This is a genomic window from Streptomyces sp. AM 4-1-1 (assembly GCF_029167625.1).
Taxonomy (GTDB): Bacteria; Actinomycetota; Actinomycetes; order Streptomycetales; family Streptomycetaceae; genus Streptomyces.
In genome coordinates this window covers 6,264,408-6,721,831 of sequence record NZ_CP119145.1, presented here as the reverse complement: position 1 = coordinate 6,721,831, position 457,424 = coordinate 6,264,408, and the positions used below count along the sequence as shown (strand labels likewise).

407 protein-coding genes, 3 tRNA genes, 13 pseudogenes and 5 riboswitches (2 of these 428 cut by a window edge) are annotated in these 457,424 nt (G+C 71.4%); of the genes and pseudogenes, 166 read left to right on the top strand and 257 right to left on the bottom strand.

The features are described from left to right. On the bottom strand, positions 1-372 hold the start of the coding sequence (locus PZB75_RS28565) for an SAM-dependent methyltransferase (protein ID WP_275538175.1). Its footprint begins 447 nt before the window's first position; only the first 372 of its 819 coding nucleotides appear in the window; its start codon is at positions 370-372; its stop codon lies off the left edge, out of view. 1,186 nt (positions 373-1,558) lie between these two features. On the opposite strand from PZB75_RS28565, the gene PZB75_RS28560 reads away from it, so the two are divergent. Then, on the top strand, positions 1,559-2,323 hold the full coding sequence (locus PZB75_RS28560; protein ID WP_275538174.1) for a DUF4239 domain-containing protein: 765 nt from the start codon (positions 1,559-1,561) through the stop codon (positions 2,321-2,323). Positions 2,324-2,387: 64 nt separating this feature from the next. Here the strand turns inward: PZB75_RS28560 and PZB75_RS28555 are convergent, their stop codons facing one another. Both PZB75_RS28555 and PZB75_RS28550 read right to left on the bottom strand, forming a co-directional pair. Next, positions 2,388-2,849 (bottom strand): hypothetical protein, encoded by a 462-nt coding sequence (locus PZB75_RS28555; RefSeq protein ID WP_275538173.1) that lies wholly within the window; start codon positions 2,847-2,849, stop codon positions 2,388-2,390. Between the two features lie 384 nt (positions 2,850-3,233). Beyond that, positions 3,234-4,088 carry a polysaccharide deacetylase family protein gene (locus tag PZB75_RS28550; RefSeq protein ID WP_275538172.1) on the bottom strand — a complete coding sequence of 285 codons (855 nt, stop codon included), beginning with the start codon at positions 4,086-4,088 and terminating at the stop codon, positions 3,234-3,236. A gap of 175 nt (positions 4,089-4,263) precedes the next feature. Here PZB75_RS28550 and PZB75_RS28545 point away from each other — a divergent pair, with 175 nt between their 5' ends. The 3 genes from PZB75_RS28545 to PZB75_RS28535 all read left to right on the top strand — a co-directional run bounded on the left by PZB75_RS28545 (position 4,264) and on the right by PZB75_RS28535 (position 7,094). Next, on the top strand, positions 4,264-4,725 hold the full coding sequence (locus tag PZB75_RS28545) for a universal stress protein (RefSeq protein ID WP_275538171.1): 462 nt from the start codon (positions 4,264-4,266) through the stop codon (positions 4,723-4,725). 109 nt (positions 4,726-4,834) lie between these two features. Then, a complete protein-coding gene (locus tag PZB75_RS28540; protein WP_275538170.1) occupies positions 4,835-6,277 on the top strand; it encodes an amino acid permease in 1,443 nt (480 codons plus the stop codon). A gap of 247 nt (positions 6,278-6,524) precedes the next feature. Beyond that, positions 6,525-7,094, top strand: a complete 570-nt coding sequence (locus PZB75_RS28535; RefSeq protein WP_275538169.1) for a sigma-70 family RNA polymerase sigma factor — start codon at positions 6,525-6,527, stop codon at positions 7,092-7,094. On the opposite strand, the gene PZB75_RS28530 is transcribed toward PZB75_RS28535, so the two are convergent. Continuing rightward, positions 7,028-7,225: a zf-HC2 domain-containing protein gene (locus tag PZB75_RS28530; protein WP_275538168.1), complete on the bottom strand. Its 198-nt coding sequence runs from the start codon at positions 7,223-7,225 to the stop codon at positions 7,028-7,030. The two genes, PZB75_RS28535 and PZB75_RS28530, sit on opposite strands and share 67 nt — an antisense overlap. A gap of 111 nt (positions 7,226-7,336) precedes the next feature. Here PZB75_RS28530 and PZB75_RS28525 point away from each other — a divergent pair, with 111 nt between their 5' ends. Next, a complete protein-coding gene (locus PZB75_RS28525; protein WP_275538167.1) occupies positions 7,337-7,936 on the top strand; it encodes a hypothetical protein in 600 nt (199 codons plus the stop codon). A 49-nt stretch (positions 7,937-7,985) separates the two neighbouring features. On the opposite strand, the gene PZB75_RS28520 is transcribed toward PZB75_RS28525, so the two are convergent. From PZB75_RS28520 to PZB75_RS28495, 6 genes are all read right to left on the bottom strand, one after another. After that, on the bottom strand, positions 7,986-9,176 hold the full coding sequence (locus PZB75_RS28520; protein WP_275538166.1) for a histidine kinase: 1,191 nt from the start codon (positions 9,174-9,176) through the stop codon (positions 7,986-7,988). Beyond that, positions 9,173-10,663, bottom strand: coding sequence for a cation acetate symporter (locus PZB75_RS28515; protein WP_275538165.1), 1,491 nt, complete (start codon positions 10,661-10,663; stop codon positions 9,173-9,175). Before PZB75_RS28515 ends, PZB75_RS28520 begins: the two co-directional genes overlap by 4 nt. Next, complete coding sequence (locus PZB75_RS28510; protein ID WP_275538164.1) at positions 10,660-11,022, bottom strand: hypothetical protein; 363 nt, start codon at positions 11,020-11,022, stop codon at positions 10,660-10,662. The genes PZB75_RS28515 and PZB75_RS28510 overlap by 4 nt, the downstream gene beginning before the upstream one ends. Positions 11,023-11,078: 56 nt before the next feature. After that, positions 11,079-11,831 carry a LytTR family DNA-binding domain-containing protein gene (locus PZB75_RS28505; protein ID WP_275538163.1) on the bottom strand — a complete coding sequence of 251 codons (753 nt, stop codon included), beginning with the start codon at positions 11,829-11,831 and terminating at the stop codon, positions 11,079-11,081. Between the two features lie 489 nt (positions 11,832-12,320). Then, positions 12,321-13,181 carry a DNA-formamidopyrimidine glycosylase family protein gene (locus tag PZB75_RS28500; RefSeq protein WP_275538162.1) on the bottom strand — a complete coding sequence of 287 codons (861 nt, stop codon included), beginning with the start codon at positions 13,179-13,181 and terminating at the stop codon, positions 12,321-12,323. Between the two features lie 248 nt (positions 13,182-13,429). Next, positions 13,430-15,415, bottom strand: coding sequence for a SpoIIE family protein phosphatase (locus PZB75_RS28495; protein WP_275538904.1), 1,986 nt, complete (start codon positions 15,413-15,415; stop codon positions 13,430-13,432). 354 nt (positions 15,416-15,769) lie between these two features. On the opposite strand from PZB75_RS28495, the gene PZB75_RS28490 reads away from it, so the two are divergent. After that, on the top strand, positions 15,770-16,984 hold the full coding sequence (locus PZB75_RS28490) for an MFS transporter (protein ID WP_275538161.1): 1,215 nt from the start codon (positions 15,770-15,772) through the stop codon (positions 16,982-16,984). Positions 16,985-17,161: 177 nt separating this feature from the next. Next, complete coding sequence (locus tag PZB75_RS28485; protein ID WP_275538160.1) at positions 17,162-18,574, top strand: lipase maturation factor family protein; 1,413 nt, start codon at positions 17,162-17,164, stop codon at positions 18,572-18,574. A 50-nt stretch (positions 18,575-18,624) separates the two neighbouring features. Here PZB75_RS28485 and PZB75_RS28480 read toward each other — a convergent pair whose 3' ends face one another. From PZB75_RS28480 to PZB75_RS28440, 9 genes are all read right to left on the bottom strand, one after another. Beyond that, positions 18,625-19,971: an ammonium transporter gene (locus PZB75_RS28480; protein ID WP_275538159.1), complete on the bottom strand. Its 1,347-nt coding sequence runs from the start codon at positions 19,969-19,971 to the stop codon at positions 18,625-18,627. Between the two features lie 76 nt (positions 19,972-20,047). Beyond that, positions 20,048-21,001, bottom strand: a complete 954-nt coding sequence (locus tag PZB75_RS28475) for an urease accessory protein UreD (RefSeq protein WP_275538158.1) — start codon at positions 20,999-21,001, stop codon at positions 20,048-20,050. 1 nt (position 21,002) lies between these two features. Then, the gene (ureG, locus tag PZB75_RS28470) at positions 21,003-21,623 is read right to left on the bottom strand and encodes an urease accessory protein UreG (protein ID WP_275538157.1); all 621 of its coding nucleotides are present in this window, start codon (positions 21,621-21,623) and stop codon (positions 21,003-21,005) included. A 39-nt stretch (positions 21,624-21,662) separates the two neighbouring features. Beyond that, positions 21,663-22,478 carry an urease accessory UreF family protein gene (locus tag PZB75_RS28465; protein WP_275538156.1) on the bottom strand — a complete coding sequence of 272 codons (816 nt, stop codon included), beginning with the start codon at positions 22,476-22,478 and terminating at the stop codon, positions 21,663-21,665. Positions 22,479-22,483: 5 nt separating this feature from the next. Then, complete coding sequence (ureC, locus tag PZB75_RS28460) at positions 22,484-24,208, bottom strand: urease subunit alpha (RefSeq protein ID WP_275538155.1); 1,725 nt, start codon at positions 24,206-24,208, stop codon at positions 22,484-22,486. Then, entirely contained in the window at positions 24,208-24,729 is a 522-nt protein-coding gene (locus PZB75_RS28455) for an urease subunit beta (RefSeq protein ID WP_275538154.1), read from the bottom strand. Before PZB75_RS28455 ends, ureC begins: the two co-directional genes overlap by 1 nt. Next, positions 24,726-25,589 carry a cobalamin biosynthesis protein CbiX gene (locus PZB75_RS28450; protein WP_275538153.1) on the bottom strand — a complete coding sequence of 288 codons (864 nt, stop codon included), beginning with the start codon at positions 25,587-25,589 and terminating at the stop codon, positions 24,726-24,728. Before PZB75_RS28450 ends, PZB75_RS28455 begins: the two co-directional genes overlap by 4 nt. Positions 25,590-25,594: 5 nt before the next feature. Beyond that, positions 25,595-25,900, bottom strand: coding sequence for an urease subunit gamma (locus PZB75_RS28445; RefSeq protein WP_275538152.1), 306 nt, complete (start codon positions 25,898-25,900; stop codon positions 25,595-25,597). Between the two features lie 57 nt (positions 25,901-25,957). Continuing rightward, the gene (locus tag PZB75_RS28440) at positions 25,958-26,920 is read right to left on the bottom strand and encodes an urea transporter (protein WP_275538151.1); all 963 of its coding nucleotides are present in this window, start codon (positions 26,918-26,920) and stop codon (positions 25,958-25,960) included. A 236-nt stretch (positions 26,921-27,156) separates the two neighbouring features. Between PZB75_RS28440 and PZB75_RS28435 the strand changes: the two genes are divergently transcribed. Both PZB75_RS28435 and PZB75_RS28430 read left to right on the top strand, forming a co-directional pair. Further along, positions 27,157-27,627, top strand: a complete 471-nt coding sequence (locus PZB75_RS28435; RefSeq protein ID WP_275538150.1) for a CrcB family protein — start codon at positions 27,157-27,159, stop codon at positions 27,625-27,627. After that, positions 27,624-28,001, top strand: coding sequence for a CrcB family protein (locus PZB75_RS28430; protein ID WP_275538149.1), 378 nt, complete (start codon positions 27,624-27,626; stop codon positions 27,999-28,001). Before PZB75_RS28435 ends, PZB75_RS28430 begins: the two co-directional genes overlap by 4 nt. Positions 28,002-28,103: 102 nt before the next feature. On the opposite strand, the gene PZB75_RS28425 is transcribed toward PZB75_RS28430, so the two are convergent. From PZB75_RS28425 to PZB75_RS28415, 3 genes are all read right to left on the bottom strand, one after another. After that, the gene (locus tag PZB75_RS28425) at positions 28,104-28,277 is read right to left on the bottom strand and encodes a hypothetical protein (RefSeq protein WP_275538148.1); all 174 of its coding nucleotides are present in this window, start codon (positions 28,275-28,277) and stop codon (positions 28,104-28,106) included. Positions 28,278-28,697: 420 nt separating this feature from the next. Continuing rightward, positions 28,698-30,161, bottom strand: a complete 1,464-nt coding sequence (locus PZB75_RS28420; RefSeq protein WP_275538147.1) for an SDR family NAD(P)-dependent oxidoreductase — start codon at positions 30,159-30,161, stop codon at positions 28,698-28,700. Positions 30,162-30,517: 356 nt separating this feature from the next. Then, positions 30,518-31,999: an MFS transporter gene (locus PZB75_RS28415; RefSeq protein WP_275538146.1), complete on the bottom strand. Its 1,482-nt coding sequence runs from the start codon at positions 31,997-31,999 to the stop codon at positions 30,518-30,520. A 262-nt stretch (positions 32,000-32,261) separates the two neighbouring features. Between PZB75_RS28415 and PZB75_RS28410 the strand changes: the two genes are divergently transcribed. The 6 genes from PZB75_RS28410 (at position 32,262) to PZB75_RS28385 (ending at position 38,099) form a co-directional block, all read left to right on the top strand. Next, entirely contained in the window at positions 32,262-33,074 is an 813-nt protein-coding gene (locus PZB75_RS28410) for a SigB/SigF/SigG family RNA polymerase sigma factor (RefSeq protein WP_275538903.1), read from the top strand. A gap of 222 nt (positions 33,075-33,296) precedes the next feature. Further along, complete coding sequence (locus tag PZB75_RS28405) at positions 33,297-34,526, top strand: fused response regulator/phosphatase (RefSeq protein WP_275538145.1); 1,230 nt, start codon at positions 33,297-33,299, stop codon at positions 34,524-34,526. Between the two features lie 125 nt (positions 34,527-34,651). Further along, positions 34,652-36,229, top strand: a complete 1,578-nt coding sequence (locus PZB75_RS28400) for a sensor histidine kinase (RefSeq protein WP_275538902.1) — start codon at positions 34,652-34,654, stop codon at positions 36,227-36,229. Further along, entirely contained in the window at positions 36,226-36,669 is a 444-nt protein-coding gene (locus tag PZB75_RS28395; RefSeq protein ID WP_275538144.1) for a response regulator, read from the top strand. Before PZB75_RS28400 ends, PZB75_RS28395 begins: the two co-directional genes overlap by 4 nt. Before the next feature lie 99 nt (positions 36,670-36,768). Then, positions 36,769-37,227, top strand: a complete 459-nt coding sequence (locus tag PZB75_RS28390) for an ATP-binding protein (RefSeq protein ID WP_275538143.1) — start codon at positions 36,769-36,771, stop codon at positions 37,225-37,227. 200 nt (positions 37,228-37,427) lie between these two features. Continuing rightward, complete coding sequence (locus tag PZB75_RS28385; protein ID WP_275538142.1) at positions 37,428-38,099, top strand: phosphoribosyltransferase family protein; 672 nt, start codon at positions 37,428-37,430, stop codon at positions 38,097-38,099. Between the two features lie 117 nt (positions 38,100-38,216). Here the strand turns inward: PZB75_RS28385 and PZB75_RS28380 are convergent, their stop codons facing one another. Both PZB75_RS28380 and PZB75_RS28375 read right to left on the bottom strand, forming a co-directional pair. Then, complete coding sequence (locus tag PZB75_RS28380) at positions 38,217-38,477, bottom strand: DUF6480 family protein (protein WP_343286265.1); 261 nt, start codon at positions 38,475-38,477, stop codon at positions 38,217-38,219. A 73-nt stretch (positions 38,478-38,550) separates the two neighbouring features. Continuing rightward, the gene (locus PZB75_RS28375) at positions 38,551-39,264 is read right to left on the bottom strand and encodes a (2Fe-2S)-binding protein (RefSeq protein WP_275538141.1); all 714 of its coding nucleotides are present in this window, start codon (positions 39,262-39,264) and stop codon (positions 38,551-38,553) included. A 204-nt stretch (positions 39,265-39,468) separates the two neighbouring features. Here PZB75_RS28375 and PZB75_RS28370 point away from each other — a divergent pair, with 204 nt between their 5' ends. After that, complete coding sequence (locus PZB75_RS28370; protein WP_275538140.1) at positions 39,469-40,680, top strand: DMT family transporter; 1,212 nt, start codon at positions 39,469-39,471, stop codon at positions 40,678-40,680. Here PZB75_RS28370 and PZB75_RS28365 read toward each other — a convergent pair. The 6 genes from PZB75_RS28365 to PZB75_RS28340 form a co-directional block, all read right to left on the bottom strand. Further along, positions 40,650-41,864, bottom strand: a complete 1,215-nt coding sequence (locus PZB75_RS28365; RefSeq protein WP_275538139.1) for a transglycosylase family protein — start codon at positions 41,862-41,864, stop codon at positions 40,650-40,652. The genes PZB75_RS28370 and PZB75_RS28365 overlap by 31 nt on opposite strands. A 243-nt stretch (positions 41,865-42,107) precedes the next feature. After that, a complete protein-coding gene (locus PZB75_RS28360) occupies positions 42,108-42,362 on the bottom strand; it encodes a WhiB family transcriptional regulator (RefSeq protein WP_275538138.1) in 255 nt (84 codons plus the stop codon). A gap of 249 nt (positions 42,363-42,611) precedes the next feature. Continuing rightward, entirely contained in the window at positions 42,612-43,058 is a 447-nt protein-coding gene (locus PZB75_RS28355; protein WP_275538137.1) for a nitroreductase family deazaflavin-dependent oxidoreductase, read from the bottom strand. Positions 43,059-43,155: 97 nt separating this feature from the next. Further along, positions 43,156-44,295 carry a PP2C family protein-serine/threonine phosphatase gene (locus tag PZB75_RS28350; RefSeq protein WP_275538136.1) on the bottom strand — a complete coding sequence of 380 codons (1,140 nt, stop codon included), beginning with the start codon at positions 44,293-44,295 and terminating at the stop codon, positions 43,156-43,158. Between the two features lie 55 nt (positions 44,296-44,350). Then, positions 44,351-45,142 (bottom strand): SAM-dependent methyltransferase, encoded by a 792-nt coding sequence (locus tag PZB75_RS28345; protein ID WP_275538135.1) that lies wholly within the window; start codon positions 45,140-45,142, stop codon positions 44,351-44,353. A gap of 22 nt (positions 45,143-45,164) precedes the next feature. Next, a complete protein-coding gene (locus PZB75_RS28340; RefSeq protein ID WP_275538134.1) occupies positions 45,165-46,001 on the bottom strand; it encodes a Scr1 family TA system antitoxin-like transcriptional regulator in 837 nt (278 codons plus the stop codon). A gap of 100 nt (positions 46,002-46,101) precedes the next feature. Here PZB75_RS28340 and PZB75_RS28335 point away from each other — a divergent pair, with 100 nt between their 5' ends. Continuing rightward, a complete protein-coding gene (locus PZB75_RS28335; protein WP_343286264.1) occupies positions 46,102-46,554 on the top strand; it encodes an ATP-binding protein in 453 nt (150 codons plus the stop codon). Between the two features lie 532 nt (positions 46,555-47,086). Here PZB75_RS28335 and PZB75_RS28330 read toward each other — a convergent pair. Then, positions 47,087-47,782 (bottom strand): ribonuclease H, encoded by a 696-nt coding sequence (locus tag PZB75_RS28330; protein WP_275538133.1) that lies wholly within the window; start codon positions 47,780-47,782, stop codon positions 47,087-47,089. A 207-nt stretch (positions 47,783-47,989) separates the two neighbouring features. Between PZB75_RS28330 and gndA the strand changes: the two genes are divergently transcribed. Continuing rightward, a complete protein-coding gene (gndA, locus tag PZB75_RS28325; protein WP_275538132.1) occupies positions 47,990-49,432 on the top strand; it encodes an NADP-dependent phosphogluconate dehydrogenase in 1,443 nt (480 codons plus the stop codon). Between the two features lie 48 nt (positions 49,433-49,480). Here gndA and PZB75_RS28320 read toward each other — a convergent pair whose 3' ends face one another. Next, entirely contained in the window at positions 49,481-50,425 is a 945-nt protein-coding gene (locus PZB75_RS28320) for a TIM barrel protein (protein ID WP_275538131.1), read from the bottom strand. After that, complete coding sequence (locus PZB75_RS28315) at positions 50,422-51,420, bottom strand: Gfo/Idh/MocA family oxidoreductase (protein ID WP_275538130.1); 999 nt, start codon at positions 51,418-51,420, stop codon at positions 50,422-50,424. The genes PZB75_RS28320 and PZB75_RS28315 overlap by 4 nt, the downstream gene beginning before the upstream one ends. A 714-nt stretch (positions 51,421-52,134) precedes the next feature. On the opposite strand from PZB75_RS28315, the gene PZB75_RS28310 reads away from it, so the two are divergent. Both PZB75_RS28310 and PZB75_RS28305 read left to right on the top strand, forming a co-directional pair. Continuing rightward, positions 52,135-52,887 (top strand): MgtC/SapB family protein, encoded by a 753-nt coding sequence (locus PZB75_RS28310; protein ID WP_275538129.1) that lies wholly within the window; start codon positions 52,135-52,137, stop codon positions 52,885-52,887. A gap of 379 nt (positions 52,888-53,266) precedes the next feature. Beyond that, positions 53,267-54,697, top strand: a complete 1,431-nt coding sequence (locus tag PZB75_RS28305) for a diaminopimelate decarboxylase (protein ID WP_275538128.1) — start codon at positions 53,267-53,269, stop codon at positions 54,695-54,697. A 585-nt stretch (positions 54,698-55,282) separates the two neighbouring features. Here the strand turns inward: PZB75_RS28305 and panD are convergent. Then, on the bottom strand, positions 55,283-55,708 hold the full coding sequence (gene panD, locus PZB75_RS28300) for an aspartate 1-decarboxylase (protein WP_275538127.1): 426 nt from the start codon (positions 55,706-55,708) through the stop codon (positions 55,283-55,285). A 373-nt stretch (positions 55,709-56,081) separates the two neighbouring features. Beyond that, positions 56,082-56,702 carry an amidase family protein gene (locus tag PZB75_RS28295; protein ID WP_275538126.1) on the bottom strand — a complete coding sequence of 207 codons (621 nt, stop codon included), beginning with the start codon at positions 56,700-56,702 and terminating at the stop codon, positions 56,082-56,084. Between the two features lie 271 nt (positions 56,703-56,973). Between PZB75_RS28295 and PZB75_RS28290 the strand changes: the two genes are divergently transcribed. The 8 genes and pseudogenes from PZB75_RS28290 to PZB75_RS28255 all read left to right on the top strand — a co-directional run. Next, positions 56,974-57,738, top strand: a complete 765-nt coding sequence (locus tag PZB75_RS28290) for a lytic polysaccharide monooxygenase (protein WP_275538125.1) — start codon at positions 56,974-56,976, stop codon at positions 57,736-57,738. A gap of 228 nt (positions 57,739-57,966) precedes the next feature. Further along, complete coding sequence (locus PZB75_RS28285; protein WP_275538124.1) at positions 57,967-59,583, top strand: carbohydrate binding domain-containing protein; 1,617 nt, start codon at positions 57,967-57,969, stop codon at positions 59,581-59,583. A gap of 468 nt (positions 59,584-60,051) precedes the next feature. Next, positions 60,052-60,750 carry a TetR/AcrR family transcriptional regulator C-terminal domain-containing protein gene (locus PZB75_RS28280; RefSeq protein ID WP_275538123.1) on the top strand — a complete coding sequence of 233 codons (699 nt, stop codon included), beginning with the start codon at positions 60,052-60,054 and terminating at the stop codon, positions 60,748-60,750. A gap of 131 nt (positions 60,751-60,881) precedes the next feature. After that, positions 60,882-61,331: pseudogene (locus PZB75_RS28275) on the top strand (alkene reductase); the annotation flags it as partial. A 402-nt stretch (positions 61,332-61,733) separates the two neighbouring features. Beyond that, a riboswitch (cobalamin riboswitch) is annotated at positions 61,734-61,880 on the top strand. A 197-nt stretch (positions 61,881-62,077) separates the two neighbouring features. Beyond that, positions 62,078-63,070, top strand: coding sequence for an iron ABC transporter permease (locus tag PZB75_RS28270; protein ID WP_275538122.1), 993 nt, complete (start codon positions 62,078-62,080; stop codon positions 63,068-63,070). A gap of 60 nt (positions 63,071-63,130) precedes the next feature. Beyond that, complete coding sequence (locus PZB75_RS28265) at positions 63,131-63,892, top strand: ABC transporter ATP-binding protein (protein WP_275538121.1); 762 nt, start codon at positions 63,131-63,133, stop codon at positions 63,890-63,892. 17 nt (positions 63,893-63,909) lie between these two features. Further along, complete coding sequence (locus PZB75_RS28260; RefSeq protein ID WP_275538120.1) at positions 63,910-64,917, top strand: ABC transporter substrate-binding protein; 1,008 nt, start codon at positions 63,910-63,912, stop codon at positions 64,915-64,917. Positions 64,918-65,025: 108 nt separating this feature from the next. After that, a pseudogene (locus PZB75_RS28255) lies at positions 65,026-65,121 on the top strand (IS5/IS1182 family transposase); the annotation flags it as partial. Positions 65,122-65,429: 308 nt separating this feature from the next. Here the strand turns inward: PZB75_RS28255 and PZB75_RS28250 are convergent. The 3 genes from PZB75_RS28250 to PZB75_RS28240 form a co-directional block, all read right to left on the bottom strand. Beyond that, the gene (locus PZB75_RS28250; protein ID WP_275538119.1) at positions 65,430-66,404 is read right to left on the bottom strand and encodes an alpha/beta hydrolase; all 975 of its coding nucleotides are present in this window, start codon (positions 66,402-66,404) and stop codon (positions 65,430-65,432) included. A gap of 142 nt (positions 66,405-66,546) precedes the next feature. Then, the gene (locus PZB75_RS28245; protein ID WP_275538118.1) at positions 66,547-67,617 is read right to left on the bottom strand and encodes an aryldialkylphosphatase; all 1,071 of its coding nucleotides are present in this window, start codon (positions 67,615-67,617) and stop codon (positions 66,547-66,549) included. Continuing rightward, a complete protein-coding gene (locus tag PZB75_RS28240) occupies positions 67,614-68,729 on the bottom strand; it encodes a phosphotriesterase (RefSeq protein WP_275538117.1) in 1,116 nt (371 codons plus the stop codon). The genes PZB75_RS28245 and PZB75_RS28240 overlap by 4 nt, the downstream gene beginning before the upstream one ends. Positions 68,730-69,362: 633 nt before the next feature. On the opposite strand from PZB75_RS28240, the gene PZB75_RS28235 reads away from it, so the two are divergent. From PZB75_RS28235 to PZB75_RS28195, 9 genes are all read left to right on the top strand, one after another. Next, positions 69,363-70,046: a DUF2848 family protein gene (locus PZB75_RS28235; protein ID WP_275538116.1), complete on the top strand. Its 684-nt coding sequence runs from the start codon at positions 69,363-69,365 to the stop codon at positions 70,044-70,046. Beyond that, positions 70,046-71,500 (top strand): 4-hydroxyphenylacetate 3-hydroxylase N-terminal domain-containing protein, encoded by a 1,455-nt coding sequence (locus tag PZB75_RS28230; RefSeq protein WP_275538115.1) that lies wholly within the window; start codon positions 70,046-70,048, stop codon positions 71,498-71,500. Before PZB75_RS28235 ends, PZB75_RS28230 begins: the two co-directional genes overlap by 1 nt. 41 nt (positions 71,501-71,541) lie before the next feature. Then, positions 71,542-71,886, top strand: coding sequence for a cupin domain-containing protein (locus PZB75_RS28225; protein WP_275538114.1), 345 nt, complete (start codon positions 71,542-71,544; stop codon positions 71,884-71,886). Positions 71,887-71,914: 28 nt separating this feature from the next. Further along, positions 71,915-72,433, top strand: coding sequence for a flavin reductase family protein (locus PZB75_RS28220; protein WP_275538113.1), 519 nt, complete (start codon positions 71,915-71,917; stop codon positions 72,431-72,433). A 274-nt stretch (positions 72,434-72,707) separates the two neighbouring features. Next, positions 72,708-73,979 carry an MFS transporter gene (locus PZB75_RS28215; protein WP_275538112.1) on the top strand — a complete coding sequence of 424 codons (1,272 nt, stop codon included), beginning with the start codon at positions 72,708-72,710 and terminating at the stop codon, positions 73,977-73,979. A gap of 94 nt (positions 73,980-74,073) precedes the next feature. Continuing rightward, positions 74,074-75,006: an alpha/beta hydrolase gene (locus PZB75_RS28210; RefSeq protein WP_275538111.1), complete on the top strand. Its 933-nt coding sequence runs from the start codon at positions 74,074-74,076 to the stop codon at positions 75,004-75,006. A 70-nt stretch (positions 75,007-75,076) separates the two neighbouring features. Further along, positions 75,077-75,721: a TetR family transcriptional regulator gene (locus tag PZB75_RS28205; RefSeq protein ID WP_275538110.1), complete on the top strand. Its 645-nt coding sequence runs from the start codon at positions 75,077-75,079 to the stop codon at positions 75,719-75,721. A gap of 175 nt (positions 75,722-75,896) precedes the next feature. Beyond that, entirely contained in the window at positions 75,897-76,592 is a 696-nt protein-coding gene (locus tag PZB75_RS28200; protein WP_275538109.1) for a GntR family transcriptional regulator, read from the top strand. After that, a complete protein-coding gene (locus tag PZB75_RS28195; protein WP_275538108.1) occupies positions 76,589-77,407 on the top strand; it encodes a carbon-nitrogen family hydrolase in 819 nt (272 codons plus the stop codon). Before PZB75_RS28200 ends, PZB75_RS28195 begins: the two co-directional genes overlap by 4 nt. Before the next feature lie 122 nt (positions 77,408-77,529). Here PZB75_RS28195 and PZB75_RS28190 read toward each other — a convergent pair whose 3' ends face one another. The 3 genes from PZB75_RS28190 to PZB75_RS28180 form a co-directional block, all read right to left on the bottom strand. Continuing rightward, positions 77,530-78,063, bottom strand: coding sequence for a DoxX family membrane protein (locus tag PZB75_RS28190; RefSeq protein WP_275538107.1), 534 nt, complete (start codon positions 78,061-78,063; stop codon positions 77,530-77,532). 474 nt (positions 78,064-78,537) lie between these two features. Next, a complete protein-coding gene (locus PZB75_RS28185; RefSeq protein ID WP_275538106.1) occupies positions 78,538-79,578 on the bottom strand; it encodes a hypothetical protein in 1,041 nt (346 codons plus the stop codon). Beyond that, positions 79,575-80,459 (bottom strand): phosphatase PAP2 family protein, encoded by an 885-nt coding sequence (locus PZB75_RS28180; protein ID WP_275538105.1) that lies wholly within the window; start codon positions 80,457-80,459, stop codon positions 79,575-79,577. The genes PZB75_RS28185 and PZB75_RS28180 overlap by 4 nt, the downstream gene beginning before the upstream one ends. A 207-nt stretch (positions 80,460-80,666) precedes the next feature. Here PZB75_RS28180 and PZB75_RS28175 point away from each other — a divergent pair, with 207 nt between their 5' ends. The 4 genes from PZB75_RS28175 to PZB75_RS28160 all read left to right on the top strand — a co-directional run bounded on the left by PZB75_RS28175 (position 80,667) and on the right by PZB75_RS28160 (position 85,127). Beyond that, positions 80,667-81,302: a TetR/AcrR family transcriptional regulator gene (locus PZB75_RS28175; protein ID WP_275538104.1), complete on the top strand. Its 636-nt coding sequence runs from the start codon at positions 80,667-80,669 to the stop codon at positions 81,300-81,302. A gap of 337 nt (positions 81,303-81,639) precedes the next feature. After that, the gene (locus tag PZB75_RS28170; protein ID WP_275538103.1) at positions 81,640-82,653 is read left to right on the top strand and encodes an SPFH domain-containing protein; all 1,014 of its coding nucleotides are present in this window, start codon (positions 81,640-81,642) and stop codon (positions 82,651-82,653) included. After that, complete coding sequence (locus tag PZB75_RS28165; protein ID WP_275538102.1) at positions 82,650-83,549, top strand: hypothetical protein; 900 nt, start codon at positions 82,650-82,652, stop codon at positions 83,547-83,549. Before PZB75_RS28170 ends, PZB75_RS28165 begins: the two co-directional genes overlap by 4 nt. Before the next feature lie 96 nt (positions 83,550-83,645). Then, complete coding sequence (locus PZB75_RS28160; RefSeq protein ID WP_275538101.1) at positions 83,646-85,127, top strand: FAD-dependent monooxygenase; 1,482 nt, start codon at positions 83,646-83,648, stop codon at positions 85,125-85,127. A gap of 155 nt (positions 85,128-85,282) precedes the next feature. On the opposite strand, the gene PZB75_RS28155 is transcribed toward PZB75_RS28160, so the two are convergent. Both PZB75_RS28155 and PZB75_RS28150 read right to left on the bottom strand, forming a co-directional pair. Further along, on the bottom strand, positions 85,283-86,125 hold the full coding sequence (locus PZB75_RS28155; protein WP_275538100.1) for an NAD(P)H-binding protein: 843 nt from the start codon (positions 86,123-86,125) through the stop codon (positions 85,283-85,285). After that, entirely contained in the window at positions 86,113-87,057 is a 945-nt protein-coding gene (locus PZB75_RS28150; protein ID WP_275538099.1) for a ScbA/BarX family gamma-butyrolactone biosynthesis protein, read from the bottom strand. The genes PZB75_RS28155 and PZB75_RS28150 overlap by 13 nt, the downstream gene beginning before the upstream one ends. Before the next feature lie 161 nt (positions 87,058-87,218). Between PZB75_RS28150 and PZB75_RS28145 the strand changes: the two genes are divergently transcribed. After that, positions 87,219-87,881 carry a ScbR family autoregulator-binding transcription factor gene (locus PZB75_RS28145; RefSeq protein WP_275538098.1) on the top strand — a complete coding sequence of 221 codons (663 nt, stop codon included), beginning with the start codon at positions 87,219-87,221 and terminating at the stop codon, positions 87,879-87,881. A gap of 51 nt (positions 87,882-87,932) precedes the next feature. Here the strand turns inward: PZB75_RS28145 and PZB75_RS28140 are convergent, their stop codons facing one another. Next, entirely contained in the window at positions 87,933-88,673 is a 741-nt protein-coding gene (locus tag PZB75_RS28140; RefSeq protein WP_275538097.1) for a methyltransferase domain-containing protein, read from the bottom strand. 215 nt (positions 88,674-88,888) lie between these two features. On the opposite strand from PZB75_RS28140, the gene PZB75_RS28135 reads away from it, so the two are divergent. After that, on the top strand, positions 88,889-89,362 hold the full coding sequence (locus PZB75_RS28135; RefSeq protein ID WP_275538096.1) for a DUF5709 domain-containing protein: 474 nt from the start codon (positions 88,889-88,891) through the stop codon (positions 89,360-89,362). 83 nt (positions 89,363-89,445) lie between these two features. Next, positions 89,446-89,853: a VOC family protein gene (locus PZB75_RS28130; protein WP_275538899.1), complete on the top strand. Its 408-nt coding sequence runs from the start codon at positions 89,446-89,448 to the stop codon at positions 89,851-89,853. A gap of 152 nt (positions 89,854-90,005) precedes the next feature. Here PZB75_RS28130 and PZB75_RS28125 read toward each other — a convergent pair. After that, positions 90,006-90,079: transfer RNA gene (locus PZB75_RS28125), tRNA-Pro, on the bottom strand. A gap of 50 nt (positions 90,080-90,129) precedes the next feature. Then, positions 90,130-92,796, bottom strand: a complete 2,667-nt coding sequence (locus PZB75_RS28120; protein ID WP_275538095.1) for an AAA family ATPase — start codon at positions 92,794-92,796, stop codon at positions 90,130-90,132. A 107-nt stretch (positions 92,797-92,903) separates the two neighbouring features. Here PZB75_RS28120 and PZB75_RS28115 point away from each other — a divergent pair, with 107 nt between their 5' ends. Further along, positions 92,904-93,446 carry a DUF309 domain-containing protein gene (locus tag PZB75_RS28115; RefSeq protein ID WP_275538094.1) on the top strand — a complete coding sequence of 181 codons (543 nt, stop codon included), beginning with the start codon at positions 92,904-92,906 and terminating at the stop codon, positions 93,444-93,446. A 14-nt stretch (positions 93,447-93,460) separates the two neighbouring features. Beyond that, complete coding sequence (gene cobF / locus PZB75_RS28110; protein ID WP_275538093.1) at positions 93,461-94,216, top strand: precorrin-6A synthase (deacetylating); 756 nt, start codon at positions 93,461-93,463, stop codon at positions 94,214-94,216. Here the strand turns inward: cobF and PZB75_RS28105 are convergent. Continuing rightward, positions 94,185-94,976, bottom strand: coding sequence for a cobalt-precorrin-6A reductase (locus PZB75_RS28105; RefSeq protein ID WP_275538092.1), 792 nt, complete (start codon positions 94,974-94,976; stop codon positions 94,185-94,187). The two genes, cobF and PZB75_RS28105, sit on opposite strands and share 32 nt — an antisense overlap. A 92-nt stretch (positions 94,977-95,068) precedes the next feature. On the opposite strand from PZB75_RS28105, the gene PZB75_RS28100 reads away from it, so the two are divergent. Then, positions 95,069-95,389, top strand: coding sequence for a hypothetical protein (locus PZB75_RS28100; protein ID WP_275538091.1), 321 nt, complete (start codon positions 95,069-95,071; stop codon positions 95,387-95,389). Between the two features lie 22 nt (positions 95,390-95,411). Here PZB75_RS28100 and PZB75_RS28095 read toward each other — a convergent pair whose 3' ends face one another. The 4 genes from PZB75_RS28095 to PZB75_RS28080 form a co-directional block, all read right to left on the bottom strand. Continuing rightward, positions 95,412-96,047: an LUD domain-containing protein gene (locus PZB75_RS28095; RefSeq protein ID WP_275538090.1), complete on the bottom strand. Its 636-nt coding sequence runs from the start codon at positions 96,045-96,047 to the stop codon at positions 95,412-95,414. 183 nt (positions 96,048-96,230) lie between these two features. Beyond that, positions 96,231-97,133, bottom strand: coding sequence for a 2OG-Fe dioxygenase family protein (locus PZB75_RS28090; protein WP_275538089.1), 903 nt, complete (start codon positions 97,131-97,133; stop codon positions 96,231-96,233). A 337-nt stretch (positions 97,134-97,470) separates the two neighbouring features. Next, entirely contained in the window at positions 97,471-98,667 is a 1,197-nt protein-coding gene (locus tag PZB75_RS28085) for a YbdK family carboxylate-amine ligase (RefSeq protein WP_275538088.1), read from the bottom strand. Positions 98,668-98,907: 240 nt separating this feature from the next. Next, positions 98,908-98,981 (bottom strand) — tRNA-Pro (locus PZB75_RS28080). A 135-nt stretch (positions 98,982-99,116) separates the two neighbouring features. On the opposite strand from PZB75_RS28080, the gene PZB75_RS28075 reads away from it, so the two are divergent. Then, positions 99,117-99,818 carry a transketolase gene (locus tag PZB75_RS28075; RefSeq protein WP_275538087.1) on the top strand — a complete coding sequence of 234 codons (702 nt, stop codon included), beginning with the start codon at positions 99,117-99,119 and terminating at the stop codon, positions 99,816-99,818. 32 nt (positions 99,819-99,850) lie between these two features. Next, positions 99,851-100,768, top strand: a complete 918-nt coding sequence (locus tag PZB75_RS28070) for a transketolase (protein WP_275538086.1) — start codon at positions 99,851-99,853, stop codon at positions 100,766-100,768. A 117-nt stretch (positions 100,769-100,885) separates the two neighbouring features. Here the strand turns inward: PZB75_RS28070 and PZB75_RS28065 are convergent, their stop codons facing one another. Further along, the gene (locus PZB75_RS28065; RefSeq protein WP_275538085.1) at positions 100,886-101,833 is read right to left on the bottom strand and encodes an NAD-dependent epimerase/dehydratase family protein; all 948 of its coding nucleotides are present in this window, start codon (positions 101,831-101,833) and stop codon (positions 100,886-100,888) included. 146 nt (positions 101,834-101,979) lie between these two features. Here PZB75_RS28065 and PZB75_RS28060 point away from each other — a divergent pair, with 146 nt between their 5' ends. Then, positions 101,980-102,726 carry a TetR/AcrR family transcriptional regulator gene (locus PZB75_RS28060; RefSeq protein WP_275538084.1) on the top strand — a complete coding sequence of 249 codons (747 nt, stop codon included), beginning with the start codon at positions 101,980-101,982 and terminating at the stop codon, positions 102,724-102,726. A 129-nt stretch (positions 102,727-102,855) separates the two neighbouring features. Here PZB75_RS28060 and PZB75_RS28055 read toward each other — a convergent pair whose 3' ends face one another. The 8 genes from PZB75_RS28055 to PZB75_RS28020 all read right to left on the bottom strand — a co-directional run bounded on the left by PZB75_RS28055 (position 102,856) and on the right by PZB75_RS28020 (position 113,968). Next, positions 102,856-103,446 (bottom strand): GAF domain-containing protein, encoded by a 591-nt coding sequence (locus tag PZB75_RS28055; protein ID WP_275538083.1) that lies wholly within the window; start codon positions 103,444-103,446, stop codon positions 102,856-102,858. Next, a complete protein-coding gene (locus PZB75_RS28050; protein ID WP_275538082.1) occupies positions 103,443-104,069 on the bottom strand; it encodes an ATP/GTP-binding protein in 627 nt (208 codons plus the stop codon). Before PZB75_RS28050 ends, PZB75_RS28055 begins: the two co-directional genes overlap by 4 nt. Continuing rightward, positions 104,047-104,430 (bottom strand): DUF742 domain-containing protein, encoded by a 384-nt coding sequence (locus tag PZB75_RS28045; RefSeq protein ID WP_275538081.1) that lies wholly within the window; start codon positions 104,428-104,430, stop codon positions 104,047-104,049. The genes PZB75_RS28050 and PZB75_RS28045 overlap by 23 nt, the downstream gene beginning before the upstream one ends. A 2-nt stretch (positions 104,431-104,432) precedes the next feature. After that, entirely contained in the window at positions 104,433-104,867 is a 435-nt protein-coding gene (locus PZB75_RS28040) for a roadblock/LC7 domain-containing protein (protein WP_275538080.1), read from the bottom strand. 7 nt (positions 104,868-104,874) lie between these two features. Continuing rightward, a complete protein-coding gene (locus tag PZB75_RS28035) occupies positions 104,875-106,953 on the bottom strand; it encodes an ATP-binding protein (RefSeq protein WP_275538079.1) in 2,079 nt (692 codons plus the stop codon). Positions 106,954-107,294: 341 nt separating this feature from the next. Further along, positions 107,295-108,050: a MarR family transcriptional regulator gene (locus tag PZB75_RS28030; RefSeq protein WP_275538078.1), complete on the bottom strand. Its 756-nt coding sequence runs from the start codon at positions 108,048-108,050 to the stop codon at positions 107,295-107,297. Between the two features lie 258 nt (positions 108,051-108,308). Beyond that, positions 108,309-112,058: a beta-ketoacyl synthase N-terminal-like domain-containing protein gene (locus PZB75_RS28025; protein WP_275538077.1), complete on the bottom strand. Its 3,750-nt coding sequence runs from the start codon at positions 112,056-112,058 to the stop codon at positions 108,309-108,311. Then, the gene (locus PZB75_RS28020) at positions 112,055-113,968 is read right to left on the bottom strand and encodes a non-ribosomal peptide synthetase (protein ID WP_275538076.1); all 1,914 of its coding nucleotides are present in this window, start codon (positions 113,966-113,968) and stop codon (positions 112,055-112,057) included. The genes PZB75_RS28025 and PZB75_RS28020 overlap by 4 nt, the downstream gene beginning before the upstream one ends. Before the next feature lie 186 nt (positions 113,969-114,154). Here PZB75_RS28020 and PZB75_RS28015 point away from each other — a divergent pair, with 186 nt between their 5' ends. Genes PZB75_RS28015 through PZB75_RS28005 form a run of 3 tightly spaced genes read left to right on the top strand, consistent with a single transcriptional unit; the run spans position 114,155 to position 118,286 of the window. Next, positions 114,155-114,838: a hypothetical protein gene (locus PZB75_RS28015; protein WP_275538075.1), complete on the top strand. Its 684-nt coding sequence runs from the start codon at positions 114,155-114,157 to the stop codon at positions 114,836-114,838. A gap of 32 nt (positions 114,839-114,870) precedes the next feature. Continuing rightward, entirely contained in the window at positions 114,871-118,089 is a 3,219-nt protein-coding gene (locus tag PZB75_RS28010; protein ID WP_275538074.1) for a non-ribosomal peptide synthetase, read from the top strand. Further along, positions 118,086-118,286: an MbtH family NRPS accessory protein gene (locus tag PZB75_RS28005; protein WP_275538073.1), complete on the top strand. Its 201-nt coding sequence runs from the start codon at positions 118,086-118,088 to the stop codon at positions 118,284-118,286. Before PZB75_RS28010 ends, PZB75_RS28005 begins: the two co-directional genes overlap by 4 nt. A gap of 9 nt (positions 118,287-118,295) precedes the next feature. Here PZB75_RS28005 and PZB75_RS28000 read toward each other — a convergent pair whose 3' ends face one another. Next, complete coding sequence (locus PZB75_RS28000) at positions 118,296-119,474, bottom strand: MBL fold metallo-hydrolase (protein WP_275538072.1); 1,179 nt, start codon at positions 119,472-119,474, stop codon at positions 118,296-118,298. Between the two features lie 102 nt (positions 119,475-119,576). Further along, a complete protein-coding gene (locus PZB75_RS27995) occupies positions 119,577-120,089 on the bottom strand; it encodes a PPOX class F420-dependent oxidoreductase (protein WP_275538071.1) in 513 nt (170 codons plus the stop codon). Here PZB75_RS27995 and PZB75_RS27990 point away from each other — a divergent pair. Next, positions 120,088-120,312: a hypothetical protein gene (locus PZB75_RS27990; RefSeq protein ID WP_275538070.1), complete on the top strand. Its 225-nt coding sequence runs from the start codon at positions 120,088-120,090 to the stop codon at positions 120,310-120,312. The genes PZB75_RS27995 and PZB75_RS27990 overlap by 2 nt on opposite strands. 177 nt (positions 120,313-120,489) lie before the next feature. On the opposite strand, the gene PZB75_RS27985 is transcribed toward PZB75_RS27990, so the two are convergent. Further along, on the bottom strand, positions 120,490-121,491 hold the full coding sequence (locus PZB75_RS27985) for a DUF6745 domain-containing protein (RefSeq protein WP_275538069.1): 1,002 nt from the start codon (positions 121,489-121,491) through the stop codon (positions 120,490-120,492). A 110-nt stretch (positions 121,492-121,601) separates the two neighbouring features. Continuing rightward, positions 121,602-121,928: a hypothetical protein gene (locus PZB75_RS27980; protein ID WP_275538068.1), complete on the bottom strand. Its 327-nt coding sequence runs from the start codon at positions 121,926-121,928 to the stop codon at positions 121,602-121,604. A gap of 156 nt (positions 121,929-122,084) precedes the next feature. Between PZB75_RS27980 and PZB75_RS27975 the strand changes: the two genes are divergently transcribed. The 4 genes from PZB75_RS27975 to PZB75_RS27960 all read left to right on the top strand — a co-directional run bounded on the left by PZB75_RS27975 (position 122,085) and on the right by PZB75_RS27960 (position 126,232). Further along, positions 122,085-123,044: an STM4015 family protein gene (locus PZB75_RS27975; protein WP_275538067.1), complete on the top strand. Its 960-nt coding sequence runs from the start codon at positions 122,085-122,087 to the stop codon at positions 123,042-123,044. 103 nt (positions 123,045-123,147) lie between these two features. Continuing rightward, positions 123,148-123,960: an STM4013/SEN3800 family hydrolase gene (locus PZB75_RS27970; RefSeq protein WP_275538898.1), complete on the top strand. Its 813-nt coding sequence runs from the start codon at positions 123,148-123,150 to the stop codon at positions 123,958-123,960. Continuing rightward, complete coding sequence (locus PZB75_RS27965) at positions 123,957-125,336, top strand: STM4012 family radical SAM protein (RefSeq protein ID WP_275538066.1); 1,380 nt, start codon at positions 123,957-123,959, stop codon at positions 125,334-125,336. The genes PZB75_RS27970 and PZB75_RS27965 overlap by 4 nt, the downstream gene beginning before the upstream one ends. Before the next feature lie 8 nt (positions 125,337-125,344). Then, entirely contained in the window at positions 125,345-126,232 is an 888-nt protein-coding gene (locus PZB75_RS27960) for an STM4011 family radical SAM protein (protein ID WP_275538065.1), read from the top strand. 66 nt (positions 126,233-126,298) lie between these two features. On the opposite strand, the gene PZB75_RS27955 is transcribed toward PZB75_RS27960, so the two are convergent. Then, complete coding sequence (locus PZB75_RS27955) at positions 126,299-127,126, bottom strand: SGNH/GDSL hydrolase family protein (RefSeq protein ID WP_275538064.1); 828 nt, start codon at positions 127,124-127,126, stop codon at positions 126,299-126,301. A gap of 190 nt (positions 127,127-127,316) precedes the next feature. Beyond that, positions 127,317-128,303 (bottom strand): LysM peptidoglycan-binding domain-containing M23 family metallopeptidase, encoded by a 987-nt coding sequence (locus PZB75_RS27950; RefSeq protein ID WP_275538063.1) that lies wholly within the window; start codon positions 128,301-128,303, stop codon positions 127,317-127,319. A 2-nt stretch (positions 128,304-128,305) separates the two neighbouring features. Then, positions 128,306-128,482: riboswitch (cyclic di-AMP (ydaO/yuaA leader) on the bottom strand. 501 nt (positions 128,483-128,983) lie between these two features. Here PZB75_RS27950 and PZB75_RS27945 point away from each other — a divergent pair. Continuing rightward, on the top strand, positions 128,984-129,790 hold the full coding sequence (locus tag PZB75_RS27945; protein ID WP_275538062.1) for a tyrosine-protein phosphatase: 807 nt from the start codon (positions 128,984-128,986) through the stop codon (positions 129,788-129,790). A 40-nt stretch (positions 129,791-129,830) separates the two neighbouring features. Here the strand turns inward: PZB75_RS27945 and PZB75_RS27940 are convergent, their stop codons facing one another. The 18 genes from PZB75_RS27940 to PZB75_RS27855 all read right to left on the bottom strand — a co-directional run bounded on the left by PZB75_RS27940 (position 129,831) and on the right by PZB75_RS27855 (position 149,830). Further along, on the bottom strand, positions 129,831-129,998 hold the full coding sequence (locus tag PZB75_RS27940; protein ID WP_275538061.1) for a DUF6126 family protein: 168 nt from the start codon (positions 129,996-129,998) through the stop codon (positions 129,831-129,833). Between the two features lie 58 nt (positions 129,999-130,056). Beyond that, the gene (locus PZB75_RS27935) at positions 130,057-130,665 is read right to left on the bottom strand and encodes an XRE family transcriptional regulator (RefSeq protein ID WP_275538060.1); all 609 of its coding nucleotides are present in this window, start codon (positions 130,663-130,665) and stop codon (positions 130,057-130,059) included. Positions 130,666-130,804: 139 nt separating this feature from the next. Further along, positions 130,805-132,202, bottom strand: a complete 1,398-nt coding sequence (locus PZB75_RS27930) for an aspartate aminotransferase family protein (protein ID WP_275538059.1) — start codon at positions 132,200-132,202, stop codon at positions 130,805-130,807. Beyond that, positions 132,199-133,779: a 1-deoxy-D-xylulose-5-phosphate synthase N-terminal domain-containing protein gene (locus PZB75_RS27925; RefSeq protein WP_275538058.1), complete on the bottom strand. Its 1,581-nt coding sequence runs from the start codon at positions 133,777-133,779 to the stop codon at positions 132,199-132,201. Before PZB75_RS27925 ends, PZB75_RS27930 begins: the two co-directional genes overlap by 4 nt. A gap of 292 nt (positions 133,780-134,071) precedes the next feature. Continuing rightward, positions 134,072-135,091 carry an adenosyl-hopene transferase HpnH gene (hpnH, locus tag PZB75_RS27920; protein ID WP_275538057.1) on the bottom strand — a complete coding sequence of 340 codons (1,020 nt, stop codon included), beginning with the start codon at positions 135,089-135,091 and terminating at the stop codon, positions 134,072-134,074. 5 nt (positions 135,092-135,096) lie between these two features. Beyond that, complete coding sequence (locus tag PZB75_RS27915) at positions 135,097-135,762, bottom strand: 1-hydroxy-2-methyl-2-butenyl 4-diphosphate reductase (RefSeq protein WP_275538056.1); 666 nt, start codon at positions 135,760-135,762, stop codon at positions 135,097-135,099. Further along, the gene (shc, locus tag PZB75_RS27910; RefSeq protein ID WP_275538055.1) at positions 135,762-137,762 is read right to left on the bottom strand and encodes a squalene--hopene cyclase; all 2,001 of its coding nucleotides are present in this window, start codon (positions 137,760-137,762) and stop codon (positions 135,762-135,764) included. The genes PZB75_RS27915 and shc overlap by 1 nt, the downstream gene beginning before the upstream one ends. Before the next feature lie 102 nt (positions 137,763-137,864). Then, a complete protein-coding gene (locus PZB75_RS27905) occupies positions 137,865-138,968 on the bottom strand; it encodes a polyprenyl synthetase family protein (protein WP_275538054.1) in 1,104 nt (367 codons plus the stop codon). Continuing rightward, positions 138,965-140,365 (bottom strand): hydroxysqualene dehydroxylase HpnE, encoded by a 1,401-nt coding sequence (hpnE, locus tag PZB75_RS27900; RefSeq protein WP_275538053.1) that lies wholly within the window; start codon positions 140,363-140,365, stop codon positions 138,965-138,967. Before hpnE ends, PZB75_RS27905 begins: the two co-directional genes overlap by 4 nt. 160 nt (positions 140,366-140,525) lie before the next feature. Further along, a complete protein-coding gene (hpnD, locus tag PZB75_RS27895) occupies positions 140,526-141,446 on the bottom strand; it encodes a presqualene diphosphate synthase HpnD (RefSeq protein ID WP_275538897.1) in 921 nt (306 codons plus the stop codon). 29 nt (positions 141,447-141,475) lie between these two features. Next, a complete protein-coding gene (gene hpnC / locus PZB75_RS27890) occupies positions 141,476-142,396 on the bottom strand; it encodes a squalene synthase HpnC (protein ID WP_275538052.1) in 921 nt (306 codons plus the stop codon). 389 nt (positions 142,397-142,785) lie between these two features. Next, the gene (locus PZB75_RS27885) at positions 142,786-143,571 is read right to left on the bottom strand and encodes an ABC transporter ATP-binding protein (protein WP_275538051.1); all 786 of its coding nucleotides are present in this window, start codon (positions 143,569-143,571) and stop codon (positions 142,786-142,788) included. After that, positions 143,564-144,493 (bottom strand): ABC transporter permease, encoded by a 930-nt coding sequence (locus PZB75_RS27880; RefSeq protein ID WP_275538050.1) that lies wholly within the window; start codon positions 144,491-144,493, stop codon positions 143,564-143,566. The genes PZB75_RS27885 and PZB75_RS27880 overlap by 8 nt, the downstream gene beginning before the upstream one ends. Positions 144,494-144,597: 104 nt before the next feature. Next, on the bottom strand, positions 144,598-145,470 hold the full coding sequence (locus PZB75_RS27875; protein WP_275538896.1) for a glycosyltransferase: 873 nt from the start codon (positions 145,468-145,470) through the stop codon (positions 144,598-144,600). 8 nt (positions 145,471-145,478) lie between these two features. Further along, entirely contained in the window at positions 145,479-146,264 is a 786-nt protein-coding gene (locus PZB75_RS27870) for a CDP-alcohol phosphatidyltransferase family protein (RefSeq protein ID WP_275538049.1), read from the bottom strand. Beyond that, a complete protein-coding gene (locus PZB75_RS27865; protein ID WP_275538048.1) occupies positions 146,242-147,303 on the bottom strand; it encodes an iron-containing alcohol dehydrogenase family protein in 1,062 nt (353 codons plus the stop codon). Before PZB75_RS27865 ends, PZB75_RS27870 begins: the two co-directional genes overlap by 23 nt. Continuing rightward, positions 147,291-148,043, bottom strand: coding sequence for a phosphocholine cytidylyltransferase family protein (locus tag PZB75_RS27860; protein ID WP_275538047.1), 753 nt, complete (start codon positions 148,041-148,043; stop codon positions 147,291-147,293). Before PZB75_RS27860 ends, PZB75_RS27865 begins: the two co-directional genes overlap by 13 nt. Next, positions 148,040-149,830, bottom strand: coding sequence for a DUF5941 domain-containing protein (locus PZB75_RS27855; RefSeq protein WP_275538046.1), 1,791 nt, complete (start codon positions 149,828-149,830; stop codon positions 148,040-148,042). The genes PZB75_RS27860 and PZB75_RS27855 overlap by 4 nt, the downstream gene beginning before the upstream one ends. Before the next feature lie 325 nt (positions 149,831-150,155). Between PZB75_RS27855 and galE the strand changes: the two genes are divergently transcribed. From galE to idi, 3 genes are all read left to right on the top strand, one after another. Beyond that, positions 150,156-151,199 carry a UDP-glucose 4-epimerase GalE gene (gene galE, locus PZB75_RS27850; RefSeq protein ID WP_275538045.1) on the top strand — a complete coding sequence of 348 codons (1,044 nt, stop codon included), beginning with the start codon at positions 150,156-150,158 and terminating at the stop codon, positions 151,197-151,199. A 214-nt stretch (positions 151,200-151,413) separates the two neighbouring features. After that, positions 151,414-152,355, top strand: a complete 942-nt coding sequence (locus PZB75_RS27845; RefSeq protein ID WP_275538044.1) for a cation diffusion facilitator family transporter — start codon at positions 151,414-151,416, stop codon at positions 152,353-152,355. A gap of 239 nt (positions 152,356-152,594) precedes the next feature. Beyond that, complete coding sequence (gene idi, locus PZB75_RS27840) at positions 152,595-153,188, top strand: isopentenyl-diphosphate Delta-isomerase (RefSeq protein ID WP_275538043.1); 594 nt, start codon at positions 152,595-152,597, stop codon at positions 153,186-153,188. A 51-nt stretch (positions 153,189-153,239) separates the two neighbouring features. Here the strand turns inward: idi and PZB75_RS27835 are convergent, their stop codons facing one another. Next, complete coding sequence (locus tag PZB75_RS27835) at positions 153,240-153,710, bottom strand: ATP-binding protein (RefSeq protein ID WP_275538042.1); 471 nt, start codon at positions 153,708-153,710, stop codon at positions 153,240-153,242. A gap of 256 nt (positions 153,711-153,966) precedes the next feature. On the opposite strand from PZB75_RS27835, the gene PZB75_RS27830 reads away from it, so the two are divergent. From PZB75_RS27830 to PZB75_RS27820, 3 genes are all read left to right on the top strand, one after another. Next, positions 153,967-154,758 (top strand): enoyl-CoA hydratase-related protein, encoded by a 792-nt coding sequence (locus tag PZB75_RS27830; RefSeq protein ID WP_275538895.1) that lies wholly within the window; start codon positions 153,967-153,969, stop codon positions 154,756-154,758. Positions 154,759-154,850: 92 nt separating this feature from the next. After that, entirely contained in the window at positions 154,851-155,714 is an 864-nt protein-coding gene (locus PZB75_RS27825) for a hypothetical protein (protein ID WP_275538041.1), read from the top strand. A gap of 141 nt (positions 155,715-155,855) precedes the next feature. After that, positions 155,856-158,300 carry a Tex family protein gene (locus PZB75_RS27820; protein ID WP_275538040.1) on the top strand — a complete coding sequence of 815 codons (2,445 nt, stop codon included), beginning with the start codon at positions 155,856-155,858 and terminating at the stop codon, positions 158,298-158,300. 61 nt (positions 158,301-158,361) lie between these two features. Here the strand turns inward: PZB75_RS27820 and PZB75_RS27815 are convergent, their stop codons facing one another. Then, positions 158,362-159,999 carry an ABC-F family ATP-binding cassette domain-containing protein gene (locus PZB75_RS27815; RefSeq protein WP_275538039.1) on the bottom strand — a complete coding sequence of 546 codons (1,638 nt, stop codon included), beginning with the start codon at positions 159,997-159,999 and terminating at the stop codon, positions 158,362-158,364. A gap of 328 nt (positions 160,000-160,327) precedes the next feature. Between PZB75_RS27815 and PZB75_RS27810 the strand changes: the two genes are divergently transcribed. Further along, positions 160,328-161,296, top strand: coding sequence for an FAD-dependent oxidoreductase (locus tag PZB75_RS27810; RefSeq protein ID WP_275538038.1), 969 nt, complete (start codon positions 160,328-160,330; stop codon positions 161,294-161,296). Positions 161,297-161,331: 35 nt separating this feature from the next. Here the strand turns inward: PZB75_RS27810 and PZB75_RS27805 are convergent, their stop codons facing one another. Further along, positions 161,332-162,726, bottom strand: a complete 1,395-nt coding sequence (locus tag PZB75_RS27805) for a M14 family metallocarboxypeptidase (RefSeq protein ID WP_275538037.1) — start codon at positions 162,724-162,726, stop codon at positions 161,332-161,334. Positions 162,727-162,940: 214 nt separating this feature from the next. On the opposite strand from PZB75_RS27805, the gene PZB75_RS27800 reads away from it, so the two are divergent. From PZB75_RS27800 to PZB75_RS27790, 3 genes and pseudogenes are all read left to right on the top strand, one after another. Next, positions 162,941-164,452, top strand: coding sequence for a M1 family metallopeptidase (locus PZB75_RS27800; protein WP_275538036.1), 1,512 nt, complete (start codon positions 162,941-162,943; stop codon positions 164,450-164,452). Between the two features lie 159 nt (positions 164,453-164,611). Then, a pseudogene (locus PZB75_RS27795) lies at positions 164,612-165,016 on the top strand (MerR family transcriptional regulator); the annotation flags it as partial. Between the two features lie 339 nt (positions 165,017-165,355). Then, positions 165,356-165,661 (top strand): annotated as a pseudogene (locus PZB75_RS27790) (transcriptional regulator); the annotation flags it as partial. Between the two features lie 33 nt (positions 165,662-165,694). Here the strand turns inward: PZB75_RS27790 and PZB75_RS27785 are convergent. From PZB75_RS27785 to PZB75_RS27770, 4 genes are all read right to left on the bottom strand, one after another. Continuing rightward, positions 165,695-167,866 (bottom strand): 3-hydroxyacyl-CoA dehydrogenase NAD-binding domain-containing protein, encoded by a 2,172-nt coding sequence (locus tag PZB75_RS27785; RefSeq protein WP_275538035.1) that lies wholly within the window; start codon positions 167,864-167,866, stop codon positions 165,695-165,697. Positions 167,867-167,905: 39 nt separating this feature from the next. Beyond that, the gene (locus tag PZB75_RS27780; protein WP_275538034.1) at positions 167,906-169,120 is read right to left on the bottom strand and encodes an acetyl-CoA C-acetyltransferase; all 1,215 of its coding nucleotides are present in this window, start codon (positions 169,118-169,120) and stop codon (positions 167,906-167,908) included. Beyond that, a complete protein-coding gene (locus tag PZB75_RS27775) occupies positions 169,117-170,334 on the bottom strand; it encodes a CaiB/BaiF CoA-transferase family protein (protein WP_275538033.1) in 1,218 nt (405 codons plus the stop codon). The genes PZB75_RS27780 and PZB75_RS27775 overlap by 4 nt, the downstream gene beginning before the upstream one ends. 569 nt (positions 170,335-170,903) lie before the next feature. Next, entirely contained in the window at positions 170,904-171,047 is a 144-nt protein-coding gene (locus PZB75_RS27770) for a hypothetical protein (protein ID WP_275538032.1), read from the bottom strand. Between the two features lie 117 nt (positions 171,048-171,164). Here PZB75_RS27770 and PZB75_RS27765 point away from each other — a divergent pair, with 117 nt between their 5' ends. Beyond that, complete coding sequence (locus PZB75_RS27765; protein WP_275538031.1) at positions 171,165-171,464, top strand: YciI family protein; 300 nt, start codon at positions 171,165-171,167, stop codon at positions 171,462-171,464. Positions 171,465-171,572: 108 nt separating this feature from the next. Here PZB75_RS27765 and PZB75_RS27760 read toward each other — a convergent pair whose 3' ends face one another. Then, entirely contained in the window at positions 171,573-172,685 is a 1,113-nt protein-coding gene (locus PZB75_RS27760) for an oxidoreductase (protein WP_275538030.1), read from the bottom strand. Between the two features lie 184 nt (positions 172,686-172,869). Here PZB75_RS27760 and PZB75_RS27755 point away from each other — a divergent pair, with 184 nt between their 5' ends. From PZB75_RS27755 to PZB75_RS27745, 3 genes are all read left to right on the top strand, one after another. Beyond that, entirely contained in the window at positions 172,870-173,286 is a 417-nt protein-coding gene (locus PZB75_RS27755) for an SsgA family sporulation/cell division regulator (protein WP_275538029.1), read from the top strand. Between the two features lie 300 nt (positions 173,287-173,586). Beyond that, positions 173,587-174,564, top strand: coding sequence for an acyl-ACP desaturase (locus tag PZB75_RS27750; protein WP_275538028.1), 978 nt, complete (start codon positions 173,587-173,589; stop codon positions 174,562-174,564). A gap of 176 nt (positions 174,565-174,740) precedes the next feature. Continuing rightward, positions 174,741-175,637: a chitosanase gene (locus PZB75_RS27745; RefSeq protein WP_275538894.1), complete on the top strand. Its 897-nt coding sequence runs from the start codon at positions 174,741-174,743 to the stop codon at positions 175,635-175,637. A 131-nt stretch (positions 175,638-175,768) separates the two neighbouring features. On the opposite strand, the gene PZB75_RS27740 is transcribed toward PZB75_RS27745, so the two are convergent. The 8 genes from PZB75_RS27740 to PZB75_RS32110 all read right to left on the bottom strand — a co-directional run bounded on the left by PZB75_RS27740 (position 175,769) and on the right by PZB75_RS32110 (position 182,403). Beyond that, positions 175,769-176,023: a WhiB family transcriptional regulator gene (locus PZB75_RS27740; RefSeq protein WP_275538027.1), complete on the bottom strand. Its 255-nt coding sequence runs from the start codon at positions 176,021-176,023 to the stop codon at positions 175,769-175,771. Between the two features lie 60 nt (positions 176,024-176,083). Then, positions 176,084-177,157 (bottom strand): LLM class flavin-dependent oxidoreductase, encoded by a 1,074-nt coding sequence (locus PZB75_RS27735; RefSeq protein ID WP_275538026.1) that lies wholly within the window; start codon positions 177,155-177,157, stop codon positions 176,084-176,086. A 5-nt stretch (positions 177,158-177,162) separates the two neighbouring features. Beyond that, positions 177,163-178,062, bottom strand: a complete 900-nt coding sequence (locus PZB75_RS27730; protein WP_275538025.1) for an ABC transporter substrate-binding protein — start codon at positions 178,060-178,062, stop codon at positions 177,163-177,165. Next, complete coding sequence (locus PZB75_RS27725; RefSeq protein ID WP_275538024.1) at positions 178,063-178,959, bottom strand: ABC transporter ATP-binding protein; 897 nt, start codon at positions 178,957-178,959, stop codon at positions 178,063-178,065. It lies immediately after the preceding gene. After that, positions 178,956-179,783, bottom strand: coding sequence for an ABC transporter permease (locus PZB75_RS27720; protein ID WP_275538023.1), 828 nt, complete (start codon positions 179,781-179,783; stop codon positions 178,956-178,958). Before PZB75_RS27720 ends, PZB75_RS27725 begins: the two co-directional genes overlap by 4 nt. Then, the gene (locus tag PZB75_RS27715; protein ID WP_275538022.1) at positions 179,780-180,796 is read right to left on the bottom strand and encodes an ABC transporter substrate-binding protein; all 1,017 of its coding nucleotides are present in this window, start codon (positions 180,794-180,796) and stop codon (positions 179,780-179,782) included. The genes PZB75_RS27720 and PZB75_RS27715 overlap by 4 nt, the downstream gene beginning before the upstream one ends. A gap of 18 nt (positions 180,797-180,814) precedes the next feature. Further along, positions 180,815-181,873, bottom strand: a complete 1,059-nt coding sequence (locus PZB75_RS27710) for an ABC transporter substrate-binding protein (protein ID WP_275538021.1) — start codon at positions 181,871-181,873, stop codon at positions 180,815-180,817. 419 nt (positions 181,874-182,292) lie between these two features. Next, positions 182,293-182,403, bottom strand: coding sequence for a putative leader peptide (locus PZB75_RS32110; RefSeq protein WP_343286263.1), 111 nt, complete (start codon positions 182,401-182,403; stop codon positions 182,293-182,295). A 290-nt stretch (positions 182,404-182,693) separates the two neighbouring features. Between PZB75_RS32110 and PZB75_RS27705 the strand changes: the two genes are divergently transcribed. After that, on the top strand, positions 182,694-183,476 hold the full coding sequence (locus tag PZB75_RS27705; protein ID WP_275538020.1) for an IclR family transcriptional regulator: 783 nt from the start codon (positions 182,694-182,696) through the stop codon (positions 183,474-183,476). Positions 183,477-183,793: 317 nt separating this feature from the next. Here PZB75_RS27705 and PZB75_RS27700 read toward each other — a convergent pair whose 3' ends face one another. Both PZB75_RS27700 and ligD read right to left on the bottom strand, forming a co-directional pair. Continuing rightward, positions 183,794-184,951: an ABC transporter permease gene (locus PZB75_RS27700; protein ID WP_275538019.1), complete on the bottom strand. Its 1,158-nt coding sequence runs from the start codon at positions 184,949-184,951 to the stop codon at positions 183,794-183,796. Next, positions 184,948-185,949, bottom strand: coding sequence for a non-homologous end-joining DNA ligase (gene ligD, locus PZB75_RS27695; protein ID WP_275538893.1), 1,002 nt, complete (start codon positions 185,947-185,949; stop codon positions 184,948-184,950). The genes PZB75_RS27700 and ligD overlap by 4 nt, the downstream gene beginning before the upstream one ends. A gap of 88 nt (positions 185,950-186,037) precedes the next feature. On the opposite strand from ligD, the gene PZB75_RS27690 reads away from it, so the two are divergent. Further along, positions 186,038-187,105 (top strand): ATP-dependent DNA ligase, encoded by a 1,068-nt coding sequence (locus tag PZB75_RS27690; RefSeq protein WP_275538018.1) that lies wholly within the window; start codon positions 186,038-186,040, stop codon positions 187,103-187,105. Here the strand turns inward: PZB75_RS27690 and PZB75_RS27685 are convergent. The 17 genes and pseudogenes from PZB75_RS27685 to PZB75_RS27605 form a co-directional block, all read right to left on the bottom strand. Further along, positions 187,088-188,488, bottom strand: coding sequence for a lytic murein transglycosylase (locus PZB75_RS27685; protein WP_275538017.1), 1,401 nt, complete (start codon positions 188,486-188,488; stop codon positions 187,088-187,090). The two genes, PZB75_RS27690 and PZB75_RS27685, sit on opposite strands and share 18 nt — an antisense overlap. A 22-nt stretch (positions 188,489-188,510) precedes the next feature. After that, positions 188,511-189,374: a hypothetical protein gene (locus PZB75_RS27680; RefSeq protein ID WP_275538016.1), complete on the bottom strand. Its 864-nt coding sequence runs from the start codon at positions 189,372-189,374 to the stop codon at positions 188,511-188,513. A gap of 67 nt (positions 189,375-189,441) precedes the next feature. Next, positions 189,442-189,972 (bottom strand): hypothetical protein, encoded by a 531-nt coding sequence (locus PZB75_RS27675; protein ID WP_275538015.1) that lies wholly within the window; start codon positions 189,970-189,972, stop codon positions 189,442-189,444. A gap of 60 nt (positions 189,973-190,032) precedes the next feature. Then, a pseudogene (locus PZB75_RS27670) lies at positions 190,033-190,524 on the bottom strand (hypothetical protein); the annotation flags it as partial. A gap of 410 nt (positions 190,525-190,934) precedes the next feature. Next, positions 190,935-191,453, bottom strand: a complete 519-nt coding sequence (locus tag PZB75_RS27665; RefSeq protein ID WP_275538014.1) for a hypothetical protein — start codon at positions 191,451-191,453, stop codon at positions 190,935-190,937. Further along, the gene (locus PZB75_RS27660) at positions 191,450-192,706 is read right to left on the bottom strand and encodes an MlaD family protein (RefSeq protein ID WP_275538013.1); all 1,257 of its coding nucleotides are present in this window, start codon (positions 192,704-192,706) and stop codon (positions 191,450-191,452) included. The genes PZB75_RS27665 and PZB75_RS27660 overlap by 4 nt, the downstream gene beginning before the upstream one ends. Continuing rightward, positions 192,703-193,860, bottom strand: coding sequence for an MCE family protein (locus PZB75_RS27655; RefSeq protein WP_275538012.1), 1,158 nt, complete (start codon positions 193,858-193,860; stop codon positions 192,703-192,705). The genes PZB75_RS27660 and PZB75_RS27655 overlap by 4 nt, the downstream gene beginning before the upstream one ends. Then, positions 193,857-195,041, bottom strand: a complete 1,185-nt coding sequence (locus PZB75_RS27650; RefSeq protein WP_275538011.1) for an MCE family protein — start codon at positions 195,039-195,041, stop codon at positions 193,857-193,859. The genes PZB75_RS27655 and PZB75_RS27650 overlap by 4 nt, the downstream gene beginning before the upstream one ends. A 1-nt stretch (position 195,042) precedes the next feature. Beyond that, a complete protein-coding gene (locus PZB75_RS27645) occupies positions 195,043-196,062 on the bottom strand; it encodes an MCE family protein (protein ID WP_275538010.1) in 1,020 nt (339 codons plus the stop codon). Continuing rightward, positions 196,059-197,090, bottom strand: a complete 1,032-nt coding sequence (locus tag PZB75_RS27640; protein ID WP_275538009.1) for an MCE family protein — start codon at positions 197,088-197,090, stop codon at positions 196,059-196,061. The genes PZB75_RS27645 and PZB75_RS27640 overlap by 4 nt, the downstream gene beginning before the upstream one ends. Then, on the bottom strand, positions 197,087-198,388 hold the full coding sequence (locus tag PZB75_RS27635; RefSeq protein ID WP_275538008.1) for an MCE family protein: 1,302 nt from the start codon (positions 198,386-198,388) through the stop codon (positions 197,087-197,089). Before PZB75_RS27635 ends, PZB75_RS27640 begins: the two co-directional genes overlap by 4 nt. Continuing rightward, positions 198,385-199,188, bottom strand: coding sequence for an ABC transporter permease (locus PZB75_RS27630; RefSeq protein ID WP_275538007.1), 804 nt, complete (start codon positions 199,186-199,188; stop codon positions 198,385-198,387). The genes PZB75_RS27635 and PZB75_RS27630 overlap by 4 nt, the downstream gene beginning before the upstream one ends. Positions 199,189-199,191: 3 nt before the next feature. After that, positions 199,192-200,094 (bottom strand): ABC transporter permease, encoded by a 903-nt coding sequence (locus PZB75_RS27625; RefSeq protein WP_275538006.1) that lies wholly within the window; start codon positions 200,092-200,094, stop codon positions 199,192-199,194. Then, on the bottom strand, positions 200,091-201,071 hold the full coding sequence (locus tag PZB75_RS27620; protein WP_275538005.1) for an ATP-binding cassette domain-containing protein: 981 nt from the start codon (positions 201,069-201,071) through the stop codon (positions 200,091-200,093). Before PZB75_RS27620 ends, PZB75_RS27625 begins: the two co-directional genes overlap by 4 nt. A 343-nt stretch (positions 201,072-201,414) precedes the next feature. Next, on the bottom strand, positions 201,415-202,374 hold the full coding sequence (locus PZB75_RS27615) for a hypothetical protein (RefSeq protein WP_275538004.1): 960 nt from the start codon (positions 202,372-202,374) through the stop codon (positions 201,415-201,417). 159 nt (positions 202,375-202,533) lie between these two features. Continuing rightward, positions 202,534-204,090 carry a DUF6801 domain-containing protein gene (locus tag PZB75_RS27610; protein WP_275538003.1) on the bottom strand — a complete coding sequence of 519 codons (1,557 nt, stop codon included), beginning with the start codon at positions 204,088-204,090 and terminating at the stop codon, positions 202,534-202,536. A 119-nt stretch (positions 204,091-204,209) separates the two neighbouring features. Beyond that, positions 204,210-204,863, bottom strand: coding sequence for a hypothetical protein (locus PZB75_RS27605; protein ID WP_275538002.1), 654 nt, complete (start codon positions 204,861-204,863; stop codon positions 204,210-204,212). Positions 204,864-205,544: 681 nt separating this feature from the next. Here PZB75_RS27605 and PZB75_RS27600 point away from each other — a divergent pair. The 3 genes from PZB75_RS27600 (at position 205,545) to PZB75_RS27590 (ending at position 209,553) form a co-directional block, all read left to right on the top strand. Further along, complete coding sequence (locus tag PZB75_RS27600; RefSeq protein ID WP_275538001.1) at positions 205,545-206,759, top strand: helix-turn-helix domain-containing protein; 1,215 nt, start codon at positions 205,545-205,547, stop codon at positions 206,757-206,759. Positions 206,760-206,989: 230 nt separating this feature from the next. Then, positions 206,990-207,253, top strand: coding sequence for a hypothetical protein (locus tag PZB75_RS27595; protein ID WP_275538000.1), 264 nt, complete (start codon positions 206,990-206,992; stop codon positions 207,251-207,253). 218 nt (positions 207,254-207,471) lie between these two features. Further along, a complete protein-coding gene (locus PZB75_RS27590) occupies positions 207,472-209,553 on the top strand; it encodes an MDR family MFS transporter (RefSeq protein ID WP_275537999.1) in 2,082 nt (693 codons plus the stop codon). Between the two features lie 174 nt (positions 209,554-209,727). On the opposite strand, the gene PZB75_RS27585 is transcribed toward PZB75_RS27590, so the two are convergent. From PZB75_RS27585 to PZB75_RS27575, 3 genes are all read right to left on the bottom strand, one after another. Then, positions 209,728-210,198 carry a YchJ family metal-binding protein gene (locus PZB75_RS27585; protein ID WP_275537998.1) on the bottom strand — a complete coding sequence of 157 codons (471 nt, stop codon included), beginning with the start codon at positions 210,196-210,198 and terminating at the stop codon, positions 209,728-209,730. Positions 210,199-210,259: 61 nt separating this feature from the next. Continuing rightward, entirely contained in the window at positions 210,260-210,502 is a 243-nt protein-coding gene (locus tag PZB75_RS27580) for a DUF397 domain-containing protein (protein ID WP_275537997.1), read from the bottom strand. Continuing rightward, the gene (locus PZB75_RS27575) at positions 210,502-211,362 is read right to left on the bottom strand and encodes a helix-turn-helix transcriptional regulator (protein WP_275537996.1); all 861 of its coding nucleotides are present in this window, start codon (positions 211,360-211,362) and stop codon (positions 210,502-210,504) included. Before PZB75_RS27575 ends, PZB75_RS27580 begins: the two co-directional genes overlap by 1 nt. A gap of 202 nt (positions 211,363-211,564) precedes the next feature. Here PZB75_RS27575 and PZB75_RS27570 point away from each other — a divergent pair, with 202 nt between their 5' ends. After that, positions 211,565-212,017: an ATP-binding protein gene (locus PZB75_RS27570; protein WP_275537995.1), complete on the top strand. Its 453-nt coding sequence runs from the start codon at positions 211,565-211,567 to the stop codon at positions 212,015-212,017. Then, positions 212,017-212,454: a hypothetical protein gene (locus tag PZB75_RS27565; protein ID WP_275537994.1), complete on the top strand. Its 438-nt coding sequence runs from the start codon at positions 212,017-212,019 to the stop codon at positions 212,452-212,454. Before PZB75_RS27570 ends, PZB75_RS27565 begins: the two co-directional genes overlap by 1 nt. A gap of 242 nt (positions 212,455-212,696) precedes the next feature. Here PZB75_RS27565 and PZB75_RS27560 read toward each other — a convergent pair whose 3' ends face one another. The 8 genes from PZB75_RS27560 to PZB75_RS27525 form a co-directional block, all read right to left on the bottom strand. Beyond that, the gene (locus PZB75_RS27560; protein ID WP_275537993.1) at positions 212,697-214,043 is read right to left on the bottom strand and encodes a 6-phospho-beta-glucosidase; all 1,347 of its coding nucleotides are present in this window, start codon (positions 214,041-214,043) and stop codon (positions 212,697-212,699) included. Between the two features lie 136 nt (positions 214,044-214,179). Then, positions 214,180-215,814: a cytochrome P450 gene (locus PZB75_RS27555; protein ID WP_275537992.1), complete on the bottom strand. Its 1,635-nt coding sequence runs from the start codon at positions 215,812-215,814 to the stop codon at positions 214,180-214,182. Between the two features lie 75 nt (positions 215,815-215,889). After that, positions 215,890-216,504 (bottom strand): ATP/GTP-binding protein, encoded by a 615-nt coding sequence (locus tag PZB75_RS27550; RefSeq protein ID WP_275537991.1) that lies wholly within the window; start codon positions 216,502-216,504, stop codon positions 215,890-215,892. Beyond that, positions 216,485-216,856 carry a DUF742 domain-containing protein gene (locus tag PZB75_RS27545; protein ID WP_275537990.1) on the bottom strand — a complete coding sequence of 124 codons (372 nt, stop codon included), beginning with the start codon at positions 216,854-216,856 and terminating at the stop codon, positions 216,485-216,487. The genes PZB75_RS27550 and PZB75_RS27545 overlap by 20 nt, the downstream gene beginning before the upstream one ends. Then, complete coding sequence (locus PZB75_RS27540) at positions 216,853-217,260, bottom strand: roadblock/LC7 domain-containing protein (protein ID WP_275537989.1); 408 nt, start codon at positions 217,258-217,260, stop codon at positions 216,853-216,855. Before PZB75_RS27540 ends, PZB75_RS27545 begins: the two co-directional genes overlap by 4 nt. After that, positions 217,257-218,861: an ATP-binding protein gene (locus PZB75_RS27535; RefSeq protein WP_275537988.1), complete on the bottom strand. Its 1,605-nt coding sequence runs from the start codon at positions 218,859-218,861 to the stop codon at positions 217,257-217,259. Before PZB75_RS27535 ends, PZB75_RS27540 begins: the two co-directional genes overlap by 4 nt. A 534-nt stretch (positions 218,862-219,395) precedes the next feature. After that, positions 219,396-219,902 carry a MarR family transcriptional regulator gene (locus PZB75_RS27530; RefSeq protein WP_275537987.1) on the bottom strand — a complete coding sequence of 169 codons (507 nt, stop codon included), beginning with the start codon at positions 219,900-219,902 and terminating at the stop codon, positions 219,396-219,398. Continuing rightward, positions 219,899-221,710: an FUSC family protein gene (locus tag PZB75_RS27525; RefSeq protein ID WP_275537986.1), complete on the bottom strand. Its 1,812-nt coding sequence runs from the start codon at positions 221,708-221,710 to the stop codon at positions 219,899-219,901. Before PZB75_RS27525 ends, PZB75_RS27530 begins: the two co-directional genes overlap by 4 nt. A 151-nt stretch (positions 221,711-221,861) precedes the next feature. Here PZB75_RS27525 and PZB75_RS27520 point away from each other — a divergent pair, with 151 nt between their 5' ends. Then, positions 221,862-222,626 (top strand): VOC family protein, encoded by a 765-nt coding sequence (locus PZB75_RS27520; RefSeq protein ID WP_275537985.1) that lies wholly within the window; start codon positions 221,862-221,864, stop codon positions 222,624-222,626. A 174-nt stretch (positions 222,627-222,800) separates the two neighbouring features. On the opposite strand, the gene PZB75_RS27515 is transcribed toward PZB75_RS27520, so the two are convergent. After that, positions 222,801-223,592 (bottom strand): phospholipid scramblase-related protein, encoded by a 792-nt coding sequence (locus tag PZB75_RS27515; RefSeq protein ID WP_275537984.1) that lies wholly within the window; start codon positions 223,590-223,592, stop codon positions 222,801-222,803. Positions 223,593-223,723: 131 nt separating this feature from the next. Here PZB75_RS27515 and PZB75_RS27510 point away from each other — a divergent pair, with 131 nt between their 5' ends. The 3 genes from PZB75_RS27510 (at position 223,724) to PZB75_RS27500 (ending at position 227,214) form a co-directional block, all read left to right on the top strand. Then, complete coding sequence (locus tag PZB75_RS27510) at positions 223,724-224,983, top strand: ROK family protein (RefSeq protein ID WP_275537983.1); 1,260 nt, start codon at positions 223,724-223,726, stop codon at positions 224,981-224,983. Positions 224,984-225,103: 120 nt separating this feature from the next. After that, the gene (locus PZB75_RS27505) at positions 225,104-226,381 is read left to right on the top strand and encodes a VWA domain-containing protein (protein WP_275537982.1); all 1,278 of its coding nucleotides are present in this window, start codon (positions 225,104-225,106) and stop codon (positions 226,379-226,381) included. Beyond that, a complete protein-coding gene (locus PZB75_RS27500) occupies positions 226,381-227,214 on the top strand; it encodes a hypothetical protein (protein ID WP_275537981.1) in 834 nt (277 codons plus the stop codon). Before PZB75_RS27505 ends, PZB75_RS27500 begins: the two co-directional genes overlap by 1 nt. Before the next feature lie 266 nt (positions 227,215-227,480). Here PZB75_RS27500 and PZB75_RS27495 read toward each other — a convergent pair whose 3' ends face one another. The 5 genes from PZB75_RS27495 to PZB75_RS27475 form a co-directional block, all read right to left on the bottom strand. Further along, positions 227,481-228,758, bottom strand: a complete 1,278-nt coding sequence (locus PZB75_RS27495) for a cytochrome P450 (RefSeq protein ID WP_275537980.1) — start codon at positions 228,756-228,758, stop codon at positions 227,481-227,483. Next, positions 228,755-230,047, bottom strand: a complete 1,293-nt coding sequence (locus tag PZB75_RS27490; protein ID WP_275537979.1) for a cytochrome P450 — start codon at positions 230,045-230,047, stop codon at positions 228,755-228,757. Before PZB75_RS27490 ends, PZB75_RS27495 begins: the two co-directional genes overlap by 4 nt. Before the next feature lie 272 nt (positions 230,048-230,319). After that, positions 230,320-231,153: an SAM-dependent methyltransferase gene (locus PZB75_RS27485; RefSeq protein WP_275537978.1), complete on the bottom strand. Its 834-nt coding sequence runs from the start codon at positions 231,151-231,153 to the stop codon at positions 230,320-230,322. Positions 231,154-231,338: 185 nt separating this feature from the next. Beyond that, a tRNA-Leu gene (locus tag PZB75_RS27480) sits at positions 231,339-231,426 on the bottom strand. 277 nt (positions 231,427-231,703) lie between these two features. Next, complete coding sequence (locus PZB75_RS27475) at positions 231,704-232,657, bottom strand: beta-ketoacyl-ACP synthase III (RefSeq protein ID WP_275537977.1); 954 nt, start codon at positions 232,655-232,657, stop codon at positions 231,704-231,706. A gap of 189 nt (positions 232,658-232,846) precedes the next feature. Here PZB75_RS27475 and fdhD point away from each other — a divergent pair, with 189 nt between their 5' ends. Continuing rightward, positions 232,847-233,704, top strand: a complete 858-nt coding sequence (gene fdhD, locus PZB75_RS27470) for a formate dehydrogenase accessory sulfurtransferase FdhD (RefSeq protein ID WP_275537976.1) — start codon at positions 232,847-232,849, stop codon at positions 233,702-233,704. A gap of 259 nt (positions 233,705-233,963) precedes the next feature. Here fdhD and PZB75_RS27465 read toward each other — a convergent pair whose 3' ends face one another. Continuing rightward, positions 233,964-234,983, bottom strand: coding sequence for a bile acid:sodium symporter family protein (locus tag PZB75_RS27465; protein ID WP_275537975.1), 1,020 nt, complete (start codon positions 234,981-234,983; stop codon positions 233,964-233,966). A 116-nt stretch (positions 234,984-235,099) separates the two neighbouring features. Between PZB75_RS27465 and PZB75_RS27460 the strand changes: the two genes are divergently transcribed. From PZB75_RS27460 to PZB75_RS27450, 3 genes are all read left to right on the top strand, one after another. Beyond that, entirely contained in the window at positions 235,100-235,984 is an 885-nt protein-coding gene (locus PZB75_RS27460; RefSeq protein WP_275537974.1) for a LysR substrate-binding domain-containing protein, read from the top strand. A 133-nt stretch (positions 235,985-236,117) separates the two neighbouring features. Further along, entirely contained in the window at positions 236,118-236,954 is an 837-nt protein-coding gene (locus PZB75_RS27455; protein WP_275537973.1) for an aldo/keto reductase, read from the top strand. 333 nt (positions 236,955-237,287) lie between these two features. Then, positions 237,288-238,247 (top strand): LysR family transcriptional regulator, encoded by a 960-nt coding sequence (locus PZB75_RS27450; protein ID WP_275537972.1) that lies wholly within the window; start codon positions 237,288-237,290, stop codon positions 238,245-238,247. Positions 238,248-238,263: 16 nt separating this feature from the next. On the opposite strand, the pseudogene PZB75_RS27445 reads toward PZB75_RS27450, so the two are convergent. From PZB75_RS27445 to PZB75_RS27415, 7 genes and pseudogenes are all read right to left on the bottom strand, one after another. Further along, positions 238,264-238,565, bottom strand: a pseudogene (locus PZB75_RS27445) (4a-hydroxytetrahydrobiopterin dehydratase). Positions 238,566-238,817: 252 nt separating this feature from the next. After that, on the bottom strand, positions 238,818-241,136 hold the full coding sequence (gene secD / locus PZB75_RS27440; RefSeq protein WP_275537971.1) for a protein translocase subunit SecD: 2,319 nt from the start codon (positions 241,134-241,136) through the stop codon (positions 238,818-238,820). A gap of 56 nt (positions 241,137-241,192) precedes the next feature. Then, positions 241,193-241,888, bottom strand: coding sequence for a hypothetical protein (locus PZB75_RS27435; RefSeq protein WP_275537970.1), 696 nt, complete (start codon positions 241,886-241,888; stop codon positions 241,193-241,195). Between the two features lie 80 nt (positions 241,889-241,968). Continuing rightward, complete coding sequence (locus PZB75_RS27430) at positions 241,969-242,793, bottom strand: rod shape-determining protein (RefSeq protein ID WP_275537969.1); 825 nt, start codon at positions 242,791-242,793, stop codon at positions 241,969-241,971. Positions 242,794-242,983: 190 nt separating this feature from the next. Continuing rightward, complete coding sequence (locus PZB75_RS27425) at positions 242,984-244,366, bottom strand: amino acid permease (protein WP_275537968.1); 1,383 nt, start codon at positions 244,364-244,366, stop codon at positions 242,984-242,986. Positions 244,367-244,449: 83 nt separating this feature from the next. Then, complete coding sequence (locus tag PZB75_RS27420) at positions 244,450-246,804, bottom strand: phage holin family protein (protein WP_275537967.1); 2,355 nt, start codon at positions 246,802-246,804, stop codon at positions 244,450-244,452. Positions 246,805-246,966: 162 nt separating this feature from the next. Next, a complete protein-coding gene (locus PZB75_RS27415; protein ID WP_275537966.1) occupies positions 246,967-247,371 on the bottom strand; it encodes a hypothetical protein in 405 nt (134 codons plus the stop codon). A gap of 390 nt (positions 247,372-247,761) precedes the next feature. On the opposite strand from PZB75_RS27415, the gene PZB75_RS27410 reads away from it, so the two are divergent. Together PZB75_RS27410 and PZB75_RS27405 are read left to right on the top strand one after the other, a co-directional pair. Continuing rightward, complete coding sequence (locus PZB75_RS27410; RefSeq protein WP_275538892.1) at positions 247,762-248,544, top strand: MBL fold metallo-hydrolase; 783 nt, start codon at positions 247,762-247,764, stop codon at positions 248,542-248,544. Beyond that, positions 248,541-249,161: a VTT domain-containing protein gene (locus tag PZB75_RS27405; RefSeq protein ID WP_275537965.1), complete on the top strand. Its 621-nt coding sequence runs from the start codon at positions 248,541-248,543 to the stop codon at positions 249,159-249,161. Before PZB75_RS27410 ends, PZB75_RS27405 begins: the two co-directional genes overlap by 4 nt. A gap of 62 nt (positions 249,162-249,223) precedes the next feature. On the opposite strand, the gene PZB75_RS27400 is transcribed toward PZB75_RS27405, so the two are convergent. Continuing rightward, positions 249,224-250,288, bottom strand: a complete 1,065-nt coding sequence (locus tag PZB75_RS27400; RefSeq protein ID WP_275537964.1) for an MBL fold metallo-hydrolase — start codon at positions 250,286-250,288, stop codon at positions 249,224-249,226. Between the two features lie 136 nt (positions 250,289-250,424). Next, complete coding sequence (locus tag PZB75_RS27395) at positions 250,425-251,672, bottom strand: aminotransferase class I/II-fold pyridoxal phosphate-dependent enzyme (RefSeq protein WP_275537963.1); 1,248 nt, start codon at positions 251,670-251,672, stop codon at positions 250,425-250,427. Between the two features lie 319 nt (positions 251,673-251,991). On the opposite strand from PZB75_RS27395, the gene PZB75_RS27390 reads away from it, so the two are divergent. From PZB75_RS27390 to PZB75_RS27375, 4 genes are all read left to right on the top strand, one after another. Further along, positions 251,992-253,494: a bifunctional phosphatase PAP2/diacylglycerol kinase family protein gene (locus PZB75_RS27390; RefSeq protein WP_275537962.1), complete on the top strand. Its 1,503-nt coding sequence runs from the start codon at positions 251,992-251,994 to the stop codon at positions 253,492-253,494. 219 nt (positions 253,495-253,713) lie between these two features. Next, entirely contained in the window at positions 253,714-254,523 is an 810-nt protein-coding gene (locus PZB75_RS27385; protein ID WP_275537961.1) for a methyltransferase domain-containing protein, read from the top strand. Positions 254,524-254,664: 141 nt separating this feature from the next. Next, positions 254,665-255,018, top strand: coding sequence for a VOC family protein (locus PZB75_RS27380; protein ID WP_275537960.1), 354 nt, complete (start codon positions 254,665-254,667; stop codon positions 255,016-255,018). Positions 255,019-255,136: 118 nt separating this feature from the next. After that, positions 255,137-255,475 (top strand): DUF6204 family protein, encoded by a 339-nt coding sequence (locus tag PZB75_RS27375; RefSeq protein ID WP_275537959.1) that lies wholly within the window; start codon positions 255,137-255,139, stop codon positions 255,473-255,475. Between the two features lie 146 nt (positions 255,476-255,621). Here PZB75_RS27375 and PZB75_RS27370 read toward each other — a convergent pair whose 3' ends face one another. The 5 genes from PZB75_RS27370 to PZB75_RS27350 all read right to left on the bottom strand — a co-directional run bounded on the left by PZB75_RS27370 (position 255,622) and on the right by PZB75_RS27350 (position 262,435). Further along, the gene (locus tag PZB75_RS27370; RefSeq protein WP_275537958.1) at positions 255,622-255,813 is read right to left on the bottom strand and encodes a DUF2795 domain-containing protein; all 192 of its coding nucleotides are present in this window, start codon (positions 255,811-255,813) and stop codon (positions 255,622-255,624) included. 263 nt (positions 255,814-256,076) lie between these two features. Beyond that, positions 256,077-257,864: a CocE/NonD family hydrolase gene (locus PZB75_RS27365; protein ID WP_275537957.1), complete on the bottom strand. Its 1,788-nt coding sequence runs from the start codon at positions 257,862-257,864 to the stop codon at positions 256,077-256,079. 259 nt (positions 257,865-258,123) lie between these two features. Beyond that, positions 258,124-260,130, bottom strand: coding sequence for a prolyl oligopeptidase family serine peptidase (locus PZB75_RS27360; protein WP_275537956.1), 2,007 nt, complete (start codon positions 260,128-260,130; stop codon positions 258,124-258,126). Positions 260,131-260,220: 90 nt separating this feature from the next. After that, positions 260,221-261,600, bottom strand: coding sequence for a M20/M25/M40 family metallo-hydrolase (locus PZB75_RS27355; protein ID WP_275538891.1), 1,380 nt, complete (start codon positions 261,598-261,600; stop codon positions 260,221-260,223). Position 261,601: 1 nt separating this feature from the next. After that, the gene (locus tag PZB75_RS27350; RefSeq protein ID WP_275537955.1) at positions 261,602-262,435 is read right to left on the bottom strand and encodes a M55 family metallopeptidase; all 834 of its coding nucleotides are present in this window, start codon (positions 262,433-262,435) and stop codon (positions 261,602-261,604) included. 582 nt (positions 262,436-263,017) lie between these two features. Here PZB75_RS27350 and PZB75_RS27345 point away from each other — a divergent pair. Further along, a complete protein-coding gene (locus tag PZB75_RS27345; protein WP_275537954.1) occupies positions 263,018-263,461 on the top strand; it encodes a phage holin family protein in 444 nt (147 codons plus the stop codon). After that, positions 263,458-263,889 carry a DUF3618 domain-containing protein gene (locus PZB75_RS27340; protein ID WP_275537953.1) on the top strand — a complete coding sequence of 144 codons (432 nt, stop codon included), beginning with the start codon at positions 263,458-263,460 and terminating at the stop codon, positions 263,887-263,889. The genes PZB75_RS27345 and PZB75_RS27340 overlap by 4 nt, the downstream gene beginning before the upstream one ends. Before the next feature lie 345 nt (positions 263,890-264,234). Here the strand turns inward: PZB75_RS27340 and PZB75_RS27335 are convergent, their stop codons facing one another. After that, positions 264,235-265,266, bottom strand: a complete 1,032-nt coding sequence (locus PZB75_RS27335; RefSeq protein ID WP_275538890.1) for a PHP domain-containing protein — start codon at positions 265,264-265,266, stop codon at positions 264,235-264,237. Positions 265,267-265,525: 259 nt separating this feature from the next. Here PZB75_RS27335 and PZB75_RS27330 point away from each other — a divergent pair, with 259 nt between their 5' ends. Beyond that, positions 265,526-265,744, top strand: a complete 219-nt coding sequence (locus PZB75_RS27330; protein WP_275537952.1) for a hypothetical protein — start codon at positions 265,526-265,528, stop codon at positions 265,742-265,744. A 162-nt stretch (positions 265,745-265,906) separates the two neighbouring features. Here PZB75_RS27330 and PZB75_RS27325 read toward each other — a convergent pair whose 3' ends face one another. Further along, positions 265,907-268,420 (bottom strand): MFS transporter, encoded by a 2,514-nt coding sequence (locus PZB75_RS27325; protein WP_275537951.1) that lies wholly within the window; start codon positions 268,418-268,420, stop codon positions 265,907-265,909. Positions 268,421-268,608: 188 nt separating this feature from the next. Further along, entirely contained in the window at positions 268,609-269,061 is a 453-nt protein-coding gene (locus PZB75_RS27320; RefSeq protein ID WP_275537950.1) for an SRPBCC family protein, read from the bottom strand. Between the two features lie 169 nt (positions 269,062-269,230). Here PZB75_RS27320 and PZB75_RS27315 point away from each other — a divergent pair, with 169 nt between their 5' ends. Continuing rightward, the gene (locus PZB75_RS27315) at positions 269,231-270,265 is read left to right on the top strand and encodes an Rv2578c family radical SAM protein (RefSeq protein ID WP_275537949.1); all 1,035 of its coding nucleotides are present in this window, start codon (positions 269,231-269,233) and stop codon (positions 270,263-270,265) included. A gap of 358 nt (positions 270,266-270,623) precedes the next feature. On the opposite strand, the gene PZB75_RS27310 is transcribed toward PZB75_RS27315, so the two are convergent. Continuing rightward, complete coding sequence (locus tag PZB75_RS27310; RefSeq protein ID WP_275537948.1) at positions 270,624-271,250, bottom strand: adenylosuccinate lyase; 627 nt, start codon at positions 271,248-271,250, stop codon at positions 270,624-270,626. Between the two features lie 433 nt (positions 271,251-271,683). Between PZB75_RS27310 and PZB75_RS27305 the strand changes: the two genes are divergently transcribed. After that, positions 271,684-273,477, top strand: a complete 1,794-nt coding sequence (locus PZB75_RS27305; RefSeq protein WP_275537947.1) for a 3-hydroxyacyl-CoA dehydrogenase — start codon at positions 271,684-271,686, stop codon at positions 273,475-273,477. Positions 273,478-273,568: 91 nt separating this feature from the next. Beyond that, positions 273,569-274,384, top strand: a complete 816-nt coding sequence (locus tag PZB75_RS27300; protein ID WP_275537946.1) for a TetR family transcriptional regulator — start codon at positions 273,569-273,571, stop codon at positions 274,382-274,384. A 115-nt stretch (positions 274,385-274,499) separates the two neighbouring features. On the opposite strand, the gene PZB75_RS27295 is transcribed toward PZB75_RS27300, so the two are convergent. Continuing rightward, complete coding sequence (locus PZB75_RS27295) at positions 274,500-275,228, bottom strand: restriction endonuclease (RefSeq protein ID WP_275537945.1); 729 nt, start codon at positions 275,226-275,228, stop codon at positions 274,500-274,502. A 199-nt stretch (positions 275,229-275,427) separates the two neighbouring features. On the opposite strand from PZB75_RS27295, the gene PZB75_RS27290 reads away from it, so the two are divergent. The 8 genes from PZB75_RS27290 to pssA all read left to right on the top strand — a co-directional run bounded on the left by PZB75_RS27290 (position 275,428) and on the right by pssA (position 284,412). After that, positions 275,428-276,219 (top strand): GNAT family N-acetyltransferase, encoded by a 792-nt coding sequence (locus tag PZB75_RS27290; RefSeq protein WP_275537944.1) that lies wholly within the window; start codon positions 275,428-275,430, stop codon positions 276,217-276,219. A gap of 427 nt (positions 276,220-276,646) precedes the next feature. Beyond that, positions 276,647-277,984, top strand: a complete 1,338-nt coding sequence (gene ccrA, locus PZB75_RS27285) for a crotonyl-CoA carboxylase/reductase (RefSeq protein WP_275537943.1) — start codon at positions 276,647-276,649, stop codon at positions 277,982-277,984. Then, the gene (locus tag PZB75_RS27280) at positions 277,984-279,996 is read left to right on the top strand and encodes a protein meaA (RefSeq protein ID WP_275537942.1); all 2,013 of its coding nucleotides are present in this window, start codon (positions 277,984-277,986) and stop codon (positions 279,994-279,996) included. The genes ccrA and PZB75_RS27280 overlap by 1 nt, the downstream gene beginning before the upstream one ends. Next, positions 279,993-281,012: a CoA ester lyase gene (locus tag PZB75_RS27275; protein WP_275537941.1), complete on the top strand. Its 1,020-nt coding sequence runs from the start codon at positions 279,993-279,995 to the stop codon at positions 281,010-281,012. The genes PZB75_RS27280 and PZB75_RS27275 overlap by 4 nt, the downstream gene beginning before the upstream one ends. Positions 281,013-281,014: 2 nt before the next feature. After that, entirely contained in the window at positions 281,015-281,527 is a 513-nt protein-coding gene (locus PZB75_RS27270) for a MaoC family dehydratase (protein ID WP_275537940.1), read from the top strand. A 3-nt stretch (positions 281,528-281,530) separates the two neighbouring features. Beyond that, positions 281,531-282,736, top strand: a complete 1,206-nt coding sequence (locus tag PZB75_RS27265; RefSeq protein WP_275537939.1) for an acyl-CoA dehydrogenase family protein — start codon at positions 281,531-281,533, stop codon at positions 282,734-282,736. A gap of 181 nt (positions 282,737-282,917) precedes the next feature. Then, on the top strand, positions 282,918-283,565 hold the full coding sequence (locus PZB75_RS27260; protein WP_275537938.1) for a phosphatidylserine decarboxylase: 648 nt from the start codon (positions 282,918-282,920) through the stop codon (positions 283,563-283,565). Between the two features lie 22 nt (positions 283,566-283,587). Beyond that, entirely contained in the window at positions 283,588-284,412 is an 825-nt protein-coding gene (gene pssA, locus PZB75_RS27255; RefSeq protein ID WP_275538889.1) for a CDP-diacylglycerol--serine O-phosphatidyltransferase, read from the top strand. 308 nt (positions 284,413-284,720) lie between these two features. Here pssA and PZB75_RS27250 read toward each other — a convergent pair whose 3' ends face one another. Together PZB75_RS27250 and PZB75_RS27245 are read right to left on the bottom strand one after the other, a co-directional pair. After that, positions 284,721-285,854 carry a glycerate kinase gene (locus tag PZB75_RS27250; protein WP_275537937.1) on the bottom strand — a complete coding sequence of 378 codons (1,134 nt, stop codon included), beginning with the start codon at positions 285,852-285,854 and terminating at the stop codon, positions 284,721-284,723. A gap of 114 nt (positions 285,855-285,968) precedes the next feature. Then, positions 285,969-286,361, bottom strand: a complete 393-nt coding sequence (locus PZB75_RS27245; protein ID WP_275537936.1) for a (2Fe-2S) ferredoxin domain-containing protein — start codon at positions 286,359-286,361, stop codon at positions 285,969-285,971. Positions 286,362-286,670: 309 nt separating this feature from the next. Between PZB75_RS27245 and PZB75_RS27240 the strand changes: the two genes are divergently transcribed. Further along, positions 286,671-287,255: a TMEM165/GDT1 family protein gene (locus PZB75_RS27240; protein WP_275537935.1), complete on the top strand. Its 585-nt coding sequence runs from the start codon at positions 286,671-286,673 to the stop codon at positions 287,253-287,255. 134 nt (positions 287,256-287,389) lie between these two features. On the opposite strand, the gene PZB75_RS27235 is transcribed toward PZB75_RS27240, so the two are convergent. From PZB75_RS27235 to PZB75_RS27215, 5 genes are all read right to left on the bottom strand, one after another. Further along, on the bottom strand, positions 287,390-287,908 hold the full coding sequence (locus PZB75_RS27235; RefSeq protein WP_275537934.1) for a methylated-DNA--[protein]-cysteine S-methyltransferase: 519 nt from the start codon (positions 287,906-287,908) through the stop codon (positions 287,390-287,392). Beyond that, the gene (locus tag PZB75_RS27230) at positions 287,905-289,392 is read right to left on the bottom strand and encodes an AlkA N-terminal domain-containing protein (RefSeq protein ID WP_275537933.1); all 1,488 of its coding nucleotides are present in this window, start codon (positions 289,390-289,392) and stop codon (positions 287,905-287,907) included. Before PZB75_RS27230 ends, PZB75_RS27235 begins: the two co-directional genes overlap by 4 nt. Positions 289,393-289,737: 345 nt before the next feature. Next, entirely contained in the window at positions 289,738-290,763 is a 1,026-nt protein-coding gene (locus PZB75_RS27225; protein WP_275537932.1) for an ABC transporter substrate-binding protein, read from the bottom strand. A gap of 82 nt (positions 290,764-290,845) precedes the next feature. Continuing rightward, positions 290,846-291,763, bottom strand: a complete 918-nt coding sequence (locus PZB75_RS27220) for an ABC transporter permease (protein WP_275537931.1) — start codon at positions 291,761-291,763, stop codon at positions 290,846-290,848. After that, positions 291,753-292,568 (bottom strand): ABC transporter ATP-binding protein, encoded by an 816-nt coding sequence (locus PZB75_RS27215; protein WP_275537930.1) that lies wholly within the window; start codon positions 292,566-292,568, stop codon positions 291,753-291,755. The genes PZB75_RS27220 and PZB75_RS27215 overlap by 11 nt, the downstream gene beginning before the upstream one ends. Positions 292,569-292,799: 231 nt before the next feature. Between PZB75_RS27215 and PZB75_RS27210 the strand changes: the two genes are divergently transcribed. Beyond that, complete coding sequence (locus tag PZB75_RS27210; RefSeq protein WP_275537929.1) at positions 292,800-294,674, top strand: ATP-binding protein; 1,875 nt, start codon at positions 292,800-292,802, stop codon at positions 294,672-294,674. Further along, positions 294,671-295,363: a response regulator gene (locus PZB75_RS27205; RefSeq protein ID WP_275537928.1), complete on the top strand. Its 693-nt coding sequence runs from the start codon at positions 294,671-294,673 to the stop codon at positions 295,361-295,363. Before PZB75_RS27210 ends, PZB75_RS27205 begins: the two co-directional genes overlap by 4 nt. A gap of 58 nt (positions 295,364-295,421) precedes the next feature. Here the strand turns inward: PZB75_RS27205 and PZB75_RS27200 are convergent, their stop codons facing one another. Continuing rightward, positions 295,422-296,837: an NAD(P)/FAD-dependent oxidoreductase gene (locus PZB75_RS27200; protein WP_275537927.1), complete on the bottom strand. Its 1,416-nt coding sequence runs from the start codon at positions 296,835-296,837 to the stop codon at positions 295,422-295,424. A 262-nt stretch (positions 296,838-297,099) separates the two neighbouring features. On the opposite strand from PZB75_RS27200, the gene PZB75_RS27195 reads away from it, so the two are divergent. From PZB75_RS27195 to crcB, 4 genes are all read left to right on the top strand, one after another. Further along, entirely contained in the window at positions 297,100-297,933 is an 834-nt protein-coding gene (locus PZB75_RS27195; RefSeq protein WP_275537926.1) for an inositol monophosphatase family protein, read from the top strand. A 261-nt stretch (positions 297,934-298,194) separates the two neighbouring features. After that, a complete protein-coding gene (locus tag PZB75_RS27190; protein WP_275537925.1) occupies positions 298,195-298,680 on the top strand; it encodes a CrcB family protein in 486 nt (161 codons plus the stop codon). Next, the gene (locus tag PZB75_RS27185; protein ID WP_275537924.1) at positions 298,677-299,018 is read left to right on the top strand and encodes a DUF190 domain-containing protein; all 342 of its coding nucleotides are present in this window, start codon (positions 298,677-298,679) and stop codon (positions 299,016-299,018) included. Before PZB75_RS27190 ends, PZB75_RS27185 begins: the two co-directional genes overlap by 4 nt. Beyond that, positions 299,015-299,389, top strand: a complete 375-nt coding sequence (crcB, locus tag PZB75_RS27180) for a fluoride efflux transporter CrcB (RefSeq protein ID WP_275537923.1) — start codon at positions 299,015-299,017, stop codon at positions 299,387-299,389. Before PZB75_RS27185 ends, crcB begins: the two co-directional genes overlap by 4 nt. Here the strand turns inward: crcB and PZB75_RS27175 are convergent. The 5 genes from PZB75_RS27175 to PZB75_RS27155 form a co-directional block, all read right to left on the bottom strand. Beyond that, the gene (locus PZB75_RS27175; RefSeq protein WP_275538888.1) at positions 299,352-300,947 is read right to left on the bottom strand and encodes a HAMP domain-containing sensor histidine kinase; all 1,596 of its coding nucleotides are present in this window, start codon (positions 300,945-300,947) and stop codon (positions 299,352-299,354) included. The genes crcB and PZB75_RS27175 overlap by 38 nt on opposite strands. After that, entirely contained in the window at positions 300,947-301,693 is a 747-nt protein-coding gene (locus tag PZB75_RS27170) for a response regulator transcription factor (protein ID WP_275537922.1), read from the bottom strand. Before PZB75_RS27170 ends, PZB75_RS27175 begins: the two co-directional genes overlap by 1 nt. A gap of 183 nt (positions 301,694-301,876) precedes the next feature. After that, positions 301,877-303,613, bottom strand: coding sequence for a CotH kinase family protein (locus PZB75_RS27165; RefSeq protein WP_275537921.1), 1,737 nt, complete (start codon positions 303,611-303,613; stop codon positions 301,877-301,879). Then, complete coding sequence (locus PZB75_RS27160) at positions 303,613-304,290, bottom strand: DUF4956 domain-containing protein (RefSeq protein WP_275538887.1); 678 nt, start codon at positions 304,288-304,290, stop codon at positions 303,613-303,615. Before PZB75_RS27160 ends, PZB75_RS27165 begins: the two co-directional genes overlap by 1 nt. Positions 304,291-304,295: 5 nt before the next feature. After that, positions 304,296-305,276, bottom strand: a complete 981-nt coding sequence (locus tag PZB75_RS27155; protein ID WP_275537920.1) for a polyphosphate polymerase domain-containing protein — start codon at positions 305,274-305,276, stop codon at positions 304,296-304,298. 441 nt (positions 305,277-305,717) lie between these two features. Between PZB75_RS27155 and PZB75_RS27150 the strand changes: the two genes are divergently transcribed. After that, a complete protein-coding gene (locus tag PZB75_RS27150; protein WP_275537919.1) occupies positions 305,718-306,683 on the top strand; it encodes a transposase in 966 nt (321 codons plus the stop codon). Positions 306,684-306,929: 246 nt separating this feature from the next. On the opposite strand, the gene PZB75_RS27145 is transcribed toward PZB75_RS27150, so the two are convergent. After that, a complete protein-coding gene (locus PZB75_RS27145; RefSeq protein ID WP_275537918.1) occupies positions 306,930-308,873 on the bottom strand; it encodes a helix-turn-helix domain-containing protein in 1,944 nt (647 codons plus the stop codon). Positions 308,874-309,106: 233 nt separating this feature from the next. On the opposite strand from PZB75_RS27145, the gene PZB75_RS27140 reads away from it, so the two are divergent. Continuing rightward, the gene (locus PZB75_RS27140) at positions 309,107-309,823 is read left to right on the top strand and encodes a methyltransferase domain-containing protein (protein ID WP_275537917.1); all 717 of its coding nucleotides are present in this window, start codon (positions 309,107-309,109) and stop codon (positions 309,821-309,823) included. 328 nt (positions 309,824-310,151) lie between these two features. On the opposite strand, the gene PZB75_RS27135 is transcribed toward PZB75_RS27140, so the two are convergent. The 4 genes from PZB75_RS27135 to PZB75_RS27120 are packed head-to-tail and all read right to left on the bottom strand — an operon-like array spanning position 310,152 to position 314,624. Continuing rightward, positions 310,152-310,913, bottom strand: a complete 762-nt coding sequence (locus PZB75_RS27135; RefSeq protein WP_275537916.1) for a glucose 1-dehydrogenase — start codon at positions 310,911-310,913, stop codon at positions 310,152-310,154. A gap of 47 nt (positions 310,914-310,960) precedes the next feature. Continuing rightward, positions 310,961-312,409: an MFS transporter gene (locus PZB75_RS27130; RefSeq protein WP_275537915.1), complete on the bottom strand. Its 1,449-nt coding sequence runs from the start codon at positions 312,407-312,409 to the stop codon at positions 310,961-310,963. Positions 312,410-312,445: 36 nt separating this feature from the next. After that, entirely contained in the window at positions 312,446-314,125 is a 1,680-nt protein-coding gene (locus tag PZB75_RS27125) for a BBE domain-containing protein (protein WP_275537914.1), read from the bottom strand. A 43-nt stretch (positions 314,126-314,168) separates the two neighbouring features. After that, a complete protein-coding gene (locus tag PZB75_RS27120; RefSeq protein WP_275537913.1) occupies positions 314,169-314,624 on the bottom strand; it encodes a cupin domain-containing protein in 456 nt (151 codons plus the stop codon). Positions 314,625-314,934: 310 nt separating this feature from the next. Here PZB75_RS27120 and PZB75_RS27115 point away from each other — a divergent pair, with 310 nt between their 5' ends. The 6 genes from PZB75_RS27115 to PZB75_RS27090 all read left to right on the top strand — a co-directional run bounded on the left by PZB75_RS27115 (position 314,935) and on the right by PZB75_RS27090 (position 321,148). Next, positions 314,935-316,107, top strand: coding sequence for a 3-deoxy-7-phosphoheptulonate synthase (locus PZB75_RS27115; RefSeq protein WP_275537912.1), 1,173 nt, complete (start codon positions 314,935-314,937; stop codon positions 316,105-316,107). A 17-nt stretch (positions 316,108-316,124) separates the two neighbouring features. Further along, the gene (locus PZB75_RS27110; RefSeq protein ID WP_275537911.1) at positions 316,125-316,895 is read left to right on the top strand and encodes a 2,3-dihydro-2,3-dihydroxybenzoate dehydrogenase; all 771 of its coding nucleotides are present in this window, start codon (positions 316,125-316,127) and stop codon (positions 316,893-316,895) included. 109 nt (positions 316,896-317,004) lie between these two features. Then, positions 317,005-317,664, top strand: coding sequence for an isochorismatase family protein (locus tag PZB75_RS27105; protein WP_275537910.1), 660 nt, complete (start codon positions 317,005-317,007; stop codon positions 317,662-317,664). Further along, positions 317,661-319,565, top strand: coding sequence for an anthranilate synthase family protein (locus tag PZB75_RS27100; RefSeq protein WP_275537909.1), 1,905 nt, complete (start codon positions 317,661-317,663; stop codon positions 319,563-319,565). The genes PZB75_RS27105 and PZB75_RS27100 overlap by 4 nt, the downstream gene beginning before the upstream one ends. Beyond that, a complete protein-coding gene (locus PZB75_RS27095) occupies positions 319,553-319,885 on the top strand; it encodes a hypothetical protein (RefSeq protein ID WP_275537908.1) in 333 nt (110 codons plus the stop codon). The genes PZB75_RS27100 and PZB75_RS27095 overlap by 13 nt, the downstream gene beginning before the upstream one ends. A gap of 63 nt (positions 319,886-319,948) precedes the next feature. Further along, the gene (locus PZB75_RS27090; protein ID WP_275537907.1) at positions 319,949-321,148 is read left to right on the top strand and encodes a 3-hydroxybenzoate 6-monooxygenase; all 1,200 of its coding nucleotides are present in this window, start codon (positions 319,949-319,951) and stop codon (positions 321,146-321,148) included. Positions 321,149-321,225: 77 nt separating this feature from the next. On the opposite strand, the gene PZB75_RS27085 is transcribed toward PZB75_RS27090, so the two are convergent. After that, positions 321,226-322,638, bottom strand: a complete 1,413-nt coding sequence (locus PZB75_RS27085) for a hypothetical protein (protein ID WP_275537906.1) — start codon at positions 322,636-322,638, stop codon at positions 321,226-321,228. 119 nt (positions 322,639-322,757) lie between these two features. Beyond that, a riboswitch (cobalamin riboswitch) is annotated at positions 322,758-322,833 on the bottom strand. Between the two features lie 145 nt (positions 322,834-322,978). Next, a riboswitch (cobalamin riboswitch) is annotated at positions 322,979-323,115 on the top strand. A 108-nt stretch (positions 323,116-323,223) separates the two neighbouring features. On the opposite strand from PZB75_RS27085, the gene PZB75_RS27080 reads away from it, so the two are divergent. The 7 genes from PZB75_RS27080 to PZB75_RS27050 all read left to right on the top strand — a co-directional run bounded on the left by PZB75_RS27080 (position 323,224) and on the right by PZB75_RS27050 (position 333,142). Then, the gene (locus PZB75_RS27080) at positions 323,224-325,983 is read left to right on the top strand and encodes a prenyltransferase/squalene oxidase repeat-containing protein (RefSeq protein ID WP_275537905.1); all 2,760 of its coding nucleotides are present in this window, start codon (positions 323,224-323,226) and stop codon (positions 325,981-325,983) included. Next, the gene (locus tag PZB75_RS27075) at positions 325,980-326,906 is read left to right on the top strand and encodes a hypothetical protein (protein ID WP_275537904.1); all 927 of its coding nucleotides are present in this window, start codon (positions 325,980-325,982) and stop codon (positions 326,904-326,906) included. Before PZB75_RS27080 ends, PZB75_RS27075 begins: the two co-directional genes overlap by 4 nt. Positions 326,907-326,943: 37 nt before the next feature. Then, positions 326,944-328,089 carry an energy-coupling factor transporter transmembrane component T gene (locus tag PZB75_RS27070; protein ID WP_275538886.1) on the top strand — a complete coding sequence of 382 codons (1,146 nt, stop codon included), beginning with the start codon at positions 326,944-326,946 and terminating at the stop codon, positions 328,087-328,089. Beyond that, complete coding sequence (locus PZB75_RS27065) at positions 328,086-329,756, top strand: ABC transporter ATP-binding protein (RefSeq protein ID WP_275537903.1); 1,671 nt, start codon at positions 328,086-328,088, stop codon at positions 329,754-329,756. The genes PZB75_RS27070 and PZB75_RS27065 overlap by 4 nt, the downstream gene beginning before the upstream one ends. Further along, positions 329,753-330,559 (top strand): ECF transporter S component, encoded by an 807-nt coding sequence (locus PZB75_RS27060; protein ID WP_275537902.1) that lies wholly within the window; start codon positions 329,753-329,755, stop codon positions 330,557-330,559. The genes PZB75_RS27065 and PZB75_RS27060 overlap by 4 nt, the downstream gene beginning before the upstream one ends. Positions 330,560-330,646: 87 nt before the next feature. Then, positions 330,647-330,784, top strand: a riboswitch (cobalamin riboswitch). A 149-nt stretch (positions 330,785-330,933) separates the two neighbouring features. Then, on the top strand, positions 330,934-331,422 hold the full coding sequence (locus tag PZB75_RS27055) for a DUF4430 domain-containing protein (protein ID WP_275537901.1): 489 nt from the start codon (positions 330,934-330,936) through the stop codon (positions 331,420-331,422). A 262-nt stretch (positions 331,423-331,684) separates the two neighbouring features. Continuing rightward, positions 331,685-333,142 (top strand): lamin tail domain-containing protein, encoded by a 1,458-nt coding sequence (locus tag PZB75_RS27050; protein ID WP_275537900.1) that lies wholly within the window; start codon positions 331,685-331,687, stop codon positions 333,140-333,142. A 246-nt stretch (positions 333,143-333,388) separates the two neighbouring features. On the opposite strand, the gene PZB75_RS27045 is transcribed toward PZB75_RS27050, so the two are convergent. Next, positions 333,389-333,853, bottom strand: coding sequence for a MarR family transcriptional regulator (locus tag PZB75_RS27045; protein WP_275538885.1), 465 nt, complete (start codon positions 333,851-333,853; stop codon positions 333,389-333,391). 144 nt (positions 333,854-333,997) lie between these two features. Here PZB75_RS27045 and PZB75_RS27040 point away from each other — a divergent pair, with 144 nt between their 5' ends. The 3 genes and pseudogenes from PZB75_RS27040 (at position 333,998) to PZB75_RS27030 (ending at position 338,486) form a co-directional block, all read left to right on the top strand. Next, complete coding sequence (locus PZB75_RS27040) at positions 333,998-335,626, top strand: DHA2 family efflux MFS transporter permease subunit (protein WP_275537899.1); 1,629 nt, start codon at positions 333,998-334,000, stop codon at positions 335,624-335,626. Positions 335,627-335,688: 62 nt separating this feature from the next. Next, positions 335,689-337,206, top strand: a pseudogene (locus PZB75_RS27035) (MMPL family transporter); the annotation flags it as partial. 215 nt (positions 337,207-337,421) lie between these two features. After that, complete coding sequence (locus PZB75_RS27030) at positions 337,422-338,486, top strand: biotin/lipoate A/B protein ligase family protein (protein WP_275538884.1); 1,065 nt, start codon at positions 337,422-337,424, stop codon at positions 338,484-338,486. Positions 338,487-338,644: 158 nt separating this feature from the next. Here the strand turns inward: PZB75_RS27030 and PZB75_RS27025 are convergent, their stop codons facing one another. The 5 genes from PZB75_RS27025 to PZB75_RS27005 all read right to left on the bottom strand — a co-directional run bounded on the left by PZB75_RS27025 (position 338,645) and on the right by PZB75_RS27005 (position 342,255). Further along, entirely contained in the window at positions 338,645-339,145 is a 501-nt protein-coding gene (locus PZB75_RS27025; protein WP_275537898.1) for a hypothetical protein, read from the bottom strand. Next, positions 339,142-339,591 (bottom strand): hypothetical protein, encoded by a 450-nt coding sequence (locus PZB75_RS27020; protein ID WP_275537897.1) that lies wholly within the window; start codon positions 339,589-339,591, stop codon positions 339,142-339,144. Before PZB75_RS27020 ends, PZB75_RS27025 begins: the two co-directional genes overlap by 4 nt. 112 nt (positions 339,592-339,703) lie before the next feature. Next, a complete protein-coding gene (locus PZB75_RS27015; protein ID WP_275537896.1) occupies positions 339,704-340,405 on the bottom strand; it encodes a class F sortase in 702 nt (233 codons plus the stop codon). Positions 340,406-340,462: 57 nt separating this feature from the next. Further along, the gene (locus PZB75_RS27010; RefSeq protein ID WP_275537895.1) at positions 340,463-341,296 is read right to left on the bottom strand and encodes a hypothetical protein; all 834 of its coding nucleotides are present in this window, start codon (positions 341,294-341,296) and stop codon (positions 340,463-340,465) included. 227 nt (positions 341,297-341,523) lie between these two features. Next, positions 341,524-342,255: a DUF4232 domain-containing protein gene (locus PZB75_RS27005; protein WP_275537894.1), complete on the bottom strand. Its 732-nt coding sequence runs from the start codon at positions 342,253-342,255 to the stop codon at positions 341,524-341,526. A gap of 310 nt (positions 342,256-342,565) precedes the next feature. On the opposite strand from PZB75_RS27005, the gene PZB75_RS27000 reads away from it, so the two are divergent. Next, the gene (locus tag PZB75_RS27000; RefSeq protein ID WP_275537893.1) at positions 342,566-343,546 is read left to right on the top strand and encodes an alpha/beta hydrolase; all 981 of its coding nucleotides are present in this window, start codon (positions 342,566-342,568) and stop codon (positions 343,544-343,546) included. Next, positions 343,543-344,817, top strand: a complete 1,275-nt coding sequence (locus tag PZB75_RS26995; protein WP_275537892.1) for a hypothetical protein — start codon at positions 343,543-343,545, stop codon at positions 344,815-344,817. Before PZB75_RS27000 ends, PZB75_RS26995 begins: the two co-directional genes overlap by 4 nt. Positions 344,818-344,959: 142 nt before the next feature. On the opposite strand, the gene PZB75_RS26990 is transcribed toward PZB75_RS26995, so the two are convergent. Next, complete coding sequence (locus PZB75_RS26990) at positions 344,960-347,179, bottom strand: NADP-dependent isocitrate dehydrogenase (protein ID WP_275537891.1); 2,220 nt, start codon at positions 347,177-347,179, stop codon at positions 344,960-344,962. Between the two features lie 103 nt (positions 347,180-347,282). Continuing rightward, positions 347,283-348,725 carry an amidase gene (locus PZB75_RS26985; RefSeq protein WP_275537890.1) on the bottom strand — a complete coding sequence of 481 codons (1,443 nt, stop codon included), beginning with the start codon at positions 348,723-348,725 and terminating at the stop codon, positions 347,283-347,285. Between the two features lie 293 nt (positions 348,726-349,018). Here PZB75_RS26985 and PZB75_RS26980 point away from each other — a divergent pair, with 293 nt between their 5' ends. The 3 genes from PZB75_RS26980 to PZB75_RS26970 all read left to right on the top strand — a co-directional run bounded on the left by PZB75_RS26980 (position 349,019) and on the right by PZB75_RS26970 (position 352,698). Then, on the top strand, positions 349,019-349,546 hold the full coding sequence (locus tag PZB75_RS26980; RefSeq protein ID WP_275537889.1) for an NUDIX domain-containing protein: 528 nt from the start codon (positions 349,019-349,021) through the stop codon (positions 349,544-349,546). A gap of 85 nt (positions 349,547-349,631) precedes the next feature. After that, positions 349,632-350,762: an aromatic acid exporter family protein gene (locus tag PZB75_RS26975; protein ID WP_275537888.1), complete on the top strand. Its 1,131-nt coding sequence runs from the start codon at positions 349,632-349,634 to the stop codon at positions 350,760-350,762. Between the two features lie 232 nt (positions 350,763-350,994). Next, a complete protein-coding gene (locus tag PZB75_RS26970) occupies positions 350,995-352,698 on the top strand; it encodes a cytochrome bc complex cytochrome b subunit (protein ID WP_275538883.1) in 1,704 nt (567 codons plus the stop codon). Between the two features lie 117 nt (positions 352,699-352,815). On the opposite strand, the gene PZB75_RS26965 is transcribed toward PZB75_RS26970, so the two are convergent. Continuing rightward, positions 352,816-353,205 carry a cytochrome c oxidase subunit 4 gene (locus PZB75_RS26965; RefSeq protein ID WP_275537887.1) on the bottom strand — a complete coding sequence of 130 codons (390 nt, stop codon included), beginning with the start codon at positions 353,203-353,205 and terminating at the stop codon, positions 352,816-352,818. Continuing rightward, the gene (gene ctaD, locus PZB75_RS26960; protein WP_275538882.1) at positions 353,205-354,959 is read right to left on the bottom strand and encodes a cytochrome c oxidase subunit I; all 1,755 of its coding nucleotides are present in this window, start codon (positions 354,957-354,959) and stop codon (positions 353,205-353,207) included. The genes PZB75_RS26965 and ctaD overlap by 1 nt, the downstream gene beginning before the upstream one ends. Positions 354,960-355,151: 192 nt before the next feature. On the opposite strand from ctaD, the gene PZB75_RS26955 reads away from it, so the two are divergent. Then, positions 355,152-355,520: a DUF6479 family protein gene (locus tag PZB75_RS26955; protein ID WP_275537886.1), complete on the top strand. Its 369-nt coding sequence runs from the start codon at positions 355,152-355,154 to the stop codon at positions 355,518-355,520. 101 nt (positions 355,521-355,621) lie between these two features. On the opposite strand, the gene PZB75_RS26950 is transcribed toward PZB75_RS26955, so the two are convergent. From PZB75_RS26950 to PZB75_RS26895, 12 genes are all read right to left on the bottom strand, one after another. Continuing rightward, on the bottom strand, positions 355,622-356,566 hold the full coding sequence (locus tag PZB75_RS26950; protein WP_275537885.1) for a glycosyltransferase: 945 nt from the start codon (positions 356,564-356,566) through the stop codon (positions 355,622-355,624). After that, a complete protein-coding gene (locus tag PZB75_RS26945; protein ID WP_275537884.1) occupies positions 356,563-357,528 on the bottom strand; it encodes a glycosyltransferase in 966 nt (321 codons plus the stop codon). Before PZB75_RS26945 ends, PZB75_RS26950 begins: the two co-directional genes overlap by 4 nt. Next, positions 357,521-358,582, bottom strand: coding sequence for a glycosyltransferase family 9 protein (locus PZB75_RS26940; protein ID WP_275537883.1), 1,062 nt, complete (start codon positions 358,580-358,582; stop codon positions 357,521-357,523). Before PZB75_RS26940 ends, PZB75_RS26945 begins: the two co-directional genes overlap by 8 nt. Continuing rightward, on the bottom strand, positions 358,582-360,444 hold the full coding sequence (gene rfaE2, locus PZB75_RS26935; RefSeq protein WP_275537882.1) for a D-glycero-beta-D-manno-heptose 1-phosphate adenylyltransferase: 1,863 nt from the start codon (positions 360,442-360,444) through the stop codon (positions 358,582-358,584). Before rfaE2 ends, PZB75_RS26940 begins: the two co-directional genes overlap by 1 nt. Positions 360,445-360,485: 41 nt before the next feature. Next, a complete protein-coding gene (locus PZB75_RS26930) occupies positions 360,486-361,211 on the bottom strand; it encodes an SIS domain-containing protein (RefSeq protein WP_275537881.1) in 726 nt (241 codons plus the stop codon). Beyond that, a complete protein-coding gene (locus PZB75_RS26925) occupies positions 361,208-362,449 on the bottom strand; it encodes a glycosyltransferase (protein WP_275537880.1) in 1,242 nt (413 codons plus the stop codon). The genes PZB75_RS26930 and PZB75_RS26925 overlap by 4 nt, the downstream gene beginning before the upstream one ends. After that, positions 362,446-363,408: a glycosyltransferase gene (locus PZB75_RS26920; RefSeq protein WP_275537879.1), complete on the bottom strand. Its 963-nt coding sequence runs from the start codon at positions 363,406-363,408 to the stop codon at positions 362,446-362,448. Before PZB75_RS26920 ends, PZB75_RS26925 begins: the two co-directional genes overlap by 4 nt. Then, on the bottom strand, positions 363,405-364,412 hold the full coding sequence (locus PZB75_RS26915; protein WP_275537878.1) for a glycosyltransferase family 9 protein: 1,008 nt from the start codon (positions 364,410-364,412) through the stop codon (positions 363,405-363,407). The genes PZB75_RS26920 and PZB75_RS26915 overlap by 4 nt, the downstream gene beginning before the upstream one ends. Then, positions 364,409-364,975, bottom strand: coding sequence for an HAD family hydrolase (locus tag PZB75_RS26910; protein WP_275538881.1), 567 nt, complete (start codon positions 364,973-364,975; stop codon positions 364,409-364,411). The genes PZB75_RS26915 and PZB75_RS26910 overlap by 4 nt, the downstream gene beginning before the upstream one ends. A gap of 71 nt (positions 364,976-365,046) precedes the next feature. Next, the gene (locus PZB75_RS26905; RefSeq protein ID WP_275537877.1) at positions 365,047-366,102 is read right to left on the bottom strand and encodes a glycosyltransferase; all 1,056 of its coding nucleotides are present in this window, start codon (positions 366,100-366,102) and stop codon (positions 365,047-365,049) included. Beyond that, the gene (locus PZB75_RS26900) at positions 366,099-367,736 is read right to left on the bottom strand and encodes a carbamoyltransferase C-terminal domain-containing protein (protein WP_275537876.1); all 1,638 of its coding nucleotides are present in this window, start codon (positions 367,734-367,736) and stop codon (positions 366,099-366,101) included. The genes PZB75_RS26905 and PZB75_RS26900 overlap by 4 nt, the downstream gene beginning before the upstream one ends. 12 nt (positions 367,737-367,748) lie before the next feature. Next, positions 367,749-368,801: an NAD-dependent epimerase/dehydratase family protein gene (locus tag PZB75_RS26895; protein ID WP_275537875.1), complete on the bottom strand. Its 1,053-nt coding sequence runs from the start codon at positions 368,799-368,801 to the stop codon at positions 367,749-367,751. Between the two features lie 333 nt (positions 368,802-369,134). On the opposite strand from PZB75_RS26895, the gene PZB75_RS26890 reads away from it, so the two are divergent. From PZB75_RS26890 to PZB75_RS26880, 3 genes are all read left to right on the top strand, one after another. Further along, positions 369,135-370,052 carry a polysaccharide pyruvyl transferase family protein gene (locus PZB75_RS26890; protein WP_275537874.1) on the top strand — a complete coding sequence of 306 codons (918 nt, stop codon included), beginning with the start codon at positions 369,135-369,137 and terminating at the stop codon, positions 370,050-370,052. A gap of 254 nt (positions 370,053-370,306) precedes the next feature. After that, positions 370,307-370,759, top strand: coding sequence for an ANTAR domain-containing protein (locus tag PZB75_RS26885; protein ID WP_275537873.1), 453 nt, complete (start codon positions 370,307-370,309; stop codon positions 370,757-370,759). Between the two features lie 292 nt (positions 370,760-371,051). Then, positions 371,052-371,930 carry a SigB/SigF/SigG family RNA polymerase sigma factor gene (locus tag PZB75_RS26880; RefSeq protein ID WP_275537872.1) on the top strand — a complete coding sequence of 293 codons (879 nt, stop codon included), beginning with the start codon at positions 371,052-371,054 and terminating at the stop codon, positions 371,928-371,930. Here the strand turns inward: PZB75_RS26880 and PZB75_RS26875 are convergent. The 4 genes and pseudogenes from PZB75_RS26875 to PZB75_RS26860 all read right to left on the bottom strand — a co-directional run. Then, positions 371,908-373,017 (bottom strand): annotated as a pseudogene (locus tag PZB75_RS26875) (PAS domain-containing protein); the annotation flags it as partial. The gene PZB75_RS26880 and the pseudogene PZB75_RS26875 sit on opposite strands and share 23 nt — an antisense overlap. Positions 373,018-373,133: 116 nt before the next feature. Continuing rightward, the gene (locus PZB75_RS26870; RefSeq protein ID WP_275537871.1) at positions 373,134-374,318 is read right to left on the bottom strand and encodes an alcohol dehydrogenase catalytic domain-containing protein; all 1,185 of its coding nucleotides are present in this window, start codon (positions 374,316-374,318) and stop codon (positions 373,134-373,136) included. Between the two features lie 170 nt (positions 374,319-374,488). Next, the gene (locus tag PZB75_RS26865) at positions 374,489-375,490 is read right to left on the bottom strand and encodes a TIGR03842 family LLM class F420-dependent oxidoreductase (RefSeq protein WP_275537870.1); all 1,002 of its coding nucleotides are present in this window, start codon (positions 375,488-375,490) and stop codon (positions 374,489-374,491) included. A gap of 211 nt (positions 375,491-375,701) precedes the next feature. Further along, positions 375,702-376,361 carry a hypothetical protein gene (locus PZB75_RS26860; protein ID WP_275537869.1) on the bottom strand — a complete coding sequence of 220 codons (660 nt, stop codon included), beginning with the start codon at positions 376,359-376,361 and terminating at the stop codon, positions 375,702-375,704. A 338-nt stretch (positions 376,362-376,699) separates the two neighbouring features. Between PZB75_RS26860 and PZB75_RS26855 the strand changes: the two genes are divergently transcribed. Next, complete coding sequence (locus tag PZB75_RS26855; protein WP_275537868.1) at positions 376,700-377,230, top strand: DUF4232 domain-containing protein; 531 nt, start codon at positions 376,700-376,702, stop codon at positions 377,228-377,230. A 136-nt stretch (positions 377,231-377,366) separates the two neighbouring features. On the opposite strand, the gene hydA is transcribed toward PZB75_RS26855, so the two are convergent. Continuing rightward, positions 377,367-378,758, bottom strand: a complete 1,392-nt coding sequence (gene hydA / locus PZB75_RS26850) for a dihydropyrimidinase (RefSeq protein ID WP_275537867.1) — start codon at positions 378,756-378,758, stop codon at positions 377,367-377,369. A gap of 381 nt (positions 378,759-379,139) precedes the next feature. Here hydA and PZB75_RS26845 point away from each other — a divergent pair, with 381 nt between their 5' ends. Continuing rightward, positions 379,140-381,032, top strand: coding sequence for an alkaline phosphatase family protein (locus tag PZB75_RS26845; RefSeq protein ID WP_275537866.1), 1,893 nt, complete (start codon positions 379,140-379,142; stop codon positions 381,030-381,032). A 192-nt stretch (positions 381,033-381,224) separates the two neighbouring features. Here PZB75_RS26845 and PZB75_RS26840 read toward each other — a convergent pair whose 3' ends face one another. The 3 genes from PZB75_RS26840 to PZB75_RS26830 form a co-directional block, all read right to left on the bottom strand. Next, positions 381,225-382,508, bottom strand: a complete 1,284-nt coding sequence (locus tag PZB75_RS26840; RefSeq protein ID WP_275537865.1) for an aspartate aminotransferase family protein — start codon at positions 382,506-382,508, stop codon at positions 381,225-381,227. Continuing rightward, a complete protein-coding gene (locus tag PZB75_RS26835) occupies positions 382,505-383,347 on the bottom strand; it encodes a nitrilase-related carbon-nitrogen hydrolase (protein WP_275537864.1) in 843 nt (280 codons plus the stop codon). The genes PZB75_RS26840 and PZB75_RS26835 overlap by 4 nt, the downstream gene beginning before the upstream one ends. 208 nt (positions 383,348-383,555) lie before the next feature. Then, positions 383,556-383,825, bottom strand: coding sequence for a helix-turn-helix transcriptional regulator (locus PZB75_RS26830; RefSeq protein ID WP_275537863.1), 270 nt, complete (start codon positions 383,823-383,825; stop codon positions 383,556-383,558). A gap of 41 nt (positions 383,826-383,866) precedes the next feature. Between PZB75_RS26830 and map the strand changes: the two genes are divergently transcribed. Beyond that, positions 383,867-384,634 (top strand): type I methionyl aminopeptidase, encoded by a 768-nt coding sequence (gene map, locus PZB75_RS26825; protein ID WP_275537862.1) that lies wholly within the window; start codon positions 383,867-383,869, stop codon positions 384,632-384,634. Between the two features lie 18 nt (positions 384,635-384,652). Here the strand turns inward: map and PZB75_RS26820 are convergent, their stop codons facing one another. From PZB75_RS26820 to PZB75_RS26790, 7 genes are all read right to left on the bottom strand, one after another. Further along, complete coding sequence (locus PZB75_RS26820; RefSeq protein WP_275537861.1) at positions 384,653-385,351, bottom strand: glycoside hydrolase family 75 protein; 699 nt, start codon at positions 385,349-385,351, stop codon at positions 384,653-384,655. 146 nt (positions 385,352-385,497) lie between these two features. Then, positions 385,498-387,306, bottom strand: a complete 1,809-nt coding sequence (gene ggt, locus PZB75_RS26815; RefSeq protein WP_275537860.1) for a gamma-glutamyltransferase — start codon at positions 387,304-387,306, stop codon at positions 385,498-385,500. A 398-nt stretch (positions 387,307-387,704) separates the two neighbouring features. Further along, positions 387,705-388,583 carry an amino acid ABC transporter permease gene (locus PZB75_RS26810; protein WP_275537859.1) on the bottom strand — a complete coding sequence of 293 codons (879 nt, stop codon included), beginning with the start codon at positions 388,581-388,583 and terminating at the stop codon, positions 387,705-387,707. Continuing rightward, positions 388,580-389,224 carry an amino acid ABC transporter permease gene (locus PZB75_RS26805; RefSeq protein WP_275537858.1) on the bottom strand — a complete coding sequence of 215 codons (645 nt, stop codon included), beginning with the start codon at positions 389,222-389,224 and terminating at the stop codon, positions 388,580-388,582. The genes PZB75_RS26810 and PZB75_RS26805 overlap by 4 nt, the downstream gene beginning before the upstream one ends. A gap of 16 nt (positions 389,225-389,240) precedes the next feature. Next, positions 389,241-390,155, bottom strand: a complete 915-nt coding sequence (locus tag PZB75_RS26800; protein ID WP_275537857.1) for a glutamate ABC transporter substrate-binding protein — start codon at positions 390,153-390,155, stop codon at positions 389,241-389,243. Positions 390,156-390,166: 11 nt separating this feature from the next. Further along, the gene (locus PZB75_RS26795) at positions 390,167-390,910 is read right to left on the bottom strand and encodes an amino acid ABC transporter ATP-binding protein (protein ID WP_275537856.1); all 744 of its coding nucleotides are present in this window, start codon (positions 390,908-390,910) and stop codon (positions 390,167-390,169) included. 123 nt (positions 390,911-391,033) lie between these two features. Then, complete coding sequence (locus PZB75_RS26790) at positions 391,034-391,474, bottom strand: DUF6278 family protein (protein ID WP_275537855.1); 441 nt, start codon at positions 391,472-391,474, stop codon at positions 391,034-391,036. Positions 391,475-391,802: 328 nt separating this feature from the next. Here PZB75_RS26790 and PZB75_RS26785 point away from each other — a divergent pair, with 328 nt between their 5' ends. After that, positions 391,803-391,997, top strand: coding sequence for a CsbD family protein (locus tag PZB75_RS26785; protein WP_275537854.1), 195 nt, complete (start codon positions 391,803-391,805; stop codon positions 391,995-391,997). Between the two features lie 72 nt (positions 391,998-392,069). On the opposite strand, the gene PZB75_RS26780 is transcribed toward PZB75_RS26785, so the two are convergent. The 10 genes from PZB75_RS26780 to PZB75_RS26735 form a co-directional block, all read right to left on the bottom strand. Beyond that, the gene (locus PZB75_RS26780) at positions 392,070-392,849 is read right to left on the bottom strand and encodes an exodeoxyribonuclease III (protein WP_275537853.1); all 780 of its coding nucleotides are present in this window, start codon (positions 392,847-392,849) and stop codon (positions 392,070-392,072) included. 57 nt (positions 392,850-392,906) lie between these two features. Then, positions 392,907-393,599 carry an MBL fold metallo-hydrolase gene (locus tag PZB75_RS26775; RefSeq protein WP_275537852.1) on the bottom strand — a complete coding sequence of 231 codons (693 nt, stop codon included), beginning with the start codon at positions 393,597-393,599 and terminating at the stop codon, positions 392,907-392,909. 13 nt (positions 393,600-393,612) lie between these two features. Next, positions 393,613-394,950 (bottom strand): alpha/beta fold hydrolase, encoded by a 1,338-nt coding sequence (locus PZB75_RS26770; RefSeq protein WP_275537851.1) that lies wholly within the window; start codon positions 394,948-394,950, stop codon positions 393,613-393,615. A gap of 20 nt (positions 394,951-394,970) precedes the next feature. After that, positions 394,971-395,366, bottom strand: coding sequence for a hypothetical protein (locus PZB75_RS26765; RefSeq protein ID WP_275537850.1), 396 nt, complete (start codon positions 395,364-395,366; stop codon positions 394,971-394,973). A gap of 51 nt (positions 395,367-395,417) precedes the next feature. Then, positions 395,418-395,678, bottom strand: coding sequence for a hypothetical protein (locus PZB75_RS26760; RefSeq protein ID WP_275537849.1), 261 nt, complete (start codon positions 395,676-395,678; stop codon positions 395,418-395,420). A gap of 71 nt (positions 395,679-395,749) precedes the next feature. Then, entirely contained in the window at positions 395,750-395,947 is a 198-nt protein-coding gene (locus tag PZB75_RS26755; RefSeq protein WP_275537848.1) for a hypothetical protein, read from the bottom strand. Positions 395,948-396,234: 287 nt separating this feature from the next. Next, positions 396,235-396,966, bottom strand: coding sequence for a restriction endonuclease (locus tag PZB75_RS26750; RefSeq protein ID WP_275537847.1), 732 nt, complete (start codon positions 396,964-396,966; stop codon positions 396,235-396,237). 16 nt (positions 396,967-396,982) lie between these two features. Next, complete coding sequence (locus PZB75_RS26745) at positions 396,983-397,192, bottom strand: hypothetical protein (protein WP_275537846.1); 210 nt, start codon at positions 397,190-397,192, stop codon at positions 396,983-396,985. Between the two features lie 402 nt (positions 397,193-397,594). Next, positions 397,595-398,197 carry a recombinase family protein gene (locus PZB75_RS26740; protein ID WP_275538880.1) on the bottom strand — a complete coding sequence of 201 codons (603 nt, stop codon included), beginning with the start codon at positions 398,195-398,197 and terminating at the stop codon, positions 397,595-397,597. 256 nt (positions 398,198-398,453) lie between these two features. Next, positions 398,454-398,966, bottom strand: coding sequence for a MarR family winged helix-turn-helix transcriptional regulator (locus PZB75_RS26735; RefSeq protein ID WP_275537845.1), 513 nt, complete (start codon positions 398,964-398,966; stop codon positions 398,454-398,456). A gap of 140 nt (positions 398,967-399,106) precedes the next feature. Between PZB75_RS26735 and PZB75_RS26730 the strand changes: the two genes are divergently transcribed. After that, positions 399,107-400,360, top strand: coding sequence for an amidohydrolase family protein (locus tag PZB75_RS26730; RefSeq protein WP_275537844.1), 1,254 nt, complete (start codon positions 399,107-399,109; stop codon positions 400,358-400,360). A gap of 662 nt (positions 400,361-401,022) precedes the next feature. Here the strand turns inward: PZB75_RS26730 and PZB75_RS26725 are convergent. Next, positions 401,023-401,568 (bottom strand): transposase domain-containing protein, encoded by a 546-nt coding sequence (locus PZB75_RS26725; RefSeq protein WP_275537843.1) that lies wholly within the window; start codon positions 401,566-401,568, stop codon positions 401,023-401,025. A 179-nt stretch (positions 401,569-401,747) separates the two neighbouring features. Continuing rightward, positions 401,748-402,674: a zinc-binding alcohol dehydrogenase family protein gene (locus tag PZB75_RS26720; RefSeq protein WP_275537842.1), complete on the bottom strand. Its 927-nt coding sequence runs from the start codon at positions 402,672-402,674 to the stop codon at positions 401,748-401,750. An 86-nt stretch (positions 402,675-402,760) separates the two neighbouring features. Between PZB75_RS26720 and PZB75_RS26715 the strand changes: the two genes are divergently transcribed. Together PZB75_RS26715 and PZB75_RS26710 are read left to right on the top strand one after the other, a co-directional pair. After that, positions 402,761-403,216: a MarR family transcriptional regulator gene (locus tag PZB75_RS26715; protein WP_275537841.1), complete on the top strand. Its 456-nt coding sequence runs from the start codon at positions 402,761-402,763 to the stop codon at positions 403,214-403,216. Between the two features lie 28 nt (positions 403,217-403,244). Next, a pseudogene (locus PZB75_RS26710) lies at positions 403,245-403,427 on the top strand (LysR family transcriptional regulator); the annotation flags it as partial. Positions 403,428-403,518: 91 nt separating this feature from the next. On the opposite strand, the gene PZB75_RS26705 reads toward PZB75_RS26710, so the two are convergent. The 6 genes from PZB75_RS26705 to PZB75_RS26680 form a co-directional block, all read right to left on the bottom strand. Continuing rightward, positions 403,519-404,115: a hypothetical protein gene (locus PZB75_RS26705; protein ID WP_275537840.1), complete on the bottom strand. Its 597-nt coding sequence runs from the start codon at positions 404,113-404,115 to the stop codon at positions 403,519-403,521. A gap of 11 nt (positions 404,116-404,126) precedes the next feature. Further along, complete coding sequence (locus PZB75_RS26700) at positions 404,127-405,290, bottom strand: ROK family glucokinase (RefSeq protein ID WP_275537839.1); 1,164 nt, start codon at positions 405,288-405,290, stop codon at positions 404,127-404,129. 127 nt (positions 405,291-405,417) lie between these two features. Next, positions 405,418-406,248 (bottom strand): ATP-binding cassette domain-containing protein, encoded by an 831-nt coding sequence (locus tag PZB75_RS26695; RefSeq protein WP_275537838.1) that lies wholly within the window; start codon positions 406,246-406,248, stop codon positions 405,418-405,420. Continuing rightward, on the bottom strand, positions 406,245-407,297 hold the full coding sequence (locus tag PZB75_RS26690) for an ABC transporter permease (RefSeq protein ID WP_275537837.1): 1,053 nt from the start codon (positions 407,295-407,297) through the stop codon (positions 406,245-406,247). Before PZB75_RS26690 ends, PZB75_RS26695 begins: the two co-directional genes overlap by 4 nt. Beyond that, on the bottom strand, positions 407,294-408,277 hold the full coding sequence (locus PZB75_RS26685) for a sugar ABC transporter substrate-binding protein (RefSeq protein ID WP_275537836.1): 984 nt from the start codon (positions 408,275-408,277) through the stop codon (positions 407,294-407,296). Before PZB75_RS26685 ends, PZB75_RS26690 begins: the two co-directional genes overlap by 4 nt. Positions 408,278-408,711: 434 nt before the next feature. Further along, positions 408,712-409,635, bottom strand: a complete 924-nt coding sequence (locus tag PZB75_RS26680; protein WP_275537835.1) for a DMT family transporter — start codon at positions 409,633-409,635, stop codon at positions 408,712-408,714. A gap of 373 nt (positions 409,636-410,008) precedes the next feature. Here PZB75_RS26680 and PZB75_RS26675 point away from each other — a divergent pair, with 373 nt between their 5' ends. Further along, positions 410,009-410,653: a TetR/AcrR family transcriptional regulator gene (locus PZB75_RS26675; protein WP_275537834.1), complete on the top strand. Its 645-nt coding sequence runs from the start codon at positions 410,009-410,011 to the stop codon at positions 410,651-410,653. Between the two features lie 249 nt (positions 410,654-410,902). Here the strand turns inward: PZB75_RS26675 and PZB75_RS26670 are convergent, their stop codons facing one another. Continuing rightward, on the bottom strand, positions 410,903-411,718 hold the full coding sequence (locus PZB75_RS26670; protein ID WP_275537833.1) for a hypothetical protein: 816 nt from the start codon (positions 411,716-411,718) through the stop codon (positions 410,903-410,905). A 586-nt stretch (positions 411,719-412,304) separates the two neighbouring features. On the opposite strand from PZB75_RS26670, the gene PZB75_RS26665 reads away from it, so the two are divergent. Together PZB75_RS26665 and PZB75_RS26660 are read left to right on the top strand one after the other, a co-directional pair. Further along, a complete protein-coding gene (locus PZB75_RS26665) occupies positions 412,305-413,135 on the top strand; it encodes an aldo/keto reductase (RefSeq protein WP_275537832.1) in 831 nt (276 codons plus the stop codon). A gap of 232 nt (positions 413,136-413,367) precedes the next feature. Next, entirely contained in the window at positions 413,368-414,177 is an 810-nt protein-coding gene (locus tag PZB75_RS26660) for an IclR family transcriptional regulator (RefSeq protein WP_275537831.1), read from the top strand. A gap of 185 nt (positions 414,178-414,362) precedes the next feature. Here the strand turns inward: PZB75_RS26660 and PZB75_RS26655 are convergent, their stop codons facing one another. Then, on the bottom strand, positions 414,363-415,052 hold the full coding sequence (locus PZB75_RS26655; RefSeq protein WP_275537830.1) for an ABC transporter ATP-binding protein: 690 nt from the start codon (positions 415,050-415,052) through the stop codon (positions 414,363-414,365). Continuing rightward, complete coding sequence (locus tag PZB75_RS26650) at positions 415,049-416,140, bottom strand: ABC transporter permease (protein WP_275537829.1); 1,092 nt, start codon at positions 416,138-416,140, stop codon at positions 415,049-415,051. Before PZB75_RS26650 ends, PZB75_RS26655 begins: the two co-directional genes overlap by 4 nt. 110 nt (positions 416,141-416,250) lie before the next feature. Here PZB75_RS26650 and PZB75_RS26645 point away from each other — a divergent pair, with 110 nt between their 5' ends. After that, positions 416,251-417,492 (top strand): sensor histidine kinase, encoded by a 1,242-nt coding sequence (locus PZB75_RS26645; RefSeq protein WP_275537828.1) that lies wholly within the window; start codon positions 416,251-416,253, stop codon positions 417,490-417,492. Further along, complete coding sequence (locus tag PZB75_RS26640; RefSeq protein WP_275537827.1) at positions 417,489-418,136, top strand: response regulator transcription factor; 648 nt, start codon at positions 417,489-417,491, stop codon at positions 418,134-418,136. The genes PZB75_RS26645 and PZB75_RS26640 overlap by 4 nt, the downstream gene beginning before the upstream one ends. Positions 418,137-418,227: 91 nt before the next feature. Here the strand turns inward: PZB75_RS26640 and PZB75_RS26635 are convergent, their stop codons facing one another. Further along, positions 418,228-418,542: a DUF5955 family protein gene (locus tag PZB75_RS26635; protein ID WP_275537826.1), complete on the bottom strand. Its 315-nt coding sequence runs from the start codon at positions 418,540-418,542 to the stop codon at positions 418,228-418,230. Between the two features lie 362 nt (positions 418,543-418,904). Here PZB75_RS26635 and PZB75_RS26630 point away from each other — a divergent pair, with 362 nt between their 5' ends. After that, positions 418,905-419,480 carry a nucleotidyltransferase family protein gene (locus PZB75_RS26630; RefSeq protein ID WP_275538879.1) on the top strand — a complete coding sequence of 192 codons (576 nt, stop codon included), beginning with the start codon at positions 418,905-418,907 and terminating at the stop codon, positions 419,478-419,480. Between the two features lie 216 nt (positions 419,481-419,696). On the opposite strand, the gene PZB75_RS26625 is transcribed toward PZB75_RS26630, so the two are convergent. The 4 genes and pseudogenes from PZB75_RS26625 to PZB75_RS26610 all read right to left on the bottom strand — a co-directional run bounded on the left by PZB75_RS26625 (position 419,697) and on the right by PZB75_RS26610 (position 424,478). Next, a complete protein-coding gene (locus PZB75_RS26625) occupies positions 419,697-421,985 on the bottom strand; it encodes a glycosyl hydrolase family 18 protein (RefSeq protein ID WP_275537825.1) in 2,289 nt (762 codons plus the stop codon). A gap of 287 nt (positions 421,986-422,272) precedes the next feature. Then, positions 422,273-422,422, bottom strand: a pseudogene (locus PZB75_RS26620) (YfcC family protein); the annotation flags it as partial. 184 nt (positions 422,423-422,606) lie between these two features. Next, positions 422,607-423,584, bottom strand: a complete 978-nt coding sequence (locus tag PZB75_RS26615; RefSeq protein ID WP_275537824.1) for a fibronectin type III domain-containing protein — start codon at positions 423,582-423,584, stop codon at positions 422,607-422,609. Between the two features lie 210 nt (positions 423,585-423,794). Continuing rightward, positions 423,795-424,478: an alpha/beta hydrolase gene (locus PZB75_RS26610; protein WP_275537823.1), complete on the bottom strand. Its 684-nt coding sequence runs from the start codon at positions 424,476-424,478 to the stop codon at positions 423,795-423,797. A gap of 74 nt (positions 424,479-424,552) precedes the next feature. Here PZB75_RS26610 and PZB75_RS26605 point away from each other — a divergent pair, with 74 nt between their 5' ends. Further along, on the top strand, positions 424,553-425,347 hold the full coding sequence (locus PZB75_RS26605) for a chitosanase (protein ID WP_275537822.1): 795 nt from the start codon (positions 424,553-424,555) through the stop codon (positions 425,345-425,347). A gap of 67 nt (positions 425,348-425,414) precedes the next feature. On the opposite strand, the gene PZB75_RS26600 is transcribed toward PZB75_RS26605, so the two are convergent. Beyond that, positions 425,415-426,821, bottom strand: coding sequence for an 8-oxoguanine deaminase (locus tag PZB75_RS26600; RefSeq protein ID WP_275537821.1), 1,407 nt, complete (start codon positions 426,819-426,821; stop codon positions 425,415-425,417). 316 nt (positions 426,822-427,137) lie between these two features. Beyond that, a complete protein-coding gene (locus tag PZB75_RS26595) occupies positions 427,138-428,358 on the bottom strand; it encodes a lactonase family protein (RefSeq protein ID WP_275537820.1) in 1,221 nt (406 codons plus the stop codon). A 264-nt stretch (positions 428,359-428,622) separates the two neighbouring features. Here PZB75_RS26595 and PZB75_RS26590 point away from each other — a divergent pair, with 264 nt between their 5' ends. Then, positions 428,623-428,874 carry a hypothetical protein gene (locus PZB75_RS26590; RefSeq protein WP_275537819.1) on the top strand — a complete coding sequence of 84 codons (252 nt, stop codon included), beginning with the start codon at positions 428,623-428,625 and terminating at the stop codon, positions 428,872-428,874. A 251-nt stretch (positions 428,875-429,125) separates the two neighbouring features. Next, positions 429,126-429,839 (top strand): hypothetical protein, encoded by a 714-nt coding sequence (locus tag PZB75_RS26585; protein ID WP_275538878.1) that lies wholly within the window; start codon positions 429,126-429,128, stop codon positions 429,837-429,839. A 77-nt stretch (positions 429,840-429,916) separates the two neighbouring features. On the opposite strand, the gene PZB75_RS26580 is transcribed toward PZB75_RS26585, so the two are convergent. Then, positions 429,917-431,533 carry an AMP-binding protein gene (locus PZB75_RS26580; RefSeq protein ID WP_275537818.1) on the bottom strand — a complete coding sequence of 539 codons (1,617 nt, stop codon included), beginning with the start codon at positions 431,531-431,533 and terminating at the stop codon, positions 429,917-429,919. Further along, positions 431,530-433,218, bottom strand: a complete 1,689-nt coding sequence (locus tag PZB75_RS26575; RefSeq protein WP_275537817.1) for an AMP-binding protein — start codon at positions 433,216-433,218, stop codon at positions 431,530-431,532. Before PZB75_RS26575 ends, PZB75_RS26580 begins: the two co-directional genes overlap by 4 nt. A gap of 107 nt (positions 433,219-433,325) precedes the next feature. Between PZB75_RS26575 and PZB75_RS26570 the strand changes: the two genes are divergently transcribed. Beyond that, positions 433,326-434,168, top strand: coding sequence for a helix-turn-helix transcriptional regulator (locus PZB75_RS26570; RefSeq protein ID WP_275538877.1), 843 nt, complete (start codon positions 433,326-433,328; stop codon positions 434,166-434,168). Between the two features lie 72 nt (positions 434,169-434,240). On the opposite strand, the gene PZB75_RS26565 is transcribed toward PZB75_RS26570, so the two are convergent. Beyond that, positions 434,241-435,371 (bottom strand): winged helix DNA-binding domain-containing protein, encoded by a 1,131-nt coding sequence (locus PZB75_RS26565; protein ID WP_275537816.1) that lies wholly within the window; start codon positions 435,369-435,371, stop codon positions 434,241-434,243. A 202-nt stretch (positions 435,372-435,573) separates the two neighbouring features. Between PZB75_RS26565 and PZB75_RS26560 the strand changes: the two genes are divergently transcribed. Both PZB75_RS26560 and PZB75_RS26555 read left to right on the top strand, forming a co-directional pair. Next, positions 435,574-436,446 (top strand): DMT family transporter, encoded by an 873-nt coding sequence (locus tag PZB75_RS26560; RefSeq protein ID WP_275537815.1) that lies wholly within the window; start codon positions 435,574-435,576, stop codon positions 436,444-436,446. A 128-nt stretch (positions 436,447-436,574) separates the two neighbouring features. Beyond that, a complete protein-coding gene (locus tag PZB75_RS26555) occupies positions 436,575-437,714 on the top strand; it encodes a magnesium and cobalt transport protein CorA (RefSeq protein ID WP_275537814.1) in 1,140 nt (379 codons plus the stop codon). Positions 437,715-438,340: 626 nt separating this feature from the next. Here PZB75_RS26555 and PZB75_RS26550 read toward each other — a convergent pair. From PZB75_RS26550 to PZB75_RS26490, 13 genes are all read right to left on the bottom strand, one after another. Beyond that, the gene (locus PZB75_RS26550) at positions 438,341-439,006 is read right to left on the bottom strand and encodes a hypothetical protein (RefSeq protein WP_275537813.1); all 666 of its coding nucleotides are present in this window, start codon (positions 439,004-439,006) and stop codon (positions 438,341-438,343) included. A 1-nt stretch (position 439,007) separates the two neighbouring features. Continuing rightward, the gene (locus PZB75_RS26545; protein ID WP_275537812.1) at positions 439,008-440,840 is read right to left on the bottom strand and encodes an asparagine synthase-related protein; all 1,833 of its coding nucleotides are present in this window, start codon (positions 440,838-440,840) and stop codon (positions 439,008-439,010) included. Further along, entirely contained in the window at positions 440,810-442,231 is a 1,422-nt protein-coding gene (locus PZB75_RS26540) for a DUF6271 family protein (RefSeq protein ID WP_275537811.1), read from the bottom strand. The genes PZB75_RS26545 and PZB75_RS26540 overlap by 31 nt, the downstream gene beginning before the upstream one ends. Positions 442,232-442,324: 93 nt before the next feature. Beyond that, positions 442,325-443,281 carry a glycosyltransferase gene (locus tag PZB75_RS26535; protein ID WP_275537810.1) on the bottom strand — a complete coding sequence of 319 codons (957 nt, stop codon included), beginning with the start codon at positions 443,279-443,281 and terminating at the stop codon, positions 442,325-442,327. Further along, positions 443,278-443,994: a TIGR00730 family Rossman fold protein gene (locus PZB75_RS26530; protein WP_275537809.1), complete on the bottom strand. Its 717-nt coding sequence runs from the start codon at positions 443,992-443,994 to the stop codon at positions 443,278-443,280. The genes PZB75_RS26535 and PZB75_RS26530 overlap by 4 nt, the downstream gene beginning before the upstream one ends. Beyond that, complete coding sequence (locus PZB75_RS26525) at positions 443,991-445,142, bottom strand: hypothetical protein (RefSeq protein ID WP_275537808.1); 1,152 nt, start codon at positions 445,140-445,142, stop codon at positions 443,991-443,993. The genes PZB75_RS26530 and PZB75_RS26525 overlap by 4 nt, the downstream gene beginning before the upstream one ends. Beyond that, positions 445,139-446,302 (bottom strand): histidine phosphatase family protein, encoded by a 1,164-nt coding sequence (locus PZB75_RS26520; protein ID WP_275537807.1) that lies wholly within the window; start codon positions 446,300-446,302, stop codon positions 445,139-445,141. The genes PZB75_RS26525 and PZB75_RS26520 overlap by 4 nt, the downstream gene beginning before the upstream one ends. A 7-nt stretch (positions 446,303-446,309) precedes the next feature. Next, positions 446,310-447,476 (bottom strand): aminotransferase class I/II-fold pyridoxal phosphate-dependent enzyme, encoded by a 1,167-nt coding sequence (locus tag PZB75_RS26515; protein ID WP_275537806.1) that lies wholly within the window; start codon positions 447,474-447,476, stop codon positions 446,310-446,312. Between the two features lie 7 nt (positions 447,477-447,483). Then, entirely contained in the window at positions 447,484-448,410 is a 927-nt protein-coding gene (locus tag PZB75_RS26510) for a DegT/DnrJ/EryC1/StrS family aminotransferase (protein WP_275537805.1), read from the bottom strand. After that, positions 448,397-449,491, bottom strand: coding sequence for a GNAT family N-acetyltransferase (locus PZB75_RS26505; RefSeq protein WP_275537804.1), 1,095 nt, complete (start codon positions 449,489-449,491; stop codon positions 448,397-448,399). The genes PZB75_RS26510 and PZB75_RS26505 overlap by 14 nt, the downstream gene beginning before the upstream one ends. Next, entirely contained in the window at positions 449,488-450,405 is a 918-nt protein-coding gene (locus tag PZB75_RS26500) for a hypothetical protein (RefSeq protein WP_275537803.1), read from the bottom strand. The genes PZB75_RS26505 and PZB75_RS26500 overlap by 4 nt, the downstream gene beginning before the upstream one ends. Before the next feature lie 71 nt (positions 450,406-450,476). Continuing rightward, on the bottom strand, positions 450,477-451,289 hold the full coding sequence (locus PZB75_RS26495) for an NAD(P)-dependent oxidoreductase (RefSeq protein WP_275537802.1): 813 nt from the start codon (positions 451,287-451,289) through the stop codon (positions 450,477-450,479). Between the two features lie 44 nt (positions 451,290-451,333). After that, on the bottom strand, positions 451,334-452,686 hold the full coding sequence (locus PZB75_RS26490; RefSeq protein WP_275537801.1) for an MFS transporter: 1,353 nt from the start codon (positions 452,684-452,686) through the stop codon (positions 451,334-451,336). A 702-nt stretch (positions 452,687-453,388) separates the two neighbouring features. On the opposite strand from PZB75_RS26490, the gene PZB75_RS26485 reads away from it, so the two are divergent. The 4 genes and pseudogenes from PZB75_RS26485 to PZB75_RS32100 all read left to right on the top strand — a co-directional run bounded on the left by PZB75_RS26485 (position 453,389) and on the right by PZB75_RS32100 (position 456,793). Then, entirely contained in the window at positions 453,389-454,111 is a 723-nt protein-coding gene (locus PZB75_RS26485) for a class I SAM-dependent methyltransferase (protein WP_275537800.1), read from the top strand. Between the two features lie 504 nt (positions 454,112-454,615). Further along, a pseudogene (locus tag PZB75_RS26480) lies at positions 454,616-455,833 on the top strand (IS110 family transposase). Positions 455,834-456,074: 241 nt separating this feature from the next. Further along, positions 456,075-456,539, top strand: a pseudogene (locus PZB75_RS32105) (NAD(P)/FAD-dependent oxidoreductase); the annotation flags it as partial. A 38-nt stretch (positions 456,540-456,577) separates the two neighbouring features. Beyond that, positions 456,578-456,793 (top strand): hypothetical protein, encoded by a 216-nt coding sequence (locus tag PZB75_RS32100; RefSeq protein WP_343286261.1) that lies wholly within the window; start codon positions 456,578-456,580, stop codon positions 456,791-456,793. A gap of 48 nt (positions 456,794-456,841) precedes the next feature. On the opposite strand, the pseudogene PZB75_RS26470 reads toward PZB75_RS32100, so the two are convergent. Further along, positions 456,842-457,381: pseudogene (locus PZB75_RS26470) on the bottom strand (cupin domain-containing protein). Positions 457,382-457,404: 23 nt separating this feature from the next. Between PZB75_RS26470 and PZB75_RS32095 the strand changes: the two are divergent. Further along, a protein-coding gene (locus PZB75_RS32095) for a CorA family divalent cation transporter (RefSeq protein WP_343286260.1) crosses the window boundary here: on the top strand, positions 457,405-457,424 show its start. Its footprint extends 565 nt past the window's final position; only the first 20 of its 585 coding nucleotides appear in the window; its start codon is at positions 457,405-457,407; its stop codon lies beyond the right edge, outside the window.

Sequence of the window (457,424 nt, the reverse complement as noted above, 5' to 3'; positions counted from 1 at the left end):
GGCCCGGTCGTTGCCCTCCAGGACGGCCTGACTGTGCGCGACGGCGACCGGATCGTGGTCCACGTAGGCCACCCGGGCCTCCGGGTCGGCGGCTTGGGCCACTTCGTGGACATTGCCGAAAGTGGGAATGCCGGAGCCGATGTCCAGGAACTGGGTGACGTCCTCGCTCAGCGCGTGGCGTACCGCCCTGCGCATGAAGGCACGATTCGCCTGCATGATCTTGGGGAGTCCGGGCATGAACTCCATCGCCTTGCGCGCGGCTTCCCGGTCCACCTCGAAATTGTGCGAACCGCCCAGGTAGAAGTCGTACATGCGGGACACGCTCGGCACCGAAATGTCAATGCCTTGCGGGGCCCAGGCGGGACGATCCATCGATGTCTCCAACAAGTCGCACGGCGATCCGGCCATGTTCATGGTCAGTGTTGAGCAGAGGCTACTGATCGACCGCCAAGAGAGCGAGCGGAAACGGAAATTAGCGGTCCGTTATTGGTCACACACCACTGGCATGTGCAACCACCCAGTCGCTGGGGGTGACATTCGGTGATCGAGGGGTTCCGGAAGGGCCCGAGGTCACCGATGACGCGATACTCGCGTTACCCGGCCGTTGTCCGAAAGTTCGTTGTGGCGGCCGTCGTCACCGTTCACGCGCGATCGCGCCACGGGGCCGTCGACGCCGTACGTCCCACGAACCCGCCCCGCATGCCGCCCTGTTGTCGGGGCCCGCGCGAACGTGAACCAACTTCCTTCCGGATAAAGGAGGTTAGCCCCGAGGCGGACGCCTTCAGTTCTTCGCCGGACCGTCTTCGAAATTCCCCGGGGCGGGCCCGCGCCGTCCCCGCGCGTGACGGCTCGCGCACCGTTCGAATCGCGCCGGGGAATCCTCCGGCGGCGTGAAACGTGAACCGCCCGAGGACCCCACCATCAGGCGAATACCGACCGGACACCGCGTGTCCGGTCGGCGACCGGACCATGCTCGCGGTCGTGAACGGATCGCTCATATCCCTGATGTGCCTCGCCGCGCGGCTCGCCGCGGCCACCGCGCTCGTGTGTCTGCTCGCCGCGCCGGTTCCCGCGACCGCGAGCAGTTGCGCCTACGCCTCCGTCGGGCCGGGAGGCGAGGACTCCTCGGTCGTCGTGTCGGGCGACGGCGACTGTTCCGCGGGGCCCCTGCCCCCGCCTGAGCCGCCACCGCCCACCCGGACGCCCACTCCCCCACCTCCGCGGCCCTCTCCGCCCCCGCCACGTGCGACACCGGCTCCCCGTGCGACAGCGGCGCCGGTCCGCCCGGTGGTGCCACCGGCTCCGGCGCCGACCGCCCCCGCGCCACGCGCACCGCGTCCGGAACCGCCCGGCCCCTCTCCGTCACCGACGCCCTCGGTACGGCCCGCCTCTCCGGCGGCCCGCCCCGTGGCCCTGCCCGCCTATCACAGGCCGCCACGCGGAAAGCCCAGGAGCGGACCTTCCCTGGTGTCCCTCACCCTGCTGATCACAGCCCCCGCGGTGTTCGCCGTGGCCGTGCTGCGGCCCCGATCCCGCTGACCGACGGAGAAGAGAAACCATGTCGGAATGGCTTGTTCTGACCATTGCGCTGGCCGCCTCAGCGGCCGTCGTCCTCACCATCGCGGTCCTCAACAACCGCCGGGTGGGTGACGACGACGACCCGTCGCAGACCCCCGACGTCATCGAATACATGACGATGATGATCGGTGTGGTCTACGCCATCGTGCTCGGGCTCGCCATCGCCGGGGTCTGGGAGGGGCGCAGCGCGGCCCAGGAGTCCGTGCGCCAGGAGGCCCAGGCCCTGCACGAGGTGAGCGCCCGGGCCTCGGTGTACCCGGCCGAGGTCCGCGACCGGATCCGCGCCGACGTCGACGCGTACGTCCACCACGTCGTCCACGACGAATGGAAGGTGATGACCGAGCGCGGTGAACTCACCGACCGGGGGGCCCGGCTGCTGGACCGGGTACGGGCCGACGTCACCGACTACCGTCCGGCGGACGACCACGAGGGCCAGGCGTACCAGCCCCTGGTCGACCAGGTCGCGGCGGCCGACGACGCGCGCACCTCCCGGGGACAGAACGCGGGCGCCACGATGCCGGGCGTGGTCTGGTTCGGGCTGATCGTGGGGGCGCTGGTGACCGTGGGGCTGATCTTCACGCTCCAGATCCGCAGAACCTTCCGTGAGCTCCTGCTGGCGGGGCTCTTCAGTGTCCTGATCGCCTTCCTGCTCTTCCTGATCTGGGACTTCGACCAGCCGTTCGGGCGGGGCATCTCGGCCACCACCGCGCCGTTCCTCGATCTGTTCCCGCACGCGTCCGGCTGATACGGCGGCGGCGCCCCCGGCCGGCCGGGGGCGTCCGACCCGGCCGGTGTGGAGGCCGGTCCGGTCAGACCCGCTCGTCGCGGGTCCGGCGGCCCCGTACGGCGAACACGCCGCCACCGAGCGCGGCGGCGGCGATCAGCCCCACTCCGACGCGCATGTCGGTGGTGCTCGGGCCCATGGGACCGTCGACGCCACCGCGCACGGCGGGGCCGTGCGTGGTCGTCGGTACGTCGTCACCGCACCGCGCGGACAGGTCGTGGTGGCCGGGCGTCGTCCTCCCGGTGGCATGGGCGGCGTCCTCCCCGGCGCCGCTCATGGGCAGCGGCAGGTCCCCGGAGGTGTCCGACGCCGCCGGGCCGCCCCGCCCGCACCCCTCTTCCGTGCCTGCCCCTGACGTGGCGTCCCGGTGGACCGGGTGGGCGACGGTGACAGCCCCCGGTCCGTGACCCGCGGCGGCCGGTGAGGCGCACGGCCCGACCGCCGCGCAGACGCCCGCGACGACCGCGAACGCGCGTGAAACACGCATGGTGTGAACCTCCGGTGGAACACGCCCCGGGGCCGGGTGCCCCGGAAGAGACCGGCGGAAAACGCGTCCCATGACGAACCCTCACCACGCCCGCGCGACACCGCATTTCGGGGCTGCTCCAGCCCGGTGACCCGACACACCGGCGCCCTGCTCCCGGAGGGGGCAGAGCCGCAGGTCACAGCGCGACGGAGGTTCCGCCCGTCCGTTACTCCGATGAGCAGACGCCGTCGCGCGAACGCACCCGTTCGCCGTTCCCCGGCCGCCGCCCCAGGAGGGCCGCGCCCGAGAGGTGCGGCGCGGAGGACACGGTGCCGTTTCCGGGGCGATGCCGTCCTCGGCCGCGGTGCGGGCGTCGGACGACGCGGTACGGGCACCGTGCCCTCCTCAGGAGCGGTGCGGCACCAGGACGCGGTAGCCCTCGTCGAGCAGGGCGGGCAGATACCGGCCCAGCGCGGCCACGCTCTGCGAGCGGTCGCCGCCGGCGTCGTGCGACAGGACGACGACTCCGGGGCCCGCCCCGTCCAGCACCCGGCGGACGACCGTGTCGGTGCCGGGCGTCTTCCAGTCGAGGGAGTCGACGGTCCAGGCCATCGGCTCCATGCCCAGCTCGGCGCCGATCTCGAACGAGTTCCGGTTCCAGGCGCCGTAGGGGGCCCGGTACCACAGCGGCGGAGCCCCGACGGTCCTCGCGATCACCTCGCTGGTGCGGCCCAGCTCGTCACGGGTGACCGCCCGGGAGAGGGTCCAGAGCTGCGGATGCGACCAGGAGTGGTTGCCGATCACATGCCCTTCGCCGTCGATCCGTCGCAGCAGGTCCGGGTTGTCGGCGACCATCTCGCCGCAGACGAAGAACATCGCCCGGACGTCGTACCTGCGCAGGAGGGCGAGGATTCGTGGCGTGTGGACCGGGTCCGGGCCGTCGTCGAAGGTGAGCACCATGGAGCGGCCCAGGCCGGGGAGCCTTTCGAAGGGGCGGGTACGCACGGGCGGGGCGGCGGGCCGGAAGCGGGACGGGGTGTGCCCCGTCATGGGCCGCAGCCGGTAGGCGGCGGGCACTGCCCGTGGTGCGGCCCGCGAGGCCGGACCGGCGGCGGGCGCCGCGACGGGCGACGGTCCGGCGAGCGGGCCGGGGGCTCCGGCCGGGTCGGCGGCGATCACGCGTACGGTGACGGCGGCGCCGAGCCCGGCGGTCAGGCGCAGCAGGGTCCGACGACTCGGTGGCCGTTTGTCATATTTCATGACCAACTGCTCGCATGGTGAGAGTGCCCTGCCGTGTCACGACACCGCGGAGGCGGCGTTCTCCACCCGTTGGAGGGAGCGTGCCAGGGAAGCGGCGCACGGTCGGGAGCGGCCTCCGGAGCGCACGGAGAGACCTGGACGGGACGCGCCGAGAGGAGCGGATAGCCTCACTGCCGTGACAGATCAGCAGCCCCACCAGTTCGAACGTGGCACAGACGGACCGAAAGTGATCGTCGCGGGTATGGACGGGTCCGATTCGTCGATGCGCGCCGCCGCGTACGCCGCCGGACTCGCCCGCAGGCAGAACGCCCTGCTCGCCCTCGTCTACGTCCAGCCGGTGATGCCCGCGGGGGCGGCGATGGGCGTGCCGGTCGCGGAGACGACCGGTGAGGTCGCCGAGGGGCTGGTGAGTGAGATCCGGGCGGCGACGGAGCGTCTGAAGGACGTCTGGGACGTGCGCTGGGAGTTCCACACCTTCCGCGGCGACCCGTACAACGGCCTCGTCACGGCCGCCGACGAGCTGAAGGCGGACGCCGTGGTGGTCGGTGCCTCGGAGTCGGCGGGGCACCGGTTCATCGGCTCGGTGGCGGTCCGTCTCGTCAAGGCCGGGCGCTGGCCCGTCACCGTCGTTCCCTGATCACCGCTGAATCCTCACTTCTCCATGACGGCAGGGCGTCTTCCCCACCGGCCCCGGCCGGAGGATCATGAGCGGCCGTCAACGACAGTCGTCAAGGGAGAGGTGACTCATGGCAAGGCTCCGGGCGGGCGAAGGAGTACTGCGCCGCAAGCCGATCGAGCTGATCGACGAGACGGCGGGGGGCAGCGGCAGCGCACTCACCAGAACGCTCGGGCTGTGGCAGCTCACCGCGATCGGCGTGGGCGGCATCATCGGGGCCGGCATCTTCACCCTCGCCGGAACCGTCGCGAACGGCACGGCCGGGCCCGCCGTCCTGCTCTCGTTCCTGATCGCGGGTGTGGCGAGCGCCGCCGCCGCGTTCAGCTACGCGGAGTTCGCGGGGCTGATCCCCAAGGCGGGCTCCGCGTACACGTACGGCTACGCGGTACTCGGTGAGCTGGTCGGCTGGTTCATCGGCTGGGACCTGCTGCTGGAGTACACGGCGATCGTGGCGGTGGTCGCCATCGGCATCTCCGGGTACTTCAGCTTCCTGCTCGGCGAGACGGGACTCGACCTGCCGTTCTGGATGCTGGGCGCGCCGGGCACCGGGGACGGACACCGGGTCGACCTGTTCGCCGCGCTGCTGTGTCTGCTGGTGGCGTACCTGCTCACGCTCGGCATCCGGAACGCGGCGCGTTTCGAGACCGTCGTGGTCGGTCTCAAGGTGCTCGTCGTCCTGATCGTCATCGCCGTCGGGTTCTTCCACATCAACACCGGGAACTACCACCCGTTCTTCCCGTTCGGGGTGAGCGGGGCGTTCACCGGGGCGGCCACGGTGTTCTTCGCGGTGTTCGGGTACGACGCGATGTCGACGGCCGCCGAGGAGTCCAAGGACGCGCAGCGGCACATGCCCAAGGCCATCCTGTACTCGCTGGCGATCTCCATGGTGCTGTACGTGCTGGCGTGCCTGGTGCTGACGGGGATGCAGGACTTCAAGGACATCGACCCCGAGTCCGGTTTCTCGACCGCCTTCAAGTCGGTGGGACTCGGCGGTCTCGCCGATGTGATCGCCGTCGGCGCGATCATCGGCATCCTCACGGTGATGTTCACCTTCATGCTGGGTGTCACCCGGGTGTGGTTCTCCATGAGCCGCGACGGGCTGCTGCCGAAGTGGTTCGCCAAGACCCACCCGACACGTCATGTGCCGACCCGGGTGACCTGGATCGTGGGTGGCGCCTCGGCGGTGATCGCCGGGTTCCTGCCGATCGGTGAGGCCGCCGAGCTGACCAACATCGGCATCCTGCTGGCGTTCGTCGTGGTGTGTGTCGCGGTGATCGTGCTGCGCTACAAGCAGCCGGACCTGCCGCGTACGTTCCGGACTCCCGGAATGCCGTTCGTGCCCGCGCTCGGTGTGGTGTTCTCGGTCTGGCTGATCACGTTCCTCCAGTGGCAGACCTGGGTGCGGTTCGCCGTCTGGTTCGTGATCGGTCTGGTCGTCTACTTCGGGTACTCGTACCGGAAGTCGGAGATGGCCCGGAGCGGGACCGGCTCCCCGGGCCCGGACGGGCGGTAGCCTCCTGCGCCGAGCGGGTGGTCCTCCCCGTGCCCCACCGCCCGGTCTCCCCTGCCGGACCACGGCCGGGGAGACCGGCGGATGCCGCGCCTGCCACCGGCCGACCGTTCACCGCACCATTCACCGCTCCGTCCGACCGCTCGTCGCACGTCGCGGCGCACCGCCTGTTCCCGCGCGCCGCGATGCGTTCGGATACGGCAGGCAGCGGCGAGGCGGCAGGGACCTCCGCGGGGGAAGGGCGTTCACGATGACCATCACCACGACCGATGAGCGGGCCATCGCGGAGTTGCAGCGCGAGCACGGGCCCGCGCTCTTCCACTTCCTGCTCGGTCTGACCTTCGGCGACCGGCAGCGGGCCGAGGATCTGCTCCAGGAGACGCTGGTACGGGCCTGGCAGCACCCGGAGGCGTTCGACGGGCCGTACGAATCGATGCGGCCCTGGCTCTTCACGGTGGGCAGACGGCTGGCGATCGACGCGCGCCGGTCCCGGCAGGCCCGTCCGGTCGAGGTCGGCGACACCGGGCTGGACGGGGCGCCAGGTCCCGGGGACCCGGCGGAGACCACGGTCGCCGCGCTCGATGTGCGCCAGGCGGTCAGGACGCTCAGCCCCGAGCACCGGGCCGTGCTGGTCCAGATCTACTTCCGTGGGCTCAGCGTGGGCGAGACCGCGCGGGTGCTCGGCATTCCGCCGGGCACGGTCAAGTCCCGTTCCTACTACGCCCTGCGGCTGCTGTCGCGCGGTCTCCCGGGCTACTCCAGCAGGTCGTCCTCGTCGAGCAGGGCGAGCAAGGCCGCGGCCTCCGCGACCTCCACGTAGTCGGCGGCGCAGCCGTCGCAGATCTGCAGATGCCGGGAGACCAGCCAGGTCTCGTCGGCGGGCAGCGCGTCGAGGACGTAACCACCGAGCAACTGCCGCACATGCGGGCCCTCCACGGGCTCACCGGTCATCGCAACCTCGTGTCCTGCCGACGGATACTGCCCTTCTGCCCACGCGGGGCGCGCGGCCCCGGTTCAATGCTCCGTGAAGCGCGGTGCCGAGAGAGAAAGAGGCGAGACGGGATGCGTCCGGATCATACGGATGGAACCGGTGGGGGCGGGCTGCTGGTCCCGATGGCCTGGTTGTACGCCGAATACATCGCGGACGGGCTGCTGCGGTCCGGCGATCTGATGCCGCCGACCACGCTGGAGTACCGCGCGGGGCGCGACGCACTGGCCCTGACCGTGTTCCTGTCGGACGGGGCGGCGGCCGACACCCCGCCGTCGGCCCGGGCGGACGAACTGCGCCGGCTCACGGCCTGCGGACCGGCGTGGCGCGGCTGGGTCCGGGAACGGCTCGACAGCCTGGCGGTCCTGGCGGCCGCGCAGCACGAGGCCGCTTCCGGGGACCGGCACGGGAACCGGGGCCGGACCGGTCCCGATCTGGCACTCGCCCGCGCGGCCTGGCGGTGGCTGGAGGAGACCGAGCTGCTCGCCGCCGATCTCGAAGCGATCGGCCCGTCCCTCGGGTGGGAGGCGTCCGGGAAACGCGTGGAGAACGTGGACATGGATATGGACATGGACGGGGAGGGCGGCCGGCCGGGGACGCGGGAGGCGCAGGTGTGGACCCCGGCCTGGCAGTTGGGGCTGCCACTGGGGCATCTGGCGGTCCATCTGTGCTGAGCGGAGCCCCCGTGGGCCCGTCCCTGTCGAACGGTCTCGTCCCGGCTCGTCAGGAACCGTGCACCCCGGCGCGGTACTTGGGCAGTCGTACGGTGATCCTCATCCCCGCGCCGACGCCCGTCTCGATGACGAGCCCGTAGTCGTCGCCGTACACCTGGCGCAGCCGCTCGTCCACGTTGAGCAGTCCGATGCCGGTCGAGGTGTCGCCCTCTCCCCGCAAAATCCGGCGCAGCCGCCCGGGGTCCATGCCGGTGCCGTCGTCCTCGATGACGACCTCCGCCTCGGAGCCCGCGTCCAGGGCGCTGATGGTGATGCGGCTGCGGGTGACCGCGCCTTCCAGGCCGTGTTTGACGGCGTTCTCGACCAGGGGCTGGAGACAGAGGAACGGCAGCGCGACCGGCAGCACCTCGGGGGCGACCTGGAGGGTGACCGCGAGCCGTTCGCCGAACCGCGCCCGTACCAGCGCCAGATACTGGTCGATGGAGTGGAGTTCGTCGGCGAGCGTGGTGAACTCGCCATGCCTGCGGAACGAGTAGCGGGTGAAGTCGGCGAACTCCAGCAGGAGTTCGCGGGCCTGTTCCGGGTCGGTCCGGACGAACGAGGCGATGGCGGCGAGTGAGTTGAAGATGAAGTGCGGGGATATCTGTGCCCGCAGCGCCCTGATCTCCGCCTCGATGAGCTGGGTGCGGGACCGGTCCAGCTCGGCCAGCTCCAGTTGGACGCAGACCCAGCGCGCGACCTCCCCGGCGGCCCTGGCCAGGACCGCCGACTCACGTGGGGCGTACGCGACCAGGGTGCCGAGGACGCGGTGGTCGACGGTCAGCGGTACGGCCACCGCCCAGCGCAGGGGGCAGTCGAGGTCGCCGCAGCCGCTGCGGAAGGCGGTGTCCCGGCCGCTGGCCAGCAGCCCCTGGAGGTGGTCCATCACCTCCTTGCCGTGGTGTTCGCCGTCGCCGTCCCAGACGAGCACCCGGTCCCGGTCGGTCAGACAGAGCGCGTCGGTGCCGAGCAGTGAGCGCAGCCGGCGCGCGGACCGGCGGGCGCTCTCCTCGGTGAGTCCGGCGCGCAGCGGGGGTGCGGCGAGGGACGCGGTGTGCAGGGTCTCGAAGGTGGCGTGTTCGACGGGGGTGCCGACGTCACTGGGCCGGACGGGGGTGGCGGTACGGCGGCCGGCGACGAAGCCGGCGCCGAGCAGCAGCAGGGCGAGGAGGACGAGGGCGGCGGCGCCGGGCCCGGTCATCGCTGCCGTCCCGAGGCCAGCGCCTCCGGCAGATGGAAGCGGGTCATGGCGGCGTTGGTGCCCGCGGGTATCCGGCCGGGGGTGGCGAGCGAGACGAGGATCATCGCGAGGAAGCCGACCGGGACCGACCAGACGGCGGGCCAGGCGAGCAGCGCGTGCGGCCAGCCGGGCGGGCGCACCGCGCCGCTGACGGTGATCGCGACCGACAGCAGCGCCGAGCCGCCGCCGAGCAGCAGCCCGGCCATCGCGCCGGGCGGGGTCAGCCGCCGCCACCAGATGCCGAGGACCAGCAGGGGGCAGAAGGAGGAGGCGGAGACCGCGAACGCCATGCCGACGGCGTCGGCCACCGGCACCCGGCCGACCAGCAGCGAGCCGCAGAGCGGGACGGCGACGGCGAGGAGGGTCGCCAGCCGGAAGTGCCGTACACCGCGTGACGGGAGGACGTCCTGGGTGATGACCCCGGCGACCGCCATGGTGAGCCCGGAGGCGGTGGACAGGAACGCGGCGAACGCCCCGCCCGCGATGAGCGCGCCGAGCAGGTCCCCGCCGAGGCCGCCGACGATCCGGGCGGGCAGCAGGAGCACGGCGGCGTCCGCGTCCCCGCCCTGGATCAGCTCGGGGGCGTACAGCCTGCCGAGGGCCCCGTAGACGGGTGGCAGCAGGTAGAACAGGCCGACCAGGGCGAGTACGGCGACGGTCGTGCGGCGGGCGTCGCGGCCGTTGGGGCTGGTGTAGAAGCGGACGACGACGTGCGGCAGCCCCATGGTGCCGAGGAACGTCGCGACGATCAGCCCGTAGGTGGCGTACAGCGGGTGGGCGGCGCGGAAGACGGACAGCTGCGGGTCGAAGGTGACGCGGGGCTGACCGTCGCCCCGCCAGGCCAGCACCAGGAAGATGGCCGGGACGAGCAGCGCGGTCAGTTTCAGCCAGTACTGGAAGACCTGGACGAAGGTGATGCTGCGCATGCCCCCGGCGGCGACGGCGACCACGACCACCGAGGCGACGAGGACGTCACCGAACCAGCCCGGCGCCCCGGTCAGGATGTTCAGGGTGAGCCCGGCGCCCTGGAGTTGGGGGACGAGGTAGAGCCAGCCCGCGCCGACGACGAGCACACTGACCAGTCGGCGGGCCCGGAGCGATTCGAGCCGGCCCTCGGCGAAGTCGGGCAGGGTGTACGCCCCCGAGCGGCGCAGCGGCGCGGCGACGAACACCAGGAGCACGAGGTAGCCGGCGGTGTAGCCGACCGGGTACCAGAGCATGTCGGGGCCGTGCGTGAGCACGAGTCCCGCGATGCCGAGGAAGGAGGCGGCGGAGAGGTATTCGCCGCTGATCGCCGCCGCGTTGAGCCGGGGCCGCACGGTGCGGGAGGCGACGTAGAAGTCGGAGGTGGTGCGGGAGATGCGCAGGCCGAAGCCGCCGACGAGGACGGTGGCGAGGACCACGACGGCCACGGCCACCACCGACGCCAGGTGATCGGGTCTGCTCACTGCGCGGGGCGGCCTTCCACCAGCCGGGCGAAGTCCCGTTCGTTGCGTTCCGCGCGGCGCACGTACCACCAGGCGATGAGGGTGAGCGGCGGATAGGCGGCGAAGCCGAGGACGGCCCAGACGAGGGCGGCGCTGCGCAGTGCCTCGAAGACCAGGGGCAGGGTGCCGACGACGAGGGCGAGCACGGCGAACGCGGTGACTCCGGCGCGGAGCTGACTGCGCATCAGCGAGCGGACGTAGGCGCCGCCGAGGGCGGTCTGCTCGTCGATCTCCGACTGGGCGCGGTAGCGGGGCAGCGGGCGTACCCGCCGGGGCTCTCCCGTCACCACTTCGCGCCGGGGTGTGGGCTCTGCGGACATGGCCTCGGAGTGTACGCAGCGCGGGGCCCGCCTGGGAAGGGCCGGGAAGCCGCTGGTCAGCGGCCGGTCTGCCGCATCAGCAGATCACGCAGGGCGCGGGTGTGGCGGCGGCTCACGGCGAGTTCGGCGGTGCCGACTCGGACGCTCATGCTGCCCGCGTCGAGCCGGAGTTCGTCGATGCGGCCGAGGGCGACGAGATGACGGCGGTGGATGCGGACGAAACCGCGTGAGCGCCAGCGTTCCTCAAGGGTGGTGAGGGGGACGCGTACGAGGTGGCTGCCGGTCGCGGTGTGCAGACGGGCGTAGTCGCCCTGGGCCTCGGCGTAGGTGATGTCGTCGACGGCGACGAACCGGGTGACGCCGCCGAGTTCGACGGGTATCTGGTCGGCGGCGGTGTCGTGGACGGGCGCCTGACGGTCGCCGACCTGTTCGGCGACCCGGCGCACGGCCTCGGCGAGGCGTTCCCTGCGGACGGGTTTGAGGACGTAGTCGACGGCCTTGAGGTCGAAGGCGTGGACGGCGAACCCCTCGTGGGCGGTGACGAAGACGATGAGCGGGGGCGCGGCGAATCCGGCCAGCAGCTGGGCGACGTCGAGCCCGGTGAGGCCCGCCATGTGGATGTCGAGGAAGACGACGTCGACGGCGGCCGGGTCTTCGGGTCCCGCGTCGACGGCGGCGCCGATGCGGCGCAGCGCCTCGGTGGCCCCGGTGGCGCCTTCGGCGCTGCCGATGCGGGGGTCGGCGCGCAGCAGGTAGAGCAGTTCTTCCAGGGCGGGTTCTTCGTCGTCGACGGCGAGTACGCGGAGCATGAGGCCGGAGTTTAGGGGCTTGCCGGGCGGATGGCCCGGTCCGCGGACGGGTTCTCGTCGTACGGGACGGTTCCGGGCGGTACGGGCAGTAGTGACCGGACCCGTGTCACCCGGCCGTGACCGGCCCTCATGACACTCCGGCGGTGGCACGGGTCCGTGTCACCCGGCCGTGGCCGGTCCCGTCACCCGGCCGTGGCCGGTCCCGTGTCGCCCTGACCATGACCGGTCCTCATGTCCGTCCGGCCGTGGGCGGACCCGTGTCACCGCAGCCGTGAGCGGTCCAGTGCCGCCCCGGCCGTGACCGGTCCTCATGTCCCTCCGGCCGTGCGCGGACCCGTGTCACCCCGGCCGTGACCGGTTCTCACGTCACTCCGGCGGCGGCCCGCCCTGTCTCGCCCCGGCCGTGACCGGTCCACATGCCGGTCCGGCGCCAGGGCCTTCCCTGGCGCTCCGGTGTCCGCCCGGCGCGGGCCCCTTCGTGGCCGTCCGTTACTTCAGCAGCCGGGACAGTCTGCGGTCGGCGAGCAGCCGGCCGCCGGTCTGGCAGGTGGGGCAGTACTGGAGCGCGGAGTCGCTGAACGAGACCTCCCGGATGGTGTCGCCGCACACCGGGCAGGGCTCCCCCGCCCGCCCGTGGACCCGTAGCCCGCCCTTCTTCTCCGCCTTGAGCCGTCCGGCGGCGACCCCGCGCGAGCGCTCGACGGCCTCCAGGAGTGTGGTGCGCAGCGCGGTGTGGAGCCGGGTGATGTCCTCGTCGGTGAGGCTCGACGTCGTTTTGAACGGGGACATCCGCGCTGCGTGCAGGATCTCGTCGCTGTAGGCGTTGCCGATGCCCGCGATGAGGCTCTGGTCGCGCAGGGCGCCCTTGATGCGGCGGCGTTCCCCGGCGAGCAGCGCGGCGAACGCCTCACGGTCGAAGGAGTCGTCGAGCGGGTCGGGTCCGAGCCGGGCGATGCCGGGGACGCTCGCCGGGTCACGCACCAGATGGACGGCGAGGCGTTTGGTGGTGCCCATCTCGGTGAGGTCGAAGCCGTCGCCCCCGGTGAGCACGGTACGCAGGGCGAGGGGCCCCTTTCCGGGGCGGGGCGGGGTCGCGGGGAAACCGTCCTTCCACCGGAGCCAGCCGGCCCGCGCGAGGTGGATGACGAGGTGCAGCGGGCCGGCCTCGATGTCGAGGAACTTGCCGTGCCGGGCGACACCGGAGACCGTACCGCCCTCCAGGGCGGTGAGCGGCGGGTCGTACGTCTTGAGCACGCTGATCGCCAGCGGCAGGACCCGTGCGATCTCCTTGCCGACCAGGTGGGTGTCGAGGAAGTCCCGCAGGGCTTCGACTTCCGGGAGTTCGGGCATGGTTCCAGCCTGCCGCAGTCCGGGGGCGGATGCCTCCCGGGTTTCCCGGGAGGCGCCCCGTGCCGGACCAGGCCCCCGGACCGCCTCACGCCGGCCCCTGCCCGCCCCGGACGTCCGAGGCTCCGTCCGTCGGGCGCGCCGCGGCGGAGCCGAGGGCTCCGATGCCCACGTGTGGCGGGCGGAGGCCACCCGGACAGGCGCGGCGGGGCGAAGGGCCCCGGCCGTGCGCGGCCCGACGACCGGGCCGGTCACTCCCGGCCGGGGATGACGAACTCGCACCACACGCACTTGCCGCTGCCCCGGGCCTCCACGCCCCAGCCGTCCGCCAGCCGGTCCACCAGCATCAGCCCACGACCGGAGACCCCCGACTCGCCAGCGTCGCGGCGGCGCGGAAGCGCGCTCGACCGGTCCTCCACATCGACCCGCAGCCGCCGCGCGGGACCGGTGAGCACCCGTACCGTGACGATCGCGCCGCCGTCGGTGTGCATCAGCGCGTTGGTCATCAGCTCGTCGGCGGCCAGTTCGATCTCGTCGGCCCTGTCCCGGGCGCCCCAGGCCCCCACCGCGGCCCGCACCATCTGCCGGGCGGAGCTCAGCGCCTCCGGGTCGCTCTGCGCGACGTGCTGCTGGAGCCGGCCGCCCGGCTGCGGGGCCTGGGAGACCCGGCGGCGCAGCAGGAGCACCGCGACGTCGTCCTCACCACCGCGTTCGTCGATCACCTCGCAGAGCCGGTCGGCCAGTCGCTGGAGGTCGCGGGGGCCGTCGCGGACCAGGGCGGTGAGCAGTCGCATGCCTTCGTCGAGGTCGGCGCCCGGCTGCTCCACCAGCCCGTCGGTGTAGAGCACCATGGTCTGTCCGGGGTCGAGTTCGATGGTGCTGACCGGGTATTCGAGCCGTCCGAACTCGGCCGAGAGCCCGAGCGGCAGCCCGCCCTCGGAGGGCACCCGGCGGCAGTCGCCGTCGGTGTCGCGCATCAGCGGGTCGACGTGTCCGGCCCGCACCAGCTGGACCACTCCGGTGGTGAGGTCGACCTCGGCGTACGTACAGGTCGCGAAGCGGTCGGTGTCGAGTTCGTCGAGGAAGACGGAGGCCCGTGCCATGACGGTGGCGGGGCTGTGCCCCTCGGCCGCGTAGGCGCGCAGCACGATCCGCAGCTGGCCCATGACGGCCGCCGCGTGGGTGTCGTGGCCCTGTACGTCTCCGATGACGGCGCCGACCCGGCCGCCGGGCAGGGGGATGATGTCGTACCAGTCGCCGCCGATGTCCCTGCCGAGCCGGGCCGGGCGGTAGCGGACGGCGACCTGCGCTCCGGGCACTTCGGGAATACGGCGGGGCAGCATGGCCTGCTGGAGGCCCTGTGCGAGGTCGTGCTCCTGCTCGTAGAGCACGGCGCGCTGGAGGCTCTGGGCGATGGAGCTGCCGAGCGCGACCAGCAGGTTGCGTTCGTCGGCGGTGAAGCCCGCCTTGTCGCGGTAGAGCAGTCCGATCGCCCCGATGGGCCGGGCCTGGGCGATCAGCGGCAGGTAGGCGGCGGCGGTGACCCCGAGGGGGCTGACGTGCGGCCACAGAAGCGGGTACGAGGTGGCGAACTCGTCGGCGGACTCGAAGAACCGGGGGGTGAGGGTGCGCATCACCTCGCCCATCGGGTACGGCTCGTCCAACCGGGTGTAGCGGTCGGTGGGCGGATGCGTCCCTTCGGGTGCCTCCGTCACGAGGTGGATGCGCCCCGCCTCCAGCAGTCCCAGGACGATGTCGGCCGCGCCGAGGTGCGCCAGTCCCTGGGAGTTCTTCAGCACCTCGATGACGTCCTGGACGGTGCGCGCGTGGGCGAGCGCGGCGGCGGTGCCCTCGACCACGCTGGTCCGGCGGCGGCGTTCCTCGTCCACGTCGCGGCGGGCGGTGGCTTCGGCCAGTTCGTCGGTGGCGTCCCGGACGATGCCGACGACGCGGAGCGGGCGGCCGGTCCCGTCCCGGTGGATGAATCCCTGGGTGTGGCCCCAGCGCGGGTCTCCGTGCTCGCGCGTGATCCGGAAGTAGGCGCCGTAGTTGCCCTTCCCGCTCTTCAGCGCCCGCGCGACCTTGGCGTCCAGACCGACCGCCTCGTCGGGCGGCATGCGCCGGGCCAGGGTCTCGGGCCGGTCGTCGTACTCCTCGGGGGTCAGGTCGAACACCGCGAGGGCGGGCGCGTCCATCCGCATCAGGCCGCTGTCCAGGTCCCAGTCGAAGCTGCCCATGCCGAGCCCGTGCCCGTACTCCCGCAGAAAGCAGCCGGGCTCCCCCACGCCCCCACGGCAGCACTCGGCCGCCTCACCACCCCGGCTGCCCGCGTCCATGGGGCCACGCTAGGCGCAGCCATCGGCCCGCGCACCCGGGACGGCGTCCATGGAGCCGGCCCTCCCGTCCCGCCCCCGAGGGCCGTCCCGTGGTCCCTGGCGGGCACGCGACGACAGCCACGGCGTCTCGCGGCGCTGTCGGAACGTCGACGTGCACATCCGGTATGTGAAGGTCCCTCCGCCTCGCGACGCACCGCGTCCGGCGCCGCGCGCTGCTCCACCGCGGACTACGGGACGGACCTTAGGGTGCTCGATATGGAGATCGGAAAAGCGGACTCGCCTCCGGCACGCCCCTGGCACTACCGGGCCGCCGCCTACACCTTCGCGGTCGGCATGGCGGGCACCACCCTTCCGACACCGCTGTACGGCCTGTACCAGGACGAGATCGGCTTCTCCTCGCTGATGGTGACGGTGATCTTCGCGACGTACGCGGCCGGGGTGATCGCGGTGCTCGTCCTGGCGGGCGACTTCTCCGATCTGCTGGGGCGCAAGCCGGTGCTGCTGACCTCGCTCGGTCTGTCCCTGGCGAGCGGGGTGTGCTTCGTCCTGGAGAGCGGTCTGCCCCTGCTGTTCACCGGACGGGTGCTGTCCGGGCTGGCCGCGGGGCTGCTCACCGGTACGGCGACCGTCGCGGTCATGGAACTGGCGCCGCCGGACCGGAAGGACCGGGCGGCGTTCGCCGCGACCGCCGCCAACATGGGCGGCCTCGGCTGCGGCCCGCTCCTCGCCGGAGTGCTGGCCGCCTACGCCCCCTGGCCGCTGCGGCTGCCGTACCTCACCCATCTGGGTCTGCTGGTGGTGGCCATCGGTCTGACGCTGCCGCTGCCCGAGACCGTCCGCCGCCGGGAGCCCCGGCCGCCGCTGCGTCCCCGGCCGCCCCACGTGCCCCGGGAGGTGCGGGGCGTGTTCGTGCCCGCCGCGCTGGCCGCGTTCGCCGGGTTCTCCATGTTCGGTCTGTTCACCTCGGTGGCCCCCAGCTTCATGCACGACGACCTCGGGGTGGACGATCCGGCGGTCTCCGGGGCGGTCGTCTTCGCCGCGTTCGCCGCGTCCACCGTGGGGCAGTTGGCGACGCGGCGGTTCGGCGCGGGACGGGCGCTGCCCGCCGGGTGCTTCGTCCTGGTGGCGGGCATGCTCCTGATCGGTGGATCGCTGCTGTTCTCCTCGCTGGCCCTGCTGGCCGCGGGGGCGGTGGTCGCGGGGCTCGGGCAGGGTCTCTCCTTCCGCGCCGGAATGGCGGCGGTGACCGGGCGGACCCCGCAGGACCGGCGCGGCGAGACCACGTCGGCGTTCTTCGTCGTCGCCTATCTGGGGATCTCGCTGCCGGTGCTCGGAGTGGGGGCGCTGACCCTCGCCGTCGGACTGCGCGACGCGGGCCTGGCGTTCACGGCCTGCGTGGTGGTGATCGCGGCCGTGATCGGTGTGCTGCTGGCGCGCCGCTTCCGGCGGGAACCCGAACCGGCCGGCTGACGGCCGGGGAGAGCGGCGCCCTGCTCGTCCGCGCCGGCCGCGGCCCCGGCCGGTCCGCACGGCCGCCCCCGTGAGCCGGGCGGCACTCCCGATCGGTGGTACGCCGATCGCCGGGCACCACGCCGCACCGGCTCCTCGGAGCGCTCCGATCACGACGGCCGGGTGATACTGAGCGTGATGGACTGGTTCACCTCGGACGGCTACTGGCTGAGCAGGCTGGTCTTCCAGCGCGCTCTGGCCGGTGTCTATCTGGTCGCGTTCCTCGCCGCCGCACTCCAGTTCCGGGCACTGATCGGCGAGCGCGGCATGCTCCCCGTACCCGAACTGCTGCGCCGCACCCGCTGGCAGGACGCTCCCGGTCTCTTCCGGCTGCACTACTCCGACCGCGCGTTCGCCGCCGTCGCCTGGACCGGCTGTCTGCTCTCCGTCCTGCTGGCCGCCGGGGTGGACTCCCGCCTCCCGCTCTGGGCGGCGATGGTGATGTGGGCGCTGCCGTGGGCGTTGTACCTGTCGATCGTCCAGGTCGGACAGGTCTGGTACGGGTTCGGCTGGGAGTCGCTGCTCCTGGAGACCGGCTTCCTCGCCGTCTTCCTCGGCAACGCGGACACCGGTCCACCCGTACTGGTGCTGTGGCTGCTGCGCTGGGTGCTGTTCCGGGTGGAGTTCGGCGCCGGAATGATCAAGATCCGTGGTGACGACTGCTGGCGTCGGCTGACCTGTCTGGACTTCCACCACGAGACGCAGCCGATGCCGGGACCGCTGAGCTGGTTCTTCCACCGGCTGCCCGAGCCCGTCCACCGGGTGGAGGTGGCGGCCAACCACGTCACCCAGCTCGTCCTGCCGGTGCTGCTCTTCGTCCCGCAGCCGGTGGCCGGCGTGGCGGCGGGCCTGATGATCGTGACCCAGATGTGGCTGGTGCTCTCGGGGAACTTTGCCTGGCTCAACTGGCTGACCGTCGTGCTCGCCCTGTCGGTGGTCGACTGGTCGCCCTCGTCAGGACCGTCCCCCCGCCCGCCGGCGCCGCTCTGGTACGAGGTGACCGTCATCGCCGTCACCGTGCTGGTCCTGTTCCTGAGCCGGAACCCGGCGCGCAATCTCGTCTCGCGCCGCCAGGCGATGAACCGGTCCTTCGACCCGCTGCGCCTGGTCAACTCCTACGGCGCGTTCGGCAGCGTCAGCCGGGTCCGGCTCGAAGTCGTCGTCGAGGGCACGGACGAGGCGGTGGTCCGCGAGGACACCGTGTGGAAGGAGTACGGCTTCCGGGGCAAGCCGGGTGAGCCCGGCCGGCTGCCGCGTCAGTTCGCCCCGTACCACCTGCGGCTGGACTGGATGATGTGGTTCGCGGCCCTCTCCCCCGCGTACGCCCGGTCATGGTTCGGGCCGTTCGTCGAACGGCTGCTGGCGAACGACCGGGACACCCTGCGGCTGCTGCGCCACAATCCCTTCTCCGACGCCCCGCCCGCGCACATCCGCGCCCAGGTGTACCGCTACCGGTTCACGACCTGGCGCGAGCTGCGGGCCACCGGCCACTGGTGGCACCGCGTCCAGGTGCGCGACTTCCTGCGCCCCACCCGCGCCGGGCGGCGCTGAGGCCGAGGGGCGACAGCGAGGCCGGGAGGCGACGGCGAGGCCGGAGGGTGCTATCCGGCGTCCTGACGGGCTCTGAGGAGCCGTCGGATCTGCTCGACGAGTTCGTCGTCGGCGACGGACTTCCCCGGGACCAGGGCGCCCAGGCGCTCGGCGGTCTCGAAGTCGTACGCGCGCTCCTCCTCGTCGCCCGGCACCTTCTCGTACTCCGCCCCGGCACGGAAGCCGACCGTCAGGTCCACGGCCTTCGCGATGAGCCAGGTGAGGACGAAGGAGAAGGCGGCCACGGAGACAACCGCGACGAGCTGCTTGCCCAGCAGCCCCCAGCCACCGCCGTAGAACAGCCCTTCCTTGCCGCTGATCCGGGCGGTGGCGAACAGTCCGACCATGATCAGACCGATGAGACCTCCGACCCCGTGCACGCCGACGACGTCGAGGGTGTCGTCGACGCCGACGCGGTACTTCAGCGTGATGGCGAAGGCGCAGACGAGTCCCACGACCAGCCCGGTGACGACGGCCCCGGTGGTGTCGATCTCACCGCAGGCCGGGGTGATGGCGACCATGCCCGCCACCGCCGACGAGACGACTCCCGTCGTGGTGACCCGGCCGGTGCGCCACTTCTCCACCAGCGGCCAGGTGACCATGGCGCCCACGGCGCCGAGCTGGGTGTTGATGAACGCCGCGGCGGCGGTACCCTGATCGGTCAGCGCCGAACCGGAGTTGAAGCCGAACCAGCCGAACCAGAGCAGCGCCACCCCGATCACCACCAGCGGGATGTTGTTGGGCCGCTCCGCACGCCGGGCGAAGTCGCGGGGCGCCCGCAGCACGATGGCCGCCGCCAGACCGGCGATTCCCGAGTTGAGCTCCACCGGGAGCCCGCCGGCGAAGTCGAGGGCGCCGAGATGGCGCACGATCCAGCCGTCCCGGTCGAACACCCAGTGCGCGATCGGGATGTAGACGATGAGCAGCCACAGGACGACGAAGACCAGCCAGCCCCTCATCGTGGCGCGGTCGGCGATGGAGCCGCTGATCAGGGCGACGGTGATGACGGCGAAGCCCATCTGGAACGTGCTGTAGACGTACGTGGGAATGGCGCCCGACAGCGTGGTGAGGCCGATGTCGCGCATGAACGCGTGGTCGAGGTTGCCGATGAGTCCGGCGCCGCCCACATCGGGGCCGAAGGCGAGCGTGTAGCCGATCGCCCACCAGACCAGGCTGCCGAAGGCGAGCGCGGCGAAGCTCATCTTGATCATCATCAGGACGTGCCGGGTGCGGACCATACCGCCGTAGAAGAACGCCAGTCCTGGGGTCATCAGCAGCACCATGGCGGTGGAGGCCAGCAGCCAGGCGGTGTCCCCTGAGTCGTACGCGGGTGGCATCGGCGCGGGAGCGGTGTTCATCGACGGATACCTCGTGAGGGTGTGGGGGAAGGGCGGGCGCCGGGTCCCTCCGGGCGGACCGGGCCGGGCCGGGGACTCAGGGCTTGCGCAGATCGGGCGGCGGGCTGCCGGTGAGCAGGGTGCGTACCGCGTGCCAGGCGGCCTTCGTCGCGGCGGCGGTGCGGACGGGGCTGTCGTCGAGGAGCCGCAGCCAGGCGCCGCAGTCCCGGGGCAGCACGCTGACCCCGTACAGCACTCCCTGACCGTCGAGCGCGCGGTGCAGCGTGTCGGCGATCTCGGCGGCGGGGGCGTCGTCGGTGACGACGAAGAGCGAGGCGACATGGTCGTGCCCGGCGAAGACGCCCGGCCCGAGCACTCCCCCGCCGGACGCGAGACGCAGGGTGTCGATGGCGAGGAGGGTGCCGTCCGGCCGGGTGATCCGCAGGTCGGTGGCGAGGACCCGGTAGGCGTGACGCTCCCCGCGGGCGAGTCGCCCGGCCGTCAGGGTGTCCCCCACGACGACGGTCGCGCCGTGCGCCACCGTCACCTCGGTGCGTTGGTAGAAGCGTGAGTCGCGGAACGGGATCAGCGGGTCCGGCAGGTACTCCACGTACGCGCCGGGCTCCGCCTCCAGGTGCACGCGCTGGCTGGCGTAGTCGTGCTCCATCCGGAACACCTTGGTGGCCGCCTGGGTGGTCAGATGGACCTGGGTGCCGGGTCCGCAGCGGAAGTCCATCCGGTACCGGTCGGCCTGCGCGACACCGCCGCCGGTCGCCATCAGATAGACGTACGCCATGCCGGGCAGCGCGTCGTCGATCCACAGCGGGCGCATGATCTGCAACGGCGTCTTCTGGTAGCGCTCGACGAGCTCGGTGCGCCCGCCCCGCACGGTGAAGCCCAGGTCGAGGATGCCGACCTTGGCCGGGGAGCCCGGGACGAGGGTGTCGGGGACGGACGCCAGGGCGGCCACCTCGGGGGGAATCCGGACGGCGGCGTAGTACCCCTCGGCGAGCCGGTCGGCCCGCGGCCGGCGCGGCGGGGCGGTCGTCACGTCAGATCAGCACCTTGCGCCGCGACTCGAGGTACCCCGCGATGTCGTCGATGCCGATACCGGTCAGACAGTCGGTCAGGACGACGGGCCGGTCCTCCCTGACCCGGTGCGCGTCCGCCTCCATCACCCCGATGTCGGTCCGCACGTACTTCGCGATGTCGATCTTGTTGATGACCAGCAGATCGGATTCGGTGATGCCGGGACCGCGTTTGCGGGGCATCTTCTCGCCCTCCGCGGTGTCCAGGACGAACAGGAAGAGGTCCACCAGTACCGGGCTGAAGGTCAGGGTGAGGTTGTCACCCCCCGATTCGTACAGAAGCGTGTCGGTGTCGGGGAAGCGTTCCAGCATCTCCGCGCCGGCCGCGAGGTTCATCGTCGGGTCGTCACGGACGGCGGTGTGCGGGCAGGCGCCGGTCTCCACACCGACGACCCGCGCGGGGTCCAGGACACCGTCGAGGGTGCGGCGGATGTGCTGGGCGTCCTCCTGTGTGTAGATGTCGTTCGTGATGACGGACGGGCGGTGGCCCCGCGCGATCAGCACCGGTACCAGTGCCTCGATGAGCGCGGTCTTGCCCGACCCCACCGGGCCGCCGACGCCGACCCGCAATACGTTGTCGTCCATGGTGCTCCTTGTTCGTCGAGTGGTACGTCGAGTGATGGGTCAACTGGCGAAGAGCCGGGCCTCCGCGCGTTCATGACGGCCCGACATGATGTCCGAGGCGAAGACCGTCGCGCCGACGTCGGCGAGATCGCGGCGCAGCGCCTGTTCGACGGTCTCCTCGATGACGGGCGCGGCGCCGCGCAGCAGGACCTGAGCCCTGCGGTGGTCGGTCAGCCGCAGGCGCAACGCGGCTCCGGTGAAGCTGGCGCAGAACGCGAACAGGTCGGCCGCGACGGCCTGCCGGACCGGCACCCCGGTCGCGGCGTGGATGACCCCCGCCGCGACCGCCTGGGTGCCGGGCGCCTCGCGTCGTACGACCCGGCCGAAGTAGTCGGTGATCTGCGGACGGCCGAAGACCTCCTGGGCGAGGTCGAGGAGCTGACGGCCGGTCCGGGTGGCTGCCTGGCGCATCTCCCGGCCCAGTTTGGTGGCGAACAGATGCTCGTCCACGGCGACGGCGGTCTCCGGGTCGCCCGCCGTCGTCGCCCGGTGGGCGAGGGCGAGCGCCGTGGCGTCGGCCGGGCCGACGCCATGACGGAGCAGGTCGGCCAGCAGCTCCGGAAGGCTCTCCGGGTCGACGGCCTTGGCGTGGGCGAAGCCCTCCAGGCTGTGCGACAGCGTGTAGAAACCGCTGGGGAAGGCCGAGTCCGTCAGCTGGAGGCTGACCAGCAGGGCGCCCAGTCCGGTCCCGGCCGTCCCGGCCGACACGTCTCCTCCGGCCGTCCCCGCCGCTTCGGCCGTCGTTGCCGCTTCGGCCGTCGTGACGAGGGAGTCGGAGGCCGGTTCGCCGGAGGGTGCGCGTTCGTTCCGGTACATCGGCCCTAGACCAGGAAGTACAGCTGGTTGAGGGGCAGTTCCTCGGCCGGCGCGATGGTGGCGACCTCACCGTCGAGGGTGACCTTGAACGTCTCGGGGTCGACCTCGATGTGCGGCAGCGCGTTGTTGCGGATCATGTTGTGCTTGCCGATGTTGCGGGTGCGGCGGACCGGCAGGATCTTGCGTTCCAGGCCCAGTTCGGCCGGTACGCCCGCGGCGATGCCGGCCTGCGACATGAAGGTGACATGGGTCGCCTGGAGGGCCTTGCCGTACTGCCCGTACATCGGGCGGTAGATGATGGGCTGGGTGGTGGGCAGTGAGGCGTTGGGGTCGCCCATCTGTGCCCAGGAGATGATGCCGCCCTTGATCACCAGTTTCGGCTTGGCGCCGAAGGAGTGGATGGGCCAGAGCACGATGTCGGCGAGCTTGCCCTTCTCGATGGACCCCACGTGTTCCGCGATGCCGGTGGCGATGGCCGGGTTGATGGTGACCTTGGCGAGGTAGCGCAGCACGCGCTGGTTGTCGTTGCGCTCGGAGTCCTCGGGCAGCTTGCCGCGCTTGTCCTTGCAGTGGTGAGCGGTCTGGAAGGCACGGGTGACGGACTCCCCGACGCGGCCCATGGCCTGCGAGTCGGAGGAGAACATGCTGATCACCCCGAGGTCGTGCAGGACCGACTCGGCGGCGATCGTCTCGGCGCGGACCCGGCTGTCGGCGAAGGAGACGTCCTCGGGGATGTCGTGGCTGAGGTGGTGACAGACCATGACCATGTCGAGGAGTTCGTCGACCGAGTTCTTGGTGTACGGGAGGGTCGGGTTGGTCGAGGAGGGCAGGACGTTCGGCTCGCCCGCGACCCGCAGGATGTCCGGGGCGTGACCGCCGCCCGCGCCCTCGCTGTGGAAGGTGTGGATGGCACGGCCGTCGATCGCGGAGCGGGTGTCCTCGAAGAAGCCGCTCTCGTTCAGGCTGTCGGTGTGGATGGCGACCTGGACGTCGTGGTGGTCGGCGACGTTGAGCGCGTTGTCGATGACGGCGGGGGTCGCACCCCAGTCCTCGTGCACCTTCAGCGCGCAGGCGCCCGCGATGATCTGTTCCTCCAGCGCCTCCGGCAGGCTGCCGTTGCCCTTGCCCATGATGCCGAGGTTGATCGGGAAGCCCTCGGCGGCCTGGAGCAGTTTGGCGATGTTGTACGGGCCAGGGGTGCAGGTGGTCCCGTTGCTGCCGTCGGTCGGCCCGGTGCCGCCGCCGATGAGGGTGGTGATGCCGTTGGTCAGCGCCTGTTCGGCCTGCTGGGGGGCGATCAGGTGGACGTGCGTGTCGATGGCCCCGGCGGTGGCGATCAGGTGTTCGCCCGCGATGGCCTCCGTACCGGGGCCGATGACGAGGGCGGGGTCGACGTTGTTCTGGGTCTGCGGGTTCCCGGACTTGCCGATGCCGACGATGAAGCCGTCCTTGATCCCGATGTCGCACTTGACGACGCCCAGCATGGCGTCGATGACCACGACGTTGGTGATGACGGTGTCGAGGGCGCCCTGGGCGGCGGTGGCCTGCGGGTCGGACGCCATGCCGTCCCGCATGGTCTTGCCGCCGCCGTAGACGACCTCGTCGCCGTACAGGCCCTCGCTGTAGTCCTTCTCGACCTCGACGACGAGGTTGGTGTCGCCGAGGTGGAAGCGGTCACCGACCGTCGGGCCGAACATGTCGGTGTACTGCTTGCGCGGCAGAATGGGCATCAGCGCGAACCCTTCTTCTTTTCCTTGGTGTCCTTGTTCGCACCGGCGTTCCGGTGGGCCGGGGTCTCCTTGCTCCGCTCGGCCCCTCGGCCGTTCTTGCCGCCCTCGCCGCTCCCGTGCGGGGCGTCGGTGGTGGCCGCGGCGAGGTTCTGAGCGCCCTGGAAGCCCTGTTCGATCGCCCTGCGGACGGCTTCGAGCCGGGCGGGCTGGGAGGCGGTGCTGCCGTTGAGCAGTCCGCTGAAGCCGACGAGCCGGCCGGTGCCCGCGTACGTGCACAGTTCGACCTCGCGCGAGCCGCCGGGCTCGAAGCGCACCGAGGTGCCCGCGGCGATGTTGAGGTGCATCCCCAGCGTCTCCTGGCGGTCGAACGACAGCGCGGAGTTGACCTCGAAGAAGTGGTAGTGCGACCCGACCTGGACCGCCCGGTCACCGGTGTTGCTGACGGTGACCCGCACGGTGCGCCGACCGGCGTTGATCTCGATGGGTTCCTTGCCGTAGATGTACTTCTGACGGAACGTCATGCGGTACTCCTGATGACTTGGGGCGTGGCCCGGCCGGGCGAACGCCGCTGCGGGTGCGAGTGGTCCTCCCCGGGCGCGTGGCTGTGCCCGTGTCCGGAGCCGTGCCCGTGCCCGTGGTCGTGGCCCTCGCCCGGCGGGTGGGTGTGGTTGTGCCCGTGGTGGTCGGCCGCGGCGAGACCGGCTCCGACACCGTCGTCACCGTGTCTGCGCCACCGCCGCCGGGCGTCGGCCGCCCGTTCGGCCAGCACACGCGTCAGCGCGGAGGGCGGCACGATGGGGCCCGCCACCTCGGTCCGGATGCCGGACACCTCCGGCGCGTCGGGGCGTACGAACGCGGCCGGCAGCAGCGTCACCCGGGAGGCGCCGAGCAGCCGGCAGCGGCGGACGCCCTCGGTGAGGTCCGGGTCCCCTCCCCCGAACGCCACCTCGACGAGGGCGTGTCGGCCGTACCGGCGTACGAGGGCGGCGATCCGGTACAGCTCGGCGTCCTCGAACGGATCGCCGGCCGGGGCCGTGACCAGCAGCGCCGAGGTGTCGGACACCCGTCCCGCGGCCGCCCTGAGCCAGCCGGTCAGATGCTGTGCGGTGCCGAAGGGCTCGGTGAGCAGGACCCCGGACCGGTCGGCGGCGGGAAGGGCGCGCAGTGTGCGGGCGGTGTCCGCGACCAGTTCGGGGTCACGGCCCAGGGTCATGGGAATGACGCAGCCCTCCTCGCCCCGGCGTCGCAGTCCGGCGACGGTCCGGAACAGTTCGCGCCCGCTCGACACGACGGCCACCTCGGGGCCCACGAGATCACGCAACGCGGCGCCGTGCGCGGCCTCGTGGCCGCAGGCCGCGATCACCCGGCAGTGGTCGGCCAATGGACTCAGCCGCCGATGGGGTCGTGACAGGAGACGAGCTTCGTGCCGTCGGCGAAGGACGCCTCGACCTGGAGCAGGCCGAGCATTTCCCGTACCCCCGGCATGGTGTCCTTCTCGCCCACGACGTGCCGGCCCAGTTCCATGCAGTCGGCGACGCTTTTGCCGTCACGGGCGGCTTCGAGGATCGCCTCGGTGATGAGCGCGACCGACTCGCTGTAGTTGAGCTTGAGACCTCGGTCCTGGCGCTTGCGGGCCAGATCGGCCACGACGTACACCAGGAGTTTGTCGATCTCGCGTGGAGCGAGGTTCATCGTCGGTCCTTCCTCGGAGAGGTGCGGCGGAGAAGCGAAGGGGGCCCGGTACGGCCGTCAGCCGCTGGGGCGGAATCGGTGCAGCCGGGGTACGGCGGCCATGAGCACCCAGGTCGTGAGGATGAACGGCCAGGTGAAGGTGTGGCCGCCGAACGGCTTGAAGAGCAGGGTGAGCGACGCCGTCAGGCCGGTGGTGGCGGCGGCTCCGAAGAGGGCGTAGGCGGCGTTCCACGGAGTGTTGGCGAGGAAGACCGCCCCGACCGCGATGGCGACGAGCACGGCGTTGTAGCCGTAGATGCCGTTGGCGATCAGCGAGCTGGAGCCGCCGAGCGCCCAGGCGGCGAAGACGCCCACCACACTGCCCGCCGCCGCGTACAGCACGACGCGCGGCCCGGCGAAGGCCAGCCCGACGAGCATGATGAGCCCGACGTACCACGTGTCGACGAGGAAGACCTGCGACACGTTCGTGAAGAAGGCGTGCCAGAGGTCGTCCCAGGAGAGTCCGGTCGAGCCGTTGGCGGTACTGCTCACGGCCTTCGGCGCGCCGTGCCAGATCCGGTCGAAGGAGGGAGCGCCCAGCGCCATGACGCCGGAGACCAGGCAGAACGGGGCGGTGAGGGGCGTGAGCCCGTAAGCACCGAGCAGTGTGGTCAGCGTCCCCATCAGCAGGGTGCAGGTGATCGCGCCCACGACGGTGAGCACGTACGTGGCCGGGTGGTGGCCCAGATAGATGACCAGTGCGATGCCGGTGAGGCAGCCGCAGTAGCCCTGGAGGCCCTGCGCGATCGAGGAGCGGTCCGCGCCCATGGCATGCGCGGCGGCGGTGGAGACGACCGTCCCGATGGTGGCGAAGAGACCGATCCGCCAGCCGGCCGCCCAGAGGCCGACGAGGATGAACACTCCCGTCCAGGCGGCCGGCTGCAGATCGACCTGGCCGAATCCGCGCACGGTGGCGAGGAGGAATCCCAGCGGTTGGGGCTGCCGCGATCGGGGGTTCTGCTCTGTTTCGGCGGACGACACGACGAACTCCGTGGCTCGGAACGGACAACCGGCCTCACGGCTCATCGGCTGAGAGGTACGAGCGGCTGAGAGGTATGAGCGGCTGAGAGGTATGAGCGGCTGGATGTCAGATATATCCCATATGAGAACACTTCACACCGTATGCCCGGCCGTCCGTTGCGCTGTTCAGGTGCCCCGGGTTCCGGCTCCCGCGCCGCGAACCCGGCCCGTACCGCCCGCTCACTACGGTCGGCCGGGTGCTCCTCTCCTCACTCCTGCACCGGCACAGCCACCCCGACCACCACCCCGGCGTCCAGCTCCCGGTCGTCGGGGCCGTCGCCGTCGGTGGCGCCGCGGGCGCCGCCGCCCGCCACGGCGCCGAACTCCTGTGGCCCACCGGCACCACGGACTTCCCCTGGACGACCCTGCTGGTGAACGTCACGGGCTGCTTCCTGATGGGCCTCCTGATGGTCACCGTGAAGCTGCGATTCCCGGGCGCGCCCCGGCTGGTCAGCCCACTGCTCGGCACGGGTGTGCTCGGCGGGTTCACGTCGTTCTCGCACTACACGGACAGCGTGCGACAGCTGTTCGAGAGCGATCGGCCGGGCTACGCGGTCGGCTGCCTGCTCCTGACCGTGGTGGCCGCGCTGGCCGCCGTGACGCTGGGCGCGTACGGCGCCCATGCCCTGTACGGACGCGCCTACCGCACCGAGGAGCCCACGCCATGACCGTCGACTGGCTGCTCGTCCTGGCCGGCGCGCTGGTCGGCGCGCCCCTGCGCTACTGGCTGGGGGTCGACGCCCACTTCCGTCTGCACAGCACGTTTCCCTGGGGCACGCTGGCGGCCAACCTCGGCGCGGCGCTGATCCTGGGATTCATCGCGGAGGGCTCGACCGACGGCGATCTGGGCACCCGGGTCAAGCTGCTGATCGCCACCGGGTTCTGCGGCGCGCTGTCGACCTGGTCGACCTTCTCGTACGAACTGCTGACGTTGACGTCCGCCCGGCGCGTGACGCTGGCGGGCGGCTATCTGCTGCTCACCGTCGGCCTGGGGGTCGGCATGTCGTTCGCCGGGGCGGCCGTGGCGCGGGCGGCGTTCTGACCCGTGGACCGGAACGGCCGAGGTCCGGCCGCGCCTCGGCGGCGGCCGGACCTCGGTCACGCGGTCCGCGCGGGCGGTACGACGCCCGCGCGACGGGGCTGCTCAGTCGATGCCGGGCAGGATGTGCGGTTCGGCGAGATCGTCCTCGTAACCGGCCAGCCTGATCGGGGCCGACCTGGCCCAGACGTCGATGTTCAGAAGCTTCTCGGGCGGTCCGGACCGCTCTCCGCTCCGGACCGTGGACCGCTTCTCGTCCTGCGTCAGTTCAGGTGTCACCGCGCACTCCTTTGTGTCGCGTAGCCCCGGGCGTTGCCGAGCCTTCGGCCTCATTGCCGTCGGTCGACCGCCCTACGGGGCAGGGCAAGGACAGTTCGGTCGCGGTGGCGCCGGCATGGGGCGGGACGGCGGCCTGGTTACAGACCTGTCCCAGGACGGTCGAGGGAATTTCGTGGGTCCCCTTGGAGGCCGTCCGTCCCCTCAGAGTAACCAAATGAGCGCGAGCGCGCTCGACAGAACGTATGGTCTGGATCACTTTCAGCCATGGCGTGTGTGGCCTTCGCACGGTTCACCCAGCTCAGGCGCCCCACCCGGCGCCCCATGCGGCCGGGACGGGCGCCGGGCCGGCTTCCCGCTCTCCGGCCCGGCGCCCGGCCCGGCGTCACCGCCCGTTGCCCCCGGCCGCTTCACCGGGCCGTGTCACCAGGCCGCGGGCGCGTAGTCCTTGAGGAAGCAGCCGTACAGCTTCTCGCCCTCTTCGCCCCGGACGATCGGGTCGTAGACCCGGGCCGCTCCGTCCACCAGGTCGAGCGGGGCGTGGAAGCCCTCCTCCGCGAGGCGGATCTTGTCGGGGTGCGGGCGCTCGTCGGTGATCCAGCCGGTGTCGACGGCGGTCATCAGGATGCCGTCCTTCTCGAACATCTCCTGGGCGCTCGTGCGCGTCAGCATGTTCAGTGCGGCCTTGGCCATGTTGGTGTGCGGGTGCCCCGCCCCCTTGTAGCCCCGGCCGAAGACGCCCTCCATCGCGGAGACGTTCACGATGTACGCGTGTTCGGCGGACCTCGCCGTCATCGCCGGACGCAGCCGGCTGATCAGGATGAAGGGCGCGGTGGAGTTGCAGAGCTGGACCTCCAGCAGCTCGATCGGCTCGACCTCGTCGACGGTCTGGACCCAGCTGTTGGTGTGGTGCAGATCGGGTACGAGCCCGCCCGCGTCGATCGCGGTGCCCGCGGCGATCCGCTCCAGGGAGGCCGAGCCCGTGATGAGGGCCAGGCCGGTGACGTCCTGGGCGGTCAGCCCCTCCGCGCGGGGCGAGGGCAGCGCCGCGACGCGGTCGACGGAGCCGCTGCCGAAGGTGCCGATGACCTCGGCGGGGGGAAGCTCACCCGGGGGCAGCGGGGCGGACTCGGCGGCGAGCAGCTCGCGGTAGGCGTCGGCCGAGCGGCGTACGGTCTGCGCGGCGTTGTTGATGAGGATGTCGAGCGGACCCTCGGCGGCCACCGAGTCCGCGAGCGCCACGACCTGCGCCGGGTCCCGCAGATCGATGCCGACGATCTTCAGCCGGTGGATCCACTCGTCGCTGTCGGGCATCGCCTTGAAGCGGCGGATCGCGTCGTTGGGGAAGCGGGTGGTGATGGTGGTGTGGGCGCCGTCGCGCAGCAGCCGCAGCGCGATGTACATGCCGATCTTGGCGCGCCCCCCGGTGAGGAGCGCCCGGCGGCCGGTGAGGTCGGTCCGGGCGTCGCGCCGGGAGCGGTTCTCCTTCGCGCACTGCTGACAGAGCTGGTGGTAGAAGGCGTCCACCTCGACGTACCGCGTCTTGCAGATGTAACAGGACCGCGGGCGCTGGAGCACGCCCGCGATCTCGGCGGTGGCCGACGAGGACGGCAGGACGCCCTGAGTCTCGTCGTCGATGCGTTCGGCGGAGCCGGTCGCGGTGGCCTCGGTGACGGCCTTGTCGTGGGCGGTCTTCGCGGCGCGGCGCTCCTGGCGGCGGCGCTGCTTCACGGTCCGGTAGATCCCCGCGGTGGCGCGGCGGACGGCGATGGCGTCCGGGTGGTCGACCTCGATGGTGTCGAGTTCGTCGAGCACGCCCAGGCAGACGGCCAGCCGTTCCGGGTCGATACCCGGACCGAACTCCGTGCTCTCGTCTGTCACCGTCATCGCTGTTCCTCTGTTGTCACTCGTGCCGCAGAGGTGTGTGCTCCGCGGAAGCCTGCGCGCTGCGACGGCGGGTTCACGGGGACAGACCTCTCCGGGGAGGAGTCCGGCCGCGGGCTTCGTGAGGCCGCCGCTGGTACGGGCCGAACGCCCCGCTCAAGTCTGCCATGCGCCGGACGTTGCTCCGTTCGTGTGAGCGGCCTCACCCGGGCGCCCTGGTCACCCGCCGGGCCGCCCGGGGTGCGACGGGCGGCCCGGCGGGTGAGGGGGGACGAGGACGGGTCCGGTGCGCGTCGGGAGGCCGCGCCCTGCGGCGGCGCGGCCGGACCGGCGGCGGACTTCCCGGACCGCCGCCCCGACTATCCCGAATGCCCCGACTGTTCTGCGGTGTCCCGCGTCGACAGCGGGGTGGCGATGTCCTCCAGGGACCTGCCCTCGGCGGCCACCGCGAAGAACAGCGCCACCAGCCCCGCCGCCGTCATCAGTCCGGCTCCGATGCAGAACGCCAGCACGGTGTCGCCGACCACACCGCTCGCGGTCAGGTCGGCGAAGACCAGCGGCCCGGTGATCCCGCCCGCCGCCGTGCCGATCGCGTAGAAGAAGGCGATCGCCATGGCCCGGGTCTCCATGGGGAAGATCTCGCTGACGGTCAGATAGGCGGAGCTGGCCCCGGCGGAGGCGAAGAACAGCACCCCGCACCAGCAGGCCGTCATCGTGACGGCGGTCAGCCAGCCGCTGTTGAAGGACCAGGCGGTGACGAAGAGCAGCAGTCCGGAGAGGATGTACGTGCCCGAGATCATCGGCTTGCGTCCGACGGTGTCGAAGAGCCGCCCGAGGAACAGCGGGCCGAGGAAGTTGCAGAACGCGATGACGGCGAAGTAGTAGCCGGTGTCGCCGCTGGGCACGTCGAAGAACTTCACCAGGATCGAGCCGAAGCCGAAGGTGACGGCGTTGTAGAGGAACGCCTGTCCGATGAAGAGGGCGAGTCCCAGGACGGCCCGCTTGGGGTACGAGCGGAAGACCGTCCTGGCGATCAGCCCGAAGCCGATGCTGTGCCGCTGCTCGACGGTGATGGCGGTGTCCACGGCGGGCAGCTTCCTGCCGATGTCGTCCTCCACCTCGTGTTCCACGTCCTCGACCAGCTTCTCCGCCTCCTCGTCACGGCCGTGGATGAACATCCACCGCGGGCTCTCGGGCACATGGCGGCGGACGAGCAGGATCACCAGGCCGAGCACCACACCGAGCGCGAAGGTCAGCCGCCAGCCGAGGTCCTTCGGGAAGATGCTGGTGTTGAGGGCCAGCACCGAGAGCAGTGACCCGGCCATCGCGCCGAGCCAGAAGCTGCCGTTGATGATGAGGTCGATGCGTCCGCGGTACTTGCTGGGGATCAGCTCGTCGATGGCGGAGTTGATGGCCGCGTACTCCCCGCCGATCCCGAAGCCGGTGAAGAAGCGGAAGAGGAAGAACCACCAGGCCGAGAACGAGACGGCGGTGAGCGCGGTCGCCAGGAGGTAGACGACCAGCGTGATGATGAAGAGCTTCTTGCGCCCGAAGCGGTCGGTCAGCCAGCCGAAGACGAGTGCGCCGGAACAGGCACCCGCCACGTAGAGCGCGGCCGCGATGCCGGTGACCTGGGCGTCGGTGATGGCGAGACCGCTGCCGTCCTCGGAGAGCCGGCTGGCGATGTTGCCGACGACCGTGACCTCCAGCCCGTCCAGAATCCAGACGGTGCCGAGACCGATCACGATCATCCAGTGCCATCTCGACCAGGGCAGCCGGTCCAGGCGTGCCGGGATCTTGGTGGTGACCGTGCCCATACCCGCCGATTCGGTGTCGCTCATTCGTTCTCCCTGTGTCCGGAACACCGCGCCGCGCCCCGGCCGAGCCGACTGTGATCAACCCTAGGACGCGACAGCCACATCAGGCGTATGTGCTTCGGCCGAAGGAGGAAACCAAAAAAAGGTGATTGGGTTCGCGATTGCCGGGCAGAAGCGCGTCGACACATTCACCACCAGGGAGGGCGACACCATGGCTGCCATGTCCGCGAACGACGCAGGAACAGTGGACACGGCGGTTTCGCCGGACGCACTCACGGGACAGCGGATGACCGAGCTGCCCTGGATCGAGGACGCCGGCAAGGTCGCCCCGAAGGACGCCCGCGCGATGTCGAAGCTGTTCTTCGACCGGCTCCAGGTCCTGGAGGAGGGCACGCACGAGTACCAGTACGCGCGCAACACCCTCATCGAGATGAACGTCTCACTGGTGCGCTACGCGGCTTCCCGCTTCCGCAACCGCGGGGACGACACCGAGGACATCATCCAGGTCGGCACCATCGGGCTGATCAAGGCGATCGACCGGTTCGACCTCTCGCGCGAGGTCGAGTTCGCCACCTTCGCCGTGCCCTACATCGTCGGCGAGATCAAGAGATTCTTCCGCGACACCACCTGGGCCGTGCACGTCCCCCGCCGCCTCCAGGAGCTTCGGGTGGACCTGGCGAAGGCCAAGGAGGAGCTGTCGGTGCGGCTGGACCGCGACCCGACGGTCAAGGAGCTGGCCGCCCACCTCGAACTCGACGAGGAAGAGGTCGTCGAAGGCCTCGTCGCCTCCAACGGCTACGTGGCGGGGTCGCTCGACACCCCGACGACCGAGGGGGAGTCCAGCAGCGACCACCGCTCGCTCGCCGACGTCCTCGGTGAGACCGACCCGGCCCTGGAGACGGTCGACAACCTCCAGACCCTGGCGCCGCTGCTGCGGCAGCTCGACCCCCGCGAGCGGGAGATCGTCAACATGCGGTTCGGCCTGGAGATGACCCAGTCGCAGATCGGGGCGGAGCTCGGCGTCTCCCAGATGCACGTGTCCCGACTGCTCGCCCGCATCGTGAAGCAGCTGCGCGCCGGGATGTGCGTCGAGGTCTGAATCCGGCCAGGTGCACCGGGCGCCGGTCCGGGGCATCCCTGTCGTCCGTAACGATTCCCGCTGAGCCCGCGCCTCTCACCATGTGCCCGCGAACCCCGCCGACCACCGGAAACAGGCGGGGTTCGCATATGCTTCCTGCCGATACGGCGCGGGTGACCCGCGCCTTCCGTGCCAGGGGGGTGGAGAGTGGTCGAGTTGCCTTCGGATGTTTCGGCGCCGCGTATGCGCACCACTGTCGGCGTCCCACGTCAGGCGAGGTTCCTCCCGGAAGCCGACGAGTCCGTCTGGGACGTCGACGCGGCGATCCTCCTGGTCGAGGACGACGCCGGTGACGCGCTGCTCGTCGAGGAGATGCTGGCGGACAGCGAGCTCGACTCCGCGCTCACCTGGTGCAAGACGCTGGCGGAGGCGCGGCGGTTCCTGAGGGAGAGCCCCACCCCCAGCTGCGTACTGCTGGACCTCCATCTGCCCGATGTGCACGGTCTCGACGCCGTCACCCAGATCGTCGAGTCCTCACCGGACGCGGCGATCGTCGTACTGACCGGCATGGCCGAGGCCGACGCGGGGCTCTCCGCCGTGGCGAACGGCGCGCAGGACTATCTCCTCAAGGGCCGGATCGATCCCGAGACGCTCGGCCGCGCCATCCGCTACGCGCTCCAGCGCAAGCAGGTCGAGCGCGCCTCGGCCGCCCTGCGCTCCAACGAACTGATCACCCGCGAGAACGCCCGCCTGGAGCGCGGACTGCTGCCCGTGCCGCTGCTGCGCGACGACAGCTTCCAGGCTGTCGCCCGGTACGAACCGGGCCGCGACCACGCCCTGCTGAGCGGTGATTTCTACGACGTGGTGCAGACCGCCGACGGCACCGTGAACGCGGTGATCGGGGACGTGTCCGGCCACGGGGCCGCCGAGGCCGCGCTCGGGGTCTGTCTGCGGGTGGCGTGGCGCACCGCCGTGCTGTGCGGGACCGATCAGGCCGAGCAGTTCCGGCTCCTTGAGGAGATCCTCGTCGCCGAGCGCGCCGATCCCCGTGTCTTCGCCACCGTCACCTCACTGGTCTTCCCGCCGGGCGGACGGACGGCGCGCGTGGTGCGGGCGGGGCACCCGGGGCTCCTGCTGCGCGACGGCACGCGGGTGAGCTGGGTCGAACCCACCGGCGGAATGGCCCTGGGGCTGCTGCCCGGAGAGGGCGAGTGGATCGCCACCGAACTCGCGCTGCCGTCCGACGGCCGGCTCGTACTGTTCACCGACGGACTCTTCGAGGGCCGTGTCAGTCCGGTGGAACGGCTGGGCGAGGAAGGACTGCTGGCCATGGCCCGCCGGCACGCGGCACTGCCCGCCCGCACCTTCGTGGACACCCTGGTCGCCGAGGCGGCGGAGGCGGCCGCGCCTTACGGCGGTCTCGCGGACGACGTGGCCGTGCTCCATCTGGCGTGGGGCGGGCGGAACCGATGACCGGCGGGGAACCAGGCGCCACGGACGGCGCGCACAGCGGAGGAATCGTGAAGAGCACGGACGGGGCGGACAGCGCGGGCACGGCGGAGGGCGCGGACGCTTCCCCTTCCGGACCGGCCGGACGACTGTCCGTCCAGAACTGGATCCACTTGATCCTGGCCGGTTTCGTGCTGGTGGTGTGCGGGTGCCTGGTCGTCGGCGGGCTCGTGCTGGCCCGCATATCCGACCGGACCACCGAGCTGGTCGACCGCATCCAGCCCGCCCGCTCCGCCTCCTTCCAGTTGCAGAACTCGCTGCTCGACCAGGAGACCGGGGTCCGCGGATACACCCTCACCGGTGAGCCGTCGTTCCTGGAGCCGTACCGGACGGGCGGGCAGAACGAGCGGCTGCGCCTGAAGCAGGTACGGGACCGGATCGGGCCCGACCGCCTGTACAACGACGATCTCGACCGGATCGCGGCCGCCGCCCAACGGTGGCGTGAGGGCTACGCCGAACCGCTGATCGCGACGGTCCGCACGGAGGGCCCCGCCTCCGCGTCGTCGGAACCGCTGCGGCGGAGCAAGACCGAGTTCGACACGCTGCGTCGGCTGTACACCGTCCAGCAGGCCCATCTCGACGCCGCCCGGGACCACGCCCGCGACCAGCTCGACGCCGCGCGCCAGACCCGCGACCGGGTGCTGATCGCCCTCGTCGTCATCTTCGTGCTGGTCGTGCTCTCGCTGAGCCTGCTGGTGAACCGCATGGTCGGCCGGCCGCTGAGCGCGCTGAGCGCGGCCTCGTACAAGGTCAGTTCGGGCGCCTTCGAGCATCGGATCGAGGTGCACGGCCCGTCCGACGTGCGTGCGGTGGGGGCGGCGGTCGAGGACATGCGGCGGCGGATCATGGAGGAGCTGGCGGAGTCCCGGCAGCGCGAGACGGTGCTCGCGGAGCAGACCGAGGAGCTGCGCCGGTCCAACGCGGAGCTGGAGCAGTTCGCCTACGTCGCCTCGCACGACCTCCAGGAGCCGCTGCGGAAGGTCGCCTCGTTCTGCCAGCTGCTGGAGAAGCGGTACGGCTCCGAGCTGGACGCCCGGGGCAAGCAGTACATCGGCTTCGCGGTCGACGGCGCCAAGCGCATGCAGGTGCTGATCAACGATCTGCTGACGTTCTCGCGGGTGGGTCGGGTGCACGACAGCTGGAAGCCCGTGGACCTCGACCAGTTGCTGGACCGCGCGCTCGGCAATCTGGCCCTCTTCATCGACGAGTCCGGCACCGAGGTCGTCCGGGAGGAGCCCTTGCCGGTCCTGGTCGGTGACGGGACGACACTGGCCATGGTCTGGCAGAACCTGATCGGCAACGCGGTGAAGTTCCGCCGCCCGGACGTGCCCTGCCGGATCACGGTCGGCTGTGTGCGGGAGGACAGGGACTGGCACTTCACGATCGCGGACAACGGCATCGGCATCCCGTCCGAGTTCGCGGACAAGGTGTTCGTCATCTTCCAGCGGCTGCACGCCAGGGACGAGTACGAGGGCACGGGCATCGGCCTCGCGCTCTGCCGGAAGATCATCGAGTTCCACGGCGGCCGGATCTGGCTGGACTCCGCACCGGCCGAGGGCACCCTCATCCACTTCACCCTGCCGGCCGCCTCCGCCGTGCCGGGCCCCAGCGCGGCGGAGTCCCCGGAACCCGCCGCGGTCAGCATCCCCTCGGGAGAAACACTGTGAACACCCCCGCCCACCCCGTAGAGGTCCTTCTGGTGGAGGACGACCCGGGCGATGTCCTGATGACCCGCGAGGCCTTCGAGCACAACAAGATCGGGAACACCCTCCATGTGGCGCGGGACGGGAAGGAGGCCCTGGACTTCCTGTACCGCCGGGGTGAGTTCACCGACGCGCCCCGGCCGGACCTGATCCTTCTCGACCTCAATCTGCCCAAGTACGACGGGCGCCAGGTGCTGGAGCAGATCAAGACGGACCCGGAGCTGACCACGATCCCCGTGGTCGTGCTCACCACCTCCTCGGCGGAGGAGGACATCCTGCGCAGCTACAGCCTGCACGCCAACGCGTACGTCACCAAGCCCGTCGATCTCGATCAGTTCATGGCGGCGGTGCGGCAGATCGACGACTTCTTCGTCACCGTGGTCCGGTTGCCCGGCCGTGTGTGACATTCAGCACTTTCTTCCTGGCGTGGGCGTGTCCATCCCGGGTAGACGAGCCATTCAGAAATGGTCTGCGACCTCCCTGCGGAGCCTTGGCTGGAGCACATGAACGAACAGCTCACCTCGCGACCGGCGGGCCGCGCGGGCGACCGCGGTCGACCGGTCGAGGCACTGCACACCGCCGAGGTCTTCGACGGCGAACCCGGCTGCATCGCGCGGGCCCGCGCGCTCGCCGACCGCTTTTTGACCCGCCTGGTGGCGGAATGGCTGGCGGTGCTGGGCGAGCACACCCGCAGCGATCTGATGCTGGCTGTGAGCGAACTCGTCACCAACGCCGACCGTTACAGCCAGGGCCCGTACATGCTGGAGCTGGAGGGGACCGCCGACACCGTCAGCGTGACCGTCTACGACAGCAGCACGGCCCTGCCACTGCTGTACGCGCCCGATCCCAGCCGACCGGGCGGCCACGGCATCGAGATCGTCATGGCGCTGTGCGACCGGCTGACCGCCGAACGGGTGCCGGTGGGCAAACGGATACGGGCGGAGTTCCGGCTCAGCGGCTGACGATCCCGGGGACGGTCGTCAGGGGTCGCTCGCGCCGCAGGCGTGACGGGAGTCCTGTACGAGCCCCGGCCCCGGCGTCGGACTGGTCCCTACGGATGAGCGCCGGAACCGGACTCGGGACGCCTGCCGCCGACGGGCGCCCGAGGCCGGGATGATGCCCCGTGGGTCCGCGGGCGGCCCGCGAGGGAAGTGAGCTGCGCATGAGTTCCGAGGACCGGTTCCACGACCGCGAGGAGGCCGGGCGCGCGCTCGCCGACCGGCTCGCCGAGGACGCGCGGGGGGCCGGGGGCCCGCTCCCCGACGCCGTCGTACTGGCGCTGCCGCGCGGCGGGGTCCCGGTGGCCGCCGAGGTCGCGAGGAAGCTGGGAGCACCGCTGGACGTGCTCGTGGCCCGCAAGATCGGCGCACCGTTCAACCAGGAGTTCGGCGTCGGGGCGGTGGCCGGTGAGGGGCCGGCGCTGTACGACGAGCGGGCCCTGGCCGCGCTGGGGCTGACGCCCGAGCGTCTGGCGGACCGGGCCGCGCGTGAGCGGACGGAACTGCGGCGGCGCGAATCGCTCTACCGCGCCGGGCGCCCGCCTCTCGATGTCCGCGGCCGGACCGTCGTCGTGGTCGACGACGGGCTGGCGACCGGTGTCACCGCGCGGGCCGCGCTGCGCGCCGTACGGACGATGGAACCGGCCCGGGTGCTGCTTGCCGTCCCGGTGGGTTCGGCGGAGGCCGTGACCGCGCTGCGCGCGGAGTGCGACGAACTGCTGTGTCTGCGACGGCCGGAACCGTTCGGTTCGGTCGGGCAGTGGTACGAGGTCTTCGACCAGGTGGAGGACGACGAGGTGACCGCGGTCCTGAGCGCGTCCCGCGACGGGGAGTGACGCGGCGGGGGCCGACCGGAGGCACGCACGGTCGTGTGGCGGCGCGTGCGCGTGCCGGTCGACGGGGCCTCGGTCGGCGCGTCCCGCGTCAGAACGCCACGATCAGCGCGTCCCGCGTCAGAACGCCACGATCAGCGCGTACGCCAGGAAGAACGCGGCGCAGAGCACCACGACCACCCCGATGACCAGCAGTGGCCCCCAGCTCCACCCGGGGCTGAGGTCGTCGCGCGGGCCGGTCTCGGAACCGGTCGAGGACTCCGCGGGCGGGGTCTCCTGCGGCGCGACCGTGCCGGGCGCCCCGCGCACCGGCTGACGTCCGGCGGCGTCCATGGGTACGGAGGTGTTACGGAGAACGGTGTCGGTGTTGTCGTTGTCCATACCCCAAGGGTCCACCCGTCCGGGCCTTTTCGCTCCTTCCCGGCCCTTCAGGTCCCGCACGGCCGTACGCGGCTCAGCGCCGGACCCCCGTAGGCGGCCGGTCGAAGACGCAGTCCCCGCACAGGCCGCCGCCCGGGGACCGGTAGTGGAGACAGCAGCTCCGGCGCCGGAAGCCGGGGCCGTGCGGGGCCCCGGTGTCCCGCAGATCAGGGTGGTCGAAGAGCTCCGCCGCCAGCTCCCGGGTCCGCCCGGCCACCTCCGGGCGCCCGTGCGCACGGGCCCAGCCGATCAGTTCCCGGACGGCCCCCGCGAGCGCCGAGCCCGCGTTTCCCCACAGCAGGGACGCCGAGACGTGCGCGTCGGCGCGTACCGCGGCCGCGAGCGGCGAGAGGTGCCCGTACTGGACGGCCTCTCGGATGTCCGCGGCGGTACCCGGCCGGTACGGGCCCGTGCCGTCCGGCGGCAGCTCCAGCCACAGATCGTCGGGCGTGGTCCGCGCCGGGTCCCAGCAGAGCCGGTCGGGCGTCGGATCGGGCAGCCTGCCGTGGAGCACGGCGGGGGCGAGCACGACCGACCAGAGCCGTGCGGCCAGTCCCAGGTGCGCGACCGACGCGGCGACCCGGCGTTCGGAGGTGCCCAGCCGGGCCGCCACCGTGTCGATCCGGTCGGTGAGCGGCGCGGTCTCCCCCGCGTACAGCCGGGCCAGTGGGCGGTGGTCGCCACCGGGCACGGGAGTGGTCCGCAGGGCGAAGAACCCGCCCATCGGGGCCGGTGCGGCCAGTTCCATGTCCGCCGCTCCTTCCGGGCCTCGCGACCGTCGCGTCCCGTGGCTCACCGTAGCCGCCCCGGGCGCCCGTTCTGAGATGTGGCGGGACCAGGACTACCGTCGGGAGGAGGACCTGGTCTCCACCCTCGTACTACCAGGGCAGTACGCCGGATCGCCGTCTCAGGGACGACGACGCGGCCGCCCCGAAGGGACAAGGTGGTGTACATGAGTTCCCTCGCGCTGTCCGTCCTGCTCTCACTGGTCTCCGCGGTCGCCTACGCGGCCGGGGCGATCGTCCAGGAACGGGTGGCGGCGGACGGTGACGAGCGGGCGTACGCCGCGCTGCGCAACGGGGTGTGGTGGGGCGCCGTGGCGCTGAACGGCGTGGGGGCGGTGCTGCACGTGGTCGCGCTCGCCTACGGCCCGCTCAGCCTCGTACAGCCGCTCGGGGCGTTGACCATCGTCTTCGCCCTGCCGATGGCCGCGCTGTTCGTCCGCCGTCGGGCGGGCGCGGCCGCGTGGCGCGGCGCGGTGATCGCGGCCGTGGGACTGGCCGGGCTGCTCGCGCTGACCAGGGGCGCCGAGTCGCGCACGCTGGACGGGTACGAGCAGCTGATGCTGGGGGCGGTGACGGCCGGCTCGGTCGCGGCGCTCTTCCTCGTCGCGAAGTGCGTGCGCCGGCCGGTGGTGCGGAGTGTGATCCTGGCGGCCGGCGCGGGTGTGTCGTTCGGGATCGCCTCGGTGTTCACCAAGGCGGTGGCCGTGCGGTGGGCGTCCGGAGCGGTGACCGCCGGACTGCCGACGCTGCTGGCGATCGCGGCACTGGCGGGCGCCGGGCTGCTGCTGTCGCAGGCGGCGTACCGGGGAGCCGGTCTGACGGCGCCCCTGGCGACGGTGACGGTGGTGAATCCGGTGATCGCGGCGGTCGTCGGCCTCACCCTCTTCGGGGAGAGCTTCCGGCACGGCACGACCGGGGCCCTGCTGGCGCTCGGGTGCGGTGCGGTGGCGGCGGGCGGTCTCGTCCTGCTGACGACGGAGCGGCTGGGGGCCGAGCGGCGGGTGGGCGAGGACCTTTCGGGTGAGCGCGTGGAACGGGGAAGCACGGACCGGGAGGACGGCGAGCGGGAAGGCGTGGAGCGCGCGGACGGGGAGGACAAGGGGCCGCCGGGACCGCCGGTGTCCCTCTCCGGTGCTCCCGCCCCTTCTCCGGCCGTTCCGACGCCCCGGAAACGCCTGCCGGCCGGGCCGACGGCGCCCGCGCCGAGCCCCCCGAACGCACCCGTGTCGCCGTCGCACGGAGAGTCCGGGGCCGGGCGGTCCCCTCAGGGACCGGCCCGGCCCGGTGGTGTGCCCGGCGGGCGTACGGGGTCCTCACGCGCTCCCGGGCGGCCCGGCGCGCGCGGACTTCAGACGCTGACGCCGCCCGCCCGGAGGTAGGCCAGCGGGTCGACGTCGCTGCCGTATCCGGGACCGGTGCGGATCTCGAAGTGCAGATGCGGTCCGGTGACGTTCCCGGTGGCGCCGGAGCGGGCGATGCGCTGGCCGTTGCCGACCTGCTGCCCCTCTCGGACGCTGACCGCCGACAGGTGCGCGTACTGGCTGTACTTGCCGTCGCTGTGCCGGATGACGACCTGGTACCCGTACGCCCCTCCCCAGCCCGCCGAGACGACCTTCCCGGCGGCCACCGCCTTCACCGAGGTGCCGGTGGGCACCGGGAAGTCGACGCCTGTGTGGTAGCCGCTGGCCCATGATCCCGGCTTGCGGTAGGCCGTGCCGGTGCCCGCCGCCACCGGGGCGGTCAGGGTGGAGTGCTTCTCGGCCCGCTCGGTCTTCCTGGTCTGCTGCTTGGCGGGGTGGTGCTGTGCGACCGGCTTCGACGCGGCTTTGGGCTGGGCCTTCGGCACGCTCTTCTGCTTCGGCCGGGCAGCCGCGGCGCGGCGGTCGGGCGGGGTGTCGGCCGTGTCCAGGCTCAGCCGCTGGCCCGGGAGGATGAGGTTCGGGTTCTCACCGACGACCTCGCGGTTGGTCGCGTACAGCCGCTGCCACCCGCCCCGCACGTGCTCGGTCGCCGCGATCCCGGACAGCGAGTCGCCGTGCTCGACGGTGTACGAGTCGCCCTTGCCCGGCAGGGAGGTCGGGGTGACCGTCTTCGGCACGGCCGCCTTCTTGGGCGTCACGGCCTTCTTCGGGGCGGCGACCCGTTCGGTGCGCTCGGTCTGCGGGGCGATGTCGGGTGAATCGCCGCCCCGTGTCAGCCCGGCCCTGACGGAGCACGCCGGCCAGGCACCCGGGCCCTGCCCCTTCAGTACCTTCTCGGCGACGGCTATCTGCTGGTCCCTGGTCGCCAGGTCGGCGCGTGCCGCGTAGGCGGTGCCGCCGTACGCCGCCCAGGTGGACCGGGTGAACTGGAGGCCGCCGAAGTAGCCGTTGCCGGTGTTGACGTGCCAGTTCCCGGTCGACTCGCAGGCAGCGACCTTCTCCCAGACGTCAGTGGTGGCAGCACCCGCCGAGGCGGCGGTGATCAGCGGAAGCGCGATGCCGACGCCGCCCACGGTGACCGTGAGCGAGGCGCGGTTGATGCGGCTCGGCTGGTATCTGCGGTGCCGTCCGTTCGCGGCCATGATGTGGCTCCCCCACAGGCAGTTGGACACGTCGCAAGCGGCCAACTTATGGGCAGACAGCGGGTGATGACAAGAGAGCACTGGGTATCGGCCCGCTCAGGGGAGCAGCGGACCCAGGGTTCTCCCCGCGGTCGGCGTCCGGGGGACGCGGGTCCCGGGGGGCGTTCGGGTCGACGGTCACGGACCGGCCGACCCCGGCCACGGGGACGCGGCCGGCCGGCGGCCGGGCCTCGGCACCGGCCGTCAGCCGGTGCCCCTGGCGGTCTTGCGGGTGCGGCGCTTCAGGGCGCGCCGTTCGTTCTCGCTCAGGCCGCCCCACACGCCGGAGTCCTGACTGTTCTCCAACGCCCACCGCAGGCACTGTTCCCGCACCGGGCAGCCCCGGCACACGGCCTTCGCCTCCTCTACCTGGAGAAGCGCGGGTCCGCTGCTCCCGATGGGGAAGAACAGGTCGGGATCCTCGTCACGGCAGGCCGCGCTCATGCGCCAGTTCTCCATGGTTCTCCACTCCTGGTTCCGTTGTCGGACGTATTCGGTTCCGCGTACTGCGGGTGACCGACATCGGACGGCTGAAACCACAGGAGACGTAGGAGCCACCGGAGAAAGGGAGTTCGGCCGACGTCCGCCCGGCCGGGCGCGGGGCCGGTGGGCACCGCTCGGTCGGTGGTCGGTGGTCGGTGGTCGGTGGTCGGTGAACAGGCTCGGCGGTCGGTGGTTCGGGGCGGCCGGCCCCTGACGTGGCTTCGGTCAGTGGTTCCCGGCGACGGGCTCCAGGACGAAGACCGGAATCTGCCGGTCCGTCTTCGTCTGGTAGTCGGCGTAATCGGGGAACGCCTCGACCGCGCGCCCCCACCAGAGCGCCTTCTCCTCCCCGGTGACCTCACGGGCCCTCATGTCCTGCCGGACCGGGCCGTCCTGGAGCTCCACCCTGGGGTCGGCCGTGATGTTGTGGTACCAGACGGGGTGCTTGGGCGCGCCGCCCTGAGAGGCCACCACGGCGTACGTCCCGTCGTGCTCGACCCGCATCAGAGGCGTCTTGCGGATCTTGCCGCTCTTGGCGCCCCGGGTGGTGAGAAGGACGACGGGCATACCGCGCATCGTCGTCCCTTCGGTGCCTCCGGAGCTCTCGATGAGCGCGACCTGTTCACGCACCCACTCGGAGGGGCTGGGCTCGTACTCGCCTGTGAGCGGCATCGTGTCTGTCCCGTCGTCGAAGGGCCGGCCGCGGCCGGGTGATCCGTCCGCGGGGACCTCCATCATGCCGGTACGCGCACGGCCGGGCGCGGCGGTCTCAGAGCGGCGTCCGGGACGGGTCCCGATCGTCCGGGGCGGGTTCCTGTCCGGGACGGGGGTGGTGCAGGGCGAGCAGTGCCTGGTCGTCCTGGGGTGTGCCGCCGCTGTGCCGTCGGACGTCCTGGATCAGTGTGTCGAGGATCTGGCCCGGCGCCGCGGGCCGGGCCGGCCGCGTGCGGCGGCCGAGCAGGAGCGGGAGCCGGACGACGGGGTCGTAGAAGGTGCCGGTGGCGTCCCGCGACTCGGTGACGCCGTCCGTGTAGCAGAGCAGGGTGGAGCCGGGCGGGAACGCGAAGGAGTCCACCGGGGCCGACCACATGCCCAGGGCGCTCATTCCCAGCGGGGGCGCCTCCTCCGATGCTTCGAGCAGGGTCGCCGAGCCGTCCGCGGCGAGGAGCAGGGGCGGTGGGTGGCCGCGGTTGACCAGGCGTACGACGTCGAGGTCCGTGGAGAACTCCGCGATGAGGGCCGTCGTGAAGCCTTCCTCCTGTTGTTGCCCGCCGCGTCGCTCGCCCTCGCGCAGGAGCGCCCGCTCCAGCCAGTTCACCAGCTGCGGAAGGTCCTCGGCCTCGTCGGCCGCGTACCGGAAGGCACCGATGTCGGCACTGACCGCGCTCACCGCGCCCAGTCCCTTGCCCCGCACGTCACCGACCATGACGCGGGTGCCGTACGGGGTGGCCTGCACCACGTACAGATCTCCGCCGATCGTCGCCTCGTCCTCCGCGGGCACATAGCGCGCGGCGATGTGCAGGGCGCCGATGCGCGCGGGCGGCCGGGGCAGCACGGCCGTCTGGGCGATGGCCGCGATCTGCTCGGCGCGTCTGGTCCTGGCGTGCTGACTGTGCAGGGTCCGGTTGATCAGGACGGCGAGGGCGGTGACGGACGCCAGGGTGATCTGGTTGGCCACTCCGGCGCGCCAGCCGAAGGTTCCGTCCACCCACGCGAGGACCGCGTGGACCACCATGGACGCGATTCCGACACCGATGATCCCGCGCAGGCCGAGCAGCGGCGCGGCGGCGACCGGCGCGGCCATCAGGAGCGGCGCGGACGTCACATCGGGCGGGGTGACGAGGTCGATGACCACGGCCAGCACGATGACACCGACCGGAATCCACTGGGCCCTACGCAGCTGCGGCACTCCACCACGCTGCCCGCAAGCGCCGCCCGGCGCATCCCGGGCGGCGCTCGCGGGCTCACGGGATACGGGCGACCGCCCCGTATCCCGCGCTGGGCGGTCCGGCGGGGGTGTCGGCGGTGGGGCGCCAGCGGGGCCAGGGGACGAGGCCCGGTTCGACGAGCTCCAGACCGTCGAAGAATCCGGCGATCTCCTCCGGGGTGCGCAGGATGTACGGGATGGCCCCGGAGTTGTTGTACGCCTCCTGGGCCGCCACGTGGACCGGGTCGGTGGGCGCGGCGTGACTGAGGGAGAGGTAGCTGCCCGAGGGGAGGGCGCCGGTCAGCCGGCGGACGACGTCACGGGCCTCGTCCAGGTCGGTGATGTGGCCGAGCACGTCGGAGACGACCAGACCGACGGGGGCCGTGAGGTCGAGTGACGCGTCGGCCGCCCGCAGCAGGGCTTCGGTGTCCCGCATGTCCGCGTTGATGTAGTCGGTGGCCCCCTCGGGCGCGCTGCTCAGCAGGGCGTGCACGTGCAGGAGGACCAGCGGGTCGTGGTCGGCGTAGACCACCCGGGACTCGGGCGCCACGGCCTGGGCGACCTCGTGGGTGTTCAGCTCCGTGGGGAGGCCGGCGCCGACGTCGAGGAACTGGCGGATGCCGACGTCGCGGGCGAGGTACCGGACGCTGCGTACGAGGAAACCCCGGGAGGCGCGGGCGAAGGCCCCGATGTCCGGGAACATGCCGCTGTAGGCGTCGCCGGCGGCCCGGTCGGCGGGGTAGTTGTCCTTGCCGCCCAGCCAGTAGTTCCAGATGCGGGCCGAATGGGGGACGGAGGTGTCGATCCGGTTCTCGTCCGGTTCTGTCATGGCGGGACCTCTCTCGCTTCTCTCACCGCACCGGAAGGGGCGTGTCCGGGTGGGGAGCGGCGGCGCAGGCCGCGTCGAGCCGGATGCGGTAGTCCATCACCGCGCCCGGTTCGTCGACGACGTCCACTCGGACACCCGGGGTCTCCAGGATGACCTGATCGCCGATCTCGGGGGCGGGAACACGCAACAGGTGCAGGGGTGGAACCGCGGTCATCGGGTGCGGCGGGTGATCGAGCGGCACCACCTGCACGGTGGTGTGCGGCAGCCGGGCGGCCTCGGCCAGCGTCTCGCGCTGCTCGTCCATCACGGCGGTGCCGCCGACGCGGGTGTACAGGGCGGCGGCCGGCAGAAGGGCCCAGAGCGCGGCTCCCCGGGCCCTCAGACGCCGCTGTCGCTCCCGTAGGAGCCCCACCCGCCTGTCGAGCTCGTCGGGGGTGTCGTCGGGATACCGCGAGCCGTACAGGGCGGCGGCGTACGCCGGTGTGCGCAGCAGTTCGGGCACCAGCGCCGGGTGCCAGGTGCGGACGAGGGCGGCCGATGACTCCATGCCGATGACGTCCTGCTGCCAGGGGGCCATGACGTCGCGCCACTCGTGCCACCAGCCGGGGACGTTCGCTACACCGAGGCCCGCCATGATCGGTTCGGCCTCGGCGGCGGGCACGCCGTAGCAGTCCAGGAGGAGCTGGACCTGTCGCGCGTCGAGGCCCGTCTCGGCGCGTTCGATGCGGCGCACGGTGGCCGGGTGGGCCCCCAGCGCGTCGGCGGCGGTCCGCAGACCGACTCCGGCGCGCTCCCGCAGCAGCCGGAGCCGGACCGCCAGGACCCGGTGCTGGACGGTGGGGCCCGATCGCGGTCTCATCTCCTGGCACCTTCCTCGGATTCCTCGGACGACCCGGGCATGGAGCACGGCTCACATTCTGTCGCTTGCAAAGTAGGCCGTTTGCGACGAGAGTACATACATGTCCGAAATAATCACCTGCGTGCAACAGGCCCCGGATGTGGGCGACAGCACACAAGGCTGGTGGATTCCCGGCATCGTCGAAGGCGTCCCTGAGGCCCGGCACCGGGTCCAGGCGGCGATGCGGGCGTGGGGGGAGCCGAAGGACCGGATCGACACCGCGGCACTCCTCGTGACCGAGCTGGTCGCCAACGCCGTCCAGCACACCGACAGTCACCGGATCTGGTGCGAGGTCCTGCATTCCGCCGACGGAGTGCGCATAGGCGTGTGGAACTGCGGCACCCGGTGTCTTCCGGCGCCGTGCCCGTCGCCGGACCTCACGGCGGCCTCGTCCGGGCCGGACGAAGTGCCCCTGGACGAGAGCGGGCGGGGCCTGATGCTCGTCGAGGCACTGGCCGAGCGGTGGGGTACGGGTACGAATCCGGCGGGCCGGCTGGTCTGGGCCGACGTCTGAGCGGGTCCGGACGGAACCGGCGGGCCACGCTGCTCCATCGAGGTGGTCCGGAGCGGGCCGTGGTGCTTCGGAACTAGCCTGCCGCGAGCCCGGGCCGTGGTGGCCCGAAGCGGCTTGCGGCGGTGGCCGGTGCCCTGCGGAGGCACGACGCCCGGTGGATACGGGAGCCCTGCGGATTTCCGGAGCCCTGCGGGTTCGGTGCTCAGCAGCCTCGCGAAACGCCGCGGACCGCTGGACCTGGCGGTTTCGCGAAGTCCGGCGCCCGGCGGATCTCCGAAGCCCAGCGGAGTCCGGCGCCCTGCGGATCTCCGAAGCCCCGCAGGTTCGGCGTCCGACAGCCTCGCGAAGCGCCGCGGACCGCGTGGACCTGGCGGTTTCACGGAGTCCGGCGCCCGGCAGCCCGCGGAAGTCACCGGTCCCGCAGAACCCTGCGGACCACGTGAAGCCGAGCACCGTCAGGTTCCGCAGGCCGCACCCTTCGGGCGCACGCCTCAGGACGCACGCCCCGCACGCCGTCAGGACGTGCGCGTGCTCAGACGGTCGTGGTCCGGCAGTCCGGGTGGCCCCAGCCCTGAGGGTTCTTCGCGATCATGTCCTTCGCGGCGTACGGCTTCCCGCAGTGGCACCGGCCGGCGAAGCGCGCCCGGATCGTCGCGCCGGAGCGCGTCCCCCGCGCCGATCCGCTCGTGGTCCTCGGTGCCGTGTCCCCTTCCCGCGGCTTCGTGACCCTGGCCTGGGCGGGTGCCGGCAGCTCCGTCGAACCGTGGGAGGTACCCGCCGCCCGCTGCGAGACGGCTGCCTCGCTGGCGGCCTGGTCGGCGAGGGCGTTGAGGTGGTCACCGTCCGCGCGGTGCGCGGGCACATAGCGGAAGTTCACGGTCCGCCCGGTCAGCAGGGCGTCGATACCGGCGACCAGATCGCGGTTGGCGACGGGTTTGCCCGCCGAGGTCTTCCAGCCGTTGCGCTTCCATCCGGGCAGCCACTTCGTCACCGCGTTCATCGCGTACTGCGAGTCCATGCGGACCTCGACCGGGACGGCCGGGTCGGTGGACTCCAGCAGTTCCTTCAGCGCGGTGAGCTCCGCGACGTTGTTGGTGGCCGTGCCCAGCGGGCCCGCCTCCCAGCGCTCGGGCCGGCCCTGTGCGTCGGCCACGACCCACGCCCAGGCGGCGGGACCCGGATTTCCCTTCGACGCCCCGTCACACGCGGCGATGATGCACTCGTCCATGCCCCCGATCATGCCAGCGCGGCGGGGCCCGCCGGTCCCCCGGCCGAACAGGACGTCGGCGCGGCCGGTGCCCATACTGGACATCACCGGTGGACCGGACACACCCGACCGGCCACCGTCCAGGGCGGAATCGCCCGCACGAGCGGGCCGGTCTTTCCGGCGTCCCCGCTGGAGCGCACGTCCCCGACACGGTTCAGGAGCGCAGGCATGAGCGGCACAGCGCAGATCGGCGTCACAGGGCTCGCGGTGATGGGCCGCAACCTCGCCCGTAACTTCGCCCGCAACGGCTACACGGTCGCCGTGCACAACCGCACCACGGCGAAAACCGACGCCCTGGTCGAGGAGTTCGGCGACGAGGGCACGTTCGTCGCGGCCCGTACCCCGGAGGAGTTCGTCGCGGCACTGGAGCGGCCACGCCGTCTCGTCGTCATGGTGAAGGCCGGCGACCCGACGGACGCGGTGATCCAGGAGTTCGCCCCGCTCCTGGAGGAGGGGGATGTCGTCATCGACGGCGGCAACGCCCACTTCGAGGACACCCGGCGCCGGGAGCGGGAGCTGCGCGAGCGCGGCATCCACTTCGTGGGCGTCGGCATCTCCGGCGGTGAGGAGGGCGCCCTGAACGGGCCCAGCGTCATGCCGGGCGGCTCTTCCGAGTCGTACGCGTCCCTGGGCCCGATGCTGGAGCGGATCGCCGCGAAGGCCGAGGACGGCACCCCGTGCACCACCCACATCGGTGCGGACGGCGCCGGACACTTCGTGAAGATGGTGCACAACGGCATCGAGTACGCGGACATGCAGCTGATCGCCGAGGCGTACCACCTGCTCCGGGCGGTCGCGGGCTACTCCCCCGCGAAGATCGCGGAGACGTTCCGGGGGTGGAACACCGGCCGCCTCGACTCGTATCTGATCGAGATCACGGCCGAGGTCCTGGCGCACGACGACGCCGCCACCGGAAAGCCGTTCGTCGACATCGTGCGGGACCAGGCCGAGCAGAAGGGCACCGGGCGCTGGACGGTGCAGATCGCCCTGGATCTCGGGGTGCCGGTGCCGGGCATCGCCGAGGCCGTCTTCGCGCGTTCGCTGTCGGGTCACGCGGACCTGCGGGAGGCCGCCCGTGGGCTGCCGGGGCCGACGCCCGCCCCGCTGGACGAGGCGGCGGCCGGAGCCTTCGCCGACCGGGTGGAGCAGGCACTGTACGCGTCCAAGATCGTCTCGTACACCCAGGGCTTCCACCAGATCCGGGCCGGCGGCCAGGCGTACGGGTGGGACATCGACCTCGGAGCGGTGGCGGCGATCTGGCGGGCCGGGTGCATCATCAGGGCCGCGTTCCTCGACCGCATCCGCTCGGCCTACGCCGCGAGCCCCGGACTGCCGCTGCTGCTCGCGGGCCGGGAGTTCACGGAGGAGGTCGGAGCGGCGCAGGACGACTGGCGCACGGTGGTCGCCGAGGCCGCCCGGCACGGGGTGCCGACCCCCGGCTTCGCCGCCGCGCTCTCGTACTACGACGGGCTGCGGGCCGAACGGCTGCCCGCCGCGCTCACCCAGGGGCAGCGGGACTTCTTCGGCGCCCACACCTATCGGCGCACGGACCGCGACGGCTCGTACCACACGCTCTGGGGCGGCGACAGGTCCGAGGTGGACACGGACTGACCATCCCTGGCCGGGGCCCGGCGCCGACCGGGCCCCGGGCCTGCGACGTCAGTGGTGCGGTGGGACGCCGACGGCCCGGCCGCCGCGCCGGACCGCCGCGCCCTCGCGGTCCTTCGCCCCGGCGCGGCCGGCCGTACCGGTGATCCGGTCCAGGTGGGCGAGCGCCGTACGGACGTCGGCGAGGGGGCCGTCGCCGGGGGCCGGTTCGGCGTCCAGCGCGGTGTCCTGTTCCAGCACGTACCAGCCGTCGTAGCCCACGGCTCCGAGGGCGGAGACAAGGGCGGCGATGTCGATGTCCCCTGCGCCGAGCGGCCGGTAGAGGCCGGTGCGCACCGCTTCGGCGTAGCCGGTCTCGCCGTTCCTCACCCGGCCGGCCAGTGCGGCGTCGACGTCCTTCAGATGGACGTGCGCGACGCGTTCGGCCGCCCGGACGGCGAGGGCGACGGGGTCGCTGCCACCGACCAGGAGGTGCCCGGTGTCCAGACAGAGGGGCACGGCGCTGCCGTCGAGCACCCGCGTGATGTCGTCGGGGCCCTCGACCAGGGTGCCGACATGCGGGTGGAGGACGGCGGAGACGCCCGCGTCGGCCGCCCGTCGCGTGAGCCGTTCGAGATTACGGAGGAGGATGTCCCAGCCCCGGGCGTCGAGTTCCGGCCGCCGGTCGTATCCGTGGTCACCCGTGGCGGCGGCGAGGACCAGGGTGCGCGCCGGGCCGAATCCGGCGAGGGCGTCGAGCACGGTCGGCAGCGGGTCGTGGTCGGGGCGGTGCAGTACGACGGGGACGAACCCTCCGACGGCGGTGAGGCCGTGTTCCGCGAGCAGCCGGGAGCGTGCCGCCGGGTCGCGCGGCAGGAAGCCGTCCGGTCCGAACTCCGTCGCGGACAGACCGGTCTCGGCCATTTCGGCGAGCACCCGCCCGGCGGACATCCGGTGGCCCCAGCCCGGGACCTCGCACACCCCCCAGGTGATGGGCGCCCCGGCGATCCGGATCATCGAAGGACCTCCGTGACCCGTACCGGGCGGCCGGACCGCCTGGACTCCTCGGCGGCCTCCGCGATCAGCAGCGCGGCGAGGGCGTCCTCGCCCGTGCAGGGACTGGGTCCGGCGCCCGCGACGAGCTCGGTGAACGCGGTGAGTTCGGCCGTGTAGGCGTCTCTGAAGCGGGTCAGGAACCCCTCGTGCGGCCGTTCGACGGGCCAGGGGTCGCCGTCGGTGCCGACGACCGGGGTGCGCGCGGTCAGCCCGGCCGCGAGGGTCCCCCTGGACCCGGAGACCTCCATCCGGACGTCGTAGCCGGCGCCGTTGTGACGGGTCGCGGTGCAGGAGGCGAGGGTGCCGTCGTCGAGGGTGAGCAGACTGACGGCGGTGCCGACGTCGCCCGCCGCGGCGAAGCACGCGTCGCCCCGGTCGGAACCGGTGGCGTACACCTCGACGACCTCGCGGCCGGTCACCCAGCGCACCATGTCGAAGTCGTGCACGGCGCAGTCCCGGAAGATCCCGCCGGAGACGGCCACATAGCCGGCCGGCGGCGGCTGGGGATCGGAGGTGACGGCCCGCACGGTGTGCACCCAGCCGAGCGCGCCGTCGGCGACGGAACGGCGCAAGGCCGCGTATCCGGTGTCGAACCGGCGCTGGAAGCCGACCTGCAAGGGGACCTGGGCAGTCGTCAGCTCGGCGAGGAGAGTTCGTGTGTCGGCGAGCGTGGCGGCTATCGGCTTCTCGCAGAAGACCGGGATTCCCGCCCCCGCGCAGGCACGGACGAGTGCCGCGTGGGTCGCCGTCGGCGCGGCGATCACCACACCGTCCGGTCGCGATGCCAGCAGCGCGGTGAGATCGGGCACCGCGTCGACGCCCAGTTTGTCGGCGACGGCTCGGGCCCGGTGCCCGTCGGCGTCGTGGAGCACCAGTCCGGTCACGGCCGGCAGACCGAGCAGGGTCTCGGCGTGGAAGGTACCGATGCGGCCGGTACCGATCAGTCCGATGCGCATGCGCGGATTCCTCCGGTTCCAGAAATCCGACGGGTCCGGCGTGCCCCGTGGCCTCGGGGCGTTCGTACCGTTGGACAAGAGTTCAGGACAAGCATGTGTACGGACACTACGGGCGTATGGAGCTCAGCCTGCGTCGGCATGACGGCTCCCTGTTCCTCGTCCGTCTCCTTCCGTCCTCTTCCCTCCGCGGGTCGTCGGCACCCGAACGGCCGACAACCGACCATCGGGCCCGGCCGCCACCAGGCCACGTAAGGCACCGATCGGTCCGTACGAGGATTCGACGCGCGAGGGCCGCGTGACCCGCGTACATCGGCGCGGTCGGCCGGCATGGAAGAGGGCCGGCACGGACGGTGATCGGATTGATCGGCCTGGGCGCTGATCGGCATGGGCGGGCCGCACCAGGGCACGCGGTACGGCGGGGACTTCACCGCCACGTCTTCCCACCACCGTCGGCCCGACATGCCGGGCCCCGCCTCACACTCATCCCGCCGCGGCCGGTCCGAGCGTCCGTTTTCCGCGCCTCCACGACTCGGCGGCGGGGCCGAAAACAGCCGGTGCCCGCATGGATCGAGAAGCTTGGCGGAAGAATCACCATGTACGACATCACTATGTACGACCGTTATGTGCGACTGCCGTGTGCGACCGTGCCGCGCAGGGTGACGCGGTACGGCGCCGAGCGGAGCGGATGGCACGAAGCAGGGAGAGGGAGGGTCGGTGGCACTCGACATCAGTGAGCCATTCGGACAGAACTGGACACACGCGGCTCAGTTCGGGATCGCTTTCGCCCTCTCCTGTGCGATCGGGCTGGAGCGCGAGATCCGTCAGAAGGCTGCCGGGCTGCGCACCTACACGATCGTCGGGCTGGGGGCCGCGCTGTTCACCCTCGTCAGCAAGTACGGCTTCAGTGATGTCCTGCTCACCGGGAGGGTGGAGCTGGACCCGTCCCGGGTGACCGCGCAGATCGTGTCGGGTCTCGGATTCATCGGGGGCGGCGTCATCTTCGTGCACCGTGGTTCGGTGCGGGGGCTGACCACCGCGGCCTCGATCTGGCTCACCGCGGCGGTCGGGGCGGCGGCCGGGGCCGGGCTGCCCGTGCTCGCGACGCTCGCCACCCTCGCGTACTTCCTCGTGTCGTACGGTGTCCGCCCGCTGGCCCATATGCTCCCGGCGCTGCGCAATGCCTCCATCGGATACCGGATCACCTACACCGAGGGCATGGGCACGCTGCGGGAACTGGTCAATCAGTGCACGGACGCCGGGTTCTCCATCTCCGAGCTGACCACGCTCAGCACCGAGGGGTCGGGAATGTTCCGCCGCCGGCGTACGGAGTCGCCGCGCGCCCTGGAACACGCGGTGGAGGTCGCGCTCAGCGTGCAGGGCCGTGGCGACGTGGACGCGCTCACCGCCCGGCTGGCGCGGACCACCGGCGTGCTGGCCTGCAGCAGGAGCGACGTCGCCGACGAATGACGCGAGGCGGGGCTGGGCGGGGCGGACGGGAGTGCCACGGGCCGAGTCGGGACTCGCCCGGTGACCGGCACCACGTGCCCGGCCCCGGCCCCCACCGCTGCTTCGCCGTCGGCCCCTCGCGTGGCCATCTCCCCCTCGCCACCCGGCTCTCGCGCGCCCACCACCCCCTTCACCACTCGGCTCTCGCACCGTGGCGCGCACCGGGGTCCGCTCGTATGCTCACTCGCGGTACGCCTCACGAGTGAGGTCCGGGCCGCTTTCGGACGGTGACCGGCCGGGTGGCCGACCACCGCGAGCAGTCCTGTCCGCTCGGCCCTGTCCGCTCAGCCCTGTTGCTCCGACGAAGACCTGGGAGGCCGCCATCACCGACGCCCGTTCCATGCCTTCCGCCCCACTGGTGCCGGGGTCCGGCACCTCGCGTCCGTCCCGTCCCGACCGCATCACCGCGGCGGTCCGGTACGCCGTCGAGACCGGGCTGCTCGGCGCGGACCGGCCGGTCGCCGGCTTCGTCGACACCGAAGGCGTGCATGACTCGGTCGCCGCTCTGCGTGAAGCCTTCACCGGCCCGTACCCGGTCCTGCACACCTTCGCCGCCAAGGCGGCCTCGCTGGTGCCGGTGCTCCGGCTGCTCGCCGACCGCGGAATGGGGTGCGAAGTGGCCTCGCCCGGTGAACTGCGGATCGCGCTCGACGCCGGTTTCGCGCCCGCGCGGATCGTGCTCGACTCCCCCGCCAAGACCCGCGAGGAGATCCGCCGGGCCCTGGAACTGGGCGTGGCCGTCAACGCCGACAACTTCGACGAACTCGAACGGATCGACGCGCTGCGCCCGCCCCACTCACGGTCGACCGTGGGGCTGCGGGTCAACCCCCAGGTGGGTGGGGGCGCGATCGGAGCGATGAGCACCGCGACCGACACCTCGAAGTTCGGGGTCGCGCTGCGTGATCCGGGGGCCCGTGACCGGGTGGCGCGAGCGTTCGCCGAGCGTCCGTGGCTGAGCAGGCTGCACACCCATGTCGGCTCCCAGGGATGCCCGTTGGAACTGATCGCGGCGGGGGTCGCGGAGGGGTACCGGCTGGCGGAGGAGATCAACGGGGCGCTCGGCGCGCGGCGGATCACGAGCCTCGACATCGGCGGTGGGCTTCCGGTCGACTTCACCGACGACGCCGACCGGCCGACCTTCGCCGAGTACGTGTCCGCCTTGCGCACCGCCGCGCCCGCCCTCTTCGACGGAAGGTACGCGCTGGTCACGGAGTTCGGACGGTCGCTGCTGGCGAAGAACGGCTTCATCGGCGCACTCGTGGAGTACACGAAGGAAGCGGGCGGGCGCCGGATCGCGCTCACCCACGCGGGTGCGCAGACCGCCACCCGTACGGTCCTGATGCCCGACGCCTGGCCGCTTCGGGTCGGCGCGTTCGACGCGACGGGCCGGCCGAAGCGGGGCGCCGCGCTGGTGCAGGACATCGCGGGCCCCTGCTGCTTCGCCGGTGATGTGGTCGCGTGGGGCCGGGAACTGCCCGAGCTGAGCGAGGGTGACTTCGTGGTGCTGTACGACACGGGGGCTTACTACTTCTCCACGCCGTGGGGCTACAACAGTCTGCCCCGGCCCGCGGTCCACGGCTTCCGCGTGGACGGCGCCGAGCAGGGGGTGCGCTTCGCCACGGTCCGCGACGCGCAGACGCTGGACTCGGTATCGGCGGAGAGCGGCCTCGGCCATGTGGACGCCCTGCTCACGCTCGCGGACGACACTCGCCCGACGCCGTCGGACGGGCCGCGCACACCACCCGCGCCAGGACGGCCGGGACGCCCCTGACCGCGAGCCGGTGCGCATTCCCCGTACCTGGCCCGTCACCGGCCGGGGCGCCGCACCACCTCGGCCGGGACGTTACGCCGCCCGGGGCCTCACCGGGCCGGCCGGGCGGCGGCGCGGGCCCGGTGTCACCCGGCCGGTGAGGGCGAGGGCTCCGGATCGGGCACCGGGTCGGGGTCCGGAGTGGGCGGCTGCGGGATCGGATCCGGGGAGGGACCGGGGGGCGTGGGGCGGGGCGGTGTGGGAGCGGGACCCGGCGGTACGGGGGTGGGCTGCGGCAGAGGGCTCGGCGGACCGGGTACCGGCCGGGGCGCCGGAGGTACGGGTTCCGGGAACGGATGGGTCATCTCGGCCTCCAAGGGTTCGAGAGGTGTCGAGTGGATCTCGTCTCCACCGTCTCCCGGTGCGGCTGCCCGCGCCTGCCGAGTCCACACGTACGGAACGGCCCCGGCCGTCTCCCGTGCCCGTCCGCATTTCCCGGCCCCCGCGTCCCCGATGGCGGTGTCGTCGGGGGACGCGGGACGTCCTCTCACGCGCAGGCGGAACGCGGGGCGGCCGAGTGGGTAGGTGATCCGCCCGGCGGCACTGTCAGCCGGTGACGCCGACGGCGTGCGGGCTCCGCTCCGTACGGCTGCCCGGAACCGGCGCCGACGCATCGGTACCGAGCGCGACGATCCGGTTGTTCGCGTCGACGTGCACGACGCTCGGGATCAGCGAGCGCGCCTCGGCGTCGTCGACCTGGGCGTAGCTGATCAGAATGACGAGATCACCGGGGTGGACGAGGTGGGCGGCGGCGCCGTTGATGCCGATGACCCCGGAGCCGCGTTCGCCCTCGATGACGTACGTCTCGAGCCGGGCGCCGTTGTCGATGTCGACGATGTGCACCAGTTCGCCGGGGAGCAGATCGGCGGCTTCCATCAACTCGGCGTCGATGGTGACCGAGCCGACATAGTGCAGATCGGCCTGGGTCACGGTGGCCCGATGGATCTTGGACTTGAACATTGTACGTATCATCGAGGTACTCCTACAAGTAGGCTCCCTGCCTGCTTTTTTGCAGGTCAAGGGCTGTTTCGACAGCCTACAGCGAGTCGCGCGCTCGGACAGCTTTCCCCAAGTTTTCCAGGACTCGTGCTGACCACTTGCCGACTTTGCCGACACTCCGTCAGGCGACTGGAGGAGGACCGCACCCCCATCACGGATCGCATCACGGCGACGACCCAAGCCTATGCGGCACCACCGAAGGGCGTCCGTAATCACGGTCACATGGACGGGCTGGCCGGAAGTCGGATACGCGCCCCCAATGGCCACCTGCCGGCAAGCCCCCTCGCGGCCTGCCCTGAGGAAGAACGCACTGACAGACCCATCCCTGGTGGGCGTGCGACGACGGCTACGGCACCTCGCGGCGCTGTCGGAACGTCCCCGTACATCCAGTACGCGGACGCCCCTCCACCTTGCGATACACCGCATCTGGCGCCGCACTCTGATCCACCACGGATCGCGGGACAGCCCTTGGTATCACCGCGCCGCCCGCCCGCAGCTTCGCGACGAGTTCGGCGTCGGCGCGCGGCGGCTTCCCGGCCCGGGCCAGGGACCCGGCGGTCGTCGGCATGTCGCGGGTGTCCACGTTGTCCTTGAGCAGGACGGGGATGCCGTCCAACGGACCGCGTGCGGCCGAGGCGGTGCCTGATGTCGCTGGCCGCCGCCTACCCGAGGGCCGTCGGGCTGGCGTGCGGACCGCGTTGATCTTGGGGTCGATGGCCTTGATCCGCCGCAGGTAGGCGAGGGTTAGCCGAACCGAGGACAGCGAGCCGCGGGCCATTTGGGCCTGCAGTTCGGGGATGGTGACGGTGTCGAGGTCGATGCCGCCGAGCGGCGTCGACTCGGCGGATCGCGCCGAGCCGCCGGGCGGGAGGAAGCGGCTGCCTGAGGACCGAACGCCACCGCCCTCAAGGGGGCCATGACCAGGACCGCAGCCAGGGCCGCCGTGCTTCTCTTCGTCATGGCGCATACCCCACTACACGGGGGCCGTGCGGGACAAGGGACCCTCACCGGTCGCCTCAGCACGTCCGTCCGTACGGCGCAAGACCGAACGCGTAAACGGGAGTTCGGGGGCCGACGGGCGGTACAGGGCAGCGCTCAGCCTCTTGACGGGTTCCCCTCCTTCGCTAAGGTCTAGACCTGCAAGCGTCGGTCTAGACCTTCGCATGTGAAGTTGCCACATCGGCAACGTCGTACGTTCACGTGGGCGGACCCGGCATGCACGAAGGGAATTGAATGTCATGAACATGAAGAAAAAGTGGGCCGCAACCTTGGGTGCTCTGGTCGCTCCCGCAGTGGCCTTGGGCCTCCCGGCGCCCTCGGCGAGCGCCCACGGCTGGGTGGTCTCGCCGTCCAGCCGGCAGGACCAGTGCGCCAACCGCGTGGTCCAGTGCGGTGATATCAAGTACGAGCCTGCGAGCGTCGAGGGTCCGAAGGGGCTGCGCACCTGTAGCGGAGGCGACCCCCGCTGGGCGGACCTGGACAACGACAGCAAGGGCTGGAAAGTCACCCCGGTCGGCACCGCGCAGAACCTGACGTGGACGATCGAGGCGCGCCACGCCACGAGTAACTGGCAGTACTTCATCGGCAACCAGAAGATCGCCCAGTTCAACGACAACGGCCGCATCCCCGCCGCCACGGTCAACCACCAGCTGAACTTCAGCGGGTTCAGCGGTAAGCAGAAGCTGCTCGCCGTCTGGAACATCGCGGACACCGCCAACGCGTTCTACGCCTGCATCGACGTGAACATCGGCGGCGGCAACGGCGGCGGCGGTGACGGTGGCGGCGGTGACGGTGGCAACAACGGCGGCGGCGGTGACGACGGCGGTAACGGCGAGGAGCCCGGCGACTGCACGACCGCGGCCTGGAACGCCGGCAACGTCTACAACGGCGGCGAGACCGTCTCGTACAACGGCCACAACTGGCGGGCCAAGTGGTGGGTGGCCGGCGACAAGCCCGGTACCACCGGCGAGTGGGGCGTCTGGGAGGACCTCGGCGCCTGCTGAGCCGGCCCGCAACCGTCGTGATCCCCCAGCGGCCCTGACCCCCGCGGCCCTGATCCCGGGAGCGTAGGCCCCTCAGTGGCCCTGGTCCCGCAGCGGCCTGGTCCACCCGCACCCCGAGCGCGACCACTCGATCACGACCGGCCGGCGCAGGTCCCGGAAGGAACCTGCGCCGGCCGTTTCCACACCTTCCCCACATCCGGGCACCGCCCCCCGCCACCAGGAGACAGCGTGAGAAGTCGGCATCGCCTGCTCGCCTGCGCCACTGTTGCCCTGCTCGGCGGCGCCGGCGCGCTGATGACCCCCGCCACCGCGCAAGCGGCCAACCTGCTGACCAACCCCGGTTTCGAGGCCGGTGACCTCGCGGGCTGGTCCTGCGCCGGGAACACCGGCTCGGTCGTGAGCAGCCCCGTGCACGGCGGCACCCGCGCGCTGGCCGGGGCCGCGAGCAACTCGGACACGGCGCGGTGCGCGCAGACGGTGTCCGTGCGGCCCAGCACGAAGTACACCCTCTCGGCGTGGGTGCGCGGCTCTTACACGTACCTCGGTGTCCAGGGCGGCACGTCCACCTGGACGGCCTCCGCTTCTGACTGGAAGCAGCTGACGGTCTCCTTCACGACCGAGTCCTCCCAGCAGAGCGCCGAGATCTATCTGCAGGGCTGGTACGGGCAGGGCACGTATTACGCGGACGACATCAGCCTGGACGGTCCGGGCGGCAGCGACGACACCGACGCGCCCTCCGCGCCCGGCAACCCGCGTGCCACCGGAACCTCCGCCACCAGCGTCTCGCTGGCCTGGGACGCGGCCTCCGACAACGTCGGCGTCAGCGGTTACGACGTGTACCGCGACGGCACCCTGGCGACCTCGGTGACTGGCACATCGGCGACCGTCGGCGGGCTGACGCCCAGCACCGCGTACCGCTTCACGGTCCGGGCGAAGGACCGGGCGGGCAACGCGTCACCGGACTCCGCGGCCGTCACCGCGACCACCGGCGAGGGCGGCGGCAGCGGCGCCCGCTTCATCCAGGCCGCGCCGTACCTCTACCTCGGCTGGGGCAACCCGCCGAGCCCGGCCGAGGTCATGAAGGCCACCGGCATCAAGTGGTACACCATGGCCTTCGTCCTCGCGCAGAACGGCTGCAACCCGACCTGGGACAGCCAGCGCCCGCTGACCGGCGGCTCGGACGAGGCGGCGATCAAGGCGATCCGGGCGGCGGGCGGCGACGTCGTCCCGTCCATCGGCGGCTGGAGCGGCAACAAGCTCGGGCCCAACTGCTCGACGACCGAAGCGCTCGCCAGTGCCTATCAGAAGGTCATTGACGCCTACGACCTCAAGGCCATCGACATCGACATCGAGAACACCGACGAGTTCGAGAACGCCGCTGTCCAGGACCGCATCCTCGGCGCCCTGAAGACCGTCAAGCAGAACAACCCCGGCCTCCGCACCATCGTCACCTTCCCCACCCTCAACACCGGGCCCAACTCGTGGGGCAACCGCCTCATCGAACGCGCCCGGACCCTCGGGGCGGACATCGACAACTTCACCATCATGCCGTTCAACTTCGGCGGCCAGGCCGACATGTACGGCAACACCGTCAAGGCCACCGAAGGCCTCAAGACCAAGCTCGCCTCCACCTTCGGCTGGACCGAACAACAGGCCTACAACCACGTCGGCATCTCCGGCATGAACGACTCGAGCGACGCCGGTGAGGTCACCACGCCCGAGATCTGGACCCAGATCCGTGACTGGGCCAACAGCCACGATCTCGGCCGGCTCGCCTTCTGGGCGGTCAACCGCGACCGCCCAGCCTGGCAGTTCACCTCCATCACGGCCCGTTTCACCGGTTGATGCACTCGCACCATCGGTCCGTGGCGTACGCCCTCCCGTGAGGGCGCACGCCACTTCCGGTGCCGGCCGTGCGCCGCGGCCGTCGCGCCGAAGAGGACGCCTACCTGAAACAGCGCCACCGACCTGGGCGTTCGGAGCATACGGAAACAGCACGAACGTGCGCTTCACCCTGGCGCGATCAAGGCCCGGCGCCCAACGGAACGGATACGCTCACCTTCCGGGACCCCCACCTATAGGCTCGTAGGACAGGTGAAGGTCAGCGACGCCAGTCGCCCGCCGCCCGGGTTGAACGAGCTGGAGCGCACCAGCGACGGAGCGGTATGGGCCAACGTCCACCCCAGCGACACCATCGTGCCCGCCGCCGGAACCACCCACGCACTTCGTGCGACGTACCGAGGTCGGCTCCTGAGCAATTTGGTACGTCGCACCAAGTTGGTATGTCACACCAAAAAATGTCACCATGGAGGTATGCCGATGCCAACGCGCCGTGCCGGGCGGCGCAATCAGGTGCTCTCCAGGGAGCAGATCCTCACCGCCGCCATCGAGTTGCTGGACGGGGGCGGCGAGGGCGCACTGACGGTGCGGGCGCTCAGTGAGCGCCTGTCGACGGGGGCCGGGGCCATCGCGTATCACGTGGGAAAGCGGGATGATCTGCTGGACGCGGCGACCGAAACGGTCGTGACAGCGGCTCTGGCCGAGACACCCGCGCCGGCGCGGTCCACACCGGCCGAGGAGATCCGCGTGGCGGCACTGGCCCTGTTCGACGCGATCACAGCTCACCGGTGGCTGGCCACACGGCTGACCCTGCAAATCGTCCGCAACCCGGTGGGTCCGGTCACAGTCGGCATCTTCGAGCGGATCGGCCAGCAGGTGCAGGCCCTCGGTGTGCCGCGGGAGCGCTGGTTCGACGCGGCTTCGACACTCGTGCACTACATCCTCGGCGCGGTCAGCCAGAACGCCCGCGTCGAAGGGGACAGTCCCGGCGCCGACGGCGAAGTCGACCGCGGGGAGTACTTCGACGCGGCCTCGGCGCGATGGCGAGCACTCGCGCCCGGGACCTATCCGTTCATGCACGCCATCGGCGGCCAGATGAGGGACCACGACGACCGCGAGCAGTTCCTCACGGGCATCACCGTCATCCTCGACGGCCTCGTCCGTCTGCACTGACGCCCCCGGCCGGGCAGCCCCGGCCAGGGCTTTGAGAAGAGGACACCTCCATGCATGACGTCATCGTCGGGCGGCGCACACGCGCGAGCCGCGCGGGGCCACATCCGGCAATGGTGCGGCTGGAGAGGTTCGCCGCGTACACCGTCGAGACCGTGGGCGTCGCCCGCACCGGCATTCTTCTGTCACCCGGAGGTGGCGTCTGGGACGCGATCGAGGACGACGCCGCCGAGCTGAACACCGCTCTGCTGACCGAGCTGGCCCGCCTCGATCTCGCCTGCGTGCACCTGGAGGCCACCACCGACGAGGACACCCTCCTCCAGCTGAGGAACGCCTGGCCCGGCACCCTGATCATCAGCCCCACCATGCCCGGCGGAGCCAAGCAGACCGGCAAGTCCGAAGCCGACCACTGGCTGGGACTCGGCGCCGACCTGATCGCCTTCCGCCGCGCCTTCCTCGCCAACCCCGACCTCGCCGAACGACTGCGCGCCGGCCTGCCCGTCGCCCCCGCCGACGAGAACACCTTCTACCAAGGCGGCGACAGCGGGTACATCACCTATTTGACGTACCAGTACACCGCCTGACCGGCACCCAACGGAATCCGCAGAGCGGCCGCGAGTCTTCGCGGCCGCGGCCCGCCACGCCTTGGAGGGCCTGGACGACGAGGCGCCGGGGTCGACCTGGCCGAGAATCCGGAGTTCGCCGAAGGGCCGTCCACATCATCGAGGGCCTGCTCAAGAGCCCCTCCGAGGTGAAGTTCGACCGGATCGTGGCTGCCTGCTCCTTCCACGCCGTCCTCCCGGTGCTGCTCGCGCAGGCCCGGTCCGGCGGAAAGATCCTGCTCACCCTGTCCGGCTGCCTCTACGTGGCGGGAGCCGGCCAGGATCGGCCGTGGGCAGCCGGTGTGCTTGGAGGGACTCGGGGCAGGAACCATAACGATCACTCTTCTGAGCAGGAGTGAAAGGGGCGCGCCGAAGCCTGGGGAGGTCAAGGCGCGCCCTTGCCGTCTTGTTACGCTTCCTGTGCCTCCCGCGGGGGAAGACCGGTGAGAATCCGGCGCTGACCCGCAACGGTGTGCGCGGCCCACGTCGGCCACGCAAGTCCGATGACCCGCGGCAGGTGAGCAACCCGTCAACCGCTCGCCGCGGACTGCGAGCAGGGACCTCTCAGAGCCCCCGGGCTCTTCTGGTGCCTGCCCTGCGCGTTCCACCGGTGGCACCAACCCGGAGGATGTGCGCCCGTTTTGCCCCGCACCGCCGCTCTCTCTGTCCCCGCGGAAGTCTCGCGCGGACGAATACCGACTGCGCCGCTGGTCGTCGGACTCGCACTCGTGTTGGTCGTCTCACTCGCGTGCGGGGTCGGGCTCGGAGCGACCGGAATGGGCTGGGGCCAGGTGCTGCGGCTCATGTGGGCCGGCCTCAGCGGCGGGAGTATTGATACCGGCGACGCGGGGGCGTACACCATCGTGTGGGAGATCCGCTTCCCGCGCGTCGTACTCGCGGCCGTGGTCGGCGCGGGGCTCGCCGCGGTCGGTGTCGCGGTGCAGGCGCTGGTTCGGAACGCTCTGGCCGATCCCTTCGTGCTCGGTATCTCCTCGGGCGCCGCTGTCGGCGCCAACGCGGTCATCCTGTTCGGCGCGCTCGCCGGTCTCGGCGTATGGGCACTCTCCTTCTCCGCCTTCGTGTCGGCGCTCGCCGCGACCCTCATCGTCTACGCGGTGGCCCGCTCCCCGCTCGGGCTCAGCCCGCTGCGGCTCGTCCTGACCGGCACGGCGCTCGCATACGGTTTCCAGGCGGTCACCACCGTCATGGTCTTCAGCGCCGAGCGAGGCGAGGCGGCTCGCGCAGCGATGATGTGGCTGCTCGGCAGCCTGGGCGGCGCGACGTGGCCGAAGGTGCCGCTGGCGGCTGCGACGGTGCTGGCGGGCTGGCTGTGGCTCAAACTGCGGGCAGGCGCGCTGGACGCGCTCTCGATGGGTGACGAGACGTCGTCGGTGCTGGGCGTGCCGCCCCAGCGGCTGCGGCGTGAGCTGTTCGTCGTTACGGCGGCTGTGACGGGCACGGTGGTCGCCGTGAGCGGGGCGATCGGTTTCGTCGGGCTGATGGTTCCGCACCTCGTGCGGATGCTCGTGGGCGCCTCGCACACCCGTGTACTCGCGGTCGCGCCGCTCGCCGGAGCGGTACTGCTCGTGTGGGCCGACCTCCTGTCGCGGGCGCTGCTCGCGCCCACCGAGCTGCCCGTCGGCGTGGTCACGGCCGCCCTCGGCGTGCCCGCGTTCCTGCTGCTCATGCGGCGTGGCGGCCACGCGCTCACAGGACGCTGAGTTCAGGCGTCCAGCAACACCATCCGTACCCGTATCGATGTTCATCATGAAGGAGGAGACGTGCGGCTCGACGTCGAAGGCGTTTCGGTCGAGGTGGCCGGCACGCGGCTCGTCGACGAGGTCACCCTCGACGCGCCCACCGGAACCTTCGTGGGACTGATCGGGCCCAACGGCAGCGGGAAGTCGACGCTGCTGCGGTGCGTCTACCGGGCACGACGCCCCGACACGGGAGTCGTCAGGGTCGGCAGCGAGGATGTGCACCGCATGACGCCCCGGGCCGCGGCGCGCCTGCTCGCCGCGCTTCCGCAGGAGTCGGCCGCGGACTTCGACTTCACGGTCACCGAGGTCGTCACGATGGGACGCCTGCCGCACCGCGAGCGCACCTCCGTGGGTGACCGGCAGATCGTCCTGAAGGCCCTGGAACAGGCAGGAGTGGCGCACCTCGCCACGCGCAGCTTCCTGTCGCTCTCCGGCGGGGAGAAACAGCGGGTACTCATCGCCCGTGCGCTCACCCAGCAGCCGCGCGTCCTCGTCCTGGACGAGCCCACGAACCACCTCGACATAGCCCACCAGCTCGATGTGCTGCGCCGGGTCCGTGCCAGTGGCCCGACCGTGCTCGCTGCCCTGCATGACCTGAACCTCGCCGCCGCCCACTGCGACCGGCTGCACGTCCTGTGCGGCGGCCGCGTCGTCGCCTCGGGCCCCCCGGACGAGGTCCTGTCCCCCGCGCTGCTCGCCGAGGTCTTCGGCGTAAGGGCGCACCGGGTGCGCCACCCCGAAACCGGCGCCACCCAGTTCCTCTTCGATTCACTGACTCCCTGACTCCCCGGAAGGCTCCTGTGCACAAGCTCGTGACCACCGCCTCGCTCGGCCTCGCCGCCGCCCTCACGCTGACCGGCTGCGGTGCGAAAGTCTCACCCGACGACAAGAACACCGAGCCGCAAGCCGTGACCGTCACCAACTGCGGGAAGAAGGTCACTTACGACAAGCGACCCGAGCGGGTGGTGACCAACGATGTCGGCATCACCGAGCTCATGTTCGCTCTCGGCCTGGAGAGCCACATGGCGGGCTACGTCATGCCCGGCGACAAACGTTCCGTCGAGGACCTGCCGTACAAGGACGCATACGACAAGGTGAAGTGGCTCTCCAAAGACCGCATCACCAAGGAGACAGCGCTCTCCGTACGCGCCGACCTCGTCCTCGCCGGCTGGAACTACGGCTTCAACGAGAACGCGTTGACGCCGGACGAGCTGCACAAGGCGGGCATCGATACGTATCTGCTCACCGAGTCCTGCCGCAACGCCCGCACCAGCACCTCGCGCGGAGTCATGCCGCCACTCGACGCGCTCTACACGGATCTGGAGAACCTCGGCACGATCTTCGGCGTCGAGGAGCGCGCACAAAAGCTGATCAAGCAGTACAAGGCAACGGTTGCCGACGTTCGAGCGAAGGCCCCCCAGGGCGCGGACCGGCCCTCGGTGTTCCTCTACGACAGCGGCCAGGACCAGCCCTTCACCTCGGGCCGCTACGCCGCACCCGAGCAGATCATCAGCGAGGCCGGGGGCGTCAACCTCCTGCACGACCTCAAGGACTCCTGGACAGCGGTCGGCTGGGAGACGGTCGTGAAGAGGAACCCGGACGTCATCGTCATCAACAACTACGGCTCGACGAGCGCGGAGCAGAAAAGGAAGTTCCTGCTCTCTTACCCGCCGCTGCGAAACGTCTCCGCGATCAAGCACAAGCGGATCTACACGCTGGACTACGCCGATCTCGTCGAGAGCCCGCGCAACCCCTCAGCGATCGAGCGGCTCGGCACGTACCTGCGCCAAGGCGCTGACGGTTCCTGAGAAGAACGGCAGAGGCCCGGACACGGCATAGGCACGGACTTACGCCTCTCCATCGGAGAAAGCACAGTGGGGCGCTATCCCGCCCTGGACACGCGCCCATCCACCGCCCAGCGGGTCACCGACCCCGTCGGCGCACTGCTGTGGATCTCGCCCGCGCTGCCGGGCCGCACCCACGACCTGGCCGCCGCCCGCACCCACCGGATCAGAACTCACTGATGACGGCCGGTCGGCGCCGTGGATTCGCGCCGGTCCTTGTCCCTCGGACTCACTGCACGTAACGGGCACGTTCCGGCGTACAGGGTGTGCCGGCCGTCACCGGGTCGACCGTGAAGGACAGCGGGACCCCGCTCGTGCCGTCGGCCGTGTCGTTGTCCCCGAGTTCGACATTTCCGGATCGTCGAATGCCCTCAGGCGGACGTCCGACCCATGGTGACCGTGCTGTTCGCGGCCGCCGGCGACGACCGCGAACAGCACGGTTCGTCCTCGCGACGGATGCACCGTCCCCGAGGAAGTCAGAGGCCGAGCACGCGGCGCAGCCACGACAGCCGCGCCGCGAGGGCGGCCCGGCTCGTCTCGTGGCCGGGGGCGAAGACGTCGAAGCCGTGGAAGGCTCCGTTCCAGATGTGCAGCTCCGCCTCTCCGCCCGCGGCCCAGATGCGGGACGCGTAGGCCACGTCCTCGTCGCGGAACAGCTCGGCGCTGCCTGCCTCGATGAACGCCGGCGGAAGAGCTGACAGGTCCGCCGCGCGGGCGGGTGCGGCGTAGACCGACACGTCGGCCGTGGGGTCGCCCGCCTTCTCGCCGAGCAGCGCCTGCCAGGCGACCACATTGATCCCACGCTGCCAGGTGCCGGTGCCGTCGTACTGGTGGCTGGAGACGGTCGTGTTGGTGTCGTCGAGCATCGGGCACAGCAGCAACTGCCCAGCCAGAGGTGGCCCGTTGCGGTCGCGGGCCAGCAGAGAGACCCCGGCCGACAGGCCACCCCCCGCGCTGCCGCCCATGACGACGACACGGCAAGGGTCGACGCCGAGTTCGGCGGCGTTCTCCGACATCCACTTCAGGCCGGCGTAGCAGTCCTCGACCGGTGCCGGATCGGGGTTCTCCGGGGCGAGGCGGTATCCGACGCAGACGGCGACGACGCCGAGCTGTTCCACGAGGTCGGCGATCCTCGGGATGTCCTGGTGGCGGTGGCCGCTGATGGTGCCGCCGCCGTGGATGTTGTAGAGCCCCGGTACCGGGGCGCCCAGGTACCGCGGACGCAGCACGGTGATTTCGAGGTCCGGAGCGCCGTCCGGCCCGGGGACCGTACGCTCCTCGGCGTCGATCTCACGCGTGCCGATGACCTCCGCGACCGTCAGCTGGGGGAAGACCCCGGCCTCACGCATCAGCGGGACGGTCTCCAGCGACGGTGCGGGCCCGTCTCCCGAAGGCATGCTCTCCAGCACCGCGTTCAGGGCCGGGTCGAAGGGAACTGGGGTGACTGGCATGACTCTCCCCTTGCTTCAGTTTGCTTGTGGTGGTCCGACCCGTGATCGGACCGGTGATCGGATCAGCGCGGAAGACCGTGTCGTGTCCTGGTCCGACACGGCCAGGCACACCGGGCCGGGAGGACGTGACGGTAGGGGCCCGCTACCTCGGCGGCGCGAAGGTGAGTGCCCGCGCCGGGTTGTCGACCATGATCGACCGGATGGCCTCCTCCGCCACCCCGAGACGGCGCAGGGCCGGCAGGAAGTACCGCGGGATGTAGTCGAAGCCCTTGCCGCCGTACTTCTTGAGCTGGATCTTCTGGCACACGTCGTGGCCGAGCACGATCCGCTCCGCCCAGCCCCGTTCCACCAGGTCCGCGACGCCCCGGGCGACCTTGTGATCGCTCATCAGGAACAGGTGGCCCCACGGGCTTCCGGGTGAGGCCATGAAGTCGAACTCCACGAAGACGCCACGGGCCAGCAGGCGTTCGCCGAACGACGGGTCCGCCAGGACGTCCGAGGCGTGTCCCAGTACGACGTTCGAGGGGGCGACGCCCTCCTCCTCCAGGATGTCGAGGACCCGGAACTTCTCCTCACCGACGCCGCCGACATGGAAGGTGAGGGGCGCCCCGGTGATCCGGCCGGCGCGTGCGCCGGCCCGCACGCTCTTGAGTTCGTTGTCGGTGAGCGGCGCGGTCTCCGCACCGATCTCACCGATGACGCCGGTACGGACGCCGGTACCGTCGGCGCCGATCACGACATCGCGCACGATGATGTCGGTGAGTTCGTCGACGCCGCGCGCGTCCATGTCCGCCGGGTGGAAGGCGGGGGTGTACCAGCCGCCGCCCATGACGACGTTGAGCCCGCCGGCCTCGGAGAGTCGCAGGAGCTTGCCGGGGTCCCGGCCCAGGCCGATGGGGGACACCTCGACCAGGGTGCCGCCGCCGGCCCGGGTGAAGGCCCCCACCTCCGACAGCATCTCGTCGAAGTCGTCCATCACGTCGTTGTCGGCGTTCGGACATCCGTGCCGCGTGCGTGCGAGGTTGGCGAGCGTGAGCGGTTCGGCGGCCTCGGGCGAGTCCTCGCCGGGTCGGCGGAAACGCGCCGGACGCCGCAGGTCGACGAAGACGTGCTCGTGCATGAGCGTCTGTCCCAGCGTGGCCGGGTCCACCGGTCCGGCGACGGTCAGGACCTGGCCGGCGATGTCCGGGATCTCGAACGGGTAGCGGCTCACGAGTCTGCCCTCGGGGTCGGGACGGTCAGGAGCCGCCCGGGGTTGTGCACGGTGACGGCCTCGACGAGGGAGTCGTCGGCTCCGAGCATCTTCAGGTACGGGACGAACTGCTGGAGGACGAAGCCGTAGCCGCCGCCACCCCAGGCGAGGAGTTGTGATTTGGCACAAACGCCCTGCGACAGGAGAACCTGGCCGACACGGCCACGGCGGGCGAGTTCGAGCACGGCCGCGGCGACGTCCTGGTCGTCGGAGACGCTGAGCACCGACGGGAGCCGCCCGAGGCGGTCGAACTGTACGAACACGCCGCGCTCCAGGAGCGGTTCGAGGTCGTCGGGGCGGGGCGAGAGCGCGTCGCAGCACCCGACGACGACCCGGGCGAGGTCCGCGCCCTCGTCGGCGAGCAGATCGAGCACACGCCGCTGGACGGCCGGATCGTCGGACCGGTCGAGCGAGATCGCGGCGCCGGTCTCGGCCGACGCCCTCGCGGCCGCGACGAGAACGGCGCGCTGGGCGGACTCGTCCGGGTCGAGCGCCGCGATCCGCCCGATGACGCCGGCGCGCACGCCGTCCACGCCCTCGGTGAGATCCCGTACGAGCTCTTCGGTGAGACTCCGCGCGTCCCGGCCGGTGAGCCCCCCGGCCCACGCCGGGTGGTACCACCCGGCGCCCATCACGATGTGTACGCCGGTCGTCTCGGAGATCCCGCGCAGGGCGGCGGGCCGGCGGCCGAGCCCGACGCTCGTGAGGTCCACCAGCGTGCCGCCGCCGGCCCGGCGGAACGCGGCGGCCTCGTCCTCGGCGCGCCCGATGTCGTCGAGCAGCCGGTCGTCCTGGTTGGGGACGCCCATGGCGACCTCGCCGAGGAGTTCCATCGTGAGTGGTTCACCAGGCGGCCGGGGTCCGCTCACGGCCCCGGGCTGGTCGCGGTCCGTCGCCCGGCACCCGGCCGCCGCGCCGGGCGGGGCGAAGTCGCCCAGCAGGTGTTCGCACGGAAGGACCGCGCCGAGCGCGTCCGGCGAGAGCGCGCCGGTGACCGTGACGACCGTTCCCCGCGGTGCCTGCGAGGCCGCGGCGACGGGAACCGCGCCTGCGGCCGAGTCGGTAGTGGACATGCGGTCAATATAATAGGTAAGACAATTAATCGTATAGGATTTTGCGCAAACAAAGTGCCTTTCTTGGCGCAGTCAGCCTCTCAGGACGAGCACCGGACGCCCGGCACCGCAGCCCGGCACGGTCACAGAGAGAACCCCGGGGCCCGGTTGACGGGACACCGGTACAGCAAAACAGCCTCGCACTGCGAGTACGCCCCGGCGAGGCCCCACGACCCCGCGACACGGGAACGACCGTACGGACCACTGGTCCGGTGCGCGTGAGAACCCGGTTGCACCACACCCACTCCCACCCCCCGTCGCACCTGACGGCCGCGCCGACGGGGCGCGCTCCGGTCATGCGCCGGAAGCCGGCGCACTCCTCAAACCTATAAACAAGTCAGTTCGTTACCGTTTCTTTATTTGATCAGCCTATCGTGACATTTCAGCAGGTCAGGGCTTCGCACCCGAGACCCTCGCCGCCGCGATCGCATCCACTCCCCCCTTGTGAGCCTTGTCGGCTTCTTGTATACATCACGTTCATCAGGTCGCCGCCGGTAGGCCGCACGGCTTCCGGGCCCGGCGTCACCCACTCGATCGGGTGACGCGTCGGCAAGACCGGCCTGAACAGCCGAGACGAACCAGGAGGAGCTGACGATGGCTCAATGCCCGGCATCGACGCGCTTGCGCGTCATCGGCACCGGCGAGCAGTTGCACATCCGGCCACGGCGGCTCGTCGTCGCCGGATACACCGCCCGCGACCGCGACGCGGTCGACCGGCACATCACCGAGCTCGCCGCGATCGGCGTACCGCCGCCCGCCACCGTTCCCGCCTTCTACGACCTCGATCCGGCGCTGCTCACCACGGAACCGGTGGTCGAGGTGGCGGGCCCCCGCACCTCCGGCGAGGTCGAACCGGTCCTGGTGCGGCATGCCGGGAGGTGTTTCGTCGCGGTGGGGTCGGACCACACCGACCGTGAACTGGAACGAGCGCATATCGGCTCGTCGAAGGCCGCCTGCCCGAAGCCCATCGGCGGTGACGTGGCCGAGTTCGTCGCCGGGTCGCCCGCCGCCGACTGGGACCGGCTGGTCGTCCGCTCCTCGGTGGACGGCCGTCCGTACCAGTCGGGGCCGGTGTCCACCCTGCGGCACCCGGCGGATCTGATCGAACAGGTGACCGCCGCTCTCGGTCCGTCCGACGGAGACCTCGTGATGTTCTGCGGGACTCTCCCCCTCCTCACGGGCGCCTTCGTGTACGGCACGCACTGGCGTCTCGAACTGGAACTCCCCTCGGGCCAGGCCCTGGCCCACAGCTACGACCTCAGGAAGAAGGACGCGTGATGCGCACCGGATGCGACTATCTGGCCTCCCTCAAGGATTCCCGGCAGGTGTACGTCGACGGCGTGGCCGTCGACGACGTGACGACCCATCCCGGCTTCGCGCCCATCGCGTCGGTGATCGCCGGTCTCTTCGACACCGCCGCCGACCCGGCGTCGGACATGACATGCGTCGACCCCGCCACCGGCAGGACGGTGAACCGGCTGTTCACCGCTCCCCGCAGCGCGCGGGACCTCACCGCCTTCCGGGAGGCGGCCACCGTGTGGGCGCGGCGCAGCCACGGCTGGGTGGGCCGCAGTCCTGATCATGTCGGCGCGTTCCTGTCGGCGTTCGCCGCGCATCCGGAGGCGTTCGCCTCGGGCACTCGTGACTTCGGCGCCCATGTGGCGGCCTACCGGCGGCGGGTCGCCGAGGAGAGTCTTCACGTCTCGTACGCGATCATTCCGCCGCAGGTCTCCCGGGCGGATTCCGGCCAGGCGTGGGCGGGGGATCTCGTACAGGTCGGGATCGTCGACGAACGGGACGACGGCATCGTGGTGCGGGGCGCCCAGATGCTGGCCACCGGGGGCGCCGTGGCGGACGAGATCCTGGTCTCGTGCATCAAGCCGCTCGGCCCGGAGGACACCGACTTCGCCGTCAGTTTCGCGGTCCCGGTCGGGGCCCCGGGTCTGAGGCTGCTCTGCCGGAGGCCGTACGCGCCCGGTGCGAGCAGCGTCTACGACTATCCCCTGACCAGCCGCTTCGACGAGACCGACGCGCTGCTCGTGTTCGACGACGTGTTCATCCCGTGGGAGCGGGTCTTCGTCCACCGTGACATCGCGGGGCTGCGCAGGCAGTTCTTCGACACGGGCGCCCATCTGTTCGGCAACTGGCAGGCGCAGATCCGCTTCACCGTGAAGCTTCAGTTCCTGGCCGGGCTGGCCCGCAAGATCGCCGCGGTCAACGGGGTGGACAGGTTTCCGGGCGTGGTGGAGAAGCTCGGCGAACTCGCCTCCCTCGTCTCGCTCGTGGAGTCCGCCGTGCTCGCCGCCGAGTACACCGCCGCCCCCGACGAGCAGGGGCTGTGGCGCCCCGGTGTCCGTGCGGTGTACGGCGCCATGGGTCTCCAGTCGGAGCTGTACCCCAGGGTTCTGGCGATCCTGCGCGATCTCGCCGGCGGCGGGGTCCTCCAGGTGCCGGCCGGTGTGGGCGACATGACGAGTCCGCGGACCCGCCCGGACATCGACCGCTGCCTGTCCACACCGACCGCTTCCGCCGAGGACCGGGTGAAGCTGTTCAAGCTGGTCTGGGACGCGGTGGGCAGCGAGTTCGCCGGCCGGCACCACCAGTACGAACTCTTCTACGCCGGCGCCCCGTTCGTCGTCAGGGGCTACGCCTTCCGCAACTACGGATTCGACGCGCACGTGGCCGACGTGGAGACCTTTCTGGCCGGTTACGGCGTCGGGTCCGAAGCCTGAGCCGAGTCGGCACGATTACCCGACCGAGAGGAACACCTGCCATGAACCGTCCCGCCCACGAGTTCTTCCCGGTGACCGACATCGGCTTCACCGTCTGTCCCGGCGGGGACCCGAGGATCACCGAACGCGTCCTGGCCCGCGACGAGACCAGTGGTACGGCCACCCGCGTCCTGCGGTACGCGCCCGGCGCGGACTCCACCCCCATGGGAGTCCAGCGCCACGACTTCTGGGAGGAGGTCTACATCCTGGAGGGCTCCTTCACCGACCTCACGTTGAACCGGACGTTCACCGCGGGAATGTACGCCTGCCGTCCGCCGGGCATGCCCCATGGCCCCTGGCGCTCCGACGAGGGTGTCGTGACCTTCGAAGTCCGCTATCCCGGCTGACGCCTTCCCGCACACCCGAGGAGTCATCTTGGTCACCGACCCCCCTTTCGATCCGCCGGCCATCCGGCGCACCATGAGCCGTTTCGCCACCGGCGTGGCGGTGGTCACCGCCCGTGCGCCCGACGGCACCCGGCACGGTATGACGGTCAACTCGTTCACGTCCGTATCGCTCGACCCTCCGCTGCTGCTGGTCTGTCTGACGACCGGCGCCCGCAGCACCGAGGCGGTCACCGGGGCCGGCCGCTTCGCCGTCAGCTTCCTCTCGGCCCGCCAGCAGCACATCGCGCTGCGTTTCGCCCGGCGGGGCGAGGACCACTTCGCGGGTCTTCCGGCCGACGACGGGGAGCACTCGCTGCCCGTGGTGCCGGGCGCCCTCGCCCATCTGGTGTGCGACGTCGACCGCCATCTCGTCGCGGGCGACCATGTCGTGGTCGTCGGCCGGGTCCGGGAGATGTGCGACCGGCCCGGTGAGCCCCTCGCGTTCTTCGGCGGCCGGTTCACCGAGGTGGCTCTCCAGCACGAGGAAGCACCGCTCTGGTCGTTCTGACCGGAGGTACCCGCGCCCCCGCCCCCGACCGCCGGGCACCGGCCGCTCACGCGGCGAGATCTCCGCCCCTCGCCTGATGACATCCCACCGGTCTTGTACGAAACGGTCACGCGGACCGGCCGCCCCTCGCCCGATGACCTGCCGCCCCGCACTCACCGCCGGACTCACCGCCGACAGGGATAACTATCAGGTCACAAACCTACCGATCAATAGGTAGGCTTCTTAGGATGCCGGGCATACGCCGCAAGCGGAGCCCCAGGCAGAAAGGCCCCCGATGGTCGCCGAATCCGCCCCTGCGGAACTCCTCCCCGCACCTCCCGCCACCACCGGGCCCCCGCACCGGCCCTGGGTGCTGGTGGCCTCGCTCTCCAGCGCGTACTTCGCGCTGTTCGTCTGCTACTCCGCCCTCACCTCGGTGTTCCTGCCGAATCAGATCAGCGACATCGACCCGGCACACAAGATCTCCAACCTGGCCGCGGTGACCACGCTGTCATCGGTCGCCACTCTCCTCGTCCAGCCGATCGTCGGAGCCCTCTCCGACCGCACCCGCAGCCGATTCGGACGACGGACGCCGTGGATGCTGCTCGGCGCCGTGCTCGGCGCGGTCTTCCTCGCGGCGATGCCTCTGGCCGGCTCGGTCGGCCTGCTGGCGGTGCTGTGGGTTCTCGTGCAGTCGTCCCTGAACATCGTCCAGTCACCCCTGACGGCGGTGCTCCCCGACCGGGTCCCCTCCGAACGCCGGGGTGTGACCTCGATGTTCATCGGTCTCGCGACGATGGTGGGCACCACGGTCGGAGCCGTGGTCGCCGCGGCCTTCGCCGGGCGCGCGGGGCTGGGGCATCTCACCCTCTCCGCCCTGGTGCTCGCCGCGGTGGCGCTGTTCGTCCGGCTCAACCGGGAGCCCGGCACCGTCGCCGCTCCCCGGCCGCCGTGGTCCTGGGCGGCGTTCGCCCGGGGCATGTGGATCAGTCCGCGCCGGCACCCCGACTTCGCGTGGGCTTTCGTCGCCCGGGTCCTGCTGACTCTCGGCTTCTGGATTCTCCAGGCGTTCCAGCTCTATCTGCTGCGGGACCACATCGGCCTGTCGGACGCCGACTCCAACGGTTTTGTCGCGAAGCTGTCCGGGGTGATGCTCGTCGCCGTCATCATCTCCAGCGCCGTCACCGGACCGTGGTCGGACCGCGTACACCGCCGCAAACCCTTTGTCGCGGTCTGCTCACTGCTGATGGCGGCGGCCATGGTCATCCCGCTGGTCTCGCCTACCACCACGGGCATGTACGGCTACGCGGCCCTGCTCGGCCTCGGCTTCGGCGGATACCAGTCCCTCGATCTGGCCCTGATGACGGAGGTGCTGCCCAGCGGCGAGAGCGCGGGCAAGGACCTCGGGCTGCTCAACGTGGCCACCAACCTCCCCCAGGCCCTCGCTCCCGCCCTCGGCGGGCTCCTGATCAGCGGCTTCGGCGGCTACCCGGTGCTGCTGGGATTCGCCGCCGCCGTCGCCGCCCTCAGCGCCCTTGCCGTCCTGCCCATCCGGGGCGTCCGGTGATCCGGACCCCGCCCCGGGCGCGCCGCCCCTTCCCCGGCGGTCGCCACACCCTCCCGCGCGCCCCCTGGCACGCGCCGCACGAAAGGCATCTGTCATGACCGATCAGCCGCAGTATCCCCGTGGCGCCGGATGGACGCTGCCGGTGTTCATCGCACCCACCCCGCCCGTGACCGACGAGTCCGGGGTCCGGCGGTTCGACTCCCTGACCTACGCGGCCACTCCCGGCTACCGCCCCTGTCTCCTGGACGTCGCCGTCCCCGCCGCGAAGACACCACCCGCCGTGGTGATCTGGCTCCACGGAGGCGCCTGGCTCTTCGGGGACCGGCGCTTCCCACCGCCGACCGTCACCCCCGAAGCGCTCTTCGGCGGAATCCTCTCGGCCGGTCTCGCACTGGTCAGGATCGACTACCGCCACAGCAAGGAGGCCCCGTTCCCCGCCCAGCTGCACGACGCCAAGGCCGCTGTCCGGTACGTCCGTCACTTCGCCGACACCCTCGGCGTGGACGCGGAGCGGATCGGGGTGTGGGGCGAGTCCGCCGGAGGACACCTGGCCGCCCTGCTCGGCCTCACCCCCACCGACGATCCGGCCCACCCGCTGGAGGGAAATGTCGGAGTCACGGGCACCAGCAGCGCCGTACAGGCCGTCGTCGACTGGTACGGCGTCACCGATGTGACCGGTCTGCTCTCGACCCTGCACCGGATCGCGCCCCCGGGGACACCGCATGTGCCGGATCCCGCCGAGTCGCTGCTCGGCGACCGCTCAGAACAGTGGCCGCTGCTCGCCCGCGTGGCCAGTCCCCTCACCTATGCCGACCGGCCGGCGCCCCCGTTCCTCATCCAGCACGGGACCGACGACCGGGAGGTGCCGCACCACCACAGCGAACGGCTCGCCGCAGCGCTCCGGGCGGCGGGGAGCGAGGTGACCCTCCGGTCCGTGGCCGGCGCCGACCACTGCTTCTTCGACCTGGACGACATCACCCCCGTGGTCACCGAAGGGATCGACTTCCTCGGCCACCACCTGTCCTGACCGCCCGTCGGTGTTCCGTCCCGCCGTTCCCGGCCCCCGCCCGACGGGCCGGGAACGGTAGGCTGAGGCGGTGACCAACGAGGCCGGACGGCCACCCGAAGAGGGACCGCCCCGCGGCCGACGACAGGTGACACGGGGTGCCGCCCGGCGCGACCAGATCATCGCGGTGGCGTTCATGGAGTTCACGGCCAATGGATTCCGGGGTGCCTCGCTGGCCCGCATCGCCGAGCGTTCGGGCCTGACCCAGCCGGGCCTTCTGCACCACTTCCCCAGCAAGACGGCGCTGCTGCGCGCCGTCCTTGAGGAGCGCGACCGCCGCGACAGCGAACGGCTCGGCATCGACCTCGACGCCGATGTCCCCTGGCACGTGCTGCTCTCCGACCTGGTGGCGCTGGTGGAGTACAACGCCAAGGCACCCGGTCTCGTACAGATGTTCACCGTCGTCACGGGAGAGGCCGTAACGGACGAGCATCCGGCCCGGCCGTGGGCCGCCGCGCGATACCGGCGCCTCACCGCGCACGCCGAGCGGGCTCTGCGGCGCGGCGTGGACGACGGGGAACTACGGCAGGACCTCGACGTACGGGCGTGCGCCCAGCGGCTGTTCGCCATGATGGACGGGCTCCAGACCCAGTGGCTGATCGAGCCGGAGAGCGTCGACATGGCGTCGGCCTTCCGTGGTTACGTCGACGAGGTACGCCGGGCCATCACAGCCTGACCGCCCGCCGGCCGGGGCGGGGGCGACCACGATCGGTCCCGCCCCGGCCGGCGTCGCGTCCGGGCGCCCGGACCCGTTCCGCCCTGGACGAAGCTCTTCGTCACCACGCGCGCCGTACCCGCCCCTGCCGCTCCCCCCTTGCAACCGTCATCGGCAACTTGTATACATGTTGCTCATGAGCAATGCGCGTACCTCCAGCGGTGAGACGGGATCGGCCCAGGACGTGACCTACCGATGGCTCAAGCAGCACATCGCGGGACTGCCCAGGGAGGAGGGAACGTTTCTGACCGAGTCCCAGGTGGCCCACTCCGCGGGTACCTCGCGGACCCCGGTGCGCGAGGCGCTGCTGCGGCTCGAAGCGGAGGGCTTCCTCCAGATCATGCCGAAGAAGGGCGCCTTCGTACCGCCGATCACCGACTCCGAGGTGCGGGCGGTGATGCAGGCCCGCGAGGTGATCGAGAACTGGTCCGTCCAGAGCGTGACCCCGGCGAAGCGGGACTTCCTCACGGAACTCGACCGGCTCGTCGCCGAACAGGCGGAGCTGATCGACGATCCGGTGGCCTTCATCGAACGTGACCGGGTGTTCCACCGCACCATCGTCCGGCAGGCCGGCAATCCGGTCCTCGCCGGCTTCTACGAATCCCTGCGGGAGCGGCAGGTTCGCATGGGCCTGCGTGCGGTGGCCAACGACGAGAACCGGGCGCGCACCGTGCTCGCCGAACACACCGCCATCGTCGAGGCGATGCGGTCGGGCCGGTCCGACCGGGCGTGCCGGGCGCTGGCGCTCCATCTGTCCAGCACCCTGGCCGCACTGCAGTTGCCCGAAGTCGTCCGCTGGGCCGACACACCGACCGACGAGGAGTTGTCATGAGGATCGCCCTGGTCCAGGTCGCCAGTCCGCCCGAGGAGTCACCCGAGGACCGCAGGGCCAGGGTGGGCCGGATGGTCGGCGGGCTGCGGGGAGTCGACCTCGTCGTGCTGCCGGAACTCTGGGCGGCGGGATACTTCGCCTTCGACCGCTACGAGGAGCGCGCCGAGACCCTGACGGGTCCGACCGTCGGCCTCGCCCGCACCTGGGCGCGCGAACTCGGCGCCCACGTCCACCTCGGCAGCGTGCTGGAACGGGACGGGCGGGGACGGCTGTTCAACACCTCGGTCCTCCTCGCCCCGGACGGGACGCTCGCGCACACCTACCGGAAGGTGCACGTCTTCGGGTACGCCTCGCGGGAGGCCGAACTGCTGACGCCGGGCGACCGGCTCGACGTCGCCGATGTCGGATGGAGCCTGGTCGGCGGCACCACCTGTTACGACCTGAGGTTCCCGGAGCTGTGGCGCGGGCTGGTCGACCGTGGTGCCCGGACCGTCATCACTCCCGCGGCCTGGCCGGCCGCGCGGCTCGCGCACTGGCGCCTGTTCACCACCACCCGGGCCGTGGAGCAGCAGATCCTGCTGATCGCCTGCAACGCGGTCGGGGTCCAGGACGGTGACGTACGGCTCGGCGGGCACAGCCGCGTGGTGGACCCCTGGGGCACGGTGCTGGCCGAGGCGGGGACGGAGGAGGGTGTGACGTTCTGCGAGGCGGACCCCTCGGTGGTGCCCCGGGTCCGGGCGGAGTTCCCGGTGCTCGCCGACCGCCGCTGGCCGAGCGGGGCGGTGCCCGGCCCCGGCCCCGGCCCCGGGAAGTAGGCGCCGCAGCAGGACTCATGGCCGCGGGACAGCAGTGGCCACGGACTCATGACCGCGGGCGGCAGGCGCCAAGGGGTCACCGCGCCGCGGGCCCGGAGCCCCGGACGGTGTGCCGGTTCAGTTCAGTCGTCGCTCCCGTCCGTGGCCGCCGCCCGCCCCCTGGCGCGCTTGCCGACGACGGCCGCGGCGGCCAGCGCGCTGCCCGCGAAGGCGAGGGCGATGGTCCACGGCTGGTTGAGGGTGTGGCGGGTGACGTGGTCGAGGGAGAACCGGCCCGGTCCCATCAGGCCGAGGGAGACGGCGGTCAGGCCGAGGAACGCCGGGTACTCGAATCCGCCGTCCTGGTTGAAGAACCCGGCGGGCGCCTGTACCGAGACGGCTGCCGCCATCGCCCCGGCGGCGGCCGCGCCGGCGGCCGGGGTCGCGAGCCCGAGGGCCAGCAACAGACCACCGCCCGCCTCACCGAGACCGGCGGCGACCGCGTTGTGCTTGGCCGGCAGAAATCCCATGGCCTCCATCGCCGTGGCGGTTCCCTCGACGCCCCCTCCGCCGAACCAGCCCGCCAGTTTCTGCGACCCGTGGGCGAACAGGACGGCGCCGGTTCCGACGCGTAGGGCGAGAAGGCCGACGTCATGTCGGTCGAAGCAGCAGGCCATGGGAATCTCCGGGACTTCGGGGCGATCGGGCGGGAGGTACGGGTCCACTGTCCGTCTGCCGGCGCCCGCGGGCGCGCCGGTGCTACGCCGTTCGGGTCCCATCGCGCCATGCCGACACGCCACTCCCGTACCGGTCCCGCCGGCCGTGGCGGACCGGCCTCCGGCCGTGCGACTGGCGGCCGAGCAACGGGCCGAGGTCGTCGGCCGGTGGGCGCCGGCCGGTCGGCGCCGCACGTCCTGGTGCCGCACCCTGTGGGCTCAGCGCCGTCGCATCGCCCGGCGTGCGCACCTTCCGGACGGACAGGACCGGTCACGACACCAGGCTTCCGGACGGACATCGTCGCTCACGACACCGGAATCCCGTTACGGGCATCGGCGGTCACGGCACCAGGTCGGGCGCCGTCGGCGTGCCGGGCCGGGCGCCGGACCACCCGTCCTGTGCGCGCCCCGGCACGCCGATCGTGGGTGTGCGCCTCAGTGTCCGCCGGCCGGGGTGCCGGTGAGTTCCGGGCGTGGCTCCGCCTCCGGAGCGGCGCCCGGACGACGTCCCGTCCCGGGACGGGCAGCACGGCCGATGACGACGGATGCGCGCAGGCCGTCGTCATCGCCGGACCGGGGCACCGTGCGCGGACCGTTCTCGGGCAGCGGGCCGGACGCGGCGCCGACCGGGGGCACCGGCAGGGCCGCGGTCTCCGACTGGGCCCTGCTGAGCAGCAGCACCCCGCACACCGCGGCCGCCGTTCCGAGAAGCGCCGGGACCAGTCCGACCGGGCCGCCCTGGAGGCGTTCACCGAGCAGCGCCATGCCGATGGCCGCGGCGGCGACCGGGTTGGCGAGCGTGACCACGGCGAGCGGTGCCCCGAGCCCGCCCCGGTAGGCGGTCTGCGAGAGCAGCAGACCACCCATCGCGAACGCCGAGACCAGGAGTGCCACGATGACCAGGCGCCAGCTGATCAGCGGCCCGGTGGTGTGGTCGGTGACGGCCACCGTCAGGGTCTGGGTGAGTGCGGACGCGACTCCGGAGGTGATGCCCGAGGCGGCGGCGTGCCGCAGGCCGGGCCGGGCGCCCGGCCTGCTGAGACCGGCGACGACCGCCATGGTCGCGCCGCCGACCATCAGCGCCTCCGGGAGACTGAGCGTGTCGTGCGGGGTCGCGCCGCCCGCCGCGAGCAGCAGGGCGCCCAGCCCGAGCAGGGTGAGGAGGGTGCCGCGCCACTCGGTCCGGCTCACCCGGCGTCCCGCCGCGCGGGCCCCGAGCGGCACCGCGGCCACCAGTGTGAGGGCGCCGAGTGGTTGCACGAGGGTGAGCGGCCCGTAGTTCAGGGCGGCGACGTGCAGCAGGGCGCCGCCCGCGTTCAGCCCCACCGCCGCCCACCACGCACCCCGGCCGAGCAGTCGCAGCGGACCGGCCGCGGGGTCGGCGCGCCCGGCGAGCCTCGCCTGCGCCACCGCGGCAGCCGCGTAGGCGGCCGCGGAGACGAGGGAGAGCGCCACCGCTATGAGGGTGGCGCTCACCTCCGTGCTCCGGACGAGGCGAACGCCTCGGCACCGGCCTCGTCGGGCCGCTCGTGCCCCGGTGCGGCACGCCGGGCCGGGGCTTCCCGTTCCGGTACGACGGAACCGGGTGGCCCGGGCGGCCACGCCTCGTGCTTACGAGTTCGTGCCCCGGCCGGGCGGGGCGGTACGAACACCGCGAGGGCCACGCCGAGCAGCGCGACGACCACGAGCGAGTCCAGCCAGTAGTGGTTGGCGGTCCCCACTATCACCAGGAGGGTGACGAGCGGGTGCAGCAGCCACAGGCGGCGCCACCGGGACCGGGTGGCGACGATCAGACCGACGGCGACCATCACCGCCCAGCCGAAGTGCAGTGAGGGCATCGCGGCGAACTGGTTCGCCATCGAGTCCGTGGCGGGCTTCGCCCCGTACACCGAGGGGCCGTACACCTGGCCGGTGTCGACGAGCCGGGCGGTGCCCAGCATCCGGGGCGGGGCGAGCGGGAACAGCAGATGCAGTGCCAGCGCGGCGCCGGTCAGGACCGCGAGGACCCGCCGGGACCACAGGTAGTGGCCGGGGCGGCGCCAGTACAGCCAGCACAGGAAGAGCAGCGTGGCGGGGAAGTGCACCGTCGCGTAGTACGTGTTCGCGAGGTGGACCAGCGTCTCGCTGTGCAGGAGCAGGCCCTGTACGGAGCCCTCGCCGGGCAGATGTACGGCCCGCTCGGCGCTCCAGACGTGTCCCGCGTTGCGGAACGCCTCGTCGGTATGGCCGTTCGCGAGCTGTCGGCCCACCTTGTAGACGAGAAAGAGTCCCGCCACGAGAAGAAGTTCGCGGACGAGGGGCGGCCGGGGGGCGGACCGCTCCGGCCCCTCCGACGACTCTTTACCGGCGTACCTCACCCGGTGGCCCCTTTGCTGACGGAACAGACGCTGATCAGAAGAACTGGGCGGCGATCGTGGACGGAACCCGATCCCCGCCGACGGTGACACGGTACGGATCGTGCGATCCACCACCGTATCGATACGCCAGTGTACCGATACGAGGCCGTATCGGTACACTGGCGTATCGAAGGCCCCCGTCACAGTGAGGCAGAGAGGGAGAGCCCCATGTCACCGCGCGATCCCGCACCCGAACCGGCCCCCGCGTCACGCCGCTCGAAGATCACGCCCGAGCGGGCGCAGGAGTTCTACACGGCCGTGCTCGATCTGCTTCGCGAGAGCGGTTACGACGCGCTCACCATGGAGGGGGTCGCGGCCCGCACCCGGTGCGGGAAGTCCACGCTCTACCGCCAGTGGGGGTCCAAGCCCGAACTGGTGGTGGCGGCGCTCCACAGCACCCGGCGGATGGCGCTCTCCCACATCGACACGGGCACCCTGGCGGAGGACCTGCGGGCGGCCGCGCGGGCCATCGGCGCCGGCTCGGGGCGTGACACCTCACTGATGCACGCCCTGGGCCACGCGGCGCTGCAGAGCCCCGAGCTGCTGCGGGCGCTGCGCGAGTCGCTGGTCGAACCGGAGATCGCGGCGATCGACGCCATGGTCCGGCGGGGCATGGACCGGGGCGAGATCCCGGAGCACTGCCCGGCCGCGGAGTTCGTCGCCGCGCAACTGCTGGGCGTGATGCGGGCCCGGCCGCTGCTGGAGCGGCGGACGGCTGACGAGACGTATCTCACCCGGTTCGTGGACAGTTCCGTCCTCCCGGCACTGGGTCTCACGGGGCTGGAGGCGGCGTCCGGGGCCTGACAGACCCGGAGGCGGCGTACCGTCCCTCCAGGGCGGGGCACCTCACACGGGAAGCCTCCCCCACATGGGCCCGCGTCCGGGCCCACCGAACGTGGGCCGCCGCACAGCGGAGGCGGCGCCCACGCGCGCCGCACCGTGGGGACGGGGGCGGCGCGCCGTCCGGTCGGCCGACACCTCTTCAGGTGTCGGCCGACCGCGTTCTCCCGCCTTCTCCGAACAAGCGGCGGCCGACGGTCCGTTGGCGATCGCGACACCCATTCACCCCTTGTCGTCCCCTTGACGATATTTCCCCATCCCTTTATCGTCGCCATGACGAAAAGAACGGGAGGTCTTCGACATGGCCGACATCACCAAGCGCTTCGGCTGGCGCCACCTGCGCTCGGCGCCCACCGCCCACATCCGCCACCACAAGCGCGGGAGGCTCACCCACGACGGACCGGGAGCGAGCTTCTGGTACCGGTCGCTGACCGCGGCGCTCTCCGAGGTCCCCGTCGACGACCGGGAACTGGCCATGGCCTTCCACGCCCGTACCGCCGACTTCCAGGACGTCACCGTGCAGGCCACCGTCACCTACCGGATATCCGCCCCCGCCGAGGCGGCGGCCCGGCTGGACTTCTCCGTCGATCCGGACACGGGCGTCTGGCGCGGCTCGCCACTGGAGCAGATCGCCACACTCCTCACCGGGACCGCCCAGCAGCACACCCTGGACGTGCTGGCCCGCACGCCGCTCGGCGTCGCCCTCGCCGACGGCGTCGGCGCGGTGCGTGAACGGGTCGCGGCCGGACTCGCCGCCGAGTCACGCCTGCCCGCCACCGGTATCGACGTGGTCGCGGTCCGGGTCGTCGCCATCCGCCCGGAGGCCGAGGTGGAGCGCGCGTTGCGCACGCCGGCCCGGGAGCAGATCCAGCAGGAGGCCGACCGGGCGACCTACGAGCGCCGGGCCGTGGCGGTCGAGCGCGAACGGACCATCGCAGAGAACGAGTTGGCGAGCCAGATCGAACTCGCGCGGCGTGAGGAGCAGTTGGTGGAGCAACGCGGCACCAACACCCGTCGCGAGGCCGAGGAACACGCGGCCGCGGACGGTGTACGCGCCGAGACGGAGGCGCTCCGCACGGTGCGGCTGGCCCGCGCCGAGGCCGAGGCGGCCCGGGAGGTCGGGGCCGCCCGCGCGGAGTCCCAGGCCGCCTGGCTGCGGGTGCACGCCGAGGTGGACCCGCCGACCCTGCACGCGCTGGCCGCGACACGGCTCGCCGAGAACCTGCCGCGCATCGACAGCCTCACCGTCTCCCCCGACGTCCTGACCGGCCTGCTCACCACGCTCGGCCGGCCGGGCCCACGGGAACAGGCGTGAGCCTCGCCCCGCGCGCGGTGCTCGTGCACCGCACCACGGAGTACGAGGAACTGCTCGCCCGGCACGGCACCCACGGACAGGCCGCGTTCTTCCTCGGCTCACGCGGCCGATCGATCGACGAGATCGCGGCCCGCCACCACCGCACGCGCCGGGCGCTCGACGAGGTCGCCGCGGCCGTACCGCTCCAGTGGCGGCGGTCCCGGGTGGAGCGGACCGATCTGGACCGGTTCCTCTTCGCGCCCGAGGACGTGGTGGTCGTGGTCGGTCAGGACGGGCTGGTCGCCAACGCCGCGAAATACCTGGCGGGACAGCCCGTGGTGGGCATCGACACCGACCCCGGCCGCAACCCCGGTGTGCTGGTGCGCCACCGCACCGCCGACGCGGCGGCCCTGCTCCGGGCGGCGGTCTCCCCGCGTTGCGTGGCGGACCGGCTCACGATGGTCGAGGCGGTGGCCGACGACACCCAACGGCTGCTCGCCCTCAACGAGATCTGCGTCGGCCCGCCGGACCACCGGACCGTCCGCTACCGCATCGGCCCGGACGACGCGGGCACCGCACCCGAACCCCAGGCGTCCTCCGGGGTACTGATCGGTACGGGCACCGGCGCCACCGGCTGGATACGTTCCCTCTGGCGGGAACGCTCCGGCGTACCGGCCCTGCCGGGTCCGGTCGATCCACGGCTGCTCTGGTTCGTACGGGAGGCGTGGCCGTCACCGACCACCGGAACCTCCCTGATCGCCGGCGAGTTGACGATCGGTCAGCACCTGCGCATCACCGTGGAGTCCGACCGGGTCGTCGCCTTCGGTGACGGCATGGAGAGTGACGCACTGGAGCTGACATGGGGTCAGTCGGTACGGCTCGGCATCGCCGGGACCGCTCTGCGGCTGGTCGTATGACACCCGCCCGCCCGCACGCCGCGATCCGGTCGTCGTAAAGTCGGGCTGGCCGCCCGGTCCATGATCGGCGGACCACGTCGAGGAAGAGGATCGGACATGCGACACATACCCCGCACCCAGGTCGTCGTCGTCGGAGGCGGCCCGGTGGGCATGCTGCTGGCCGCGGAACTGGGGGCCCACGGTGTCGGCACCGTGGTGTTCGAGACGGGCGCCGCCACCGTCGAGCTGCCGAAGGCGGGCACCCTGCACGCGCGCAGCGTGCAGCAGCTGGCCAGACGCGGTTACCCGATGCCCGGGCCGGTCGGGTCCGGCCCGGTGAGCGTGCCGTTCCACTTCGCCGGCATGCCGGGGCTGACCATCACGGGTCCGGCCGACGAGCCCGAGCCGTTGCTCAAGCGCACCCAGGCAGCCCTGGAGGCCGACTTCGAGACCCGGGCCCGCGAGCGCGGGGTGACCGTGCTGCGCGGTCATCAGGTGCGCGGCGTCCGGCAGACGGCGGACTCGGTCGAGGTGACCGCGGAGGGACCGGACGGCCCCGTCACCTGCACGGCCGACTATGCCGTCGGGGCCGACGGGGCGCGCAGCACGGTCCGAGAGAGCGCGGGTTTCGACGCCGACACCCATCCCGCGACGGTCTCCGCGCTGATGGGCCTCGTCCGGTTCGACGCGCCCGGGGACGTCCCCGTCGGCTGGCAGCGCACCGAGCGCGGCTGGACCGTCTGCAAGGTCTCCCCCGACGGGTACGGCCGCTGCCTCACCCTCGACTGCTCCGGTCCCCGCGCCGACCGGAACACCCCGCTCACCCTGGACGAACTGCGTGCGGAGGCGTCCAGGATCGCCGGGTACGACATCCCGATGAGCGAGGCGCGGTTCATGTCCCGGTTCAGCGATTTCAGCCGTCTCGTACGGCACTACCGGAAGGGCCGGGTGTTCCTCGCCGGGGACTCCGCGCACGTCCACTTCCCGGTCGGCGGACAGGGGTTGAGCGTGGGAATCCAGGACGCGTTCAACCTGTCCTGGAAACTGGCCCACACCCTGCACGGCACCGCGGGACCCGGTCTCCTCGACACGTACGACGCCGAACGGCGTCCGGCCGCCCAGCGCGTCATCGACAACACCCGCGCCCAACTGGTGCTGATGCGGCCCGACCCCGCGCTGGACCCGCTGCGCGAACTGTTCACGGAACTGATGACGCTCGATCAGGTGAGCACGCTGATCGGTGACATGGTGAGCGACCAGGAGACCGTGTACCCCCGGCGGACCGGCGCCGAATCCGTCTGGGAGGGGACGTTCCTGCCCAACCTCCGGCTGACCACACCGGAGGGGGCGCGGGACGTCATCGGCCTGCTCGGCGCGGACCGGCCGCTGCTGCTGGTCTTCGACGGGGACGGGGCGACGCACCGGAAGGCCGCCGCCCCCTGGGCGGGGGTGGTACGGACGGTCACCGCGGCCCCGGAACCGGTCCTGGCGGGCACGTCCGTGCTGGTGCGCCCCGACGGGTATGTCGGCTGGGCGTCCGACGGCGGCGATCTGGCCGACGCGCTGCGCCTGTGGTTCGGGGAGCCCGCCCCGGAGTGACCCCCTCGGGTACGCGGTCCCGGGCCGGGACCTCCTCCCGGCCCCGGGGCGGCGGCGCCGGCCGCGCGGACGGCCGTGCCGGGGCACACCGCCGGCACGGCCGTCCGGAGCTGATCCGGCCGCGCCCGGTGCGGCCGTCCGCGCGGCGGGGCCGGTCAGGCGAAGGCGTCGGCGTGGTCGGCGGCCCAGGCCCGGAAGGTGCGGGCGGGCCGTCCTGTCAGCTGCCGGACCGTCTGCGAGACGCCGGTCTTCGCTCCGTCGAGCTGCCGCCGCGAGCTGGCCAGGAGGGCGTCGGCCACCTCCGGCGGATAGCGGCGCGCGAGGTGCGTCCGCACCTGCCCCTCCGTCAGCTCCTCGAAGCGCAGGGCCCGTCCGAGCACGTCCGCCAGTTGCTCGGTCTGTTGGCGTGCGCTGATCGCCTCGGGACCCGACAGGGTGTACGTCTGCCCCGCGTGACCGGGTTCGGTCATGACCCGTACGGCCACCTCGGCCACGTCCCGTGGGTCGACACAGGCGTTGGAGGAGGTCCCGTACAGGGCCCGGACCACTCCTTCGGACCTGACGGACCCCGCCCAGGACAGTGTGTTGGACATGAAGGAACGCGGCCTGAGCAGCGTCCAGTCCGGTCCGCCCGCCTGGATCAGCCGCTCGTTACCGCGTTGCCAGCCGGTGATGAGGTCGTCCGCCGTCGCGTCCCCGACGGCCGCCGCGGACAGCTTGACGAGGTGCCGGGTGCCGGCGACGCGGGCGGCGCCGATGAGCCGTTCGTCGTCCGGTTCGCCAGGGCGGTTCGTCACCAGGAAGGCCGCCCGCACCCCTTCGAAGGCCCGCTCCAGTGCCCTCGGGTCCGCGTAGTCGCCCTCGACGATCTCCACGTGCGGCCCGTCGGCCGTGACCGCCTCGGGCCGTCGGGCCAGGATGCGCACCGCCCCGAGGGACGCCAGCCCACGGGCCACCTCTGCGCCGATGGTGCCCGTGGCACCCGTCACGAGGAGCATGTCGCCGCCTCACGGGCCGGGGCCGACGCCAGCAGGGTGGCGCCGAACACCTGGTGGCCGTCCTGACTGCCGGTGACGCGCACGGCGACGGCGTCCGGACTGTCCGGGGGCGGGGGTGTCGTCCGGGCCTCGATCCAGCAGGCGTCGGCGAACTCCGCGTACCGGTCGAAGACGATGCTCCCCCCGTGCGGGAAGAACGGCGCGGGAGCGGTCAGCGCGGCCGCCGCCTGCCGTGCCGCCTCCAGCAGGAGCATCCCCGGTATGTGGTCGTTCGCCCGCTGGAAGAGGGTGGCGTGACCGGTGTCCACGCGCAGCCGCCAGGTGTCCGGCCGGGAGGTGGCGGAGAGCACCACGTCATGGGCCCGGCCGCGGCCGGCCCGCGCGGGGTCGATGGGCCGGGGCGCGGGTCCCGGCACGACGGGCACGATTCCGGCGCCGCGCAGTCTGCGGTACGCCTGCGGGCTCGTCATCCGGCCCAGACCCTCACCCGTCGCCAGTACGGTCCCGCCGGCGCGGATCACCCAGCGGGAGCGGATCTGGCTCGGATGCCCACCGCGCCTGCGCAGCTGTTCGCACCGTACCTCCACCTCGACGTCGGTGGGCCCGTCCCCCACTTCGAGTCCTTCCGGCCGGCAGGTGAACTCCAGCTCCGCCAGCAGGAAGTGATGACCGACCGGGACCCCGTACCCGGCGTGGATGACCAGGACGGCCGACTGCCGCATGGTTTCGACGAGCATCAGCGGATCGTGGAGTCCGCGCAGCGGCGCGTAGAAGGGGTGGTCGTGCGGCCACCGCGCGTGGACGAGGAACCGGTCCTCCCCCGCCTCGGCCCAGCGGACGGGGAAGGCGTCCTCCTCCCGTACCCTGTGCACCAACTCGATGGGCACCGGGTGCCCCGTATCGAGGTGATTCGCACGAAGAGCGTCGTCCACGACCGTAACGTGTTGCATGCTTTCCCCAGGACAAAGGCCATCGGCGGCCGTTCGGCCCCGCTGGCGATCGATAAGATACAAGGCGGTCGGTTCTTTACAGGTCACTGTGATGACCGTCCCTCGAACTCTTGCCCGGAAGACATAGAAGCGCAAGGAGCAGCGTGGCCATGCAGGAAAGGGCGGTCCGGACCCGCCGGGCCATCCTGGAAGCAGCCGCTCGGGTATTCGACCGGCGCGGCTACCAGGCAGCCACGATCACGGAGATACTCACCGTGGCCGGCGTCACCAAGGGTGCGCTGTATTTCCATTTCCAGTCCAAGGAAGACCTCGCCCACGGCATCGTCGCCGAACAGGACCTGAAACCCTATTTGCCGTCACAGTCCAGCAAACTCCAAGAACTCGTCGATATCGGAATGGTCCATGCCTACCGGGTCCAGACGGACCTTCTGGTCAGGGCGGGGGTCCGGCTGACGCTCGACTCCCGGGCCGAGGGCCTGGACCGCACAGGACCGTTTCTTCGCTGGGGTGGTTCCACCCGCGAACTGCTCGACCAGGCCAGGGAACAGGGCGAACTACTTCCCCATGTGGACACCCAGGAGACGGCCGATCTGTACGTCGGATCGTTCGCCGGTGTCCAGTCGATGTCCCACATCGTCAGCGGCTACCAGGACCTCGGCCGGCGCATCCAGGTCCTTCAGCGGCACGTGCTTCCCTCCATCGCGGTCCCATCGGTCATCGCCGCCCTCGATCTCTCGCCCGACCGGGGCCGCATCCTCTCCGAGCAGGCACTGGCGTCGGTGGCCGCTTCCGAGGCGGTTTCCTGACCGGACGCCGGGCGACCGGACACCAGGCGATCGGACGTCAGGCGACCGGAGTCAGACAAGGACGAGCAGGTCCATCCAGCTGGTGGCCGACTGGGCCGGCTCGTCCGCCACCGCCGCCCGCAGCCGTTCCATTCCGCGGTCGAACTCCTCGTCGGTGAGTCCGCGGAGCTTGGCGTCCGCGTCCCGGTGGACCCTGCCGGCGAAGTCGGCCAGGTCCGCCGCACTCTGCTGAGGAAGCGAGTGGAGGGCGATCCGGCGGAATCCGGCCGGGGCGAACGCGGCGCAGACCTGCTCGACGCTCGGGTAACCGGCTACCACGCGAGCGGTCTCCGGGAAGAACCGCACCCGCAGATCGCGTGAGCAGCGGCCCGGGAAGCTGTTGCGGATGAGCACCGGCGCCCCGGGCCTCAGCGCGCGGCGAAGCTCCCGCGCGGCCGCCGCCAGATCGGACACATGGTGGACGACCGACCCGAGCCAGGCCGCGTCGGCGCAGCCGTCCGGCACCGGCAGGGCCTCCGCCGTGCCGTCCAGGGCCTCGATCCCCTCGGCCCCGGGGATGAGGTCCCGCATCGCCCGTGCGGGTTCGACGGCCAGTACCCGCACGCCGAACCACTGGTGGAGGGCCGAGGCGAACGCCCCCGTTCCGGCCCCCACGTCGAGCACGGTCATGCCCGGTTCCAGGGCGGCTTCCGCCCCGATGGCCTCACGCCAGGCGATGAGCCGGCCGGGCGGGATGTCCCGTGCGAGTCGATACGCGTCGGCCGACCGGTCGTCGTAGAGGATTGCCGCCATCTGCCCGCTGCCTTCCGGCTGTTGGTGCGAGGCGTCCACCTGCCTCGGCAGGACGCTAGCGACTGTTCCAGCCAGTTGTCCAGACCAATGTCGATTTGGCGGTCATTGGGCGGGCAGGAGCATGGCGAGGACAATGAAGGAACAAAGGGAACTTTTCATCCCATATCCGTGATGCGGGCGGCAGGACCGGCGGATCGCGGCGGAAGGAGTGGACCATGACGGAGGACGCGCGGGGCGACGACGTCTACCAGCCTGATCACGCGGACATCCAGAACCGTCCGGACGATGATCTGGACATGGAGAACGTGATCGGCGAGCGGAGCCTGGACGACACCATGGAGGAGGGGTACTCGCCGCCGGAACGCCCCCTGGGAGTGGAGAAGTACGGCACGACCGGCGAGGAGCAGCAGGAGGGCGAGTCGCTCGACCAGCGGCTCGCCCAGGAGACCCCTGAGGTCCGGGCGCCGGAGGGGGACGGTACGGGAGATCTGCCGGACGGCGAGGGTGAACCGGTGGACGACGAGATCGCCGGTGAGGACCGTGCCGGACGGCTGGCTCCGCTGGACGACCCCGGACAGCGGCGGGACATCGACGTGGTGGCCCGGGACGTCGGTATCGATGGCGGCGCCGCGTCCGCCGAGGAGGCCGCGGTGCACGTCACGGACGAGGGGGCCGGGGACGGTTCCTGACCGGGAGGCCGTGACGGGACACGACCCGAGGTTCCGGGCGGTCGCTCAGCGTGGCCGGACGCTTCCCGGGTATGCGCATCTCCATGACCGTACGGAAGACGACTGTCCTTGTCCTTGACTGCTCCGAGCCCGTCGAGCTGGCTCAGTTCTACGCGAGTCTCCTCGACGCCGAGGTACGGATCGACGATGACCCCGACTACGTGGAGGTCGCCGGCTCGAACGGGGTCCGGCTGGCGATCCACCGGGACCACGGCTACGCACCGCCCAGCTGGCCGCGCCCGGAGGACGCTCAGCAGGCCCATCTGCGCATCCTGGTGGACCCCGGCGACATGGACGAGGCCGAGCGCGAGGCGATCGGGCTGGGTGCCCGGCCCGTGGACACCAAGGACAACAGCGGTCCGCGCGACGAGCGCGTGTACACCGATCCGGCCGGGCACTCGTTCTCACTGGCGGTGTACCCGCACCCGGTGGCCCGGCGCCCGTCCGTCTGAGTCCGTCGCGGGCGGCGTCCGGACCGCGTGCCGCGCTCACCGGCCTCCGCCCCTCACCGATCACGGCTCAGGACCGTCCAGGCACGGCCCCGGACAGCGGAGAGGCGGTACCGGATTTCTCCGGTACCGCCTCTGACCTGTACGAACACAAGTCGGGACGACAGGATTTGAACCTGCGACCCCTTGACCCCCAGTCAAGTGCGCTACCAAGCTGCGCCACGTCCCGCCGCGGTGTCCCCCGGTATGTTCCGGCTGACCGCGCAGGACAACACTACCTCACTCCGCGGACCGGATCGACGCCCGTGCCTGCTGGGCACGGAGCACCAGGGTCTCCGCTCCGCACGCCTTGGCCAGCTTCTCGCCCCGGCTGAGTTCGCGCGGCGATCCGATCGCGGTGCCGTACTCGATCCGGGCCCTGGCATGTTCGTAGGCCGACGGCGACGCCTCCAGATGGCGGACGGACTCCGCCAGCAGCCGGACTCGTTCCCTCGGGTTCTCGAAGAAGGAGACGCAGCGCAGTGCTTCACCGATCGCGGTCTCCGTGCCGAAGCGTTCCGCGTGCACCCGGGCGCTGACCGCCAGCCGGGCGGCGCGGACCGGGTCCTCGTCGGCCAGCGCGCGGGCGAGGTCCCCCGCCCAGGGTGCCCAGACACCGTTGAACCTGCCGCGCGGCTCCAGCGCGCGCCCGGCCGCCTCCAGCTCGGCGACCGCTTCCCTCGTACGGCCCTCGGCGAGCAGCAGGCGCCCCCGTACGCACGGTGCGTCGGGCAGCACCATCGCGCTGGGGTAGGGCGGGCCGAAGGAGTACCGGTCGGCGATGACGCGGGCCTCGTCGGTGCGGCCCCGGGCGAGCAGGGTGTCGATCAGCAGGCAGGCGGCGTCCCAGTGGACGGGCAGTCCACGGCCCGCACGGTCCGCGAGGCGCAGCCCTTCGCGGAGGAAGCCCTCCGCCTCGGCGAGGCGTCCGCGACGGCGGTGGACGAGGCCGAGGAGGGTGTGCGCGAACGCGAGGTGGGCGCCGCTCCAGCCGGAGATCTCGAAGGCGCGTACGGCTTCTCCGAACAGTTCCTCGGCGCGGTCGGGCCGGTCGGTGAAGGCGTAGGTGATGCCGACGAGGGTGGGAAGCTCGAAGCCCCATTCGGTGTCGGTCCAGCCGAGACCGCGTGCCGGGCGGCCGTCGACCAGGGCGCGTTCGCAGAAGTCGACGACGAGCTGGGCGTTCTCGCCGCGCAGCATCGCGTCGAAGGCGCGCAGTGTGAGTATGGCGCGCTCGGCGTTGTCGCGGCCGGTCAGATGGTCCGCGTTGAGGGAGAGCCGGCGGGACCGGGCCGGGCCGTCGTCCTCGGCCTGCTGCATTCCCTCCCAGAGGAAGTGGGCGGCCTGGAGCCGCATGAGACCGGGTCCCGGAGCCGTGCGGGCGGACTCGGCGGCCAGGGCCTGCGCCGCCTCCTTGAGCTGGTTGTTGTGGGACAGGGCGGCGGCGAGCCGGAAGGTGGCGTCCACCCGCAGTTCGTCACCGAGTCCGGGCAGGTCGAGCGCGGCGCGCAGGTGCCGCACGGTGGTGGCGGGTGAGCTGAGCAGGGTGGCGCAGCCGAGTTCGTACAGGACGGTGGCGCGGTCGGAGGGGCGTGGCGGCTCTTCGAGGGCCCGTTCCAGGCAGCGCCGGGCCGCTTCCGGGGCGCCGACCGCGAGGTGCCTGCGGGCGGCGTCGCGGAGCTGTGCGACGAGTTCCTGGTCGTCGTCCGGGTGGACCTCCAGGAGGTGCCGGGAGGCGGCAGCGGCGCCGAGTCCGGCCCGGGTGATGGCCCAGGCGGCCCGGCCGTGCATGGCGGTGCGGGTGGCGGACGGGATGGAGCGGTAGACGGCGGTGGCGATCAGCGGGTGGACGAACTCCAGCGGGTCGAAGCCGCTGACGATCCGGTCCTCACGGAGCCTGGCGGTGCAGTCGGCGGCTTCGGCCTGGCTCATTCCGGCGAGGGTGGCGGCGAGTTCCTGGGAGATGTCGGTACCGAGGACGGCCGCGGCCCAGGCGAACCGGGTGGCGTTGGTCCCGAGCCGTTCGAGCCGGGCGACGAGCCCGCTGCCCCGCGCGGACGCGCCCAGCTCGCGCAGTTTTCCGGCCGATTCCTCCATCGGGGGCAGCTCACGGTCCTGCACCTTGGCGACGAGTTCGACCGCCTCGTAGGGGTTGCCGCCGGTGACGGCCCACACCTCGCGGCAGAACGGGTCGTCGGCGTGCTCGCCGAGGGCCGCCCGGGTCAGCTCGGCGGTGGCGTCCGGGGTGAGGGCGCGCAGTTCGACATGGGTGGGCCCGGCCCCGCCGGACGGTGTCCGCTCGCCGGTCTCCCGGCCGTCGTGGAGGCGCCTCGACTCCACCGGGCGTTCGGCGAGTTCCTGCGGCCGGTGGGTCCGCACGACCAGCACGGGGAGTTCGCCGAGCCGTGCGGTGAACGAGGCCAGCCAGGCGAGGGATTCACCGTCCGCCCAGTGCGCGTCGTCGACGACCAGGACGAGCGGGCGGTTGCTGAACCGGGCGGCGAGCCGGCCCACGACGTGGTCGAGCCCGTCCCGCACACCCTGCGGGTCGGGCTGGGGGCCGCTCGGCACCGCGAGGCCGAGCGCGGGTGCGGCGATCTCGTACCAGTCGCCGAACAGGGTGCGGATCTCATCGGACGGGAACCGGTCGAGTGCGGGCTGGAGCAACTGGCGTACGACGTGGAACGGCACGGACGTGACGGTCTCGCCGCACCGCGCCGACCAGACGGTGCAGCGGTCGGCCGCCATCGTCCTGATCGCGTCGAGCAGTGCCGTCTTGCCGATCCCCGCCTCGCCGCTGAAGATCAGCAGTCCGCCGGCCGCCTGTGCTCCGCAGAGGTCGTCCACGGCTTGTGCGGCGATGGCGAGTGCCGGTTCACGCTCGTACAGCGGCCGGGACGGCTTCATGCCTGCTCTCCCCAAAGTCGTGCGGATGACTGAAGAGAATAGTCGTGCGCGAGGTGCCGGGGACAGCGTTCGAACGGTTCACCGCGGGTACGAGGCACAATCGGTGGGTGGACGAGACTCGCAGGGACCGTGACGTCGAGGGCCGGGCGCGCAACGCGCGTCCCCGGGACGGGCTGGGCCGCCCCTTGCCGTACGGGGCCGCCGGGGTGGAGCGCCAGCCCGAGGGGGTCGTCCGTACCCCCGACGGCACGGTGCGGGAGGCACAGCGGCTGCTGGACGCCGGGATGCCGTTCCACGCGCACGAGGTGTTCGAGGACGCCTGGAAGTCGGGGCCGGAAGCGGAGCGGGAGTTGTGGCGGGGGCTGGCGCAGCTCGCGGTGGGGCTGACGCACACGGCCCGGGGCAACACCCGGGGCGGGGCGCGGCTGCTGCTGCGGGGGGCGGGGGCGCTCACCGGGTATCTGGCGCGGAGCGGGCGGCCGGCCGACGGGCCGGGGGCCTCGCACGGCATCGCGGTCGGCGGGCTGGTCGGCTGGGCCGAGGAGCTGGCCGGGCGGGTGTCGGCGCCGGACGCGCGGCCGGTGGACGCGGCCGGTGAGGCGCCGAGGCTGCGGCCGCGGGACCGGCGGTCCGGGCCCACGGGTGGATGAGGCAGACTCCGGGCGTGCGAAAGATATATGTCATCGGTATCGGCGCGGGCGACCCCGACCAGCTCACGCTCCAGGCGGTCAAGGCGCTGAACGAGGCGGACGCCTTCTTCATCCTGGACAAGGGCGCGGAGAAGTCGGATCTGACCGGGCTGCGGCGGGACATCCTCGACGCACATGTGAAGGACCCGTCGTACCGGCTGGTCGAGGCGCGTGATCCCGAGCGGGACCGTGCGACGGCGGACTACTCCCCCGCGGTGGACGACTGGCGACGGCGGCGGGCGGATCTCTACGAGCGGTTCATCGCCGAGGATCTCGGTGCCGACGAGTGCGGGGCGTTCCTGGTGTGGGGCGACCCCGCGCTGTACGACTCGACGCTCGGCATCCTGGAGGAAATCCTCGAACGGGGGACGGTGGCGTTCGAACACGAGGTGGTTCCGGGCATCAGCAGTGTGTCCGCGCTGCTGGCGAGGCACCGTACCGGGCTGAACCGGGTGGCGCGGCCCGTCCAGATCACCACCGGCCGGCGGCTCGCCGAGGGCTGGCCGGAGGGGGTGGACGACGTGGTGGTGATGCTCGACGCGCGGCAGGCGTTCACCCGGCATCTGGACCGGGATCTGTACATCTACTGGGGCGCGTACGTGGGCACCGAGGACGAGATCCTGGTCTCGGGGCCGCTCGCGGAGGTGTCGGAGCGGATCGAGGAGCTGCGGGCCGAGGCGCGCGCCCGCAAGGGGTGGATCATGGACACCTATCTGTTGCGTCGCGGCTGACGCCCAGGTCCTGGCCGGCGCCGAGCAGCCGCAGCGCCGCCGGCACATCGGACGCCACCGGCACACCGGGGGGCGGCGGTGGGCGGCGCACCACGACGACGGGCAGTCCGAGGTCCCGGGCCGCGGTGAGCTTGGCCGCGGTGGCGGCGCCGCCGCTGTCCTTGGTGACGAGGACGTCGACGGCGTGGGCGCGGAGCAGTTCGGTCTCTCCCCGGACGGTGTACGGGCCCCGGTCCAGGAGTACGTCGGTGTGCGGGGGCAGTGGTGGCCGCGGTGGGTCCACCGACCGTACGAGGAAGTGCAGCCGGTCCGCTCCGGGGGCGGTCGCGAAGACGGCGAGACCGAGCCGGCCGGTGGTGAGGAAGACCCGTTCGCCGAGGCCGGGAAGCCGGGCGGCGGCGTCGGTGAGGTCGTCGGCGAGGTGCCAGAGGTCGCCGGGGCCGGGGGTCCAGCCGGGGCGGCGCAGGGCGAACAGGGCGGTTCCGGTGGCGGCGGCCGCCTCGGCCGCGTTGGCGCTGATGGTGGTGGCGAAGGGGTGAGTGGCGTCGACGACGATGTCGACGGCGTGCGTACGCAGCCAGTCGGCGAGCCCCTGGGGGCCGCCGAAGCCGCCGACGCGCACGGTGCCCGCGGTCGGGCGGGGACGCTCGACACGGCCGGCCAGCGAGGTCGTGACGCGCAGGGCCGTGTTCCCGGCCAGCGCGACGGCGAGTTCGCGGGCTTCGGCCGTACCGCCGAGGATCAGGATGTGACCGGACATGCCCCGAATCTATGACATGTCCGCACCTCGGTCGCGGCCGGGTTCCCGGGGCCCGCGAACCGGGCCGGGACCAGCCACTACGATCGCGCCTCATGAGCACTTCTGACCCGGACCGCACCGTGGACGCCGAGACAGCCGAATCCGCGACCGACGGGAGGCGGCTGACGCCGCGTCAGGCGCGTCGGCTGCGGATGGCGCTCTCGTCGGTGGGTATGGCGGCGATGGCGGTCGTGCTCGGGCTGCGGATAGCGAGCCGTTCGTCGGTCCTGGTCGTCGGAGTGTACGGACTCGCGCTGATCCTGTGCGGGGTCGTGATCGAGCTGAGCAGGAACGGGCGGACGCGGCTGGGGAGTTGGCTGCTGGCGGTGGGCCTGGTCGCGGCGGTCGGTTCGGACTGGCTGCTGATCCCCTGACCGGCACCCGTCGTCCCGCCCCTCAGACGTCGGTGCGGATCAGGACGTCCAGGGTGCGTGGCCCGTGCACGCCCTCGACCCGCTCCAGCTCGATGTCGGAGGTGGCCGACGGTCCGCTGATCAGTGTGGTCGGCCGCCCGGGCACCAGCCGGGCGACCGTCTCGGCCACCCCGACCTCGACCGACGACAGGTCGACGACACACACATGCAGGTCGGGCACGAGCGTCAGGGCCCGTCGCCCCTGGTCGGATGAGCCGTCCAGGAAGATCGTGCCGGTCTCGGCGCAGCTCACGGCGGAGGCCGTCACCACTGCGTCGAGGGCGTCGAGCCGGGGCGCCGGGATGTCCGCCGCGTCCCGCTGGACCTCGCCCTCGTAGGCGGTGAGCCACCTCTCGTCGAGTCCGGCGGGCACCCCGATCCGCCGGGCGCCGCGCCCGCGCAGCACGGCGGCGACGGTCTCGGCGGTGCGGTCCGCGGTGCAGACGTGGACCTGGGCCCGGTAGTCGGTGAGCCGGTCGGTGAGGAGAGCGAGGCGTTCGTCGTCCGGGAGGGTGCGGCCGGTGCGGTACGCGCGGGGCACGGTGGTCCTGGGGGCGGGTGCGAGGGCGAGGGCGTCGCGGACCCGGCCCAGTACCGTCTCGCGGGCGGTCGGTGTCACTTTCCCTCCAGGGGGGTGTCCTCGGTGCGGTCCGGACGGGTGGCGGCGCGGTGCCGGACGCCTTCGTCGGCGGCGGCGCGCAGGGTGGCGGCGGCCTCGTCGGAGGCGAGCCAGGCAGCGCGGAACAGTTCCGCGTGCCGGGGCCCGGCACGGTGCCGTTGCCCGAGGAGTTCCGCGGTGGGGCTACAGCCCGGGTGTGTAGGGGGCGATGCCGATGATGAGGATGTCGCGTCGGCCGCTGTCCTTGCCGTTCGCGAGGCTGACCGGGGCTACGTAGTGGCTGACGCGGTGGTCGTGCACGCCGTAGCCGTCCAGCGGTTCGGTCATCATGAAGCGGGCGTGGACGGCGTGAGCGGGCAGCGTGTCAGGTTGCCGGCCGGCGCTCTCCGGGGTGGCGATGACGTTCTCACCGCCGTTGATGTCGTGGCAGCCGATGAGGTGGGCGAACGTGAAGGTGGCCGGTGAGCCGCCGTCCTGGTGCAAGCAGTTCGGTGAGGAGACCGCCACCTGCTTCTGGTTGCGGACGGCCAGCGTGATCATGTGGACGCCGATGTAGACGGGCACACGGCGGAGGTCCTCCAGCCACAGTGCCTGGTCGAGGTCGGCGCGGATGAGGGCGTTCAGCAGGCGGTTGCCGTGCAGCGCCGGCGGGATGTCGGGCAGCCTGCGGCGGACCCGGGGGTACTCGGGGTTGTGCTCGTCCTGCCAGTACTCGGTGACGGTGCCGAATTCGGTGTCGGGAGTGCCGGGGATGAAGGACAGCTCGCCGTTCCAGGGGAGGTGGACCGCGTGGGAGTAACGGCGGAACCGGTTGGTGTCAGGTGCGTAGGGGTCAGCCGGCAGGCCCTGGTAGGCATGGGCGAGCTGGGCGAAGTCCCCGGCCAGGGCCTCGGTGTCCACTCCCAGGTCGGCGGCGCGCAGACGGGCGTAGCCGTCGCGGCGCACGTTCGTGCCACTGCCCGGGGACGTGATTCCGGCGGCCGGATCGGGGGTGCCGTCCGCCGGGCGGACGGCCCCGGCCGGTCGGTCCGTGGGCGCGGCCGTGGTGGCGGCCGCCGGGCTGTGCGGGTTCGCGATGTCGTCCATGGGTCTCCAGCGTCCGTGACCGGCAGCCGGGCTCCCCGGACTCCGGCTCCTCACCTGTCTCCTGAAGCACCGTCCGCGTCCGGGCGCCATCGCCCGCACGCTTCGGGGCGGCCCGGCGGCGGTTCGTCCGCGCCCGTCGACGGGGGTCCCTACGGCGGTTCCGTGTTCGTCCCTCAGGGTGGCACGGCTACGGGGAGCCGTCGCGGTGGAGTCGGCCGGACAGATGAGAACAGGTCAGCGGGCCCGGGCACACCGGCTCCGTTTCGCGGCGAGGACCGACCGGTGCCGTTCCCGCCGGGGCGGCGGGCGTTCCGAAGGGGGTGCCGGGACGCCGGGCTCAGGCGGGGGCTCGCGCCTGACCTGCCGCAGGGCCGGGGCCGTCGCCATGCCGCGCGGGGCCGGTGCCGGGGTCCGTCGTCCATCCCACCAGGTCGTCCACCACCGCGTGGAGGCCGCCTGCCCGGTGGGCGGCACGCTGACGGTGCGCCCCGGTCCCGCAGATGGCCAGCCGGTCGAGGAAGGCGATGACCCTCTCCAGGTCGCCCAGTTCCTCCAGCGCCGCGCCGGTATGGTCCAGAAGCCGCCGGGCGCGTTCGGTCGCGGGCAGCATCCGTCCGGAAAGCGCGTCCATGCCCCGTCCCTTCCAGCCGTCGCGCGTGCCGTACCAGTAGGCCGCACGCAGCAGTTCGCCGCTGCGCCGCGGGCCCGGGTCGCCCCGCTCCACCAGCCGGGCGGCGGTCACCACCAGCGCACGCACGACAGCCGCGATCGCCGCGGAGTCGGCGGGGTCAGCGGGGACGTCCATGCACCGCACCTCCAAGGTCGGCAGGCGCGGGTGCGGACGGATGTCCCAGAAAGGCAGTTCGGCGAAGGACATCCCGCCCACCTCGGCCATGGCCACGGCGGTGCGCCGGTAGTCGTCGAAGGACTCGACGTACGGCGGCGGCCCCAGACCGGGAAAGCGCAGGCGCATCACCGACCGCCAGCTCACGAACCCGGTGGCCCGGCCGTCGTGGAACGGCGAATTCGCGCTCATCTCCACCAGCAACGGCAGCCACACCCGCAGATGGTTGCCGGCCAGGACCGCCACGTCCCGGTCCGGCAGAAACACGTGGACGTGCAGCGCGCACACCGCGAAGTCGTCCATCATCGACCGGAACAGATCCACACCGGCCCGATACCGGGAATGATCCCCCACGGGCACCCCGGAACCGCCCCCGATCACAGGCGTTCCGGAAGGGCACACCCGCACTCCCTCCGTCGCCGCGGACGCGGCCAGCCCCCGGCGCAGCCGCATCAACTGGGCGTGCAGTTCGTCCACCGTCGCGCACGGCGTCGTGCGCACCTCGACCTGGAGGTCCGTGAACTCCCTGGACACCTGATCCCCCAGCTCCCCGGCGGCCCGGTCCGCCACCCGCGGCCCGGCCGGCACCACGGCACGGGTGTCGGCCCGCACCAGGAAGTGCTCCTCCTCCACCCCCACCGTCGCCACTTCGCCACCGGACCCCGCGCACGCCTCGCCGCTGTCTCCCACCCGTCCAGACTGGGGGCTGCCCCCGGCCCTGTCACACCGTCTCCGGCAAACGGCTGAGCTGCCCCGTGCCGTGCGGGCAGTGGACGGTTGCTCCGCGGGCAGGGCCGGGCTTGCGGCGAAGTCGGCGAAGTCACCGTACGGACAGATGTGCCTGATGGTCCACGGCGTCGGTCCCCGGCAACGACCAAGAGCCGGTTCCGGACATCTCCGAAACCGGCTCTGATCTGCGACTGTCTCCAGTCGGGACGACAGGATTTGAACCTGCGACCCCTTGACCCCCAGTCAAGTGCGCTACCAAGCTGCGCCACGTCCCGATACCCGTCTGACCTGGGGTTTCCCCGGCCGGACGCGCACCAGAAGAATACCGCACCTGGCCGGGTGATCACGAATCCCTTCCCCTGCACCTCGGCGTTTGACCTCAAGTGCGGTTGATGTCGGACGCTGACGGCATGACGAACACGACCACCGCCCCGGTGCCGGGGTACGCCGATCTGAACCGGCTGATGAGCCTCATGACGGGCGACGAGAAGCACGGCCCCGCCGCCACCTCCACCCTGGACGTCCTCTGGGTGCTGTACGACCGGGTCCTGCGGGTCTCGCCCGAGACCTTCGGCGCGCGGGACCGGGACCGGTTCCTGCTGTCGAAGGGACACGGTCCTATGGCGTACTACGCCGTGCTGGCGGCGCGCGGCTTCTTCGACCAGGAGCTGCTGCCGGGCTTCGGCTCGTACGACTCGCCGCTCGGTCATCACCCGGACCGGACGCTCGTACCGGGCGCCGAGATCGGGAGCGGTTCGCTGGGGCACGGACTCCCGCTGGCGGTGGGGACCGTACTCGGACTGCGGGCCCAGGGGCTGACCGGTCCTCGGGTGTGGGTGCTGACCGGTGACGCGGAGCTGGACGAGGGCAGCAACCACGAGGCCATCGCCTACGCCGCCCCCGCCGGGCTCGACCAACTGCACACGGTGGTGATCGACAACGCCTCGGCGACCCATGGCACTCCCGGCGGGAGCGCGGCCCGGTTCGAGGCCGCCGGATGGGTGGCCAGGACGGTGGACGGCCGGGACCACGAAGCGCTGTACGAGGCGTTCACCGCACCGCACCCGGGCCGGCCCCTGGCCGTGATCGCCCAGGTCGACCCCAAGAACTGAACGACCGGAACCACAGACGGAGACCAGGACCCATGGACACGATGCGTGACCGATTCATCGCGACCACGTCGCGACTGCTCGACGAGGACCCCCGGCTCGCCCTGGTGCTGGCCGAAATCAGCAGGGACGGCTTCGACAGCGCCGAGCGGGCCCATCCGCGGCGGGTGATCAACGTCGGCATCCGGGAGCAGCTGCTCATCGGGGCGGGCGCGGGGATCGCGCTGACCGGACTGCGGCCGATCGTGCACACCTTCGCCAGCTTCCTGGTGGAGCGGCCGTTCGAGCAGGTGAAGCTGGACTTCGGCCATCAGGGCGTGGGCGGTGTGCTGGTCAGCGCCGGTGCGTCGTACGACTGGCCGGCCGGCGGTTTCACCCATATGTCGCCGGGTGACGTCGCGTTGATGGACACCCTGGACGGCTGGGCGGTACACGTCCCCGGCCACCCCGACGAGGCCGAGGCCCTGCTGCGCAGGGCGGCGGCCGGGGACGGCCGGGACTATGTGCGCCTCTCCCTCCAGGCGAACGCCCGGCCCCGGCCGGTCACCGGCAGCGGCAGCGGCAGCGGCAGCGGCTTTCTGACGGTGCGCGAAGGGAGCGCCGCGGTGGTGGTCGCGATCGGGCCGATGCTCGACGACGTCCTCGCGGCCACCGAGGGGCTCGACGTCTCCGTGCTGTACGCGACAACCGTGCGGCCGTTCGACGCGGCGGCGCTGCGGCGGGCGGCCGGGACCGGGGCGAGCGTGGACGTGGTGCTCGTCGAGCCGTACCTCGCGGGTACGTCGACCGCCGCCGCCAACGACGCGCTCGCCGATCTGCCGCACCGGGTGCTGGGCCTCGGGGTGGGTCGGGCCGAGCTGCGCCGGTACGGGCAGCTGGACGAGCATCTGACGGCGCACGGTCTCGACGCGAGTGGACTGCGGGAGCGGATCACCCGCTTCCTCACTCCCTGACGGGCCGGCTCGGGGTCCACTGTCCTCGCCGGCGGGAACGTCCGGTCCGGCCACGGCCGTCGAGCGCCGACGACTCCCGCGACGACGGTTCCGGGCACCCCCGCGCCCCGGCCGTCGTCACCGGGCGGTCAGCCACTCCTCGTACCAGGCGAGAGTGGTGTCCAGGGCGACGGAGAGCGGGGTCGGCACGAGTCCGTACGCCTCCTCGACGGCGGTGGAGTCGACGATCTGCGGCTCGGTGTGCTGGTAGAACATCTCGGCGTACTCGTCCATGAACGTCTCGTCGAACGGCCCGAACGGTCGCGCTTCCTCGACGGCGGTGAGATCGAGCGGCCTGCCGGTCCGGTCCTCGATCATCGTGAAGATCTCCCGGGTGGTGAGGGCCGGCGCCGTCGGGAGGTGCCAGACGCGCCCGTCGGCGTCGGGATGTTCGCCGAGCGTGGCGAGACCGGCGGCGACATCACCGATGTACGTGTAGCTGTGCGGCAGGTCGATGTCGCCGAACGCGGGCACCTGTCCCCCGGTCAGCGCCGCCGGGAAGACCGCGGCGCCCAGCGTGGAGCTGAGGACGCCGGGCCCGACGAAGTCGGCCGACCGGCCCAGGACGACGCCCAGCCGACCCTCGCGGTGTGCGGCGAGGTAGCGGGCGTCCAGTTCGGCGCGCATCCGGCCCTTGCGGGTGGTGGCGTTCCACGGAGTGTCCTCGGTCATGACCACGCCGTGCGTCTCCCCGTACGGGTAGAGCGTGTCGAGCACGACGAGCCGGGCGCCGACCGCTTCGGCAGCGGCGAGGACGGCCACCTGTATCCGTGGCATGACCTCGGTCTGGAGGTGGTAGCCGACGTTGACGCAGTGATGGACGACGGCCGCTCCGTCCACGGCGGCCCGGGCGCCCTCGGCCGTGGAGACGTCGGCGGAGAACCGCTCGACCCCCTCGATCGCCGGTCCGGTGCCCGCCCGGTCGACGAGCCGGACGCGGTGGCCGCGGCGGGCCAGTTCGACGGCGAGAGCGGTACCTGCGGGTCCGGCACCGAGCACTGCCTGGAGATCATGTGCGGCGGTCATGAATGCGCTCCTCGGGTCAGGGACAACGACGGATAGTTATTCACCGTCGCTTTCGTTATGGACCATAACTTCCCGTCGGGCCGACCGCAAGCTCTTGTGTTACTGTGCATAACGCACGCGATGTCCAGTAACGAGGAGTTTCCGCGATGGTCCAGACACAGCAAGGGCCACGTGCCCGGTACCGGGAGCAGACGCGGTCCGAGATCAAGGAAACGGCGCTCCGGCAACTCGCCGAGGACGGTGCGGGAGCACTCGCGCTCACCCGGGTCGCCAAGGAGATGGGGCTCTCCGGCCCGGCGCTGTACCGCTACTTCGCGGGGCGTGACGATCTGCTGAGCGCGCTGATCAGGGACGCGTACGACGATGCGGCGGCGGCCATCGCCGCGGCGGCCGACACCGCGACGGGGCCGACGGAGGCGTCCGCCGCGGCGGCGCCCGGGCCGCGGGCGCGGTTGCACGCGCTGGCCGGCGCGTACCGCGCGTGGGCCGTGGCCGAACCACATCGCTATCTGCTGGTCCAGGGCGCTCCGGTGCCCGGATACACCGCCCCGCAGGACACACTCGTCCGGGCCCGCGCGGTGCTCGGCCCGTTCCTTCCGCTGTTCGTGGCGGGAACCCCGGGGGCCGGGGTGCTCCCGGTGGTGCGTCAGCTGACCGACTGGCTGAGGACGGACACCGCGGTGGCGGAGTGGGTCGCCACCTACGCGCCCGGAGCGGCCGGTGATCCGGAGGCGTCGGGCCGGGCCGCGGGCGGGGCCGTACTGGCGTGGACGCAACTGCACGGCGCCGTCAGCCTGGAGGTTACGGGCCAGTTCGCGGGGATGGGCCACAGCGGGGAGACCCTGCTCGCGGCGCAGACGGACATGCTGGCGGACGCGTTCGCGCTCGACTGACCCGGGGCGAGCGGGCCGGGAGGACGCACGGGCCAGGGCGGACGAACCAGCCGCGGACCGGCGGACCGGGAGCGGTGGGCCGTGTACGAGTGGGGCGGGACCACTGACGGGCGCGGCACCCGACAGGGGTCAGCCGTGCCCCTCCCCCGGCACACGTCCGTCGATGTGTCCGAGGAGTTCTCTCGCCAGCGATTTGATCGTGGCCAGCCCGTCACGCCCCCAGGGGCGCGGCACGGTGTCGACGGCGCAGACCGTGCCGAGGGCGATGCCCGTACGGTCGATGAGCGGCGCCCCCAGGTACGAGCGGATGCCTATGTCGTCGACGACCGCGTTGCCCGCGAACCGGGGGTAGTCGCAGACGTCCTCCAGAACGAGCGCCTTGCGCCGTACGACCACGTGCGGGCAGTAGCCGCGGTCGCGGGTCAGATACCGGCCGCTGCGACGGCTGCTGCCCGCGGCCGCCGCGCCGAGGTCGGCTCCGGAGTGCGCGCCGTCCGGGGTGTGCAGCCCGGCGAAGAACTGGCGGTTCTCGTCGATGAAGTTGACCATCGAGAAGGGCGTCTTCGTCACTTCGGCCACCTTGTCCGCGAAGGCGTCGAAGTTGTCGAACGAGGCGTCGGACCGCTCGACGAGCCCCAGTGCGCGCAGCCGTCGGGCCCGGACCCCGGCGTCGGGATCGGCGGGGGTGAGCAGCAGCCGGCCGGTCGTGTAGCGGGTCATGGGCGGACTCCGTGGCTCGCGGAGGAGGCGGCCGGTACGGAGGTGGCGTTGATGAGGTGCTGTACGAGGGTGACGAGCGCCCGGGTCGACGAGCTGGCGGTCCTGGCGTCGCAGAGCACCACCGGGACCGCCGGTCCGAGATCGAGGGCAGCCCGTACCTCATCGGGTTCGTAGCGGTGGGCGCCGTCGAACTCGTTGACCGCGACGATGAATCCGATGCCGCGCCGCTCGAAGAAGTCGACGGCGGGGAAGCATTCCGCGAGGCGCCGGGTGTCGGCCAGGACGACCGCGCCGAGCGCGCCCCGCGAGAGTTCGTCCCACATGAACCAGAAGCGCTCCTGCCCGGGGGTGCCGAACAGGTACAGCACGTGCCGCTCGTCGAGGGTGATCCGGCCGAAGTCCATGGCGACGGTGGTCGCCGTCTTGGACTCGATGCCTTCGAGGCTGTCGGTCGCGACACTGACCTGGGTCAGCAGTTCCTCGGTGCTGAGGGGCGCGATGTCGCTGACCGCGCCGACGAAGGTGGTCTTGCCGACGCCGAACCCGCCCGCGATCAGGATCTTGAGCGCGACGGGAAAGATCTCGGAGCTTCCGGGGCTGTCAGAGCTGTCGTCGTAGACCATCGAGCACTGCCTCCAGCAGGGAACGGTCGGTGGGCATGTCGTGGAAGGCCGGCGGGTGCGCGGTGACCGCCCCGCAGTCCACCAGGTCGGAGAGGAGGACCTTGGTCACGGCGGCGGGCAGTCGCAGATGGGCGGCGATCTCGGCCACCGACACGGGGTCGTCGCACAGTTCGAGAGCCACGGTGTGTTCGGGGCCGAAGTGGATACGGGGGTGAGCCCGCGGCTCACTTCCCGTGGCCAGGACCAGCGAGAGCAGATCGAGGACGGTGGTCGGCCGGGTGCGGCCGTCGCTCACGGTGTACGGACGGATGAGCCGGCCGGCCGCGTCGTCGAGCAACGGCCCGTCCTGCGGGGCCGGCACCTTCACAGTCCTGTGCCGCCCGGCATGCCCGCCGCCTGTCTGGCGGGGGTCATCAGGTAGGGCCGGACGCTCTTGACCAGCATGGCCATCTCGTAGCCGAGCACCGCGGCGTCGGCGTCACGGCCCGCCAGGACCGCGAGACAGGTGCCGGAGCCGGCGGTGGAGACGAACAGCAGGGTCGAGGCCAGCTCGACCACGACCTGGCGGACCTCCCCGTTGTCGCCGAACCTCGCACCGGCACTGCGGCCCAGCGAGTACAGACCGGCTGCCAGGGCCGCCATGTGGTCGGCGCTGTCGGCGTCCATGCCGTGCACCGACTTGACCAGCCCGTCGGCGGAGAGCAGGACCGCGCTGCGGGTGAACGGCACGCGCTGGACCAGTCCGCTCAACAGCCAGTCGAGGTCAGGTACCTGACTGGGTGACATATCGCTCGCCATGGTGCGTCTACTCCTTGAAGGGGTCTTCGTCGCGGGGGTCTTGGTGGGGGTCCGTGAGCGGCAGGGGCCAGGTGGAGCCGGGGGTCCGGCCGCGCACCGGCAGCGGGGCGGGAGGCAGGTCCCCACCGGGCGCGGCGGGGACGGCCGACGCCGTCGGGGCGGCCGGACCGATGGGTGCCGCGGGGACGGACCGGTCGTCCAGGCCGTCCTGGGCCGTGCGGCCGGTCCACTCGGTAGGGACGGGCCGAGCCTGCCGACGGTGCCGCGCCTCCTGACCGTCCCGGTCCCCCTCGATGCCCCGGTCCGGCCATGACGTCCGGTCCGGGGCGTCCAGCCCAGGGCTCCGGTCGGAGCCGGGGCCGCGGTCCGGCTGGTCCGGCCCGTCGATCTGCGACTCGGCGAGTCCGACGCCTCGCTGGAACGCGGCCATCAGCCCGGGGTCGTGCGGGGCGTAGGCGTCCTCCGTGCGCGGGACTGGGGGTACCCGGAGCTGTGGGGCCAGGTGCTCCTGGGTGGTGCGCCGGGGAAGCAGCGGTCTCGTCGGGTCGCCGCCCGCGCCCCCGGTCTCGGCGAGGGCCGTGGTCGGTGTGTCTTCGGGCGGCCGGACCGACGGAGGGGGCCGGTCCTCGGCGCTCCGCTGCCGCGGGGGATGGTCGAGCCGCTGCCGTGGGTTCGCGGTTGGTACTTCCGCTTCCGGCGTCGGCTGCTGTTGTCGCGACGGTGCTGGTGCCTGACGGCCCTCTTGGCGGTGCGCCTGCTGTGTCGGTGCTTGTTGCTGATGAGCGGGTGACTGATGCGTCCGCTGCGGTGGCTGAGGGGTGGGTGCGATGTCCTCGTCCGGGCCGAGCAGGGCCTGTGGCAGGACCAGCACGGCCTGCGTACCGCCGTAGATGTTGCTCTGCAACCGGACCGCGATGCCATGGCGGTGTGCCAGTGACGCGACGACGAAGAGACCGATCCGGCCGTCCTGGAGCAGATGCGCGACGTCGACCTGGTCGGGATCGGCGAGCAGGGCGTTCATCCGCTTCTGCTCATGGACCGGCAGACCGAGGCCGCGGTCCTCGACCTCCAGGGCCAGCCCGGCCGTGACGCGCTGGGCGCGCAGCAGCACCTGGGTGTGCGGCGAGGAGAACACGGTCGCGTTCTCCACCAGTTCGGCCAGCAGGTGGATCACGTCGGCGACGGCGTGTCCACGCAGCGTGCCGTCGATCGGCGGCACCAGCTTGACCCTGGGGTACTGCTCGACCTCCGCGATCGCCGAGCGCAGGATCTCCGTCGTGCTGACCGGATTGCTCCACTGCCGCCGGGAGACCGCTCCGCCGAGGACCGCGAGGTTCTCCGCGTGCCTGCGGATGCGGGTGGCCAGGTGGTCGACGTGGAAGAGGCCCTTGAGCAGATCGGGATCCTCCACCTCGTGCTCCAGCTCGTCGAGCAGCTGGATCTCGCGGTGCACGAGCGACTGCAGACGTCGGGCGAGGTTGACGAAGACCTCGACCCGGTGCGCGTCCCCGTCGCCCCGTGCCGCGTCACCACCGGACGGCAGGGACGCCTCGGTGATCGCCGCCAGGGCCGTCTCGTGCGAGCGCGCCATTTCGTGTGCGAGCAGGTCGAAGGCGTCTCCACCGGGGGCCGCGGGCTCGGCCGGCGGCCGGGCGGGCACCGTCTCTCCCTTGCGCAACCGCTCCATGAGACGCCCCACTTCGGCCTGTCCGTGGGCACTGGAGCGACGAAGCGCCAGGCAGCGTCCGAAGACGGCGGTCGCCGTCCGGTTGGCACCGAGGAAGGCCGCGACCACGGCGGCGACCGCCGACGCCCCGCACGCGCCGAGGGTGATCCACAGTTCCTCGGAGGGGCGGATCTCGGTGGCCCGGACGGTGACGGCGACGGCGACGGCGCCGCTCAGCGCCGCGGCGACGGTCGGCAGCAGCGCGCTTCGCAGCAGCCGGGGGCGTATCCGCGATTCGGGCGATGTCCGAGCGGCACCCGGCGTGGGGGGAGCCGGTGCGAGGGCACGGGCGCCCGGTCGGCCGTGACGCCCGCCCTCCCGGCGTTCCGTGCGCGCTTCGGGCGCGCGTAGTTGTGACATTTCAGCGTCCTCGGTACATGGGGCACCAGGAATCGGCGTTCGGCGGTGACACCTGCGGTGGTCGGTCCGGTACGGGTCAACGGCGGGCCGACCGCGGAAAGATGAGCCCAGCGTTGATCTCCGGACACACACGGTAGTCGCGAACGGGCGACGCTTGGTGGGCTGTTCCGGAACTTACCCACCATCCGTCCCACGCCGGTATGGCGACTCGTACGCACGGCCGATTACGGCTGGCCCCAAGGAGCCGGCGGGGTCACGCGGGCCGACGCGGCCGCGGCACGGCCCACATCACCCGGCTCCTCGGCATCGGGCCGGGCACGCGGCGGGGGCCGTACCGGACGTCAGCCGACGCCTCGGGAACGAAGATCGGCCGAGATCAGAGCGGACACATGCTGAACACCTTGTCGCGCCTTTTCCGATCTTCCCGGACTCCGCGGTCCCGTGATACTGATCGCGGCGAGAGGCAGTGGCCCCTTCCCGTAGACAGGGACGGCACAGCTGAAATTCTTCTCGTCCATCGAGACCGCCATCGATTCCCGCCGTATTTCCGCGAACTGGACGAGGCGTGCCGGATCAGCCTTCGCCGATTGCGCTTCAGCCAGATAAGCCGTCAGCAGGAGGCCGGCGGCACCCTCCGCGTGGGGGAGCATCCGCTCCGCCGAGCGCGCGAGCAGTTGCTGGCTCCGGGAACGGATGACCTCGTCGAAAACCACCCTGTCACCGCGCGCCACCGCCATGCCCACGGGCATTCTCATCGCCATGTAGAGATCCACCAGATAGGGGGTCACGATACGCCGTAGCCTGTCGCCCTCGGGCACGAGCAGCCGGTCGGCGGCCCTGCTCAACAGCCCGGCGATGACCAGCCCCTCGTCCGCGTGAGAGAGCACGCCGCGGTCGTCCATGCGCTTGAGTATGCGATGGACCGTGGTTTTCGGCATTTCGAGTCGCCGCGCGGCCTCGTTCGCACTCACCGGTCCGTTCTCCGCCACGAACAACAGAATCCGTGCGACTTTGTCAATCGTCCGCGTTCCGGCACCTCCAGATTCCTTCCGTGCGATATAACCGGTCCCGCCCTCTTTCCCGGCAGGCGATTCCATGGGCGAAGCGCTTTCTCCCACCACTGAGCTTCCATTTTTCGATCATCATGGCCACGAGCCCCTAGGACTGCGAAGGATGCGAGAAGTGATCCACTCTTCATCCGTTCTTTCGCTTTCGCGAGAATGGTATCCGGCCGATATTACCGTACCGTATCCCATTCGACACCGATGCGCGTTCATGTGGTCGGCTTGAGGAAATAGACCATTCCTGTGACACGTGTGACGGAAAGGCACTTTTCCTTCCCGACCCCGCCGGGATCACCCGGTGCGCGGAGCGCGGTCGGCGAGCAGCGCCGCCAGAGAACGGACATGGGGCTCGCGCAGCATGGACTCGTGGCCGCCCGGCGAGGTGGTCATGTCGATGCCGGGGACCACCGCGCGCCATTCCTCCGACCGCGGATCGGACTCGTCCGGTTCGGGATCGCCGGCCCGTACGTACAGCACCGGGCCGTCGTAGGAAGCGGCGCCCGGTCGGTGGCCGCACAGTGCCGCGTAGTGCGCGAGGCGCAGCGGGACGAGCGTGGCGAGCACGTCCTCGGACGCCGTGCCGCGCAGTGTCTCCCGCTGGGCCTCGTACGTGCGCTCGTCCGCGGGGACCGACCCCGGCCATGGTGAGTCGAGCAGGACGGTCAGTGCCGGTCGCCGTCCGCGCAGGCGCAGTACGCGTGCCATTTCGAGGGCCACCACGCCTCCGAAGGACGAACCGCCGAGCCAGAACTCCCCTTCGGGACGGTCGGCGAGGAGTTCCTCGGCGTAGGCGGCCGCCATCTCGCACAGATCCTTCCGTGGCGCACCGCCCTGGCCGTCGAAGCCCCTCGCGGTGAAGCCGTGGGTCGGACAGCTCTCCGCGAGCGCCGCGGCGAGGGGCCGGTAGACCAGGGCTCCGCCGCCTATCGGGTGCACGAGGTAGAGCGGCGGTCCCGGGCTCTTCCGTCGCTCCGGGCCGAGGAGGCGGGTCAGGGCGCGGTACCGTCCGTCGCCTTCACCCGCGCCGTCGTCCGCCTTCTCCCGGATGGTCGCGGACAGGGCTCGTGGCGTCGGAGCCGCCAGGAGGTCCTGGGGCGTGACGTGATGTCCGACGGTCCGTCCGATGTCCGCCGCCAGCTGGACGGCGGTCAACGAGTCTCCGCCGAGATCGAAGAAGTCGTCGTCGGGGCCGGTCCCGGGAGAGCCGAGCGTCGTGCCCCACAACGTGGCGAGGGCCTTCTCCAGGCCGGGTCCGGCGGGGGCGTCGGAAGCGTCGGGGACGGAGGGCGCACCCCGGTCGCCGGGGCCGTCCGGTTCGGTCGTCCCGGCCGGGGAGGACGCCGCTTCCGGTTCGGTACGGCGGCCCGTGGGTGTCCCGTCGGCCGTCGCGTCCGTGATCCAGTGCTGTGTGCGTTCGAAGGGATACGTGGGCAGGGGCAGCCGGGGCTGCCGGTGGTCCTCGTCGAGCGCGTTCCGGTCGACGGCGACTCCCGCCTCCCAGAGCCGGCCCACCGACACGAGGAGGCGGCGGTAGGCGCTCCCCCGGTCACGGGCCCTCCCGTAACCGGCGAATGCCCGCGTCCCCCGGCCGACCACCCCGTTGCGGGCGGCCCACCCTCCGAGCGTCCGGCCGGGTCCGATCTCCAGCAGGAGCCGGGGGCCGGCCACGGTCAGTGTCGCGAAGGCGTCCACGAGACGTCCGGTCCCCCGCAGTTGCCGCACCCAGTAGTCCGGATCGACCGCCTGCTCGTCCGTGATCCAGGTGCCCGTGACATTGGAGAGGAACGGCACACGGGGGCGGGAGAGGCGGAGATCCGCTACGGCCGCCCGGAAGTCGCCGAGTATCGGGTCGAGCGCCGGGGAGTGGGCCGCACGGTCGACGGGGATCGGGCGGTGCTCGACACCGCGTCGTCGCAGTCGCGACTCCAGGCGGGCGATGTCGTCGTCCGTTCCCGAGGCGACGCTGCGGTCCGGTGCCACGACGGCCGCCAATCCCAGCGACCCGTCCAGGAGTTCGGCCAGTTCCGCACCCGGCAGGGGGACGCTGAGCATCCGTCCGGGCGGAAGACCGCCGACGAGTCGGCCGCGCAGCATCGCCAGGCGCAGTCCGTCGGCCGGTGACAGGACGCCCGCGAGGCACGCGGCGACGCATTCACCGAGGCTGTGTCCCAGCATCGCGTCGGGACGGACGCCCCAGTGTTCCAGCAGCCGGCCGAGGGAGTACTCCACGGCGAACACCACCGGCATGGCCACCTGGGTGCGGCGGATCTCGTGCGCGGCCTCGTCGCTCTCCTCCGGCGGCGAGTTGAGGAGTTCGCGGACGTCCAGGCCGAGGCCGGGGAGAAGCGTCTCCGCGCAGAAGTCCAGCGCCCGGCGGAAGACGGGCTCGTAGGCGTAGATCTCCCGGGTCATCCCTGCCCATTGCTCTCCGAATCCGGGGAGCAGGAAGGTCACGGGGGGAGGCTCCGGGGGCGCCGCCGGGGCGGGTTCCGCGCGCGAGAGCAGTTCGGCGGCCTCGTCCCCGTTCTCGGCGACCCCGCTCCAGCGGTGCGGGAACGCCGCGCGTCCGGTCAGCAGCGTACCGGCGAGTGCCGGCAGCGCGACGGCGCGCGCCGTGTCGGCCATGGTGCGCGTCATCCGGGTCAGCGCCTCGGGGCCGCGTGCGGACAGCAGGATCAGCTGGGGGGAACGCGCGGGACGGCCCGGCCGGGGAGCGGGGGCTTCCTCCAGGACGGCGTGGGCGTTGGTGCCTCCGACGCCGAAGGAGCTGACGGCGGCCCTGCGGGGATGGTCGGACGCGGGCCAGTCCTCGGCGGTGCGCGGAAGCCGGAAGGGGGACGCCTTCAGATCGAGGTCCGGGTTCGGCGGATCGCAGTACAGGGCGGGTGGAACCGTACGGTGGTGCAGTGCGAGGGCCGCCTTGATGAACCCGGTGACTCCGGCCGCGACGTCCAGGTGTCCGATGTTCGCCTTCACGGAACCGATCGGGCAGTTGCCCGGCTCCGTGCCGAATGCCGAGCCGAGAGCGGACAGTTCGGACGGGTCGCCCAGCGCGGTGCCGGTACCGTGCGTCTCCACGTACCCGATCGTGCGTGGCGACACCCCGGCGGATGTGTGGGCGGCGGTGATGACGGCACGCTGCCCGGCGGGGCCCGGGGCGCTGTAGGACAGCTTGTCAGAGCCGTCGTTGTTGACGGCGGAGCCCTTGAGGACCGCGTAGATGTGATCGAGGTTCGCCCTGGCGTCTTCGAGCCGCTTGAGGAGGACGATGCCCGCCCCGCTGCCGGGGACGGTGCCTGCGGCGTCCGCCGAGAACGGTCGGCAGTGGCCGTCGGGCGACAGGATGCCTCCCGGTTCGTGCAGGTATCCGGCCCGCTGGGGAAGCCGGATCGACACCCCGCCGGCGAGGGCGGCCTCGCACTCGCCGGAGAGCAGACTACGGGCGGCGAGGTGGACCGCGACCAGTGACGTGGAGCAGGCGGTCTGCACCGTCATGGCCGGGCCGCGCAGATTCAGCCGGTAGGCGACGCGAGTGACGGCGAAGTCCCGGTCGTTGGCGATGAGCCGGACGAAGTCGGTCGCGCCTCCCAGGTCGGGTGTGCGGGTTCCGCCGTCGAGCAGTCGGTAGTCCGAGGCGCCGGTTCCGGCGAAGACACCGATGGGCCCGGGGAAGGAGTCCGGCACGCAGCCGGCGTCCTCCAGCGCCTCCCAGCAGCACTCCAGCAGCAGCCGGTGCTGGGGGTCCATCAGGTCCGCCTCACGGTTGCCGATACCGAAGAACCGCGCGTCGAACAGCCCGACCGCGCCGAGGACACCGGCGGCCGGCACGTATCCGGGGGAACTCGTCAGTTCGGTGCCGACGCCCTCCTCACGCGCCTCCTCGTCGGTCGGCCGGCTGATCAGCTCCGAACCGTTCCGTATCGCCTCCCACAATCGCTCGGGGTCGGCAGCGCCGGGAAAGCGTCCCGCTAGGCCGATGACCGCTATGTCTCCGGCCGGGGACTCCCCCGCCGGACCGTCGGGGAGTACGGCGTCGTTCATCGGGCCGGCCTCCCGTCCGGGTCGTCGCCCTCCCACGAGGGGACGTCGTCCGGTGGTCGCGGGTCCGTCCGCCCGGCCAGGAAGGCTCCGAGCCGGGCCGGGGTGGCGTACTCGATGAGGTCGAGCGTGCGCACACCGGTGTAGCCCAGCCGTCGGAGCTCCGCGCGAACCCTCAGGAGCAGTGCGGAGTCCCCGCCCAGTTCGAAGAAGGCGTCGTCCGGACCGACGGCGACACCGCCCAGGAGTTCGCCCCAGACCCTCATGACCGCGTCCCGGTGTTTTCCCGGACGGTCGTCCTCGGACGGGTCCGCCGCGGTCCGGGCCATGGCCGGCCGGCCGGCCGTCGCGAAGGGGTCGGGGAGCGCCTTACGGTCGAGCTTGCCGTTGTTCAGGACCGGGAAGCTGTCCAGAGTCACGATCCGGGCGGGCACCATGGCACGGGGCAACAGATCCAGGAGCTGCTTGCGCAACCCGCCCGCGCCACCGGTCCCGCTGTCCTCCCCCGCCACCCAGGCGACGAGCGTGGGGGTGCCGTCCTCCGGATCGGTACGCCGCGCGGCCTCCGCGCCTCGTACCCCGGCCAGTCGCAGGAGGGCGGCTTCCACGTCACCGAGTTCGATCCGGTTCCCGCGCACCTTCACCTGGCGGTCCTCACGGCCGAGGAATTCCAGTTCGCCGTCGGCACGTGCCCGGACCACGTCACCGGTCCGGTAGAGCCTCGCGTGTTCCGGGTCGCCGCAGGAACGGGGATTGGGAAGGAAGCGCTCCGCCGTCAGCCCCGGACCTCGGTGGTACCCGCGCGCGACCTGGGGGCCCGACAGGAAGAGTTCGCCCGGAGCGCCGTCCGCCCGTGGAGTCAGGTCGCGGGGCGCCAGGACATGGGCTCGGTTTCGACCGACCGGGCGGCCGATCGGTACGTGTGCGGTCGAGGTGTCCGGGGGGACGCACGTGTGCGTCAGCGTGACGATCGCCGCTTCGGTGGGACCGTAGGCGTTGACGAGTTCGGTGTCCGGCAGCATCCGGGTGAAACGCTCCACGACGCTGGGCGTCAGTTCTTCGCCGATCGAGAACAGCCGCCGTAAGGCGCCGCTCCCCGCTGCCGCGGGCTCCGCGAGAAAATCGCTCAATTGCGTCGGCACGAACAGCGCTTCGGTGATTCCCGCCGTGACGACGACTTCGGCCAGATACGCGGGATCGTGATGTCCTTCCGGATGGGCCAGCACCAGGCGGGCACCGCAGATCAGCGGCCAGAAAATCTCCATGACCGACACGTCGAAGCCGAACGGAGTCTTCACGAGAACACGGGAATCGGCGTCGAGCGGATAATTTTCGACCATCCATCGCAGGAATTCGGTCACGCCCGCGTGACTGTTGGACACTCCTTTCGGGCGGCCGGTGGAACCGGACGTGTACATGACGTAGAGGGTGTTCCCCGGTGCGGCGGACACCCCGCACGGCCCGTCCGCCGCTTCGCCGTGACTCACGTCCAGGACCGTCAGGGACTCCGGGCCGGCGGCGGCGTCACCTCCCGCCCATCCGCCGGGCCCGAGCAGCAGAATCCGTAGGTGCGCGTCGTCGACCGTCATGGCCAGCCGGTCCGCCGGCTGCGCCGGATCGAGCGGGACGTACGCGCCACCCGCGAAGGCCACCGCGAGCAGCGCCACCAGCAGTTCGGGGCCGCGCCGCATGCTGACACCGACCAGCACTTCGGGACCGACGCCCGCGGCCGTCAGTTGTCGGCCGAGTGCCCTGGCACGCCCGACGAGTTCGCCGTAGGTCAGGTCCGGCCGGTCGGCCATGGTGACGGCCACCGCGTCCGGGGTGCGCCGGGCCTGTTCCGCCACGAGTTCATGGAGAAGTTCCCGGCGCCGCGCGTCGAGGGAGCGGAATGCATCGGTCGTCGAATTCATGATGCGTCACTTTCCTTTCCGGGGGTGTATTCCCGACCCCACCCTCGCAGCCGCCGTCGCATGCCGATGCGGGGGTGTTCCACCAAGTGGTACTCGTGCTCCACGCCTGTCGGCCGACGCTCCTACGGTGAGAACGGAGGGACGCGAAGAACGCGTCCCGGTTTTCACACGGACGAGGAGTCGAGGATGAATACCGACCGGTTGCACAGCGGCGTCCCCGAGGAGTTCCCGCAGGTGAAAGTCCTGCTGGAGCGCTGTTCGGAGACACCTCACGGACGTGACAACGAATTCATGCGTCTGGTCGAGAAGAACGCGGCGACACCCCGGCACTGGATGCGTCTGCTCCGGCTGATCGACCTCTCACTGGACGCCCAGGTCACCGGATACGCCACCGGCGTCGCCCGCTTCTCCGCCCGGCCGGACGCCGACGCGTATCTGGCGTTCGCCCAGGTGAAGCTCGACGCGCGCCGTCTGATGCGGGAGGCCGAGACCGCCCTCCGCTACGACGGACCGCCCGTCACCGCCCTGGACCTCACGGCCTCGGCCTGCAGTATGCCGTGGTACTACCTGTGGCTCGGGTCCACGGCCGACCGGGCGGCGTCGGGACTCGGGCTGTACGTCGGTCTCGTGTCGTGGCACGAATTCTGCGTCGCGCTGGTCGAGGAGATCGACCGCCTCTCGATACAGCTGCCCGAGGAGTACGTCTTCGTCTTCCGGCGCTGGCAGCAGCGGCCCACCGAACTGCTCGACCAGTGCCTGCGGATGGCCGAGGAAGGGCTGAGCCGGTCCTCCTCGACCGATCAGACCATGGTCGCCGTCCGACTGGCCGCCGACAGCATGGCTCAGTTCCTGTCCGCCTGCGCCGTCTGAGGACGACCGGCCCAGCGCCGAAAGGAAACAGCATGACGGACCCACAACCGGAGTTCCTGCACCGCGGATTCGAACACCGGGCCGCCGAGGACGGCGACCGGGGCGCCCTGACCGACGGCGGTCGCACCCTCTCCTACGGCGAGCTCAACCAGGCCGCGAATCGGCTGGCGCACCATCTGCGGGAACGGGGCGCTCGTCCCGGTTCCCTGGTCGGCGTCATGGCCGGCCGCGGCGCCGACTTCGTCATCGCTCTGCTCGCGGTGCTCAAGACGGGCAGCGGATACGTACCGCTGGACCCCGACTACCCCACGAGCCGACTCCACCACATCATCGACGACTGCGCGCTGTCCCTCGTCGTCGGGGACCCCCGGTACGGCTCGTCGGTCGCGGCGCCCGGCACCGAGTTCGTCGACATGGGCCGGGCGTCGGTCGCCGACGCCCCCACGCACGATCTCGACGTGACACCCGATCCGCGGGACACGATGTATGTGATCCACACCTCGGGCTCCACGGGGCCGCCCAAGGGCGTGGTGATCACCCACGCGAACGCCGTACGGCTCTTCGAGCAGACCCGTGAGCCCCTGGGCATCACCGCCGACGACGTGTGGAGCGCGTTCCATTCCTTCGCCTTCGACTTCTCCGTGTGGGAGATCTGGGGCGCGTTGCTGCACGGTGGCCGGCTGGTGATCGTCCCGTACCGGACGGCCCGCGACCCCGAGGCGTTCTGGCGACTGCTGACCGGGGAACGCGTCACCGTCCTCAACCAGACACCGTCGGCGTTCCAGTACCTCATGGCCCATGCCCGGCGCGTCGCGTTCCCCCCGACCTCACTGCGCCTGGTCGTCTTCGGCGGCGAGGAGCTGCGGCCGGCCCGTCTGCTGCCCTGGTTCGACGCCTACGGGGATGTCTCACCGCTGATGGTCAACATGTACGGCATCACCGAAACCACCGTTCACGTCACTCTTCGGCCGCTGACCGCCGTTGACGCCGACCGTCCGGGCAGCCCCATGGGGGTGGCGCTCCCGGATCTCCGGCTGCACGTCCTGGACGACCGACTGGCGCCGGTGCCGCCCGGAGAGATCGGTGAACTGCACGTCGCCGGGGCGGGGTTGGCCGACGGCTATCTGGGCCGTCCCGCTCTCACCGCGGAGCGGTTCGTGCCCGACCCGTACGGACCGGTCCCCGGCGGCCGGCTCTACCGGACCGGCGACCTCGCCGAGATGACGCCGGACGGCGAACTCATGTTCCGGGGACGCGCGGACCGGCAGGTGCAGTTGCGCGGCTTCCGGATCGAGCCGGGCGAGGTGGAGGTGGCCCTGCTGGCGCTGCCCGGCATCGCCGAGGCCGCCGTGGTGGTGCGCGAGGACGAGGACGGCGAACCCGCGCTCGTCGCGTACGTCGTCGAAGGCGTCGAAGGGGCGTCCGAGCCCGCGGCGGTACGGGCCGCACTCGCCCTGCGTCTGCCACGCCATCTGCTCCCCGCGGCGGTGGTGGGGGTGAAGGTCCTGCCGACGACCCATCAGGGCAAGCTGGACATGTCCGCGCTCCCCGACCCGTGGTCCGAGAAGCCGGAGACCGCGTCCCCCCTCTCCTCCCCCGCCACCGCCACAGCCGTCGCCCCGGCGGCGGACGGCACGCCGCCGTTCTCGCTCGCGGAGACGATCGCGGCGGTCTGGGCCGATGTCCTGGGACTCCCCCGGGTCGGGCCCGACGACGACTTCTTCGCCCTCGGCGGTGATTCCATCCGGGCCACCCGAGTCGTCGCCCGTGCCCGCGAACACGGGGTCGAGTTCGGCGTGGCGCAGTTGTACGAGACGCCGACCGTGCGGGAGATGGCCCGGTCGACGGGATCGTCGGGACCGGCGCCGGAGGGAGCGGGGTCCGGCGGGGCCGGGGCGGGACCCGGCGGAGCGGGGGCGGACGTCCACCCGGTGTCCGGTACGCAGGCGGGGATCATCTACGACTGCGAGGTCGACACCGACCCCACTCTCTACCGGGTCCTCGCGGCGGTCCGGCTCACCGGTCCTCTCGTCCCGGACGCCTGGCGGCGGGCACTCGCCCTACTGGCCTCGCACCACGAGGTGCTGCGCGGTTCGTTCGACCTCGACGCGATCGGGGGACCCGCCCAGCGCATCCGGCCACATGTGCGGATACCTCTCTCCGTCGCCGAGGTGGCGCCCTTACCGGCCGATCCGGACGAGAACGTACGGCGGGCGTGGCGTGAGGAGTGGGTGTACGAGATCGACACGACCACCGCACCGCCTCTCCTCGCGCGTCTGCTCCCGTACGCCGACGGCTCCTACCACCTCGCGCTCGTCGTCCACCACGCGCTCCTCGACGGCTGGAGCTTCGCTCTGCTCTGCGCGGAACTCCTGGCCGCCTACCGGGCGGACATCCGCGACGAGCCACAGCCGCGAAGCCCGGCACACGCGTGGGACGACACCTGGGGGCATCTGGAGCGCGAACGGTCGGCCGCGACCGATCCGCTCAGCGAGAAGTTCTGGCGTGCCCGGCTCCACGGTCTCGATCCGGGGCCGCTCCCGGCCCCCGTCGCCGACGACGGCCCAGGACGTCTCACGGCGGGCGAACCGGTCACGGCTCTCCTGGCCCCGGACACCTTCGAGACGTTGCGGCGGACCGCTCATGACCTCTCGGTACCGGTGCGGTCGCTCTTCATGGCCGCCCAACTGTGGTCGTCGGCCGCGCTCACCGGGCACCGCACGCCGGTCGTCGGACTCGTGTCGCACGTACGCCCCGAAAACAGTGCGGGCGACCGGGTGATGGGCATGTTCCTGAACCTCTTCCCGGTCACCGCCGAGTTGACGGACGACCTCGGCTGGCCCGATCTGGTCCGCCTGGTCTTCGAGCAGGAACGCGCCGTGATGCCTCATCGTCGGGTGCCACTGTCCCGATTGACCTCATGGCACGGGGGGCCACTGTTCCACACGGTCCTCACCTACACGGACTTCCGGGTGCTGGACCGGAGGAACCGGGGTCCGGTACGGGAGTGCGGGGACTGGCTCTTCGTCAACCACACCTCGTTCCCCCTCTACACGGAGATCCAGCGGGCCCCCAGCGCGGACCACGCCACGCTGACGACCCGCGCCCACCCGGCACGGACCTCTCCCCTCACCGCTACGCGCACGGTCACGCTGATGACCCGGGCCCTCGCGTCCTTGGCGACGACCCCGGACCACCGCCTGCCGCCCCTGCCCGATCCCGACGCCATGTCCCTGAAGGAGACATCATGACCACGACACCGTCCCAGGAGCTGTGCCACGTCGTACGCAACGACGAGGACCAGTACTCGATCTGGGAGTCCGCCGCCGGCGATCCTCCCGACGGCTGGACCGCCACCGGATTCTCCGGCCCCCGGGCCGACTGCCTCGGCCACATCGAAGAGGTCTGGACCGACCTGCGTCCCCGCAGTCTGCGCGAGCGGGCCTGACCCCTCCCGTCAGTCGGCCGCGAGACGCAGCTGGGCCGACTCGACGGGCGGCCAGACGGACCAGCCGCCCTCGGCGGGGCCGGCCACCGGTCGCCACCAGGGGACCACCACTGGTCTGTCGGCCGGCTCGAACGGTTCGCCCGGCCGGGGCACCGCGACGGCGACACGTGCCTCGTGCGCGGCGAACATGGTCCGTTCGGCCGGCTCCGCCCACGGGTGGAAGGCCAGGTTGAACGTCCCCCAGTGGATCGGCAGCAGGACGCCGTCCGGCTTCCCGCCCTGGAGGTCCAGATGGGCGCGGACGCCCTCCTCGGGGGTCATGTGGATGTCCGGCCAGAAGTCGCTGTACGCGCCGATCTGGATCATCGTCGCGTCGAAGGGGCCGTGCGCGGACCCGATCTCCTCGAAACCCGGGAAATAGCCCGTGTCACCACTGTGGTAGATCCGGTGTTCGGGCCCGGCCACGGCCCAGGAGGCCCACAGGGTGTGCTGCTGGTTGCGCAGTCCGCGCCCGCAGAAGTGACGGGCGGGGGTGGCGGTCAGGCTGATCCCGGCGATCCGCGCGGTCTCGTTCCAGTCCAACTCGTACAGCCGGTCGGCGGGTACGCCCCACCGTTCCAGATGCGCGCCGACCCCCAGCGGCACCGCGAAGGCCGTCTCCGTGCGTGCCAGGGCGCGGATGGTCGGCAGATCGAGATGGTCGTAGTGGTCGTGGGAGATGACCACCACGTCCACGGGGCCGAGCGCGGCCAGCGGCAGCGGTGTCGGGTGCACCCTCTTGGGACCGGCGAAGGGGAACGGTGAACAGCGCTCACCCCATACCGGGTCGAAGAGCACCCGTCGGCCGTCGATCTCCGCGAGCACGCTCGAATGGCCCATCCAGGTGAGGCGCAGTCCGTCGGCCGGCGGTTCTCCGAGGTCGGCGAGGGTGGTGGTGTGCACCGGCACGGTTCCGGCGGGTTCCCGGAGGGCGCGCTCCTCCTTGTTGAAGTAGACCTTCGCGAACTCCCTCATCGACGCGGACGGACGGATCCGGGCCCCGACCGGATTCCGGAACGCGCCGTCGACGAAGTTGGGTGAGCGCCGGATGCGCTCCATCCGGGCGTCCGCGGGATCGGCTCCGAACGCCGCGGGTCGTATCGCCCGCAGCCGGGCGCGGAGCGGGAGCAGGGGGTCAGCACCGGTCACAAGAACTCCTGGGGGCGTCGGTGTCGTCTCATTGTCGGGCGGGTCGTACGGCGGTGCGAGAGGGGAGCGGCCAATGGGGCGTCCGGCGCGATCGGGGCGGGCTCAGCCACGTGGCCGGCCGTACACGTGCTCGACGCGCAGGCTCAGGACGAGCCGGCGGTCCTGGACCATCGCGCGGCGGAAGTCGTCCCAGTCGGGGTGCTCGCCCCGGACGTCCCGGTAGAGCCTGATCAACGCCTCCACCGCCGCGTCGTGCGGATCGGCGGCGACCGGCGACAGCTCGGCCACGCAGTCCGCGACCGTCCAGGCCCAGCGGTCCTCGCTGGTGACGTGATAGCTCGCCCTCGGGTCCCGCCTCAGGTTGCGGGTCTTCGCGCGGCTGTCCGTGAGGGACACCCGGATGACGCCTTCGCCCGGGTAGTACATGTGATTGACGTTGGAGAGCTGGGGCCGGCCGTCCCGTTTGAGTGTGGTCAGAACTCCTCCGTCGTGCTCGGTCAGGAGCCGCAGCAGCGTCTCCCGTCGGTCGTCGGCCCCCGCCGCGGAGCCCGTCCCGGGCCGCGTGCCGGAAGGCGTGCCGTTGCCGGACCCGGAGTGCGTGTCGAATTCCGTCATGCCGAATCCAACGTACGTGCACACCGCAGGATTCCGGGTCCGGACGATCTTCGGTGTCTCACCTCCGGCCGACGACCGTCGCGAGGCCGCCGACGCGAACACGGGCTCCTCCGACATTCCACTCGTCCCTCCCGCCGTGGCGGGCCGGTGTCTCCCGGTCGGCGGCACCGGCCCGCCACCAGGCCGCGACCAGGACGGCTCCGCCGCACGGTCCGCGGCGTGAGCCCGCCGCTGTCCTCTTCCTTTCCCCGTTTCCCGCAGTTCCTCGCCTCCACCGCTTCCCCGCGCTCCCTCTTCTCCAGCGCCGGGTCAGGAAGCGCCGTGTCCACCGGAGGGGACCGGGTCGGTCCGGGTCGGTCCGGCACGCGTCAGCGCGCGTGCCGGTGCCGGTCAGCGCGGGTCACGTCTGACGCAGTGGGGCGTACGCCTGGCCGTCGAGCCCGAAGGTCCAGGCGACACCGTCCTTCGCCGTCCTGGTCGACGGCGGAACCCTCAGCCAGTAGACGCGGTGCGTACCGTCCGGTTCCGGGGTGGAGTTGACTACCTCGACCATCACCACGTCCTCGTCGCCGTCCAGCGCGATCCGCCAGAGAACGCCCGTCTCGTCCCGGTGCACCGGCTCGGCGCCCGACTCGGCGAGGTAGCGGTCGTAGCCGTAGTGCTCCAACATCACGCGACGCAGTTCCGCGTTCTCCTCGGCGCGTATGCGCTCGGGAGTCAGGGACGGCAGTCCGGCCAGGAACTCGGAGGCCACGGGCATACCGTGCCAGGCGTGCAGGACGAAACCGTCGCGATACACGAGCGCCGGGCCGTCACCACGGTCGAGCCGGCCCGCCTCGTCGCGGTGCAGGATGACGGGCCGCTCGCTGATCACCACGGCACGCTCGTACGGCCACCACCAGCCGGCGTTCCTGGCGACATCGGCGAGACCGGTCAGCCGATCGCCCCGGCCGTCGAACGCCGCGAGCCAGGCCGCGTCGTGCTGGCCGAGCACCGCGTCCAGCAGCACCAGCCGGACGTCCGCCGCGTCCTCCGGGCGCAGGGTGAGCGCCTCGACCACTCCGGCCCGTATCCGCTCGGCGAGCGCGGCCGTGGTCTCCCAGAGCTGGGCCCCGGTCGCCGCCCACAGGGCCGACCAGCCCGCCGGCCCCAGCTCGTCGTGCAACCGGCGGCGCTCCTCGGCCCAGGGCACGGTGCGTACCCGCTCGCGCACCGGGCTTCCCGCGTCGACGAGCTTCTCCACGGCCTCCACGGCCGACCTGGGCGAGTCCGCCCAGATGATCCGTTCCGGTTCCGCGAGCCCCGCGGTGCGGTAGGCGAGCCGCACCCCGTCCTCCGCCGCGGCGCGGTCCGCCGCGCCGGTCGCCGCTGCCACGGCACGCCATTCGGTGGTGTACTGCATCGGTTGTCCCCGTCCCCTGATCTCTGATCGTCGTGTCCCTGATCCCCGCGTCCCGGCTCCGACGGTCCCGTCCCTCCCGACCGCGTCGCCGCGCACCGCACCCGGCGGTGTCAGTCGGCGACGATCCTGACCGCCCCCGGCGCGTACTCCCGCTGCCGGACCACCCGGAACCATCCGGCGGGCAGCGCTATGCTCGCGTGCTCCTCGTGCACCACCCGTCCTCCCTCGGGGAGATGGAGCAGCATCGGCCCGGACGGACCTGCCTCGCGCGTCAGTCCGCCGGGGCCGGGGATCGCGTGCGCATGACCGGTGACCTCGCCCAGAGCGAGCACCAAACGCCCCCGGCCGTCCCGTGGTTCCCCCGGCGCGTCCACGACGTGCGCGGGTACCGCCGACTCCTCCAGCGCCATGATCAGTACATCGCCCTGCCGGTACACAGACGTCCCCCTTCATCGGCCGCACCCGCTGTGCCGCCCACGACGAAAACGCTACGGCGGGGGTCTGACAATCGCGGTCCCGCCCGAGGCGTTGTCAGTGCCGCTTGATAGACCTTGCGGGCATCAGCCGTTCCCGAGTTCCAGGAGTCCAGGGCCATGTACGGTGTCGCCCATCTGACCGAGTTCTCCGGTCTTCCCGTCGTCGACTTCCCACCCCCGTCCGGCGATGTCCCGGTGCCCGCCGCGGGCGATGTCGCGTGGCGGATCTGGGTCGACCCGTACGGCGACGAGAAGGACGAACGGACCTGGGACGAGGAGTTCCGGTCGTTCCTCGGCACCGTGGACCCGGCGGAGGTACGCGCGCTGATCATCGGTCAGTGGGGCGAGGCGTACGACCGGAATTCGTCGTACCCGATCAGCGAGATCATCGCCGCGGCCGACCGGCTGACCTCCCTGGAGGCGATTTTCGTGGGGGACATCGAACAGGAGCAGAGCGAGATCTCCTGGATCGAGCAGTCCGACGTCACGGCCCTGCTCGACACGTTCCCCGCTCTCGTCGAACTGGGGGTGCGCGGCGGGTCGGGCCTGGTCTTCCCGCCCGTACGGCACGATCGGCTGCGGTCGCTCACCATCGAGTCGGGCGGGCTTCCGGCCGAAGCGGTACGGGGAGTGCTGGCGAGCGAGTTCCCGGCGCTGGAACGGCTCGATCTCTGGCTCGGTGTGTCGGCGTACGGCGGGGGCACCGGAGTCGGTGACCTGGCTCCTCTCCTGTCCGGCGCCCGTTTTCCCACTCTGCGCCATCTCGGGTTGCGCAACAGCGAGTTGGAGAACGAGATCGCCGCGGCCATGGCCTCGGCCCCGGTCGTCGCCCAGCTCCGTGTCCTCGACCTGTCGCACGGCACGCTGGGTGACGAGGGCGCCGCCGCGCTGTTGGAGGGCCAGCCGCTGACCCATCTCGAACTGCTCGACCTGCACCATCACTTCCTCACCGAACCGATGGAGCGCCGCGTCACCGAGGCCCTGGAGCCGTACGGCGTGCGGGTCGACCTGACGCAGCGTGAGGAGCCCTGGGGCAGCGGTGGGCCCGAGGGCCGGTACACGACCGTGGCGGAGTGAACCGTGCCGAACGCAGCGAGGACCCACCGTGCCAACGCCTGACACCAGCACCAGCACCAGCACCAGCACCAGCACCAGCACCACGGAACCGCACGGCCCTGACATGAGTGCCGTCGTGGGCAGCCATGACCTGCTGATGATCACGCTGGACACCCTTCGGTACGACGTGGCGGCGGAGCTCGCCGCCGCCGGGGCCATCCCGAACCTGGCCCGCCATCTGCCGGGCGGGGCCTGGGAGAAGCGGCACGCGCCCGGCAGCTTCACCTATGCCTCGCACCAGGCGATCTTCGCGGGCTTCCTCCCCACGCCCGCCGAACCGGGCCCGCATCCCCGGCTGTTCGCCGCGCGCTTCGCCGGCAGCGAGACGACCGCCGACGGCACCTTCGTGTTCGACGCGCCCGATCTGCCGTCGGGTCTCGCCGACGCCGGATACCACACGGTGTGCGTCGGCGGCGTCGGATTCTTCAACCGGCGGGGCCCGCTCGGGTCCGTGCTGCCCGGCATGTTCCGGGAGAGCCACTGGGAGCCCGGATTCGGAGTCACGTCACCGACCTCCTTCGAGGAGCAGGTGGCCCGCGCAGAGCAGATCGTCGGCCGGCTCCCGGCCGGACAACGGCTGTTCCTCTTCGTCAACGTGTCCGCGCTGCACCAGCCCAACTGGTTCCACGGGCCCGGCGCCACACCCGAGGCAGGTGACACGCGCGCCACGCACGCCGCCGCGCTGGAGTACGTCGACCGGCACATCGGCCGGCTCTTCGAAGCCGCCGCCTCCCGCGGCCGTTGCTTCGCCATCGTCTGTTCCGACCACGGCACGGCGTACGGAGACGACGGCTACACCGGTCACCGGCTCGGTCACGAGGCCGTCTGGACCGTTCCGTACGCCCATTTCTTCCTGGAGCCGGAGGAACACCGATGACCGCACAGCACAGCGCACGCACCACCGGCCCGTATCAGAGCTACGTATACGCCTATCCGCACAAGACGTCGTACCGGGAGCTGAGCGCTCTCCCCGGGGGCCGGCCCGCGCTGCGCGAGCTGTGGGCGGCGGAGCGCAAGGACCCGCTCTCGCTCTATCTGCACATCCCCTTCTGCGAGGTGCGCTGCGGCTTCTGCAATCTCTTCACCCGGATCGGCGCGCCCGACGAGCTGACCACCCGCTACCTCGACGCCCTCGACCGGCAGGCGACCGCCGTCCGGGACGCACTCGGCGACGACGGGCCGGTGCGGTTCGCCGCCGCCGCGTTCGGTGGTGGCACGCCCACCTACCTCTCGGCGGGTGAGCTCGACCGGCTCTGCGACATCGCGGAGAAGCGGATGGGCGCCGAGCTGCGGTCGGTGCCGCTGTCCGTCGAGACCTCGCCGTCGACCGCCAGCGCCGACCGGCTGACCGTGCTGGCCGACCGGGGAGCCACCCGGATCAGCATCGGTGTGCAGAGTTTCGTCGACGCGGAGGCGCGTGCGGCGGTGCGCCCGCAGCGCCGCACGGACGTCGAGGCGGCGCTCGGCCGCATCCGTGACACCTCCGTACCGGTCCTCAACATCGATCTGATCTACGGCATCGAAGGACAGACCGAGGACACCTGGCGCACCTCGCTGGACGCCGCACTGGTCTGGCGGCCGGAGGAGTTGTACCTCTACCCGCTGTACGTACGTCCGCTGACCGGTCTCGGCCGGCAGGGCGCGGGCGGCGCCGGTTCGACGGCGGACACCGACGCGGCCTGGGACCGGCAGCGGCTGCTTCTGTACCGCGCGGGCCGCGATCATCTCCTCGCCCACGGCTACGAGCAGGTGTCGATGCGGATGTTCCGCCGGATCGGCGCCCCGCAGGAGGGACCGGACGATCACGCCTGCCAGACCGACGGCATGATCGGTCTCGGCTGCGGCGCCCGCTCGTACACCTCCACGCTGCACTACTCCTTCGACTACGCGGTGGAGACGCGCGAGGTGCGCGGGATCATCGACGCCTACACCACCACCGAGGACTTCTCGCACGCCGAGGTGGGCCGTGTCGTCGACGGGGGCGAGGCGCGCAGACGCCACTTCCTGCAATCGGTCCTCCAGGCCCGGGGCCTGCCGGTGGCCGAGTACCGGGAGCGGTTCGGCGCGGCGCCCGCCGACGACTTCCCGGCCGAGCTGGAGCGTTTCGAGGCACGCGGCTGGCTCGACCCGTCCGCCCCGGCCTCCGGGCTGCTGCGGCTCTCGCCCGAAGGTCTGGCGCACTCCGACGCACTGGGCCCCGAGCTGTTCTCCCCCGCCGTACGGGCCGCGATGGCCACGTACGAGACGAAGTGAGCCCGCCGATGGACCTGACGATCCTCTACCGCGGCCCACTCGCGTCCTGCGACTACTCCTGTCCGTACTGCCCGTTCGCCAAGCGGCGTGACAGCCGGGAGCAACTGCGCGCCGACCGGGCCGCGCTGGAGCGGTTCACCGGGTGGGCCGCCGCGCAGACCGGCGACCGGCTGTCGGTTCTGTTCACACCGTGGGGTGAGGGACTGGTCCGGTCGTGGTACCGGCGCGCGATGGTCGATCTGGCGCGGCTGCCGCAGGTGCGCCGGGTGGCGATACAGACCAACCTCAGCGGCCGCACCGGCTGGCTGGCCGCGGCCGAGAACCCCGCCCGCGCGAAGATCGCCCTGTGGTGCACGTATCACCCGGATGAGACACCGTACGAGCGCTTCCTCGGCACATGCCGGGAACTGACCGCGCTCGGGGTGCGCCACAGCGTGGGTGTCGTGGGCCTCGACAGCCACCTCGGCGAGGCGAGGCGGCTGCGCGCCGCCCTTCCGGACGAGGTGTACCTCTGGGTCAACGCGGCCGAGGGGCACTCGTACACGGACGAGGAGGCGGAACGCTGGACGGCCCTCGATCCTCTCTTCCCGTACAGCCGCCACCCGCATCCGTCGGCGGGAGCGGCCTGCCGGACCGGTGAGTCGGTCGTCTCGGTGGACGGCGACGGCACGGTGCGCCGCTGCCACTTCGTCCGGACCGAGCTGGGCAATCTGTACGACGGCAGCTACCGGCGGGCGCTCGGCCCGCGTGCCTGCCCGCTCTCCGTCTGCGACTGCCACATCGGCTATGTGCATCTGGAGAGGCTGCCGCTGTACGACGTGTTCGCCGGCGGTGTACTGGAGCGCGTGCCCGCGACCGTTCCGCCCCGGCCTGCGCTGCCGGTGATCCGCGTGTGAGCGGAGAGCCAGGGGCGCTCTCGTCACCGATGCCGCCGGAACCCGGCCCACCGATGACGACGCGGCTCACAGCGGCAGCAGGTCCGGGCGCTTCGCCTCGACGTGGTCACCGGAGGACTCGCCGCGCAGTCGGCGCCCGATCCAGGGCACCAGGTGCTCGCGCGCCCAGTGGATGTCGTCGCGGCGGACCTCCAGCGTGCCGCGCTGCGCCTGCGGCGGCCACTCCTGGTCGGGGTCGGCCGGCACATCGAGGCCGAGGACCTGGGCGGCGCGAAGGGCGACCCGGGTGTGCCCCTCCGGCGACAGGTGGAGCCGGTCGGTGTCCCAGGCCCGCCGGTCCTGCACGGACCGCAGCGACCACAGATCGAGCACCGGGCAGTCGTAGCGGTCGGCGATGGACCGCACATGGGCGGTGTACGTGGCGACCTTGCCGCGCAGATGACGCAGCACGGGGACGCCACGGGTGTCGAAACCGGTGGTGACCAGGACGGTACCGACCGACCGGGTCAGCTCGGCGACCGCGCGTTCGAACCGCTCGGCCACGTCGTCGGGGTCGGTGCCGGGCCGGATGATGTCGTTGCCGCCCGCGCAGAAGCTCACCAGGTCGGGGGCGAGCTCCTTGGCGCGCGGTACCTGCTCCTCGACTATCTGGTCGAGGAGGCGTCCGCGTACGGCGAGATTGGCGTACCGGAAATCGCCGTGCCCGTCGCCGTCCGAACTCTCCGGCGGGCCGGAGGCCGGGAGTTGGTCCGCCAGCAGGACCGCGAAACGGTCCGCCCAGCCGACGAAGGAGCCGTCCGGGCCCGGATCTCCGACGCCTTCGGTGAAGCTGTCGCCAATCGCCGCGTACGACCCGATGACGCCACGCTGCCTGTTTCTCGAATCGTTTGCCACAAGGGCATATCTTGCACCGCCGAATGTGACCTACGCGACCGTAATACGGGGTTGACGGGGGGTGAGAAAGGCCACCCGGTCAGTTTTTGGTAAAGCCGGAATAAGCGAAGAGGGGCGAAGCGCCGTGGCGCTTCGCCCCTCTTCGCTCAGGTTCCGTTCACCGGGTCACCGGTCACGGGCTCCGGCCGGATCAGACGGAGACACCGTGGGAGCGCAGGTAGCCGAGCGGGTCGATGTCCGAGCCGTACTCCGGGCCGGTGCGGACCTCGAAGTGGAGGTGCGGTCCGGTGGCGTTGCCGGTGGCACCCGAGAGCCCGATCTGCTGGCCGACGCTCACGCTCTGGCCCGCGGAGACGGAGAGCGAGGACATGTGGCCGTACTGCGAGTAGTGGCCGTCGGCGTGCTTGATGACGACCTGGTTGCCGTAGGCGCCACCCCAGCCGGCCGTGACGACGGTGCCGGAGGCGATCGCCTTCACGCTCGTGCCGGAGGCGGCCGAGAAGTCGATCCCGGTGTGGCTGCCGCTGGACCAGCTGGAGCCGGAGGCCCGGTAGGACGTGGTCACGGGGGCGTTGACGGGGGCGATGTAACCGGTGGCGCTGCCCTGGTCGGCCGGCTTCGAGGTGCCGGTCCCGTTGGACGACGAGGAGGTCGACGAGGAGGTCGAGGCGGAGGTCGACGAGTTCGAGGCCGAGGTGCCCGCCGACGACGGCTTCTTCGCCGGAGAGGAGGACGGCTTCGAGGAGTGCGAGTGCGAGGGCGCCGAGTGGGTCTTCGATCCGGTGGACGCCGCGGACCCGGCCGACTTGGCACCGAGGGTCAGCTTCATGCCGGGGAAGATCAGGCTCGGGTTCTCGCCGACGACCTGGCGGTTGTCCTGGTACAGCTTCTGCCAGCCGCCCTTGACCTTGTGCTCGGCGGCGATCTTCGACAGATAGTCGCCGGAGACCACGGAGTAGGTCTTCGTCGAGGACTGCTTCTTCGCCACCGGGGCGACCGGGGCCGCGTGCGAGGCCGCGGCGGGCGTCGCGGTGGCGGGCGCGGCCTTCTCGGCGGCGTGCGCGCCGGTGGCGCCGATCAGCGGAAGCGCGATGACCGCGCCGCCGGTCCCCGCGGCGATGACGCCACGGGAGATGGGGCCGGTCTTGATACGACGGTGCTTACCCGTTGAGGGCATGGTGCGTTCCTCTCCGACGCCTGCGAGGTGAGCTGTCGGGTTCGGGCTGGAGATGCCCGGCCGCGTTGCTGCGCGACTTCACCCCGAGCCGTCCGGACTTCTCCGGACAGCGGCTTACCTGGGTCCCCCGCTCCTGCCACGTACGAGTAGATGGGAATTCCGGACGGCGGCAGGATTAGGCGGTCCGACCGGATTGAGGGTGACCGTAAGCGAGTGAGGACGACAGGAACAAGCCATCGGTTGCGTTCCGGAATCCGCACTTCTATTTCGTTACGGAAGCGCCGTCACACTCCGTGGATTACCGATCTTGAATTTCCGCGCGGCGCCCGGATTCCCCCTCGGCCCACCCGCCACACACCGTCACGGATATGATCCCGCTCACCCGCCCGAGGCTATTACTGCCGCAAATACCTCATGGCGCTTCAAATAACCCAATATGGACATGTCGCGATCATGAAGACAGCCGACCCCCGCGACTCGGACCGTGTGACCCCGGTCAATTCATCTCCAAATAGGGCGAAACGGCTCAGGGGCAGTGCGCGAACGGGTGCGGGAACGAGTCCAGGACGGCTCCGGCAAGACGACGGCCGCACCATGGCCGCCCGCCGGACCGGTGTCGTAGGGTCGCGGGCGGCCCCGCATCGACGAGCCCGCCCGAGCCGACATTCCAGGAGGCCCCTGTGACACAGCAGTCGCCGCAGATCCCGTCGGCGGAACCCCGACTGGCGGGTGTCCGCAATTTCCGTGACGTGGGTGGACTGCCGACAGCCGACGGGCGGAAGGTGCGGTACGGGCGTCTCTTCCGCAGCGGGCATCTGGCCGGTGCCACCGCCGACGACACGGCGTTCCTGAGCGGGCTCGGCCTGCACACGGTCTTCGACTTCCGCAACGCCGCGGATCAGCGGCTCGACGGTCATGACGTGGCGCTGCCCGGCGTACGGCATCTGAACATCCCGCTCTCCGACCCCGCCGACGGCGCCGAGTTCTGGCGGATGGTGCGCAGCGGCAGCCTCGAACAGCTGCGTTCGCTCCTGAGCGGTGGGAGGGCGGTGGACCGGATGACCGCCTCGTACCGCGAGATGATCCGCACCCGCACCACCGAGCACGGCCGCGTCCTGCGCACGCTGGCCGAGGACGGCGTGCCCGCGTTGCTGCACTGCGCGGCGGGCAAGGACCGGGCGGGGCTCTCGACAGCCGTCACACTGCTCGCCGTGGGTGTCGAGCGGGACGCGATCGAGACCGACTATCTGAAGTCCAACGACGCGCACCACCGCTACCGGGTGCGCCGCACCTCGGCGGCCGGGACGTCCGCCGAGGTGATGGAACTGCTCGGTCCGCTTCTCGACGCCCGCGCCGCGTACCTCTCCGCGGCCTTCGGCGCGATCGACGAGACGTGGGGCGGCACCGACCGTTATCTCTCCGAGGGGCTGAAGATCACTCCACGCATTCGTGAGCGGCTGCGCGAGCACCTTCTCGACGCGGCGTGACGACCGCCGCGCTCTTCCACCAGGGACGACGAGGCAGCCCCTACTGGTTGTGCATTCCCACGGTGAACAGCAGATAGATGAACCCCGCGATGACGTGTCCGGCCACCAGATAGGCGACCAGCCGGATGACGAGCCCGCGCGGCATCTTCCGCTCGATGGGGTCGTACTTCAGGGACTTCGGGGTGAGCGGGTCGTGCTCCTCGGACATGGCGGCCTTCTCTCTCGACGGCTGCGGCGACGGGGATGCCCGCCACGCTTCAGCGACTTCAGCGAGGATGTGCCCCGCTGCCGAGACACAGCTCGGCAGCGGGGCTCTGCAGCAGGGTGTGGACGAAGAGCAGTTCCGCACCACCGCGGTCGACCGCCGCGATCCGGTGCGGGGTCAGTGAGTCGAAGTGCGCACTGTCACCCGCGGTCAGATCGTGCACGGTGTCCCCGAGGATCACCCGGAGCGGCCCTTCCAGCACGTACAGCCACTCCTCACCGGGGTGGACACGCACCAGATCGCCCTGCGTCCCGTAGGGAACCCGGACGCGCAGCGCCTGCATCGCCCGTCCGGAACCACCGGCCTGCTGGTACGTCCAGCCGTCGGCCTCGGCCCTCTCCATCCGGCGGCCCCGGACGATCGCGTCACGTTCGGGGGGCATCTCACCGAGCAGTTCGGAGACCGTCGTACCGTAGATCCTGGCAAGCCCGAGCAGCATCGGAAGCGAGGGCTGCCGATGGCCCGTTTCGAGCCGGGAGAGATGGGCGGGTGAGAGCCCGGCCCACTGCGCCGCGGTCTCCAGGGTGAGACCACGGCCGCGGCGCAGATCGCGCAGGCGTGGCGCGATTCCGGGAAGCTCGTCGGCGGTCGCCGTGTCCGGAGGGTTCATGCCCCCATTGGGCCAGGAACTTTCCTCTCAGGCAAATTTCTTGCCCGAGAGGCAAACCCGGGAGGCGAATTCCGGAAGGACGAATCCCCGGGAGACGGGCCCCTTCCGCGCGCCTCCCTGTCCGCACCGGACGGACCGGTCAGCGGTTGGCGACCGCCTGCTTCACCAGTGTCCGGCCGAAGTCCCACATCAGGCCGCCACCACTGTGCGCGTCGTCCATCACAGCGGTGAACGCGGTGACGAACCTGTCCACCTCCGGCTCCCCGATGACCAGCGGCGGAATCAGCTTGATCACTTCCAGATGGTCCCCGGACACCTGGGTCAGGATGCGGTGCCGCTGGAGCAGCGGTACGACGACCATCTGCGCGAAGAGCCCCTTGCGGGCGGCCTGGAGCATGGCCCAGCGGCCGCGGAGCTTGAGCGAGGTGGGGCGGCCGAACTCGATGCCGATCATCAGTCCACGGCCCCGGACCTCGTGCAGCAGCTCATAGCGGTCGACGAGCGCGGCCAGCCGTTCGCGCAGCAGATCACCGGTCCGCCTGGCGTTGGCGACGGTCTCCTCGTCCTCCATCACGGCGAGCACCGCGAGCCCGGCCGCCATGGCCTGTGCGTTGGAGCCGAAGCTCGCGGAGTGGACCAGCACGCGGTCCATCGACGAGTAGACCTTCTTGAAGATCCAGTCCTTGCCGAGCGTCGCCCCGACCGGAACGTAGCCGCCGGAGAGCGCCTTGGCGACACAGATCAGGTCCGGTTCGACGCCCTCGTCGTGCTGGTACGCGTAGAAGTCGCCGGTCCTGCCGAGGCCGGTCTGCACCTCGTCGGCGATGAGCAACGCCTTGTGCCGGCGCAGCAGTTCCTGGGCGGCGAGCAGAAAGCCGGGCGGCGCCGCGTGCACGCCCTTGCCCTGGATCGGCTCGACGACCAGGGCCGCCACGTCACCGCGCGCCAACTCGCGCCGCAGCGCGTCCAGGTCACCGAGCGCGATCGCCGTGTCCGGCAGCAGCGGGGCGAAGCCGTCCCGGAACCCGTCCTCCCCGTTGACCGAGAGCGAGCCGGTCGTCAGGCCGTGGAAGGCGTGCTCGCAGTAGAGGATTCTGGGCTTTCCGGTGGCGTACCGGGCGAATTTCAGCGCGGTCTCGACGGCTTCCGTACCGCTGTTCCCGAAGAACACCCGGTCCAGATGCGGACTGTGGGTGAGCAGCCGTTCCGCCAGCAGTCCCGGCAGCGGCTGGCAGTCGAACCGGGTGAGATCGGCGAGTGAGGCGTCGAGCACGTCGTGCAGCGCCTTGCGTACGACGGGGTGGTGGCGGCCGAGCCCCATCACGCCGAAGCCCGCGAGCATGTCGAGGTAGTCGTTGCCGTCGGCGTCCCAGAAGTGTGCGCCCTCGGCGCGCTCGTAGAACTTGTCGAAGCCGATCGTGCGGAGCATGCGCGGGAGTTGGTGGTTGAGATGCTTCGTGTGCAGTTCGTAGCGCTCGGCGCCGCGCTCCGCGAGGAGCTGCGCCAGATCGAAGCCCTTGGGCTCGTCGTCCTTCATTCCCCGCTCTCCTTACCCGTGTTCACAGCGGCGGACCCGTCCCGCCCGGTGGACCGCCCGGTGGACCGGCCGGCGGCCAGGGCCTCGCCGATCCGGCCGGCGATCTCGACCGGGGTGAGACCTGTGTCGGCCAGTATCTCAGTGCGTTTCGCGTGCCCGATGAACTGCTCGGGGATTCCCAGGGTCCGCAGCGGTACGTCGACCCCGGCGTCGCGCAGCGCCTGAGCGATCGCCCGGCCCACCCCGCCCGAACGGCTGTTGTCCTCGGCCACCGTCACCAGGCGGTGCCGGGCGGCAAGCGGGGCGAGCTGTTCGTCGACGGGTTTGACCCAGCGTGGATCGACGACGGTGCAGCGGATACCGCGTTCCGCGAGCAGTTCGGCGGCCCCCGGACAGGCGGGGGCGAGGACACCGACCGCGACGAGCAGGACGTCCGGGTCCGGTGCGCGGTGCAGCACGTCCATGCCGCCGATCCGGTCGACGGCGGGAACCGGCTCCCCCACCGACTCCTCGGGGAAGCGGATCACGGTCGGCGCGACGTCGATGCCGACCGCCTCGCGCAGTTCGGCGCGGAGCCGGTCGGCGTCGCGCGGCGCGGCGATCTCCGAGCCGAACACCGAGGTCCAGGACGCGGCGGGGGGCGGCGCGAGCGGGGCGCAGGTCCGCGGGTCCATCGCGCCGACCGTGTGGAAGCGGTCGGCCTCGTCCTCCAGTGCCGGCCGGTGGCCCCGGCCCTTCTCGGTGAGGCAGTGCACCAGCACCGGGCCGTGGAAACGTTTCGCGCGGTGGAGCGCCGACTCGACGGCGGCGATGTCGTGGCCGTCGACCGGACCGACGTACTTCAGCCCCAGGTCCTCGAACATGCCCTGCGGTGCGAAGGCGTCCTTGAGGCCCTTCTTCGCACCGTGCAGCGATCCGTACAGCGGCTGTCCGACGACGGGGGTCTGCTGGAGGACGCCCTTGGCCCGGGACAGGAAGCGCTCGTAGCCGTCGGTGGTACGCGGGGTGGCGAGGTGGTTCGCGAGGCCGCCGATGGTCGGCGCGTACGAGCGCCCGTTGTCGTTCACCACGATGATCAGCGGACGGTCGCCCGCCGCCGCGATGTTGTTCAGCGCCTCCCAGGCCATGCCCCCGGTGAGCGCGCCGTCGCCGATGACCGCGACGACGTGGTCGTCCCGCTTCAGCACCTCGTTGGCCTTGGCGAGGCCGTCGGCCCACCCGAGCACGGTCGAGGCGTGCGAGTTCTCGATGACGTCGTGCTCGGACTCCTCGCGGGAGGGGTAGCCGAAGAGGCCGCCCCTGCGGCGCAGCTTCGAGAAGTCCTGACGCCCGGTGAGGAGCTTGTGCACGTAGCTCTGGTGGCCGGTGTCCCACAGGATGCGGTCCGCGGGCGAGTCGAAGGCCCGGTGCAGGGCCACGGAAAGCTCCACCACGCCGAGGTCGGGTCCGAGATGACCGCCTGTCCCGGCGACCTCCTGGACCAGGAACGTCCTTATGTCTTCGGTGAGTTCGCCGAGTTCGGCTTCGCTCAGCTCCTTGAGGTCGTGCGGCCCCCGGATGTGCTCCAGAATCGTCACGTACGGGCCCCCTCTCTGGTCCGGTTCTCAGCTGACGGTGACGGCCGGGGCCCCCGGTGCTGTCCCGATGTCCGTCATCTGTTGCGCCTGCGGAATCCGCGGCCCGAGGCCCTCCTCCTCCGCGGGCCGCGCCGGCGACGGCCCCCGGACCGCGTCCCGGCCCTCCCCGGCGTCAGCGTGCCGACCGCCGCCGGCCCGGCCTGGTACACGCCGCGAGGTGCGGCGCGCCTCCGATGGCCGGGCCGGCGGCGCGGGGAGACCCGGCGCGGCGGGGTCTCCGGCGTTCGTCACGTCACCGGTTTCCGCCGATGGTCTCCCGTGCGGCGCGCAGGGACTCCTTGAGCGACCCCATGGTGGCGAGGACGGCGGTGGGCTCGTAACCGCAGTGCGCCATGCAGTTGGCGCAGCGCGGGTCCTTGCCCCGGCCGTACTTGTCCCAGTCGGTCTCCTCGATGAGTTCCCGGTACGTGGGGACGTATCCGTCGCTCATCAGATAGCAGGGGCGCTGCCAGCCGAAGAGCGAGTAGTTCGGGATCGCCCAGGCGGTGCACGGGAAGTCCGCCTTGCCCTCCAGGAAGTCGAGGAAGAGCGGTGAGTGGTTCAGGCGCCAGCGCGCCCGGTTGCCGCCCGCGAAGGTCTTCTTGAAGAGTTCGCGGGTCTGCTCGACCCCGAGGAAGTGCTCCTGGTCGGGTGCCTTCTCGTAGGCGTAGGCGGGCGAGATCATCATCTCGTCGACCTTGAGGTCGTCGTTGAGGTAGTTGAGGACCTCGATGATGGTCTGCGGGGTGTCGGTGTTGAAGAAGGTGGAGTTGGTGGTGACGCGGAAGCCGCGCCGCTTGGCCTCCTTCATCGCCGCCACCGCTTCGTCGAACACGCCCTCCTTGGCGACCGACTCGTCGTGCCGCTCGCGCAGGCCGTCGATGTGCACGGCGAACGCGAAGTAGGGGGACGGGGTGAACTTGTCCATCTTCTTCCGCATCAGCATCGCGTTGGTGCACAGGAAGACGTACTTCTTCTTCGCCACCAACTGGCGCACGATCTCATGGATCTGAGGGTGCATCAGTGGCTCACCACCCGCGATGGAGACCATCGGGGCACCGGATTCGAGCACGGCGCCCACGGCCTGGGCGACCGGCATGCGCTGCTTGAGGACTCCGGCCGGATGCTGGATCTTCCCGCACCCTTCGCATGCCAGATTGCAGGCGAACAAGGGCTCCAGCTCGACGATGAGCGGGAACTTCTCACGCTTGCGGAGCTTCTGTTCAAAGAGGTACGTCGCAACCTTGATGGACTGACGGAGCGGCATGGCCATCTAGCTCACCTCCTGGGGAGCAGCAAAGATCGGTGCCATTCATAGAAAGCCGGCAGGACAGCACGGAGTACCCGGAAGGCTGATATTCCTCCGCGCACCGTGCCGATTCGGACGAGCTCATGTTCTGGAGCGTCCACGATCACCCGTACGGCCGCAACCGGGCGTGGCCCGGACCGCAGGGCTGTTCGAAGAGTGGCGGCGGACTCCATGTCCACCGCGATCGCCCCGGTGGCCCGGAGCTCGGTCCGCTCATGTCCGCGTACGACATGGTCGGACCCGGTCAGCGGGCCGGTGTGGACGGTGCGTCCGGGCACCGCCCTGGCCAGGGCCTCGACGAGCAGGCCCGTGCCGGTGGTCGCCGTCGATCCGCCGGAGTCCCGGGTCTCGTCGGCGACCACCAGGTCCCCTGGGTGCATGCCGGGGGCCAGGCCGGCGCAGAATCCGGAGGCGATGACCGCGGCGCCGCGCGCCCGGTCCTGGCCGAGCACGCGGCCGACCGCCTCCTGTGCGGCCTGCGGTCCCATGCCCGTACGGATCACGGTCACGGGCCCCGGTGCGCCGCCGCCCCTGCCCCGGCCCCTGCTGCTGCGCAGGGCGAGGTGTTCGATGCCGAGCGCGCAGGCGATCAGCAGCGGTGTGCCGGGGGTGTGCGGTCCAGGGGCGTCTCCCATCAGATCGCCTCACGGACGTCCGCGCGCGCGGCGAGGGGGTCGCCGTGGACGTACCGCCCGAGTGCGGTGAGCGGGAAGACCTGCCGGTAGAGGTGGTAGTTGATGGAGAAGTCCCACGGGAAGCCGGTGCCGGTGAAATACGGCTCGTCCCAGGAGCCGTCGGGCAACTGGGTCTCGGCGAGCCAGCTGACGCCCCGCCGTACGGCGCTGCTGTCGCGCTCCCCCGCGGCGAGGAGTGCGAGGAGCGCCCAGCCGGTCTGGGACGCGGTCGACGCGCCGTGGCCGATCCACTTCTCCTCACGGTAGGACCGCAGGTCCTCGCCCCAGCCGCCGTCGTCGTTCTGGACGGACTCCAGCCAGTGGACGGCGCGCCGGACCGACGGATGGGCTGCGGGGAGTCCGGCGGCGATCAGCGCGGGCACCACCGAGCCCGTTCCGTAGATGTAGTTGACGCCCCAGCGGCCGAACCACGCGCCGTTCAACTCCTGTTCGGCGAGGAGCCATTCGATGCCCCGCCGGGTGGCGGGGTGGTTCGAGCGGCCCTCGAAGGCGAGCATCTCCACCACGTGCCCGGTGACGTCCGCCGACGGAGGGTCGATGACCTCTCCGAAGTCGCAGAACGGCAACCGGTTGGGGAAGGGGCTGGTGTTGTCCGCGTCGAAGGCGCCCCACGCCCCGTTGCGGGACTGCATGCCGAGGTTCCAGCGGACCCCGCGCTCGATGGCGGCCTCGACCCGGGCGGGCTCCGGATGACGGACCCTGCGCAGCGCGAGCACCACCTCGGCGGTGTCGTCGATGTCGGGGTAGTTGTCGTTATGAAATTCGAACGCCCATCCCCCGGGAGCGAGTTGGGGCCTTCGTACGGACCAGTCCCCGGGCCGCGCGATCTCCTCGCCGAGCATCCAGTCGGCGGCCTTCACGAGCGCCGGGTGGTCGGCGTCGAGCCCGGCGTCCGCGAGGGCGATCGTGACAAGGCAGGTGTCCCAGACCGGCGACTGGCACGCCTCGATCATGCGGGCGCCGTCGTCGCGCCAGACCGTGAACCGGTCGAGCGATTCGAGCCCGGCCCGCATCACCGGGTGGTCGAGGTCGTACCCGAGCAGATGCAGGGCGATCACGGAGTACACGGCCGGAGGCTGGATGCCGCCCCAACAGCCGTCGTTCTCCTGGCGTTCGACGATCCAGCGGGCCGCCGCGTTCATGGCCGCCCGGCGCACCGAGCGGGGTGCGACCTTGTGATAAAGGTGCATCGCCTTGTCGAGGCGCTGAAAGATGCCGTCCCAACTGGCTGCGGGTGCAAGATGCTTGGAGGGATTGGGATATTCGGGATCGGTATGCAACTCGTCGAGCGGGAAGGGTGCGGGCCGTACCGGCCGCTTGGCGGAGACAATGGTCAGCGGAACGATGGTCTGCCGCGCCCAGCAGCCGAAGTCATAGATATTGAGTGGGAGCCACTTGGGAAAAAACATCAGTTCGGGCGGGAGTTCCGGCAGGTCGTCCCATTTCCACCAGCCGAAGAGGGCGAGCCAGATCCGGGTGAAGACCCGGGCGGCCGCGATGCCCCCCTGTTCCCTGATGCACCTCGACGCCCGCGCCATGTGCGGGTCCTCCGGCCGGTCTCCGGCCAGCCGGAGCGCCACGTACGCCTCGATGGTGGCGGAGAGGTCGCCCGGTCCACCGTGGAAGGTGGCCCAGGTGCCGTCGCCCAGTTGCTCACCACGGATGAACTGTCCAGCGGCCCGTACGAGGACCGGGTCCTGAATCCCGAGGAACTGCCGCAGCAGCAGGTCCTCGGCGTCCATGGTGACGTTGGTGGCGAGGTCGCCCTTCCACCAGCCCTGCTCGTCCTGTCTGCCGAGGATGTGCTCCACCGAGCGTTCCGCGGCCCGCCGCGCGACGGCGAGCACGTCGTCCGCGGCGGTTGTCGTCCTGGTCGGTTCACTGGCCGAGGTTACTCGGGGGCTCACAGCCCCAGTGCTTCCATCGGTCGTCGCTGTCATGGCTTCCCCTTCGTGCAGTAGGTCCTCTGCTGTGCTGGGGTCTCCGTCGGCCGACGCCCCTGGGGCACCGGCCGGCGACTGCGAGTCATATACAGATGGTGATCATCTCTTTCGTACGACGACGAAGTCCGCGAGCGCGGTGAGCTGCGCCCGCACCTGTTCCGGCATATCGACACCATGCAACGCCTCGATGGCGACCGCATGCTGACGACGGGCCTCCTGGGCGGTCCAGTCACGGCCGCCCGCCTCCTCGATGAGTGCCGCGCGTGCGGCGAACTCCTCTTCGGAGAAGCTGTCGAAATCGCTGCTCTTGGCGTCGGCGGCGAGCAGTTCGCCCAGCCGCTCCGACGCGGGTCCGCCCGCGGCGAGCGCCGCGACGACCGGCAGGGACTTCTTGCGCTGGCGCAGATCGCTCCAGGTCTGCTTGCCGGTGGCCTCCGGGTCGCCCCAGATGCCGAGCAGATCGTCGACGGCCTGGAAGGCGAGGCCGAGGTGGTGGCCGTACGCCTCCAGGGTGTCCGCCGTGCGTTCGTCCGCGCCGCCGAGCACCGCGCCGATGGAGACGGCGCAGGCGAGGAGGGCTCCGGTCTTGTTGCCCTCCATCTCCAGGCACTCCTCGACGGTGACCCGCTCGCGGTGCTCGTAGGAGATGTCCTGGGCCTGGCCGTCGATGAGCTTGCGGGTGGCGGTGGTCAGCCGGCGGGCCGCCCGGCCCGCCTCGACGGTGTCCAGTTCCAGCAGGACCTCGTTGGCCAGCGCGAACAGCGCGTCACCGACGAGGATGGCCTGCGCGGGGCCGTGCACCTTCCACACGGTGTCGCGGTGACGGCGCTGTTCGTCGCCGTCCATCAGGTCGTCGTGCAGCAGCGAGAAGTTGTGCACGAGTTCGACGGCCACCGCGCCCGGGATGCCGGTTTCGGCGCTCGCGCCCGCGGCCTCCGCCGAGAGCAGCGCGAGCGCCGGGCGCACGGCCTTGCCGCCGTCCCCGTCGGCGGGGCGGCCATGGGCGTCGATCCAGCCGAAGTGGTAGGCGGCGACGGTGTCCATGGGCGGTGCGAGCCGGCCGACGGCGGCCCGGAGCACCGGCGCGGACAGATCCCGTCCGCGCTCCAGAAGCGCGGTGACATCCGCGGTGTCCGTCACGGTGTCGAAAGCCGGATTCGCCGGGGTCACTGACTCTCCTCTTGTTCCGGTGGTACTGCTCATGCCGCCTCCTGCAGCGGATGTTCGTGCGGTCGGCCGAGTTCCGAGAGGGCCGCCGACGCGGCGGCGAAGCCACTGCGGACCGCGCCCTCCATCGTCGCGGGCCACCCGGTGTCGGTCCACGCCCCGGCCAGGTACAGGCCCGGTACGCGGGTACGGGCCCCGGGCCGCAGCCGTCCGACGCCGGGGGAGGGAGCGAACGTCGCGGTGCGCTCACGGGTGACGAAGAAATCGCGGACACCGGCCCCGCGGGCGGCCGGGAGCAGCCGCTCCAGCTCCGGCAGATAGCGTTCGCGCAGCTCGGCGACGGGCAGGTCGATCTCGTCCTGGGCGGCGGACTGGGAGACCGCGAGGTACTGGCCGCCGCGCCCGCCCGTACGCGCGAGCCCGGAGGCGTCGGTACGGTCGAAGACCCACTGGACCGGGGACCCGAGCGCGGCGAAGAAGGGCCGGCGCAGCACCTTGCGGTCGTACACGACGTGCACGTTGAGGATGGGCGCGGTACCGAGGTCGAGCAGTCGTCCCGGTTCGTCGAGAGCGCCGTCGGGCAGCAGTCCGTGGGCCTCGCGCTGGGGCACGGCGAGCACGACGGTGTCCGCCTCGATCTGCTCGCCGCCGGTCGCCACGCTCCAGCGGCCGTCCGCCGTGCGGGTGACCGCGTCTGCCTTGGCCCGCGTGACGGTCCGTACCCCCGCCGCGTCGAGAGCCTGGCGGCTGAGGGTGTCGTGCAGGTCGCCGAGCGGCACGCTCGCCCATCCGATGTCGGCGGCGCCGGGATCGGAGAGCAGCCCGGTCTTGAACACCGTCGCGGCGAGCGCCATGGAGGCGTGGGCAGCGGTGGCGTTGAGGGTGGCCACGCCGACGAGGTCCCAGAGGGCTTCGACGGTGCGCCGCGACTGTCCGTGCCGGCCGAGCCAGGTCGCGAAGTCGATGCCGTCGAGCGCGGGGTCGGCCGGGTCCAGACGTCGCAGGGCCAGCGCGGCGCGTCCGACGCCCGCGCGTTCGGCGAGCGAGAGGTGCGGGTAGGTGGCGAGGCCGGCGGCGAGGTGGAACGGAACCGGCAGGCCGGTGCGGCGTAGCCGTCCGAGCCTGGGCCGGCCCGGACGGCCGATGTCGAGGACCGGTACGTCCAGCCGGTCCTGAAGGGGTGCGAGACGTGCGCCGCCGACGCGGTCGAGGAGCCAGCGGTAGCCGGTGCAGCAGCGGAGGTACACGTGCTGGCCGTTGTCGACGGTCAGCTCACCGCGCCGGAACGAGAAGACGAGGCCGCCGAGCCGGGGTCGTCCTTCGAGCAGGGTCACGTCAAGCCCGGTGTCGGCGAGACGGAGCGCGGCGGTGACGCCGGCGAGTCCGCCCCCGACGACGACCGCGCGCGAGGACCGTGCCGGTTCGTCCGTCATGCGTCCCTCCCTGGGCGGCCCTGAGCCGTCGTACTGGTGATCCTGATCATCACGGTCCTGCTCTCCCCCGTCAGGGACGCGAGAGATCCACGGAGGGTTGTCCACCGTTTGGACCCGTTGTACCCGGTGAACGCGGGTCGCGTGGTGTTCCGCATCCGCGTCAGACCCGCCTTCCGGTGGTCCGGCGCGAGACGTGCCGGGCGTCGAGGCCCGACAGACCGCGCACCGCCACGTACGCCTTTTCGTGTCCGGGCAGCGACACCCGGCCGCGCAGGACGGCCTCGGGGTCGCGTTCGATCCGGTCGAGGAGGCGGCGGTAGATGCCTGCCATGGCCGCCACACAGGCGCCGCTGCGCCGGTCGAGCATGGGCAGCAGCCGGTAGCCCTCGGCGAACAGGGCGCGGGCGCGGCGGACCTCGAAGTGGACGAGACCCGCGAAGTCCGACCCGGGCGGCGGGGTGGCCCGGTGGAAGCCCGCGGAGCAGCCGAACTTCGCGAGGTCGTCGGCGGGCAGATAGGTGCGTCCGTTGCCCGCGTCCTCACGGACGTCCCTGAGGATGTTGGTCAGCTGGAGGGCGAGCCCCAGGGTGTCGGCGTACTCGGCGGCGCGGTCGGCGCCGGGCGCGCCCGGTTCCGTACCGAAGACCCCCAGCGAGAGCCTGCCGATGGCTCCCGCGACGCACCGGCAGTAGACCTTGAGGTCGTCCCAGGTCTCGTACGTCTCCTCACGGACGTCCATCAGGACCCCGTCGATGAGTTCGTCGAGTCCGCCGAGCGGCAGCCGGAAGCGGCGGGCGGCGTCGGCGAGCGCGACGGCCACCGGGTCGGTGTCGTCCTCCTCGACCGCGCCGTCGCGCACCCGTCCGAGGAGCGCACGGGTGCTCTCCAACCGGGTCCGTTTGGTCTCCTGCGGCAGCTCTCCGTCGCCGATGTCGTCGACGCGCCGCGAGAACGCGTACAACGCCGACATGGCCTGCCGCTTCTCGGCGGGCAGCAGTCTGATCCCGTAGGCGAAATTGCGCGCCTGCTGTCCGGTGACCGCTTCGCAGTAACTGTATGCGGCCTGTACCGGCGCCGACATGAAGGTCGTCTGTCCCTCCACTGTCCGGCTCACCTCTCTCTACGCGCTCTTCGCAAAACAACTCCCACCTCGCGCAGCAGGCTGGGCTTGGTGGGCTTGGGCGGTCCGGGCAGTACGTCGAATCCGGCGGCCGTGACGGCGGTGAGCGCGGCGCGTCCCCCGGCCACGAATCCGGCGAGCAGCAGCCTCAGCCTGCCGTGCACGCTGCCCACCAGGGCGGTGCCCTCGTCCAGCAGGTCCTGGGCGCGCTGTGCCTCGTACGCGATCAGGGAGCGCATCGCCGCTCCGCCGGAGGGCGCGGCCAGGTCGGACTCGCCCACGTGGAACCGGGCCATGTCGTCGGCGGGCAGATAGATCCGGTCGCGGCCGAGGTCCTCGGACACGTCCTGGAGGTGTTCGACGATCTGGAGCGCGGTGCAGACGGCGTCGGACCTGCGGACGCGTTCCGGGCTCGCGGTGCCGGTGATCTGGAGGACGAGACGGCCGACCGGGTTGGCGGACAGCTCGCAGTAGGCGAGGAGTTCTTCGTACGTCCCGTAGCGGCGGACCTTCTGGTCCTGCCGGTTGGCCTCGATGAGCCCGAGGAAGGGTTCGGGGGTGAGCGCGCGTCGCCGGACGGTGGGGAGCAGGGCCCGCAACAGCGGGTGGTGCGGGCCTTCGCCTGTGGTGTCGAAGACCCGGTGCAGATCGGCCTCGAAGGCGTCGAGCATCGCGAGGCGGTCGTCGCCGCTCCCGGGGCCGAGACCGAGGTGGCGGGCGTCCGCGCCGCCGGGGGCCAGATCGCCGTCACCGATGTCGTCGACGAGCCGGGCGTAGCCGTACACGGCCATCAGGTCGTCGCGCCACGCGCGGGGCAGGAAGAAGGGGGCCACGGGAAAGTTCTCGTCCGCGGCCTTGTCGAGCGTGCCGGTCACCGGGTCGCCCGGACGTGTCTGCCGGGAGAGCGTCACCGCGAACCGCCCGGGTGGGGGACGGCGGGGGCACCTCGGAGCTGGAGATCATCCGTCATTGCCGTCACATCTCCCGTTCTACACTGCCGACCCAAAACATCCCTTTTCGGACACGCCGCCCGCTCTGCCGAGTACGACGGCCCCCAGGGGGCGGCCTGCCCGGAGGGCGTCGCCCCGCCTGCCATGAATCAGCACCGGTACAGCTTACGTTGTACAACGTCGGGCCGGGCGCCGGGGTGATCCATGGGTTGCAAGAACAGTTCGAGCACCGCCAACCTTCCCCGCTTCCACCGAGATTGACGTCATCCGCCGGTAGGAGATCTTCGGCGGGGACGACCGCGGCCCGCACCGGAGGAATCCGGTGCGGGCCGCGGCGGGAGCGGGGCCGGCTATTTGCCCGTCTCGCGCTCGTACGCCTTGATGACCTCGTCGGTCGGGCCGTCCATCAGCAGCTCGCCCTTCTCCAGCCAGAGCACACGGTCGCAGGTGTCCCTGATCGAGCCGTTGCTGTGGCTGACCAGGAAGACGGTGCCCGCCTCCTTGCGGAGTTCGCGGATGCGCTTCTCCGACCGGATGCGGAACTTGGCGTCGCCCGTGGCCAGCGCCTCGTCGATCATGAGGACGTCGTGGTCCTTGGCGGCGGCGATGGCGAAGCGGAGCCTGGCCCCCATACCGGAGGAGTACGTCCGCATCGGAAGGGTGATGAAGTCGCCCTTCTCGTTGATCCCGGAGAAGTCGACGATGCCCTGGTACCGCTCGCGGATCTCCTCCCGGGTCATCCCCATCGCGAGCCCGCCGAGGATGACGTTCCGCTCCCCCGTCAGATCGCTCATCAGCGCGGCGTTCACCCCGAGCAGCGACGGCTGCCCGTCCGTGTACACCTTGCCGCGCTCGGTCGGCAACAGACCGGCGATGGCCCGCAGCAGGGTCGACTTGCCGGAGCCGTTCGTCCCGATGAGGCCGATGGCCTCGCCCCGGTACGCCGTGAAGGAGACGCCGCGCACGGCGTGCACCTTCCGCACTCCGCGCTGCTCGCCCTTGCCGCGGCGGATTATCCGGTTCAGCGCCGCGGTGGCGCTGCCCTTGCCTCCGCCCGTGCCGTTGACGCGGTACACGATGTGCACGTCGTCGGCGATGACGGTGGGGACGCGCCCCGAAGTGTTCTGCTCAGCCACGGCCGTACCGTTCCTCTGCCTTCCAGAAATACACAAAGCCCCAGGCACCCACGAGCACGGCCCAGGCGAGCCCGGCGATCCAGACGTGCTGAGGCAGGTTGTCGGAGCCGTATCCGTCGATCAGGGCGAAGCGGATCAGGTCCATGTAGATGGCCGCCGGGTTGTACTGGAGCACGTCGGCGATCCAGGACGGCTTGTCCGCGAGCATCACCGGGATGGAGAACATGACGCCCGACGCGTACATCCAGGTACGCATCACGAACGGCATCAGCTGCGCCAGGTCGGGCGTCTTGGCGCCGAGCCGGGCCATCACCATCGCGAGACCGGTGTTGAAGAAGAACTGCATGACCAGCGCGGGGACGATCAGCAGCCAGGACAGCTTCGGGTAGCTGCCGAAGCCGATCACGATGGCGAGCAGCACGATCATCGAGTACAGCAGTTGCTGGAGCTGCTGGAGCGAGAACGAGATGGGCAGCGAGGCCCGTGGGAAGTGCAGCGCCCGCACCAGGCCGAGGTTGCCGGAGATGGCCCGGACCCCGGCCATCACCGAACTCTGCGTGAAGGTGAAGACGAAGACACCGGTCACGAGGAAGGGGATGAAGACCGAGGGCGACATCCCCCTCTTGGTTCCCAGGATCAGACCGAAGATCAGGAAGTACACCGCGGCGTTCAGCAGCGGAGTGGCCACCTGCCAGAGCTGGCCCAGCTTTGCCTGGCTGTACTGGGCGGTCAGCTTGGCCCGGGAGAAGGCCGCGATGAAGTGGCGCCGGTTCCAGAGTTCACGGACGTACTCGCCGAGCCCCGGTCGGGCACCGCTCACCGTGAGGCCGTACTTCGCGGCGAGATCGGCCGCGCTCAGCCCCTCGTCGGCGGATGGTGACGTGCTGTACGCGATCGCACCATCGTGGGTTGTGTCACTCACAAGTTGAAACTTTCGTCTTCAAGATGCGCAGCCAGTCGCGGGCGCGGCTCAGGCGGACAGGTGCCGGAAGGAAATCAAGCCTCATGTTCTCAGAGGGGAGCCTGTCAGATCACAGGAGGGCGGCCCAGCCTGGTCAGCCGCCACACCGTCCGCCACTTCATGGGACGGCGGGGCCCGCAGGGCTTGGCCCAGCCCTCCTTGAAGCCGCCGAACCATGCCTTGAGCGCCGGCCCTGACGGCTTGCGGAGCAGGGTCAGCAGCATCCACACACCGAGGTAGACGGGGACCAGCGGGGCGGGCAGGTTACGGCGCGCGAGCCAGACCCGGTTGCGTGCCACCATCCGGTGGTAGACGGCGTGCCGGGAGGGCGCGGTGGCCGGGTGGTCGAGGACCATGTCCGCGCGGTAGTCGATGAGCCAGCCGGCGTCCAGTGCCCGCCAGGCGAGATCGGTCTCCTCGTGCGCGTAGAAGAAGTCGCCCGGCAGCGGCCCGACCTCGGCGATGACCCTGGTGCGTACGGCGTTGGCGCCGCCGAGGAAGGTCGTCACCCGGGACGAGCGCATCGGATCGGACGCGCGCAGCCGGGGCACGTGGCGGCGCTGGGTGACACCGGTGTCCGGGTCCGCGATGCGGAAGCTGATGATGCCCAGCTTCGGGTCGGCCTCGAACGCCCGCCGGCACAGCTCGGCGGTGTCGGTCCTCGGCAGCAGGCCGTCGTCGTCGAGGAAGAGCAGCGCGTCGACCTCGGCGCCGGACGGGCCGAAGGCCTCGATGCCGACGTTGCGGCCGCCGGGGATGCCGAGGTTCTCCGGCAGCTCGACGGTCCGTACCCCCGGGGGGACGTCGGGGACCGGGGAGCCGTTGCCGACCACCACCACCTCGATCCGGTCGCCGTCCTGCGCGGCGACCGACGCGAGGAGGGCACGCAGTTCGTCCGGGCGGTTGCCCATGGTGATGATGACCGCGCCGAGTTTCATGGGGGTGCTCACTTCAGCCTGCTCGACGCCAGGATCGACACGAGGTGCAGCAGTGTCTGGACGATCGCGATGCCGGCCAGGATCGCGATGCCGAGGCGGCTGAAGAACAGGTCGCCGTGGACGACGTCGAGGATCGCGGCGACCAGGATGAACAGGCTCGCCTCGATGCCGCCGACCAGACGGTGGAACTTCAGCGCGGCCGCGGCCCGGCGGGCCAGCGCCAGACCCGAGGAACGCGGCACGGACGCCTCGTCCTTGACGGCGGGCAGTCCGCTGCGCTGACGGGCGACGTCGACCAGATCGGTCTCGGCCTTGATCAGGATCGCGCCGAGTGCGGCGAGTGTGCCGAGGAACGCCCAGAGCCAGTTCGTCGTGGCGCCGTTGTCGTGGAAGACGTCCGCGCCGCGGACGCCGAACCCGACCAACAGGGCCGCCTCGCAGAGGTAGTGGCCGATCCGGTCCAGATAGACGCCGGTGATCGAGGTCTGCTTGCGCCAGCGGGCGACCTCGCCGTCGACGCAGTCGAGGAGCAGGTAGATCTGGAACAGCACGACCGCGAGGATCGCGCCCGTGAGGCCGGGAATCAGCAGAGCGGCGCCGCCCAGGACCCCGACGACCACCATGAGGTACGTCAGCTGGTTCGGGGTGATCTTGGTGTTCACCAGGTACGGGTCGATGTGCAGCGAGATCTCCCGCATGTACATGCGCCCGGCCCAGTGCTCACCGCTGCGCCGGTCCTTCACTCCCTCCGGGTGAACGACCGGCCGGAGTTCAGCTACTGATGGTCTTGGCATAGTCGGCGTACGCGTCCCTGATCTGGTCGGTGGAGAGGTTGAGGTGTTCCAGGATCGTGAAGCGCCCCGGCCGTGTCTGGGGGGCGTATGCGACGGCCTGTACGAACTCGTCGACGGTGAAGCCGATCTCGCTCGGCAGCACCGGCAGCCGGTGCCTGCGGAGCGTTCGGGCCATGAGGACCGATTCCTGCGCGGCGCCGCGCAGATGCATCGCGAAGCAGGCGCCGAGGCCGACCTGTTCGCCGTGGCTCGCCGCGCGCCGGGGGAAGAGCAGGTCGAAGGCGTGGTTGATCTCGTGGCAGGCGCCCGACGCGGGCCGGGAGTCCCCGGCCACCGACATGGAGATGCCGGTCAGTACGAGACCTTCGGCGAGCACCTTGAGGAAGGCGTCGTCGCCGACCCCGCCGGGGTGCCGCAGCACCGCCTCGCCCGCCTGCCGGGCCATGGCGGCGGCGAGTCCGTCGATCTCCTCGCCGTTGACCGCGTGGGCCAGCTCCCAGTCGGCCACGCAGGAGATGTTGGAGACCGCGTCGCCGACCCCGGAGCGCACGTAGCGGGCGGGCGCCTCGCGGACGACGTCCAGATCGATGACGACGGCGATCGGGGTGGGGACCCCGTAGGAACCCCGGCCGTTGTCGTTGTCCAGGGTGGCGACCGGTGAGCAGAGCCCGTCGTGCGAGAGGTTCGTCGCGACGGCCACCATCGGCAGTCCGACCCGGGCCGCCGCGTACTTCGCCACGTCGATGATCTTGCCGCCGCCGAGGCCCACCACGGCGTCGTACCGGTTGCCCTTGATCCCGTCGGCCAGACTGACCGCCGAGTCGATGGTGCCGTCCGCGACCGGGTACCAGTCGGCGCCGGGCAGCACCGGCGCGAGCTTTTCGCGCAGCGCCTGTCCCGAGCCACCGCTGATCGCGATGGCGAGTTTGCCGGAGTTGGAGATCCGCTGGTCGGCGAGGAGCGCCGCCAGGTCCCCCATGGCGCCGCGACGGATGTCGACGACGACCGGGGAGGGGATGAGCCGGGTCAGTACAGGCACGCGATCCCACGGCCCTTCGCGAGGTCGTCGTGGTTGTCGATCTCCACCCACGGCACGTCGCCGATGGGGGCCACGTCGATGGTGAAGCCCCTGTTGACCAGCTCCTGGTAGCCGTCCTCGTAGTAGAGGTCGGGGTCGCGCTCGAAGGTGGTGCGCAGGGCGTCGGCGAGGTCTTCGGCGGCCCGGGGCTCGATCAGCGTGACACCGATGTACTCGCCGGTCGCGGTGGCCGGGTCCATCAGCTTGGTGATCCGCCGGACGCCCCGGTCGCCCTCGGTGATGACCTTCATCTCCTCGTCGGCGAGGTTCTTCACCGTGTCGAGGGCCAGGATGATCCTGCGGTCACCGCCGCGGGCGTCGAGGAGGGTCCGCTCGACGGAGACCGGGTGCACGGTGTCGCCGTTGGCAAGGATGACGCCTTCCTTCAGCACCTCACGCGCGCACCACAGGGAGTAGGCGTTGTTCCACTCCTCGGCCTTGTCGTTGTCGATGAGGGTGAGCTTCACGCCGTACGCGGCCTCCAGCGCGGCCCTGCGTTCGTACACGACCTCCTTGCGGTAGCCGACGACGATCGCGGCCTCGGTGAGTCCGACCTCGGCGAAGTTGGCCAGCGTCAGGTCGAGGACCGTCTTCGCGGTGCCGTCCCCCTCGGGGCCGACCGGCACGAGGGCCTTCGGAAGCGTGTCGGTGTAGGGGCGCAGTCGCCGTCCGGCACCGGCTGCCAGTACGAGGCCGATCATGCGGGTTCTCCTTCGTCGTGTACGGCGGGTGCCCCGGAGGACACCCAGAAGCGGATGGACTCCACGAGCACGACCAGCGCCACGGCACTCGCCAGAACGGTGAGCGCCACGGTGAGGTCGGTGCGCCCGGTGAGCACGGCGGCGAGTACGGCCACCACCAGGGTCCGCCCCTCGTGCCCACCGATCGTCCGCACCAGCCACTGGGGCGGCGCGCCGGTGCCGCCGCGGATGCGGTACACCGTGTCGTAGTGATGGTAGGCGACGGCCGAGACCAGCCCGAAGGCCGCGGGAAGGGCCCCGTCGACCTCGCTGCGGGCGGCCAGGATCAGTACGGTGCTGTACTCCGCCGCCCTGAATATCGGGGGTACGAGCCAGTCGAGCGCGCCCTTCAGGGGCCGGGCGACCGCCAGGCCGGAGGTGATCGCGTACACGGCCGCCGCGCCGACGGTCAGGCCGCTGCCGAACGGCGCGGTGAGGGCGACGGCTACCAGCGCCAGCGAGCCGGCGAGGGCCAGCAGCGGTGCGGTGAGACCGCCCCCCGGGCGCGGGGCCCTGGCGACGAGCCGGGCGAGCGGCCCCGAGTCGGCCAGATCGGCCAGCGCCTGAGCCGCGCGGTCGGTGCGCCGGGCCCTGCGGGTCAGCGAGCGCAGCAGTCGGCCCGCGGTGGTGTAGCAGGCCGCCAGCGCACAGCCGACGAGCAGGGCGTAGAAGACGATCCTGGGGGTGGTGACGGCGGTCAGGACCGCGATCATCGCCCATCGTTCACCGATCGGCAGCACTATCATCCGGCGCAGCCACACCGTCCAGCCGACGCTGTCGAGCCGGTCGGAGAGCGCGGCGGTGGGGCTGGTGTTGGAGACCGCGTCGTGGTTGGCCTCGTTGAACGAGAAGTCCACGACATGGCGGCAGGTCTGGAGCACCATGGCGCCGAGGGCGAGCGCCCAGACGTCGTCCCCGCCCCGGGCCGCCCCGAGGGCGAGGCCCGCGTAGTAGGCGTACTCCTTGGCCCGGTCGAAGGTGGCGTCGAGCCAGGCGCCCATCGTGGAGTACTGGAGCGAGTAGCGGGCGAGCTGCCCGTCGGTGCAGTCCAGTACGAAGGACAGGAGGAGGAGCACACCGGCCGCCACGTAGCCGCCGCGGGTGCCGGTCGCCGCGCAGCCCGCCGCGATCAGCGCGGTGAGCAGTGAGGCGGTGGTGACCTGGTTGGGGGTGAGGCCGCGGCGGGCGCACCAGCGGGCGATGTACCGGGAGTACGGGCTGATGCAGTACGTGGTGAAGAAGCCGTCGCGGGCCTTCACGGCGCTGCGCAGCCGTACCGCCTCGTCGTCGACCGCGTCGACGGCGGCGCGGGCGGCCGCCCGTCCGGCGTCGTCGGTGGGTACGGCGGCGACCAGTGAGCCGAGTTCGGGGCGCTGCACCGCCTCACCACCGGCGTCCAGCGCGGCGGCCAGCCGGCCGGGCAGGGTCCGGTCGGCGACCAGGGTGCCGGCGCCGCCGGGTGTCCCGGTGCCGGACGCGGTCGTCGCGCCGCGCAGCGCGCGCAGCAGCGCGGGGCGTGCCTCGGGCTGTGCGGTGAGGGCGCCCGCGACGGCGGCGGCGGGGAAGCGGGGGTCGGTCAGCCCGAGCCGCAGGGCGTGGGTGTGACCGATGAAGCGGGGGTCGACGAGTGCGACCCGGGCGTCGGCGGGGGCTGCGGCGACCAGCGTGGTCGCCTCGGTGACGTCGGCGGCGGCCTGTACGTCGAAGCCCAGTGTCCGCAGATCGTCCTGGAGCGACGATCCGGGCACCGGGGCACCGGTGAGAATGGCGGTCGACAGACGAACTCACTCCTTGGTGCTGACAGGTTCGGCGCGCGACAGGCGGCCCGGATGCGGGCCGGCGGCACGTCGGCAGAGGCTATCGGATGAACGGAACAGCGATTCCACTGCCCATTTGTGCTCCGTTCGGGGGAACCCGTGGCAGGTGTGCCGTTCGCGATCATCATCGTTGATCGACACCTCCGCGGCCAAACCGCGGCCGGTGGCCACGGGCGGCGGGCCGCCGCCTGCGGACGGCGGGGGCGACCCGGTGACCGGGACGGGGCGTGCGGGGGAGGTCGTTAGGCTGACGGACATGACGTGGCTGATCACAGGTGGAGCGGGATATATCGGGGCGCATGTGGCTCGGGCCATGGCGGGGGCCGGGGAGCGGGTGGTCGTCCTGGACGACGTGTCGTCGGGGGTGCCCGACCGGCTCCCCGCGGACATCCCGCTCGTACGGGGCTCGGCTGCCGACCGGACCCTGCTCGACCGTGTGCTCGCCGAGCACGCGGTGACGGGCGTGGTCCATCTCGCGGCCAAGAAGCAGGTCGGGGAGTCGGTCGAGAGGCCGCTGCACTACTACCGGGAGAACGTGCACGGGCTGACGGTGCTCCTGGAGGCCGTGGTGGCCGCCGGGGTGCGGCGCTTCCTGTTCTCGTCGTCGGCCGCGGTGTACGGCGTCCCCGATGTGGACCTGATCACCGAGGAGACGCCCTGCGACCCGATCAACCCGTACGGCGAGACCAAGCTCGCCGGGGAGTGGCTGGTGCGCGCCACGGGCCGGGCGCACGGCATCTCGACGGCCTGTCTGCGCTTCTTCAACGCGGCGGGCTCGGCCGAGCCCGAGCTGTCGGACACCGGTGTCTTCAACGTGATCCCGATGTTCTTCGACCGGCTGACCCGGGGCGAGGCCCCGCGGATCTTCGGGGACGACTATCCGACGCCCGACGGCACCTGTGTCCGTGACTACATCCATGTCGCCGATCTCGCCGACGCGCATCTCGCGCTGGCCCGGCGCCTCGGCGAGGACGACGCCCCGGACGGGGACCTCACGGTGAACATCGGCCGCGGCGAGGGGGTCTCGGTCCGTGAGCTGGCCGATCTGGTCGCCGAGGTCACCGGGCGCACGCTGCGGCCGGTGGTCGAGCCGAGGCGGCCGGGCGACGCGGCGCGGGCCGTGGCGTCCGCGACCCGGGTCTCCGAGGAGCTGGGCTGGACGGCCAGGCGCGGGGTGCGCGAGATGGTCGAGTCGGCCTGGGAGGGCTGGTGCCTCAGGCACCCGGAGGCCAGGACCGGGCGGACCGCACCGGCGACCGGCCCGGCCGGCCGCCCGGTACCGGCGGCGCGGGCCGACTGACCGTGTCCGCGAGACGCGGGGTCGCCTGCCGCGCGAGGCTCCGCCGGCATCCGCTCCGACGGCCTTCCCGCATGCGTCGCACTGCTCTGACCTGGGATCATTTCCGCAGGTCAGAGCAGTCGACAACGGTGTTCAGTGCCGTGTTGCCCGATACCCCCCTCCCGTAGTTCACTGGCTTCCCGAACACACCGTTCCTAGGACCGGAGGCGTCCCCATGGGGGCTGGGCACGATCACGGACACGCACACGGCGGTCCCCCGCCGACCGGCACGGCCGCCGCCGCCTACCAGGGGCGGCTGCGGATCGCGCTGTGCATCACGCTCACCGTGATGGTGCTGGAGATCGTCGGTGGTCTGCTCTCCGACTCGCTCGCGCTGATCGCCGACGCGGCGCACATGGCGACCGACGCCCTGGGGCTCGGCATGGCCCTTCTCGCGATCCACTTCGCCAACCGGCCGGCCGGGCTCAACCGCACCTTCGGCTACGCGCGCGCCGAGATCCTGGCGGCGCTGGCGAACTGTCTGCTGCTGCTCGGGGTGGGCGGCTTCCTGCTCTTCGAGGCGATCGAGCGGTTCATCACCCCGGCCGGGACCAAGGGCGGGCTGACCGTCGTCTTCGCCCTGGTCGGTCTGGTCGCCAACATGATCTCGCTGTCGCTGCTGGTGCGCGGCCAGCAGCAGAGCCTCAACGTCCGCGGCGCCTATCTCGAAGTGCTCGCGGACACGCTGGGCTCGGTGACCGTGCTGATCTCGGCGGGCGTCATCATGGCCACCGGCTGGTCGGCGGCGGACCCGATCGCCTCGCTGGTGATCGGCCTGATGATCGTGCCCCGTACCGTCAAACTGCTGCGGGAGACCCTCAACGTGCTGCTGGAATCGGCGCCCAAGGGGGTCGACATGGCGGAGGTACGGGCCCACATCACCGCGCTCCCCGGGGTCCTGGACGTCCACGATCTGCACGCCTGGACCATCACTTCGGGGATGCCGGTGCTCTCGGCCCATGTGGTGGTGAGCCAGGACATGCTGGACTCGATCGGGCACGAGAAGCTGCTGCACGAACTCCAGGGCTGCCTGGGTGTCCACTTCGACGTGGAGCACTGCACCTTCCAGCTGGAGCCGAGCGGCCACGCCGAGCACGAGACGAAGCTCTGCCACTGACCGGCTCCGGTCCGGGACCGGCGGGGAATGATCCATGGACCGCCGGGGGAATGATCCGCCGGCCGGCGGTCCTCGGCGTCCGGGGGCCCGGCCCGGTTCCCGCCGCGTCCCGTGGCGGTGGTGCGGCGGGAACGGACATGCCAGGGGCCCGCAGTGCGGACAAGCGGCTTTTGTGCGGCAGACTTGACCGGAATCGAGGGGACCGGCGCACGGGGCTGGGACCAGAGTGAAGGATGGGTATGCCGACCACACCAGCCACCGCGGCGAACACCTCGTCGAACGGCACAGCAGAAGCGATCATGCTCGAACTGGTCGACGAGAACGGCAACACCATCGGTACGGCGGAGAAACTGGCCGCCCACCAGGCCCCCGGCCGACTGCACCGGGCGTTCTCCGTGTTCCTCTTCGACGAGCGGGGACGGCTGCTGCTCCAGCGTCGGGCGCTCGGCAAGTACCACTCCCCCGGTGTCTGGTCCAACACCTGCTGCGGCCACCCCTACCCCGGCGAGGCGCCGTTCGCGGCCGCCGCCCGGCGCACGCACGAGGAGCTGGGGATCTCGCCCTCGCTGCTGGCCGAGGCCGGTACGGTCCGCTACAACCACCCTGACCCGGCCTCGGGCCTGGTGGAGCAGGAGTTCAACCATCTCTTCGTCGGCATGGCGCAGGGCCGGTTGCGGCCGGACCCCGAGGAGATCGGCGAGACGGCCTTCGTGACGGCCGCCGAGCTGGCCGAGCGGCACGCGCGGGGGCCGTTCTCGGCCTGGTTCATGACCGTGCTGGACGCGGCGCGGCCCGCGATCAGGGAGCTCACCGGACCGTCGGCCGGCTGGTAGCCGCACGGCGGGCCGACGCCGACCGGCCGGTGCCGGAGGGCGGGGCGGCCGTCAGAACGGTGGGCGGGCCACGGGGGGCGCGAGGGGAAGCGTCACCCTGATGATCTTGCCGCCGCCCGTGGTCCGCTCGATGTGGCAGCCGCCGCCCGCTCCCGCGGTGATCTCCCGCACCAGCAGCAGACCACGCCCGCCCGTCCGGGCGTGGTCGGTCTCCAGGGCCGTGGGCCGGTACGGATGGCTGTCCTCGACGGACACGCTCACCCGGTCGGCGCCGACGGCCACCTCGACGGCGAGTTCCGGGGAGAGCACCGCCGCGTGTCTGACCACGTTGGTGGTCAGCTCCGAGACGATCAGCAGCAGGCCCTGCAGGATGTCCTCGTCCACCGGTACGCCCTGGCGGCGCAGCAGATCGCGCACCGCGTGCCGGGCCCGGGGCACGGAGGCGTCGACCGCGGGCGCGGTGTACCGCCACACGCCTTCGTACGGCAGGGGGTGGGCCGGAACACGTCCGCGGCTCTCCATGATCCGGCTCCCGCTCTCGCCTCGTGTGTCACCGACCGTCGGGTCAAGAGTGGTGGGGCCGGGCGGTGCGAGCCGCACCGGTGCACAGAACTCGTCGCCGATCGACGCGATGCGGTCCACTTCCGACCGGCCCGGTCGACCTTCCGAGCGTTTCCGTCTCCTTCCGGCCGTACGGCCCGGCGGGTCCCCCGGCGCCCCTTTCCTGTTCTCGATCGCGGGTTCGTACGGTCCGGATAGCATCCGGCCCATGGACCGTATGGAGCAGGCCCGGCAGGAGGGACCGCGGCTGGGGCACACCGTCGCGGACGGCGTCGCCACCGTCGTGATCAGCAATCCGGCCAAGCGCAACGCGATGACCGCCGCCATGTGGGAGGCGCTGCCGCCGCTGGTGGAGCGCCTGACGGCCGACCGCACCGTGCGGGTACTGGTGCTGACGGGGGCCGGGGACACGTTCTGCGCCGGTGCGGACATCTCGTCGCTGCGGGAGCCGGAGGGTCTTCCGCCGACTCTCGCCGTGGACGCCGAGAACGCGCTGGCCGCCTTCCCCGGGCCCACGCTCGCCGCCGTGCGCGGCTACTGCGTGGGCGGCGGCAGTCAGCTCGCGGCGGCCTGCGATCTGCGGTTCGCCGAGGAGGGGGCTTCCTTCGGGATCACACCGGCCAAGCTCGGGATCGTGTACGCCGCCTCGTCGACCCGGCGGCTGGTGTCGCTGATCGGCCCGGCCGCCACGAAGTACCTGCTGTTCTCGGGCGAACTGATCGACGCGGAAAGGGCGCTGCGCGTCGGGCTGGTGGACGAGGTGCTGCCCGCCGGGGAGCTGGACGCGCGGGTGGACGCCTTCGTACGTATCCTCACGGCGCGTTCACAGCTCACCCAGGCGGCGGCGAAGGAGTTCGCCTCGGGGCGCACGGACCGGGACGCGTACTGGGCCGACCAGTCGCGCCGCAGCGGCGACACCGCCGAGGGCGTGGCCGCGTTCCTGGAGCGGCGAGCGCCGAGGTTCGGCTGGACGGCGGGGTCCGCGGGGACGACGGTCGACGGAGGATGAGGCGACTTCCGGCCGGGGCAGGGCCCCGTTGAGCGGGGTCCTGCCCCGGCCGGGCTTCCGGACCGTGTCGCCCGGTCAGTAGCGTACGGGGCATGACCACTCTGCCCCCGCGCGCCGGACGGCGCTGCCACGACGTCCTGAACTTCTTGCACTCGGCCCTCTACTTCTCGCCCGATCTGGACCAGGAGCTGGAGAAGACCGGAGTCACCGGCCGGGGCGCCGTCTACTTCGCCACCCGCGCCGCGGCGATGGGCGCGGTCGGTCCCGGTCCCGTGACCGGCGCGTTCTACAACTTCAACCACGACCTCGTGGCCCAGCACCTGCCCTCCGTCTGGTCCGTCGCCTCACCCGGGGCGGTCGTCGAGGCGCGGCTGCGCGCCGCCGACAGCACGCTGCGCCGGCTGCTCGGCGAGGAGACCGTCGCCTCCCCGGAGATGGCGGAGGCCGCCGGACTGGCGCTTCGGGCCACCGAGGCGTGCACCCGACACGCCCGGCCCCTCTACGCCGCGCACGCGGATCTGCCGGTGCCCGAGCAGCCGCACCTCGCGTACTGGCACGCCGCTACCCTGCTGCGCGAGCACCGGGGTGACGGACATCTCGCCGCGCTGCTGGTCGCCGGTCTGGACCCGGTCGAGGCCCTGGTCAGTCACTCGGCGACCGGAAAGGGACTGCGCCCGGAGGTGCTGATCGCCACCCGGGGCTGGCAGCGCACCGACTGGGAGGCCGCGTCGGACCGACTGCGCGATCGTGGACTGCTGGACAAGGAAGGCGAGTTGACCGAGGCCGGGGTCGCGCTGCGCGCCGAGCTGGAGCTGACGACGGACCGGCTGGACCTCGCGCCGTACGAGCATCTGGGCGCGGTGGGCACCGCGCGCCTGACCGAGCTGGGCGGTGCCTTCCGGTCCGCGGCGCTGGCCGCGGGCGCGTTCCCCGACGACCTGCACGGCAAGGGCTGAGCGCGGCGCGCCCGACGTGGCCGGGCGACACGGCGCCCGGCCACCCGGCACAATGCGGATGAGCGGGGAGGGATACACCCCTCCCGGTACAGAGCCAGCACAGCCAGCACAGCCAGTACGAGAAGGCGAGTCGGGAAAACCGTGACGACGTCCATCGAAGGCAGGATCGCCGAGGAGCTCGGCGTACGCGAGCGGCAGGTGAGGGCGGCCGTCGAGCTGCTGGACGGCGGTTCGACCGTGCCGTTCATCGCGCGCTACCGCAAGGAAGCGACCGAAATGCTCGACGACGCGCAGCTGCGCACGCTTGAGGAACGGTTGCGGTATCTCCGGGAGCTGGAGGACCGGCGCGCGGCGATCCTCGATTCCGTACGCGAACAGGGAAAGCTCGACGACGCGTTGGAGGCGCGCATCCGGGCCGCCGACACCAAGGCGCGGCTGGAGGACATCTACCTGCCGTTCAAGCCGAAGCGGCGTACCAAGGCGCAGATCGCCCGGGAGGCGGGGCTCGGACCGCTCGCCGACGGGCTGCTCGGCGACCCGTCCGTGGACCCGCTCACCGCGGCCGCCCCGTTCGTCGACCCCGAGAAGGGTGTCGCGGACGCGGCGGCGGCGCTGGAGGGGGCCAGGTCCGTTCTCACCGAGCGCTTCTCGGAGGACGCCGATCTGACCGGTGAGCTGCGCGAGCGCATGTGGACACGCGGCCGGCTGACGGCGAGGGTCCGTGAGGGCAAGGAGGAGGCGGGTGCGAAGTTCGCCGACTACTTCGACTTCGCCGAGCCCTTCACCGCGCTGCCCTCCCACCGGGTTCTCGCGATGCTCCGGGGCGAGAAGGAGGACGTGCTCGACCTGGTCCTCGAACCGGAGGAGCCCTCGGCCGAGCCCGGCCCCTCGGTCTACGAGAACATGATCGCCCGCCGCTTCGGCGTGGCCGACCGCGGACGTCCCGGGGACAAGTGGCTCGGCGACACGGTGCGCTGGGCGTGGCGGACCCGCGTCCTGGTGCACCTCGGGATCGATCTGCGGCTGCGGCTGCGGACGGCTGCCGAGGACGAGGCGGTACGCGTCTTCGCCTCGAACCTGCGCGATCTGCTGCTCGCCGCCCCCGCCGGGACGCGCGCGACCCTGGGGCTCGACCCCGGATTCCGTACCGGGGTGAAGGTCGCGGTCGTCGACGCGACCGGCAAGGTCGTGGCGACGGACGTCATCCATCCGCACGTCCCGGCGAACCGGTGGGACGAGTCGCTGGCCAAGCTGGCGCGGCTCGCGAAGGAGCACTCCGTCGATCTGATCGCGATCGGCAACGGCACGGCTTCCCGCGAGACGGACAAGCTCGCCGGTGAACTGTGTGAGAAGCAGCCGGAGTTGAAGCTGACCAAGGTGATGGTGTCGGAGGCGGGCGCGTCCGTGTACTCCGCCTCGGCCTTCGCCTCGCAGGAACTTCCCGGCATGGACGTGTCGTTGCGGGGTGCCGTGTCGATCGCCCGGCGCCTCCAGGACCCGCTCGCCGAGCTGGTGAAGATCGACCCGAAGTCGATCGGGGTCGGTCAGTACCAGCACGACCTCTCCGAGGTGAAGCTGTCGCGTTCGCTGGACGCGGTCGTCGAGGACTGTGTGAACGGTGTGGGTGTCGACGTCAACACCGCTTCCACGCCGCTGCTTTCACGGGTGTCGGGGATCAGTTCGGGGCTCGCCGAGAACATCGTCGCGCACCGCGACGCGAACGGCCCGTTCCGGTCCCGCAGGGCGTTGAAGGACGTGGCGCGGCTGGGCCCCAAGGCGTACGAGCAGTGCGCGGGCTTCCTCCGCATCCGGGGCGGCGACGATCCGCTGGACGCGTCGAGCGTGCACCCCGAGGCGTATCCGGTGGTGCGCCGGATGGCGGGGAAGTCGGCAGGCGAGGTCGCTTCGCTGATCGGCAACACGGGTGTGCTGAGGTCGTTGCGCGCGGACGACTTCGTGGACGAGAAGTTCGGTCTGCCGACGGTGACGGACATCCTGAAGGAGCTGGAGAAGCCGGGGCGCGATCCGCGGCCCGCGTTCAGGACGGCCACCTTCAAGGACGGCGTGGAGAAGATCGGCGACCTGGCCTCCGGGATGATCCTGGAGGGCGTCGTCACCAATGTCGCGGCGTTCGGCGCGTTCGTGGACATCGGCGTCCACCAGGACGGTCTGGTACATGTGTCGGCGATGTCCACGACGTTCGTGAAGAATCCGCGCGATGTGGTGAAGCCGGGCGACATCGTCAAGGTGAAGGTGATGGACGTCGACATCCCGCGCAAGCGGGTCTCCCTGACGCTGCGGCTGGACGACGAGGCGGCACCGGACGGCGCGGCGGCGCGGGGCGGCGGGCGGCGTGAGCGGGACGGCGAGGGCGGCCGGCCGCCACGGCAGCGCCAGGGCGGCCGGTCGGGGCAGGGCGGCGGGCCGGGACAGAGCGGTCGGCCGGAGCGGGGCGATCAGGGCGGCGGTCGCCGGACGGGCGGTGGTGGCGGTACGGGCCGGCCGGCTCCGGCGCCCGCGAACAGCGCGATGGCGGACGCGCTGCGACGGGCGGGACTCACCGACCCGGGCGCCGGGAAGCGCTGAGGGCCTCGGGGCGGCGGCGGGAGAGAGATCTCCGCTTCCGCCCCGTCGGGTTCCGGTCCGTTCAGCTCTCCGTGATCCGCCCGTCGGCGACCTCGACCCGGCGCGTCGTGCGCACCGCTTCGAGCATCCGGCGGTCATGGGTGACCAGCAGCAGCGTGCCGGTGTACGAGTCGAGTGCCGATTCCAGCTGCTCGATCGCGGGGAGGTCGAGGTGGTTCGTCGGCTCGTCCAGGACGAGGAGGTTGACACCGCGGCCCTGGAGCAGGGCGAGGGCGGCGCGGGTCCGCTCGCCCGGGGAGAGCGTCGTCGCCGGGCGCAGCACGTGGTCGGCGCGGAGGCCGAACTTGGCCAGCAGGGTGCGCACTTCGGCGGGCTCGGTGTCGGGCACGGCCGCGCAGAACGCGTCCAGCAGGGACTGCGTACCGTGGAACAACGCGCGCGCCTGGTCGACCTCGCCGACCACCACGCCCGAACCGAGCGTGGCGTGGCCGGAGTCCAGCGGTAGCCGGCCGAGGAGAGCGGCCAGCAGGGTGGACTTGCCCGATCCGTTGGCGCCGGTGACGGCGACCCGGTCCGCCCAGTCGATCTGGAGCGAAGCGGGTCCGAACGCGAAGTCGCCGCGCACCACCCGTGCCTCGCGGAGGGTGGCGACGACCGACCCGGAGCGGGGGGCGGACGCGATCTCCATCCGCAGGTCCCATTCCTTGCGCGGCTCCTCGACGACGTCGAGCCGTTCGATCATGCGCTGGGTCTGGCGGGCCTTCGCGGCCTGCTTCTCGCTGGCCTCGCTGCGGAACTTCCGGCCGATCTTGTCGGAGTCGGTGGCCTTGCGCCGGGCGTTCCTCACCCCCTTCTCCATCCAGGAGCGCTGGGTCTGGATGCGTCCTTCGAGGGCGGAGCGTCTGTCGGCGTACTCCTCGAACTCCTCGCGGGCGTGGGCGCGGGCCCGTTCGCGCTCCTCCAGATAGGCGGCGTATCCGCCGCCGTAGAGGGTGATCTGCTGCTGCGCGTGGTCGAGTTCGAGGACCTTGGTGACCGTTCGCATCAGGAACTCGCGGTCGTGGCTGACGACGACGGTCCCGGCGCGCAGCCCGGAGACGAAGCGTTCCAGCCGTTCCAGACCGTCCAGGTCGAGGTCGTTGGTGGGTTCGTCGAGCAGGAAGACGTCGTACCGGGACAGCAGGAGCGAGGCGAGACCGGCGCGGGCGGCCTGGCCGCCGGAGAGCGAGGTCATCGGCTGGTCGAGCCCGACGGTCAGGCCGAGATCGGCGGCGACCTCCTCGGCGCGCTCCTCCAGGTCGGCCCCGCCGAGGGCGAGCCAGCGCTCCAGGGACTCGGAGTACGCGTCGTCGGCACCTGGGGCGCCTTCCACCAGGGCCTGGGTGGCGGCGTCCATCGCGGTCTGCGCGTCGGCGACCCCGGTGCGGCGGGCCAGGAACGCTCCGACACTCTCGCCCGGCCGCCGTTCGGGTTCCTGCGGCAGATGACCGACGGTGGCGGTGGGCGGGGAGAGGCGCAGCCCGCCCTCCTCCGGCCGGTCGAGTCCGGCGAGCAGTCGGAGCAGGGACGATTTGCCCGCACCGTTGGCTCCGACGAGTCCGATCACATCGCCGGGGGCGACGACGAGGTCGAGTTCGGCGAAGAGGGTGCGGTCGCCGTGTCCGGCGGCGAGGTCCTTGGCGACGAGAGTGGCAGTCATCAGGGTGCCGATTCTAAGGGGTGCCCGTCATGCCCGGCGGAACAGCGGGCGGCGCCGGACGCGGTGCACCGCAAGGCGGGCGGGCGTACGCATACCGGATGTGTGTGGACGTCCCGACGACCTCCGCGAGGTCGTCCCGGCGACTCCGCGAGGTGTCGTGGCCGTCGTCACCCGCCCGCCTCGGGGACGAGGGGGCACGCCTCGGCGCCGGGACCGGTCCGGCCGCCGGGTGGTCGCGAGGACGTCACCGGGCGTGGGCGCGGGGACCCGCCCGGGTGATTTCCGTTGGCGCCCGTCCCTGGGGACATACGAAGAGACGTACGAAGAGATGCACGAGGGGACATCGACGACTGACGCGAGGGGCGGGGTGACGGTGCGCGAAGTGATCGTGGTGGGCGGCGGGGTCAGCGGACTGACCACGGCGGTGGTACTGGCCGAGCGCGGCCATCGGGTGCGGGTCTGGTCGCGTGAGCCCGCGTCCGCCACCACGTCGGCGGTGGCGGGCGCCCTGTGGTGGCCGTACCGGATCGAGCCGGCCGAATCGGTCGGCGGGTGGGCGCTGACCACCCTGCGCGGTTATGAGGAGCTGGCCCGGCGGCCGGAGGAGACCGGGGTACGGCTGGTCCACGGACTGCACCGGGGTCAGCGGCTGACCGCGCTCGGGCCGTGGGCCGGTCGGCTGGAGCACGTGTCGCAGGTGGCGGAGGGATTGCGCGCCCGGCTGCCGCTGATCGACATGCCGGCGCATCTGCGCTGGCTGGAGCGGCGGCTCGGGGAGGCGGGGGGCGGTGTCGAGCGGCGGGAGGTCGGCGGCTTCGACGAGGCGCTGGCCGAGGCGTCGACGGTGGTGAACTGCACCGGCCTGGGCGCCCGCGCGCTGGTGCCGGACGGTGGGGTGCGGCCGGTGCGCGGCCAGCTGGTCGTGGTGGAGAACCCCGGGATCGACGAGTGGTTCACCGAGGCGGACCCCGCGTCGGACGCGACGACGTACTTCTTCCCCCAGCCGGGTGGACTGATCCTCGGTGGGACCGCCGAGGAGGACGACTGGAGCACGGTGCCCGATCCCCGTACGACCGAGCGGATCGTGGCGCGGTGCGCGCGGGTCAGGCCGGAGATCGCCGGGGCGCGGATCATCGGGCACCGGGTCGGGCTGCGGCCGGCCCGGAGCGGTGGGGTGCGCATCGAGGGTGAGGCGCTGCCCGGGGGTGTCCGGCTGGTGCACAACTACGGTCATGGGGGTGCCGGTGTGACGGTCGCCCTGGGATGCGCGGAGGCGGTGGCGCGTCTGCTGGGCTGAGCCAACACCGTCGCGGGCCGGGGCGGCGCCCGGCATCAGCAGGTGGTGTCGGCCTGTGCGTCCGTGAGGTGGTAGGGCGCCCGGCCATCCAGGAGGAGGGGGATCAGCTTCCGGGCGGGCTGGCGCAGCGGCACGTAGGCCCCGTGGCCCTCGGGGCGGGAGATGACGCCGTGCAGGGCCAGTTCGTCCTTGACGCGCGCGTACCGCGTGGCGTCCAGCCGGTAGCCGCACGGCGGGTCCGGGAGGAGTTCCCCGGGTCCAGGGGCTTCGTTGTCGGCGCCCCCGAGGTGGACCGGTCCTCGGTCCTCGGCGTCCGCCGCCCGGGACGCCGAGGTGACGGCGGTGATCCGCTCGCGCTGTTCGTCGGCGAAGGTGAACACCGCTCTGGTCGCGGCCAGTTGTGACTGGAAGCGGCGCCGGTTGACGGCTGCCCGGTCGGCTCTCCCGTCGGTGAGCGGGGCACTCCGGGACTCGACGAGCAGCCCGACCGCGTGCTCCAGTCCCGCGAGGTTGCGCAGGATGCGCTCCTGGCCGTCGCCCGCGGTCTGTCCGAACGGTTCCCCGGTGACCGGGTCGGTCCGGATGCCGTACACGCCCGTGGTGTATCCGGCGTCCTCGGCCATCGGCCGTACATAGCGGTCGGAGAGGTCGCGCGACGCGCTGTGCACCTCGTCGTCGACGTTGGGATTGCGGGGCCAGAGCACGAGCAGATCCTTGTCGTACGAACGCGGGGTGGCCGCGTACTCGTGCAGGTCGTCGATCACCTGGGGCGCGTGGTCGCGGATGACCGCGGCCAGGGCCCGGCTCTCGGCGGTCCTCAGCGCGAGGTGGTCGCGGTTGATGTCGAGGCCGTCGGCGTTGCCCCGGGTGTTCCTGGCGCGTCCGTCGGGGTTGGCGGTGGGGACGACCAGGACGGTCGTACGGGTGAGAAAGGCGCGGGTGGCCTCGTCCTCGGCGTAGGCGAGGTCGCGGATCAGCGTCAGGCATGCCTCTCGGGCGGCCGGTTCGTCGCCGTGCTGAGCGCAGACCAGCAGGACGGCCGGGGCTCCGGTCCCGCGGGTGCCGATGCGGGCCAGCCGGATGGGGCGGCCCTCCCGGGTGGTGCCGATCCGGTCGACGGAGAGCCGGTCGCTGCCCCGGTCCGCGGCGCGCAGGAAGGCGTCCTCCTGCGGTCCGTCGGTCCAGTGGGCTCCGTCGCTCGCCTCGAAGCCCGTGCGGGGCGGGACGTGGACGGCCTGGGCGGGCACCGTACCGAAGGGCAGGGCGAGGACGGTGGCGGCGACGGCCAGGGCCGGCCGGTGGAGGCCGGCCCGGCGCCCGTCGCGGTGCCACAGACCCCGGTGGGCGTGCGCGGTCGCCGTCCGTGCGGTGGTCCCGGGTGTCACCGGCGGTCCGGGGGTCGGGCGGGCGCCCCGCGCGCGTCTCGGCATGGGGCGGAAGGTACCGCCATCAACTCCTGTGCGACAGAGGGAGATCACGGGATCGAAGAGACGTGACCATGACGTGACGGACACCCTTCGCCATGTCGGCCGAATGGCGATCGTGTGACACGTGCGGCCATGGACATGACTGTCGTGCTCACGGCTGAATAGTCTCGGACCAGACCGGTCGGAAGATCATTCGCCCCGACGACTTGGAGCATTCGTGCACCGCAGACTCATCGTCCCGAGCGTACTCGCGGCCTCCCTGCTGCTGGCGATCCCGGCATCGGCCGCCGGAGGCACGGCGGGCGCCCCGGGCATCGGCGACCCCTACTACCCGGCCAGCGGGAACGGCGGCTATGACGTCTCCCACTACGACCTACGGCTGAAGTACCAGCCGAAGACAGACCTGTTGGAGGGCACGGCGACACTTCTCGCGACCACCACCCAGGAGCTGTCGCGCTTCAACCTGGACTTCGGACTGGACGTCTCGGAGGTACGGGTCAACGGCAGGACCGCCGGGTTCGCGAGGAGCGGCGCCCAGGAGCTGGAGATCACCCCGGACGCCGTACTGCCGAAGGGCAAGGCGGTTTCCGTGGTCGTGCGCTACGCCGGCAAGCCGTCCGAGCTCAAGGTGAACGGCTGGACGGCGTGGGCCCGCACCCCCGACGGGGGCATCGCGGCCCAGGAGCCGGAGTCCGCCGTGTGGTGGTTCCCCAGCAACGACCATCCGCTGGACAAGGCGACGTACGACATCTCGGTGTCCGTGCCGGACGGCACCCAGGCCATCAGCAACGGCGTGCTGGTGTCGCAGAGTTCGAAGCTCGGCTGGACCCGCTTCAACTGGCGTTCCGACAAGCCGCAGGCGACGTATCTGACGACGCTCGCCGTCGGCAAGTTCGACATCACGACGGACAGGACCGCCGACGGGCTGCCCGTGCTCAACGCGTACAGCAAGGATCTGGGCGGCAACGCGGGGGCGGCGCGGGCGAGTGTGGAGCGGACCGCCGAGGTCGCGGAATGGCTGACGGACCTCTTCGGCCCGTACCCGTTCAACGCGCTCGGCGGCTACGTGCCCAACGTGCCGAGCAGCTTCGCGCTGGAGACGCAGACCCGGCCGTTCTACAGCCCGAAGCAGTTCGCGAACGGCTCGAACGTCTCGGTCGTCGTCCATGAGCTGGCCCACCAGTGGTACGGCGACAGTGTGTCGGTCCACGGCTGGAAGGACATCTGGCTCAACGAGGGCTTCGCCCGCTACAGCCAGTGGCTCTGGTCGGAACACGAGGGCGAGGGCACCGCGCAGGAGTTGGCGGACTACACCTATGCGCTGCATCCGGCGGACGACGCCTTCTGGACGGTGCGGCCGGGCGATCCGGGCCCGGACGATCAGTTCGACGCCGCCGTCTACGACCGGGGCGCGCTGGCACTCCAGGCGCTGCGCGGCAAGGTGGGTGACAGGACGTTCTTCGCGCTGCTGAAGGGCTGGCCCACCGAGCACGCGTACGGCAACGCCAAGGTGAGCGACTTCGTGGCGTACGCGGAGAGGGTTTCGGGCAAGCCGCTCGCCGGGTTCTTCGACACCTGGCTGTACCGGCCCGCGAAGCCCGCGGCCCCCGCCGTCGCGGGGGCCTCCGGAGCCGCGGCGGCACGGACGAGCGACGGGTCGGCCCGGCCGGCCCGGCCCGCTTCCTGGCCGAAGATCGCGGCGACGAACACGGTCCACGACCACCGCTGACCGGTCTCCGGCACCGGGCGCCGCCGCTCCCCCGGAGGGGCGGCGGCGTCCGCGGGTGCCGGGCCGGGGCTCTCGGACGCTTTCACCACGTCGGTGGGACAGCAATACTGTTGCACCGGACGCGCACCGCCGCACAGCAGTGAGAACCGAGGAGCAGACATGGCGACCGAGGCCGGGGAGCCGACGCTCACGTTCACCGTCGACGAGCTCGCGGCACGCGCCGGGGTCACCGTGCGCACGGTCCGCTTCTACGGCACACGGGGGCTGCTGCCGCCCCCGGCGATCGGTCCGCGCCGCGTCGGACACTACGGGCCGGGGCATCTCTCCCGTCTGGAACTGATCGAGGAGCTTCAGCGTCAGGGGATGACGCTGTCAGCGATCGAACGCTATCTGGAGCGGCTGCCGCCGGACCTGAGCGCACCCGAACTGGCCATGCACCGGGCGCTGGTGGCCTCCTGGGCGCCGGAATCGGCGCAGGACCTGACGCGCGCGGAGCTGGAGCGCCGGGCGGGCCGGAAGCTGTCCGGCGCGGACCTCGGCCGACTGACGGCGATGGGGGTCCTGGAGGACGCGCAGGCGTCCGGGGCGGAGGACGCGCAGAAGTCCGGGACGGAGGACGCGCAGAAGTCCGGGACGGAGAACGCGCAGGCGTCCGGGGCGGAGAACGCGCAGGCGTCCGGGGCGGAGAACGCGCAGGCGTCCGGGGCGGAGAACGCGCAGGCGTCCGGGGCGGAGAACGCGCAGAAGTCCGGGACGGAGAACGCGCAGAAGTCCGGGACGGAGAACGCGCAGAAGTCCGGAACGGGAGGCGGGGAGCCGTCCGGGACGGGGGACGCGCAGAAGTCCGGGACGGGAAACGCGCAGCCGTCCGGAACGGGGAGCGCGGAGCCGTCCGGGGGCCGGTTCCGGGTGGATCTGGGGTTGCTGCGGCTCGGGGTGGAGCTGCTGGACGTACCGATCGCGCACGGAACGATCCTCGCGGCCCGGACCGTCCTGCTGGAGCACACCCGGTCGGCGGCGCGGGAGCTGACCCGGCTGTTCCGGGACGAGGTGTGGGGACCGTACCGGGAGCGCGAGTCCGACCCCGAGCATGTGGCGGCGATGAAGTCGCTGTCGGCGCACATGCAGCCGATGGTGGTGCAGGCGCTGGTGACGGCGTTCCAGCGGTCGCTGCGCGAGGAGCTGCGGGCCGCGTTCACCGAGGAGTGAGCGCGGCCCGCGCTCCCGCGGGGACGGCCGGGGTCAGTCGTGGAAGGTCTCGCCCCGCTCGGCCTTCCGCACGAGCGGCTCGGGCGGCAGGAACCGGTCCCCGTACCGCTCGGCGAGTTCCCGGGCGCGGGCCACGAAACCGGGCAGGCCGCCGTCGTATCCGTTGATGTACTGGAGCACTCCCCCGGTCCAGGCGGGGAACCCGATGCCCATGATCGAGCCGATGTTGGCGTCGGCGACGGAGGTGAGGACGCCTTCCTCCAGGCAGCGGACGCTGTCCAGTGCCTCGGAGAAGAGCATCCGTTCCTTCATGTCGGTGAAGGGGATGCCGGCGTCCGGCTTGGTGAAGTGCTCGCGCAGTCCCGGCCAGAGCCCGGTTCGGCCGCCGTTCTCGTCGTACTCGTAGAAGCCCGCCCCGCCGGCGCGGCCGGTGCGTCCGAACTCGTCCACCATCCGGTCGATGACCGGGTCGGCGGGGTGGTCCGCCCAGTCGCCGCCGGACTCCTCGACGGCCCGTCTGGTCTCGTCGCGAATCCTGCGGGGAAGGGTGAGCGTCAGTTCGTCCATCAGCGACAGCACCTTGGCCGGGTAGCCGGACTGCGCCGCCGCCTGCTCGACGGAGGCCGGGTCGATGCCCTCGCCGACCATGGCGACGCCCTCGTTGATGAACCGGCCGATGACACGCGAGGTGAAGAAGCCGCGCGAGTCGTTGACGACGACCGGTGTCTTCCTGATCCTGCGGACCAGGTCGAACGCGCGGGCCAGCGCCTCGTCCCCGGTCCGCTCGCCCTTGACGATCTCGACGAGCGGCATCCTGTCCACGGGGGAGAAGAAGTGCAGCCCGACGAAGTCGGCGGGCCGGGACACGCCTTCGGCGAGGACGGTGATGGGGAGGGTGGAGGTGTTGGAGCAGAGGAGCGCGTCGGGTGCGACGACGTCCTGGATCTCCTGGAACACCTTGTGCTTGAGCGCGGTGTCCTCGAAGACGGCCTCGATGACCGCGTCACAGCCCGCGAGGTCGGCCGGGTCGCCGGTCGGGGTGATGCGGGCCAGCAGCTCGTCGCGCCCCGCCTCGGTCGTACGTCCCCGGGCGAGTGCTTTGGCCAGCAGTTTCTCGGAGTACGCCCGGCCCTTCCCGGCGGCCTCGGTGGAGACGTCCTTGAGGACGACGTCGATCCCGGCGCGGGCGCAGGAGTACGCGATGCCCGCGCCCATCATCCCGGCGCCGAGGACGGCGACCTTGCGGACCTGGCGTTCCGCGACGCCCTGGGGGCGGCCGGCGCCGGAGTTGACGGCCTGGAGGTCGAAGAAGAACGCCTGGATCATGTTCTTCGAGATCTGGCCGGTGACCAGCTCGGTGAAGTAGCGGGCCTCGATGGTCTGCGCGGTCTCGAAGTCGACCTGGGCGCCCTCGACCGCCGCGGCCAGGATGTTGCGCGGCGCGGGGAAGGGGGCCCCCGCGATCTGCTTCCTCAGGTTGGCGGGGAAGGCGGGCAGATTGGCGGCGAACCGGGGGTCGGCCGGGGTCCCGCCGGGAATCCGGTATCCCTTGACGTCCCAGGGCTGGTGGGACTCGGGGTGGGCGTCGATGAAGGCGCGGGCCTTGGCGAACAGGTCCTCGCGGGTGGTGGCGACCTCATGGACGAGGCCGTTGTCGAGGGCACGGCGCGGGGTGTACTGGGTGCCCTGGAGCAGGACCTTCAGCAACGCGTCGGCGATGCCCATCAGCCGTACGGTACGGGTGACGCCGCCGCCGCCCGGGAGCAGGCCGAGGGTGACCTCCGGCAGGCCGATCCGGGAGCCGGGCGCGTCGAGGGCGACGCGATGGTGGCAGGCGAGGGCGATCTCGTAACCCCCGCCCAGGGCGGCGCCGTTGATGGCGGCGACGACGGGTTTGCCGAGGGTCTCGATGCGGCGCAGAGCGCGCTTGACGTCCATGGAGGTGTCGAAGGCACGTCGGGCGTCCTGGGGGCCGGTCCGGATCAGGTCCTTGAGGTCGCCCCCCGCGAAGAAGGTCTTCTTGGCGGAGGTGATGACGATGCCGCGGATGGTGTCGCGCTCGGCCTCCGCGCGATCCGCGACGGCCGCGACGGAGTGCTGGAACGCCTGGTTCATCGTGTTGGCGGACTGGGCGGGGTCGTCGAGGACGAGGGTGACGACACCGGTCTCGTCCTGTTCCCAGCGAATGGTCGTGGTCTCGCTCATGTTCTGGCTGCTCCCGTGAGGGCCGTGGGGAAGGGACGGTCAGAGGCGTTCGACGACGGTGGCGATGCCCATGCCGCCGCCGACGCAGAGCGTGGCGAGGCCGTACCGCTTGTCCTGTCGTTCCAGCTCGTCGATGAGCGTGCCGAGGATCATCGCGCCGGTCGCGCCGAGCGGATGGCCGAGGGCGATCGCGCCGCCGTTGACGTTGATCCTGTCGAGGGAGAGCCCCATGTCCTTGGCGAAGCGCAGCACGACACCGGCGAACGCCTCGTTGATCTCGACGAGGTCGATGTCGTCCATGGTCAGTCCGGCCTTGGCCAGGGCCTTGCGGGTGGCGGGTGCCGGGCCGGTCAGCATGATGGTGGGTTCGGATCCGGAGACGGCGGCCGAGACGATCCGGGCGCGCGGGGTGAGTCCGTAACGCTCGCCGATCTCCCGGGAACCGATCGCGACGAGCGCGGCGCCGTCCACGATGCCGGATGAGTTGCCCGCGTGGTGGACGTGTTCGATCTTCTCCACCCAGTGGTACTTCTGGAGCACCACCGCGTCGAAGCCGCCCGCCTCGCCGACCGAGGCGAACGACGGGCGGAGGGAGGCCAGCGTGTCTGCGGTCGTGCCGGGCCGCATGTGTTCGTCGTGGTCGAGGACGACCAGCCCGTTCCGGTCCTTGACGGGGACGACCGAGCGGTCGAAGCGGCCTTCCTTCCACGCCGTGGCGGCGCGTTCCTGGGAGAGTGCGGCGAACTCGTCGACATCGCGGCGCGAGAAACCCTCGATGGTGGCGATGAGATCGGCGCCGACGCCCTGCGGGGCGAAGCCGGTCGCGAGGTTGGTCATCGGGTCCATCGCCCAGGCGCCCCCGTCCGAGCCCATCGGGACCCGGGACATCGATTCGACGCCGCCGGCGAGGATCAGGTCCTCCCAGCCCGAACGGACCTTGGCGGCGGCCAGGTTGACGGCTTCCAGACCGGAGGCGCAGAAGCGGTTCTCCTGTACCCCGGCGACGGTGTCGGGGAGGCCGGCCGCGATGGCGGCGATCCGGGCGATGTCGGAGCCCTGGTCGCCGAGCGGGCTGACCACGCCGAGGACGATGTCGTCGACGGCGGCGGGGTCGAGGCCGGGGAAACGGCCGCGGATCTCGTGAATGAGGCCGATGACGAGGTCGATCGGCTTGGTGCCGTGCAGGGCGCCATTGGCCTTGCCGCGACCGCGCGGGGTGCGGATCGCGTCGTAGACGAACGCTTCGGGACTCAAGACAGCGGCCTTTCGGGGGTGGGGTCGGTGCGGGGCGGGTGGGTCCGTGGTGCGCGCGGTTCTGATCGTCCGGCGGCGCTTGTGGACCGGCGGACGCTGGGGACGTCCCAGTCCGCCGCCACGCTCTCGCTGTCGGCTCCGGGGCCGGCGGGACCGCCGCGCACCGAGCCGGGGGTGGCGGAGAAGCGGGGGGCCGGGGCGGGCTGGACGAGACCGCCGTGCTCGACGAAGGTGGCGCGGGCGGCGAGGTGCGGATGACGGGTGGCCTCGCGGAGCGAGAGGACCGGTGCGACGCAGGCGTCCGTGCTGTCGAAGACCTCGGCCCACTCGGCGCGGGTGCGGGTCCTGACGCGGTCGGCGACCGCCGTGCGCAACGCGTCCCAGCCTGCCGGGTCGCCCCGGTCCGGCACCTGGTCCGCGATGCCGAGCAGATCGATGAACTCGTCGTAGAACCGCTGCTCCAGCGGCCCCACCGCCAGGTGCCCGCCGTCGGAGGTCTCGTACGAACCGTAGAAGGGGCAGCCGCCGTCGAGCACGTTCGTACCGCGCCGGTCCTGCCAGCTGCCCGCCGCCAGCATTCCGTGGATCATCGTGGTGAGGTGGGCCGCCCCGTCGACGACGGCCGCGTCGACGATCTGCCCGGCGCCTCCGGGAGTGCGTGCGTGCTGGAGCGCGGCGAGCACGCCGACGACCAGATAGAGCGAACCGCCCGCGTAGTCCCCGAGCAGATTGGCGGGGACGGCCGGTGGTCCGTCGGGGCCGCCGATCATGGAGAGGGCGCCGCTGAGGGCGATGTAGGTGATGTCGTGCCCGGCGCGGCCGGCCAGTGGCCCGTGCTGTCCCCAGCCGGTCATCCGGCCGTAGACGAGCCGCGGGTTGCGGGCGAGACAGGCGTCGGGCCCCACACCGAGCCGTTCGGCGACGCCGGGCCGGTACCCCTCGATCAGGATGTCGGCCCGCTCCGCCAGGTCGAGGACCTGGGCCGGACCGTCCGGAGCCTTGAGATCGACCAGCACGGACCGCTTGTTGCGGTTGGTGAGGTCGTACGCGGGGTCGATGCCCGGCCCGGCCCCGCCGGGGCGGTCGACCCGGACGACATCGGCGCCGAGGTCGGCGAGGAGCATCGCGGCGAACGGTCCGGGGCCGATTCCCGCCAGCTCCACGACCCGCAGCGCCGCCAGCGGGCCGGACGGGCCGCTCTCCGTCGTTGCCATCAAACCCCCAGCGGTATGACACAACTGATGTAACACCGATGATGCTAAGAATCCGTCACGCTCCGCACAACCCCTGGGCGAGCACGCGCTCGGTTCCGTCGGGTGCCTTCACGTTCCTTCCCCCACCTTCCCCCACCGGACCCCGTGGGGTCCGCCGAACGGCGCCGAATCCGCCGCACATCCGCCTGCTGCCTGCTGCCTGCTGCCTGCCGGACGACGGACAGACGGCGTACGCGGGTGCGCCGGGCGCGAGGGACGGGGAATGTCCGAGGTGTGCCTCTCCGCCAGGAGCGGCAGGCGTCGGGCGTCCACGGAGGCGCCTGGGGCAGGCTAGCGACGCATGGTGGGACGACGGGGGCCATCACCGCGTCCGCGTCCTGTCCGGTGCCGGACTGGATTCCGGCGCACCTGGGCCGGGGCCCGGGCCTGGACGGGCCGCTGGGCAGGGCCGGGACAGGGGCGGTCACCACGACCGCCGCGATGAGCGACGCGCCACGGGGACGGCTGCGAGCAGTCGGGGCCGGGCGCCGGGACGCGGCCGTGAAGCGCAGTCGGTCGTACGGGGCGGGTCAGAGCATCCAGGAGGCCAGGGTGTAGATCATCGAACCGGCCCAGACGAGACTGACGGCCAAGGCGGTCGAGACGCCCATCCGGATGGCCCGGGGGGTGAGGCGGATGGGTGCCACGGCGGGCTGCGTGCGGTAATTCGTCATACAAGCAGCCTGCACGGGAAGAACGGCTTGAAACATCCGTACAGATACTCAGTTCCGCCGGGATCGAGCCAACCCGTGCCCCGTCCCGTACCGGACGCGGCGGGTAATCTTCTGATCATGTTCGTACTCGAATTGACCTACACCGCGCCCGTCGAGCGGGTCGACGCCCTGCTTCCGGCCCATGTCGCCTGGCTCGACGGCCAGTACGAGGCGGGGGTCTTCATCGCGTCCGGCCGCAAGAACCCTCGTGACGGTGGGGTGATCCTCGCCGTCGGGGACGACCGCGCGCGGATCGAGAGCATCGCGGCGGCCGACCCCTTCGCCGTCGAGGGCGTGTGCGCGTACCGGATCACGGAATTCCTCGCCACGAGGACGAGCGACGAACTGGCCGGTCATCGGCAGCAGTTGCCCGCCTGACGTCTTCCGTCCGGTCAGGGCCCGGTGGACGCGTGTGCCGAGCCCTGCCCGGAACGCCTGCGCTGACCCCACCTGGCCCCGCCCGGGACGTGCCTCCCCCGTGACGGCTCAGCGGCGGTACGTGAGCCGCGCCGCGCGGCCCTGTTCACCGGACGCCCAGCAGCCGCCGTCCGGAGCGCAGTCCACCGTGTCGTACGAACCGCTGTCCACGGTCCGCCAGGTGCGACCGCCGTCCCTCGTCAGATCCGTCCCGGTGGGTCCGACGGCTAGCGCGCTCTCCCGGCCGAGGCCGAGACCGCGCGGCAGCCAGGCCACCCCCGAGCGGTAGGCGGGCGGCGGGGTGACGGACTGCCGCCAGCCGCGGCCACCGTCCCGGGTGACCGCGGACGCCCGGGGTGACGCCTGGTCCGCGCGGTAGTCGCCGCCGACCGCGATGCCGTGCGCGCGGTCCCGGAAGGCGAGTCCGAAGACGCCCCGGGCCGGATCACCGGCCGGCAGGGTCGTGGCCGTCGCGCTCCAGGTCAGGCCCCGGTCGCGGGAGTGCAGCACCCGGGCCGTCCCGGAACCTCCGGTGGCCAGCCAGACGTCCTCGGACCCGGAGCTGACGAGACACTGGCCGCCGGCCGCGAAGCTCGCCTCGCCGGGCAGCGCCGCCGGCATACCCGCACCGGGCAGCACCTTCCAGTGACGTCCGCCGTCCGCGGTCGACAGAAGACGGTACTTTCCGTCGACCGGGTCGCTCACGGCCAGTCCGTGGCGGCTGTCGAAGAACGTGAGGCAGTCGTAGAACGCACGGGTGTCGGTGTTGCGGAACGACTCGGCCCAGGTCACGCCGCCGTCGTCCGTGCGCAGCACCCGGGACGCCTCGCCCTCGCCGATGGCCAGCGCCACGGCCCGGCGCGCGTCGAACGCCTCGATGTCGCGGAACTCCAACTGCCCAGCGCCCGGCGGCGATACGTCGCGCCAGTGCCGCCCGCCGTCGGATGTGCGGAGCACCGTGCCCCCGGTGCCCGCGAGCCACGCGGTCGTGCGGTCGACCGCGGCGAGCCCCCGGAAGCGGGCGTCGGCGCCGGTGTCCGTGAGCGTCCAGCCCGGCCGGTGCCCCGGACCGCGCTGCGCCACGGACGCCGCCTGTGCGGCCGGTGCGGTCAGGGCCGCGCCCAGTGCCGCTCCGCACAGCCCCAGGGACATCAGTCGTCTCGTCTTTCCCATGACCTTCATGGCGGTGGAAGCTAACCCACCGACACCCCACCGTCCAGGGTGCGCAGCCGAGAAGTGGGCAGGCGAACGGGAGAAGCGGGGCGGTGACGCAACTCACGCCCCGACGCACTGCACGGATCGAGCTGTTCCGTCGTCTTCTGTCAGTGCTGGTGCCCGTTCACCGAGTCGCGAGAGGGAGCAGGTCTTGTCCACCGTCATCGAGCAGTCCGTGCAGGCCCGCATGGTCGCATCCGCACCGCGGATGGAGACCCTTCCCGCCACGCTCCAGTACGACCGGAACGATCCGTTCGCCGTGCGCATGGCGTTCCCGGCTCCGGCGACCCTGGAGGGCACCGAGGTGTCGTGGGAGTTCTCCCGCGAACTGCTCACGACCGGCCTGGACTCGGCGGCCGGCCTCGGTGACGTACGGGTGCGGCCCTACGGGTACGACCGTACGGTCCTGGAGTTCCACGCCGTCGAGGGCATCGCGATGGTGCACGTCCGCACCTCGGAGCTGCGCCGGTTCCTCGACCGGGCCCAGGAGTTGGTGCCGACGGGCGACGAGCACAGATTCATGGATCTCGATCGCGGACTGACGGACCTGCTGGGCGGCGCCCGCTGACGTCCGTACCCGGGGCCGGGCGGAACGCGTCGACGGGATGACGTGTCGTTCCGTACGGGCGCGCCCCCTGCCGCTCTTGGTCCTCGTACTCTTCCCTCCTCGCACCCGCGTCTTCGCGCCCGCACAGCGGAGGCACAGATTCCGCGAGATGACTCTCCGCAACCCACCGTGAGCTGCGTTCCTTACCCGGAGTGAGCAGTCGCCGCGCGTCCGAGCTTGGCCAGAGCCTTACAGCCGCTTTAACCTACGGTCTCGTAACCTACGAAGCCGTAGGTACTTCTCCCGTCCCCAGGAGCCCCAGTGACGATCACCTCTCCCCACCTCGGCAGCTCGACGAAACAATGGACCGACGCTCAGCTGCTGCACGCGTTGGAAGAGGTGGTGGAGAGGGAACTCAACCGCCATCTGAAGGTCGCCAAGGACTGGATGCCGCACGACTACGTCCCCTGGTCGGACGCGCGCAACTTCCCCGGCGTGTTCGACGACGGCCAGGCATGGGCACCCGACCAGTCCAAGGTCACCGACATCGGCAAGATCGCGCTGGTCGTCAATCTGCTGACCGAGGACAACCTCCCCAGCTACCACCACGAGATCGCCTCCCTCTTCGGGCGTGACGGCGCCTGGGGCACCTGGGTGCACCGCTGGACGGCGGAGGAGGGCCGGCACGGCATCGTGATGCGCGACTACCTCCTCGCCTCGCGGGCCGTGGATCCGGACAAGCTGGAGCAGTTCCGGATGGCTCACATGGCGGAGGGGTTCGAGTCCGACAACCGGCACTCGATGCTGCACTCGGTCGCGTACGTGGCGTTCCAGGAGCTGGCCACCCGGGTCTCGCACCGCAACACCGGCCACCAGTCGGGCGACCCGGTGTGCGACCGGATGCTGGCCCGGATCGCTACCGACGAGAACCTGCACATGGTCTTCTACCGGAATCTGCTGGGCGCCGCGTTCGAGCTGGCGCCGGACCCGACGATGCTGGCCGTGCGTGACGTGGTGGTCGACTTCCGGATGCCCGGTCACGGGATGCCCGGGTTCGAGCGGGCCGCCGCACAGATGGCGATCGGCGAGATCTACAACATGCGCATCCACCACGACGACGTGATCCAGCCGGTGCTGCGCTACCTGAAGGTCCTGGACATCGACGGCCTCGGCCCCGAGGGGCTTCGGGCGCAGGACGAGCTGGGCCTGTACATGGCTGGTCTGGACAGCGAGGCGTCGAAGTTCGACGAGAAGCTGGCCGCGCGCAAGGCACGGATGGCCGCACGCGCCCAGGGCTGAACCGCGTCCCCGGCGAGGGGCACCGCCGCCGGTGACGGTCCGCGGCACCGTCCCGCCCCGGGGACACGTGCCGCGGACCGGACCCGTCGCCGGGGCCGTCCCCGGTCCGTGCGGGGAGACGTGGGGCCGGGCCGTCACCACGGTGCGGCGGACCGTACTCTGTGGCGGTGAAACCAGTGACACGCCTCGTGCTCTTCGGGGCTCCCATCGCCATCGCGATATCGATCCTGTTCAACAGCGGTGGCGATTCCGGGCTGCCCACGAACCCCAAGCAGGCGGACCAGGAACAGGCCGCCGGACAGGACGAGGACGCGGAACTGCGCAAGCAGGAGGACGCGCGGGTCGCCGACATGCCCGCCGGGCTCGCCTCCCCGGAGCTCAAGGAGATCGCCTCCCGGCTGGTGTCCACCGCGGAGAGTTCCCGGCTGGACTGGCGCAGCCAGTACGGCGTGATCGAGGCGTCCGGTGACGGCTCCGGATACTGCGGCGGCATCATCGCCTTCTGTTCCGGTACGGACGACATGCTGAACGTGGTCGAGACGTTCAGCAAGCAGCACCCCGGCAACGCGCTGGCGCCCTTCCTCCCCGCACTGCGCAAGGTCAACGGCACCGACTCGCACGAGGGGCTGGACCCCGGCTTCACCGCCGCGTGGAAGAAGTCCGCCGAGGACCCGGAGTTCCGCGCCACCCAGGACCACGTCAGGGACACGCTGTACTTCGAGCCCGCGGTCCGGCAGGCGAAGCTGGACGGGCTGTCCCCGCTCGGGCAGTACATCTACTACGACGCGTTCGTCGTGAACGGTTCCGGCAGCGGGCCCGGCGGCTTCTACGGCATCCGTGCGGCCGCGCTGGAGGAGGAGGACAGCGTGTACGAGGGCGGGGACGAGAAGGCGTACCTGAACGCGTTCCTGGACGCCGCACGGGGCGCGATCCTGGCGAAGAAGAACAAGCACCAGCGGGACACGTCACGCATCGACACGGCTCAGCGCGTGTTCCTGCGCGAGGGCAATCTGACGCTGAAGACACCGTTGGTGTGGAAGATGTACGGCGAGACGTACCGCATCCCTTCCTGACCGGACACCGGGCTGCCGCACACCTGCCGCACCGCCGCACACCCGGCGCCGGACCCAGGCCAGGGCGGGGCGGCGCAACGGCTCGTCCCGCCGTCCGCCCCGGGCGGTCCGCGCGGAGCCGAGGCGCGGGATCAGGCCCGTGCGGACCGGCCTCTGCGCAGCCGTTCGCGCTCCTTCTCGGAGAGGCCGCCCCAGACACCGAAGCGTTCGTCGTTGTCCAGGGCGTACTCCAGGCATGCCTCCCGGCCCTCACAGGCGTTGCAGAGCTGCTTGGCCTCGCGTGTGGAGCTGCCGGGAGCCGGGAAGAAGAACTCGGGCCCCGCTTGGGCACACAGCGCTGTCTCCTGCCAGGCGAGCGCGTTCTCGGTCACGGTGTTGATGAGCATGGGCCCCACGGTGCCCGGTGGCGATAAACAACCGATCAACGTCTCATCGACGCCCCCGTCTCAGCGCCTCACGCCGAGCGCCGGAAGCACCGTCTCCGCCACCCGGTACGCCTCTTCCAGCAGGGGATTGCCGGAGAGGATGAAGGTGTCGACCCCCAGGTCCTCGAACTCCTTCAGCCGTTCGACGACCTGCGCGGACGAACCGACGACGGCGGTCCCGGGACCTGGCCGGAACAGGCTCATGCCGGGCCACATGTTGGGGTGCGTCTCCAGGTCCCGGGCATGGGCCGGGACCTTCCCGCCGTGCTGGCGGAACTGGCGCTGCCAGCCGACCCCGTCCTCCCCGGCGCCCTCACCGAGCCGGCGTGCGTACGTCTCCTGGCTCGTGACGTCGAGGAGCCGGTCCGCGGCGGCCCACGCCTCGTCCTCGGTGTCGCGGACGATGAGGTGCAGCCTCAGCCCGATCCGGAGCGTGCGGCCGTACGCCGCGGCCCTGGCCCGCACCCGCTCCAGCTTCTCCTTGAGCAGATGCGGCGGCTCCCCCCAGGTCAGGAAGACATCGACGTGTTCGGCGGCCATCTCGATGCCCGGTGCGGACGAACCGCCGAACCACAGCGGGATGTGGGGGTCCTGGACGGGACGCAGTTCCCTGAGGGAGGCGCCGGCGTCCTTCAGGTCGTAGAACCGGCCCTTGTGGTCGAAGACCTCCCCGGCGGTGAGCCGCTTGACGATCGACCAGTACTCGGCGCTGAGTTCGTACCGTTCGTCGTGCTCCACGTGGAGTCCGTACTCCCGGAGCGACCCGGTCGACCCGTTGACCACGTTGAACCGCAGTCTGCCGCCGAAGAGGGTGTCGAAGCTGAGCGCCATCCTGGCGAGCAGGACGGGCGGGATCAGCCCCGGATGGACGGCCAGCAGGGGCTTGAACCGGGTGCTGGTGTGCGCGGCGAGCGCGCTGCCCAGCGGCCACACGTCGTACAGGTCGGTGGCGAGCAACGCCCCGCTGTAGCCGAGGCGTTCGACCGCGCCCGCGAGCTGGGTGAGATAGCCGAGGTCGACCGGTCTGCGGCCTTCCGGCTCCCAGGGATAGGCGCCTTCACGGGGGATGACGTACCAGAGGACTTCCGTAGCCATGCCGGTCAGACCGCCTTCGGGGTGACCGCCGGGGTGACCGCGCGGGCGTCCGCGACGGTCACGGGACGGTCGATGAAGCCGGTGCGGTGGAAGATGTCGGCCGCTTCCTGCTGCTCGGCGATGAACGTGTCCGACACGTCCTCGATCCGCCACGGCAGGGCTCGCAGCGCGGTCTCCCAGTCGTCCACGTCACCGCCCAGATCGGCGGCGGCGACCCGCGCCGCCTCACGCGGGTTCGCGGCGGCCCATTCGTCGGCGCGGCGCAGGGCCCGGGAGAGGGCGGCCACGATCTCGGGGCGTCCCTCGGCGAAGTCGCGTCGGGTGAAGAAGACGGAGCGGTCGGTGATGACGTCCTCGGTGGGGACGAGGACGCGGAGGCCGCCCGTGCGGCGGGCCGCGGCGAGCTGAGCGCCCTGGACGACCCAGGCGGCGATCTCTCCGGCGCGCAGCAGCCGTTCGCTGTCGTCGGTGCTCCGTACGGCGGTGATGTCGTCGGCGTACGACAGCCCGGCGGTGTCGAGGGCCTTGGCCACCAGATGGGTCTGCCAGGAGCCGATCGCGAGGTGCACGGTGGTGCCCCTGAGGTCGGCGACCGTGCGGATGTCGCTGTTCTCGGGGACCAGGAGCGCGCCGTGACCGGGGCGGGGGGCGGACACGGCGGTGTAGACGAGGTCGTGGCCCGCGGCCTGGGCGGTGATGGGCGGTGTGGAGCCGGTTCCGCCGAAGTCGATGACGCCCCGCGAGAGGAGTTCGCCGGTGCGGACGCCGTTCGTGTACGGGTGGAAGACGACGCTCTCGCCGAGCGGGGCCAGCTCGTCCTGGGCGAGGTCGAGGCCGACGGTCGAGAGGTGACGCAGGTGGTGGAGGGACGGATTGCTGCTGTGGACACCGATGGTGACGGTCATTCAGATCACTCCGATTTCGGAAGGCGTGGTGTTCGTGGGGATCTCGGGGGTCGTGGCGGTCGCGGGAGTCCCGGGGGCCGTGGCGGACGCGGGAGTCCCGGGGGCCGTGGCGGACGCGGGGGCCGCGGCGGCCGTGGTGGTGACGGGTGGGCCGGGGAGCGCCGGGGTCCGCACTCCCAGGTCGTTCAGCAGGCGTCGGCGCAGCGCGGCGAACGCCGGGTCACCCGGATCGCGTGGCCGGTCGACGGTGACGGTCTCGTCGGTGACGAGCTGTCCGTCGCGCAGTACGGCGACGCGGTCGGCGAGTCGTACGGCCTCGTCGACGTCATGGGTGACGAGGAGCACGGCCGGCCGGTGCCGGCGGCACAACTCCCCCACCAGGTCCTGCATCTTGAGCCGGGTGAGGGCGTCGAGCGCGGCGAACGGCTCGTCGAGCAGGAGCAGTTCGGGTTCCCTGACGAGGGCGCGGGCCAGGGCGACCCGTTGCGACTCGCCTCCGGAGAGGGTGGCGGGCCAGGCGTCCGCGTGCCGTTCGAGACCGACCTCGGCGAGGGCTCGCAGCCCCCGGGGAGCGCTGCCGCGCGGCAGCGCGACGGTCACATTGGCGAGGACCTTCTTGGACGGTACGAGGCGGGGTTCCTGGAAGACGACGGTGCGGGCGGCCGGGACCAGCACCTCTCCCCCGTCGGCTCCGTCGAGGGCGCCCAGGATGCGCAGCAGGGTGGTCTTGCCGCTGCCGCTCGCCCCGAGGAGGGCGACGAACTCGCCGCGGGCGATGTCGAGTCGTAGTCCGTCGAGGACGGCCCGGTCGGCGAAGACGCGGCGCAGCCCCCGTACGCGTACCGCCGGCGCGGGTGTTTCGGCCGGTGGCCTGGGGGTGGTCGGTCCGTCGGTCATCGGGGAGCTCCCTGTGGGGTGCGCCAGGGCATCAGCAGCCGTTCCAGCAGCCGGACGACGACGTCGGCGGTCAGGCCGAGGAGTCCGTAGACGAGGATGCAGACGGCGAGGATGTCGGTGCGGGCGTAGCTCTGGGCCTGGGACATCAGATAGCCGATGCCCGCGGTGGTGTTGATCTCCTCGGCGGCGATCAGGGCGATCACGCTCAGCGTCATGGACAGCCGTAGTCCGGCGAGCAGCGAGGGCAGGGCGCCGGGCAGCACGACCTGGCGGACGACGGCGGGGCGGCTCATCCCGAAGCTCTGCATGGCTTCGACGAGTTTGGGGTCGGTGTCGCGTACTCCGCTGGAAGTCGACACGTACATCGGGAAGGTGGTGGCGACGGCGATGAGCAGGATCTTCGCCGTCTCGTTGATCCCGAACCAGACCATGAAGAGCGGGACCAGGGAGAGGAACGGAATGGTGCGCAGGGTCTGGAGGGAGGAATCGAGGAGTTCGTCACCGAGCCGGGTGAATCCGGTGGTGACGCCGAGCGTCAGTCCCGCGGTGAGACCGATGAGCAGTCCGAGTCCGGAGCGGGTGAGGGAGGTGGTGAGGGCGTCGGGGAGTTGGCCGTTTCCCCACAACTCCCTGACCGCGCGCAGTACTCCGGCGGGCGATGCCAGCACGTCGGGGGTGAGCAGGCCGGTCGCGGATGCGGTCCACCACAGGACGAGGAGCGCGACGGGCCCGACGGCCCTTACCGTCACGGCGTAGGTCCTGCCGCGCGGTCCGCGCAGCTGCGGGCGGGGGGTGATCAGGCCGGCGCCCTGGGCACCGCTCATGCCGGCTTCTCGATGTCGAGAAGGTGTGGGGCGATGTCGACCTTGGTCCTGGTCACCTTCTGTTCGGCGTAGAAGGCGGCGACGGCGTCGAACCGCTTGATGTCCTCGGGGCCGATGGGGTCGACCGTGCCACCCTGACGGGTGAAGGCGATCTGGACCTCCTTGGCCTTGCCGGTGACGGCGGTCGGGCCGACGTCGGTGAAGACGTTCAGATAGGCGGCCGGGTCCCGCTTCTCCTTGGCGGTGGCGTCGTGGAGGTACTGGTAGAGGGCCTTCACGATCTCGGGGTGCCGGGTGGCGAAGTCCGTCCGGACGGCGTTGAGGCTGTAGTTGTCCGAGCCGAGGGCCGCGCCGTCGGCGACGAAGTGCGCCTTGCCGCCGCCGATCTCGGCCACCGCGTAGGTCGCCCAGACGGCCCAGGCGTCGACCTGGCCCGCGTTGAGGACGGCGGCGGTCTGGTCGGGCCGCAGATAGACCCGCTCGACCCGGTCGGCCGGGATACCCGCCTTGGCGAGTGCCTTGAGCAACAGGTATTCGCCGGTGCCGCCCTGGTTGACAGCGACCTTCCGGCCGACCAGGTCGGCGACCGAGTCGATCCCGGAGCCGTTCTTGACGAGAATGCCTTCGCCCGCCGTGTCGGGGGCGACCGCGGTGAAGAACTTGAAGCCGGGGCGCTGGGCGAGCGAGGTGATGCCGGAGGTGATGGAGCCGGTGGCGATGTCGAGTTGGTCGGCGTTCATGGCCTGGGCGGCGGGGGCGAAGGGGCCGGCGCTGCCGGTCCACGCCACCTTGGCGCCGACCTTGGCGAGGGCTCTGTCGAGACTGCCGTCCTTCTTGCCGAGGGCGAGGACGCCGGAGTTCCCGGGGTCGGGTATCCGGATGCTCACCGTGCCGCCCGGTCTGCCGTCCCCGCTGTCGGCGGCCGACGTGGAGCAGGCGGTGAGGGCGAGGAGGGCGGTGACCGTGAGGAGCGTGGGGGCGAGGGGCGTGCGGAGTGATCGTGGCAGGCGCATGGTGGGTGTTCCTCGGGCTCAGGTGGCGGGATGTCGGAGGGCGGTACGGGAGCGGGCGAGCGCGGTGGCGCGGCGCAGTGGTTCGGGGTCGGCCCACGCCGTGACGTCGACCGGCTCGGGCAGGAAGCCGTGGGCGCGCAGGGCGCTCTCCTGCTGGGCGAGCAGGGCGAGGCGGTCCGCGGACAGGTCGGGGCTCAGGGACAGATGGGTGCCCGGCCGGTAGGCCCCGGCGACCCCGTCCGCGCCCGCCCCGGTCTCGGCGCCGAGGATGCGGGCGACCTCGCCCGGCTGTTCGGCGGCCCAGTCGGCCGCCTCGATGAGGACGGCGAGGAAGCGGTCGACGAGACCTGGGTGGTCGTCGAGGAGCTGTTGGTGGACGGTGATGGGCCGGGGGGTGCCGTTGTTGACGCGGAACCGCCGGTCGGGCAACTCGTCGAGTTCGACGGCGATCTCGGCGCCGGACCGCCGGGCCGCCTCCACGGCCAGGGCGCCCTTGACGTAGACGGCGTCGACGTCCCCGCGGCGCAGGGCGGCCAGTTCGGCGGCCCACTGGCCCTCGTACCCGTCGGCGGGCACGTCGACGAGCGTGACGTCGGCCGCCCCGAGCCCCGGTCCCCCGGCCGCGCCGGTCGTCCCGGGGGCGATTGCGGCGGAGGCCAGTGCGCCTTCGAACCCGCGCAGCGCCATGGCCCGCCAGAAGTCGATGGCGATCGAGTGCTTCGGCAGGGCTAGCCGCAGCCCGCGCAGCGCCTCGGCGCCCCGGATGCCGGAACCGGGCGCGACGAGCACGACCTGCCGTTCCTCGATCCAGGTGAGCCCGATGAGCCTGGTCCGCTCTCCCCTCGAACGGGCCCACAGGGCGGGGACGTTGCCGCCCTCGCGGAAGAGTCCCGGCAGTGCGTGGGTGAAGTGGGCCGCACGGTCGGCGTCGGGTGCCGCGTCCTGGAGGGAGCGCACGGTGATGCCGTCGGGGGCGAACTCGTCGGTTAGCCACCGCCGGTCGGCGGCGATGCCGGTGGCGGTGGGTACGGGACAGCGGGTGAACCAGAGGGTCTGGGGCGGGGCGGCATGGGTCATCGGTCTTCCCGGCGGGTCGTCGGAACGGATACGGGCGGCGAAAGGAGAGGTGGGGAGGTGAGGAGAGGGCGGAAAGCCGGACGGTGAGGAGGGCGGGAGCGAGGGCGGTGGACCGTACGAGGGCTCGGGCCGCGTCCGGCTCCCGGCACTCGGCTCCCGGCAGGCACGTACGCGCCGAGAGCTTCGATCGACCGTCGACGGCTCCCCGCTGACACGTACCACCGCATGCCGGGAGCGCTCCACGAGGACCTGCCGGAGAGGTCCGGCGACGCGGGCAGGTGCGCCGTCCACAGGTGCGCCGTCCGTCGGCGCGTCCGCACGGTGAAGAGGCTCATGGCGCACGTCCGCCGGCACGACGGTCCCGGGACGTACGGGTGGACCGGTGCGGGAGGGCGGAAACGGGATGTGCGGGGAAGGGGTCAGCGACAGGTGGCGCTGGAGACCCGCGCCAGATCGATGTGACGGCGCAGTGTCAGGGCGAGCGGGACCGGAGCGGTGCGGGTGACGGCGGTGGTGAGGCGACCGGCCATGGCACTGCTCCCTTCCGCTCGTCCCAGCTCGTCGGTGGTGATGGCTGAAGCCTGCCACGGGGAAAGCCCCGCTCACAACTCGCTTCCCATGATGTGGGATTGAGTGTGAACGGCGTATTTCAGCGGGCTCCGGGCGGCTCACGGAGTCCCGTAGTGTGGCACGTCTCCTTGCTCATCCCCCGCCCCGCGCCCCGCTTCCGGCACCCGACGTCCGACGTCCGGGCCCACGCCCCGGGACCGCGGCGCCGGGCATCGGCAAACGACATCTGGCGAGTGGAGTGTGAACCGATATGACCGAGGCCGCCGCAGTGCGCGCCCCCGGTGGCGCTCAGGCGGTCCGGCGGGCCCTTGACCTGCTGCACTGCTTCCACGACAACGGCTCCGATCTCAGCGCCTCCGAGCTCGCCCGCCGTCTGAGGCTGCCGGTCTCCACGGCGCACCGGCTCGCCCGCACGCTGCTGGGAGCGGGGTTCCTGGAGCAGGACGCCCGCACGGCCCGCTATCGGCTGGGCCCGGCCGTCACCGAGCTGGGCCGGCTCTCGTACCACCAGCGCGGTCTGCACCTGGCCGCGCCCGAGCTGGCCGATCTCACCGAACGCACGGGCGTCACCGCCGACTTGGCGCTGCGCAGCGGTCCCAGTGCGGTGATCGTCGCCGGCGGATCGGTCACCCCGAAGGTGGGCCTGCGCCGGCCACTGCACTCCACGGCACTCGGCAAGGTACTGCTCGCGTGGGCCCGGCCGGGTGACGGAGGGCTCGCCGCACTGCCGCCGCTGCGCTCGTTCACGGACCGCACGATCGTCGAAACCGAGGCCCTGGAGGCGGAGTTGGCGCGGGTGCGGTCCGACGCGTACGCCCTCAACGACGGTGAGTCGGCGTACGGGGTGCGCACTCTGGCGGTCCCGGTGCTGGACGGCGCCGGGTACGCGCGCTTCGCCCTGGCGGTACGGGCCACACCGTCCGTGATAACCGACGAGCGCGCCGACTGGTTCCTGGCCCGGACCCGGGAGTGCGCCCGCGCCCTGGAGGTCCTGCTGCTGTCACCCGCCGAGCGCCGGCCACCGTCCCGCTGAGGCGAGCACCCACCGGGACCCCCGGGACCGCCCGGGTGTGAGTGGCCGACGTACGGGACCGGACCGACTCGCCGTTCGCGCGGCGCCGGAGCACGGTGTGCGGCATGCCCTCGGTGGTGACGGGCCGGCCGCCGTACTCGTCCTGGTGGGCCGCCGCGTCGAGCCGTTCAAGGACCGGCACTCCGGAGTGTTCTCCCGCTCGGTCCCGACGTGGAGCAGCCGCGAGCGGACCGACCCGTCGCTCTGCGGGTCGATGACCGGAGTCGGGCCGGTGTCGAGGCTCCGCGAGTCCGGCAGGGCGACCAGGTGCCCCGGCCTCACCCGGGCGCCGCCGCCCGCTCCGGTGTCCGGGGACGGCCTCCCGGGTGCCGGTGGCGCCACACCCAGAACACCGTGCAGGACACCAGTGCCCACCCGGCCAGCACCAGGAACGGGAACAGTCGCTGATGACCCTGGTAGTAGACGGCGGTGTGCTGGGCGTTGACCGAGGCGCCCGGCGGCAGCCAGCGCCCGATGACCCCGAGCGCGGACGGCAGCAGTGGCCAGGACACCGCGCCACCGGAGGACGGGTTGCCGAGCAGCACCATGACACCCCAGGTCGGGATCATCGCCCAACGGCCCAGCAGGGTGTTGAACATGGTGAAGACCATCCCCGAGGTGAACATCGTGAAGGCCAGGATCAGCCAGGACTCGACGAACGGCAGATGGACCGAGCCCAGCAGCCAGTCCACGACGGCGGCGATGGCGAACCCGCCGAGCAGCGCGTAGGCGACGGTGAACGCGATCCGTTCCAGCGGTACGAGACCACGGGCGTGCACGCTGAGCTGGATCGCCCCGACGAAGCCGATGATGACCGCGGCGAGCGAGATGTAGAAGAGGGCGAGGCCCCGGGGGTCGCCCTTCTGGAGCGGTTTGACGTCCACGACCCTGACGGGCACGCCGACCTTCTCGCCCACCTGCCGGGAGGACTCGGTCAGCAGTTGCGCGACACTGGCGCCGGAGGCACCGGCGACTTCGAGCACCACACCGTGGTAGTCGTCGCTCAGGATCGCGAAGACCTTCTGATTCTCCAACGCCTCGCGTGCTTGGTGCTGTTCGGCGTACGGGTGCAGTTCCAGCGAGGCGTTGAGCGCCTTCTCCATGCCCGCGATGAACTCCTCGTCGCGCACGGCGTGCGGCGCGCCGACCAGGGCCGCCGGAATGTTGTGCGGGGTCGGGTTCGCCATCGCGTACGTATAGGAACCGGCGAAGAGTCCGGCGGCGGCCGCCAGGATGAACAGCAGTACGGTCGCGGGGAGGTACGGCGAGTTCGTGAAGGCCGTCCACCGGTCCGCGAGGGTCCGCGCCCGCCGGTGGGCCCCGGGCTCCCCCGAATCCTCCGCCGCCCCGGGCTCCGCGGACTCTTCCCGTTCCCCCCGCTCGTCCCCGCGTTCGCCCCCGTCGCGCGGCCCCCGGCCGTCGTCCGTGTGGCTCATGCGTCGTCGTCCCTCGCGCGGCTGGGCTGGACCCGCTTCGGTTCGCCGGGCATCTTCGGGTACTCCGGCGGGTACGGCAGGTCGTCGAGCCCGTGTTCCCGCTCGTCCCGGTCGGCCAGCTCCAGCAGCGCGTCGAGCCGGTACGCGTGGTCGTCCATGTCCGCGTGCAGGTCACCGGTCCGCGCGTACCGCTCCGGCATGGTCCTGATGTCGAAGTCCGCCGGTTCCGCGTCGTCGATCTCGTCCCAGCGCAGCGGCGCGGAGACCTGCGCGTTCGGACGGGGGCGCACGGAGTAGGCGGAAGCGATCGTGCGGTCCCGGGCGGTCTGGTTGTAGTCGACGAAGATCCGCCTGCCACGCTCCTCCTTCCACCACGCGGTGGTGACGTGCCCCGGCATCCGGCGCTCCAGCTCGCGTCCCACCGCGATGGCCGCGCGCCGCACCTGGGTGAAGGTCCAGCGCGGCTCGATCGGCACGAAGACGTGCAGGCCCCGGCCGCCGGAGGTCTTGGGCCAGCCGCGCACCCCGTTCTCGTCGAGGACGGCCCGGAGCTCGTGTGCGGCCCGTACCGCGTCGGCGTAGCCGGTCCCCGGCTGCGGGTCGAGGTCGATGCGCAGTTCGTCGGGGTGTTCGGTGTCGCCGCCGCGCACCGGCCAGGGGTGGAAGGTGAGCGTGCCCAGGTTCGCGGCCCACAGCACGGCGGCGGGCTCGGTGGGGCAGATCTCGTCGGCGTGCCGGCCGCTGGGGAAGGCGATCCGGGCGGTGGGAATCCAGTCGGGGACGTTCTTCGGCGCCCGCTTCTGGTAGAAGAACTCGCCGTCCACACCGTCCGGGAACCGCTGGAGCGTGGTCGGCCGGTCGCGCAGCGCCCTGGTGATGCCCTCGCCCACGGCCAGGTAGTAGTCGGCCACGTCCCGCTTCGTGTAGCCCTTCTCGGGGAAGTACACCTTGTCCGGATTGGACAGCCGTACCGTCCGCCCGCCTGCCTCCAGCTCCACCGCTGCTCCCATGACGGCCACCGTAGGCCGGGCTCACATATGGCGCATATCGGGGGACGTCCGGCCGGGGGTGGGCGAGAATCGGATCATGGACCTGCCGGTGATGCCACCCGTCAAACCGATGCTCGCCAAGTCGGTGCCCGCCATCCCGGCCGGGATGCAGTACGAGGCCAAATGGGACGGGTTCCGCGCGGTCGTGTACCGGGACGGCGACGAGGTGGTGATCGGCAGCCGTACCGGCAAACCACTCACCCGCTACTTCCCCGAGCTGGTCACGGCGGTACGCGACCGGCTGCCGCCGCGCTGTGTGCTCGACGGTGAGATCGTCGTCGCGCACGACGGCCGGCTGGACTTCGACCGGCTGAGCGAGCGCATCCACCCGGCGGACTCACGGGTACGGCTGCTCGCCGGGCGGACCCCGGCCCGTCTGGTGGTGTTCGATGTCCTCGCCATGGGCGACGACTCGCTCATGGACACCCGGCAGGCGGAGCGGCGGACCGTCCTGGAGTCGGCTCTTTCCGGGGTGACGGCGCCTGTCCATCTGGCCCCCGCGACCACGGACCAGGCTCTCGCCCGGGAGTGGTTCGAGCGGTACGAGGGCGCCGGGCTCGACGGCGTCGTCGCGAAACCCCTCGACCTTCCGTACCGGCCCGGCACCCGCGCGATGTACAAGATCAAGCACGAACGCACCGCCGACTGTGTGGTCGCGGGCTACCGCCCCCACAAGAGCGGCCCGGTCGTCGGGTCGCTGCTCCTCGGCCTGTTCGACATGGAGGGCGCGCTCCAGCACGTCGGTGTCTGCGCGGCCTTCCCGATGAAGCGCCGCGCCGAACTGGCCGCCGAGCTGGACCCGCTGCGCGTCGACCCCGACGACCACCCGTGGGCGGCGTGGGCGGAGGCGGCCGCGCACGAGAACTCCCGGCTGCCCGGCGCCCCGAGCCGCTGGTCGGGCAAGAAGGACCTGTCGTGGGTGCCGATCCGGCCGGAGAGGGTGTGCGAGGTGGCGTACGACCACATGGAGGGCGACCGGTTCCGGCACACCACCCAGTTCCGGCGCTGGCGGCCGGACCGCACCCCCGGGAGCTGCACGTACGGACAGCTGGAAGAGGTGGTGCGGTACGACCTGGCGCAGGTGCTGTCAGCTGCCGGGAGCTGAGTCCGGGGGCGTCGCGCAGGGGTCGACGCCGGGGGCGGGGGTCGGGGTGCCCGAGGCGGGTGCCGGGGCCGACGCACCGGATGAGGGGGTCCGCGTCGGGCAGCCGGGGCCGGGAACCGGCTCGGACGTGCCGGGGTCGGGGTCAGGGGTGGGGGTGGTGCCGGGGTCAGGAGTGGTGCCGGGGTCAGGAGTGGTGCCGGGGTCAGGAGTGGTGCCGGGGTCGGGGGTGGTGCCGGGGTCGGGGGTGGTCCCCGGGTCCGGGTCGGTCGGTCCGCCGGAGTCGCCCGGGTCCGGGGAACCGGAAGCGCTCGGCGGGTGGAGCGGGGGCGCCGAGGCCGAGGGCCGGACGGCCCCCGGAGCCTTTCCGGGCGTGGCTCCCGGGGTCCTGCCGGGCGTCGTGCCCGGACTTCCGCCGGGCGCCGGGCCCACGACGATGCCGCCGCCCTCTGTCGGACGGCCCGCGCCGCCCGCCGGGGGCGCCGCCGCGACCGGCCGCACGGCCCCGGCCGGGCCGCCCGCGCCGGGACTGGCCGGGACCACCCCCTTGCCGTCGGCCACCGGATGCGTGCCCCTGCGGTAGAACTCCAGCCAGGACAGCACGGTCCGCAGATAGACGTCCGAGTGGTTGTAGCTGAGGATCGCCCGGTCCAGATCGGTCTTCACCGACAGATCACGGCCCCCCGCGCACAGGTAGGAGCCCGCGGCGAGCGCCGCGTCGTGGATGTTGTCCGGGTCGGCGCGTCCGTCGCCGTTGCCGTCCCGCGCCCAGCGCGCCCAGGTCGCCGGGATGAACTGCATCGGGCCGACCGCCCGGTCGTACGTCCGGTCGCCGTCGTACACACCGTCGTCGGTGTCGGTGACGGTGGCGAAGCCCACGCCGTTCAGGACCGGACCGAGGATCGGGGTGAGCGTGGTGCCGTGGACGTCGACCCGGCCGCCACCCGCCTGCCCGGACTCGACCTTGCCGATCGCCGCCAGCAACTGCCACGGCAGATGGCATCCGGGTGTGCTGCGGCCGAGTGCCGCCTCCGCCCTCCGGTAGGCGGCGAGGACCGTGGCGGGGACACCCGCCTCGGCCCACGACCGGGCGGCGACGGGGCTCACCCGGGCGCCGGGCTTCGGGGGCGCGGGGGTCGTCAGCGGTGGAAGCTCGGTGTGGTACGAGTCGTCGTCGGGCACCTGCGACCAGCGCACCTCGTCGGTCGCCGCGCCGCGCGGGACCGGCCGTTCGCCGCCGGCGAACCCCGGTGCCTGGGAGGCGGTGAGGGCGGCCATCGCGGCCACGGCCGCCGCGGTACCGCCCAGTCCGCGCCGGGTCGTGCGGCTGATCCGCCACCGCGCGCCACGGCCGGTCCCGCGCCCCGTCGTACCGTTGAGCCTCATGCGTGTTCTCCTCTCCCCGGGGTCACCGGGCGAAGGTGTCGATGGCCGAGATCCGCCAGCCGCCGTCCCCGCGGACCGCGTCCACGGCGAACATCGCCGCCGCGTACGTCGTCTCCTCCTTCTTGTCGGTACGGGTGTTGCTCTGATCGGCGAAGACCAGCAGCCGGGCCCGGTCGCCGTCGAGGAGTTCGACGGCGCTCTCGGTGACCGTGGTCGTGAGGACGAGCTTCTGCGCGGGCCCCTTCGCCCGTACGTCGGCGAGCATCCGCCTGTGCTGCTCGACCGCGTCACCCACCAGGTACTCCTTCGCGGCCCGGTCGGACTTGGCGGGGGATGCGTAGGTGTACGAGAACACCGCGCCGACCGCCTCGGTGATCCTGCCCTTGACCTCGCTGGTGCGACCGATGTCGGTGAGGGCGGTGTTGGCTCTGGCCGGTTCGTCGCGCAGCCCTTCGGCCGCCGTGAACGACCAGGCGGCGAAGGCCCCGAGGAGCACGGTCAACGCGCAGAGCACGGCGGGGAGTCCGCCGGGTGGCCGACGCCGGAGGCCCCACCGGGGGCGCCATCGGAGGCGGCTCTCCTCCGCCGCCGGGGAGAGCCGGTCGCCGCCGCCCGTCCCGTCCTCCGGGACTCCCGGGACTCCCGGGGCCTCCGGGGCTTCCCCATCGCCGTCCGCCGTCTCCGGTTCTGCCGGGTCGGCGCTCCCGCCCTCGTCGGGGACTTCCGGGCCGGCGCTCCCCTCCTCTTCCCGGGCGGCCCGCTCACGGTCACGATCGCGGGGCCCCTCTCGCGCGGGCACGGGCGGGCGCGAGGTGGCGGTACGCTCCGCCGCCGCGACGGACGCCAGCCGGCGCCTCCGGTTCACGAGATGACGGGTCGTCGACATGCCGGGGTCCTTTCGGTGATCGGTGGTCGGTGATCGGCGGTCGGCGGTCGGAGCCGAGGGGCGTGCCTCAGCCGGTGGAGTTGCCGACCGGCGCCTGGCCGAGGGCGCTCAGCTTCCAGCCCCCGGAGGTGCGGGTCAGCTCACCGAGCATCCGGCTCTCCTTCACCGCGGGCTTCCCCTCCGGCGCGGTCACCGTGATCCGCAGGGCCACCATCACCGCCGCCCGCCCGGCCCGGTCGTCGAGTTCGGTCACCGCGCCCGACAGCACCTTGGCGGTGCTGACCGTCTTCGCCTCCTGGATCTGTTTCTCGAACCCTCCTCTGCCGTCCACGAGTTGCTTGTGCAGATCACCGGTCGTGGACTCCTCCCAGCGGTCGAGCCCCTGGTCCAGACGCTGATGGTCGAGCGTGTTCATGTTCTGCACGGCCTGCTCACCCGCGGCGAGCACGTCGTCGCGGGCCCGCGCGTAGGCCGCCGAGTCGTCGTGCGCCGCGTCGTACCAGGACCAGCCGCCCCAGCCGGCCGCGCCGGCCGCCGCGAGCGCCAGCACGAGGGCCGTCGCCACCAGCGGATTCCTCGTTGTCCGTACCCGTACCATCGTTGCCTCTTCCCTGCCTGTCCGGTCACGTACTCGCCGCGGCCCGTGCTTTCGAAGTCCCTATCCGGAGGTGATGTCGACGATCCGCCAGTGCCCGTCCCTGAGCTCGGCGGTGACGGACAGTTGCGCCGCCGCTGTGGTGGCTGCCTTGCCCTGACGTTCGTAGACCTGGTCGAGGAAGACGAGAAGGTGGGCGCCACGGTCGGAGAGCCGGGTGACCCCGGCCCGTACGACATGCGTGGTGAGTGTGAGCCTCTGGTCCGTGGCTTCCTTCTCGACCTGGCCGAACAGTGCCGCGTACTGCTGGAGCGCCTTGCCCGCGAGGAGTCGCTTCGCCGCCTCCTCGGTGACGGCGGTGTCCTTGGGGCTGTACGAGAAGACCTTGCTGAGCGCGCTGCTGACGTCACCCGCGACCCGGGTCGTGTTCTCCGCGTCGGTCAGCGCGTGGTTGGCGGTGGTGGGGGTGTCACGCAGCTGCTGGGCGCGTAGGAGGAGCCCGGCACCGGCCGTGACGAGAACGGCGATCAGCGCGCCGGTGACGACGCGCCGCCACCGGACGGTGCGATGCGCGGGCGGGTCGTTCCCGTCGCAGGGCCCCTTCGCGCCCTCCCGCGCCTCCCCCGTCCCCTCACGTTCTTCGACGGTCTCGCCGTTCTCGACAGCCTCGGCCGCCCCAACCGTCCCGACCACCCCAGCCGTCCTGGCTGCCTCATCCGTCCCAGCCACCCCAACCGTCCTGGCCGCCCCAACCATCTCGACCACCCCAGCCGTCCTGGCTGCCTCGTCCGTCCCGGCCACCCCACCCGTCCCGACCACCTCGTCCGTCCCGGCTACCCCACCGGTCCCGACCACCTCGTCCGTCCCGGCTACCCCACCCGTCCCGACCACCTCAGTCGGCTCGGCGGTGTCACCGCCGATGTCCGTGCGGATGCCCACCGTCGTCGCCCCCTCTCCCCGGCGCTTCACGCGCCACCCACCGGGATCGCCGTCAGCGTCCTGACCTTCCAGCCGTCCCCGGTGCGGGCGAGCGTGGCCTCGAAACGTTTGCGTTCGGTACCCGCCCGGCCGGTGCGGGGGATGACCTCGACCTCGACGGTCGCGATCAGTTCCGCCGTACCGGCCCGCTCGTCGAGCGCCGTGAGCGCCGCTTGGGTGACCGTGCCGCGCGCCGTGGCGCCGGACTTCGTCAGCTCCTCGGCATCCGTGGCACGGGTACGCTCCAGCTGGTCCCGCAGCGGTCCGGTGGACGCGTCCAGCCAGTCCGCCAGCCCCTCGTCGACACTGCCGGCGTCCTTGCCGTCGAGGCTGTTCAGCCGGGCGACCCGCTGTCTGCCGTCCGCCAGCGCGGCGTCGCGGCTCTTCGCGTACGAAAGGGTGTCGTCGCCGCGCGCCTCGGCGTACGACCAGCCGCCGAAGGCGCAGAACAGCAGCGCGGCCAGGACCGCCGCCCAGCCGACGGCGTTCGCCGTGCGGGCGTTCACTCGCCGCCTCCCAGTCCGAGCAGACCCGCCATGCCGCTCGCGGCGGGCCCGGCCTCCGCCTCGGCCCCGAGCACTCCGGGGAGACCCGTTCCGGAGCCGGACCCCGCAAGCGTCGAGCCGGGCCGGGCGGGCCGGGGCACCGGGCCGCCCTTGGGGGCGTTGGCGCTGCCGCGCACATTGACGCCGGTTCCGGGCGGCGCGGTGCAGCGGGCCTTGGTGTTGACGGCGGGTCCGGTCGAGGTGTCGAGGCCGTTGCGGTAGGCCGTGGCGCCGTACCCGGCGGTGCACGGCAGTGGTTCGAAGAAGGTGAGCGACATACCGAATCTGGCCCCGTCCTGGTCGACGGCGGTCGCACCCGCCGCGGCGACCGCGGGCAGTTTCACCAGGAGTTCCTCGATGCCGCGTTGGCGGGTGACGGCGACCTCCGATGTGGTGAGAAGGTTGGCGACGACGACCCCGAGGCCCGGGTCGAGGTCGCGCAGCAGTCCGCTGATCTGCCCGGCGGCGTCGGGCGCGGCGGCGATCAGCTTCCGCAGATCGGTGTCGGAGCTCTTCAACTGGGCGGCGAGCTCCTTGGCCCCGGACGCGAAGCCCTTCAGCGCCGCGCCCTGTTCGGCCTGGGTACGCAGCACGGTCTCGCCGTCGGCCAGCAGCCTGGTGGTGGCGGGCAACGCCTCGTCGGCGGCCCTCACGAAGTCGCCACCGGTGTCCAGCAGCGCCTGGAGATCGTCTCCGTGTCCCTCGAAGGCGGCGCCGAACTCGTCGACGACGGTCCGCAGCGACTCCAGGTCGACCGAGCGCGCCAGATCGTTGACGCTGGTGAGGACGGTGGTCACGGGCGCCGGGACGGTGGTGTCGGCCTGGTCGATGACCGAGCCGTCCTCCAGGAACGGGCCGCCCGAGCGGGTCGGGCGCAGATCGATGTACTGCTCGCCGACCGCGGAGAGGCTGGCGACGACCGCCCGCAGGCTGTCCGGGACGGGCGGCGCCGACCGGTCGATCCGCAGCTGCGCCTCGACGCCGTCCCCGGTGAGTTCGATGGGGCCGACCCGGCCGACGGACACACCCCGGTAGGTGACGTCGGAGTGGGTGAACAGCCCGCCCGTACTGGTCAGTCGGACCTTCACCGTGTAGTAGTCGCGGAGTCCTACGTAGGGGCCGAGGCCGGCGTACCTGACGCCCAGATGGCCGAGCACCAGGACGGCGACGATCAGGAAGGCGACGTTCTTCAGCCGGACGGCGGGAGTGATCATCGGTGGGCCCCCTCCGTGGCCGGGGATGTGATCGAGGGGAGCGGCAGTGGCAGCGCGGAGCCGGACGCCCCGTCCGCGCCCTTCGTGGCGGCAGGTCCGGCGCCGGGGGTGAGGGCCGGGACGATCCGGGTGCCGGGCACGGCCGTCACGTCCAGATACACGTTGAGGTAGTCGCCCTTGACCCCGCGCAGCACCTCGTCCGTGAAGGGGTAGGTGGCGAGCACCTGGAGGGAGTCGGGGAGGTCGTTGCCGGAGTCGGCGAGCGCCTTGAGGCTGGGGGCGATGGCCTTGAGGTCGGCGATCAGGTCCGCCTTGCTCCTGTCGATCGTGTCGACGGCGACGGTGGAGAGCGTGTCCAGCGAGCGCAGCATGGTCAGGAGCGAACCGCGTTGTTCCTCCAGGACCTTGAGGCCGGGGCTGAGGTCGGTGAGGATCTTGCCCACGTCCTGTTCGCGGGTGGCGAGGGTGGCGGAGAGCCGGTTGACGCCGTCGAGGGCGTCGGTGATGTCCTTCCGGTGCGCGTCGAGTTCGGTGACGAGGGTGTCGACGCGGCCGAGCATCGACCGTAGTTGTGGTTCACGCCCGGTCATCGCCTTGTCGAGTTCGCCGGTGATGGTCTTGAGCTGGTTGACACCGCCGCCGTTGAGCAGCATCGACAGCGCGCCGAAGACCTCTTCGACCTCGGGGTTGCGGTTGGTGCGGCTGAGCGGGATGGCCGCGCCGTCGGCGAGTGTGCCGGTGGCGGCGCCGGACGGGGGCGGCGACAGCTGTACGTACTTCTCGCCGAGGAGGCTGGACTGCTCCAGGTGGGCGTAGGCGTTGGCGGGCAGCCGGACCTTGCCGTTGACGCGCATCGTGACCCTGGCGCTCCAGTCGTCCGGATCGAGGGTGATCCTGGTGACACGGCCCACGGCGACGTCGTTGACCTTCACCGACGACTGCGGGGTGAGGCTGAGCACGTCGCCGAAGTCGGCGGTGACCTCGTACGGATGGTCGCCGAGGTCGGCGCCGCCGGGCAGGGGCAGTTGCTCGATGCCGGTGAATGCAGGGACGTCGCAGCTGGTGGCGACCAGGGCGAGTGCGGCGCCGAGGGCGACGAGGACGCCGATCCCGGTGGTGGCGCGGGCGCGTGGGCCGCGGACGGCACGGATCATCGGTGGCCCCCCTTACGGTCCGGTGTCCGCGCGGGCGGGCGGGCCGGCTCCTCGGCCGGACCAGCCTTCGCCGGACCGGCCTTCTCCGAACTTGCCTTCGCCGGGGTCCCGTACACCGTGCCGATCGCGGGCAGCGGCAGGGCGGGCAGGGCCCCGCGTCGTTCCTCGGAGACCGGGGCGAGCCCCGCGAGTCCGGCGGCCTCGGGTTCGGTGAGCGGTCCGCCCATGCTGAGTTCGTTGAGGTCCGCGCGGCCGTTGAGGGTGCGGCGGACCGGGTCGTACGCGTTCAGGACGTTGCCCGCGGTGAGCGGCAGGGTGTCGAGGGATTCGGCGAGCGAGGCCCGCTGGTCGACGAGCGTCCGGGTGAGCGGCACCAGGGCGTCCACGTTCTCCTTGAGCACACCGCGGTTGTCGTGGATGAACGTCTTGACCCGGCCGAGCGCGGTGCCGAGTTCCTTGAGCGCCGCGCCGAGGTTCTTCCTGTCGTCCGCGAGGAAGCCGGTCACCGAGTTGAGCTGTTGTTCGGCGGCGCGCACGTCGCCGTCGTTGTCCTTGAGCATGGTGGTGAAGGTCTGGAGCTGGGTGAGGGTGTCGAAGAGGTCCCCGCTGCTCCTGTCGAGGGTCCTGGTGGCCTTGCCGAGCTGCTCGACGGTGTCGCCGATGGCCTTGCCGTTGCCGTCGAGGGTCTTGGCCCCGGTGTCGAGGAACCGGGCGAGGGCGCCGTCCGCGTTCGCGCCGTCCGGTCCGAGGGCGGTGGAGAGTTCCGTGATGGACTCGTACAGCTGGTCGATCTCCACGGGGGTGGCGTTGCGGGCGGCGGGCAGTACGGCGTCGTCCGCGAGGGCGGGTCCGCCGTCGTAGGCGGGCGCCAGCTGGACGTACCGGTCGGCGACGAGGCTGGGGGCCACGACCACCGCGTGCGCCTTGGCGGGCACCTTGACGCCCTTGTCGACCCGGAGGGTCACCCTGACCTCTTCGCCGTGCGGCCTGACCGATTCGACGGTCCCGACCTTCACACCGAGGACCCGCAGGTCCGATCCGGGGTAGATGCCGGTGGCCTGGTCGAAGCAGGCGGTCACGGTGGTGGTTCCGGACTCGTCCAGGGCCGTCACCCCCGTGGTGGCGGCGACGCCCACCAGGGCGAGTCCCGCCGCGATGCCGACGATGCGTTGACGTCTCATGTCATCGGCCGCCCTGCTGCTTCGGAGGCATGCATCCGGTCGCCGGCGGGGTCCCGGCGGGGAGGTAGTTCCTGGGGACGACCCCGCAGACGTAGGTGTCGAGCCAGCGGCCGTTGCCCAGGGTGTTGCCGACGAGCCGGTTGTACGAACCGGCGAGGGAGAGCACCTTGTCGAGGCTGTCGCGGTTCTTCAGCAGTACGGCGGTGACCCGGCCGAGCGCGGTCAGGGTCGGCTTCAGCTGCTTCTCGTTGTCGGCGACGAGCCCGGTGAGCCGGGTGCCGAGGTCGCGGGTGCCCGTGAGCAGCAGGTGGATGGAGTCGCGGCGGGCCTGGATCTCGCCGAGCAGCAGATTGCCGTCCCGGAGCAGGGTCTCGAAGCTGCTCTTCTTGTCGGCGAGGGTCCTGGTCAGCTGTTTGCCGCCCTTGAGGAGGGTGGCGAGCTGGGCGTCGCGTTCGGAGACCGTTCTCGACAGGGCGGAGAGCCCGTTCGCGGCGCTGCGGACGTCGGGTGCGGAGTCCTTGAAGGTGGCGGAGATCGTCTCGAAGCTCTCGGCGAGCCGCGCCGTGTCGATGTCCCCGATGGTCTCGCCGAGTCCGTTGAACGCCTGGGTGACGTCGTACGGGGAGGTGGTGCGACTCACCGCGATGCGGGTGCCGGGGTCCTGGGGGCCGGTACCGAGCGGGTCGACGGCGAGGTACTTCTCGCCGAGGAGCGTCTTGATGGCGATGCCGATGGTGCTGGAGTCGCCGATCCAGGCGTCCTTCACCCGGAAGGTGACCTTCACCTTGGCGCCGTCGAGGGAGACTCCGGTGACCTTGCCGACCTTGACCCCGGCGATGCGTACCTCGTCGCCGTCGGCGAGCCCGGCGGATTCGGTGAAGTCCGCGCTGTAGGTGGTGCCGCCGCCGATGAAGGGCAGTGAGTCGGCGCGGTAGGCGGCGAGGCCGACGAGGGTCAGCACGAGGAGGCCGACGATGCCGACGGCGACCGGACTGCGTTCGCGCACGGGTCTGATCCTCATGCCGCACACCTCGAATCGGTGATCGCGATACCGGTGGGCGGTTCGCTGCCGTCACTGGTCGTGACGCCGCCGACCCGGGCCTCGCAGAGGTAGAGGTTGAGCCAGGAACCGTACGAGGTGAGGCGGGTGATGGCGGCCATCTTCGCCGGGGTCTTCGCCAGGAAGTTCTCGATCTTCGGTGAGTTGTCGGCCAACCGGCCTGACAGACGGCCGAGTTGACGAATGTCGTCCTTGAGCGGTTTCCGGCCGTCCTGGAGGAGGTCGGCGGTGACGGTGGTCAGTGTGCCCATCGCCGTGACCGCTTCGCCGAGGGGTTCGCGGTCGCCCGCGAAGCCGCTGACGAGTTCGCGCAGGGTGACCACGAGGTCGTCGAATCCGGCCTCACGGTCGTTGACGGTCTTCAGGACCGTGTTGAGGTTCTTGATCACCTCTCCGATCACCTCGTCCTTGGCCGCGACCGTGCCGGCCAGCGAGCCGACGTGCCGGAGGATGCTGTCGACGGTGCCGCCCTCGCCCTGGAGCACCTGGACGATGGAGCCCGCGAGCTGGTTGACCTCCGGCGGGGAGAGCCCTTCGAAGAGCGGCTGGAAGCCGTTGAAGAGCTGGGTGAGGTCGAGCGCGGGGGTGGTCCGGGAGAGCGGGATGGTCGATCCCGCGCGGAGGTCGCGGCCGACCGGACCCGCGCCCCGGCCGAGATCGATGTACCGCTGGCCGACCATGTTGAGGTACTTGACGGAGGCGGTCACCGAGGCGGGCAGCTCGCGGCCCCGCCGCAGGGTGAAGCCGACCTCGGCCAGCCGCCGGTCGGCGATCTCGATCGACTCGACCTGTCCGACCTTGACGCCCGCGATCCGGACGCTGTCGCCGACGACCAGACCGGTCACGTCGGTGAACCTGGCCTTGTACGTGTGTCCGCCGCCGACGCCGGAGTCGGCGATGGACAGGGCGAGAACGGTGGTGGCGAGGGCCGTCACCAGGACGAAGACGATCGATTTCGCGAGGGGTCCCGCGATGCCGCGCCGGTTCACCCGAGCTTCACCTCCGCACCGCGGAAGGCCGGACCTATGAGCACGCTGCTCCAGTCGGGGAGGGTCTGCGGCCGGACCTTCAGCGAGGGCGCGACCAGTTCGTTGACGAGCCGGCTCTCCGCCGGGGAGTTGGGCATTCCGAGGGACGCCTCGCTGTCCGTCGGCCGGAGGGGTGTGGTGGTGTCGGCGCTCTCCGGTGTTCCCGTCGCCAGGGTGGCGCGGGTGTCCGCCGTGGGCGCCGCGCCGCCGACGTAGGGCACGGAGTAGCAGTGCGGTCCGCCGGTCGCCCGGTAGGCCGGGGCGTCCTTGCCCGGGACGTACTTCCCGAGGGACGGCACGGACGTCAGCGTGACGTGGAGTCCCGGCCGGTCGGTGCCCTTGCCGAGGGCCTTGTCCATGGCGGGGACGAATCCGGCGATCGTGCGCAGGGTGCAGGGGAATTCGGCGGAGTACTTCGCCAGGGTCTCCAGCGTGGGGCGTCCGGTGACCGAGAGCCGGATCAGGTTGTCCTTGTTCTTCCGCAGGAAGGTGGTCAGATCCCGCGCGGACGCGGTCGTCGTCCCGTACAGCCCGGCGAGTTCGGCCTGTTGGTCGGCGATGGTGCCGCTGGTGGTGGTGAGGTCGGTGAGCGCGTCCAGGACGTCGGGTGCCGCATCCGCGTAGACCTTGCTCACCTCGACGAGGTGTTTGATGTCCGCGTTGAGCGTGGGCAGTTGGGGGTTGAGCTTCTTCAGATGGGCGTCGAGCGTGACGAGGGTGTCGCCGAGTGCGTCACCGCGTCCTTCCAGTGCCCGGGAGACGGCGGTGAGGGTGGCGGACAGCTTCTCGGGCCGCACGGCGGTCAGCAGCGGCAGGACGTTGTCGAGGACCTGTTCCAGTTCGAGGGCGTTGCTGGAGCGGTCCTGCGGGATGACGGCCCCGGCCCGCAGGGACCGGGGGGACGGCGCCTCGGGCGGCACCAGCGCCACGAAGCGTTCCCCGAAGAGGGTGGTGGGCAGCATCTGCGCGGTCACATCGGCGGGTACGTCGCCGAGCCGGCCGGGATCGATGGCGAGGGTGAGGCGTGCGCCCTCCCCGTCGGCCGTGATGTCGCTGACCCGCCCGATGACGACTCCGCGAAGTTTCACATCGGCGTTGTCGTGCATCTCGTTGCCGACCGTCCCGGTGCGGACGGTCACGAAGGCGTCGTCGCTGAAGTCCTTCCGGTACACCGAGACCGACACCCCGATCAGTACGACGGGCACCAGCAGGAAGCAGAGCCCGGCGAGCCTGCGGCGTACCGTCCGCGCGTTCGTCATCCGGCCACCTTCACCGTCGTCGTGGCACCCCAGATGGCGAGGGAGAGGAAGAAGTCGGTGACGCTGATCAGCACGATCGCGTTGCGCACGGACCGGCCGACGGCGATACCGACCCCGGCGGGGCCGCCCTGGGCGTGGAAGCCGTAGTAGCAGTGCGCGAGGATCACCATCACGCTGAAGATCAGCACCTTGAGCACGGACAGCAGTACGTCGTCCGGTGAGAGGAAGAGATCGAAGTAGTGGTCGTACGTGCCCGGGGACTGGCCGTTGAAGAGGACTGTCACCCAGCGGGACGCGAGGTACGAGGAGAGCAGCCCGATCGCGTAGAGCGGGATGATCGCGACGACACCGGCGATGATCCGGGTGCTGACGAGGTACGGCATGGACCGCACACCCATCGCTTCGAGGGCGTCCACCTCCTCGTTGATGCGCATGGCGCCGAGCTGGGCGGTGAAGCCCGCGCCGACGGTCGCGGAGAGGGCGAGCCCGGCGACAAGCGGTGCGATCTCGCGGGTGTTGAAGTAGGCGGAGACGAAACCGGTGAAGGCGGCGGTGCCGATCTGGTCGAGGGCCGCGTACCCCTGGAGTCCGACGACCGTGCCGGTGAACAGGGTCATCGCGATCATCACACCGATCGTGCCGCCGATGACCCCGAGGCCGCCGCTGCCGAACGCGACCTCCGCCAGCAGCCGCCGCACCTCCCGCCCGTACCGATGCAGGGTGCGGGGAACCCAGATCAACGCGCGTACGTAGAAGGCGAGATGGTCGCCCGGCCGGTCCAGCCGGCTGAGTACCGACATCGGTCAGCTCCCCTTCGCGGGGACGATCTGGAGATAGACCGCCGTGAGGATCATGTTCACGAAGAACAGCAGCATGAAGGTGATGACGACGGCCTGGTTGACCGCGTCACCGACCCCTTTCGGACCGCCGCGCGGATTGAGGCCGCGATGGGCGGCGACGATGCCCGCGATGAAGCCGAAGATCAGCGCCTTGAACTCGCTGATGTAGAGATCGGGCAGCTGGGCCAGGGCGGAGAAGCCGGCGAGGTAGGCGCCGGGGGTCCCGCCCTGCATGATCACGTTGAAGAAGTAGCCGCCGAGGGTGCCCACCACCGAGACCAGGCCGTTGAGCAGGACGGCGACGAACATGGTGGCCAGGACACGCGGGACGACCAGACGCTGGACCGGGGAGATGCCCATGACCTCCATCGCGTCCAGTTCCTCGCGGATCTTTCGGGAGCCGAGGTCCGCGCAGATCGCCGAGCCGCCCGCGCCGGAGATCAGCAGCGCCACGATGAGCGGACTCGCCTGCTGGATGACGGCGAGGACGCTGGCGCCGCCGGTGAAGGACTGGGCGCCGAGCTGCTGGGTGAGCGAGCCGACCTGGAGGGCGATGACCGCGCCGAACGGGATGGAGACGAGCGCGGCGGGCAGGATGGTCACGCTCGCGACGAACCAGAACTGCTCGATGAACTCCCGCACCTGGAACGGGCGTCGGAAGACCGCCCGGCTGACGGTCGCGGCGAGGGCGAAGAGCTTCCCGGTCTCCCTGAGCGGAGCGAGCAGCCGCGTGGGGGGCCTGTCCGTCGGTACCTCCGCGCCCGCCTGCGGCGCGGTCTCGGCGCGCGGCGGCGAAGGATCGGCGCGCGGCGGCGAGCTCTCGGCGGCCGGTGGGCCGGGGGGCCGGGGCAGCGGCTCGGCCGTCACGGGCGCGCACCGCCGACCGTCGGGGCGTAGCTCCGCATGATGGCGGTTCGGGCGGCCTCGGGCAGCTGCTCCAGCATCGCGCCGACGCGCTCACGGCGGCGCAGTACGGCCTGCCGGACGGGCATGCCGGGTGAGGGTTCCAGCTGCGGTACGACGGTCCGGGGGCCGAAATCGTGGCCGCCGCCGCGTTGTTCGGCGGCGAGCGTGGCCGCGTCCTTCTCCTCCGACATGCCGATGGGGCCCTCCCGGCGTCCGGCGAGGAACTGGGAGACGACGGGCTCGTCACTGGTCAGCAGCACTTCGCGAGGGCCGAAGGTGACGAGGTTGCGGCGGAACAGCATCCCCATGTTGTCGGGGACGGTCGCCGCGATGTCGAGGTTGTGGGTGACGATCAGCATCGTCGCGTCGATCTGCGCGTTCAGGTCGATCAGAAGCTGGGAGAGATAGGCGGTGCGGACCGGGTCGAGTCCGGAGTCCGGCTCGTCGCAGAGGATGATCTGCGGGTCCAGGACGAGGGCGCGGGCGAGTCCGGCCCGCTTGCGCATTCCTCCCGATATCTCGCCCGGCAGTTTCTCCTCGGCGCCGGCGAGACCGACGACTTCGATGCGTTCCATGACGATTTCACGGATCTCGGATTCCTTCTTGCGGGTGTGCTCGCGCAGCGGGAAGGCGATGTTGTCGAAGAGGGACATCGAGCCGAAGAGGGCGCCGTCCTGGAACATGAGCCCGAAGAGCTTACGGGTTTCGTATATGTCCCGTTCGGGGCTGTTGACCATGTCCACACCGTTGATGAGCACCCGGCCCCGTTCCGGCTTCAGCAGGCCGATGAGGGATTTCAGGAAGACGGTCTTTCCGGTGCCGGACGGACCGAGCATCACACTCACCTCACCGGCCGGGAGCGTCAGGGAGACGTCCTGCCAGATGTTCTGCCTGCCGAAGGACTTCGTGAGGCCCTCCACGACCACTTCGATTCCCATCGGCCCTCCTTCGAAGTTGCGGTGAACGAAGTCGTCTGACGGACGTTGCGGCTCCGAGAAATCCGATGGCGGCTCCTCATACACGATCGGAAGGCGCACATTAGGTCTGGAGAAACCGTGAGGACAAGGCGTTGAACAGCGGAAATCGACGGACCGGGGCCGTACGGCGAGTATTTGTCATCCGACGACAAAGCCGTGCGCCGACTTTGGCGAGAACTGCGCAAGCGGTGCGGTGGGCGCGGGCGACGGATGACGGGTGACGGGACGGGACGGTCGCGCGCGAATGACTGGGCGGTCGGCGCACGCCGTCGTGGCCCGGTCCGTGCCGGCGTGCGCCGTGCGGCTACCTGTTCACACCGAGGTGCCAGTACTCGGCCAGCTTCCGGCCCGCGTTCGGTGCGGCCGCGTCCGGGGAGGCGAGTCCGGCCGTGTAGGTGGCGGTGTCGTTCAGTACGAGGCTGTTCCTGCCCGCGGCGGACGGCAGACCGGTCTTGAGGTTGACCGCCCAGTTCAGGGCGCCGAGACCGAGCGGGCCGCAGCCGGTGGCCCCGGGGACGGAGTACGCGCTGTCACCCTGGGCATTGCCGGTCAGCGAGATCCGGTTCAGCGGGCCGGTGTCATCGGTGGCGCCGTCGGCGGCGTAGAGGCCGCTGCCGATCGCGGGTCCGGTCACGTTCTGCGGGCCGAGCACGACGGGGGAGCCGCTGGTGCCGATGTAGCACTTGCCGCCGAGGAAGGGATTCTCCAGATGGATGCGGACCGGGATGCGGACGATCGTCCGGCCCGCGCTCATCCCGGCCACGAGGTCGAAGTCGCGGGGGGTCGCGACGGATTCGACGGTGGCGACGACCCGGTTCAGGGTGTTGTCGGTGAGCTGAGCGCAGATGCCGGAGACCACCGGGATGCCGCTGGGGCACATCAGTCCGAGCAGGCCCCCCGGGATCTCGGTGGGTGCGCCGACCAGCGCCCCGCCCGCGGGCGGAACGACGGTCGACTCCCCTGTCGCCGTGTCGCGTACGACGCCGAACTGGAGGTCGTTGGCCGCGGTGGTGGCCGTGGTGTTGCCCAGCTTGATGGAGCCGCTGTCGGAGTGCGAGGCCACACAGATCGCGATGGTGTTCTCGCCGTCGGCCGCCAGCATCGCGGGCGCGTCCACGGGGCAGCGTGAGAAGGGTGCCCAGTTCCCCTTCATCGTCGGGCCGCCCGCGGCGCCCGCCGGGGACGTGCCGATCGGGATGATCACGGTCACGGCGGCGAGTGCGCCGAGCAGGGCGGGTCGGGTCCGTCTCAGGGCAGGGCTCATGGGGTGTCCAGCCTTTCGGGATCACTGGGGGGGTGGGAGTCCGCGGGTGCGGGCCTCAGCGATGGGGAACGGTCTGTGCTCGGGAATGCTCTGCGCCGGGGATGGTCCGGCGCTCGGGAGTGCTCTGCGCCGGGGGACGGTCTGCGCTCGAAGGTGGTCTCAGCGTTGCGGGACGGGTCGGGGCGGGTCCGGGCAGTACGCCTGGTTCGGGCTGCCTTCCTCGTTCACGCACAGCGGCGCCTGGGTCATCTTGGTGTAGTTCCCCTTGCCGGAAACGGCCGCGGTGAAGAGGCTGTCCAGGTCCTCGCCCGTTCCGCACCCCTGGAAAGGCGGCAGGTACGGGCTGCCGGTGAGGGGGCCGCCGTCCTGCACGGTGTAGCCCTCGCCGGGAGTTCCGCCCAGCGAGGTTCCCTTTCCGGTGAGCACGAGCGACATGGGGCGTTCGCTTCGGCAGTTCGGGCCCACGTCGAGGGGTTCTCCGTTCACCTCGACGTCGGAGAGCCGGACCCGCATCCTGCCGACGGCCGTGCTCGTCTCCGGGAATCTTCCCGTCACCTCGTCCGGAAGCGCGTCGGCCCAGGTGGAGATTTCGATCGGCCCTTCGAGCGACATTTCCACGGTGGCTTTCGTGGGCATGAATCCGAAAGTGATGAAAGTGGCCGTGGTCGGCGGCAGCTGCGCTTTCCCGTGGTAGTCGAAGGTGGCGTCGGACAGCAGCTCGTTCATGACCTTCGTGCCGTTCTCGCACGTCCATATCTTCACCTTCTTCGCCATGTTCACCCGTAGGTGCGCGGGCTCCGTGAAGGCGATGGCGCTGTCGAGTTTTCCGGCGTTGGCGAAACCGGCGAGGTATCCGTGCCCCGCTTTGGGCGGCACGTCGACCCCCATCAGCAGTGAACAGCCCTCGTGTTCCGGTTCCTCGGCGGCGAACGCCGACGCGGAGGGTTCGCCGGCGCCGTCCGCCGGGTCCTTCCCCGCGGGCACGTCCCCGCTGTCCGGCGCCGGCGCCTTCCCGTCCTCCGTCCCCGGGGGCGGGGTCGGGGCGGACGGGGCTCCCGGGCCAGGAGCGCCCACCCCGACCGTCGCGAACCCGGTGTCCCCGTCGGGGTGTACGGCGCAGGAGGCCGTGATCGTCCGGGCACCCTCCCCGGCGCTGTCCGGAGTCCGCACCACCAACGCCAGGCTCAGCGGTCCGGCGGCGAGGACGACGTCGCCGCTCGACCGCGGGGTCAGGGTCGGCACCTCACCGGTGGCCGACAAGGGAACCGTGTCCCGCGTACCGGGGCCCTCGCCGGGGCCGGCGTCGGTGGCCGCATCCGGGCCCGTGGCGGCGGTGCGTTCCGCCACCTCCAGCCCCTCCCACTCGACATCGGTCGAGTGACCGCCCTGCGTCACGGCCGTCGTGAGCCGGACGGCCCCGGACACGGCGGAGGACTCCGTACCGGGCGGCCCACCGAGTGCGGAGCGCGGCAGCCCGAAGGTCAGCCGCACGTCCTCGGCCCCGATCGGAGTATCGATCGCCACCGACCTCGGCAGCCGGGCCGACAGGCCGACCGTGACCTGATGGGTGCCCGAGGGGAAGACGCAGGAGTAGGAGACCTCGGTGTCGACCAGTTGGCTGTCGGCCTCCGCGCCCGCACTGGGTACGAGTCCGGCCAGCAGGGCCATCGTGCCGACGGCACCGAGCTGCGCGGCCCGCCTCGGCCGCCCTCTCATCGATCTCATTCTCGACAACCCGCCGTCGGATCGGAACTGACTGGTATTCAGCAGCTGGGAGGCCCCCCTGTGGTGTGCGCAAGAGGGGAACGCACACCAAGGGGTGCCGAACGCGGCCGTTACGGCGAGGTGATGCTGATCAGCGGCGCGGCCAGCTTGTAGGTGGCGGTGAACGACGCGTTGTCGTTGTTGTTCATCAGGCCGGTGCAGTTGACCACGTTCGTGATCTTCAGCCCGGTTCCGTTGCTGATGGCCAGCTCACCGGTCGCGTTGTTGTAGGTGGCGTTGCTCGCGGTGCCGGTGATCCTCGCGGTGCAGGTCCCGAGCAGTGTGGAGCCCGTGAGGTCGACGCTGACGTTCGACAGCGTGCCGGAGGTGACGCCTGCGCTGTAGCTGACGGCGTTGAGCTTGATGGCGGTGCCGGAGGTCAGCGTCGCCTTGAAGGTGCTGCTGAGCGGACCCGGGCAGGGGCTGGCCGCACTGCCCCAGGTGGCGCCGGTGATGCTCGCGATCCCGTTGCCGGTGCTGTACGTACCGCCGACCGCGGTGCCCGAGGCGGCGCCGACGCCGCAGGTCACCTGCTGGCTGGTCGTCAGGTCCTTGAGCACGGCGGAGGTGCCGGTCTTGAGGCCGGCGCTGAACGTTCCACCGGCACTGGGATTGGTGAGGGTCCAGCCGGCGAGGGCGGTGGCCGACGCGGTCGTGGCGGCGAAGCCGAACGCGGCGGTGAGACAAGTGGCGGCGAACAGAGTCCGCCTGACGATGCTTCTCACGGAACTTACCTCCGGGGGGAGTCGGACGTACCGGATCACCCCGTGGCGCACACGGAAATACAGGTGCCACGGGGGCGGCCCACATTGCGGTGAACGCAGAAGTCATGGACTCGACTGCGTGATCGAACTCCGTACGAATCGAACGTTACGAGCCGGTAGCCCTGAGCAGCAATACCCGGTGGCGAAAATCCTCCACCCCTTCCATAAACACATTCCGCCTTAGCGGGAACTCAGCAGATCGTCACCAATTCTTGTACGAAAGTGAGTAGTTCCGATACCTGTCCGGACGGCGCTCGGTGCGGCCCGCCGCGCATCACACATCGCGCGACCGAATCCCCGGAGGGGAGGCTTCGCACGGACCGCGGGGGACGTCTCCGCCCGGACGGGGGGCACGGTCCGGACGACGTCACGCCGTCATTACCGCCGGTAGCTTCTTTGTCGACGCCGGAGCACGCGGCCGAAAAACATTGTCCGGAAGTGAGCACTCGCGCCCACCTGCGCGGAAGCCTTCCGACGCTCCCCGGGTGCATGCCTCCCGCACTTCGATCTTGCTCAAGCGGTGTGCAACGCCGAGGAGTTGGTCTATCTTCATCGCGAACTTGATGCGCACCTGTCGGCACGTGGGAGCGCTACCCCCACGCCCCTTCCCCCACCGGGTGCCGGAGAGCTAAGGGGTCAGCCATGCCGAGACTGATAGAGCCACTGGACACCGGAGAACCGCTGGGACCGCTTCCCCAGGAATTCGCCACCATCATGCGGCCCGAACTGCCCAGCCTCATCAAGGAAATCGGTATCGAGGTCACCCGGGCCTACCCGGAATACGCGAGGTTACTGAACGGCCCGAACGGCCAGGCCGTCCGGGTCGGTGTGGAGCAGAGCCTCGCCTCCTTCGTCGATCTCGTCGCGGAACCGTCCTCGTCGACAACGGTCCGCGACGACATGTGCCGCCGATTCGGGCGCTTCGAGGCGTACGAGGGACGGAGCATGGACACCCTTCAGGGCGCCTATCGGCTCGGTGCCCGGATCGCGCTGCGCCGGGCGAAGAAGGTCGGCCGCACCTACAACTTCTCGCCGACGCTGATGCTGAGCTTCGCCGACGCCCTGTTCACCTACATCGACGAACTGGAATCGCTCTCCCGCGAGGGCTACCTGGAGGTACATACCCAGTCGGGCGAGCAGAGCGAGTCGATGCGCCGCCGGCTGCTCCATCTGATCCTCGCCGGACGCCCCATGGCCCGCACCGCCATCGCCGAACTGTGCGAGCAGACCGGCTGGGTGCTGCCCGAACGGGTCACGCTGATCGCCGTGCGCCCCCCGGTGTCCCTCGACCGGTCCGACACCGACCGGGACGTACTCGTCGATCTCAGCGATCCCCAGCCACATCTGCTCGTCCCCGGCGACCTGGACGACGCGCGACGGACCATGCTCGGCCACGCGCTGCTCGGCAACCGGGCCGCCGTCGGGGCCACCGTGCCCACCGCGCACGCCGCGGACTCCCTGCGCTGGGCCCGCCGGGTCCTGGAGTTCGTCGACGCGGGCGTCATCGACGACGCGCCGGTCATCCACTGCGACGATCACCTCATCACCCTCTGGCTCCTCGCCGATCCGGTACTGCTCGACCAACTCGCCCGACGCGAGCTGGCTCCGGTGGCCGGACTCAGCGCCACCCGGCGCGAACGGCTGGTCGAAACCCTGCGCATCTGGCTCGATACGCGCGGCACCGCGGCCCATATGGGCGAGCTCCTGGACGTCCATCCGCAGACCGTCCGCTACCGGATGCGCAGTCTGGAGTCCATCTTCGGCAGCCAACTCGTCGAGCCCGAGGCCAGGTTCTCGACAGAAGCCGTGCTCAGAGCGCTGCGGCTGCGCGCCAGGGGCAACGGCGCACCGCTCTGACTCCGCGCGTCCCGGCCGGTTCGCCTCGGTCGGACGTGAGCCCGCCGCTCGGTCCCGGGTCAACTTACCTGTGAGTAAGGGGAAATAGCCGGTCATTCCCAAACGGTTGCCACACGGAGACGTTCTCGACAAGAAACCTTGAACCGCGTCCCGTACACATGAAGGAGTCGGCCGCCCACCCGGCGGCCGGAGCGCCACCTCCTGGCCAACCATCCGAGAGGGAACCCCCCATGACCGCCTCGCACCTGCTCGTCCCCGTACCGATCCCGGACCGGGTCGCCGCGCTGATCGGTTCCTGCGTCCCGCCGCACGTCCTCCAGGCCGAGGTAGACGCCGAGTGCGCCGCCCGTGAGATCCGCAGGTTCCGGGGCCCACGCCTCGGTGTCGAGGACCAGGCCGACCGGGAACAGGCGCTGTCCGAGCTGGCCCGCGCCAACAAGGTGCTCGGCGCGCATCATCCCGGGCTGGCCGTGCGGCCGGGCAGCTCCTGGTGAGCGGGGCGGCGCCACCCGCCCCGCACCCGCACCCGCTCAGCGACCACCGCGACGACCACGACCACCGGGGCACGGCGGGCGCGCCGACGCCACGGCACCGCTCCACCACTCCCCCGCGGCGGGCCCGGCCGTGCCACCGCCCGGCGGTGCGGTCCCCCTGACCCCCGTCCGGCCTTGCCCCGCATGCGGCGGGCCCGGGCCGGTGTGAGGGTGCAGAGGTGACCACTGCCAGCGAGACCGCCCCCGCCGCGCAGAGTGCCGCCGCGCCGCCCGTCCTCGATCCACGCCGCCGCAACATCGTCTTCGCGACGATCGTGCTCGGCATCCTGCTGGCCGCGCTCGACCAGACGATCGTCGGAACGGCACTGCCCACGATCGTCTCGGACCTCGGGGGCGCCTCCCACATGTCATGGGTGGTCACCGCCTATCTGCTCGCCGAGACCGTGGCGACGGTCCTGGTGGGCAAGTTCGGTGATCTGTTCGGGCGGAAGGTCGTCTTCCAGATCTCCGCGATCGTCTTCATCACCGGCTCGTTCCTGTGCGGCCTCGCGACCGACATGCTGCTGCTGATCGTCTGGCGGGGACTCCAGGGCATCGGTGCCGGCGGACTCATGGTCACCTCGATGGCACTGATCGCCGATGTGATCCCGCTGCGCGAACGCGGCAAGTACCAGGGGGCGATCGGCGCGGTCTTCGGGGTCTCCACGGTGATCGGCCCCCTGCTGGGCGGGCTGTTCACCGACCATCTGACCTGGCGGTGGGCGTTCTACGTGAATGTGCCGATCGCGATCGTGGTCGTCATCGCCGCCGCCCGGACGATCCCCTCCGTCAAGGCCGCCGGCCGGCCGGTCATCGACTACCTGGGCATCGCTCTGGTCACGGTGGGGGCCAGCGCCCTGATCCTGGCGACGAGCTGGGGCGGCAACCAGTACGCATGGGGGTCGGCCGTCATCATCGGCCTGTTCGCCTGCGGGATCATCGCGCTGGTGTTCTTCTGCCGGGTGGAGTTCCGGGCGAGGGAGCCGATGCTGCCGATGCGGCTCTTCGGGAATCCGGTGTTCACGGTCTGCTCGATCCTGAGCTTCATCGTGGGCTTCGCGATGCTCGGCGCGATGATCTTCCTGCCGACCTATCTCCAGTACGTGGACGGGGACTCCGCGACGCTCTCCGGGGTGCGCACCCTGCCGATGGTCGCCGGGCTGCTCGTCGCCTCGATCTTCAGCGGCAATGTGGTCAGCAAGACCGGAAAGTACCGGATCTTCCCCATCGTGGGCTCACTGGTCATGGCGTTCGGCCTGTTCCTGCTGTCCCGGATGGGGCCGCAGAGCGGGGTGTGGCTGGAGTCGCTGTACATGCTGGTGCTCGGGGTCGGCATCGGCCTCTCCATGCAGGTGCTGACGATCGCCGTGCAGAACACCGTGGAGTACTCGGACCTGGGCACCGCCACCTCGGGCGTGACGTTCTTCCGTACTCTCGGCAGCGCCTTCGGGACGGCGGTCTTCGGCACCATCTACGCGAACGCGCTGACGCCGCACCTCACCGACGGGATCAGGGCGGCGGCCGGGGCGGGCGGCGATCCGGCGGTCCTGGCGAAGGCCGCGCGGAGCCCGGAGGGACTGCACGGCCTGCCCGCCGCGCAGTCGGCGCCCCTGGCCCAGGCCTACGCCGACACCCTGCACACGGTCTTCCTGTGGACGGTGCCGGTGGCACTGATCGGGTTCGTCGTCTCGCTCTTCCTCAAGCAGGTGACACTGCGGGACTCGGCGCGGGCCGGCTCGACCGACATGGGCGAGGGCTTCGCCCAGCCCGGCTCCGGGGACTCGGTGAAGCTCCTCGAATTCACCGTGGCGAAGATCCTGCGCGACGCGGGCCCGGACACCGCGCGGCGGATCGTCGCCACGTCGGACACCCGCCTCGACGTGGCGGGGGCGTGGGCGGTGATGCAGGTGGAGCTGTTCACCAGGATGGTCGGCCACGGCAGTCTCGGGCTGATCGCGGCCCGGCACCGCGTCCCGCCCGAAGTGCTCGTGCCGGTCTTCGCCCGGATGGTCGACGAAGGCTATCTGACCGGCGACGGGCGCATCTTCACGCATACGACGGCCGGTGGCCGGGAAGCGGCGGCCATCACCGGTGCCTGGGCCCGATGGCTCGACGAGCGGCTGGGCGAGAGCGGGCACCGGCCGGACGACCGGCGGCTCCGGGCCGCCGTGGACATGATCGCGAAGCGGCTGCTGGCGGAGGACCTGGCCACGGAGCTGTCCCCCGCGCGCGGTTCGACCCGGGTCGGCGTCACGGCCTGACGACCGGGCCGCCGGAGACCGGGCCGGTCGCCTCACCACCCCCTGGCTCCGGCGCCCGGCCGCGCGCGGGGACCTCAGGGCTGTCCCGCCGCGCCGTGTTCTCGGTCATGTGCGGATCGTACGGTCGGCGCCGGGCCCTTCACCTCCGGTTTTCCGGCGGGCCGGGTGGGCGGCTCAGCCTGCGGGAACCGCCTCCGAGTACACCCATGCGCCCTGGTGACGGACGAAGCGGCTCTGCTCGTGCAGCGAGCCGGGCCGGCCGCCGTCCGTGTAGTGGGCGCGGAAGGTGACCGTACCCGTGGTGTGGAAGGCGCTGCCCTCCGTCGTGTCCAGGATGTCCAGGCGCACCCAGCGCGTCCCGGGGTCGAAGTCGATGACCGGCGGGCGGGTGCCGGGGTGCCAGGTGCGCAGCAGGTACGCCGCGTCCTCGGCGACGAACGCCGCGTACCGCGAGCGCATCAGCGCCTCGCAGGTCGGGGCGGCGGCCTCCTGGGCGTGCAGGCGTCCGCAGCAGGCGCCGTAGGCGGCGGGCAGACCGCACGGGCAGGGCGAGGCCGCCGTGATACCGGTGGTGTGCCGGGCGGTGCGGGTGTTCCGGGGGCGGGCCACGGGCGTCCGCCCGGGGCGTGGGGTGCGTCGGGACATGCGTCCATTGTGACCGGTGGTGGCCGCCCGGCCCGCCGGGGCCGGACGGCCACCGGGCGGGTCAGGTGGCGGCCAGCAGGAAATCGGCCTCGCCGGCCTTGGCCCCCTGGATGAACGCGGCGATCTCCCCGTAGGAGTAGATGAGCGCGGGGCCGTCCGGGTCCGCGGACTGGCGTACAGCGACCCTGCCGTCGGCCAGCTTCATGGCCTCGACGCAATTGCCCCCGTTGCCGCCGCTCCACGGCTTGTACCAGCCCTCGGAGCCGAGGTCGGCGGCCGGCATGCCGTTGTATATGTGGTTCATCACAGCTCCTTGCGGAAGTCCAGGAGGATTTCCTTCGTGCGTTGTGCAGTCGCGGCCTGCGCCGCCATGCGGTCCATGACTTCGAGGTAGGAGGCCACCTCGGGGCGCGCGTCGAAGTAGACGGCGCCGGTCAGGTACTCGCTGTAGACCATGTCGGGCAGTTCGGGGACCGCGAACCGGAAGAGGACGAACGGGCCGTACGTACCGGGATGGTGGCCCGTCGCGAATTCCGCGATCTGCAGTGTCACATGCGGCATCTCGGTGGCTTCGAGCAGCCGGTCGACCTGTTCCCGCATGGCGTCGACGCTGCCGACGGGGCGGCGCAGCACCGTCTCGTCCATCACCACCCACAGCCTCGGGGCGTCCGGCCCGGTCAGTAACGACTGCCGCCGCATGCGCAGCGCGACATGACGCTCGATGTCCTCGGGGCGGGTCTGTCCGACGGCGCCGGTACGCATCACGGAGCGTGCGTAGTCCTCGGTCTGGAGCAGTCCGGGGACGAAGTGCGGTTCGTACATGCGCAGCAGGCTCGCCGCGCCCTCCAGGCTGACGTACATGCTGAACCAGTCAGGCAGGACGTCGTGGAACCGCTGCCACCAGCCGGGCTTGTTGGCCTCTTCGGCGAGTTCGACGAAGGCGTCGGTCTCCTCCTCGCCGATTCCGTACGCTTTCAGGAGCAACTGCACGTAGGGGATCTTGAGAGCGACCTCGGCGGTCTCCATCCTGCGTATCGTCGCGGGGGCGACACGCAGCACCTTGGCGGCCTGGTCACGGCTCAGGCCGACACGCTCCCGCAGGTCCTGCAGGCGTTTGCCGAGCACGACCTGACCCACGGTCGGGGCGGACCGCGGTTCGCTCACTTCAGACCTCCCCATGCGCTGTTCCGAGCAGTGTGCCATGCGGGTGACGTCAAGGACACAGCCACTCTGAATTTTTCAGAGTGCCCCTTGCCAAGTGTTCGCGACAGGGGGAGAGTTGGTGAGTGAACCAGTTCACGTAGTCGTACCGCCCTTTTTGCCCCAAGTGCGAAGCGTGACGCAGCCCCACTGTGAGGAATCGGTCGTGGCACCTGGCAGTGCGCTCATCCCCCGGCTCATGGATCTCAGCCCCGGGACGGAAGCGCTCCGGTACTGCTTCGCGCTGCCCGCGCGACCGGAGTCGGTGGCCGGCGCGCGTCGGCTGACGAGAGCGCGGCTCCACGAGTGGGAGTGCGGCGGGGACGCGCGCGAGGCGGCACTGCTGATCGTCTCGGAACTGGTCACCAACGCGGTGGTGCACACGGCGAGCTCTCGGGTCGTGTGCGAGCTGCGTTGTCTCGAAGGGCGGCTGCGCATAGCCGTACAGGACCAAGGACACCAGCCCGGCGGGCCGCAGCTGTGCCGTACCGCCGATGACGAACACGGACGCGGCCTCTTGCTCGTCGACGCGATGAGCAGCGCCTGGGGGTCTCGCGACGCCGGGAACGGCTCGGGCCGCATCGTCTGGGCGGAACTGCCGCACGGCACGGAGCGGTGATGCTGAAGAACGCCATGTCCCATCTGCGCGGGGCGCGCCGCGCCCGCGAGTCCCGGCTGTCGCCCGACGGCCGGGTACAGCTTCCGCTGCCACCCGCCCTCTCGGCGAGCCTGGGCTACGACGCCGTGGGGGTCCCCGCGCGGTACGGGTTCCGGCTGATGTCCCATCTGCCGCGCACGGGTTGTGTCTTCGCGGACGCCGACCGCTGGTGGTGGATCGTCCCGGCGGGATCGGATCTCGATCTGGACTGGCCCGCGCAGGCCGCGTACGCCGCGGGGGCGTACGTGCCCGCGGTGCGGCCCCGGCTGATCCACGCGCCGGACAGCCGGACCCCGTACACTCCGCCGATCCCACTTTTCCTGATGGTGTGTCAGGTCACGGGGGTGACCCCGTCCTGGACGCCGGTCGGCCGGCCGAGGGCGGTTCCCACCCCCTGAGGGCTGTCCCGCGCTCCGTGGTGGATCAGCGTGCGGCGTCGGATGCGGTGCATCGTAAGGCGGAGGGACGTCCGCATACTGGATGTACGGGGACGTTCCGACAACGCCGCGAGGTACCGTAACTGTCGTCGCACGCCCACCAGGGATTACGGGACAGCCCTTGGTGCCGCTCCCGGCGAGCTCTGCCCTCTCGTCCGGCTCGCGCCGGGCCCTGGCGCGGCGGCGCGTGAGCGCCGGGTCGGTCAGGGCCCGCCGAGGTAGCGGAGGCCGGGGTGCACGGCCGTGTAGCCGTCGACCAGGCGTCGGGCGACGGTGACCGAGTCGACCAGCGGATGGAGCGCGAAGGCCCGGACGGCGGTGGCCCGCGATCCGGTCTCCGCCGCCTCCAGCACCGCCCGCTCCACCGCCTTGACCGAGGTCACGAGGCCGACCGCGTGGTACGGCAGCGGGTCGGCGGCCAGCGGGTGGGCGCCGTTCGCGTCGACCAGGCAGGGAGCCTCGATGACGGCGTCCGCGTCGAGCACCGACAGGGTGGTGCGGTTGCGGACGTTGAGGATCAGGGTGGTGCGCTCGTCGTGGGCGACGGCCCGCATCAGGGCGAGCGCGACCTGTTCGTACCCCCCGGACTCCAGATCGCTCGCGTCACGCTCGCCGACGCCCGCGACCTGCCGGTTCTCCGACATGTAGGTCGCCTCACGCTCGGCGCGGACCTGGTCCCAGGTCTTCAGGGCGGGGGCCGCCGGGTCCTTCATCCGGGCGTAGAAGCCCTCCTGCTGGTCACGGAGGAAGGCGCCCCTGGTCCGTTCGGCGTCCTGGTAGGCGCGGACCGCTTCCCGGTTGAAGTAGTAGTAGTGCAGGTACTCGTTGGGGATCGCGCCGAGCGAGCGCAACCAGTCGGCCCCGAAGATCCGGCCCTCCTCGAAGGAGGAGAGCAGCCCCGGGTCGGCCAGCAGACGCGGCAGTTCGTCACGGCCGTCCACACGCAGTCCTCTGACCCAGCCGAGGTGGTTGAGACCGATGTAGTCGATCGAGGCCCGGTCGGGGTCCGCGCCCAGGACGCGGGCGATCCGGCGGCCGAGGCCCACCGGGGAGTCGCAGATGCCGATGACCCGGTCGCCGAGGTGCCGGGACATGGCCTCGGTGACCAGTCCGGCCGGGTTGGTGAAGTTGATGACCCAGGCGTCCGGGGCGAGCCGGGCGACGCGCCGGGCGAGGTCGACGGCGACCGGGACGGTACGCAGTCCGTACGCGATGCCGCCCGCCCCGACCGTCTCCTGCCCCAGCACGCCTTCGTCGAGGGCGACCCGCTCGTCGGCGGCGCGGCCTTCGAGACCGCCCACCCGGATCGCGGAGAAGACGAAGTCCGCGCCGCGCAGCGCGGTGTCGAGGTCGGTGGTGGCGACGACGGCCGGAGCGTCCCGGACGCCCTCGGCCTGTTCGGCCAGGACCCGGGCGACGGCGGTGAGCCGGTCGGCGTCCGTGTCGTGGAGCGCGACCGTGCTGACGCGTCCCTCGGCGTGATCGGCGAGCAGTGCCCCGTACACCAGGGGTACCCGGAATCCGCCGCCGCCGAGAATGGTCAGCTTCACGCCAGGACCGCCCTTCGCCTCGTCCGCCCCTGCTTCCGGCCTCGGTCCGCATCGTACGGGGTGGACGGCCGGTGGCCCCGGACCCGGGGTCCGGGGCCACCGGCCCTCGACGTCGTCCCGCGCGGCGGCGGTGGTGTCAGTCGCCGCTCCACCAGCGCGCCACGGCCTGCCAGAGCTTGGCCTGGGAACCGGGGACGCGCTGTCCCGGGACGGCGGCCTTCACGGGCGGTCCGGCGGCCGGGGCGGCGGGGGCGTCCGGGGACGGTTCGGCGGCGGGGGCGGACCGCGGAGCGTCGGTGGTGACGGTGGACGGCCGGGCCCCGGCGCGCTGCGACCGGTCCGTGCCGGGGACGGAGGGCGCTGCGGCCGGGGCGGGGTCCCGGCCGGGCACGGAGCTCGGCAGGGGCACGTGCCGGGCCGACGCGCTCGGGGGGCGCTCGGGGCGGACCCGGGGGGCGGGGGTCCCCATGGACGGCGGTTCGTGGTCGTCCTGCGGCGGGCGCGGGGCGAACTCGACCGGCAGCTCGACGAGGTGCCGTGACATGACGCTCCCGGTCCAGCGCAGCTCGCTCTCCTCGACGGCGAGCCGCGCGTCGGGCAGACGCATGAGCAGTGCGTCGACCCCGCCGTCCGCGATGGCGCGGCCGATGTCCTGGCCGGGGCATTCGTGCGGGCCGCCGCTGAACGCGAGGTGGGCGCGGTTGCCCTCCATGTCGGCGGCGAGGTCGGGCCGCACGACCGGGTCGGTGTTGGCCGGTGCGATACCGACGATCAGCGCGTCGCCCTCCTTGATCCGCCGCCCGCCCAGCTCGGTGTCGCCGACCGCCCAACGGCCGAGGACCGCGGTGAAGGGCGGTTCGTCCCAGAGGATCTGCTCGACCGCTTCGGGCACCGTCATGTGCCCGCCGCTGAGCCGGGCACGGAACCGGGGGTCGGTGAGCACCATGCGGAGCACATTGGCGATCAGGTCGGCGGTGGACTCGTACGCGGCGATGAGGACCAGCCGCAGGTGCTCGCTGACCTCCTGGTCGGTGAGGCCCGCGGGGTGTTCGACGAGCCAGGTCGCGAAGTCCTCCGCCGGCTCGGTCCTGCGCCGCTCCACCAGCCGGTTGAGCGCCTCCAGCACGTAGGCGTTGCTCGCGACGGCGGTCTCGGTGCCCCGGGTCAGGTCGCGGGCCGCCCGCACCAGCCGGTCGTCGTACTCGTCGGGCATGCCGATGATCTGGCACATCACCATCATCGGCAGGTGTTCGGCGAACTGGCCGACCAGATCGGCGTGGCCCTGTTCGCAGATTTGGTTGACGAGCCGGTTGCTGAAGCGGTTGATGTGGCGGCGCACGCCCCGGCTGTCGATCCGGGCGATGCTGTCGGTGACCGCGCCGCGCTGCCGTTCGTGGGTGGCGCCGTCGGCGAAGACGCACATCGGCTGCCAGGTGAAGATCGGGGCGAGCGGGTGGTCCGGGGCGACACTGCCGTCCTGGAGGGCCCGCCAGCGCCGGGAGTCGCGGGAGAACTGCGACGGCGTGCGGGTCATGTGCAGGTTCTCGCTGTGCCCGAGCACCAGCCACACGGGGATGTCCCCCTGCAGGAGCGCGGGTGCCACCGTGCCGTGTTCGGCGCGGAGCTTGTCGTACAGGCCGGCGGGGTCCTTCTCGGCCTCGGGGCCGTAGAGCCGGCGCAGTCCGCCCGGACCGAGGCCGTGGGCCGGGCACCCGGGGGGCGGGGCCAGCCCAGGGGCTGCTCCGGGTTCGTCGTGGAAGGGGGTTGTCACGCTTGCTCCAGGGATCGGGCTTCCAGGATTCGGGCTTCCGGGGACCGGCGTCCGCGGATCAGGGGGCGCTCGGCGTCAGGCGAGCGGCACGGCCAGGCTGTGCAGATACCGCATGAGGGTCATCAGCACGTCGCGGCTCGATGTGCGCAGCCGCGCGTCGCAGTCGATCATCGGTACCTCGTCCGACAGGTCCAGTGCGATCCGCAGGTCCTCGACCGCGTGGTGCGGGGCGTCCGGGAAGGTGTTGACGGCGACGACGAACGGCACCCCGCGTTCCTCCAGTCGGCCGAGGACGTCGAAGCTGACTTCGAGGCGGCGGGTGTCGATGATGACCACCGCGCCGAGGGCCCCCTCGAAGAGGCCGTTCCACAGGAACCAGAAGCGTTCCTGGCCCGGTGTGCCGAACAGGTAGAGGATCAGTTCCTCGCTGACGCTGATCCGGCCGAAGTCCATGGCGACGGTCGTGGCGGTCTTGCTCTCCACACCGACGTTGTCGTCGACACCGACACCGGCCTGGGTCATGGTCTCTTCGGTGGTCAGCGGCCGGATCTCGCTCACCGAGCCGACCATGGTCGTCTTGCCGACCCCGAACCCGCCGACGATCACGACCTTCACCGCGGCGGTGGCCGTGGTGGGGAGGACGTCCTCGCTCCGGGGTCCGGTGATCGTGTCAGAGCTTCTGAAGTCCATGCATCACCGCTTCGAGAAGGGACCGGTCGGGAAGGGCGGCGCGGACGATGGGCGCACGCGATTCGATGAGTTCGGCCGCGAGTAGTTCGGTCAGGAGCGAAGTCACCACGCTGAAGGGAAGACTGAGGTACGCGGAGATCTCGGCGACGGACAGCGGGGCCTGACAGAGTCTCAGGATGGCGGCCTGCTCGGGCATGACCGTCGGTGACGGCTCCGCCTGGGAGACGATCATCGTGACCAGGTCGAGTGAGGCCCGCTCGTCGCCGTCGGGACCGCCGGTGATCACGTACAGCCGTTCCGGATCGCTCAGGTCCGGAACGGCCGTTCGGCGTTCTCGTCGGGGAGAGCTCATCCGGCCTGCCCGTCGTGACGCGGCGGACTCGTCAGATGAGCACCGATCCGGACGACCATGTCGCGCATGCGTGCCCCGACCAGTCCGGCGTCGACGGTCTCGCTCGCCAGGACCGCGAGGTAGGCACCGGCACCGGCCGCCATCAAGTAGAAGAAGCCGCCGGTCACTTCGATGACGACGAGTCGCATCCGGCCGTCGCTGTAGGGGATTTCGGTGGCGACGGCGGCGGCCAGGCTCTGGAGTCCGGCACAGGCCGCGGCGAGCCGGTCGGCGACGTCGGGGTCACCGCCGTGCATGGCGATCCGCAGGCCGTCCGCGGAGAGGACGACAATCTGGTGGATGTTCGGTACGTCGTCGGCCAGTTCCTTGAGCATCCAGTCCATGTTTCCGCGCTGCTGGATCACTTCAAGTCTCCCTTGTTCCTCGGGTCGTCAGAGCCGTCGTCCGTCTTCGGCTCCTGCGGCACGCCGTTGGCGGCCTTGGTGAACGCCTCCAGCCAGAGCCCTGGGGCCGGTTCCTTGCCGTTGCCCCGCGCGGCCTCCTGGCCGCCGTACGGCCCGGCGGGCGCGACGGACTGCGCGGGGAGGTTGTGCGAACCCAGGGGCGCCCGCCCCCGGCTGCGGCGCTGCGGAAGGCCGTTGGCCGTCCACTCGGTCACCACCGGGACGTCGTCCTCCACGGCGGTGAGCGGGGCGGCGGGCCGGGTGACGGAGGGAGGCGCGACCACGGACGCGGGCTCGGTCCGGTCGGCGGCCGGGCGGGGCTTGCGCTTGCTGCGCGGCGGGACGACGTGCACCATGTCCGCCAGGTCGATGTCGCTCTGCGGCCTGGAGGTGGCTCCGATGCCGTGGGCGATGCCGGGCGCCGGGCCGTTGGTGAGGATGGCGCGTGGCACGACGAGTACGGCCCGGACGCCACCGTAGGCGGACTGGCGCAGTGAGACCTGGAGGTCGTACATCCGGGAGAGGCGGCCGACCACGGCCATGCCCAGGCGCGGGGACTCCCCGAGGTCGTTGATGTCGATGCCGGCCTGGGCCTGGGCGAGCATGTGCTCGGCGCGGGCGCGGGCCTCCTCGCTGAGACTGACCCCGCCGTCCTCGATCTCGATGGCGACCCCGGTCTGCACCTCGACCGCGGTGACGTGCACCCGGGTCTGCGGCGGCGAGTAGCGGGTCGCGTTGTCGAGCAGTTCGGCCAGCGCGTGGATGAGCGGTTCGACCGCCGTGCCGACGACGGCCACCTTGGCGATCGAGTGGAGGTCGACGCGCTGGTATTCCAGGATGCGCGACATCGCGCCGCGCAGCACGCTGAACAGCGGTACGGGCTTGGGCCATTGGCGACTGGGCCGGGCACCGCCGAGGACGGCGATGGAGTCGGCGAGCCGGCCGATCAGCGCGGTGCCGTGGTCGATGCGCAGCAGGTCGTCGAAGACCTCGGGGTTGCGCCCGTGATGGTTCTCCATCTCCCGGAGTTCGCTGGCCTGGCGGTGGGCGATGGCCTGGACGCGCCGGGCGACGTTGACGAAGGCGCGCTGAGCGGAGTCACGCATCGCCTCTTCGTTGTCGACGATGTCCAGGACGGTGTAGAGGAGACCGCGTTGGGACTCCGGAAGGTCCTGGTAGAGCTCGTTGGCATCGACGATGTCGCGCATCACCTCGGCGGGCGAGTGCCCCTGGCGGAGGCGGTGGATGGTGAGCGGCAGGAGCTCCTTGCCCAGTCGTACGGTCTCCTCGTCGTACTCGGCGACGCGGCGCTCCAGGAGGGCGCAGCGCTGCTCGTACTCCGCCCGCTGGGCGTGCGTCGCGCGGGTCCGGCGGGCGAGCCCGAGCGCGAACGCCGCGACCACGACGGTGGCGACCGCGCCGCACCAGATGACCGGTGCCCGCGCGTGGCCGACGACCACGGCCGCGGCGGCGGTCGCGGCCGCCATGAGGAGGACGGGCAACAAAACGGCGCGGGCCATGGAAATTCCTCGGCCGGCCGGTGGTGATTCAACGCGAACCATCTAAAACCCTCTGGCGGTTGATTCGGGGATGTACGGCACTTGCCCGACACTTGGGAACAAGCGCTCGAATTCATCTCAACTCGGCTTCACTGCGCGTGAGCTTAACCAGATCGGAACAGTGCTTCGGCACATTCATCCAACCGCCTGCGCGAGCGGCCCCGCGGTAATACACTCACCAGTTTTTGCACACAGCGTTTTCGTTCGCATGCGGTGGGTGACGAGTCATGGGTGCGGCTGCGCCTTCCGCGTCCGGCCCGGCGAAGACGGTCCGTGCCCCGCGCCGAGGTCCGGATCGGAGTGGAACGCGCTCAGTCGTGAAAGGAATCGACCGATTCGGTCATGTCTCGCCCTCTTTGGTTCCGGACCATGGAACAAGCGCACAGGTGATCGAGGTGGCCCGAAAGAGACAGACTCATGACCGAGCAGCGGGTGAACGACGCGGCCATCATTGACGGTTCGCTCGAAGGAACCGGACGGACGGTGCCGGAGCCGACGGCTGCGGCAGAGGCGGGAAGGGCGGGGTACGGCTCCGGGTCAGCGCCGCACCCCTCCGATGCGCCCCTCCAGCTGGACCAGCAACACACTGAGGCGGGCGCTGAGTTCGGCCCGCGCGCCGTCGTCGAGGCCGGAGAGCACGGTGCGTTCGTACGCCAGCTGCTCGGGCAGCAGCCGGTCGACGAGATCACGGCCCTGCTCGGTGAGACGGATCTGGGTGACCCTGCGGTCCCGGGCATCGCCGCGCCGGTCGACCAGGCCGCGCTCCTGGAGGGCACGCAGCCGTTTGGTGACGGCGGCCCCGGAGGAGAAGGTCTCCCGGGCCAGCTCGCCGGGGGTGAGTTCGCGGTCGGTGCGGCGCACCGCGCCGAGCAGGTCGAACTCGGCGCGGGTCAGTCCGGCGGCGCGCAGCGGGGCGTCCTCCGCCTGCTGGAGGAGTGCGGCGCAGCGGTTGATGCGGCCGATGAGTTCCATCGGGCCGGTGTCCAGCCCGGGGCTGACGGCCTGCCACTGCCGTACCACCGAGGCGACGATGTCGTCGGTCACACCGCTCCGTTCTCCGGGGCCGGGGCGGTGGGCCCCGGCCGTCGTGCTGTCGCCGCGAGCGTACGGTGTCCCGCCAGCTCGGCCGCGAGCACCCGCTCCTGCGGCAGGGCGCTCTGCCACCACTCCCCCGCCGCGGTGTCCTCCGCCTCACGCAGTTCGACGAGGGACGCGGTCAGCCTGCGGCGGGCGGTGTCCAGGGCCGCCGGTCCGGGCGCCGGCCGGTCGAGGGCGTCCACGGCGTCGGCGCGGGCCAGGTCGGTGGCGGCGAGGGCCCGCTCGACCCGCCCGGTGGCCCGCCGGTTGGTCACGGCCATCGCGGCGAGCAGTCCGACGAAGGCGCCGACCACGGTGTCCAGGACCCGGTCGGTGATCAGTTCGCGGGCCGGGTGGGCACCGCCGAACTCGATGACGAGCAGGGCCATCGGGGTCACGGCGATGGAGCCGAGCCAGTAGTTGCGGGTGATCAGGGCCTCGGCGGCGAAGGCGAAGAGGAGGCAGCAGCCGATGAGGGCGAGCGGGCCGGTCCGGCTGACCGGGAGGACGGCGGCGAAGACCAGCACACCGAGGACGTTGCCGAGGGTGCGCTGGAGGGCCCGGTTCCGGGTGAGGGTCACATTGGCCTGGTAGAGCGAGGCCGCGGTGACGATCGCCCAGTACGGGCGGCCGACGCCGAGCGCGGCGGAGACGTATCCCGCGAGGGCGCAGCCGATGAGGGTGCGGACGGCGACCGGCAGCAGCGGGGAGCCGGGGACGAGTACGCCCAGCAGGGTGCGGTGGGCGTCCCGGCGGCGGGCGTCCTGCCGCGCCGCGCGTTCGGCGTCGATGCCGAGGAGTCCGTCCTCGGCGCCGGGGGCGGACGGCGGGGAGGGGACGGGGCCACGGCCACGGGTCCGGGCGGCCAGGTCGCGCAGCGGGGCGGGGTCGGCGGCGGGGCGGCGGAAGGGCGCGGGGGATGCGCCGAGGGGGCGGCGGAGGCCGGTCGAAGCGGCGGGGCGGTCGCGGCACTCGGTGGCCGTGACGTCGCCCGCCCCGGCCCCGGGGGACGCGGTTCCGGTGAGCGCCACCTCGGCGAGCACCGCTTCGGCGTACGCGACGAGGCGTTCCAGCCGACGGCGTGCGGGGGTGGGGCGCCCGGTCGCGAGCAGGGTCTGCCAGGCGGCGTGGACGGCGGCGGCAGCGGCGTGCCTGGTCCGGCGGTCGGGGGCCTCCGCACAGGCGGCGGTCGCGTCGAGGGCCCGTGCGGTGGCACGGCGCTCGGGTCCGTCCGGGCGCCGCAGCGCGGGGCCGACGGCGACGAGCCAGGAGACCGCGCCCGCCGCCAGGGTCAGCGCGAGGTGTCCGGGGATCTGGTCCGGCCGCTGAGGGGCGAAGAGGGCGGCCGAGGTGACGAAGGTGAAGATGACATGGCCGGGCGGGCCGATCCGGGTGGCGTCGCAGAGCGTCTTCTGGCCTGCGGCCAGCAGGGCGCCGACGGCGATCAGCACTCCGGTCGACGTGGTGAGCGACGCGGTGACCAGCGCGGTCGCGACACCGGCCAGCATGCCGACCACGACCCACAGGACGGTCCGGGCCCGTCGGGCGTACGGCAGGCTGTGACCGTAGAGCGCGCAGAGGGAACCGGCCATCGTGTACATCACGAGGTCGAGCCGGCCGAGTCCGAACAGCACCAGATCCGGGACGGCCGAAGCGACGACCACGCTCAGGGCCGGTTTGAACCAGGTGTCCGACGGCCGGTTCAGCCGTAGCGGGCCGACGAGCGGCAGTTCACGGACGGAAGGCCACCGGGACGGGACGCGTGGAGCACTCACCCATATAACGTAACAGGTATTACACCTGTAAAAGACCTTCGCCGGACGGCCGTGCCCCACCGCAGCGATGGCCGCTGACCCCGCACGGCCATAGCGTGGACGGACGACAGGGGCACGCACGCTCCCCGCCCACGTTCACGGAGGCAACAGGATGCGATTCTCCAAGCCGGTGCCAGGCGGTCCCTGCTGGGTCGAGCTGAGCACGGTCGACATCCCGGCGGCCAAGACGTTCTACGCGGCCCTCTTCGGCTGGCGGTCCGAGACCGACCCACGCGAGGAGGCGGGTGGATACACCATGGCCCGCGTCGGGAACGCGGCCGTGGCCGCGCTCAGCCCGATCTACCGGCCGGAGCAGCTGCCCGCCTGGACGGTCTCCTTCGCCGTCGAGGACACGGACGCCACGGTCGAGACCGTGAGGGCGGCGGGCGGCGGGCTCCTGGTCGGACCGATGGACGTCTTCGACCAGGGCAGGTTCGCCGTGGTCGCCGACCCGTCGGGGGCGGTGTTCTCGCTCTGGCAGGCACACGCCTTCCATGGCGCCGAACTCCTGAACGCGCCCGGCACCATGGGCTGGGTCGAGCTCGTCACCCACCAGGCGGACCGGGCGCGCACCTTCTACCCCACGGTCTTCGGCTGGACGGACCACACCTCGCAGGGATACGTCCAGTGGTCCAAGGACGGCTCCCACTTCGGCGGCCTGCGGGAGATGGCCGCCGACATGCCGCCCGAGGAGCCCGCGCACTGGCTCCCGTACTTCGTCGTGCCGAACGTCGACTCCACCGCGGCGACCGCGCAGAGCGGCGGCGGTGATGTGCTGCTCCAGCCACTGGACGTGCCGAGCGGCCCGCGCATCGCGGTGATCCGGGACCCGCACGGGGCGGTGTTCGGCATCTACGGGACGGAACCGGACGGCTGATCCGGAAGGGGCACGGACGACTCCGGACCGGCCGACCGGAGGCGGCTCCGGATCAGCCGACGGGGCGGCTCCGGGCGGACGGCCGATCCGGACGCACCGGTACGACCGTCCGGCCCGGCCACCCGCACCGGCCCGCCCCGCGCCTCAGGCTTCGGGCTTCACACGGCTTCGCGGTCAGCCGAGGCCCCGGGAGTCCTGCTTCAGGGCCGTGTCCACCGTCAGGGCCGTCGCCACGACGAGGCTCAGCAGCGGCTCGGGGAGCTGATGGTGGATCTGGAGCACGTAGTTGTCGGCGGTGGTGAAGAGCGTCTTGGCCAGACCTTCCCAGGTCTTGGTGATCCGGGCGATCTCGACGTCGTCGTGGTCGACGATCGCGAAGTTCCAGGCGCGCCAGTTCTCCGCCTTGATGGCGCCGATCTGCCGGCCGTCGGCCATGATCGCGAAGTTGATCTTCCCGATGGCGTTCTGCTGGATGATCTCGCCGACCGGCTGCCCGTCCGGCCGCTGCACGAGGACACGGGACTTGATGAACTTGGCGGGCCGGGTCAGCAGGAGCTGCGGCTGACCGTACGCGTCACGGATCTCCAGCCGGTGCGTCAGGTACTGGTCGATGCTGGAGACGAAGCGGATCACCTTGCGCAGGGCGCTCTGGCCGACCTCGACGACCGAACCGATGGTGTTCCCGTGCTGGTCGAAGACGCTGTACTCGTTCGTCAGCTCGATCAGCTTGGCCTTCTGGTTCACCACCAGGACCTGCTGGGCGAAGAGCGAGCCGGCGGAGCCGCCCTGCTGGTGCTGCTGGGGCGGCACCGGGGCCTGCGCCGGCGCCGCGGGGGCCTGCGCCTGCCCGCCTTCGGCGGGATTGGTGTGCTCGGTCCAGCGGGAGCCGTCCCAGTAGCGCAACAGCTGAGGCGCGCCGTGAGGATCGGGATACCAGCCCGCAGATACGTTCGAGTGCGTTGTCACCGGGGCACACTATCCCGCCCCCATGACAACGGAACCCCCTCGCGCACAGGAACCGGTCCACGCCGCACCTGATGAGCCTCCCGCGAGATCGATCGTACTGACGTACGGCATCGCATAAGGTCGGCGACGACATGAAGAGCAACCTCGCGCCGCTGGGGCCGAAGGCCGACAAGGCCACCGTGCGGCGCAGCAACCTCAGCCTGGTGCTGCGGACGGTCCGCGACGAGGACGAGGCCACCAGGGCCGGGGTGGCCGCGCGGGTGGGTCTGACCCGAGCGGCGGTGTCCTCCCTGGTCGAGCAGTTGCTCGACAGCGGATTCCTCACCGAGTCCGGCAAGACCTTCAGCGGGCAGGCGGGCCGTCCGGGGACGGCGCTCAAGGTGGCGCGTACCGGACCCGCCGGGCTCGGCGTCGAGATCAACGTCGACTACGTGTCGGTGTGCGCGGTGGATCTGGCGGGCACCGACCGGGTGCGGCTGACCGAACGGCTCGACAACCGTGGCGTTCCGCCCGCCGATGTGCTGGCCCGCGCGGCCGGTATCGCGGCCCGCGCCCTGGTGCGTGCCCACGCGGAAGGACTGCGGCCGGTCGGCGCCGCGCTGGCGCTGCCAGGTCTGGTCTCCGGCGGGGCGGTGCGTCAGGCGCCCAATCTCGGCTGGAACCAGGTGCCCGCCGAGGGCCTGTTCGCGGATGCGCTGGCCGCCCTGTCCGCCGACCAGGCACCACTGCCGGTGAGTTCGGAGAACGAGGCCAATCTCGCGGCACTGGCCGAGCTGTGGTTCGGCGGCCTCGGCACGGTCCGCAGCTTTCTGTATCTCACGGGTGAGACAGGTGTCGGCGGCGCCCTGGTCGTCGACGGCGAACTGGTGCGTGGCGCACACGGTTTCGCCGGGGAGATCGGGCATGTGGTGGCGGACGCGCGCGGCCCCCGGTGCCGGTGCGGGTCGCGGGGCTGTCTGGAGCAGTACGCGGGTCAGGCGGCGCTGTTGCGGGCGGCCGGGATCGACGCGGCGGGCGGCGCCGCAATGGCCGAGCTGGAGCGCAGGGCCGGGGCGGGCGAGGCGCGGGCGGTTGCGGCGGTCACGGAGGCCGGACGGATGCTGGGCCGGGTGCTGTCCGGGGCCGTGAATCTGCTCGACCCGGACGCGGTGGTGCTCGGCGGGGCCTACCGGGGGCTGATGCCGTGGCTCGCCCCCGCTGTCGACGAGCAGCTGACCGCGGGCGCGGTGTCCGGGCTCTGGTCCCGGGACAGCGGGCGGTTGCGCTCCTCGTCCGTGGCGGGCGACGCGGCACGGGGCGCGGCGGCCCTGGTGGTACGGGACGTGCTGGCCGATCCGGTGGCGTACGCACCGCCCGTGACGGGCCGTCGCCCGGCGCGGGCGGACGCCTGAGCCACGCCGGTACGAGGAGAAGGGCCGTCGCCGCGGCACGGCCCGGGGATGCCGGACCGGTGAACCGGGCTTCCCTCAGTCGGTTTTGGGATGCGAAGTGATGTTCAATAAGATCCGTCGATGATCATAAGAAGAAGGCTGACGGTCGGGGTGGGCATTCTGCTCGCCACCCTGACCGCCGGACTCGGCACGGCCCTGCCGGCCGCCGCCGACGAACCCCCCGCCAAGGCAAGCCCGAAGGTCGAGCTGGTGCTCGACGTCAGCGGTTCCATGCGGACCCGTGACATCGACGGCCAGTCCCGGATGACCGCGGCGAAGCAGGCGTTCAACGAGGTCCTGGACTCCGTACCGGAAGGGGTGCAGCTCGGCATCCGCACTCTCGGCGCCGACTACCCGGGGGACGACCGGAAGGTCGGCTGCAAGGACACCAGGCAGCTGTACCCGGTCGGTCCGCTCGACCGCGCCGAGGCGAAGACCGCGGTCGCGACGCTGGCCCCTACCGGCTGGACCCCCATCGGTCCCGCCCTGCTGGGAGCCGCCGACGACCTCAAGGGCGGTGACGTCACCCGTCGGATCGTGCTGATCAGCGACGGCGAGGACACCTGCGGACCCCTCGACCCGTGCGAGGTGGCACGCGACATCGCGGCCCGTGGCATCCATCTGGTCATCGACACACTGGGGCTGGTGCCCAACGCGAAGATCCGCGAGCAGCTGACGTGCATCGCCGAGGCCACCGGCGGCACCTACACCGCGGTGCAGCACACCGATGAACTCTCAGGTCGCGTCAAGCAGTTGGTGGACCGGGCCGCCGAGCCCGTGGTCACTCCCGTGGCGACCGAGGGCGCGGACCGCTGCTCCAAGGCCCCGCAGCTCAAGGCCGGCCTGTACACCGATCGGGAGAAGATCGGCGAACACCGCTGGTACCGCGTCGATGTGCGGCCCGGCCAGGAGCTGCGGGCCTCGGTCACCGTGTCGGCGGACCGCGCGGTCGCCAACGACTACGGCGTGCTGCTGAGAGCGGTCACCCGTCACGGCCGGGAGATCGTACGGGGCTCGGAGTCCGGCACCGGCCGCACGGACGCGATCTCGTCCGGGCTGCGCTACCCCAAGCCGGAGCTGGACGACAAGGACGGCGACGACGCGTCGCGGACCGAGCAGGTGTGCCTCCAGGTCAGCAACTCGTTCTCCGCGCCCACCACGGTGAAGACCGCCCCCGGGCTGCCGGTCGAGCTGACCGTCGACCTGGTCGACGGCCCGGACAACGCCGCCGACGTCGCCGCGTTCGGCCTGGGCCGCGGTTGGTGGCTGCTCGGTGTGCTGGTGCTCACCGGACTGGTCGCGGGCCTCCTGACCGGCTGGATCTCGCGCTGGCGCTTCGCCGTCTGGAGGACCAACTGATGCGTACGACACGTCTGTTCGCGAGCGCGGTACTGACCGGTCTCGCACTGCTGACCGCGACGGGTACCGCCGTGGCCGACACCCCGTCACCGAGCCCGAGCACGGGCAGCGGTGACGGGCCCACGGAGGCGGGCACCACCTTCCGTACCGCCACCGCGATCCAGCAGCATCAGCGGGCGACCGCCACGGCGTCGACGGGTGACTACCTGTACTGGGTGTTCCCGGCCGACGCGGGCCAACGCGCCACCGTGAAGGCGAAGATCACCCTCCCGGAGACCGCGGCCCGGCACGGCGCGTCGACCTGGCAGATCGATGTGTACGACGGGCTGCGGCGCCGCCAGGCATGCATGTACGGCAACCAGACCAGGGCGGCGGCGAGCGACGCGGCGTCGGTCGAGCTGTCCTGCGTGCTGCGCACCGTTCGCGCCTGGTCCGAGCCGTGGGCGGACGACCCGCTGCCGGGCAGCTATTACGTACGGCTGACGGTCGTCGATCTGCCGGACGCGGACCTGGGACTCCCGGCGCACGCCGAGATCCAGGTGGACTCCGTCGACAAGGGCGGCGCCCACGACGTGGACGGCACGCTCGCCGAGCCGCTGGTACCCGGCGCGTCCTCCGTCGAGCGGGCCACCGACGGGACCGGCTCCGGCAAGCAGTCGACGACCCGGATCTCGTTGGGCAGCGAACCGGACGACGGCTGGTCCTCGGGCTGGTGGACCGACCGCTGGCTGTGGACCGTGGGCGGGGGTGTGCTCGGCGCCCTCGCGGCCGTCTTCGGCTACTCGCTGACCCGTGGCCGTGGCCGCCCGTCCCGGGTGCCGCCGGGCGTCTGACCGTGGGTCCGGCCCAGGGGTGGTGCGGTGGTCACGCCCGCCGCACCACCCCGGGCCGTTCGCGTGAAGCGGCGGCAACGACCAGTACGCCGACAGGCCGGAACACCCGGCTTGACGGGTCACCGGGTCACCGGGCCGAAGCGCCACCGCCCCCACCCGAACCGACCGACCGACAGACCGACAGGATCGACGGATCAGCGGGCCGACGGGCCAAGGGGTGAGCGGGTCAAGGGATCAAGGGATCAAGGGGTCAAGGGGTCAAGGGGTCAAGGGGTCAACAGGATCGGGAGAGCGTCCATGTCGTTCTGTGTGAGAACCGGCAGGTTCCTGACCTCCTCGGGCGGAACGGCGAGGCGCAGCCCCGGGAAGCGCGAGAAGAGCGCCGGCAGGGCGATCGACGCCTCCAGCCGGGAGAGCGCGGCGCCGGGGCAGATGTGCGGACCGTGGCCGAAGGTCATGTGCCGGATGGGCAGGGGACGGGTGACGTCGAAGTCGTCCGCGTCCGGGCCGTGCTGCCCCGCGTCCCGGCCGATCGCCCGGTAGGAGACCACCAGTCCCTCGCCCTTGGCGATCACCTGGTCGCCCACCTGGATGTCCTCCGTGGCGAACCGCATCAGCAGATGTGTCGTCGGGGTGTCCCAGCGCAGCGTCTCCTCGATCACCGCCTCCCACGGAATCTCGCCGTCGAGGACCTTCCGCAGCTGGTCGGGACGGCCGAGCAGGGCGCGTACGGCGTTGAGGATCAGCCCGATCGTGGTCTCGTGTCCGGCCGCGACCATGGCCTTCAGATTGCCGACGACCTCCTCCTCGGTGAGGGGTTCGCCGCCCTCCTCCGCGAGGATCAGCGCGCTGGTGAGGTCGTCGGTGGGGCTTGCGGTCTTTTCCCGCACCAACTCGACGTAGAATTCGTGTAGTTCATCAAAGACGGCCAGGCGCTCGTCCTGCGGGGTGAGCATGGAGAAGAACGCTTCGTACATCGTCATCAGCCTGGGGTGCTCAGCCTGGTCCACACCCATCAGCCCGCCGACGATGCGCATCGGGAGCGGCTGGGCGAACACCGCTTTAAGGTCCACCGGTTGGCCGTCCGCGCCCTGTTCGGCGAGGTCGTCCAGCAGTTCCCCGGTAAGTCTCTCGATCTCCGGGCGTATCGCCTCCAGCCGACGCGGTGTGATCGCCTGGGCGACCTTGTTCCGTAGCCGCCGGTGCTCCGCGCCGTCCACGGTGAACATGGAGCGGCCCGTGTCGATCATGCCGATCAGTGGCCAGGAGTCGGTGACGGCTCCGCTCTGCCAGAGACCCCAGGCGTTGATGTCCTTCACCAGGCGTGGATCGACCAGGAGTTGACGCGCCTCGGCGTGCCGGGTGACCGTCCATGCCTGGACACCCAGCAGTTCGATCCTGGTCAGCACCCCGGCACCGCACAGTGCCGCCGTCTCACCGTCCAGATCCCGCACCAGAGGATCGATGACCAGGGGGCCGCTCGCGGGCTCGGCGAGCGCTACGCCGGAAGCGGCTTCCCTGGCGGCGGCATGAGGGCAGTTCATGGGTGGTCTCCTGTCGTGCGTACGGGGGTGAACCGGACGGGCAGCGAAGTCATTCCACGCAAGAAGGCGGACCGCCGACGCACCAGCGTCTCGGCGGGGACCGCGAGGTCGAGGTCGGGCAGTCGGTCGAGCAGTACCTCGATACCGGTACGGGCGATGATCTCGGCGATCTCCTGAGCCGGGAAGGGGCACCGGTACTCGCCGTGACTGAACGCCAGGTGGGCGTTGTTGAGGCCCTGACCGGACACCCCGGCGGGCTGCACGTGCTGACGGATGTGCGGGTCGACGTTGGCCGCGCCGAGTCCGAGCAGCAGCATGTCCCCGGCGCGGATCGAGCGGTTGCCGAGGCGGGTGTCGCGGGCGGCCCATCGCCCGGCGAGGATCTGGGTGGGCGCGTCCTCCCACAGGACCTCGTTCATGGCCTCGGGGACACTGTGCCGGCCGCCCGAGAGGGCGACGGCGAACTGGTCGTCGGTGAGCATCAGCCGCATCGAGTTGCCGATCCAGTCGGCGGTGGGCAGGTGGCCGGCCGCCGTGACGGCCATCAGGTCGAGCGCGTACTCCTCGTCGGTGAAGGGTTCCGGGTGGGCCAGCATCCAGGACGCCACGTCGTTCCCCGGGGCGGCCCGCTTGGCCGTCACCAGGTGCTGGAGGTGCTCGACGAGGAGGACATGGGCCTGCTGGGCGCCGGGGCCGCCGTCGGCCAGGTCGTTGAGCATCCGGGCGATACGCGGTCCGTCGACGTCGGAGAAGCCGACGATCCGGGCGAGTGTCAGGACGGGGAGCAGCACGGCGAAGTCGCTCACCAGGTCGGCGGTGCCCCGGTCGCAGAAGGCGTCGATCAGCCGGTCGGCCAACTCCTCGCAGTGGGTGCGAAGTTCGAATGGGTCCACCCGGTCGAGGGCCGGACCCACCATCTCGGAGTGGCGCCGGTGCTCGGCCCCCGCGGTGAAGTAGATGGAGGGCATCGGGCGACCGACCATCGGCAGAAGCGGCCAGTCCTCGGGCACGTGCTCCCACTGGTTCCACAGGGACACGTCCCGTGGAAACAACTGCGCCTCGGTGGTGACCTGGTGAAGCTCCCGGTAGCCGATGACGAGCCAGGCGGGTAAACCACCGGGCAGCTCGACGGGCACCACCGGGCCGTGGTCACGGCGCAGGTCGCGGTAGAACTCCGTGGGGTCGGAGTGCAGTTCGGGATCGCCGAGGGGCACGGCGCCCCTGCCTCCACCTACCGGACACTCCCCCCGGGATGCGGCGGTGGGCACGGCGGAAGGGGGGGTCGTCATCGTGCTGACTCCTGTGTGGGGGCGGCTTCGCGCACATACGGTCGCCTGATCAATGCGGTTCCACTATAGGGACGTTGAGTGACCCGATCGATACCGAACACATTCATTTCCCTTACTTTCGCGATCACAAAACCACTACATCGAAGCGGTTTTGATCACAAAGGGGGCTGAATCCAAGCCGGACCGCCAGGCTGCCGACCAGCCAGGCCCATGCCCCCGGACATCACGTCCGCCCCTCGGCCACCACGACCCCCACCACCGGGCCACGGACGTTACGGCTTGCGCCCCACGCCGCCGTACAGCGGCACCGGCCCCGTCTCGGCGGGCATGTGCCGGAGAGCGAGTTCCGGATGCCAGTCGCTCAGCGACACCACCCCGGGATCGACCAGCTCCAGCCCTTCGAAGAACCGGCTCACCCCGGCGTGCGAGCGCGGAACGAGCGGCACCCCGCTCGACGCGTACGACGCGACCCCCTTGCCCACGTTCTCGGCGTCGAAGTCGTCGGTGAGCTGGGAGAGCGCCAGACAGCTGCCCGACGGAAGCCCCGCCACCAGCCGCGCGACCAGGTCGTACGCACCGTCGTCGTCGCCGACGAAATGCAGCAGCGCGATCAGTGACAGAGCGACGGGCTGTCCGAAGTCGATGACGTGGGAGGCGAGTTCGAGAATCCGCTCCGGCTCGCGCACATCGGCCTCGAAGTACCTCGTCACCCCCTCGGGCGTCCCGTCCAACAGCGCCTCGGAGTGGGCGAGCACGATGGGGTCGTTGTCGACGTACACGACACGTACTCCCGGCGCCGCGCCCTGGGCGATCTGGTGCAGATTGGGCTCGGTCGGAATGCCGGACCCGATGTCGAGGAACTGCCGCACCCCGCCCTCCCCGGAGAGCCGGCGCACGACGCGGTGCATGAACCACCGGTTCTGGCATGCGAACCGCTTGACGTCCGGCGCGATCGCGGCGATCCGGCTGCCCAGTTCCTCGTCGACCAGATAGTTGTCCTTGCCGCCGAGAAACCAGTCGTACACCCGCGCGGGATGGGGCTTGCTGGTGTCGATCCGGTCCACCGGTGAGGCCGGTGGGACGGTGGGCAACTGCTGCTCACTCACGGCAGCCCTCCTGAGCGTGACCTTGATCGGTACTGGCCACAACGTACCTGTAGGTGATCGTCAGTCACGGGGTGTAGAGCTGGTTGGCCGGTAATCACGGCCACCTGTCCGGAACTCCGCCTCCGCCGACCACCCGACGGCTCTCCCGGAAAAGCAAAAAACCCCTGATCAACAGGGGTCTGTGCTGGTGTCCGAGGGGGGACTTGAACCCCCACGCCCGATAAAGGGCACTAGCACCTCAAGCTAGCGCGTCTGCCATTCCGCCACCCGGACCGGGTGTGTCGTTCACGGCGTGTTCCCCGCGGCGACATGGACAACAATACCAGGGGTTCGATGCCGCGTTCACCCGCATATCCCGTGGTCAGCGGGGCGCGGAGGGACTTCGCGCAGTGGCCCGGCGAGCGCCGCGCGAGGGTGTCACACCGTGTCTCGATGAGGGCACCCGCAGCGACGGACCTCCGGCGGGTGTCGCTCCGCCCCGGCGCGCGAACACCTGGCGGGCCGACGGGCGAGGCGCCTCGGCAGGAGGGCGTGCCCCGGGCGTCCGGGTTCACGGGCAGCGGATCACCTGGCCCGCGTACGAGAGGTTGCCGCCGAAGCCGAAGAGGAGCACCGGGGCGCCGGTGGAGATCTCGCCGCGTTCGACGAGCTTGGACAGGGCCATCGGGATCGACGCGGCGGACGTGTTGCCCGAGTCGACCACGTCACGGGCGATGACCGCGTTGACCGCACCGATCTTGCGGGCGATCGGTTCGATGATCCGCAGGTTGGCCTGGTGCAGCACCACCGCGCCGAGCTCCTCGGGCGCTACACCCGCCCGCTCGCAGACCTTGCGGGCGATGGGCGGCAGCTGGGTGGTCGCCCAGCGGTACACCGACTGCCCCTCCTGGGCGAACCGCGGGGGCGTTCCCTCGATGCGTACCGCACGGCCCATCCCGGGCACCGAGCCCCACAGGACCGGGCCGATCCCGGGCAGCTCAGCCGCGTCGCCCTCGTCCGCCACGACGACCGCGGCGCCGGCGCCGTCGCCGAGCAGGACGCAGGTGGACCGGTCGCTCCAGTCGGCGATGTCGGCCATCTTGTCGGCGCCGATCACCAGGACCCGGCTCGCCGCCCCCGCCCGTACGGCGTGGTCGGCGGTGGCCAGCGCGTGCGTGAAGCCGGAGCAGACGACGTTGATGTCCATCAGCGCGGGTGACCCCATGCCGAGCCTGGCCGCGACCCGGGCCGACATGCTCGGGGAGCGGTCGATCGCGGTGGAGGTGGCGACGAGCACCATGTCGATGTCGCCGGGTGACAGCCCGGCCGAGGCGAGTGCCTTGGCCGCCGCGTGCGCGGCGAGTTCGTCCACCGGCTCGTCGGGACCACCCACATGGCGGGTCCTGATGCCGACCCTGCTGACGATCCACTCGTCACTCGTGTCGACGATGGCGGCCAGGTCGGCATTGGTGAGCACCTTGGCGGGCTGGTAGTGGCCGAGTGCCACCACACGTGAGCCGGTCATGTAAGGGTCCCCTCGCTGCGTAAGGCTGGAGTCATCCAGTCTTGGTCGCTACCGTCCGGTACGCGGGTACGTGTTCCGACAGGAATACGGGCGATCGGTTGGAGCCTTGACCACAGCCTCGGCGACCGATCCACATATTGTCGATATTGACCGACCGACGTACCCCTTCGAAGGGCTGGACTGATCCACATGGGCCGAGTCACCGCACGCCGCAGCACCCTCCGTATACGCGACGGCGCGGTCTCCACCCGCCCCGACACGCTCGTCGCGGAGGAACCGCTGGAGATCCGGCTGAACGGCAGGCCACTGGCGATCACCATGCGCACCCCGGGCGACGACTTCGCGCTCGCCGCCGGATTCCTGGTGAGCGAGGGCGTGATCGGCGACGGGTCCCAGGTGCGGTCCATCGTGTACTGCGCCGGGGCGACCGCCGAAGGCGTCAACACGTACAACGTGGTGGACGTGCGGCTGGCGCCCGGCGTCCCGGTCCCGGACATCACCCTTGAGCGCAATGTGTACACCACGTCCTCCTGCGGTCTGTGCGGCAAGGCCAGCCTGGACGCGGTCCGCACCACCACCCGCCATCCGGTGGCCGACACTCCCCCGCTCAGGGTCACGCCCGAGTTGCTGTCCGCGCTGCCCGACCGGCTGCGGAAGGCCCAGCAGGTGTTCGACCGTACCGGTGGCCTGCACGCGGCGGCGCTGTTCTCCGAGTCCGGGGAACTGCTCGACGTGCGGGAGGACGTAGGCCGCCACAACGCGGTGGACAAGCTCGTCGGGCGGGCGCTGACCGACGGCCGGCTGCCGTTGTCCCGGGTGGTCCTGCTGGTGTCGGGCCGCGCCTCGTTCGAGCTGGCGCAGAAGGCGGTGATGGCCGGTATCCCCGTACTCGCGGCGGTGTCGGCGCCCTCGTCCCTCGCGGTCGACCTGGCGGCCGAGACGGGTCTGACCCTGATCGGCTTCCTGCGCGGCCCGTCCATGAACGTGTACGCGGGCGAGCACCGCATCGCCCTGGAACCGGCGGGGACGACGGCCGGCCGGGCCTGACACGGGCGCCCTTCGCGGTCCGCCCGGCCGGGTTCCGCGCACCGGACCGCCGACATCCGCGTTCCGCGCGGCGCCGGCCGGTCATCCGCAGACGACCTCCGGGCCGGCGAGGGCCGTCAGCGTGGCGAGGAACCCGGCCCGGTCGGCGGGCGACCCGGTTCCCACCAGGAGCCGCGTCCGGGCCGGCCGGGACCGTGACCGCGTCCGAGGCGACCGGGCCCCGACGGCCGCGTCCGGGACAGCCCGGGGCCCGGACCCGTCAGCCGACCGTGACGGCCGTGTCCGGGGTGGCCGCGGGCTCGGGCAGCGGGTCCCGCGAGCGCCGCTTCGCGATCACCGCGCACACCATCAGCTGCATCTGGTGGAAGAGCATCAGCGGCAGCACGGCAAGGCCGGCCTGGGCGCCGAACAGCACGCTCGCCATCGGCAGCCCCGCGGCGAGGCTCTTCTTCGAGCCGGCGAACTGCACGGCGATCCGGTCCTCCCGGTCGAAGCCCAGCCGCTTCGCGCCGTACCAGGTGAGCGAGAGCATCAGCGCGAGCAGGACCGCCTCGGCCGCCAGCAGCCCTCCGAGCCTGGCCGGGGTCACCTGGTGCCAGACGCCCGCCACCATGCCCTCGCTGAACGCCGTGTACACGACCAGCAGGATGGACCCGCGGTCGACCAGGCCGAGGATCTTCCTGTGCCGGCCGACGAAACCGCCGATCCACCGGCGCAGCAGCTGCCCGGCGAGGAACGGCACCAGCAGCCGCACCACGATCCGCAGCAGCGAGTCGGCCGACAGGCCGCCGCCGCTGTCGCCGAGCAGCAGGGCGGCGAGCAGCGGGGTGAGGACGATTCCGGCGAGGCTGGAGAACGAGCCCGCGCAGATCGCGGCGGGCACGTTGCCCCGGGCGATCGAGGTGAAGGCGATCGAGGACTGGACGGTCGAGGGGACCAGGCAGAGGAAGAGGAAGCCGGTGTGGAGCTGCGGGGTCAGCACATGGGGCACCAGTCCCCTGGCCGCCAGACCCAGCAGTGGGAACACCAGGAAGGTGCCCGCCAGGACGGTCAGATGCAGCCGCCAGTGCTTCAGACCGTCCAGTGCCTCTCCGGTCGAGAGGCGGGCCCCGTAGAGGAAGAAGAGGAGGGCGACCGCTCCGGTGGACGCACCGCCGACCGCTTCGGCGGCGGAACCCGAGGCCGGCAGCAGCGCGGCGAGCACCACCGTGCCGATCAACGCCAGGACGTACGGATCGATCGGCAGCCAGGACGGCGGGCGGGGGGTGCGGCGGCTCATGTGCTCCACATGCTCTCTCGGTCGGTCGGACCCGCCCCATCCTGCGCCGGAACGTCCCGATCGGGAATCCGGCATAGCGCTCTGACTGTGATCACGGTCCGCGATAACCTGGCGGCGTGTACGACCCCACGCAGTTGCGGACGTTCCTGGCGGTCGCCCAGACCCTGAACTTCACCCAGGCGGCCCGGCGGCTCGGTGTCCGGCAGTCCACGGTGAGCCAGCATGTGCGCCGGCTGGAGGACGCGACCGGGCGGCCCCTGTTCGCGCGGGACACCCACCGGGTGGACCTCACCGAGGACGGCGAGGCGATGCTGGGCTTCGCCCGGACGATCCTCCGGGCCCAGGAGCGCGCGACGGCGTACTTCACCGGGACCCGGCTGCGCGGGCGGCTCCGGTTCGGCGCGTCCGAGGACTTCGTGCTCACCCGGCTCCCGGAGATCCTGGAGTCGTTCCGCCACGACCATCCCGAGGTCGAGCTGGTGCTGACGGTGGAGCTGTCCGGGACGCTGCATCAGCGGCTGGCGGCCGGCGGGCTCGATCTGGTCCTCGCCAAGCGGCGGTCCGGGGACACGCACGGCGAGCTGGTCCGGCGGGACACCCTGACCTGGATCGGCGCGCCCCGGCTGCGGATCGATCCCGAGCGCCCGGTGCCACTGATCGTGTACCCGCCGCCGGGCATCACCCGGGCCCGCGCGATGGAAGTCCTGGAGGAGCACGGCAGGGCGTGGCGGGTGGCCTGTACGAGCGGCAGCCTCAGCGGGCTGATCGCGGCGGCCCGCGCGGGACTGGGGGTGATGGCGCACACCCGGGGGCTGATCCCGCCGGGCCTGGTGCCGGTGCCGGGCCGGGCGGGCCTGCCCGAGCTGGGCGATGTCGACTTCGTCCTGCTGCACGGCCGACGCCGGGACGGTGCGCAGGAGGCGGCGGACGCGCTGGCCGCGGCGATCCTGGCGGGCGGCGACCGGCTGAACCGGGGAGGCGACGGCCCGGACCGCGCGTGACGGTGTCGGGGAAGGACGGCGGACCCGGGCGGGGGCGCCACGTCCGGGGCCGGGGGGCCGCCCGGGAATGTGTGGGGGGCGTTGATCGTTGACGGTGGGAGAACCGAACCGACGACGTAAGGATCGACCGCTCGTGAGCAAGGTCCCCTCCATCACCCTGAACAACGGCGTCGAGATGCCGCAGCTCGGTTTCGGCGTCTGGCAGGTGCCGGACGACGAGGCCGCCAAGGCGGTCGCGACGGCCATCGAGTCCGGGTACCGGAGCATCGACACCGCCGCCATCTACGGAAACGAAGAGGGCACGGGCAAGGCCGTCGCGGCCTCCGGTGTCGCTCGTGAGGAGCTTTTCGTCACCACGAAGGTGTGGAACAGCGATCAGGGCCACGACTCGACCCTGCGGGCGTTCGACACCTCCCTGGCCAAGCTGGGGCTCGACTACGTCGATCTCTATCTGATCCACTGGCCGGCGCCCGCGAAGGACGCGTACGTGGAAACGTACAAGGCGCTGGAGAAGCTGTACGCGGACGGCCGCGCCAAGTCCATCGGAGTCTCCAACTTCCTTCCCGAGCACCTGAACCGGCTGCTCGGTGAGACCTCCGTGGTCCCCGTGATCAACCAGATCGAGCTCCACCCGCAGCTCCAGCAGGGCGAGTCCCGCGCCCTGCACGCCGAGCACGGCATCGCGACCGAGGCGTGGTCGCCGCTCGGCTCCGGCAAGGGTCTCCTGGAGGTCCCGACGGTCGTCGCGGTCGCCAGGAAGCACGGCCGCACCCCCGCCCAGGTGGTGCTGCGCTGGCACCTCCAGCTCGGCAACGTCGTGATTCCGAAGTCCGTGACGCCGTCGCGGATCGCGGAGAACATCGACGTGTTCGACTTCGAGCTGGACGCCGACGACCTGGCCGCGTTCGCCGCCCTGGACGAGGGCAAGCGCACCGGCGCGGACCCGGCGACGGCGAACTTCGGCGTCTGAGCGCATCCGTACGGCCGTGACCGGCCGACCTGTTCGGCCGGCCCTCACGGCCGGACCTCCACCGCCGCCCGGCTCCCCCACCGGGCGGCGGTGGCATGCGCGCCCGGTGCGCGGGCGGGCATCACCCCCCGATGACGATGACGCCCGGGACCCGAGGAAGGAACTCCGGCGGTCCGACGGAGGGCCCTTGGCACGCTCCCCTCCGGCGTCCCTATACCGCTCCCCGGTGGTGCGGTCCAGTACGCGTATCGGTGTACGTCGCGTCCACAGGCCCGTGGAACGAAAGCGTGCAGGCATATTGCCGGTAGCGCTCCCGACCCATAACGTGCCGTTATGGAGCTGGAGTTACGCCATCTACGGACCGTACGTGCCATCGCGGAAACGGGCAGCCTCACCAAGGCGGCTGCCGCGCTGGGCCTCGCCCAGCCCGCTCTCAGCGCTCAGTTGCGGCGGATCGAGAAGGCGCTGGGCGGTCCGCTCTTCGACCGTGACCACACCGGGGCGCGGCCGACCCTCCTCGGGGAGCTGGTGCTCGAACGGGCCAGGGTGGTGCTGCCCGCGGTGAGCGAACTGCAGGAGGAGGCCGTGCGGTTCGCCAACGCGTGGGCGAACATGGAGCGGTTCCGCCTCGGTGGGACGCACGGACCGCTGCTCGGCGGGCTCGTGGACCGGCTGGCCGACGCGCATCCGACGGCGCCCGTATCGACGTACACCTCCTGGTCGGTGGCGGAGATCGCCTCGCTGCTGGTCGACGGACGGCTCGACTTCGCGCTGATCGGTACGTGCGGGGAGAGTCCGCCCCCGGCGGCGGACCGGCTGACCTGGCAGGTCGTCGGCGTGGACCCGGTGTTCGTGATGCTGCCCGAGAGCCATCCGCTGGCCGCGCAGCCGGAGTTGGAGCTGTCCTCGCTGGCGGACGAGTGCTGGGCGGACGTGCCCGGTGAGGGCTGTTTCGCGGACTGTTTCGTCGCGGCGTGCGCGCGGGCCGGCTTCAGCCCGGTGTCGGTGTACGAGACGGACACGGCGTCCATGGTCCATCTGGTGCAGGTGGGCCGGGCGGTCGGGCTGTGCCGGGCGACGTTCCCGCCGACGCCCGGCCTGGTGACCCGCCCCCTCGTGGAGTCGCCGCTCAGCTGGCGGCACCTGCTGGGGTGGCATCCGCGCTCACCGGTCGCGGACGCGGCGGCCACCGCGGTGTGCGGGCACACCCGCGCCGCGTACGCGGAGGCGGTGGAGCGCAGTGAGAGTTACACGCGCTGGCTCGCCGCGCATCCTGTCGAGGCGTCGTCCTGACCGGTCGCCCGGGGAGTCATCGCGCGCACCCCGGCGCGATCTCCGGGACCCGCGCGGCGAGTGTCAGGTCCCGTTCGGTGACGGCACCACCCGCGTCGTGGGTGTGGACGGACAGAGCGGCGGTGTCGTAACGGAGCGTCGAGTCGCAGTGGTGGCCCAGCTCGTCCTGAATCCGGGCGATGTGCAGGGTGAACGCGGCTGCGCGAGGTGCGAGGGGAGGCGGTGGGCGCGGGCGCTCCGGCCACCCTCCCGCTTCGAGTCGGGCAGTTCACCCAGCTGTCCGTCGGCCTCGTCCGGGGAGAGGGGTTCGGCGGGCATGGGGCGGCTCCTTCCGGGGGGCGGTGCGCGACGCCCGTGAGATCACGGTCCTGCCGTGGCAGCCGTGGCAGCCGTCGCGCCCGACACGGGGCGGGGCCGGTGCGGTGCGGCCCCGGCCCGTAAACCCCGGCACTCGTCCTGGACCGGACGGCAGGTACCCGGTGTCCGCCCTCGCGTCACCGGCTCCGTGACGCGAGGGCGGACGGGTGACCGGGGCCCGGCGCGGGTCCGGACCGATCCGGACGAAAGGCCCTAGACGCGGGCCCCGTTGTCCAGCGGGTCGCGGCGCTTGGTGCCGGTGCGGCGTCCCGCTGCCCGGTCGCGGCCCGGGGGCGGCGTCCGGCCGGTCCTCTCCAGGGCGAGCGCTCCGGGCACGGCGGTCATGACCGAGGAGTACGTACCCACGCAGATGCCGATCAGCAGCGCGAGTGCGAAGTCCTCCAGAGAGTCGCCGCCCAGCACGGCGAGGGCCACCAGGATGAAGAGGGCGCCCATGCCGGTGTTGACGGTTCTGGGCACCGTCTGGATCACCGCGCGGTTGGCCACCGTCGTGAGGGAGGCGCGTGGGTTCTTCGCCCACAGTTCCCTGACCCGGTCGAAGACCACCACCGAGTCGTTGACGGAGTAGCCGATGACGGTGAGCAGGGACGCGAGGAAGATCCCGTCGACGGTCCGGCCGAGCCAGGCGAACGCGCCGACGAGGATGATCACGTCGTGCACGAGGGCTCCGACGGAGGCCACGGCGAAGGTCCAGCGGAACCGGATGGCGAGATAGGCCAGTTGGAAGACGACGGCGACGGCCAGGGCGATCAGGGCGTTGCGCCGGAGTTCGTCGCCGAGGCTGGGGCCGATGAGCTCGTCCCGGATCTTGGTGGTCTCGCCGCCCTCGGCCGCGAGCGCGGCGCGCAGGGTGTGTTCCGCTTCGTTGTCGAGCTTTCCGGTGCGTACGGAGAGGTCGCCCGCGCCCGCCGTGGTGACCTCCGCGTCACCGAAGCCCGCGCCCGACAGGGCGGAGCGGGCGGTCTCGACGTCGACGGGCCTGCTGGTGGAGTACTCGACGAGCCGGCCGCCGGTGAATTCGACGCCGAAGTTGACCCCGCGCACCACGATGCCGAGCACCGCGACGACGATCAGTGCCGCCGAGATCAGCAGCCAGCGGTTCGGTCTGCGGAACAGCTGTGGGTCGCGCCGGGCCAGCCAGGTGCGTACCCGGCCGGGGCGGGCGATTCCGTTGACGCCCGAGCGGGTGGTGACGAACCGGGAGCTCGACGCGATCTCGGTGAGGGCTCGGGCGATGACGAGTGCGGAGAACATCGAGGCGATGACACCGATGGCGAGCGTGACCCCGAAGCCCTTCACCGATCCCGAGCCGAGGAAGAAGAGCAGCCCCGCGGCGATCAGTGTGGTGACGTTGGAGTCGGCGACGGCGCTCCAGGCGTTACGGAATCCGGCGGTCATCGCGGAGCGCAGGGTGCGGTTGGGATGTGCCGCGTACTCCTCCCTGGCCCGTTCGAAGACCAGCACGTTGGCGTCGACGGCCATGCCGATGGCGAGGACGAACCCGGCGAGGCCCGGCAGGGTGAGGGTGACGCCGAGGGCGACGAGTGCCGCGTACGAGATCACGCCGTAGGCGGCGAGGGCGACGGCGGCGAGGGCGCCGAAGAAGCGGTAGATGAGGATGATGAAGAGCGCGGTGGCGGCGGCGCCGATGAGGGCGGCCTGGGCGCTGGCGTCGATGGCGGCCGCGCCGAGTGTCGGGCCGACGGTCCGCTGTTCGACGATCTCGACGGGCAGCGGCAGCGCTCCGCCCTTGATGAGGAGGGCGAGGTCGCGGGCCTCGTTGGCACTGAACGAGCCGGTGATCTGCGTGGAGCCGGACGGCAGGCCGACCTTGCAGCCGATCGACTGATCGACCTGCGGCGAGGAGATGATCTTGTCGTCGAGGACGATCGCGACCCGGCGCCGGTCGTCCTGGACCGGGTTGCAGGCGGCTTCGCCGGTGAGCTTCGTCCATTCCCGGCCCGCGCTCTTGTGGAAGTCGAGGGAGACGGTCCAGCCGGCGCCCTGCTGGGCGTCGAAGTTGGCGGTGGCGTCCTTGACGCCCGCGCCGGACAGCTTCACCGGGCCGAGGGCGAGCCGACGGCCCTGTTCGTCGGGCAGGGTACGGCCGGCGCCGGCCTCGCCGGTGGCCGGCTTGTCGGCTTCGGGCGGTTCCGCGCCGGGGCCCTGTACCGCGTGGAAACTGAGCTGGGCGGTCTTGCCGATGACCTCGGCGGCCTTGCGCGGGTCCTGCACGTCGGGCAGTTCGACGATGATCCGGTCCTCGCCGGAGCGGGTCAGGGTCGGTTCGGCGACTCCGAGGGAGTCGATGCGCTGACGCAGCACCTCCAGGGTGCGGTCGGTGCTGTCCCGGTCGGCCTTGGCCGTGTCCGAGTCCTTGGCCTGGAGCACCATCCTGGTGCCGCCCTGAAGGTCGAGGCCGAGTCTGGGTGACATGGTCAGCGTGATGAGCACGGAGACGAGCAGTACGGCGGCAGCCAGAACCGCTCGCACCGTGGTGGCGCGAGTCATGCGGGTTCCTCCGGGAGGCGCCGGCCGCCGTCGGCCGGGAGGGGCGGAGCCGGAGCTCAGGCCCTGGCCCGGGTACGCCGAAGGCGGGGCGGCAGGTCTGTGGGGCGGGACGGTCGGACGCGATGCCGGACGGTCGCGCGAGGAGGTCCGCGTACGCCGGGAAGCGCGGCCCGGAACCGGTCGGGCACGGCGACGAGCCCGCCCGTGGGCCGGTCCGGGGCGGTGACCGGGACGAGCACACCGGTCGTGGGCGGCGGCAGGGCGGCGGTGGACGTGGTGGGGGTCTCGTGCGGGGCCGGGGCGTGGGCGGTGGCGGCCCGTGGTGCGGACGGTACGCGGGGGCGGTCGCCGTCGGTGGCGGCGGCGGAGGTGGCCGCACGGGCCCGCCGGGGCTCCGGGGCGTTGCCGACACGCAGGGTCCGGTCGGTGTGCTGGACGGGAGGGTGGCCACCCGGCTCGTAGGCGGCGGACGCCGCGGCGTCCATGAGGGCCCGGACCGGGACGGCCCCGGTGGGGGCGCCGCCGACCAGGGTGAGGAGGACGAGGGCGAGGACGGCCAGGGCGTGTCCGTACCGGCCCGCCGGGCGACAGGGCGGCCCGGCCCACGCGGCGGGCCGGGCCCGACGGCGGCCGGGCGCTCCGGCCCGCGCCGGGGGACGTTTCCGACGGGCCGGCCGGGCCGAAGGGCAGCCGGGCACTGCGGCTTCCGCGGCGGGCCGGGCCCGACGGCGGCCGAGCGTTCCCGTCTCCATCGCGGGCCGGTTCCCGCGTACCGGATCGTCCGGCCGCCCCCGCTGGGGTGCGTTCCCCCGGGGCGGCCCCGGGTGGGGGGTCACCGCGCTCGGCCGGGCAGGGCCGGTGCCGAACCGGCGTGGCGCAGCACGGAGCTGAGTATCAGCCCGGCGCCGCGCACGACCGTGGTCGCGGGATCGTCGGCGAGCCGGACCGGTACGCCGAGGCGGAGTGCGATGCGGTTGGTGAGGTCGGGGCGCAGCGCGCCGCCACCGGTGAGCAGCGGGCCCCTGCGCAGCGCGCCACGGACCGCGCCGTTCGTGTCCTGCTGCCACATCGCCATGACCATGTCCAGCACGGTACGGACGAGAACGGTCGGCGGGACGGCCGGGTCCAGATCGCTGAGACCGGCCTCGGCCTGGCGGGCGTCGGCGACGAAACCGTCCACGAGGAGGGTGACCTCGGTGAGTTCGGCGCCGAGGTCGACGACGAGCAGGGGTCCGCCGTCGCGCGGTCCGGCCGACGCGGCGGCGGCCCTGGCACTGTCGAGGACGACGACCCGGGTCGGACCGAGTCCGGCGATCAGGTCCCTGGCGGTCGAGCGGTGTTCGGCCCCGGCGAGTACCGGGTGACTGACGACGATGACCGAGTCGCTGCGGTCGGCGCCCAGGGCCGTGTCGGCGATACGGCTGAGCAGTCGCCCGCACGATTCGGTGTCGACGATGCGACCGCGGCGGACGGGGCGGCCGAGGCCGGGGTCCACGCCGAGGTCGGCGACGATGCCCTGTCCGGGGGTCCAGGCGCGGGCCCGGGAACTCCCGAGATCGATGGCGAGCCCTCGGGTGGCCGCGCGGTGTCCGATCCGGACGGCGGAGAGGGGCCGTACGGGGCGCTCATGGCGCCGCCCGTCGCGCAAAGAACGCATCGCTCCTCACCTCCGGCCCGCCAGCGCGGCCGTCACACACCGATTGACCCGCGAATAGCGAGGCATGACCGAGCCCTCACTATGCAATAGGGAGGCAAAGAAAGCTACTCCTCTCCCCAATCCAAGGCTCCGTGCCCTGTGGGGATGGCACACCCCGGCGCCGCCCACCGCCCCGAGCCGACGCTCCGGATCAACTGTCTCCGCCGATACCGGACGCGGTCGCCCTGTCCGACGGACCGGAGGCGGTGACCCGTGTCCTGCGGGCCGCCATCCACGCGTACACGAGCACCCCGACGAACAGGAAGAGCACCCCCTGGTAGACCGCCGCGTATCCGGCCCCGGCGACCAGCCACAGGGAGAAGGCGGCGGCCGCGGTCACCAGTGCGGCGTCGCGCACCAGCCGGGCGCGGTGGACGCGCCGTGTCCCGCCGGACGCCAGGAAGTAGAGCTGCGCCGCCGTCGCCAGCAGATAGGGCACGGTGGCGGTGAAGGTGGTGACGAGGACCAGGACCTCGAAGACGCGGGCGGTTCCGGCCGTGTAGTTGTAGACCGTGAGCAGCGAGGCGAGGGTCACGGTGACGAGGACGCCCACCGTCGGGACACCGCGTCGCTTCCGCACGAAGATCCGGGGGAAGAGACCGTCCCGGGCCGCCGCGTAGGGGGTCTGGGCGCTCAGCAGTGTCCATCCGTTGAGTGCGCCGGTCATCGACACCAGGGCCGCGACGGCCACGGCGGTGCCGCCCCACTCGCCGCCGAACATGGCGTTCACCGCCTGGGTGAAGGGGGCCGTCGAGCCGATCAGGGCGGCGTGCGGCACGGTGCCGAACACCGAGAGTGTGCCCAGCAGATAGATGACGGCCGCGCCGCAGGCACCGAGGACGGTGGCGCGTCCGACGTTGCGCCGCGGTTCGCGCACCTCGCCCGCGCTCACGGCCGCCGATTCCACACCGAGGTAGCTGAACAGCAGGATCGCGGCGGAGGCGGAGACCGCCCCGACCGCCGAGTCGCCGGTCGCCCGGAACGGGCCGAGGTTCGCCACGTCGAAGAAGAACAGTCCCCCGATCGCGACGAGCAGCAGCGGGACGAACTTCAGTACGGTGGAGACGAGTTGGACGGCGCCGACATAGCGGGTGCCCGCCAGGTTGGTGACGGCGGGCAGCCACTGCACGACCAGTACGGCCGCGACGGTCCTCGGCGTGGAGCCGTGCACGGGCACCAGTACGTCGAGGTAGCCGACCGCGGCGACGGCGAGCGCCGCGTTGGAGACCCAGGTGGTGATCCAGTAGCTCCACGCGGCGAGGAAGCCCGCGAAGTCTCCGAACGCCTCGCGCGCGTACACATAGGGTCCGCCCGTCCACGGGTGCCGGTCGGCGAGGCGGCCGAAGACGAGGGCGAGGGCGATCGCCCCGGCCGTCAGCACCGCGAAGGCGACCAGGCTGATGGTGCCGTAGGGCGCGACGGACGCCGGGAGGAGGAAGATCCCGCCGCCGATGATGTTGCCCATGACCAGCGCGGTGGCGACCGGCAGTCCGAAGCTCCGGGCGTGCCTGCTGGGTTCGTCGTGCGTCGACATCGGGTGTGGCGCACCTCTCGCCGTGGGGGTCCCGCAGCAAACGCTGCACCACGTCGGGGCGTTTCGCCCGGCACGGCGCGGCGTCAGGGCGCTTTGCCCGGCGCGGCGCGGTCCTCGACCGCCGGAGTCGGGTCTGCCGCCGGAGACGGGGCTACCGCCGGAGACTGGGCTACCGCCGGAGACGGGGCTACCGCCGGAGACGGGGCTGCCGCCGAAAGGTCCGCGTCCGGTGCCGCGGCGGCCGTGTCGTCCGCCGCACGAGCCGCGACGGGCCCGGACGGCGGCGCGGAGGAGGAGGAGGAGGAGGAGGTGAGGGAGGAAGAGCCGGAGGTGGACGTGGGTACCGGTGGTTCCGAGCACTCGCGCAGCCATCGCCGCAGCACCGTGTGCACCTGCTCCGCCCCCGCCAGTTCCGTACCCTCCGGGCAGGGCGCCGAGAGGTCGGCGGGCCACAGCAGGAACGGCCGCGACTGTTCGCCGCCGAGCCCGCCGTGCGAGCCGATCTGTTCCTCGAAGGCGTGCACCCGGCCCGTGCCGGGGTCGTACATCGAGTTGACCATCACGTCGGCGACGTGCGGGAAGGTGTCGGTGCGGCGCACCACTTCGGCCGCGCCGGGTCCGAAGACGGCGAGCGGCCCCTCGCCGTCCCGCTGCGCGGCGAGTTCCGCCACCGGGACCTCGGCTCCGCCTGCGGCCAGCAGCACCGAGCCCCGCTCCTCGTCGCGGACCAGCAGGAAGCCGATGCCGGGGTGGTTGGCGAGGGTGCTGAGCAGGGCGGGGTGGCGGTGGTCGAGCTGTTGCCTGGTGGCCCGGCCCGCGATGTCGGGGAACGAGATCAGACCGAGGTTCCCTGAGGCGAGGACGACCGGGTCGGACGGCTTGGCGGGGTGTTCCGCCTCGCCCTCGGCGACGGGCCGGTGCAGGGCGATCCGTACGGCGTCACGGGCCTCGGAGCCGCTGCGGGTGCGCTGGGCCCGGCGCGACACGGGCAGCCCGCATCCCGCCCGTACGAGGTCCTTGAGCGTCAGCCCGTACGCCCCCGCGAAGGTCTCCCCGGGGCTCTGTCCGTGGTCCGAGAGCAGCACGACGCGGTAGCGGCGCGGGGTGCGGCTGGCGACCCCGGCGATGAGGGCGAGGGAGCGGTCGAGGCGTTCGAGCACCTTCTCGGCGTCATGGCTGTGCGGCCCGGAGTGGTGCGCCACCTCGTCGTACGCGACGAGGTCGGCGTAGACGGCGGTGCGCCCGGCGAACATGTCCCCGATCAGCGCGGCGACCACCACATCGCGCTCGACGACGGTCGCGAACGCCCGGATGAACGGGTAGAGCCCGCCGCGCTTGATCCGGGGCTCGTCCTTCCGCAGCCGGGCCCGGGTCGACTGCCAGATCTCCCGGCCCACCTCGGCGACGAAGGACAGTGCGGTACGAACGGCGTTGGCCGGGTCGGAGAAGTACGCGAAGTACCCGGCGCGCGAGCGGCGCCCCTTGCCGAACCTGGCGGCCATCGACAGGACGAGCGCGAGCTGGTCGGCGCCTCCGCCGAAGAGGTTGCCGCGGCTGGCCCCGTCGACGGCCAGCAGCCCGGGGTCCTGGGTGCGCCGGACGGCCCTGCGCTGGAGTTCGAGGGCGCTCGCGGGCCGGCTGGAGACCATGACGGTGCCGGTCTCCTTCTCGTACCAGCGGAAGGCGGGCACGTCGAAGTTGCTGCCGTGCAGGATGCCGAGCTGGCTGGCGCCGGTCTGGCTGGACCAGTCGGTGCGCCACGGTGTGAGCCGGTGACCGGTCCGGTCCGGCACGGTGTTCCGGACCGCCCCCGCGTTCCCGTCCGACCCGTCGCTTCCGCCCTTCGCGAGCCAGGCGGCGACCGTGGGCATCAGACCATCGGCGGCGGCCCTCGCCAGCACGTCGTGGCCCACCCCGTCGAGCTGGATGAACACGGTGCCCGGCGGACCGCTGCGTCCGCCGTCCGCGCCGCTGCGGCGGCGACGCCGGTCGGCGAGCCGGGAGAGTCTGCGCCGGTACGCGTCGTCGTCACGGACCGCCAGCGCGGTGGAGGTGGCGGAGGCGACGGCGGACATCACGGCGGCGACGACGACCGCGGTCTCCGGGGCGGCGGCTCCGCGCCCGTCGGGGATGAGCCGCAGCGCTATCAGCAGCAGGGAGCCGTTGAGGAAGAAGACCAGCATCCCGAGGACCAGCGCGGGCACGATGAGCAGGGCCCGTACGAGAACGGGCCAGACCAGCGCGGAGAGCAGTCCGAAGGCGCCCGCGCCCCAGGCCGCGGTGAACGCGATCTTGGTGACGCTGTCGCCGTCGTCCGACTGGAGCTGGAAGTCCGGCAGGATTCCGGCGAGTGCCAGCATCGTCAGGGTGGAGACCGCCCACACCGCGATCACGCGCAGCAGGGCTCTGCCCGCGGTCCGCCATCGCCCGTCACTCACGCCGTACTCACGCCCGTTCCCACTGCCTCGCCACATCGGGGTCCGGTCGTCGTGGGCCCCGCACCAGCCTTTCACAGTGCGCGGGGAGGCCCCGGGCCGTTTCGGAGAGCGTCCGGAGCCGTCGCGACGGGGCATGGGGGACACACGTGACGCGAGGTACGTTCAGCGGGTCTGCCGGCCGACGGCGGGCACCGAGAGACCTCGCCTATCGTCCTCCCGCGGGCCGGCGCTGTAGGCCGGATCGTCCAGCCCGACGGTCTCCAGACGCACGCCCCGGCGTCCGCACTCCTCGGCGAACTCCGTGACCGAGGTCAGTGCCCGGGCGAGCACCTGGTCACTCGCGGCGACGAACAGTTCGACGTCCCCGTCCTCGACATCGGTCCACAGGGCGTGGTGATCGGGGCGCAGCCCGTAAAAACGCAGCTGCCGGGTGACGACATAGCCCCGGTCCGCCGCCCAGCGGGCGCATATGGCCTGCTGGCTCCGGGTGTCCACGAGAAAGGGGTCGCCGTCGAGCTGGTCGAACGGAGTGAGACTGGCGATGGCCGCCACCCGTACGTCCCCCACGGCCGTCCCCCTCGTTCGGATCGCTCGTCCGGTCGCTCGCCTAGATCGTTCATTCGTTCGATCGACCACTCGGGCCGCTCGGCCCGCGATGATCGAACGGAACGCCCTGATCGCTCGGATTCTGCGCCGACCCTACCCCGGTCTTCGCCGCCCGGACCCGTACGAGATGGCGCACTCCGGCGTAGCGGGTGCGCGGGGGCGCTTACGCTCGTACGGGACAGTGCGCCGGTCCCGAGCCGGTGCGCGGTACGGGCGGGGAAGCGGACCCCACGGAACAGCCGGACGGCGAGCGGTACGGGCGGGAAGCGGTACGCGGGCCGTACGGGTCCGGAGGCCGGGGCGTCCGCGAGGGCGCCCGGTAGGAGACACGTGACAGCGAGGAGTCGGGACGTGCCGGTGGAGATCACCTGGTGGGGACATGCCACCTGCACGATCGAGGACTCCGGGGTCCGGGTGCTGACCGATCCGCTGTTCGCACGGCGCTTCGCCCATCTGCGCCGCCGCCGGGGCGCGCTGCCGCCGCCCGAGGCCGCCCTCGCGGACGTGACGCTGATCTCGCATCTGCACTCCGACCATCTGCATCTGCCCTCGCTGGCCCGGCTGGCCCCCGGCAGCCGGCTGGTCGTGCCGCTGGGCGCGACGCGGGCCGTGCCTGGGCTGCGGTCCCTGAGCCGGACCAGGAGCTTCCGCGTCACCGAGGTGGCACCGGGCGACGAGGTGCGGACCGGTGGGGTACGGGTACGGGCGGTGCCCGCCGCCCACGACGGCAGGCGGCTGCCGGTCGGGCCGCACCGCTCCCCCGCCCTCGGCTATGTGGTCGAGGGCGAGGCGCGCACCTACTTCGCCGGGGACACCGGGCTGTTCGACGGGATGGCGAAGGCGGTCGGGCCGGTCGACGTGGCGCTGCTGCCGGTGGGCGGCTGGGGCCCGTATCTCGGTCCGAGTCATCTCGACGCGGGCCGGGCCGCGCTGGCACTGGCCGAGCTGTCCCCCCGCTCCGCCGTGCCGGTGCACTACGGCACGTACTGGCCGATCGGCATGGACGGAATCCGGCCGCACGAGTTCCACTCGCCGGGCGAGGAGTTCCTGCGGCACGCCGCGCTGCTGGCCCCGGAGGTGGCGGTGCACCTGCTCGGACACGGCGGGCGGACGCGGCCGGAGACCGGCCGGTGATCCATGAGGTCGTCCGGCAGCTTCCCCCGGAGTCCACCCAGCAGGCGGTCGGCTACCCGTCCCTGTTCCTGTTGGTGACGCTGGGCTCCCTGGTACCGGTGGTGCCGACGGGGGCGCTGGTGAGTTCGGCGGCTGTGGTGGCCTTCCACCAGACGTCACCGTTCGCGCTGCTCGTGGTGTTCGGGGTGGCGTCGGGGGCCGCCTTCCTCGGCGACATCGGTCTGTACTGGCTGGGGCAGCGGGGGGTGCGGTCCAGGAACGGCTCGAAATGGCTGCGGACGCTGAGTGACCGGGCGGCGCCGGAACGGCTCGCGCAGGCCCGGCAGAAGCTGGACGAGCACGGAGCGATGGTCCTGGTGCTGTCCCGGCTGGTACCGGCCGGGCGGATTCCGGTGATGCTGGCCTGTCTGCTGGGCCGGACGCCGATGCGCCGGTTCGCCCGCGGCGATGTGCCCGCCTGTCTGGCCTGGGCCGCGACGTACCAGCTGATCGGCATCCTGGGTGGTTCGCTCTTCGCCGAGCCCTGGGAAGGGGTGGTGACGGCGGTGGGGCTGACGCTGCTGATCAGCGGCGCACCGGCGGTATGGCGTGGACTGCGGGGCCGCTTCGGGCACTGAGGACGACCCCGGTAGCGCCGGGCGCCGGGCGGTCAGGGGCGGTCAGGGGCGGTCAGGGGCGGTCAGGGCGCCAGTACCCGGGAACCCCCGATGGGCAGGTCCCAGAGCCGTTCCCGTGGGTGACCGGCCCGCCGCCAGGCGGTACGGAGCCGGGCCAGCGGCTCCAGCACCGGCTCGGCGGAGAGCAGGAACGTCGCCCAGTGCATCGGTGCCATCGCCCGCGCGCCCAGGTCCTCGTACGCCCGCACCGCCTCCTCCGGGTCGGTGTGCACGTCCCGGAGCCACCAGCGCGGCTCGTACGCCCCGATCGGCAGCAGGGCCAGATCGATCCCGGGGTGGCGGCGGCCGATCTCCTCGAACCAGTGTCCGTAGCCGGTGTCCCCCGCGAAGTAGATCTTCCGGCCGGACTCCCCGCTCCGCCGCTCGGAGATCACCCAGCCGCCCCACAGCGAGCGGCAGGTGTCGGTGAGGGTGCGTTTGGACCAGTGGTGGGAGGGGACGAAGTCGAAACGTACGCCGCCCAGTTCGGCCGCCTCCCACCAGTCGAGTTCGGTGACATGGGTGAACCGGCGGCGACGGCACCAGCGGCCGAGCCCGGCGGGCACGAACAGGGGTGTGTGTCTGGGAAGTCTGCGCAGGGTGGGGGCGTCGAGGTGGTCGTAGTGGTTGTGGCTGATGACCACCGCGTCGATCTTCGGCAGGTCCTCCCAGCGGACCCCGACGGGGGTCACCCGGGCCGGGGTTCCGAGGATGCGGCGTGACCAGACCGGGTCGGCGAGGATCGTGAGCCCGCCCGCCCGGATGATCCAGCTGGCGTGTCCGGCCCAGGTGACCGCCACGGTGTCCGCCCGGGTCGCGGGCAGCGGTTCGGGGGCGTAGGGCAGCCGGTGGATGTCGCGGAGTCCTTCCGCGTCGGGTCGCACGGCGCGTTCCCTGGCCAGCCGGGTCATGCCCTTGAACCCGGGGAGAGGGGTGGTGAGCCGGTCGGCGAACGTCTTCGGCCAGTGCCGGAGTTCGCCGAGCGGGCGGGGACGCGGGGTGTCGACGAGGGAAGTGCGCGGTACCGCCGCGGTGAGCGGTCGCCGGGGGTGTTCGGCGCTTCCCGGCCGTCCTGTCTGCTGGGTCATCGGATGGCTCCTGTCGTCGTCGAGGTCCGGGCCGGGAGGGCCGGTGCGGGGTACGGGGTCGCGGGGCGGGTCCCCCGCTGTCGAGGGGCCGAGCCCGGCGGCCGGGGGACGCCGGACGGCGTCCGCGCGGTGCGCATCAGCGGAGCTCGTCCAGGGCCGTCGCGAGGACGCTCAGGGCCTCGGTCACCTGCGGCAGGTCAAGCGGCTCGGCCGCGGTGAGGGCTTCGAGCCGCCGCTGCGGGGTGGGGCCGAGCAACGGGCCGACGCCCAGCCGCGCCCGGAGCGCGCCCAGTTCGTCCCCGAACCGGTGCCCGCCGGGGGTCGGCGTACGGAGCCGGGCGGTCAGGTACTCCTCCAGTTCCAGGGAGTCGGTGACGCCCCGCGCGGCGAGCCCGGACCGCAGCGGCCCCAGGTCGGCGTAGAGGTGCCGGCCCGCCTGGGGCGGCCTGGCGAGCGCCCCGGCGGAGAGGACCGCCCGGTGCGCGGCGGCGGCGACGCGTCCGTGGGCGGCGGCGCTCCGCCGTATTCGTCCGGTGACGCTCTCCGGTTCGCGCAGCGCGTGCGCCGCCGCCGCGGCGACGGGTCCCGCGACGAGCGCGCCGAGCGCGGTGAGGACGTCGAGGGTACGGGCCTGTCGCCGCCGGGCCCGGCCGGTCGCCGGGAAGCGGGCCACGGCGGCCGGCCAGGCGGCCGGGGTGAGCGCCCCGGCCAGATCGCAGACCACGGTGACGTCGTCGGGGCACATCTCGGCGGGGCTGAGCGGCACGGTGTCGTCCGGCCGGTGCAGGGTGTCGCGCCAGGTCTCGTCGCTGACGATGTGCAGTCCCTCGCCGACCGCGGCCTCGCACGCCTCGCGGACGAGCTCGGGCGGGGCGACGGTGGCGGTGGGGTCGTCGACCGGCGAGAGCAGCAGCAGCCGGGGCCTGCCGCCCTCGGCCCGCACCCGGCGCACGGTCTCCAGGAGGGCGTACGGATCGGGCACGCCTCCGCACTCGGCGGGGGTCGGGACGGGGTACACGGGCCGCCCTAGGAGCCGGGCCTGCGGCATCCAGGTGGCGGCGCAGGGGCGGGGCAGCAGGACGTCACCGCCGTGCGCGGCGATGAGGGCGAGCAGCAGCGACTGGGCCCCCGGGGCGGCGACGACGCTCTCGGGCCCGCCGCGCAGTCCGCGCCGCCTCCAGTAGGCACGGGCGGCCTCGCGGAGTTCGGGACCGCCGCCGGGCGGTTCCGGCTCGGTGCGGCCCGCCGCCGCGGCCAGCACCCCGGCCGACCCGGGCAGTACGGGCAGGCCCGCGACGGGTTCGGCGGGCCCGTACCGGACCGGCCCCCGGTCCTCGCGCACACCCGGGCGGGCCCGGCCGGGGCCGCCGTCACCATCGCGCATCCGGGGCCTCCTCCTGCCGCCGTCGCTGCCGTGCCGTCCGTCGTTCCCGGGCCCTGCGTACGAGTCGCCTCTGTACGAGTTATACGAGGGTTCACGCCCGGCCGCCTCTCCGGCCCGTGGGGCCGTGTCACACTTCCGGGCCGGTGGGGCGGGCGCTGTCACGATCACGGCTGACGGGTGCCCCGACCCGCCGAGGACATGCCCGCCGGCCGCACCGGCCGTGCGGCGGACGACTGCGAGCCGCCCCGGGCGCCTCCTCCGGCCACTTCTCGCGCGCGCCTGCTGGTTCAGTGCGGCCCAGCAGGGTATTCGCAGTGCCATGCCACCGAGTACACCGTCACCAGTCCCCTCGTCCGCACGACTGCGGACCTGGCTGCACCAATGCGACCTCGCCGTCTTCCAGAGCGTTGCCAGCCGCGACTGGCCGGGGGCGGGGCCGCTGCTGCCCCGGCTCAGCCGCAGCGCCAACCACGGGCTGCTGTGGTTCGGCGCCGCCGCCGGTATGGCGGCGTTCGGCAGCAGCGCGCGGGCGCGCAGGGCCGCGATGCGCGGGGTCGCCTCGCTCGCCGTCGCCTCGACCGCGATCAACACGATCGGCAAGGGCGCGGTACGCCGCCGGCGGCCGATGCTGGACGCCGTTCCGGTGATACGGCGGCTCAAGCGGCAGCCGATCACCACGTCCTTCCCGTCGGGTCACGCCGCGTCGGCCGCCGCCTTCGCCACCGGTGTCGCCCTTGAGTCCAAGGGCTGGGGCGCCGCCGTCGCCCCGCTCGCCGTCGCCGTCGCCGCGTCCCGCGTCTACACCGGGGTGCATTATCCGAGCGATGTGCTGGCCGGTGCGGCGCTCGGCATAGGAGCGGCGTTCGCCCTGCGTGGTGTCGTACCGACGCGTGGGCAGCTGCCCGCGCCGGGCCGCCCGCCCGCCGAGGCACCCGCGCTTCCCGCGGGGCAGGATCTGGTGGTCGTCGTCAACCGCGAGTCGGGCACCGCGACGGCCACCGCCGCGCTGGTGCGGGACGCGCTGCCGCGCGCCGAGGTGCTGGAGTGCCCCCCGGAGGAGCTGTCCGCGACCCTGGAGAAGGCGGCGGGGCGCTGCCGGGCGCTGGGCGTCTGCGGGGGCGACGGCACGGTCAACCAGGCGGCGGCCGTCGCCGCCACGCACGGCGTGCCGCTGGCGGTGTTCCCCGGCGGGACGCTCAACCACTTCGCGTACGACCTGGGCATCGAGACGGTCCACGACACCTGTACGGCTCTGGCCTCGGGTGAGGCGGTACGGGTGGACCTCGGCCGGTTCCGGCCCGGCCCCCAGGGGCCCGGTGGTGCGCACGGCTACTTCCTCAACGCCTTCAGTCTCGGTGTCTATCCGGAGCTGGTGCGGAACCGGGAGCACTGGGCGCCGCGGATCGGCGGCTGGCCCGCCGGGGTGCTCGCGGCATTCGACGTACTGCGTGGGCAGCGGCCGCTGGAGGCCGAGGTGGAGGGCAGGCGGCGGCCGTTGTGGCTGCTGTTCGTCGGTAACGGCCTCTTCCAGCGGGTCGGCCCGGCGCCGGGCCGCCGCCACAACCTCGCGGACGGACTGCTGGACGTCCGGGTGGTGCACGGCGGGCGGACTCCCGGGCTGCGGCTGCTGGCGGCGGCGATCGCCGGGCCGCTGACCCGCTCCCCCGTGCACGCGGCGGAGCGGCGCCGCCGGGTGCACATCTCCGGACTCGCGCCGGGCACCCCGTACGCCTACGACGGTGAAGTGGCCCACTCCGGAGCGGAGTTGCTGATCGACAAGATGCCGGAGGCGCTGACCGTCTACTGCCCGATGGCGATCTGACCGGGCCGCCGCGGGCCCCCTGCCGGGCCGCGGCGGACGAGCACGAAGGAGGGGCGGGCGACCACGGGTCGTCCGCCCATCCGGCGTACGGGGACGCCGCGCGTCGTCCGCATCGCAAGACGCCTATCTCAGGATGCGACATGACGGCGTACCGTGAATCCTCCACCGCGCACCCGGTGCCCGCTCGGGCCGGGTGAGTTCGAGAGAGGACGTACGGCCATGCCGAAGGAGACCGCCGTCTACACCCACGGCCACCACGAGTCGGTGCTGCGCTCGCACCGCTGGCGCACCGCCGCCAACTCCGCGGCCTATCTGATCCCCGAACTCCGACCCGGACTCGACGTGCTGGACGTCGGGTGCGGTCCGGGCACGATCACCGCCGATCTGGCGGAGCTGGTGGCCCCAGGCCGGGTGACGGCGGTCGACACCGCACCGGGGGTCCTGGAACAGGCGGCGACGGCCGTGTCCGAACGCGGCCTGGACAACGTCGAGTTCGCCGTCACCGATGTGCACGCGCTGGACTTCCCCGACGACTCCTTCGACGTCGTCCACGCCCACCAGGTGCTCCAGCACGTGGGAGACCCCGTACGGGCGCTCAGCGAGATGCGCAGGGTGTGCCGCCCCGGTGGCGTCGTCGCGGCCCGCGACAGCGACTACGCCGCGATGACCTGGTACCCGGAGGTGCCCGCCCTGGCCGAGTGGCAGGAGCTGTACGGGCGGGTGGCCCGCGCCAACGGCGGGGAACCGGATGCGGGGCGGCGGCTGCTCTCCTGGGCCCGTCGGGCCGGCTTCACCGACATCACCCCGACCGCCGCAACCTGGTGCTTCGCCACCCCCGAGAGCCGGGCCTGGTGGAGCGGGCTGTGGGCCGACCGCACGACCGGTTCGGTGTACGCGGAGCTGGCGGTGGAGGGCGGGCACGCGGGCGCCGGGGAACTGGCGGGCATCGCCGCCGCCTGGCGCGCCTGGGGCGCGCGGGACGACGGCTGGTTCATGGTGCCGCACGGCGAAGTCCTCTGCCGCGTCTGACCGGTGGCGCACGGACCGGACGGCCGGTCACGGCTCCGGCCGCCCGCCCGGCGCTTCGGACATCGATCGGACCCGGCGACCGTGACGCCGTCCGGACCGAATCGATCACGCGCGCCGGTATCCCGAACTACCCTTCTCGGTATGGAAATCCTCGGAACCACGCTGCGCATCTGCGTCGACGACCTGGAGGCCGCGGTGGTCTTCTACGAGCGCCTCACGAGTTCTCCGGCGCTGCGCTTCGAGCGCGGCGGGGTCTCGGTCGCCGCCATCGGCTGCTTCCTCCTCATGAGCGGACCGGAGGAGGAGCTTGAGATCCTGCGCAAGGTGACGGCGACGATCGCCGTCAAGAACGTCGACGAGGCGCACGCGGCACTCACCGATGTAGGCGCCCGTGTCCTCGTCGGCCCGGTGCCGACCCCGGTGGGCCGCAACCTGATCGCGATGCATCCGGACGGTTCGGTCTTCGAGTACGCGGACCGGCGGCCGGCCGTCTGACCGGTGGCGCCCCGGGGGCGCCGCCCTCGCGCGTGCCGGTGGCCGTACCCTTGGCCGCCGAGCCGCCCGCGAAGGGCGACGGACCGGAGGACGGCGGGCGGAAGGTGGCGGAGCACGGATGAGTACACAGCACACGTACCGGGTGATCGTGCGTGGCACGTGGGACGGATTGACGGACGAGGCGCGCGCCCGGCTGCTGGCCGAGGTCGAGGCGCACGGACTGTCGGCGATGCGGTTCTGCGAGGAGGGCTCGCTCTCGTACGACGCAGCGCTGAAGCACTTCAGCTACCGCTTCGTGGTGGTCTCGGACGCGCGGGACGGCGAGGAGATGGCCGCCGCGATCGCCGAGGACCGGGCCGGCACCGCGCTGAGGGAGCGTGGGTACGGGCACGGCGAACTGCGTTCCACGGTGACGGACATGGACACGATGAAGATCAACCACAGGTCCCGCCGGTAGGGCCGCGGCCGCACGGGCGTCCGGAGGCGGTGACCGCCGTGGCCACCGCCTCCGGACCGGCTCCGCGGCCGGCCAGGGGGCGTCCGGTTCCCTCCGTACGCCCTGCGGGTGGTGCGGGGTGTTCAGCGGCCGGTGGTGCGGGGTGTTCAGTGGTCGAACACGGCCTTCTGCACCTCGTCGGGGCCGCCGAACTTCTTCTTGCTCACGCTCGACAGCTTCTCGACGAAGGCGTCGTCCGCGCCGTTCTTCTTGGCCCGTGAGACCAGGTCCTCGCGGCTGGACGGGTAGTCGGCGCCCTTGAGGGCCTTCTGCAGCTCGATCGGGTTGATGTTCGCCATGGCGGTCTGTCCTCCTGTCGTCCGTACTGCGCGAAGCCGCCCGAAGCCGCTCCGAACGGCGTCCTCAAGGCGTACCGCGTCCACGGAGCGCGCCCACGGAACGCCAGGCGTTCGGGGTACCCGCGGGACCGTGTTCGAACCAGTGCTTGGCGACGCGCGGCGGATATCACCCGGACGGCTCAGCGCCCGGGGCTCTCCGGTCGCGGGATCGGCGCGGCGAACCCATCCTCCGGTGGCGGGCGACGCCCGTCCGGCGGCCGGGCTCAGGTCGTCGCGCCGCCGACGACCGGCAGCTGGAGGGTTCCGGTGCCCCCGGGCCCGTTGACGACCGTGACGGGTGTGGCCCCGCGGTTGCCGAAATACGCGGTGTCGCTCGCCGCGAGCACGAAGTGCAGCCGGTGCCCCGCCTGGTAGCGGTGCACGATTCCCGGCAGCTCGACGGTGAAGGGTTTGCCGGGGTCCGGCACCCGGACCGGTGCGACCAGCCGGTTCACCAGTGTCTTCGAGCCGTTCGGAGCCAGGTCGTACACCTTGGCGAAGAGCACCAGCTTGTCGGCGGCGTCACCGCTGTTCCGCGTCCGTTCCGCCCTCGGTGAGACGACCCTCAGCGTGGCCCTCGGCGCGCCGACCACGTCGACGGGCGATGTCAGCGGGGCGCTGGTCCAGCCGAGGCAGGTGCCCGGGGTGTCATAGGGCCGGGGGTCGGACAGACCGATCAGAGTCGCCAGGGAGAACTCGGAATGGCTGGTCGGGACCGGCCAGTTGGTGTAGCGGCGGCTGCCCCGGGCGGCCACGGCCCGGCTGTCGACGAGTCCGCCGTCGCCGGAGAGCCTGAACGTCCGGGTGAGGGCGGGTGGTTCGGACGCGGTGCCGTAGCCGCTCCGCCAGTCGCGGTAGTAGGCGAACTCGGGACCGGTGTCGGTACCGGTCCGGTGCCGGAGGTAGCGGTCGAACCAGGCGAGGACCCGTCCGCCGACGTAACTGCCGTCGAGGTTCCCCTCGGTGAGGTCCCACTCGCCCGGCACCTGGCCGCCGCTGTGCCCCCACGCCTGCCAGATCATCTTGACCTCGGTGCCCCGCGCCTTGAGGGCCCGGTAGGTGGCGGTGGCCTCGTTGAGGTTGAACAGGGTGTCGTCCTGTCCCTGCACCAGCAGGGTGGGGGTCTCGATCCGGTCGAGGTACGACACCGGCGAGACAGCGCGCAGGTAGTCGATCACGTCGGCGGCGCTCCCGTCCTTCAGACGGCCGGAGTTGAGCAGCCGTACGGCCTCGCAGACCCTCACCTCGAAGTGCAGACAGCTCAGGCTGCCGAACCTCGAAGGGTCGAGGCGGGGCACGAGGAGCGGCTGCCCCTCGCCCATGAGGTAGAAGCCGTTGGTCCACTGCCATTTGAAGACCCCGGGGGTGTCGGACGAGACCCCTCTCCCGGCCCCGGTGTTGTTGGGGGCCAGGGAGTACGACAGGTCGTTCCAGGTGACCATGGGGACGATCGCGTCGACCCGGTGGTCGACCGCGGCGGTGGCCAGTTGCACGGCGCCGCCGTACGAGCCGCCGATCATCCCGACCCTCGGATCTCCCGGCCCGTCCTGGGTGACGTAGTCGGCGTGGCTGCCGTCGTCGGCGTCACGGGACCCGGCGAGGAAGTCGATCAGTCCGCTCGCCGCCCGGCCGTCGGTGTCCGGGGCGTCGAGTGCGATCAGACAGCCGGACGCGCCGAATCCCAGTCCGGAGTAGACGAGGGCAACATAGCCCCGGTCGGCGAAGGCCCTGCCGATCGCGTCGGTGGTGCCGTCCGACTTGCTGCCGCCGAAGCCGTTGGTGGCGAGGACGGCGGGGGCGGGGTGCCGGGCGTCGACTCCGGCCGGCCGGTAGAGGTCGGCGTCCACCGTGCAGGAACGGCCGCCGGCCGGGACGGTGAACCGCAGCGGGGTGACCGTGCGGGCGGCGGTGCCGGAGGCGTGCGCCGGGGCGGTGAGGACGAGCGGCGCGGCGAGCGCGGCGCAGGCGAGACCTGTGAGAGTTCTACGGAATCCAGGGACGGCACGCGACACGAGGACCTCCAGACCGAGGGCACCTTACTGACCGGTATGCAGCGAATCACGATCATGGTGTGGCGCCCGTCATAGCCGCGTCAACACCGCCGAACGGGGCCCCGGGAGGCATGATCGAACAGTTGACCGACACATTCGGCGCGTTGACGGAGCCTCGGTCGATGCCGGACCGGTCACGCCGGGCCGGTCGTACCGAATCACTCACGCCCGGCCGATCACGTCCGGCCAACCAGGCCCCACCGATCACGTCGGACGTGGGTCACCGCTCCAGCTCCAGCCTCGGCACATCGGGGCGGGACAAGCCGAACGTCTGTGCGTACAGGGAGAGTTCCGCCTCCAGTGCGCGGATCATGGTGTCGGCGCGCCGGAATCCGTGGCCCTCGCCCTCGAACGCCAGATAGGCGTGCGGAACTCCACGACCTCGCACGGCGGCCAGGAACCGTTCGCACTGGACCGGCGGGCAGATCACGTCGTCCAGGCCCTGGAGCAGCAGGAACGGGGTGCTGAGCCGACCGGCGGCGGTCAGCGGCGAGCGGTCCCGGTAGCGCTCGGGCACCTCGTCGAGCGGACCGATGAGGGAGTCGAGGTACTGCGACTCGAAGTCGTGGGTCCCGTCGGTGGCCCACCCCGTCAGGTCGAGGACCGGGAAGAGGATGGTGCCGCAGGCGTAGACGTCGGTACCGGTCAGGGAGGCGGCGGCGGTCCAGCCACCGGCGCTGCCGCCCCGGACGGCCAGCCGGTCCGGGTCCGCGGTCCCCTCGGCGGCAAGGGCCCGCGCGACGGCGGCGCAGTCCTCCACGTCGACGACGCCCCACTGTTCGCGCAGCCGTTCGCGGTACTCCCTGCCGTAGCCGGTCGAGCCCCCGTAGTCGACCTCGACGACGCCGATGCCGCGTGAGGTGAAGTAGGCGACCTCCAGATCGAGCACGAGCGGGTTGCGGCTGGTGGGCCCGCCGTGTGCCCACACCACGTAGGGCGGGCGTTCGTCGTCCGGTCCGGTCCGGTCGGGGCTGTGCGGCGGATGGACGTGGGCGTGGATCTCACGGCCGCCGGGGCCGGAGAACGTACGGACGTCCGTCGTCGGGTAGTACGCCGGATCGACCGGGTCCCGGTGAGGTGCGCCGATGACCCGGGTGTGGCCGGTGGCGGTGTCCAGTTCGACGACCTCGTACGAGCTGTGCGGGCTCGCGGCGACGCCGATGACGCGGCTGCCGTCCACCGCGAGGGTGGCCGCCCACTCGGTCCTGTCCCCCGCGACGTCGACCAGTTCACCGGTCTCCGGGTCGAGTATGCCGAGCGTGTTGGTGCCCTTGCCGTGGATGACGGCGATCGTGCCGTTCTCCAGCGGACGGAACCAGCTGAGGCCGATCTTCCAGAGCGCCCCGCCGAACTCCTCCTCCCGGCCGGGACAGAGCCTGCTGGTGGGCAGCACCGCGCGGGCCACCGAGCCGGGGCGCAGGCGTTGCGGCTCCCACCAGTTGCCGATGTCCGAGACGAACAGCAGCGAGCCGTCCCGGTCCCACTCCACCTGGGCCACGGACTCGTCGATGTCGCCGACGACCGGGCGGGACCCGGTGAGGGAGCCGTTCACCACGTCGGCGACCATCACCACCGTGCCGTCCCACGGCATCCGCGGGTGGTCCCAGGTGATCCACGCGGCCCGTCGCCCGTCCGGGGAGAGCTTCGGCCCGGTGACGAACCGGTGCCGGTCGTCGGTGAGTTCCCGTACGGCCTCCCGGTCGCCGGCCGCCGAGCCGTCCAGCGGTACGGCTGCGATCAGCCTGCGCAGATCGGTCGGCCCCGCCCCCGTGAACTCCTCCAGTACGCACCAGACCTCGCCCCGCTCACCCTGGTCGAGGTGGAGGTGCGGGTCGACCCAGCGCAGCCCGCCGCCCAGGTCCGACACCGGGGTGAGCGGCCAGGGTTCGCCGGGCCCGTCCGGGGCGTACGCGTACAGCCGTTGGTCGGCGAAGTCGACGAACACGATCAGCGGGCCGCCGTCGGGCCGTACGGTCCCCGCCCACGGCTGTCCGCCGTACTCGATGACGCGGCTGCGGACGTCCCACGGGGCGGGCAGCACGGAGCCGGTGGCGCCGTCGGCCCGGCGGCGGATCAGCGCGCGGCGGCCGTTCTCGGCCGGGCGCGGCTCGGTCCACCACACCTCGTCCCCGACGACTCCTACGTGGTCCGGACGGCCGTCGTGCGAAGCGGCGAGCGCCGCGTCGACGGGTGACGGCCAGGTTCCGTAAGCCCCGGTGGGCACCATGGTGGATTCCCCTGTCGCTGGGTGCGGAGTCGTACCGGCCGGACCGTGTCGTCGCGAACGGCGGCCGGGCACCGTTCGCGACGACACGGTCTACGCCGTGCGCAGGTAGTGGTCGAGGACCCGGACGCCGAAGTGCAGGGCCTCGACCGGCACCCGTTCGTCGACACCGTGGAAGAGCGCCTGGTAGTCGAAGCCGACGGGCAGTTTCAGCGGTGAGAATCCGTAGCCGGTGATGCCGAGCCGGGAGAACTGCTTGGCGTCGGTGCCTCCCGACATGCAGTACGGCACGACGTGCCCGTCCGGGTCGAAGCGTTCCACCGCCGCGCGCAGTCCGGCGTACGTCGGGGAGTCGACCGGTGCCTGGAGGGCGACCTCCCGGTGGTCGAACTCCCAGTCGACGTCGGGTCCGGTCAGCCGGTCGAGGGTGGCGCGGAACTCGTCCTCACCGCCGGGGACGGTCCGGCCGTCGATGTACGCGGTGGCGCGGCCAGGGATCACGTTGACCTTGTACCCGGCGTCCAGCATGGTCGGGTTGGCGCTGTTGCGGACGGTCGGCTCGATCAGCGCGGCGGCCGGGCCGAGCTTGCCCAGCAGTTCGTCCACCTCGAAGCCGGGAGAGTCCAGGTCCGCGCTTATGCCGTGCAGCGCGGCGATCTCGGTGAGCGCGGCCCGCACGGTCGGGGTGAGGCGCACCGGCCATTCGTGCGCCCCGATGCGGGCGACGGCCGCGGCGAGCGCGCTGACCGCGTTGGCCTTGTTGACCTTGGAGCCGTGACCCGCCTTACCGTGGGCGGTGAGCTTGAGCCAGCCGGTGCCGCGCTCGCCCGCCGCGATCGGGTAGAGCGACATCCCCGGCCCGGCGTGGAAGGTGAAGGCACCGGACTCGCTGATGCCTTCCGTACAGCCCTCGAAGAGCCCGGCGTGCCGGTCGGCGAGAAAGCCGGACCCGTCGTCGGCGCTGGCCTCCTCGTCCGCGGTGTACGCGATCACGATGTCCCGCCGGGGCCGGACCCCGGCACGTGCCCAGGCCCGTACGACGGCGAGGACCATCGCGTCCATGTTCTTCATGTCGATGGCGCCGCGGCCCCATACGACACCATCCCGGATCTCCCCGGAGAACGGGTGGACGGTCCAGTCCGCCGCCTCCGCGGGCACCACGTCGAGATGGCCGTGCACGAGGAGGGCGTCGGCCGACGGGTCGGTGCCCTCGATCCTGGCGACCACGTTGGTGCGTCCGGGGGTGCGCTCCAGCAGGACGGGTTCCAGTCCGGTGGCGGCGAGCCGTTCGGCGACGTACTCGGCGGCGGGGCGCTCGCGGCAGTCGCCGCCGCCCCGGTTGGTCGTGTCGATCCGGATCAGTTCGGAGGTGAAGGTCACCGATTCGTCGAGCGCCCGGCCGTCGACCGGGCCGGTGTCGGGGCTCCGGGCGGGCGAGGCGGTGGTCGGTGCGGACGGGGCGGTCGGTGGCATCTCAGCCATACTGTTCCTCCACGGCGGACGACACGATCGTCGTCACCGCCTTGAATGTGCGGATGCCTTCGTACATCGTCGCGCTCGTGTAGGCCACACGCCGCTCACCGCTGGGGGCGACGCCGGGGACCACGGTGGCGGCGGCGGACAGGTGTTCGGCGTCGAACTCCAGCTCCACCGTAAACGGACCGCCGTCCACCCGGGCGTGACGCACCGCCAAACCGGCCGCCTCCTCGGCCGCGGCGCGGATGTCGGCGGCGGTACGGGCCGGGGTCCGGCACACCGCCGCGTACCGCGACACATGGTCCTTGACCGCGACCTTGCGGGCGGCGGGGGCGTACCCCTCGGCGTCCTCGCAGGTCAGGTCGTCGCCGGTGACGAGGACGACCGGCACACCGTACTCGGCGGCCACCCTGGCGTTGAGCAGTCCCTCGCCGGCGCGCACCCCGTTCAGCCACACCCCCGTGATGGAGTTGGCGAGATAGGTGTGGGCGAGGACACCCTTCGTACCGGCGCCCGTGTGATAGCCGACGAAGGCGATGCCGTCCACGTCCCCGTGCTGGACGCCCTCGACCATGCTCAGGGACTTGTGTCTGCCGGTGAGCATCCGGGCCCGGTCGTCGAGCCGTTCCAGCAGGAGGTTGCGCATGGACCAGTGCGCCTCGTTGATGATGACGTCGTCGGCGCCCCCGTCGTAGAAACCGAGAACCGCCGCGTTCACGTCGGAGGTGAACATCGCGCGGCACCGCTCCCACTCCGGGGTGCCGGGCAGCACGTCGGCGGGCCAGGTCACCCCCGTGGCGCCCTCCATGTCGGCGCTGATCAGGATCTTCATGAGGAGTCCGTCTTCTCGCGGGTCGGGGTCGTCCACTCCGGTCATGGCACCGGCCGCCGGTACCGGTCCGGGATCGGTCTCTGTGTCTGCGTCGGTGTCGGTGTCTGGGTCTGCGCCGGTCTGTGAGGACGTCGGATCTGAAGAATGCCGGATCTTGAAGGATGTCGGACGGGTTCCTGACGTGGTCCGCCCATACAAGCATCTTCACCGTCCGGCCGTCCCCCCTCCCGGTCAAGATCCGATGCCCATCTCCCCCGTCCGGAACAGCGCCGCGTCCTTCCGCCTCGCCGGGCGGCCGGGACGCCCCGCGAGGAGGCCGGCGGGACGCCGGCGGCCCGGTGCGCGGACCGACAAGGGTGCACGCCCCGTGTGTGGCGGGCCGGAACAGGGGCACGCGGTGATCGTGCCCGCACGCGAAGAACTTCGTACGGCGCGCGGCCGTCCCGGAACGGCGACACGGAGCAACGGTCCGCGGCCGTGGTCCGGCCGGGAACGCGCCGGGCGCGTCCGGTGAACGGCCGGACCGTCCATGACCTCCCGTCATGGACGGTCGGGCGGGCCGCAGACAGAAAGGTGTGAAGGATGGCCACGACGCACGACCGCCCGACCGATCTCGCCCCCGGTTCCTCATCGGACCGTCCCTCCGAAGCGTCGACGAGTGAGCTGGTCGGCCTCGCGTCGGAGCAGATCACCCGGTTGGCGCGGCAGGAACTCGCCCTGGCGCAGGCCGAGATGGTGCGCAAGGGCAAGCGCTTCGGTCTCGGCGGCGGCCTCTTCGGCGGTGCGGGCGTGGTGGGCTTCGTGGCCCTCCAGACCCTCGCCGTCGCGGCCATCGCCGCACTCGCGCTGGTCCTGCCGGTGTGGGGCGCCGCTCTCGTGGTGACGGCGGTGCTGTGCGCGACGGCGGGGGCCTTCGCCCTCAGCGGCAGGAAGCAGCTCGGCCGGGCGATGCCGCCCGCCCCCGAGCAGGCCATCGACGGTGTCAAGGCCGACGTGGCGGAGATCAAGGAAAGGACACACCGATGAACGAGAAGTCGCACGACAGCGGTTCCACCCCGAGCCCCGAGGAGCTGCGCGAGCGGGTCGAGGGCACCCGTGACGAGCTCGGCCGGACCGTGGAGGCGCTGACGGCCAAGGCCGACGTGAAGGCTCGGGCGCGCGACATGGGGGCGGAGCTGAAGGACAGGGTCCAGGGCGCGACCACGCACGCCCGCGACGTGGCCCGCGCCAGGACCCCCGAGCCGGTACGGGAGAAGGCGGGACAGGCCGCCGGGCAGTTGGCCGACGCGGCCTCCTCGCTGGGTGTCGCCATCCAGGACAACACCCCGGACGCCGTACAGGAGAAGGCCGCTCGGGCCATGGGGGCGGCCCGGGACAACCGGGGTCTGCTCATCGGGCTCGGGGTCGCCACGCTGGCCGTGGTCTGCCTCGTCCGCCGGGCCCGACGCGGCTGACGTACCCGGCGCGTCCGTCACCCCGGACGGGGTGGGTGCCGACGCGCCGCACTGATGCGGGCGCTCCGCTCCCACGGTGGGCGGGTGCGTACGCCGAACGGGTGTTCCGTGTGCGCGGGCCGTTCTTCCCGCATCGGGAGGACGGCCCGCTCGGCGTTCGGCCCCCCGCCCGTACGGACGGGCCGGATGGCGGTCCGAGCCGGCGCCTCGAAGGGAGCCGGTCCGACGGGAACCGGACCGTTCGGCACCGGTGCCTCCTGCTGACAGCGGCGATCACCCCCGGCCTCCGAAGCGGGGCGGCCCCCGGCCCGGGGCCGCCCCGCTTCGTCACCCACGGGCCCGTCCTCAGGCCAGCCGCGCCGGAAGCTCCCCGTCCCGCGTCCACGCCAGCAGCTCGTCCGCCGTCCACGACGTGACGACGCGGTCCACCGGCACCCCGCACTCCTCGGCCCGCGCACAGCCGCGGATCTGCCAGTCCAGCTGCCCCGGCGCGTGCGCGTCGGTGTCGATCGCGAACAGCACGCCCGCCTCGACCGCTCGGCGCAGCAGGCGCCGTGGGGGATCGAGCCGCTCCGGGCGGCTGTTGATCTCCACGGCGGTGCCCGCCTCCGCGCACGCGGCGAACACCTCCTCCGCGTCGAACTCCGACTCCGGGCGTCCCCGCCCGGTCACCAGACGCCCGGTGCAGTGTCCCAGTACGTCCGCGTGCGGATGGCGAACGGCCGCGATCATGCGCCGCGTCATCGCGTCACGGTCCATGCGCAGCTTCGAGTGGACGGACACGACCACGACATCGAGCCGCGCGAGCAGTTCCGGTTCCTGGTCGAGGGAGCCGTCCGGGAGGATGTCGCACTCGATTCCGGTGAGCAGCCTGAACGGTGCCCACCGCTCGTTGAGTTCCGCCACCTCCGCCAGTTGTCGTCGCAACCGTTCCGGCGAGAGACCGTGGGCGACGGTCAGCCGGGGAGAGTGATCGGTGAGGGCCGCCCAGCTGTGGCCCAGCCCCTGGGCCGCGCGGCCCATGGCCTCGATCGGGCTGCCGCCGTCCGACCAGTCCGAGTGCAGATGGCAGTCGCCCCGCAGCCGGGCGCGCAACGCCTCACCGCCTTCGGCGAGCGGCGCCGCGGCCTCTTCCTCCAGCCGCTCCAGATAGTCCGGTGTCCGTCCGGCCAGGGCCTCGCGGACCACGAGCGCCGTCTTCGGGCCGATCCCCCTGACCGCCTCCAGTGTCCCGTCCGCCGCCCGCCGGGCGGCCTCGCCCTCCGCCATCGCATCGACCACCCCCGCAGCGGTACGGAACGCCTGTACGCGATACGTGGCCGCGCCGCCCCGCTCCAGCAGGAACGCGATCCGTCCCAGCGCGTCGACCGGCTCCACCACCACCTCCAGGCCCCCTCGTTCCACGGTCGGGCTCGCCGCCCTCACCGGCGTGCGCGGGCCGGTGCGGCCGGCCCTGTCGTCCGTCCAGTCTGGCGCGGCCCGCACCCGCTCGCGCGGCGGGGCCACGCACCCGCAGCGCCCCCTCGGCCCCACGCGTCCGGCTCGTCCGCGTGCGGGGACTTTGCGCGGGCCGGGGTTTCCGGCCGCCGAATACGGCAACTCGACAGCAGTCCCCGTTGTCCCTCAAGGAGCCGTTGTGGTCCTCCTCGCTCTTCTCGTACCCCCCGTGATGATGTGCGTCCTGCTGGCCATGGGGCGCTACGAGGAACGTGTGTTCGCCGAGCCTCGCCATGAGCCCGCCCACGCGGCCCGCCCACGTCATCTGCGCGTCGTGCCGGATCTGCCGTCCGCCTCCGCCGCGACCGACCGGTCCGCCGATGCCACGTCCCTGGACGGGACCCGCCGCGCGGCCTGATCCGCTCCCCGGGACGGTCCGGGCCGTGGCGGAGACTTCCCGGCCGCGCGCGATCACCGGAACGCTCCCGCCGGTGCCCGCCGTCCACGCGGCCGGCACGCTCACCGCGCCGCACTCCTGACGTCCGTGGTACCGGACGAGGGGCCCCGGTCGTCGGAACGCTCAGTCCTCGTGGCCGAGTTGCAGGTCGCGTTCGGTACGGCTGCCGCCCGCGACCTGGAGCACGGTCGCGACCGGCGGGTAACCCGCCGCGATCACGGTGTACTCACCGGACGACAGGTCGACGAAGCGGAACGTCCCGTCGGCTCCGGTGGTCAGCGTGTCGACCACGTTGCCCGCGGCGTCCAGGAGCGTGACGCGTGCGTCCTCCACCAGCCGTCCGCCGCCGGCCCGCACCACTCCCCGCAGCACGGCGCCACCGGCCAGTTCGATGTCCTGCCGGGTCTCCCTGGCCGCCTGCACGCTCACCGGCAGGGCGGCGGGCCGGAAGGCGGGTGCGCCGGCGGCGAGGGTGTACTCACCGGCCACCAGCTCGGTGATGACGTATCCGCCCTGATGACCGCTGCGGGCCGTCGCGACCACCTCGCCACGTACGTCGGTGAGGGTGACGGCGGCGCCCGGTACGGGACTGCCGTCCGCGGTGACGACCTTCCCGGCGAGCCGTCCCGCACCGCCGAGCACGACGTCGATCTCGACGGGCCGCTCGCCGACGGTGACGCTGACCGCCTGCGGCTGATGGCCGCCGGCCGCGGCGATGAGGACGTACGAGCCGGAGCCCGGGACGCTCAGCGCGTACCGCCCGTCCTCGTCGCTCGCGCCGCGCCCGATCTGCTGTCCCTGGACGTCGATGAGGGTGAGGGCGGCGCGCGGCACCCGGGTGCCGTCGGGGTGCTGGACGTGTCCGCCGACCGGGACCCCGGGGGCGGCGTTCCCGGCGGGCGGTGCGGCGGAGGCGGTGCGGGCGGCGGGGACCGGTGCGGGCTCGGCGGCGATGTCGGGGGTGTGGTGGGACACCAGCGGTTTCTCCTTGAGGAAGAAGGCGAAGAACAGGCCGAGCGCGAGGACCGGCACGAGATAGAGGAAGATCCGGGGCATCGCGTCGGCGTATGCCTGGATGTAGCTGTCGCGCAGCGCGGGTTCCAGGGCGTGGACCAGCTGCGGGGTGATCGATTCCGGGGCGGGGAGGTCGACGCCGGTCGGCAGGCGCACGGCGAGCGCGTCCGCGAGGCGGCTCGCGAAGAGGGTCCCGAAGACGGCGGCGCCGACGCTGCCGCCGATCTGCCGGAAGTAGTTGTTGGCGCTGGTGGCGCTGCCGATGTCGGACGGCTGTACGGAGTTCTGCACGGCGAGGACGAGCACCGACATGATCAGGCCGATCCCGATGCCGAGGACCGCCTGGTACACACCGCATTCGAAGCGCGGGGTGTCCGCCTCCAGCCGGGACAGCAGCCACATGCCGACGGTCGAGACGGCGGAGCCGACGATGGGGTAGAGGCGGTAGCGCCCGGTACGGGAGATCAGCTGGCCCGAGATGACCGACGAGGCGACGATGCCGCCCATCATCGGGAGCATCAGCAGGCCGGACTCGGTGGCGCTGGCGCCGCCGACCATCTGGAGGAAGGTCGGAAGGTAACTGGCGGCGCCGAAGAGCGCGACGCCGACGACGGCTCCGACCAGGGCGGTGACGTTGAAGATGGAGTCGCGGAACAGCCGCAGCGGGATGATCGGTTCGGCCGCGCGCCGCTCGACGAGGAGGAAGAGCACGGCCGACACGGCGGCTCCGGCGGCGAGTCCCAGGATGGTCCGTGAGCCCCAGGCGTACTCCGTACCGCCCCAGCTCGTCAGCAGCACCAGACAGGTCGAGGCCAGCGCCAGCAGGAGTGCGCCGAGGATGTCGAGCCGGGGCCGGACGGCGGGCCTGGGGAGTTTCAGTACGACGGCGATGACGGCGAGCGTGCCGAGGCCGAACGGGACGTTGATGTAGAAGCACCAGCGCCAGGAGGCGTGATCGGTGAAGAAGCCGCCGAGCAGCGGGCCCGCGACGGACGCGAGACCGAAGGCCGCGCCGATGAGCCCCATGAACCGGCCGCGCTCGCGCGGCGGTACGACGTCCGCGATGATCGCCTGCACGCCGATCATCAGCCCGCCGCCACCGACCCCCTGGACGGCCCGGAACGCGATCAGCTCGTTCATCGTGCGGGACCAGCCCGCCAGCGCCGAGCCGATCACGAAGACGATGATCGCGAACTGGAAGACGCCCTTGCGGCCGAAGAGGTCGCCGAGCTTCCCGTAGATCGGCAGTCCGATGGTGGAGGCGAGGAGGTAGGCGGTGACCGCCCAGGACATCTTCTCCAGGCCGTGCAGCTCGCCGACGATCTTCGGCAGCGCGGTGGCGACGATCATCTGGTCGAGCGCCGCGAGCAGCAGCGTGAGCATCAGGCCCAGGAAGATCATCCTGACCTGGCGGGGGCCGAGCTCCACGATCGGTGCGGGCGGTGCGCCCGGCGGCGGTGCGGTGCGCGGCCCGGCGGCCGGAGCGGGTGCGGTCGCGGCGGAAGTGCCCGGTCCGGGTCCGCCGTCGGCACCGGCCGGCCGCGCCGTGTCCGTTCCCCCGGCCGCCCCCGCGTCCCCTTCGCCGCCCGGCTCGTCCTTCACCAGCGTGACCCCGCCCACCACGTACCGCTCCCCTCGTCGCGTCTGCCCCGGCCATTTCCGCATCGGGCGAGAAGCGAGGGCAAACGCGGCCGGGGGGCGTCCGCGGCGTGTTCCGGAGGCTTATCCCCGGTGGGAGCCGCTGCGGGGTACCAACGGCCGACCGGGGAAGACCACCCGAACCGGTGAGGAGCGGAAGACGTCCCCGGGGGTTACCGGGGTCGCTTTTCGACCTCGGTGGCGAGATTCAGCAGCAGCTCGTCGTAGATGCGGCCGAGGCCCTTGGGGGCGAAGGTCCTCTCGAAGAACCCGCCGATGCCGCCCGCGCCGTTCCAGACGGTCGAGACGACGGCCTGGGACTTGCCCTCGCCCGCCGGGGTGACGGTCCAGGTGGTCACCATGGAGGAGTTGCGGTCCTTCTCGACCAGCTGCCCGTCGGTCGGCTCGGTGACCTCCAGCAGGCAGTCACGCACCCGCTTGCTGGTCGCCTGGAGCTTCCAGTGGACGAGGGTGCCCTCGCCGTCACCGCCCTCCCTCACCTCGTACTCGCTGTACTGGCCGGGCAGCACCTTGCCCCGGGTCTCCCTGTAGTCCGCCAGCGCGTCGAACACCGTCTCCGCGTCCGCCGCGATGATCCGCTCTGTCGTGGCCTCGACCTGCGCCATGGCTGTTCCTCCAGCACTCGGTTGTTCGGGGTGTGCTGAGCCAACCACCTCCGGCACCCCGCTCAAAATCCGCGGGAAGTCCAGCGATGGGCGAGGGGGAACGAAAGGGAGGAAACGATCATGGGAACAAATGTTCTATTCTCTGAGCAGTGCTACCGAGGAGGCGTCCATGCGCTGGGACAATCTGGCCGAGAACCCCCCGACGGCCCGGGACAGCGCGCTCTTCGCCGCCGACGCGGTGACCACGCGCACCTTCGACACCCCCGAATTCCGGGGCATCACCTTCCATGAGATCCGGGCCCGTTCGATCGTGAACCGGGTGCCGGGGGCGTCCCGGATGCCGTTCGAATGGACCGTGAACCCGTACCGGGGCTGCACCCACGCCTGTGTCTACTGCTTCGCCCGCAAGACCCACAGCTATCTGGACCTCGACACCGGGCTCGGCTTCGACTCGCAGATCGTCGTCAAGGTCAACGCCCCCGAGCTGCTGCGCCGCCAGCTCGCCTCCAGCCACTGGGAGGGCGCGCACATCGCGATGGGCACCAACGTCGACTGCTACCAGCGCGCCGAGGGCCGCTACCGGCTGATGCCCGGCATCATCTCCGCACTGCGTGACCGGGCGAACCCCTTCTCGATCCTCACGAAGGGCACGCTGATCCTCCGGGACCTCGACCTGTTGCGCCAGGCGGCCGACGTCACCGAGGTCGGCGTCTCGGTCTCCGTCGGCTTCGTCGACAGCGAACTGTGGCGGACCGTGGAGCCCGGCACCCCCTCCCCCGAGCGCCGCCTCGACGTCGTGCGCGCCCTCTCCGCGCGGGGCATCGGCTGCGGGGTCCTGATGGCGCCCGTCATCCCGTTCCTCGGCGACCGTCCCGAGCAGTTGCGGGCCACCGTCCACGCGATCGCCGCCGCCGGGGCGACCTCCGTCACCCCGCTCGTGCTCCATCTGCGCCCCGGCGCCCGCGAATGGTTCACCCAGTGGCTCGGACAGCACCACCCCCATCTGGTGCGGCGGTACGAACGGCTGTACGCGGACGGGGCGTACGCCCCCAAGTGGTACCAGCGCCGGATCACCCGTCAGGTGCACGAGCTGGCGGCGGAGTTCGGCATCGGCCCGGCCGACCGCGGTGAGCCCCGCCGGATTCCGCCACCTCCGGCCTCCGGTCCGGCTCCGGAGGGCCCCACCCAGCTGACCCTGCTCTGACGAGGACAGGCCACGGACCCCCTGACGGCCGGCCGTCAGGGACTCGCCGGACGGGCCGAACACGATCGGATGATGACCTGCCGTGCGGGAACGCGGGGTGCCTCTCGCGGGGCCGACTCGGCCCGCGACCACCGCCACGGGCGCGGGCGGCGGCGCGGCGCGGCGCACGGCGGCGCGGTTGGCACAGCGCACGGGCGCGGTCGGGAGCGGGGCGACCACCGGTGAGAGGGCGCGTCTCGGCGGCGCCGGCAGCGCGCCGCACCGGTTGCTCGGCTTCCGCGGCTCAGCCGCGGATCTCAGGCGCGGCCGGCCGGCGCGTGAGAGCCGCCGGTACGGGCGTACCCCGGGCGGTGACGGGTCATCCGGGAGACCCCGGTCCGCCGCCGCGTACCCCCGCTTCGCGCTCCTGCGCCGGGAACCGCGGCAGCCGGCCGAGCGCCGTCCTCGCCGCGTCCCCGAGCCGGGGGTGCGGCAACGCCGATTCCAGCACCGGCCGGGCCCGCCCGTCGCCCAGCAGGCCGAGCCCCTCCACACAGGCCAGCGCCACCCGCCAGTGCGGTTCGTCCGGGGCCAGCAGCCGCTCCAGCGTGCGCGTCAGCGCGGGCACGGACTCGGGGGCGCGCAACTCGGCCAGCAGCCGGACCGGGTGCAGGGCGTACGCCGTGCGCAGCGGGTTCGTCGCGAGCGTGGCGGCCGCGCGCGGCGTACGCGGGTCGCCGAGCCGGAGCAGGACGTGCGCGGCGGACGCGCAGCGTTCGGGGTCGCGGTGGTTGAGGAGCAGGACCAGGGTCTCGAAGGCTCGCCGGTCCCCCGCGCGGCCCAGCCGGACGGCAGCGAGCTCGCGCGCCCAGAGCGGGCGTTCGGGCTCGGTGAGGACCCGGGCCAGTTCCTCGTCGTCTTCGGTGGCGAGTAGCGCGCGGCACTGCGCCGATCCGCCCGCCTCACGCGTCAGCCGGTCGGCCGACGACCGGTACTCCTCGTCCATGACCGTCAGCGTATCGGCGATCACGGTTGGTACGCGAAGTGTGAGCCGGTGCACAACGACCGAGGTCTGGCGTGCACGTTACTCGCCGGTTAACCTCAAGGCGCGGGACACGATCCCGTGAGATCCGGACGGCCTGGTGACGCAGCCGCCCGGGTGTTCGTCGGTTCAGCGGTTCTGTATCTCCGCGGTACCGCGCTTCTGCGGTTCGGTACGACGTGGCTCCGGGACAGGGCCCGTCGCCTTCACCCCGGCCGGGGTGGTCCGGGGTGGTCCGGGTGGTTTCGAACGCCCGATCCCCTCGCCCAGGCCCCGCTCACGACACGCGCCTTTCTCGCGCCGTGTGTGCCGGTCCACGCCCTGTGTGCCTCGGACGCACCCGCCCGCGTACGCGCCTCGCCCTCTCACAGTCGTCACTCACCCCTGGAGTCCCGTGATGGACACCCCGCTCAGCACGATCGCCGTCGTCGGCCTCGGCACGATGGGCACCGGCATCGCCGAGGTCCTGGTCCGTGCCGGCCGCGAGGTCGTCGGTATCGACATCGACGACGGCGCCGCCCGCCGGGCCGTCGCCGCCCTGGAGTCCTCCACCGCCCGCGCCGTCGTGCGCGGGCGCGTCACCGAGAAGGAACGGCGGGACGCCCTCGCCCGGTTCCGCACCTTCTCCGATCCGCGCGCCGCCGCCGACGCGGAACTGGTCGTCGAGGTCGTGCCGGAGTCGTACGAGGTCAAGGAGCGGGTGTTCCGGGAGCTCGACGCGATCGTCTCCCCCACCGCGATCCTGGCGACCGGCACCAACGCCCTGTCGGTGACCCGGCTCGCCGCCGGGTCACGGCACCCCGAACGCGTCCTGGGTCTGCACTTCTTCGCTCCGGTGCCCGCGATGAGACTGGTCGAGGTGGTCTCGTCGGTGCTGACCGCGCCGCCGGCCGTGGCGGCCGTCACCGCGCTCGCCCGGGAGCTCGGCAAGGAGCCGGTGGCCGTCGGCGACCGGCCGGGCTTCGTCGCGGACGGGCTGCTGTTCGGCTATCTCAACCAGGCCGCCGCGATGTACGAGGCGAAGTACGCGTCCCGCGAGGACATCGACACGGCGATGCGGCTGGGCTGCGGGCTGCCGATGGGGCCGCTCGCCCTGCTGGACCTGATCGGCGTCGATACCGCGCGCACGGTGCTGGAGGCCATGTACTGCGCGTCGCACGACCGGCTGCACGCCCCGGCGCCGGTCCTGGGCCAGTTGGCCGGGGCGGGCCTGACCGGGCGCAAGGCGGGGCGCGGCTTCTACACGTACGAGGCGGCGGGCGGCGCGACCGTGGTTCCGGACGCGCTGACCCCGTCACCGGGGGCGGGCGCGGGCCCCGGGACGGTGACCGGGCGGACCGTGCGGTCGGTCGGCGTCGCGGGCTCCGGGACGATGGCGTCCGGGATCGCGGAGGTCTTCGCGAAGGCCGGGTACGAGGTGGTGCTGGCCGCCCGCGGCAGGGCGAAGGCGGACACCGCCAGGGACCGGATCGCCGCGTCGCTCGGGCGGTCCGTCGCCAAGGGGCGGCTGACCGCCGTGGACCGGGACGCCGCCCTGGCCGGGATCGTCCCCGCCGGGTCGCCGGACGCGTTCGCCGGGGTGGACCTCGTCGTGGAGGCGGTCGCCGAGGACCTGGCGGTCAAGCAGCGGTTGTTCGCGACGCTCGACCGGGTCTGCACGTCGGGCGCGGTCCTCGCCACGACCACCTCGTCACTGCCGGTGGTGGCGTGCGCCCGCGCGACGTCCCGGCCGCAGGACGTCGTCGGGATGCACTTCTTCAATCCGGCGCCCGCCATGAAGCTGGTCGAGGTGGTCCGCACGGTGCTCACCACCGACGAGGCGCACGCCACGGTCCGCGAGGTCTGTCTGCGGGCGGGCAAGCACCCGGTGGACTGCGGTGACCGGGCCGGGTTCATCGTGAACGCGCTGCTGTTCCCGTATCTCAACAACGCGGTCAAGATGGTGCAGGAGCACTACGCGACGCCCGACGACATCGACGCCGCGATGAGGCTCGGCGGCGGCTATCCGATGGGTCCCTTCGAACTGCTCGACGTCGTGGGGCTCGACGTCTCGCTCGCCATCGAGAGGGTGCTGCACCGCGCGTTCCGCGATCCGGGGCTGGCCCCGGCCCCCCTCCTGGAGCATCTGGTGGCCGCGGGCTGCCTCGGCCGCAAGACCGGGCGCGGCTTCCGCGAGCATGCCCGCCGCTGACCCGGGAACGGGGTGGGGCGGGCTGCTCGATCCATCGCGCGGTCCGCCCCCACGGGCACACCCTCCTGCGTCGATGCAGTACGTTCACCTCATGTCCCAGCCCGCCAAGTCACCCCGTGCGTCCGCCGCGTCCGATGTCCCGGAGAGCGCCGCGGGCACCCGTGCCGCCGCCCAACGACTCAAGATGCGCCGCGAGTTGGCCGCCGCGGCGATGGAACTCTTCGCGACGAAGGGGTACGAGGCGACGACGGTCGACGAGATCGCCGGTGCGGCCGGAGTGGCCCGGCGCACCTTCTTCCGGCACTTCCGCTCCAAGGAAGAGGCGATCTTCCCGGACCACGACGACACCCTCGTACGGGCCGAGGCCGTCCTGAACGCGGCGCCCGCGCACGAGCACCCGCTCGACACGGTCTGCCGGGGCATCAAGGAAGTCATGAGGATGTACGCGGCGAAGCCCGCGGTCTCCGTGGCACGGTACAAGCTGACCCGCGAGGTGCCCACGCTGCGTGAGGCGGAGATCGCCTCGGTGGCCCGCTACGAGCGGCTGTTCACCCGCTATCTGCTGGGCCACTTCGACGAGCACGACCACCGCGACGGCAACGACGACCCGCTGCTCGCCGAGGTGGCGGCGTCCGCCGTGGTCACCGCGCACAACCATGTGCTGCGTCGCTGGCTGCGGGCGGGCGGGCAGGGCGACGTGGAGGACCAGCTCGACCACGCCTTCGCGATCGTCCGGGACACCTTCGGCACCGGGATCGGCGCGGGACGGATCGTCGGCCCGGAGCCCGCGAGGTCCCCGGCGGCCTCGGTGAGCACCCAGGGCGAGGTGCTGGTCGCGGTGGCCAGGACGGACGCGCCGCTCGACGAAGTGATGCGCACCATCAAGCAGGCGCTGAAGGCGCACTGACCGGTGCGGCACGGGTCCCGGCCGAGGGGCCCGGCACCCTGCTCGGGCCCCGACCGGTCGCAGGGGCCCGGCGCCCTGTTCCAGGGGCCCGGCGGGGGTCCGTCCGGCTCCGGTCTCAGTCCTGCCACGCCCAGGGCGGCGGTCCGCTGCCGTCGCTCCACGCGTCGAGGGCCGGCCGGTCGACGCGCAGGATGCCGCACCGGTCCGCGTAGTCGGCGGCCGGTTCGGTGAACTCGCTGGTGGTCACGACGACGGCGATCTCCGCCTCGTGCACGGCGTAACAGGTGCCGCCGAACCGCTGGAGGTCCTGCGAGCCGACCTTGTTCGTGGGTCCGTAGCACTTGCACTGGACGACGACGCGGCGGCCGTCGGGGGTGAGTGCGACGACATCGGCGCCGAGGTCGCCCGCGCCGCCGACCACATGGACGTCCTGGCAGCCGTCGCGCTCGCAGAGCCCGGCGACGGCCGCCTCGAACTCCGCCGCGTCCATGGCCGCGTAGTCCACCGGTACCGGCGCCGGGATGTCGGTGGTGAGTTCCAGCGTGGGCTCGGGGGCCGCCGCGTCGAGCAGTTCATGGGTGGCGTCGGTGACCGCTCCGGCGACGGTGCGGGCCATCCGCCGGTCGCGGCGCCCGCGCAGCAGCGCCACCGCGCCCGCGCACACGACGGCCGACACCAGCACCGCGGCGACCGGGTGCCGTCCGGCGGCCTGCCAGGCCAGCCGCAGGGTCAGTCCCCCGCCCCACAGCAGGAGGGCGACGAGGGCGAACCCGAACGTCGTGCGGCGGAGGTTGAACGCGGGCCTGCGGCGCTCGGCCGCCTGTCTGCGGATCGGTATCGTCATCTGTGGCTGCCCACCCCTGTTGCTGCGGCTCGGCGCCGTGCGGTCCGGCACGGCCCGGTGTGTCACCAGCGAGCCACCCAAGATCGCCCGCCTGTGACATGTGCCCCGGCCCACGCGGTTCAACGACCCGTGCGCGGCCTGGGCGCGGCATCGGCGAAACCGGGTTGCCGGGGCCGGTCCACGGTGCTGGGGTGGGCCGATGGACCATGACGCGCTGCTGAGGCTGTTCGACCGTGAGATGCGTGAGCTGGCGGCGCCGGACGGCCCGGGGGTGCGGGTCGAGCGGGCCGGTGACGTCGTCCGGCAGGTCGGCGCGGCGGACGACTGGAACGGAGTGGTGTGGTCCTCCCCCGAGCTGGACGCGGTACGCGCGGACGCGGCGATCGCGGCGCAGGTGGAGCACTTCACGGGGCTCGGGCACGGCCGGTTCGAGTGGAAGCTCTACGCGCACGACCGGCCGGCCGGCCTGGGCGGGCGGCTCGCTGCGGCCGGTCTCGTGCCGGAGCCGACGGAGACGCTGCTGGTCGCCCCGGTCGCGGAGCTGTCCACGGCCGTCGTACCGCCGGAGGGCGTACGCCTGCGCGCGGTGACCGGGCCCGCCGATGTGGAGCTGATGGCGCTCGCCCATGAGCGGGCCTTCGGCGCGGACGCCTCCCGGCTGCGGCACCAGGTGACGGCGCGGCTGACGAAGGCGCCGGACACCTTCGTCGCGGTGCTCGCCATGGCGGGCGACGAGCCGGTGAGTTCGGCCCGGATGGAGCTGTGTCCCGGTACGGCGTTCGCCGGGCTCTGGGGCGGCGGCACGGTGGCGCGGTGGCGGGGCAGGGGCGTCTACCGCGCCCTGGTCGCGTTCCGGGCCCGGATCGCCGCCGAGCGCGGCTACCGCTATCTCCAGGTCGATGCCACCGACCGGTCCGAACCGATCCTGCGGCGGCTCGGCTTCACGGCCCTGAGCACGACGACGCCGTACGTGTACGGGTCGGACTCGTAGCGCCCCGTCCGCGGAACGCCCCGTCCGACGCGGCCGGGTTCCACCCGGCGTGGCACCGCCGCAAGTCCCTCGCGCGCTCATGCGTGCCCGGCGGATGACATCTGAGAGAAATTATTGGCACCCAGTGCCTTGTCAGCTGTCACACAGTGCCATACGTTGAAGCTGTCCGGGCGACCGGCGTGCGGCGACCACCCGTACACCGGATGTCCCGGCGGGCCCGCGCCCGCCCCGCCCGGACGCCTGCGTCACAGGCGACCCCCTCCGCTCCACCGAGCACGCCACAGCTCCATCCGCCGGACCGACGGCACCCACCTCCACTCAGCACCGCTCCCCATGCCCCTGGGACCCCCGGGCGACCCTCAACGCTCCCCCGAACCGCCGGCTCCGCGCTCAGGCGGGGGAGACCCCATCAGCCGGAGGCAACACCGTGAAGGAAATCCTGGACGCGATCCAATCGCGGGACGGTACGGCCGCGGACTTCGCGGCCCTGCCCCTGCCCGAGTCGTACCGCGCGGTGACCGTGCACAAGGACGAGACCGAGATGTTCGACGGCCTCGCCACCCGGGACAAGGACCCCCGCAGATCGCTGCACCTCGACGAGGTGCCGGTGCCCGAACTCGGCCCCGGTGAGGCGCTGGTGGCCGTCATGGCCAGTTCGGTGAACTACAACTCGGTCTGGACCTCGCTCTTCGAACCGATGGCCACCTTCGGCTTCCTGGAACGGTACGGCAGGCTCAGCGAGCTGACCCGCCGTCATGACCTCCCGTACCACGTCATCGGCTCCGATCTGGCGGGCGTCGTGCTGCGCGCCGGGCCCGGCGTCAACGCCTGGAAGCCCGGTGACGAGGTCGTCGCGCACTGTCTCTCGGTCGAGCTGGAGTCCTCGGACGGCCACAACGACACGATGCTCGACCCCGAACAGCGCATCTGGGGCTTCGAGACCAACTTCGGCGGCCTCGCCGAGATCGCCCTCGTCAAGTCCAACCAGCTGATGCCCAAGCCGGACCACCTCAGCTGGGAGGAGGCCGCCGCCCCCGGTCTGGTCAACTCGACCGCGTACCGCCAGCTCGTCTCGCGCAACGGGGCGGGCATGAAGCAGGGCGACAACGTGCTGATCTGGGGCGCGAGCGGCGGACTCGGTTCGTACGCGACCCAGTTCGCGCTGGCCGGCGGCGCCAATCCGATCTGCGTCGTCTCCAGCGACCGCAAGGCGGACATCTGCCGGCGGATGGGCGCCGAGGCGATCATCGACCGCAGCGCCGAGGGGTACGCGTTCTGGCAGGACGAACACCGGCAGGACCCGCGCGAGTGGAAGCGGTTCGGCAGGCGCATCCGGGAACTGACCGGCGGCGAGGACGTGGACATCGTCTTCGAGCACCCGGGCCGCGAGACGTTCGGCGCCTCGGTGTACGTGACCCGCAAGGGCGGCACGATCGTCACCTGCGCGTCCACGTCGGGCTACACCCATGAGTACGACAACCGCTATCTGTGGATGTCGCTGAAGCGCATCGTCGGCTCCCACTTCGCCAACTACCGTGAGGCGTGGGAGGCCAACCGGCTGGTCGCCAAGGGGAAGATCCATCCGACCCTGTCGAAGGTCTACTCCCTGGCGGACACCGGCCAGGCCGCCCACGACGTGCACCGCAACGTCCACCAGGGCAAGGTCGGGGTGCTCGCGCTGGCCCCCCGCGAGGGTCTGGGCGTGCGCGACACGGAACTGCGCGAGCGGCACCTCGACGCGATCAACCGATTCCGGGACGTGTGATGACCGGGCGCCGCAAGGACCGCCCGTGGCTCATGCGGACGTACGCCGGTCACTCGACCGCCGAGGCGTCCAACGAGCTCTACCGGCGCAACCTCGCCAAGGGCCAGACCGGCCTCTCGGTCGCCTTCGACCTGCCGACCCAGACGGGGTACGACCCCGATCACGTCCTCGCCCGCGGTGAGGTCGGCCGGGTCGGGGTGCCCGTCTCGCACCTCGGGGACATGCGGCGGCTGTTCCAGGACATCCCCCTGGAGCGGACGAACACCTCGATGACGATCAACGCGACCGCGATGTGGCTGCTGGCGCTCTACCAGGTGGTCGCCGAGGAACAGGGCGCCGACCCCGGCCTGCTCCAGGGCACGACCCAGAACGACATCGTGAAGGAGTACCTCTCGCGCGGGACGCACGTCTTCCCGCCCACGCCCTCGCTGCGGCTGACCACCGACATGATCGCGTACACGGTCGCCCGCGTCCCGAAGTGGAACCCGATCAACATCTGCAGCTACCACCTCCAGGAGGCGGGGGCCACCCCGGTCCAGGAGATCGCGTACGCCATGTCGACGGCCGTCGCCGTCCTCGACGCGGTGCGCGACTCCGGCCAGGTCCCGGCGGAGAGGTTCGGTGACGTCGTCGCGCGGATCTCCTTCTTCGTCAACGCCGGCGTCCGCTTCATCGAGGAGATGTGCAAGATGCGCGCCTTCGGCCGCATCTGGGACCGGGTCACCCGGGAGCGGTACGGCATCGAGGACGCCAGGCAGCGCCGGTTCCGGTACGGCGTCCAGGTCAACTCCCTCGGCCTGACCGAGGCCCAGCCGGAGAACAACGTCCAGCGCATCGTGCTGGAGATGCTGGCCGTCACCCTCTCCAAGGACGCCCGCGCCCGCGCCGTCCAACTGCCCGCCTGGAACGAGGCCCTGGGGCTGCCCCGCCCCTGGGACCAGCAGTGGTCGCTCCGCATCCAGCAGGTCCTGGCCCACGAGAGCGATCTGCTGGAGTACGAGGACGTCTTCGCCGGTTCGCACGTCGTCGAGGCCAAGGTGACCGAGCTGGTCACCGACTCGCTGGCGGAGATGGAACGCGTCCGGCTGATGGGCGGTGCGATGGCCGCCGTCGAGTCCGGCTATCTGAAGTCGCGGCTGGTCTCCTCGCACGCCGAGCGCCGCGCCAGGATCGAGAGCGGCGACGAGAGGATCGTCGGCGTCAACATCCACGGGACGACCGAGCCCAGCCCGCTCACCGCCGACCTCGACGCGGCGGTCATGACCGTCGATCCCGCGAACGAGGCCCGGGTGGTGGCCTCGCTCCACGAGTGGCGCGCCACCCGTGACGAGACCCGTGCCGGCCAGGCGCTGGCCGCCCTGAAGGAAGCCGCGGCGGGCACCGAGAACCTGATGGGGGCGACCGTCGAGTGCGCCCGCGCGGGCGTCACCACCGGCGAGTGGTCCTGGGCGCTGCGTGAGGTCTTCGGCGAGTTCCGCGCACCGACCGGGGTGTCGTCCGCCCCGGTCGCGGTGACCGCCGAACCGGGCACCCCACTCGCCCTCGTCCGGGAGAAGGCGTCCCGCACGGCCGCCGATCTGGGGTGCGGACGGCTGCGGCTGCTGGTCGGCAAGCCGGGCCTCGACGGGCACTCCAACGGGGCGGAGCAGATCGCCGTACGGGCCCGCGACGCCGGGTTCGAGGTCGTCTACCAGGGCATCAGGCTCACCCCCGAGCAGATCGTCTCCGCCGCGCTCGCCGAGGACGTGCACTGTGTCGGTCTGTCGATCCTGTCCGGTTCGCACGCCGAGCTGGTGCCGGACGTGCTGGTCCGGCTGCGGGAGGCGGGGGCGGCCGACGTCCCGGTGATCGTCGGCGGGATCATCCCGCCGGCCGACGCCGGGCAGCTGCGCCGGGCAGGTGTGGCCGCCGTCTTCACCCCGAAGGACTTCGGCATCACGGAAATCATCGGCCGTATCGTCGACGAGATCCGGAAAGCGAACGAACTCGACCCTCTGGAGGTCCCCGCATGACCACGTCCGACCGCCCGTCGCCCGCCACCGCCCCGCCGGGGAGCGGCCCCGCCGGACACCTCCCGGACCGGCCGCGTCCGCGCCGCTCCTGCCTGGCCGTGCCGGGCTCGAACCCGCGGTTCCTGGAGAAGGCCCAGGGGCTCCCGGCCGACCAGGTGTTCCTGGACCTGGAGGACGCCTGCGCGCCGCTCGCCAAGGAGGGCGCCCGGCACATGATCGTCGACGCGCTGAACAACGGCGACTGGAAGGGGAAGACCCGGGCGGTGCGGGTCAACGACTGGACCACGCAGTGGACGTACCGCGATGTGGTCACGGTCGTCGAGGGCGCGGGCCAGAACCTCGACTGCGTGATGCTGCCGAAGGTCCAGGACGCCCAGCAGGTCGTCGCCCTCGATCTGCTGCTCACCCAGATCGAGCGGACGATGGGGTTCGAGACCGGCCGGATCGGTATCGAGGCACAGATCGAGAACGCCAGGGGTCTCGTCAACATCGACGACATCGCCGGCTCGTCCCCGCGGCTCGAAACCCTGATCTTCGGTCCTGCCGACTTCATGGCCTCCATCAACATGAAGACGCTGGTGGTCGGTCAGCAGCCGCCCGGGTACGGCGCGGACGCGTACCACTACATCCTGATGCGCATCCTGATGGCGGCCCGTGCGCACGGTCTCCAGGCGATCGACGGCCCGTTCCTCCAGATCCGCGACGTGGACGCGTACCGCGAGGTGGCGGGGCGTGCGGCGGCTCTGGGCTTCGACGGCAAGTGGGTGCTGCACCCCGGCCAGGTCGACGCGGCCAACGAGGTGTTCTCACCGTCCCAGAAGGACTACGACCACGCCGAGATGATCCTCGACGCCTACGAGTGGTGCACCTCCGAGGCGGGCGGCAGGAAGGGCTCGGCGATGCTCGGCGACGAAATGATCGACGAGGCGAGCCGCAAGATGGCGTTGGTGATCGCGGGCAAGGGCCGCGCGGCCGGAATGCGCCGCACCACGAAATTCGAAGCGCCGGAGGTCTGACCATGCGATTCGGCCGCACCTTCGAGGAGTTCAAGGTCGGTGCAGTGTACAAGCACTGGCCGGGAAAGACGGTCACGGAGTACGACGACCACCTGTTCTGCCTGCTGACGATGAATCACCATCCGCTGCATCTGGACAGCAACTACGCCGAGCGCACGACCGACTTCGGGAAGAACGTCGTCGTCGGCAACTACGTCTACTCGCTGCTGCTCGGGATGTCGGTGCCGGACGTCTCGGGGAAGGCGATCGCCAATCTGGAGGTCGAATCGCTCAGGCACGTCGCGCCGACCTTCCACGGTGACACGCTCTACGGCGAGACGACCGTCCTCGGCAAGTCCCCGTCACGGTCCAGGAGCGACCGCGGAGTCGTCCACGTCGAGACCCGTGGCCACAAGCAGGACGGGACGCTGGTCTGCGTGTTCCGCCGCAAGGTGATGGTCCCGACCCGGACGTACGTCGAGGAGCGCGGCGGAGAACAGCCCGGCCGCCCGGAACCGAAGTCACAGGAGAGCTGAGCCATGAGCCGACTTGCCCGGACCCCGGGACTGACCGAGATCCAGCGGGAAATCCTCGCCACGGTGAGGAGTTTCGTCGACAAGGAGATCATTCCGGTCGCGACCCGTCTGGAGCACCGTGACGAATATCCGGACGAAATCGTCGAAGGGCTCAAGGAACTCGGTCTGTTCGGACTGATGATTCCGGAGGAGTACGGCGGTCTGGGTGAGTCGCTGCTCACCTACGCGCTGTGCGTGGAGGAAATCGCCCGCGGCTGGATGAGCGTGTCGGGAATCATCAACACGCATTTCATCGTGGCGTACCTGCTGAAGCAGCACGGCACCCAGGAGCAGAAGGACACCTTCCTGCCGCGCATGGCGCTGGGCGAGGTGCGGGGCGCGTTCTCGATGTCGGAGCCCGGCCTCGGGTCGGACGTGTCGGCGATCAGGTCCAGGGGCGTCAGGGACGGCGACTCCTACGTGCTCGACGGCCAGAAGATGTGGCTGACGAACGGCGGCACGTCCACGCTCGTCGCCGTGCTGTGCCGGAGTGACGAAGGACACCCCGAGGGCACCGCGCCGCACAGATCGATGACGGCCTTCCTGGTGGAGAAGGAGGCCGGCTTCGGGGAGGTGCGGCCGGGCCTCACGATCCCCGGGAAGATCGACAAGATGGGCTACAAGGGGGTCGACACCACCGAACTCATCATGGACGGACTGCGCATTCCGGCCAATCGGGTACTCGGCGGCACCACCGGCCGAGGGTTTTACCAAATGATGGACGGAGTCGAGGTGGGCCGCGTCAATGTCGCGGCCCGTGGCTGCGGTGTGGCACAGCGTGCGTTCGAGCTGGGTGTCGCGTACGCCCAGCAGCGCCACACCTTCGGCAAACCGATCGCCGAGCACCAGGCGATCCAGTTCAAGCTGGCCGAAATGGCCACCAAGGTCGAGGCCGCTCATGCGATGATGGTAAATGCGGCCCGCAAAAAGGACTCCGGGGAACGTAACGACCTGGAGGCAGGGATGGCGAAGTACCTCGCCTCCGAGTACTGCAAGGAAGTCGTCGAGGACGCCTTCCGCATCCACGGCGGATACGGCTTCTCGAAGGAGTACGAGATCGAACGCCTCTACCGCGAGGCGCCGATGCTGTTGATCGGCGAAGGTACCGCCGAGATCCAGAAAATGATCATTGGGCGCCGACTCCTGGAAGAGTACCGATTCCAGGGCTGATTGTCCCGTTTGGGGTGATTTAGTCGCGAAGAAGGTCACACCCCGTCATCTGTGACAGGAGTGTTCCAGCCGGTCGACTCCGCTGTTGGCTTGCCCAGTTGCGGCTCGAAACCGATAGCATCGCCGGAAAAGCCGCCGTCCCCCGTTGCCAGCGCGGCATCATCCGCTACGAAGGTCATCCATGCCCGACAGCCAAACCTCTGTACCACGCGGCGGGGTCCGCCTTGCCCGCGGAGCTTCGCCGTGGCTCCTGCCGACCGTCGCCACCGCAGCACTCAGCGTCTCCCGGGCCCGCCGGTCCGGACGCTGGGCCGCGGTGGCCGTGCCCACCACCGTTCTGGCGGCGGGCATGTTGTGGTTCTTCCGCGACCCCGAGCGCGAGATCGCCCAGGGCCGCGTCATCTCGCCCGCCGACGGTGTGGTGCAGAGCATCATGCCGTGGAAGGACGGACGCACCCGCGTCGCGATCTTCATGAGCCCGCTCAACGTCCACGTCAACCGGGCGCCGCTGGCCGGCACCGTGACGTCGGTCGAGCACATCCCCGGCGGTTTCGTACCGGCGTTCAACAAGGAGAGCGAGAACAACGAGCGCGTTGTCTGGCACTTCGACACCGAGCTCGGCGACATCGAGATGGTGCAGATCGCGGGCGCGGTGGCCCGTCGCATCGTGCCCTACCTCCCGCAGGGCACGAAGGTGGAACAGGGCGAGCGCATCGGCCTGATCCGCTTCGGCTCCCGGGTCGACATCTACCTTCCGGAAGGTATCGATGTCGCGGTCGAGGTCGGCCAGGCCACCACCGCGGGGGTGACTCGAATTGACCGTGCTTGATCCTGACACGCAGACCGGGTGGGTGCCCGAGGCCGAGGCCGACCTCGACGACGACACCGAGGACATGCCGCTGTCGATGCGGCTGTCGATAGCCGACACGCTCACCCTCGGTAACGCCACCTGCGGTTTCATGGCCGTGTACTTCACCACCACGGGCATTCTCATCCCGCATCTCACGGGCAGTGACGAGAGCGGCATGGCCCGGCACTCCGCCGCCACCGCCGTGATCCTCATGCTCATGGCGGCGGTCTTCGACCTCTTCGACGGGCTCGTGGCACGCAAGCTGCGCTCCTCGCCGATGGGGGCGGAGCTGGACAACCTGTCCGACCTGATCAGCTTCGGACTCGCCCCGGCCTACTTCGTCCTGGTGTACGGAATGGTCGCGGACGACGCCTATCAGCGGGTCTCCGCGCTCGCGGCGATCGTGGTGCTGCTGGCGGTGGTGCTGAGGCTTGCCCGGTTCTCCTGCGTGACCCTGAAGGACGGCATGTTCCAGGGCATGCCGAGCCCCTTCGGAGCACTCACGGTCATCTCGATCGTGCTCCTGGAGCTGCCCTTCGTACCCACCCTGCTCGCGATCATCGGAGTGGCGTGGCTGATGGTCAGCCGGGTCGAGTACCCCAAGCCCCGCGGCGTCCTCGCGGTGGCGATGCTCAGCTGGATCGTGGCCGCGATGGGGCTGCTCGCCGCGTGGGCGTTCGACGCCCCCGGTGGTCATCTGCTCCTGCAGACCGGCTGCGCGCTCCAGGTCGTGCTGGGCGCGGTGATCCCGCTGTTCGCCACGGCGCGGAGGGTGAACACCTTCCGGGGCAACCGGCGCGAGGCGCGGGCGGGGCAGCTGCCCTAAGGGCGGTCGGTCAGGCAGTCGGTACGGCCGTACGGGATCAGGAGTGGACGAGGGCCCGGATGCTTCCCCGAGCATCCGGGCCCTCGTGCGTGGGAGTCAGGCCGTGGGGCCGCCCCGTGTCCTGCCGCTACCGGGACGGCCGCCGCATGCGAGGCCCCGAGCCATGGCCGAAAAGTGACGGTCGGCCGTCACGGTGCGTGCGCGGTCGAATATGCCGGGTATCGCACGGCATGGCGGAACCCCGTCCGCCGCGGGGCGACGAGCTGAGCGGTGCGAGTGCGGGCGGTACGGGCACGCACCGTACCGGATCACATCAGGAAGTCCCGGGCGATCGACTGGGCCGCGCGCTCCAGCAGAGGGCCGGCCTCGGCCATGCGGACCGCCTCGTCCGGTTCCAGGTCCGTCAGGGCGTAGACGCGGCGGATGCCCGCACGTCCCAGGACCTCCGGGGCGAGTGCGAGGCGACCGCAGACGGCGACGACCTCCAGGCCCGCCGCGCGGGCCGCCGCCGCGACGCCCGCGGGGGCCTTGCCGTGCAGGGTCTGTCCGTCGAGCGAGCCCTCACCCGTGATCACCAGGGTGGCGCGGTCGAGGGCCCGGGCGAAGCCGAGGACGTCGAGCATGACCTCGATGCCGGGGCGGAAGCGGGCGCCGAGGGCCACCAGCGCGCCGTAGCCGATACCGCCGGCCGCCCCCGCCCCGGGGAGCACCGCCTGTCCGGGGCCGAGGAGGGACGCGTAGTGGGTAAGGGCCGCGTCGAGGTCCGCGATGTCCTGCTCGGTCGCGCCCTTCTGCCGCCCGTACACCTCGGGGGCGCCCTTCGGCCCGGTCAGCGGGTTGTCGACGTCACCGGCGAGGACCAGGTCGATGTCGGCGAACCGTGGGTCGAGGCCGGTGAGATCGATGTTCACCAGATCGGCGAGGCCGATGCCACCGGGGCCGACGGGTTCGTCGTCGGCGGTCAGGAAGCGGGCCCCGAGCGCGGTCAGCATGCCCGCGCCGCCGTCCGTGGTCGCGCTGCCGCCGACCCCGAACACGATGGTCCGGGCTCCCGCGTCGAGCGCGGAGCGCAGCAGTTCACCGGAGCCGTAGGTGGTCGCGGTCAGCGGGGCGAAGACGCCCGTGGGAAGGCGCTGAAGGCCCGATGCCTCGGCCATCTCCACCACCGCGGTGCCGTCCCGCAGCGCGTAGGCCGCCGTCACGGGCTCCCCGAGCGGGCCGGTCACCCGTGTCTCACGCCGTTCGAATCCGGCGGCCACCGCCGCCGCGACCGTGCCGTCGCCGCCGTCCGCGACGGGCAGGGCGTCCACCGGCACGTCGGGGGCGATCCGCCGCAGTCCGGCCGTCACACGCTCCGCGACCTCCACGGCCGTGAGCGAGCCCTTGAACTTGTCCGCCGCGACAAGCACGCGGGCGGATCTCGGCACCGCTGCGTCCGTCACCTTGCGTCCTTTGCTCTCGAACAGGCAGTCACGCCACTGCGACCCTATCCGTACGGCACCCGTTCCGCCCGTGGGGCGGAACGGGGCGCGCACGTCCGGTCAACAAAGGGGGCGTCAGTGTTCGAGGCCCGCCTGGACACGGCGCGAGGGGCGGAAGACGTACAGATCGAGGATGTCCGGGGGTTCGGCGAGACCGGGGCCGCCCGCGCGCACCCAGGAGGTGATGTCGGCGACGGCGTCGGGGTCGTTGACCAGGCCGAGCCAGACCGGACGGCCACCGGACCTGCGGCCCTCCGCCGACGGCTGGACGACGATCACATTGGCCTGTTCGCAGGCGTCCAGGCATTCCACCGCCCGGACCGTGGCGATCCGGCCCAGCTCCCGGCGCAGGTCGGCGAGCTGTCCGGGGTGGTCCACGCCAGGGACCTTGGGGGTGCCGCAGCAGCATCCCCGGCAGACGCTGACAGTGGGCGGGGACGGCGTACGGGCAGCGGCGCGGTCGGTCATTCGAGGGACTGTACCGACCTCGGCCGCGTGTCGAACAGTTGCGCCCCCCTTGACGCGGAGTGGGGTAAAGTGGCAGGTCGCGAAGGGGAGTAGCCCCGCAAACCGGTCGTCGACATGCTGGAACCTCCGGGTTCCCGGTGGCCGGGCCCACTGAGTCTCACGGGCGGGCGAGACCTTCGGCCAGGTATGAACCACACACCCACGTCCCGTGGGCGGTGCCGTCATGCCGGGCCGAGTGGTCGTCCGGTCGCCGTCCAGCGGTTCGCCGAGGATCGATCCGGGTCCGGCACTCGCAGAAAGTCACCCGGAATGCATCTCGACCCCCTGGCGATCATCACCGCCTTCGGGCTGATCTTCCTCGCGGAGCTCCCCGACAAGACGATGTTCGCCTCGCTGGCCATGGGCACCCGCATGCGGCCGCTCTACGTCTGGTTCGGTACCTCGTCGGCGTTCATCGTGCACGTGGCCATCGCGGTCGGGGCCGGCAGCCTGATCGGACTGCTGCCCGACTGGACGGTCAAGCTGGTCTCGGCTTCGCTCTTCGCGTTCGGCGCGTTCATGCTGCTGCGGAGCGGGGCGGACGACGACGAGGAGGACGGCGGAATCCGGACGGTGACCGGGTTCTGGCCGGTGTACTCGACGGCGTTCATGGCCGTGTTCATCAGTGAGTGGGGTGATCTCACACAGATCACCACCGCCAACCTGGCGGCGAGCAACGGCACCTGGTCCACCGCGATCGGATCGGCCGCCGCTCTGATGTCGGTGTCGGCGCTGGCGCTGCTGGCGGGGCGCTTCATCGCCAAGCGGGTACCGCTGAGGACGGTCCAGCGGATCGGCGGGCTGTGCATGCTGGGGCTCGCCGTCTGGTCCGTCGTCGAGATCTTCGTCGGCTGACGACCGCGTTCCCGCCACGGCCGTCCGGCCGGGGCGGGCGTGGCCGGTTCCCCGTACGGGAGGTCCTTCGGGAGGAAGGGCCTCCCGTACGGCGGTACGGTCCCGGCGGCGGTGGTCCCCCGCCGCGCGCGGGGTCAGAACAGCGCGGGGGTGTCGCCCTCCGTACCCTTCTCGAAGGCCAGCAGCCGCTGCTTGCGCTCCAGCCCGCCGCCGTATCCGGTGAGGCTCCCGGAGGCGCCGATGACGCGGTGGCAGGGGACGATGATCCCGACCGGGTTCTTCCCGTTGGCGAGGCCCACGGCCCGGGAGGCGCCCGGTTTGCCGAGGTGTTCGGCCAGTTCGCCGTAGGAGCGGGTCTCGCCGTACGGGATGCGGGTGAGCTGGTCCCAGACGCTTCGCTGGAAGGGCGTGCCGTCCAGTCGCAGCGGAAGGTCGAAGTCCCGCAGCTCGCCCTCGAAGTAGGCGTCGAGCTGGCGGATCGCCTCGGCGAACGGGCCGGGGTCCGGTGCGCCGAAGTTCTCCTGGGCCGGCCGGTGGCGCTGATCGGTCATGTAGAGACCGGAGAGCGCGTCGCCGGTCGCGACGAGGGTCAGCGGGCCGTACGGGCTGTCGGCCACGGTGTGCCGCCGGGTGGCGGTGAGGGTGCTGGTCATGAGGAACATCCTTGCGCAGGAAGGTGGTTGATGGGGTGGTCGTCGACGGTCCACAGATACTGAACGGCGTACGCCCGCCAGGGACGCCAGGCGGCGGCCCGCGCGACGAGCGCCGCCGGGGTCGACGGCAGGCCCAGCCGCCGGGCGCCGCGACGGATGCCGAGGTCGGTGGGGAGGAAGGCGTCGGGGTCGCCGAGCGCCCGCATCGCGATGACCTCGACGGTCCAGGGGCCGAAGCCCGGCAGGGCGATCAGTTGGGCACGGGCCCGTTCCCGGTCGGCGTCGGCGCCGAGCCGCAGCGAGCCGTCGGCCAGGGCGGCGACGAGAGTGGTGAGGGTGGTGCGGCGGCTGCGGGGAAGCGCGAGGGCTTCGGGGTCGAGTCCGGCAAGGGCCTCGGGGGTGGGGAACAGGTGGGTGAGGCCGCCCTCGGGGTCGTCGACGGGGACGCCGTGGGCGGCGACCAGGCGGGCCGCGTGCGTGCGGGCGGCGGCCGTCGAGACCTGCTGGCCGAGCACCGCCCGTACCGCGAACTCCGCGCCGTCGACCGTGCGCGGTACCCGCCGTCCCGGCGCCGGGTCGACCAGCGGGGCGAGGACCGGGTCGGAGCGCAACTGGTCGTCGACGGCGACCGGGTCGGCGTCCAGATCCAGGAGCCGGCGGCAGCGGCTGATGGCGAGGGTGAGATCGCGGGGGTCGGTGAGCGAGAGCCGGCACGCGATGTGGTCGGGCCGCGGGGTGAGGGCGACGATGCCGTGGCCGTACGGGAGGGTGAGGGTGCGGCGGTAGGCGCCGTCACGCCACTCCTCTACGCCGGGAACGGCGGTCGCGGCGAGGTGGCCGAAGAGGTTGCTGGGGTTGAGCGGGGCGCGGTACGGCAGGCGCAGGGTGATCGTACCGGGAGTGGCCGGCGGTTTCGTCCTCCGGGCGACACGGGCGCGCAGCTCGCCCGGGGTGAGCGCGAAGACCTCGCGGATCGTGTCGTTATACGTACGGACGGACGAGAATCCGGCGGCGAACGCGACGTCCGCCATGGGGAGTTCCGTCGTCTCGATCAGCAGCCGGGCGGTCTGGGCGCGCTGGGCGCGGGCCAGGGCGAGCGGGCCCGCGCCCAGCTCGGCGAGCAGTTGGCGCTCGATCTGGCGCGGGGAGTAGCCGAGCCGGGCGGCGAGGCCGGGGACGCCCTCGCGGTCGACGACACCGTCGCTGATGAGCCGCATCGCGCGGGCCACCGAATCGGCGCGGGCGTTCCATTCCGGGGAGCCGGGGCTGGTGTCGGGGCGGCACCGTTTGCAGGCCCGGAATCCGGCCTGCTGGCAGGCGGCGGCGCTGGGGTAGAAGGTCATGTTCTCGACCTTGGGCGGCACGACGGGGCAGCTGGGACGGCAGTAGACGCGGGTGGTGAGGACCGCGGTGAAGAACCATCCGTCGAAGCGGGCGTCCTTGGATCGGACGGCCCGTACGCAGCGCTCGGTGTCGGTGTGCATGGCTCAAGGATGCGGCAGTGGCGGGGCGGGGAGCTGGCGGAAATCCGACATCGGTGTGGAGGGACCAGGGGGGCGACGGGGACAGGGTGCGGCAGGACCGGTGTCGGCCCTGGACGGTCCGGGCGGGAGCGTCCAGGGCGTGGGGGGTGCGGAGGAGGCGGGCGGGGCGCCGCGCGGGTGGAGGTGGGGGTGGAAGACCGGGCGGCGGCCAGGCCACCCCCGAGCGGTATGCGGGTGGCGGGGTGACGGTCTGCCGCCGGCCGCGGCCACCGTCCCGGGTGACCGCGGATGCCCGGGGTGACGCCTGGGGTGGGCGCGGTGCCGCGAGGGTGGGGAGTGGCCCGGTCAGCCGGCCTTCTTCACGAACTCGGTGGTGTACGTCCTGCTCAGGTCGACCTTGGCGTTCTTGAGGTTCGGGTTGAACGCCTTCAGGACCCGCTCCACGGTCTCGGGGCCGTCGGCGGGCATGACCCCGTCCTCGGTGAACATCGGCAGGGTGCTCCCGATCGACCGCACGTACAGCTCCTTGCCGCCCTGGGCGTAGTCGGTGGGCATCTTGGCGGCGATCTCCTCCGGGGAGTGGGTGGACATCCACTTCAGGGTCTTCACGAAGGCGTCGGCCAGTTTCTGCACCGTCTCCTTGTTGCCGTTCACCCAGTCGGTGTTCATGTAGAGGCTGGAGGAGGGGTAGGGGCCGCCGAGCGCCTTCTTGGAGCCTTCGGGCGTCCGCATGTCGATGAGGATCTTGCCCAGCTTCTTGTCCAGGAGCTGGGCGACGGTGGGATCGGTGGTCATGCCGCCCTGGATGGAGTTCTGCTGGAGCGCCGCGATGAAGGGCTGTCCGGCGCCGACCGCGACGGTCGTGAAGTCCTCCGTACCGACGCCGTTCTTGACCGCGAGGTACTTGGTCAGGAAGTCGGTGGACGAGCCGAGGCCGGTGACGCCGAGCTTCTTGCCCTTGAAGTCCTCGGGGGACGTGATGTCCCCCGCCGCCTTGGTGGAGACGACCTCGACCTCTCCCGACGCGTGCGAGAACTGCACGACGGATTCGACGTTCTTGCCCTTCACCTGGAGGTCGAGGGTGTGGTCGTAGAAGCCGACCACACCCTGTACGTCGCCGGAGACGAGCGCCGTGGTGGCCTGCACGCCGGCCGGTTCGGTGAGGAGCTGGACGTCCACGCCCTCGTCCTCGAAGTAGCCGAGCTTCTGGGTGAGCATCGCGGGAAGGTAGATGACCTTGTCCAGGCCGCCGACCATGATCTTGACCTGGCCGCCGCCCTTCGAGGAGGGGGAGCCGCCGCAGGCGGTGAGGGTGCCGAGGGTGAGCATCGCGGCGAGCGCGGCTGCGGGGGCTCTGAGCTGACTGCGCATGGTGACGTCCTTGGGAAGAAGACCGTGAGGTGCGGGCGGCGGTGCGGAAGGGAGGGCGGTGCGGGTGGGGGTGATGCGGGGGTCAGCGGTTGTCGCCCGCTTCGACCGGGCGCCAGCGGAAGAGCTTCTTCTCCAGGAAGGAGAGGATGCCTTCGGCGAACAGCGCGACGACGGCGAGGACCACCATCGCCGCGTAGACCCCGGCGGCGTTGAACGTGCCCTGCGAGGCCGAGACGAGGAGGCCGATGCCCTTGGTGGCGCCGATGTACTCGCCGACGATCGCGCCGATCAGGGCGAAGCCGAAGCTGACGTGGAGGCTGGTGAAGATCCACGAGGTGGCGGACGGGATGACGACCTGAAGGGTGACCTGCCGGTTGCTCGCGCCGAGTATCCGGGCGTTGGCGACCAGATCGCGGTTGACCTCCCTGGCCCCCTGGAAGGCGTTGAAGAAGACCGGGAAGAAGACCAGTACGACCGCCGAGGCGATCTTCGAGGCGGGACCGAGCCCGAACCAGATGAGGAAGATCGGGGCGAGCACGATGCGCGGCAGCGCGTTGAGCACCTTCACGTACGGGCCGAGCACATCGGCGAGGAAGCGTATCCGGCCGAGCGCGATGCCCAGTACCACTCCGCAGAGGACTCCGATGATCCAGCCGACGAGTGCCTCGTACAGCGTGTACCAGATCTGCTCCCACAAGGAGCCCTGCGGGGTGCCGTGCAGTGCCCACTGGGACATCTGGTCCCAGATCTTCGAGGGCATCGAGAAGTTGAAGGGGTCGACGACGGCGGTTCTGGCCAGCCACTCCCACAGTCCGAGCAGCCCGATGAGCAGCAGCACCCGGGAGGTGTGGACCAGGAGGGCGCGGTTGCGGGCGGCGCGCACCCTGGCCTCGGTGCGCTCGCCTCCGGCGCCGGGGGAATTCCCGTCGGCGCCGGCCGGGGGGCCGGCCGCGGCCTTCGCCGTGGCGGCGGTGGTGGTGGGGGCGGTCTCAGACGGCATCGGTGGCACCTCTCTCGCGGGTGACGCGGACCTCTTCGCCGAGCGAGGACCAGATCTCCCGGTAGATCTCGACGAACCGGGGCTCCAGCCGCACCGACTCCACCTTGCGCGGGCGGGGCAGGTCGATCGTGAAGACCTCCTTGACGGTGGCGGGACCGGCCGTCATGACGACGACCTTGTCGGCGAGCGCGATCGACTCCTCCAGGTCGTGGGTGACGAAGACGACCGAGGCGCCGGTGCCCGCCCACAGGTCGAGCAGTTCGTCGGACATCAGCGCACGGGTCTGGACGTCGAGCGCGGAGAACGGCTCGTCCATCAGCAGGATCTCGGGGTCGTTGACGAAGGTCGCGGCGAGCGCGACCCGTTTGCGCTGACCGCCGGACAACTGGTGCGGGTAGCGGTCCTCGAAGGACGCCAGCCCGACCCGGTCCAGCCAGGCGCGGGCCCGTTCCCTCGCCTCGGCCTTGGGCGCGCCGCGGAAGCGGGGGCCCGCCATGACGTTGGAGAGAACGGTGCGCCAGGGAAAGACGGCGTCCTGCTGGAAGACGAATCCGATCCGGTCACCGATGCCGGTCACCGGCTCCCCGCCGACCAGCACCTCGCCCTCGGTGGGTTCCTCCATGCCGCTCACCAGGGTGAGCGTGGTGGACTTGCCGCATCCGGTGGGCCCGACGACGGCGACGAACTCGCCGCGTCCGACGACGAGGTCCAGGTCCCGCACCGCGGTGTGGAGCGCTCCTGACGGGGTCCGGAACGCCTTGCTCGTTCCCCGCAGCTCGATGGCGGGGCTCGTGTGACTGCTCATGGGGCGGGACGCTAGGAGCGTCCGGGCCCGCCGGGCAGTCTTGTGGGCGCAACCTCCTCTTGTGAGCGCAGACCTCGTTCTGCTCGTTCTGCTCACGCCGGAGCGACAAATGCGTGGTGGGGGGCTGGGCAGCGGCCCTCCCTGGGCTTACGTTGCGTGCACAGCGAAGCCGCGTGGCCGTGTCCGGTTCCCACCACGTGACGCCAGTCCGAAGAAGCCGGGGAGGATCACATGCGCGTGTGCTGGCCCCGACGGGTTTCCGGCCAGGTCCTGATGGTGCAGCTGGCCATCACCACCGGGGTGATGGTGCTGGCCACCGGGCTCTTCCTCGCGCCGCTGGCGTCCGAGCTGGACGACGAGGCCATGCTGCGGGCCCTCGCCATCGCGCAGACCACCGCAGCCGATCCGGACATCCCCCGGGAACTGGCCGCCACCGAGCCGAGCGTGAACGGCCCGGTGCAGAGCGAGGCCGAGGAGATCCGCCGGTCCACCCGGGCGCTGTACGTGGTGGTGATGGACACCCGTGGCGTGCGCTGGTCCCACACCACGGCGTCGGAGATCGGCAGACGGGTCTCCACCGACCCGAGTGCCGCGCTCGCCGGGCATGAGATCAGGGAGATCGACAACGGCACGCTGGGCCGCTCGGCCCGTGCCAAGGTGCCGCTGTACGACGACGACGGCCGGATCATCGGCGCGGTGTCGGCCGGCATCCCGTACGCCAGCGTGCGGGAACGGCTGATCGACGCCGTACCGGGGCTCCTGCTCTGCGCGGGGGTGGCACTCTCCGTGGGCGCGCTGGTCGCGGTCGCGGTCTCCCGGAGGCTGCGCCGCCGGACGCACGGGATCGCGTTCACCGACATATCGGCTCTGCTCGACGAGCGCGAGGCCATGCTGCACGGGGTCCGCGAGGGCGTCGTCGCGTGCGACGGGAACGGCCGGGTCCGGCTGGTCAACGACGAGGCGGGGCGGCTGCTGGGGCTCGGCGCGGACGCCCCCGGCCGTACGCTCACCGAGATCCTTCCGCCGGGGCGCACCAGGGAGGTGCTGGCCGGACATGTGGCCGGAGCCGACCTCCTCACGGTGAGCGGCGGCCGGGTGCTCGTCGTCAACCGGATGCCGACCGGTGACGGCGGGGCCGTGGTGACGCTCCGGGACCGTACGGAACTGGAGCTGCTGGGGAGGGAGCTGGACAGCACGCAGGGGCTGCTGGACGCGCTGCGCGCCCAGGACCACGAACACGCCAACCGGCTGCACACCGTGCTCGGACTGCTCGAACTGGGCCGGTACGGGACGGCGGTGGAGTACGTGGCGGAGGTGGCCGACATCCACCGGGCCGCCGGGGAACGGATCGCCGAGCGGGTGCACGACCCGTTGCTCTCGGCCCTGCTCGTCGGGAAGGCGGCGGTCGCCGCCGAACGGGGTGTCGCCCTGCGGGTGTCCGCGTCGACGCTGCTGCCGGACCGGGTGGTCGACCCACGTGATCCGGTGACCGTGCTCGGCAACCTCATCGACAACGCGCTGGACGCCGTCGCCGACCGGCTCGGGACCGATCCGTCGGTCGAGGTCGAGCTGCGGGCCGAGCACACCACCATGGTGCTCCGGGTCTCGGACACCGGTCCGGGCGTACCGCCCGAGCGGCGCGAGCGGATCTTCACGGAGGGCTGGTCGACGAAGGGTCCCGGCCGCCCCACCGCTCCCCCGCCGGCGTACGCCACCCTGCCGTCCGCCGACGCGGCCCCCGGGTGGGTCCCGCCCGCCGGACCGGCACTGTCCCGTCTCTCACCGCTGTCCGATCCGCCCGGCCTGTCCGATCCGCCCGCCGGAGCGGCACCGTTGTCCGTCCCGCCCACCGGGCCGGCCCTGTTGCCCGGTCCGCCCGCCGGACCGGTCCTCTTGCCCGTCCCGCCCGCCTTCCAGCGCGGGCGCGGTCTCGGCCTCGCCCTGGTGCGCCGCCTCGCCGAGCGGTACGGGGGCAGCGCCCGGGTCACCGCCCGCGCGGGCGGCGGCGCGGTGTTCACCGTCGTCCTGCCCGAAGCCCTCGGCCCGCCCCCGGCGGAAGTCCCCACCGGAGCGGAACGGCTCACAGCCGCAGGAGACCCACGATGATCGAGGTACTGGTCGTGGACGACGACTTCCGGGTCGCCGAGATCAACTCCGCGTACGTGGCACGGGTGCCGGGCTTCCGGGTCGCCGCCCGCGCGCACACCGCGGCCCAGGCGCTGGCCACTCTGGAGAGCACCCGGATCGACCTCGTCCTGCTCGACCACTATCTGCCGGACGAGACGGGTCTGACCCTGGTCAGCCGGATGCGCCGGCTCGGCCACCACGCCGATGTGATCATGGTGACGGCCGACCGCAGTCTGACGACGGTCCAGGCCGCGCTGCGCCACGGCGCGGTGCAGTACCTCGTCAAGCCGTTCAGCTTCGCGGGGCTGCGCTCCCGGCTGGAGGGGTACGCGTCACTGCGCCGCACGCTCGAAGGCGTCGGAGGCCGTGGTGAGGCCGGGCAGGAGCAGGTGGACCGGATCTTCAGCGCGTTCAGGATCTCCGAGGACCCCGGCGCCGAGCTGCCCAAGGGCCACTCCGTGGCCACCGTCGCCCTCATCCGCCGCGTCCTGGGTGGTGCCGACCACCCGCTCTCCTCCCATGAGGTCGCCGAGCGCACCGGGGTCAGCCGCTCCACCGCCCAGCGCTATCTCAAACACCTGGAGCGCACCGGTCACATCAGTCTCTCGCTCAGATACGGCGAGACCGGCCGTCCCGAGCACCGCTACACCTGGGTGCGAGCCGTGTGACGAACGTCGGTGCCCGCTACCGGGCCCCCGCGCGCCACAGGGCCCCGGTCGCCCGGCGTCAGGCCGCCCGGAGACGGCGCCAGACCGCCTTCGCCGCGTGGTGGCCCGACATGCCGTGCACGCCGGGGCCGGGCGGAGTGGCGGAGGAGCAGATGAACACCGCGGGGTGCGCGGTGGCGTACGGCACCCGGGCCAGCTTGGGACGGATGACGGTCTGGAGCCCGGCGAAGGCACCGCAGGCGATGTCGCCGTCGACGTAGTTGGCGTTGCGCGCGGCCAGTCGGGGCGGACCGGCGACCGCGCGGGCGAGGACCAGATCGCGGAAGCCGGGCGCGAAGCGCTCCAGCTGACGCTCGACGGCCTCGGTCGCGTCGCCCTCCCAGCCCGCCGGGACGTGCCCGTACGCCCAGAAGACGTGGCGGCCCTCGGGGGCCCGGGACGGGTCGGTCAGGCTGGGCTGGGCGGTGATGAGGAACGGCACGCTCGGGTCGCGGCCCGCGACGGCGGCGCTCAGAGCCGCGTCGATCTCCGCCGCGCCGGAGCCGACATGGACCGTGCCGGCCCGCCGGGCCTCCTCCGCGGTCCAGGGGACGGGACCCGACAGCGCGTAGTCGATCTTGAAGGCGGAGGCGCCGTACCGGTAGCCGCGGTAGGCGTTGCCGAGGCCGGCGATGCGGGCCAGCGCGGTCGGTGAGGTGTCGAAGACGTACGCGCGCGCGGGAGGCAGTTCGTCGAGTCGCTTGACCTCGGTGCCGGTACGGATCACGCCGCCCTGCTCCCGTAGGTACGAGGCGAGGGCGTCCGAGATGGCCTGTGAACCGCCGCGCGGCACCGGCCAGCCGCGCTCGTGCGCCGCGAGCGCGAAGAGGAGGGCGATCCCGGCGGTGGCGATGCCGCCGTTGGGCGCGATGGCGTGGGCGGCGAGCCCGGCGAACAGCCCGCGCGCCCGCTCGTCCCGGAAACGGCGGGAGGTCCAGGTGACGGGCTGGACCGCGGTCAGCCCGAAGCGCGCCCAGCGGTACGGATCGGTGGGCGGTCCGTCCCACGGTGTACGGAGGAAGTCGGCGGCCAGGGTCTCCCAGTGGCCGAGGTACGGGGAGACGAACCGGCGGTACGCCCCCGCGTCCCGTGGCCCCAGCGACATCGCGGTCTCCCCCACCGAACCGGTGAGGACCGCGGCCGTGCCGTCGGGGAACGGGTGGGCCAGTGCCAGCTCGGGGTGCAGCCACTCCAGACCGTGCCGGGCCAGCGGCATCGCGTCGAAGGCGGGCGATCCTATGGCGAGGGGGTGCACGGCGGAGCAGGAGTCGTGGTGGAAGCCGGGCAGCGTGAGCTGTTCGGTACGGGCCCCGCCCCCGACGGTCCCGGCCGCCTCGAACACCTCCACCGCGAAGCCCCTGCGGGCGAGTTCGACGGCGGCGGTCAGCCCGTTGGGTCCCGCCCCCACGACGACAGCATCGAGCATCGACGGCACCTTCGGGCTCCTTCGTCAGCCGACGGCCAGGGAACCCAGGATATTCCGAGGCCCTGACAGTGGTGCGAGGGTAGCCCCCGCCCGCCGGGGCCCGCCCCCTCAGGCCGGGAACGGCGCGGAACGCACTGCACGGGTGTCGCATCCGTCCGCCGCGGCCGGGGCCGGGCCGTGCTCCCCGGCGGGCGGTGAAAACGCCCGGTCAGGTCGGTCACGGGGCTTCCCCGGCGGCCGTGCCGGGGCACGGTCATGCTTAGCTGGGCGCATGATCGATGACTTCCTCGCCGGGGACCTGACCGAGATCGAGGCGGCGATCCGCGCGGCCGCCGCCGCCGAGATCATGCCGCGCTACCGACGGCTCGCCGCGCACGAGATCTCCGAGAAGAGCGGTCCGCACGATCTGGTCACCGCCGCCGACCGGCTCGCCGAGGAACACCTCACCGCGTCCCTCACCGCGCTGCTGCCCGGCTCCGTGGTCGTCGGCGAGGAAGCGGTCCACGCCGATCCGGAGGTGTACGAGGCGCTGGGGGGCGACGCCCCCGTGTGGATCGTCGACCCGGTCGACGGGACCCGTCAGTTCGTGGCCGGGGAAGCGGGCTTCTGCACCCTGGTGGCGCTCGCCCAGCGGGGCGAGGTGCTCGCGTCGTGGACGTACGCCGCCGCCCTGGACACGATGGCCGTCGCCGTCCGTGGCCGGGGAGCGGTGCTCGACGGGGAACCGGTGCGGGCCGGTTCGCCCGTGCCGGGGGCCGACCTGCGGGTGGCGATGTCCCACCCGGACTACACGACCGACGACCAGAAACGCGCCCTGCTCGGCCTGTGCACCGAGGGCGTCGACGCCCGCCCGTGCGGCTCTGCGGGGCTCGAATACCTCGCCGTCGCCCGTGGTGATCTGGACGCCCTGGCGTTCAACTGGGAGTTCGCCTGGGACCACGCGGCGGGTCTGCTGCTGGTGACCGAGGCGGGCGGCACCCAGTCCACGCTCTCCGGTGAGCCGTTCCGCATCACCGGCGGCAACGCCCTGCCGTTCACGGCGGCCCGGGACGAGGCGACGGCCCGGCGCGTCCTGGAGGCTCTGCGCGGCGGGGCCGGGGCCTGAAGCCGCCGAGACGGCGCCGGACCGGGCCGCACCGCGCCCGGGTGCGGCGGCCGTCCGCGTTCCCGGCCCTCCTCGGAAGCGGCCTGCGGGCCCCGGTCCGCCCGGGTTAAAATTGAGTGCGACCGCCCCCGTGGCAGTCGCGCGGCGGTGGGGCCCGCCGTACCCGAACCGCGGCACGGACGCCGCCAACGGTCCCTGCTTGCGATCAGTCGTGCCCGCTCGTGCGAGCGGGCACCGCGCGGGTGGGAGATGGATACGCCTATGAGGGTCCCGGGAACACGGAGGGCCGACGAGCCCGTCGACCCCGATGTCGATCTGTCGAGGCCCGCGCAGCGGCGCGAATTGCGTGACAGCCCGCTGCCGGTGCTCGCCGTGATCGCGGCGGGCGGCGCGACCGGCGCGTCCGGCCGCTACGGCGCCTCCCTGATCTGGCCGACCGCAGCGGGCGGTTTCCCGTGGACGACACTGTTCGTGAACGTGACCGGTTGCGCGGTGATCGGTGTGTTCATGGTGGTGATCAGCGAGGTGTGGGCGGCGCACCGGCTGGTGCGGCCGTTCTTCGGTACGGGGGTGCTCGGCGGATTCACCACGTTCTCCACGTACGCCGTCGACTTCGAGCGTCTGGTGGCCGACGGCCGGGCCCGTACCGGTGTGGCGTATCTGGAACTGACACTCCTCGCGGCGCTCGGGGCCGTGTGGTGCGCTGTGTGGGCGACGCGGCGCGTACTGGCGTGGAGGCAGTCATGACGTGTCCGACAGGCCCGGCGCTCCGGGTGACGGTGTTCGTCGGCGAGAGCGACACATGGCACCGCAAGCCGCTGTACACGGAGACCGCGCACCGGGCGGGGGTGGCGGGCGCGCGTGCGTTCCGGGGGATCGCGGGGTTCGGCGCCTCGTCCCTCGTCCACACCCGGCGGCTGCTGTCACTCAGTGAGGATCTGCCGGTGGCAGTCGTGATCGTGGACACCGAGGAGAAGGTCCGGGCGTTCCTTCCCCGGCTCGACGAACTGGTCGCCGGGGGCATGGTGGTCCTCGACCGGTGCGAGGCCGTCCGGCCTGCCGGACGGGCGGAGGACGGCGGGTGAACTGGCTGCTGGTCGTGCTCGGCGCCGCCGTGGGCGCCCCGCTGCGCTATCTCACCGACCGGGCGGTCCAGAGCCGGCACGACAGCGTCTTCCCCTGGGGCACCTTCGCGGTCAACGTGGCCGGCTCGCTGGTCCTGGGCCTGCTGACCGGGGCCGTGGCGGCGGGCGCCGCCTCCTCCCACGTACAGCTGCTGGTGGGCACCGGACTGTGCGGGGCGCTCACGACGTACTCGACGTTCAGTTACGAGACGCTGCGGCTGGCCGAGGACGGCGCGCGGTTCCACGCGGTCGCGAACGTCGCGGCGAGCGTCGCGGCCGGGCTCGGCGCCGTGTTCACGGGTGTGGCCCTCGCCGAGGCGGTGTGGGTCTAGTCCGTGGCGCCGGACCGCCGTCCGCCGCGTCCTCGGCGTTCTCCGGTGGAGCGGGCAGTACGAGCCGGAAGGTGCAGCCCCGACCGGGGCGGGCGTCGAGTTCGAGCCGGCCGCCGTGGCCCTCGGCGATGACCGAGGCGATGGCCAGCCCCAGCCCGGTACCGCCCTGGTCGCAGGTGCGGGACGGGCCCGCCCGGTGGAAGCGTTCGAAGACCCGCGCGGCGTCCTCGCGGCTCAGGCCCGGCCCCTCGTCGGCCACTTCGATCACGGAGATCCTGGCCCCGCAGGAGAGCGGCCGGGAACCACTCGTACGGCCGAGGCGTGGTGTGCCACCGCTGTTCGGTCCGGCGAACACCGTGCCGACCCGGACGTGGACGGGAGTGCCGGGCGGGGTGTGGATCAGCGCGTTGGTCAGGAGGTTGACCATCACCTGGAGCAGCCGGTGGGTGTCGCCGACCGCCTCCACCATCTCCAACTCCCCCGGTCCGGGCGGCGGCAGGGTGCTCAGCGGGCCCAGATCGACCGGGTGGTCCGTGTGGCGGACCGCGGTGGTCGCGATGGCGTCGGCGGCGACGGCGAGCAGATCGACGCTCTCCCAGGTGTACGAGGGCTCGTGGTCGAGCTTCGCGAGCAGGGAGAGATCGTCGACCAGCAGGTTCATGCGTTCCGCGTTCTGGGCGATCAGCCGGTGCGCCTGCGCCTGCTCCTGTCCGGGCAACGCCCTTTCCCGTAAAAGGAGTTGCGAGAAGCCCTGAATGGAGGTGAGGGGCGTGCGCAGTTCGTGCCCGGCGTCCGCGACGAACCGGCGCAGCCGTTCCTCGGAGGCCGCGCGCTGGCGCAGGGCCTCCCGCAGGCGTTCGAGCATGGTGTTCAGGGCGTGACCGAGGCGGCCGATCTCGGTGCGCGCGTCGGTGTCCGGGAGCCGCAGTCCGAGGTCCCCCGCGGAGATCTTCCGTGCCGTGCGTTCCATTCGGGTGAGCGGCAGCAGACCGAGCCGTACGACGCCGTGTCCGAGCGCCGTCAGCCCGATCGCGGTGAGGGCGAGGAGGGTCAGGTTCAGCCAGAGCAGTTCGGAGGTGGCGCCGTCCACGGTATCCAGCGGCAGTGCGACGACGGCGACCATGCCCCGGGGGCCGGTCACCCGCAGCACCCGCCAGTTGGAGCTCCCGGACGTGGCCGGGACGGTCTCCGGGCGGCCGGGGGCCGGGGCCTGATCGGGGAGCGTGAAGGGCAGCGCGGGGCCGGGCCGGTCGGCCTCGCCGAGTGAACGGTCGGACAGCCTCCCGGAGTCGTCGTAGAAGTGGACGCGGAAGTCGGTGGGGAGCATCCCGGATTTGCGTACGTTCTCCGGGAAGCCGTCCTCGCTCACGGCGTCCTGGTACGCGGGAGAGGGGACGTGGAAGCCGATGAGCTGCCTGTCCACCCGGTCGGTGAGCCAGGAGTCCAGCACGAGGAACCCGATGGCCTGGGACGCGAGGACGGCGACCGTGGCCAGGACGGCGGTGCCCAGGACCAGCCGGCTCAGCAGCGACATCGGCCGTGGCGGTCTGACCTTGATCAGCACGGGCTCTCCCCGGCGCTCTCCCGGGGGACCCGCAGACAGTAGCCGACGCCCCGGACCGTGTGGATGAGCGGCGGATCGACGCGGTCGACCTTGCGGCGCAGGTATTTGACGTAGGTGTCGACGATGCGCGCGTCGCCGTTGAAGTCGTAGTGCCAGACCTGGTCGAGGATGTCGGCCTTGGTCAGTACGCGGTTGGGGTGGGCCATCAGACAGGCCAGCAGCCGGAATTCGGTCGGCGAGAGACGGAGGTACGTTCCGGCCCGGCGCACCTCGTGCGCCGCCTCGTCCAGCGTCAGATCGGCGAAGCGCAGGGTGCCGGCGCGCGCGGCGGCCGGTGACGACGGATCGCCGCCCGCCCGGCGCATGATGGCCCGGATGCGCAGCAGCACCTCCTCGATGTGGAACGGCTTGGTGACGTAGTCGTCGCCACCGGAGCTGAGGCCCGCGATCCGGTCCTGGATGTCGGTGCGCGCGGTGAGGAACAGCACCGGTGTGTAGTCGCCCGCCGCCCTCAACCGCCGTGTCACGTCGAATCCGTCGAGGTCCGGCAGCATCACGTCGAGGACGATGAGGTCCGGCCTGGCGCAGCCGATCTCAAAGAGCGCGGACCGGCCCGTACCGGCGGTGCTGACACTCCACCCGGCCGCGTGGAACGCGGAGACCAGCAGGGTCCGGATGCTCGGCTCGTCCTCCACGACGAGGATCTTGTGCCGCGCTCGTGCGGCGTTCCGGTCGGTCATGTCGGGCGGGGGTCCTTTTCGCGGGGGCGCGGAGCCGGGGGCGGGCATGGGCGCGGGCGTCCGGTGGCGGCGGTTCACGCGGCCCGCGCCGGCCGCGGCGCCGCCGGTCCGTGGCGGGTGGGGCCGGGCGGGGCCCTTCGAGGAGCGTGCGAGGTCGTTCCGGGGGCCCGCCCGGCCCATGGCTCAGCCCGTGACCTCCTTGCGCTTCGCCAGGGCCTTGTCACGGCTGACGATCGTGGTGCGGAGCTTCCCGGCCGCCGCGCCGAGCTTCTTCGCGTCGGCTCCCGCCCTGCGGGCCTGTCCCTCGTTCGCCGCCAGCGCGGTGAGGGCGGTCCCTGAGCCGTAGAACTTCTCGTACAGCTCGCGGTACGCGGCGTGGTACGGGGCGTCGAAGGCGTCCAGTGCGAGGAAGCGCTTCTTCAGGACGTGCCCTTCCATCAGCCGGGCCATCATGCCGCCGTCCTTCTTGTCCCCGTCCTTGCCGCCGGGGAAGCCGGTCGGCATGCCGGGCGGCTGCGGAGCACCTTCCCCCGGAGCACCGGGCTGTCCCCCGGCGCCCTTCTGTGCCGTGCCTGTCTGACCCGTGCCCTTCTGACCCGTGTCGCCCTGCGCCGTGCCCTTCTGCGCGGCGTCCTTCTGACCGCCGGCCCCGGGCATGCCCGGCATCATGCCCATACCGACGGGGTCGTCCGGCCCGGTGTCGACCGAACCGCTGAAGGTCAGGTTGAAGTCCCAGCCGAGCACCCGGAACTTCTTGGAGTCCAGGTCGTACCGGAGTACGTAGTTCTTCCCCGGACCGGCCATGTCGTCGAAGTTCATCAGGAGGTTCTGCGTGGCGACGTACCGGGCCAGCGAGTCGATGTCCACGTGGTCGCCCAGGTGCTGGGCGAACTCCTTGTCCGTCGCCTTGTTCGCCCATTTCACGAGCTTCATGACCGGTTCGAGGTCCTGACTGCCCTTCTTGTTCAGCTGGTTGAAGGACGCCTCGTAGTCGGTCGGATCATCGCCCTTGTACGCGAAGGTGCCACCGGCCCGCGCCTTGTAGAGCACGCCGTTGCCGCCGACGGCCGACTCCGCGAAGTCCTTGCTCGGGTTCTCCACCATGAGCCGCGCGACCGCAGGCCGGTCGTTGACCCGCACGGACGCGAAGCCGAAGTCCTCCGCGGTCTGGCCTGAACTGGCCATCAGGGACAGGGAAACGGCCTCGTTCAGGGGAACTTGGTCGTTGACGCCGGGTCGCAGGGAGATCTGCCGGTGGCCCTGGTAGGCACGGCCCTCGATGAACTCGTCGATCTTGATGAGCCAGGGCAGTTCCTCGGGCCTGTTCGGCGAGAGGTCGTAGAACGTCATCCCGCCGCCCGTGCCGCCCTTCCCCGGCTGTCCGCCACCGGGCGCTCCACCACCCGGCGCTCCGGCACCCGGCGCTCCACCACCGGGGCGGCCGTTCTGCGGTCCGCCCGGCAGGCCGCCACCGCCGGGACCCTTCCACTTGCCGGGCATGCGTCCGCTCAGACTCATCAGCGTGGAGTTGCCCTTGAGCCTGATGCCCACGTCCTCAAGACGTGTGCCGTCGATCGTGAGGTCGGCCCTGATGTAGTCCTTGGTGCCGTGCTTCTTGAACTCCTTCATCATCGAGTCGAAGTCCGTCCGTCTGTACGTCAGTCGCAGCGAGTGGGTGGCCAAGGGGTCGTAGAGGCCGACGGTGCCCCTGACGTCCTGGACGACCCGGTCGGCCTCGGCGGCCGACGAACTGGTGACGAACGGAGCGACCCGCGCGTCACCGAAGAAGTACAGGAGTACGGCCATCCCCGCGCAGAGTGCCACGGGCGGCTTCCAGTGATGGCGCAGCCTGACCGGAATTCGATCCCTCAGCCGCCGCCCGCGTGGCCGCTCGGGCGAAGTGGTCCCCGGGGCATCCATCACAGGTCGGTCTGGTCGTATCCGGTCAGCACCGTCACGCGCTGCCCGAAGGTCCGCTCCTGGAGGGCGGCGACGAGCTCGCCCGGCTCGGTGCCCTTCTTCATCCGTACCGTGTAGAACACCTCGGTGAGGGTGCCGCCGCGGATCGTCTCGGTGCTGACCAGCTCGAACTCCGTGGTGTGGCGGATGAGGACGTCACGGATCGCCGGGGAGTGGTCCTCGCCCGTCGGCAGCTGGACCTTGACGACCTGACGCTGGACGTCCAGGTGGAACCAGTTGAACTTGTGCATCACGACGACGATCAGGCAGATCGCGACGGCGGCGACGACGGCGAGCGTGTAGAAGCGGGCGCCGGCGGCCATGCCGACCCCCATGGTCAGGAAGATGAACCCGACGTCTCTGGTCTCCTTGATCGCGTTACGGAAGCGCACCACCGACAACGCGCCGACCAGGGAGAAGGCGCGGGCGAGGTTCGACCCGACGACCAGCATGATGAGGGCGACGATCATGCCGACGATGACCAGCGTCTGTACGTACGACTGGCTGTAGGACACGTTCCGGTGGGTCGCGCGGTAGGTGTATCCGATCATCGCGCTCAGGGCGAAGGAAAGGACCATGGCGACCGCGATGTCGGCGACGCTGAACGTCCCGCTGAGTTCTTGCAGATCGAAGTTCATGGTGCTCATGCCTCCAGGGTCAGATTCTGCTGCGGCTTCTGCGACAACCGCGGTGTCCGCGGCATCTGTGGTGTCGCCGGCTGCCGCGGCGACTCGTGTTCCGGTGCGTGCGCCGCCGGTTCGTCCTCGCTCACGTGGAAGACCGAGCGCGGGGCGAGCCCGTACGCCTCGATGGTCTGGACGTACTTGGACACCCGGACGAGGTTGAGGTTCCGCCGGGCGGCGAGATCGGTGATCCAGTACGGGGTGCGTTCGTTGACCTTGATCTCCAGCACCGACAGGTGCGGTGGCACCGTGAAGCGGTTCTCCACGTCCGGCGTGCCGAGGTGGAAGTCGCGGTCACGGCCCCGGATGCGGCGGTCGAAGGTCACGCGCACCCCGGTGTCGGCGTCCCGGCCGACCAGGGCCTCGCGTTGGTAGCCGGTGATGGCCGTCGGCCGCAGGTTGAGCCGGACGACCAGTTCCAGGACCTCCTGGACGAACGCGTCCTCGTCCGGCGCGTGCTCGATCAACTGCCGCCCGTCGCACAGCTGTCGGGCGGTGGCGTACGGCAGGGTGATGCGTCGCTTCTGGGTGACCCGGTTGACCCGCTGCTTGATCTCGACACAGACCGGGGACGCGTCCGTGACGCCGTCGAGGTCGCCGTAGTGGCGGACGCGGAGCTTGCGCCGGAACCGCAGCCCGTCGATCTTCTCCCAGTAGAAGCGCAGTTGGGGGGTGTCGTAGTAGAGGCTCCACACTCCGTAACCCCCGACGGGACTGTGCGGGTCGCGGTCCATCCGCTCGGCCATCTCGTCACGGATGCCCGCGGCCCGCTCGACCGGGACCAGGTACTTCAACTCGTAGCGGTTGAAGGCGTGCAGCCGCCCGGCGACCCGGAGGGCCCGGGTGTCCGCCACGGGCGTGCCCGCCGGACCTCCCTTCCCCTGCGCCGGATCGTCCGGTTCGAGCGGCATGTCCTTGCCCGAGGCACGTCGCCACCACATAAGTCCCCTCTCCTCCACGTGGGTTCCTGCATGCGCCGCCCCAAAGAAACCCGGGCCGGATGAGGAACCGATGAGAAGTGCGGGGTAATTGCGGGAGTGTTTTCGGTGGCCGTGAGGTGAACGACGGGTGACGGACGGGAGCCGCATGTCCCAGCCGAGGTGGATGCGGTCGTCGCCTAAGCCGAGGCATTCTTCGGGCGCGGCACCGGCACGCCTGAACGGAGGTGCGTGTGGGGATGAGTGCCTGGTCACCTCTCATCGGGCCGGCGGGCCGCTTCCGGACCAGGCGGACACTCGCCGTTGAAGGAGTAATGGTGACGGAGCAACCGCTTGGCGGGGTTTGTAGGTAGAGGGTGCACCTTCTCTGGTGGGTGGCTCCGAGAGGAACCTGACGGTAGGCAGCGAGTGGCTGCCCATCCATGGGGAGAGAGTGATGAGTTGATGGGCAGCCTCCGGAGCAGCCACAGACCGACTGCCACCGAACAGTGCCGTCCATCCGAGCATCGGTGCGCGTACCAGCCAGCCGCCACGTCGGACGACATATGCACCACTCTTTTCGCGTCATTGGCCCGACGCGATCAAAGACAGAAGGGCGAGAGCTACCTGCGCGGTCTCCTGGCCACGCGGGGACGGAAATCGATCAGGAACATCGCCACGCATCTGGGCGGAACAGCGGTGGAACAGAGCCTTCAGCACTTCATCAGCAGTTCCACATGGGATTGGATGCCGGTGCGTGCCGCGCTCATGACCCACCTGGAGGGCGCCAACGTACCGCTGTGTTACGTGGTGCGGTCGCTGTGCATACCCAAGTCCGGTGAGCAGTCGGTCGGTGTGAGCCGTGGTTTCGACCCCCGTCTGGGCCGCACCTTCCGAGGGCAGCACGCCTTCGGCGTGTGGCAGACCTCGGCGTCGTTGAGCGCCCCGGTGAACTGGCGGCTGCACCTGCCGTCACGCGGGCTTGAGGAGCGGCCCCGTCCGGGCGGGATCGAGACAGCACCGGGCGCGGACACGGAAACGTTGGAGGAGTGTGCAGTCGAAGCGGCGCTCAGCACCCTGCACAGATTGGGAGGAACACGGAAGCCGGTCGTCCTGGACGTGCCCGTCGTGCAGGTCGAGTCATTACTGCGACGCTTCACCGAGGCCGACGTACCGGCCGTGATACGGATTCATGACCGCGCCCAGTTCGTGGTGGACGACACCGCCCTGCCGGGCTGCAGCGGCAGGTCGTTGACGGCCCAGCAGATTCTCTCATCGGTGCGACGCTTGCGTCGGCCGGCCATGTGGTTCGATCCGGGGCGGCCTTCGGCCCTGCGGAGCTCGTTGGTCGCCACCGTACGCATCCGGCTGCGGCCCCGCGAGGTACAGACCCCGGATGCTTTCGGTATGGGGGGGTCATCTGCTCGGTGAGTGGTCCGACTCCTGGGACACACCGCCACACGTGTGGGCGACGAACATGGACACCATGCCCGCCGCCCTCCTGCGGGTTACGAAACTGACCGCTCGCGTCGACCTCGATCTCGCCGAGTTCGGAGAAAAGTCCGGATTTCAGGACTTCGAGGGAAGATCTTTCCAGGGGTGGCATCGACACATCACCATCGCTTCGGCCGCGCACTCCGTCATGGCTCTGTCCCGTTCCAGAACACGGTCGAACCGCTACGACTGTGAGCTGTCGGCCTGAGCATTCGAACCGGGCGCCTGCTTGGACAACAGTAGCCGCCTGGTGTGCAAGAGGCGCAGTGCGAGTTGGATCTCTAGGGCGCGAGCAGGCTCTCTCCAGTCCTCCCCGAGTAGTCCGGTAAGCCGCTCGAGCCGACGGGAGACCGTATTGGGGTGGACATGGAGAACTACGGCGGCACGACTTGGACTGGCGTGAGAAGCGAAATAGGCGTCGAGAGTCCGTATCAGCTCGGAGCGACGGCGTTCGTCGCACTCAAGGACGCCGCCAAGTGTCGATCGAACGTATCGGTCCACGTCGTTGTGGTCGGACAGAAGAAGTCCGAGGAATCCCAGGTCATCGGTCACTGCCGCAGTACCCCGGCCACCGAGAATGATCAACGCTTCGAGGCAGCGCTGCGCCTCTTGATAGACGTCTCCGATTCCGCTCAGGTCACCGACCGACCCGGCCGCGCTCACCGAAACGGGATGAGTAAGCTGCCTGGTCAGTTCGCGGTGCACGGTCTCGGCCGCCACGGAGGGCTCCTTCTCCGGCAGGAGCAGAATGATGTCACCGCTCCGCGCAGTCTTCAGGCCGGACTTCCGACGCGCGTAGGAGGACAGGGTCATCACGGCCTGAGCGTGGTCGTCGGCCTCCGGCCGGACGATGACCACGGAGTGCGGTCGCGCCTGGTCCACACCAAGACGGCGGGCGAGGGCGGCCAGGCGTCTCGGTGAGCGACGCGGCCCCACGAGCAGGTCGTCGAGGAGTTCGTCCCGCATCGGGCCCGCCGCTACCGCTCCACGCTGGAGCAGGGCCATCAGCCCGACGGCGCGTTCCACGAACTGGAGAAAGTCGATCTCATCGTCCTTGACCGGTGTCGATGTCCGAATCAGCAGTACCCCTGTGCCTCCGGCGCCCAGGATCGAGGGCACTGCCCACAGGGCGTCGGCCACCTGGACCGGGGCTCGTACCGAGGACGTGGCCTGGATAGCCTCGGCCACGAGTGCCGGGGCGATATCCGGCAGACCCGAACCTGAAAGCAGCAGACCGGCGGAGTCGTACGCCGCGCCCGTTCCGCCGAGAGCCCTTCCCGCCATCTCGGCCACTTCGCACACTTCCGCACCGCCGAGCACCGAGCCGATCAGCATGTCGCGTGCCTCGCAGAGCGAGCGCATCCGGACGGTCATCGCATGCTGCCGGGAGTTGTCCTCCCCAAGATCCGCCAGCTCGGCCCTCATCCGGCCCAGCGACCTGGATTTTCCCAGCATGGCCGCCGCGAGGTCTCCGAGCGCGCGCATCAGGCTGACCTCGTCCGGAGTGAAGTGGCGCACCTTCCGATTCCCACCGTACAACGCTCCGACAGTCACATTCCCGCTGATCATCGGTGAGGTCAGGATCGCTCTCAGCCCTTCGCCACGGACGACCTCGTCCACTCGCTCACTGTGCGGGAAGCTGTCGTCGCCGAGGTAATCGGCTGTCCAGAAGGGCGCTTTGCTGCGCTGCGCGACCTCTCCCACACCGTAACCACCCTGGATCTGGAGACCCACGTTGAAGCTCGTGGTCTCACCGTCCGACGAGTGGATGTACGACCCGCCGTCCGGCTTACTGAGGCTTATGAAGGCCATGTCAAATCCGAGTAACCAGCGAGCACGAGCCGTGATGACGACAAGCAGGTCACCAGAATCACGGGAGGCACTCATGTCACGTGCGGTGTCCACAAATGTCAGTAATGCCTTTTCCCGTGCCAGGAATCGTTCCGCGTGCGCGTGAACGGTGAGCGCCAACCTCACGGAGCGCTCCAGCGGAATCAGCTCATCTGCCGCGAAGTGGGTCTCGGCTTGGTGGAGCAGATCCTCGAAGTAGCTGCGCGGAGCTTCCTGAGCGAGCAGTTGGAGAACAGCGGACTCGGGTGCGGCCGCGAAATCCTCGTACGACACCATGTGCCAACCCCCCGGGTGTGATTGAAGATCAGTCGGTCGTATTTCGCGAGAGCATAGTCCGGACAACGGTCCCAACGCCCGGCCACCTGCCGGAACGCGCCGTAGCCCACCACCTCGACGGCCGAAAGTGTCACGGCCTCACCTTGTGACGGACTCGATGACACGCGTATGGATGGGGCTGGGGACTCCACCTAGGTGCCCCCTCCCCCGCGCGGAGGGTCAGAGAGGGAAAGATGACCGAGGCGATGAGTCATATGCGTTCACTGGAACGCAGCAGGGCGTCGCGGACCAGACGGGACCGGCCGAAGACCTTCCTTTTGGACGGAAGGGAATGGGACCTGTTGGACGACGTCTTCGCACCGCCCTTCTCACCCTCAAGCGCGATCGCGATGCGTCTCGCGGGACTCTCGGCCCCCGCGGCGCACTGGCGCGGTTCGTTCCTGGAGATCGGCTCCGGCACCGGAGTCGGCGCCGTACTAGCGGCTCTGGCGGGATGCGAGCACGTGGTCGCGGTGGACATCAACGCGCGAGCTGTGGAGAACACCGCTGTCAACGCGCGTCGGCACGGGGTGGCCGACCGAGTATGCGCCGTGCGCAGTGACCTGTTCAGCGCCCTGCCCACCGGTGAGCGGTACGACACCGTCTTCTGGCACTCGAACTTCGTGTACGCACCGGACGACTACACATGCGAGTCCGATCACGACCGCGCTTACGTGGACCCGGGATACCGGGCGCACCGGATGTACCTGATCCAGGCACCCGAGAGACTGGCCGACGCCGGCCGTGTGTTGCTCCACTTCAGCGACCGCGGTGACATTCGCCTACTGCACAGCATCGCCGCGCATTGCGACCGCGAACTACTGGTAGTCCGAAGCGAACGCAACCGCGAAGGCCACGAAACGGTTGAACACGTCCTGTTCGAAGTCCGCGTGGCCAGCGCCGGAACATGACTCGGAAAGAAGCCGGTTGGACAGGAACGGACCAAACTCGACGGGCCTCGCGGGTCGTTTCACCTTGACGCACACCCCGCGAAACCCTTCCACAACCGGGCCGGCCGAACCGGGGCACGCATCGTGGCGACCCGCGACCGGCTCCCGCTCCTCACAGCCACGCCCCATGGGCTGTCCCTCGATCCCCGGCGGGCACACGACGGCAGTCGCGGCACCTCACCGCATGGTCGGGGCACCCGGAGACATCCGATACACGGACCTCCCGCCGCCTCGTTGCACACCGCATACGACAAGGTGCGCCGACCCGCCAGGGATTACGGGAATGCCCTCAGGTGGTAACTCCGCCGTCCACCACGAGATCATGGCCCACGACGAAGGCCGCCTCGTCGGAGGCCAGCCACATCACCGCCGAAACGATCTCCTCCGTGGAACCGACGCGCCCGATCGGCACTGTGCCCGCCAGACGGGCGGCGCGGTCCTCGACGCTCTCTCCGGAGCGGAAGGACATGGTGGTGTCTGTGGCACCTGGGCTGACGCAGTTGACGCGAATGCCGTCCTTGATGTGGTCCAGTGCGGCAATCTTCGTGAGCGTGGTCACTGCGGCCTTGGAGGCACCGTAGGCAGCCATACCCGGACGGCGGCCCGGGTAGCCGATGTTCGCGGATGTGTTAACGATGACGCCGCCGCCATGGTTGCGCATGTGGTTGATCTCCTGCTGCATCGCCAACAGCACTCCGGTGAGGTTCACGTCCAGTACCTCCTTCCAGACGTCCAGATCCAGGTCGCCGACAGCGGCGGGCTTGCGGAAGATGCCGGCGTTGTTGTGGGCCACGTGGAGTCCGCCGTGCCGTCCGACCACCGTTTCCACCAGCCGGATCATGTCCTCCGGACGCGAGACATCAGCGGTCACTGCACTCGCCGTGCCGCCGTCCTCCTCGATCAGTCGCACGGTCTCCGTGATCGACGCGGACCGGACACCGGAAACCACGACGGTGGCCCCTTCACGGGCGAATGCCTGCGCGCTGGCACGGCCGATGCCTGCGCCTGCACCGGTGACCAGCACGATCTTGTCTGTGAAGCGATCAGTCATTCGGCAATTCCTTCTCAGTTCTTATTCTTATCCAACATGACAGAACGTCAGTGTCGTTTCACCCGGAGCAGGGCGGCCGCTCCCACGGTGACGACGGCGAAGGCCAGAGCGGCAACGGTGAACGCGAGGGCGTATCCCGCGGCCAGGGCCGAAGGCACGGAATGCCCCGCTCCCTCCATGTGCCCAGTACGCACTGCGGCCAGAGTGACCAGCATCGACAGTCCGAGCGCGGGTCCGGCTTCCAGAGCGGTGGTGACCACGGCGCCGGCCATGCCCGCCTGCCCCGGTGCCACGTCTGCCATCGCGGAGACCGTCGCGCCCGCGAACAAGAACCCGACGCCGACGGCAAACAACAACAGGCCGACTACCACTCCCGTGTACGGTGTCCGCAGTCCGATTCCACCGAACGTCCCGAGCCCCAGCGCCGCGAGAGCCAGACCGGCCAGCATGACGACGCGCGGGCCGAAGCGGTGCACCAGGCGACCGACACCTACTCCGGCGATGACCAGCGCCACCCCGAACGGAAGGAACGCGGCGGACGCCTCCGGTGCCGAATATTCCCGCACCTGCTGGAAGTACAGCGAGAGCAGGAAAAACAGACTGGTGATCCCGGCGGAGCCGAGAAACACCGCCACCAGCGCAACAACCCTGTGTGGTGACCTCAGAAAGGAGAGCGGCAGGAGCGGTCGTGGCGCCCGCTGCTCGACCAGAACGAACGCGATCAGCAGGACGACCCCGAGGGAGAGTGGTACGAGCGCTGCCCAGGAGACCCATCCGCGGTCAGGTGTCTGGACCAGACCGTAGCTGAGGAGCGAGACGGACGCCGTCGCGAGCACCGCTCCGGGGACGTCCAATTCTCCAGCGCCGCCTTCGACTCGGCCGACGGGCAGTAGCTTGCGCGCCGAGCCGACGGCCAGGGCAGCAACGACCACAGGAACGACGAAGGCCCACCGCCAAGAGTTCGAGAGCGCAACGGCGCCGGACAGCAGCATGCCCGCGGTCCCGCCGAACGCAGCGAGGCCGCCCCAGAGCGCCATGACCCGAGCCCGCCTGGCAGGTTCCGGATGGACGACTCCGACCAGTACCATCGCCCCCGGTACGGCGAGTGCCGCTCCTGCGCCCTGGCCGAACCGGGCCGCCAGCAGGGTCCACACCTCGGGAGCGAGGCCCGCGGCCGCCGAGGTGACACCGAACAGTGCCGTACCGGCCATGAATGCCCTGCGGGCGCCGTACAGATCCGCCAACCTCCCTCCGAGCAGCAGCAGTCCGCTGAACGACACCCCGTAGGCGGCGTTGAGCAGAGCCAGTTGCGGGGTAGTCAGGCCGAGATCCTCCTGAATCTCCGGAAGCACCACGTTGAGCACACTCATGGCCAGGATCAGGACGAACTGCACCGATGCCAGCAAGGTGAAGGCCGCATTCCGCCGAGCTACACCCCCGACCACGGAGGTGCCCTGGCGTGGTCCGGGCCAGGTGGGTACGGTGTCCGGCTGCATGGTTATCGCCTTCTCATGAGAACAGGACGGTCCGGATCACTCCGGAAGCCTGATCGACTGCGCGTGCCGGAACACGTCGCGTGGGTCGTACATGGCCTTGATCTGCTGGAGCCGGGAGTAGTTGCCCTTGTAGTACAGCGCCTGCCACGGGACACCGGAGGTGTTTTGCGCCGGATCTGTGATGTCGGTATCCGGGTAGTTGATGTAGCAGCCGTCCGTGTCGGTACCGGGCACCGGATAACCTCCCGTGGCGGCGAAGACCTCGCGATAGACATCCCGGGTCCAGGCGATGTTCTCGGCGTCGTGCTGCTCTTCGGCCCAGAAGCTCTGGAACAATCCCTTGAATATGGAATCACGCTGGGCGGACGCGGTGGCACTAGGGGGAACGCTGTTGATCCGGCCGCCGAAAGAGAGCAGAACCACCATTGAGGAGGGGTTCGCGTGGTCCGCGCGGACGAGGTTGCGGTACATCGAGCCGATCTGCGCGTCGGTGAATCCCTTGCGTAGATAGGCCGACTTGTGAGCGCCACGCATGACCGGGCTACTGAGTGTGGGGTTGCTGGTACCGAGCAGTCTCACCGCTGTCAGCCAAGGCAACCGCTGCGGTGTGAAGAGCTCAGGTAATGGCCCGAACTCGCCGGTGGGTCCCGCCATCGGACGCGCCACTCCCGGCCCCAGAGCCGCAGTAACATCGCGCAGGTACGACGCGAGCAGGTTCTGCGCGCCCGGCACGGTGGCATCTATCTGGGTGAGCAGGCCGATACTGCCGTTGGACTTGTGGTTCATCATCAGGAAGCTGCAGAGGGAGGCGTACGGTGAGCCAACCGCGGCGTTCCGCTCGTGCCAGTTCCCGAAGGCCCTCACCATGCCGGTGAAGCTGTCCTCGTCCAGTGCGCTCCAAGGCAGCGAGAGCGCACTCACCAGGACCTCCTTCGGCGGAGTGACGAGCTGTCGCGCCGGTGCCTGGCGCTCGGTCCCCGGGGTGCGGAACCAATACCGCGTCACCACACCGAAGTTGCCGCCGCCGCCGCCGGTGTGTGCCCACCACAGGTCTCGGTTCGGATCAGCGGCGTCACGGGTCGCCACCACGGCTCTGGCCTTGCCCGTGGTGTCGACCACGACCACCTCGACAGCATACAGATGGTCGATGGAGAGGCCGTGCTTGCGCGACAGCATTCCGTATCCCCCACCGCTGAAGTGGCCGCCGGCCCCCACCGAGTAGCACATGCCACCGGGTATGGTCACGCCCCAGCCCTTGTAGAGCGCCTCGTAGGCGTTCAGCAGAGTCGCTCCGGCCTCTACCACGAAGGCACGGCGCAGCTCGTCATAGGAGACATCGTTGAGTGTGGATGTGTCGATGACGACATGGACCTCGGGGTTGTACACGAAGTCGCAGTAGCAGTGGCCGCCGCTCTTCACCGACAAACGTTTGTCTCCGTCCACCGCCTCCTGGACAGCCTGGACCACCTCGCTGGTGGAACGCACGAGGTGTACGGACTCCGGACGCGCACGCCACCGGGCGTTGTTACCGACGATCAGGTCGCCGTACCTGGCGTCATCAGGCAGGACCACGTTCGGGAGGGACCGCCGTCGGAGGGAGACGTTTGCGGCAGGTGTCTCCGCGAACGCGGACGACGGTCCCGCCTCCGCGACCGCAGTAGTGGCCGCCACCGCCACCGCACTTGCCAGCACGTTGCGTCTACTTATCATGCTCATGTTTTTCGATGCCTTCCCGGAGTGATGGTGAGGACCTGACGGTTCATTCGCACCAGGTCAGCCCGAGTCCGAGTCGCTCCGCGACTTCCTTGGTGCGCTGAACTGACCACCGTGCACCGGTCGGAGGCTGCTCGTCCCCGCCCACGGGGAAGCCGGCCACCATGAAGAAGCGCTCGAAGCCTCCTGGAGTGGTGACGACGCGAAAGGTCGCGGTTCGGCTCAACACTTCGTAGGAGTGCGGTACACCCCGCGGCAGGAACAAGGCTCCGGCACCCGATATCCCCTGGGTCCGTTCACCAACCGTGATCACCAGTTCGCCATCACCCACGATGAACAACTCGTCTTCCAGCGAGTGGACGTGGCGAGGCCCACGCTCACCACAGACCGCCTCGAAGCGGGTGACGCCGAGGACACCACCCGTCTGCGCTGCCGTCAGTTCCGTGGTCAGAACCGAACCCTGGCCCCACAGACGGGTCGTGCGCGTACTGGCTGTGGTCATGCTTCCCCCGAACATCAGAGTCCCCGTACCGCCGTTGGCCCTCAGACCCTCACACACGAACCGTGGCTCCGCCAAAGCATGTGGAGTGACTTCGTCAGGTTCCGGCGACGCGTCGCTCACGAGGGCCAAGTCGCCTCGGGGAATCCGATGCTGATCAGCCGGTCGATGACACCACACCGGAATACCGTGAGGTGCGAAACACATCTGACGTAGTCCTCACGCGTTCCTTCTTTTTTCTCCCATGCTTCCCTCACAGTCGATGGGCAGCCACTTCCCAGAGTCACACCGATCCGTGTCGGGAGGTCAAAAAATGCACAGCGTCCACGAATTCCTTCACTCGTTGCCAGCGGGACAGCAACCGGACTGGAATGCACACGTACGGCTCCCCCAGGTCAGGGAGGAACTCTCCTCGCTTCCTCCGCTCGTCCGCTCCGGCGAAACCGACGATCTCCATTCGCTTCTTTCGGAGGCCGCAGCCGGCCGAGTGCAGATCATTCAGTCCGGCGACTGTGCCGAGGACTGGGACGAATGCACGCCGGGCACCGTGGCCCGTAAGACCGGCTTGCTCGAAGTGCTGGCCGGTGTCATGAAGATGAATTCGCAGAAGCCCGTTGTGTGCGTGGGAAGGATCGCAGGGCAGTACGCCAAACCCCGATCCCGCACCAGCGAGACGGTCGGGGGCGTGGAGCTTCCCGTGTATCGGGGCCATATGGTCAACTCTCCGGAGCCCGACCCCTTGTTACGCACACCCGATCCCGACCGTCTGCTGATCGGATACCGACGCGCACGAGAGGTGATCCACGCGCTCGGCTGGGGCAGCGAGCACCCCCGTCGACGAGCCGACTCGCCTGTCTGGACCAGTCATGAGGCACTGTTGCTCGACTACGAATTGCCAATGATCCGGCGGCGGCCCGACGGTCGGCTGGCGCTCACGTCGACCCACTGGCCGTGGATCGGCGAGCGGACACGTCAGGTGAACGGTGCGCACGTCGCACTGCTGGCCGCTGTGGCCAATCCGGTGGCCTGCAAGATCGGTCCTGACGTGACGGCGGACGAACTCCTGGCACTCTGCAGGAAGCTCGACCCCAAGCGTCTTCAGGGCCGCCTCACACTGATCTGCCGCATGGGCGCGCACACGGTACGTGCCCGTCTACCGCGCTTGGTCGCCGCCGTCCGGGATGCGGGCCATCCGGTTGTCTGGCTGTCCGATCCGATGCACGGCAACACCGTCAGCGGCCCCGGTGGGCTCAAGACTCGGCTGGTGAAGACCGTCGTCCACGAGGTCGTGGAGTTCCATCACGCGGTCAACGAAGGGCGCGGCATCGCAGGGGGCCTCCATCTGGAAACCACACCCGACAACGTCACCGAGTGTGTGCGGGACGAGGGGCAGTTGGCTCGGGCCAGCGATAAGTACACGAGTCTGTGCGACCCCCGGCTGAATCCGCGCCAGGCCATCTCGGTGGCCTCCGCATGGCTCGGCTGACACGAATGGAGACAACGATGCGAGGAATGACAGCGCTGGTCACCGGAGCGGCCGGCGGTATCGGCTCGGCGATCGTCCGTACGCTCGCCGAGCGTGGAGTGAGGGTCGCCGCAGTGGACCGGGACGCGGAGGTGCTCAGCCGTGTCGTCGCCCAACTCCGTGGCGAGAGTCTCCAGGTTCACGCGTACCCCTGCGACGTGACGTCGTCGGCCGCGGTCAACCTCATGGTCGACACGGTGGAGCGGGAACTCGGACCGCTGGACCAACTCGTCAACGCAGCGGGCGTACTACGGACGGGCGAGGCGACGGCTCTGACGGACGAGGCGTGGTCCGCCACCTTCGCGGTCAACACCACCGGCGTCTTCTACGTCTCCCGCGCCGTGGTGAGCCGTATGAGGGAACGACGCTGCGGGGCGGTCGTGACGGTGGCGTCGAACTCCGCCGGTACGCCGCGGACCGAGATGGCGGCGTATGCCGCGTCCAAGGCGGCCACAACGATGTTCACCAAGTGCCTCGGTCTGGAGGTCGCCCGCCATGGCATCCGGTGCAATCTGGTGGCTCCGGGGTCAACCGACACGCCGATGCTCAGCTCCTTGTGGGACGGCGACAGCAGCAAGCGTGCCTCGATCGACGGTGTCCCCTCGGCCTACCGGGTGGGCATCCCTCTCGGGCGGCTGGCTCAGCCTTCCGACGTAGCCGACGCCGTCGCCTTCCTACTGTCCGACCAGGCCGCGCACATCACACTCCACGATCTCACCGTCGATGGTGGCGCCGCTCTCGGAGCCTGACGTCCTGCGCGTGTGTCCGCGTCCGACGGAAAACCGGTGCCGCCTGCGCGTTCAGCACAGGGTCCGCAGCCGGCCGTGCCGAGGTCGACAACCGAAAGAAGGCTGAACCATGGGGGGACTTCCGTCCTTCGTTCCGTATCCGATGCCCGCCGAGGAGTCGCTACCCGCAAATACCGCGCCCTGGATCATCGACCCGTCGCGTGCGGTCCTGCTGATCCACGACATGCAGCGGTACTTCCTGCGGCCGTTCCGGTCCGCCGGTTCGCCCGGTAGCGAACTCGTCGAAAACTGTGTGCTGTTGCGTGAACGCTGCGCCGAACTCGGCATGCCGGTGGCCTACACCGCGCAGCCCGGCGGCATGACCGACCACGAACGAGGTCTGCTCAGCGACTTCTGGGGGCCTGGTATGCGGGTCTCCCCGGACGACCGCAGAGTGGTCGCGCCACTCGAACCCCGCACGGATGACTGGGTCTTCACCAAGTGGCGATACAGCGCCTTCTTCAAGTCGGACCTCCTGGAGCGGATGCGCGCCGACGGGCGGGACCAACTGATCGTCTGCGGTGTGTACGCCCATGTCGGCGTGCTGATGACCTCGGTGGATGCCTTCACCCACAACATCCAGCCGTTTCTGGCCGCGGACGCGGTCGCGGACTTCTCCGAGAAGTACCACCGGATGGCCCTCACCTACGCGGCGGAGCGCTGCGCGGTCGTCACCACCACCAGATCCGCGCTGGGTCAACTCGCACCGGCAGGGGCCTCGGGCCGATGAATCTCCCCGAGGTTCCCGTGGGAACGCGATTGCTGGAACGGGTGGTGACGCGGCAGGCAGAAGCGTACGCGCTATTGCACCGCCCCGAGTCGGTCGGCCAGGACACCGTCGAGATCCTGCTCGGTGACGTTACCGGTGTGGCCACACTCGCTGATATACCCCTGCCCGACACGCCGCCCGAACGGCCCGGCGCACGGCACGAGGTACTCGTGCTCATCCCGTTCCGCCAGCTCTCCGAGCGCGGGTTCGCCACCACGGACGACGGCGAGCCCCTACTGACGATGGCCGTCACGCAACACGGCGCGCTGTCACTGACCGAGGCCGTGAGGCGTTTGCCGGACATCCCGGTGATGGTGACGGGCGACCACTTCGACGTGGACGACGACAGCTACGCGGCCACGGTGCGGAAGGTCGTGGACCAGGAGATCGGCAACGGTGAAGGGGCGAATTTCGTCATCCGGCGTTCGTTCGTCGCGGACATCACGGAGTACACGCGGGACAGCGCCCTGTCCTTCTTCAAGCGGCTGTTGGAGCGAGAGTCGGGTGCTTACTGGACATTCCTGGTGCACACGGGCGACCGCACGTTCGTGGGGGCAAGCCCGGAACGGCACGTGAGCCTGTCCGACAGCATCGCCACCATGAACCCGATAAGCGGCACCTATCGCTATCCGGAGTCCGGTCCTGACCTGCCCGGCGTCCTGGCCTTCCTGGCCGACCGCAAGGAGACCGACGAGCTGTACATGGTGGTGGATGAGGAGCTCAAGATGATGGCGCGGATCTGCGCAGACGGCGGACAGGTCGTCGGTCCATACCTCAAGGAAATGGCCCGGCTGGCACACACCGAGTATCTGATCCGCGGACGAACCGATCGCGACGTGCGCGACATCCTGCTGGAGACGATGTTCGCGCCGACGGTGACGGGCAGCCCCCTGGAGAGCGCGTGCCGGGTGATCAAGCGGTATGAGCCGGAGGGGCGCGGGTACTACAGCGGTGTCATCGCCCTGATCGGCCATGACATGAACGGCTCGCGTGTCATGGATTCCACCATCCTCATCCGCACCGCCGACATCGACAGTGCGGGAACGGTCCGCATAGGGGTAGGCGCGACGCTGGTCCGCGATTCCGATCCGATGAGCGAGGTCGCCGAGACGCGTGCGAAGGCGGCCGGACTGCTCGCCTCGCTCGACACCGGCGACCCCGACCGGTTCGCCGCACACCACCGGGTGCGCGAGTCATTGGACCAGCGCAACGACGACATCGCGGAGTTCTGGCTGACGGAGAGCGACGACCGGATCCGGCCAGATCCTCAGCTGGCCGGTCGCTCCGTGCTGGTCATCGACGCGGAGGACACCTTCACCTCCATGATCGCGCTGCAACTGCGATCGGCCGGGTTGGAGGTCACCGTGCGCCGCTTCGACGAGGCGCACTCCTTCGAGGACCACGACCTCGTTGTTCTGGGACCGGGACCGGGCGATCCGCGCGACACGGCTCATCGGAAAATCTCCTATCTGACGGATACTGTCCGCCTGCTGCTCAGGGAGCACAAACCGTTCTTCGCCGTCTGTCTGAGCCACCAGGTACTCTCCACGCTTCTCGGCCTCGACGTGATACGTCGGCCGACTCCCAACCAAGGCGTGCAGCGGCGGATCGATCTGTTCGGCACGCCCGAGCAGGTCGGCTTCTACAACACATTCGCCGCCCGCAGCTGTCGGGACAAGCTTGAACACCCGACCCACGGTGTCATCGAGATCAGTCGGGATTTACGGACCGGCGAAGTTCACGCGTTACGCGGCAGAGATTTCGCATCCATTCAGTTTCATGCCGAGTCGGTACTCACCAAGGAGGGCATCCGAATCATCAGCGGACTTCTGAGGGAGGTGATACGCCCGTGCTCGCTGTAATCGTCTGGTGGAATCTTGAGGAGTCCGGACAGACAATCGAGTCCCTTCGTGAATTCCTCCGTGCCGAGGCAGTCGATCGTTTCAGTCACGTCACGGGACTGCGGCTGAAGTTCTGGATCTCCGACCAGGACACCAACCGATGGGGAGCCGTACTGCTCTGGGAATCGGTGGAAGCGGCGGCCGCACCGATTCCCGGCCGGGCCGCAGAGCTCATCGGATACCCGCCTTCGCACCACTTTTCCTTCACGATCGAAGCCACTACGGAAGGTATCTATTCACTCGCCCGCCTCTCCGGCCGCGGGGTGGCGGTGGAGAACTGAGACGTCTTCACCTGGCTGGTCCTTCGGCGTGCCCAGGAACGAGAGGAACGAGGAACACAGAACATGCACTGGACAACGCGTGTCATCGTGGTCGGCGGTGGTATCGGGGGGCTGGCGACGGCGCTGAGTGCGGCCCGACAGGGTCACCACGTCGTGGTACTCGAACGACGGGACCGCCTTGAGGAGTTAGGGGCAGGCATCCAGCTCGGCCCCAACGCCTTCCGCGCACTCGATCGTCTAGGGGTTGGTGGCGCGGTGCGTGACAAAGCCGTCTTCATCGACGAACTACGTCTCATGGACGGCATCACCGGCGAGAGGATCGTCCGGATGCCCCTGACCGACCGGTACCGGGCCCGGTTCGGCAACCCGTACGCGGTCGTCCATCGCAGCGACCTCTACCAACCACTGCTGGACGCCTGCCGGACGTCAGCATCCGTCGAGCTGCTGACGGGCCTCTCGGTGATCCGGTACGAGCAGAACGACGACGAGGTGACCGCTGTCACCGCCACCGGCCGACGGCTCACCGGCGCCGCTCTGATCGGCGCCGACGGCATCCGCTCCACCATCCGGCGCCAGCTCGTCGGCGACGGCGAACCCCAGGTGTCCGGTCACACCATCTACCGGTCCGTCGTACCCATGAACCGGGTTCCTGACGATCTGCGCTGGAACTGCGTCACTCTGTGGGCGGGGCCAAAGTGGCACTTCGTGCACTACGCGATCGCCGGCGGAGCCCTCATGAATCTCGCCGCGACCAAGGACGACGGCGCTCAAGAGGTAGTCGCCGGGCGGCCGGTCGAGGCTTCGTACGTTCTGAACGAGTTCTCGCAGCTCGAGGACGCGGCACAACGACTACTGAAACTCGGCGAGGATTGGCGGACATGGGTGCTGTGCGACCGCGACCCGGTCGACGTCTGGACGGACGGCAGGGTGGCACTGCTGGGCGACGCCGCACATCCGATGCTGCAGTATGCGGCTCAAGGCGCGTGCATGGCCCTTGAGGACGCCGTCGTGATCGGTGAGTCATTGGGGTGTCAGGGGCACGAGGTACCAGGCCGCCTGGAGAAGTACAACACCTGGCGCCGTGACCGTACACGCAAGGCACAGCTCCTGGCCCGCGAGATGGGCAGCCTGCTCTACCATCCGGCGGGACAGGCGGCCGTGGCCCGTAACGCAATGCTCTCCTCTTTCACCGAAGACGGACTGTACGACGCGGTGTCCTGGCTGCACGGGGACCGTGATTTCATCGCGGGAGGCGCGCGGTGATCCATGGGGGACGCGACCTCTGGGCAACGAACCTGGGGACGGAGATGCGGGTGGTACCCACGCCGTCCCGCCCGCCTTCAGCTCCCCCAGCGCAGTGCGATCGTGTCGCCGACGTTGATCACCCTGTCGCGGGTGGCGGTGGCGGAGGCCGAGCCGTCGACGGCTACCTTCCAGGTCGAAGTACCGCTGTTGGCCTTCCCGTCGATCGCCGTGATGGCGCCGCTTCCGGTCGACGGGGTGACGCCGGTGACGCAGCCGGACGGGGTCGCCGCGGTCGTGGCGGCGGTGAGGACGTCGCCGAGCGTGGTCGTGGTGGCGGTCGGTGTGAAGGTCACCGAGCAGACCTTCAGCGCGCCCGTCCCGTCGTCCACGCTGAGCGACAGCCTGGTGGCGGTGCCGGGGCTGAACGTGCTGGTGGCGACCCACTGCGGGGCGCCCGTGGTGGCCGGTACGGGCGGTGTGAAGGTGAAGCCGCCGCCCGCCACCGCGCGCAGCCCGTCGATGGAGGCGTACGCGGACGGCGAGGTGTCACCGGGCAGGTACTTGAAGCCGCCGCCCGGGTTGAACTGCTGGGCGATGAGGAAGTCGACCGGCGTCCTGCCCAGAGGGGTGAGGAAGTCGCCCGTCTGCGGGTTGACACCACAGGCGTTCAGTCCGGAGACGGCCCAGCCGTTGGAGTCGGTGTTGACGCCGAACATGGCGTTGAACGCACCGGAGTTGTTGACCAGCTTGCCCTTGAGGAATGTCTTCGCCCGGACGATGTCCGCGTCGGTGTTCGGCACACCCGAGACACAGAGCGCGGCCATCGAGGCGCCGGTCATGTCGATGTCGCTCGCGGTGGCGAGCTGGGTCGGGTTGCCCTCGGCCTTGCTGTAGTTCCAGCCGCCGTCGTTGTGCTGGTTGGCGCGGATACGCGTGACCACCTGGTCGACGAGTGCCTGCGGTATGCGCCGCGCACCGGCCTGGGTCCTGGCGCCGCCGAGGGCCAGTGCGGCGAAAACCGTGCCGTTGTAGTTGGCGGACGGGCCGAAGTAACCACCCTCCGCCGTCTGCCAGTAGCCGTAGACGTCCGCGATGAGGTTGCGTGAGGCGGAGACCCGCGCCGGGTCGATGCCGGCGGCGTTCGCGTTGAGCGCGCCGCGTTCGTAGTCGGTGACCACGGGGGTGGCGGACGGCCAGCCCGGGGTGGCCAGCAGGTTCCGGTACACGGTGCGGGCGTTCTTCGTGGTGTCGCCGCCGGGGGTGACGTCGACGGCCGCCGTACCCGTGGCGGCGAAGGCGGTGAACGCCCATTCGTTGGACAGTCCGGAGCCCGCGTACGAACCGTCGGCGGCCTGGAGGGACTTGAGGTACGCCACACCGTTGGCCTTGGAGGTGGCGATCTGTGCCGGGGTCGAGGTGGCGGCCGCGGGCAGCACGGTCAGGGCGAAGGCCCCGAGGACCGCGGGCACCGTGAGCGCGATGCGGCGTGAGGTGAGAGAACGGGACATGGCCTGCTCCTGGGATGAGGGACGCCGGCCCCGCCCGCCCTCCCACGACCGAGGACGGGGAAGAGCGGGTGACCGCCGCCCGAACGCGTGGCACGGCTTCCAACTTGTCGTCACCGTCTGGGCATTCGGGCTCGGAACGGCCCCCTGCCGTCCCACACCGCTGCGCGTCAGCCCCGGATTCGCACCGGGTTCCCCCACTCGGCAGGCCAGGACGCTACCCGAGGGGCCAGGGGGTCCGCCAGACGCGGCCGGCCGCCGTGCCCGGGGACCGCCGGACCGGGGCCGTCAGGTGCCCGGACGGGACCCGGTGCCGGAACCGGCCTGCCTTGACGGTGTGTTCATACGCGTGTTCCAATCCGGCTGATACGCACTCAGCACCAGGGGAAGCCGGTCGGAAACCGGCGCTGACCCGCAACCGTAGGCCCGACAGAGCGTGGGCGAGCCGGAACACCTGGTGCCAGGTTTTCAGCGAGATACGCCGTCGCGGACTACGGCGTGGTTCGACCCGCTCCCGCCCGGCCTCCTGGTCGCCCGGGAGCCGTCTGCCGCGCACGGACCCGCCCGGGGACGACACGAGGGGCCGTGGTGGGGACCACAGAGCAATCGGACCGGCGCGGGTCGAGGAGAGGGCTGCTGTCGCTGATATCGGCGGCGGTCCTCACGTTCGGCGCGAGCGTGGCGTTCGTCACGGGGGTCTCCCCTGCCGGGGCCGACCCGATCGGGGAGTGCACGGCGACGAAGGGTGCGATCGTCGCGGTCGACCTCGGGCCGTTCGGCGGCACGGTGGAGCGCGGCTGTGACACCACTCCCACCAGCGGCTACGACCTGCTGCACGAGGGCGGGTTCACCACGACGGGCACCGGGCACGACGGTCCGGCGTTCATCTGCCGGATCGGCTTCGGACCGTACAACTCCGGTACGCAGTACCCGACCCCGGACCAGGAGGACTGCGTACTGACCCCGCAGCCCACCGCGTACTGGTCGTACTGGATCGCCTCGCCCGGCCAGGACCAGTGGTCGTACAGCCCGCTCGGCGCCATGGCCCGCAAGCCCAAGGACGGTGACGTCGACGCCTGGGTGTTCGGCGGCACCGACACCGGCGGGACCAGCGGCAGGCCGTCGTTCACCCCCGACCAGGTGCGCGCGGGCGGTGGCGGTACGCCCGATCCCGGTACGTCCCCGACCGTGCCGCCCGGCGCGATCGACCTCCCGGCCGCCTTCCGGTGGGTGACGGGCACACTGAAGGACGGTGACCACGTCGTCGACGAGGGCGCGGACGCCCCGAACCACCTGTTGACGACCGAGGCCGCCTACGCGCTCGCCGCCGGGGGCAGGAGCGCCACGCTCGACAAGGTCACGGCCCATCTGGCCTCGCAGACCGACGCCTACGCCTACCCCGCGGGCCCGGACAGCGCTCCCGACGCGAACGCCGCCGCCCGGCTGGCACTGCTCGCGGAGATCACCGAGAACGATCCGCGCTCCTTCGGCGGCCACGATCTGCTCGCCGACCTCAGGAAGAACGTCTGCCCGGCGGGGCCCGAGTCCGGCTCCCCCACCCCGGGCTGCACCGCCAAGGGCGACTTCCCGAACGCCACGTACGGTGACGCGCAGGCGCTCGCCGTGCTGGCCCTCCTGCGCGGCGGCGAGGTACCGCCGGCCCCGGCCGTGGACCGGCTGACCCAACTCCAGTGCCAGGACGGGTCGTTCACCAGCATCCTGATCCGCCCCGGTGAGTACTGCGACGGCGACCCGGCGACGACCGGGCTCGTCGCCCTCGTCCTGCGCCAGGCCGGCGGCCATGACACCGCCGTCGCCAAGGCCCGTACCTACCTCGGGAAGGCCCAGCTCCAGGGCGGCGGCTTCCCCGGGTACAACGGCTCCTCCACCGGCAGTGTGGCCGCCACCGCGTACGCCGCGCAGGCACTGCGGACGCTCGGCGACACCACCACCGCCGACGCCGCCGTCTCCTGGCTGTCGGGACAGCAACTCGCCGGGGGAGGCTTCGGGTTCGAGGAGGGCGCCACCGAACCGGCCCTGTACGCGACCTCGCCCGCCGTGCTCGCCGGCTCGGGCACCAGCCTGGCCGCCCTGACCACGAAGGTGCCCGAGCCGACCGGGCCGCCCACCACTCCCCCGACGACGCCTCCCACGGCTCCTCCCGGCGAGGGGCCCGATCTGAGGAAGGGCGTCGCCTACCTCACCGACCCGTCCCGGCTGCGGCAGGGCCGCTACTACGGCACCGGATCAGCCACGGGCCGGGCCGACTTCGGCCTCACGATCGACGGCGCGTTCGCCCTGGCGGCGGCCGGACACGACGACAACACCCTGCGCGCGATCACGGACTTCCTCGACCAGGGCGGCAAGGACGCCGAGGGCCGCACCCTGCACGACTGGACGAACGCGGGTACGGCGCACGCGGCGGGCGGGTCGATGGGCAAGGCGGCCGTGCTCGCCGAGGTCGTCGGCCGGGACCCTCGTCACTTCGGCGGCAGAGACCTGATCGCCGCGCTCGCCGACGCGGTCTGCGAGCGGCCCAGCACGGCCCCGGACCGCAGCTGCCCGGCCAAGGGCGCCTACACCTACGCCCCTTCGGTGTTCGCCCAGTCCCTCGGCGTCATCGCACAGCTGCGGGCCGGTGAGAAGGACGCGGCGCGGGCCCCCCTCACCTATCTGTCTGGTCTCCAGCAGCCGTCGGGCGCCTGGCCCAGCCTGATCCCGGCGACCGGCGACTCCGACGTCGACTCCACCGCCATCGCGGCGATGACCCTGGACCTGGCCGAGGACGGCACGAGCCGGCCGGCCGTGGACAAGGCCCTGAAGTGGATCGCGTCGCGGCAGTTGCCGGACGGCGGATTCCCCGGCGCCGCGGGCGACTCCGTGAACTCCGCCGCCCTCGCCGTGCAGGGTCTCTCCCTGGACGCGCCGAAGTACGGGCCGCAGATCGCCAGGGCCCGTAAGTTCCTGGCGTCCCAGCAGAACGCGGACGGCGGGTTCAACGTCGCCGAGGAGGGCCAGCGGGGCTCCGACATCCGCGCCTCCACCCAGGCGGTCGGCGGATCGACGGGCATCTCCTTCGGCATGCTGACCCGCAGCCTGACCGGCACCACCGCGCAGCCTCTGCCCGACCCCGACCCGTCGGCCTCCGCGCCTGTCATCGTCACTCCCGGTGATGACTCCGGCGGTGCGGGCGCGGCGGACGGCTCGGCGTCCGGCGACGGCAGCCTGGCGTCGACCGGACTCCAGGCCGGCGTCCTCGCGGCGGCGGCCGTCGCGCTGGTCCTGGCCGGCCGGTGCGTGGTCGTGGTGGCCCGCAGGCACCGCACGACGACCGGGGGGACGCGGTGACCTCCCGCGTCCGGCGGACGTCCGGCCGTGTCGTCGCCGCGCTCGGCCTGACGGCGGCCGCGCTCGGCGCGACCACCACGACGGCCGACGCCGCCCCGCAGCCGATCGGCCGGTGCACCACGTCCTCCGGTGTCGTGCTCGCCGTGGACTTCAGCCACTGGGGCGGGCCGGTGTACCGCTCCTGCGGTACGACACCGACCACCGGTTACGAACTCCTCAACCAGGGCGGCTGGGCGACCACCGGCACCGGACACGACGGCCCCGCGTTCATCTGCCGGATCGGCTACAGCGGCCACCAGGGCGGCAGGCAGTACCCCACCTCGCAGCAGGAGGACTGTGTCCTCACCCCGCCGGCCTCCGCCTACTGGTCGTACTGGCACGCCGGCCCCGGTGACCACACCTGGGAGTACAGCCAGCTGGGCGCCATGAGCTACCGGCCCAGGCCGGGCAGCGTGGACCTGTGGATCTTCGGCGGTACGGACATCGGTGGCACCAAGGGGCGGCCCACGGTCACCCCCGACCAGCTGCGCGCCCACAACGCCAGGCGCACCGGGGGTGGTTCGGACTCCAGGCCCGCCCCCGGACGGACCACCCGGGGGCCGGACGTGCGGCGGCCGACGACCGCCGCCCCGCCGCCCGCCCCCGTTCCCGTACCGCCTGTCGTGAGCGCGAGCCCGTCCGCCAGTGCCTCGCCGTCCGTCCCGGCGTCGCCGTCCCCTTCCCCGTCGCTCCCGGTGACCTCGGCGTCGGCGTCGGCGGTCGCGGCGCCGAGCGCGGGAACGGAGGTCATTGACGCGGCCCCCGCCTCGGACGCCCCGCACGACTCCGGTTCGCTGGTGCCCGTCGCGGCTACCACAGGACTGGTCGTCGTCATCGGCGGCGCGGCCGTGTTCGCCGCGAAGCGCCGCCGCCGTGCGGAGTAGGCCGGTGCCGCGTACCGCCCCGCCCGTCCCCACGCCCGTGTCGGACTCCGCGCCGAGCACGGGCGGCCGGCGCCTTCCCCGTACCCTGCACCCGGTGGCCTGGTGGATCTGGGCGCTCGCCCTCGCCACCGCCGTCAGCCGCACCAACAACCCGCTGCTGCTCTTCCTCGTGCTCGCCGTGCTCGGTCACGTCATCACGATGCGGCGCACCGAGGCCCCCTGGGCGCGGGGGTTCAAGTACTACCTGTATCTGGCGCTCACCGTGGTCGCGGTCCGGGTGGCGTTCCGCGCCGTCTTCGCCACCGGCATCACCCCGCGCGACCATTTCCTCTTCTCGCTGCCGCACATTCCGACCCCCGACTGGTACGCGGGCATCCGGCTCGGTGGTCCCGTCTCCCTCGAAGCGCTGCTCTCGGCCGCCACCGACGGGCTCCGCCTCGCCTGCATGCTCTGCTGCGTCGGCGCGGCGAACACCCTCGCCAACCCGAAGCGGGCCCTGCGCGTCCTGCCCGGCGCGCTGTACGAACTCGGCGTCGCCGTTACGGTGTCCATCAGTGTGGCCCCTCAACTGGTGCAGAGCGTGCAGCGCGTGAGCCGTGCCCGGCGGTTGCGGGCGGGCCGTGGGCGGGGGTTGAGGGCACTGCGCGGCATCGTCGTCCCGGTGCTGGAGGACGCTCTGGAACGCTCCTTGCGGCTGGCTGCCGCGATGGACTCGCGTGGCTACGGCCGGGCGGGCTCCGCGACCCGTGGCTCGCGCCGGCTGACCGGCACGCTGATGCTGCTCGGCATGTGCGGGCTGTGCGCCGGGGCGTACGGCCTGCTGGACGCGACGGCGCCGAGGCCGCTCGGGCTGCCGGCCCTGGCGGCGGGCGCCCTGCTGTGCGTCGCGGGTCTGCGGTTCGGCGGGCGCCGGATCACCCGGACCACGTACCGGCCCGATCCGTGGCGGTTCGCCGAATGGGCCGTGGCGTCCTGCGGTGTGCTCTCCGCCGTGCTGCTCTTCAGTGACGTCGGCTACGACCCGGCCGAGCTGAACCCGTCGATCTATCCGCTGAGTTGGCCGACCCTGCCGCTGCTCCCCGCCGCGGCGGTCCTGCTCGCCGGAGCGGCCGGGTTCCTCGCGCCGCCACCGGGCCCGTCCACCCCGCGTGTTCCCGCGCGGCGCACCGAGGATGCCAAGTGATCACTTTCGACCAGGTCGGCGTGGAGTACGACGACGGCGCCGGGCCGGTGCTGCGCGAGGTGGACCTGACGGTCGACGAGGGTGAACTCTGCCTCGTCGTCGGTCATACCGGGGTCGGCAAGTCGACCCTGCTCGGGGCCGTCAACGGTCTCGTACCGCATTTCACCGGCGGCACCCTGTACGGCAGGGTCACCGTCGACGGCAGGGACACCGCGCACCACCCGCCGCGTGAACTCGCCGATGTGGTCGGCGTGGTGGGACAGGACCCGCTCGACGGCTTCGTCACCGACACCGTGGAGGAGGAACTTGCCTACGCCATGGAGCAGTTGGCCGTCCCCGCCGCCGTGATGCGCAAACGCGTCGAGGAGACCCTCGATCTGCTCGGCCTGGCCGATCTGCGCCACCGGGCCCTGTACGAGTTGTCCGGCGGCCAGCAACAGCGCGTCGCGATCGGTTCCGTCCTCACCGCGCATCCCCGTGTGCTGGTGCTCGACGAGCCCACCTCCGCGCTCGACCCGACGGCGGCCGAGGAGGTCCTGGCCGCCGTCACCCGTCTCGTGCACGACCTCGGGGTCACCGTGCTCCTCGCCGAACACCGCCTGGAGCGGGTCGTGCAGTACGCCGACCGGGTCCTCCATCTCCCGGGCGACGGCCGGGTGGTGTCCGGCACACCGTCCGAGATCTTCCGTACGTCGTCGATCGCGCCGCCCATCGTGGAGCTGGGCAGAAGCGCCGGCTGGTCGCCCCTCCCGCTCTCCGTCCGCGACGCCCGGCGGGCCGCGGTCACGCTGCGCGGCGACCTGGCCGACACCCCGCCGCCACCCGTCCGTCCCACCGCCGTCCGTCCCACCACCGCCGGCGTCGCTGACGCGGCACCGCTGCTGACGGCACGCGGCGTCACGGTGGCGTACCACGGCGTCCCGGCCGTGCGCGAGGTCGATCTCGATCTGCGCGGCGGCGAGATCACCGCCCTCATGGGCCGCAACGGCTCGGGCAAGTCCTCCTTGCTGTGGGCACTCCAGGGGTCGGGGCCCCGTAGATCCGGCACCGTGCGGGTCGGTCCGGACACCGGGGCGAAGAGGCCCGATCCGAAGGCCCTGCCGGCCGCGGAGGCCCGGCGGCTGGTCGGCCTCGTACCGCAGACCCCGACCGATCTGCTCTATCTCGAAAGCGTCGAGCAGGAACTGGACCAGGCCGACGTCGAGTCGTCGGGCGCGCGCGGCGGGGTCCGCGCACGCTCCGTCCTCGACCGGCTGGCTCCCGGTATCGACGGCGGCACGCATCCGCGCGATCTGTCCGAGGGCCAGAAGCTGGCCCTGGTGCTCGCCATCCAACTGACCGCCGCCCCACGGGTCCTGTTGCTCGACGAGCCCACCCGGGGGCTCGACTACCGGGCGAAGACCCAGCTCATCTCCATCGTCGACGCCCTGGCGTCCGAGGGCCGGTCGGTGGTGATCTCCACCCATGACGTCGAGTTCGTGGCCCGGGCGGCCGACCGGGTGGTCGTCATGGCCGAGGGCGACATCGTCGCCGACGGACCGACGGCCGAAGTCATCGTCGCCTCGCCCGTGTTCGCCCCTCAGGTGGCGAAGATCCTCGCACCGCTCCCGTACCTGACGGCAGATCAGGTGACGTCCGTACTCACCCGTGACGAGGCGGGTTCATGATCGGGCGTGCCACGACGGCCATCCGGGTCACTCCGCGCGCCGGCCTGGTGATCGCGATGGCGGGCTTCCTGGGACTGGTCGCGTTCTTCTGGCCCTTCCTCGTCGCACCGGGCACCTTCGGCTCGAACTACGCGCCGCCGCTCATCTTCGGCGTGCTGCTCGTCCTCGTCCTCTGCGTCGTGATGTCCGAGATCGCCGAGGGTGGCATCAGCTCCAAGGCGCTGGCCATGCTCGGGGTGCTCTCCGCCGTCAACGCGGCGTTGCGCCCGCTCGGCGCGGGCACGGCGGGCATCGAGACGGTGTTCTTCGTGCTGGTCCTGGCGGGCCGGGTGTACGGTCCCGGGTTCGGCTTCACCCTCGGCTGCACCTCGCTGTTCGCGTCGGCGCTGATCACCGGCGGGGTCGGCCCGTGGATGCCGTACCAGATGTTCGGCTGCGCCTTCGTGGGCATGCTGGCCGGACTGCTGCCCCGGGCCACCGGCCGCCGCGAGATCCTGCTGCTGGCCGGATACGGATCGGTCTCCGGCTACCTCTTCGGTTTTCTGCTCAACCTCTCCTTCTGGCCCTTCTCCCTCGATCCGAACAGCTCGATCGCCTATCTGCCGGGGCTCCCCTTCACCGAGCAGTGGCAGCGCTATCTCGCGTTCGACCTGGCCACCTCGCTCGGCTGGGACACCGGTCGCGCCGTCACCAACTTCGTCTGCGTCGTCCTGGCCGGACCCGCCGTCCTCGCCACCTTCCGCCGCGCGGCCCGCAAGGCCCGCTTCCAGGCACCGGTCAGGTTCGCCGACGACCGACCGTGAGATGAACACCAGGCGGCCCCAAGGGAGTTCGAGGAACACGAAAACCCGGATTCGCGCCCGCCCCACCTCGTACTGTCATACGATCCAGCTACTTCGGACGATTCCGGAGCCACAACCGAATGCGTGCGCGACTGGGGAAAGCCGGTGGGAATCCGGCACTGACCTGCAACCGTGTGCGGCGCGACACGCGCCGCGAGCCGGAGATCCCGACGCGCCACGCGTACCGCTTCTCACCGCCACGGTCTGCGGCGTGAAGCCCCGGGCCCCTGGTTCACCGGTCCCCGCCGCCTCCGTCCGGAACGCGGCCGGGGAATCCCCGTGCGCCGGGTGTACGGGGTCCCGCGCCGGGCCCGTACACACCGGAAGGCATCACCATGCGCCAGCGTCTGGCCCGCACCCTCGCCATATCGACGGCCGTACTCGGCCTCACCGTCACCGCCGCCGCTCCCGCCACCGCGCACGGCCACGGCGTACGCGCCAACGCGCCGATCACGGTATCCCTGAACGTGCAGGGGCCCGACGGCGTCCTCTTCAAGGGCCATGTCCGGACCAGGGGCCACGACGTCACCACCGCAACCGGCGGCACCCACACCTGTGACGGCACCAACGGCGGCCAGAACCCGAACGCGGGTGCCACGCCGACCGCCACGCTCGACGACGCCGCCAGGAAGAGACACTTCACCTGGGACGGCACCTGGTACCCGTCCTTCGACGACTTCAGCGTGGACACGATCAAGGGCGTCAGCGGCGGCGCCACGGCGTACTGGAACATCTCGGTGAACGGCGCCCCGACCCCGGTGGGCGGCTGCCAGTTCCGGCTGAAGGCGGGCGACAAGGTCGCGTTCACCTGGAGCGCCTTCTGACGGAGCGGGGTTCCCCGCGGCAGCGGCCGCGGGGAACCCCGCGCGAGCGCACGGGTCCGGGCCGCTCGGGGCGCGTCGCCGGACGGTGTTCCCGGCGTTCTCCGTTCCCGGTGCGTTCAACCGCCCGTCGTCCGGGTATCGCAGGCTTCGCGACGAGCGCGTATGCGCTGCTCGACCGACCGACTCCCCGAGACAAGGACCGGCCGCATTGCGAACGCACTGGCGTAGAAGAGTCCATCTCACCGCTGCCACCCTCTCCGTCGTGGCACTGGGTCTGTCCGGCGCGTCGGCGTCGGCTCAGCCCCCGACACCGGAACAGAGCCGCGCCCGCACCTTCCCGCAGCCCCAGACGCGAGCACAGACCCAATCCCAGGCGCAGAGCACGGTGCGGATCAACGAGATCGAGTCGAGCGGCGGTACGCCGGGCGACTGGGTCGAACTGGTCAACACCGGCTCGGCGTCCGCCGACGTCTCCCGCTGGATCGTCAAGGACGACGACGACTCGCACACCTACACCATCGCGTCGGGCACCTCGCTGGCCCCGGGCGGGCATCTCGTGCTCGACGTCGAGTCGTCCTTCGGACTGGGCTCCTCGGACTCGGTACGGCTGCTGCGGCCCGACAGCTCCACACCGGTCGACTCGTACACCTGGACCGCCCACGCCACGACCACGTACGGCCGCTGCGCCGACGGCGCCGGGCCGTTCACCACGACATCCGCACCGACCAGGGGTACGGCGAACGCGTGCGGCGGGCAGAGTCCCGGCACCGGCACCCGGTGGCCGGGCGACGCCACGGTCACCGTCGCCGACCGCTCGAACGCGTTCGGTACGAACCTCAGCGGCCTCTCCTTCCAGAGCCCCGACGTACTGTGGGCGGTGAAGAACGGACCGGGCAGGCTCTACCGCCTGGTGCCCGACGGCACGACATGGCGCCCCGACCCGGCCGGTGGCTGGTCCTCGGGCAAGGCGCTGCGCTACGGCAACGGCGGCGGCGACCCGGACGCCGAGGGCGTGGCCGTCACCCCTGACGGAGTGTTCGTCGCCACCGAGCGCGACAACGACCACGGCGGCATCAGCCTGCCGAAGATCCTCCGCTTCGACGTCTCGTCCACGGCTGCTTCCCTGAACGCGACCGCCGAGTGGAACCTCACCGCCGACCTGCCCGCCGTGCCGGCCAACAGCGGGCCGGAGGGCATCGCATGGGTTCCGGACACCTATCTCACCGCGCACGGCTTCCATGACGAGCACACGGGCGGCGCGTACGACCCGGCGGCCTATCCCGATCACGGCGGCGGGCTGTTCTTCGTCGGTCTGGAGGCCAACGGCACGGTGTACGCCTACGCGCTGAACCGGACCGGCGGCGGATACACCCGGGTCGCCACCTTCCCGAGCGGTTTCCCGGCGGTGATGGACCTCGAATTCGAGCCGGAGACCGGCCGGCTGTGGGCGGTCTGCGACAACACCTGTGCGGGCCGCGCGGCGACCCTCGGCATCGACACGCGGGGCCGGTTCACCGTCACCGCCGTGTACGACCGCCCCGCCGCGATGCCCGACCACAACAACGAGGGCTTCGCCATCGCGCCGCGAGCGGCCTGTGCGGCGGGCCGGAAGCCGGTGCTCTGGTCCGACGACGACAACGACGACAAGCACGCGCTGCGCGCGGGCACACTCCCCTGCACCCCGTCCGCCACGTCCACGACGGCGCCCGGCACTCGCTGACACCGGCCGCCGTCGCGGCCGAGCGTGACGAGCGCCCCCGCACAACGCTCGGCCGGGAAGCCCCGGCCGAGCTTCCGGCGTGCCGTCGAGGTCTCGCCCGGACTCCGCCCCGACGCCACGGCCGACGCTCCTGTCGGCCCCGGTGGCGCGGTAGAGGGGGGTCACCCGAGTGGTCGAGGCTCGGGGAGGTCGAGAGGGGGCCGGCCGGTTCGGCGGGTACTCGGCACCGGACGCGCCGAACCGGCGTCAGGTCTTCGGGCCCCGCTCGGCGATATAGGTGCCCATGCTCGCGCTCAGGTCGGTGAGCAGGGCCTCGAAGCCGGCCACGACCTCCGGCGGGTGCCCGGCCATGACGGCGTCGAGGCGGACACCCAGGGGGCGGAAGAACTCGTCGGCGCGCTCCTGGACGTTGGCGCTGCCGCGCAGGGTGACGATCCGCCGGTCGGTGTGTTCCCGGCTGCGGATGATGTGTCCGGCCTGTTCGAGGCGGTTGAGCAGGGCGGTCGTCGCGCTCGGGGAGAGCAGGATCCGTTCGCTGAGCCGGGCCGGTGAGAGGGGGGTACCCCGCTCATCCGCTGCGGCGATCTCCAGCAGGGCGGCCGCGTCGGTGGAGTGCAGGCCCAGCCAGTCGGCGAAGAGGCGGCTCAGCTCGGTGAAGTGGCCGCCGTAGGCCCGGAGCGCCTCTATCAGCCGTTCACGCTGCGCGGTCATCTCACCGCGTGTCGATCCCTCCACCGCCGGCGCCACCTTTCCTCACCCCGGGCCGGTCGTCCGTGCCGGCCATGCCTTTTGACAACCTACCGTCCCCAATTTATCCTTCCACTATCAAATTATTCCACCATGGAAGGAGTTGGCATGCGTAGCTCTTCTGCCACCCGCCGGTGGCTCGGCCTGATCGCGATCGCGTTGGGGGTGGCGCTGATCGTGGTGGACACCACGATCGTGAACGTGATCGTTCCCTCGGTCATCGAGGACCTGGACGCCACCTCCGCCCAGGCGCAGTGGATTCAGGAGTCGTACGCCATCGTCTTCGCGGCGCTGCTCCTGCTCACCGGCCGGCTGGCCGACATCTTCGGAGCCCGCCGGATCTTCGTCGGCGGCGTCGTCGTCTTCGGGGCGACCAGCGTGCTCGCCGGGCTCGCGCCCAACAGCGGACTTCTCATCCTGGCCCGGTTCCTCCAGGGCGCCGGAGCGGCGATGCTGCTGCCGACCTCGCTGTCCCTGCTGAAGGCGACGTTCACCGGCAAGGCGCGCGGTCAGGCGTTCGCCGTGTGGGGCTCGACCATCGGCGCCGCCGCCGCGCTCGGCCCGCTGCTGGGCGGCTGGCTCGCCGAGCACGTCTCCTGGCGCTGGGCCTTCGGTATCAACGTACCGCTGTCCGTGCTGGTCGGGGTCGGTGTGCTGCTGTACATGGCCCCCTCGCCCCGGACCCGGGGCCGCGTCGACGTACCGGGAGCGCTGCTCTCCGTCGCCGCCCTCGGGCTGCTCGCCTTCGGTCTGGTCGAGGGACGTACGTACGGCTGGATCACCACCGTGCATCCCCTGGAGATCCTCGGACTCACCTGGTCCGGCGGCCCCTCGCCCGTCCTGGTCGCCCTGGTCCTCTCGGCCGTCAGCCTCTACGCGTTCGTACGGCGGCAGATTTCACTTGGCCGCAAGGGCGACGCGGACCGGGTCCTGATGGACGTGAGCCTGTTCTCCATCGCGTCGTTCCGGGGCGGCAACATCGCCACGCTGATCATCGGCATCGGCGAGTTCGGCGTCGTCGCCATCCTGCCGCTGTGGCTGCAGTTCACCCTCGGCTACAGCGCCCTGCAGGCCGGTCTGGCCCTCGTGCCCGTGGCCATCGGCTCCTTCGTCGCCAGCGGCGCCAGCTTCGGCATGGCAGCCAAGGTCGCCCCGCTCGGCCAGCTGCGCGTAGGGCTCGCGCTGGAGGTCGTCGGGCTCGCCGGGATCGGGCTGATCGCCTCCCCGGACAGCTCCTGGTGGCCTGTCTCCCTGGTGCTCTTCCTGTACGGGATCGGCGTCGGTTTCGCGACCGCGCAGGTCACCAACGTCGTCCTCAACGACGTGCCCGAAGCCAGCTCCGGGCAGGCGTCCGGGGTCCAGAGCGCCTTCCGTCAGCTCGGCTCCGCCCTCGGCATCGCCGCCCTGACCACCGCGTTCTTCACCACGCTCAGTACCCGGCTGAACGACCGGCTCACCAACGGCGGTCTGCCCGCGGGCGAGGCGGACCGGCTCACCGGAGCCGTCACCGACAGCGCCGGGGCGGCCATCGGGCCCCTGGCCGCCAACCCGCAGACGGCCTCCGTCGCGGACGCGGCCCGCGCGGCGATGACGGACGGCGTCGTCCTCGGCGGTTACCTCGCCGCCGGGTTCGTCCTGCTGGGGCTGATCGCTTCCTTCCTCATCCCCGCCTCCTCCCCCACGGGCGGGACGGCGGAGGCCGACCCGTCGGCGGACACGGAAGCCGTGGCCCGCTGACACGTCCCTGGTGCCGGAACGGTGCTCCGGCACCAGGCCGGCCGAGGCCGGAGCCGACCGTGATGCTGGGTCTGGCGGTCGGCATCGACTACGCCATGTTCATCGTCTCCCGCTACCGCGAGGAGCGGGCCAGGGGCCACGACCCCGAGGAGGCGGTGGGCCTGGCCGTCGGCACGGCGGGTTCCGCGGTGGTCTTCGCCGGCCTGACCGTGGTGATCGCCCTGGCGGGACTGTCCGTCATCGGCATTCCGATGCTCGCCAAGATGGGCCTGGCCGCCGCCGGAGTCGTCACCATCGCCGTCGTGATCGCGCTGACGCTGGTTCCCGCCCTGCTCGGCTTCTTCCACCGCGCCGTGCTGCCCCGCGGGACGCGTAAGGCGAAGGAACCGGTCGCGGTCGCGTCGCGGGCGGGCAAGCCCAACGCGGGCACCCGATGGGCGCGGTTCGTCCTGCGCCGCCCGCTGCCGGTGCTCCTCCTCGGCGTGGTCGGCCTCGGTGTGATCGCCGTGCCCGTCCTCGATCTCCAGCTGGGGCTTCCCGGTGACGAGGTGAAGCCGACCTCCACCACGGAGCGCCGCGCCTACGACGACCTCGCCGATGGGTTCGGCCCCGGTTTCAACGGCCCGCTGACCGTGATCGTCGATGCCAGGGGCGCCGAGAACCCCGAGGCGGCAGCCGACATGGTCGCCGCCGAGGTCGCCAAGACCGAGGGAATCGTCTCGGTCTCCCCGCCCGTCTTCAACGAGGCGGGCGACACCGCCTTGCTGAGCGCGGTGCCGTCCACGGCCCCGACCGACAGTCGGACCGACCAGGTCATCCACGACGTGCGCGAGCAGGCGGACCGCTTCAGGTCCGAGACCGGGGCGACGGTCCTCGTCAGCGGCATGACCGCGATGAACATCGATGTCGCGCAGAAGGTGAAGAGCGCCCTCGTTCCCTACCTCGCCGTCGTGGTGGGCCTCGCCTTCCTCCTCATGATGGTGATCTTCCGCTCGGTCCTGGTACCGGTGAAGGCCGCTCTGGGCTTTCTCCTGTCGGTCACCGCCGCGCTCGGAGCCGTGGTGGCGGTCTTCCAGTGGGGCTGGCTCGCCGGTCTCCTGGGCGTCGAGCAGACCGGACCGATCCTCAGCATGATGCCGCTTTTCATGATCGGGATCGTGTTCGGACTCGCGATGGACTACGAGGTGTTCCTGGTGACGAGGATGCGCGAGGCATACGTCCGCGGCGACCGGCCCGACGAGGCGATCGTCTCCGGGTTCCGCACCAGCGCCAGGGTCGTCGTGGCCGCGGCTCTGATCATGATGGCCGTGTTCGGAGGGTTCATCGGCGCGGGCGCATCCATGATCAAGATGATCGGCTTCAGCATGGCGACGGCCGTCCTCTTCGACGCCTTCGTCGTGCGGATGGCGATCGTGCCCGCGGTTCTGGCACTGCTCGGTGACAAGGCGTGGTGGCTGCCCCGATGGCTGCAGAGGGTTCTGCCGCGCGTGGACGTGGAAGGCGAAGCACTGACCCAGGCCCACGAGGGGGGCGAAGCACCGCAGAGCCCCACCGAACCGGAGGCGGTGCTCGTGCGGTAGGGCCTTCCGTTCGGGTCGGGCCGGAGCCCGCGAGCCCGGCCCGACCCGAACGAAAACACCTCGGCGCAGACAGGTGGGGGCCGCCCGTGCGGAGACGGGCAAGCCCCCACCTCCCGGGCGCGGTGGGACGGGCGGATGAAACCGTACGGTGACGGGGTTACGTGTGAGGTGAGCCGATTCGCGGACGCGGGTCGGGCGGATGTGGAGGCATGACCGTGCACGGTGAGTACAAGGTCCCCGGCGGCAAGCTCGTGGTCGTCGACCTGGACACGGAAGGCGGCGCACTGCGGAACGTGCGAGTGGCCGGAGACTTCTTCCTCGAACCGGACGAGGCGATCCTCGCGATCGACGCGGCGCTGGAGGGCGCCCCGGCCAACACCGACACACCGGGCCTCGCCGCCCGGATCGACGCCGCGCTGCCCGCCTCCACCGTGATGCTCGGACTCACCTCCGAAGGGGTCGCCGTCGCCGTGCGCCGCGCCCTCGCACATGCCACCGAGTGGAGCGACTACGACTGGCAGCTCATCCACGAGGCCCCGCAGCCCCCCGCCCTCCACATGGCGCTCGACGAGATCATCACCGCCGAGGTCGCCGCGGGCCGGCGGCCACCGACGCTGCGGGTCTGGGAGTGGGACTCCCCCGCTGTGATCATCGGCAGCTTCCAGTCCCTGCGCAACGAGGTCGACCCCGTCGGCACCGATCGCCACGGTGTCACTGTCGTCCGCCGCATCTCCGGGGGCGGGGCGATGTTCGCGGAGCCCGCCAGCACCATCACCTACTCGCTCGCCGTGCCCCAGTCCCTCGTCTCCGGGCTCTCCTTCGCCGACAGTTACGCCTACCTCGACGACTGGGTCCTCGAAGCTCTCGGTGACATGGGCATCAAAGCCTGGTACCAGCCGCTCAACGACATCGCGACCGAGATCGGGAAGATCGCGGGCGCCGCCCAGAAGCGTGTCGTGGGCCCCGAGGGCGGGCCCGGCGCCGTGCTGCACCACGTGACGATGTCCTACGACATCGACGCGGACAAGATGCTCGACGTGCTCCGCATCGGCAAGGAGAAGATGTCCGACAAGGGCACCAGGAGCGCCAAGAAGCGTGTCGACCCCCTCCGTCGGCAGACGGGGCTGCCGCGTCAGTCCGTCATCGAGAACATGATCGACTCGTTCCGCAGGCGCCACGGCCTCACCCGGGGTGCCGTGACGGCTGACGAGCTGGCCCGTGCGGAGGAACTCGTACGCACCAAGTTCGGCACGGCCGAGTGGACGGCACGGGTGCCGTAGAGCCCGCGAGCCCGGCCTGATCCGGACGAAGGGTCCCAGGGGCCGGTGCCGGTGGTACTTCAACGTCCCGCGCGCCCACCGGCACACGGCCGCCGCCCCGCCCCGGCACACGGCCGCCGCCCCGCCTCCACGACCCGCGAGGCGGCGGCGGCACCGGTTCACTCCTCGTCCCGCCTCCTCCGGGCGGCACGCCGTTCCCGCGTCACCGCCAGGACGCTTCCCGCGATGGCGATCACCCCGATGGCCAGGGCGATGCTGACCCCGCCCTCGGTGTCCCAGTACACGTCCTCCAGGCTGATCAGCAGGGCCGCCTCGTCGAGGACGAGCGCCAGGCCGATCCCGTAGGCGAGCCCCAGCCAGGCACGGGCCCGCGCCGAGCGTTCGACCAGACCCGCCGCGCCCACCCCCACGAGAAGCAGAATCCCCCACACGTAGTGGTGGATATGCACTCCGCCCGCCTGTACGTCGCCCACCCCGGCCACATCGATGTGGATGAGCCAGGTGAGCAGCCGCATACCGCCGAAGGTGAGGGTGAACCCCCACCAGGCCAGGATGAATCCGCGGCGCTCCGGGGAGATCCCCGGCAGCAGACGCAGCCAGGGTGAAGGACTCTTCCCGTGCCCGGAGTGCGAACGGTCGGTCGATCCCGACGGTTTCATCCCTCCTCACCGCTTCGGTCGCGCGGCCGGCCGGGGGCGTGCGTTGCGCGGGCCCGCTTCATCTCCGCTTCGTACAGGTGGTCCCGGCCCCCGGCGAGCTCACGGACCAGGCGCTGCTCGACATCGGCGAAGGGCCTGTAATAGGTGCGGTTGTACGCCTCGACGATCTGGAAGGTCCAGTGGCCGGGGATGACGTCACGGCCCAGGACCTCCCGTTCGACCAGGTCGGCCTGTTCGTCGTGGCCGGCCTCGCGCAGGAGCCGGACCGCGTCTCCGACGCAACGGTCGGCGCCACCGGTCAGCTGGTGGAACGCGTACAGGGCGCCGCGCGCCCTCTCGGTGGTCTCCAGCGCCTTCGACAGCGCGCCCAGGGCCTCCACCGTCTTGTCACTCATGCCGTCCGGGCGCTGGTGCGCACCGTCCGGACCATCGGGTTCAGCAGTCATTCGGCACCTGTACCCGCTGTGCGCGGCCGCACCACCGGTGGTCACCCGCATGCACGGCGGGCGCCCTGCCCCACGCCAGGGCCGGCCGCGCCGCCGCTTCTCGTGGTCACCCTCAGGTGTGACTGCCGGTCAGTGTGGCGTAGACGACGACGTTGGCGGCGTAACGGCTCTCGGCCTTGGAGTAGGACCCGCCGCAGGTGATCAGGCGCAGACCGGAATGGTCGAGGTTGCGGTACACCTCGACGGTGGGGAACCGGTCCTTGGGGTAGACAGCCGTGCGGTCGACGGTGAACTCGGCGGTGCGTCCGTCCTGGCGTTCCACGTCGATCCGGTCGCCGGGGTCGAGTTCGGCGAGTTCGAAGAAGACCGCCGGTACGCCGTTCCACGTGACGTGCCCGGCGATGACGGCCGGGCCCGAAGCCCCGGGGGCCGGGCCCGGACGGTACCAGCCCGCCTTGTCGGGGTCGTGCGGGGTTTCCATCGCGCGTCCCTCGCCGAGCCCCAGTTCCTCCAGGGACGAGGAGACGTGGAGGGCGGGGATGGTGACGCGCACCGGCCGGGACGCGGGCAGCGGCGTGGGATACGACGTGCCCCCGGACCCGGTGGTGGCGTTCCCGGAGGGAGTACGGGAGGACGGGGGCTCGGCGGCCTGTGTGCCCTTCTCCACGGCGCGCGGAGGGGCGGGCCGCTGCCGACCGGTTCCCAGGGCCAGCAGCAGCCCGCCGATCACGAGCAGGGCGGTGGTCGCGACGAGCAGGACGTTCCGTCGGCGACGGCGGGTGCCGGTGTGGTCGTCGTCCTGTGCTGTGCTCATCGTTTCCCCTGCTCCCGCGTCCGGTCCTGGTCCGTCGTCTTCTCGTACGGGTCCGGCTCAGCCGCGGCGCGGGGTGCCGGTCGTGCCCGTCCGGCGCCGGAGGACGAAGAGCCCTCCCGCGGCGAGTACGGACGCGGCGCCGCCGGCGAGGAGGCCCGGTGACTCGATTCCCTGGGTGGTACCGGAGCCGGTCTCGACCCCGCCCACCGGCATGGACCCGACGGCGGCGCCCCTGACCATGCCGCAGTCGGCGGGGGCGGTGGCTTCCTGGGGAAGCTTCGGGTCGAGTTCGCTCTTCCCCTTGCCGAAGTCGTACGCACCGTTGCCGTTGGGATCGATGCCGTGCTGCACGACGTGCAGGTCCTTGATGTGGTCGACCACCGCTTGCGACACGGGAATCGTCCGGGAGTAGGTCAGCTTGCCGTTCTTGTCCGCGACGGGCATCCGGTCGACGGCGAGGCCACTGCTCTTGGACGTGTCCCCCTTGGTCGTCAGGGAGATGTTGATGTCCCCGTAGACCGGCATTCCTTCGGCGGTCGAGACGATTCCGTCGCCGTCCTTGTCCGCGCTCTTGTCCGGGCACCTGAAGTCGTGGCCGTCGGTGGAACCGTGGATGTGCTGCGCGTGCGGTTGTCCGGGCACCAGCCCGTCGGCCTCGATCTTCACGGTCAGCTTGTCGCCGTCCAGGCTCAGCAGCGCCGCGCCGCTCGCGCCGGAGTCGTTCAGTTGCTCCAGATCGATCTGGTAGGTGTCGCCGTCCACGGCTTTCGCCGCGCTGTCCGCGTGGCCGTCGTGCGCGTCGTGCGCCAGGGCCGGTGCGGTCGCGGCGAGCATGAGGGCCGCGGGCAGGACTATGAGGGTGGTGAGGCGGGTCGTACGACGGGCTGTCATGAAGATGCGTCCCCTTCCGGCAGCCCCGGCTCTTGACCGGAACTACGTTCGATCGTTGTCATCACTTGTTCGGAGCCGTCGCCGAAAAGGATTGGTCCGGGAGGGATCGGTCCGGATGCGCGAGGGTGCCCGACGGCGGAGGACCACCGGCGTGCCTCCGTCCTGGTGGTCGTCGCGGGTGATCCCCCGAGCGGACGGGGGCGATGGGGGCGATCAGGTACAGCGGATCAGAAGTCGTCGGCGTCGTCGCGGAGTTCGTACGTCCAGTAGCCGGTCCTGGCGGCCGCGTCGTCGACGGCCATGCCGCCCCTGGGCGCGGTGACGGTCCTGCCGCCCCCGGTGGGCCCGTCGGCGGCGAAGAGGTTCACGTGGAAGGAGGTGACGGTGCGGTCGTCCCCGTGGGTACCGCCGTCGTTGATCCGGACGGACGCGTGGGCCGGGGCGCCCGGGTCCAGCACGATCGGGACGCCGGGCCTGCTCTTGGCGACGGGTGCGACGTCCTTCGGGGTCCGGGGGATGTCGCCGAACGCGATCAGCGGGTACCGGAGCAGCGTGCAGCTGTGACCCGAGGTGTTCTTGGCGGTCAGGGTGATGTGTGTGGTGGGCACTCCTTCCTGCTCGGTCGCCGTGATCCTCAGGTCGTCGACGGTGCAGACCGGGGCCCCGGCGACGGCCTCCCCCCTGGTACCGGCCCGCGTGGCGGAGACGGCGGGCCCGGTGGCTCCCGAGGCGCCGGAACCGGAGGCCGTGGCCCCGGTGGCTCCCGTGACACCCGGGTCCGAGGCGTCCGGGCCGGCTCCGCCCTGTGCGGCACCGCCGTCCGCGAGGTCGTACCTCCGCAGGTCGGCGGCCCCCTCGTCCCTCGTACCCCCGGCGTCCCCGCAGGCCGTGAGCGGCAGGCCGAGCGCGGCGACGGCCGTGGCGGCGAGTACGGCAGGACGGCGGATGGAGGTACGCATGTGGGGGCTCCCCGTGAGACTCGGTCGGTACGGTCGGCCATAGCATCGGCGCGCGCTCCGCCGTTCCGCTGATGTGGCGCTGACGTGCTGCTCGCGTACCGCTGCCGACTGGTCCGAGCGCTCACCGGGACGCGCGAGGAGCGGCCATGAGGGTGCCCCGGCCCTCCGGCCGGAAGTGGGTCCGGCGCGCGTCCGGCGCGCTGGGCCGGTTCTCCGCTTTGCTGAAGCGGCACCAACATTGGCGACCGGGCACCGCTCCGCCCCATGATCGGGTCCTGCCCCCCGTAAGGCCAAAAGCCCTGGAGGATTCATGTCTCAGCAGACCACGGACGTCACTCACCGGATGATCGCTTCTCCCGCCGGCCGGATTCATCTGGTGGAACAGGGCGCCGGGCCGCTGGTACTGCTCGTGCACGGTTTCCCGGAGTCCTGGTACTCCTGGCGCCATCAGTTGCCGGCGCTGGCCGCGGCCGGATATCGCGCGGTCGCCATCGACGTGCGTGGCTACGGGCGTTCCTCCAGGCCCGGGAACACAGCGGCGTACCGCATGCTCGACCTGGTCGAGGACAACGTCGCCGTGGTGCGCGCGCTCGGTGAGGAGACGGCGGTCGTCGTCGGGCACGACTGGGGGTCGACCATCGCCGCGAGCTCGGCCCTCGTCAGGCCGGACGTCTTCCGGGCGGTCGCGCTGCTGAGCGTTCCGTACACACCGCCCGGTGGTCCGCGGCCGAGCGAGGTCTTCGCGGAGATGGGCGGGGACGAGGAGTTCTACGTCTCCTACTTCCAGGAGCCGGGCCGGGCCGAGGCCGAGATCGAACCGGGCGTCCGTGGCTGGCTCGCCGGCTTCTACGCCGCCTTCTCCGCGGACACCATGCCCACGCCCGGCGCCCCTGATCCCCATTTCGTCGGCCGGGGCGGGACGCTGCGCGACCGGTTCCCCGCCGGCCGGCTGCCCGGCTGGCTCGGCGAGGACGATCTGGACGTCTACGCCGGGGAGTTCGAGCGGACCGGTCTGAGCGCAGCCCTCAACAGGTACCGGAACATGGACCGGGACTGGAACGACCTCGCCGACTTCCGCGGCTCGCCCGTCACTCAGCCGTCGCTGTTCCTCGGCGGGGCCCTGGACGCCTCCACCACCTGGCTGGCCGAGGCGATCCGCGCCTACCCCACCACGCTGCCCGGCCTGGTCTCCTCGCACGTCCTCGACGGCTGCGGTCACTGGATTCAGCAGGAGCGCCGCGAGGAGGTCAACCGAATCCTGACCGGCTGGCTCGCCTCCCTGCCCGGTTGACCGGACCGGCCGCTGTCGGCGAGGACCTGAGCGACGTCACGGCCCTCGACCACGACCGATCGTCGGCGGCGTCGTCGTCGGCGTCGTCGTCGTCGTCGTCCACAACGGTCGGCCAATTCTCGTACGTCGTACAACCTCTCAGGGGTTTGCGCGGTCTTTACATTGACCACTGTTGTGGCCACGCCTACGAGGAGTTCGTCATTTCCGTCATACGCAAGACCCTGACCGCCACAGCCATCGCCACCGTCGTCCTGGCGGGCACCACGGCCTGTGGCGCGGTGGAGAACCTGTCGGCCGGGCAGAAGCTGGACCGGGCGTTCGACAAGCTCGGTGAGGAGCACTCGCTCTCCCTGGAACTCGACCTCGACACCGACGCCGCGACGCTGAAGGCACTGGACGCCGACGCCGAGCCCGGCGAGGAGATCCCGGACGAGGCCGCGAAGCTGATCAGTGACGCACGGATCTCGCTCTCCGTGCAGTCCAAGAAGCCGCTCGCCGAGTCCGAGGACAAGGACGTCGTCGGCATGGCCGTGAAGTTCAGCGGCCCGAGCGGAGACCTGCTCGAGTACCGGACGGTCGGCGACTACAGCTACGTACGCGCCGACGTGAAGGCCTTCGGGACGATGGCGGGCCAGCCGGTGCCGTCCGCCGACGAAATCCCCGACAGCGCGGGCACCTTCAAGAAGCTGTTCGCCGGTGAATGGGTGAAGGTCGCGACCAAGGACCTCAAGAAGATCGGCGACGAGAAGCTGGACGCGGAGGCCGAGAAGGAGCCGAAGACGCCGTCCGGGCCGGACGCCAAGACGCAGCAGAAGCTCGTCGACGCCCTGCGGAACACCATCGCCCGTGAGGTCGAGTTCAAGAAGTCCGGGAGCAAGGACGGTGTCGAGCACGTCACCGCCACCGCTCCCTTCCGTACCCTGCTGACCGAGCTCTTCCACGAGATCCGTCCACTGACCAAGAGCCTGCCGCCCGGGTTCGAACTGCCGACGGACAAGCAGCTCAAGGAGGTGCCGGACGAGAAGGTCACGGCCGACTTCACGCTCAAGAACGGCGCGCTGACCGAGATGGGCGTCGACATGGCCGCGTTGGCGGAGAACCCGAAGGTAAAGAAGCTGGGGCTGGTCCTGCGCATCGGCAGGGGCGGAAAGACCACGGCTCCGGCCGGGGCGACCGAGCTGAAGACGGACGAGCTGAACGAACTGATCGAGGGAGCGTTCGGCGGGTCGGCCATGGTCGAGTCCGAGGGCCTGGAGGACCTGGAGGGCTGACACCACCGGGAGGCGCGTACGGGTCCGGGGTTCACTCTCCCGTCCGCGGACGTGGAACCGCCCCGGCCGGGCATGGTGCCGGCCGGGGCGGTTCCGGTGCGGGCAAGCGGGTGGCCGCCCGTGCCGCGGGGACTCCGGGGCGTCAGCCGAGGGTCGCGATCGCCTGGTTGAACGTCGCCGACGGGCGCATCACGGCCTCGGCCCTGGCGGGGTCGGGCTTGTAGTAACCGCCGATGTCGGCCGGCGAACCCTGCACCGCGATCAGCTCGTCGACGATCGTGGTCTCCTGGTCGGCCAGCGTCTTGGCGAGGCCGGCGAACGCCTCGGCGAGCTGGGCGTCGTCGGTCTGCCGGGACAGCTCCTGCGCCCAGTAGAGCGCCAGGTAGAAGTGGCTGCCCCGGTTGTCGATGCCGCCGAGCCGGCGGCTGGGCGACTTGTCCTCGTTGAGGAAGGTGCCGGTGGCGCGGTCGAGGGTGTCGGCGAGCACCTGGGCGCGCGCGTTGCCCGTGGTCTGCGCCAGGTGCTCGAAGCTGACCGCGAGGGCCAGGAACTCGCCCAGGCTGTCCCAGCGAAGGTAGTTCTCCTTGACGAGCTGCTGGACGTGCTTGGGCGCGGAGCCGCCCGCGCCGGTCTCGAACAGCCCGCCGCCGTTGATGAGCGGCACGACCGAGAGCATCTTGGCGCTGGTGCCGAGCTCCAGGATCGGGAACAGGTCCGTCAGGTAGTCACGGAGCACGTTGCCGGTGACCGAGATCGTGTCCTCGCCCCGGCGGATGCGCTCCAGGGAGAAGGCGATGGCGTCGTCCGGTGCCAGGATCTCGATCCGCAGCCCCTCGGTGTCGTGCTCCGGGAGGTACGTCCTGACCTTCTGGATGAGGTTGGCGTCGTGCGCGCGGCTCTCGTCCAGCCAGAACACGGCCGGGTCACCGGTCGCGCGGGCGCGGCCGACGGCGAGCTTGACCCAGTCCCGGATCGGCACGTCCTTGGTCTGGCACATGCGGAACACGTCGCCCGCGCTCACGACCTGCTCCAGTACGGCGTTGCCGTCCCGGTCCAGGACCCGCACGGTGCCGGTGGCCGGGATCTCGAAGGTCTTGTCGTGGCTGCCGTACTCCTCGGCGGCCTGCGCCATCAGACCGACGTTGGACACCGAGCCCATGGTCGACGGGTCGAAGGCGCCGTGGGCGCGGCAGTCGTCGATGACGACCTGGTAGATACCGGCGTAGCTGCTGTCGGGGATGACGGCGAGGGTGTCGGCCTCCTGGCCGTCCGGACCCCACATGTGACCGGAGGTGCGGATCATCGCCGGCATGGAGGCGTCGACGATGATGTCGCTCGGGACGTGCAGGTTGGTGATGCCCCGGTCGGAGTCCACCATCGCCAGCGCCGGGCCGTCGGCGAGCTCGGCCTCGAAGGACGCCTTGATCGCCGCGCCCTCGGGCAGCGACTCCAGGCCCTTGAAAATGCCGCCGAGTCCGTCGTTCGGGGTGAGGCCGGCCGCGGCGAGCGCCTGGCCGTGCTCGGCGAACGTCTTCGGGAAGAAGGCCCGCACCACGTGGCCGAAGATGATCGGGTCGGAGACCTTCATCATCGTGGCCTTCAGGTGCGCGGAGAACAGCACGCCCTCGGCCTTGGCGCGAGCGACCTGCTCGGTCAGGAACTCGCGGAGCGCCGCGACACGCATCACCGACGCGTCCACGACCTCCCCGGCCAGTACGGGTACCGACTCGCGCAGCACGGTGGTGCTGCCGTCGTCCCCGGCCAGCTCGATGCGCAGCGAGCCGTCCTCGGGGATGACGACGGACTTCTCGGTGGACCGGAAGTCGTCGGCGGTCATGTGCGCGACGTTCGTCTTCGAGTCCGGCGTCCACGCGCCCATCCGGTGCGGGTGGGCCTTGGCGTAGTTCTTGACCGACGCGGGCGCGCGGCGGTCGGAGTTGCCCTCGCGCAGCACCGGGTTGACGGCGCTTCCCTTGATCTTGTCGTACCGCGCGCGGATGTCCCGGGCCTCGTCGGTCTTCGGGTCGTCCGGGTAGTCCGGCAGCGTGTAGCCCTGCTCCTGGAGCTCGGCGATCGCGGCCTTCAGCTGCGGGATCGAGGCCGAGACGTTCGGCAGCTTGATGATGTTGGCGCCAGGGGTCTTGGCCAGCCGGCCGAGCTCGGCGAGGGCGTCGTCGATCCGCCGGCTCTCTTCGAGGTGGTCGGGGAAACTGGCGATGATCCGCCCCGCGAGAGAGATGTCGCGGCTCTCCACAGTGACCCCGGCGGTCGAGGCGTACGCCTCGACCACGGGCAGGAACGAATAGGTCGCCAAGGCCGGGGCCTCGTCGGTGTGCGTATAGATGATGGTCGAGTCAGTCACCGGGTGCTCCGCTCCACGTCTGCAACATTGCTCGACATCAAGATATCTCCTGAGCGCCCGTACCTCGACAGGGCCCTGCCCACGGGACGGGCGCCGGGCCCCGTCAGGGCGCCGGGGGCGCCCCCGGGGCGGGTGGCCGGTGTTCGTACCAGCGCCGGTCGGACTCCAGCTGCGCCGCCAGCGAGACGAGCCGTTCCTCGCTGTGGGCGGGGCCGAGCAGCTGGGCTCCGACGGGGAGCCCGGTGCGGGTGAAGCCCGCCGGGACGTTCACTCCGGGCCAGCCGAGGACGTTCCACGGCCAGGCGTACGGGCACGCGGCCGTCATCACCAGGTCGGTGCGCAGGGCGCTCAGACCGTCGAAGGCACCGATCCGCGGCGGCGGGGAGGCGGTCGTCGGGGTGAGCAGCACATCGAACCCCGATGTCCCCGGCGTACGGAACAGCTCGCCGATCCTCCGTCGCTGCCACGCCTCCCTGGCCCGCGCCGCGCGCACCACCCGGCCGCCGAGCCGGGTGCCGGTACGCAGGGCGCTCCGGGTACGCGGATCGAGGGCCGAGGGGTCGGGGTGGAGGGCGGCGAGTTCGGCGATCCCGGCGGTGGCGCGGGGCAGGAAGCCGAAGCCGATCAGCCCGTAGCGGGGCCTGGCCTCCACCACGTGGTGACCGAGGCGGGCCAGGGTCTCGGCGAGCGCGGTGACGGCGCGGCGCACCTCGGGGTGGGGAGCGGCGCCGGTGAAGGTGAGCGGGGGCCTCCAGGCGAGAGCGATGCGGAGCCTGCCGGGGTCGCGGCGGGCGGCGGCCGAGGCGTCCACGGCGGGTGGGCGGTGCGGGTCCTCCGGGTGGGCGCCCGCGACCGCGTCGAGCAGCAGGGCGGCGTCCGCGACGGTCCTGGCGAGGGGGCCGTTGACGGTGAGGCCCTGGAAGGCGTCGCTGTACGGGTGGACGGAGATCCGGCCGCGCTGCGGCTTGATGCCGACGAGGTGGGTCCAGGCGGCCGGGATGCGGATGGAGCCGGCGCCGTCCGAACCGAGCGCCGCGGGGACGAGTCCGGCCGCCACGGCCGCCGCCGAGCCTCCGGACGAGCCGCCCGGGGTGTGTCCGGTGTGCCAGGGGTTACGGGTGACACCGAAGGCGGGTCCCTCGGTGAAGGGCCATTGGCCCAGTTCGCAGCAGTTGGTCTTCCCGACGATCACGGCCCCGGCGGCGCGCAGTCGGCGGACGGCCTCGCTGTCGGCGGTGGCCGGGGGCAGTTCGCCCGCGCAGCCGAAGTGGGTGGGCAGTCCGGCGACGTCCGTGTCGTCCTTGACGGCGACCGGCACTCCGAGCAGCGGCAGCCGCTCCCCCGCCGCGAGCCGCCGGTCCGCGTCGGACGCCTCGGCGAGCGCCGCGTCGGTACGCAGTACGCGAAAGGCGTTGAGCGTGCTCCGGCTCGCCTCGGCACGTTCCAGTGTCCGGGTCACCAGCTCGACGGACGTGACCCCACCGCCCATCAGGTCTCTGGCGCTGTCCGCCAGTCCGGGTGCCGCGGTGCGTTCGGTCGAGGACATGGGGCACTCGCCTCCCTCGTGTTCTCCGTACCGGTACGGGTCCGGCCGGGGCGTCGCAGCACGTGTACCGGAGGGTAACGACCGGGGGCGTACGCGCTCAAGGGCACCTTCCCCCGCGGTGAAGCGGTGAGCGCGGTGAAGCGGTGAGCGCGGCGAGCGCCTTCCCCGGCTGCTTCCCTATCCTCGGCAGTGGCCGGCGGCGGCCCGGCCGCCGCCGGAGACCGGGTCCCGGTCCGGAAGCCCGGACCGGGGCCACGGCCACTCACTTCCGTACGCGTCTTCCGAGGAGTTCCGTGGACAGCGAGACCGCCCCCCGGGCGATCATCACCAGCAAGCCGCGCGATGCCCGCCCGCCCCTGCCGCACGCGACGCTCGGCGTCGGCGTCATCGTGCTGGACGAGCGGGGCCGGGTCCTGCTGGGCAGACACCGGGGCGGTACGTGGGAGCTGCCCGGCGGCAAGGTCGATCCGACCAACGAGTCGGTGGCCGCGGCGGCCGTGCGCGAACTCCGCGAGGAGACGGGGCTGGAGGCGCGCGAGGAGGACGTACGGGTGCTGGCGATGCTCCATGACGTGATCGCGGGCCTCACCCGGGTCTCGATGGCCGTCGTCGTGAGCGCCTGGACGGGTGAGCCGGAGGTGACCGAGCCGGAGCTGATCAGCGGCTGGTGGTGGACCTCACCCGACGAGCTGCCCAGCCCGTTGTTCGAGCCCTCCGCGCAGGTGCTGGCGACCTGGCGGCCGGACCTTCCGATCGAGCATCCGCCGGTGCACCGGCTGCCGCTCACCGGCCCGCCCGTCCTCACTTCTCCCCTCGGATAGGCCGTTCGAATCCGGGGCACGCGTGTCCGGGGCGCCACGCGGCACCCCGGACACGTGAGAGTCACGCGAGCGAACGGGAGAGTCGATGAACGCCGCACGGACCGCCCGCAGGGATCGTCTGCCGGGCCGCGCCGGCCCGGCGCTCCTGCGGCACGTGCGGGGCTGGGCCCGGCCCGGTGTCGGACGGATCGACGTGGTCCAGTCCCTCAAGGCCGCCGCGGCGGCGGCTCTCGCCTGGGCGGTGACCGGCTGGTGGCTGCACGCGCCCATGGCGCTGATGGCGCCGTGGGCGGCCGTGGCCCTGGTGCAGAGCACCGTCTACCGTTCCCTCCGGTCCGGGCTGCAGCAGGTGCTGATGATCGCCCTCGGCACGCTGGTGGCCGCGGGCGCCGCCGTGGTCACGGGGAACACGATGGCGGCGATGGTCGTCGCCCTGCCCGTCGTGGTGCTCCTCGGCAACTGCGCCCCGGTCGGCGAGCAGGGGCTGTACGCCCCCACCACGGCACTGTTCGTGCTGGCGTACGGCTCGTACTCGGCGTTCGATGTCGCGCACCGTCTGGTAGAGACCTGCATCGGCGCGGTCATCGGCATCGGTGTGAACGCGGTGGTGCTGCCGCCGGTCCTGTCGAGGGACGTCAAGCGCCTCTCGCGCCGCCTTCCCGGGGACTGCGCCGAGCTGCTGTCCACGGTGGCGGACGAGCTGGAGGCGGACTACGGACGCGAGCGCGCCGAATCCTGGTACACCCGGGCGGAGGGGCTGCGCGCCACCCTCTCGGAGCTGCGGACCGCACGTCAGTGGGCGACGGAGAGCTACCGCTTCAACCCGGGCCACCGGCTTCGCGCGTCGGCGCTCGCCCCGCCTCCGGAGTGGGACCTGGTCTGGGAACGGATCGGCGAGCACCTGCAGACCATCACCCGGACCCTGCTCGAAGCGGCCGTCGACCGCGGCCGGCTCGCCACCCCGCCGCCCTCCGCGCTGGAGTGCGCGGCGGAGGTCCTGCGCGCGGCCGGTGACGTGTGCGCAATGGACCAGAAGATCCTGGAGGACGGCCCCGACGAGGAACGCCGCGAGCGGCGGGCCGAGGAGCTGGACCGGGCGTGGGGGGCCCACTCCCGCCTCAAGCGGGAACTGCCCGACGGTGACACGGAGACGGCCACGTCCGTCGGGGGCCTGGTCGCGGAGATCCAGCGGCTGCTGCACGACCTGGCGCCGTGACCCGTGGTGGTCGAATCCGGAAGCGGCCTCGCCCGGTCCGGATGACCGCGGGGCGGGCGTGGTGCGCCCGGACGCCCCCGGCATGGACCGGTCCGTCCGGGGAAGCCGTCTGTCGGCCGCCCCGGTCAACCCTCGCGCCGACGCGTGATCCGGACCCGCCGCGGTGGTAAGGCCATGGACGGAAGAGACCGGACTCCACAACCGACGGACAGGAGACCCAGTGCGGTTGTCGATGAGGAAGGCGGGGAAGGCCGGACCGGGTGAGCGGGCCGGCAGGGTGGCGCGTACGGGTTTCGAAGGGGTGGACGCGCGGCTCCCGCTGGCCGAGTCCGCGCGCGCCCTGCTCCGCAAGGCGTTCCCGGAGCACTGGTCCTTCCTGCTGGGCGAACTGGCCCTCTACAGCTTCGTCGTTCTGCTGCTGACCGGCGTCTTCCTCACCCTGTTCTTCGATCCGTCGATGGCGGAGACGGTCTACCAGGGCTCGTACGTCCCGTTGCACGGCGTGCGGATGTCGGAGGCGTACGCCTCCACGCTCGACATCAGTTTCGAGGTGCGCGGCGGGCTGCTGATCCGTCAGGTGCACCACTGGGCGTCCCTGGTGTTCCTGTCCTCCATCGGTGCCCACCTTCTGCGCGTCTTCTTCACGGGCGCGTTCCGCCGGCCCCGGGAGGCGAACTGGATGGTGGGGGTGACGATGTTCCTGCTGGCGCTGCTGGAGGGGTTCGCGGGCTATTCGCTCCCCGACGACCTGCTGTCCGGCACGGGGCTGCGGACCGCGCAGGGCATCATGCTGTCGATCCCGGTGATCGGCAGCTACGTCAGTTTCTTCGTCTTCGGCGCCGAGTTCCCCGGCGAGGACATCGTCAGCCGTCTCTATCCGATGCACGTCCTCCTGGTCCCGGGGCTGCTGCTCGCCCTGATCTCCCTGCACCTCCTGCTCGTGGTGCATCTGAAGCACACCCAGTGGCGCGGGCGGGGACGGACCGGCCGGAACGCCGTCGGACAGCCCCTGTTCCCCCACTACACCGCCAAGTCGGGCGGTCTGTTCCTCATCGTCTTCGGGCTGCTCGCGGTCCTCGCCGCGGTGGCGCAGATCAACCCCGTGTGGGCGTACGGGCCGTTCAGACCCGATCAGGTGTCGACGGACGCGCAACCGGACTGGTACGTGGGCTTCCTGGAGGGGGCGCTGCGGCTGATGCCCGGGGTGGAGACCCGCCTGTGGGGGCACACCGTGATGTGGAACGTGTTCCTTCCCGCGGTGGTGCTGCCGGGTCTGCTCTTCGTGATCCTCTACCTGTACCCGTTCTTCGAACGGTGGGTGACGGGCGACGGCGGTGAGCGGCATCTCTGCGACCGGCCGCGGGACCGGCCCACGCGCACGGGGCTGGGAGTGGCGGCGCTCGTCTGTTACGGGGTGCTGCTGCTGGCGGGTGGTCAGGACGTCGTCTCGTATGTGTTCCATCTGCCGTTCCCGCCGCTGACCTGGGTCTTCCGGGTGCTGTTCGTGGTCGGGCCGGTGGCCGCGTTCTGGCTGACCAAGCGGCTCTGCCTGGCGTTGCAGAAGCGCGAGCGGGAGTTGCTGTCCGAGGGCGAGGAGACCGGTGAGGTCACGCAGACGGTGGAGGGCGCGCACCGTCCGGGACACCGGCCGCTGGACGACGGGGCCCGGTGGGTCGCGCTGACGGCGGAGCGGCCCCGGCCGCTTCCGGAGCCTCGCGGTCCCGGAGACGGCCGTGACACCCGCGATGTCCGCGCGCCACGGCTGCGGCGGCTGGTGGACCGGAGCCGGTCGGCGGCGAGTGCCTGGTACTACCAGGACCGTGTGGAGCCGCCGCTCGACGCGCGTCTGCGTGACGAGGTCGCGGCGCTGAACGCCGGACCGACGGACACCGACCCCGGGCCGGGCGAACGCGACGGGCGGGGCGACGCCGGCTGACGGTCCATGGGATCGCTCATCGGCATCGGCATCGGCATCGGCATCGGCAGTATGCGGGAACGGCCACGGGAGCGGCGGTCCGTGGCCGTTCCCGCCGGGCGGGGGCGCCGGGCGGCCTCAGTCGGTGCGCGGCCCGTTCGCGTACACGAAACCGAACACGCCCGGGATCAGGACGCCCACACCGATCAGGAAGAGCCAGAGGCCGATGGCCACGCCCGATCCGATCAGGGCGGTGCCCAGCCCGGCCAGGACCGGGAAGTAGCTGCGGGCGGGGAAGAACGTCCTGGTGCCGCTGTTCTCCCGGATCTCCGCGTCCTTGCGGTCCTCGGGTCGGCGGAGGGTCCGGCCGTGCTGTCGCCACAGGAACGCGGCGATCAGGGCGGACATCAGGAACGACACGGTGAGCGCGGCGAGGCCGGCGGGTTCGCGGGCGAGCCAGCCGTAGATGCCGCCGGTCAGCGCGAAGAAGAGCGCGACTCCGGAGAAGAGCAGTGCCTCGGCCCTCATCAGCGCACCCCCGTCCCGGTGCGGACATCGGGCGGCCCGGCCGGAACCGGTCGTTCGCGGGCCTCGGGGTGGTGCAGGTCGAAGGAGGGGGATTCCGAACGGATGCGTGGCAGTGACTCGAAGTTGTGCCGGGGCGGCGGGCAACTGGTGGCCCACTCCAGGGAGCGTCCCCAGCCCCAGGGGTCGTCGACGGTGACCCGCTCACCGTGGCGCGCGGTCCGCCAGACGTTGAAGAGGAACGGCAGGGTGGAGATGCCGAGCAGGAAAGCGCCGATCGACGAGATCGTGTTCAGCAGGGTGAAACCGTCGGCCGCCAGATAGTCCGCGTACCGGCGGGGCATTCCCTGTTCACCGAGCCAGTGCTGGACGAGAAAGGTGAGCTGGAAGCCGACGAAGAGGGCCCAGAAGTGGATTTTACCCAATCGTTCGTCCAGCATTTTCCCGGTGAGCTTGGGCCACCAGAAATAGAATCCGGCGAACGTGGCGAAAACGATCGTGCCGAACAGTACGTAATGCAGGTGCGCGACCACGAAATAGGAGTCCGTGAGGTGGAAGTCCAGCGGCGGTGAGGCGACCAGCACTCCGGTCAGCCCGCCGAGCAGGAAGGTCACGAGAAAACCCATCGACCAGAGCATCGGGGTCTCGAAGGACAGCGACCCCTTCATCATGGTGCCGATCCAGTTGAAGAACTTGACCCCGGTGGGCACGGCGATGAGGAACGACATCAGGGAGAAGAACGGCAGGAAAACGGCCCCGGTGGCGAACATGTGATGGGCCCAGACGGTTGCCGAGAGACCGGTGATGGCGATGGTGGCCCCGACGAGCGACACATATCCGAACATGGGCTTCCTGCTGAACACCGGAATGATCTCGCTGATCACCCCGAAGAACGGAAGAGCCACGATGTAGACCTCGGGATGTCCGAAGAACCAGAAGAGATGCTGCCAGAGCAGCGCGCCGCCGTTCGCCGCGTCGAAGATGTGCGCCCCGAATTTCCGGTCCGCCTCCAGGGCCAGCAGGGCGGCGGTGAGCACCGGGAAGGCGAGCAGCGCGAGAATGGATGTGAAGAGGACGTTCCAGGTGAAGATGGACATCCGGAAGAGCGTCATGCCCGGGGCGCGCAGACAGATGATGGTGGTGATGAAGTTGACCGAACCGAGAATGGTACTGAGTCCGGAGACGACCAGGCCCATGATCCAGAGGTCGCCACCGAGTCCGGGCGAGTGGACCGGACCGTTGAGCGGGGCGTAGGCGAACCAGCCGAAGGACGCGGCGCCGTTCTCCGTGAGGAATCCCGAGACCACCATGATCCCGCCGAACAGATACACCCAGTAGGTGAACGCGTTCAGTCGCGGGAAGGCGACGTCGGCGGCGCCGATCTGAAGGGGCATCAGGGCGTTGGCGAATCCGGTGAAGGTCGGGGTCGCGAAGAGCAGCATCATGATGGTGCCGTGAATGGTGAACAGCTGGTTGTACTGGGCGGTGGTGACGATCTGGAGTCCGGGCCGGGCCAGTTCGGCCCGCATCAGCATCGCCAGCACACCCGCGAAAAGGAAGAAGCAGAAGGAGGTGACCAGGTACATGTTGCCGATGACCTTGTGGTCCGTGGTGGTCACGACCTTCAGGAAGACCTCTCCCCGACCCGCTCGCCGTTCCGTCCTTCTCGCTCTCTCCGCCGCCTTCGTCCGCTCCGGCTCCGTCCGCTCCGGATGATCGTCGTCGGGGGCCGCTGGGGGCGCTGAATCGGTGGAAATCTCATCCTCCCGGGTGGATACGCTCGACGGCGACGGCCGCCGCACAACTCTGGCACCGGCCACCTCCGACCCCGTGCACCTGCCCGGCGTGCCGCGCCCCGCCCGCTTCGACTTCCCCCCGTCCGAGGGAATACGCGCCCACCCGTCACCGGACCCGGGGAATACTTCGCGCCAGGAGGGTACGGAAAGCGTATGGACCTTTCTACGCGCCAAGACGCATCCGCCGAACTCGCCGCGGCGGCCTCCACCCCGGGCTGGATCGTTCCGCTCGTCATCGGGGTCGTCGTGGTCGCCGTGCTGATCGGGCTGGTCGCATGGGACAGCCGCCGCAAGCGCGCCCGGGCGCCGCGCCCCGACGAACAGCCGCGGCGTCCCGCGCACCGCGCGCACATCGAGGAGGTGCGCGAGCCCGACGACTTCGGTGCGGACGGCGAGCGCACCCTTCCGCACGAGATGAAGGGCTACGGCAACATGGGCTCCCGCTCCGCACCGCCCGGAACCCACCCGGACCGCGACGACAAGAGCGGCGGTTCCTTCGGCGGCGGTGGCCTCGGCAGCTGACCGGCGGCCACACGTCAGCGGGGCGACCGGGCGGGCGGCCCCACGCGCGGACTCATGGCGCGCCTTCACGGATTCCCGCGGGCCGGCTGACGGAAGCCCCGTCAGCCGACGTACCGGCGGGCCGTGGAGGCGCGTCGGGCCTTCTCCAGAGCCGCGAGCCGCGCCTCGATCTCCGGCGGGACGGGGTCGCGCTGCTTCAGGACCCAGGGCAGCCCCGCCGCCGCGCGCAGGAAGGCGCGCACCGACGCGCGGTCGCGGGGCACGGTCCGCATCAGATGACCGGTCCGGCGCAGTGCCGGCGTCAACGGCCTGCGGAGCCAGGTGAACCACAGGGTGTTGCGCAGCCCGTCGACCCGTCGGCCCGTGCTGTCCCGCACGGTCGAGGCCGCGTGGTGGATCGTCAGCTCCTCCGCGTAGCTGAGCCACCAGCCGCGCCGCATCAGGTCGGTGGCCAGCAACTCCTCCTCGCCGCCCAGCCACAGCCCCGGATGGAATCCGCCCGCCTCGCGGAAGGCGTCCACGCGCATCACCGTCGCCGCCGCGAGGAACGATCCGAGCGCGGGCCCGGGCAGCCAGTCCGGGCCGGTCAGGGGTGAATCGCGCAGTTCGGCGACCACCGGGTCCTCCTCCCCCGACGGCTCCACGACGATCCGGGCGGTGACCGCGGCGAGTCCCGGCGCGCGGTCGAGGAGGTCCGCCGCCCGGCGCAGGGAGCCGGGCTCCCACCAGGTGTCGTCGTCGCAGAACGCCACGTACGGGGTGCGTACCCGGGTCACCGCGAGGTTCCGGCCGATCGCGCCGAGGTTGCGGCCGGGGCGCAGCAGCCGCACATCGGGAAACTCCCGTGCCACCGCCCGTGCCGTCCCGTCGCGGGACGCGTTGTCGGTGACGACGACCGGGGGCCGCTCGGGCAGCGCGGACATGATGCGCAGGGTGCGGAGCAGTTCGGGGCGCCGGTCATGGGTGATCACGACCACCGTGACGCGGTCGTCCGCGGTGTCGGCCGCCGCGCTCCGGGCCGCCGTGCCGGTCTGTTCCTCCGTCATGGGTGTACCGCCTCCTCGTTCGCCCGCCGCTCCAGCAGACGGACCGCCTGCTCGACCCGGTGGGGCAGCTTCCTGCGGTGCCTGAGCGCCGAGGGGAGCCGGGTCAGGGTGCCCCGCAGGGCCGCCGCCGCGCCGGGTTCGGCCCGGCCCGTCTCGTACAGCAGGCGCGCGGTGCCGCGCAGCGCGACCGGCAACGGCCGGCGCAGCCAGTCGGTGAGCAGCGCGTTGCGCCGCAGCAGCGTTGCCCTGCCGGGCCGTTCCGCCGTGCCGGGGTGGTGGTGGGCGGTCACGGACGGCTCGTACACCACGCCCCAGCCGAGTGCGGTCAGATCGTAGGCCAGCAGGGTCTCCTCGGCTCCGAAGAACAGCACCTGGTGGTAGCCGCCCGCCTGGAGGAACGCCGTGCGGCGCACGACGGCCGCGCAGCCGAGGAAGCCGAGTACGGGCCTGCCGGGAAGATCGCCGTGGCGCGGCAGGGGCGACCGGGCCAGCACGGCGTCGAGCGGTTCCTCGGCGCGGCCGGGCTCCACGAGGGTGCGGGCCGCCACCAGGCCGAGCCGGGGGTAGGCGTCGAACAGATCGGCCGCGGTCCGCAGCGCGCCGGGCGCCCACCAGGAGTCGTCGTCGCTGAACGCCACGTACGGCGTGGTGATCCGGCGCGCCGCCAGATTGCGTCCGAGGGCTCCGGTGTTGCGGCCCGGTTCCAGCAGCCTCGCGCCGGACCGGTGCGCGCGCACGGCCGTGGCGGTGCCGTCGGTGGAGCCGTTGTCGACGACGACGATCTCCGGCGCCTCCGGGAGCGCGGCCAGGTGGTCCAGCGTACGCAGCAGGCTGTCCCTGCGGTTCCGGGTGATCACGGCGACGGAGGTCCGCCCGTCGGGTGGGGTGCTGTCGTGGGCGTCGTCCGGTGCGGGGTCCGCGCCGCCGCCGTTCCGCGCGGAGGCCGCGTCGTCGTCAGCCATGCCGGGCCGCCCGGGTCGCGAGGACCGGATCGTCCGGAACGCCGAGTACGCCCCGCGCGGCGCGGAGCACCTCGTCGGGTCCGATCCGCATCAGCAGCGGGTCGGGTTCCGTGGCGTGCGGGTCGCCGGGCGGGCCGGGGTGCCAGAGCGCGATGTGCCGCGGTGCGGCCGGTGGACCCCACAGATGTGGTGCCACCGGTCCGAACAGGGTCACCGTGGGGACCCCGTGCGCGACGGCGAGGTGGGCGGGCCCCGTGTCGCCGCTCACGAGGAGCGCGCACCCGGCGATGAGCGCGGAGAATTCCCCGTACGGCAGTCCGCCGCTGAAGACGTCGTGCCGGCCGAGCCCGCCCAGGTCGGCGACGGCCGTGTTCAGGCGCTCCTCCCCCGGACCGCCGGTCAGCACGACCCGGTGGCCGGCGGACCGCAGCCCCGCCACGACCGCCGCGTACCGCTCCGCGGGCCAGCGGCGGGCCGCCGAGTCCGCCCCGGGGTGCACGACGACGGCCCCCGGGACGGGCGAGGGGCGGTCCGGCGGGGGCAGGCGCACGTCCTCGGGGTCGGCGTCGATCCCGTACGCCCGCAGGAAGCGGCACCAGCGGTCCCGCTCGTGTTCGTCGTACCGCCACTCGGGGGGCGCGGGGTGCGAGGGCTGCGGGCGGGCGTACGAGAGCAGCCGGCGCGGCCGGAGCGCGGCGAGCGCCGCGTGGCTCTCCGGACCGTTCCCGTGCAGGTCGACGGCGAGGTCGGGCGGCGGTCCCGGCCAGTGCAGCAGGGAGGGTACGGCGCGGCCAGGAGCCCGGGTCGGGAGAAGCGTGTCGACGGCGCCGGTGGCGAGGGCGGGGGCGCGCAGGGACTCGGGGGCCGCGAGCACGATCTCGTGACCGGGGAAGGCCCGGCGCACCCCGCGCAGGGCCGGAATCCCGGCGAGGAGATCGCCGAGCCCCAGCGCCCGGAGGACGAGGACGCGGGGCGGGGTCCGACGCGTGCGGGCGGGGTCGGCGGCGGGGCGCGGCCCGGGCCGTTCGGGGGTGTACCGGGGCGGCACGGCCATCACCTCGTGAGCCGGTCGGCCGTGGCGTCCGGGTGGCCGCCGCGGGAGGTCGTGGCGGGCGGACGGGCGGCGCGTTCGACGAGCCGGGTGCTGGACCGCCCGTCGAGGTACGGCAGCAGCACGACCTGCCCTCCCCAGCTCTCCAGCAGCGCCGCCTCCGGAAGGTCGGACAGGGCGTAGTCGCCGCCCTTGGCCCAGACGTGGGGGCGCAGTTCGTCGAGCAGCCGTTCCGGGGTGTCCTCGTCGAAGACGGCCACCGCGTCGACACACTCCAGGGCGCGCAGCACCCGTACCCGGTCGGCCGCCGGTACGACGGGGCGCCCGCCGCCCTTGCGCCGGCGTACCGAGGCGTCCGAATTGACGCACACCAGGAGGCAGTCGCCGACCCGCCGGGCGGCCTGGAGCAGTTCGACGTGACCGGCGTGCAGCAGGTCGAAGCAGCCGCCCGCCGCGACGACGGTCCCGCCCGCGGCCCGCACCCGCCGGGCCATGTCCAGCGCGTCGTCCTCGGCGTCACCGTCGGCGGTGACGCCGGGCCTCGTGGCGAGCGCGTCGCCGTGGATCAGCGCGTGGGCGCCGCCGTCGGAGACGTACCGGGTCGCGGCGTCGACCGCGCCGCGTACGGCGTCCTCGGGCAGTGCCCCGTCGGCGAGCATCCCGGCCGCGGTGACCGCGAACCGGTCCCCCGCCCCGCAGGGGTCGCCCTGGGCCCGCCAGGGGGCGGGGACGAGCAGCGGTGTCTCGCCGTGGGACAGGAGCGCGCCGTGCTCGCCGAGGGTGACGACGACGGAGGTGACGTCCCAGGCGCGGAGCAGTACGCGGGCATCGTGAGCGGCCTCACCGAGCCGCCCGCGTGGCTCGTGCGGCGGTGCGGTCGCGGGTCGTCCGGCGTCAGTCGCGGGTCGTCCGGCGTCAGCGGGTCGTTCGCCGTTCCGCGATCGTCTGCTGTTCCGCGGTCGTTCGCCGTTCCGGGGCCGATCGTCGATGGGCCGTCCTGCGGCTCCGGAAGGCGCCTCCGTACCCGTGTCCGTACCCGTACCCGTGTCCGTGTCCGTACCCGTGTCCGTACCCGTGTCCGTACCCGTCCCCGTGTCCGTGTCCGTACGTGTGTCCAAAGGCGTCCCCGTCCCCGTGTCCGCGTTCGTGTCCGTGTCCGTACGTGTGTCCAAGGGCGTCCCCGTGTCCGCGTTCGTGTCCGTGTGCGCCGCCGCGAACCGCCGGGCCTCGGAAGCCGCCGGCGTGGCCAGGCATGTTCCCCGTACCGGCGGCCCGCCCGCCGGATGCGGGTCCCAGACCACGGGGACCCGGGCCGCGCGGCGGGTGAGGGCGTCACGCAGGGCGTCGGCCGTGCCCCGTCCGTAGTCCGCGACCAGGACGGCGCGCGCCGCCGCGACGGCCGCGCGGGCCGCTTCCGTCGCTCCCCCCGCGCGGCCGTCCCCGTCGTCGAGCCGCAGCAGCGGGCGTCCGTCGGCCATGAGCCGGGTCTTGCAGGAGAGTTGGCCGCGCAACGGGATCTCCACCAGCCGGACCCGGTCGCGGAGCAGTTCGCGCAGCGTGTCGCTGGCCTCGTCGGCGCCGAGCGCGGTGACCAGGGTGACGTCCCGGCCGTCGGCCGCCGCGAGGTACGCGGCGAGCGCGGCGCCCCCGGGCCGTGCGTCGCGCCGGGCGTGGCCCACCACCGGGACGGGCGCGTCCGGGGCCAGTCGTTCGGCCCGTCCGGAGATGTCCCGGTCGAGCAGTGCGTCACCGACGACGAGCAGCGGCGTGGGACCGCGAGAACGGCCCTCGCCCGCCTCTGCCCCCGTCCCGCCCCGCGAGCGGTTGCCGTCCGTCCGGTGGCCGTTCACATCGCTCCCCCGCACGCGACTCCCTTCCCCCCGACGCCCGTTCGTATGGCTCCCGCTCATGCGGTGCCCGCCTCCTCCGCGTCGGCGCCGCGCCCGCCGGGCACGCCGTCCGGCCCCTCGGAGCCGCCCCCGGGTCGGCCGTGGCGTGTCCTGGCGCCTCGGACGGTGGGTGACACGTCCAGTTCCGGAGCGCCGTGCCCGGTCGCCGGGGTGGACCGGGCGAGTTCCAGGTCGAACGCCTCGCAGATCATGTGGACGGCGACCAGATGCAGTTCCTGGACCGTCGCGGAGACCGCCGCGTCCACGCAGAGCGCTTCGTCGCTCGCCGCCTCCAGCGGGTTCGGGGCCGGACCGGTCAGGGCCCAGACCGCCATGCCGATCCGGCGGGCCTCGCTGGCGGCGGTCAGCAGATTGGCGCTGGCGCCGCTGGTGGAGAGCAGCAGCAGGATGTCGCCCGGCCGTCCGTGGGCGCAGGTCTGCCGGGCGAACACCTCGTGCACGCCGTAGTCGTTGGCGATGGCGGTCGTGGAGGAGGTGTCCGCGTGCAACGACAGCGCCGAGTACGCGGGCCGGTCGTCGCGGTAGCGGCCGACGAGTTCGGCGGTCAGGTGCTGGGCCTGGGCGGCGCTGCCGCCGTTGCCCGCGACCAGCAGCCGGGCGCCCCTGCCGAGGGAGCGGGCCAGCCGGACCCCCCAGCGCTGGGTCACCGCGCTCGACTCGCGGAAGGCGGGCAGGGCGTTCATCAGGTCGTCACAGTGCTGACCGGGTGCGATGAGCTTCATCGTGCGGCTCCCGAGAGCGTGGGGGCGGTGGCGAGTCCGGCGTAGACCCGGGCCACGCCGTCGGCGACGCGGTCCCAGGTGTAGTGGGTCAGGGCCCGTTCACGTCCGGCGGCGCCGTAGCGGGCGAGCAGGTCCGGGGCGTCCAGCAGGCTGCGGATCACCTCGCCGAGATCGTGGTCGGCGCCGTCGACGGGCGGTACCAGTACCCCGGTCACACCGTCGACCACGGTGTCGAGCTGGCCGCCGACGGCGGTCGCGACGACCGGTGTCCGGCAGGCCATCGCCTCGATCGGGACGATGCCGAACGGCTCGTACCGGGGCAGCGAGAGCAGCAGGTCCGCGCCGGACATGAGACGTGGCATCTCCTCGTGCGGCACACAGCCGAGCAGCCGGACCCGCCCGGCCACCCCGTACTCCTCGGCGGTCTTGCGCAGCCGCTCCGCCTCCGGGTCGGCGAACAGCAGGTCCGCCTCGGGGCCGCCCGCGACGAGGAGTTCCGTGTCGGGCACGGAGGCCAGGGCGCGTATCGCCCGGTCGAAGCCCTTGCGGGGCACCAGCCGGCCGACGGCGAGCAGCCGCCTGGGCGCGGAGGCCGGGCGGGCCGCCGCCGCGACGGGCGCGAAGTGGGCGGTGTCCACCCCGCACGGCACGATGTCGATCCGGTGCCGGGCCACGCCCATGGCGACGAGTTCGGCCGCCTCGTCGGCGCAGGTGGCGACGATCCGGGCGCAGGCGCGGCCGATGCGTGCCTCGATCCGGACGCGTTCGGGCGGGCTGGTGTCCTCCGCCCCCTGGTGACGCTTCTTCACCGTGCCGAGCGCGTGGTACGTCTGCACGACCGGGATGCGCAGCTCGCGGGCGCCGGTCAGCGCGGCGAGGCCGGACATCCAGAAGTGGGCGTGCACCACGTCGGGCCGGTTGAGGCCCCAGATCCGGGACAGGTACGCGCCGAAGTCGGGCATGTGGGCGAGGAGTCGGTCCTTCGGTACGGTGGTGGGCGGCCCGGCGGGCACATGGACGACCTTCACCCCGTCCGGGGTTCTGACCAGGGTGGGCACGTCGGGGCGGTCCCTACGGGTGTACACGGTGACGTCGTGTCCGCGCCGGGCGAGCCGGGCGGCGAGCTGTGCCACGTACACGTTCTGGCCGCCCGCGTCGGGGCCGCCGAGCGACGCGAGCGGGCTGGCGTGCTCGGACACCATGGCGATCCGTCCCAGGCCGGAAGTTGAGTACGTCATCGGGTGACCTCTTTCATGAGTCGTTCCCAGTCGTCCAGGAACCGCTGCGCGCCGTAGCGGGCCCGCGCGGCGGCCCTGGCCCGTTCCCCGGTCGTCCTGGCGTGTTCGGGGTCGCCGAGGAAGTGCCGCAGCGCGTCGGCCAGTACCTCGGGCCGGTTGGACACGACTCCGGCGTCCTCGGGGACGGCCTCGCGGATCTCGGTGGTGTCCAGGGCCACCACCGGCATGCCGAGGAACATCGCTTCGAGCAGGGAGAGTCCGAGCGACGTCCAGCGGACGGGGTGGAGGTAGACCCGGCAGCGGGCCATCGCCGGGTGGAGTTCCGTCTGCGGGAGGTCCCTGGTGCGGCACCTCTCGTCGGGGATGCCCAGGTGCGCGGCCAGGCCCTCGGTGCGCATCCCGAACACGTCGAGGGGCGCGGCCTCGGCGAAGCCCGGCAGCAGGTCCGTGCCGGTGGTCCGTCCTCGTCGCACCGGTTCGTTGACGACGACGGCCGCCCGTCGCTCCTCCCCGGTCCAGAGCGGGCCGGGGTCGATGATGCCGTGCTCGACGACCGTGGTGGGGGCCCGTCCGTTGTCCCACATCAGCCGGTTGAAGTGGGTGACGTGGACGACGGGGATGTCGGTGCGGTCCGCGAGCGGGTGGCGGGTGTCGACGGCTGAGGCGTGCGGGCTGTTGTGCTCGACGTACACGGCCGGTACGTCCCGGCCGGGGCGGCGGCCGGTCCACTCGTGGGCGAGGCCGGCCTCGTGCGGCCGTTGCAGGACCATCAGGTCGATGTCGCTCTCCCGCAGCTCCCGCGGGGTGAGCTCACGCGCCGACGCGGGCCACTGCCAGGTCCTGGCCCGGCCCAGGCCGTCCGGGCCCCGGTCGGGGGTGACCGGGAGGAGGTAGGTGTGCGGGCCCTGGAGGAAGGACGTCAGCCAGGAGCCGTGCACGTGCCAGACGAGGATGTTCATACGCTCTCCTTCAGCAGTTTCCGCACGGCGCTCACCACGTCCTGGGCGGTGACCTCGTCGAGGCACGGATGGCCGGGTACCGGGCAGTGCCGGGCGCGGGTGTCCGCGCACGGGGCGAACTGGTCGCCGAGCAGGACGCACGGCACTCCGTACGGGGCCCAGCGGTTCGCCGGGACCACCGGGGCGAACAGCGAGACGACCGGGGTGGCCACCGCCGCGGCGAGATGGGCGGGGCCGGTGTTGCCGCAGACCACGGCGTCGGCGGCGCGCAGCACTCCGGCGAGGCGGCGTGGGTCGGTGCGGCCACCGAGGTCCACACCGACCGCGCCGCTGACGTGCCGGGTCAGGTCCGTCTCGTCGGGGCCCCCGGTGACGACGACGCGGTGGCCGTCGTCGGCCAGCAGGTGCGCGGCGTGGGCGTAGCGGTCGGGGCTCCAGGAGCGGGCGGGGGCGCTCGCTCCCGGATGCACCACGACGTACGGGCCGTTGCCGGTGAGAGCGGCGGTGTCCGGGGTGGGCACCACGCGGAGCCGGCCGTCGTCCCCGGCTCTCGGGGTGAACCCGAGCGCGGCGGCGGTGTCGAGGGCGGCCTCGGCCTCGTGCCGGTCGGGCAGCCGGGTGTGGCGCACGTCGAGGAGGGTGCCGGGGTGATCGACGCTGTCGGCGCCGATCCGGCGCACGCCGGCCATCCGCAGGAGCAGCGCCGTGGGCAGCGGGCTCTGGTGGAAGGAGGTGAGCACGAGCGCGGTGTCGTACGCCCCGGCGCGCAGGCGGCGCACCATGCCCTCGATGTCTGCGTCGTCGACGGTGGGCGGGGTGACGCCCTCCCACGGGGCCTCCCAGACGATCACGTCGTCCACGTCGGGCAGCAGCCGGGCGGCGGGCTCACCGCGCGGGCCGCAGACCATCGTGACGTGGGAGGCGTGCGCGGCGACGGCCCGTACGGCGGGGCCGGTCAGCAGGACGTCCCCGAAGCTGTCGAGGCGTACGACGAGCGCCCTCATCGTGACCACCCCGCTCGGACGGGCCCCGGCCGCGCGAGGTGGCCGGGGGTGTCGCGTACGGCGAGGAGTCCGCGTACCGCGGTCAGGATGTCGGGGGCGGTACGGGGTTCGGCGGCGGTCTCGGCGGGCAGCGTGGCGGCGTTGGGGACGAGGACGCCGTCCGCGCCGGCCGCGCTGGCCGCCCGGGTGTCCGCCGCGATGTCGCCGATCACGACGCAGTCGGCGGGCGGGACGCCGAGCGTGCGGGCGGCCCGGACGATCAGTCCGGGCGCCGGTTTGCGGCAGGCGCATCCGGCGTCGGGGTGATGGGGGCAGTACGCCCAGGTGTCGAAGGCGCCGAGGAGTTCGTCGACGCGCCGGTTCACCCGGCGCACGTCGTCGTCGGTGAGCAGGCCGCGGCCGATGCCGGACTGGTTGCTGACGACGCCGGTCGCCACCCCCGCCTCACGCAGCAGCCGTACCGCCTCACGCGCCCCCGGCACCACCCTGACCAGGGCGGGGTCGCGGTTGTACGGGACGTCGTGGACGAGGGTGCCGTCGCGGTCGAAGAGAACGGCGGCCAGGACGCGCCTCGGCTCCGGCGCGCTGTCGCACGCGCCGGACCGTTCCCGGACACCGTCCGGTTGACGGTGCGTCACATCACACCTCGCCACGGTGTCGCCTTCCGGTGCGCGATCAGCCCCGCGCACCAGTGCCGGACGGCGAGCGGGGGGATGAGCACGCTCGTGCAGAGCATGGTGGCGATCTCCTCGGAGGTGCGTGGGCCGGGCAGGATGCGGGCGCCCGCGAACTCGGCCGTGCCCAGCGCCCACAGCGCGGCGGCCGCGGCGGCGGGCCCGCGCCGGCCGGTCAGGGCGAGCACCGGCGCGGCGAGCGCGGCGGCGGTGACCAGGAGGTGTCGGGGCAGCCGGCCGCGCGGTGCCTCGGCCCGCGACCACCAGCCGGGGCCGTGCAGCCGGCTCATCAGCACATCGTCGGCGTTGCCGCGTTGGGTGCGCAGCGAGATCCAGCGGTCCGCGGGCCTGACCGGGTGCAGGGTGACGCGGTCGCCCCGGCCGAGGGCCCAGCCCGCGTCGGTGACGCGAAGGGCGAGATCGGCGTCCTCGCGGAAGGCCCGGCCGAACCGCTCGTCGAATCCGCCGACCTCGATCAGCGCCTCGGTGCGGTACGCCATGTCGGCGGTGGCCCAGGCGGCCTGTTCGAGTCCGGCCGTGCAGCGTTCCCAGTCGGTCGGTCTGCGGTCCTCGCTCAGCGGGACCCGCAGCCTGCCCTGGACGCCGCCGGTGCGCGGGGTGGCGGCGGCGAGATCTGCGGCCAGCCGCTCACCCCAGTCGGGGAGTACGCGTACGTCGTCGTCGAGGAAGACCACCCACGGGGTGGTGACCCGGCGCAGCCCGGCGTTGCGCGCGGCGGCCGGGCCGCGCCCCCGGGTGACCGCGCCGCGTATCCGTCCGCGCAGCGGCCCGGCCGCGGCCAGTTCGAGGTCGCTTCGGGGCGCGGGCCGGTCGTCGACGACGATCACCTCGTGCGGCCGTGGCCCGGCGGCGGCAGCCAGCGCGCGGAGGCAGTCCGCGAGGCAGGGGCGGCCGATGGTGGGGATCACCACCGAGTAGGCCGGGCCGGCGGTGGTACCCGGGGTCGCGGTGCTTCCCGGGGACGCGGTGTTCTCCGGGGGGTCGGCGCGCCTCATGAGAACGCCTTCGCCCGGCGCACCAGGTACGGGCCGATGGCCAGCAGGTCGACGGGCGCGGAACCGAAGCACTCCAGCGCGTCCCGTGGGTGGTCGACCATGGGGCGTCCCGCGGTGTTCAGGCTGGTGTTGACGACGACGGGCAGCCCGGTGCGCCGTTCGAACGCGGTGAGCATGCGCGCCACCAGGGGTTCGGTGGCGCTGTCGACGGTCTGCACCCGGGCGGTGCCGTCGACGTGGACCACGGCGGGGATGCGCGAGCGCCACTCCTCGGCGACCTCGTGGACGAAGAGCATGTACGGGCTGGGCAGCGGCCCGTCGAAGAGTTCGGCCGCCCGTTCGGCGAGGACCATCGGGGCGACCGGGCGGAACTCCTCGCGGCCCTTGACGGCGTTGAGGCGTTCCAGGTTCTCGGCGCGGCCCGGGTGGGCGAGGAGCGAGCGGTGTCCGAGCGCCCGGGGGCCGAACTCGCTGCGTCCCTGGAACCAGGCGACGATGCCGTCCTGGGCGAGTTCCTCGGCGACCGCCGCGGCGATGTCCTCGGGTTCCTCGTAGGGCAGCGCGGCCTTCTCCAGCCAGCCGCGCAGTTCCTCGTCGCGCCAGCCCCGGCCGAGTGCGGCGGTGGGCATCGGCTCGGTGACCGCCCGCTCCTCCCCCGCGACGTGGAGGGCCGCGCCGAGGGCCGTACCGGCGTCTCCCGCGGCCGGCTGGACCCACACGGTCTCGAACGGACTCTCGCGGTACAGGCGGGTGTTGGCGACGCAGTTCAGGGCGACACCGCCCGCCATGGTCAGCACCTTCTCGCCGGTCCGCCCGTGCAGTTCGCGCGCCAGGTCGAGGATGGTGTCCTCCAGGCACAGTTGGGCACTGGCGGCCAGGTCGGCGTGGTCCTGGGTCCACGGCGTGTCCGGTGCGCGGCGGGGTGTGAGGGAGGCCCAGTCCACCCCGCTCGCCCGGAACCCGCCGTCGGCGCGGGCGTGGACGTGCTCGCGGATTCGTTCGGCGTGGCGGGGGGTGCCGTACGAGGCGAGGGCCATCACCTTGAACTCGTCGCTGCTGCGCAGGAATCCGAGGTGTTCGGTGAGGTCCTCGTAGAACAGGCCCAGCGATTCGGGGAGGCGCTGCGTGGAGAGGACGTTCAGTGTGCGGTCGGTGTACTGCCCGGTGAGCTGGGAGGCGCATTCGCCGCGGCCGTCGAGGACGAGCACCGCGCAGTCCGCGTACGGGGAGGCGGGTCCGGCCGACGCCGCGTGGGCCACGTGGTGGGCGACGAAGCGCACCTTCGCCGGGTCGAGCCCCGGCAGTGCCTCGGCGAGGAATTCGGGGGCGCGGCGCGCGTACTCCTGGCGCAGCGGGTCCCAGGGGTCGTCGAGTCCCATCTGCTGTGCGGGCAGGGACAGTTCGGGGTCGTACGAGTAGGCGACGGCGTCCAGGTCGGCGGGGGTGAGCCCGGCCTGTTCCAGACACCAGCGGGCGGAGAGTTCGGGCAGTTCCCAGGCGGAGAACGGCAGCGGCCGTTTCCCGTGCTTGCGCCGGCTGAAGCGCTCCTCTTCGGCCGCCGCCACGACCTTGCCGTCCACGACGAGCGCGGCGGCCGGGTCGTGGAAGAGCGCGTTGATGCCGAGGACACGCATGCGGAAACCTCCTTACGGCTGGGGGGCGGGTTCTTCGGACGCGGCGACGGGCAGGGGCGTCTCCAGGAGCACGGTGGGGCGCGTCAGTTCGGCGGGGGCGTACCGGGCGGCGAAGTGGGCGATGGTCCGCTCCAGCCCTTCCTCCCAGGAGATGTGCGGCTGCCAGCCGAACAGTTCGCGGGCCAGCGTCGTGTCGGGGCGGCGGCGTTCGGGGTCGTCGACGGGCCGGTCCACGCATTCGAGTCTGGAGGTGGAGCCGGTCAGCTTCACGATCCGCCTGGCTATCTCCCGTACGGTCGTCTCCTCGCTGCCACCGATGTTGACGGGGCGTACGGAACGGCTGGCCGCGACCCGCAGGACCCCGTCCAGGGTGTCGTCCACGTAACACAGGGACCGGGTCTGGCTGCCGTCCCCGGCGAGGGTGATCGGTTCGCCCGCCAGGGCCTGGCAGATGAAGGTGGGGACGGCCCGGCCGTCGTGGGCGCGCATACGCGGGCCGTACGTGTTGAAGAGGCGCACGATGCCCGCGTCGGTGCCCTTCACGCTCACATGGGCGGTGACCAGCGCCTCGGAGAACCGCTTCGACTCGTCGTAGACACTGCGCGGCCCGACCGGATTGACGTTCCCCCAGTAGTCCTCGCGCTGGGGGTGGACGAGCGGGTCGCCGTACACCTCGGAGGTGGAGGCGAGCAGGAAGCGGGCGCCGTCGCGGTGGGCGACCGCCAGCGCGTTACGGGTGCCGAGGCTGCCGACGTCCAGGGTCTCCAGCGGCATCCGCAGATAGTCGACGGGGGACGCGGGGCAGGCGAAGTGCAGTACCAGGTCGTAGGGCCCGCTCAGCCGGTCCACGCAGTCCGGCCCGGACACGTCGCAGTCGACGAAGGTGAAGCCGGGCCGCCCGGTGAGATGGTCCACGTTGTCGGCCGATCCGGAGGACAGATTGTCCACGCAGTCGACCTCGACGCCTTCGTTCAGGAGGCGTTCACAGAGGTGCGAGCCGAGGAATCCGGCGCCTCCGGTCACCGCGGCGCGGCGCCACTGCCGCCGCTCACTCACAGGCGTCATGCGACAACCTTCCTGTCGGCGGGCCGGCCTCCGGGGCTGTTCGCGGCTCGGAACAGGCCGTGCCGAATCCGGGTCCTGAGGGACGGGGGCCGGTTCTCTCCCGGCCGTACGGCGAGGGCCGGCCGGCTGCCGGCCGCTCCACGACGGGCCGGTTCCGGACGCGTGGGGCGCTCCCGGCCCGGCTGCCCCGTCCTCGGTTCGCCGCCATTTCCCGGCACCGATGCGGAGTGCCCCCGCTTCTCGGTTCTGCACATCGACCTCACCGACCGATCCGGAGTTGCTTCCCGTCGCACTAACGTTTGCGGCACCGAACACGAGCGGAAGGGGACGCCGATGCCGTACGCCTTGTCCACCACTCTGGACGAACTGCTCGCACCGCGCAGCGCGACCGGACGGCTGCTGCTGACCGGATGGTTCAGTTTCCGCGACGGCGAGGTAACGGCGGGGGACGCACTGGCCCAACGGGCCGTTTCCGCGGCATTGGACCGTCTGGGTGTCCGGCACGACACGGCGTGGAGTCCGGGCTTCGCACCCCGTGAGATGTCCCTGGAGGCGGCGGAGCCGTCCGCGTACGAGCAGGTGCTGTTCGTCTGCGGACCGCTGCACGGTGATCAGTTCACTCGTTTGCACCAGCGTTTTTCCAGCTGCCGACGGCTGGCCCTCGGGGTCAGCGTGATCGATCCGGGCGCGCCCGCGGTGACGGGGTTCGACCGGGTCGTCGCGCGTGACTCACCCGGCGGACGGTCCCTTCCGGACCTGTCGGCGGTGGCCCCGCTCCGCCCGGCGCCACCGGTCGCCGGGATCGCGCTGACGTACGGGCAGGGGGAGTACGGCGGCCGCCGCGACCACGACGCGGTCGCGGCGGCCCTGACGGAGTGGGTCTCGGGCAAGGACTGTGCCCGGGTGGCGGCGGAGACCCGGCTGGCCGTCGACGACTGGCGGCTGTGCCGGACCGCCGACCAGTATCTGGCACTGCTCGGCGCACTGGACGTGGTGCTGACCGACCGGCTGCACGGCATGGTCCTGGCGCTGCGGGCGGGCACGCCGGCGCTGGTCGTCGACCCGGTGCGCGGGGGCGCCAAGGTCTCGGCCCAGGCACGGGCACTGCGCTGGCCCGCCGTGCTGCCCGCCGACGGGGTGACGGCGGCGGCACTGGACCGGTGGTGGGACTGGTGCCTCTCCGCCGACGGGCGCGGGGCGGCCCGGCGACGCGCCCGGCTGATGGCCGTGGACGCGGTACGTGACAGCTGAGCGGCGGCCGTCACCCGCACCCGGGCACGGAGACGGCTCCAGCGGGCGCCCGCCCCCGCCCCGGGCACGGATGACGACTCCGATGAGCCTCCGCCACTGGCCGGTGCGGCGCGTGCCGCCGAACCTGGTCATGTCGGGACGGTCACTCGACTGGTGATGTCGGACCGGTCACCCGGGGAGTCGGCCCCGCCACGCGGGTCTGGGGCAATGCCGTCCCGTCCCGGACCCGCGCCGGAAGGAAGAGAGGGAACGCCATGAGGCACGGAGACGCGCCACCTCCCGCCGACCCCGCGCGCCGTTCCGGGTCCGGCCACCAAAACATGCCCGTCGAGGCGCCGCCTCCTTCCTCCGCCCCCGTCCCCGGCCGGGGGGCAGGAGCGTTGCGGGAGGAGGCCGAGGGACTGCGGGAGGCGGTGGCGCTGAGGGAGTCGGCGGCACTGAGGGAGGAGATCGAGGGGCTGCGGAAGGCACTGGCCTCGCGCCCCCTGCTCGACATGGCGCGCGGCATCGTCATGGCGGCCGGACGGTGCACGCCGGAAGAGGCGTGGCAGATCCTCGTGGAGACCTCCCAGCACACCAACATCAAGCTTCGCCACGTCGCGGAGGCGGTGGTGGAGGGCGTCGGCGGTCCGCCACCGCCCGAGGCGGTCCGGTCCGCGATGCGGGCGGCGCTCGCCCGGATGCGCGGGAACGCCCCGGGACGCTGAGCCCACGCCACGGCTGGCCCGAGACGGTCCCGCCACGAGCCCACGTACACCACTACCCCCGGCGCTCCCCCCGGCGCTCCCCCCGGCACACCCCGTGCGCCACACCGCCCCCGGGACGCTTATCAGAAAAATTGTTTGGAAACGGGCCATACGGGGCAATTCCTCGGTGTGCTTCGGACAGCAGGCACGCCCGTGGGAGCTGGACCGCTCCGGGCGCGCGGCGCCCGGGCCGGGTTCCCACGGCGACCGATGTACCGGTACGGGACACCCCCGTCAGGGAGCTGACAGCACCATGCGCACTGCCCCCGCACACAGCAGACACCGGCATCCGCACACCGACGCCCCCGACACCGAGGCGGCCTTCCGCAGACTGGCCGCGCTGCCGGAAGGCCCCGAGCGCGAACGGCTGCGACAGGATCTCGTCTGCGCCTGGCTGCCGATGGCGCAACGGCTGGCCGGGCGGTTCCGCGACCGCGGCGAGTCGCTGGAGGATCTGCGCCAGGTCGCGGCCGTCGGTCTGGTCAAGGCCGTCGACCGTTACGAACCCTGCCGGGGGACCGCCTTCGCGAGCTACGCCGTCCCCACCGTGGTCGGTGAGGTCAAGCGGCACTTCCGGGACCACATGTGGGACTTGCACGTGCCGCGCAGGGTCCAGGAGCTGCGCACCGGCGTCCGGGCCGCTCTCCACGAGCTGGGGCAGGTCCACCAGGGCCACTCCCCCACCACCGCCGAGATCGCCGACCGGGCCGGGATGACCGTGGCGGACGCGCTGCTCGGCCTGGAGGCCCTGAACAGTTACAGCGCCCTGTCGCTGGACGCGGAGCTGTCGGGCACGGAGGACGGGTACACGCTGGGGGACGCCCTCGGCGGACCCGATCCGGCCCTCGACGCCGTGGTCAACCGCGAGGCGGTCAAACCGGGCCTGCGCGGTCTGTCGGAACGCGAGCGGCGCATCCTGTACATGCGGTTCTTCCGGGACATGACGCAGACCAGCATCGCCGAGGCGCTGGGCATATCCCAGATGCACGTGTCGCGACTGATCAGCCGCTGCTGCGAGCAATTGCGGGAGCAGGCACTCCGGGGCGCAGAACAGCCAGTGCCATATGGCGGGCGACCAGCTCGGCGGTGCGCGCCTCGGACGGTGAGAACGGCGGCCGGTCACCGGTCCTGATCAACGTGAGCGCCCCCAGCGGCCGCCCTCCGGCGTCCGGTGGGACCGCCAGCGGTACGCAGAGCAGTGACGACGCCCGTGCCCTGAGGAGGACGGAGACACCGTCGGCGGCCCTGCCGAAGCAGTCGGGGTCGAAGCGGTCGGGGTCCTCGCCGGACCGCACCAGCAACGTCGTCGCTCCACCTCCCGCCGTGTCGCGTACGACCGGGCAGTGCCGGGGGTCCTGATCCATGAGGGTCTTCGACAGGACGGCGGCCCGGCCACCCGGAGGGCCCAGGACGGTCGTCCTGCGCAGGGCGCCGCCGACCGTCAGATCGGCGCACACCCAGTCCGCGAACCGGTCACGCAGCACACCCGCGGCCCCGGCCAGCGCCCCCGTCGTGCCTCTGGACGGGCTCCGCAGCAGCGCGGTGGTGGTCGCGTCGAGCAGATCAGCCGCCGGGTGCGGGAGCGGGGTGGCGGGACCCGGCATCGCGCAGGCCGACCGGTCGTCGCCGACGAGCGTCCCGGACACCGTGACCGTGCTTCCCGGGACCTGAGGGTCGGCCTGGAGGAGCAGCAGCACCGCCGGGTAGGGCTCGTCCGGCAGACGCAGCGCGGTGAGCGTCGCCCGGAACGCCGGGTGCGGTCCGTGTCCCAGCCGCACCCGCAGCGCGCGTGGCCCCTCGCCGCGGGCCACGGCGGCGGTCCGGGTGCGCAGCGCCGCTCGGTCGCCCGGCCGCAGGAGGGACGTGAACTCCCGGCCGGTCATCGCGGCGGCCCGGACGCCGGTGAGTCGCGCCGTGGCCCTGTTGACCCGTCGTACGACCGTGTCACGGTCGGTCACCGCCACCGGCAGCGGCAGGCGCTCGAAGAAGGCTCTCAGGAGCCGCTGCTCGGCCCCGTCGGCCGGGCACGCCCCGCTCTCCCGGTCGCGCAGCCGCTCGAACGCGGGCCACAGTCTCTCGGCCACATGCTCCAGTTCGAAGAGCGCCGCGTCCAGCAGGAGGTGCGTGTCCGACGCGGACCGCGCTCGGGCGATCCGAAGCTCCTCGACGCGCTCGGCGAAAGCCGTCGCCCCGTCCACGAACTCATCCGCCCTCGCCATGGGGGAAAGCTAACGGACAAATCGCCACCGCCCCGTGCTTGACCGGTCCACGGGTACGCCTGTCGGCCGTGGTCGGGCTTGCTCGACCGGTCCACCGGTACGCCCGTCGGCCGTGGTCAGGGATTGAGGAGGGTCTTGATCATGCCGTCCTCCTTGGCCTGGAACATCGCGTACGCCTTCGGCCCCTCCTCCAGCCGCATGGTGTGGGTGGCGAAGCCGTCGACGCCAAGCGGATCGTCGTCGACGAGGAGCGGAAGGATGTCGCCGACCCACCGGTGGACGTTGGCCTGTCCCATCCGCAGCTGGATCTGCTTGTCGAACATCATGAGCAGCGGCATCGGGTCGACCGCTCCTCCGTACACCCCGGACAGGGAGACGGTGCCGCCCCGGCGGACCAGGTCCAGCGCGGTGTGCAGGGCGGTGAGCCGGTCGACCCCGGCATGCTCGGTCAGCGTCTGAGCGAGCCCGTCGGGCAGCAGACCCGCCGCCCACTGGGCGGCCTTGCCGAACGGCGCTCCGTGCGCCTCCATGCCGACGGCGTCGATGACGGCGTCGGTGCCCCGGCCGTCGGTGAGGTCGCGGACCGCGGCCGGCAGATGCTTCCCGTACTGCCGCAGGTCGAACACCTGCACACCGTGTGCGGCCGTCCTCGCCAGCCGCTCCGGCACCAGGTCGACACCGATCACCAGTCCGGCTCCGCGGTGCTGGGCGATCCGGGTCGCCATGTCGCCGATGGGGCCGAGGCCGAGGACCGTGACGCTGCCGCCCTCCGGGATCGCGGCGTAGTCGACGGCCTGCCAGGCGGTCGGGAGCACGTCCGACAGATAGACGAAACGGTCGTCGGCCGGGCCGTCTGGCACCTTGATCGGCAGGGTGTTGCCGAACGGCACCCTGAGGAACTCCGCCTGACCGCCGGGCACCTGCCCGTACAGCTTGGTGTAGCCGAAGAGCGACGCCCCGGTGCCCCGTTCACGCACCTGTGTGGTCTCGCACTGGGAGTGCAGGCCCTGGTCGCACATGAAGCAGTGGCCGCAGGAGACGTTGAACGGGATCACCACGCGGTCCCCCTTCGCCACGGCGGTGACCTCCCGCCCCACCTCCTCCACGATGCCCATCGGCTCGTGGCCGAGGATGTCGCCGGGGTCGAGGTAGGCGCCGAGCACTTCGTACAGATGCAGATCGGAACCGCAGATCCCGGTCGAGGTGATCCGCACGATGATGTCGGTGGGGTCCTCGATCCGCGGGTCGGGCACGGTCTCCACCCGCACGTCGCGTTTGCCCTGCCAGGTCAGTGCGCGCATCGTTTCGCTCCTCGCTGTGGTGTGGTGCTGCACGGCGGCGGGTTTCCCGTCCGGGCCGATGCAAACGGCCCGGACGCCACGGCTCTCCGAGCGGGGACCGACGGAGCACCCCTACCGGCAGGTCAGCGGGTCAGCGGGTCAGCGGGTCAGCGGGTCAGCGGGTCAGCGGGTCAGCGGGTCAGCGCCGGGATGATCTCGGAGCCGTAGGCGTCGATCGTGGCCTCGCGGGCGTCGTGCATGTCGTACAGCGCGAACTGGTCGACGCCGAGGTCACGCAGCGTCCGCAGCTTCTCGATGTGGGCGGCGGCCGGACCCAGCAGACAGAACCGGTCGACGATCTCGTCGGTGACGAAGCCCGTGTCCGGGTTCCCCACGCGGCCGTGGTGGCTGTAGTCGTAGCCGGTGCGTCGCGCGATGTACGAGGTCAGCGCCTCGGGCACCGCCCCGGAGTGCTCCCCGTACCGCGCCACCAGGTCGGCGACGTGGTTGCCGACCATGCCGCCGAACCAGCGGCACTGCTCGCGGGCGTGGTCGAGATCGTCGCCCACATAGCCGGGGGCGGCGACACAGACGGTCACCGAACCGGGGTCGCGGCCCGCCTCGGCCGCCGCCTCGCGTACCGCTCTGATCATCCATCCGGTGAGATACGGGTCGGCGAGCTGGAGGATGACCCCGTCGGCCTTGCGTCCGGCGAGGGCGAGCGCCCGGGGCCCGTAGGCCCCCATCCAGACGGGCAGTCTGCCGTCCTTCACCCAGGGCAGGCGCAGCGGCCGGCCCTCCACCGTCGCCTGCCGTCCCTCGGCGAGGTCGCGGATGACGTCGATGGCCTCGCCGAGCGCGGCCAGCGTGTTCGGGCCGCGCCCGGCGACCCGCATCGCGGAGTCGCCGCGCCCGATCCCGCACACCGTGCGGTTCCCGTACATCTCGTTGAGGGTGGCGAAGGTGGAGGCGGTGACCTCCCAGGCGCGGGTCCCCGGGTTGGTCACCATGGGGCCGACGATCAGACGCTCGGTGTGGTCCAGGATTCGGCTGTGGATCACGAACGGCTCCTGCCAGAGCACCGCCGAGTCGAAGGTCCATCCGTAACGGAAGCCGTTGCGCTCGGCGCGGCGCATCAGCCCGACGACGGCGGACGCGGGCGGGTCGGTCTGGAGGACGAGTCCGAAGTCCATGGTTTCTCCTGGTCCACGTGCTGACAGATCGCCGGGTTGAGTCCGTGGGGGTGTTCCGGTCACCTCGCGTTCCGCTCGTTCCCGGCGGTGACCACCGGCGCTCCCGGCCGCACCGACGCCAGGATATGACGTAAGGCTCACCATCGGTCACCCTCTGTGGCGTCAGCTTGCTCCCGCCGTGATACGAGGTCGCCTCCGACCTCCGTGGGCATCAGTTCGTCTCCGTCCTCCGAGGCGCTCCAGGGCTCCGGCGGGTCGCACGGGCGAAGATCGGTGGCACCGAGAGCAGTACCGCGAGCAGTGCGGCGACCCCTCCCACGGCCCACCGGCCGGTCACAGCTCCGTCGACGTCCCGGAGAGACCCCTCCCGGGGTGCCTGCCGCCCCTGTCGATCGACGATCACCCATATCCGGTCCCCCGGCCGGTGTCCGTCGCACGGACTCAGCCGGTGCGGGATCATCCGGTTCCCCCCGGGCCGCCGCAGCACGCAACTGCTCGGGGCCCTGCCCCTCGTCGGATGCGCCTCGGAAACGACGGACTCGACCCGCTCCGCGTTCCGGGCCAGGGCCTCCGCGCTCAGCGACACGGCGCCGAGGGTCATGGTGATCAGGCAGAGCGACGCCACGACCACCATGACGATCCTGCTGCCGCACGTCAGTCCGGCCGCCACGGCGAGCAAGGCGGTCGTGCCCAGCACGGTCACTGCCACCGGCCATCTCGCACCGCCCCACCACAGCGTGACCACCGTCGTGACACCGCCACCCAGGGCCAGGAACGGTACGGAGACCGCCGTCCCCGACCAGAGCCAGCGCGTGGTCAGCGGATTCGGCGGCCACCGTCGCGCACCGGCCGGTCTGTGCGAGTGAGCCATGGAGTCTCCTGCGGGGTCCGGCGACGCGAGAGGCCCGCGCCGCGCCGGGCGGGTCCGGGCCCGATCCGAAGCGGCCCGGACCTTCGCTCCTGCGAGCCGTATTCTCCGCTCCGGCGGCCTCCTGACACACCCCCTGCGCCCGGCAGCACCCGCCGACCGGAAGGCAGTGGCCTGTTCACCGGGGTCGGTGGCGTATATCAGACCTCGGTTCATACTTCGTCGTCATGTGGCCGCATTCACCCGTTGGATGACGGGAAGGCGCACGAATGAACGTGATCCGGCTCCGAAACACCACGGGAACGACCGGCCGGATCGGACCTCGTCAGAAGGAGTGCTCCATGCTTCGCACCAACAGGAAGATCGCCGCCGCAGCCACCGGAGCCGTCCTGCTCACCGCGGGCGGACTCGGAGCCGTTCCGGCCTCGGCGGCCACTCCCGCGTCCTCGGTGGCGACCTGCCGGACCGCGGACCTCCAGGCATCGCTCCAGGAGCCTCTGGCCGGAGGCATGAACCACGCGGGCTACACGCTCCAGCTGAAGAACACCTCTTCCCACACCTGCGCGCTGCGCGGCTACCCGGGTCTGGCGCTGGAGAACGCGCGGCACGAGGTGCTGTCGACCGATACCAACTGGGGCAGCACCTGGTACGCCAAGGACCCGGGGAAGAAGACCATTTACCTTGAGCCGGGTCGGACCGCGGAGGCCAACCTCGCCTGGACGCACACCAGGAGCAACGCCCGGCACGCGGCCTTCCTCCAGGTCACTCCGCCCGGGGCCACCACGCACCGCACCATCGCCTTCAGCGACTACGTCGACAACGGCCGGCTGGACGTGACCGCGCTCGCCCACGACGTGCCGGTCAACGGCTGATCCGGCGACCACGCGGGCCCGCGGCCCGAACAGGGCGCGGACCCGCGGCCCGAACGGCCGGCGGAACCGGCCACGGCCTCCGTCCGGAACGGGCCGGCCCGGCGGAACCACCGACAACCGGGGCGGACCCGCCCCCTCACCCGGCGTACTGGCAGATCCCCCGTGGCAGATAGGTGCCGTGCCCCGCGTGACCCGCGTAGGCCCGGTTGTCGATCACCGGAACACCACGCGAGAGCACCGTCTCCACCCGTCCCGTCACCCGTCTGCCCTCGTACGCCGAGTAGTCGACGTTCATGTGGTGCGTCCCGGCGGACATGGTCTGCTCGGCGTGCGGGTCGTAGACGACGATGTCGGCGTCGGCCCCCGGCGCGATCGTGCCCTTCCTCGGGTACAGACCGAACATCCGGGCCGGCGCCGCGCACGCGGTCTCGATCCACCGGCGGCGGCTGATGTGACCGTCGACGACCGCTTGGTGAAGCAGGTCCATGCGGTTCTCGACACCGGGCAGGCCGTTCGGGATCTTCGAGAAGTCGCCCCGGCCCAGCTCCTTCTGGCCCTTGAAGCAGAACGGGCAGTGATCCGTGGAGACCACCTGAAGGTCGTTCGTCCGCAGCCCGCGCCAGAGTGCCGCCTGATGCTCCGCCGGCCTCAGCGGTGTGGAGCAGACGTACTTGGCGCCCTCGAAGTCCGGCTCAGCCAAGTTGTCCGCCGACAGGAAGAGGTACTGCGGGCACGTCTCGCCGAACACCGGAAGTCCCTCGTCGCGGGCCCGCGCCAATTCGGCGACGGCCTCCCGCGCCGACACGTGCACCACGTAGAGAGGAGCCCCCGCCACCTGGCTCAGCCGGATCACGCGGTGTGTCGCCTCCGCTTCCAGGAGCGCCTTCCGGACCTCCCCGTGATGGCGCGGGTCCCGCTCACCGCGCGCCAGTGCCTGCTCCGCCAGCACGTCGATGGCGAGACCGTTCTCCGCGTGCGTCATCACCAGCCCGCCGTTCGAGCCGGCGCGCTGCATGGCCCGGAGGATCTGGCCGTCGTCGGAGAGGAAGACCCCCGGGTAGGCGGTGAAGAGCTTGAACGAACTGACGCCGAGCGAGACCAGCTCGTCCATCTCCCTGAGCGAGGACTCGTTCACGTCGGACATGATCATGTGGAAGCCGTAGTCGATCGCGCATCTGCCCTCCGCCTTCTCGTGCCAGGCGTCGAGCCCCGCGCGGAGCGAACCGCCCTTGGGCTGGATGGCGAAGTCGATGACGGTCGTCGTGCCGCCCCAGGCCGCGGCCCGGGTCCCCGTTTCGAAGGTGTCGGAGGCGAAGGTGCCGCCGAACGGCATCTCCATGTGCGTATGGGCGTCGACCCCGCCCGGGATCACGTACTTCCGCGTGGCGTCGATGACGCGGTCGGCGGTCCACCCATGACTGTCATGGGTGGCGAGGGCCACGACACGGCCTCCTTCGACGAGTACGTCGGCGTGGATCTCGTCGGCTGCGGTGATGACGAGGCCGCCCTGGATGAGAGTGCGGTTCATGTACCCCTCCTCGCGATGGCGGAACGGGTCCACGCGCCCAGGACCCGTGCCGGGGGCGTGGTGACGAACGTAGAAGCGGGATGCCCACTGTGGCAATACCGTCGCCGCCGGGCGACAAGGCCACTGGCGTTTCCGGACCGGCGCACCCCACCGGCCCACAACGGACCGCGCGGGCGGCGCCGCCGAATGATCACTGACCCCGAATGATCACGGAAAGGTCACGGGTCTGGTCCAAATGTCGTTCACGGTTCATGAGCCCGTCCCGTACGGGGCGTGGGGCGCTCACCACGGAAGGCGAGTCTTTGGCACGTCACCGGAGCCTCCCCGGTCTCCGGTGGCTCCAACGATCCGTATCGAACCGCTTCGGTCCCGGAGGACCCCGTGTCCCTTTCGCGCTCCGCGCGCACCGCGCTGGCCGCCACCACGGTCGCCGCTGTCGCCCTGCCGCTCGCCGTCACCACCACCGCCCACGCCGACACCTCGCGCACGACGGTCACCGCGTCCTCGTACGCCGGGCTGCCGTCCGGCACCAAGCAGGCGAAGACCCTGGTCATCGGCGTCGACGGCGCCTCGTTCGACACCTTCGCCCGCGCCGACGTGCCGCGTATCAAGCAGCTGATGGCCCAGGGCATGACGGCCCGCAGCAATCTCTTCGCCAACCCCATGGCCCCGACCGTCTCGGGCGCCGGCTGGTCGTCCATCGCGACCGGTGTCTGGCCGGACAAGCACAACGTGAAGGACAACGACTTCACCGCGCCCAACTACGCGCAGTACCCCGACTACGCCACCCGTCTGGAAACCGCCGACCCGGCGACCTCCACGCTGGTCGTCGGCACCTGGAGCCCGATCCCGCAGACCGTGTTCGGCGCGAAGACCGATCTGCGCGTCGCGGGCGGCAGTGACGCGGGCACCACCGCCAAGGCCATGGACTACCTCGCCCACGGCAATCCGGACTCCACCTTCGTCCACCTCGACGACGTGGACGGCGCGGGTCACAGCTCCGGCACGGCCAGTGCCGCCTACCTCAAGGCCCTGAAGGTCGCCGACGGGCAGATCGGGCAGCTGCTCGACGCCGTCGCGTCCCGGCCGGCGTACGCCGGGGAGAACTGGCTCGTCGTCGTCAGCGCCGACCACGGCCACACCCCGACCGGCGGCCACGGCGGCAACACTCCCGGCGAGCGGGGCACCTTCGTGATCGCCCGGGGCAAGGGAATCCCGGCGGGGTCGGTACGCGACGACGTCAAGATCACCGACATCGCGCCGACCGTCCTGCGTCACGAGGGCGTCGCCACCGACCCCGCGTGGAACCTCGACGGCACGGCGCTCGCCGACCTCAAGGGCGACGACTTCGACACGCTGCGCGGTTCACTGCGCGGCCCGGTCGACGAGACGAAGCTCCCCGCCACCACCAGGGGCTGGACGAACACCGCCCCGAAGGGCTGGTCCATCGACAACTCGAAGATGCCGTCCGGCGGGGTCACCGAATGGCGTGGCTGGTCCTTCGCCACCGACGAGTTCTGGACCAACGCGGAGCTGGGCCAGGGCCGTGAGACCAACGTCCGCGCCCGCGACGTCTTCGCGGTCGCCGACTCCGACGAGTGGGACGACAAGGCGCACGGCGCCGGGCAGTTCGACTCGACCCTGGTCGGCCCGGCCCACCCGCTGAACGGCGCCGCGCAGGCCACCGTCTCGTACGCCACGAACTACCGGGTCGACGGCCCGCAGACCGGGGACGTGTACGTCGCGTACGACGGCGGCGCGCCAAAGCTCGTGAAGTCCTACCGGACGAACGTCAACACCGTCGAGCACCTGCGGCTCGACGTCCCGGCGGGCGCCAGGTCGGCGCGGCTGAGCTTCCGCTACACCGGCACCAACAGCGCCTTCTGGACCGTCGACCAGGTCGCCTTCGGTCAGCCCAACCCGCCGTCACAGCTCGCCGTGGCGTCCCTGAAGGCCGACACCAAGTTGCTCGGCAGACCCGGTTCCACCGCGGCCTGGAAGGTCGACGCCCGGGGTGTCGTGAAGACCGCGCAGGGCAAGCCGGTGCGCGGCGCCGAGGTGACGGCCCGGCTGGTCTCGGGCGACAAGGTCCAGAAGCTGACCGGCATCACGAAGAAGGACGGCTCGGTCCGCTTCAGGGCCACCGTCCGCAAGGGTGTCGGCAGCGCGACACTGACCCTCACCGACGTGCGGTACCGGCAGCTCGCGTACTACGGCGAGCTGGACCCGGTCCGCGCCCTCACCCTCACCCGCCCCACCGGCCACCGGGGCTGACCGGAACGGAGCCGGGCCCGCGCGGAAGCGGGCCCGGCTCATCGGCCGTACGGACCGGGGCGGGGGTAAAGACCGGGACGGGGTACAGACCCATACCGCGCCCTCTCCCCCGCTCACCCGCTCGCCCCTCACCCGGTGCGTCACTCACCACGGGCGCCCCTCACCCGGTGCGTCACTCACCACGTGCGCCGCTCACCCGGCCGCGCGCAGCGCCTCGGCCAGGATCTCCGCACCCTCCTCGGCCTCGGCGACCGTGAGCGACAGCGGTGGGGCGATCCGCAGCACGCTGGTGTCGTGCCCGCCGCCCTTGCCGATGAGCAGCCCGCCCTCCCTGGCCGCTTCCAGTACGGCGGTGGCCGCCGCCGGATCGGCCTCCTCCGTGCCGGGTCTGACCAGCTCGACGCCGATCATCAGTCCCCGGCCGCGTACCTCACGTACACCGGACGCGCTCGCGCCGACGGCCCGCAGCCGCTCGATGAGCAGCCCGCCGACCCGCCGGGCGTTGCCCTGGAGGTCGTGCTCCAGCAGGTACGAGAGGTTGGCGGCCCCGGCCGCCATGGTGACCGGGGAACCGCCGAACGTCGAGATGGAGTTGGCGTCGAGGCAGTTCATGACCTCGGCGCGGGCCACGACCCCGCCGATCGACATCCCGTTGCCGATGCCCTTGGCGAAGGTGAGCAGATCCGGCGGGCCGTTCTCCGCGTGCGCCTGCCAGCCCCAGAAGTGGTCCCCGGTGCGGCCCCAACCGGTCTGCACCTCGTCGGAGATCCACAACACCCCGTGCCGGGACAGCACTTCACGGAACGCCGCGTACAGCCCGTCGGGCGGTGAGGTGAACCCGCCCACTCCTTGGACGGGTTCGGCGATCAGCGCGGCCGGCGCGCGGCTGTGACCGAGCAGGTCCTCCAGGTCGGCGACGCACGCCGCGATGAACTCCGCGTCGGTGAGGTGTGCGTACGGGCCCCGGGTGCGGACGCCGCCGTGCACGTACAGCGTCTGGAGCGGCGACAGACTCGTCGGCGACCAGGCGGCGTTGCCGGTGATGGAGACGGCGGAGAACGATCTGCCGTGGTAGCTGTTGCGCATGGCGAGGACCTGGTTGGACCTTCGGTACGCGGTGGCGAGGAGGAGCGCCGTGTCGTTGGCCTCGGTGCCCGAGGTGGTGAAGAAGACCCGGGCGTCGGGGATGCCGGAGAGCGCGGCGATCCGTTCGGCGAGTTCGACCGCCGTCCGGTTGAGGTAGAGCGTCGAGGTGTGGATGATCCGCCCGGCCTGTTCGGCGACCGCTTCGGTCACCTCGGGCAGGGCGTGGGCGGTCATCGTGGTGAGGATGCCGCCGAAGAAGTCGAGGTAGCGGCGGCCTTCCGCGTCCCAGACGTGCCGCCCCTCGCCATGGGTGAGCTCCAGGGGCTGCCGGTAGTAGAGGGCGAGCCAGTCAGGGCTGACGGCCAGATGGCGCTGGTGCAGACCGCTCATGGCTCGATCAGCCCCTCGTACGCGTCGGGGCGTCGGTCCCGGTAGAACGCCCATTGCCGCCGCACCTCGTCGATGAGGCCGAAGTCCAGGTCCCTGACCACCAGTTCCTCCTCCGTGTCGGAGGCCACCTCGCCGACGAACTGCCCGCGCGGGTCGACGAAGTAGCTGCTGCCGTAGAAGTCGTTGTCGCCGTACTCCTCCTGGCCGACCCGGTTGATGGCGGCGACGAAGTACGCGTTGGCGACGGCCGACGCGGGCTGTTCGAGCTGCCAGAGATGGCCGGAGAGACCGCGCGAGGTGGCGGACGGGTTGTACACCAACTGAGCACCGTTGAGCCCGAGTTGGCGCCAACCCTCGGGGAAGTGCCGGTCATAGCAGATGTAGACGCCGACCGCGCCGACGGCGGTGTCGAACACCGGCCATCCCACGTTGCCCGGCCTGAAGTAGTACTTCTCCCAGAACCCCTTGAGCTGCGGGATGTGGTGCTTGCGGTACTTCCCGAGGTACGTGCCGTCGGCGTCGATCACGGCGGCGGTGTTGTAGTGGAGGCCGGGCCGCTCGATCTCGAAGACCGGTACGACCACCACCATGCCGGTCTCCCGGGCCAGGTCCCGCATCCGCCGGACGGTCGGCCCGTCGGGCACCGCCTCGGCCCAGCGGTAGTGCTCGGGCTCCTGCACCTGGCAGAAGTAGGGGGCGTTGAACACCTCCTGGAAGCCGATGACCCGCGCACCCCGGCGAGCGGCCTCACGGGCGTGTTCCTCGTGTTTGGCGATCATGGATTCCGTGTCGCCGGTCCAGGTCGCCTGGACGAGTGCGGCGCGTACGACATGAGACATGAGCTGCTCCTTCGACGCGGCGTCAGAGAGCCTCTACGCGGTTCCACGCACCTGGACGGGGTGCGTAGGAGGAGAACGTAAGCCCCGCCACAGACCGGGGCAAGACCATCGCCGTCGAACCGGCGCGGTGCTCACGATTCCTACCCGAGCGGTCGACACGGCCGCCGCCACCCGGGCGGGCGCGTGGTTCGCCCGGGGCCTGCGCCGGTCATCCGGCCAGCGCCACGGTGTCCGGCTCGGGCGCGCAGCGGGCCAGCAGTTCGTCCATCGAGAGGCCGAGCGCTCCCGCCAGCGCGGCGACGGTGAAGAAGGCCGGGGTCGGGGCCCGGCCCGTCTCGATCTTGCGCAGCGTCTCGGCGGAGATCCCGGCGCGCGCCGCGATCTCGACCATGCTGCGCCCGGCGCGCGCCTCACGCAGCAGCCGTCCGAGCCGCTCGCCGCGACGGTGCTCTTCCGGGGTCAGTGGGGTGCGAACCATGCCGTCATTCTAATACCACCTCGACCGGTATAGTAATTGGCATGGTGCAACTCAAGACGGACACATCCATCGAAGCGATGCGCGAGGCCGGCCGGGTCGTGGCCCGACTGCTCGCCGCAGTACGAAAAGAGGCGAGGACCGGCGTCACACCCCGCGATCTCGACGAGGTCGCGCGAGGCGTCCTGCGCGAGGCGGGCGCGGGTTCACCCTTCCTCGACTACCACCCGGGGTTCGCCCCCACCCCCTTCCCTGCGGTGATCTGCGTGTCGGTCAACGACGCGATCGTGCACGGCGTCCCGGGCGACCGGCGGCTGAGCGACGGCGATCTGGTGAGCGTCGACGCCGGGGCGACCCTGGACGGCTGGGTCGGCGACTCCGCGATCAGCTTCACCGTGGGGCGGGCCCGCCCGGACGACACCCGGCTGATCGACACGGCGTACGCGGCGCTGGAGGCGGGCATCGCGGCGGCGGTGGTCGGCAACCGGATCGGCGACATCTCCCACGCGGTCGGCACGGTCTGCCGGGGCGCGGGTTACGGAATCCCGGAGGGTTTCGGCGGCCACGGCGTGGGCCGGTCGATGCACGAGGACCCGGCCGTCCCCAACGAGGGACGACCGGGACGCGGCATGCCGCTCCGGCACGGAATGGTGCTGGCGATCGAGCCGATGCTGATCGCCGGCGGCCGGGACGCGTTCCACCCGGACCGGGACGGCTGGACACTGCGCGCGTCGGACGGAAGCCGCGCCGCGCACGCCGAGCACACGGTGGCGGTCACCGCCGACGGACCACGCGTCCTCACGGCGCTCTGACCCGGGCGCCGCGAGCGCTCAGTTGTTCCGGAGGAACTTCCCGGCGAGGTCTTCCCCGGCGGTGACGGCGGCGGCGTGGTCCTCGATCGGTGACGCCTTCGAGTCCTTGAACAGGATGTAGGTGACGTCGGAGTCGGTGCCCCCGGTCCTCGGGTCGGGGTCGATGCCGAGTGCCTTGGCGGTGGCGTACGACGCCTCGCCGATGATCTTGTCGGGGCCGGTGTCGCCGACGACGGCGTACACGACCTTGTTCTTGTGGATGACGGCGACGACGCCGCCGCCCTTGATGCCGGCGCTCGCGTAGTCCCAGATGCCGCTGGCGCTCGGCACGACGACGTACGGCAGTTTCTCGGCGTTCAGCGGTTTGCCGCCCGAGGTGTGGAACGCGGTGTCGTCCTGGAACCACGGGTCGGTGTCCTTGTTGCAGGCCGCGGTGACCTGGCCGTCGCAGTCGACGTCCAGGTCGGCCTTCCAGAACACCGCGCCGTTCTTGCCGCACACCGGCACGGTCGCCGGGGCCTCCCGGTCCGTGCGGTACTTGCCGTCGGAGATCTGCGAACAGGACGACACCCTGGCGAGCAGGGCGGCCGCGCCGACCGATCCCTCCTGGACTCCGGCGGCGGTCCGAGCGGCGGTCTCCGCGTCGGCGGGGAGGGCGGCGGTGGCGAGCAGGGCCGCTCCGAAGGCGGCGGTGAGGGCGAGCGTTCGAGTACGCACGGGGGTTGCCCTTCCATCAGGAAACCTTCCTGTCGAATGGTCAAGATCCCGCTCCGGACCGGCCCCCGTCAAGGCTCCGGGGCTCGCGCACCGCGAATTCACCGCGATGAACGGGCCCCGGACGTACGCTTGTTGACGATCCGTCGTTACTTCTCGCTCGGATGTACGACCATGGCCGAACCGCCGCCGCGGCGGACGGTCTCCGCCGCCGCCAGCCACCGGCCGTCCGGCAGCCGCTCCACGCCTGTCGCCGCCCCGATCTCCGGGTTCAGCCTGAAGACATGCCCCAGCGCCTCCAGCCGGCCGCGCGACGGGCTGTTCCACAGCGCCGGCTCGATCTCCGTCGTGGGCGAGTTGCGCTGGCTGGCGCGCGGCGCCGCGATGGCGTCGACCAGCGGCAGCCCCCGGTCGATCCGGCCGGTCAGCGACTGGAGCACGGTCGTGATGATGGTCGCGCCGCCCGGTGACCCCAGGGCCAGCACCGGCTTGCCGTGCCTCAGCACGATGGTCGGCGAGATCGACGACCTCGGCCGCTTCCCCGGACCCGGCAGATTCGGGTCGTGCACCGCCGGATTCGCGGGGGCGAACGAGAAGTCGGTCAGCTCGTTGTTGAGCAGGAAGCCGCGCCCCGGCACGGTGATGCCGCTGCCTCCGGTCTGCTCGATGGTCAGCGTGTACGCGACGACGTTGCCCCACCTGTCGGCCACCGTCAGATGCGTGGTGTTCTCCCCCTCGTACGTCGTCGGGGTGGCCGTCGTGCCCCGTGCGCACGTCCCGGGCCGACGCGGGTCGCCGGGTGCCAGCGGACTGGTCAGCACCGCGTCGTCCCTGATCAGGCAGGCCCGCGAGGCGGCGAACCGCCTGCTGAGCAGCCCCTGGGTCGGTACGTCCTCGAACGCCGGGTCGCCGACCCACCGGCCCCGGTCGGCGAACGCGATCCTGCTCGCCTCGATGTAGCGGTGCAGGTACTGGGTCTCGCTCGCCCTGGAGAGGTCCGTGGACCCCAGGATGTTGAGGGCTTCACCGACGCTCGTACCGCCGGACGACGAGGGGGCCATGCCGTACACGTCCAGGCCCCGGTAGCCGACCTTCGTGGGTGTCCGCCGCAGCGCCCGGTAGGACCGCAGGTCGGCGGCGGTCAGCTTGCCGGGCCGCACCACGCGCGCCGAGCCGGGGGCGACCGGGGGTTTGCGCACGGTCCGCACGATGTCGTCGGCCAGCTCTCCCCGGTAGAGCGCACCCATCCCCTCACGCCCCAGCGTCTCGTACGTCCGGGCCAGGTCCGGGTTCTTCAGGACGGAGCCGACCGCGGGCGGCGCGCCGCCCGGCAGGAACAGCTCGGCGGTGGCCGGGAAGTCGGCGAACCGTGCCTGGTTGTCCGCGGTCTGCGAGCGGAACGTGCTGTCGACGACGAATCCCTCGCGGGCGATCCGCTCGGCCGGTTTCAGCACCTGCCGCAGCGAGCTGCTGCCCCAGGCGTCGAGCGCGGTCTGCCAGGTGGCGGGGGTGCCGGGGGTGCCGACGCCCAGCCCGCTGGTGACGGCGTCGTCGAAGGGGATCGGCTTGCCGTTCTCCAGGAAGAGCGACGGGTCCGCGCCGCGCGGCGCGGTCTCACGGCCGTCGATCGTCCGCACGGTGCCCGTGCGGGCGTCGTAGTAGACGAAGTACCCGCCGCCGCCGAGACCCGCCGAGTACGGCTCGGTCACGCCGAGGGCCGCGGCGGTCGCCACGGCGGCGTCGACGGCGTTGCCGCCGTTGCGCAGCACTTCGACACCGGCCGCCGACGCGTCCGCGTCCACGCTGGAGACCGCTCCCCCGTACCCCACCGCGACGGGGCGCTTGGCGGGTGGGGCGGCCGGTGGAGCGGCGGAGGCCGCCGGGGCGGCGGCCCCGAGCGAGGCCAGGACGGCGAGAACGCCTAAGAACGACACATTCCGCGCGACGGGACGTCGCATGCGCACCTCCAGTGCAGGATCGTCCGCGCAGGGTAACGCCGCCGCGCGCGGTGCGTCAGGACCGCCTCGGACGAGAATCCGTGCGCTTTTCGCCGTACCCGTCCGGACCGGCCGCGCCCGCGGCAGGGTGCCCGGCCGGAGCGGCGCCCCGTCGTGTGGTTTCACGGCGTGGGGCCGCTCCGGCCGGTGAGCCGGCCGGCCCACCCCGGGTGCGGCTCCCGGCAGGCTCTGCCGGTCACGGCACGAGTGATCGACACCGTCGATCCGCTGTGCGCCGAGCACGACCCGACCGGCGTGCAGCTGACCTTCCCCCGGCCTTCGGGAACCTGACGTGCTGTCCGGTCCCCGCTGGCGGGAGGTGATCTCCGGCTGCCGCCGGGCGGGCACTGCTCCTTCAGCTACTGCGCTCCCGGCAGCAGCGTTCCTGGGTCGGCCGGTGCGACACCCACGGCCTCCGTCCTCGGACTGCGCCGCTGCCGCTTGGCCACCCAGGTGGCGAACCAGGAGAGCAGCATGCACATCCCGATGTAGATCGGCGAGATCACCATCACCACGGGGATGAAGGGAAGATCGTAGTCGAGATTCGACGCGATGAGTTTGCCCGCGTGGAGGAATTCCTCGTAGGTGATCAGGTAGCCGAGCGAGGTGTCCTTCAGCGCGACCACCAACTGGCTGATGATGGTGGGCATCATGGCCCGTACCGCCTGAGGGGCCAGTACGTGCGCGGTGACCTGGGTCTTGCGCAGGCCCAGGGCGTAGGCGGCCTCGCGCTGGCCGCGGTCCACGGAGTTGATGCCGGTACGGAACACCTCGGCGAGCACCGAGCCGTTGTAGAGCGTCAGTCCGGTGACCAGCGCGGGCAGCGGCTGGACCTTCAGGGCGACGAACACGAAGAAGATCATCACCAGTACGGGCATGGCGCGGAAGAACTCCACGAGAACCGTCGAGACCAGGCGCAGCGGGCGGTGCGCGGAGAGCCGTCCGACGGCAAGCAGCGCGCCGAGGGCCAGGGAGAGCACGGCGGCGTACGCGAATGCCTTGAGGGTGTTGCCGAGTCCGCGCAGCAGGAGTTCCTGGATGCCCTTGTACTCGAACGGTGCCCACTTCCGGCCCTCGAACTGGCCGGTGTCGACGAGTAGCTGGACGGCCCAGCCGATCAGGCCGAGGATCACGACCGACGCGGCGATCCCGTACAGGAAGTGGCGTCTGCGGGTGAGCGGGCCCGGGATGTCGTACAGCGCGGTCGCGGCGGGCGCCGAGGGTGCGGAGCGGGTCACCGGGCCGTCCCCCAGCGGCGCTCCAGCACGGCGAACAGCCCGCTGATGGTGAGGGTGATGATCAGGTAGCCGAGGGCGATCCAGACGAAGGCCCAGATGATGCTGTAGCCGAGTTCGTTGAGGGTCTTGTAGGTGCCGAGCAGTTCGGTCACGCTGAACGCCCCGGCGATGGCCGAGTTCTTGGCGAGGGCGATGAGTGTCGAGCCGATCGGCGGGACGACCGAGCGGAACGCCTGTGGCAGCACCACGGCGCTGAGGGTCTGTCCGAAGGTCATACCCAGGCTGCGGGCGGCTTCTCCCTGTCCGGTGGGCACGGTGTTGATGCCGGAGCGGACCACCTCGCAGATGAACGCCGAGGTGTAGCAGCCGAGTGCGAGGACCGCGAAGAGCTGGAACGGCAGGACCAGTCCGAAGCGCGGCAGCCCGAGGAGCACGGCGAAGAACAGCAGCGTCAGGGGGGTGTTGCGCAGCACCGTCACCCAGGCCGTGCCGAGTGCCCGGAGCGCCCTGACGGGGGCGACCCGGAAGGCGGCCATCAGGAAGCCGAGGACCATCGCCAGGGCCGAGGCGTAGACGGTGAGTTCGAGGGTGCCGAGGAAGCCCTTGCCGTAGAGCGAGAAGTTGTCGGTGAGTACGTCCATGGTGTGGCCGGCCTCCTCAGTTCGCCGGGTAGCGGTCGATGTGCGGCGGCCTGGGGACGGGCGCTCCGGAGAGCCCCAGGGTGGCCTTGAAGGCCCGCCGCCAGTCGCCGTTCCTCTCATGGGCGGCGAGTGCGTCGTCGAGGGCGAACCGCAGTGCGTCGTCACCGCGTGGGACGCCGATGCCGTACGGCTCCTGGGAGAACGGTTTGCCGACCACCTTCATCTCGTCGGGCGCCTTGGCGGCGAAGCCGAGCAGGATGGCGTCGTCGGTGGTGACGGCGTCGACCTGGTAGGTGAGCAGGTTGTCCACGCAGATCGAGTACGTGTCGTAGGAGACGAGGCGGGCCTTGGGGTAGTCGGCCGCGATGCGCTGGTACGGGGTCGATCCGGCGGCCGAGCAGACCGTCCTGCCCGCCAGGTCCTGCGGGCCCTTGATGTCGTTCTCGTCCGTGCGTACCAACAGCCCCTGGCCCGCGAGGTAGTAGGGTCCGGCGAAACCGACGAGCTTCTTGCGCAGGGCGTTGACGGTGTAGGTGCCGACGTAGTAGTCGATCTGGCCGTTCTGGAGCGCGGTCTCGCGGTTGGCCGACGCGATGGTCCTGAACCGTACGCTCCCCGGCCCGAAGCCGAGCGAGGCCGCCATCATCCTGGCGATCTCGATGTCGAATCCGGAGTAGCCGCCACCGGCCGGGTCCTTCTCGCCGAGGTAGGGCTGGTCCTCCTTGGCGCCGACGACCAGGTGACCACGGCCGCGCGCCGTGCGCCAGGTCGGCGAGTCCGGAAGCCGGAATCCGGTGTCGACCCGGTAGCGCGGCAGTTGGTCGGTCTTCGGGCCCTTCACGGGCGGGCTGCCGTCCTTGCCGCAGCCCGCCGCGAGCGCGGTCGTCAGCAGGCACAGGAGCGCGCCCAGGACTCTTCTCGTACGTGACACGGGACCTCCCGTCAGTGCTTGAGGATCTTGGACAGGAAGTCCTTGGCCCGGTCGCTCTCCGGGGCGGTGAAGAACTCCTCCGGGGTGCGGTCCTCGACGATCCGGCCGTCGGACATGAAGACGACCCGGTTGGCGGCGGACCGGGCGAAGCCCATCTCGTGGGTGACGACGACCATCGTCATGCCGTCCCGGGCGAGCTGCCGCATCACCTCCAGCACCTCGTTGATCATCTCGGGGTCGAGCGCCGACGTGGGCTCGTCGAAGAGGAGGGCCTTCGGGTCCATGGCGAGGGCGCGGGCGATGGCCACCCGCTGCTGCTGGCCGCCGGAGAGCTGGGCGGGGAACTTGTCCGCGTGCTGGGCCAGCCCGACCCGCTCCAGGAGTTCCCGGGAGCGCCGGTCCGCCGCGTCCTTCTTCCGTTTGCGGACCTTGAGCTGGGCGAGCGAGACGTTGGCCAGCACCGTCTTGTGCGCGAACAGGTTGAACGACTGGAAGACCATGCCCACTTCGGCCCTGAGCCGGGCGAGCCCCTTGCCCTCCTCGGGGAGTGGTCTTCCGTCGATGGTGATGCGGCCGGACTCGATCGTCTCAAGTCTGTTGACCGTGCGGCAGAGCGTCGACTTGCCCGAGCCCGACGGGCCGATGACGACCACCACCTCCCCGCGCCCGACGGTGAGATCGATGTCCCGCAGTACGTGCAACTCGCCGTAGAACTTGTTGACGTCCCGCAGCTCGATCAACGGATCGACGGCCATACGCTGCCCTACCCACTCTCAGCTGTGTCGAGGTCAGCGCAAACTATCCAGCCGGGAAAGGGACTTCACGCTCGACACGCACAAATGGGGCATAAGGCATTTAATCTGGGCGAGGCACCTGGGTCATCCTTCGGCCGACTCCGCGTAGACCTGGGACAGCTCGGGGCTGCCCGACATCGCCCAGTCGAGACCGGCCTCGACGACGTCGATCTCCCGGCCGGAGACGAGCCGCACCACGGGCTGACCGCTCGGCCAGATGTGCCAGACAGCGCCCGGGACCGTACGGACCAGAATCGTGCCGAGATAGAGGCCCGCGTCGTTGCCGAGCCACGGCAGTTCCTCGGGGTCCTCGCGCCAGCTCGGCGGCAGCTGGTCCAACGCCGTCAACGAGGCCGGTGTGTCGTCGAGTTCGAGTCCGCGCTGCGCCGCCCGCACCCGGAGCAGTTCACATTCGGAGAGCAGTTCGACGACGCCCTCGGGGTCCGCTTCGACGGCGGCGGCGAGCGCCGCGCCACGCGTACCGTCGTGCCGCTTACGCCAGTTGTCCAGGAAAGGGATGTGCATGCCACTCAGGGTCGCATCCTCTCCGGTGCGCACACCACAGGGCACCCGTCGCGAACCCCCGTGTCGCACCGCACCGGCCTCAAGGACGCCGGAGCCGGACGGGTCCGGCCCGCGGCAGGGCAGGGAGCGGCCGGCCCCGCATCGCACCGGGGGCCGATCCCGCGCCGCACCTGCCCGGCACCGGGGTGGAGGCGGGGGCGGGCCGGAACCCGGTTGCGCGCGCTTCGCCGGTACGCCCGGGTCCGACCCCACACCCCACCGATCCATATATGCGTATTGTCATATATTGACAGGGTTCATTCGCCGCAATGAGAGCTAGGAGCTCGGCATGGGTGAGGAAAGCGCCATGGACAAGATCAAGGGCAAGGCGAAGGAGGCGGCCGGGAAGGCGACGGGCAACGACCGGCTCAAGTCCGAGGGCCGGACCGACCAGGCCAAGTCCAAGGCCAAGGGAGCCGCGGACGACGCCAAGGGCCGCGTCGAGGGCGTCAAGGACTCGCTGAAGAACCGCGACGACTCCTGAGTCCACGGGCGGGGACGGGCGGCCCTCCGGGGGCGCCCGTCCCCGCCCGCTCACCCGTTCGGCGGCCCGGGATCAGAGTTCCAGGTCGACGACGACCGGAGCGTGGTCCGAGGCGCCCTTGCCCTTGCGCTCCTCGCGGTCCACGAAGCTGTCCTTGACCGCCCCCGTGAACGGGGCGTTGCCGTAGACCAGGTCGATCCGCATGCCCCTGTTCTTCGGGAAACGCAGCTCGCGGTAGTCCCAGAAGGTGTACGGGTGGTCGTACTTGAGCGGACGCGGCACCACGTCCGCCAGTCCCTCCGCGCGGAGGGTCGCGAGGGCGGCGCGCTCGGCGGGGGTGACATGGGTGGCACCCTCGAACAGGGCCGGGTCCCACACGTCCTCGTCGGTCGGCGCGACATTGAAGTCACCGAGCACCGCGAACGGCGACGCACCGGCCGCGTCCACGGCGACGGCCTTCTGGAGGGCCGCCAGCCAGCGCAGCTTGTACGCGTAGTGCTCGTGCTCGACCTCACGGCCGTTCGGCACGTACACCGACCAGACCCGGACCGGGCCGCAGGTCGCCGAGATGGCCCGAGGCTCCTCGATCCCGTCGTAGTCGGGCCCGTCGGGCAGGCCGGTGACGACATCGGTGAGGCCGACCCGGGACAGCAGTGCCACGCCGTTCCACCGGCCCGTGGCGTTGACCGCGGACTCGTAGCCCAGCTCGCGCAGCCGGTCGGCCGGGAACTGTTCGGCCGTGCACTTGGTCTCCTGAACGCACAGCACGTCCGTGCCGGTGCGCTCCAGCCAGGCCAGCAGCCTCGGAAGCCGGGCGGTGATCGAATTGACGTTCCAGGTGGCGATGCGCATGGCTCCCAACCTAGCGGCTCCCACTGACAGCCGGTCTCCGGCCACCGCCCCCGCCGGTCAGAGGCCGGTCGAGTCCCCCGGGTCCAGCCGCCCGTGGCCGGCGCCGCCGAGCTTGCCGATCTGGGCGTCGTAGAGGGGACGGGCGAGGTCGGTGAGCAGGGCGTCGTGGATGTCGATGGCGCGTCGCGGCCGGACCTCGCGCACGTAGTCGATGACCTCCGAGATCTTGTTCCAGGGGGCCATGACGGGCAGCATCAGCGTGTCCACGGCCCGGTCGGGGACGGTCAGCGCGTCACCCGGGTGGAACACCGAACCGTCCACCAGGAAACCGATGTTGGTGATCCGGGGAATGTCCGGGTGGATCACCGCGTGCAGTTCGCCGTGCACCTGTACGTCGAATCCGGCGACGGAGAACGCGTCGCCGTGGCCGACGGTGTGGACCCGGCCGGGGAAAGCCGCCGAGAGCCGTTCGGCGACGCTGCGCAGGGTCCAGATCTCGGTGGCCGCAGACGCCTCCAGGCCCGCGCGCAGCCGGCCCTCGTCGAAGTGGTCGGCGTGCTCGTGCGTCACCAGGATCGCGTCGGCGCCGACCGCGGCGTCCTCCTCGGAGAACCCGCCCGGGTCGATGACGAGGACGCGTCCGTCCTTGGCCAGACGGACGCAGGAGTGCTTCTTCTTCGTGAGCGTGAGGCCCGTGGGCGCGGAGGGCGCCCCGGGCCCGGTGGGTGAACCGTCGTGGACTGCGTTCATGTGTTCCATCCTGCTACGCATCCGGCGCGGTTTCCTCCTGGATCACTGTCCGGGCGATCCCGAACGCGGCGCCGGCCGCCGCGATGCCGCAGTACACGGCGGTCTGGAGAAGGACTTCCTTGATCTCGTCGGGGCTGAGCCCGTTGCGGAGCGCGGCGCGGACGTGCGTGGCCAGGTCGTCCAGATGACCGGACGCCACCAGCGCGGTCAGGGTCACACAACTGCGGGTGCGGCGGTCCAGCCCGTCACGCGCCCAGACCTCTCCCCAGGCGTAGCGGGTGACGAGGTCCTGGTAGTCGCCGGTGAAGTCGTCCGGGGTGGTGTCGGCCCGGTCCGCCCAGTTGTCGCCGAGCACCTCGCGGCGCACCCGCGTACCGCTCTCGTACGGGTCCGGGCGGCCCGGTTCCACCGTGGAGGGCCGGTCGGCGGCGGACGTGATCTCCTCGACCGGCGCCACCGGGGCGACGATTCCGGGGGCCGGGGGCGCGGGGGGTACCGGGGCGACGGGCGGCGCAGGGAGGACGGGCGGCGAGGGGAGGGAGGGCGGCGCCGGGACGGCCGTCGGGGTGGCCTGCCAGGCGGCGGAGAAGTGGGTGAGCAGCAGGTCCGTGACGGCGGCCGGCTGTTCGACGGGGGCCAGATGTCCCGCGCCGGGCACCAGGGCCAGCCGCGCGTCAGGGATGCCCGCGACGAGGGTGCGGGCATCGCCGGGCCCGGTGACCTGGTCCTCGGCGCCGACCAGCACCAGGGTGGGCGGGCTCACGCGGGCGAGTTCGGTGCGGATGTCGAAGGCGGCGAGCGCTTCGCACGCGGCGATGTAACAGCCCGGGTCGGTGGTCCGGACCATCTGGACGGCCCATTCGACGATGGCCGGCTGGGCGGCGGCGAAGCCGGGCGTGAACCAGCGCTCGGGGGCGGCGCGGGCCATCGGTTCCATCCCGTTGGCCCGGACGGTCGCGGCCCGCCCGAGGAACTCGTCGGCGGTGGCGAACCGGGGCGAGGTGGCCACCAGGGCCAGCGAGGCGAGCCGGTGGGGGTGGCGGAGGGCCAGGTCGGCACCGATCGCGCCACCGATGGAGCAGCCCAGGTACCCGAACCGCTGGATGCCGAGGCCGTCGAGCGTGGCGATCAGCCGGTCGCCGAGAGCCGCGACGGACCCGGCGGGGTGGGCGGGGGCGCCGCCGTGGCCGGGCAGGTCGAAGCGGAGGACCCGCCAGTGCTGGGACAGCTCGGGGACCTGGCGGTCCCACATGTGCCATGTGGTACCGAGGGAGGGTCCAAGGACCAGCCAGGGGGCGCCTTCGGGCCCGTCTACCTGGTACTTCATCGTCTGCGTCTCTGTGTCACTCACGCGTCTCACGCTCCCACATCTCACAATTTCTCACGCACCCCGCCCTCTGCCATGACGAGACCACTCCAAGTCTGAGCGGCCCCCCGCAGGTCTTCGACGTTCGGCTTGACGTACCACTTCTTGGTGGTCTTGACGTTAGTGTGTCCCGCCCATCGAGCCAAGATGTGATCCTTCACCCCGTTGTCAGCGAGATAAGTGAAGCATGACGCACGTGCGTCATGGAGACGCACTCGACGCAGCAACACAATCGTCATGAGCAGATATGCCCGTGTGCGGAGTTGCTTGGTGGTGAGGACTGCCCCGATTTCGTTCACGGCCATATGGCAGGAGTCGACGTAGTCCGCACCCAGCGCCAGCCTCTCGGCCGCCTGAATCGCCTTGAACCACCGGAGAGCGGTGGCCACCATCGTGGGCAACGGGAGTGCTCTTTCACTCACCATCTGACTTGGTGTCCTTCTCCGCCACGATCAGATTCCCATCATTGTTCGGGTGTTGGCGATCAGGAGGGTTTCGTTCTCCAGGTCGATATCCTCCCAGCGCATTCCGCAGACTCCTGCCGGACGGAGGCCCATGAGCGAGAGCGGCAGCGGAGCATCGAGCCGATCCGACTGCATTGCCTCAACGAACTGCTGGACTTCGGCAACATCCCACGGTGGAACTACTTCCTTGGCCTTCCGCTCCGTTTTGCGCGCCTTGCGCGGGATATGCAGATTCGCTGCTACGTTCATAGTGACAAGCCTTTTCGTGACGGCTCGGTTCAAAGCGTCTTTGAGCCGAGCAAGCGTTATGTACACGGATGTCACGCTGAGCGGAGTTCCGGCACGCTCACCACGAATGCGTCACTCTTGAGATACCACAGCATCCACGCTTCTACGTCTCCTTCGGTCAAGTCCTGCAACCGAATGTGACCGAGTCGCGGACGGCACCTGTCGAGGCTTACCCGATAGTTGTAGATGGTGGTCGGCTCCAGATCCTCGTTCTTCTCCTCAAGCCACATGTCGAGCCATTTCCCGACTGTCAGCTTGTTGGGGGCAACGAAGCTTCCCGTATCCCGCTCGTTTTCGATACGGGGTATCTCCGCCTTTACTTCCTTCGACGTGCCCTTACAAGGGTGATCAATGGAATGAATGGGTTCATATCAGGCCAAGTTCATGGTTCCATCCGGCCTATCACCCCAGAGCGATCGTCAGCTGGGCGGCCTGAGCCGACCCAGCACCGTCTGCTGTTCTCGTCGGCCACTGCAGGCCGACCGCCCCATCACCGCTTCGTCGACTGCCGCACGGGCTACCGACCTTTGCGGGGCGGTGGCATCTTCGGGAGGAGCTCCCACAACGGGCGCCCGCCGCTGGCCCAGGTCGCGAGGGTGCGCCTGTCGGCGAGGTGCATGTGCAGCTGCTGGGCCAAGGGTGCGCAGCGGGTGGTGAAGCGGCCGTTGGTCACGACCAGGACGACGTCGGCGCCGTAGAGCTGGCGAGCGGTGCCGTTGACGCGCTGGAGATCGGGGGTGCCGACGGCCGAGCCGCGGTCGCCGTCCTTGCGGTGCTTGCACTGGATGACCCAGGTCCGGCCCAGCGGGTCGGTGGCCAGGACGTCCGCGCCGTTGTCCCCGGCCCCGCCGATCTGCCGGGCATCGGCGCAACCGTCGCGGAGCATCAGGTCGCGGACCGCGTATTCGAAGTCGCGGTGGTGCAGGGCATCCAGCTGCGACAGCCCGTACCGCAGAGCCTGCTGCCGTACCCGGTCCCACGCCTGCTGCTGGCGGTACCGGTGGCCCCAGACCGTCCCGCCGACAGCGGCGAGGGCCCCGAGTACGACCAGCGCCCACCAGTTCACCAGCAGCCAGGAGACCACCGCCCAGACCAGCGCGAGGCCTGCGACGGCACCGAACCCGAACAGGAGCAGCTGGGTGTCGCGGTGCTGCTGCCGGCGCGAGCGGCGGCGGCGCGGGGGTGCGCTGCGGCGTGCGGGGCGGCGTGCCGCGGGTCGGCGGCGGGGTGGTGGGCGGCGGTTGGCCATCGGGCGCGCTCCGGTTTCAGCGGGAGGAGTCGGTGACGCCGGAGGCGAGCTGGCCCAGGAAGTCGCCGATGCCCTCACCCAAAGGGGTCGGAGCGATGACGACGCCGAGAGCGAGCACGATGATCACGGTCAGCTTCTCGTCGTTCCGGCTCCGGGACTGAGTGCGCCGACGTAACCGCAGCAGGACGATGACGGCAAGCAGCACTCCCACATGGATCGTCAACACGTTCTTCCGCCCCCGGATCACCCTCGGTCTCGATTCGATCCCTGTGTATCCGCATCCCTCGTACCGCGCCTCAAGGTCACCGGATGATGACGCAAAGAGACCGTTTGGCTGGATCAGTACAACAAACCGCAGGTAGCGCGCAGAACGGCCGCACGGGCGCTGGGGCCGGGGGAAGGTCCGCCGTGGCACAGCAGGAGGCCCTCACCGCGATCGGTGAGTGCCTCCTGCTGTTCAGAGTGCGGTGGTGAAGCCCCAGTCCGGCCGGACCACTGGCAACGGCCCCGGACCACACCTTCCTGCCGGGCCGCCTCGCCGCCCCGTGCTCGGCTCGACGCGGGTCCTCGGTGTAGGCGTGCCGTTAACGAGCGCCGAACCAACCGACAAGTAACCCACGAGTAACTTCTAGGGTTTCATGGCCGCGGTCTTCTTCGGCTGACGGGGGACGGCTGTCTCGCGTTCGAGGTGCCCGTAGACCGTGGAGCGGGGGACGTCGAACATGTCGGCGATCTGCTGGACGGTCTTCTCCCGCTCGCCGTGGAGCCGTTGGGCGGGCGCGGCCTGGTCCTCGGTGAGCTTCGGCCGGCGCCCGCCGACCCGCCCCCGGGTCCGCGCGGAGGCGAGCCCGTCGTTCGTGTTCGCCACGATCAGTTCGCGCTGGAGCTCCGCCAGTACGGACAGCATCCCGAACATGGCGCGGCCCTCCATGGCGGCGGTGTCGATGCCCTGCTCGATGAGATGCAGGCCGATCCCGCGCTCGCGCAGCTCGGCGCCGTGGGTGACCGGGTACAGGACGGAGCGGGAGAGCCGGTCGAGTCGGGTCACCTTCAACGTGTCGCCCTCGCGCAGCAGCTGCATGACGAGATCGAATTCGGGGCGGGAGGCTTTCGCGCCGCCGGCGATGTCGACGTGGACGTTGTCGCGGTCGACGCGGTGGCGGAGTAGTGCGTCGATCTGATGATCGAGGTTCCGGTCGACTGTCGATGTGCGGCAGTAGCCAAGAAGTATTGTCGGAAACTACCTCAATGACCGTTCGCCGACGTTGATTTCCGACGCGAGTTGCCGACAGCGCCCACTTGCGGGTCCGTGATCGCAGGGGCGAGTGCCGGCAGACGTTCGTCTGCCGGCACTCGCCCCTGGCCCGCCTGTCAGGTGGAGAGGTCTCGTGCGTGATGACGTATGGCGCGCCGCCCATGACGGAGCCGGGGCCGATGGGGTAGGGGCCTGCTGACTCGGGCACAGCAGGCCCGGTCGCACGGTGGCCTTACGTGACTGGCGGCAGCGGGGGTCCGTTGACGGCGCCTGGTGCGGGCAACTGGGCGGTGGAGTCCGCGTACTTGAGGAGGAGGCGTGCGAATTCGAGTCGCTCGGCTTCGGGCCAGTCGCGGGTGATGTATTCGAACGCCTGCCGCTGCTGATGGCGAAAACGGTCGAGGAGGGCGGTGCCTTCTTCGGTGAGGTGGAGCACGGTACGGCGGCCGTCCTGCTGCGAGGCCGCGCGGACCAGGTAGCCGTGCGAGATGCAGTCGCTCACCATGCGGCTGGCCACGGACGGGTCCACCAGGAGGTGGTCGGCAAGTCCGCCGACCGTCATCTCCGTATCCGCCTCGGTTGCCTCGTCGACGATGTTGAGGACCAGGTTGCGCTTGAGGTCCTTGGGTCCCACCGGGGGGTCGACCGGGGCCTGCATGGTGCGCCGCCTCAGCCGGGCGAAGGCCGTGCCGACGGCATCCAGCAGGGCCTGGCCTTGCGGCATGGAGGCATCCGTATTGGTCACTTCCGCAGCTTATCGCATGTACCTGCTAAGTTGCAGTTACATGCAGGTTCACATGGAATTGCAAGTTGCATTAATATGGCATCGCGGTGGGAGAAGAACTCGGCACCAGCGGAGCGACGGCCTGCCCGGAGGAGAGAGTCATGATCACAGCCATCATCAACGGCCGTGTGTTCGACGGCGAGCAGGTACTGGAGGACACCACCGTCGTGCTGAACGGCACGCGGATCGCTGCGGTCGGAGGTGAACCGCCCGCCGGGGCGGGCATCGTCGATGCCCGGGGCGGAACACTGCTGCCCGGCCTGCTCGACGCCCATGTGCACACCTCCGAAGAGGCACTCGCGCTAGCACTGCGGTTCGGGATCACCACCGAACTGGAGATGCAGGGCATGAACACCAAGCCCGGCCGCGCGCACATCACGGAGAACGACTCCCTCGCCGATGTCCGCTCCGCCGGGTTCGGCATCACTCCGCCCGGGGGCCACCCCAGCGAACTCATGCCGAAGGGCTTCAAGCCGGGGGGCCACAGCGGACCAGACGACCGGGGCAATCGGCCCGCGCCGCGCGAGATGCCCCTGATGCCGTTCTCCACCACGCCGGAAGAAGCCGTCGGCTTCATCCCCCAGCTCGTCGCGGCGGGCTCCGACTACATCAAGTTCATGGTCGACGACGGCAGCGTCGAGGGCCACCCCGGTCTGCCCATGCTCGACCAGGCAACCCTGACCGCCGGTGTCGCCGAGGCCCACCGGCACGGGATGCTGACCATCGCCCACACCCTGACCGTCGACGCGACACGGATGGCGATCGAGGCCGGCATCGACGGCTTCGCCCACCTGTTCATGGACCGGCCGCACACCGTCGAGATCATCGAACTCATCGCCGCCTCCCATGCGTTCGTCATCCCCTGCGTCGTCCTGAACGCCTCCATGATGGGCATCACCGGCTCGTCCCTCACCGAGGACCCACGCGTCGGTTCACGCCTCAACGAGGCCTGGACGAACACCCTGAACAGCAGCTACGACCGCTACCCGCAAGGCAAGCTGGAGGACGTCCTGGCCTCGGTCAAGGCCCTGCACGACGCCGGCGTCGAACTCCTTGCGGGCACCGACGCGGCTCCCATGCCACTGCCGTTCTTGGGCGGTGTAGTGCACGGCGCCAGCGTCCACCAGGAGCTCCAGTACCTCGTCCGGGCCGGCCTCACCCCGATCCAGGCCCTGCGCGCGGCGACCCTCACCCCGGCACGCCGCTTCGGCTTGGAGGACCGTGGCCGCATCGCCGAGGGCCTGCGGGCCGACCTGCTGCTCGTAAACGGTGACCCCACCACCACGATCAGCGACACCCTCAACCTGCGTGACGTATGGCGCCGCGGCACCCGCACCACACTCTCGGCCTCATAGAAACTCGCTCCCAGCGAACGACCGCTGCCCGCCACGGCCTCCGTGGTGGGCAGCCGTCTCGTGGCCACGCACCCGGCCTGACGCCGCACGGGAACACGCACGATGACTCAACCCTCCGCCGGAACCTGGACCGTTTCTCCGTCGTCCGCTGGCTCGTTGGGCTCGTCACCCAGACCCTCGCCCTGAGGTGGCCGGCCGGTAGAGGCCCCTCGTGCGGCCCTGGCTGGTGATGACGGTGATCTCGCACTCGATGATGCGGACTTCGAGGCCGCCGAAGCGGGAGAGACGGGAGCCGTCGTCGAAGTGGACCAGGACCGGGGGGGTTGCGGGCGGCCGAGATGCGGGCCCAGAAGGCGGCCTCGGTGGACGCGACGGCGGTCAGGAACGGATTGCCGGAGAAGCCCCGGTCGAGGAGGACGATCATTCCGGCGTGCAGGGAACGCGTCAGTCGCTTGCCGTAGGCGGTCTCGCCGCTGGAGCGGGGGCCGAAGGCGGCGTCCAGGACCGCGCGGGTGCCGCAGGCCACCAGCGCGGTCAGGCAGATCTGCGGGTAGCCGGAGGTCCCGTACTGGTTGGTGATCGAGCCCAGGCGGGCCCGGTGCAGTGGGCTGTCGGGGACGTCGAGGCAGGTGCCGTCGATCGCGACGGTCAGGCAGGCCCTTTTAATGGGCGCCGGCGGTACGGATCGCAGTCGCCGGCCCGCGCAACAGGTCGAACAGGGCCTGCATGGGACGCGCCCCCAGGCGGCTCCGGGCGTTCCAGAGCGCCGCACCGGTCACCTTCGCGACCGGTGTCGCCTCCAACGATGCGGTGAGCTTGCGCCAGACTGCCAGATAGCCGCAATCGTCGAAAAGGGCCGCGGCCAGCAGCAGGCAGACCACCACCCGTGCGGGGATCTTCCGCAGCCGTTGCTGGACCGCACCTGTTTCGACAAGGGCGGCACCGACCATCTCGAACGGGACGATCCGGGTGAGCTCCCCCGGATGCCCGGGAGCGAACAGGCCCTTGGCTACCGTGATGTCACTCGTGATGACACACTGATCGGACAGCGGAGCCTCCGGTGCTGTGAACGGCTGTCTTGGTCGACTGCCAGTTCTACCGGGGCTCCGCTTCTCACGTCCCGGATTACACCAGATCAGACCCCACGTGTTCGCGCCCCCCGAGCCGTAACTCCACGGCCTTGACCCAACGGCTCCTGTCCCCCTCACCACGACAGGCCCGGCACTGCCGGAACACTCGGGGTCCGGGAACGGGTTCCGCGGCGCGTACTCGTGACCGTCTCGACAGCGGGTCCTCGGAGCGTGCCCTCGCCAGGCCCCAGCACGTCCAGGGCGGGGACCTCCGGCGCCCGCGCCGGAGGAGGAGCGGGTGCGCCGGAGCAGCAGTGCTACGGGACGAGGACGAGGCGCTCGCTGGTCCGCTCGGTCCACGCCTGCGCGATCTCGGTCAGCGGTACCGCCCGGGCGCGGACGTCGAGGGCGCCCTCGGTGACCGCCTCGGCCAGCTCCGGCAGCTCGGCGATGAAGTCGCGGGGCGAGACCGAGCCGATGCCGCTGCCCAGGATCTGCAGACGCGCCGCACGCAGCGCCGCGGAGGGGACAGGAGCGGTCGCGCCGGCGATGGATCCGATCTGGAGCCAGGTCAGTGGGGCGGAGCGGTCAGCGCGGGCGGTGAGCATCGGGATCATGAAACCAGCGGCAGGCTCGCCCCACACGAAGTCGAGGACGACATCGACGTCGGCCGCGACCCCGGCCTCGTCGAAGGTGATCGTCCGGTCCGCGCCGAGGGCTTCCAGGGCCTTGAAACGGGTGGTGTCACGGCCTGCGGCGATGACGTGCGCGGCGCCGAACCGCTTCGCGATCTGGATCGCCATCCCTCCGGCGCTGCCGGTGGCACCGAGAATGAGCACGCGCCCGCCTTCACGGAAGGCGATGCGTCGACGCATCGCCACCCAGGAGGACATGCCCGGGTTCATCGCGGCGGCGATGCGGACCGGATCGACGTCGTCCGGCAGGAGCACGCTGCGACGGGCGTCGATCACGGTGCGCTCCGCGAACGTACCGAAATTCGTGTCGTCCAGGGCCGCGTAGCGAAGTCGTCCCGAACCGTCGCGCACGACACCGTCGACGCCGGGCACGAGCGGGAAGGTGCCGGCGCCGGAGTAGTGCGTGCCGCTCGCCTTCGCCCGGGTGAGGTGGTGCAGACCCGCGGCCAGGACCTCCACGAGCATGTCGTGCTCACCGGTGGCGACCGGATCGGGGTACTCGCCGTAGGCCGGCGGAGCGTCGGACGAGGTGATGACCGCAGCATGCATGAGGGGCTCCCACTCGGTTTAGTTTGCAGTGCCAATAGAATTTAGGATTATTGGTGATGCAAACAATGTCAAGTAGAGTGGTGCGTATGACCACTGACGACTCCACGGACGCCCTGGTCGACGGACTCGTGCGCAACGCGTTCCAGATCATGGGCGTGCTCACCCGCATCGGTGCCGAGCACGACCTGTCCCTCACCCAGCTACGGGTCCTCGGCATCGTCCGGGACCGGCGCCCCCGTATGAGCGACCTGGCGGCTTTCCTCGGGCTGGACAAGTCGACTCTCTCCGGTCTCATCGACCGCGCCGAACGACGAGGGCTCCTGGCGCGCGCCGCCAACCCGGACGACAAGCGGGTCGTCGACGTCCTGATCACCGACGCGGGCCGCGAACTCACCGGACGGCTGTATCAGGAGGTCCAGGACACCCTGGCTCCGGCGACGAGCCGACTCGACGCGCCACAGCGTCGGCAGCTTGCCCAGCTGCTCGAAACCGTCGTCACCCCGCCCCTGCCGTTCACACCGCGTCCCGTCGGCCAACGCTGAACGATCTTCACGGTCTCCGCGAAAAAGCCTGCCGCCGCCGAGCCGGGCCGTCGAGCGGTTGGAGGCCGACGCCGGGGCCCTGCTGCTCACCCGCTCGCCCACCGGCGTCACGCTCACTTCCGTGGGCACCGTGCTGCTCGACGAGGCACGGGCCCCGCTCGACCACGCCGACCGCGTCCGTGTCCGTGCGAGCGCGGCGGCCGGCGCCGCGGCCCCCGGTGTCGGGACGAGCCGAGTGACCGCAGGGCACCGCCCCCGTCCGGCAGTCGTGCTGGAGACCCGCCGGGGCCGGGTCCGTCGCGTCAGGGGGTCGCCGACGACACGACGTACACGACCGGGCGGGCCGGATCGGTCATGTCCACGGTGATGTCCTGGCTGGGACGCGGATCGTCCTGGTAGTGGCTGGTGCCGGCCCAGTCGACACCGGGTCCGAAGTACCACCCGGCGATCCCGATGTCGCGTTCACCGATCGTGACCGCGCCCGTCTTCAGGGCGGCGCGTCCGGTGCCGACGCCGGTCAGGAACCGGTCGAGTCCGGCGGACGTCGTGCGGAACTGCACGTACATCCGGCTGGCCTTCCAGTTGTTCGTCTCGTAGTACTGGACCTCCACCGAGTTGCCCGGGATCGGCACCTCGAAGATGCGCCGCTGCATCCCGGACGGCCAGCCCTCGTGCAGTCCCTGGGCGGCGGCCTCGGCCTCCTTGTCCTGACCGGAGCGGCGGCTCTGCCCGGCCGAGATCAGCAGATATCCGGCCGGGACCCCGATCAGCAGCACGATGATGGTGGCCGTGATCAGGCGTCGGCGGATCATCCGGCGGCGGCTCTCCGTCGACGGCCCGCCGCCTTCGTCCGGCGGTGTCGACTGGCGCGGCACGACGGGGTGCTCGGCTGCTTTCATGATCAGAACCCCTAGGTGGTGCGCGTGTTGCGGGTGTTACGGATGGTGCTCGTAGCGTGGTCATAGATCTGCGCGTAGCGCTCGTACCGCTCGACCCGACGCCGGTTGGTGCGGCGGAATCTGCGGGCGACCAGCCGGGCCAGGTCGGCGGCGCCGACCATGCCCGCCTCCGGGCCGAGCTGGGCCTTCGCGATCCGGGCCTCGGGCCGGTAGCCCCGGCCGGTGAGCTGACGTCTGAAGGCGTCCCGTGCGGGCCCGATCAGGAGGTCGTCGGCCGCGCTGACGCCGCCGCCGATGACGAAGCAGGACGGGTCGAGCGCGGCGGCCAGATTGGCGATGCCGACGCCGAGCCACTGACCGATGTCCTGCAGCAGCTCGACGCACATCGCGTCGCCCTCGCGGGCGAGCTCGGTGATGAGCGGTCCCGTGATGTCGGGGATGCTCCCCTTGACCCGCTCGATGATGCCGTGCGCGACCGGGGAGTCCGCCGCGGCGAGTTCCCGGGCCTCCCTGACCAGCGCGTTGCCCGAGCTGTACTGCTCCCAGCAGCCGCGGTTGCCGCACGGGCAGCGGTGCCCTCCCGGCACCACCTGCATATGGCCGAACTCACCGGCGACGCCGTACTTGCCGCGCTTGACCCGGCCGTCCTCCAGGATCGCGCCGCCGATGCCGGTGCCCAGGGTGATCATCACCAGATGGTCCTCGCCGCGTCCCGCGCCGAAACGCCATTCCGCCCAGGCGGCGGTGTTCGCGTCGTTGTCGACCATGACGGGCACGACCAGCCGGGAGGCGAGGGCGTCCCGGAGGGGTTCGTCGCGCCAGGCGAGGTGCGGGGCGAACAGCACCTTGGACCGGTCCGCGTCGACCCAGCCGGCCGCGCCGATGCCCACGGCGTGCACGTCGTGCCGGTCGGAGAGGTCGAGGACCAGCTCGACGATGGTGTCCTCGACGACCTTGGGGCTCTTGGACTTGTCCGGCGTCTCGGTGCGCAGCTGTTCCAGGATGTTGCCGTCCGCGTCGACGACGCCGGCCATCACCTTCGTACCGCCGATGTCGATGCCGACGGTCGGGACGCGTGGCGCCGTCAGGTGCGAGCGCCGCTCTCGGGTGCCCACGGTCCGCAGGACGGTGGCGCGGGCGGAGCCGCGGTGGGTCAGGTCGCGGTACGTGCTCATCGTCCCTGCGGGGTCTGGGGGGCCGGATGGTGGGGCTCTCCGGCGGCGGACGGCGCCCGTCCCGGTCGATTCTGCCATTGCCGGGCCCTCCCGACGGTCGGGCGGGGCGGCCCGGCGGCCCGGTGGTCTACTCCGCCGGCGCCTCGTGGGCGCCGGGCGGGGCGGGCGCCGGGGCCCGCTTCAGCTCGTGGCTGAGCTCGTCGAGTTCGCTGCCGCCCGCCATCTGGCGGGTGAGTTCGTCCAGCGTGATGCCGTCCTTGGTGTGGCTGCCGGACATGGCTCCGCGCTTGAGCAGGACGAACCGGTCGCCGACGAGATAGGCGTGGTGCGGGTTGTGCGTGATGAGCACCACGCCGAGGCCGGCGTCCCTGGCCGCGGCGACGTACTTGAGGACGACACCGGACTGCTTGACGCCGAGGGCGGCCGTCGGCTCGTCGAGCACGAGGACCTTCGCGCCGAAGTGGACCGCGCGGGCGATGGCCACGCACTGCCGCTCACCGCCGGACAGGGTGCCGATCGGCTGGTCGACGTCGCGCAGGTCGATGCCCATGCGCAGCAGCTCCGACCGGGTCGTCCGGCGCATCCGTCCGACGTCGAGGCGCCGGAACGGCCCGGCGCCCTTCGTCGGCTCCGAGCCGAGGAAGAAGTTCCGCCAGACCGGCATCAGCGCGACGACGGCCAGGTCCTGGTGCACGGTGGCGATGCCCCGGTCGAGGGCGTCGCGCGGATTGGCGAGCCCGGTCTCCTCGCCGTCGATCAGGAACCTTCCGGAGTCGTGCCGGTGCAGCCCCGCGATGATTTTGATGAGGGTGGACTTGCCCGCGCCGTTGTCCCCGAGGACACAGGTGATCTCGCCCGCGTGGACCTCCAGCGAGACGTCCTCCAGGGCCTTCACGTGGCCGTAGAACTTGCTGACGTGGTCGAGCTCGACGAGTGCCGGAGAGGCCGGGGCCGTCATTTCGTCGCCTCCGCGCGCTTGCGTACCCATGCGTTGAGCAGGGTGGCCAGGAGCAGCATGGCTCCGAGGAAGAACTTGAACCAGTCCGGGTTCCACTCCGCGTACACGATGCCCTTGCTGGTCATGCCGAAGATGCAGGCGCCGACCGCCGAGCCGACGGCGGAGCCGTATCCGCCGGTGATCAGACAGCCGCCGATGACGGCCGCGATGATGTAGATCAGTTCGTTGCCGACGCCCTCGCCGGACTGCACGACGTCGTACGAGAACAGCAGGTGCTGTCCGGAGACCCAGGCGGCGAACGCCACTGCGAGGTACAGACCGATCTTCGTACGGATCACCGGGACGCCGACCGCGCGGGCGGCGCTCTCCTCACCGCCGACCGCGAAGACCCAGTTGCCGAAGCGGGTGCGGAGCAGAATCCAGGTGGCGACCGCGACGAGGACGGCCCACCACAGGATGGTGACCTTCAGTTCGACGCCGCCGACGGTCAGCTCGGACGCGAAGACCTTACGGGCCGACGCGTAGCCCTCCATGTCGCCGATGGCCTTCGTCGACACGCCCTCGCTGATCAGTTTGGTCAGACCGAGGTTGAGGCCCGTCAGCATGAGGAACGTGCCGAGGGTGATGATGAAGCTGGGCAGTTTCGTACGGGTCAGCATGAATCCGTTGAACGCGCCGATCGCCAGGGTCACCAGCAGCGACACCAGGACGCCGACCCATACGTTGGCGGTCATCTGGTAGCTGAACATCGAGGAGATCAGCGCGGAGCTGGTCACCATCACCCCGGCGGAGAGGTCGAACTCGCCGCCGATCATCAGCAGGGCCACGGGCGCGGCCATGATCCCGATGGTGGAGGCCGCGTACAGCACCGTGCCCAGGCTGGTCGCCCGCAGGAAGCTGTCGGCGAAGACCGCGAAGAAGAGGAAGACGGCGACGGCGCCGACGACCGAACCCAGCTCGGGGCGGCCGAGCAGTCTGCGCAGCGGTGAGGTGCGCAGCAGCCGTTCGTCGGGTCCGGCGGGGGCGGGGGGTCGCTCGGTCGTCGTCACCGGGTGACCCGCTTCGTGTACTGCTCCAGCTCGTCGGCGTTCTCGGCGGTGATGATCTGCGGGCCGGTGAGGACGGGGCGTCCGCCGCCGAGCACGTTGTCGTTGTAGCGGTACAGCCAGAGCAGGTCGACGGCCTCGTATCCCTGGAGATACGGCTGCTGGTCGACGGCGAAGCCGAGGGTCTTCGCCTTCAGGGCGGTGACCACGCCGGAGTTCAGGTCGAAGGTGTCGATCTCGGCCTTGCTGCCCGCCGTCCGCTTCGCCTTGACGGCGGCGTCCACGAACGGCGCGCCGAGGGTGACGACGGCGTCGATCCCGTGGTCCGCCTGGAGCTTCGCCTCGATGGACGCCTGGACGTCGGGCATGTTGGTGCCGGTGACGTAGAGGTTCTGCAACTGGCCGTGGAAGGTCTTCTTCGCCCCGGCGCAGCGCTGCTCATGGCCGACGTTGCCCTGTTCGTGCAGGACGCACAGGGCCTTCTTGCGTCCTCGCGCGTTCAGCTCGTCGCCGACGGCCTCGCCCGCGATGGACTCGTCCTGGCCGATGTGGGTGAGCGCGCCGAACGCCTTGGACTCGGCGGAGCCGGAGTTCACGGTGATCACCGGAATGCCCGCCTCGGTGGCCTGGGCGAGGACGTCCTTCATGGCGTCGGGCTTGGCCAGCGTGACGATCAGCCCGTCGACCTTCTTGTCGATGGCGGTCCTGATCAGCTGGGACTGCTGCTGCGCCTCGGCGCTGTGCGAGTAGATGAAGTTGATGTTGTCCTTGCGGGCAGCCTCCTCGGCGCCTCGCTGGACGATGTCCCAGAAGCTGTCGCCATCACCCGAGTGGGTGACCATGGCGAAGGTCCAGCGGGGAGTGGTCACCGCGGACCGGCCTTCCGCCTCGGCTCTGGCCGCGCGTTCCTCCGCCCGCTTGCCGCCGGTGCTGCTGCATCCCGCGAGGGACACCGCGAGCACCGCCGCCAGCACGGCGCCCATCGCACGTACCCCTGTTCGAACCCTTGCCACGACGTCGTGCCCTTCCGGTGCTGCTGGTGCTCCGCTGCCGCGGCGCTGTCGGTGGATCGCTGCTGTACCGCCCGGTGCCGGCGGACGCTGTGCGCCGCGCCGCCCGGTGCCCGCGTCCGTGGGCCACGGGCCGGGCCCGGTTGCCCAAGTATCCCCGAGCCCGGCCCGTGGCCGCCCGGCAGGTCCGGCGCGGGTGTCGCGGAAGGGGGTGCGCTCGGGGCGGATCACCGCGCCGGGAGGGGCGACACGGGGGCCGCGTGCGGGCGGCGCGGGAACGGCGTGGAGGCGGTACGGGGGCGGCGTGAGGGCGGCACCGAAGTAGTCACCGATGGGCCGGTGGTCGGCAGCGGTCGGGGTAATGGTCGGCAGCGGCCGGCGGGGCCCGGATGCCCGCCCGGCCGGTTTCATGGTGTCCCCGGGGACGCCGCCCGGCGGCCCCAGGCCGTTCCGGCCAGGACCAGCGCGGCTCCCGCGAGCCCGAACGCCCCCAGCCGCTCGCCGCCGATCACGATGCCCACGGCCGCGGCCCACAGCGGTTCCGTGCCGAGCAACAGGCTGACCCGGGAGGGCGAGGTGCGGCGCACGGACCACATCTGCACGAAGAACGCGATGAGCGTGCAGAACACGGAGAGGAAGAGCAGCCCGCCCCACTCGCCGGGGCCGAAGTCCGCCGCCGTGGTCCAGGGGGCGTCCCCCGTACCGGGCACCGCGGCCAGCACCGCGAACACGGCGACCGCGCCGCCGAGTTGGACGGTGGTCAGCGAGAGCGAGTCCGCCTCCTGGACGGCTTTGATACGGGCCATGGCCAGGACATGGACGGTACGGGCCATGGCGGCCAGCAGCATCAATAGATCACCGGACGACGGAGCGGTGAAGCCGCCACCCTGGGTCAGGAGCACCACGCCGGCGACCGAGAGCCCGGCTGCGGCGAGGAATGCCCCGGACGGGCGCACCCGGGTCACCGCCGCCTCGGCGAGCGGGGTGAAGATCATCGTGAGGCTGATGACGAGACCCGCGTTGGTCGCCGAGGTGTGCACGACGCCGTACGTCTCCAGCAGGAAGATGCCGCTCAGGACGAGCCCGAGCAGCCCGGCGCCCCGCCACTGAGCGGCGTTCAGCGCGCGCAGCCCCCGCCGGCAGGCCACCGCGAGGGCGGGCAGCACGATCGCGAAGCGCAGCACGAGGACGGCGACGACGGTGTGGGTCGTGGTGATGCCCTTGGCCGCGAGGTAGCTGGCTCCCCAGACGACCGCGACCAGCAGTACGGGCAGATCGGTGAGCCAGGCCCTGCGCGGTGGAGCGAGAGTGGGCACGACGATCGACGACACCTGGTACTCCTGGTTCTCCGCCTCGCCGGTCTCCGGGTCCCCGGCGCCGGACGGGGGCCCGGCAGGGCGGTCCGGACGGGGCGCGGTTACGGTGGGCGGGTTCCACGGCGCGGGGCGGAGGCTTCGGCGGCTCACACGGGGCGATCACGGTATCGGGTCGGCCGTCGGCCGCACCACCGGGAAGCACGGCCGGGAACACGGCCGGGAACATGTGTCTCCACCGGCCGCCGCGTTCCGCGCGTCCATCCCCCCGTACCCGCCGCTCGTCGGCGTCCGGGCAGGGTGGGAGGGGGCGCATCCACGGGGCGGGAGGGGACACGTGAGCGCCCTCCTACAATGGCGAATTCGAACCACGAAAGCACGGAGTTGGCACATGGCTGGATCGCGGCCGGACGGACGGGTCGAGCGGGGGAATCAGACCAGGCAGCTGATTCTCGGGCGCGCGGTGCAGGTCGCCTCGGTCGAGGGGCTGGAGGGGCTGTCGCTCGGCCGGCTCGCCACCGAACTGAAACTGAGCAAGAGCGGGGTGTTCGCTCTGTTCGGTTCCAAGGAGGAGCTTCAGCTCGCGACCGTACGGGCCGCTGTGGCGATCTACGTCGATCATGTGCTGCGGCCGACCCGTCGGGCACCGGCCGGGCTGGGGCGTGTCTGGCACATGTGCGAGAGCTGGATCGAGTACTCCCGCAAGCGGGTGTTCCCGGGCGGTTGCTTCTTCTACTCGACGATCGCGGAGTTCGACTCCCGGCCCGGCCAGGTGCACGACGCGCTCGCCGCCACCCAGACCGGGTGGGTGACCTTCGTCGAGGAGACCATCGAGGAGGCACGGGCCAAGGGTGAGATGGCCGCGGACACGGACGTCTCCCAACTGGCCTTCGAGATCATCGCTCTGCTCGAACTGGCCAACGCCGAGTCCGTGCTCCACAGCAACTACGGCGCGTACCAGAAGGCGGGGCGGGCGATCCTCGCCCGGCTCCGCGCCCTGGCCACCGACGAGTCCCTGCTGCCCCCGAGCCCCTGAGCGGCCGCCCGGCCCCGGCCGTGGGGCCGGGCGCCTGCCGCACGGCCGGCCGTGGACGAGCCATGGGACCGGGGTCCGCGAGCACCGCGCCCGCCCGGCCCCGGACCGGCTTCCGCGAGCACCACTCCCCCGCCCCCGCGTCACCACTCCCCCGGCGGGCCCCGCGTCACCGCTCCCTCGGGCCGGGCCGGCCACCGGCGCGGCTTCCTTCGCGCCCCGGCCCGCGTCACCGCGCGTGCCGGGCACGCTTCACGGGGCCGTGCTCAGCTGCCACTCTCCGGACCACCAGCCGTGCGGATACCCGTCGTTGGGCGCCGTCTCGTAGGTCTGCCAGTAGCGGTCCCCGCGGTTCCACTCGTCGGCCGTGACGACCAGCCGCCGGTCGGGGAGTTCGGTGACACTCGTCGGCTGGCTGAGGCCGACATCGACCTCAGGCACCTTCCCCATGCTCGACACCGGCCCCCAGAAGCCGTCCACGCTCAGCTGGGTGCGGGACTCCATGGAGCGGTCGTAGAGGTTGGACGAGGCGATGGCGACGAGTGTCCCGTTCGACCGCTTGAAGAGCGTCAGGAAGCCGTGGTACGGGGCCGGTTGCAGGCCGAAGCCCTCGGGTTCGGACCACGCGCCGCCCGCCGCGTCCTGCACCGAGTGGCAGAACCCGCCGTGGTCGAGCCAGAACAGCTCCAGCCCGCCCGCCGCGTTCTCGATCCCGGTGATGAAGGTGGCTTTCGGGCCCACGGTCCCCGCGCTGACGCGCTGCCAGGGGCCGTACGCCCCGCCCGCCACCGTCTGCGCGCGGTGCCAGACGAAGGGCAGCCCCTGCGACGCGGTCGCGTCGTGGAACGCCTGGAACTGGTCGACCCGCCCATCGGCACGAGGCACGGAGACCGGCGCGGCCACCGGGGCACCGGCCACCCCCTGCGCCGCGCTGTCCACGCTGCAACCCGCTGACGCCTCCGGCACCGTCGGCGCCGCGGACGCGTCCGGGGCGGAGACGACGGCCCCCGCACAGGCCAGCACCACCGCGACAGCGCCGCGAACGGTACGCCGGAACGGTCTCTTCATCGTCAACCACCTTAATTCCAGAGCGATTTCAGGAATCATCCACAGGCGCCACGGCGTCGCGACGACATGTCGCCCCGGCCGGTGAGCATCCTCCTGCCACATCTGACGCCCGGCTAGAGCCGAATTCCGGCCAGCCGTGGGGACGGCCCGGGGCAGGGCGCCGGGCGGGCCCCTGCCGCACTGGGTGTCCGATTCCCGCCGGAATTCACACCGCCCGGGGACTTTCCGTGCCCGTGTCGGCAACCGGCCGGCAACCACCCGCGCCCCTCCAGGAGCCCCCTCATGACCAGGACGAACAGGACCGCGCTCGTGAACCGGCGGCAGCCGTGGCATCGGCGCCGCGATCGCACTCCGTCTCGCCCGGGACGGCGTCGATGTGGCACTGACGTACGTACGGAACGAGGAGGCGGCCCGGGCGGTCGTCGGGAGGATCGAGGGACTGGGCCGCCGCGCCGTCGCCCTGCGTTCCGACGCCGCCGCTCCCGGCGCGGGCGGGCCCCGGTACCCCACCGGCCGGTGCCCGCCCGCGCCGGGAGCGGGCGGTCGTTACCCTGGCCAGGAAGGTACTCGAACGAAAAGGGAGATCATGACCGAGACCCCGGTTCACACCCTCAACGACGGACGTACCCTCCCGGCGATCGGCCTCGGCACCTACCCGATGGGCGACGACGACGCCGAGAAGGCCGTGCTCGGGGCCGTCGGCCTCGGCTACCGGCTCGTGGACACCGCGCTGAACTACGGCAACGAGACCGGCACCGGGCGTGGAATCCTCCACGGTGACGTACCGCGCGAGGAGATCGTCGTCACCACCAAGGTGCCCGGACGGCATCACGGCTACGAGAAGACGCTGGCCTCCTTCGAGGAGTCGCGCCGCAATCTCGGGCTCGACCATGTCGATCTGTACCTGATCCACTGGCCGCTGCCGCGCGTCGGCCTGTACGTGGACACCTGGAAGGCCCTGATCAAGCTCCGCGAGGAGGGGCTGGTCCGCTCGATCGGGGTCTCCAACTTCACCGCGGAACACCTCGACCGGCTGGAGCAGGAGACGGGTGTGCTGCCCGCCGTCAACCAGATCGAGCTGCACCCCCTCTTCCCCCAGGAAGAACTGCGGGCCGTGCACGCCGAGAAGGGCATCGTCACGGAGAGCTGGAGTCCGCTGGGGCGTGGCCGGGCGCTGCTGGAGGACCCGGAGCTGGTGGCCATCGCCGAGGCGCACGGTGTGACACCGGGGCAGGCCGTACTGCGCTGGCACACCCAGCTCGGCGCGGTGCCGATCCCGAAGTCCGCGGATTCGGGTCGCCAGCGGCAGAACCTCGACATCTTCGGCTTCGAGCTGTCCGAGGACGAACTGGCCAGGATCTCCGCCGGCCCCCGCAAGCGGTTCGGCGGCGACCCTGACGTGCACGAGGAGTTCTGAGGGACCGGAGACCTCCAGGAACTCCGGAAACTTCCACACAGCAGAAGGTCACTTTCGAGCAGCGGAACACGGTACGAGCCGCACGCGGCAGTACGGAACGCGGCGGCCGGGTCGGCCGACACCCGGACAAACGGCGCCTGACCGGCGAGGACGCCGTTTTGGAGCAGTGTGCCGACCGGGGGCCGCCCGGTAGGCTGCTGCCTTGCTGTTCCGCCTCGAAAGGACCGTTGACGTGCCGTCGTCCCACGCCAGCACAGCCGACTCCAAGCCCGCCGGTCCCAGCGGTGGTGTGCAGTCCCTTGAGCGGGCCTTCGACCTGCTGGAGCGGATGGCGGACGCCGGGGGCGAGGTGGGACTCAGTGAGCTCTCCGCGAGCAGCGGCCTCCCCCTGCCCACCATTCACCGGCTGATGCGCACGCTCGTGGGGTGCGGTTACGTACGTCAGCAGCCCAGTCGGCGCTACGCCCTCGGCCCGCGCCTGATCCGGCTCGGCGAGTCCGCCTCCCGGCTGCTCGGCACCTGGGCCCGCCCCTGTCTGGCGCGGCTGGTCGAGGAGACCGGCGAGACCGCGAACATGGCGCTGCTCGACGGCGACGAGGTCGTGTACGTGGCACAGGTCCCGTCGAAGCACTCCATGCGGATGTTCACCGAGGTGGGCCGCCGGGTGCTGCCGCACTCCACGGGCGTGGGCAAGGCCCTGCTGGCGTACGCCTCGCCGGACGAGGTACGCGCGCTGCTGGCCCGTACCGGGATGCCCGCCGCCACCGAGAAGACGATCACCACTGCCGAGGGCTTCCTCGAAGCGCTGGAACAGGTCCGCTCGGCGGGCTACGCGGTGGACGACAACGAGCAGGAGATCGGGGTCCGCTGCCTGGCCGTGCCCGTACCCGACTCCCCGACCTCGGCCGCGATCTCGATCTCGGGACCGGCGGGACGGGTGACGGAGGCGGCGACGGAGCGGATCGTGCCGATCCTCCAGCAGGCCGCGAAGGAGCTGTCCGAGGCCCTGGCGAACAGCGGCGGCGCCACGCCCCTTCGGTAACGGGTTCCCCACGGCGGGGCGTGGACCGGCGAGCGGCGTTCCACGGCTTCGATCGTGAGGCGGCCGAGGATTCGACGCGGAGTGCCGTCTCGTCCGGACCGGGGCCGGGCGGTACCGGCCGGGCGGGTGGGGCCCGGTGTCCGTGTCCGCACAGGGCTCCCACCCGTACCGTCCGCTGCCCGTCCTCATCTCGCCGCGAGCTCGGTGAGCCGGCCGTCCGCCATGGTGACCGTGCGGTCCGCCCGGTCCAGGTGTGCGCGGTCGTGTGTGACCAGCACGGTCGCCGTCGACCGCTCCCGGGTCAGCGTGACCAGCAGGTCCAGCACGGCGGCGCCCCGTTCGTGGTCGAGTGCGCTGGTCGGCTCGTCCACCAGCAGGACCGACGGGCCGTTCATCAGCGCGCGGGCGATGTTGATCCGCTGCCGCTGCCCTCCGGACAGCTGGTGCGGTCTGCGGTCGGCCTTGTCGGCGAGGCCGACCGCGTCGAGGAGTTCGAGCGCCCGGCCCCGCGCCGCCCGCTTCTCCTCGCGCGACGGGCTCGCCAGCCTGACCATCACCTGGAGCTGTTCGGCCGCGGTGAGCGACGGCAGCAGATTGGGCTGCTGGAAGACGATGCCGATGCGCTCGCGGCGCAGGGCCGCCTTCCGCGCGGGGCCGAGTCCGGCGAGCTCCGTACCGGCCACGACGACCCGTCCCTCGTCCGGCGTGACCAGGGTCGCGGCCACCGCGAGGAGGCTGGACTTGCCGGAGCCGGACGGGCCGACGACCGCGGTCATCGAGCCCTCGGGAACGTCCAGACTGACGCGATCGAGTGCGGTGAGCCGGCCGTCGCCGTCGGGGTAGGTGAGGGTGACATCGGCGAGGGTGAGGGTCATCGGACACTCCCGAGTGCGGTGAGCGGGTCGACGGCGGTGATCCGTCGGATGGACAGGGCCGCCCCCGCGGCGCCGAGGACGATCATCACGAGTGCGGGCAGCAGGACCGTCGACGCGTCCAGGACGAACGGCACGGCCCCTCCGCTGACCAGCGCGCCGATCCCCGAGGCGAGCGCGGTGCCCGCTCCCGTACCGATGGCGAGCATCACCACGGCCTGCCCGAGCGCGTCGCGCAGCAGATACGGCGTGGAGGCGCCGAGCGCCTTCAGGACCGCGATGTCCCCGGCGCGCTGGATCGTCCAGACCGTGAAGAAGGCGCCGATGACGAGCGCGGAGATGGCGAAGAGGAAGCCCCTCATGAGTTGCAGCGAACCGTTCTCGGCCTGGTAGGACCCGATGGCGGTGAGGGAGTCGGTGAGCGAGAGGGTGCTGGTGCCCGCCGCCCTGTCGCCCGCGGCCAGGTCCACTCCGTCGCCGGTGGTGAGGGCGATCACCGTGGCCCGCGCGGGCCCCGTGCCGGAGCCGCCGAACCGCTGCCAGTCGTCGAGGGAGGTCCACACGACCGGCGTATGGCTGTACGAGGCGTCGCCGGCGACGGCCGCCACGGTCTCCTCGACGCCCGCGATCCGTATCCGGTCGCCGGCCCGGGCCCCCAGGTCGTCGGCGGCTCCTTCGGAGAGCACGACCCGGCCCGGCGCGACCCGCGCGGGCCCGTCACCGCCCGGCGCGAGGCCGGAGTCCGGCCGGACGCCGAACGCCGACAGCGCGGTCGTGCGGTCCCCGGCGGCGGCGTCGAGGGTACGGATGCCCAGCGGCTCCGCGGACTGCACACCCGGGCGCTGTGCCCAGGCCCGCCAGTCCTTCTCCTCGACGGTCGAATTGGTGAAGGACACCGACTGGCCGTCCGGTGGGGCGGCGAACGCCAGATGATCGGCGCTCAGCCCTGTGACGGCCGAGGTGTTCTCCCGGGCGAGGCCGGCCGTGAGACCGGACAGCAGGCCCACGAGCAGCGTGATCAGCACCACGACCGAGCCCATGAGCGCGAACCGGCCCTTGGCGAACCGTAGATCTCTCCATGCGACGAACATGCCTCCAGCCTCCGGCCCCGCCCGCCCCGAAACATCGCGCGCCGGAGGGGCCTGACATCAACCTTTCGATTGACCGGCCGACGGCCCGGCGCGGTTACGCTGGCCGGATCATGGATTCGCGTTCGCACACTCCGGTCACCACCGCGCTGCGGCTGTGTCTGCACGCCCTGCTGGTGGGTCTGCTGGTGCTCGCCGTGGCGCGGGCCGTGAGCGACGACGCGCCGCACGCCACCGCCACCGTCGCCCTGGCCGGTGTACTGGTGGCGGTCTACGCGGCGGGGGTGGCGGCCCCCGCCGTGCAGCCGCTGACCCGGGCCGCCGCCCTCTGGACGGCCGGTCTCGGCGCGGTCTGGATCGCACTGCTCACCGTCTCGCCGGACGCCCTGTGGGTGGCGTTCCCGCTCTACTTCCTCCAGCTGCACCTGCTGCCGATCCGCTGGGGCCTGCCCGCCGTCGCCGTCACCGCGGCGGCCGCCATCACCAGTTTCGTCTGGCACGGCCGTGAAGTCAGCCCCGGCGCGTTCATCGGCCCGCTGCTGGGGGCGGCCGTCGCGGTCGCGACGGTGCTCGGGTACGACGCGCTGTTCCGGGAGAGCGAACGGCGCCGCGAACTCATCGAGGAACTGGTCTCCACCCGCGCCGAGCTGGCCGCGGCCGAACGCACCGCGGGCACGCTCGCCGAGCGGGAGCGGCTGGCGCGCGAGATCCACGACACCCTGGCGCAGGGGCTGTCCAGCATCCAGTTGCTGCTGCGGGCCGCCGAACGCGCCCTGCCCGACGACGCCCCGGCGGCGCCGCACGTCCGGCGGGCCCGCGAGGCCGCGCAGGACAACCTCGCCGAGGCCCGCCGCTTCGTCCGCGCCCTGTCGCCGCCGGACCTGGAACACGGTTCGCTGACGGGCGCGCTCGAACGACTCCGGGACCGCACCACCGGCCCGGACCTCACCGTGCGGTTCGCGGTCAGCGGGACCCCGGTCGAGCTGCCCACCCCGTACGAGGTGGCGCTGCTCCGCACCGCGCAGTCGGCGCTCGCCAACACCGTGCGCCACGCGCACGCCCGGCGCGCGGAGATCACCCTCAGCTTCATGGACACCTCGGTGTCGCTGGACGTCGTGGACGACGGCCGGGGATTCGCGCCGGAGGCCCGGCCCGGCCCGCGAACGGCCCCGGGCGCGCGGGACGCGGGAACCGACCCCGGCGGCTTCGGGCTGCCCGCGATGCGGTCCCGGGCCCGGTCGCTGGGCGGCACGCTGAGCGTCGAGTCGGCTCCGGGCCAGGGCACGGCCGTCGCGCTCACCCTGCCCCTGCCGCTGTCACCACCGCCACCGCCGCACGGAGAGGACGCCGTATGAGTACGGAACCCGAACCCGCCACCGTCCGGCTGCTGCTCGCCGACGACCACCCGGTGGTACGGGCGGGGCTGCGCGCCGTCCTCGACACCGAACCCGGCCTCCGGGTGACCGCCGAGGCCGCCACCGCCGAACGCGCCGTGGCGCTGGCCGCGACCGGTGAGTTCGACGTCGTCCTGATGGACCTCCAGTTCGGCGGGGGGATGCACGGCGCGGAGGCGACGGCCGCGATCACGGCGGAGCCGGGAGCCCCCCGGGTGCTGATCCTGACCACGTACGACTCGGACGCCGACATCCTGGCGGCGGTCGAGGCGGGGGCCAGTGGCTATCTGCTGAAGGACGCGCCGCCCGAGGAACTGGCAGCGGCCGTCCGCACGGCCGCGGCGGGCCGGTCCGCGCTGGCCCCGGCGGTCGCCCACCGGCTGATGGACCGTATGCGCACCCCGGCCGACGCGCTGACGAAGCGGGAGCTGGAGGTGCTGCGCCTGGTCGGCGAGGGCCTTTCCAACCTCCAGATCAGCAAGCGGCTGTTCCTGAGTCAGGCGACGGTGAAGTCCCATCTGGTGCACATCTACGCGAAGCTCGGCGTCGACTCCCGCACCTCGGCCGTGGCCGTGGCCACCGCCCGCCGTCTGATCCGCCGCTGAAGGCCCACCCCGCGCACCACCCTCTCGAACACCCGCCGCACCTCTCGAACGCATGGTGCCCGGCTCCCCCCTCCGGGGCGCCGGGCAACAATCACTCGTTCCAGTGACGCGGCGGAGGCTCACCGAAGAGGTCGACGGCGATCCGTACGTCCCTGAGCGCGACGGCCAGCGCGCTCACCGAGCCGATCGCCCCCGCGATCAGCAGCAGCGAGCGACGCATCCGGGGAATCTCCGGCACACCGTCGACCGCCATCGCGTCCAGCGCGGCCAGCTCCTCCTCGGCGATCCCCCGGTCCGGGAAGTCGCCGGGGTTCCCGGCCAGTTCACGGCGGAGCCGGGAGACGGCCGTGCGCAGCCCGGTGACTCTCGGGTCCTCGGCGCTGCCGGTCACCCGCTTCTGCCCCACGCTTCGCAACAAAGCACTCCCCCTCACACATCTTTGTGCCGGTGTGTCGACCAGGTCCCGGACGGTGGTCAAGTACCTGGGGTCGGACGCAAGTTAACGCCATGCCAGGTGTCCGGCGCCACCACGCCGACGTAAATCGGGGTGACCCTGAGGGTGACCTTGGATTCTCCTGTGCGAAGAGTGAACTGTGGGCCGGCGGGGCAGTGACCAGGGACGCGGTACCGGGACGGGTCCCGCCCGGGAAATGCGCGCCGCGTCCGCATCCGGGGTATCCAGGGCGCATGGCTCACACCTCCGGCGCCCCGCGTCCCTCACGTCCCTCACAACGCTCGGGGCCGCCGCGTCCTCCCCTGGTCGCCGGTCTGCTGCTGGCCGCCGGGGGTGGCCGACGGCTCGGTGGCCGGCCGAAGGCCCTGCTGGAGCACCGGGGCCGCCCGCTGGTCGAACACGCGGTGCGCGCGCTGCGCGAGGGCGGCTGCGGGCCGGTCCTGGTGGTGCTGGGCGCGGCGGCCGACGCGGTCCGGGAGCGGGCCGATCTGTCGGGGTGCGAGGTGACCGTGAATCCCGGGTGGGCCGAGGGCATGGGGTCGTCCCTGCGGGCGGGTCTCGCGGCGCTCGCGGGGAGCGGGGCGGACGCGGCACTCGTCGTGCTGGTGGACCAGCCGGGCATCGGCGCGCGGGCGGTGGAGCGGGTGCGGTCGGCGTACCGCTCGCGGGCGAGTCTGGCGGCGGCAGCGTACGAGGGGGCGCGCGGTCATCCGGTGCTGTTCGGGGCCGGGCGGTGGCCGGACATCGCGGCCGGGGCCGTGGGCGACCGGGGCGCCCGGGAGTATCTGCGGGCGCACCGGGACGCGCTGGCGCTCGTCGAATGCTCCGACGTGGCGGAGGCGTACGACATCGACACCCCCGCGGATCTGGCCCGTCTCGAACAGTCCTGACCGACGCGGCCCCGACCGACGCGGCCCTCGTCGGCTCGGAGTCCACCGAAGCGGCCGTCACCCACGCGGCTCTCACCGAAGCGGCCCTCGCCGGCTCGGTGTGGACGCCACCGCCGGTCCGGCCCGCGAGGCCGCCGCCGGGGAACGAGTGGTCCGGCGAAGAGGCCCGCCCCCGGCCGCGCGAGGCGCCGGGGGCGGGCCGCCGGACCGGTGGTGCTACTTCAGACCGGTCTCCAGGGCGTTCATGAGAGTGCCCTGGGTGGTGTCACCGGACATTTCCCAGATCATGACGCCGAGCAGGCCCTTGTCCTTCACATAGGACGTCTTCTTGCCGATGGACCAGGCGTCGTCGAAGGACCACCACTGGTTGCCGGTGTATCCGTAGGTGGCTATCGACTGTTCATCGTGGTGGACCGCCATCGTCGGATACGCGCCGATGAGGTTGGAGTAACCACGGGTGCCCGCTTCCTCCGCGAACTGGCCGGGGGCCGCGCCGCCCGCCGTCTGCCATTCGCCTGCGGCTCCGCCGTCGACGACGTTCTGCCAGCCGCGTCCGTAGAACGGGATGCCGAGGGTCAGCTTGCGCGGTTCGACTCCCGCGTCCGTGTAGGCCTTGATGGCCGCGTCGGCGCTGAAGTGGAAGTTGTACGGGTCCTGGGCGTCCGCGTAGAGGTTGGCCTGGTGGCCGGTGCGGTTCGGTTCCCAGGAGTTGTCGCTGCCGGAGCCGTGGAAGTCGTATCCCTGGACGTTGGCGACGTCGAGGGAGTTGAAGACCTTGGCCAGGTCCCAGCCCTCGGTGACCTTCTGCGGGTCGGCCGGGGTGAACGCGGTGAGGAGGCGGTGTTCGCCGCCCAGGGCGTCCATCTGCTTGCGGAACTCGGCGAGCAGCAGGGTCAGGTTGTCCCGGTCGTTGGTGGACCAGTGGTTGCCGGGGTGCCCGGTGTCGCTGCCCGGCCACTCCCAGTCGATGTCGAAGCCGTCGAAGATGCCGGCCGCGGTGCCGGGTCCGCCCGCTCCGTTGTAGTCGGGGAGGTTGCCCTTGAGGTACATGTCGACACAGGAGGAGACGAACTTCTTCCGGGCGGCGTCGGTGGCCGCCACGTCGGAGAAGTACTTCGAGTACGTCCAGCCGCCGAGCGAGACGACGATCTTCAGGTCGGGGTGCAGCTTCTTGAGCTTCTTCAGCTGGTTGAAGTTGCCGCGCAGCTTGCCCCAGCCGTCGTCCGCGACGCCGTCCACGGACTGGGAGGCGCTGAACGGACGGGCGTAGTCGGCGTCGGCGTCACCGGCGCCGGTGCCCTGTTCGGGGTCCTCCGGATCGGCGGTGGTGCCCTTGGTGACGCCGTTCATGCAGGTGAGGTTGTTCGGGTCGATGTTCTCGAAGGAGTAGTTGATGACGTTCAGCTTCGCCGCGGCGCCGGAGTCGTGGAGGTTCTTGACGAAGTACTGGCGGCCGTAGATGCCCCACTGGACGAAGTAGCCGACCTTGGCGTACTTGCCCGCGCCGACGATGTCGCCGGTCTTCACGGTGAGGGCGTTGCTCGCGGGGGACGCGTTGTCCGCGGGGTCACGGGCCTTCACGGTGAAGGTGTACGGGGTCGAGGGCGACAGGCCGCCGATCGTGGCGGTGGTGGTCGTGCCCGAGACGGTCGTGGCGAGGGTTCCGCCGCGGTAGACGTCGTACGCGGCGACCCGCTGGTTGTCCGTGGCGGCCGTCCAGGCCAGGGTGACGCTGCTGGAGTCGACGGCGGTGGAACGCAGGTTCCCCGGCGCGGTCGGCGGGGAGGTGTCGCTCGCCGGGTCGACGGTCTTGACGGTCAGCGGGGCGCTCTCGGCGGAGACGTTGCCCCGGGTGTCCTTGGCCCGGACCGTGAAGGAGTAGTCGGTGGCGGGGGTCAGTCCGGTGACGGTCGTGGTGGTCGTCGCGGTCGCGTTGCCCACCACCTTGCCGCCCGCGAGGACTTCGTACGAGGCGACCGGGAAGTCGCCCGCCGATCCCGCCGTCCAGGAGAGCGTGGCGGTGCGGGCCGTGACGTCGGTCTGCTTCAGCCCCGAGGGCGCCGTCGGCGGCACGTCCGCGGAACCGTCGCACTTGTCGCCGTTGATGCGGCAGCCGGTCGGCGCGGTGATCGGACCGGTGGCGACGAACCAGTAGCTGTACGGCTCGGTCGTGCTGTGCGCCGCGACCGTGCCGTTGTAGTGGGCGTTGACCGCGGTGATGTGACTGCCCTGGGTGGTGACAGTCCCGTTGTAGGAGGAGTCGATCTTCACCCCGGAGGGGAGGTCGAATTCGAGGGACCAGCCGGTGACCGCGGCGTCGCCGTCGTTACGGATGACGAACGTCCCTTTCCACCAGGGGCCGTTGTCGGCGCTGGTGAAGGTGGCCGTCAGCTTGCCCGCCGCGTGCGCGGCGGGTGCCTGGAGCGACAGCAGGGCGAGCAGAAGACCGAGAGCGGCGATCAGGGCGGTCGCCGATCTCCTTCTCAGTGGCATGTGCGTGAACATGGTTCTCCCTTGGCGGGCAGGGACCGATACCGGTCCTGAGGGGGGAGCAGGACGTCCTGGGGCGTCCTTGATGCCTTGGTGCCTGGTGCCGTGATGCCTGTGCCTGTGCCATGGAGCACAGGGGAAGCTAAGAGGTCTGGACCACTACGTCAAGAGGTACAGACCAATTGGCCGAGACCGGCAACGCACCGTTCCGGTCGTGGTTCGTCCGCCATGTCCTCGCCCGGCGGACACGCGCCCGTTCGCGGGCGCACACAGCGGGCGACGGGTCCCCTCAGCCGTCGGACGAGGACGGTCCCGACCGCCACGAACCCACTGATCAGCACGGCGAGAATCGCCAACAGCGGTGGGACGCACCGCAGACGCGTGCCGCGGCCGACCTTCGCCAGTGCCACCCCGCCGTCCGAGACCGCCGTCGTCGGCACCCAGAGGTTCAGCGGACGGCCGGCGCGCCGGGGAAGGTGAGCGGAACGCGCCCGCCCGGCGGCTTCCCGCCTGGATCAGCCGCCCGCGCCCCGTCTCCTCGTCACGTCCGGCGCCCGGTGCCCGCGGTCCGGCATGAGGTCCCCGGGATCAACGGATCACAGGGCGCGACGGCCCGCACCCCCGCCCGCGCGGCCCTCAGTGGCCCAGCACCACCGTCCGCTGGGCGGAGAAGTCGCCCCACTTCCCGTCCGGCAGTTTGGCCCGGAGCTTCACCCAGTAGCGGGTGCCCGCCGGGTCGCCGGTGGTGAGCTGATAGGTCGCGCGGCCCGCGGGAGGCTGCGCGCCCCAGACGATCGTGGTGGTCAGCCGGCCGTTCAGATAGAGCTCATACGCGGATATCTCACCGCCCGTCTCGGGCTGCTGCCACGACAGGTCGACCGCGTACTCCTTGCCCTGGGTGCTGGTCGTGGCGCGCAGATCGGTGGGGGCGGTGCTGGCCGGGGCGCCGGGGGCGGACGCGGTGGTCAGGTCGACGGCGTTGCTGTCGGCCGACGAGGTGTCGGCGGCGTCACGGGCCCGCACGGTGAAGGTGTAGACGGTGCCGGGCCGCAGACCGGTGAGGTGCGCCGTGGTCTGTGTGCCGGGCACGCTGTGGATGCGCGAGTCCTCCTGGTAGATGTCGTACGAGGTGACGCCGATGTCGTCCGTGGAGCCGCCCCAGGAGAGGTGCGCCGCCCGGCTGCCGTCCGCCTTGGCGCGCAGCTTCGTGGGGGTGGTCGGCGCCTCGTGGTCGGCGGGGGTGGGAGCGGGGGTGGTGACGGGCACGGTGGCGCTGGGTTCGGAGAGGTTCCCCGCGGCGTCGCGGGCCCGCACGGTGAAGGTGTAGGCGGTCGAGGCGGCGAGCCCGTCCACGTCGATCATCTGCCGGACCGCGGCGACCGACTTGACCTTCTTGCCTGCGCGGTAGATCTCGTAGCCGGTGACCGCCTTGTTGTCGGAGGACTTCTCCCACATGACGTGCACGGAGGTGGCACTGCTCGCCTGGGCCGTCACCCCGCTCGGGGCCGTCGGTTTCTCCGTGTCCTTCGTCTCGTCCTGACCGCATGCCGAGAGGGCCGCGATGAGCAGGGCGGCGGAACATGCCAACGCGATGTGTCCGTGGGGGCGTTGCACAGTCTTGCCTTCCGTCCGTCAGCAATGGTCCAGACCTGTATGGCACGGCCGACGGGTCCACGACAAGAGGAGGGAGCGGAACCTTCCGCATTGTGCCGGTGTGCGCCGGGGAAGGAACGCGGGCAGGACCGGCGGGAGACGCGCGGCGGGTGCGGCGCCCCGCCGGGGAGCCGCACCCGCCGTACGTGTTCTCCTGGGCCCGGGGGCCGGTCAGCTGGTGAAGAACTCGGTGATCTCCCGGGCGACCTGGTCCGGCCGGGTCTCGTGCACGTCGTGGCCGCCCGGGACGGTGATCGTCCGGCAGTCCGGGATCAGGGCCGCCATGTCCTGGACGTACTCCTGCGGCATGGTGCTCTGCGGACCGCCGGAAACGATCATCGTGGGTGCGACGATCTCCCCCAGCCCGTCCGCCCACTCCGGATCGGGATCGGCCAACTGGGCCCGGATCGCGCGGACGACGGCCTCGTCATGGTCCGCCGGCCCCTCGGGCTCCGCGGCCGGCGCGCTCTCCGAGGCGAACGGCGGCGGGGTCTCCACCAGCACCAGCCGCTCCACCCGGTCCGAGTGCTCCTGGGCCAGCAGACGCGCGACCACACCGCCCATCGCGTGTCCCACGAGCCCGACCCGGTCGAGCTCGCACTCGTCCAGGAAGCCCATGACGTCGTCCCGCATCAGCTCGACGGAGTACTCGTCGGGCCAGTCGCTCTCCCCGTGCCCGCGCAGATCGATCGCGTACACCCGCCACTCCTCGCCCAGCAGGCTTCCGGTGGCCTCCCAGCTCGCGGCGGACCCTCCGAGGCCGTGCAGCAGGACGACCGGCGAGCCGAACGGGTCACCCCAGGTCCGATACGCGAGCCGCACGTCGCCGACATCCACAACAGACTGATCTTCCATGCCCAAGACGCTACAGCCGCCGGACCGGCCCCGGCTCCACCGGACGGACATGGCAGGCTGTAGAGGTGAAGCCCATGGTCCGTCCCCTGATCTGCGCCGCCGTCGCGCTCGCCGTGCTGACCGGGTGCTCCGGTTCCGAGGACCCGGAGACCGATCTCCGCGACCCGGCGAAGAAGCGGATCGCGATGCAGCTGGTGTCCAGCGCGGAGAACTCCTCGCTGGACTGGCGGGCCGAGTACAAGTACATCGAGGACATCGGCGACGGTCGCGGCTACACCGCGGGCATCATCGGCTTCTGCTCCGGTACCGGCGACATGCTGTCGGTCGTCGAGCGGTACACGGCGGACCGCCCCGGCAACGCGCTGGCCCGGTTCCTGCCCGCGCTCCGCGCCGTGAAGGGGACCGACGCGCACACCGGACTCGGCGATCCCTTCACCGCCGCCTGGGCGCGGGCCGCGAAGGACCCGGCGTTCCGGGCCGCGCAGGACGCGGAGCGGGACCGCTCCTATTTCGAACCGGCGGTGAGCCGGGCGGAGAAGGACGGTCTGAGCGCGCTGGGCCAGTTCATCTACTACGACGCGTACGTGATGCACGGCCATGGCGACACCGAGGGCACGGTCGGCTTCACCACGATACGGAAGCAGGCCCTGGCGAAGGCCGAACCGCCGTCGCGCGGCGGCGACGAGGAGGCGTACCTGAACGCCTTCCTCGACGCCCGGGTGGCGGCGATCGCCGAGGAGCCCTCGCACAACGACAGCAGCCGTGTCGAGACGGCCCAGCGGGTCTTCGTCCGGGAGGGCAATCTCCAGCTGAGTCCGCCGCTGCGCTGGAAGGTGTACGGGGACACGTACCGCATCGACGCCCCCTGAGCCCTGTCGCCTCCGGTACGCGCGCCCGGCCACCGGGCGCTCCCCTCGGACACGGTCCTGGAAGCCCTCAGCCCTCGGCGGCGACGCGGGCGAGGCGGCGGGCCTCGTCGCGGGTGGCGCGGGCGACGGCGTCCTCGTCCACGGTGGTCAGCCGGCCGTTCTCGACGACGGTCCGGCCGTTCACCAGGGAGAGCGTGACGGGGGCGGCGGCGCCGAGCACGAGGGCGGCCACCGGGTCGGCGATGGAGGCGTGGGCGAGGGTGTCCATCCGCCAGAGCACCAGGTCGGCGAGTTTGCCGGGCTCCAGCGAGCCGATCTCGTCGGCCCTGCCCAGGACCTGGGCGCCTCCGTGGGTGGCGAGGCGCAGCGCCTGACGGGTGCTCAGGGCGTGCTCGCCATGGGGGCCGAGACGGTTGATGAGGAGGGCGTTGCGCAGTTCGGTGTGGAGTTCACCGGCCTCGTTGGAGGCGGTTCCGTCGACACCGAGACCGACCGGTACGCCCGCGGCGAGCAGATCGGGGACCCGGGCGATCCCGGCGGCCAGCCGGGCGTTGGACGACGGGCAGTGCGCGACGCCCGTGCCCGTACGGGCGAAGGCGGCGATGTCGGAGTCGTTCATGTGCACGCAGTGCGCCATCCAGACGTCGTCGCCGAGCCAGCCGGTCGACTCGAAGTAGTCGGTCGGGCCCATGCCGAACCGCTCGTGGCAGAACTTCGCCTCCTCGGCCGTCTCCGAGCCGTGGGTGTGGAGCCTGACCCCGCGCCCGCGGGCCAGTTCCGCTCCCTGCCGCATCAGTTCCTCCGACACGGTGAACGGCGCGCAGGGCGCCACGGCGATCCGGGTCATGGCACCGAAGGAGTCGTCGTGGTGGGCGTCGACGGTCGCCTCGGTGGCGGCGAGCGCCCCTTCGAGGGTTTCGACGGCGAAGTCCGGCGGGAGTCCGCCGTCCTTCTCGCCGAGGTCCATGGAGCCCCGGGCGAACGTGAACCGGACGCCCGTCTCCCGGGCCGCCCCGATGACGGCCGCGGAGAGGTCGCCGGCGCCGCGCGGATGGATGTAGTGATGGTCGACGGCCGTGGTGACCCCGCCGCGGGCCATCATCGCCAGTGAGCCCTGGGCGGCGGCCCGGACCATCGGCTCGTCGATCCTGGCCCAGACCGGGTACAGGGCGGCCAGCCAGTCGAAGAGGTTGTGGTCGGTCGCCAGTCCTCGCGTCAGCCACTGGTGGAAGTGGTGATGGGTGTTGACCAGTCCGGGTGTGACGAGGTGCCCGGTGCCGTCGACGCGCCGTACGACGTCCTCCAGCCCCTCCGGTGCCGGGCCGGCTCCCACGGACTCGATGCGACGGCCTGCCACGACGACGTGCCCCGAGGCGTACTCGGTGTCGTGGACGTCGACCGTCGCGATCGAACAGTTCTCGATGACGATGCGGTCGGTGCGGTCAGTTGCCGCCGGTGTTTCCGGTGCTGCCATGGCGTTCCACTCTTCTCTCCGCTGCTCTGCACGGCTCCCCGGAGCCGCGCGGCCCGACGGGGACGTTGGCCGGAGCCGCGCCGTGCGCGCGGCGCGGGCGGCTCCGGTCGGCTGCCCGCGCTTCCGGGTCGGCCGGACACGGTTCCTCCTGCCCGGTTCCGCGCGCACGATCTCCTCCTCCCGTCCCGGAGGCCGTCCCCGGGACCGCCCCCGGGGCCGTTCCGGGTACGGGACACCGGGGCGTCGCGCGTCCGCTCACCGATGTCCCGAACCGCACCGTCCTTGGCCGCGCCGGTGGAGACCGCGGCGGGCGGTGCTACAGCGGCAGCGCGCAGACGGCCACCGGAGCGGCGAACGGCCTGCCCGCGGACCGCAGTCCGCCACTGACGCGGTCGACCTGGAAGACCGTCACGGAGCCGGAGTTCTGGTTGGCGGCGAAGAGCAGCCCGCCGTCCGGGGAGAACGCGATGTGCCGGGGGAAGTCACCGCCCACCGGGACGGTGTCGAGCAGCCGCAGCGAGGCCCCGCCGCCCTCGACCGCGTACCGGGTGAGGCTGTTGTGTCCCCGGTTGGCGAGGTAGGCGAAGCGGCCGTCGGCGGTGACGAGGAACTGCGCGGGGTAGCTGACGCCGGAGCCGGTCCCGGTGGACTGCGGGGCGCCCGGTGTCAGCGTGCCGGTGGCGGGGTCGTAACCGCAGACCACCGCGGTGTTGCTCACCTCACAGGCGAGGTAGGCGAACCTGCCGCCGGGGTGGAAGGTCAGATGGCGCGGCCCCGCTCCGGGCCGTAGTGCGGCGTACGAGACCTGGGTGAGCTTCCCCGCGGTCTGGTCCAGGCGGTACGTGTACACGGTGTCGTTGCCCAGGTCGACGGCGAGGACGTGACCGCCGTCGGGGGTGGTGACGATCTGGTGGGCGTGCGGTCCGTACTGGCCGGGCCCGGGGGCCGGTGTGCGGTGGGCGACCAGATCGGTGCGTTCGCCGAGGGAACCGTCGGCCGCGACGGGGTGCACGGCGACGCTGCCCGAGGTGTAGTTGGCGCTCAGCAGCCACCGCCCGCCCGGGTGCACGGACAGGTGACAGGGGCCGGCGCCCCCGGTGCTCCGGCTGTTCAGCACGCGGAACGTACCGCCCGGGTCGAGGGCGACCGAGGTCACCGCGCCCGGGTTCTGCTCGTCGGCGGCGTAGAGCGTGTTGCCCGAGGGATGTACGGCGAGGTACGAGGGGTCGGCGACCCCGGTGATGACGGTCCGCGCGGTGATCGCGCCCGTGACGGGGTCGTACCCGGCCACGCCGATTCCCCGGCCTCCGCCGCCGGTCGTGTACGTACCGAGGAAGAGCGGGCGGGTGGCGGTCCGCGCGCCGGGCCGGGGTTCGCGGCCCACGGGGGCGGTGCGCGCCGACGCGGGGAACGCGGGCGTCACGGAGAGGGCGGCGCCGGCGAGGACCGCGCCGATGAAGGCACGGCGGTTGGCGACGGCGTTCGTGGGGGTGGTGGGTGTGGGGGTGTTCGTGCGGGTGTTCGTGGGGGTGTTCATGCGAGGCACCTCAGGGGGTCGGCTGCGTCGGATGTGCCAGCCAGAGTGGCCCTTCCCCACCCTCGTCAGCAAGAGGCGCAATTACGGTTGCACCCTCCGCAATCCGCGCGAACGGGGTGAGCGGGCACCACGGTTCGGCACGCGGAGCCTTCGGTACGCCTCCCCGGCGAGGGACTCACCCGAGTGAGCGGCCCGGCATGCGCGCGAGCGATACGTGACGCACGGTTTCCACCGTAAGTACTCGCTCAATAACCAGGAGTAGTAATGCTTCGTCGCATCGCGATCGCCGCCGCCGTCATGGCCTCGGCGGGCTTCTTCGCCGCGGGCCCCGCTGCCGCCGCCACCTCCGACATCGACTTCGAGCACTCGACCGGCCACCTGGTGAAGGTCGGCGACATCGTGGTGGCCGACTGGTCGAACACCGAGCTGGAGGTCGACAACAACCGGCACCACCGCTGGGGCCACGACAACCGCTGGGACCACCACCGCGGCTGGAACGGCTTCGGCCGCCGCTGATCCCACGGCTCACGCGCGGTCGGTGGGGCGCACGACCCACCGGCCGTAGCAGCGGCCTACGGCCCCCGCACCGGGACTCTCCGTCCTCGGTGCGGGGGCCCGTCCTGTGTGCCGGCCCCTCCGGGCCGAGTGCGGTCGTGCCGGGCTTCGCGGCCGGAGGAGTGCCAAATGCGTCAAGTCCCTCCCCAGGACCTCGCTCCTGGTGGACCATGGGCGCACGGAACGCAGTCGGCGTCCGGAGGGAGACCATGGTGGAGTCCGTGCCGGTGCGCTGCCCGGTATGCCGTCGCGACCACGCGTACGTCACGCCGGTGTACCCCTGTCCGTGCGGTGCCCCGACCGCCCCGCCGCTGATGCGCGGCGCCCCGGTCGAGCCGATCACGCACCGCACCTGGAACGACGACTGGGTGAGCGTGCGCTGCCACTCCTGCGGCCGGCGCGACCAGTGGCCGCATCCCGAACTGTGCTGCCCCTGCGGCACGGTGCTGCGGATTCCGGTCCGCCCGGTCACCTCGCGCGCGGGTGGGACGGGACGCGCCGAGGCCCCGTCCCACATACCTCTGCCGCGCACGGCGGCGGCTCCCCGCCCCTCGTTCCGGCCCATGACGATCCGTACCGCCCGTGACGCCGTGACGGCCGCCGCGCTGTATCTCAGGTGGCTCGGCTACCGGGAGGTGGTGCAGCCGCTGGAGCGGCCCGCGTCCCGGATCGATCTGCGGGCCACCGGGCTGATCGCCCAGGTGGACTCGACGACCCGGCCCACCGCGCTGCGCGACGTCGAATGCCTCTGGCTGAACGCGCTCAGCGCCTCCGTGTCCAGCGTGTTCTTCTCCCTCGCGGGGTACACCCCGGAGGCCCGGGGCCGCGCGGACGGCCTGGGCATCCCACTCTTCGTCATGGATCTCACCGGCACTCCGCAGCCGGTGAACAGCCCGGCCGACGAACTGCTCAGCACCGGCGCCTGACCCCGGCGGGCCCGTCCACCGGGTCCGCCGCCCACCCCGGTACCGCCCGCCCGCCCCGGCGCTCCCCGTCCTCCCCGCTACCGCCCGTACCCCTCGCGCAGTTCGATCTTCCGCACCTTGCCGCTGACCGTCATCGGGAACTCCTCCAGAATCCACAGCAGCCGCGGGATCTTGTAGTGCGCCAACTGCCCGCGGCAGTATCCGGTCACCTCGTCGGACGTCGGCGGGTCGGCCGGGTCGCGGGGGATCACACAGGCCAGGATCTCCTCGCCGTACGTGGCGTCCGGGACCCCCACCACCTGGACGTCGGCGATCTTCGGGTGACCGTGGAGGAATTCCTCGATCTCCCTCGGATAGACGTTCTCCCCACCCCTGATGATCATGTCCTTGATGCGGCCGACGATCTCCACATAGCCGTCCTCACGCATCACCGCCAGGTCGCCCGTGTGCATCCAGCGCCCGGCGTCGATCACCTCGGCGGTCCGCGCCGGGTCCTCCCAGTAGCCGAGCATCACGCTGTAGCCCCGGGTGCGCAGTTCGCCCGCTTCGCCGCGCGGCAGGGTCACGCCCGTCACCGGGTCGACGACCTTGACCTCGATGTGCGGCAGGACCCGGCCGACGGTGCCGGTGCGGCGTTCGAGGTCGTCGTCGCGGCGGGTCTGGGTCGAGACGGGCGAGGTCTCCGTCATCCCGTAACAGATGGACACCTCGTCCATGTGCATCTCGGCGACCACCCGCTTCATCACCTCGACGGGGCAGGGAGATCCGGCCATGATCCCGGTGCGCAGCGAGGAGAGGTCGTACGAGGCGAAGTCGGGGTGGTTCAACTCGGCCAGGAACATGGTGGGTACGCCGTACAGCGAGGTGCAGCGCTCCCGCTGCACGGCGGCGAGCACGGCGGCGGGCTCGAAGGACGGCGCCGGGATCACGACGCAGCCGCCGTGCGAGGTGGTGCCGAGGTTACCCATCACCATGCCGAAGCAGTGGTAGAAGGGGACCGGCAGGCAGACCCGGTCGTGTTCGGTGTAACCGACCATCTCCCCCACGGAGTAGCCGTTGTTGAGGATGTTGTGGTGGGAGAGGGTGGCGCCCTTGGGGAAGCCGGTGGTGCCGGAGGTGTACTGGATGTTGATCGGGTCGTCGCAGGACAACTCCGCCTCGCGTGCGGCGAGTTCTTCGTCCGTGACCAGCCGGGACGCGTCGATGAGCGTGTCCCAGGACGGATCGCCGATGTAGTGGACGGACCGCAGCGCGGGGCAGTCGGGCCGCACCCGGTCGACCATCGCCCGGTAGTCGCTGGTCTTGTGGGACAGCGAGGCGAAGAGCACCGAGACCCCCGACTGCCGCAGTACATAGCCGAGTTCATGTGCCCGGTAGGCCGGGTTGATGTTCACCATGACCGCGCCGATCCGCGCGGTGGCGTACTGCACCAGGACCCATTCGGCGCAGTTGACGGCCCAGATCCCGACCCGGTCGCCCTTGGCGACGCCGCCGCCCATCAGCGCGCGCGCCAGCCGGTTCACTTCCGCGCCGAACCGGGCGTAGGTCCAGCGGACGCCCTGGGGGATGTCCACCAGGGCCTCGCGGTCCGGGTAGGACTCGACCGCCCGGTCGAGGTTGCGTCCGATGGTGTCGCCGAGCAGTGCGGTGGCGCCCGTGCCGTGCGCGTACGACGGCGCGGCCGACCCCGTCATCGCAGGTCCCCCTCGTCGTACTCGGTGCCCAGGCCCTGCGCGGTGCGCTCGCGCAGTTCGATCCGGCGGATCTTGCCCGAGACGGTCTTCGGCAGCTCGGCGAACTCCAGCCTGCGCACCCGCTTGTACGGGGCGAGGACGGACCGGGAGTGCGCGAACAGCACCTTCGCGGTGTCGGGGCCGGGCTCCCAGCCCTCGGCGAGCACGATGTACGCCTTCGGGACGGCGAGCCTGACGGGGTCGGGCGCGGGCACGACCGCGGCCTCGGCGACCGCCTCGTGCTCCAGCAGGGCGCTCTCCAGCTCGAACGGGGAGATCTTGTAGTCGGACGCCTTGAAGACGTCGTCGGCCCGGCCCACATAGGTGATGTAGCCGTCGTCGTCGCGTGAACCGATGTCGCCCGTGCGGTAGTAGCCGCCGGCCATGGCCTCGGCCGTGCGGTCCGGGTCGCCGTGGTAGCCCGTCATCAGCCCGACCGGCGCGCTGGACAGATCGAGGGAGATCTCGCCCTCGGCGGCGCCGGGTTCGCCGCTGACCGGGTCGAGCAGCACCACCGTGTAGCCGGGGGTGGGCCTGCCCATCGAGCCCGCCTTCAGCAGTTGCGAGGGGGTGTTGGCGACCTGGACGGCCGTCTCGGTCTGGCCGAAACCGTCCCGGATCGTGGCGCCCCACTCCCGCCGTACCGTCTCGATGACCTCGGGGTTCAGCGGCTCCCCCGCCGCCACCACCTCGCGGGGCGGGCTCTTCAGCTGGGACAGGTCGGCCTGGATGAGCATCCGCCACACGGTGGGCGGGGCGCAGAAGCTCGTCACGCCCGAGCGGTCCATCTCCGCCATCAGCCGGGCCGCGTCGAAACGGGTGTAGTTGAAGATGAAGACGGTCGCCTCGGCGTTCCACGGTGCGAAGAGGTTGGACCAGGCGTGCTTGGCCCAGCCGGGCGACGAGATGTTGAGGTGCACGTCCCCGGGCTTGAGCCCGATCCAGTACATCGTCGCCAAGTGGCCGATGGGGTACGACACATGGGTGTGCTCGACCAGCTTGGGGCTGGCGGTGGTGCCGGAGGTGAAGTACAGCATCAGCGGTTCGTCGGGGTCGGTCTCCCGGTCCGCCCGGAAGGTCTCCGGGAACGCGTCCGCGCCGGCGTACGACCGCCACCCGGCGGTGTCGCCCGTGGGCGCGTCGCCGACCACGATCCGGGTGTAGTCGCCCGGTACGCCGTCGAACTTCGCCGTGTCCGCGTCCCGCACGAGGACGTGCCGGACCCGGCCGCGCGCCACCCGGTCACGCAGGTCGGCGGCGCCGAGGAGCGGGGTGGCGGGGATGACGACGGCGCGCAGCTTCATGGCGGCGAGGGCGGTCTCCCACAGCTCGACCTGGTTGCCGAGCATGACGAGGATGCGGTCGCCCTCGCGTACCCCCTGGGCGCGCAGCCAGTTGGCCGCCTGGTTGGAGCGGGCGGACATCCGGGCGAAGGTCGTCTCGGTGCGCCGGCCGTCCTCCTCCACGATGTGCAGGGCGGTGCGGTCGTTGCCTTCGGCGATGACGTCGAACCAGTCCAGGGCCCAGTTGAAGTGTGCGGGCCTGGGCCAGCGGAATCCCTCGTACGCCGCCGCGTAGTCCTCGCGGTTGCGGAGCAGAAAGTCCCGGGCGGCCCGGAACGTCTCCGTCGCGCTGGTTGCCGACATGTGCCCTCCTCGTTGCGGACCGGACCGGTCGCTTGACATCATGTAAACAGTGACTCAGGTCTCACCACCCCCGGATGGGGGGACAGCCAGTGGCGGAGGGCATCAGCGTGCCGGAATCGGTCGACGCGGTCGAGATGCGAGCGGCGCTGCTGCGGCTGCGCCGGTCAAGCGGGCTTCCCGTCGCGTTCGGCGGGCTGCTCTCCGACGCCCGTCACACCCGGATCGCCGAACTGAACGGCACCCGGTCCACCGCCCTGCGGGGGCTCGTGATCTCGGCGGGCAGCGGGCTCGGCGGCAAGTCGATGGCCCTGTCGCGTCCGTGCGCGGTGACGGACTACGCCTCGTCGCGCCACATCAGTCACGAGTACGACGTGGCGGTCGCGGCGGAGGGCCTGCGCTCGGTGGTGGCGGTGCCCGTCGTCGTCCGGCGCAGGGTGCGGGGCGTGCTGTACGGGGCGCTGCGCGAGCCGTTGACGCTCGGGGACCGGACGTTCGACGCGGCCGTCGCGGCGGCCCGTGACGTGGAGCAGGCGCTGGCGGTACGGGACGAGGTGCGGCAGCTCCTCGACCGTTCCCGGGAACAGGTGACCGATCCCCGGGCCGCGCCGGGTGCGTGGGAGGACGTGCGCGAGGCGCACCGCGAACTGCGCGCCCTGGTGCCGAGGATCGTCGACCCGGCGCTGCGCGACGAGCTGCGGACGGTGTGCGGGCGGCTGGCCTCGGCCGCGGGGCCCCGGCCGGCACCGGCCCGTGAGGTGGAGCTGGCGCCGCGTGAGGTGGACGTCCTGTCGTGTGTGGCGGCCGGGGCGACGAACGCGAGGGCCGCCGAGCGGCTGGGGGTGCGGCCCGAGACCGTGAAGGGGTATCTGCGCTCGGCGATGCGGAAGCTGGGGGCGCACACCCGGTTGGAGGCCGTGGTGGCGGCGCGGCGGGCGGGGCTGCTGCCGTGACGCCGGTCAGGCGTCGGCGGAACCGGGGCGCGGGAGCCGTCACGTGTGTGCGGGTCCGGGTGGGGCGGGGTGTCAGCGGGAGAAGTCGACGAATGTGCCGAACCGGATGTCCGGCGTGCTCTTCGGAGCCATGGTGGCGAGTGTGCGCAGGCCCTCCTCGATGACGGCGTCCCGGTCGGCGCCGCCGAGTGTGCCCAGGGGCTGGACGGTGGCGGTCACACCGTCTCCGGAGGCGTCGGTACGCCAGAGCGCGGCGAGGAAGCCGTCCACCAGGACGGACCCGTACGACTGGTTGCCGTTCCCGTTGCGTCCCCGGTACCGCGCGGGAATGATCCGCGTGCGGTCGGCGTGGCCGAGGAGCACGTTGTCGAACTCGGGGAGGAAGCGCGGCGGGGCGGGGGTGTCCTCGGGCGGCCGGGGGGCGTCGGGCAGGTCGAAGAGTTCGACGCCGTTCTCGTCCCGGAAGGTGATCAGCCGCGACCGCAGCCGTTCGAAGACCTCGCGCAGCCGGGTCAGCCCCGCCCACCTCTGCATGTCCTTGACGGAGGCGGGCCCGAAGGCGCCGAGGTAGCGCAGCACGGTGGCGTCGGGGGCGGGTACCGGCAGCAGGTCCCGGCCGAGCCAGTGCTCGACGGTCGTCAGCGAGACCTGGCCGCTCCTGCCCCACATTCCGCGCGGGGTGACCTGCACCAGCGGCAGGACGCACCGGGCCGCGACGCCCAGGGCGCGGGGGTCGGCCTCCGGCCACTCGGCGAGCAGGGACGCGCGCAGTTCCTTCGGGGTGCGCGGACGCTCCTCGACCAGCTCTCTGCCGACCGCGGCGAGCCGGTGGAGGTCGACGCCGACCAGACCCGCGCGGAACGCCCGCAGCTCCCGCTCACGGGCGGCCTGGACCAGCGGACGCAGGGTCAGCGCGTCGTCGGCGGTGTGGGTGTGGATGGTGGAGCGCAGGGTGACGAGCCGGACCACCTCACGGGACGCCATCAGCGCGGACAGCTCGGCCGGGTCGAAGTCGGTGAGCCGGGCGAGGAGTTGGTAGTACGGCGGTCTGGTGTTCTGCGCCTGGAGACCGACCAGGTGGGCGACGGCGTCCTTCACGGACATGGTGGTGCGGCGGAGCAACAGCTGCCGTGCCAGGGTGGCCCGGCCCAGGGCTCGGGGCGAGAGCGCGGTGGGGGTGACGGGGTTCGACGTGGAGGCCATGGGGGCACGCTATGCGGGCAAGCGGACAGAGACTGTCCTATTTGCCTGGCACCGGGTTCCCTTTCCCCGGCCCCTGCCCCGTCGGCACTCCCCCCTTCCGCTCCCCGCGCCCCCTCATCGCTCCCGTCGGCGCTTCCCGACGCGACGGGCCGCAAGTGCGCGTTTTCACCGTTTGTACGGTTTCGCCCCTCATCATGGTCCGGTGATCAGTGTTCTGTTCGCCATTCTGACCGCCTTGGCCAACGGCTCCGCTTCGGTGCTCCAGCGCCGCGCGGCAGCGACCGCCCCCGACACCGAGGCGATGCGTCTGTCCCTGTTCTCTCATCTGCTGCGCCAGAAGGTGTGGCTCGCCGGGATCGGTCTGGTGATCGTCGCGGCGGTCTGTCAGGCGACCGCGCTCGCCACCGGTCCGATCTCCGTGGTCCAGCCGATCTTCGTGATCGAGCTGCCCGCGACGCTGCTCCTGGCCGGGTTCCTCATGCGGGCCCGGCTGCCCCGCACGGTGTGGCTCGGGGTCGCGGCGGTGACACTCGGACTCGCGCTCGGCATGGCGTCCGCCGCGCCGGGCGGCGGCAGCACCACGGTGCACGGCGCCGCCTGGGTTCCCGCGCTGGTCCTCACCGGACTCTTCGAGTTCACGCTGATCGCCGCCGCCCTGGGCACCCGCGGAAATCCCCGGGCCGCGCTGCTCGGACTGGCCGCGGCCTGCGGTTACGCCCTCACCGCCGCGTTCATGAAGGACGCGATGGCACGACTGGACGACGGTGGCGGATGGGTCGCGCTGTTCTCCGCGTGGCAGCTGTACGCGACCGCCGCGGCGGGCGTCGGCGCGCTGTTCCTCCTCCAGAACGCCCTCCAGGCGGGCAATCTGGTCGCGGTCCAGCCGATGCTGACGCTCGGTGACGCCCTGATCAGCATCCTGTACGGGGTGACGCTGTTCGGTGAAGACCTCCGTACCGGCTGGTGGCTGCTGCCCGAACTCACCGCGCTTGCGCTGATCGCGGCGGGCTGCGTCGAACTGGCCCGCTCCCCGCTGGCCTCGGGCAACGCCGCGCCCCCACCGCGGGTGAGGTGACCTTTCGTACCGTCGGCCCCGGACGACCACCCGATGCGCCCGCGACCACGTGTTTTGGTCCGTATATCCTCCTCGGAAGGCCATAGGCACCCGTTCCACCAGGCCCGATCCCGGAGGCATGACCAGTCGTGAAGAACCCCTGGCGCCGCCCCGCCCACCGGGCGGCCACGCCCCCGTCCACCGCCGCGGCCGTCCCGCCGTCGTCCGCGGACGTACCCGCGGCTCCCGGCGCGGAGTCCCGGCGCGGCGACTCGATCGTCGAGACCTCCCTGTACCGCGACGGGCGCCGCACCTCCACGCCGGACACCCTCGCCGAGACGTTCCGTCAATTGCGTGAGCATCCGGACGGCATGGCCTGGATCGGCCTCCACCGGCCGTCCGAGTCCGAAATCCTGGCCCTCGCCGAGGAGTTCGACCTGCACCAGCTGGCGGTGGAGGACGCGCTGGAGGCCCACCAGCGGCCCAAGCTGGAGCGCTACGGCGAAACCCTCTTCGTGGTCCTGCGGGCGGCCCGCTATCTCGACGCCCCGGAGGAGGTGGACTTCGGCGAGCTGCACATCTTCGTGGGCAAGGACTTCGTGATCACGGTCCGCCACTCGGCTGCGCCCGATCTCTCCGCCGTACGCCGACGCATGGAGACCACGCCCGAGCTGCTGGCGCTGGGCCCGGAGGCGGTGCTGTACGCGATTCTCGACGCCGTGGTGGACGGCTACGCACCGGTCGTCGGGGGGCTGCAGACCGACATCGACGAGATCGAGACCGAGGTGTTCGGCCGCGACCCCGCGGTCTCCCGGCGCATCTACGAACTCTCCCGCGAGGTGGTGGAGTTCCAGCGTGCCACCCGGCCGCTGATCAGCATGCTGAACGGCCTGATGGCCGGTTTCGCCAAGTACGGCACCGACGACGAACTCCAGCGGTACCTCCGCGACGTCGCCGACCACGTGACACACACCAGCGAACGCGTGGACGGCTTCCGCCAGGCACTCGCCGACATCCTCACGGTCAACGCCACCCTCGTCACCCAGCAACAGAACGCGGAGATGCGGGCGTTGGCGGAGGCCGGGTTCGAGCAGAACGAGGAGATCAAGAAGATCTCCGCGTGGGCGGCCATCCTGTTCGCCCCGACGCTGGTCGGCACGATCTACGGGATGAACTTCGACCTGATGCCGGAGCTGCACTGGCGGCTCGGCTATCCGTTCGCGATCGGGCTGATGGCGGTGGTCTGCGGCGGCCTGTACCTCGTCTTCAAACGGCGGGACTGGCTCTGAGCAATCACCTCCCGAGCGTCCGCGTACCAAGTTCGACGGCGTGGGCGCGAATGCCACAGGCACCGTTCAGCCCCCTGGGAAGAATCTGGGGAGAATGAGACCCGCCCCACTTCGGCGGGCCTCCCCCATCGTGAGCACGCCAACCTGATCATTCCTTCCACTCCCTTGCCCACCGGAAGAAGGAAACCGACACGGGGAGTGAGCAACCCGTTGGGCAACAGAACGCCGAAGAGGGGCGCAGCTGTACTGCGCCCCTCTCGCCTCCCGCATTGAGAAATCGCTTCCTTCATGCGGCCGCCGGAGCCGAGGAAGGCTGGCCGAGCAGGGCGTCGATGGCACCGCGCCCCTTGCCGCGCCGGCCTCGGGCATGAAGTGGGCGTAGAAGTCCAAGGTGATGGTTCGACTGGAGTGCCCGAGCCACCGCGCGAGGGTGACGGCGGATTCTCCCGCTTCGGGGATGACTGAGGCGTACGTGCGCCTCAGCGCGTGGAAGCCGTCTTTGCGGGACGCTTTCCAGCCCTCGCCGCCCTGTTTGCGCATGGGAATCATGTCGGCCGCAGCCAGTGCAGGCTTCCACACGTCGACGTCGAAGATGTTCGCCCGGATGGCGTTGCCGTACGTCGTGGTCAGGATGAGCGGGAACTACTCCCTCTCACGGTTGGACTCCGGACCGCCCACGGCAGTTCGACCTCGACTGCGGGGTACTCCATGAAGTACTCGGCCAGCGCCGAGGCAGCCGAGGCAGGCATGTCGACGACCCGATTCCTGCCGCCCTTCGGGAGCGTGAAGTCCAAGATGTTCGAGAGTGTGAAGAGGATCTGCCGTGCATACCGCGGGGAGAGCTCTCTCACCAGCGTGGCGATGTAGCCCCGCGGTACCGTCGGGGTGATGTCTCGCAGGGACACCGCCCCGAGATGCGGCCGAACATGGAGGCGGACCCGCTCGTCGATGCGCTTGACGGTGCCGGGGGCGCCCTGGACCCCCGCCTGCCAGTAGTGGACGACGTATTCCGCCAGGGCGATGGAGCCTGCGCGCGGGTCGACGAATTCGCCACGTTCGCTGTCGGTACCTGCTTGGCGCAGCCAAGTCTTGGCATCTTCGAGCGTGTCGAAGGACTTGACCCGGACGCCGGGGATGTCGGCAACCCGGTACCGGGAGCCCTGGTCGTAGCGAGCCGTGCGCTCGCGCTTGCCGCGGCGGGGCCGTTGGCCAGCCCATTCCCGGATACGGACGGAGAGCCGTGCGGTCGTCGCGGTCCTGCCGTCCGGTGCCGGATGGACGGCAGCCGCCACCTCAGAGTGCCGCGCGGTCCAGCCAGGTCGACAGGCTGAACAGGCGCCACAGCTGCCGCCAATCCAGTTTCTCCAAGTCGTCGAAGACGCTGTTGCGTAGCACGCCCGTTCCTGGCAGAGGACCGTCGATGATGGCTCCGGAGAATCCTGGCCAGTTGTCGGTCATCCAGTCCGCGTAGGAGAAGTGGTCGTCGAAGCCCACCTTGCGCTCGGTGAAGGCGCCTTCGAGGGCCGTTCCCCGGAACACCCGCCGAAGGAGATGCTTCGGGGAACCCGGCCTCAGGCGCCGGTCGACAGGGAGGCTGAAAACACCCGCGATGAGGTCGAGGTCGAAGAAGGGGGACCTCACCTCTACCCCCCGGGCGATGCCGTTCTCGTCCGTGGCGCGGAAGTTGTCGTAGGTCATGAGCCGGAAGAGGTCGAGGGCTTGGCCGAAGAGGACCGGATCGCTGTCCTCGAAGTCTGAGTACGCGAAGGGGAGTTCCAGTTGTGCTCCGTGGATCTCGGTGTGCGGGGCGAGCTCCGGGCTGGCGTGTTCGTTGACGAAGTTCTGCCAGTTGACTGCCCGATTCCATCGTTCCCACAGCGACGCGGTCATCCACTCCTGGGTGGTGGTTCCCTCGGCGTCGGAGCGGAGCGCAGTGTACCGGGCGTACCCACCGAAGACCTCATCAGCACCGTGGCCGCCCAGCAGCACGGCGGAGTGATCTCCTGCGACGGAGTGCAGGGCATCGTTGTGCAGGACGAGGGGTTCGGCGGCGGGTCCGTCGAGAGTGCTGTTGAGGAGGTGCACCGTGTCGTCGAGCGAGGGAATACGGAAGGGCACTTCGAGCAGTTCCACGCCGAGGACACGAGCCAGCACACGGGCTCGGCGCAGGTTCTCGTCGGTCTCCGGTCCGCGGTCGGAGTACACGGTGATGGCGGCGGCGGCTCCCGAGCCGTCCAGTGCGGCCTTGAGTACTGCGGAAGAGTCCATGCCCCCCGAGAAGCCGACCGCCACCGGCCGGTCCGCCACCAGCGCACGCCGCTGCGCCTGGTCGATGAGGTGATCCACCTCCGCTTCGTCCGCCGGAGCGGTCCGCAGCTGCGAGACGGGGGTCAGTGAGGCCGTCCTGAGGTATCCCGGGTCGCCGTCACCGATACGCAGTACGGCCCCCGCCGTCACGGCTCGGATCTCCCGGTACGGTGTACGGCCGTCCATGACGCGCCCCAGGCCGAGGAACGTCAGGAGGCTCGATTCATCGAGGTGCGGGCGGTGCGTTGCCAGTGCCGCGGTGATGCAGCGGATCTCCGAGGCGAAAACGAAGAGGTTCGGTGAATCGTAGTAATAGAGCGGGCGCTCGCCGAGCCGGTCGCGTACCAGCGTCAGTTCACCGCTGCTCGAACTCCACACCGCCAGCGCGAACGGCCCCCGCAGGTCCTCGAAGGCCGCGGCGCCGCGGTCCGCGTACAGTTCGAGGGCGACCTGGAGGTCTCCCGGCCGTAGCCGATCCAGCCGGTCGGAGGGAAGACGGGGGGCGAGTTGCCGGTGGTTGAGCACTTCGCCGTTGCCCACCATCACCAACTCGCCCCGCGAGTCGACCAGCGGTTGTCGTGCCTCGTCGACCGCGATGACGGCGTGCCGAGAGCAGTGCAGGGCGATCCGTTCGTCGGTGTACGAGCCCTCCTCGCTTCTTCCACGGTGTGCCAGCGACGGCGCCAGCCTCCGCATCATGCCGTCGCGGTCTGCCGATGTGCGCCGCTTCAACAGGATTCCGCCGATACCGCACATGGTGATGACCTCTTCCTCGTCTGTGCTGCTCTTCAGCTCGGTTCGTGGCGGTTCGTGGCGCAAACGGTCGGATCCGCAGCCGGCACACGGGCCGCGGCCGAGGTGTAGGAACTGAGGTCCGTGTTCCTCCCCAGCCGGTCGGCCGCTGCCACGAGGTCGGGCCAGGCACGGGTGAGGCGGGCGAACTCGTCAATGGCCTGGGACACGTATGCCGCTACGGAGAGGGACTCGGCCTCCAGGGCCGCGATGCGGATGCCGAGCCGTCGTGCGGTCTCACCCGAGGCGAGGGCCGCCGCTTCGCGGTACGCGGTGAGGAAGGCGGGGGGAATGCCTGTCGCGCCTTCCTCGCTTCGCTCCCGGGCGTCCAGGAACAGCTCGCCGTAGGCCGCCGAGTCGAACTCGCCGGCGGACGTGAAGAGGCGGTCTCGCTGGGCCACCAGGGACTCGTTGAAGAAATTCCAGTGCCGGCGAAGCACGGCATAGCGCATCTCGGCACTGGCATACCAGCCGAGATGGTCCGGTCGGCTCTGCCCCGCCCGCCAAGGCTCGTAGACGTGGTGGGCTCTCAAGTCGTGGTGGTAGACGGGCAGATCCAACTGGTAGAGGAGGCCCTTCTGGAAGTAATCACTGCCGAGAATACCGACGGCCGGCATCTCGGGGATCCATGTGTGCACCGTGCGCAAGGCGGCGACGCCCATCTCCACGATTCCGGTGAGGTCCCGTTGCGCAGACACGGTGTTGTGCACGGCGATCCGCCCGGGGGGTGCGGCTCCGGGCCGAGGTGCGCGAGGGGTCCGAGAGATGTCGCCTGGGAGTTCGCTGAGGGCGTCGACGCGCCGCACGAACTCCGCGGAGTGCTGCTCCAGGTCCCGGCGGTCGCGGGTAGGGCGGCCGGTCAGCGAGGAGCCGACGCAGTAGACATCGACATCGCCTCCGGTCCGCGCCCGGTCCAGTAGCTCCGCCTCGACGCGCAGAGGCGAGGAGCCGGTGGCTGGATCCACCTGGGTGATCTGGTCGCTGTCGCGCCGATGCAGAGACTCCGCCCCGACCAGAGCGGCTACGAGCGCGGCTTTGTTGGGGCCCGCTCCGTACGACCCGGTCGGTTGGAGCAGAGCGGTCCGGGCGGCGGCGCTGTCGTTGGCTGACAGGCCGGACGCCGCCACGATGTCGTCGGCCAGACGCCTCCAGCCGTCCGCGTCCAGCACGTGTACCTGGAGACCGGAGGCTCGGGCGACCTCGTCGGTCACCTGCCGGTTCACACGGGACACCGCTTGCGGACAGTCGTCCACGACCAGCAGCGTGACGTTCTCGCGGGCGCAGTCCGGCAGGGAGATCACCTCGGCAGCCAAGGAGCGGAAGGCTTCCTCGAAGAGCCGGTTGGTGGGCATGTAGACGAGTCGCGGGACGCATGTGTCGAGGAACCCGTTGCCGGGCTGTTTCGGAGACGTGTGCATGGTGGTGTGTCGCAACCTCTCGGAGCGAGTCGGCCAGGAGCAACCGGGGGCCGGTGCGGATCGATCCGCACCGCGGGCGGCACCGCGGCAGGCTCAGTGGACGGGCAGCGGTCGGTCAGGACCGGTGAGCGCGCGGGCCGCGTGTTCGAACCGAACGGCGGTGTCGACCCAGTCCTCTTCGGTGAGCGTGTCCGGGTCGATGGCGGGTGCGAACATCTCCTGGAGCCGCACGACCGGATCCGGGTGTTTACGGATGAACTTTTCCAGGTTCCGCCGCCACTGACGGTACTGGTCGGCGGTGACCGGAAGCCGGTGTTCGTGGTAGACGGCGGCTCCTGTCGTGTAGTGCATCCGGACGCCGTCCTTCACGAGTCGGTAGCCCAACTCGGCGTCCTCCAACCCCCATCCCGTGAACGACTCGTCGAAACCGCCCACGGCGATCAGACGGTCACGCCGCACGGAGACGTTGCAGGTCCACGGGTAGTGCCATGCGGTTTCCATGTCCGCCAGCTCACAACCGAGGCTCCGGAAGACGCGGTCTCGCTCGTCACCGCGCACCACCTCGGGCAGCGACGAGAGATCGAACCTCTCCGCCAGAGCCTCTTGGTCGATATCCCCCTCGTCCAGTTGGAGCCTGCCGCCGACGACCAGCAGATCGGGACCGGCGGCGTGGGCCCGGACATGCTCGTCCAGGAAGTCCGGCGCCACTACCTGGTCCGCGTCGAGCGTGACGACGATGTCGCCGGTCGCCATGGCCAGCCCGATGTTGCGCGCTCGGGCCCGCCCGGAGGCCGGGGACCTCTGCTCGTAGGTGTAGTGCAGGTCAAGGCGGCCGGGGAAACCCGCGATCATGTCCTTCGTGCCGTCCGAGGATCCGTCGTCGACGACGATCACCTCATACGTGTACGGCGTTCGCTGTGTCTGGTGGGTCAGTGACAGCAGGCAAGCCCGCAGTGTGGTACGGGTGTTGTAGGCGGGGATGAGGACGCTGACCCGCGCGGGTCGTTCGGCGTCCGTTCCTGGCCGTGGCGCCTCGGTGAGGGACCTCATGCGGAGCGCCGTTCCGCGTCGGCACGTGTCGCGCCGTGTCCGTGCTCGCCCGACGCCGGTGGGGGGCCTTCCTCCACGGCCGCCAGAGCTTGTTCGACCGACTGCGCCACGATCAGTCCCTTCATGACGGAGGGACTGACCAGGCCGCTGCTCACCAGGTGCTCCTCCATGAAGTTCAGCCAGGCGTCCCACAACCGGTCGCCCCGGGGCTGCATAAGGACGATCGGGAAGCGGCTGAGCCGGTCCGTGTCGTGGTGAACCAGCACCTCGTAGAGCTCGTCGAAGGTGCCGACCCCTCCGGGGAAGACGAACAGCGCGTCGATGTCGTGAGTCATCAGCAGCTTGCGCAGAGCGAAGGTGCCGACGGTGATGGACCGGTCGGGGTCGAGCACGGTTTCCGGCTCCTCGCCCGCGATCTCGACACGGACCGCGCGCGAGGAGGTCTCGCCGCTGCCGTCACGCACTGCCTGCATGATCCCCGGACCACCGCCTGTCACCGTCATCCAGCCGAGGTCTGTGAGCGCCACGCCTAACTCACGGGCCATTTCGTAGCCGGGCCGACCACGTGCGGCCCGTGCAGAGCCGAACACGGTGGCTACGCGCGCCTCCTCTGCCAGCGCACGCGAGGTCTCGCTCCATGCGCGTGCGCCTTCCACTTCACGTGCGATCGACTGCAACGTGGTGAGAAGTGCGCCCTGGGTGTGCTCGGTCATCGCTCGCTCTCTTTCATGGAAAGCTCGTAGGAGTCGCTTCTGCTGTCCAGATCGGCCGCCACAGCGTCGGCCACCTCCCAGGCACCTTCGAAAGGGGCGCCCACATCTGGCGTTTCGGGGTCATGCACCGCGTGTCGCGCCAGTTGTGCGAAGTGCGCGATGTATCCGGTGTCGGCGGTGAGTCGGCGGTTCACCTCCCGTACCGCCGCGGCCTTCTCCTCCTCGCGCGCCCGCGCGTCGATCGCTTCATAGGGGCCGATGAGGAACGGCCAGAGGGCATGTCCCGATCGTGCTGCCATGTGCCGGGAGATGAGGACCTGGCTCCAGTTCTGCGGGGGCAGCGGCACGTAGGGCAGGTTCGCCTGGGACACCTCGATCAGGGTGGTCATGCCCGGTGAGCTGAGCACCACGTCGCAGACGCCCAGAGCGGCCCGGAACCCGTCCCTGGACAGGTGCCGCACCGGACCGGCCGCGGTCAGCGAGAACGCACCGTTCGCGCTGTTCATGGCGACACTGACGTCGTACGAGTCGTCCCGCACCGCAGCGAGCAGACGCTCCGCCAGCGCCAGGTACACGTGGGCCGAATCGTGCCCGGCCGGGTTGCTGAGGCCTCCGAGCTGGACCAGGGCCCGCGTCCGGCCCGTTGGTCGGGCACCGGCGGACGGCGGCGGGGCCGTCGGCGCCACGATTCCGGAGACCGGAGTGACCCCGGGCAGGCCCAGCCCGGCGAGATTGGCCGCGCTGCCGAAGAGGTCCTGCGCGAAGTAGGCCCGCACCTGCTGCAGCGGGCTGTCCTCGGGGATGTCGGCCCGCTGCCACATGAAGCCGAGGCTGTCCACGTAGTACGTCGAGGCGGCCAGCGCGGGTGAAGCGATCAGCTCCGGGGCGAGAACGTTGACCACGGCGTCGGCCGCCTCGAGCACCGACGAGTCGTCGCGCAGCGTTCGGGGGTCGAGGTGCTGGGAGCGCAGGCCGCGCTGGGCGCGGAAGAAGTCCAGCGCGGAGTCCGCTCCGTAGTACCGGACGTCCATGCCGTGGTCCTGGGCCAGGACCTGACCGATGCTGTACGCCTTCGACGCCGGCCCGAAGCCGAAGGGCGTTGCCACGACGGCTATGCAAGGGGGCCGGCGGCGGATCGGTGAGGTCATGGCTCCTCCTTGACGGGACGCAAGCTGTGAGCGATGTCCTCCGGGGAGCGGTTCATGAAGTCCACCGAGACCGTGTCCGGTCCGACGCGGAAGCGGGAGAAGTGGCCGGTGTCCCATCGCATACGGCGCATTCCCCGCATCTGGACGCCGAGTGCCTTCTCCATCAGCCACGCGTGGGGCCCGCCGTGGCCCACCACGAGCACCCGCTGCCCAGCGTGCAGCGCGGCCAGCTTCCCGAAGAAGGTGAGCACGCGCTCCCGGGCCTGCTCGTAGGCTTCTTCGTCCCCGTGCTCGCAGAAATCGCTGTTGCCGTTCAGGACCCGGTCCGCCTCCTCGCCGAGCAAGATCCGTACCTCGGCGAGTTCGGTTCCGGTGAGCGTGTGGAAAACGCGCTCGCGCAGCGCTGCGTCGCGGCGGATGTCGAGACCCAGCGAGCCGGCCGCGAGCATGGCGGTCTCCTCGGCGCGCAGGAAGTCCGAGGTGTACACCACGTGCGGCACGAACCTTTTCACGGCGTGCCGTGCCGCCCTGGCCTCGTCCCGTCCGCGCGCGGACAGTCCCATCCCGTACGGATCGGGATACACGCCCTGCGGGTAGTCCGGAGCACCGTGGCGCAGGAACAGCACATCCGCATCAATCGCGGCGGCGGCCACCTCCTCGTCCTGTGACGTCAGCGCGAGGAGGTCCAGAACGTCGTCCGCCACCTCTTCGGGCTGCTTCCCGTCGATGTCCAGCAGCAGGCCACCGGGGCGGAACTGTGCGTGCAGCTCGCGCATCCTGTCCTCGTCCATGCGGGCCAGCGGGTCACGGGACGAGTTGCGGTCCATGAGGTCGTCGAGGCCACCCGTCAGAGTGACCGTCACCAGACGCAGTCCCTTCCTTCGAAAGCGCAGCTGCTGGGCATCCAGGAAGTCGGTGTCCTCGAACACACCGTCGATCACCGGTGTGAACCCGCTGTCGAGGTAGGAAATCGCAAGGTCCAGACAGCCGAGTTCGGACGCCTCGATGGTGAAGGCGCTGAAGTCCCTGGGCTGCGCCATGTAGCGGACCGAGTCGTTGGAGATCCGGACGGCGGGGGTGAGCTTGTTGCGCAGGAGAGCGGCTGTGGTTGTCTTGCCCGAGTTGGGCAGACCGCGCAGCAGCAGCGCGATGCGGTTCATGACCGTATTACCTTTCACTTGCCAGATGGTGACGGTTTAACACGATGGCCTCTGCCATCGCTTCGACGGCGGACTCCGTCAGGTACTTCGAGGTGGGAACGCTGAGGATCCTGGGCGCCAGCGCGATGGCCTTCTTGGGCCGGGCGTCGGAGAACAGTCCACTCGGTGCGTTCCGCCGAAAGAGACCGTAATCGAGGTACGTCTTCTTCCAGACCGTCCGTGCGAGCACGTTGCGGGAGGCGAGTGCGGCGCAGAAGTCCCTGGCATCGGACTCACTCAGCGCTTCGAACAGAGTGTGCGAACCGGCATCCCCCTCCGGCATGTCACTGTCGAGGACGGGTACGTCGCTGCCGATGGCCTCCCGCAGATGAACACGGTGGCGGCGCTGACGTGCCAGGGTGTCCTCCAACGCATTCGCCTGGTCCATGACGAGGGCCGCCTGCATCTCGGTCATGCGCAGGTTGTCGCCGACGATCGCGCGCTCGTCGTCCCAGTCGGGGAGCCCACCTTCGTGCCGTACCGCGCCGAGATCGGCCATGCGATAGACGCGCTCGACCACCTCGGCGCGGCCAGCCACCAGGCCGCCCTCACCGGACGCGATCTGCTTGGACTGCTGAAAGCTGGTCACCGCGATGTCGGCAAGCTGTCCCGCCAGGCCGTCCGAGGACCGGGCGCCCAGTCCCTGGCAGGCGTCCTCGATCAAGGGCACGCCCAGTTGGTCACAGAGCGCGCGTATCCGCCCCACGGGCACGGCGTGACCCTGCACATGGACGATCATCACAGCTGCGACGGGACCGCCGGGTGACTCCAGGACCGCTGTGTCAGCGGTGAGGGCCGTGTCCATGTCCAGCGGTACGGGCACGGCGCCGACTGCGGCAATGGCCATGGCACAGGCGATGAAGGAGTACGCGCTGACCAGCACTCGGTCACCCGGCCCGACCCCGACCGCGCGGAGCGCCAACCGCAGTCCCACGGTGCCGTTGGCCACCGCCACCGCCGCTTCCTTGTACAGGTAGGTGGCGAGATAGCGCTCGATGAGCGTGTTCGCCGACTCGCGGTCCCCCTCGACGTAGCGGAAGAGCTGACCGTCGTTCAGTACGGAACGGAAGTGTGTGAGGGAGTCGGGATCCTCGCGCGACAGGTCGAAGAACTGATGGGGGTTGATCGTCGTCATAGCGGGCTCATCCAATCTTCACAAGGAGAGGTTCCGTGGACCTGTGGCCGCCGCGCACGATGCGCTTGCCACTCGTCCGGAACATGGGCAGCGAGGACGGCGGCAGCGTGTGCATCGGCTGTACGGAGCCGAAGGCCGCCTTGATCAGCTCGACGTGGTCGCCCGTGGCCGAGGGGCGCGGGTAGAGCGGCATCCGGGTCCAGCCCGCAGTGGAGTGGTCCGGCAGGGGTGGCAGGCGGAAGTGCGCGGACAGAGAGCTGCTCGTGAAGCGCGCGACGGCCTCCATGCGCTGCGCCAGCCGCAGATCGGCACGGTCCAGGGCCTGCGGCAGCAGGTCGAACAGAGGGGCCGGGAACCGAGCCGGTGAGGGAGGACGAGGCAGGTGGCGGTCGGTGTTGTTGCCGCGCGAGACCGTGCCTTCCACCTTCTCGGCCGGGCCCAGGAGAGCACCGCCCGCGCCCAGCGAGACGGGTTTGGACGGGCCGAACGAGATGACCGCGAAGGCCCCGGTGGCGCCGGCCGGGACCCCCCGCACGGAAGAGCCCCAGGTTTGTGCCACGTCTTCGATCACCGTGACGTCCGGCGGCACCGCGTCCACAATGCCCCGCACGTCGCACGGCAGCCCGTACTGGTGCGCTGCGACGACGGCGCGGGTACGGTCCGTGCAGGCCGCGGACACGTCGCCGGAGCTGAGGGTCAGTTCCTCTCCCACCCCCACGAACACCGGTACCGCGCCTACGCGCACGACGGCGGCGGCGATCGAGTGGCAACCGACATCGGGTACCACCACCTCGTCGCCGGGACCCGCTCCCAGTACGTCGAGGGCGACTTCGAGTGCCGCCGAACCGGATGCGGTGAACTCGGCCGCTGGTTGCCCGAGCCGGCGCAGCAGCCCCGCGACTGCCGCACCGGCGGCATGGTCAGCCGAAAGCATGTCTCAGCCCCCTGCCCTGGTCATGCGTCCGGGTCACGCCCGCGTCGAAGGCCAAGCGCTCCTCGGCCCGGCGAGCGCCCAGTTGCGGGTCGCCGTACCAGAGGTCCACCCGCGCGGGACGATCGCTGTGGATCAGGTCCTTGAGCGCGTCCGGGCTGCCGTGCAGGTCCACCGTGCAAATGCCGCGGCCGGCCCATTCTCTCCGCAATCCCTCGGTCAGCAGGTACAGGCCGGGCGAGTAGCGCCGGTAGGACTCGTCGTAGGACCACTTCAGGCACATCACTCGATCCTTGATCCGTGCGTCCATCCGGAAGGCGACCGGCCGGCCGTGATCCTTCAGGAAGGACACCGTCACCGTGCCGGTCTCGACGAGCCGGCGGTAGAGCTCGCCCTGGCCCGCTCGCATGCGCATGCTCTGCCCCCGCTCGGCCTTCCACGAGCGGTCGTCCACCCGCAGAACGTCCTCGGCCGCCCGTGCCCCCCACCGACCGAAGCACAGGGTCAGCCCGTCGCGCTCGACCAAGCGGCGTTTGCGGGTCAGTTGAGACGTGCCACGGCTCAGGGCGCGCTGCCACAGGTCCTCGCCGTCGAGGGACCAGTCGACCAGGGAGTTGGGCGGGCGTTCCCAAACGGCGAACCCGTCGTAGGCCCGGACTCCGGCACAGGAGGCGTCCACCAACGGGAGATACACCGCGAGACCTGTGAAACGGTGGACGTCCGACACCAGATCGGCCAGTAGGTCCAGGCGGACAGTGTCCGCCAGAAGTGGCTGGTCGTCGCACATGGCGGTGCACACGGCTCCGTCGCGGGTGAAAGCCGCGACCGCGCCTTCCGTCAGGACCACGACCACGCGCCGGCCGGAGGCGGCCACCGCCCGCGTGTAAGCGGGAGACTGCTGAATACGGGTGCCGAATTGCTCGTACCTCTCCTCCCAGCGCCGCTGCTGTTCATCGGTCAGCTCCTCCCACCCACCTATCCAGGTGCCTGGCCCACCCTCGCCGTGCGGTCGCGCGTGAACGGTTCGGTGCTGCGAGGAGCCGATGTGGGGGAAGGGCCCCGGCGGCGGGCCGAGGGCTGTCATCCGAACTCCTCCGCAACGTCGGGCCGTCCGCCCGCCCGACGCCACCGCAGGTGCGGATAGGCGCAGGCCCGGGCTCCGAAGCCGGTCATGAAATGGTCGATGCTGGGGATCACGCTTCCTTCGAAGTCGAACGTGCTGATCCCCGGATCCCTAACCGCAGCCTCGACGGCCGCGTCCACCAGCAGGCTGGGCACGCCGCGGGCTCCCTCGCGGTCGAACCAGGAGTGCATCAGCACCGCCGCGTCGTCACATTCCAGGACGAACACCTGACCCCGGCAGACACCGCCCTGATCGAGCGCCGCGAGGCAGAGGCAAGGATGGTCACGGCTGAGCCTCAAGCCGGCCCGCCGTCGCTCGGCGACGGCCGCGTCCGACTGTCCGACGATGGCCCGGGAGAAGTCGAAGTCCTCCGGGGGCACTCCGGCGACGCTGTGCCGCCGCGCCGCCGCGCGTATGTGATTGCGTGCCGTGGGCACGTACGACTGCCGAGGTTCCTTGGCCCCGTCCAGGGCAAGCAGGCGCGTGTGCCGGCACCTCACCTCGGCGCCCAGCTCGGCCAGTGCGGCAACCTCGCTGAACCGCGGGTCCATCGGCAGGTCGATCGAGTACACCCGCTCCATAACTGCTGCGGCCATCGAGACGACCGTGCGATGCCGGTCGACGGGGTGCAGGGCCGGGTCGGTCCACGGCGAGACGTACGGCAGGAGCCGATACGCCCGGCGCGCGGCCGGACCGCCGTCGTCTTCGTCCAGCGGACAGACCCACACGCCTGCCGTGCTGCTACGCCGGGTGCGGCACACGATGTTGAGCGTGCGTCCGTAGACCTCCGCCGCTGAAGGCGAGTTCCACACATGGACGGGGAGCGTTCGTACGATCTCGGCCAGCTCTTCGCGAGAGACGGTATCGCTGTACATCTTCACCTTTCCGAGCAGGCCGGCCGACGCTTGGCACCGGCCGACAGCGGGCTCCGAAACGATGGCGTCGTCTACATCCCGTCCAACAAGGCGAACGCCTCCTGAAGGCTTGTGGGTACCTCGCCCGTCGTCGATGCCATGTCCCGGGCCATCCGGAGTTCGGACGTGGTCCGCTCGCGCATCACCGGCGGTGCGCCCTGCCCGGTGACGATCGCCTCGTCGAGCTCGGAGTAGTGGTTCAGCGCCCAGCTCGATCCGGTCGACGACGTCAGCGCCTGCAGCAGCACGTCGTGATCCAGGCCCAGTTCCCGCCCGGTTCTGATCGCCTGGAGCGCGGCGTGCCGGTTGCTGTAGAGCAGCCAGTTGTTGCAGAGCTTCACGGTCATCCCGGCACCGGTCGGCCCGGTGTGCACGACGTTGTCGGAGTACAACTCCAGAGTCGGCCGCGCGGCCGCGACCTCGGCCTCCTCGCCACCGACGAACAGGGACAGCGATCCCTCGCGGACCGGGCCACCGCGGCGACTCAGCGCGGCGTCGAGCAGAGTATGGCCGTACGTTCCGCTCACGCGCTCGCGTAACTGCCGCACGGTGTCGGGGGTGAGCGTGGTGTGCAACACCACGAGGGAGCGCGGCGGAGCGGACGCGCACAATCCACTGTTGGCGAAGAGTAGCGCCTCGACGTCCTGGAGCCGCTTCACGACCACGAGATGCGTGGACGCTGCGCGGGCGGCCTCCTCGACCGTTGTGTGCCGGTGGTAGTTCGGCGCCTTCAGACCCACTTCGGCGACCGGGTCGTAGGCGTGCAGTACTGCTTCGCGCCCCAACAGGCACCGCGCGATGTCCGCGCCCATTTCACCGAGGCCGTACAAGGCTATGTCTGACACGGGACGTTCCTTTCATCGGTTTCGTACAGTTGCCCGAGGGGTTGTCAGCTTTCCGGAGCGGGGCTCGCAGTCCGCACCCTGGCCAGGAGGAGAAACAGTCCCGCGCCCACACCGAGCGTCAGGATCGTGCCGACGTAGACAGCCGTGACGGGCAGGTGCAGCAGGAGAAACGCCACGACGAGTGAACCGATCAGCTGAGCCGGTCCCTGCACCGCGCCGAACAGGGCGAATGCCTGGGCGGAGCCGACCGGTCGCCAACGGTCCTGGACCTCGCTCTGCAGAGCGGCGTCACCGCCGCTGAGCAGTCCGACCACCGCGTAGAGGCCGATGGCCAGCACCGCGTGGCCGGCGCTGAGCCCGAACAGCGCCTGGACACAGAAGCCCATGATGACGATGTGCGGTGCCCGGCGACGCGCCCACCGTCCGACTGCTCCTCCGGAGGCCAACACACCACTGACCATCGCCGTGAGGGCGAAACAGGCGTTCGCCGTGCCCGCGATCCACGATCGGTCCGGTGCCCCCTCGGTCAGGAGGGGAACGAACATACTGAACGCCAGTGTGTGGGTCAGTTCCATCAGGAGCAGCGAGGCGGTGAACAGACCCAGGAGGCGCGGGGAGAACACGTTGCGCCAGGCACCGGAATCCGCCTGCGGCGATGCGGTGGCCCGGAGGCCGACCTCCGCAGCCTCGCCGGAAGACTCACCGTGCTTCGCGACCTTGCGGACAGTGGCCCGGTTGACCAGCACGAACACCACGAACTGCAGCCCGATACCGAACGCGTACGACAGAGCACAGATCACGAGGGACGCGGCGATTCCGACTGTCGAGGCCAAGGCGCCCCCGAGGGCCCACCCGACCACGACCGACGCCTGGGTGGAGACGGAGAGCATCGCGTTGAGCCAGGTCAGTTGTTCCAGCCCGACCGCCTGGTCGGCGACCCAGCCCCGCATGGCCGGCAGGTAGAAGGCTCCGAACGAGGAAAACAGGAACATGCCCACATAGATGTGCCAAGCCTGGAGTCCGCCGCCGCGCACCAGCAGATACAGCACCAGCGCGACTGTGAATGCACCGACGTCCGAGAGCAGCATGACCCACCGGTGGTCCAGCAGCCGGTTGACGCTGCGAACCCACCGGACGAGGAGCAGTGCCGGAAGGGCGCCGGCCGCGACGACCAGCGGAACGCTCGCGGGAGACCCGGTGACGTCGAGCGCGAGCAGGGAGAGCAGGAGGAGCAGCAGTGCTGAGGTGCTCTGGCTCTGCAAGGTCGATACGACGACCGTGGCGACCTCGCGTCGTTCCGACGGTTCGAAGTCCTTCCAGATCTCGGACCGTGTCCGCACCTCCGTGGACGTCTCGACCATTCGCTCCTTGCCTCCGTCGCCCCATGCCGATGCCATCTCCCTTTCATATCTCCAGTCGTGTCGCGCGAATGCTCCGCAGCGTGGCTTTGGCTGAAAGGGAGGGCGGGAGGGAGCGGCGGTTTGGCTGATGTTCCACTGCGGCTTTCAGTTCGACGAACTGTGACGACATGCGCGAATGCCTTCAAGAGGCGGGCCGCATCAATAGAAGTGCGATGACGCGATGTACGGGTGAGTTCAGGCCACGGCACGCAGACCGCACGGCGGCAGGGCGTGGATGACACGACGTGCTCCGGGGTGAACGACGGATCGGGCCTGCGCGTATGCCGGATGGAATTTTAAAGTTGTCCGACTGGCGAGAATTAAGCGCCGGGTGATCCATCTCCTTCCTGTACTGCCGGAAGAAGGGCTACGGCGATGATGTGGTTCTGCCTGTGCGGAGACCCAGGACCAAGCATCAGTCGGAAGGTACAGTTTTACGCCATCCCTGAGAACCAGCCCGCTCGGACTCCGGGGACAACGCCTCACGCCGATACTTGGCGGGCCGGTCAACCAGCGCCACGGCCACTCGTCTCATCCGGGAAAACCGGTACCCGGTGCATGGCCGGTTGAGCACGGGGCCGTTGGTGTTGTTGTTGACCTGCTCGCATAAATGGGATTGGCTTTCGCCCCGACGTCGGCGGTCGGCGATCCGGTTGTCCGTCTGCGATTTCGGTTCGGCCGGCCCTGGGAGGTTGCGCGGTGAAACCGGGCGAGTGGGAAGCCCTGCTGTACGACTGGCACAACGATCACCGGCTGAACCGTCAGAAACGTGATGTCTCGTACTGGCTCGACCTCATCAGCCCGAACGAGCGGGTCGTGGTCCTCGGTGCCGGTACCGGCCGGGTGGCCGAGCCCCTCGCCAACCGGTCCCGACACCAAGTGACCGCGGTGGACCTGAGCGAGGAACGGCTGGCACGCATGCCCCAGTCACCGGGGCTCTTCCCGGTCTGCGGAGACATGCGTCGCCTGCCCCTGCGCGGGCACCACGATGCCGCTGTCATGCCCTACTCGACGCTGCAGTTGCTGCTGTCGGCCGAGGATCGCCAACGGGCCCTTGAGGAGACCGCCCGCGTTCTCGCTCCGGGTGGGCACGTCTACATCGATGTCAGTCAAAACTTCGAGACACGGGCGGAGCACGACTGGCACCTCTGTCTCGCGGAGCTGTGCGCGGAGACCGGAGACGTGAGAGTGGAGGAGTGGGAGCGCAACTGTCTGATGTTCGATCACGTGGTAATCGACAAGGTTTTTCGTTCTGGAAGCGAGATCCTCACTCAGGTGAGCGAGCGGTGGGTTTACCATCGCGTGCTTGATCTGGAAGGCACATTGGATCGAGCTGGTTTCGACCTCGCGCGGGTTGATCGAGGCTATGGCGACGAGCTATCCCCCCACCGGCTCATCTACCACGGACGTCGCAGAGGTTGACCCTCTGAGGTCGACCGGCAAACGAGGGAGGAGGCGTCGCGGCCGTCTTCGTCGTCGACGTCGAGCCTGTTGCCCCAGGCGACCGTCTCGTCGACCTTACCGACAGGGCGGGGCCGGCGTCAGTGGCGGAATCCCCCCCTTTCCTGTCGAGCGTTGGTAAATATCTCTCCGTGCAATAAATCGTCATGGACGTCTGCGCGCATCCAGGGAGCGGAATTCCCGAGCTGATCCTTTAGGTGGATAGGTGTGATTCTTAAATACTCTCGCTGAGCCGGGCAAACGGATCGCTGTGTTTTTGTGGGTGTTCGAGGGCCATATTTCGACTGACTGATGGGCGAGTTTGCGTATCGTGCGTGGCTTCCCGTCGCCGATGCGGTGGTTGAATTCGGACCGGAAGGCCGGCCGTGTTCCGGAACAGAGGACCGACGTCTCCACGGTGGAGGTGGATGCGCGCGTACGACACCGCTGCCGAGGCCTGCGTCGCCGGCCCGTGGGAAGGGCATGATGTTCGACACGGAAGATGTGGGCGTGTTCCTGGGCCTGGACGTCGGCAAGAGTGCCCATCACGGGCACGGGCTGACCCGGCCGGGAAGAAGGTCTTCGACAAGCAGCTGCCCAACAGCGAGCCGAAGTTGCGGGCCGTCTTCGACAAGCCGACCGCGAAGTTCGGCACCGCCCTGGTGATCGTGGACCAGCCCGCCTCCATCGGCGCCCTGCCACTGGCCGTCGCCCGGGACGCGGGCTGCCAGGTCGCCTACCTGCCCGGTCTGGCGATGCGCCGGATCGCCGACCTCTACCCGGGCGAGGCCAAGACCGACGCCAAGGACGCCACCGTGATCGCGGACGCCGCCCGCACCCTGCCCCACACCTTGCGCTCGCTGGAACTGACCGACGAGATCACCGCCGAACTCACGGTCCTCGTCGGCTTCGACCAGGACCTCGCCGCGGAGGCCACCCGCACCAGCAACCGGATACGCGGCCTGCTCACCCAGTTCCACCCCAGCCTGGAACGCGTCCTCGGCCCCCGCCTGGACCACCAGGCCGTCACCTGGCTCCTGGAACGCCACGGCTCCCCGGCCGCACTGCGCAAAGCCGGCCGCCGCAGACTCGTCGAACTGATCCTGCCGAAGGCGCCGCGCATGGCCCAGCGGCTGATCGACGACGCCTTCGACGCGCTCGACGAGCAGACCGTCGTCGTCCCCGGGGACCGGCACCCTCGACATCGTCATCCCCACCCTGGCCGCATCCCTGGGCACCGTCCACGAACAGCGCCGGGCCCTGGAAACCCAGATCAGCACCCTGCTGGAGGCGCACCCTCTTTCCCCGGTCCTGACGTCGATGCCCGGCGTCGGCGTCAGGACCGCCGCAGTCCTGCTGACCACCGTCGGCGACGGCACCAGCTTCCCCACCGCCGCCCACCTCGCCTCCTACGCCGGCCCCGCACCCACCACGAAGTCGTCCGGCACATCGATCCACGGCGAACACGCACCCCGAGGCGGAAACCGGCAGCTCAAACGCGCCATGTTCCTCTCCGCCTTCGCCTGCATGAACGCCGACCCCGCCTCCCGCACCTACTACGGCAAACAACGAGCCCGCGGCAAAACCCACACCCAAGCCCTCCTCCGCCTCGCCCGCCAACGCATCAGCGTCCTGTTCGCCATGCTCCGCGACGGAACCTTCTACGAGCCCCGGACACCGAAGGACGTCGAACTCGCCGCATGACCCCAGCAACACCGAACCACCCCAAACCCGACAGGGATGCTTGACGGAAGACATGGAGGCACCCCTCGTGCATGTCAGGCGCTGTGGTTACTCAGCGCAGCGACTGCGCTGAGTAACCACATCTCGACCGGCGTTCGGTGCGGCGGTGAAACCGCCGCACCGAACGCGAGAAACGGGTCCGGCCTTGCCGGAACGGCAAGAGGAATAGTGCATTCCCCCAGCTCTCCGCACGGTGTGCCGTATGAGCGAGAAACTGGATTCTGGCGTTTTCGACGTGCCCGTGATCAGCGGGGGTGTGGCCGGCCTGTCCGGGGCACTGGCCCTGTCGCGTGCCCGGCGTTCGGTGCTCGTGCTGGATGCGGGAGAGCCCCGTAACGCCCCCGCCGCCGCAGCCCACGGCCTGCTGTCACGCGACGGGTCGCGCCCCTGGAGCTGATGCGCGCCGGGCGCGTCGAAGTCTCCCTGTACGGGGGACAGATACTCCCCGACCGCGCCACGAACGCGCTGCGCGTGGACGGAGACTTCGTCGTCAGCACGGAAGGTGGCAAGACGTTCCGGTCCCGGCGGGCTGCTGGTGACCACGGGCGTGGTGGACGAACTTCCTCAGGTGCCTGGGCTGCGTGAGCGGTGGGGAAGGGACGTGCTGCACTGCCCGTACTGCCACGGCTGGGAGGTGCGTGACACGCCGATCGGCGTGCTCGGCACGAGTGCCGCTTCTGGGCGGCGGGGAACGCGGCCGATGTGATGGCAGGTCTCGCGCAGGCCCAGGCCGGCGGCGTGACGGCGGCAGCGGCGATCAACGGCGACCTCGTCAACGCTGACGCGGACGAAGCGGTCGCCCGCCGCCGCGTGGCCCCGTCCGCAGCGGCCTTCAGCGCCGAGAGCGAGGCGCAGGTGTGCGAGCGCGTTCTGGGCGAGCGTCGGCACGGCCTCGACACTCTGCTGCCGGACGCGGAGTGACGACGGGGGCCTTCAGGCAGGGCGCGCCTTGAGGTGGGCCCGTTCGCCTTACTTGCCGAAGATGACCAGGAGTTCGACCGACTGATCGTCGGCTGTGCCCAGCCAGTGCGGCACACGCGTGTCGAATTCCGCCACCTCACCTGGCGCCAGGGTCAAGGAGCGCTCGCCGAGCAACAGGCGCAGTCAGCCGTCCAGCACGTAGATCCACTCGTAACCCTCGTGGATGTTCAGCTCGGGTTCTCCGGTGGAGGGGGTGATGACGAGTTTGTGCGCGTGCAGCCCGCCGGGCCGACGGCTGAGCGGCACGTACGTCAGGCCGCCGCGGGTGACGGGACGCAGGTGTACGCGCGGGTCACCGGTCTCCGGCGCCCCCACCAGCTCGTCCAGGGGAACCCGGTAGGCGTAAGCCAGGGGCAGCAGCAGTCCAGGTTCGCCTTGCGCCTTGCGGCTGCCGCTCTCCAGCCGGGACAGCGTGCTCTCGGAGATTCATGTGGTCTGCGAGAGGGCGGCCAGTGTGATGCCGTGCTGCTGGCGCAGTGCCCGCAGCCGCGGTCCGATGGCGGTCAGGACACGATCGAGGTTGCTCATGCCGCACATCTTGCTGAAGCGGCATGGGGGTTTGCGACTTCAG

Bases quoted from the DNA above. Each gene is read 5' to 3' on its own strand.
- PZB75_RS27430 (WP_275537969.1), bottom strand. From the start codon at position 242,793: ATGCGTTCTTTGCGCGACGGGCGGCGCCATGAGCGCCCCGTACGGCCC.
- PZB75_RS28200 (WP_275538109.1), top strand. From the start codon at position 75,897: ATGAGCAATGCGCGTACCTCCAGCGGTGAGACGGGATCGGCCCAGGAC.
- PZB75_RS27740 (WP_275538027.1), bottom strand. From the start codon at position 176,023: ATGCTCATCAACACCGTGACCGAGAACGCGCTCGCCTGGCAGGAGACA.
- PZB75_RS28485 (WP_275538160.1), top strand. From the start codon at position 17,162: ATGGACTGGTTCACCTCGGACGGCTACTGGCTGAGCAGGCTGGTCTTC.
- PZB75_RS27165 (WP_275537921.1), bottom strand. From the start codon at position 303,613: ATGGATGCCCCGGGGACCACTTCGCCCGAGCGGCCACGCGGGCGGCGG.
- PZB75_RS27705 (WP_275538020.1), top strand. From the start codon at position 182,694: ATGACCGAGGCCGCCGCAGTGCGCGCCCCCGGTGGCGCTCAGGCGGTC.
- PZB75_RS26785 (WP_275537854.1), top strand. From the start codon at position 391,803: ATGGGTGAGGAAAGCGCCATGGACAAGATCAAGGGCAAGGCGAAGGAG.
- PZB75_RS28030 (WP_275538078.1), bottom strand. From the start codon at position 108,050: ATGGAATCGCCTGCCGGGAAAGAGGGCGGGACCGGTTATATCGCACGG.
- PZB75_RS27305 (WP_275537947.1), top strand. From the start codon at position 271,684: ATGGACACCCCGCTCAGCACGATCGCCGTCGTCGGCCTCGGCACGATG.
- PZB75_RS28120 (WP_275538095.1), bottom strand. From the start codon at position 92,796: ATGAAGCCGTCCCGGCCGCTGTACGAGCGTGAACCGGCACTCGCCATC.
- PZB75_RS28170 (WP_275538103.1), top strand. From the start codon at position 81,640: ATGGCCGACATCACCAAGCGCTTCGGCTGGCGCCACCTGCGCTCGGCG.
- PZB75_RS27100 (WP_275537909.1), top strand. From the start codon at position 317,661: ATGAATCTCCCCGAGGTTCCCGTGGGAACGCGATTGCTGGAACGGGTG.
- PZB75_RS28550 (WP_275538172.1), bottom strand. From the start codon at position 4,088: ATGAAATATGACAAACGGCCACCGAGTCGTCGGACCCTGCTGCGCCTG.
- PZB75_RS26715 (WP_275537841.1), top strand. From the start codon at position 402,761: ATGACCACTGACGACTCCACGGACGCCCTGGTCGACGGACTCGTGCGC.
- PZB75_RS27155 (WP_275537920.1), bottom strand. From the start codon at position 305,276: ATGTGGTGGCGACGTGCCTCGGGCAAGGACATGCCGCTCGAACCGGAC.
- PZB75_RS28385 (WP_275538142.1), top strand. From the start codon at position 37,428: ATGAGTTCCGAGGACCGGTTCCACGACCGCGAGGAGGCCGGGCGCGCG.
- secD (WP_275537971.1), bottom strand. From the start codon at position 241,136: ATGACTCGCGCCACCACGGTGCGAGCGGTTCTGGCTGCCGCCGTACTG.
- PZB75_RS27615 (WP_275538004.1), bottom strand. From the start codon at position 202,374: ATGAGCCCTGCCCTGAGACGGACCCGACCCGCCCTGCTCGGCGCACTC.
- PZB75_RS27085 (WP_275537906.1), bottom strand. From the start codon at position 322,638: ATGTCCCGTTCTCTCACCTCACGCCGCATCGCGCTCACGGTGCCCGCG.
- PZB75_RS27730 (WP_275538025.1), bottom strand. From the start codon at position 178,062: ATGACCGTCACCATCGGTGTCCACAGCAGCAATCCGTCCCTCCACCAC.
- PZB75_RS28290 (WP_275538125.1), top strand. From the start codon at position 56,974: ATGAACATGAAGAAAAAGTGGGCCGCAACCTTGGGTGCTCTGGTCGCT.
- PZB75_RS26730 (WP_275537844.1), top strand. From the start codon at position 399,107: ATGATCACAGCCATCATCAACGGCCGTGTGTTCGACGGCGAGCAGGTA.
- PZB75_RS26835 (WP_275537864.1), bottom strand. From the start codon at position 383,347: ATGTCTCATGTCGTACGCGCCGCACTCGTCCAGGCGACCTGGACCGGC.
- PZB75_RS26610 (WP_275537823.1), bottom strand. From the start codon at position 424,478: ATGGAAGATCAGTCTGTTGTGGATGTCGGCGACGTGCGGCTCGCGTAT.
- PZB75_RS28530 (WP_275538168.1), bottom strand. From the start codon at position 7,225: ATGACCGGTGAGCCCGTGGAGGGCCCGCATGTGCGGCAGTTGCTCGGT.
- PZB75_RS27600 (WP_275538001.1), top strand. From the start codon at position 205,545: ATGCCGAGACTGATAGAGCCACTGGACACCGGAGAACCGCTGGGACCG.
- PZB75_RS28520 (WP_275538166.1), bottom strand. From the start codon at position 9,176: ATGACCGGGCCCGGCGCCGCCGCCCTCGTCCTCCTCGCCCTGCTGCTG.
- PZB75_RS28405 (WP_275538145.1), top strand. From the start codon at position 33,297: ATGCGCACCACTGTCGGCGTCCCACGTCAGGCGAGGTTCCTCCCGGAA.
- PZB75_RS26940 (WP_275537883.1), bottom strand. From the start codon at position 358,582: ATGGCCGTGCCGCCCCGGTACACCCCCGAACGGCCCGGGCCGCGCCCC.
- PZB75_RS27240 (WP_275537935.1), top strand. From the start codon at position 286,671: ATGCATCTCGACCCCCTGGCGATCATCACCGCCTTCGGGCTGATCTTC.
- PZB75_RS26870 (WP_275537871.1), bottom strand. From the start codon at position 374,318: ATGCGCGCACTGACCTGGCAGGGCAAACGCGACGTGCGGGTGGAGACC.
- PZB75_RS26535 (WP_275537810.1), bottom strand. From the start codon at position 443,281: ATGAGGTCCCTCACCGAGGCGCCACGGCCAGGAACGGACGCCGAACGA.
- PZB75_RS26625 (WP_275537825.1), bottom strand. From the start codon at position 421,985: ATGTTCACGCACATGCCACTGAGAAGGAGATCGGCGACCGCCCTGATC.
- PZB75_RS26675 (WP_275537834.1), top strand. From the start codon at position 410,009: ATGGCTGGATCGCGGCCGGACGGACGGGTCGAGCGGGGGAATCAGACC.
- PZB75_RS26920 (WP_275537879.1), bottom strand. From the start codon at position 363,408: ATGAACATCCTCGTCTGGCACGTGCACGGCTCCTGGCTGACGTCCTTC.
- PZB75_RS28020 (WP_275538076.1), bottom strand. From the start codon at position 113,968: ATGAATTCGACGACCGATGCATTCCGCTCCCTCGACGCGCGGCGCCGG.
- PZB75_RS27375 (WP_275537959.1), top strand. From the start codon at position 255,137: ATGAGTACACAGCACACGTACCGGGTGATCGTGCGTGGCACGTGGGAC.
- PZB75_RS26755 (WP_275537848.1), bottom strand. From the start codon at position 395,947: ATGTGGCTTGAGGAGAAGAACGAGGATCTGGAGCCGACCACCATCTAC.
- PZB75_RS27765 (WP_275538031.1), top strand. From the start codon at position 171,165: ATGTTCGTACTCGAATTGACCTACACCGCGCCCGTCGAGCGGGTCGAC.
- PZB75_RS28330 (WP_275538133.1), bottom strand. From the start codon at position 47,782: ATGGACGAGTGCATCATCGCCGCGTGTGACGGGGCGTCGAAGGGAAAT.
- PZB75_RS26775 (WP_275537852.1), bottom strand. From the start codon at position 393,599: ATGAACGCAGTCCACGACGGTTCACCCACCGGGCCCGGGGCGCCCTCC.
- PZB75_RS27635 (WP_275538008.1), bottom strand. From the start codon at position 198,388: ATGACGAACGCGCGGACGGTACGCCGCAGGCTCGCCGGGCTCTGCTTC.
- PZB75_RS27520 (WP_275537985.1), top strand. From the start codon at position 221,862: ATGCGATTCTCCAAGCCGGTGCCAGGCGGTCCCTGCTGGGTCGAGCTG.
- PZB75_RS28340 (WP_275538134.1), bottom strand. From the start codon at position 46,001: ATGAGACCGCGATCGGGCCCCACCGTCCAGCACCGGGTCCTGGCGGTC.
- PZB75_RS27940 (WP_275538061.1), bottom strand. From the start codon at position 129,998: ATGTCCGAGGAGCACGACCCGCTCACCCCGAAGTCCCTGAAGTACGAC.
- PZB75_RS28225 (WP_275538114.1), top strand. From the start codon at position 71,542: ATGAACCGTCCCGCCCACGAGTTCTTCCCGGTGACCGACATCGGCTTC.
- PZB75_RS27210 (WP_275537929.1), top strand. From the start codon at position 292,800: ATGCGCGTGTGCTGGCCCCGACGGGTTTCCGGCCAGGTCCTGATGGTG.
- PZB75_RS27735 (WP_275538026.1), bottom strand. From the start codon at position 177,157: ATGGCTACGGAAGTCCTCTGGTACGTCATCCCCCGTGAAGGCGCCTAT.
- ureC (WP_275538155.1), bottom strand. From the start codon at position 24,208: ATGCCCATTCTGCCGCGCAAGCAGTACACCGACATGTTCGGCCCGACG.
- PZB75_RS26685 (WP_275537836.1), bottom strand. From the start codon at position 408,277: ATGGGCGCCGTGCTGGCGGCGGTGCTCGCGGTGTCCCTCGCGGGATGC.
- PZB75_RS28040 (WP_275538080.1), bottom strand. From the start codon at position 104,867: ATGGCGAGCGATATGTCACCCAGTCAGGTACCTGACCTCGACTGGCTG.
- PZB75_RS26930 (WP_275537881.1), bottom strand. From the start codon at position 361,211: ATGAAGCTCATCGCACCCGGTCAGCACTGTGACGACCTGATGAACGCC.
- PZB75_RS28130 (WP_275538899.1), top strand. From the start codon at position 89,446: ATGACCGTACGGAAGACGACTGTCCTTGTCCTTGACTGCTCCGAGCCC.
- PZB75_RS27490 (WP_275537979.1), bottom strand. From the start codon at position 230,047: ATGACGACCCCCCCTTCCGCCGTGCCCACCGCCGCATCCCGGGGGGAG.
- PZB75_RS28280 (WP_275538123.1), top strand. From the start codon at position 60,052: ATGCCGATGCCAACGCGCCGTGCCGGGCGGCGCAATCAGGTGCTCTCC.
- PZB75_RS27595 (WP_275538000.1), top strand. From the start codon at position 206,990: ATGACCGCCTCGCACCTGCTCGTCCCCGTACCGATCCCGGACCGGGTC.
- PZB75_RS28025 (WP_275538077.1), bottom strand. From the start codon at position 112,058: ATGAACGACGCCGTACTCCCCGACGGTCCGGCGGGGGAGTCCCCGGCC.
- hpnD (WP_275538897.1), bottom strand. From the start codon at position 141,446: ATGTCGGCGCCGGTACAGGCCGCATACAGTTACTGCGAAGCGGTCACC.
- PZB75_RS27995 (WP_275538071.1), bottom strand. From the start codon at position 120,089: ATGACGGAATTCGACACGCACTCCGGGTCCGGCAACGGCACGCCTTCC.
- PZB75_RS26985 (WP_275537890.1), bottom strand. From the start codon at position 348,725: ATGTCCTCGACCGAACGCACCGCGGCACCCGGACTGGCGGACAGCGCC.
- PZB75_RS28100 (WP_275538091.1), top strand. From the start codon at position 95,069: ATGAGCACTTCTGACCCGGACCGCACCGTGGACGCCGAGACAGCCGAA.
- PZB75_RS27290 (WP_275537944.1), top strand. From the start codon at position 275,428: ATGGACCATGACGCGCTGCTGAGGCTGTTCGACCGTGAGATGCGTGAG.
- PZB75_RS27845 (WP_275538044.1), top strand. From the start codon at position 151,414: ATGGGGGCTGGGCACGATCACGGACACGCACACGGCGGTCCCCCGCCG.
- PZB75_RS27870 (WP_275538049.1), bottom strand. From the start codon at position 146,264: ATGCCAAGACCATCAGTAGCTGAACTCCGGCCGGTCGTTCACCCGGAG.
- PZB75_RS27510 (WP_275537983.1), top strand. From the start codon at position 223,724: ATGAAGAGCAACCTCGCGCCGCTGGGGCCGAAGGCCGACAAGGCCACC.
- PZB75_RS27220 (WP_275537931.1), bottom strand. From the start codon at position 291,763: ATGCCGTCTGAGACCGCCCCCACCACCACCGCCGCCACGGCGAAGGCC.
- panD (WP_275538127.1), bottom strand. From the start codon at position 55,708: ATGATACGTACAATGTTCAAGTCCAAGATCCATCGGGCCACCGTGACC.
- PZB75_RS27785 (WP_275538035.1), bottom strand. From the start codon at position 167,866: ATGAGCGAGACCACGACCATTCGCTGGGAACAGGACGAGACCGGTGTC.
- PZB75_RS27310 (WP_275537948.1), bottom strand. From the start codon at position 271,250: ATGGACGAGGAGTACCGGTCGTCGGCCGACCGGCTGACGCGTGAGGCG.
- PZB75_RS27495 (WP_275537980.1), bottom strand. From the start codon at position 228,758: ATGAACTGCCCTCATGCCGCCGCCAGGGAAGCCGCTTCCGGCGTAGCG.
- PZB75_RS26795 (WP_275537856.1), bottom strand. From the start codon at position 390,910: ATGGCCGTCGATCCGTTGATCGAGCTGCGGGACGTCAACAAGTTCTAC.
- PZB75_RS26915 (WP_275537878.1), bottom strand. From the start codon at position 364,412: ATGAGGGCGCTCGTCGTACGCCTCGACAGCTTCGGGGACGTCCTGCTG.
- PZB75_RS27145 (WP_275537918.1), bottom strand. From the start codon at position 308,873: ATGGTGTCGTACGAGGATTTCGCGGCCGCACCCGAGTCCGCTGTTCTC.
- PZB75_RS26890 (WP_275537874.1), top strand. From the start codon at position 369,135: ATGCCGTACGCCTTGTCCACCACTCTGGACGAACTGCTCGCACCGCGC.
- PZB75_RS27245 (WP_275537936.1), bottom strand. From the start codon at position 286,361: ATGACCGACCGCGCCGCTGCCCGTACGCCGTCCCCGCCCACTGTCAGC.
- PZB75_RS26945 (WP_275537884.1), bottom strand. From the start codon at position 357,528: ATGGCTGACGACGACGCGGCCTCCGCGCGGAACGGCGGCGGCGCGGAC.
- PZB75_RS26645 (WP_275537828.1), top strand. From the start codon at position 416,251: ATGGATTCGCGTTCGCACACTCCGGTCACCACCGCGCTGCGGCTGTGT.
- PZB75_RS27950 (WP_275538063.1), bottom strand. From the start codon at position 128,303: ATGCCCTCAACGGGTAAGCACCGTCGTATCAAGACCGGCCCCATCTCC.
- PZB75_RS27400 (WP_275537964.1), bottom strand. From the start codon at position 250,288: ATGACCCAGCAGACAGGACGGCCGGGAAGCGCCGAACACCCCCGGCGA.
- PZB75_RS26805 (WP_275537858.1), bottom strand. From the start codon at position 389,224: ATGGACGTACTCACCGACAACTTCTCGCTCTACGGCAAGGGCTTCCTC.
- PZB75_RS27875 (WP_275538896.1), bottom strand. From the start codon at position 145,470: ATGAAACTCGGCGCGGTCATCATCACCATGGGCAACCGCCCGGACGAA.
- PZB75_RS27505 (WP_275537982.1), top strand. From the start codon at position 225,104: ATGATCATAAGAAGAAGGCTGACGGTCGGGGTGGGCATTCTGCTCGCC.
- PZB75_RS27105 (WP_275537910.1), top strand. From the start codon at position 317,005: ATGGGGGGACTTCCGTCCTTCGTTCCGTATCCGATGCCCGCCGAGGAG.
- PZB75_RS28430 (WP_275538149.1), top strand. From the start codon at position 27,624: ATGACCGTCGACTGGCTGCTCGTCCTGGCCGGCGCGCTGGTCGGCGCG.
- PZB75_RS26580 (WP_275537818.1), bottom strand. From the start codon at position 431,533: ATGACGGGGTCGGCCGCGCCGTCGTACGCGCACGGCACGGGCGCCACC.
- PZB75_RS27580 (WP_275537997.1), bottom strand. From the start codon at position 210,502: ATGAACCACATATACAACGGCATGCCGGCCGCCGACCTCGGCTCCGAG.
- PZB75_RS26650 (WP_275537829.1), bottom strand. From the start codon at position 416,140: ATGTTCGTCGCATGGAGAGATCTACGGTTCGCCAAGGGCCGGTTCGCG.
- PZB75_RS26640 (WP_275537827.1), top strand. From the start codon at position 417,489: ATGAGTACGGAACCCGAACCCGCCACCGTCCGGCTGCTGCTCGCCGAC.
- PZB75_RS27055 (WP_275537901.1), top strand. From the start codon at position 330,934: ATGCGCCAGCGTCTGGCCCGCACCCTCGCCATATCGACGGCCGTACTC.
- PZB75_RS27700 (WP_275538019.1), bottom strand. From the start codon at position 184,951: ATGAGCCACACGGACGACGGCCGGGGGCCGCGCGACGGGGGCGAACGC.
- PZB75_RS28370 (WP_275538140.1), top strand. From the start codon at position 39,469: ATGAGTTCCCTCGCGCTGTCCGTCCTGCTCTCACTGGTCTCCGCGGTC.
- PZB75_RS28105 (WP_275538092.1), bottom strand. From the start codon at position 94,976: ATGTCCGGTCACATCCTGATCCTCGGCGGTACGGCCGAAGCCCGCGAA.
- PZB75_RS27425 (WP_275537968.1), bottom strand. From the start codon at position 244,366: ATGTCGACGCACGACGAACCCAGCAGGCACGCCCGGAGCTTCGGACTG.
- PZB75_RS28540 (WP_275538170.1), top strand. From the start codon at position 4,835: ATGGCAAGGCTCCGGGCGGGCGAAGGAGTACTGCGCCGCAAGCCGATC.
- PZB75_RS27020 (WP_275537897.1), bottom strand. From the start codon at position 339,591: ATGACTGCTGAACCCGATGGTCCGGACGGTGCGCACCAGCGCCCGGAC.
- PZB75_RS27385 (WP_275537961.1), top strand. From the start codon at position 253,714: ATGCCGAAGGAGACCGCCGTCTACACCCACGGCCACCACGAGTCGGTG.
- PZB75_RS27230 (WP_275537933.1), bottom strand. From the start codon at position 289,392: ATGCACACCGACACCGAGCGCTGCGTACGGGCCGTCCGATCCAAGGAC.
- PZB75_RS28525 (WP_275538167.1), top strand. From the start codon at position 7,337: ATGCGTCCGGATCATACGGATGGAACCGGTGGGGGCGGGCTGCTGGTC.
- PZB75_RS28155 (WP_275538100.1), bottom strand. From the start codon at position 86,125: ATGCTCCTCGTGACGGGTGCCACGGGCACCATCGGCGCAGAGGTGGCC.
- PZB75_RS27960 (WP_275538065.1), top strand. From the start codon at position 125,345: ATGGACCTGACGATCCTCTACCGCGGCCCACTCGCGTCCTGCGACTAC.
- PZB75_RS27825 (WP_275538041.1), top strand. From the start codon at position 154,851: ATGACCACTCTGCCCCCGCGCGCCGGACGGCGCTGCCACGACGTCCTG.
- PZB75_RS26950 (WP_275537885.1), bottom strand. From the start codon at position 356,566: ATGACGGAGGAACAGACCGGCACGGCGGCCCGGAGCGCGGCGGCCGAC.
- PZB75_RS28160 (WP_275538101.1), top strand. From the start codon at position 83,646: ATGCGACACATACCCCGCACCCAGGTCGTCGTCGTCGGAGGCGGCCCG.
- PZB75_RS27140 (WP_275537917.1), top strand. From the start codon at position 309,107: ATGACCGAGGCGATGAGTCATATGCGTTCACTGGAACGCAGCAGGGCG.
- PZB75_RS28005 (WP_275538073.1), top strand. From the start codon at position 118,086: ATGACCACGACACCGTCCCAGGAGCTGTGCCACGTCGTACGCAACGAC.
- PZB75_RS27235 (WP_275537934.1), bottom strand. From the start codon at position 287,908: ATGACCAGCACCCTCACCGCCACCCGGCGGCACACCGTGGCCGACAGC.
- idi (WP_275538043.1), top strand. From the start codon at position 152,595: ATGCCGACCACACCAGCCACCGCGGCGAACACCTCGTCGAACGGCACA.
- PZB75_RS27045 (WP_275538885.1), bottom strand. From the start codon at position 333,853: ATGACCGCGCAGCGTGAACGGCTGATAGAGGCGCTCCGGGCCTACGGC.
- PZB75_RS26975 (WP_275537888.1), top strand. From the start codon at position 349,632: ATGAACGCCGCACGGACCGCCCGCAGGGATCGTCTGCCGGGCCGCGCC.
- PZB75_RS28035 (WP_275538079.1), bottom strand. From the start codon at position 106,953: ATGTCACAACTACGCGCGCCCGAAGCGCGCACGGAACGCCGGGAGGGC.
- PZB75_RS28135 (WP_275538096.1), top strand. From the start codon at position 88,889: ATGACGGAGGACGCGCGGGGCGACGACGTCTACCAGCCTGATCACGCG.
- PZB75_RS26720 (WP_275537842.1), bottom strand. From the start codon at position 402,674: ATGCATGCTGCGGTCATCACCTCGTCCGACGCTCCGCCGGCCTACGGC.
- PZB75_RS27340 (WP_275537953.1), top strand. From the start codon at position 263,458: ATGAACGAGAAGTCGCACGACAGCGGTTCCACCCCGAGCCCCGAGGAG.
- PZB75_RS27620 (WP_275538005.1), bottom strand. From the start codon at position 201,071: ATGGGAATCGAAGTGGTCGTGGAGGGCCTCACGAAGTCCTTCGGCAGG.
- PZB75_RS28410 (WP_275538903.1), top strand. From the start codon at position 32,262: ATGACCGAGCTGCCCTGGATCGAGGACGCCGGCAAGGTCGCCCCGAAG.
- PZB75_RS26515 (WP_275537806.1), bottom strand. From the start codon at position 447,476: ATGACGACGATCAACCCCCATCAGTTCTTCGACCTGTCGCGCGAGGAT.
- PZB75_RS26925 (WP_275537880.1), bottom strand. From the start codon at position 362,449: ATGACGTACTCAACTTCCGGCCTGGGACGGATCGCCATGGTGTCCGAG.
- PZB75_RS28075 (WP_275538087.1), top strand. From the start codon at position 99,117: ATGACGAACACGACCACCGCCCCGGTGCCGGGGTACGCCGATCTGAAC.
- PZB75_RS28060 (WP_275538084.1), top strand. From the start codon at position 101,980: ATGGTCCAGACACAGCAAGGGCCACGTGCCCGGTACCGGGAGCAGACG.
- PZB75_RS28345 (WP_275538135.1), bottom strand. From the start codon at position 45,142: ATGACAGAACCGGACGAGAACCGGATCGACACCTCCGTCCCCCATTCG.
- PZB75_RS28315 (WP_275538130.1), bottom strand. From the start codon at position 51,420: ATGCGCATCGGACTGATCGGTACCGGCCGCATCGGTACCTTCCACGCC.
- PZB75_RS28365 (WP_275538139.1), bottom strand. From the start codon at position 41,864: ATGGCCGCGAACGGACGGCACCGCAGATACCAGCCGAGCCGCATCAAC.
- PZB75_RS26900 (WP_275537876.1), bottom strand. From the start codon at position 367,736: ATGCGTGTCCTCGGCATCAACGCGCTCTTCCACGACCCGGCCGCCGCG.
- PZB75_RS27650 (WP_275538011.1), bottom strand. From the start codon at position 195,041: ATGAGACGTCAACGCATCGTCGGCATCGCGGCGGGACTCGCCCTGGTG.
- PZB75_RS26780 (WP_275537853.1), bottom strand. From the start codon at position 392,849: ATGCGCATCGCCACCTGGAACGTCAATTCGATCACCGCCCGGCTTCCG.
- PZB75_RS27585 (WP_275537998.1), bottom strand. From the start codon at position 210,198: ATGTCCCGACGCACCCCACGCCCCGGGCGGACGCCCGTGGCCCGCCCC.
- PZB75_RS27260 (WP_275537938.1), top strand. From the start codon at position 282,918: ATGCCCGACAGCCAAACCTCTGTACCACGCGGCGGGGTCCGCCTTGCC.
- PZB75_RS28560 (WP_275538174.1), top strand. From the start codon at position 1,559: ATGTCGGAATGGCTTGTTCTGACCATTGCGCTGGCCGCCTCAGCGGCC.
- PZB75_RS28480 (WP_275538159.1), bottom strand. From the start codon at position 19,971: ATGAACACCGCTCCCGCGCCGATGCCACCCGCGTACGACTCAGGGGAC.
- PZB75_RS27270 (WP_275537940.1), top strand. From the start codon at position 281,015: ATGCGATTCGGCCGCACCTTCGAGGAGTTCAAGGTCGGTGCAGTGTAC.
- gndA (WP_275538132.1), top strand. From the start codon at position 47,990: ATGAGCGGCACAGCGCAGATCGGCGTCACAGGGCTCGCGGTGATGGGC.
- PZB75_RS26840 (WP_275537865.1), bottom strand. From the start codon at position 382,508: ATGAGCGGTCTGCACCAGCGCCATCTGGCCGTCAGCCCTGACTGGCTC.
- PZB75_RS27610 (WP_275538003.1), bottom strand. From the start codon at position 204,090: ATGAGAGGGCGGCCGAGGCGGGCCGCGCAGCTCGGTGCCGTCGGCACG.
- PZB75_RS26965 (WP_275537887.1), bottom strand. From the start codon at position 353,205: ATGAGGGCCGAGGCACTGCTCTTCTCCGGAGTCGCGCTCTTCTTCGCG.
- PZB75_RS27830 (WP_275538895.1), top strand. From the start codon at position 153,967: ATGGAGCAGGCCCGGCAGGAGGGACCGCGGCTGGGGCACACCGTCGCG.
- map (WP_275537862.1), top strand. From the start codon at position 383,867: ATGGTGCAACTCAAGACGGACACATCCATCGAAGCGATGCGCGAGGCC.
- PZB75_RS28295 (WP_275538126.1), bottom strand. From the start codon at position 56,702: ATGCGCCATGACGAAGAGAAGCACGGCGGCCCTGGCTGCGGTCCTGGT.
- PZB75_RS27160 (WP_275538887.1), bottom strand. From the start codon at position 304,290: ATGAACTTCGATCTGCAAGAACTCAGCGGGACGTTCAGCGTCGCCGAC.
- PZB75_RS28065 (WP_275538085.1), bottom strand. From the start codon at position 101,833: ATGACCGCCGCACATGATCTCCAGGCAGTGCTCGGTGCCGGACCCGCA.
- PZB75_RS27660 (WP_275538013.1), bottom strand. From the start codon at position 192,706: ATGATCACTCCCGCCGTCCGGCTGAAGAACGTCGCCTTCCTGATCGTC.
- PZB75_RS27120 (WP_275537913.1), bottom strand. From the start codon at position 314,624: ATGACCACAGCCAGTACGCGCACGACCCGTCTGTGGGGCCAGGGTTCG.
- PZB75_RS27475 (WP_275537977.1), bottom strand. From the start codon at position 232,657: ATGACCGGCTCACGTGTGGTGGCACTCGGCCACTACCAGCCCGCCAAG.
- PZB75_RS27970 (WP_275538898.1), top strand. From the start codon at position 123,148: ATGAGTGCCGTCGTGGGCAGCCATGACCTGCTGATGATCACGCTGGAC.
- PZB75_RS27550 (WP_275537991.1), bottom strand. From the start codon at position 216,504: ATGGACTTCAGAAGCTCTGACACGATCACCGGACCCCGGAGCGAGGAC.
- PZB75_RS28415 (WP_275538146.1), bottom strand. From the start codon at position 31,999: ATGAGCGACACCGAATCGGCGGGTATGGGCACGGTCACCACCAAGATC.
- PZB75_RS28500 (WP_275538162.1), bottom strand. From the start codon at position 13,181: ATGCCCGAACTCCCGGAAGTCGAAGCCCTGCGGGACTTCCTCGACACC.
- PZB75_RS26760 (WP_275537849.1), bottom strand. From the start codon at position 395,678: ATGAACGTAGCAGCGAATCTGCATATCCCGCGCAAGGCGCGCAAAACG.
- hpnH (WP_275538057.1), bottom strand. From the start codon at position 135,091: ATGGCCATGCCGCTCCGTCAGTCCATCAAGGTTGCGACGTACCTCTTT.
- PZB75_RS27565 (WP_275537994.1), top strand. From the start codon at position 212,017: ATGCTGAAGAACGCCATGTCCCATCTGCGCGGGGCGCGCCGCGCCCGC.
- PZB75_RS32100 (WP_343286261.1), top strand. From the start codon at position 456,578: ATGGCAGGTCTCGCGCAGGCCCAGGCCGGCGGCGTGACGGCGGCAGCG.
- PZB75_RS27150 (WP_275537919.1), top strand. From the start codon at position 305,718: ATGGGCAGCCTCCGGAGCAGCCACAGACCGACTGCCACCGAACAGTGC.
- PZB75_RS27675 (WP_275538015.1), bottom strand. From the start codon at position 189,972: ATGGTACGGGTACGGACAACGAGGAATCCGCTGGTGGCGACGGCCCTC.
- PZB75_RS27300 (WP_275537946.1), top strand. From the start codon at position 273,569: ATGTCCCAGCCCGCCAAGTCACCCCGTGCGTCCGCCGCGTCCGATGTC.
- PZB75_RS26885 (WP_275537873.1), top strand. From the start codon at position 370,307: ATGAGGCACGGAGACGCGCCACCTCCCGCCGACCCCGCGCGCCGTTCC.
- PZB75_RS26490 (WP_275537801.1), bottom strand. From the start codon at position 452,686: ATGGCATCGGCATGGGGCGACGGAGGCAAGGAGCGAATGGTCGAGACG.
- PZB75_RS26525 (WP_275537808.1), bottom strand. From the start codon at position 445,142: ATGACCTCACCGATCCGCCGCCGGCCCCCTTGCATAGCCGTCGTGGCA.
- PZB75_RS27350 (WP_275537955.1), bottom strand. From the start codon at position 262,435: ATGAAGATCCTGATCAGCGCCGACATGGAGGGCGCCACGGGGGTGACC.
- PZB75_RS27225 (WP_275537932.1), bottom strand. From the start codon at position 290,763: ATGCGCAGTCAGCTCAGAGCCCCCGCAGCCGCGCTCGCCGCGATGCTC.
- PZB75_RS26705 (WP_275537840.1), bottom strand. From the start codon at position 404,115: ATGAAAGCAGCCGAGCACCCCGTCGTGCCGCGCCAGTCGACACCGCCG.
- PZB75_RS28445 (WP_275538152.1), bottom strand. From the start codon at position 25,900: ATGAACCTCGCTCCACGCGAGATCGACAAACTCCTGGTGTACGTCGTG.
- PZB75_RS28495 (WP_275538904.1), bottom strand. From the start codon at position 15,415: ATGGGCAGCTTCGACTGGGACCTGGACAGCGGCCTGATGCGGATGGAC.
- PZB75_RS26540 (WP_275537811.1), bottom strand. From the start codon at position 442,231: ATGCACACGTCTCCGAAACAGCCCGGCAACGGGTTCCTCGACACATGC.
- PZB75_RS27190 (WP_275537925.1), top strand. From the start codon at position 298,195: ATGAGGGTCCCGGGAACACGGAGGGCCGACGAGCCCGTCGACCCCGAT.
- PZB75_RS27685 (WP_275538017.1), bottom strand. From the start codon at position 188,488: ATGAGGCTCAACGGTACGACGGGGCGCGGGACCGGCCGTGGCGCGCGG.
- PZB75_RS26605 (WP_275537822.1), top strand. From the start codon at position 424,553: ATGGTCCGTCCCCTGATCTGCGCCGCCGTCGCGCTCGCCGTGCTGACC.
- PZB75_RS27265 (WP_275537939.1), top strand. From the start codon at position 281,531: ATGAGCCGACTTGCCCGGACCCCGGGACTGACCGAGATCCAGCGGGAA.
- PZB75_RS28070 (WP_275538086.1), top strand. From the start codon at position 99,851: ATGGACACGATGCGTGACCGATTCATCGCGACCACGTCGCGACTGCTC.
- PZB75_RS27835 (WP_275538042.1), bottom strand. From the start codon at position 153,710: ATGGAGAGCCGCGGACGTGTTCCGGCCCACCCCCTGCCGTACGAAGGC.
- PZB75_RS27320 (WP_275537950.1), bottom strand. From the start codon at position 269,061: ATGGCGCAGGTCGAGGCCACGACAGAGCGGATCATCGCGGCGGACGCG.
- PZB75_RS27975 (WP_275538067.1), top strand. From the start codon at position 122,085: ATGTACGGTGTCGCCCATCTGACCGAGTTCTCCGGTCTTCCCGTCGTC.
- PZB75_RS27760 (WP_275538030.1), bottom strand. From the start codon at position 172,685: ATGAAGGTCATGGGAAAGACGAGACGACTGATGTCCCTGGGGCTGTGC.
- PZB75_RS27965 (WP_275538066.1), top strand. From the start codon at position 123,957: ATGACCGCACAGCACAGCGCACGCACCACCGGCCCGTATCAGAGCTAC.
- PZB75_RS26565 (WP_275537816.1), bottom strand. From the start codon at position 435,371: ATGGCCTCCACGTCGAACCCCGTCACCCCCACCGCGCTCTCGCCCCGA.
- fdhD (WP_275537976.1), top strand. From the start codon at position 232,847: ATGGGCCGAGTCACCGCACGCCGCAGCACCCTCCGTATACGCGACGGC.
- PZB75_RS27990 (WP_275538070.1), top strand. From the start codon at position 120,088: ATGCCGAATCCAACGTACGTGCACACCGCAGGATTCCGGGTCCGGACG.
- PZB75_RS28250 (WP_275538119.1), bottom strand. From the start codon at position 66,404: ATGCCAGTCACCCCAGTTCCCTTCGACCCGGCCCTGAACGCGGTGCTG.
- PZB75_RS27630 (WP_275538007.1), bottom strand. From the start codon at position 199,188: ATGTCGGTACTCAGCCGGCTGGACCGGCCGGGCGACCATCTCGCCTTC.
- PZB75_RS28010 (WP_275538074.1), top strand. From the start codon at position 114,871: ATGACGGACCCACAACCGGAGTTCCTGCACCGCGGATTCGAACACCGG.
- PZB75_RS28360 (WP_275538138.1), bottom strand. From the start codon at position 42,362: ATGGAGAACTGGCGCATGAGCGCGGCCTGCCGTGACGAGGATCCCGAC.
- PZB75_RS28465 (WP_275538156.1), bottom strand. From the start codon at position 22,478: ATGTACCGGAACGAACGCGCACCCTCCGGCGAACCGGCCTCCGACTCC.
- PZB75_RS27450 (WP_275537972.1), top strand. From the start codon at position 237,288: ATGGAGCTGGAGTTACGCCATCTACGGACCGTACGTGCCATCGCGGAA.
- PZB75_RS26970 (WP_275538883.1), top strand. From the start codon at position 350,995: ATGAGGAAGGCGGGGAAGGCCGGACCGGGTGAGCGGGCCGGCAGGGTG.
- PZB75_RS28240 (WP_275538117.1), bottom strand. From the start codon at position 68,729: ATGTCCACTACCGACTCGGCCGCAGGCGCGGTTCCCGTCGCCGCGGCC.
- PZB75_RS27370 (WP_275537958.1), bottom strand. From the start codon at position 255,813: ATGGCGAACATCAACCCGATCGAGCTGCAGAAGGCCCTCAAGGGCGCC.
- PZB75_RS28140 (WP_275538097.1), bottom strand. From the start codon at position 88,673: ATGGCGGCAATCCTCTACGACGACCGGTCGGCCGACGCGTATCGACTC.
- PZB75_RS28190 (WP_275538107.1), bottom strand. From the start codon at position 78,063: ATGGCCTGCTGCTTCGACCGACATGACGTCGGCCTTCTCGCCCTACGC.
- PZB75_RS27135 (WP_275537916.1), bottom strand. From the start codon at position 310,913: ATGACTGATCGCTTCACAGACAAGATCGTGCTGGTCACCGGTGCAGGC.
- PZB75_RS27725 (WP_275538024.1), bottom strand. From the start codon at position 178,959: ATGACCGACGGACCGACCACCCCCAGGCCACCGGCCGAAACACCCGCG.
- PZB75_RS27295 (WP_275537945.1), bottom strand. From the start codon at position 275,228: ATGACGATACCGATCCGCAGACAGGCGGCCGAGCGCCGCAGGCCCGCG.
- PZB75_RS27545 (WP_275537990.1), bottom strand. From the start codon at position 216,856: ATGAGCTCTCCCCGACGAGAACGCCGAACGGCCGTTCCGGACCTGAGC.
- PZB75_RS27185 (WP_275537924.1), top strand. From the start codon at position 298,677: ATGACGTGTCCGACAGGCCCGGCGCTCCGGGTGACGGTGTTCGTCGGC.
- PZB75_RS26750 (WP_275537847.1), bottom strand. From the start codon at position 396,966: ATGGCCAACCGCCGCCCACCACCCCGCCGCCGACCCGCGGCACGCCGC.
- PZB75_RS26595 (WP_275537820.1), bottom strand. From the start codon at position 428,358: ATGAACACCCCCACGAACACCCGCACGAACACCCCCACACCCACCACC.
- galE (WP_275538045.1), top strand. From the start codon at position 150,156: ATGACGTGGCTGATCACAGGTGGAGCGGGATATATCGGGGCGCATGTG.
- PZB75_RS28210 (WP_275538111.1), top strand. From the start codon at position 74,074: ATGACCGATCAGCCGCAGTATCCCCGTGGCGCCGGATGGACGCTGCCG.
- PZB75_RS27170 (WP_275537922.1), bottom strand. From the start codon at position 301,693: ATGACCGACCGGAACGCCGCACGAGCGCGGCACAAGATCCTCGTCGTG.
- PZB75_RS27040 (WP_275537899.1), top strand. From the start codon at position 333,998: ATGCGTAGCTCTTCTGCCACCCGCCGGTGGCTCGGCCTGATCGCGATC.
- PZB75_RS26665 (WP_275537832.1), top strand. From the start codon at position 412,305: ATGACCGAGACCCCGGTTCACACCCTCAACGACGGACGTACCCTCCCG.
- PZB75_RS27655 (WP_275538012.1), bottom strand. From the start codon at position 193,860: ATGATCCGTGCCGTCCGCGGCCCACGCGCCCGCGCCACCACCGGGATC.
- PZB75_RS26790 (WP_275537855.1), bottom strand. From the start codon at position 391,474: ATGCACATCCCTTTCCTGGACAACTGGCGTAAGCGGCACGACGGTACG.
- PZB75_RS26510 (WP_275537805.1), bottom strand. From the start codon at position 448,410: ATGCTTTCGGCTGACCATGCCGCCGGTGCGGCAGTCGCGGGGCTGCTG.
- PZB75_RS26955 (WP_275537886.1), top strand. From the start codon at position 355,152: ATGGACCTTTCTACGCGCCAAGACGCATCCGCCGAACTCGCCGCGGCG.
- PZB75_RS27015 (WP_275537896.1), bottom strand. From the start codon at position 340,405: ATGAGCACAGCACAGGACGACGACCACACCGGCACCCGCCGTCGCCGA.
- PZB75_RS28320 (WP_275538131.1), bottom strand. From the start codon at position 50,425: ATGATCCGGATCGCCGGGGCGCCCATCACCTGGGGGGTGTGCGAGGTC.
- PZB75_RS27130 (WP_275537915.1), bottom strand. From the start codon at position 312,409: ATGCAGCCGGACACCGTACCCACCTGGCCCGGACCACGCCAGGGCACC.
- PZB75_RS27930 (WP_275538059.1), bottom strand. From the start codon at position 132,202: ATGAAGGACGACGAGCCCAAGGGCTTCGATCTGGCGCAGCTCCTCGCG.
- PZB75_RS28050 (WP_275538082.1), bottom strand. From the start codon at position 104,069: ATGGTCTACGACGACAGCTCTGACAGCCCCGGAAGCTCCGAGATCTTT.
- PZB75_RS26830 (WP_275537863.1), bottom strand. From the start codon at position 383,825: ATGGTTCGCACCCCACTGACCCCGGAAGAGCACCGTCGCGGCGAGCGG.
- ureG (WP_275538157.1), bottom strand. From the start codon at position 21,623: ATGGACGACAACGTATTGCGGGTCGGCGTCGGCGGCCCGGTGGGGTCG.
- PZB75_RS27205 (WP_275537928.1), top strand. From the start codon at position 294,671: ATGATCGAGGTACTGGTCGTGGACGACGACTTCCGGGTCGCCGAGATC.
- PZB75_RS28195 (WP_275538108.1), top strand. From the start codon at position 76,589: ATGAGGATCGCCCTGGTCCAGGTCGCCAGTCCGCCCGAGGAGTCACCC.
- PZB75_RS27645 (WP_275538010.1), bottom strand. From the start codon at position 196,062: ATGAGGATCAGACCCGTGCGCGAACGCAGTCCGGTCGCCGTCGGCATC.
- PZB75_RS26575 (WP_275537817.1), bottom strand. From the start codon at position 433,218: ATGTCGGCAACCAGCGCGACGGAGACGTTCCGGGCCGCCCGGGACTTT.
- PZB75_RS28305 (WP_275538128.1), top strand. From the start codon at position 53,267: ATGCCTTCCGCCCCACTGGTGCCGGGGTCCGGCACCTCGCGTCCGTCC.
- PZB75_RS28455 (WP_275538154.1), bottom strand. From the start codon at position 24,729: ATGACGTTCCGTCAGAAGTACATCTACGGCAAGGAACCCATCGAGATC.
- PZB75_RS27215 (WP_275537930.1), bottom strand. From the start codon at position 292,568: ATGAGCAGTCACACGAGCCCCGCCATCGAGCTGCGGGGAACGAGCAAG.
- PZB75_RS26590 (WP_275537819.1), top strand. From the start codon at position 428,623: ATGCTTCGTCGCATCGCGATCGCCGCCGCCGTCATGGCCTCGGCGGGC.
- PZB75_RS27025 (WP_275537898.1), bottom strand. From the start codon at position 339,145: ATGAAACCGTCGGGATCGACCGACCGTTCGCACTCCGGGCACGGGAAG.
- PZB75_RS28555 (WP_275538173.1), bottom strand. From the start codon at position 2,849: ATGCGTGTTTCACGCGCGTTCGCGGTCGTCGCGGGCGTCTGCGCGGCG.
- PZB75_RS27060 (WP_275537902.1), top strand. From the start codon at position 329,753: ATGATCGGGCGTGCCACGACGGCCATCCGGGTCACTCCGCGCGCCGGC.
- PZB75_RS28490 (WP_275538161.1), top strand. From the start codon at position 15,770: ATGGAGATCGGAAAAGCGGACTCGCCTCCGGCACGCCCCTGGCACTAC.
- PZB75_RS28335 (WP_343286264.1), top strand. From the start codon at position 46,102: ATGTCCGAAATAATCACCTGCGTGCAACAGGCCCCGGATGTGGGCGAC.
- PZB75_RS28235 (WP_275538116.1), top strand. From the start codon at position 69,363: ATGGCTCAATGCCCGGCATCGACGCGCTTGCGCGTCATCGGCACCGGC.
- PZB75_RS27090 (WP_275537907.1), top strand. From the start codon at position 319,949: ATGCACTGGACAACGCGTGTCATCGTGGTCGGCGGTGGTATCGGGGGG.
- PZB75_RS26860 (WP_275537869.1), bottom strand. From the start codon at position 376,361: ATGGCTCACTCGCACAGACCGGCCGGTGCGCGACGGTGGCCGCCGAAT.
- PZB75_RS27280 (WP_275537942.1), top strand. From the start codon at position 277,984: ATGACCGGGCGCCGCAAGGACCGCCCGTGGCTCATGCGGACGTACGCC.
- PZB75_RS26895 (WP_275537875.1), bottom strand. From the start codon at position 368,801: ATGACGCCTGTGAGTGAGCGGCGGCAGTGGCGCCGCGCCGCGGTGACC.
- PZB75_RS27345 (WP_275537954.1), top strand. From the start codon at position 263,018: ATGGCCACGACGCACGACCGCCCGACCGATCTCGCCCCCGGTTCCTCA.
- PZB75_RS27360 (WP_275537956.1), bottom strand. From the start codon at position 260,130: ATGGTGCCCACCGGGGCTTACGGAACCTGGCCGTCACCCGTCGACGCG.
- PZB75_RS28015 (WP_275538075.1), top strand. From the start codon at position 114,155: ATGAATACCGACCGGTTGCACAGCGGCGTCCCCGAGGAGTTCCCGCAG.
- PZB75_RS28215 (WP_275538112.1), top strand. From the start codon at position 72,708: ATGGTCGCCGAATCCGCCCCTGCGGAACTCCTCCCCGCACCTCCCGCC.
- PZB75_RS32110 (WP_343286263.1), bottom strand. From the start codon at position 182,403: ATGGCCGGTCGCCTCACCACCGCCGTCACCCGCACCGCTCCGGTCCCG.
- PZB75_RS27125 (WP_275537914.1), bottom strand. From the start codon at position 314,125: ATGAGCATGATAAGTAGACGCAACGTGCTGGCAAGTGCGGTGGCGGTG.
- PZB75_RS28420 (WP_275538147.1), bottom strand. From the start codon at position 30,161: ATGACGGTGACAGACGAGAGCACGGAGTTCGGTCCGGGTATCGACCCG.
- PZB75_RS27710 (WP_275538021.1), bottom strand. From the start codon at position 181,873: ATGACCCATGCCGCCCCGCCCCAGACCCTCTGGTTCACCCGCTGTCCC.
- PZB75_RS27115 (WP_275537912.1), top strand. From the start codon at position 314,935: ATGCACAGCGTCCACGAATTCCTTCACTCGTTGCCAGCGGGACAGCAA.
- PZB75_RS27770 (WP_275538032.1), bottom strand. From the start codon at position 171,047: ATGACGAATTACCGCACGCAGCCCGCCGTGGCACCCATCCGCCTCACC.
- PZB75_RS27810 (WP_275538038.1), top strand. From the start codon at position 160,328: ATGCACGAGGGGACATCGACGACTGACGCGAGGGGCGGGGTGACGGTG.
- PZB75_RS27110 (WP_275537911.1), top strand. From the start codon at position 316,125: ATGCGAGGAATGACAGCGCTGGTCACCGGAGCGGCCGGCGGTATCGGC.
- shc (WP_275538055.1), bottom strand. From the start codon at position 137,762: ATGACAGCGACGACCGATGGAAGCACTGGGGCTGTGAGCCCCCGAGTA.
- PZB75_RS27690 (WP_275538018.1), top strand. From the start codon at position 186,038: ATGGACCTGCCGGTGATGCCACCCGTCAAACCGATGCTCGCCAAGTCG.
- PZB75_RS26500 (WP_275537803.1), bottom strand. From the start codon at position 450,405: ATGTACAGCGATACCGTCTCTCGCGAAGAGCTGGCCGAGATCGTACGA.
- PZB75_RS27395 (WP_275537963.1), bottom strand. From the start codon at position 251,672: ATGCGCGATGGTGACGGCGGCCCCGGCCGGGCCCGCCCGGGTGTGCGC.
- ggt (WP_275537860.1), bottom strand. From the start codon at position 387,306: ATGCGACGTCCCGTCGCGCGGAATGTGTCGTTCTTAGGCGTTCTCGCC.
- PZB75_RS27380 (WP_275537960.1), top strand. From the start codon at position 254,665: ATGGAAATCCTCGGAACCACGCTGCGCATCTGCGTCGACGACCTGGAG.
- PZB75_RS28505 (WP_275538163.1), bottom strand. From the start codon at position 11,831: ATGCTCCGCGTACTCGCCGTCGACGACGAAGAACCCGCCCTGGAAGAA.
- hydA (WP_275537867.1), bottom strand. From the start codon at position 378,758: ATGAACCGCACTCTCATCCAGGGCGGCCTCGTCATCACCGCAGCCGAC.
- PZB75_RS27915 (WP_275538056.1), bottom strand. From the start codon at position 135,762: ATGGGAGACGCCCCTGGACCGCACACCCCCGGCACACCGCTGCTGATC.
- PZB75_RS27985 (WP_275538069.1), bottom strand. From the start codon at position 121,491: ATGCAGTACACCACCGAATGGCGTGCCGTGGCAGCGGCGACCGGCGCG.
- PZB75_RS27005 (WP_275537894.1), bottom strand. From the start codon at position 342,255: ATGCGTACCTCCATCCGCCGTCCTGCCGTACTCGCCGCCACGGCCGTC.
- PZB75_RS27500 (WP_275537981.1), top strand. From the start codon at position 226,381: ATGCGTACGACACGTCTGTTCGCGAGCGCGGTACTGACCGGTCTCGCA.
- PZB75_RS27315 (WP_275537949.1), top strand. From the start codon at position 269,231: ATGCGCTGGGACAATCTGGCCGAGAACCCCCCGACGGCCCGGGACAGC.
- PZB75_RS27435 (WP_275537970.1), bottom strand. From the start codon at position 241,888: ATGGAGACGGGAACGCTCGGCCGCCGTCGGGCCCGGCCCGCCGCGGAA.
- PZB75_RS26865 (WP_275537870.1), bottom strand. From the start codon at position 375,490: ATGGACTTCGGACTCGTCCTCCAGACCGACCCGCCCGCGTCCGCCGTC.
- PZB75_RS27465 (WP_275537975.1), bottom strand. From the start codon at position 234,983: ATGAGCCGCCGCACCCCCCGCCCGCCGTCCTGGCTGCCGATCGATCCG.
- PZB75_RS27680 (WP_275538016.1), bottom strand. From the start codon at position 189,374: ATGTCGACGACCCGTCATCTCGTGAACCGGAGGCGCCGGCTGGCGTCC.
- PZB75_RS26600 (WP_275537821.1), bottom strand. From the start codon at position 426,821: ATGGCAGCACCGGAAACACCGGCGGCAACTGACCGCACCGACCGCATC.
- PZB75_RS28375 (WP_275538141.1), bottom strand. From the start codon at position 39,264: ATGGAACTGGCCGCACCGGCCCCGATGGGCGGGTTCTTCGCCCTGCGG.
- PZB75_RS28230 (WP_275538115.1), top strand. From the start codon at position 70,046: ATGCGCACCGGATGCGACTATCTGGCCTCCCTCAAGGATTCCCGGCAG.
- PZB75_RS27935 (WP_275538060.1), bottom strand. From the start codon at position 130,665: ATGAACCCTCCGGACACGGCGACCGCCGACGAGCTTCCCGGAATCGCG.
- PZB75_RS28390 (WP_275538143.1), top strand. From the start codon at position 36,769: ATGAACGAACAGCTCACCTCGCGACCGGCGGGCCGCGCGGGCGACCGC.
- PZB75_RS27805 (WP_275538037.1), bottom strand. From the start codon at position 162,726: ATGCCGAGACGCGCGCGGGGCGCCCGCCCGACCCCCGGACCGCCGGTG.
- PZB75_RS26700 (WP_275537839.1), bottom strand. From the start codon at position 405,290: ATGAGCACGTACCGCGACCTGACCCACCGCGGCTCCGCCCGCGCCACC.
- PZB75_RS28175 (WP_275538104.1), top strand. From the start codon at position 80,667: ATGTCACCGCGCGATCCCGCACCCGAACCGGCCCCCGCGTCACGCCGC.
- PZB75_RS27715 (WP_275538022.1), bottom strand. From the start codon at position 180,796: ATGCGCCTGCCACGATCACTCCGCACGCCCCTCGCCCCCACGCTCCTC.
- PZB75_RS28510 (WP_275538164.1), bottom strand. From the start codon at position 11,022: ATGTCCGCAGAGCCCACACCCCGGCGCGAAGTGGTGACGGGAGAGCCC.
- PZB75_RS27000 (WP_275537893.1), top strand. From the start codon at position 342,566: ATGTCTCAGCAGACCACGGACGTCACTCACCGGATGATCGCTTCTCCC.
- PZB75_RS27775 (WP_275538033.1), bottom strand. From the start codon at position 170,334: ATGGCAACGACGGAGAGCGGCCCGTCCGGCCCGCTGGCGGCGCTGCGG.
- PZB75_RS26855 (WP_275537868.1), top strand. From the start codon at position 376,700: ATGCTTCGCACCAACAGGAAGATCGCCGCCGCAGCCACCGGAGCCGTC.
- PZB75_RS26520 (WP_275537807.1), bottom strand. From the start codon at position 446,302: ATGAACCGCATCGCGCTGCTGCTGCGCGGTCTGCCCAACTCGGGCAAG.
- PZB75_RS27355 (WP_275538891.1), bottom strand. From the start codon at position 261,600: ATGCCACCGACCGCCCCGTCCGCACCGACCACCGCCTCGCCCGCCCGG.
- PZB75_RS26505 (WP_275537804.1), bottom strand. From the start codon at position 449,491: ATGACAGCCCTCGGCCCGCCGCCGGGGCCCTTCCCCCACATCGGCTCC.
- PZB75_RS28380 (WP_343286265.1), bottom strand. From the start codon at position 38,477: ATGGACAACGACAACACCGACACCGTTCTCCGTAACACCTCCGTACCC.
- hpnE (WP_275538053.1), bottom strand. From the start codon at position 140,365: ATGACGGACGAACCGGCACGGTCCTCGCGCGCGGTCGTCGTCGGGGGC.
- PZB75_RS27010 (WP_275537895.1), bottom strand. From the start codon at position 341,296: ATGACAGCCCGTCGTACGACCCGCCTCACCACCCTCATAGTCCTGCCC.
- PZB75_RS28090 (WP_275538089.1), bottom strand. From the start codon at position 97,133: ATGGACGACATCGCGAACCCGCACAGCCCGGCGGCCGCCACCACGGCC.
- PZB75_RS26880 (WP_275537872.1), top strand. From the start codon at position 371,052: ATGCGCACTGCCCCCGCACACAGCAGACACCGGCATCCGCACACCGAC.
- PZB75_RS28055 (WP_275538083.1), bottom strand. From the start codon at position 103,446: ATGACCCGCTACACGACCGGCCGGCTGCTGCTCACCCCCGCCGATCCC.
- PZB75_RS26905 (WP_275537877.1), bottom strand. From the start codon at position 366,102: ATGAGGCGCGCCGACCCCCCGGAGAACACCGCGTCCCCGGGAAGCACC.
- PZB75_RS27535 (WP_275537988.1), bottom strand. From the start codon at position 218,861: ATGGTTCGCGTTGAATCACCACCGGCCGGCCGAGGAATTTCCATGGCC.
- PZB75_RS27815 (WP_275538039.1), bottom strand. From the start codon at position 159,999: ATGACTGCCACTCTCGTCGCCAAGGACCTCGCCGCCGGACACGGCGAC.
- PZB75_RS27390 (WP_275537962.1), top strand. From the start codon at position 251,992: ATGCCACCGAGTACACCGTCACCAGTCCCCTCGTCCGCACGACTGCGG.
- PZB75_RS28535 (WP_275538169.1), top strand. From the start codon at position 6,525: ATGACCATCACCACGACCGATGAGCGGGCCATCGCGGAGTTGCAGCGC.
- PZB75_RS26695 (WP_275537838.1), bottom strand. From the start codon at position 406,248: ATGACGGCCCCGGCCTCTCCGGCACTCGTCGAGCTCGACCACGTCAGC.
- PZB75_RS26655 (WP_275537830.1), bottom strand. From the start codon at position 415,052: ATGACCCTCACCCTCGCCGATGTCACCCTCACCTACCCCGACGGCGAC.
- PZB75_RS26530 (WP_275537809.1), bottom strand. From the start codon at position 443,994: ATGACCGAGCACACCCAGGGCGCACTTCTCACCACGTTGCAGTCGATC.
- PZB75_RS27275 (WP_275537941.1), top strand. From the start codon at position 279,993: ATGACCACGTCCGACCGCCCGTCGCCCGCCACCGCCCCGCCGGGGAGC.
- PZB75_RS27720 (WP_275538023.1), bottom strand. From the start codon at position 179,783: ATGAGCGGTGCCCAGGGCGCCGGCCTGATCACCCCCCGCCCGCAGCTG.
- PZB75_RS27195 (WP_275537926.1), top strand. From the start codon at position 297,100: ATGATCGATGACTTCCTCGCCGGGGACCTGACCGAGATCGAGGCGGCG.
- PZB75_RS28355 (WP_275538137.1), bottom strand. From the start codon at position 43,058: ATGCCGCTCACAGGCGAGTACGAGCCCAGCCCCTCCGAGTGGGTGCGT.
- PZB75_RS27905 (WP_275538054.1), bottom strand. From the start codon at position 138,968: ATGAGCAGTACCACCGGAACAAGAGGAGAGTCAGTGACCCCGGCGAAT.
- PZB75_RS26670 (WP_275537833.1), bottom strand. From the start codon at position 411,718: ATGAAGAGACCGTTCCGGCGTACCGTTCGCGGCGCTGTCGCGGTGGTG.
- PZB75_RS27860 (WP_275538047.1), bottom strand. From the start codon at position 148,043: ATGATCGGCCTCGTACTGGCAGCCGGTGCCGGACGGCGACTGCGCCCC.